This is a genomic window from Thermoclostridium stercorarium subsp. stercorarium DSM 8532 (genome assembly GCF_000331995.1).
In the GTDB taxonomy this organism is placed as follows: Bacteria; Bacillota; Clostridia; order DSM-8532; family DSM-8532; genus Thermoclostridium; species Thermoclostridium stercorarium.
The window spans coordinates 517,176-978,548 of sequence record NC_020134.1 but is presented as its reverse complement, the minus strand read 5'-3'; the positions used below and the strand labels follow the sequence as shown (position 1 = coordinate 978,548).

Genomic DNA, 461,373 nt, shown 5'->3' with positions numbered 1-461,373 from the left:
TTTTTCCTGTTTGCATATGCAACGCCTTTAATTGCCCAGTTATCAGCTTCGGTGCCTGAACCTGTAAAATAAATCTCAGAAGGCTGGGCACCAAGGCATTCGGCTATTACTCCCCTTGCATTTTCTATGGCTTTTTTGCTTTCCCTGCCTAAAGAATATATGGATGACGGATTCCCAAAATATTCGGTAAAATAAGGCTTCATCGCTTCAAATACTTCGGGTTTTACATAAGTGGTAGCCGCATGATCGACATAAACTATATGTTTATCCATCTAAACACCTTCTTCTACCAACATTATAAATTAAACCGGATTACTTACGGTATGTATTAAAAGAGTATCACTACCGGTTTTAAAAGTCAATTACGGCACATGTCGCTTATAATTTTACCCTTTCATTCAATAAATAAACATTTTTTTGTCAAGCAAACGATTATTTCATAAACCTAAATCTTTCAACAATGTTTTTAATAATTGTGAAATTTTCATATTCGTCCAGCTGATATGTCACTTCCCATTCCCTTGGGACAAATATAACGCCCAGATCATTAACACCGTCGGGATAGCATTTGTATTCATATATTTTTATCCTTCCCGACGGATCTTCGGTATGCATCCAGATAAAAGTCGGACTGCTTGATAGAATATGCCTTATCCCGTCCTCGGTCTGTACCGGCTTGCCGTTGATATTTAGAATTATTTCTCCCCTTTTCATCTTCATCTTATCAGCGGGGCCTCCGGGAATAATTTCCAGAATCCTCACGCCACGCTGAACAGCCGTGTATAACGGTCTTTTTTTCTTTTCCATGTAAAGCCCGATCCGGTAAATCACTTCACGGTAGAGCAATGCGAACACCGAACCGGCCCACCGGAGAGCTTCAGTCTCTGTGGAGAAAAGCGCAAGAACAAACAGTATCAGTCCGCCGATGCTGAACATGACCGAATCATTCCTGCATTTTTCCTCGGGAGGTGTGGCAATGGCGACCGAGGAATAGCTTGTCACGCTGATTGCGCCGATAAGAAAAAACGCAGCACCGGAACTTATACGACCTATATCGCGATTAAACAAAGTCCCCCACTTGACTGTTATTTTATTGATTAGCAGCGAATACGGCGCAACCGAAAAAGAAAGGAAAATAAAAGGTACGGCGTAGTATTTCTGTTTTATAAACGCACCGGTTATCTGTCCGTTATGCTGTATAAAAACCGGAATATTGTCATGTTTGCGGGTCAAATACAGCAAAACCGACTCAACAACCTGTATCGTGGCTATGAAAACAAGCACTGACGGTATGTGTATTTTGTCATACCCGAAAATCAAAGAATAAAGGCAGATTAAGCCACCGGCATATGACGGGTTTACAAAACGGTGATTAAACAGCGCCAGAACGGCCATTGCAATGAGAAAAGCCTGAAGCCCTTCAGGGTCAATATAAATTCCAAGGCGTACGGTTAAAATTCCCCCGAAAAATCCTGTAACCAGCCCGGTAAGAAAAATCTCCTCAAGCGTCTCACGAAAATTCCTTGTTCGGCATTCATTGACACACTGCTCAAAGCCATACAAGATCTCAAGTCTTGCCCGCACAATAATGCAAATAAAAAGATATACGGCGATATATTTATAGTCCAGAAAAATCGAAAACACCAACTGCCTTGCGACAGCACTGACAATCTCCCGCATTCGTCCCACCATGAACAGTACAGACTGCTAATCAGTTATCCCTAAAACCGTTAAGGTCGTGATTTAGCTCTGTTTTTTCATCCCTCTTAATTTATTGTTTTTATTATAGCATGTTTTCAAAAAATAATGAAACCTTTGCTCCCGTTACCGCCGGCAACGGGTATATAATAAAAAAAGCCGCTTTACGCGGCTTTTTTTATCTTACACCAAGGATATACTGGTTGAGTATTGCTTCCAGCATTTCCTGTCTTCCTGACGTAATTTCAGGTTCGCCGTGTTCAAGGACATACGCCTCAAGCTCCTTGAACCCTACTTTACCCTCTACAATGTCCTTACCGATACCCGTTCTGAAGCTTGCATAACGCTCTTCAATAAACTTGTCGAAAATTCCGTCCTGCACAATCTTATAAGCCACCTTGAACCCAAGGGCAAATGCGTCCATACCGGCTATATGGCCATAGAACAGGTCAACGGGCTCAAAGGATCCTCTTCTTACCTTCGCGTCAAAGTTCAGACCGCCTTTCGTAAATCCTCCCATTTTAATGACTTCCATCATAGCCAGCGTTGTTTCATAAATGTTTGTCGGGAATTGGTCGGTATCCCAGCCGAGAAGCAGGTCACCCTGATTGGCATCTATACTGCCGAGCATGTCATGGATCCTTGCCACGCGTAAATCATGCTGGAAAGTATGGCCTGCAAGAGTTGCATGGTTTGCTTCAATGTTCAGTTTGAAGTCCTTGTCAAGGCCGTGCATTTTCAGGAATCCTATAACCGTCGCAGCATCAAAGTCATACTGATGCTTTGTGGGTTCTTTTGGCTTGGGCTCAATCAGCAGCTGTCCGTCAAACCCGATTTCCTTCTTGTAATCAACGGCCATGCGCAGGAAACGGGCAAAATTGTCAAGTTCGAGTTTCATGTCGGTATTCAGCAGTGTTTCATATCCTTCACGGCCACCCCAGAATACATAGTTTTGACCGCCGAGTTCCTTTGTAATTTCCATGGCTTTCTTAACCTGGGCCGCTGCATAGGCAAAAACCGCAGCGTTGTTTGATGTTGCCGCACCATGGGTAAAGCGTCTGTGGCCGAAAGCATTCGTGGTACCCCAAAGTAGTTTGACATTACTGTCCTTCATTCTGTCCTTTATGCGGGCCACAATCTCATCAAGACGTCTGTTTGTTTCCCTGAGGTTGTCGGCTTCAGGAGCTATATCCCTGTCATGGAAACAGAAGAACGGCACATCGAGCTTCTCACAAAATTCGAAGATAGCGTCAACTTTTGCCCTTGCCAAATCCATCGGATCGGTAATGTTATCCCATGGTCTTATTGCCGTGCCGTCCAACCCGAAAGGATCGCTGCCTCTTCCCTGTAATGTATGCCAGTATGCCACCGAAAAACGGAGGTGCTCCTTCATCGTTTTTCCGCCGATTACTTCGTCGGGGTTGTAAAACTTAAATGCCAGAGGATTGTCAGATTTGGGGCCTTCGTATTTTATTTTCGGTATGTTTTTAAAAAATTCACTCATATTTACTGACCTCCCGTTAATATTTTTTCAGCCACAGTAAGGCTGATTTACTTTCCGAAAACTTTCCGTATCGGAATCATTGCCGCGCCCAGCGCAGAAGAATTCATGCCGAATTCCGAAGTGAGAATTTTAACTTTCGATAACGGATATTTAAGGGCTTTTTCATTTACCGTTCCTATTAACGTGTCCATTACCAGCGGAGCATAATCAGCAAAACATTTACCAAGGACAATTGCCTCGGGATTTAATGTGTTGATTAGGAAAGCCACCGCATAACCAACATATTTTGCACCTTTGTTAAGCACTTCTATGCACAGTTCATCCCCTTTATATGCAGCGTCAATCACCCGTTCCCATGTAAGTGCACCCGTTCCGGGGCGGATTACCTCGGAAGAATACCCGTGCTGAATTTTGTCATTTATTTCTTCAAGCATATGGCGGACAGATGCGTAGGTTTCAAGGCATCCCCTGTTTCCGCAGCCGCATTGCCTGCCGTTTTCCTTTACAATCAAATGCCCTATCTCCCCTGCGCTGCCGCTGTACCCGCGATAAACCGATTCCCCGATGAATATGCCTGCTCCAATTCCCGATTCAATGTTTATGCAAACAAAGTTTTCAACATTTGAGCATTTTCCAATCCAGTGTTCGCAAATTGCCGAACACATTGCTTCGTTCTCTATGTATACCGGCAAGTTCAGGATTTTACTTATTTTCGAATCCAGGTCCACTTCACTCCAGGACAGGTTTGGTGCTATGACAACCTTGTTTGTTTTCCTTTCCAGAATACCGGGAATGGACAATCCGCAGCCGATAAACCTGTCCACGTCCAATTTTTCACCGGCGACGGTTTCATAAAACTTTTCGCCGATAAGTTTAACAACCTCGTCAGCAGTTATACCCCGGCCGTATTCAAAACTCTTCTGCACGAGAATATTGGCGGTAATATCGGCTATTACCATTTTCAATTCGGTCATACCAATATCAAAGCCGACAGCAAAGTACGAATTTGGCTTTAACTCAAGCATCACCGGTTTTCTTCCGCCTGTGGATTCTCCCTGCCCTGTTTCGTGCAAAAAACCTTCCTTTATAAGCTCGCGGGTGATGCTGCCGCACGCCGTAGGGGAAAGGCCTGTCAAATCGGCCAGTTCCTTGCGGGACAGCCTTTTGTTCTTCCTGATCAGATCCAAGATGATAGCTTTATTAAGTTCCTTAAGATACTGATTATTACCCGTTATTTTCTTAGCCATAGCCTTTATACCAACTTAGCCAGCGTCTTAAAATCGTCCTTCAGCGATGTGTATAATTTCCTGTATAATTTGTAATACCCATTGTATTTTTCATGGGCTGCCGTATTTGGCTTCTGAGTTGACTTAACCTTTATTGTGGCTTCGCAGGCCTCTTCCACGCTCCTGTAAACTCCTGCGCCGACACCTGCGAGAAGTGCCACGCCGAAAGCAGGACCTTCGCTTGCATTAATCGTACATATGTCACGGTTGAACACATCTGCCTGCATCTGGCGCCACAACGGGCTCTTTCCGCCGCCTCCCGACGCTCTTACCTGGCTGATTTCAACGCCAAGCCCTTCAATAATCTCAAGACAATCCCTCAGGCTGTATACCACGCCCTCCATTACTGCGCGGATCATCTCCCGTTTTGTATGCTTCGCGGAAAGGCCGAAAAAGACTCCGCGGCAGTCGGGATCCAGATGCGGAGTGCGTTCTCCCATCAGATACGGCAGATATATAATCCCATTGCTTCCCGGCTCAACTTTTTCTGCGGCTTGATCCATAAGATAGTATGGATCTACACCCATAAGTTCAGCCGTTGCAATCTCTTCCCTGCAGAAATTGTTTCTGAACCACTGGAGGGAAAGCCCCGCACCCTGAGTGACGCCCATGATGTGCCATTTGTTCGGCACGGCATGACAGAATGTATGAACACGTCCCAGAGGATCGATATTGACATCATCACTGTAAGCAAAAACAACGCCGGAGGTTCCGATAGTCGAAGAGATAATGCCTTTCTTTACAATACCGTTGCCAACAGCGCCTGCCGCCTGATCGCCTGCACCGCCAACCACAGGGGTCCCGACTTTAAGGCCTGTCAGTTCAGCGGCTTTGCTGTGGATGGTTCCTGTAATTTCCTGGGATTCATAAACCTTACCCAGCATTGACTTGTCAAGGCCAAGTTTACTTATCACTTCATCGCTCCAGCATCTGTTGGGAACATCCAGAAACTGCATTCCGCTCGCATCGGATACTTCGGTTGCAAACTCTCCTGTCAGGCAAAAACGTACATAGTCCTTCGGCAAAAGGATTTTTCTTACTTTGTCGAAAATTTCAGGCTCGTTGTTTTTCACCCACATTACCTTTGATGCGGTAAAACCTGTTAAAGCGGGGTTTGCGGTAATTTCAATAAGCCTTTTTGCCCCTATCAGTTCGGTAATTTGCTCACATTCCGCACTGCTTCTCTGATCACACCAGATAATGGCCCTTCTAAGAACCTGATTATCCTTGTCCAGCAACACCGCACCGTGCATCTGCCCGGACAAGCCTACACCTTTTACTTCGTCAGGCGAAACACCGCTTTTGGCCAATACATTTCTTATCGACGTATAGGTGGCTCGCCACCAGTCTTCGGGATCCTGTTCGGCCCAGCCGTTCTTAGGCTGATACAGCGGATACTCCTGCAGGTCGCTGGCCACGGTATTACCCGTTTCGTCAAATAACACCGTTTTCGTGCCTGATGTTCCAATATCCACGCCTAATAGATAAGCCATTTTTCATTCACCTCCGACACTTTTTAAACTTATCTTAATAAGTCCACATTAATAAGTTTAACCCATGCGCCATAATAATGCAAGATGGCAGGATATATTTTAATGTTTTAGCCCTAATCTTTTTCTCTACCATCCCCTCCTGGGTTTGGACTTGGTTTTTCTTTGAGTTTTTTCGGTTTGCGTGGTTGAAACCACGATGCAGAACGTTAAAAATGCCGTTAATATCAGTGAAACAACAGAAAGGCTGGGATTAAACATGTTTCCTACAGCAGGATTGTAACCTCTGAAACCTATAACCGACAGACCCGCCGTTACGGGATAAATATTCAGAAGAAGCTTACTGCCGCTTGTGAACATTGATGAATATCCCAATACAAAGGCAAAAATAACCGACATTAAATGGTTTATCCCTGCCTTGGCCGCAAAGGCTATAACAGGGGTAATGCCTATATATATAAACAAATTAAACAACGTAATCTGCCAGAAGGATCTGAACAACAGTTCCGGGGTTAAACCGCCGAAAGTTGATAATACATAGGCAATTAGTGTGAAGCATCAGTTTTCCCACCTTTCATACAACTTTACCATAACTATTGCCGATACCGTCCCGACTATGGCCATATAAATACACATATTTAACGTTGAAGGGATTGCATCCCTTAATTCAGCTCCATACAGTTCCAGATTAACCTTTCCGATTTTACCAAGAATTCCCGCCGTCCAGAAGGTAGTTGTCGTAATTGGTACAATTTGATATACAATTTTGGGAACAACCGGATATAATGGAATGATAAAAAAACTTATAACGGTGTAAAATATCGTTAAAAGAACTGAGAAAACATACGTCCTTGCGACCGTTACATTCAGAATAACCAGCGGCAGAGTACCCATGGCTATGAATATGCCGTTACAAAGTGTTAAAAGAGCGTAACCCGGACAGTCATTGTAAGTAAAAAACATACTCCCAAATATTGCTATTGTTAAATGTGTGACAAACGCATAAAGAACACTGCTTATCATGAGCACCCCGATTTTGGCCAGCACAAGCTGCCTGCTGGTAACGGGAACGGTTCGCAGCGCTTTAAAAGTGTCATTATCCCGTTCAGTGAAAAACAATACCGATGAAAGTATACCGAGTACAACAGGCAATAAAAACTGTATGCCAAATCCTACAGAACTAATATAAAGTTCATCATAAAGTTCGGCCGGACTGCCATACCTTCCGGCAAACCGGGGCATTTTTAACAGCAGCGACAATCCCGCGGGAAAAAGCATTGCCGAAAGAAAAACGGCATAAATTATCTTTCTTCTCTTAAGTTTGACAAACTCACATTTTATCAGGCTAAGCAATTCCAACACCCCCGGTAATCTTTTTAAAATAATCTTCCAGGCTGTTCTCGTAAACATGAGCATCATAAACGTCAATGTCGTTTTTGACAAACGCCTTAATCAGCGTGGATACGTCGCAGGAAAAATCATAGACAAAAATTTTATCTTCGGAACTTACTCCATAGTTTCTAATACCGAATTCGTCTTCAAGCAGAGCCGCCGCCCTGTTTGTATCCGATACGCAAAATCCGATGCTTTTCCTGTTTTTATTTTTCAAGTCTGAAATTGACGCCTCTTCGATAAGCACGCCGTTGTCAATAATGCCTATATCGTCCGATATCATCTCAATTTCAGACAAAATATGGCTGGATATTATAATTGTTTTTCCCTTTTTATCACACAAATCCCTCAGCAGTTTTCTCATCTCCGCAATTCCAATGGGATCCAGACCGTTTATAGGTTCATCCAGAATGAGCAGTTCCGGATCATGCATTATCGCCAGAGCTATTCCCAACCTTTGTTTCATTCCTAACGAATACTCACCGAAAAGTTTTTTTTCCTTATAAGGGAGGGATACCAAATCCAAAGCTTTTTCAACTGCGTCTTTCTGCGGAATTCCCCTGAGCTCTGCAAATATTTTCAGATTTTCCGTGCCGGTCAAGTTCGGATAAAATCCGGGTCTTTCAATTAAATTTCCGATTCGCGGGAGAATTTCCCTTTCATTGTTTTTTATATCTTTACCAAAGATCCTGATTTCTCCCGATGTGGGCTTTACAATACCAAGCAGCATTTTCATGACGGTTGTTTTTCCGGCTCCGTTCCTTCCCAATAAACCGTATATGGTATTCTTTTTTACATGCATGTTCACATTCTTAACCGCATACTGCTCTCCGTATTTTTTTGTCAGCCCTTTAGTTTCTATTATAAAATCCCCCATATAAGACAACCATCCTTCCTTCTTTGTTATTTTCGAAACCATTATAAACAATAAGTCTTGCAACAACCTTGTATCTGCCTTGAAAAAAGCATGAAAAAAACCTCGAAATCTTGTCGAGGTTTTTGGCCAAAAACCTATTCAACCCGCGGAAAAGTAATTTTAAAACTGGTGCCTTTGTTTTTTCCGGTGTCTACCAGAATATTTCCTTTCTGCTTTTCAACAAGGAGCCTGACTATGGACAGGCCCAAACCGCTTCCTGTGCCGCCCCGTGCCCCCGAGACTTTGAAAAACTCTTCAAATATCTTTTCCTTTAAACCCGGATCTATACCCACACCGTCATCAGATATTTCCAGTTTTATTTTTTCTTCTTCACCCGTCAGCCGCACCTTTACATTCTTTGCGTCGGCGTGCTCAATTATGTTCTTAATGAGATTGTTTATAACAGTCTGATAGCTTATTTCATCAATATACCCGTCCAGTCTGGAATCCGGGATGTCAATATCATAATTAATATTTCTTTTCTCAAAAATGGGGACCCAGTCTATAAGAACCATTCTGGTATACTCCGACAAATCCGTTCTTTTCAGGTTTAACTCATCGGTGTTTGAATACAACTTTGCCCATTCAAAAATCTGGTTGACATTATCCTTTAACTGTTTTGCTTTGCTCAGGGCTGTCTGTAAATATTCTGCGTTTTTTTCCCTGTTCAGATCCATGTCCATTGCTTCCAGATATCCTATAAGTGTCGTAAGCGGCGTCCTGAGGTCATGGGCCAAATTCGTCAACAAACTTCTGTGGGCTTTTTCAGATAATTTCAGCTTTTCTATTTCGGTGTTTTTTTTATCAATAATTGCGTTTATGGAAAATACAATTTCAGAAAAAGGGGCATTCCTTCTGATTAAAATTTTTCTTCTTGTAGACTCTTCTTCACCCATCTCCGCCAATTCCCTGCTCACCCGCATAACGGAGCCTTTCAACTGTTTATACTTATACAGCAAATAAATACAGGCGCAAACCAGCACAATCATAACAGCGGTTTCAATCATTTTTTACCACCTGAAACAAAACGGTACCCCATTCCTTTCACCGTTTCAATAAACTTATGCTTTTCCCCGCCTGAAACGGATTCTATTTTGGAACGCAATCTGCTTATAACCGACATAATATTGCTGTCATCGTACTCATAAGGTTCTTCCCATACCGCCTCATATATCTGTTTTTTAGTAAAAACCCTTCCGGCGTTTTGTGCCAGATATAGGAGTACCTGATATTCCTTTGGATTTAACTTAACTTCGTTGCTGTTTAAAAATACTTTTTTCTGAATATCGTCGATTTCCAAATTATCAAAAACGTAAATACCCTTTTTAGTTCCGCCCGCAGCATTAAATTCGGTGGCCCGGCGGATAAGCGAGTTAACACGGGCGCCGTAATCGTCCGCACCTGTATTCAGCCCTTTAACCTTGTCTTCGGTTTCGGCTTTTGCCGTAAGCATCAAAACAGGCACAGAACTGGTTTCCCGAATCTTTTTCAGCGTGTCAAGCCCGTCAAGCAAAGGCATCATTATATCCAGAACTATTAAGGCATACTCTCTTTTTAAAACACTTAGCAATGCGTCCACTCCATTGTTTTTAATATCCACATTGTAAGACTGTTTTTCCAGATAGTCTTTAAGTAATTTACATAAATCTTCATCATCGTCAACCACTAAAATGTTCCGTTTTTCATCAACCACCATCGCAATCCTCCTGTGGTAAAAGCCGTCCTGTTCATTGTCCCTTCACAGCTCCGATTTACAAACGTCTTTATACAGCGGACTGTTAATGCCCATCTGGCTTATTACCATTTTATAATATTGTCCTCTTTGGTTCATAAGGCTTTCATGGTTGCCGCTCTCCACTATTCTTCCGTCACTGATAACAAGAATATGATCGGCATCCCTTATTGTGGACAGACGGTGAGCTATCAAAAAGCATGTGCGGTTTTTCATCAAGTTAACCAAGGCCCGCTGGATGTCTTTCTCGGTTTTCGTATCAACGCTGCTGGTTGCTTCGTCCAGTATTAATATAGGGCTGTCGCACAGCACCGCGCGGGCAATTGCAATAAGCTGGCGCTGGCCCTGGCTTAAATTGTCAGTGGCACCCGAAACCATAGTATTATACCCGTTAGGCAATCTGCTAATAAAGTCATGGGCTCGGGCTATTTTGGCAGCCCTGATTACCTCTTCATCGGTTGCGTCCTTTCTGGCATAGCGAATATTGTCCATAATGGTACCGGTAAAAAGGCATGTGTCCTGAAGCACTACCGAAAAGCATTTTCTGAGACTGTTTCGTTTGATGCCGGTTATCGGCTTATTATCAATCAGTATCCTTCCGTCATCCGGATCATAAAAACGCATCAGGAGATTCACAATAGTTGTTTTTCCCGCGCCTGTTTCGCCGACAAGCGCAATCACTTCTCCCGCCTTTACGCTGAAATTTATGTTTCTCAATACAGGAGTTGTTTTATTGTAAGAAAAACTCACATTATCAAACACCACATGTCCTTTCGGATGCTCCAGATCAGCAGCACCTTCCGGGTCAGCCGCTTCCTCCTCACTGTCCAGAATCTCAAAAACCCGTTCCGCGCCCGCCAGAGCAGACTGTATTGTATTAAACATGCCTGCAATGGAATTAAGAGGATGGGCAAATTGCTTTGAATAACTCAGGAAACTCACCACGGTGCTGACAGGAAGGTTATAATTCACCGCAAGTATTCCTCCTGTTATCGCGGTAGCGGTGAAAACAAGGTTATTAATGACGTTCAGAAGGGGCATCATATATCCAGACCATATATGAGCCTTTGTACTGCTTTCATTCAACTTTTCATTGACTTCCCTGAACTTCTTTAGAACATCCTTCTGTTTTCCGAAAGCCTTTACCATTTTCAGGCCAAGGATGTTTTCCTCAATGATCCCGTTAAGCGCACCGAGATTGCGTTGCTGTTCGAGAAAATATGCACGGCTTCTGGATGCAATTAACCGCGTAAGAGCGGTTACAAGGGGAATACATAACAGAACAACAAGAGTCAGCGGTATGTTCATTCGTACCATTACCACAAGGGAACCTATAAGGGTCAGAATACTTGATATTAACTGTGTTGTTGTCTGGGCAATGGTAGAACTGATATTGTCCACGTCATTTGTAATCCGGCTCATCGTGTCGCCATGGGAACGCGTGTCGTAAAATTCCAACGGAAGCTTCTGCATTTTTTCGAAAACTTCTTTTCGCACAGTGTAAACAAGTTTTTGCGAGACTTTGAGTATAATCACTCCGCTGAAAGCTGAAATGAGCCAATTTATTGCGTGTAAAGCCACGATTATCAGCAAATATTTCACGAGCATTCCTGTGTCCACAGTTCTGGCTGCAAGCTCAAAGGCATCAAAGGTCTTTCCGGTAAAATACGGAATCGTGACTGAAATTAACGATGAAACTGCAGTAAGGAACATAGCCAGAAAAATGGATTTCCCCCATCGCATATATATTTTTATGATACGCGTCATAGTTCCCTTTGCATTTTTAGGTTTCGCTCCGGGTGCAAAACGGCTGGGCCCGCCGCCAGGCCTCATCGCGCCAAACGACGGCATCTTTGTTTCAGGTCTTGAAATATTCTGTCCCATTCACTGCGCCCCCCCTGCTGCTTTCTATTTGCGTTCTGTATATATCCCGATATACTTCGCATTCCTTCATCAGTTGCTCATGTGTGCCGTAACCCACTTTTTCGCCGTTATCCAGAACAAGAATCCGGTCTGCATACATGGCTGTGCTGCAACGCTGGGTTATGATTATCACGGTCTGAGTACGGTCCCTGTTCATCAGATTTTCACGCACTTTTGCTTCGGTTACCGCATCCAGTGCGCTGGTGGCGTCATCCAGTATAAGCACCGGGGAGTTCTTAAGTATCGCCCTGGCTATGGATACACGCTGCTTCTGTCCGCCTGAGAGATTCACTCCTCCGCTCCCCAAAAGGCTTTCATAGCCGTCCTTCATCCTGCTGACAAAATCATCGGCCAGTGCCGTCTTCGCTGCTTTTCTCACCATTTCATCGGTGGCTTCCCTGTTTCCCCACCTGATGTTTTCGGCAACTGTACCTGAAAAAAGCATAGGTTTCTGGGGTACAATCGCTATATTTTTGCGTAACAGCTCAACATCCAGTTCTCTGATGTCGCATCCGTTAATCAGAATTCTTCCGCCGTTCACGTCGTAGAACCTCAAAAGCAGCCATGCCAAAGTGGATTTGCCGCTTCCCGTAGGTCCGATAATTGCAAGGGTTTCACCGCTTTTAACCGAAAACGATAAATTTTTCAGCGCCGGTACTCCACTGCCGTTTGGATACGCAAAAGTGACATTTTCAAATTCAATATCCCCGTTTAATTCTTTTTCCTCACCGCCGGTGAAATCCCCGTCACATTCAAATACTTCCTTAATACGGGCGGTGGAAGCCTTTGTCCTTACAAAGGTATTAAATATATTCGTAATCATTATCAAGGACGTCAGCATTTGCGACATATAAACGGTAAATGCCGTAATATCGCCCGGGTTTGCAAGATTTACCGCAAACAGCCTGCTTCCGGCATAAATTACAGTAACCGTTCCGATACCGACCGTGAAGGTAATTACGGGCGATATCAGCGTAATAATCATTTGAGCCGATATCCCGCTTTTCATAAGATTTGAATTGGCATTTTCAAACTTCTCACTTTCTTCTTCGTAAGTGCCAAAGGCTTTTACCAGGCGCACTCCTATGAGGTATTCCTGGACAACCGAATTTACCTTGTCCATTGCTTTCTGAAATACAGAATACCGTGGATAGCTGAGCTTCATACTGACAATAATGAGAGCGGCAACTATCGCAACAACACAGTATACAATAAGGCTCAGCCTGAAGTTGAGCATGCTTGCAAGAACTATGCTGCCTGCGCAAGTTATCGGCGCTTTCATAAAAATCCGCATAATACCGTTAACAAACTGTACTATTTGAGATGTATCATTGGTCATACGGGTAATAAGCGATCCGCTTTCAATTTTGTCAACACTTCGTTCTGAAAAATATATTATCTTTTCAAACAAATCATATCTTAAATCTGCTCCCATGCGCTGGGATACCATACTGGCCAGAATGTTTCTTGTAACTGCAAAACACGCGCCTAAAAACGTTACCAGCAGCATACGGCTTCCCCAGTAATAAACCTGGGAAATCTGGCTTTGAGCAATCCCCATATTAATTACGTTTGACATAAGCGTTGGGGCAAGCAGATCGCACACCGCCTCACATGCAACACAAAAAACGGCTGTCAGGAAAGGAAACCAGTATTTTTTGAAATATCTGCCGTACAAATTCATAAGCTAAATCCCTGTCTTCCTGTAAAATACACATTTTAAGCTGTATACTTCTATTATATATTCTTTTTGTCATCACCGATCAACATATTTCGCACGATGCAAAAACCGTTCAGGACGGCAGATTATCCACTCTGAACAGTTACGGAATAAAACAAAAAAACTGAATAGCCGCTGCAACGGGCGGCATTCAGTATGTAAACAACTTAAATCCGGTATCTATGCACTGTAATTTTTCAAAAACTCAATAGCGTTGTTTTCATCAAGGGGTTTGCTTATCAGGTATCCCTGAACTCTGTCGCAGTCGTGTTCCATTAAATAATGCAGTTGTATGTCATGCTCTACGCCCTCGGCTACTGTACAATGCCCCAGCTTATGGGACATGGAGATAATATCGCTGGTTATAACCTTGTCCGGATTGGCATCCAGCAAATTATCAATAAAATATTTGTCTATTTTCAGGCTGTCCACGTTGAGTTCCTTTTCCCTGGCAAGGGAGGAATAACCTGTTCCGAAATCATCTATTGCAATGTGAATTCCCGCCGTTCTCAGTTTGTTAATAGCTTTGTTTATACGCGCAAAATCGGAAGAGAAAACCGATTCGGTAATTTCAAGGCATATATTTCCCGGATTTACGTTCATTTTGGCTATTAATTCAAGCAGCCTGTCGGTAAACTCAGGTTTCAGAAGCTGGATAACCGAAATATTGACTGAAACCGAAATGTTTCCATAGCCGTTTTCGTTAAGCCTGCTCAAAAACTTAAAAGCATTTATAATAACTTTTTCACCTATCGGGATTATGAGTTTTGTTTTTTCGGCAACCGGGATAAACTCCGCCGGGGAAACAAGTCCAAGCTTTTCGGTCTTTAATCTGCACAATGCCTCAAAATCGCAAATGGAGCCGCTTTTTAAATCAAGAATAGGCTGATAATGTAAAAACAACTCGTCTTTTGTACCGGTATCGTTTGCTATTGCAAAAAGCGCCCTTTCAATCTCTATTTCACGGTTAACCATCGACTCCAGTTCATCATCATAAAAACATATCACATAATCATTATCATACAGATTTATGGATCTATCAGTGGCGAGTAGCATCCTTCTCATAAGCAGTTCTGCATTGATTTCGCTTTGATGCTGATCAATTTCAACAATTCCTATACCGCCATTTATTCTGTCGGTTATAAACAGTGACTCCAAAGTCTCCGCCACGGCATTGCCAAATTCAACAAGCTCGTTTTTATCACTATATCCCACTATGTAAAAAACAAACCGGTTTTCACGGACATGGAACAGTTGCCTGTTTTCGGAACAAAGCGCGCTTAAAACCGCAGCAGCCTTTTTTATCAGACTTTGAGTATAATTAAACCCGTATTTTACCGTCAATAACTGAACAGCTGTAAGATTTACGCCAATAAGCGCCTTTTTTATGTCTTTCTTTTTCTTCAAATCATTTTCAAGTAATGAAATTAAGTACTCCCGGTTATACAATCCTGTGGTTCTGTCATGCTCGTTATTATATTTTAACGCATCTTCCACTGCCTTTCGATCCGATATGTCAAGAATAATTCCTTCCAGGGCTTCAACTTCACCGTTGTCGTTGAAAATCCCCTGGCCCAGTTCCAAAACCCATTTTCTTTCACCCGTTGCGGTTATAATCTCGTATTCGTATTTAAACTGCTGTCTTTGGGCAAGGACTTCCTTCCATTTATTCCACAAAGCTTCCCGGTATTCGGGGGAAATAATGTCTTTAAATGAAAGTTCCCTGTTATTCAGAAGGCTTTCCGGACGATAGCCGGTAAGGGCATAACATCCGTCAGAAACAAACTGCATTGTCCATTCACGATCATAATTGCATCTGTATGCAAGTCCAGGTAAATGGGAAAGAAACACCGATTTGCTGCGCTCACTTTCATGCAGGGCTTCTTCAAATATTTTTCTGTCAGTAATATCCTGTACCAGACAGATATGACCGAAAATCCGATCTTCCGGCAGAATAAGCGGAGCTACAATCATATGTACCCAGACCACCGAGCCGTCAGGCCTTATATAGCGCTTGTCCATGCAATACATTCCAATTTCACCAGCCCTGAGCTTTTTGAGGTTTTCCGCGTCTTCCCCCAGATCATCGGGATGGGTTATCTTTTCCCACCCGATAATATTTATTTCTTCCTCTGTTCTCCCCACAATCTGCTCGAACATCGGGTTAACCTTTATGACGGGCTTATCGTGTCCTTTCAGCTCATGGGAAATGGCAATTCCGATGGGTGCCTGTGTAAAAATCATGTCAAATGTAAGGGTTTGTTCATCCAGTCTCTGTTCCAGAGCCTGTTGTGCACGCAACAGTGTAACATGTACGTCTATCCTTGCTTTCAGCGAATGCATATGGATTGGCTTGCGGATAAAGTCAACGGCACCAAGTCTTAGACCTCTGATTTCATTTTCCAGCTCATCGTAATTTGTAAGAATTATCGTCCGCAGATTTTTAAAACGCCGGTCGCACCTCAAAGCCTCAAGTACCTGAAAACCATCCATTCTTGGCATATTAAGATCAAGTATAAGAATGTCAACGTCATTGTGTTCGTTAAGCACATGCATCGCTTCCACGCCGTCACAAGCCGTCAAAACCTGATAGTCGCTGAGCATATCCTTTATTATTGTTCTTTCAACCGTCGAATCTTCAGCGACCAAAATTTTAACCCGCATTGTAAAAAAACCCCCCAAGCTCAAAGCTACCCAATATCCAAATAACTTAATATATCAATCAGCTTTCCGAATAAATCTGAAAACATTGCGTAAAGTTTCCCTGTCTCTTTTTTGTCTTCTTCCAAAAGCGCTTTCTGTAAAGCTGCAGCCCTTTCGAACAACGATTTGCCCCTTTGCTCCCTGTACTGCTTTTCATTCTGTGAACTGTTTCCGCAGCTTCGGCATATCTTTTTTCCTGTTCTTCCTGTACAATTCCACCGCTTATTTTCCGTTATTTTCCGTGATGACAATTCAGTATACATTTAATTTATCGAACAAATCATCCTTCAAGCATTATAATTTTCGGCGTCCTGCAAAAGCAGCGTTTTATAATTTAAACCAAGTATTGTATACCCATATAAAAAACTTTTTACCATGTTTTTTTAAATGCCCATCATAGTATATTACCAGTCATTAAGCCGAATCAAATTTTAATACTTTTTCCAATGGCGGGAAATGTCCGGGCCATACACCACCCGTTTTTCAAATCAAAGGAACAATTAAATTCTTACAATTAACCATTGCCGATGCATTTTGTCAAATGAAAATGCATTTATAAAGGCTTTATTAAGTTAAGGCGTTTTTTTGACAGTTAATTTTATTTTTTCAATATTCATGTTCTGCCATATGGCAAAAACTGCATTCCCAATCTTTTTTGTTAGGAAAATTTTGTATGAAAAAACAGAACGTAAAAATGCCTTATAGGTAGGCTTAAAACAATAGACAAAGAGTTGTGCGTCGGAAAAGTTGGGTTTCAATTCCTTATGGGTAGGCTACAAACTTTATGTACACAGACTACATCCTTTAACTTTCATCGACATTTCAGTCCTTTTTAGTTAGACCTAAATCAATAATCAGAAAAGAAAGAATTTCCAGAGTTTCAACTTCTATATGTAAACTTAGAACTTAAAACAATCGCCGTTATGAAACTTGCCGGCAATGGTTTCAATTCCTTATAGGTAAATTTAAAACCCGTAAAATATGCATAAAAAGGCTAATTCCCCTGGCACATACATAAGCATATTGTGCCAGGGGCAACAATTTGCTTAAATCCAACATCATTACTGCGCACTCAGCATATAGATGGGAGGGCAATTAGGTATCTTCAACCGAGTTTAATGACTGGCCGTACAACCCGAATAAAATGATGGAAAAATGATTTACGAAGTTATCGGAGAGTTTGAAGAATTCCTTCCCGGTCGAGATGCGGAAAGCATAATAGCTATGATAATATTTAAAAGTTGAGATATGAAAAGCAGGAGCGGATAAAACACTCCTGCTTAATGCTGATTAGGTGCCACCTTTTATTAATTTTTTAATTTTGTCATGCTTATAATTGAACAATGATTAAACTTTTATATATAAAAAACCACTCTCATAAAGAAGAGTGGTTTTGGTCGGAGTGACTGGACTCGAACCAGCGGCCTCTTGGTCCCGAACCAAGCGCTCTACCACCTGAGCCACACCCCGATGCTCTTTTATATTACAATATAAATAAAAAAAGATCAAGTAAAATTTCATAGATATAAATTGCATATAAATTGCAATATTAAATGCCGTGAAAAATTTGGTAAATCCGTTGCAATAATACAACTAAATATAGAAAACAAATATTTATGTTTGATATTAAATAACGTTTTAGTGTAAGTATCCACTTATAACTTCATTTCATAAATTAACTTATTAAATTTTTTCTTCTTCTGCTAAAGCCATAACTTTATTCCATATGAAATCTATAAAACTCTTTTTTTAAGAAAGTAATATGGCCAACTCTTGTACCGTCATAAGAACAATACGTACTGTTCTACCATCAGCAAAAGTTTCTAATGCGTCTTTTGTATATCCAGAATAACTTATAAATAATCCTCTCGTAAAACTTGGTTTAGATGATACTTTTTCATTAAATACTACCATTCCCTGATAATGCTTTGGTACCGGGAGTAAAAATAAAATGGTGTCTATTATATAATTAAATCACAAGGGGGAGTTATGATTATGGATAAAAATACTTATTTTGAAACAGTTAAAAAGATAGCTATTGAAAAAGTTTTAAATCAATACAGTTCTGAATCAGATCCGTCCCATATTTATGAAATACAGCAAATTTTCCAATTACGTTACTTCGAGCAGACACAAAATTCTTGACAAGTCTCTTACTGTATACTTTTCTTTTAGGTACAACTCTATGGCGTATCTTTCTCTTTCATTTAGGTGTTTGTTTTTTCTTGTTTCTGTGTTATTATTCATATATAACTCATGGTACTCCTTTGCTAATGTTTTTCTTTGGCTATTAAACATTTTACAATGGATTACCATGAGTTTTCTATATATTACGGCATTTTATTTTACAACTTCCCATATTTTTGTCAATCAAGCAAGCATCCTCCCATCACACCGGAGGATACCGCTTGATTCTAATTTACTACTTATGCTTGTTATTCATCCAGCCGGCTGTTTAACTCCTCAATCAGCGGCAGCAATTCCGACGGCTTATGAACAATATAATCAGGCGTTTCCTCGGGTGAAGAAGGCTGCATGTTATACCGCGGGGACCATGCCATAAGGATGGACGTTATACCAAACCTGTTTGCCCCGACTATATCCTTTTTTAAATTGTTTCCAATCATTACAATTCTTTTTTTGTCTTCTTCGGTTAAACTGTTTTTTTTCATTGCATCCTCAAACATGACGGCCGCAGGTTTCTGCTTGCCCACAATTTCCGAAACGGTCCATGTTTTAAAACAGTGTTTCAGACCGTTTTGGGTATAGACGTTTTCAAAGGACTGGTATTCGCCGTCGGCCACCAGTGCAATGGTATAACCGGCTTCATAGAGTGCCTTCAGCGTTTCGGCGGCACCTTCTATCGGTTCGGCATGGATCACAATGCCGTTTTCATCCCGTATTTCAGTTGATTCGTCAATTATTGTATCACCACTGTCTATGAAAATCACAAGTTTTTTAGATTGCTCTCTGTTCATCATATGAAAAACCTCTCAGTTTCAGTTCTTCCACCCTGTGGCACGCAACAAAGTGGTCTTTTTCTATTTCGCGGTATTCTGGCGGTTCTTTTTTGCAAATGTCTTTGCAGTAACTGCACCTTTCATGGAAATAACAGCCGCTTGGCGGATTGGCCGGGTTGGGTATTTCGCCTTTTAGCGGAATTCTGTTCATCTTATATGTTGGATCGGCTACCGGAACCGAAGACAACAACGCCTCGGTATACGGGTGCATGGGTCTTGAGAACAGGGTTTCGGTTTCTGCAAACTCAACCATTTTTCCAAGATACATTACCCCTACTTTATCCGAGATATATTCAACCACCGACAAATCATGGCTGATAAAAATGTATGTAAGACCGAATTCCCTCTGCAGATCCTTTAAGAGGTTTATAACCTGCGCCTGTATGGATACGTCAAGTGCGCTTACCGGTTCGTCGCATACCACAATCCTCGGATTTATAACCAAAGCCCTTGCAATTCCTATCCTCTGCCGCTGACCACCCGAAAAGGCATGAGGATAACGTCTCAGATAACTGGGATTCAAACCGACCTTTTCAGCTATTTCAGTGGCCCGCTGCTCCATTTCACTTTTTTTCATTTTAGGGAAATTGGCTTTCAGCGGTTCGGTGATTATATTCAGAACGGTCATGCGGGGATCCAGCGAGGAATACGGATCCTGGAATATCATTTGTATATCCTTGCGCAATTCTTTCAGTTTCTTTTTGTCAATACTCAGAAAATCGTATGTTATACCGTCTTCGGCCGTATATAATACCTGACCGCTTGTGGCAGGTATGGCACGCACTATGCACCTTCCCAGCGTTGTTTTTCCGCATCCCGATTCCCCTACTATTCCGACGGTTTCGCCTTTTTTAATGCTGAAACTTATATCGGTTACCGCCTTGACAGTTATGTTTTTCGACGTATATTCCTTATATAAATTTTTTACTTCAAGTATATATTCGCTCAATATTACGCCCCTCCTCACAGGTATTCCGTTATACAGCATGGCAGCTGACGGTATGTCCCGGCCCAACCTCGATAGTTTCGGGCTCTCTCACATTGCAGACCCCGTCTATCCGGCAATGGCAACGTTCGTAAAAACCGCAGCCGGGCGGCAGATTCAATGCCAGCGGAACGGTGCCTTCGATTGAATCCAGCCGTTCTTTTCTCTTTGAACCGATTTTATGTACCGAACCAATCAAACCTTTTGTGTAGGGGTGCTTCGGATTGAAATATATCTCCTCAACAGGGCCTGTTTCCACAATTTTTCCAAGGTACATGACCGCAACCCTGTCGCACATTTTTGCAACAGTGCCAAGGTCATGGGTTACGAAAAGAACCGACATTTTGAGATCTTTCTGAAGTTCCTTTATAAGTTCCAGGATCTGCGCCTGAATAGTAACGTCGAGTGCCGTCGTAGGTTCATCGGCTATCAGAAGCTTGGGTCTGCAAACCAGAGCCATCGCTATTAAAGCACGCTGAAGCATTCCGCCTGAAAATTCATGGGGATACTGGTCATATCTTTTTTCAGCATTGGCTATTCCTACTTTTTTCATCATGTCTATTGTAATTTCCCTTGACTTCTTTTTGTCTTTTGTTATATGAAGCCTCGTACATTCATTAATCTGACTGCCGATTGTATACAGCGGGGAAAAGCAAACCATAGGCTCCTGAAAAATCATCGATATCTGTTTTCCACGAATATCGCGTATTTCGGGCCCCTTTGGCGACATTTTAAGGATATCAACAACTCTTTCGCCGGAATTGAAAAGAATCTCGCCGGTGGTGGAACATTTCTGATCATTTAGAGCCAATATGGCTTTACATGTAAGCGATTTCCCGCATCCCGACTCCCCGACCAGTCCCAGCGTCTCTCCTTTGTCAATGTGAAAAGAAACGCCACGTACTGCAGTCAAGATACCTTCTTCGGTTTTTATATTTATATGGAGATTATTTACCCGGATAATAGTTTCTTTTGCGTCCATAATTGCCTCCAAACCTTTATTTGTATGGATCTGCCGCATCCCGTAACCCGTCACCGATGAAGTTAAAGGCCAGCACCGTAATAATTACGGCAAACAACGGTATAAGTTTCCAAGGATGCATTGCTATACTGGTTATATCCTGCGCTTCCTGCAGCAAAACACCCCAGCTTGTTGCCGGAGAACGGATACCAAGGCCCAGAAAGCTCATCGATGTTTCACCGATGATCATTCCCGGTATGCTCATTGTAAGACTAACTATAAGGTAACTCATGAAACCGGGAATAAGGTGTCTTGTAATAATTTTCCAGTTGCTTACTCCGGCGACTTTTGCAGCCAGTATATAATCCTCCTCACGCAATGATATGAATTTTCCGCGTACAATTCTTGCCAGACCGGTCCACGAAATAAATGAAACAATTATCGTTATATAAAGGTACACTCTGACGATAGGTATATCAGGCGGTATTGCCGCCGATAACGCCATCCACAGAGGAATTGTCGGAAGTGACGACAGAACTTCAATAACCCTTGAAATCACCGTGTCCACTGCTCCGCCGAAATATCCCGCAATTCCGCCGATTATTATTCCCAACACAAAACTTATTATCGTACCTGCAAAAGGTACCGTAAGCGAGACCTGACTTCCCAAAATCATTCGGGAAAACAGATCCCGTCCCATTGAATCGGCTCCCATTAACAGTATTACTCCGCCTTTTTCGACACCGAACAGATGAATATCAGTTTTTATTATTCCGAACAGCTTATATTCGCTTCCGTGTGTAAACCACTTTATCCTGTATATTTCATCGGTGTTTTCGGTATATATCTTTCTTTTCGTTACAGGATCCCGTTCCATTTTAATGCCGTATACAAACGGCCCTATGTATTTGCCTTCATGAAACAAATGTACTTTTGTCGGAGGAGCGTTAACAATTTTCGAGTTATAGGAAACCAGATCATACGGGGCTATGAAATTGCCGAACAAAGCCACAAAATACATAAAGCCCAGTACCCACAGACTTACCGTGGCCAGTTTATGTTTTTTAAACTTCCTCCTCATTAACGTCCACTGAGAAGCAAGATAATATTCCTCTTCCTTAGTCATTTTTTTGCCCTTGACATCTTCCAAAGTCATTTCAGTTACTCCTCTCCGCGTACCTGATTCTCGGGTCAAGCCATGCCAGCACAATATCTGACAATAATGTTCCGAGCACTACCAGAAATCCCTGGGTCAGAAGAATGGTTCCCGCCAGATACATATCCTGAGTCTTTAACGCCTCATAAAGCACCGGCCCCAAAATAGCCATATTCATAACAATGGCCGATATCGTCGAACCCGAGAAAAGTTTTGAAAGGGATCCGGCAAGTCCGCTGACTACAGGGTTTAATGCCGCTCTGAGGCAGTATTTGTATATAATTGTTCTTTCGCTTACACCTTTGGCCCGTGCGGTCAACACATACTGCCTTGTAATTTCATCAAGCATCTGGGCTCTTACCGTACGTATCACACCACATGTGCTGTCGGTCCCTATTACTATTATGGGGATAATCATGTGTCTCAGAAATGAACCCAAATTATTGATATTCAGACCCTCTCTTAGAATTTCTTCTGAAAATAACCCAAGCAGCGGGTCGCCTGTCCATTTGAAAGATATATACATTAATATGATTGCCAGAAGGAAATTAGGCGTGGCAATACCAAGAAAACCAAACGCGGTGAATACAAAATCTCCCACCGAATACTGGTGAAGTGCACTGTAGATTCCGATTGGCAGTGAAACCAGGTACGTAAAAATCATAATAATCAGGGTGATTATAACAGTCAGCGGCAATCTGGACATGATAACCGTCCACACCGGTCTGTTGTACGCAAAGGAATAGCCGAAATCGCCTTTAGTAATTATATTCTTCATCCACATAAAATACTGTACGTACCATGGCTTATCCAGTCCGTACTGCTGCCTCAGTTTTGCTATATCTTCGCTGGTGAAAATTTCACCCTCTGCAGACATTCTGGAAACGTAACTGGTGATATAATCACCGGGCGGTAACTGAATAATAAAGAAAACAATAATTGACAGTAACAGAACTGTAGGAACAAACATTAGAACACGTCTAAATATATAGTTTCTCATGTCTCCACATCCATCCCATTTCTGATATCAGGCTGAAGGCCGGTAAACGGCCTCCAGCCTTTTCTTTATTTAGTCTCCATAATACAAGCACTGGAAGTGAGCAATTCCGAAATCCCTGAACTCGTCACAGAAAATTGAGTTTTCAGGGAAATTCTTTATTTTTTTGTCTTTTATGATAAGAGTAGGCAGGGCCTCCATGTAGCCGATAATCCAGATATTCTTTTCATGGAGTTTCAGCATTTCAAGCGCAATCCTTTCTTTCTCCTCTGCAGTAATGGCAGATCTCATCTGCTGATAGAGTTCGCAGAGTTTCTTCAGATCGCCTGTCGGCTCTACTCCTTCCTTGCCGTTGGATGCGACCCAGTTACCGACTGCGCCGTACCACGCCGCATAATTTCTTACAGGTACAACGGTATCGGGTCTCAGAATGATACTGAATGTGGATGCAGGTGTAACCGGTGCAAGAACCGCCTCATGGTCATTGCTGGCCAACATGTTTTCAAGTACTGAACGATCCATCGTTTTATAAGTTGTCTTAATACCCACTTCCTTGAAATATTTCATCAGCAGCTCCGCAGAGGCATCTGCATTGGCATCGGTCATTGCCTGAATGTTCAGAACAAAGTCGGTACCATCGGCAAAATCATAATATCCGTCGGATCCCATAACAAGACCGCAGGATTCAAGCAACTGCTTAGCTTTTTCAGGATTGTATTCGGTCCACTTATTAGCCCATTCTTCGCTGTAACCCATCGCACCTTCTGCAGGAGCGGCCTGTCTTCCTTGAGCAAAACCTTCCGAAAGAATCTCGGCATACTCCTCACGATCCACTGCAATGGACAGAGCCTGTCTGAAATCAGGATTCTGGAACAGAGCCCTCTTCTTTTCATCTTTCACGGTCTGATTCAGATGAAGTTGTGAAACAGTATCTGCCCAAGAAACAGATGCCCATTCAACAAACTCATATCCTCCTCTTTCCATGTTTTCATACAAAACATCGTAATCAGCATAGCTCACTGCTGCTACGTCAACCGTTCCGTCCAGAATTTTTAGCAACCCCTGCTCAGGATCCTGTATTTTTATAAATCTTAGTTCGTTTATATACGGAAGCTGCTGGCCTTTTTCATCAACCTTCCAGTAATACGGGTTCCTTTCCATTACGAAATAGTCGCCGTCGCAGTCGTTGTTGGGTCTGTTCTCGAACACAACCCACGGACGGAGGGTGGGTCTTCCGGGAACATTCCAGTAATAATAACCTGTTTCCTTACCCATTGCGGCGACATCGGAATAACCCATTTCCTTAGCTTTCTTCTCGGCTTCCGCTTCTCCTATAAACTTCGGAAGTATCTGCTTATACCAGTGTGCCGGTGCAAAACACCATTTGCCGTTAATTGCAAGTTCCTCAAGGAAAGTGGGTTTCGGCGCCTGGAATTTTACCTTAAACGTATAATCGTCAACTTTCTCGAATTCAGCAATTGTTTCATTGCCGTTTTCATCCTTTACTTTGAAGCAGTCCCACAAGCTCTTTCCAAAGGTCTCAGGAATACACATCTCGTAATAGAAGAAAAGTACGTCATCAGCGGTGAACGGCATACCGTCGGACCATTTCATGCCTTTTCTCAGGTAAATAGTATATTCGGTGGCATTCTCATTAACGTCATATCCTTTCGCCACATTTGGCTCAATTGTACCGTCGGTTTTGAACCTGAACAAAGGCTCTTCGGTTATTTTTCCATAGAACCATTGAGCATTTTTACCGTTAAAAGTGAAAGTAAAGGCTTCGCCATAAGTTCCTATGCTTTCCATGGTCTCTACCATCACATCTGATGGATCGGGAAGGCGTTTTTCAACAGGCGGCAACTCGCCGGATTCAACTCTTGCCTTCAGTTCCGGAGCTTCGGTAAATGCTGCCGTACTTCCTGTTTTGCTGTCAGGTACCGGAGTAGGAGTAGCCTTCACTGAACCGTTGGACGCAGAAGTTTGAGCCGCTTCTGTTGGTTTTGCTGTTGATGAATTGTTCGAGTTCTGACCGCACCCCGGCAGCAATCCGACCATCATGACCGCAACCAGCAGTACAGCTAATACTCGTTTTTTCATAATACAAACCTCCTTTTACCCCCATTAAATTCATATGGTGAAAAATTGTATAAACATGGCCGTTCAGCCGTGCCGTCAATTATTTCTTTGAAACGCTTTTCAGCGCTTCCTGCAAAAACAGCATTGCCATCGCCTGCCCGTAAGGCATGCGTCTGATTTCAATATTTTTATAGTGTTCAATGCTGTCTCTGCCCATGCTTGTGCCATAAGAAACCTTATTCACATAACCTTCATCATCAATACAATCCAGTACGGGGTTTATGGCTTTAACTGCACAATTTTTAAAACGTGCACTTATCAGTCCGCTGTCCACCGCTTTTAAAATTCCATAGCCAAAACCGCAGGTTGCACTGGCTTCAAGATATGATGTCGGATCATTGATAACGGTGTGCCACATACCGTCTTTATCCTGATATTTTTCCAGAGCCTCAACCTGGCGTGTGAGCAACTGCACCAAATATTTCTTAACTCCGGCTTCGCACCTGACTATTGACAGAAATTCCGGAATGGATATTGTTATCCAGCAGTTTCCCCTTCCCCATAACGCCTCGGTGAAATTATGATTTCCGTCGAAAGTCCAGCCGTGGAACCATAATCCCGTTTTACGATCGGTCAGATACTTTGAATGGATTAAAAACTGGTATTTGGCTTCTTCAACCCAATCTTCACGCTTCATTACGGCACCGGTTTTCGCAAGAAACAGAACCGACATGAATAACGTATCAACCCAAAGTTCTCCGTTATTCAGTGTGTCCGACGTAAGATGCTGAAAACCGTCCTCCCTCGTCCTGGGTAAGTGTTTTACCAGCCAGTCGGCCCATTCAACGCATAAATCTCCGTATTTATCGCTATTTGTATACTCATACAGAAATATCATCGTGAGCATCGGGGCTGTTGTATTGATGTTTTTTGAAGGCAGTCCTATTTGGAACTGCAGGTCATAATAATTAGTGATAATGTCGAGGTATTTTTTGTCCTTTGTTGCTTCAAACAATTTCCAGAAACCAAACAAGCTTACGCCCTGAGGCCACTCCCAGTGCCGGTACCTGTTAATGTCGTCTCCTGCCAGGTTTTTGCTCTGCATGTTTTTAATAAAGATTTCATCGTCGTCATACAATGTTTCCCTTGATTTGTCGATAACTTTAGCCAGCTTGTCTTGAATGGATTTGATATCAATTGAATTGTCAAAGGTTTCTTTTTTTTCCTGCATAGCATATAACCCTTTCGTTGAAATCGCAAAATAAACAATAAAGTGAAAGCAAAATAAACAATAAAGTAGAATATTTTAATTTTTTGTATATTTTTAGCATGTACTGGATAAAAATCGGAATATCTTTGTCATATATCACAAACTTGCTAAGATTAATTTAACAATTTTTAAGCAAATTATCTATGCAATAATTGCTTTTGTCTTTCATGATATGTTGCATATTTTGCTATACGGTGATATATTTATAACAAAAGACCGTCCGGGTGATTCTTCATGCTTCTGAACAATAAACTTATATATGAAAAAGGGTACCTTGTCGAAATAGGTAAACCTACTGAAAGCCTTTACTATTTCTTTGATTATGATGAAAGGTACTACGATATAAATATGGAATTCCAGCATTTTCATAATTTTTACGAAATACACGTTTTACTCGATGATCATGCCAACCACATAATCGAAGGTAACCTTTACAGAATTGAATTTTTGGATTTTGTATGCCTGAAACCTTATAGCCTTCACAAATCCGAGTATCCGAAAGGTCCGCCGAAAAAAAGGCTGATAATCCAGTTCAACATACCTGCGCAGACAGGGATATTGCAGGATAATTTAAACGAACTGCTGAGTATTTTTGAAGCGCCTTTGCCCATTTACCGTTTTGAGCAGAATAACAAGGATAAAATTATAGATACTCTGAACGACATTTTTATAATATCCAAATCCGAAAACCCCGTTCGGGATTTATCCATTCACTGCAGGTTCATAGATCTTTTATGCACAATATACAATCACCGGAATGAAAACATTTATATGCCTGAAACCCTTAATACTCCTGCTTCAAAAATTTATTCAATCACCGCATATATTCACAATCACTATAATGAGGATTTATCCCTCAGCGTACTTGCAAACAAGTTTTTCCTCAGCAAGTATTATTTGTCCCATTTATTCAAGGAAGTTACAGGTTTTTCCCTGACCGATTACATTCAGATGACAAGGATAAGAAACGCCCAACAGCTTCTTCTGTTCACAGACAAAAAAATAACCGACATTGCCACTCAATGCGGTTTTTCAAGTTTTTCCCAGTTCAACAGAGCTTTCAATAAATATTGCAAAACTTCACCAAGTAATTACAGAAAAAAAGGGAACGCGTCCTTTGCCAGAACAAGTCCCCTCTCGGTCGTGTATACCAGAGACTGATTTTTTATTTTTATTCAAGTCCAAAAAATTCATCCGGTTCAAAACCGTCATATGTATCGGTAAAATCCTTAACAGGCAGAATTTCCAGCATATACAGATGATTGCACTGAATGGTCAGTTTCACTTTATAAAAACCCTTTTCGTCAAACAGTTTCACATCTGTCTGAAGCGGTTCAGACGCCGCCATCAGTATTTTTCTTTGTTCCTTATTCAGCGTCCGTGGCTTTCCCAGATTGCTCCATGTCTGCAGCGGATTGGCATAATTCCCTCCCACCTGCTTTTTAATCAGTATTGCCTGCTGCCCGATGGAGGGAATTGAGAGTACATACTCTTTATCCGGGCCCGGCTCACCCTTTCTTGTGTCATGGTAGTTCCAGCCTATTATAACATATCTTTTGTCATCCCTTGTAACAATCAGATTCTCATCGCGGTAAAGCAGTTCCTTGCCCGCATTGGCAAAAAATTCAAAAGTATGAAATACCGGTTTTTTAATTGAATTCAGCGCCACAAGGCCAAAACCTCCGTGAAACGCCGATCTTGGAACGTCATATTCCTCAAAAACATCACTGAATGTCCAGTAAGAATAGGAATCGGCATATTCACCGGCCTCACTGAGAATCCTCGCAATATATGCAGCCTGGAAAGTTGTGTCATGCACCGGGCATACAGGAACGTAAGAACTGTTAAATTCGGTTATATGCAGCGGCAGATTAGCAATCTGCGGATAATCGGCCATTATTTTTCTTGTTTCCTTTAATTCCTCTATCATATACGTTGGACTGAATATTTCATGATAAATAAACTGCCCCTTGCGCACCGGCTTTCCCACAGTATAACAATGCCGGCTTACGAAATCCAGAGGCAAATTATTTTCTATGCAATGCTCAAAAAAGGCACGCAGCCATTTTTCGGTTTCTATACCACATATCACCGGCCCGCCGACTTTTATTCGGGGATCAACCCTTTTCACCGCTTTTGCGGAATACTCATACAGTTTGAAATACTCTTCCATTGTTCCCGCCCAAAAAGCTATATTGGGTTCATTCCAGACTTCAACCGGCCATGTTATAACCTCTTCCGCTCCATACCTGTCGATAAGATGGGCTAACGTAGTTTCCACAAGTTCGGCCCATTTTTCATACGAAACAGGGGGCGTGGTATTTCCTTTCCAGTAGAATATTGTCTGTTCCCCGGATTTCAGCTTTTCAGGCATAAATCCCAATTCAAGAAACGGTCTTATATCGTGTTCAAGAAAAGAATCTATAATGCGGTCAAGGTATGTAAAATTATAGTAGGCGACGTGCTTCCCGTCCTCTTCGGTTTCGCGGTATATTCCCACATCATCGCAGAACAGCCCGTGCCCGCGGATATATTTAAAATGGATGCGTTCCTGGACAATTTTCAAATGGTCTATGTATTCCTTCTGCAGTGCCAGTCCTAATCTTCCGCTTCCCACGCAGAAGGTGGCGTTGTTTTTAAAAGGCTTACCGGCAGCCGGTATTGTGATTTCCCTTGCCATAGAAATATCCTCCTCCGCATTTGTATTCCGCGCTATCGCCGTCATTTACTGCCACAGCCTAAAAGAAAACTGTGGAAATACCGGTCAATATTATACTACTTCTGTGGTTTTCTGCCAATCCGGACAACATAAGTAAGCATGCTAACCGTTTGTGCGGTAAAAATAATACAGCACAATAAGAGACAATACCACAACAGCTATTGCGGCCGCCTTTACGATACTGACTGGCGCTTCACCCTTTACCAGCCCGGTCTGGCCGTTTACAACAAATTTGTATATCCTGTCCCCGTATCTGTATGCAGCTATCCACACGGGCAAAAGGATATGTTTGAATTTTACGTTTGAATAAGACGTTCGTACTCTTAAATTCCTTACCTCATCGGCAGCAATGTGCCTGGTGATAAGTTTTCTCAGCTCGGAATCCATTCTCGCTCTTGCTTCAATGAATCCCTCCTCAAGGCCAATACTGTATTTTTCGGCGCAAAAGCCCGGCAAATATTCACTTCTGTACGGAACCAGCTCCGTTGTATAAAAAGGTTCAATTCTTTTTATCAGGTTCCTTCCTTCCTGATTTGAAGCACATACCAAAACGTCGTTAAAGTAATGTCTGTATACGCCTGATGTAGGGTACCAGCGGGTTTTTCTGACTCTTCTCTGCTCATACCGTCCTCCGCCTTTTCCGTCCTTCACATAAACACGCTCGGTGTCATAGTAGTATATTCCCTTTTCGGCAGTGTAAAAAGAGTTTGTGTCGGCATCGAACGTCCAGAACGGAATATACACTCCATGTATTTTCTCTTCCCGTGCCAAAATTTTTAGGTTGCCCGGTGACAGATAGCGTTTTTTAAGCCATGTCCTGAACTTATTTATTGCAGTTTGCTTGTCAATTTTGAACGGAACAAGGGATTCAGGCTTAATAACGTCCTCATTGGACTGGGTTCTGATATGTATTGAACCGCAGAAAGCGCATTCTGCCGTTAACCGGTTTGCATCCATAACAGTTTCCGCACCGCAGCTGTCGCAATGTATAATAACCGTTTTCCCTCCCCAGTTTCTCGATGCAGTCTCAGCCGCTGCCTCTATCGGATATTCCTTTATGGATGAATTCTCGGCGTTAATTTCAATTATGTTTTCGCAATAGGGACAGGAAAGAGCCTGTTTTTCGACGTCAAAAACCATGTCTGCACCACAGCCGGAACAGGGAAACTGATGGATAACTTCCTGTGTCGACTGGGTTACCTCGCTCATTTTCCAACCTCCGAAACGGTAAAATTTTATATGTTGACTGCCAACAAAATTCTCTTGTCTCCAAACAGCTGCACAAAACAAAATGGTTTTTATTTTCTGCTGTCAGCTCATGCAAACAGCTCCGCACTCACTGCAGAATTTTGCCCGGGCAGATATTTTTGCTCCGCATTCGGGGCATGTCTTTTCGGTAGTCTGAGGCGCGCCACAGCTCATGCAAAATTTTGAGCCCTTCGGAATTTCAGCTCCGCATTTGACGCAGCTCGTGGTTTCAGCCCCTAAAGGTTTACCGCAGTTGGAACAGAACTTTGAATTCGCACTTATCACGTTTCTGCAATGCGGACAAAGCACATTTTCAGTTCCTGAAGGATGTGAAAAACTTTCTTTCATCATATTCCCGAAAAATAGCCCGGCACCGAGGGTAGCCCCCAGTCCTGCCATTCCCCCTTCATTTGCCGCTGCAGTATTCAGGGCTTTCAGCGTTTCCTTTTTAACATGCCTGTCAAATCCGCCTATCAGATTGTACTTCGCCCCTTCACGGTAGGCCTCCATCAGTTCCTCGGGCATTGAAAAATCCTCAATGGTGAGATTAATAATTTCTATTCCGAGATTCCCCAGTTTTGCCGACAAGTTTTCCTTAACCTTCTCTGAAAATTCAACCAGGTTTCCCTGTAAATCAAAGAACGAAAGCTTTGATTCAGCCATTGTATCTTTCATATACTGTATAATGTACGAACGGATCTGAGATGTTATTTCACTGGTTTTAAGGCTTTCCTTTGTACCGAAAACCTCCCGCATGAATTTAACAGGATCCGACACCCTGAATGAGTATGTACCGCGCGCTCTTACCTCAATTTGTCCGAATACGGGATCCATCATTGGAACGGGGGATTTTGTACCCCACTTCTGATCAAGAAATTGTTTCGTATTGACAAAATACACTTCCGCTTTAAAAGGCGAGTTAAATCCGTACTTCCAGGAATTCAGCTTTGTCATGACGGGCATATTGTTTGTAGACAGTTCATACAGTCCCGGTCCGAAAACGTCTGCCAGTTCGCCCTGGTTAACAAAAATTGCCACCTGGGATTCCCTGACCGTCAGCATCGCACCCATTTTTATCTCCTTATTGGCAACGGGAAAGCGGTAGACAATCGTATCCACGCTCGGATCGGTCCATTCAATAACCTCAATGAACTGATTTTTTATGAAATTTTTCAGACTTTCTTTCAGACTCATTCCATAACCACCCTCTGTTAAAAATTATTTTCGTTTTATTATATTTATTGATATTCTAACAAAAATTTTCAATAATTCAAATATTTTAAACGTATAGGTATGTATTCGCAGAAAAAAATAATACGCCGGAGCCGCTGAATATATTAACGTGTTTTAAACAGGAATATAAAAAAAGGACACAGTTCCTTTATGAGACATGAACTGCGTCCATATGTTCAATTATACGCTTCTTACGAAAGATTCCTTTTAAAATACTGCCTGACCAGGAATTTCATCAGTTCGCCTGGCTGCTGCCTGACAAATTCTACCCTGTCCCCAAACCGCATGCCATAAGGTGCATCAACAGCGTACGGCTCCCATTCAGGCATTTCCTCTCCTGTTGAATCCTTCCCGTTAGGATTGCCCGTTCGGATGAAATTAGCCCAATAGTTACACATTTGCCTTGCAAGGTCATAGTGTTTTCCGACGAACGGCCGCCAACACTTTGCAAGAGTCTCGAAAGTAAACCACAAATCCACCGAATGAAAGGCTCCGGGATTGTCCCATCCAGGAATGTCCGCATCGAAAACGTAATAATAAATCGGGGATTTAGAGCCTGCATCCAAACTGGCTTTTGCTGCAACCCGGATTGCATATTCGATCGAATTTACGGTTGCATTCTTTTTAATTTCCTCGATACTTCCGGAATTAAAGCCGCACAACTCAAGAAATTCGCCCGCATCATTGCCAAACATTTCGTCTGCCATACGTCTGAATTCTTCCTTGCTCTTAACATCAGGCGCCGCCAAAAATTCATCCGATGTATGCCCCATAATTAACGGCACCTGCAAACGCCTGTTCTCAACAAAAAGCCGAAAAGCGTCCCCTGTACAGAAAACACCGTCTATAACAGGCCACCAGAAATGATTATATTCCAACGTTTTTTTAAGTATGTATTCCGCATCCAGTTTACGGGCTTCCTTCAGAGAAGAAACCCCAAGAAACTCAAAAAATTTTATACCCTCCCGTTCCGCTTCCTTTAAGGTCATATTCATCCTCGGTACCGGATTTCCTGCATAAAGTGGCGTAAAAACGCCGCTTTGAATGATAGCCCGCTGAAACAACCCTTTGTTTTGGGGAGATGTCAGATGGAATAATACACTTCCTCCGCCAGCCGACTGCCCTCCAATCGTAATATTGTCAGGATCTCCGCCAAATGCGGCAATATTCCTCTTAACCCATCTGAGCGCCGCCTGCTGGTCAAGTAAACCGAAATTCCCGGGAGCATCTGGAGATTCTGCCGTAATTTCCGGATGGCACAGAAAACCGAAAGAATTAAGCCTGTAATTCACTGTTACTACGACAATACCCCGCCTTGCTATACGTTCTCCGTCAAATTCCATCTCTGACGTGTATCCGACCTGAAAACCTCCTCCGAAAAACCAAACGAACACAGGAAGTCTTTCATCACCGTTTCGTGCCGGAGTCCACACATTAAGGTAAAGACAGTCTTCACTCATTGGAATATCGGGATCCACGTGCCATTCCCTCGTATAAATGTTATTCGGATCAAGCGCTGTCTTCGCCTGCATTGATATTGGTGCGAATTCAAATGCCTCGAGAACTCCTTCCCAGTCTTTTGCCGGCTGCGGTGCCTTCCAGCGGTTTTCCCCGACAGGAGGAGCTGCAAAGGGTATCCCCTTGAAACTTGTTATCCGGGGATCGGCAGCAGGAAGCCCCCTTACCAATCCGTTTTCAACCCTTACCATTCTAAGCATGTTTCGGTCCCCCTTCCCTGTGCATATTTAAATCCCAGCTTCTAAAAAAACTTAGTAAAACGTTTTACAAAATATTAAAATAAAAATCATGCCACCTGACTTTGCTCAGTAAATTTATAAAGAATAAATTTACTTTATTTTAAAAGAATTGTATAATATATTACAAATATATTATCATTTCGTGAAAATTTTTACAATCGCTGAATTCTGATTAAATGTTTTACCGGTTACAATGGAAAGGAACGGGGAAAATTGGTTACACTGAAAGAAATAGCGCAATTATGTAATGTATCCGTAAGTACAGTCTCAAACATACTGAACGGCAAAACAAACGTCAGCGAAAAAACAAGGCAGAAGGTACTTGAAGTTGTCCGTCGGACCGGTTATAAGCCAAATTATTTTGCCCAGGGCATTCGTAAGCAAAAAACACGGATTATCGGCATTATTGTGGAAGATTTAAATATATTCAGCACGGCCCCTATTGTCGGGGCAATAATGGCTTACTGCGAGGAGCATAATTACCGCACCGTTCTTGTTGACATGCGGCTGTATTATAAATGGTCCAACACGTGGTATAACGACAGTCAAAAATATAACTCGGTACTTCAGCCTTCCGTCAAGGAACTGCTCTCAATAAAGGTGGACGGTATTGTATATGTTGCCGGTCACTGCCGTATTATAAAATGTTTCCCCGATGACTTCGGCATTCCGGGAATTGTTGTCTATGGAATATCTGATTCGCCGAAGTATACCTCAATTGTAATTGATGATGAAAAAGGAGGATATGATATTGCCAAATACCTGATTTCAATGGGGCATCGTAAAATAGGCGTAATCGCAGGCACCCCTGATAATATACATACAATGAAACGTCTGGAAGGATTTCAGAAGGCACTGTTTGAAGAAAAAATTCTGTTCAATCCTGACCTTGTCAAATACGGCGACTGGATGAGAGCATCAGGCTACAAACTTGCAGAAAGCCTTGTAAGTCAGGGCGTTACCGCGGTCTTCTGCATGAATGATTTAATGGCGGTGGGCTTATACCACTATCTTTATGAAAAAGGTATCAGAATAGGAGAAGATATTTCGGTAGCCGGTTATGACAACAAAGAGATTGCTGAATGTATTAAGCCCGGCCTCACAACAAATGAGATTCAACTGGGGAAAATAGGGCATGAGGCTGCAAAAGTAATGATACAGATGCTCGAACAGGGCTATGAACCTGCTCCCGGAGAAATCATTAAAATACCTTGCAGGCTTGTTATTCGCGAGTCGGTAAAAAAAATAAGCGAAGATGCTTCGCTTGAAAATACCAACCCAGTTGAAAACAGCATGGACTAACTTTAGTCAGTACACAGAGTGAATGATTTGAGGCTTGCACTGCCCGACCCCCTGTATGTAAAATACAGTGCATGTATTCCGTCCGGAATGGGTATACTGGCTGAGAACTCAGTCCATATATTTGAAAATTCAACAGGGATTTTTCCAAGTACTTCCCCATTCCAGGATGTTTTTACCTCAAAAACACCTCGGCAATACCCGCGCACTTTAATCTTGACCGATTTGATCCCCTTGCAGTCAAAATACTTGAAGCCCGCCGTTGCAGAGTCTTTCATGTTCGCTATGTACCCCGGCTCTTCATCCCCGTCCTTCCCGTCCTGGGTGATCTTCGGAAACTGATTGTTCATCCATGCGCCAGTTAAATCGGTATAAACGGATTCTTCACCGCAGAACAGGTTACATGCTATATATGCAGGATATTCCCCTCTTCCGGGTAACGGTTCGTCGGCGGAACCGCACGACGTCATTTCCACCTGAGGAATTGAACCGTCTTCAAGAATTTTAATTTTTTCCATGCATCCCTGCCGGCTGAAACTGGTCCCGTTGGTATGACGATGATAAAAGATATACCATTCTCCGTTGATTTCAACAATACTGCCATGATTGTTTCCACCATAATACATTGGCTTTTCCGCAGGCTTATACGAATCAATATGAAGATCACAGTTACTGACTATCACGCCGCCATATTTAAAACCTTTAGTCGGATGCTTGCTTGTAGCATAGCAAAGTTCATGCATTACAACCGAAGAATATATAAAATAGTATGTGTCTCCTTTTTTTCTGATGGAAGGCGCCTCAAAAAATTCATGCCCTTCAAAACCGCTTCCCCTGCTGTATGGTTCACTTGGAACAATAATCACAGGCTCTTCAACCACTGTCAGCATATCAGGTCCCAAAACGGTAGCCATTGCTCCCTTCCTTGATTTGTCACCCTTGGGACAAAAACCTGTATACAGATATGTTCTTTCCCCTTCTGTAAGTACCGCCGGATCAAACTGCGGCCAATCCCCTTCCCTTTCGCCAAGACGCGTTCCGTCAGCGTAACGAACATAACCGTAAAATTCGTATTTACCCGCAGGAGTATCGCAAACCGCAACCGACACAACAGGGACTTTATCCAGAACATAATACAAATAATACCTTCCGTCAGGCCCCAAAGTAACATCAGGCGCATAGAGGCACATTCTGCCATCAGGATTAAGCGGATCATCGGTTTTTCTGTATATCACACCTTCATACCGCCACTCGGAAAGATCGTCAACAGGCGCAGACCAGCATACATAATCGTTTAGACAAAAGGCGTGGCCGTTAAACCGGTCATGAGAGCCGTAAATATATACTCTGCCGTTAAACACGTAAGGTTCGGCATCGGGTATATATTCCCATGAAGGAAGATATGGGTTGAATCTCTGTTTTCTCATTATTTCGCCTCCTCTTCTTTCCGGAATTTCTTTATATCTTTTTTTACCTTAGTTTCAATATACAGTAATTTATTTAATTTAACAACTTTTATTTACACGATTTCATTTAATAAATCCTATTTGCATATATTATGATTAGTATAAAACGTTTTTATTATATGCCTTTGGTCACTCAGTTCGGCAATTATTGCCTGCCAGACACTATTGTAGTGTTTATCAAGGCGCTAAGCGAAGTTAAAAATATTAACTCATATAAAGTCGGCACAAAATTAATAATATAAAACGTTTTATCTTGACAACCCAAAATTCTATTAAATATAATAAAATTAACTAAATATAATAAAATTAACAATAATAAAATATGGCAGTATATGAATTTTACAACTTTTTACCAATCAATTAGCAACTCTGTGGAAATTGGCAGCCGGTGAGAAAAAACGTAATTAATAATCTTTAATATAAAAAAAATGAAAGGAGAGCAAAAAATGAAAAAAGCAAGAATTATCTCACTGGTTATGGCTGTCATGATGATTGTTGCCACATCTGCAGCATGTTCACCTCAGGCCAAGGACACAACGTCAGAATCTTCCACTCCAACTCCAGGGCAAATCTCAGAAACATCAGAAGGTGAAAAACTTAAACCGATAACCTTTACGATGTTTGTAGCCGGTCCCGGCGAAGCGCCCCCAAAGGACAATAAAATCATTAAAAAAATCCAGGAAATTACAGGCGTTACCATTGAGTTTGAATTTCTCGTCGGTGACATGGATCAAAAAGTCGGTATTATGATAGCGAGCGGCGAATATCCCGATCTTATAGGAGCAGGACAGGCACGCGGAAGATTTCTGAATGCCCGTGCATTTGTGGCACTGGACGATTACCTTCCTAACTATCCAAATCTTTGGAAACACTATGAACCTTATCTTAACAGACTCCGCAGTATTTCACCCGACAATAAAATATACATACTGGACATATGGGGCCGTGAGTACTGGCTTAACGACGGCCAGGATCATTTCTATTACGGAGATTATAACGGACCTGCATTCTGGATTCAGAAAGATGTACTTGCATGGGACGGATATTCAAATCCCACAAAACTGGATGATTTCTTCGACCTGTTAGAGCGTTACTATAAGGAGCATCCGACAATTGACGGGCAACCTACACTTCCTTTCGAGGTACATTCCCAGGATTGGCGTTCATTCTGTCTGAAAAACGCGCCCCAGCACTTAATAGGCGGGCGTAACGAAGGCGACGTTGTGGTCAATCCCGAGACTCTCGAAGTCGAAATCTACCAGAACAAATGGTATGCCAAAGAATATTATAAGAAACTTAATGAAGCATTTAAAAAAGGTCTGATTCATCCCGAAACATTCACAAGAAATTATGACGAATATCTGAAAGTTATCTCTCAGGGCCGTGTTCTTGCTATGTTCGATCAACAGTGGAACTTCCAGGACGGCGAAAACGTACTGATTGCCGAGAAAAAATACGAGAGAACATACGTACCCATCGGCGTAAGCCTTGACGGAACCCCGATGCCGTATAACAGATACAAGAGCGACGGAATTATAGGCGGTAACGGTATGGGTATCAGCATCAAGTGTAAAGACGTGGAACGTGCATTACAGTTTATGGATACATTACTTGACGAGGAAGTACACCGCCTAATGTACTGGGGCATTGAAGGCGAGGACTATTATGTGGACGCAAACGGACGCTACAGGCGCACTCAGGAACAGAGAGACAAGTTTGCCGATCCTCAGTGGAGACTGGCTAACTCCGGAGCAGTACTTGGCGATCAGTTCCCGAAACTGGAAGGTCGTTATTCCAATGGTAATGCATGCAGTGCCGGAAATCAGCCGGAAGAAAAACTTGAGGGCCTTAGCGATTACGACAGGGAATTCTATTCTCACTACGGCTTCTATAGCAAATCCGATTTCCTCCCGATGGGCAAGGATCCCGGATATCCTGAAGTATGGTCAATTTTCTCCACAATGGAAGAAGATAACCCGGTCAAGGCCATATTCGACCAGATTACGGATCTCCAGAACCGTCACCTTCCAAACGTAATCATGGCAGAAGACTTTGAAGCTGCTTGGGAAGAATATGTCAAAAAATACGAACAAATTGATTATCATTTCCTTGAGAAAGAAATAGAACGTGAAATCCGCGAACGTAAGGTTATATACTAATAACCCTGTTTTTTCTGAAATTGTTGATACAGGGGAGTTGACCCGATTTCGGCCAACTCTCCTGTATAATAATTCACCCGCCGAAATTCATGATTAGGGGGATTACAATGGCTACAAGCAAAACAGTTTCAAAAAAAGAGTTTTGGAAATTGGCCCGGAAACAAAAGAGCTTAATACTGATATCAATACCTTTTTTTATCTACTTTTTTATTTTTAACTACTTGCCGCTGTGGGGTCTGACTCTGGCGTTTCAGAATTATAAACCATACCATAAGTTTTGGGAGCAGGAATGGGTTGGATTACTGCATTTTAAAAATCTTTTTACCGATCCCGATTTCTATCGTGTAATGCGAAATACCATCGGAATGAGTTTAATAAATCTTGCCCTTGGTTTTATTACGGCAATCATTTTTGCGCTGCTTTTAAACGAGCTTACCGGAAATCTGTATCATTTTAAACGCGTCGTTCAGACAATATCATATATGCCCCATTTCCTTTCATGGATTATTGTCTGCGGACTGGTTTCAAACATTCTCTCGATGGACGACGGAATTCTCAATGAAATACTGTTAAGATCGGGACTTATTAAGGAGAAGATACATTTCCTCGGTAAACCCGAATATTTCTGGTGGATAGTTGGGTTTACAAACGTGTGGAAATCAATGGGGTGGAATAGCATCATATATTTAGCGGCAATTACTTCTATAGATCCATGTCTGTATGAAGCAGCAGCTATAGACGGTTACGGGCGTTTTGGCAGGATGTGGCATGTCACTCTGCCGGGCATTAAATCCACAATCATTGTTCTCCTTATTATGAATGCGGGATGGATCCTTAATGCCGGCTTTGAAATGCAGTATATCCTCGGTTCAAACGGACTTGTGCTTGATGTGTCTGAAACCATTGACATATTCGTGCTAAAACGGGGATTTGGCAGATCGGGAGGTTTCTCTTTCGGAACGGCCGCCGGTATGTTCAAGACAGTGGTCAGTACCATCATACTGCTTCTGTGTAATAAAATTGCAGCCTTGCTTGATGAAGAGAGGCTGGTTTAAAAACATTTCCATTCTGCACGGAGGTTAGATATATGAAAAAAACGTTCGGTGACAAGGTTATTGACGCAATAATAGTATTTATAATGTGCATTGTTGTCATTATTATGCTATATCCGATGTGGAATACGCTGGTTATATCTTTCAACGACGCACTGGATTCAATAAAGGGCGGTATATACTTCTGGCCCAGAAAATGGACACTTTATAACTATCAGAGTATATTTAAAACAGACAAAATTTTCAGGGCCTTTTTGATATCTGTTGCCCGTACATTACTGACAACGGTATTGAACGTATTCTTCTCAGGTTTGCTGGCGTATGTATTAAGTCATAAGAATTTCGTTTTCAGAAAACACCTTACGGTGTTTATGGTTATGACTATGTACATAAACGCAGGACTGATACCTCAGTACTTCCTTTACCGCAGTTTAGGCCTGATCAACAAATTCTGGGTATATATACTTCCTTCTCTTGTGGGCGCATTCAATGTCATTGTAATACGCACATACATTAATTCCCTGCCAGCGTCACTCGTGGAATCTGCGAAAATTGACGGCGCCGGTGAACTCAGAATATACTGCAGTATCATTATCCCGATGTGCCTGCCTGTTCTGGCCACCGTCGCACTCTGGGTAGCAGTAGGCGCATGGAATTCATGGTTTGACTCTTACATTTTTGCACCAAAACAAGAGTTAAGCACGCTGCAATACGAAATGATGAAAATTATAGCTTCATCTATGCAGATGGGAATAAAACAGCCGGACTACCTGACGGAATCCCAGACGTCGCGCAACACGGTTACACCCAATTCATTGCGGGCAGCCATGACAATTGTGGCAACAGTCCCTATTCTCGTCGTGTATCCTTTTCTTCAGAAATATTTCGTAACCATTAACATAGGAAGTGTCAAAGAGTAAAATATTAAAGACCTCTGCCTTTGACAGAGGTCTTTTCAACCATGGGCTTTTTTTCCCGGTTTATCTTGCAAGCCAGCCGCCGTCAACCGCAATGGTATACCCATTGACATAGTCTGAAGCCGGGGATGCCAGGAATACCACCGCGCCCGCGAGGTCCTCAGGCGTGCCCCAGCGGCCTGCAGGAATTCTTTCAAGAATTTCCTTTGAACGTTTTTCATCGGCACGCAACGGCGCGGTATTGTCGGTAGCCATATACCCGGGGGCAATGGCATTCACGTTTATGTTGTGTTTTGCAAGCTCGTTCGCAAGGGCCCTTGTTATGCCCATAACTCCGTGCTTGCTTGCCGTATAGGCAGGAACACGGATACCGCCCTGGTAGGACAGCATTGACGCAATGTTTATAATTTTACCGCCGGTGCCCTGTTTAATAAACTGCTTTGCGGCAGCCTGGGAGAAGAAGAATACCGTTCTGAGGTTGATGTTTATTACGTCGTCCCAGTCCTGAACCGAATAATCAACTGCATCGGTCCTTCTGATTATTCCGGCATTATTTACCAGAATATTCAGTTTGCCGAAAGTGTCGACCGTCTTCTTTATTATTTCATCAATAGGTTCTATGCCTCTGAGATCGGCCTGTATCTCAAGAAATTTCCTGCCAGTTTCCTCAACTTTTTTCCTAGTTTCCGACATGTCTCCGGAGCTGACTCCGACTATATCCGCACCGGCTTCAGCAAGGGCAACGGCCATCCCCTGCCCCAGGCCTCTGCTGGCACCGGTTACAATTGCCACTTTACCGTCAAGTTTAAACTGATCCAGAATCATAAATCAATCCCCCGTTCACAGTAATTTAAATTTTCGTAAATTACTTCAGATATTCCATTGACACTGCGTCCATATCGTCGAAGGTCTGGTTTTCACCGGCCATTCCCCAGATAAATGAATAATTGCTTGTTCCGACGCCGGAGTGAATTGACCAGCTCGGCGAAATAACAGCCTGCTCGTTCTTCACAACAATATGGCGGGTTTCACCCGGTTCACCCATGAAATGGAATACCCGGTCGTCCTCCTTCATGTCGAAATACATATATACTTCCATTCTGCGCTCATGAGTATGGCATGGCATCGTATTCCATACGTTGTTGGGTTCAAGTACGGTTAATCCCATAACCAACTGGCAGCTCTTGCAAACGGCAGGATGAACATACTGGTAAATCGTACGCTCATTTGACTGAGCCAGCGAACCGAGATGTCTGGGGTTTGCCTTTTTGATATCAATTTTAACGGTGGGATATGAAGTATGGGCCGGAGCGCTGTTAATATAGAATTTAGCCGGTTTTTCAGGATTTTCGCTTTCAAAGATTACTTCCTTCGTACCCATGCCTACATACAAACCTTCACGCGCATCAAGAACATATTCTTCGCCGTCGAGTATAACCTTTCCTCTGCCTCCGATATTGATAACTCCCATTTCTCTGCGGGCCAAAAAATATTCAGCGCCAATTTCCTTGCCTGCTTCAAGGCGCAATGGCTTGTCGAGCGGAGTAGCTCCTCCGGCAATCATTCTGTCCACATGGCTGTAAACAAGATTGATTTCACCCGGAATAAACACCTTCGGTATAAGGAACTCTTTTCTCAATTCTTCGGTTGTGTAGCGTTTTACATCATTAGGATGTGTACTGTAGCGAATTTCCATTTTTAATTACCTCCATTTTTTATTTTTTTATTATGTTATGAAAAATTAAGCAGATTCACGGATGTGCAAAGTGTGTTTTACAATAGCCTTAACGCTTGCCACATCGTCCGTTAACATCTGCAGCAGATAATCCACCGCCAATATTCCCAGTTCCCTGAACGGAGTTTTCACCGTCGTAAGGGAGGGCTTAAAGTACTGCGCTATATCCAGATCATCCATTCCCACCACGGCAATATCCTCGGGCACTCTCAGCCCCATTTCCCTTGCCTTGTTAATGAATTCCATCGCATATGAATCGCATATGCCGAAAAAGGCCGTGGGCCTATCTTCCATTTTAAGTATGGCCTCAATTGCATCAATCGATGTATCATGTTCCTTAAGTATAAATTTATACTTTTTATCAGCTTTTAAACCGTTTTTCTCAAAGGCATCGTCGTAACCCGCCAGTTTGTCTCTGTCTATTCTGAGAATATCGGGATATCCCAGCGTTGCAATTTTCGTATGGCCTTTCTTAATCAGGTACTCCACAATATCACATGCCGCTTTTCTCACATCTACGGCCACATAACTTATATCCGGGTCTTCCATTACGCGGTTGACAAAAATATGCGGGATTTTTTTCTGCTTCAGCCACTGTGCCTCCAGGTTTTCGTTTTCCGCATCCTTGCCTATAATGATAACCCCTTTCGCATCGTTTTTATCACTCCACTTTTCGTAGTCCCTTCTAATCTGTTCCCCGGTACGTATGACAAGCTGAATTCTTATTTTTTTCATTTCGGCTCTTTCAGTGATACCATGTATCACTTCAGTGAAACCTTTAAATTTCTCAAAATCCTTCGCGACACTGATTTCCAGAACCACATCTTTCAAAAACAGTTCCTTTGTGCTGTAGCCCAGTTCGTGCATTGCTTTCAGTATGGCTTTTTTCGCTTCAGGCCTTACGTTATTGCCTCTCAGAAACCTGAAAAGCGTGCTTCGCGATACCCCTGATCTTTGAATTATATCCTCGGTTTTTGGCATATTCTACTCCTTATCGATATCAAAAAACTGACATTAAGGTATCAATTAAATAATACTATATTATTGTCTGAAAAGCAACCTGTATAATTTAAAAGACCCGGAGGCTGGGTTTAACACGCCTCCGGGTCCTTCAACACTTCCAAGTTATTACTGTGATTTTGAATTATTATCGCTGAAAATTATGTTCACAGCTTTCATCGGTGAAACGGTGGATATGGCATGTTTGTAAACAAGCTGCTGCTTTCCTTCGCTGTCTATAACTACGGTGAAATTGTCAAAACCTTTTACCATACCGCGGAGCTGAAAACCGTTTGTAAGATACACTGTTACCGGTATGTGTTCTTTTCTTACCTGGTTGAGAAAAACATCCTGCAAATTAATGTTTTTGTTCATAATAGAGCCTCCTCGCCAAAAAATAAAATCAAAAAAATAAACAAAAAATATAATATTATCCTTATTGTATATAAATTAAATCGATGTTTCAAGGTATTCCTGAATTTTTTTAGTATTTTTTTCTAAATTTTCTTCTCCTCCCTCAAGCCACACTGCTTCTTTTATGGCCCTGAACCAGGTAAGCTGCCTTTTCGCAAAATGCCGTGTATCCCTTTTCAATATACGTATTGCCTCCTCAAAGGGCAACTCATTGTTGAGGAAACGAATTATTTCCTTGTAGCCAAGCCCCTGCAACGCCGTTGAACCGGGTTTATACCCCATTTTCAGGAGTCTTCTCACTTCATCTACAAGGCCTTTTTGGATCATTTTGTCAACTCTTCTGTTAATCCTGTCATACAGTCTCTCTCTGTCCATGCTGAGTATGAAAACCAGATACCTGAATTCGGGAGGCTCGGTTCTGGACTCCTTCTGGTGCTGGGATATGGGCTTTTTTGTATACTCATATACTTCCAGCGCCCTAATTACCCTTTTTACATTGTTGTAATGTATTTTTGCCGCGCTTTCCGGATCAACCTTTTCAAGCATTTCATGAAGAACTTTCGGCCCCTCTGTTTCGGCAATTTTCCGCATCCTTTCGCGAAACTCCTCGTCAATTACCGTTTCGCCGAATTTAATATTATAGATCAGGCTGTTTATATAAAGTCCTGTTCCTCCCGCCACAATCGGGAGCTTTCCTCTCGACAGAATATCCCTTATACAGTTTTCGGCATCCCTCTTATATAACGCAACGCTGTAATTTTCGCCGGGATCCACAATATCAATCATATGATGAGGTATTCCCCGCATTTCCTCTTTTGTGGGCTTTGCTGTTCCAATGTCCATATATCGGTAAATCTGCATTGAATCGGCGGATACCACTTCGCCGTCTGTTTCCAGCGCCAGATTTATTGCCAGATCGGTTTTTCCTGATGCCGTAGGTCCGGCTATGACAATCACTGTCTTATCCATATTCCATCCCGTCAGATTATCCTTTTGAATTTTTTCTCCAGTTCTTTTTTGCTGATGCTGATTATTACCGGTCTTCCATGCACGCATGTGTACGGATTTTCACATTTTACCAGTTCCCTGACAAGGCTTTGGATTTCCATTTCAGACATGGGTCTGTTCGCTTTAATGGCACTTTTGCAGGCCATCATGTAAATTGTTTCCTCAGGGATTATTTCCAAAACACCGCGCGTTTCCTCGCTGAGTTTTCCAAGAATATCCCTGAAATCCCTGTCTGAGAAACCTTCGGTGAGCAGGTACGGTATTGCCCTGACCAGCACCGTCCTGTTGCCGAATACTTCAGCTTCAAAGCCAAGTTTTCTGATATAAGGCTCCAGCTCGGTAAATTCATGCATTTCCTGCTGAGTAAGCTCCACCATCACGGGGCTTAGCAGTCCCTGGCTGAACGCCTCTTCATGGACAAACCACTCCCTTAATGTTTCAAATCTTATCCTCTCATGGGCGGCATGCTGATCTATGACAAATACATCCTCGCCTTCCTCGAGAATTATATACGAATCGAAAGCCTGACCGATAATCCTTGCATTTAAAAGTCTTTCCCTGTCGTCACCCGCTTCTTTGTCCGTATCTGTTCCCGCCTGCCGGGCCACCGCACCGGCTGTTTTTGTTTCCCGGGAAATATTATCATTTGGCCTGACTTCAGCCTTGTGAGACTGTTTATATTCTTCTTTCCGTACCGGGGATTCCGTTATTTCCTTTACATGCAGGGATTCACCCGGAATATTGCTTTCAGAGGATTCTTTTCTAATATCATCATTTTTCCTTGCGGATTCAATTTTACCTGAATGTTCACCTGCTCTGATGAAAGCATCGGAAGGTGCAGGCCGGATTACAGGTTTTAACTGCATTTTTGTCTGCTCAGGCTTGTTTTCGATATTAACCTCGCCGAAACTGAATATTTCTGAACCATCCTCTTCTTCGATGCTTTGTATAAGCGATGCTCCCGACAGTGCATCCGAAACTGCCATGTAAACCGTCCTGTAAACCATGTTTTCATCACTGAAACGCACTTCCAGTTTTGCCGGATGCACATTTACGTCAACGGTTTCGGGCGGCACGTCGACTTTAAGAACGGTAAACGGAAACCTTTTCTGCATCAGCCTTGTTTTATATGCCTCTTCTATTGCGGTGATTATTGTCCTGTTATACACAACCCTTCCGTTAACAAATACCATTTCGAGGTTCCGATTTCCTCTGGATATTTCAGGCTTTCCCACAAAACCTGAAACCTTAACGCCGTTAAATGTGAGATTAACCGGTATAACGGCGCGGGCGGTATCCTTTCCGAAAAGACTGTAAACCGTACTTAAAAGATCATGATTTCCGGGAGTATGAATAACCGTTTTGCCCTGGTTAACAAACTTTATCGAAATGTCCGGCCTTGCCAGCGCAATTTTCGAAATAACGTCGTGGATATAGGTTGCCTCGGTCGTATCCTTTTTCAGAAACTTGTACCGGGCTGGAGTGTTATAAAAAAGTTCCCGGACAATAAAAGTGGTTCCCTTTGGCGCTCCGGTGGGTTCGGAAAGCACAACCTTTCCGCCCTCCACTATAACCCTTGTCCCGGTTTTGGCATCTTCGGTTTTTGTTATCACTTCCACTTTTGAAACCGCAGCGATGCTTGCAAGGGCCTCACCGCGGAAGCCCATCGTTGAAAGTCTGGTTAAGTCATCAATAGATCTGATTTTGCTTGTGGCATGCCTTTCAAATGCCAGTTCCACGTCGTCGCCTTCAATTCCGTCTCCGTTGTCTACGATTTTTATACTTTTAACCCCGCCGTTTGTGATTTCGACGGTTATCGAAGTTGCATGGGCGTCAATGGCGTTTTCCACCATTTCCTTTACAACCGACGCAGGCCTTTCGATAACCTCGCCTGCCGCTATTTGATTGGCGGTGTTTTCATCAAGAATTACAACCTTTCCCATCAGTAACTCCTTTTATTATAGTAGAATTATTTCAGCTTCTGCTGAAAATAATAAAGCTTGTTCATTGCATCCCACGGCGTCATCGAATTTGTATCCAGAGCCCGTATTTCATCAATTACCTCCCGCTCGGTCTTCGACAGCATGCCCGCCGACAGCAAATCCAGCTGGCCGTCAACAGGCTTGGTGCTTTTCTTCCGCGCCTTTCCGCCTTTGTTTATGTCGGCGGCGTCAAGCTCATTCAAAATATGTTTCGCCCTTTCAATGACCAGTTCAGGAACACCTGCAAGACCGGCGACTTCTATGCCGTAACTCTGATCCGCACCACCCGGTATGATTTTTCTCAGAAAGATTATTTCGTCGCCCCTTTTCTTAACCTCTATGCAGCAATTTTTTATCCCGGTCAGCTTGTCCTCCAGCTCGGTAAGCTCATGGTAATGGGTTGCAAAAAGGGTCCTGCATCCCAAACGGCTTTTATCGTTTATATATTCTATCACCGACCAAGCAATCGCCAGGCCGTCATGGGTGCTTGTCCCCCTTCCGATTTCGTCAAGAATTAAAAGACTTCTGGGTGTGGCATTGTTCAGTATATTTGCCACTTCGGTCATTTCCACCATAAATGTGCTCTGCCCTGATGCCAAATCATCAGACGCGCCGACACGGGTAAATATTCTGTCCACTATTCCGATGGTCGCCTTTGACGCGGGAACAAAACTTCCCATCTGCGCCATCAGCACAATCAAAGCCACTTGCCGCAGATAAGTGGATTTTCCGGCCATATTCGGCCCGGTTATTATAATCACCCTGTCGGTGTCATCATTCAAATAAGCATCATTAGGAACAAAGGGACTGGAGCCGAGAACTTTCTCAACAACAGGATGTCTTCCGTCCTTTATATCAATTTCGCTGCCTTCATGGACTACGGGTTTAACGTAATTTTCCCTGTCGGCCACTTCCGCCAGTGAACACAGAACATCCAGCTGAGCCAGTCTGTCTGCCGTGCGCTGTATACGGTGAACTTCGGCGGCAATTTTCTCCCTTATTTCACAGAACAGCTCATACTCAAGGTTCTTAACCTTTTCCTCCGCCCCGAGTATGGTATCCTCAAGTTTTTTCAGTTCTTCGGTAATAAAACGTTCACCGTTTACAAGGGTTTGTTTGCGTATGTACCTGTCGGGTACCTGGCTGAGATTGGCCTTGGTTACCTCAATATAATACCCGAACACCTTGTTGTACCTTACTTTGAGATTCTTAATGCCCGTAAGCTCCCGTTCTTTCGCCTCAAGATCAGCTATCCACTGTTTTCCCTCGGTAAATGCCTTTCTGTAAGTGTCAACGTCTTCGGAATAGCCGTCGCGGATTATTCCGCCGTCCTTTATGGTCACCGGGGGATCCTCGGCAATGGATTTATCAATAAGTTCATATATGTCATTCATATGATCTATTTCATCCCGGATTCCGACACAAAGTTCGGTTTTCAAATCCGACATCAGATCCAGAATGGAGGGTATCTGACCCATTGACGCTTTCAGCGCCAGCAAATCCCTGGCATTTACATTTCCCACAACCAGCTTTGATGCCAGCCTTTCCATGTCGTAAACCTTTTTAAGAAGTTCCCTCAGCTCACTCCGTATCATGAACTTGTCCTTAAGCTCTTCAACCGCGTCAAGCCGCCTGTTGATTTCATCTACGTCCAGCAAAGGCTGCTCAATCCATTTCCTGAGCAGGCGCCCGCCCATTGCCGTCATTGTCCTGTCAAGTACCCACAGCAGGGTGCCGCGTTTTTTTCTGTCCCTTAATGTTTCGGTAAGCTCCAGGTTACGGCGGCTTGAACTGTCAATAATCATGTAATTTTCAATTTTGTATTTCTGAATTTCCTTTATATGGTTCAAATCAACCTTCTGGGTTACTTTCAGATACCCTATCAGCGCCCCGGACGCGCACAGAGCAAACTCGTCCTGTTCTATCGAATTACAGCCTTTGTAGTTTTTAATGCCGCTTAAAGCTTTATTCCTGTCAAAATACTCATCGTCAAGGGGGGTAATATAAATCCCCATTCTTTCCTTAAGGATGTCAAGGGTTTCCCCGGGGACATTTTTCAGAAACTGCTGATTAACCAATAATTCCGAAGGCTGATAACGATATATTTCATCAAACAGCTTATTCACAGTATTGCCGTAAATAAGCTGGGTGGTGTAAAATTCACCTGTGGTAACGTCCGCAACGGCAATTCCGAAATAATTCCGGGAACAGTACACCGACATCAGGAAATTATTTTTTTTCTCGTCAAGCATTTCAGGGTCTGTTACCGTTCCGGGGGTAATAACGCGGGTAACCTCACGCTTTACTATTCCCTTTGCCAGTGCCGGGTCTTCCATCTGCTCACATATGGCAACCTTATATCCCTTATTTATTAACTTGGCTATGTAATGGTGCGCGGAATGCCATGGGACTCCGCACATCGGCGCCCTTTCATCAAGGCCGCAGTCCCTGCCGGTGAGCGCAATTTCCAGCTCTCTTGATGCTATTTCGGCATCTTCAAAGAAAAGCTCATAAAAATCCCCCAGCCTGAAAAACAGCAGGCAGTCCTGATATTGCTTCTTTGTTTCAATATATTGCTGCATCATGGGTGTAAGTTTCATGACACTTCACCTTCCGGAATTACCGCTCCTTCCAGCCAGAAAGGCCATGCCCTCACAATTTTCACCCGTACAAGTTTTCCCGTCAAATCCTCACTTGCGGGGAAATTAACCAGTTTATAATTTCTTGTGCGTCCGGTGTACATTTTGTCATTGTTCCGGCTTATGCCTTCCACCAATACCTCAACGGTCCTGCCCTCATAAGTCTTGTTTATTTCGGCAACAATGGCATTCTGCAGTTCCACCAGCCTCTGGAAGCGTTCCTTCTTTACATCTTCAGGAACCTGGTTCTCAAATTCCGCAGCTTTTGTCCCCTTTCTTTTTGAATACATAAACATATATGCCTGATCAAAACGCACCTTTTTTACCACGTCAAGGGTATCCTGGAAATCCTCCTCGGTTTCACCGGGGAAACCTACGATAATGTCGGTGGTAAAAGAAATACCCGGTACTGCGGCACGTACCCTGTCAACAAGCTCAAGGTACTGCTCCTTTGTATACTTTCTGTTCATTGCCCTTAAAATTTTCGTGCTTCCGGCCTGGAACGGCAGATGCAGATGTTCGCAGACCTTCGGCAGCTCCTTCATCGCGGTTATCAGGCTGTCTGAAAGATCCTTCGGGTGCGATGTGGTAAACCTGATTCTTTCTATTCCGTCAATTTCATTAAGTGAATACAGCAAGTCGGCAAAAGCGTCTTTTTTGCCAAGATCGTTTCCGTATGAATTAACATTTTGGCCCAGAAGGGTGATTTCCTTGTAACCAGCCTCCGCAAGACGCTTTACTTCATCCATGATGTCTTCCTTTTTCCTGCTCCGCTCTCTTCCGCGGACATAAGGAACTATGCAGTAGGAACAGAAATTATTGCATCCCTGCATGATACTGACATAAGCCTTGACTTTGTCTGACCTAGATATCGGGGTACCTTCCACTATCTGTCCTTCCGAATCCCAGACATCAAATATCCGTTCCTGACGTGTCAGGTGTTTATACAAAAGCTCGGGAAAAGTAAACAGGTTGTGAGTTCCGAACACAATACCCACATGCTGGTAGGACTTTTTGATTCTCTCCACCACATGGCTTTGCTGCATCATGCATCCCGTTATCGCAATAATGCTCTTTTTATTATCCAGCATGGACTTTAAAAAACCAAGATTTCCGTAAATTTTCTCCTCGGCGTTTTCCCGGACGCAGCAAGTATCGAACACAATAATGTCTGCCTGTTCGCCCGGTGCAGCCTTTGTAAAGCCCATTTCCTCCAGCATTCCCGCAAGCTGCTCAGATTCAAGCTCATTCATCTGGCATCCGAAAACCTTTACCTCATACGTTGGCTGCCTTCCCTCGTTGTTGGCTTTCTCGCTGATTATCTCCTTTACTTTATCAATATAAACATACTGTCTCTGTATCAGTTCTTCGTTTCTTTCCATTACCTTTCTTTCAGCCATTTATTTAAAACCCTTCCTAAAACAAAAGAATTTAATTATCCATTTAATTTATTATACGTTTTATTTTACCCTCAGACAAGTTTTTATAAAATATAACCCCGGAAGGGCCCTCGGTTATTTTCCGGTCAAAGCAACTCATCTGCCAGTTATTTTCAACTCCGGTAATTACCCTTAATGTTTATAATCTGATAAAATTATTATTATAGACATAATATATCCTCAGGCGTTTACTGCCGCGTAACTTCAATGCTTATTGAAAGGAGATACAAATGAGCGAGACATCATATATACGAATCAGGGGCGCCTCTGAACATAATCTGAAAAACATTGACATAGACATTCCGAAAAACAAGCTGGTTGTTATAACCGGCCTCAGCGGTTCGGGCAAATCGTCCCTTGCTTTTGACACAATATACGCCGACGGTCAGAGACGGTACATGGAATCTCTGTCTTCCTATGCAAGACAGTTCATCGGGAACATGAAGAAGCCCGAGGTTATGAGCATAGAAGGGATCTCGCCCGCCATTTCGATTTCTCAGAAGTCAACCAGCCACAATCCACGTTCGACGGTGGGAACGGTTACTGAAATATATGACTATCTTCGTCTGTTATACGCAAGAATAGGTATTCCCCACTGTCCCGAATGCGGAAGGGAGATTAAAAGGCAATCAGTTGATCAGATTGTGGATCAGATAATGTCCTTGCCCGAAGGCACGAGAATTCTCGTCCTTGCCCCCGTGGTAAGAGGCAGAAAAGGCCGTCATGAGAAAGTTTTTGAGCAGGCAAAAAAGAACGGTTATGTGCGTGTTATAGTGGACGGAATTCAGTATGACTTATCCGAGGAAATCAGCCTGGACAAGAATGTCAAGCATAATATTGAAATTGTCGTGGACCGCCTGATTGTAAGGCCCGGAATAGAATCCAGGCTTACCGACTCCATCGAAAGCGTTTTCAGACTGACCGGCGGTATTGTCATGATAAGTATAGTCGGTGGTGAAACTCTTACTTTCAGCCAGAATTTTGCCTGTCCCGACTGCGGTATCAGCATTGCCGAAATAGAACCGAGAAGCTTTTCATTCAACAATCCCTTCGGTGCCTGTCCCGAATGCTCTGGCATAGGCTATAAAATGGAATTTGACGAAGACCTGATGATACCCGACAAAAGTCTGAGCATCGATGAGGGAGCTATTACCGTATACGGCTGGCAGTCGAGCAAAGATAAGGGAAGCTGGACAAGAGCCGTCCTTGAAGCCCTGGCAAGGGAATTCAACTTTTCATTGACTGTTCCCTTTGAATCCTATCCAAAGGAAATACACGACCTGCTGATGTACGGTACCGACAAGCCCGTTAAGGTTTATTACCAGAGCAGGTACGGGGGTTATGAACACGAAGTGGTATTCAAGGGGATACTGGAAAGCGTTGAACGCCATTACAGGGAGGCATCCGACACGGTAAAGGCCGAATATGAGGAATTCATGCGCATAACCCCGTGCCCGTTATGCAAAGGCCGGAGGCTGAAAAAAGAATCGCTGGCCGTCACCGTTGCCGGTAAAAATATTTATGAAATGACCGATATGTCAATAAAAGATTTATACAACTTCATTGATCAAATCTCCCTTACCGACTTTGAGCAGGCCGTTGCAAAACATATCCTGAAAGAAATAAAGGCGAGATTGGGATTTCTTATTGATGTCGGCCTGGATTACCTTACACTGTCGCGATCGGCGGGTACCCTGTCCGGCGGCGAACACCAGCGCATTCGTCTGGCCACCCAGATTGGGTCGGGTCTCGTCGGGGTTGATTATATTCTTGACGAACCCAGCATAGGCCTTCACCAGCGGGATAACGACAAGCTCATCAGAGCCCTGCACAATCTCAGGGATTTGGGCAATACCGTTATAGTGGTGGAACATGACGAGGACACAATCCTTGCCGCCGATTATGTTATAGATATAGGACCGGGGGCCGGTGAACACGGAGGTCATGTGGTTGCGTGCGGTACAGTGGAGGATATCAAAAACAATCCTGATTCCATCACCGGCGCTTACCTGAGCGGAAGACTTTCAATACCCGTGCCCGAAAAAAGAAGGACTTCGGACAAATTTCTGACGCTGTACGGGGCGCGGGAAAACAATCTGAAAAACATCAACGTCACCTTTCCGCTGGGAGTATTTGTCTGCGTGACCGGTGTTTCAGGGTCAGGGAAAAGCTCCCTTGTCAATGATATTTTATATAAGGCGCTGGCGAGGAAACTCAACCGTGCAAGGACAATTCCCGGAAAGCACGACAGAATTGAAGGTATTGAGAATCTGGACAAAATAATAAACATTGATCAAAGCCCCATCGGAAGGACTCCGAGGTCAAACCCTGCGACATACATAGGCGTGTTTGACTTGATCAGGGATTTGTTCGCGTCCACTCCCGACGCAAAAGCAAGGGGATATACCAAAAGCCGTTTCAGCTTTAACGTAAGCGGAGGCCGCTGTGAAGCGTGCAACGGTGACGGTACCGTCAAGGTTGAAATGCATTTTCTTCCAGATGTATACGTTCCGTGTGAAGTATGCAACGGGAAACGCTACAACAGGGAAACTCTCGAAGTAAAATACAAAGGTAAGAATATATACGATGTTTTGGAAATGACGGTGGAGGAAGCCCTGAAATTTTTTGAAAACATCGAGGCTATCAGGCGCAAGCTGCAGACTCTGTATGACGTCGGTCTTTCATATATCAAACTGGGCCAGCCTTCCACCACATTATCGGGAGGCGAAGCGCAGAGAATTAAACTTGCCGCCGAATTAAGCAGAAAAAGCACCGGCAAAACAATGTATATACTGGATGAGCCCACAACAGGACTGCATTTCGCAGATGTCCATAAACTCATCAATATACTCCAGAAACTGGTGGACAGTGGCAATACGGTAATTGTAATCGAGCATAACATGGACGTGATTAAATCTGCAGATTATATAATTGATCTCGGGCCCGAGGGCGGAGACATGGGAGGTACGGTTGTAGCCACGGGAACTCCTGAAGAAGTGGCTGAAAACCCAAAATCATATACAGGCATATATTTGAAAAAATACTTATCAAAATAGACTTATATGAAATAAGATTTATCCGCAATCAAAAGAAAGACGGGGTTTATTCCTTTCGGCATAAACCCCGTCTTTATATACACCGCGTAAAATCATTCGGTATGAATTGCTGCCAAAGCGCTCAGCTTTGTTGCCTTTCTTGCAGGAAGGAAGCCCGATACGAGTCCTATAAACGCACTGAATACCATGCCCGACACGGCAAGCCACGCAGGGATTATCGAGAGTTTGGAACCTCCCATGTCGCCAACGTTTACCGTTAAAAACCGTGCACCGACGGTGTTAAGGAAGTACGAAACCCCATAGCTGACCCCAACACCGCAGGCACCGCCTATAAAGCCTATCATCGACGATTCATATAAGAATAAGCGTCTGATATCCTTAATTTGTGCTCCTATCACTTTCATAATTCCTATTTCTTTTCTTCTCTCGTATATTGCCATAACCATTGTATTGGCAATGCCTATCGCTGCCACAAGCAGTGATATTGCTCCAATACCGCCGAGAATCCCCTGCATAACCGCCTGGGTTTTCTTAGTCTGTTCCAGGTATTCCACCATGCTGTACGCGTTAAGCCCCATTGCCTGAATTTGTTCCTGAACATCCATAACTTTTTTTATATCATCCACTTTAACGCGCGCCTGCTGAAAACCGATTTCCTGTTCTTTCTTTTTGCTGCGGCTGCTACCGCCATTGCCTATATTGTCGGTATTATTGCTTTTATTGTAATCCTGCTGCAGTTTTAGCAGCTCGTCAATATTCATAAATACCCTGTAAGCCGTTTCCCAGTCTCCCTCGGCGAGAATTCCGACGCCCTCGAGTTTATAAAGTTTCGGCTTTCTCGTCGAGCCTCCGGGTATTGTTTCGCCATAAGAAAGATCAAAAGTCATTCTGATTTTGTCCTCAAAAAAGTTGATATCCTTTTCTTCATTGCTGACATCATAATACCACCCGCGTCTCCTGCTCCTGCTTTTGGGATCCCAAAGCTGGCTCTTTATATCGAAACCGAAAACCACCTGATTCGTATCGCCCGCGCTCAGTAACCTTCCTTCACTGACTTTGTAGTTGAAGGCTTCCATGGCTTCCGGGTTTATACCGACAAGATTTACATACCCCAGATATTTGCCCACTTCCATTTTAACGGTGGTTTCATAAATTGGGCTCACCGCCACCACATTGGGTATTTGGGCAATTTTGTCCAGTTCATCCTTTGAAATGGTAGGCTCCACCCATTCATTTTTCCTGCTTCTTCTGCTACTATAGCTGATGTCCCAATTGGGGTAAACGGTAATTACTGTGGCGTCCCCCAGCATTTTCATCTGTTCATCCACCGTTTTGTTTATCGCAATACCGAGGGAAAGCATTATTATAATGGCAGTAGTGCCTATTATAATACCCAGAACTGTCAGGATTGTCCTGACCTTGCTGCGGAACAAATTTTTAAAAGCCAGTCTGATCACATCAAATATCTTCATCCAGCATCAACTCTTTTCTCTTTTTGCGCTTTCTCAGAACAATCACAAGAACTATGACGCCTATCACCAGCACACCGCCGCCGACAGCAACCCAGACAAACGGGAACGAATTTTTCCCTCCGGACATGTTCGGGTCTTTTCCCATATCTCCGGGAAAATCCCCCGGGAACGGATTTATCACCGGTTCGGCTTCTATCGCATTAATGGTAAACTCTTTTTCTATTCTGTGCTCCTCTCCTGCGGCATCTTCAAAGGTATAAACCACCTTTCCCCTGTTCTCGCCGGGTTTTGTCAGAGTGATGCTCGCTTCGTAATAATCACTGGCGCCGATATCGAAATTCCCGACAAAATAGTTGGATTCTCTTGTATCAAAATCCTCGCTTTCAATCCTGACCATCAGTTTGGAAAGTTTAACCCTTCCCATATTGTAGAATTCCGATGAAATATACACAGGTTCGCCGATATAGGCAGGATCGGGGACAATCACGTCGGTAACTTCCAGTTTCGCAGGCTGTATCACGGGAATACCGAAAACGTCCTCCATTTTGTTTGTTTTCAGCTCGCCGTTTTCTTCGTATTCATACTCGAATACAGCAGTTACTACATATGTTTTTGCCTTCGCATCGGGTATGGTATACATCACCAGTGTTTTCTGGGAGGTTTCGCCCGGTTCAAGCCTGTCGATATAGAAAGTATTGCTCGACTGAACGGGAGTGAAGACGCTTCCCCCTGTTTCTTCGCTTGTCTCATTAACCACCAAGGTTATTTTCATATTTTCAACGGCTTTCACCTTGCTTGTATTCAGAAATGTCATATACAGCGTAAAGTTTTCGCCCGCTTTAACCACGGCGGGATCAGAAGAATATTCCGAAATAATTATTTTAGGAACGGTGTTAAGGGTTTGCTTATCTTTCTCGGCTTCAATCAGCACGCCCATGTATTGTTCCTTTTTTACCTGTTCCTCTCCTTTTTTGTATTCGATTACGGCCTTAATCGGATATACCTTGCTTTCAACATCCTTTGTCGAAATGAAACTGAACGACACGGGAACTGATTCGCCCGGTTTCAAACCGTTTATAGTAAGCACGTTCAGCGACTGAGGAAGTATTTTGTCTCCCGCTTCCACCGTAACTTTTATTTCTTCGGCTTCGGTCGTACCGGTATTTTTGATGTCAAAAGACACGGTAAAAGGCTGCTCGGCCAAAACCGCCTGATTAGGAGTCTGAACGTTTTCGGTTACAATATCAACGTTTTCTTCCTTTTCATCACCTTCCACCTTCACGTACAGCGGATATTCCAGATTTGTTTCACCGTCATGCGACATCAGAACTTTAACGACATATGTACCCGACTCCAGCTTATCCTTTGCTTTCAGGTTGTAAGTTACTTCTTTGTTGTTCAAGCCATTAATTTCAAAAAAGTAATTTTTCGTGACATTGTTAAGGACAAAGAATTCATTGCCCGGATTCAAATCCACGGTAACGTTTTTGGCTTCAAGAGTCCCCATATTCCAAAGATCAAAGGTCAGAGCAAACGTCTCACCAGGCTTTATAACTTCCGGATTTGTTTTTGCGTCCCTGACCACCAGTCTGGCAGGTAAATTGTTGTTCGTAATTTTGATGTATATCTCTTTCGTATCGGTGAAATCGTTTCCGTAAATGTTTTTATATTTGATTTGCAAAGGTATTTTATAAATATTTTCATCGGCTTTTTCGTTAATTTTAAACTTAAATTCAACATCCGCCGACTTTCCGGCAGGTATCTTGTCCACAACCTTGTAAACCGTCAACTGATCAATTATAAACACATTTTCAGGCAGTGTGGGAGTAATTCTTACTTCCCTTGCCTCATATTTTGCAATATTGGATATGGTAAGCGGAATGGTAATTGTTCCGCCCGCCTTCCCTTCGGGCATGGCAGCAGAAGTAATCTCCAAAACAGGTTTAAACTCACTTGTAAGGCCGCCGCCTCCACCGTCTCCACCGCCGGTGTTGTCGCCACCCGATGAAGTGTCTGGGGCGACATTGTCAATGTTTATCGTCTTGGCTACCTTTTGATATTGTCCGTCGTATTTATATCTTACAGTAATCATAAGAGCTGTTTCTTTTTCTCCGGAATAGAACATTTCAAAGTCCTCTGTAACCGATTCGCCGGGAGCCAGCGTAACTTCAATGGTTTGCACATGGCCGCCTGACGGAATGAAGGAACTGGTCTTCCCAAATATTACTTCGATGTTCGATATAGATCCTTCGTTGTTGTTGTTGGTTACAGTTATTGAAAGGTCAAAATATTCCTTCGCCCTAATGAGCTCATCGTTGTTCGCCGTTGCGGAAATATCCACCTTTTCCCCCTCGGCTAAAACTGTATTGCTGCTGAATACAAACGAAAAAATCATTACTAAAACCATTAAAAAAGCCTTTAACTGTCTGCTATGCATTTGAAGCACACTCCTTCAAACCAAATTTTTTGTAATACTTATCCTTCACTTCAATCTTCTCAATCATGCCATCCCTCATATGGACAATCCTGTCTGCATATGCGGCGGCTTCGGTATCGTGGGAGACAATAAGTATCGTCTGCCCGTATTTTTCAGCCATTTCGGATATCAAATTCATTATTTCAATTGTGGTTTTTGAATCCAGATTTCCGGTAGGTTCGTCCGCAAGTATAATCTCCGGCTTTTCCACAAAAGCGCGGGCTATACTTACGCGCTGCTGCTGACCACCGCTCATCTGGTTTGGCTTGTGGTTAACCCTGTGTTCAAGCCCAACAGCTTTCAGCATTTTCAATGCTTCCCTGGTTCTGAGCTTTTTAGGGTATCCCTTAAATATCAGCGGCAGTGTAACATTTTCAAGGGCGGTCATATTCGGCAGAAGGTTATATGACTGGAATATAAAACCTATATATTGCTGCCTGAATTTCGCAAGCTGCTTCTCATTCAGCTTTTCCACATGAATCCCCTTGACTATGACACTCCCTTTAGTGGGCTTTTCCAAACCCGCCACCATATTGAGAAGGGTTGTCTTTCCCGATCCTGAAGTACCGAAAAGGCAACATATTTCACCCTTTTTCACTTCAAGATCTATACCATTAAGGGCATATACCTTCTCCTGTCCCATACGGTAGACTTTTTTAAGATCTTTGATTACAATTACGTTTTCCATGATTCTTTCTCCCAAGGCCCCCTGTTGCGTTATTTTAATAATATGCCCGTCACAATAACAGTATTAGAACAAATTGGTAAAGTCAATAATATTTTTTCTGTCCATTACTTATATCGACGAAAAAAAATTAATAAAAGTTTCATATTTGTTTAAAATTTTTTTAATTTATCATGCCCAACAGAATATGCAATATATTTCCTGTATAAAGCTGTGCAAAATTACAAATGCTATGATTGGTGATTTTATGTTAATAATATATATTTTTCTGATTTTGGCATCATCAATTGTTTGTGAGATTATAAGCCGGATAATCCACATTCTGTATCTTGTTAAAATCAGTTTTCTGGTGGACGGCATCAAATGCAGGGATGATCTTTTATATTTGAAGCTTAAGGATTTTGAATACGCAGTTGCCGAGGTTTTCAGAAGGCAAGGACATAAAGTCCGCATGTCCAGCCATTTCGGTGAAGGCGGAACGGGGATTATTCTTGACGAAACCTACTATGTAATGGTAAGGAAGGACAGTTTTCACAATCTTGTAGAAATAGAACAGGCTAAAAAGCTCGCCAAACATATGAGGGACAACAAAATTTACCGCGGAATGATAATCACTTTAGGGGATTTTAAAGCCAATACGAAAAATTACTGTCATACAAATGTCATAAAATGCATAAACGGCGACGAGCTGTTACGAATGTTTAAAAGCGTTCAGCGTCTGTCAGCCCAGTCGGTTTTTTCAAAATAGCGATATAATAAGCGTGGTAGAAAATCCGGCCTATTCAACTGGTACCGCCTTAGTAAGCATCATAATGTATTCATTTCCCTCGCTGTTGTATATATCCAGAGGCGTTACCGAAACCTGATTCAGTTCTGCGGGGGTCAATGCGCCGTCGGCATCTTTTATGTATATCGTGGTAACATTATGAATTATGTAATATCTTCCGTTAAACCTGCCCAGGTACATCATTGCATGCCCGGGCATATACAAAGGTGTCCCCGGTTTTAACGAATCAAGTATTTTCAGCCTTTCCATTCTGCCTTTCCCGGCAAAGGACACAAAGCCCTCCAATTTTTCCTGCTGATTGGAATTCCGAGGAAGAATTATTCCGAACGAACGGTATACATCCTCTATGAAAGAAGAGCAGTCCCCGGCATTATTCATTCCACCCCATCCGTAGGGTTCGCCCAGGAACCTGAAAGCCTGTATCAGCACGTTCTTTACCGTATAATCAGGAAACCCGCGCGACACATCTTCGGAAAAAGGTATGGTTATCGGAACAAAACGAAGACCGTTATTGTCATCGCAAACGGGGAAATTTACAACATAGCCCTCCGAACTCTCGGACAAAACCCGAAGCTTAACACCCATGTCAAGCTGCAGCCCCGAAATCCGTAAGTCCTGAGATTCCGGTATATATATTTTAGGCCCTTTGACCACAAGAAAATCACTGAAATTCAGGTATTTTTCCAGTTCTTCCGCAGGACACAGGGCAATGTCCCCCGCAGGTATCCATCCCCTGTAGTTATAAACCCTGGCAAAATACCAGTGTCCGTCGGCGCTGATGTGATAAATCTGAACAGGCTCCGCCGCATATACGGCAGTTTCGGTAAAATAATCAATCCGCCGGCTTGCAGCATCAGGAAAAGACTTCTTAAACGAAGGCCATGTGCGCATCTGAGTCCGTTTTACCGTAAAGCCGTATGCAACATTCATGCTTTCTGCGATTTTCCCTTTATTAAGGTTTTCTTTAAGCTTATCATAATCCTTTTGCTGATACCTATTCCCGCTTTCATCATACCGCGCTGACGCAGGCACTGTGCTCAGTCCGTTTATCCATTTCAGCACTTCCTCACCCTCAACCATTCGGGGCAATACCTTAAAGTCAAACAGAAACGGCAGAGCCTTGAAATTCCGTTCATTGAACTGCCTTATTTCGTCGCTGGTCATAATAATTTTATCAGAGTCTTCATACAATTCCACCCAAAAAGACGGATTCAGCATATCCGGCATAACTCCATCCACCACGGGGCCGTTATATTTATCTGTTTTATATATATCACTGTGCTCTGTAATAATTTCCACCGAACCGCTATTTTTGAGTTATTTCCACGTTGAATATCCTCTTTCTTAGCCATCAAAAATGAGTATATTGAAAAAATTATTTGTGATAAAACACCGGTGATTCTGAAACACATCCAAGCTAAAACCGTAAAAAACCCGCCGGAAATTTGAATTCCGGCGGGTTTTTCAAATCCTCGGATGCCTTAAATTTTCTCCGGTAATTTAGCACGGGCTTTTGCCATGCCCATGTTTCATTAGTTCTCTAATATTTATACCTTTGCCCCCCCACAGCAAAATACGTAAAATCAAACACTTGCCAAAAACCGCTAAATAATCATTTTAGTGTTATATTTTTTTAATAATCTCTTTGTATCTCCTGTATGCTTCATCCCATGCATCTGCATTCTCAGGCCGGTAGACTTCGGTCGGGAATGAGCGTTTTACTATTTCCCTTGCCTCATTCAAGTCCTTGACCTCTTTCAACGCAATCAGCTGGGACATAATATTTCCTATGGCGGTTGCCTCGACAGGTCCTGCGGTTACGGGGCGGTTCAACACATCTGCGGTGTACTGACTGAGCATTTTATTCTTGCAGCCTCCGCCTACGATATGAAGAACGGGAACCTTGCTTCCCGTTATCTCTTCCAGGCCTTCCACCGCACTTCTGTACTTCATGGCAAGACTTTCCATGACAATACGCACAATGCTGCCTTTGTCCGAAGGCACGTCCTGCCCCGTCTTTTTACAGTAGTCAATAACTTTTTCGGGCATATTCCCCGGACTGTAGAATGTTTGATAATCCACGTCTATAAACGCCTGGAACGGTTTTGCTCCTTCAGCGAGAGCATCCATTTCATCGTAGCTTATCTCAATTCCCTGTTTTCTCCATGCCCTTCTGCATTCCTGGTATACCCATAAACCCATGATGTTTACAAGAAGGCGAACAGTTCTGTTAATACCGCCTTCATTGGTATAATTCAGATTCAATGTCTTTTCATTTATAACGGGCTTTTCCCTTTCGGTGCCGAGCAATGACCACGTGCCGCTGCTGATATATGCGTCATTTGCGTTTTCCAGCGGAGCCGAAATAACGGCAGAAGCAGTGTCATGGCTTGCGACGGCTATTACGGGTATATCCTTCACTCCCAGCTCTTCCCGTACAGACTGTCTGAGAGTTCCCACACAGGTGCACGGATCTGTTATATCCGGCAAAATTTCCACGGGAATTCCAAGATCATTAAGCAAATCATAAGCCCAAGTGGCCCTGCCTGCCTGAAGCATCTGGGAAGTCGAGGCAATGGTATATTCGCATGTCTTGTTCCCGGTAAGGAAAAATGCCAGAAGATCGGGTATAAAAAGTAAAGTTTCGGCATTTTCAAGAAGTGTGGACCTGTTTTTCACCATTGCGAGAAGCTGGTATAACGTGTTAAATTTCTGAAAAGCGATGCCTGTATCATTATATATTCTTTCACGGCTGACAACCTTCAAAGCTTCGTCTATCATCCCGTCGGTACGGGAATCCCGGTAATGAAAAGGATTACCCAGCAAAACGTCGTTTTTGTCCAGAAGACCGAAATCCACGCCCCACGTATCTATTCCTATACTGTCAATATTTCCGCCCGTTTCCTTGTATCCTGCCAGTATTCCCTGTTTTAATTCATGATAAAGTCTTAATATATCCCAATATAAACTGTCACCCACCATAACGGGATCATTTGAAAAGCGGTGTATTTCCTTAAGGGTGAGCTTTTCTCCGTCAAAGCTGCCCAGAATGGCTCTTCCGCTGCTGGCACCATAGTCAAAAGCAAGGATGTTTATCACACCCGTTCCCTCCTCCATGTCTTAGTGGCTATATTTTTATAATACTGTATCCGTTCGTCCAAGTCCATAAATATCTTATCAGACTCTTCTGAAAACATTGCTCTGCGGAGGTCTTCGGTAGCCGCAATCTCATGCCCTATCAACGCCCATGTGGCGTCGGTAAGGTTCTTAAATTCGGGATCTTTCAGTGCTTCGCAGATAAATTTCTGCCTTGGCGTATTGATGTCTTCACCGCTTATCTGGAACATTTCGTATTCTTCGCACAATGCTTTTACTTTTCTGAGCTGCTCTTTTGTGTTTCTTGAAGGCATATATGTGACCGCTTTAAAACCAAGGCGTTTTAATTCCTCAAACAGTAAATCTATGTAATCATCTTCAAACTTCTGCGATTTCTTGTCACCCGTCACCGAATCACCCACATCTCCGAGATATGCATAAGCAGGAATCGCCCCCGTCTCTTTGCATATCTCAATAAAGGCTTCAACCGGCGGGCATTCAGACGTCGCAGGAATGTAAAACTTTTCCACCATATGGCTTTTCAAAACGCCAAGCAGGTCATATTCGTAAAAAGGATTGCCTTCATCGGAAAGATAGGCTTCAAGTTTCGGCGACAGAGGAATCTGCAGGTCATTCCTGATAAAATTCACGGTTTTCGTGCCCTTACCCGTCATTGCCGTAATTTTTTCGGACAGCGCGTACAAAAGATGCCTTTCGGTTATTGTTCCACCGTCATGAGCCATTGAAACGGGCACGATATCCTTGTCAAAGTCCAGTGAAATTCCATATTTGTTCATGATACCGTTTATATTTTCCACCATCGCCCTGTTGCGGATGTTACGCGCCTCCTGGTATGGCTTTATGAAGCTTTCAACCCTGCCCAGCTGGGTATGGGGAATGCCATGCATCGCCACATAGGCAATCCCCTTCTGGTCCGGATTATTAATCCTTTTGTCTTTCAGACTTGTTCCGGACATGTCAATCCTCAGTTCCATCCCAACCGTTGTTGCCATGTTCAATATTTTTCCGGCTTCTATAAACTCAAAAACGCCGCCGACCGAGTCATGATCCATGATACCTGCGGTCTGAAGGCCTGATTTAAAAGCCATCCATAACGCTTTTGCGGGAGAATAGGGCGAAAACGAATAGGTGGTATGAATGTGATTGTTCACATATTCAAAATCCACCGCATCTTTCGTAATTTTGCCTTCAAGATAGAGCCTGTACAGTTCCTTCAGGGCCTCAAGCCTTGTATTCTTGTCAGGATGATTCAGCTTGTCATTCAATTCCTGCATGGCTATCCTCCATTACCTCATTTCCTGACCACCGGTTACGTTTATCGCCTGGCCTGTCATATAGCTTGCCTGGTCGGATGCCAGAAATACCATGACATTTGCCACGTCGTCATAAGTACATGCCCGCTTTAAAGGCACCTGATTCAGATATTTCTGCCTTACTTCCTCCTCGGTAATTCCCTGGTTCTTCGCGTACTGTTTATACAGGCTGTTTACCCAAAGCGGTGAATCCAAAAGGTTTCCGGGGCAAATGGCATTTACACGGATGCCGTATTCGGCCAGTTCGAGCGCAAGACTCTGGGTGAGCCCGATTCCTCCGAATTTGCTTGAAGCATAGGCTGCGTTCCTGTATGAGCCTTTCTTTCCCGATTTGCTGTTAATCTGAATTATTACCCCTCTTCTTTGCGGTATCATTACTCTGGCGGCAGCACGGGCACACAGGAAATATCCGTTAAGGTTTACATCTATGACCTTTTTCCACTTATCATACGGAAACTCCGTGATGGGCATCGCTATTACTATTCCGGCGTTTGCGACAAGTATGTCCAGTGTACCGTAGGTATCAACGGCTTTCCGGACCATTGCCTCCACTTCTTCCTCATTTGTAACGTCAACCTTAACCGCAACCGCATCGGACAATGAATCCGCAACTTCCTTTGCCTTTTCATAATTTATATCCGCAACGACCACCTTGCAGCCTTCCCTATCAAGCCTTCTTGCCAGTGCTTCACCAAGGCCCTGGGCAGCTCCGGTAACTATTGCCACTTTTCCGTCAAGCATTCTGCACATACGCAAATCCCCTTTCAAACTCGTGGTTATTAAATTCCAAGCCTTTTAAGCCTTAACATTTCCTGTTTCGTAAAATTAGTCGAAGGAACATGTCCGGGCAGCGGAAGAATTTTTTCATGAATGGCGTCTATCATCCATTCAGGCTGCGGGAAGAAGAATTCTTCCAGTTCATGCGCCGGGGTTATCCAGTTCCTTGAACCAACTACAACAGGAGGCGCATCAAGATAGTCAAATGCCAGCTCGGTAATGGTCTGTGCCATCTCCTTAAGGAAAGAGCCTCTTTCACAGGCGTCGCTTGTGAGCAATATCCTTCCTGTCTTTTTAACCGACTCAATGACTTTCTCGTAATTAAACGGAACAATGCTCCGTGCGTCGATGATTTCAGCCGACAGGCCGTATTTTTCTTCAAGTATTTTTGCGGCTTCCATTGCACGGTACAATGTGGCGCCTATAGTAAGGATTGTTATATCCTTGCCTTCTTTCTTTATATCCGGTTCCCCTATCGGGATTTCATAATAATCCCGCGGTACTCCTTCTTTATGGAACAATTCGCCGACATCATAGATTCTCTGGCTTTCAAAGAAAATAACGGGATCGGTACCCGACAGGGCGCTGTTCAGCAATCCCTTCGCATCATACGGTGTTGCAGGGAACACACACTTCAGCCCCGGTATATGGGAGATCAGGGATGACCAGTCCTGGGAATGCTGAGCCCCGTATTTTGACCCGACAGAAATACGGAGAACAACAGGCATTTTCAGTTGTCCCGCGCTCATTGCCTGCCATTTTGCAAGCTGGTTGAATATTTCATCTCCCGCACGCCCCATAAAGTCGGCATACATAAGTTCCACAACGACGCGGCCGCCGCTTAACGCATATCCAACCGCTGAACCCACAATTGCGCCTTCAGATATCGGGGAGTTGAACAGTCGATGATACGGCAAAGATTCGGTCAGACCGCGGTATACGGCAAATGCACCGCCCCAATCTCTGTTTTCTTCGCCGTAGGCTATTAATGTGGGATCGGTATAAAATTTGTCTATTAATGCTTCAAACAAGGCATCCCTCAGCTGCAGTACCCTGTTTTTCGATACAGGCTTGCCGTCCTTGTCAAGGCCGAAACGTTCCTTCTGCTGAACTCTTTTCCACTGCGGGTTTTCTTCCTTCGGTATCAGCACTTCACATTTCCTGTCTTCCATTTTCTCAACCCGCTGATTGGAAAACATCAGCCTGCCGATCGCGTCGGGATCCTTTCTCAAATCCATCCTCGGTGACACCGAATCATCTGTGGCAAGTTTCAGTATCCTTGTTATCAGTTTTCTGGAGTAATCCCATATTTCATCAAAAGTTTCATCAGGAGCTACATTCGCCTCAACAAGCTGTTTGCGGAACGTTATCAGGGGATCCTGAGCCATCCATGCCTCTATTTCTTCCTTTGTCCTGTAGCTCGACGCGTCTGACGGTGAATGACCTGAATAACGATATGTTACAGTGTCAAGAAGCACCGGCCCGTCCTTGTCCTCAAGGAGTATCTTTTTCTTCCTTCTGATGGCGTCTATAATAGCCAGCGGATTATAGCCGTCCACCCTTTCCGCATGCATCTGTTCGGGATTCACGCCTGCGCCGATGCGGGCAAGCATGTCAAAGCCCATCGTCTCTCCTCTTGTTTGTCCTCCCATTCCGTAATGGTTATTGAAAACATTCAGGATAAACGGGAGTCCTCCTTTGTATTCACCTTCCCACAACTTCTTATACTGGTCCATCGCCGCCAGGCATAAGGCTTCCCACACCGGCCCGCAACCCATTGCTCCGTCGCCGATGTTTGCTATAACAATTCCCTTTTTCCTGTTAACTTTCTTGTACAGCGCAGCCCCGACGGCAATGTCCGCGGAACCTCCGACAATCGCGTTGTTCGGATAAATTCCGAAAGGCGTGAAGAACGCATGCATCGAACCGCCGAGACCGGCCTGGAAACCTGTCTCCCTGGCGAATATCTCCGCCATTGCGCCGTATACAAGAAAATCTATTGCCAGTTCCTTGACACTTTCCGCGGCGCTGTGCTTCTCAACAATCTTAAGAATTAAACCGTTGCGGAAGTTTTTCATTATTTTCATAAGCTCCTCGTCAGGAAGCTTTTGAATGGCAGACAGGCCCTTAGCCAGTATCTCGCCGTGGCTTCTGTGAGATCCGAAAATATAATCATCCACGTCCAGAAGGTAAGCCTGACCGACGGCGGCAGCCTCCTGTCCTATGGAAAGATGGGCAGGTCCGGGATGATTATACTGTATCCCGTTGTATTCACCCTTGGTTTTTATTTCATTCATCATTGTTTCAAACTCACGGATTATCGCCATATCCCTGTAAATTCTGAGAAAATCTTCGGTGGTAAAATTCTCCTTTTCCTCCTCAATGGTTTTGTTGTATTGGTTTACAGGAATATCCCTGAAGGTAATTTTTCCCGGTTTTCTCATTTCAGCGGGATCAATAAACTGTGACTTAGGCATTTATCTATCTCCTCCCATGTTCGCATTTTCATCAAAGTTCCCACATAATTTCCTTTATCACTTCACCGACTGTCGGGTGCGGAAATACTATCTGGCGGATATCCTCCACCCGCATTTCGCTTTCTATCATCATTGCCGCACCGTAAATAATCTCGGATGCATAGCTTCCGATCATGTGCACGCCGAGAATTGTTCTGTATTTTTTATTCACAATAACCTTGACAATTCCGTCCAGTTCGGTGTTTTCCGCCACATACCTTCCGCTGTAGGTCAGCGGCAGTTTTACAATTTCCACGTCGATCCCTTTTTCTTTTGCCAATTCCTCGGTTTCTCCAACACATCCCACTTCAGGATTCGTATATATAACTGAAGGAATGGCGTTATAACGCATTGTGTCGCGTTTCCCAAGGATATTGTTTATGCAGACCTCTGCTTCCCGGTACGCGGTATGGGCAAGCATTGAAACCCCGTTTACGTCTCCCACCGCGTAAACCCCCGGAATATTCGTCTGCATGCATTCATCGGTTTTAATCCTTCCACGCTCTGTTTCGACGCCGATTTTCTCAAGTCCAAGCCCTTCGGTGAACGGCCTCCTGCCTATGCTCACAAGTACTTTGTTGGCAGAAACTGACTGACGTCCTTCAGCCGTTTCAAAAACAACCCCGTTTCCGGTAATTTCGGTGACCTTTGCGGAAAGCCTGAAATCGACACCTTTTTTCTTGTAGTTGTTGAGAAGAATATTGCTTATTTCCCTGTCGGTAGGACCGGCAATATGATCCAGCATTTCTATTACGGTTACATGACTTCCCACAGAATTGAAATATGAAGCCATTTCAAGGCCAATAACACCGCCTCCGATTATAACCAGTTTCTCAGGCACTTCGGTAATGTCGAGAATTTCCCTGTTTGTAAGAACAAATCCGTTTTTATATCCCTCGTGAAGTCCCGGAATTGGCGGCATTGCAGGCACGGACCCCGTTGCAATTACAAGTCTTTTGGCAATATATTCGTTATCCTTTGCCTTAACGACAAACCCTTCGGCAGTACGCCCCTGAATGACAGCCTCCTCACTGACCACCGTTACTTTGTTCTTTTTCATTTTCATTGCCACGCCGGCGACAAGGGTTCTGACCACCTTATCCTTTCTTTTTACGACGGCTTTGTGATTAATTGACACATTTTCACAGCTTATGCCGTACTTGCTTCCGTGTTTTGCATAGTCAGCTATTTTTGCCGAATTCAGCAGAGCTTTCGAAGGAATGCAGCCTTCGTTCAGGCAAACCCCGCCCAAAGCCCTTTTTTCAAAAAGCGCCACCGACAAACCTGCCTGACCTGCACGTTCAGCCGCCAGATAGCCGCCGGGTCCTCCTCCGATTACAATCAGATCGTAAACCACATCCACCACTTCCTTAAACTATTTTGCAAGCAGAACGGTAAAGTTTTCGAGGGCATCTTTCAAATCCTTCAGGAATCTTGCTGCGGGCGCCCCGTCCACAGCCCGGTGATCAAAGGTTAAAGACAGGGACATTGACATATACGGTTCTATTACACCGTCTTTTTCCCTGAACTTCCGTTCAACGGTATTAACTCCCAAAATGGCCGTTTGCGGCGGGTTAATAACGGGTGTGAAGGATTCAATCCCGTAAACCCCAAGATTGGTTATTGTGAATGTTCCGCCCTTCAGAAGATCAGGGCTGATTGTTCCCTTTCTGCAAGCGTTTGCCAGTTCTTTTGTTTCCATTGCTATCTCATTCAGGGACTTGAGATTGGCATTGAAAAGAGTGGGTACCATTAACCCGCGTTCGGTGTCAACGGCAACGCCCATATGGACGTTTTTAAAATATCTTATCGTATCGCCCATAAAATGGGCATTCAGGTCTCTATGCTTCGGCAATACGCGGCTTACCGCATAAATCAGGATATCGTTCAATGTAATGTTTGCAAGCCCAATCACTTCAGCGGTTGCTTTGAATTTTTGCCTTAAATTCAGTATTTCGGTCGCATCAAAAGAGATATTCATCGTCAGCTGAGCCATCTGCGACAACGACTCATGCATTGTTTTTGCAATAACCTTGCGAATGTTCGTGAGTTTAACTTCTTCATATTCCGAAGTAACGGTTTCGGCTTTCGGCGTTTCGTCGGCCCTTTCACCGGACACGGAAATTGTTGCGGTGCGGCCAACGTCGGCGGTGGTGACGCGTCCGCCTATACCTGAGCCTTCTACAGGCCGATCCAGGTTCAGATATTCCTCCTTCGCAGCCGGTGTGACCAGATACCCTTCCTGCTGCAACTTCCTTATATCCCGTTCAATTATTCTTCCTTCCGGCCCTGTGGGGGTCGCAAATCTAAAATCGGCGCCTATTTTTTCGGCAAGATTTCTTGCCCTCGGGGATATGAATATCCGTTCTTCCCCGTCTTTCGCCATGATTGTTTCAGCCGGCTTTTGAGCTTCATCCGCCGTTTTTTCCAAAGGCTCAATCTTCCCCGTTTCCCGTCCCTCTTCATTTCCCGGTGCACCTCCGGGAATAAATGGCGTAATATCCTCTCCTTCCTCACCTATTACACAGACATTTGTAAGGACGGGTATATCATCACCCTCGTTGAAAAAAATCTCAAGAACGGTACCGCTTACCTTCGCCTCTTCTTCAAAAGCCGCTTTGTCGGTTTCATAGGCAAAAAGCAAATCGCCTTCCTTAACCCTGTCTCCTTTTTTTACGAACCACTGGGTTAAAATGCAACTTTCAACCGTATTTCCCTGCCTGGGCATTACAACCGGTGTTGCCATATCATTCGCCACTCCCTTTTATATTTTATCAGCATTTTCCAGCAAATACCTTTCGGCCTCAAGGCACCACAATCCGTTATTCTTTTCAACTATATCAGCAAGCGCTGCAAACAACGGACTGGTCTCTCCCTTTTTACGGAAATCGCTTATGGCTGTAAGTTCCATCGAAATATTTGTGTAGATCAGTTTTTTCCCTCCGGGGATTTCGGGCAGATGAAGCGTTGTTTCAACAACACAGTCCAGACCGCCTATATGGGTTATCATTGAAGCGGGATTAATTCTTCCCTCGGACATAAGTCTCAACGCGTCAATCATGTCTTCGGTATTTCCGCCGCTTGTACCCACAATGTGGGTGGAATTGTAATGCACGTTATAGAAGTTCAACTCCGCTGAAAAATTTGGATTTGTAGGACCGGCAAAGAAGTTCAGGCAGCCGTCCTTCGCAAGTATTTTATCAGCCTGTTCGACAACCGCCTTTACCGGCGCGAAAACGAATACGTCATCGTAACCTTCACCGCCGGTAAGGTCAAGCAGATATTTCACAGGATCAGAAACCGTTCCTGTATTGACGTAGATCAGTTCAACTCCGTTTTTCCTTGCCTCTTCAGCCCTATAAAGGGATTCCGCCCTTTTAATGCGCGCTTCGTCAATATCGGTCACAACAAGGCGTTTGGGCTTTCTGTCAGCATGGAGGGCATAATCGATCGCACCAAGCCCCATCGGGCCGACGCCAGCCAGGATGGCCATGTTTCCGCCTTCTTTAATACCCATTTTGTGTTCATATTTCCCGCTTTCGGTATGATAATTGGCTTTAAAGGCGCCTATAATACAGGACATGGGTTCGGAAAGGGAACCATAGAAAAAAGCGTCTCCGTTATATTCAAGAAGGCATCCCTGTTCCATTACTTCATTGGGAATAATGATATGCGTGGCGCTTCCGCCTATATATTTGAATGAGTAACCCGGAGCAGCGTAGGGATTCTCCTTCAGGTTCAGAGCAGGCTGAATGGAGAATTTCATTCCGGGCTTAAACTTATGTTTCCACTTATCGCCTACCTCAAGGATTATTCCGCAGAATTCATGGCCTATTATAACCGGATTTTGGCTGACATCCTTTGGAACCCTCTTGTGATCCTCACCCTGGATTGCCGCTTTGTATGATGACATGCAAATACTGTCCGAAATAATCTGTGCAAGTATTTCGTCGTCCTTTATTGGGGGAAGTTCAAATTCTTCAAGCCTCAGATCGTTTTTGCCGTACAGACGTACCGCTTTGGTTTTCATTAAACATCCTCCTACCTTTTATTTATATAAGATTAGTATTCCCTGTTCGGTGTGCCAAAATTGAAAATGTTTGTTTTTTTAATTTCATGTTTTATTATAACATTACTGTTGATTAAAATAAACATATATTTAATTTGTATTGTACTTTTTTTTCAAATAAGTTAAGATATATAATAAACCGATCGGAAATAATAAACATTAATAATACTGATATTTTACAATAGCAGGAGTGAAATGTCTTGTACAACGAAAGGCAGGAAAAAATACTGAGCATACTTAACGAAAAGGGAGAAGTCCAGGTTTCGGAACTGAAGGAAATTTTTCCTCAGGTTTCCGCAATGACGATAAGACGCGATCTTGCATATCTCGAAAGCAAGGGAATGCTGATAAGAACTCACGGCGGGGCGGTAAATATTAAAAAGCTTACGTCCATTTACGGGGAAGAGGACGCATATTCGCTGCGGGCCGCAGAAAACGTTGAGGAAAAAATGCTTATTGCAGAAAAGGCCGTTAAGTTTCTTGACAGCGGCCGTTCTATTTATCTCGACGCGGGCAGCACAATAATGTATTTTTCACGGTTAATCCCCGACGACAATTTTTCAATTGTCACCAGCGGGATAATAACGGCGTTGGAACTTACGAAAAAAAAGAAAATCACCATTTACCATACAGGCGGGCAACTTAACAACAATACACTGTCCTCGGCAGGTCCGACCGCACTCGCAATGCTTGATATGATTAACATCGACATTGCTTTTATGGCTGCATCGGGCTTCACCTTTGAGAACGGTTTTACCGTTTCGAATTTTTTTGAATGCGAGCTTAAAAAAACCGTGATCAAAAAGGCAAAAAAAGTTATTATGCTTATCGACTCCAGCAAATTCAACAAAGTCATGGCATTTACCTTTGCTCACTTGTCTGATCTGGACGTTTTGATAAGTGATGACAAAATACCCGATTATATTGTAAAAAAGGCTGAAGAAGCCGGCGTAACCGTTCTTTAAAAAAAATCCCATGCCGGCTTCCAGCGGCACAGGATTTAAATTCACTCATTTACTATTTTCCCGTCGATTCCTATTATCACTTCTCTGTACGGGACTATTTTCCGGGCATTCAGCATGGCGGTTTTTACTGCATGCACAATTCCGCCGCAGCACGGAACTTCCATTCGGGTCACGGTAATGCTTTTTATATCGTTTACCGAGAATATTTCGGTAAGCTTTTCGATATAGTATTCATTGTCGTCCAGTTTCGGACAGCCTATCAGAGTGATTTTGCCCGCAATAAAATCCTTATGAAAATTACCGTATGCATAAGCACAGCAGTCGGCGGCGATTAACAGGTGTGCTCCGTCAAGGTAAGAGGCATGCGGGTTTATAAGATTTAGCTGCACCGGCCACTGATTCAGTTCTGAAAATATTGTTTTTTCAGCACTTTCGCCTTCATCGGCTTTATTTTCTCGGGAATTCCTTTCAAGCGTCATCGCCCGCTGTCCGGGACATCCGCTGAACGGGTTTGAATGCGCCATGCCTTTTCTTTCCTCCATTTTTTTCATCACAAGTTCATGATTGTATTCCGCCGCTTCCCTTTCAACAATTTTTATCGCACCCGTCGGGCATTCGGGCAGACAGTTTCCCAAACCGTCACAGTATTCGTCACTTATAAGCACGGCTTTTCCGTTCCTGATTTCTATGGCACCTTCGTGGCATGCGTTCACGCAAAGCCCGCAGCCATTGCACTTTTCCTGATCTATCTCCACAATTTTTCTTTTCATCAATATTTCTCCTTTCACTTGTTAATAATCAAATTCTTTTGTCATCCTTACCTAAGATAATAACGCAAAAGTGGTTTGATATCTGTTGCCGTGGCTACAAAATTTAAAAAAATACCCGTGGGTAACCCACGGGCGCACCACAATTTTTTTCAGTTTGCTGCCGCTGCTGTTTCTTTTTCGGTANNNNCACCTTCCGCGGAATTATTGCTCTTTTCTTCCTGCTGCAGCTCTTGACCGAAAAATTCAGGAAGCTTCATACCGGCCATCTTAAAAATCTCACTCATAGGCGGGATGGATTTCAGCATACCCGAAAGGAAATTTGCCGTGGCAGGCGTACCGTCTTTGCCCATGCTGTCCCATACCGTTACCTTGTCAATCTTGATGCCTTTAATTGCTTCAACCTGAACCTTAATAAGCTCTTCAAGCTTGTCGGCGATCATCATCTGAGCGGCCTTGGATGCATCACCGCCAACGGCCTGCACCAGTTTGGCAAAACCGTGGGCCTGTTTTGTAAGTATCTCCTCAATACCTCGAGCCTGCGCTTCCATTTTCATGTAAATTGCATCGGCTTCACCCTTTGCAAGGCGTCTTGCCTGTTCTGCCTGAGCCTCCGCTTCAAGCTCAAGTTTCTTCTTTTCAATCTCGGCCTTGACCAGGACATCGGCTTCTTGAGTTGCCCTTTCGCGTTCAGCACGCGCAAGTTCGGCTTCCTTTTCAGCTACGTATGCCTCCTGCAAAGCCTTGGCGGCCTGTATTTTTTCAGACGCAAGAGCCCGTCTTTTTGCTTCTGCCTCGCGTTCACGCCGGATCGCATTGGACAGTGCGATTTCTGCCGCAGCTTCATTCTCACCTTTGATCGCTTCGGCTTCTGCAGCGGCAACCCTGATCCTTTGTTCACGGCGTGCATTCGCTTCACCTATGGCACCGTCTCTTTCCCGTTCAGCAACCGATTTTTTTGCATCGTTAATGGCTTTTGCCGCCGCTTCCTTACCCAGTGCCTCGATATACCCCGACTCATCGCTTATATCCGTCACGTTGACATTGATCAGGCGAAGTCCTATTTTCTTCAATTCGGTCTCTACGTTTCTTGAGACTGCGTCCAGGAACTTGTCCCTGTCGGTATTGATCTCTTCTATGTCCATGGTTGCTATAACCAGACGTAGCTGACCGAAAATTATATCTTTCGCAAGCTCCTGAATTTCCTGGCGTTTCAGTCCCAAAAGCCTTTCGGCCGCATTCTGCATAACCCCCGGTTCAGTTGAAATACCTACCGTAAAGCTGGAAGGTACGTCAATCCTGATGTTCTGACGGCTTAATGCGTTCCTGAGATCGACAGTAATGGATATCGGCGTCAAATCCAAAAATTCGTATGCCTGGAATATTGGCCATACAAACGCTGCGCCGCCGTGAATGCATTTGGCCGACAGAGCCGTTCCGTCCTTTGAATGCCCAACTTTTCCGTATATCACCATGATTTTGTCAGACGGGCATTTCTTGTACCTTGAAAAAACAAACAGAAGAGTGGAAAAAGCTAAAACTATAACCACCGTAATAAGAATAATTCCACCGGGCATAAACAGAACCCCCTTTACATTTTTTCTTCAAGTTCCTTTTTTTCGGATAAATTCTTCGGTTCCACGACAAGTACGCCGTCATCGGTAATATCCACCACGACAACTTTTTCACCGGTTTTTACGGGTCTGTCGATTCTTGTCGTTGCGTCAATTTCACATAAGCGTTCCTGAACTATGACATTTACTTTTCCCCGTCCGTTGGGTGGAATGGTAAGGTATACCTCCCCCTCCTTGCCTACAGCGTTTTCATACCTGATGTTTCCGCTCTGCTGCATTCTCAGGAAGGTGTAAACAACCCAGGCAACGAAATACAGAGCAAGGCTTCCTGCAATAATTGAAAGTACAACGGCTGCAAAATTTGAAAGATTCCAGTCAATAGCCGCGACTCCCATCCAGCCTCCGACCGCAAAGAACGCCACAACGCTTCTCAGTGTAAAAAGGCGCATCCCTGCGGCCCCCTCTTCCAGATCAGGCCCGTCATCCGCCGATCCGTCGTCTAAATCGGCAGCGGCTTCAGTATCGGACAAATCGTCGGGTATCCCGTCCTGAACATCCGAAACGGGATCCACGTCTGCGGAATCGGGACCATCCGTATCTGCTTCGTTCGCCAAACCGATCAGCTGCAGAATAAACTGCAGTATCATCACAATCGTGGCGGGGATGGCAAAAGTCGCGAATACTTTCTGCAGTTGGGTCAATTCATTCCACCAATTCATAAAAACCCCCTTTCTGTTTTTTATTTTAAAATTTAAAGTCAGATATTTTTTGTCAACTGGTTCGCAATCCTTTTGTATTCTGCCGACCACCAGGCGTAAATCATGGCCTGCAAAACCAGTTTAAGTCTGTCTTTTGCTCCCGGAAACGGCTCTTTAAAATCCATAAGCCGTTCATCTATTTTTCTGACAAGCGTGTCATTATCAAACCCTTCTTTCAGTTCTCCCGACAGGAGAATGTCACACAAGCACTCGTAAATTTCGCTGTCATCCATAATGTTGTCTGAGTCATCCAGCAGGTTTCCATTTACATAACTTAGCAAATTAGCTACTTTCTCAATTACAAATGTCTCGCGAAGGAAATTAATAAGTATAATTCTTGCCACCTGTTCTTTTGAATACTTCCGATCTACGGGATGAGCGACATACCCTCTCTTTATCCAGTTCTGAATTGTTCCGGGTTCCAGCCCGGTAATTTCACAAACCTGCGACAGCGTAATTCCGTTCGTAACAGAAAATAGTCCTGTAAGCAACCCCACAGGCGATACCGGCACCACCGTTCCCGGAAAATAACAAGGCGAATGCATAATTAAAAATTCCCTCCCAATTTCATGCTTTATTTTTCGGTGTAAAGCAATATAAAACCCAATTATTTCACAGTCGTGTATTCATTTAACACTGTAATATAACTGTAAAATAATATCACGTATACTCATGTTATATACTAATGAATACACATCATGATTATATGTACTTATTTAACTTTAATTAGATTATATATCATAATCTTATGTCTGTAAATAATGTTCATTTGACTATATATACTAAAATTTACTCAGTTTAAGCAGTTATATTAAAATATCTTTTTCATTCTCTTTAAATCTTAATATTTTGTAATTTTTTATGCAAATATATTTTGCTGACCCAACAGCGGAATTATCGGGCCGGAGCGCCGGCAGAAGGAAAACAATGAGTTGAATCGACCGATTAAGCAATCATGCGGATACTTTCCGGGCACAAAAAAAACCCTGCGGGAAAAAGATTTTCCATGCAGGGAAAAGCCAACAAAAATTTTATTCGACGGATTTTCAGCTACCCGGAAATTGTTAAATGGTTAAAGATTTCATCAGATATTTTTTATATTCAATAAAAACGGGAGTATAAATAATATCCCGCTTTCTGGGCCTTTCCAGCTCTATGTTTAATCTGTCAATAATTCTTCCCGGCCTCGGCCCCATCACATAGACTTCATCCGACAGATATACCGCTTCCTCTATGTCATGGGTTATAAAAAGAACGGTTTTCCGGTGCTTCTCCCATATGTTTAGCAGCCAGTCCTGCATACGATTCCGCGTTAAGGCGTCCAGCGCTCCGAAAGGCTCGTCCAGAAGCATTACAGAACCTTTCATCAGCCACGTCCTCAGGAACGCGACCCGCTGCCGCATACCGCCTGACAGTTCATCAGGGTAAGCGTCGGCAAAGTCTTCAAGGCCGAATTCAGATAACATTTTTTGAACAAAGCCGGTGTCAGTATTCTTCAAAGACCCGTCCAGTTCGAGCGGAAGCAAGATATTCTGCCGGACGTTTCTCCACGGCAATAGCAAATCCTTCTGCAGCATATATGCTATATAAGGCCTTGTAACTTTTACATCGCATCCATTAACAAATACCGACCCGGTGAAATCCTTCTCCAGGCCGGCTATAATTCTGAAAAGAGTGCTTTTTCCGCACCCGCTTGGACCTATTATGGATATGAATTTACCGTTTTCAGCGCTTAAATTGACGTTTTCCAGAGCTTTAAGCTCTTTGTTGTTCAATATATAGGATTTCGATAAATTAATTATTTCAACAGCAGGTTCCATTTCGGCCTCCATGTTTCAGCATGCAAAAATTTCAGTATGGCAAAAGGCCATATACCGGTTGCACATAGTTTTTTATTTCCGGTTTAAAAACTCATTCGTAAAAGCCTTTGACACATCTATCTTTTCGTCAATAAAACCATTTTCATAAAGCCACAGCATGTACCTTTCCCATACTTCCTGCTTTTGCATTCCCCAGTATTCCGCATCTTCCTGGTACTTTTCCGCAAGATATTTCTGGCTTTCCATAACCAGTTCCCTGTCAAGTTCAGGGACGTTTTCCAGAAGGATCTCCGCCGCTTCTTCAGGTTTTTCAATACAAAATCTGTATCCTTTTTCAACCGCCCTCATGAATTTACGGACCACTTCGTTGTTTTCTTCAATCATTTTTTCGCTCGTTATAATGACCGGGGTGTAATAATCAAAAATATCGGACAGTTTTCTAAGCTCAATATAATTCAGCTCAATCCCTCTCAGCTTCGCCTCAATCCCCGTCCATCCTTCAAAAATCCACGCAAAATCCACTTCTCCCGTGGTTGACACCTGAAAGAAATCGGCATCACCCGTTGTAAGAATGTTAAGTTTTGACGGATCGGCCCCTTCCTGTTCCATCAAATAACGCAGCGTTGCTTCCTCGACCGGAGAGCCCCATCCTCCGTATTTTTTGTTTTCAAAATCCTTCGGCGAAGTTATGCCTTTTTCGGCAAGCGACGCGAATCCCGACGTGTTATGCTGGATCACCGCTGCAATGGATACAATGGGTATGTTCTCCGCACGGGCAAAAGTCACCGCTTCCTGATAACTTATTCCAAACTGGGCGGAACCCGCGGCAACAATCTGCTCAGCAGTCCCCTCCTGGGGCTGAACGATGGTTACATCAAGACCTTCATCCTCAAAATATCCTTTGCTTAACGCAACATACAGTCCGGTATGGTTTGTGTTCGGTGTCCAGTCCAGAACGGCAGTAGCCTTTATTTTATCATTTATGTTATCCGTTACTTTATCCGTTTTCTGCGCTCCACATCCTGTCGTAAGCGCTATTATGCAAACCAATACTAATATCGACATATATTTTTTCATAACGGAATTCTCCTCCTTATAACTTTCTTTTCAATAAAGGATATTGCGTAGAAAATTGCCAGACTGAGCACAATAATAATCATAACGTCGGCAAACAGCGCCGCGGTTTTAAATGTCTTCATTGAACGGGTAAGGAAAATACCCAAACCTTCCTGGGCTCCCACCCATTCAGAGAGAACCGCTCCGGTAACACTGTATGCAGCCGCTATTTTCAGCCCGGAAAAAAACTGCGGCATGGCTTGCGGCACTCTGATTTTCCACATGATTTGCGACGGAGTTGCCCTCATAACCTGAAGCAGTTCATCCAGTTCGGGTTCGGTGGATGTCAATCCCTGCACAAATGCCACCGTTATAGGGAAAAAACATACCAGCCCCACTATAAGCACTTTTGGCAGAATTCCGAAACCGAACCATATCATGAAAAGCGGCGCAAGGATATACAGTGGTATTGTCTGGCTTATGATCATGTACGGCCATAAAATTTTGTACAAAGTTCTGAAGCGTACCATCAAAAGCGATACCGCAACCGAAAGTATCAGTGCCGCGGCAAACCCCAGAATAACCTCCAGTAAAGTTACGGCGGTATGCCTCATAAGTATCGGGAATGAATCAACTAAAGCCTTCACCACCATACTTGGAGCAGGTATAAGATAATCAGGTGTTTTCAGTATATACACAAGGCTCTCCCATATAATAATCAGAACAGCGAAGGAAACAGGCAGACTAAAATTATCTGTATTTATTAATTTTTTCATCCATTGTCACACCTTCAGGTTTATAATCTATTTTCACTATAGATACCACCCTGCTGGCTCCCTCATTGATGCAAATCTCCTGGGCTTTTCTGACAATATCCAGCAGTACGTCCAGTTCGCCTTCCATTGTGGTTTCCATAGGGCCGACGATGTACTTGACACCGCTTTGCTGAATTAGTTCAATAACCTTGTCAACAACCGGGTACACCCTGTCTTCGGATACGACCGGAAGAACCTGAAGGCTTACATTGGCAAGAGACATCGCAAATCACTACCTTTCCACACCGTTATTGGGCTTTTGCCATCATTCAGTTGCAACTGAATTCGGAATAATAACCTGAACCGCGTAAACAGGAAGGGTTTGATTCACAGAAACCCATTTACATAAACAAAAAACCGCCGGGAAAGGCGGTGATTGTCAAACAGTATGTAAACCCTTCCCTACGCCGGCATTACCCGGATCAGGTCTTGCGGTCGGAGCTGACTGCTCCCTCTCAGCCGTCCGTTAACGGCTCCCGCAGGCATATATTCTATTGGTTAATTTTATAATAATACTCTACCTTTCTACTGTCAAGCAAAAGCTTCCTGCTTTATTTTTTTAGGCACAGGCTTCATCAATGCAATATTACCGCCTTTATTCAGCCTTAAGAACAAAAGAACTGCCGGTAAGCCAAAGTCGGTTTTGAAGACGCGTTTAACAGTTGACCTGTAATTGCTTTACCTGTAATATATAATATTATGAAACAAGTATATTATTTGAATTTCCAGTAAAAATGTCTATAATTATAGAAATAAACGGAAAAGCAAGGAGGAAACAATTATCAATTGGTTCCTGAAAAAGAAAACATACCCAAAACCATGAATATTACCGCAAAAATTATACTCACATGTACGATATTTTTCTTAATCATTATCCTGTACCAGAACATTGAAAACGTTTTTCTGCTTTCAATCTTCGAAGTGTTTGTTTATTTGAGCATACTCATATTAATTATGGGGATAATGTTTCATTTTATTAAATTCCTGCCTGAGAAAATTTTTCCGGTATTAATCGTAATCATAAGCCTTTTACTGCGTCTGTGTTTTATTTTTCTAGTGCAGACTCCTGTTAACAGTGACTTTTTAAAAATCTACAACGCGGCAAAAGACGCAGCGGAAGGTAATAATGCCTGGCTTGGGCAAACTTACTTTACAACATGGGGATACCAAATTCCTTTTGTATATTATGAAGCCTTCATTTTAAGGATATTTGGCTCAGTCTTTGCGCTGAAACTTCTGAACGCTGCATATATGGTAGTTACAAACGTACTGATTTATCTCATTGCCAAAAAATGCGTTGATTCCCGTGCCGCATTTATTGCCGCCTTCTTATACTCGATATATCCCGCACCGATTTTACTTTCTTCAGTTCTCACCAATCAGCACATATCCCTTATGTTTTTTATGTTAAGCATTTATTTTTATTTTGTAAGTCATTGCCGATACCGTATAACATTATCAGGTTTATTTTTATTCTTTGGAAATCTGATGCGTCCTGAAGCAATGGTAATAATTGCCTCATTTTTAGTTTTTACCGTTATAATTATAACCGGTAAACCTAAACGGGAAATTGTAAAAAATATTGTATCAGGCACATCTTTATTGTTTACCATTTTTATACTCCTTTCAGTTCTGGCTTCGGTGCTGCTTAAAGTTACAGGAGCAGCCCCAGACGGGATCTCAAACAATTGTCCCGAGTGGAAGTTCGTAGTAGGACTGGATACGGCAACAAACGGTACCTACAGCGAAAAAAACGCGCATATAATATCGATAAAGGATTCAGATCTCCGCCTTCATGAAGCCAGAAAAGCAATTACTGCCTCGCTGAAGGAATGCAAAAGTATATATTCATTTTTCTGGAATAAGTTAAAAGCGATGTGGGAAAACTTGGAAAATACATCCTGGTCTTTGCCGCATATACAAAAAAACAGAATTGTGTGGAGCAATATTACATATGAAAAAGTTATCAATAACATCCTTTATTTTGACAAAGCCGTTTACATACTGTTACATATTTCAATCGTTGCGGCCTGTGTAATTTTATGGTTAAAGCCGGCCGCGCCGGATAACGTTCCTCTTTTCCTTACGATTTTAATTCTTGTAAATTACATTGTTTACCTTTTAATTGAAATACAGACAAGGTACAGATATTTTATAATGCCTGCCTTCTGCATGCTTGCTTCCACGGCATTTGAGCCTGCTATTAAATCATTGGAAAAAAAAGCACACCGGCCACGCCTGTCGGATAAAATCACAAAAAAAGCAGTAAGATTGCGGTTTCCGCAATAAATATAGCCGGAATTCCTATCATGAATTTAATACTTCTTACCTTATGATTAAAAACAAGACAGCCCATATACACCCCCAGTCCACCGCCGAGCGCCGCCAGCAGCATAAAACTGTTTTCCGATATTCTCCATTTTTTATGTACCGCTTTGTACTTATCCATGCCGGATATAAAAAATCCGACGATATTTACTGCTATCAAGTACAGAACAATAATACTTCGGAATCCGTCCATCGCCCCGTCCCCCTTTCATTTAAAGCCCATAACAGAACAGGCAGAGTTGCCTCTGCCTGCCTTAAAATTTTTACTTTGGAATATTATATTATAACAAACCAAGCCCTTCAAGATGTCTTCCGATGTGTTTTTTCAACGCATTGGCGTATTCTTCCTCGTATTCATACAGAACTTTGTACAGTTCATCCTTGAACAGCGGGTTGCCGTTTTCATCCTTTGCCTGCAAGATATGCCCGTAAGTAATATGCATAACCTGCCTTGAGTCGTCCCTGTTCATCAATTCAGGAAGTTCTGAATCGGCAAGTGTTTCAAGAGCGGGGATGTTCTCCACTTTCGCGCCGATATGGTAATACTTTTTGGCATCTTCGAGGTGTTCAAGGGCAAAGGCATGCATTCTCCTGTACAAATCGGGCTTATGCCTTGCAATTACTCTGACCGCCTCAAGCCAGTTAGTGCCTGCGGTTTTCAGATGATATCTTCCGTTTGTTTTTTCTCCGACTACAGGGAATACTTTGAACTTGTCGCTCCCCGAATGAACGCTTATCTTATACCCGAAATGATCTGCGATTGCCGCATGAACGGCAAACTCGTCGGTAAACTGTTTCAGATCTCCTATATAATCAATCCCTTTCTGGAATTCACCGCAAAATCTCGGGGCAAGGCTTGTTATTTCAACTCCGCCGTCGATAAGTTCCTGGGCTACGAAATAGTGGGAAGCGGGTGAAGTAGGCGTCAACGTTTCATCTATTGACATTTCGAAATCTATCGGTCTTCCGCATTTTGCAATAATGTTATGATAAATGTCAAGAGTATGGCGGATGGCCCCACCGTAAACACAGGCCATACGAATCAGATCTTCTTCGGAGATGTGGAAACTGTAATTTCCAATCTTAACATCCCTGTTCAGATATTTTCTTTCCCATCTTTCCCGTTCTTCTTCGGTAAACCTGGAATACTTCTCCCTGAGCTCGGATAAACCGGCATGCGCCGCAGAATTGTCTATGTGCTCTGAACAATCAAGGGTAATCATTGTCATTCCGACATTCAGAGACATTTTAACTTCTTCCGCTGTCTTCAGGTGATCTCCGTCAGCACCGTACCCCTTGGTGTAGCCTTCCTGGAACACTGCCCATGCGGCCGCCGAGATAACATCCTCATATGTTCTTCCCGTTAAATTAAGTTCTCTTATGGACTGCTGGGCAAGCACCGGAAATACGTCCAAATCACGGATAAGCCTAATATGTCCCGGAGAAGCCAGACCAAGGCGATCGCCAAGCCCTATCGTTATATTTTTACCTTTATGGGGCTGAGGATTGGTGTATGGGAAAATTTTTCTTATCACATAGCAATTTTCGTTGGATAACGGGCATACTTTTACCTTTAAACCGTTCTCTTCGGTCTGATTACCTTTAAGTTCCTGAAGTCTGCTGTCCTCACCTACAACCACAAGGCATTTTTCGTTTTCACCACGGGCCATCATCACAATGGCATTCCCCACCTCATTGATGGAACGGGGATAAACGCCGTAGTTTCCAAAGGCCTTCTCGGCTTCCGCCCTGAGAACCTCAATATTCTTTTCTTTTGTACAGAAATCCTTGACAAAGTCTTTCCAGTTTCCCATAATTATTCTCCTTTTTTTATGTTTTTTGCATTGGTTAAGCTTTACACTAATTCTACAGATATATTATAATTGTAAGCGCTTACTTATTCAATAGAACCAGGCAGGATTTTATGCCCCCTGCAAGGGCGTCCTATTCGCCATGAAAGCGGGTTTTTCGTATGGAAAAAGATATTTTAATTATTAACAGCGCAGACAATGTAGCCATAGCGCTGAAGCCCCTTAGAAAAGGTTCCAGGCTGAATTGCGGTAATCACGGCATAACCGTTCTGGATGATATTCAGACAGGTCATAAGATTGCCTTAAGAAATATAAACAAAGGTGAAAGTATAATTAAATACGCCTTTCCCATTGGACAGGCAACCAGTGATATCCGTGCGGGAAGCCATGTTCACATTCACAACATGCGCACCGGTCTTGCTGGTTTGTTGGACTATGTATATAAAAAAGCAGACATCCCGCCTCTTCCAAAAAAGCACGCAACTTTCATGGGATATAAAAGAAAAAACGGAAAAGTGGGAATACGGAATGAAATCTGGATTATAAACACCGTCGGCTGCGTAAACCGGGTGGCTGAAAGGCTTGCCATGGAAGCAAACAAACTCTTCCACAGCCGCACCGACGGAATATATACTTTTGTCCATCCGTATGGATGTTCCCAGCTTGGCGATGATCTTGAAAACACACGTAAAATACTTGCAGGACTTGTAAACCACCCCAACGCAGCAGGAGTCCTGGTACTGGGTTTGGGCTGCGAAAACAACAATATCCCTTCTTTCCGGAAGTATCTTATGTCTTCGGATACTTTATACGACAGGGAACGTATAAGATATCTCTCATTGCAGGAAACCGAAGACGACATTGAAACAGGCCTTTCACTGATTGGTGAGCTTGTGGAATACGCAAGTGGGTTTATACGCCGGCCATGCCCCGTTTCAAGCCTTATTGTGGGTTTAAAATGCGGCGGCTCTGACGCTTTTTCAGGAATTACGGCAAATCCGCTGGTAGGAGCTGTATCCGACATTATAATTCAACACGGCGGTTCTGCAATCCTTACCGAAGTTCCGGAGATGTTCGGAGCAGAGACAATCCTCATGAACCGGTGTGTAAATGAAAACATATTTGCTAAAATGGTAAATCTTGTGAATAACTTCAAAAAATATTTTATGAGCCATAATCAGCCTGTTTACGAAAATCCGTCGCCGGGAAACAAAGACGGCGGTATTACCACGCTTGAGGAAAAATCCCTCGGATGCGTTTACAAGGGCGGAACAGGCCCGGTGGTTGATGTTCTGGATTACGGTGAGCAGGTAATAACCAACGGATTAAATATTTTAAACGGACCGGGAAATGATATTGTCTCGGTAACAAATCTTGCCGCTTCGGGCGCACAGCTTATTCTTTTCACAACCGGCAGAGGTACCCCGCTGGGCGCTCCGGTACCTACGGTGAAAATCTCTTCGAATACCGCATTATACAAAAAGAAACCTCACTGGATAGATTTTAATGCCGGAGCTATGCTCGACGGAAAAACAATAAATGATTTGGCTGAGGAGTTGTTTGAGCTTGTTCTGAAAATTGCTTCGGGTGAAATAGCAACAAGAAATGAAGAAAACGGATACAGGGAAATTGCTATTTTCAAAGACGGAGTTATTCTTTAGAAGAAAGAATAATAATATTAAATGCCGGTATTTGCAGTTTAAAATCCAGGCTGTTTTCTGTACTGTAACGGCGACATGCCCGTCATTTGCTTAAATACCCTGCCGAAATGGGTCTGGCTTTCAAATCCCGTTAATTCGGCAATCTCCATTACACTCTTTCCCGTTTCCTTTAAAAGCTTCCTCGCTTCCTTAATCCTTATGCTGTTTAAATATTCAACGAAAGTAAAGCCTGTGGTCTTTTTAAAGGTCCTGCTTAAATGGCTCGGCGTTATGAAAAATTCCTCCGCCACCTGTTTCAGCGAGATTTTTTTCATGTAGTTCTCCATTAAGTAAAGGGCCACTTCGGACATCTTGTTCTGGATACTGCTGCTGTATCTTTTCTGCTCATTGAACTTTTCCATATTCCGGTTAATAAACAGCAGCAGTTCGGTAAGCAGTATTTTCTCATAGGTCCTGTAACCCTTCTGCTTTTTCCTGTCCTCTTCAAGCATTTTCATCAGTATGGACTGTACAAAACTCTGTTCTGAAACATTAAGGTGAATTACTTTGTTTTCGCTGAGGAAACAGTCGAGCAAACAGTTGTTATCATCCAGCAAAGGCGCAATAAAATCCTTCTTGAAATTGATTAGAATCCTTTCATGGGCGGAATTGTTAAAATCCATTGTCTTGTGTATATCGTTTATGTTTATAAGAACAATATCGCCTTTAACAACGGGGTATATCTTGTTCTGGATAAAATAATTCCTTCGGCCTTCCAGCAGATAATATATTTCATACACATTATGATAATGACAGACAGGCATGTTGAATGTAGTGTCATGTTTCTGTCTTGTTATATAAAAAGGCTGCTCGAGGATATTGTATACCTTTAACTCCCTGTCCATAAAACGCCTCGCCTACCGGTTTTTTAACCTTTATGGGATACCTGCCGTCAGATGTATGCGTGGGTTTGTCATATTCCCTTAAAATATGGAGATACTCCTATTATAAATTATTGGAATAAAAAAAGCAAAATTTGTTGATATTTTTACGTATGAGCAATTATAATCGAGAAATTAAATATTTTTTGATATATAATCTATTCCGTAAAAGTTTATCCAACTATCTGTATTGGAGGAATCATTATGAGAAGAATCGGTGACAAGGTCACGGACATTAAAATCGCATATATAGGCGGCGGCTCAATGGGTTGGGCGTGGAATCTGATGAGCGACCTGGCAAACGAGGAACAGCTGTCAGGTACCGTCAGACTTTATGATATTGATAAAGAAGCAGCCGCAAGGAACGAAAAAATCGGTAATTCCCTTAAGAACCATCCTAATGCGAAAAGTCAGTGGGATTATATAGCAGTGGACACTTTGGAGGAGGCATTAAAAGGTGCCGATTTCGTGATTATTTCCATCCTGCCCGGAACATTTGATGAAATGGAATCCGACGTGCATCTTCCCGAAAAATACGGGATTTATCAGTCGGTGGGAGACACGGTAGGTCCAGGCGGCCATGTCCGCGCCCTTCGTACGATACCGATGTTTGTGGAATTTGCCAATGCCATTAAACAATGGGCGCCTGAAGCATGGGTAATTAATTACACCAATCCTATGACACTGTGTGTCCGCACACTGTACGAGGCTTTCCCCGAGATTAAGGCTTTCGGTTGCTGCCATGAAGTTTTCGGAACACAGGAGCTTTTGAAATCGGCTCTTGCTGATATTGAAGGAATTCAGGCCGGTCACAGAAGAGATATCAAGGTGAACGTTATTGGAATTAACCATTTTACATGGCTGGATAAAGCCACATACGAGGGTCGTGATCTGTTCCCGATTTACAAAAAATTTGTCGACAAATACTATGAAACAGGCTTTGAAGGAACCAAGAAAGGTCACTGGATGAACGATTTCTTTGCATCGGCAAACCGCGTAAAATTTGATCTGTTTAAACGCTATGGAATTATAGCTGCCGCGGGGGACAGACACCTGGCAGAATTCTGCCCGCCGTGGTATCTGAAAGACCCAGAAACAGTAAGATCATGGATGTTTGGTTTAACCCCGGTAAGCTGGAGAAAGGAAAACCTTAAGAAAAGAAGAGCAAAGAGCGAACGTCTGGTAAACGGTGAGGAACCATTTGAACTTAAGCAAAGCGGCGAAGAAGGAGTGCTTCAGATCAAAGCCCTCTGCGGTCTGGGAGAACTGGTCACCAACGTTAACCTTCCAAACAGAGGTCAGATAGCCAACCTGCCGATTGGAGTGGTAGTGGAAACCAACGCGGTGTTCAGTCACAACTCCGTACGTCCCGTCCAGGCCGGAAGTCTGCCTCCCGATGTACTGAACCTTGTTTTCAGGCATGTCATCAATCAGGAAACAACGCTCAAGGCCGCATTAAAGAAAGACAAGGAACTTGGCTTCAGGGCATTTGCCAACGATCCTCTGGTTACAATAAGCATAAACGACGCATGGAAGCTTTATAACGATATGTTACGGAATACAAAGAAATACCTGCCCGGCTGGGATATCTGAAAACAAACCGTTCGGGCATCAGGATGAAAAGGAGCTGTCCCAATTTTACAAGATTATCAGAGTACATTCTTGCACAAAAAGTAGAGTAATAATGTTTATATAGGCAAATTTTTATATCTGAGATCGTTTTAGGGGAAGTGAAAATTTAACTGTTTTTTCTCTTCCCTTTTATTTTTTGATAAAATAGGAATTTCCAGAAGCAGGACGTATGAGAAATGTACGTTAATCACAAACCTATCAACTTAATCTAACCGTTTTTGAGTTAAATAATTACATGTGTTTCGATATACGCATTTATCTCTTCAGTTTGGACAGGCAATCTGCGACAATTCTGAAAACACTGTAGATTGAAAGAAACATCCATTATAGGTATTAAGAAGCATAAGAGGATGTAACTGAAATAATCGATGGAGTGAGGAAGGCGGCCTGTAAAATTCTAATTAAAAAAGGAGCTGTCTCATGTGTTTTTCTGAGACAGCCCGGGCTGAATTATTCGAATTTGTATACTGTTATATGATGGTAAAGCTCTCCGGCTTTCAATACGGGAGAAGGGAAATGTTTATGTTTCATGGCATTCGGGAAAAATTGGGTTTCAAGGCAAAACCCGCTCCATCTGCCATACCGTATGCCGCCTTTTCCCGCTATTTGATTCAGCTGATTTCCGGTATATAACTGAACCCCGGGTTTGGTGGTGTAAACCTTCATTCTTCTGCCGCTCGCAGGATCAAAAACCTCGGCGGCGAACTCGGGCTCTTTTCCGCTTACATTAAGCACAAAATTATGATCATACCCGTTAAAGTGCTTAACATGAATACTACCCGACTGAATTCCCGGTCCAAGCGGCTTTAATTCCCTGAAATCCATCGGCGTTCCTTCCACGCTTATTATCTCTCCCGTCGGAATGCATTCTTCATTATTTACGGTGAACCTGTCGGCATTTATTTTAAGCTGATGTTTCAATATATCCCCCGAACTGTGGCCCGACAGGTTGAAATAACTGTGATTGGTCAGATTTACAACGGTATCGGCGTCGGATTTTGCTTTATAATCAATTGAAAGGGCATTATCCTCTGTTACTGAATATGTAACGGTAATATCAAGATTCCCCGGGTAACCCTCTTCCCCGTCAGGGCTCAGATAATGAAGTTTGAGAGTATTATCGGTCTGTTCCAGAACATCCCACACAACTTTGTCAAAGCCTTTTATTCCGCCGTGTAAATGATTGTTCCCGTCGTTTTTCGCCAGTCTGTATTCTTTTCCGTTCAATTCGAAAACGGCATTTTCAATACGGTTGGCATGACGACCTATAATTGCACCGAAAAACGGGCTTTTCCCATAATCCTCCAGATTGTCGCAGCCCAATACAACGTCATCCACGTTGCCGTTTCCGTCCGGAACATAAAGTGACACAATTATGCCTCCGTAATTAATTATTTCGGCTCTCATGCCTTTGGAATTACCTATTGTGAAAAGATAAACTTCAGCGCCTTCAGGGGTTTTCCCGAATAATTTTTTCTCCATTTTAAGACCTCCCATCAATGCCTTATTATTAATTTATCCGGAAAATCAATTTCCCGGAATATTGTTAGCGTCCGATAAATTTTCTTATATTCACTTCAGGCTGTAAAACTGTTAGGGATAATATATTCAAGTAATGACTGAAGGTCTTTTTATTCATTCCGGATAATGCCGTATTTTCAACCCAAAAGTCTGTACGGTCAAATCCGTATAAATTATACCATTTTCAAGCAAATACTTACAACAGTGCATTATTCCATCGGCCATTTTAACAGAAGTGCCGGATTTTTTTGATTTATTAATGTTGCATACAGGACGCTTTTCAGTCCAGCTTGACATTAAAAAACAATAAAGATATATTAAAATTGCGGTAAAAACATACGATAACGGGGTATTTTCAGTTTTCAACATACATGAATTGCACTTTAACCCTGTTTGCCTTATCATTCATATCCTTGATCCGGTTTAAAAGGCTGTTGCAAATTTTGAACTAAAGCAAGGATGAATTATATGTACAGAGTTGTTCTTGTAGATGATGAACCTTGGGTTCTGTCAGGTCTTGAGGAACTGGTAGACTGGAATAAATCAGGATTCGCCGTCGTTGCCAAATTCACCGATCCCGAGCAGGCTCTGAAAGAAATCATTCGTATAAGACCCGATGTAATTTTTGTGGATATCCGCATGCCGAAAATGTCGGGCATTGAACTTACCGCCTCCCTGAAAGAACATAAAATTGATTCGGAAATAGTCTTTATAAGTGCCTACCGGGATTTTGAAGCTGCGCGCAAGGCGCTTCAATATGGTGCATGTCAGTATATTCTTAAGCCTTTTGACCAAAATGAGGTGGAAAACACCATCCGCCTTCTTGATGACAAAATCAGAAAACGAAAGGGCCTTGTCTCAGTCAACCCTGAGGAACCAGACAACATGTTGTCTCCCGAGGTTGAACTTCTGTTCCGGACAGCAGCAAAATACCCGGTTTGTTGCCTTGCATTATGTGATCATTCGTCAAATATTTCACCTGACAATGATTTAATTGCCTGTACACCTTTGGTAATCAAGGGAGAGTCTGCTGCTTATCTGTTGTCAGCCAAAACCAAAGACAGCATATACGGACTTGTGTCGTCCTTTAAAACCGATCCGTCTGACGGAAAGGGTTTCAGCAGAATATACCCTGACTTTACGTCATTTCCGGAAATGCTGAAAGAGGCCAGGTTTTCATTAAACTGCGGGTTTACCTATTCAGCCAATCCGCTGACTGCCGAAATTCAGTTGTTTATCTGCCGTAATATATCCAAAAACCTTACTTTGGCTGATTTGGCATCAGAATTTTTCCTTTCCGAAACCTACCTGAGCGCGCTTTTCAAAAAAAATACAGGCCGCACCATAACCAATTTCATACAGGACATCAAGATTTTTTATGCAGCAAGACTGCTTCTTAACACAAACCTGGAACTGAAAGACATTGCATCGCAACTGGGATATGAGGATTACAGTTATTTCGGTAAACTTTTCAAAAGGAGTTTCGGCATCTCACCTTCATCTTTCCGCGATATAGCAGGCAAAGAGTGCTACAGTAATTCATATTCCATAAACGATGTGTCACGTGGGTGTTTCGGGAACACAAGCTCTACCGATGTATAATACCCGCAGCGTGAATTTATAATAAGTCTGCTCTGTTCTCCGAAAACCAGCTTAAGCCTTTTTGCAATATTGTAAAGACCGATACTGTATTTTTTTTCCACATTATTCTCCGACTCCATATTCGCTACAAGCTCTTTAAGCTTTTTCTCAGGTATTCCGCATCCATTGTCACTGATTCTTACATGAAGCATGCTTTCTCCCGAAATATCACTGATCCAGCTTTGAATCTGTATTATTTTGAGATGGTTTCCATTGCTGTCTGTAAATCCATGTGTTATCGAATTTTCAACTATTGGCTGAAGGCAAATCGGCAATATGGGATGGCTGAATGTCTCGGGAGGTATGAACATACGAACTTCAAAACTACTGCCGGTTCTAAGTTTCATAAAATTTAAATAGTTTTTTAAATGTTCAATTTCTTCGCTTAATGTAACAACAGTGTTTGAACGCAAGGAATACCGAAACATTGCAGACAATGAACTGATCACCTTCTCAAGAGGTATTGCATTATAATGCCTTGCCATGCTGCGCATGCACTCCAAAGTATTAAAAAGAAAGTGGGGGTTTATCTGGCTCCTGTATGCATATATCAGGGCCTGCTTCTGCTCTATAACCGCATTGTAAAGTTTTCTCTGCGTCTCGCGTTCTTTCGCATGTGCCTGTTCAATACTCTCCAGTGTGAGATTAATTCCGTTTGACAGTTCCTGAAGCTCAAGCACGTTAACAGGTCTAATCCTGGAACATTCCCCTTTCCTTACCCTCCTTACATCATTTACAATCTGTTGAATCGGACTGGTAACAAACCTGAAAAGCTGCATCATCATCGCAAAGAGCAAAACCATAACGACCGAGATCAGTATATAACTTATATTTCTTACGCGAATAATCCCTCCCAGCAAATCCTTCTCCGGAATCATATACACCAATTTCCATCCAAACTGGGGTAAAGTTATGGAATTGCTTAAATATTTTTCGTTACCCACGCTGACCTTTCCATGGCTGTCTGTAATGTTTCTTAGGGCATTTATCTCAATTTCACTTAAATTCCGGTTTGATGAAACTATACTGTCTTCATAAAGCACAGCCATTGCGCTGCGTGACGATTTATCAATATCCAGCCATTGTATCAGATGGTTTAAGTCACAAAGAATCACACAAATAGCACTTTCATTCCGTTCAAATTTTCGGTCTCTGACATTGTAAAAAGGATAGAAATAAACAACATAAGGCGTGATTTTCAAACCGTCATCATAAAAGCTTGTGCTGAAAAAAGGAGCATCAATGTTTTTACCGCCTGTCAGTCCATGTTCCTCCAATGCTTTGCTGAAAATGCGTCTTTTTGATGAATCACTTGAAAAATTCCTGCCGTTTTTGTTGTTGTATATGTAAATTGCGCTGATATTCGGATTACTGTCCAGTATAAAATTTAAAACATCCTCTGCGGGACTTGCGGCAATAAAATATTCCTCCGGATTGTCAAAAAAAGTGATGGTCTGAATGTCACTGGAATAAGCATATTGCTTTGCAGATTCATTGATACTCTCAACACATTCTATCAACCGTGTTTCTATATTGTCAGCAAGGGATTCGAATGACGTCTGGATCTGCCCTTCCAGTTCCAAAGAAAAAATATAGAAATACATCCCGACCATAAAAACAAGAAAAAATGCCATAATGCCTGAGCTTATATATATAAGTGTTTTCAGAGACATATTTTTAAACGGCATAATTACAGTTCGGCACCCCTTTTTAACCGGGTTAGTCCAATTATATCACAACAATGATTTTAATTGTATATATTCACTAATTAAATTAATCAATCAAACAATCTCACTTTATTATTTAAAAATCATAAAAAAATACCACAGAAGCATAAATATCTCCCTGTGCAGTGTAACGAAAACACAATATAATTTACTCATGGGGGGTAAGGAAATGGAACGGATTCGAAATCTTGCAAAAAACATCTGGAAAAACCGAATGATTTATACTCTGCTGTTACCCGGACTAATATGGTATATCATTTTTGCGTATGGCCCTATGGGCGGCCTTACACTCGCTTTTAAGACATATAAGGCGAACCTTGGAATTTGGGGAAGCCCATGGTGCGGATTTGAAAATTATGTTTATGTTTTTCGCGATCCTTCTTTTCTCGCCTCTGTATGGAAAACTCTTTACATAAACGTAGGAAGAGTACTTGCGGGATTTTGTGCTCCGATTATATTGGCGCTGATGCTAAACGAAATCCCGTTTGAACGCTACAAAAAAGTTGTTCAGACGGTGGCTACGTTCCCGCAGTTTCTGTCATGGGTTGTGGTATCCAGTATCATGATTAATTTCTTTGGTTATAACGGACCTGTTAACAGTTTAATTTCACTTTTAACGGGCAAGACAATAAACTTTCTTGGCAATGAAAAAATTTTCATTCCAATGCTTTACATCACCGAAATATGGAAAACCACAGGCTGGTATGCAATTATTTATCTTGCTGCAATTGCAGGAATTAATCCTGAACAATATGAAGCAGCCAAAATTGACGGAGTTACGCGCATTCAAAATATTTACTATATTACCCTTCCGAATATCCTGCCAACCATATCAATTATGCTGATACTGACCATCGGAAATCTTATGTCCGCGGGTTTCGACCAGGTTTTCAACCTGTCAAATGCAGCAGTGCGGGATGTATCCGAAATTCTGGATATGTACATATACAGAATAACATTCCAGTCATCCCCTGATTTCTCATTTTCCACAGCCGTCAGCCTCTTCCGTGCGGTTATCAACATGGTTCTGTTGCTTATCGCCGACCGTGCTGCAAAGCTGCTTGGCGGGGAAGGCCTTATAGGTTAATACAGGAAAGGTGAATAACATGTCGGGTTCAAAATACAGAAAAAAAGCAGAAAATAAAAAATATTCGAGATTTGATATTGTATTGTGCGTTATACTGGCATTAGTTTTGATTTCAATAATAATCCCCTTTTTCAATGTTATTGCGGTTTCATTTACATCACAGCAGGAATTTCTTCAGACTTCAATTCTGATTTTCCCTAAAAAGCCAACACTGATCAATTATTATGATCTTTTCAAGGACGGGCGTATCCTTATAGGCCTCCGAACAACAGTGATTATACTTCTCATTGGGCTGCCGCTTAATCTAATCCTTACAACCAGTTTCGCCTATGGAATGAGCAGAAAGGGATTCCCCGGCAGAAAGCTGATTTTCTATCTTGTGCTTTTTACAATGATTTTCAACGGCGGCGTTATTCCTCTGTATATGTTGATAAAAGAAATGAAATTGACAAACACCATATGGTCGGTGATATTGGCTTACGGCATCAATACATTCTATATGATAATCATGCGCAACTATTTTTCCTCTCTTCCCGAATCACTGATAGAGTCGGCAAAACTGGACGGTGCCGGCGAATGGAGAATTCTTTTCAGCATAGTTCTTCCCCTTTCCATGCCTATCATCGCGACAGTTACATTGTTTTACGCTGTTGACAGATGGAATGAATGGTACTATTCAATGATCTTTATAAGAAATGCAAAACTGCAGCCGCTTCAGTTAATTTTAAGGAACATAGTCATAGACTCGCAGGTTCGCGCACTTGCCGCAAGTTCAGGAGCAATCCTTGAAGATTATAAGTTTACCAATGGTCTTAAGATGTGTGCCGTTATAGTTACCATGCTTCCGGTAATGTGTATTTTCCCGTTCCTGCAGAAACATTTCGTAAAAGGTGTTCTCATAGGAGCTATTAAATCTTAGTAAATAACCGGTCTATCCGGTTTTGGGAATTACCATAAAAGTTATATAAAGGAGGTTTGGGTATGAAAAAATTAATAAGCATGATACTTGCCGCGGTTTTGCTTTTAACCCTTGCTACAGGATGCGGCTCAGGCCAGACAAATACTTCAGCTCAGAATGAAAAAGGGACTTCACAGACTGCCAAACCTGATAATGCCTTTGCCGGCAGTGAGAAAAAATACAGCAAAAAACTTGTTATTGACTGGGCAAGTGTCATGGTGAACGAGGGCACCGATTACAATGCCGATGAATTTTCACGGCAATGGTGCGAAAAATTCAACATCGAATGGAACATGATACCTCTGACTTGGGAAAACTGGGCGGAGAAACTGCGCATCTGGATCAATTCCGGTGATATGCCTGATATAGCCACTTGGAACTATGTGCACGGCGAACTTGCCGCATACGTTGAACAGGGTCTTATCCGCAGGCTTCCCGACGACTGGAAAACCCGCTGGCCTAATGTGGCAAAAGCATATGAAAGTACCGTAATAGGGCCAAAGCTGGATGAACTGTTCGGCGGAACATACTGCCTGCCAAAACCAAGATTTGCAATGAACAAACCTGCAGAAGTGCTTCCCGATCACATGGGAATATATATGAGAAAAGACTGGATGGAACAGATAGGTATCGAAATAAAGGATGCGTATACCGTTAACGAGCTTCTTGATATAGCTCGCCAGATTAAACAAAAAGACCCGGGTAATGTGGGTGACAAACTTGCTCCCATAGAGGTACGCACAGGTAATATGGCATTCCTGTTCACATGGGCTGTATATGAACACAGCCGTGAACCGGCTGACTTCTATATTGGTGAGGACGGAAAATACCATTGGGGTCCTGCAGACCCTGAAACACTGGAAGGTCTGAAACTTTATCAGCAGGCATACAGGGAAGGACTGTTACATCCCGAATTCTACACACTGAAACAGAACGAAGACCTGGAAGATTTCTATGTAGCCGGTACAGCAGCAATTACATGTGAAGGCGGTCTTTCATACTATCAGAACTTATTCGGTGAACAGTTCAAGAAAAATCTTGGCCTTGATCCTGAAAAAGCAATGCATTTTGCAGCCGTTTTAGGTAATGACGGAAAATATCATCATCCTGAGGTAATAAATTTCTGGACCGCCAATATATTCTCGCCTGATATGGATGATGAAAAATTTGAACGTATTATGGACATATTCGACTATTCATGTACACAGGAAGGCCAGTACATTATCAGAATGGGAATCAAAGGAGTGGACTGGGAAGAAACTTCTGACGGAGGATTCAGAACATTAATGCCCGAAGGCCAGACAGTTGACAGCAAATATCCGTCAATAATGCCGCTCTACATTAATATGCTGATTTTGTCGGACGACTTTGACATGATTAACCCGTCTTATCCCGAATCATACCGAAACAGGACAAAACGTCAGTATGAACTGCGTTCAAAGCTTTCCGACTCCACAACACTGGTTCCCACTGACTGGACATCATACTTCCACGACTCTCCTGCAAAAAGAAAAGTTGCATTTGATTACGCCACCGAATATGCCCAGTTAATACTTAAAGAAGGAAGCATTGAAGAAAACTGGAAGGCATGGGTGAAGGAAAAAATGCAGGTGGTTCAGCCTGTTCTTGATGAACTGAACGCATTAATAAACAAGTAAAATATTATATAAAAATCAAAAAACCGTATGAATCTTACAGATTCATGCGGTTTTTTGTTTGATTTTATTTATTAATCGCTGATTATTAATACGAATATACGTGCAAAAGGATTATTTTTCCGGTATAATGTTTCTGAAGGAGTTGACTTGCATGAGGACCATTTGTTTTTGTTATCCCGAAGGCAAAAGAAAAGCCCTGACCATGAGTTATGACGACGGACAGATTTTTGACAGGGAACTGGTAAGCATATTTAATGAATATAAGATAAAAGCCACATTTCACCTGAATTCCGGAAATTTCGGCAAAAAACAGTTTGTAAGTGCGCCGGAAATCAAAGAACTGTATAAAGGACACGAAGTTTCGGTTCATACCGTCACGCATCCCTTTCTCACCCAGATACCCAAAGAGGAAGTTATCAAGGAAATAATTGACGACAGAAAAAACCTTGAAACCCTTGTCGGTTATCCTGTAAGGGGCATGTCATATCCTTTCGGGGATTACAATGACGATTTGGTGAAAATGCTTCCGTCCCTCGGCATCGAATATTCAAGAACGGTTGTATCAACTCACGGTTTCGGGCTTCCCTCTGATTTTTTAACATGGCATCCCACGTGCCACCACAACGAAAATATTCTGGGAAAATTACAAAGTTTCAAAAAAACTCCTCCGTGGGAACAGTTAACCCTTTTCTATGTTTGGGGACACAGTTTTGAATTTGACAGAGACAAAAACTGGGATATGATCAGGGAATTCTGCAAGAGGGTTGCTTTCGATGATTCGGTTTGGTATGCAACGAACATTGAGATAATGGACTACATCAAAGCCCTTCGGAACCTCAAATTCAGTACCGACAGAAATATTGTGCAGAATCTTTCATCCATTGACGTCTGGATAAGTGTTGACAGGCAGCCGGTAAAAATAAAAGCCGGGGAAATTGTATACCTCTAACGCAAGTTCTATTATTTTCCATATTTTAATTTTTATCTTATTAGTGTATTAATTTGTAATACAATTGTAATGTTAAACTTAGGTCTATTATGTTAACATAATATTGTCCATAAAATATGCCCTGTCGGGCTTAATTTTTTATTGCCTTTTGGCAATGTTAAATATAAGAGTTAAAACTTTTTTATGCTCTAACCCGTTTTGAAGTCCGACAGCCCAAGAAGGGAGATGTAAATGGTTAAAAAGAACAGAAAACCGTTTATTTTTTCCACAATATTATCATTGAGTATTTTAGCGGGTGTTTCCTCTTTCGCTCAGCAGAATATTGATCTCACAAGCGCAAACGACTGGGCTAAGGCAGAAATAGCCAAAGCCAACGAATACAATCTTCTTAGCGGCGGAATGACTGATAATTTTACCCGAAACATTACAAGGGAAGAATTCTGCGAGCTTGCGGTAAGATTATATAAATCTCTGAGCGGAAAAGCATTGCCTGAAGTAAATTCAAATCCCTTTTCCGATACTGGCAATGAAAGTGTTATAATAGCCAATAAACTCGGAATTGTTTATGGTGTGGGGAATAACAAGTTTGCTCCGGACAACATGGCGACACGGGAGGAAATTGCAGTAATGCTGTACCGTACCCTAAAAGCCGCAAAACCAGAAACCGTTTTTTCAGCCAACATGGAATATTTATTCTCCGATCAGGATGAAATTTCAGACTGGGCTTTAAAAGAAGTCCTGTCTTTAACTAAAGCCGGCATTATAAACGGAGTAGGCAACGGCAGGTTTATCCCCAAACGGTATATTTCAAGGGAAGAAGCCATAGCGCTTGTAAAAAGAATGTACGAGAAATTCGACGGACAATATGTTGAAATATTCGAACTGACTTCCCGCGGAAACAGCAGGAACGGCTTGATTGAACAGCTTAAAACGCTAATACCGCAGGAAATGGGAAAGCCTTATCAGTGGGGAGCCACAGGCCCTGACAGCTATGACTGTTCAGGTTTGGTATATACATTATACGGTAAAATAGGAGTATCCCTTCCACGGGTATCAAGGGATCAGGCAAAAGCCGGGGTTTATGTATCAAAAGACAGTCTGCAGTATGGCGATCTGGTCTTTTTTGCCGCTGACGGCAAAAACGTTAACCACGTCGGGATATATGTGGGTAACGGTGAATTCGTTCATGCCCCGTTTACCGGAAGCGTGGTTAAAGTATCGTCATTAACCACCGGATATTACAGCAGAACGTATTATACGGCAAGAAGGGTTATCAGGTAAAAATTATTTTATCTTTTCGCTTCAATCTGGTATACTATGGTTACAAATAAATAATCAGTTTGGAGTGAATTAAATTGGATAACGTCAGAAATGAAAAAACTCCGAGTCTGACAGAGACAGGACTGCTTTATTCGATTGGAGCGGTATTGCTTATAACACTGGGTTCATACACCCAAAGGAGAAATTTCACCACAGGCATACTGATAACCGAATTTCTTATAATTCTAATGCCTTCGATTTTACTGCTGGTTATAAGAAAATACGACATAAAGCATGTTTTAAGGCTGAATCGTGTAAGCTTTCTGAACCTTTTTATTGTATTTTCCATTATGGCCGTTTCAATATGGCTTGTTTCCATTATCAATATTTTCAACCTCTGGCTGATAAAATTGGTTTTCGGAAAGGTTAAATTTTCAACTCTGCCGATTGGCGATACCCCTTTGCTGATAAATATTCTTTTAATCGGAGGTACGGCAGGTATCTGTGAAGAAGTAATGTTCAGAGGAGTTATTCAGCGCAGTTTTGAAAAGTTCGGTGCTTATTTTTCCATTGTGGTAACGGCTTTTCTTTTCGGACTTTTCCATATGGATTTCCAAAAACTTCTCGGAACATTTCTTCTGGGTATGCTGATAGGTTTCATCGTCTATCGGACAGATTCATTATTTGCAGGAATGTTCGCCCATTTTTGCAATAACAGCATTGCCGTGCTGACTTCTTTTATATCCGAGAGAATATTTCCTTCGGACATGGCGGCTATGCAGTCAAGCGGTGATTATCTGAGCGATTATTTCGATTTGCTGGAAAGTATGCCCGTTTTTCAAAAAATTACGCTTATCGGTGTTTGGATTGCGGGTGCGTTATTCTGTGCGGCTTTATTAGCCGGCCTTATATGGGCATTGGTATTGAACACCTCAAAAAGCTTCAAGCCCATTAATCATTCGGGCTCAGAAAGACTTTTTCCCGGAATTTTGGCATTTATCCCGGGGCTTTTAATTGTAACGGTGGTTTATGTCATAATTGCATTGCAAATGAGAGGTATTTGGCCCGATCTACTTTTATTTGCGCTATAATGCTTCGGCATGCGCAACAAGCCAGTCCAGAATGTCGGCGTATACTTTATCCCGGTTGCGTTCGTTCAGTATTTCATGCCTCATTCCCGGGTACAGCTTAAGCCCGACATTCAAAAGCCCGTGCTTTTGATACAGATTATACAGTTTCTTCACCTTTTTCCCGTAAACACCTACGGGGTCCTCCTCACCAGACAAAATAAGTATGGGTAAATCGGAAGGAATTCCTGAAAGCTTGGATTCTGAGTATAATTCCTCAAATGCCTTCAGCATGTAATAATAAAAACCAATGGATGCAACCGCGCCGCAATATGGATCCTGTTCATACTTAACTACTTCTTCATCATCGGTGCTGAGCCATGCGAATTTATGTTTTGCGCCGGGGATTCTTCTGTTGTATGTACCAAAGCTTAAACTGCTTAGCAGATAAGCCTTTTTTTCCTCTCCAAACAATTTTCTCTGCACAGAAGCCAACCGTCTTCCCAGGCTGATATCAATACCTTTCTGCATAGCGGACCCCGACAAAACAACTCCTGCAATTTCTTCGCCGTAACGGGTAATGTACTCCTGAGCGACAAACGAACCAAAACTGTGGCCAAATACAAAAACGGGCTTATCGGGGTATTTTTCCTTTATAATCCTGAAAAGAACATATTCATCCTCAACTATCATATTAAAACCGTCTTTTCCTATTACGCCGAGCTCATCCGTATTCCCCGCGGTTTTTCCGTGCCCGCGGTGATCATTTGCAAAAACCGCAAAGCCGTTCCCGTTTAAGAAAAATGCAAAATCCTGATACCTCAGGGCATGCTCCGACATGCCGTGAAAAATCTGAACAATTCCCCTGATTTGTTCAATACCGTCCCATGAATATGCACAGATGCTTTTTCGGTCCTTACCCGAAAACCTGAAGTCACGCCTGACAAATTTGGCATTCACCGCTCTCACCTCTTTTATGAAATTGTTCATCCTCTTTCCGGTAATATGCGGTATATTTTAGGCAAAACCTGTTTTAAACGTTTTCCAGTCTCTTTACCGAACCGCGTTCCACCAGACGGGGCGGAAAAAGAATATTCCTTCCTTCAACATTTCTTTTTATCATGTCCAGCATCAGTTTTGCGGCCGCCTCTCCCAACTGTTCCGCGGGATGAGCAACACTGGTGAGGTTTGCGAATTTCGCAAGCTCTGAATTGTCCACTCCGACAACCGAAAGATCGTCAGGCACCCTTATGCCGTTTTTCCTCACAAAATCAATAAGCATCATTGCAGTTACATCATTGTAGCAAAAAACAGCCGTAGAATTTTTCAGACTGTCCAAAAGAGGTTTTCCGTACAATATCTGTGTCATATTTTCCTTGGAATACCAGCATATACGTTCATCATACATTTGTATCCCATAGTCGGTGAGAGCCTTGACATAACCAAGATACCTCAAATGAGCCTGTCTGTTGCTGTGGGGAAATACGCCCGAAATATTCCTGTGTCCCATTTTAATAAGGTATTCGGTAGCCACATAACCGGCTTTTACATCATCAAGGGCGACATACGGAACTGACAGTTCCGGATAGAAGGAATCGATGAATACCATGGGGATTCCCATCTGGGTGATTTTTAAATACAAATCTATATTCACGCATGGCAAAGCACTTCGGGTGGGTTCAACGATTAAACCGTCAAGATTTCTTTCCATCATCATGTTTAACGCTTTTTTCTCACCCGACACGAGATTGTTCGTGGAAGCCAGCTGCAAAGCCAGCCCTTCTGATGTAAAAACCCCTTCTATACCACGGACAATGCTTGGAAAAATATAATTATCCATAAACGTGGATATCAGCCCTACAGTCATACCGTTTTGACTGCTTTCCGATTCGTCGCTCTTTATTGCCGTCAGATTAGAAGAAATATATGTACCGCTGCCCTGCACCCGATTTATTAAACCACGCTGTTCCAGAACTTCAAGAGCCCGCCTGACCGTTTGACGGGAACAGCAGAATTTTTCACAAAGTTCGGATTCTGACAGGAATTTTTCGTGCGGAGCATAAATGCCCGAGTTAATTTGTTCTATGGCCCAGTCCACTATATGCATATATTTAGGTGTGTTTGGCATTCCTTTACCCTCTCTTTCGGCCTTCATATCCTTATTATAATATTTTTCGAGTTGCAAATACAAGCAGTTGTAACTTGTATTTTAAATTGTATTGTATCTCTTAAATACTAAATATCCAGTACAAATTTAAACATAAATTTTTCCATTATTGTCTGTTAACATGTTGTTACAATTCCAAATTTAATTAAGACAATTTTTAAGCATATATTGTTAATTTATAACATATAATCAGACTATTATTTATTATTATTTATTAAAAACCTTCATTTTTATTGACACTAAAACAATAAAGTGGTATTCTTTAGTTAAGACAACTTAAGTCGTACTTTTTCAAAACAATACAAGTTTATAAATTTTATCAAAAATGTTTTTCGCCTGCAGGGGGTACGGTTATGAAACCAAGCACAGCAAAACCGTTGCCCGCAAGGGCACATAAATCATTAAGTTACATCAGGCGGTACTGGACCCTTTACCTGCTGCTGGTTTTGCCTATTGCTTATTTCATCATATTTAAGTACATACCAATGACCTATATCCAAATAGCCTTCAAAAAATACAGCATTGTTCAAAGTCCATGGGAAATGCCATGGGCGGACAATCACGGATTTGAGTATTTTATCAAGGCGTTTTCCAATCGTGATTTCCGGCTGGCACTGCGGAATACGTTAATGCTGAACTTTCTCGATCTGCTCGTCGGTTTTCCCGCGCCTATAATTTTAGCCCTCATTCTCAACGAGCTTCCGTATCCGAAATTTAAGCGCCTTACGCAAACCGTCGCATATATGCCACATTTCCTGTCATGGATTATAATTTCGGGCATGGCGTTACAGCTCCTGGCCCCCACTTCCGGACTTATTAATATCGTCCTGAACCGTCTGGGTTTCAAAACCATTCCGTTTTTAAACGATCCCGCTCACTGGGTATGGACATATGTTTTCCTTGGTGTCTGGCAAAGCTGCGGATGGAATACTATTGTCTACCTTGCTGCAATTACAGCTATCAACCCTGAGCTGTATGAAGCAGCTGAAATAGACGGAGCAGGCCGTTTCAGGAAAATTTGGCATGTTACGTTACCGGGTCTGCGGCCTACCATTATCACGCTTCTTATATTAAGCCTTGGACGAATTCTCGGCAGCGAGTTCGACCGGCCGTATGCCCTGAGCAACAATCTCGTTAAGGATGTGTCCAGCGTCATATCCACTTATGTCTATGCCCATGGTATTAAAGGATTGCAGTTTTCGCTTACAACCGCCGTTGGAATATTCCAGTCGGTTGTAAACGTCATATTCCTGTTCGCCGCCAACGCATTGGCCAAAAAATTCGGCGAGCGCGGTATCTGGTAAGGAGTGAACTTAGGGATGGCAGTTAAATCAAAAAAAACAAGAATCGGCGATCTGATTGTGGCCTTTTTGTGCGTTATAGTGATACTGGTATGCCTGCTGCCTATGGTTAATGTTTTGTCTCGTTCGTTAAGCTCTCCCGACGCATTGGTACGCAATGAAGTTCTGTTATTGCCTAAGGAAATGAATTTCGAGGCATATAAAATGGTGCTCGGGGATTCGAAATATACCTGGTCCCTTGCGTGGACCGCGATAATAACGGTTATAGGAACATGCCTGTCAATGTTCATGACAACCATATGTGCTTATCCTCTTATTTACGACAACCTTAAAGGTAAAAAACTTATTAACGCTTTTATTCTTTTCACAATGTATTTCAATGCCGGAACAATTCCGCTGTATCTTTTGCTCAAGGATCTCGACCTGCTGAACAGGCCGGCCGTGCTTGTCGTTCCGTACTGTCTTAGCGTATTCAACATGATTATCATGCGCAGCTTTTTTTACGGCATTCCCGACAGTCTCCGCGAATCAGCGGAGATAGACGGAGCGGGGCCTGTAAGAATACTTGTGAGTATTTACCTTCCCCTCTCAACACCTGTAATAGCCACTCTTTCACTCTTTTACGCCGTGGGCCGCTGGAACGGTTTCTCAGACGCGCTTATGTTTATGAACAAAAGGGAATATTGGCCAATACAGCTGTTATTGTATAACATCCTGAATAATATGACAAGTCTCGAGGTGGCCACTCAGGAAGGTTTTACGAAGCCTGCCCTTTCAGACAACCTTAAGGCTGCAACAGTTATGTTCGCCACCGTTCCCATCCTTATGGTTTACCCATGGCTTCAGAAATATTTCATCACAGGCGTGCACCTGGGGTCAATAAAGGGCTGATACCGCCATTGGGGCATAATATGCCATTAAAATAAACAATTAAAGGAGGATGGTTATGAAAAAAACGCTGCCTTTAGTGCTTGTTTTTGTCATGGTTCTGTCACTGCTGGCGGGATGCGGTAAGTCATCCATTACATCGGGTACCAGCAAGACAGAACAGGCAAACGCGTCCGATAACTCGTCGGAAAGTACGTCATCCGGGGAACAGGAACTGGTGGACGGAAGATTCACAAAGACAAGAAAGATCACCGTTGAGGTTTATGACCGGGGCAATGAAGGTGGAAGCAAACCGGAAGACAATTTCTACACCGACTTTATCAAAGAAGGGGTGCTGAGGGATCATAACATAGAAGTTGAATTTATTCCCGTCCCGCGCTGGACCGAAGTTGATCATCTCAACAACATGCTTGCTGCCGGCGAAGCTCCGGATATATGTGTAACTTACAGTTACCCGACAATTCAGGCATATGCAAACATGGGCGGTGTCATAGACCTTGCCCCGTATCTTGAAGAATACAAACCTCTGTTGACCAATCTTTGGGAGCTTTTAACGGATGAGAACATTTACTACGACCAGGACCCTGTAACCGGAACGATTTGGGCACTCGAAGCCAGACTGGTACGCACCCAGAGGATAAACACTTTTGTTCGTGAGGACTGGTTAAAGAAACTCAACATGGCTGAGCCTACCACTCTTGAAGAATTTGAAAATATGCTTTTTGCGTTCAAAAACAACGCAAAACTTCTTCTCGGCGATGACGCCGATAAAATGATTCCTTTTTCCATAAGCTTTGATATAGGCTGGAGAGCCAATAACCTGCTGGTATCATTTGTTCCTGATAATGTCACCGATAAAGAGCTTTTCATTTACGGTTTCGACGACAGACAGATTGAATGGCCAGGTGTCAAGGAAGGTGTACGCAAACTCAACGAATGGTATAACGCCGGTTTGATCTGGAAAGATTTTGCACTGTATAAAGAAGGGGACACCACCGAGGATAACCTGATTAAAGCCGGTTATGTCGGTTCATTCATGCATAACTGGGATTATCCGTACCGTGACGGGGAAAACGGCATTCACGGAACCCTGCAGAGGATGATAGGCCCGGAAGCTGCTTTTATAGCCATTGACCCATTCCAAAACAACGCCGGCAAGCATAAGAAAGTCACCTCTTCAACGGTGGACCGAAAAGTATTTTTCCCTTCGACCAATAAGGAACCCGTGGCTTCTTTATTATACCTGGACTGGATTTCAAAGTTTGAAAACCGTAAATTCCTCCAGATAGGTGAAGAAGGCGTTACTCACGAAGTCCTTGCCGACGGTACAATTAAATTGCTTTCCGCCACCGGTGAAAAAATCATGAACTCGCCTAACAACCTGGATTATACAATAACCATCAACGGACTTGAGCTGGGAGATCCTTCGCTTACCGCAAGATCACTTGCCTTAGGATACCCGGGAGTTGACGCGAGATATATCGAAAGAGCCTTGTATGTCGGCGCCAATGACGGTTTTACCCCGAAAAAATTCAATGTGGGTGAAATCAAAGCTGAAGAAGGAATGGGCCAGGTACTCAAGGAAAAACGCGATGTTCTGCTTACCAAAGCCGTCACCTGTGCCCCCGAAGAATTCGACGCGGTATGGGAACGCTACTTCAATGATTACCTTGATGCAGGGGGCAGAGCTATTCAGGAAGAACGTAAACTTAAGTTTGAGCAATTTTACGAATAATACCGATAATACTGCGAATTCAGTTAAAGGGAGAGGGAATTTTCAGTTCCCCCCCCTTTTTTTAAATATACTGCGGTAACAAAAACCATATGCAAAGTATGGCTTTTATCACATACGGTTTTATGATATAATAGCCGAAAATGAACTATTGCGGAGTTTTATATGGGCTGGGAAACAGAAAGAAAATTTCTCGTGAAAGATCTCTCATTTAAGAAACATACTAAAGGCATTCTGATAAGGCAGGGCTATTTATCGGTAAACGGTGACGCTACCGTTCGTGTGCGGGTTGCCGGCAACAGGGCTTATCTTACAATAAAAGGCAAAAGCGAAGGCATTTCACAGCCCGAGTTTGAATATGAAATACCAGTAACCGATGCCTGTGAAATGCTTGATAATATGTGCATAAAACCTGTTATTGAAAAATACAGATATAAAATCGAATACAAAGGGTTTGTGTGGGAAATTGACGAATTCCTGAAAGAAAACGAAGGGTTGATTGTCGCAGAAATTGAACTGGAAAATGAAAATCAGGATTTCCCGCTGCCCGATTTCATAGGTCAGGAAGTTACTTTTGATTTTCGCTACCGCAACTCTTACCTGGCAATCCATCCATACAAAACATGGAAATTATGAGTATCTGCAGCCCCCTCCTCCCACATGCCTGCCTGTTCATTACCCACAAAGTTCGGTGATAAATTTTATAATATCATCCACTTTCGGCGGACAGCCGGGCAGATATTTTTCAAAATAGGATGTACAATTACCAACCCCAAGAAATCCCTTATAACCCCTGTAGGCCTGTCCTATGCAAATCTGATCGGCTAATTTATCGGTTATTCCCATCTCATTCAGCTTCTCCATTGCACTTACAAGGTTGCTGTAACATGCCGAGCATGCATCGGCTTCGTCTATCAGTCTGAGATACTTTTTGTCCTTTTGAACAATTTGGGGCTCATCGCTCATGTCATGGACTTCATCGTAAATATATACAAATTCGGTATCATCGTTTATATAATTTCCCACACCTTCATCCCTTGCCAGGCCAATATATTTTATATCATCGGGTTTATAGCCCAGAACCTTTGCGGCATAGCAATCCACCAGAACCGGATCAAATCCCGCCACAATTCTGTTCAGCCTGTGAGGCCTTCCTCCCTCTTCAAAATAGGGGTCGGGGCAAATACCGTCCGCTATTATTAAATCCTGTTTTATTAAAGCGTTCAGATAAGCAATTGGCTTATGCAGCCCCAAAGTGTGAAATCTTCGTTTTTCCTTATCAGGTATCAGGCCTTTCAGGTTCTTCAAAGCACAGGTTATTTTGGTCTGACAGTGTCCTTTGATCAAAGGTACGTTAATAAGGTAGTCCAAATCATACACCGTCTTGCAGATGCTTATTTCAACTCCCTTGTATGATTTGGTTATAAAATCGTCACCTTTGAGATCAATCAGAGGTATATTGTACTTTTTTGAAATGTCTTCATATCCGCATACTTTAAAAGCCCTTTTCGTGCTGTCGCCAACCCAGGAGCTTTCGACAACCTTTATATTTTTGAATCCGTTTTCCAGAAGATATATGATTATCCCCTCGACAATTTCAGGATGAGTGGTGGCTCCTTCACTTGCGGGCGAAGCACACACAAGATTGGGCTTTATTCCTATTTTTATATCCTTATCCCTGTCCTTTAACGGATTTATCCTGTTCAAAAGATCAAGAGTCATCTGTAACGGTTCTTTGTTTTTTGCAATATATAACCGATTCAAAAACATTCCTCCTTATATCTCGTTTATATGCCTTCCATTTTTTCTACCTTCGGAGCCTGCACATTGACACAGTTTTTCATCCGGACAGGCTCGCCACCGCGGGTGCGTATCGTGACATTTTCCATCGTCCAGTCGGACGCGTTTTCGATATATCCTGTTTTATCCGCTTCAATGTAAACATTTTTCCATTTTACCCATGTAATTGGCCTTGACGGATGGGCCTCAATTTCCATGGCCTGTGACTCCGCATGTTTACCGGAACTCAGTTCCGAAATTTCATGGATACTTTTGGCGACAACACCCGATATTTCTATGTTACGGACGGTCGGAATTCCCAATTCTTCAGGCACGTGTTCGGTCAGCACTTTCCAATGAGCCGGGATATTGCCTTTCCAGTTTTCAGGCAATGAAGCGTAACTGTAACTCGGATTCCAATTAAGCTGAAAAATAAAGGGTCTTAGTACATTAACCATTTCGAAATCATGCACACGGATATTTTCTATAACACCGCCCCGTGTCAGGGCCGATTTAATACGAAAGCCTCCGTCGGTACCGTTGGCTTTAATCTGATATATTTCCACATTGCGGATACTTCCTGAGGTTTCACTCCCGATCGTAACTCCCGCCCCTGAACCTATGCTGCAGTTTCGAACCACGATATTTTCCGAAGGCCTGTTTACACGCAGCCCGTCCGCATCACGTCCTGCTTTTATACATATGTTGTCATCATTGCATTCAATATTACAGTTTTCTATCAATACATTCCTTGAAGAATCCACGTCAATGCCGTCAGTACTCGGGCCTTCATTATCCTTTATTACAAGTCCCGATACGTAAACGTCCGTTGAATAGCATATGTGTACATTCCAGAACGGTGAGCGCCGCAAAGTCAAATCCCTTAATGTGACCTGAGAGGAATTATATATTAGGATATTTCTCGGGCGTTTGCAGTCATAATCCACCGCCCATCTGAGACCTTTCCCGGTATATTCTTTTCTCATTCCTCCCAACCGATCTTCTCCCCAGTATTTATTCCACCAGTAAAATCCCTGACCGTCAATAGTCCCTTTACCTGTTATCGTCACGTTTGCTTGTCCGATCACATTTATCAGCCCCGCTGGCCATTCCATCTCGATACCGGCCACACGGGTCCAGATATCAGGATAAGCGGTTTCGTCAATTATTCCGCGTAATTCAACTCCCTCTCCGATTTCAAGAGTTACGCCGGATTTTAAAAAAATCGAACCGGTAAGATATATTCCAGGCCTAAAATACACTTTTCCGCCTCCTGATGCACTTACCGTATCAATGGCCCGCTGTATGGCGTTTGAGCAATCGGTCCTTCCGTCTCCGGCCGCGTCCACTGCCAGTTCGATATTTACTTTTCCCATCTTTATTAGCCTCCTCAAAATTTCATCCTTTGCTGCTTAACATACCTGCCCTGTCAGGAAATAACTCACCCAAGCGGCACTTTCAGAATAAAGCAATCGGCAAGAATCTATTATAACATGTTTCAGAGTGTTTATTGTATGAATCTTTCAAAGAAAATTTGCTCAGACAGCTGGCAGATTTCACATATACGAATAAAAGGGTTTTGATCCATTATAACCGCAATATTTTAATTACACAAACACATGCACAATTTTTAACATTTTACACATGCATTTTCTTATTTGTCAAGCCAAATCCGCCCGCATACCCTTTTTAACAGCCACCGGTATTGCCCGGAAGGTAGTTCTGGTATATGATAAAAAACGGTAAATCAAAAACCATGCACAAAGGAGCTGAAAAACATGATAATCGATTCATTGGAAAACTCCAAACTGTACGAGGCTTTGCATCCCGGCTTTCAAAAAGCCTTCCGATTTATCCGGGAATTTCATCAAAACGAAAAAGAGGATGGCCGTTATGAAATTGACGGAAATGACGTATATGCGCTGGTACAATCCTACACCACACTGCCGTCGGATCAGTGCAAATGGGAAAGCCACGACAAATATATCGACATCCAATATATCGTCCGCGGAAAAGAAATTATCGGCTACGCGCCAAGAAATACACTCGTATCCAGCACAGGCTACAACGCTGAAAAGGACATTACTTTTTATGAAAACCAGGCCGGCACCGACATCCGCCTGACTGACGGAATGTACGCAATCCTTTATCCATGGGACGGGCATAAGCCCAAATGCATTTATGACGAAGCATCAAATATCAAAAAAATTGTGGTAAAAGTAAAACTGTAACCGCCAACAGGGGCTGCCTTAAAACATTTTAAGACGGCCCCGTTTTTTGTCCGCTGTTAACCCCGTAAAAACTTCTGAAAGGCTAAAACGCATTCCACAGAAACACGAAAACAAAAATACAGCCCCACGCATTTTTAGTAAAATCTTTAGCCAGTAACATACCGAAAATTATCAGGAACACTGTTAACGACTCAAAATAAATTCCAAGAACTGTAAAAGTCACAATCAGTATAACAGTCAAATCGTTTTCTGCCTTCTTCTGCACGTCGGACAACACTTTCCGGGCCACAAACAAATCCCTCCCCAAAAAGATAACATAATTCCCCTTATGTTTTTCTTCATATGGTTTAATAATTCCTGCAAAAATTTATAAATACACAATTTTAGTTTCAAATATTTCTGAAACTTTAAAATTTTAAATGAACGCTGCAGGCTCTAAGAAGGCCCGTCTTTTAACACGGTCTTTAAACAGAAGGGGAACGTAATCCTTCACTTCTATTGACAACTGCCCGACGAAAATATATAGTATTAGTAAGAACAAAGGAGTTCTTGCACATATAAAAGGTGCGGGCTCCTTTGTTTTTTTTTTTTTTGCGGTTTCGGGGTATCCGTAAAACTATTGATTCGTGGCCTTCTTTGCTGCCCGTCTCCGCAAAAGCAGAAATATTACCTTGCAGGGTGTGAAAACAATGCGCGAAATCCGTGAAGAATGCGGTGTTTTCGGAGTATACGGCACAAGAAAAGAAAATGTCGCATTGCTTACCTATTATGGCCTGTACGCCCTTCAGCACAGAGGGCAGGAAAGCTGCGGCATAGCAGTAAACAACGGCAAAGAAATACTTTTGCATAAGGACGTGGGACTTGTTCAGGAAGTGCTCACCGAAAAAATAATGGATTCGCTTGGAACAGGTAACATGGCAATAGGGCATGTGCGTTACGGCACCACCGGGAATTCGGGCAGGGCCAATGCACAGCCTCTCGTTGTAAAACATTTAAAGGGCACGCTGTCCACTGTGCATAACGGAAATATCGTAAATGCATTTCAGTTACGCCATGCGTTGGAAATGGACGGGGCAATTTTCCACACCACCAGTGATACCGAAGTTATTTCCTATGTTATCACAAATGAACGCATTAAAAAACCCGAAATTGAAGATGCAGTGCTTTCGGCGATGGACATACTCGAAGGGGCGTATTCCCTGATTTTAATGACTGAAAACAAACTGTTGGCGGTTCGTGACAAGCATGGGTTTCGTCCTCTTTGCTACGGGGTAACTTCCGACGGTACATATGTGATCGCTTCGGAAAGCTGTGCGCTGGACGCCGTAGGAGCTCGCTTTATCCGTGACATCCGTCCGGGGGAAATAGTTGTGTTTGAAGAAAGCGGCGTGTATTCCATAGATGACAACTGCGGAAAGGCTGAAGAAGCCTTGTGCATTTTTGAATATATTTATTTCGCCAGACCCGATTCCGTTATTGACGGATATTCAGTACATAAGGCAAGGCTTCGTGCAGGGGCTTTTCTTGCTAAGGATCATCCTGTTGACGCGGATATAGTTGTAGGAGTCCCCGATTCAGGCATCGACGGCGCCATTGGTTATTCATGCGCCAGCAGCATCCCATACGGTACAGGTTTTATCAAGAACAAATATGTCGGGCGGACCTTTATTTCCCCTGCCCAGAAAATGCGCGAAGAACTACTGAAAATAAAACTGAACCCTGTCCGCGATGTCGTTTCGGGAAAACGGGTCATTCTTGTGGATGACTCGATAGTCCGTGGCACCACCAGTGCAAGAATTGTAAGACTTTTAAGGGATGCAGGCGCGAAAGAGGTGCATTTGCGTGTTACTTCCCCGCCATTTGTAAATCCGTGCTATTACGGCACCGATATTGACTCGAAGGACAATCTGATTGCATGCAAATATTCGGTGAACGAAATTGCCCGTATAATCGGCGTGGATTCTTTAGGCTATCTGAATGTCGAGCATTTGCCATACATCGCGGACGAAACCGGAACAAAAAAATATTGTACCGCTTGTTTTACGGGCGAATACAAAACCGATATCCGAAATGTCCATAAATATTGTTTTGAGTAAAAAATTCCCGGTTTAAACCGCTGTTTGCCGGAGGGATTTGTATTCATGAAGAGATATCTCATTTTGGAAAACGGAATGATATTTGAAGGCAAAGCCTTCGGTGCATCAAAAGATGTTATCGCCGAAGTGGTATTCACCACTGCGATGACGGGATATGTTGAGACGCTTACCGATTTAAGCTATACCGGTCAGGCAGTAGTACAGACCTTTCCTCTTATAGGTAATTACGGAGTAATGCCTGAAGACGCGGAAAGCGGGAAAATCAGCGTATCCGCCTATATTGTGAAGGAATATTGCCTTACACCGTCGAATTTCCGCAGCCAGTCTGATCTTGACAGTTTCCTGAAAAAGCACGGCATCGTGGGCATGTACGGCATTGATACCCGTGCTCTTACCAAAATCCTTCGTCGCTCGGGCACAATGAACGGCATGATTACCGATGATTTAAACAAAGCGGATATAAATGCCGTCAGAAACTACCGCATAGAAAAGCCCGTGGAAAAGGTCAGCACAAAGCAAATTCGCCGCTTTTGCCGCAACGGGCGCTACAGAATCGCTCTTCTCGATTTCGGCGTCAAGGAGAACATTATACGGTCGCTGCTAAAACGGAACTGTGATATATATGTCCTCCCCCATAACACTCCTGCGGACGAAATTCTCAGCCTTGCGCCCGACGGCCTCTTTCTGTCAAACGGTCCGGGGGATCCCGCCGACAACACGGAAGTAATTGAAACACTGAAGAAACTGCTTCCCCATAAAATTCCGACGATGGGTATATGCCTGGGCCACCAGCTACTGGCCCTTGCCAATGGTTTCCGGACCCAAAAGCTGAAATTCGGGCATCGGGGAGCAAACCACCCTGTCCGTGACACCCGGAACGGCAAAATACATATTACATCCCAGAACCACGGGTACGCGGTTGTTTCGGACAGTATAAAGCCAGACATTGCCGACGAACTGTTTACAAATATAAACGATCTTTCGAACGAAGGACTTATTTATAAAAACTTTCCGGCGTTTTCGGTGCAGTTCCATCCTGAGGCTTGCGCCGGACCGAAGGATACCGACTTTTTGTTCGACGAATTTATCAGACTTATGGAGGTTAACTATGCCAAGAGATAAAAGCATCAAACGGGTATTGGTGGTGGGCTCGGGCCCGATTGTCATAGGTCAGGCCGCTGAATTCGATTATGCCGGTACACAGGCCTGCCGCGCGCTCAAAGAAGAAGGAATTGAAATTATCCTTGTCAACTCAAACCCTGCTACAATTATGACCGATCCCTCAATGGCGGACAAAATTTATATAGAACCTCTCACACTGACCACGCTTAAAAGGATTATTGAAAAGGAACGGCCCGACAGCATCCTGTCCGGGCTGGGAGGTCAAACGGCCCTGAACCTTTGCATGCAGCTTGCGCGGGACGGTTTTCTGGAAAAACACAACGTCCGCCTGCTGGGTTCATCTCCCGAGTGCATCAGGCGTTCCGAAGACAGGCAGCTTTTCAAGGAAACAATGCTGTCCATCGGTGAGCCGTGTATTCCTTCCGAGATAGCCAATACATGCGAAGATGCAGTCTTTTACGCCCGAAGGATCGGATACCCCGTCATAGTACGCCCGGCTTTTACTCTCGGCGGCACGGGCGGAGGAATAGCCGGAAATGACGAGGAGTTATTGGAAATTGTAAAAAACGGCTTGTCCCTTTCTCCGATACATCAGGTGCTGATAGAAAAAAGCGTCTACGGATGGAAGGAAATCGAATTTGAAGTCATACGCGACCGGGCCGGTAACGCCATTACCGTCTGTTCCATGGAAAACTTCGATCCCGTTGGCATTCATACCGGGGACAGTATTGTCATAGCGCCTGCCGTGACTCTTTCAGATAGGGAATACCAAATGCTGCGCAGTGCGGCACTGAAAATTGTTTCGGCATTGGGCGTGGAAGGTGGCTGTAACTGCCAGTTCGCACTAAATCCCAATTCTTTTGAATATGCGGTAATAGAAGTCAATCCCCGTGTTTCACGATCATCGGCGCTGGCCTCCAAAGCGACCGGCTACCCAATAGCAAAGGTGGCTACAAAAATAGCCATAGGATACAGGCTGGATGAAATAAGAAATTCCATTACCGGCACCACTTATGCTGCTTTTGAACCCGCTCTTGACTATGTTACGGTAAAGATTCCAAGATGGCCTTTCGACAAATTTGTTTATGCAAAGCGCAATTTAGGAACGCAGATGAAGGCAACAGGCGAGGTTATGGCCATCGCCGACTGTTTTGAGGCCGCGCTCCTGAAAGCAGTCCGGGGTCTTGAACTGTCCTCCGACACATTAAATATTCCGAAAATATCCCAAATGCCAACCGGAACATTACTGCAGGGCATCAGGGAAGCCAACGACGAACGGTTGTTTATGATATATGAAGCCATACGCAGAAAAATCACAGTAGATGAGATTTTTGAACTTTCCAGAATTGACAGGTGGTTTTTATATAAAATTGAAAATTTGGTGCAGTTTGAGAATAAAATCAGAAACAGAAAAATATCCTTCGATGAATATGTTGCCGCAAAAAAACTGGGTTACACCGATGCCGCAATACGCAAAATTACAGGTTACGAACCTGATTACCATGTCTCCCCTGTTTATAAAATGGTGGATACTTGTGCCGGAGAATTTGAAGCCCAAACTCCGTATTTCTATTCAGGTTACAATCTTCCCGAAACAGGCGGGGAAAACGAAGCAGAAACCGAAGTGCCGGATGACAGAAAAACCGTTGTTGTCCTCGGTTCAGGCCCAATCAGGATCGGTCAGGGAATTGAATTCGACTATGCGGCTGTACATTGTGCAAATGCACTGCGTAAACTGGGATACAGGGTTGTAATTATCAACAATAATCCTGAAACGGTATCCACCGATTTTGACATGTCCGACAGGCTCTATTTTGAACCGCTGTACCCGGAAGACGTCCTGCATGTTATTGAGCAGGAAAATCCTGTGGGCGTGGTTGTCGCATTTGGCGGCCAGACGGCCATCAAACTTACAAAGACATTAAAAAACAAAGGAATTAACATAATAGGCACTTGTGCCGACAGCATAGACATGGCCGAGGACAGGCAACGTTTCGATGCCTTGCTCGAAAAACTTAATTTAATACGTCCCCGCGGTTTTACCGTACGCACACTGGAAGAAGCGAAAACCGCCGCGCAAACACTTGGCTATCCGGTTTTACTCCGTCCTTCCTATGTGCTGGGCGGACAAAATATGACAATAGCCTTTTCGGATGCCGATGTGGAAGAGTATATGAAAATTATTCTTGAGCAAGGCATTGAGAACCCTGTGTTGATTGATAAGTATATATCGGGCAGGGAAATTGAAATAGATGCAATTTACGACGGAACAGATGTACTTATACCCGGAATTATGGAACATATTGAACGCGCCGGCATTCACTCAGGCGACAGCATAGCCGTTTATCCCGCGACCCATATTTATGACCATATTGCAGAAAAATTAACAGACATAACAAAAAGGCTTTGCGAAGGTTTGAAAGCAATAGGAATTGTAAATATCCAATTCATTGTCAGGGATGAGGAAATTTATGTGATTGAGGTTAATCCGAGGGCATCACGTACCGTGCCGTTTCTGAGCAAAATCACCGGCATTCCGATGGTTGAACTGGCTCTACGGGTAAGTTTGGGTGAAAAGCTTAAGGATATGCCGTATGGATGCGGTATATATAAAACCTCTCCTTACACCGCGGTGAAAGTACCGGTATTTTCCTTTGAAAAGCTTGTGGATCTTGACACTCAGCTTGGACCTGAAATGAAATCCACCGGTGAAGTGATGGGAATAGGCAGAAATCTTTCCGAGGCCTTATATAAAGGGCTTGTGGCTGCAGGATATAAAATGTATAAATCAGACGGCATTTTAATCACCGTACGCAACTCTGACAAAAATGATATTACCGACGTTGCGAAAAAGTTTGACGCACTTGGGTTTGCGCTATATGCAACGGCAGGTACCGCTGAAGTTTTAAGAAAGTCTGGCCTTAATGTGACGACCGTCAGAAAAATTCACGAAAGCGAAGACAACTGCAGCACCCTCCTTGATACCGGCAAAATCAAATATATTCTCTCCACGTCCACAAAGGGCCGGATTCCTGCCAGAGACAGCGTCAAGCTCCGCCGTAAAGCCGTTTCACTGGGTATTCCGTGCCTTACCTCTGTGGATACCGCAATGGCCCTTGCGGACAGTCTCTTAAGCAGGTACAGCGAAATAAATACCGAGCTGGTTGATATCCGCAACATGCGCACTGAACGCCTGCAGATCAGGTTTACGAAAATGCAAAGCGCCGGAAACGATTATATCTATATTGATTGTTTTGAACAGCCCGTTCCTTCTCCCGAATCTCTGTCGGTTTATCTGTCCGATCGCCATTACGGAGTAGGCGGGGACGGAGTGGTTCTGATATATCGTTCTGACATCGCCGACGCCAAAATGAGAATGTTCAATATGGACGGCAGCGAAGGCGGCATGTCGGGTAACGCAATTCGGTGTGTGGGAAAATACCTGTATGATATCAAAGGTATCCGCAAAAAGAATTTAAAAATTGAAACAATCAGCGGTGTTAAAACATTATTCCTTATAACAAAGGATGGCAAAGCGGCCAGAGTTTCAGTGGATATGGGACGCCCTGAATTAAAACCCGAAAGGATTCCCGTAAAACAGTCCGAGAATATGGTAATTGCATATCCCCTTCAGGTGGGCGACACCGAATATGAAGTCACATGCCTGTCAATGGGTAACCCTCACTGCGTTGTCTTTCAAAAGAACGTCGATATTCTCGACCTCGAAACCATCGGCCCGCTGTTTGAGAACCATCAGTTCTTTCCAGAACGGGTAAATACCGAATTTGTTCAAATACTTGATGAAAAAACGATCAAAATACGGGTATGGGAGCGAGGCAACGGCGAAACCATGGCTTGTGGCACCGGAGCCTGCGCCGCGGTTGTAGCGGCAACTTTAAACGGCTTCTTGCAGAAAGGAAAGGATATTCGTGTAATCGTCAAAGGCGGGGAAGTAACGGTGAATTACTCCGAAGAAACGGTGATTCTCACCGGAGACGCTGAAATCGTATTTCATGGCACCGTATTGATTTAAAAAGAAATATGCCAGGGAGCGGAAGAAAAACATCACGAAAAAAGCCTTGTGGCAGATAACCACAAGGCTTTCATAAAATTCCGGCAACGACCTACTTTCCCAGGGCGTTTCCACCCAAGTATCATCGGCACTGGAGAGCTTAACTTCTGTGTTCGGAATGGGAACAGGTGTTTCCTCTCCGTCATTGTCACCGGAAATTTTTAATTTTTAAGGTACATATAAGTACCCTCAAAACTGTATAATGCCTACCGCCGGCTTCCTCGGAAAGCCTTCTTTGGTCAAGCCCTCGACCTATTAGTACCAGTCAGCTCAGTGCATCGCTGCACTTACACCCCTGGCCTATCTACCATGTAGTCTACATGGGGTCTTACCCTTTCGGTGGGATATCTCATCTTAGGGGGGGCTTCACGCTTAGATGCCTTCAGCGTTTATCCCTTCCGAACTTGGCTACCCAGCTGTGCCACTGGCGTGACAACTGGTGCACCAGAGGTTCGTCCATCCCGGTCCTCTCGTACTAGGGACAGCTCCCTTCAAATATCCTACGCCCGCGACAGATAGGGACCGAACTGTCTCACGACGTTCTGAACCCAGCTCGCGTACCGCTTTAATCGGCGAACAGCCGAACCCTTGGAACCGAATTCAGCTCCAGGATGCGATGAGCCGACATCGAGGTGCCAAACCTCCCCGTCGATGTGGACTCTTGGGGGAGATAAGCCTGTTATCCCCAGGGTAGCTTTTATCCGTTGAGCGACGGCAATTCCACTCTCTACCGCCGGATCACTAAGCCCCACTTTCGTGCCTGCTCGACACGTCTGTCTCACAGTCAGGCTACCTTATGCCTTTACACTCTTCGCACGATTTCCAACCGTGCTGAGGTAACCTTTGGGCGCCTCCGTTACCCTTTGGGAGGCGACCGCCCCAGTCAAACTGCCCACCTGACAGTGTCCCAATACCAGTTTCATGGTATCTGGTTAGTACTTCAATATCTCAAGAGAGGTATCCCACCGTCGGCTCCACCAGAACTGGCGTCCCGGCTTCTCAGCCTCCCTCCTATCCTGTACATGAGATATCGAAATACAGTATCAGGCTACAGTAAAGCTCCATGGGGTCTTTCCGTCTAGTCGCGGGTAACTCGCATCTTCACGAGTACTACAATTTCACCGGGCGCGTTGTCGAGACAGTGCCCAAGTCATTACGCCATTCGTGCGGGTCGGAACTTACCCGACAAGGAATTTCGCTACCTTAGGACCGTTATAGTTACGGCCGCCGTTTACTGGGGCTTAAGTTCACCGCTTCGCGTTTCCGCTAACGGTTCCCCGTAACCTTCCAGCACCGGGCAGGCGTCAGCCCCTATACCTCATCTTTCGATTTGGCAGAGACCTGTGTTTTTGGTAAACAGTTGCTTGGGCCATTTCTCTGCGGCTCTCCGGCTTTCACCTTCGAGCACCCCTTCTCGCGAACTTACGGGGTCAATTTGCCGAGTTCCTTAACAACGCTTCTCCCGCTCGCCTTAGGATTCTCTCCTCGTCTACCTGTGTCGGTTTGCGGTACGGGCACCTTTACCCTCGATAGAGGCTTTTCTTGTCAGTGCAGAGTCGAGTGCTTCGGTACTTTATTTTCCCTCCCCTTCAGGGCTTCGGAACGTCCGGCGGATTTGCCTACCGGACTACCTATTCCCTTTGGACGAGCTATTCCATCAGCTCGCTCACTCTATCTCCCTGCGTCACCCCTTCTCTCAATCGGGTAACGGTGGTACAGGAATTTCAACCTGTTGTCCATCGCCTACGCCTTCCGGCCTCGGCTTAGGTCCCGACTTACCCTGGGCGGACGAGCCTTCCCCAGGAAACCTTAGACTTTCGGCGGTTAAGATTCTCACTTCACTTTCGCTACTCATTCCGGCATTCTCACTACTGTACGGTCCACATGTCCTTTCGGTCATGCTTCTGCCCGTACACTACGCTCCCCTACCACCCATCTCTGGATCCGCAACTTCGGTACACAGCTTAGCCCCGTTAAATTTTCGGCGCAGGCTCACTCGACTAGTGAGCTGTTACGCACTCTTTGAATGAATGGCTGCTTCTAAGCCAACATCCTAGTTGTCTTAGCAAGCCCACATCCTTTCCCACTTAGCTGTGATTTTGGGACCTTAGTCGGCGGTCTGGGCTGTTCCCCTCTCGACTATGAAGCTTATCCCCCATAGTCTGACTCCCAGGCATCGTCTATTCGGCATTCAGAGTTTGATAGGATTCGGTAACCCGGTAAGGCCCCTAGTCCAGTCAGTGCTTTACCTCCGATAGACTAACCTGAGGCTAGCCCTAAAGCTATTTCGGGGAGAACCAGCTATCTCCGGGTTCGATTGGAATTTCACCGCTACCCACAACTCATCCCATGACTTTTCAACGTCAGTGGGTTCGGTCCTCCACGAGACTTTACTCCCGCTTCAACCTGGTCATGGGTAGGTCACCCGGTTTCGGGTCTACACCGCAAGACTATACGCCCTATTCGGACTCGGTTTCCCTTCGGCTCCGTACCTTAAGGTACTTAACCTCGCCTTGCAATGTAACTCGCCGGACCGTTCTACAAAAAGTACGCCGTCGAGCTTTAACGCTCTCCGACTGCTTGTAAACACAGGGTTTCAGGTTCTCTTTCACTCCCCTCCCGGGGTTCTTTTCACCTTTCCCTCACGGTACTCCTCCACTATCGGTCACCAGGTAGTATTTAGGCTTGGAGGGTGGTCCCCCCTGCTTCCCACAAGGTTCCTCGTGCCTCGTGGTACTCCGGATCCTGGCCTGTCGCTTCGCATTTCGCATACGGGACTGTTACCCTCTACGGTCTCGGCTTTCCAGCCGCTCATTCTGCTATGCTCCGCGATCATTACGCCAGTCCACAACCCCGCATGAGTTACCTCATACGGTTTGGCCTCCTCCGCTTTCGCTCGCCACTACTCGCGGAATCTCGGTTGATTTCTTTTCCTGCAGGTACTTAGATGTTTCAGTTCCCTGCGTCTCCCCTCCGTACACTATGTATTCATGTACGGATACCTGAGCATTTACCTCAGGTGGGTTCCCCCATTCGGACATCTGCGGGTCAACGGCTGTTTGCGCCTCACCGCAGCTTTTCGCAGCTTACCACGTCCTTCATCGGCTCCTGGTGCCTAGGCATCCACCCTGTGCTCTTAGTAGCTTGACCTCTTCGGCCTTCTCTTCAGGGTTGTCTAATCAACCCCTAAGTGAGCGGTCTTCCCTAAGAAATTGTAACTCGCTTCCGTAACTTCACCTTCTCAGGCTCCATTACCTCCGCTCGTTACCACCAGCTTCAGCATTATACAGTTTTCAAGGTACTTACCTTTATCAGTCTCAATTTCATCCGGTTTGCTTGCCGGGTAATTAATATACCACGTACAAAGCTCACCGTCAACCAGAAATTTTTGCCAGCGTCCAATTTTTAAGTCACCGGACACTGGAAATTAAACAGTGCATTGACGAACCCGACCGACCTGGATTGGCTTTACTGCTTTTAGCAGTAAGCCTGTCTCCTTAGAAAGGAGGTGATCCAGCCGCACCTTCCGATACGGCTACCTTGTTACGACTTCACCCCAATCACTGACCCCACCTTCGACGGCGCCCCCCCTCTCGGTTAGGCTACCGGCTTCGGGTGTTGCCAGCTCTCATGGTGTGACGGGCGGTGTGTACAAGGCCCGGGAACGTATTCACGGCAGTATGCTGACCTGCCATTACTAGCAATTCCGGCTTCATGCAGGCGAGTTGCAGCCTGCAATCCGAACTGGGACGACCTTTCGGGATTTGCTCCTCCTCGCGGATTTGCTTCCCTCTGTAGTCGCCATTGTAGCACGTGTGTAGCCCAGGACATAAGGGGCATGATGATTTGACGTCATCCCCACCTTCCTCCGACTTCTCGCCGGCAGTCTCGTTAGAGTGCCCATCTTACTGCTGGCAACTAACGACAAGGGTTGCGCTCGTTGCGGGACTTAACCCAACATCTCACGACACGAGCTGACGACAACCATGCACCACCTGTCTCCCCTGCTCCTTGCGGAGAAGATGTATCTCTACATCCGTCAGGGGGATGTCAAGCCCTGGTAAGGTTCTTCGCGTTGCTTCGAATTAAACCACATGCTCCACTGCTTGTGCGGGCCCCCGTCAATTCCTTTGAGTTTCAGCCTTGCGGCCGTACTCCCCAGGTGGGATACTTATTGTGTTAACTACGGCACAGAAGGGGTCGATACCTCCTACACCTAGTATCCATCGTTTACAGCGTGGACTACCAGGGTATCTAATCCTGTTTGCTCCCCACGCTTTCGCGCCTCAGCGTCAGTTACCGTCCAGAAAGCCGCCTTCGCCACTGGTGTTCCTCCCAATATCTACGCATTTCACCGCTACACTGGGAATTCCGCTTTCCTCTCCGGCACTCAAGAGCACCAGTTTCAGATGCACCCCCGAGGTTAAGCCCCGGTATTTCACACCTGACTTGGCACCCCGCCTACACGCCCTTTACACCCAGTAATTCCGGACAACGCTCGCCACCTACGTATTACCGCGGCTGCTGGCACGTAGTTAGCCGTGGCTTGTTCTTCGGGTACCGTCATCTTCGTCCCCGATCAAAGGAGTTTACAACCCAAAGGCCTTCTTCCTCCACGCGGCGTCGCTGCGTCAGGGTTTCCCCCATTGCGCAATATTCCCCACTGCTGCCTCCCGTAGGAGTCTGGGCCGTGTCTCAGTCCCAATGCGGCCGGCCAACCTCTCAGTCCGGCTACCGATCGTCGCCTTGGTAGGCCGTTACCCTACCAACTAGCTAATCGGACGCGAGCCCATCCTATGCCGCCTCAGCTTTTACCACTGTGACATGCGTCACTGTGGTCTTATGCGGTATTAGCACCGGTTTCCCGGTGTTATCCCCCAGCATAGGGCAGGTTGCTCACGCGTTACTCGCCCGTCCGCCACTCTCACCATGCCACTTCGGTCCGAAGACCTCCGTAACACGGATCCCGTTCGACTTGCATGTGTTAGGCACGCCGCCAGCGTTCGTCCTGAGCCAGGATCAAACCCTCAAATTAAACTTCTTACCGTCTAATCCGATGGTTTCCCTCTAGCTCTGTTACACAGAGTCTCAAAGTTCTTAACGGATTCGTCTTGCACTGTTCAATTTTCAATGTCCGGTTCCGACTCCCCGTCGGCTTTGCCACTTCCGCTGTCCTTGCCTTCGCCGTCTTCCCCGTGGCGGATTCTTAGTTTATCATGTCTCTTATCTTTTGTCAAGTGCTTTATGTTAACTTTTCGTGATATTCTTCGCTTCCGCCGCCTCAGCAACGGGATTTTTAATTTAACATATCCTTTATGTTTTGTCAAGCCTTTATGTTTACCATTTTCTGTCTCTTGCGGATACGCTAAATTGTCTTTCCTTTAATGTATCCCGTTTTCAATCCCGCTGCTCCGCTTTTCGTCAGCGACAGCTTTTTTTATATTATCACGCGGCTTTAATTTTGTCAACACCTTATGTAAACAAAATTTATTTTATAAATTGCAATATTAAATGCCGTGAAAAATTTGGTAAATCCATTGCTTATTGGATTTGCTTCATTGTATCACACAGCCATCTCCTGGCTGACCTATAACCAAATATCCTCCTTGGGTATTCATTAATCTCTATAACCGCATCCGGAGAGGGTGTTAAAATAAAATTGTGTCTGGTGTATAATAAAATCACAAAGGAGGCTGGTAATTATGGATAAAAATACCTATTATGAAACAGTCAAAAATATGGCGGTTGAAAAAGTATTAAACCAGTATTGCTCTGATTCAGATCCATCACGCCCTGCCCTCAAAAAGTTGCTGGAGGATTTGCTCGACTGGTTTATGTTGTCTGAACGCCAAATCTATCTCTTGAAAAACGAGAACGACAAAGGCAACGGCTTTTATGATAGAAAACTTGGTACACCTATGGGTAACCTGGACATCTCTGTCCCAAGAACTCGCACTGGCGATTTCAGACCCCACATCCTACCTGAACCGTATAAAAGGGTGGATGAATCCTATACAGACCTTCTTATGTCCCTTGTTGTCAACGGTTATTCAGAATCTTCTCTCTTAAATACCCTCAAAAGCCTCAACCTTCCTTACTCTGATGATGAACTCAACAAAATCAAAGATGACCTAAAAAGTGAATTAGACCTTTTCAAACAACGGGAATTACCCGAATCGGTGTTTGCTTTATTAATCGATGCTTATCATTGTGAGATAAAAGACGGCTCAAAAGTGAAGAAAGCCGCATGCTACATAATCCTTGGCGTTGATATGGAAGGTAAGAAAGACATCTTTGGCCTTTACACCTTCTTCGGCAAAGAAAACAGAGCCGATTGGAACAAGGTCTTTGAAGACTTGATAAACCGCGGTCTTAAACGAGTTTTAGTGGTTGTAAGTGATGATTTCCCAGGTATTATCGAGACCGTCAAAGCTGTATATCCATATGCTGATCATCAGCTCTGTTTTGTACACCTTCAGAGAAATATCCGCAAATACATGACCAAAGCTGATGCCGCAGAATTCAATAAAGAACTCGATAAAATAAAATTTGCTTCTTCCTTTGATGAAGCTGTTCAAAAGTTTTATGACCTTTGCAGTAAATTTAAGAGTAAATATAGCCGATATATGAACATTCTCATGGAGAAAGCAGAACATTATATGGCTTTCATTAAATACCCCGAATCCTTGAGGAAGCATGTTTATACTACCAACAGTGTAGAGAGTATCAACAGTCTAGTTGAAAAAATTCGGATAAGATCGGGTGGTTACTTTAACTCTGTCGAAGTATTGGAAATTAACATATATTTACAGAGGGAGAACTTGAGGCGGACAAAATGGAAAAAAGCGGTACCAATGATAAATGCTCACATTTATGAAATACAACAAATTTTCCAGTTACGTTACTTTAATCAGACACAAAATTCTTGACAACTCTCTCCGGAGAATACTTTTCATTGATTATCTTTGACTCTATATACCTCACTAATTCATAGTCATTTCCTATCTTTAACTGACTCCGTGCTACATCCACACAATACTCTTTTCTGTATGTCAAATGACTATTTTGTAGATATATTGTTCCACGGACTATCTCTCTTTATATTGTCCTTCTGTGCCTGCTTAGTCTTTTCGCTATTTCCGTTATTGTATACTTTTCTTCTAAATATAAAACAAATGAAAAATTTTAGTGGGCTTAAGCAAAAAATTAATATTTCCGAGATACCTATGAATAAGAACGAATTATTTGACTTTTGAGGAAATTTTAATTTGAACGAAATGATCAGACGTAAATTCATTTACTTTTGAATAAAGAATTATCTTTTCCGCTCACGCACAAAGGTAATACGAAATAGTATTAATTTTTTACTTACTTTGCAGTTATAATGAAAACGCAAAATTCTTCCTGATCAGCAAATACTACGGAATTACTTTTACAAAATTAATTTCGGGAGACCACGTATGAAACTCATGATCTCCCGAATGATTTTCAGTACCGGCCAATATTCTTATTAACGCACAACCCTGGCGCTTCCGCCGGACATCAGTTTTTCCACTTCTTTTACATCCGCCATTGAAGTATCGCCGGGTGTCGTCATTGCCAGCGCACCATGAGCGGCACCGTAATTTACCGCTTTTTCAGGATCTCCCGTCGTCATAAGGCCGTAAATGAGACCTGAAGCAAAGCTGTCACCGCCGCCAACCCTGTCAAGAATCTCCAGATTCTTATATTCTCTGGACTGGTATATCTTGCCGTCTGCCCAGCAGATAGCGCTCCAGTCATTAATTGTAGCGGTATGAACGGTTCTTAAGGTTGTGGCAACAACTTTGAAATTGGGATATGTCTTGACAACCTCATTAATCATATTTTTATAACCCTCAATATTCAAAGACTTGAGATTTTCGTCGTTGCCTTCAACTTTGAACCCTAAGGCCGCAGTGAAGTCTTCTTCGTTACCAATCATCACGTCAATATATTTCGCAATTTCCTTGTTGACTTCCTGAGCCCTCTTCTCGCCGCCGATGGCTTTCCACAGCGAAGGTCTGTAATTCAAGTCATAAGATACAATTGTACCGTATTTCTTTGCCGTCTGAACCGCTTCAATCACCACTTCAGGCGTTGTTTCAGACAAGGCGGCAAAAATTCCTCCGGTATGGAACCAGCGCGCTCCGTATTTTCCGAATATGGTATCCCAGTCTATATCGCCTTTTTTCAGCTGAGAAGCGGCGGTATACGCGCGGTCGGATACACCCAGGGCGCCTCTTACGCCATATCCTCTTTCTGTAAAGTTAAGACCGTTTCTGACCTTTCTTCCAATACCGTCAAAAGGCATCCATTTGATGAAGCGGGTGTCCACTCCGCCCTGCATTACCAAGTCTTCAAGAAGGCGTCCCACTTCATTGTCGGCAAAAGCCGTAACAACCGCAACATCCATGCCGAAGCATTTTCTCAGGCCACGGGTAACGTTATATTCACCGCCGCCTTCCCACACTCTGAAGTAACGGGCCGTACGGATACGACCTTCGCCCGGATCAAGCCTCAGCATTATTTCACCAAGGGATATACAGTCATACGCGCATTCACTTTTTGGTTTAATATCCAACAAAGCCATAGAATCAACTCCTTCCGTGAATTTTAATTCTTTAAACCAATTGCACAATTTAAGTTTTTACTGACCTCTTGCCTCCCTGATTTTTTCAAGGAAGAGCTTAGCCGTCTCTGTAATTTTTGCATAGTCCCCGGTTTTTGCGCCTGCAGTCAGGCTGCTTCCTGCACCCAGCGCTACAGCTCCGGCCTTAATCCATTCTGCGGCATTGTCCACCGACACACCACCCGTTGGCATTAATTCAGCCTGCGGAATGGGTCCTTTAATGGCTTTGATAATTTTCGGACCGAATAATTCTCCGGGGAAAACCTTAATAATATCTGCGCCGGCTTCAAGGCATTCAACAACCTCACGAATTGTCATTGCACCGGGCATGCAGGCAACACGATACCTGTTGCACAGTTTAACCGTTTCAAGATTCAGGCTGGGGCTTACCACATACTGAGCACCTGACAGTATTGCGATTCTTGCCGTCTCAGGATCAAGAACCGTTCCGGCGCCAAGAATGATCTGGTCCTCCGAGAAACGGCTTGCGAGCTTTTCAATAACCTTATGCGCTCCCGGCACCGTAAAGGTAATTTCAATCGCTGCAACGCCGCCCTCAAGGCACGCTTCGGTAATTCTAAGGGCTTTGTCTTCATTTTCAGCCCTTACCACCGCAACAAGGCCTACTTCGCGAATTCTTGAAATAACCTGTTCCTTTTTCATAAAATCCACCTCTCTTATTATTTCTCAATATTTTCCAAAGCCCGTTCCAATAATGACCGGTCAGGAAAATCATTCTCCTGTTTTTCCTGTAAATCCCAGTCTTCTGGAAATATTATCAGCGGCTTCAACAACCAGTTTTCCATAATATTCATCCTTGTCGGGTGAAATTATGTTTTTGCTGCCTGTTATGCTCAAAGCCGCAATGATTTTTCCTGTAAAATCCCTTACCGGCGCTGCAATACACCGTATCCCAATTTCATGTTCCTCGTTATCAATTGCCCACCCTTTTTGCCGGACCATTTCAAGCTCTCTTTTGAATTCATCCGCATCTTTTACCGTATTTTCGGTATAACGGATATACTTTATTTTTCCTAAGACTTGTTCCTGATAATCACTGTTCTGCCCTGACAAAAGCACCTTACCCAGGGCTGAACAATGCACAGGCACTCGTTTTCCAATCTGGGAATACATTCTGAGACTTTGCATTACTTCTATTTTTTCTATGTAAACCACTTCTGTTTCATCCAGTATTGCCAGATGTGTTACCTGACCCGTCAACTCGGTAAGATGTCGCATGAACGGCGCCGCTTCGGTTTTCAGTTCAATTTGCCGAACATACAGACCACTTATTTCAATAAATTTCGGTCCGATTTTATATAACCCTGTGTTCTGATCCTTTTCCAGGTACCCGCGCCTTACCAATGCATTTATAAGACGGTATACGGTACTTTTATGCAAACCGAGTTTTTGGCCAATCTCGGTCACTCCCATCCCATTAGGGGTCACGGCAAGTAATTCAATTATGTCGAAAGTTCTGTCAAGAGTTTGAACACCATTTTCTGCCATATATAAAACCCATTCTGTTTCATTATATGAAACGAAGTTTTGTATTGCGGTACAATTTAATTATATAACCAGTTATATGCATAGTCAAGACTGAACAGTACAAAGCAAATTATCAGCGGCATGAAAAAGCGAAAACGCCGATTCTGGTCTATGAATAATTTTTTCCACTGCTTTAATATGCTATAATTAAAACTGACAGTTTATAATAAAAACTAAATATACGAAAGGTGGTTGATAAAATGGTTTATGTAATGCTTGCCGAAGGTTTTGAAGAAATAGAAGCGCTTACGGTTGTGGACGTGTTAAGGAGAGCAGGCATTGACGTTTCCACCGTTTCAATAACAGGTTCAAAAACCGTTACCGGAAGTCATAACATCCCTGTAACAGCCGATATCCTGCTTCCAGATGCCGACCTTGAGAATGCCGATATGGTTGTTTTGCCTGGAGGAATGCCTGGTACCAATAATTTGTATGACAGTTCGGAACTGGAAAAAGTAATAGCCCACAGAGTTGAAAACGGCAAATGGGTTGCGGCGATTTGTGCAGCGCCGATAATTCTTGGAAGAAGAGGGCATTTGAAAGGTTTGGAAGCCGTATGTTACCCCGGTTTTGAAAATGAACTGATCGGGGCTAAGATAAAAAACGAGAAAGTGGTAATTTCCAGTAAGATTATAACCTCAAAAGGCCCAGGTACCGCCCTTGACTTTGCGTTTGCCATTGTATCGGTATTGAAGGATGAAAATACCGCAAGAAAACTGAGGGCAGGAATGCAGGCGGAATAAAACGCAAAGCGTATTGACACGGTTCGTCCTGCTCTGTATCATGGTAGTATGACAATGCCGGTTGGAAAGGTTTTTTCGGCGTTTTAGGGCAGTACCGAGAAAGAAAATATTTTCATCCTTCTTATTAAAGGATTGGCGTTAATGAAACATGAAGAAATAATCAGTAAAATTGAGCAAAACCCGATTATTGCCGCTGTAAGGAATGAAAACCTGCTGCAGAAAGCAATAAACTCGCCCGTGTCGACAATATTCCTGCTGCATGCCAGTATTTTTAACATTAAAACCATGGTGGACGCAATAAAAAAAGCAGGAAAACATGCCGTAATTCATATAGATTTCCTTGAGGGTATCGGGCGTGACAACAGTGCCATAGATTATATCTGCGACGTAATACAACCCGACGGTATAATAAGCACCAAAAACAACAATATCAAATATGCGGCAGACAGAGGAATGTTCACCATACAGAGGTTTTTCCTCATCGACAGTATGTCGTACGATACGTCGGTTAAGACGGCAAATGCCGTAAAACCGCATATGGTCGAAGTACTGCCCGGAATAATGCCAAAAATTATAAAACGTATAACCCAACAGTTACCAATGCCTGTGATAGCAGGCGGTCTTGTCGAAACAAAGGAAGATGTCATTGAAATACTGAATTCTGGTGCAATTGCGGTTTCCACGGGCACCGACAGGCTTTGGGAACTGTAATACCATATAAACCAAATACCGACTGGAGTTTCTGGAGTCACATAAATCAGAAGTTTAACCGCTTCTTTTTTGTGTGACTTTTATTTTAGGATTACCGTCCCGATACGTTATTTAAAACCGTTTTTTCATCATACGGAGGCAAAAAGGCCCGCAATCATTAACTGTGTTATGCTTACAGAGGAGGATGAACCGGTGGTTAAAGAAAGCATTCTTAAAACAAAAAAATTATTCGTTCTGGACATGGACGGCACATTTTACCTTGGTGACAGGCTAATTGACGGCTCTCTTGATTTTATTAAAAAACTTGAAGCCACGGGCAAACAATATCTTTTTTTTACGAACAATTCATCAAAAACATCTGACTTCTATATTAAAAAACTGGCGTCTATGGGGCTTAATATAACAAAGGATCGGATTTTAACATCGGGAGATGTTACAATAAATTATCTGAAAAAATATTACAACGGCAAAAGAATTTATCTTATGGCAACAGAGATTGTTGAAAAAGAGTTCCTGGAAAGAGGAATAAATCTTTGCACCGATGATGCCGACGCAGTTGTTGTGGCTTTCGACACAAGCCTCACTTATGAAAAACTCAATATTGCCTGTAAACTAATAAGAAACGGCAGTGATTTCATAGCAACCCATCCCGATTTCAACTGTCCGACTGAGGACGGCTTTATTCCCGACTGCGGAGCAATGTGCGCATTCATCACCGCATCGACAGGCAAAAAACCCAAATACCTCGGTAAACCATATAAGGAAACAGTGGACTGCATACTTGATCATACCGGACTTACAGTTGATGACATCGTTTTTGTCGGTGACAGGCTGTACACCGATATCGCTACGGCATACTATCACGGCGCCACCGGGCTTCTTGTGCTTTCAGGAGAAACAAAGCTCAAGGACCTGGAAAATTCGGATGTCAAACCCGACTTAATATTCGAAAGCCTTAAAGAGGTTGCGGAAGTTCTGTAAACTTAAATTCTTCAGCGGTGGCACTGCCTGCCGCCGCTTTTTCAGTCTTTTCTCATACAGTTTGGCCTTTTTTGAGTACCGCCTGACTTAAAACATATAAAACTGGTATATGGTATTTTTTAATTACACAAACTATAAGTGTTTATAATAATTTTTAAAAAATAAAAAACGGAGGTAATCTCATGCACAAAATTGCGGTACAGAAAGGCCTGACTCCGGTTCAGGAATACCTCACCGAACGCGGATACGAAGTGGAAACAATAGACTTTGACGCATTTACGAAAGCTCAGACCGAAGAATATGACGCAATAGTTATAACGGGAATGAACACAAACTTTCTCGGCCTGGAAACTACGGCCACCAACGTGCCTGTAATTGACGCAACGGGTATGACACCCGAAGAGATTTATGAACAGATAGAACGTTCCTTTATATGAAGGTATAAAATTTTAACCTAAAAAGTAAACTGAGAAAAAGAAACAATCAGCGAGTTTGCTTTGTGGTGAAACTCGCTGATTGTCTGTATTGTTCCTTGTGTTACCTTGCCTTTGTGGCAATTTCTTCGGTAATTTTTCTTGCGAAAGCATCGAAATCCATCGGGCCAAGATCGCCTTCTTTTCTCGATCTTACTGCCACCTGCCCGCTTTCCATTTCCTTGTCCCCGATTACAAGCATATACGGTATCTTTTCAAGCTGAGCCTCACGGATTTTGTACCCGATCTTTTCGTTACGTTTGTCTACTTCCACTCTGATACCCAGATTTTTTAATCTGTTGGCTATATCATCGGCATAAACATTCTGCTTGTCGACTATAGGCAGCACTTTAACCTGAACGGGCGCAAGCCATGTCGGAAAAGCCCCTGCATACTTTTCTATCAGCATTGCAAGGGTACGTTCGTAACAGCCGATGGAAGTACGATGAATGATATACGGGCGCTTTCTTTCATTATTTTTGTCCACATAAAACATGTCAAAACGTTCGGGCAGCAGGAAGTCTATCTGCACCGTCATGATTGTGTCCTCTTTGCCATAAACATTTTTGTACTGTATATCCAGCTTAGGGCCGTAAAATGCCGCTTCGCCCTCTGCTTCAATATAAGGCAGGCCGATATGGTCAAGAATGTTCTTCATTTTGGCCTGGGTGTATTCCCATGCTTCAGGATTATCAATATATTTCTCCCTGTTATTCGGATTCCATTTTGAGAAGCGGTAAGTTACATCTTCTTTCAGGCCAAGAATATCCATCATATAATTGATTAAGTCCACCGCACCCCTGAATTCATCTTCAAGCTGCTCGGGAGTGCAAATTATATGTCCCTCGGAAATTGTAAACTGGCGTACACGGATAAGCCCGTGCATCTCACCCGATGCTTCGTTTCTGAACAGCGTGGAAGTTTCGGCCAACCTTACGGGCAAATCCCTGTAGCTGTGTATTTTCGAATTGTAAATTAAAAACTGGAACGGGCATGTCATAGGCCTTAAAGCCAATACTTCACTGTCCTTTTCTTCGTCGCCGAGCACAAACATTCCGTCCTTGTAATGCTGCCAGTGCCCTGAAATTTTATAAAGGTCACTTTTCGCCATATACGGTGTTTTCGTTCTTAAATAGCCCCTGCGTTCTTCTTCGTCCTCAACAAAACGCTGCATAATCTGAAGAATTTTGGCGCCCTTTGGCATAATTAACGGCAAACCCTGGCCGACAGGCTCGGCGGTCATAAATATTCCCAGTTCACGGCCAAGCTTGTTGTGATCTCTCTTTTTCGCCTCCTCAAGCTTTGCAAGGTGCTCGTCAAGCATGCTCTTCTTCGGGAAACTCACTCCGTAAATCCTTTGCAGCATCTTATTTTTTTCATTTCCCCGCCAGTATGCCCCAGCAACACTGATCAGCTTAAACGCCTTGACACTTCCGGTGCTGAGAAGGTGCGGCCCCGCGCACAAATCGGTGAATTCGCCCTGCCGGTAGAAAGATATTTCCTCGCCATCAGGAAGTTCCGAAATCAATTCCGCCTTATAGATCTCGCCTTTTTCGTTTACAAATTTTAATGCCTCTTCCCTGCTTAACGTAAACCGTTCAATGGGCAAATCCTCTTTTATTATTTTATGCATTTCGGCTTCAATTTCTTCCAGCTGCTCGGGAGTAAACGGCTTTTCAACGTCGAAGTCATAATAAAAACCGGTATCAATTGCCGGGCCTATGGCAAGTTTCACATCCGGATAAAGCCTCTTCACCGCCTGGGCCAGTATGTGCGAAGTGGTATGCCAGTAGGCCATTCTTCCCCCAGCGTCGTCAAATGTCAGTATGCTGAGTTTGCAGTCCTCATTCAACCGATATCTTAAATCAACAACCTTTCCGTTCACTTCACCGGCCAGTGCTGCCCTGGCAAGCCCCGGGCTTATGCTTTCGGCGGCCTCTATAACCGATATTCCCTCTTGCATTTCCTTACAACTTCCGTCTTTCAAAGTTACCTTAATCATAGCCACAACTCCTTACGGTATGTGCAGTAATTGATTATACCTTTTGTATAAATTCTTTCTATGGAATAATTATAGAACTTATTTTATGAAATGTAAAAGATTATTTCAATAAATCCATGTTTAAGGGCTTTCTGCCTTCGGTACCGACTACAATCCTGTCCTTTATTTTTTGAAAGGTAGCTTCGCCGATGCCTTTTACATTTTTTATTTCTTCTATTGATTTAAAAGGACCGTTCCTTTCCCTGTATTCAATAATCGCCCTTGCCTTTACCTCGCCAATCCCGTGAAGTTTCATCAACGTACTTAAATCAGCGGTGTTAATATTAATATACAGAGGCTCATTCGAAACCTCTGTATTTTCAATAACGGTATTGTTTTTTTCAATGCTTTTGTTATCCTGAATTTCCACCTGTACTTGCTTTTCGGTTTTATTTTTCCCTGCATCGAACACTTCCACCCGGTTTGTTTTCAAATACCATCCCCAGATGGCAAGTATCAGTATCAGCATTATAACGCCAATTGCGGCATATTCTTTTCGGACTGTAATTTCAATACCGAGAATTTTAAATTTCATTCTTTTCACCCTGAAAAGAATAACCTTAAACCGAAAAGAACTGTTTATTTCCTTATTTTCCTTTTGTAATCATTATATAGTTTTGTATTAAAAATTTCAATATCTTTCATCTTTCAGCCACTTCTTCAATAATTTCCACAATTTTGTCCGCCGGGTTTTGTAAATTCCTGTTCTGCATTGCTTTCACATATCTTTCTCTGTTTTTGTAAACCTCGTTTACTTTTGCCACCAGCGTCTCAGCAGTCATATCCTCCTCATACAGGACCTCGCTGTATCCGTTTTCCTTGAAGGAATTGGCATTTAAAATCTGATCTCCTCTGCTGGCGTTTTTCGACAACGGTATCAGAAGAGCCGGCTTTTTGAGGGAAAGGATTTCAAACAATACAGTAGCACCCGCCCTTGAAATTAATACATCAGCGCAGGCAAAAATATCGGGCAGTTCCCTGTCGACGTACTCAAACTGTTTGTAGCCTTTTATATTTTCAAGCTCAGGCTTCACATTTCCCCTTCCGCATATATGGGCAATCTGGTAATTTTTCAAAAGTTCATCCAGCGCCGAACGAACCGCCCTGTTTATGTTTTCCGAGCCCTGGCTTCCGCCTATTACCATTAATACCGGCTTGCCGCCCATAAAACCGCAAAGCTTATATCCCCTCATCCTGTTGCCGGAAAATATCTCGTCTCTCACAGGAAGGCCCGTATAACAAGCTTTTTCCCGGATTAAATGTTTTTCCGTCTCCGGAAATGTATAGCAGACTTTTCTGGAGAAAGGCATTGACAATTTATTCGTAAGCCCGGGCGTGATATCGGATTCATGAATAATCACCGGGATTCCCAATACCCACGCCGCCCAAACCACCGGGCAAGAAACAAACCCGCCCTTGCTGAAAACAACATCAGGTTTTATTTTTCTAAGAATTGAAACAGACTGGCCAAAACCTCCGATAATCCTGAAAATATCGGTAAAATTTTTTACGTCAAAGTATCTTCTCAGTTTCCCTGCGGAAATTCCGTAGTACGGAATGCCTTCCTTTTCAATCAGTTGTTTTTCAATTCCGTTTTTCGACCCGATATAATATATGTCGTAGCCCCTGTTTATTAACCTCGGTATCAGAGCAATATTGGGAGTAACGTGTCCCGACGTACCCCCGCCCGTAAGCACGATGGTCTTCATATCAACCTCTCCCGTTTCCAGTTAATAATTTTTCAAAGGCAAGTCTTTTACTGCCGTCCTGAAGATATATAACACCACAATAAACAAAGCCGTTTTTCTGTAAAAACCTTTGCATTGACCTGTTATCCTCATGAGTGTCCACTTTAATACTATGTATGCCTTTTTCAAGGCACATATGTTCAACATTTCTCATCATAACCGATGCAAGTCCTTTCCCCTTATACTCAGCCCTTACCGCGATTCTGTGCACAACGGCATAGTCAAGATCTGACAGCCACTTCCCATCAATATATTCATAAGATTTTTCAACTCCGAAAATAACCGTCACGGTACCTACAATAATATCACCGTCCACCAGAACATAACAGTTTTTGTTCTCTATATCCCTGTTCATAACCTCAATATTTGGATAATTGTTCTGCCATTGGTTAATTCCCGCGTTTTTTAAATAATCCTGAGCCTGTTTTATTATAACCATGATTTCGTTCAAATCAGCAGTAACCGCTCTTCGAAACTCCATTTACTTTTCCCCCCACCATGTCATACAAAAACGGTTTATTTCATGCACTGGCTTTGTCATGCCAAAAAGATTTCGCAAATTTTGCATGTCATGTAGAATCAATTAATTATAACACAATGAATGAAATTTTCGAGCAGTCATTTCCACGGAAATAAAGCCCTGTTTAATTTCGGTGTCAGCAGAATAATGAATGTTAACTGCCAACCTCTCCGGCAACTTCCGACAAATTATTGACAGTAAGTTTGAAAAAGCCATAAAATATTTACTTGCCGGCAAATATATCACAAATTATGGCTAAATGTGTTCGGAGATCGGAGTAAGGTTATGGAAATACCGCAGTCACTTCGTTCAGCAGTTGAAAATCTGGCGGAAAGTATCTCTCACAGTAAACTTTTGACTGATGCGCAAAATATAAGCATGCGCTACAGGTCTGAAAGGATCAATGGGGAACGGCTGATTACCTCAAAAACCGAGGCGCTGGCTTACTCAGCATCACGTATGCCCGCAACATACGGTGCGGTTTATACTGCTCTTGAAAGCAGCATGTTGACCGCAGGCTGTGTTCCAAAAACATTGTCCGACATCGGAGCGGGCACTGGTGCAGCTTCCTGGGCGGCAGCCTCAATACTGGATCTGGAAAAAGTAATATGCATTGAAAAGGAAAAAGCAATGCTGGACGTGGGAAAGGAATTAATGAAACATGGACCAGAGCCCCTTCGCAGTGCAGAGTGGATAAACTGTGACTTGGCATCATCGGGCATTCCCAGGGCGGATCTGGTTATTGCGGCATATGTACTTAATGAAATCCCGGCAGACAAAAGGAAAGAGATCATTCACAAACTGTGGTCAGCGTCGGATATGATGCTGCTTATAGTGGAACCGGGCACACCTGCCGGTTACGCAAACATAATTGAAGCACGGCGCGTCCTTGTCGAATCAGGCGCGCATATTGCATCCCCCTGTACGCATGAAAACGCCTGCCCCAAGGAGGGGAATGACTGGTGCCATTTCACCTGCCGCATAAACAGAAGCCGGCTGCACCGGCAGCTTAAAGGCGGTGAAGCCCCATTCGAGGACGAAAAATATTCATATATCTGTATGGTCCGTGAAAAATGCGACATACGGGGGATGCGTGTACTGAGACATCCGCTTGTACGAAGCGGTTATGTAGAGCTCGAAGTATGCACGAAAGAAGGTATAAAAAACATTAAAATATCCAAAAAAGACGGAGAAAAATATAAAAGAGCGAGGAAATCCTCAGCAGGTACCCTGTTGCCAGAATAATAACTCCTTATCCTTTACACCCGTTACAACGATAAAAGGAGCTCATTTTTCAGGTGTTCTATTTCCCCCATTCTTCTCTGCAGCTCCCTCTTCCTGTTTTCAATATTGTGAATAAGCTGCGTCAGGTTTTGATAAACTCTGTTTACCTGATCCAGGTTATCCCTTATCATGTTTCTTACCTTCAAATCGGTAAAAATATTATCAAAACAAATGTCAATAAACCGGGTTACCGTATCAAACTCATTAAGTCCCGGTGCTGCATTCAAATCTATATCCGAAAGTTCTTTTTTAAGTTCCCTGAGTTGTGAATACAAACGGTTGATTTCGGATTCGGCACGGTCTATACGGTCATACTTGGCCATATGGCTGATAATTCCGTTATTGGACCAGACATCAAATGTTGCCCATTTTTCCGCGCTGCTGAGATGACCCATAACACTGCGGGCGGTGCTTTGCGCCCTTGTTGCGGCACGGATGGCTTCATCCATCTCAAAAATCTGTTTCTGAATAAAGTCGCGTTCCCGTTCAAGTTTCATATAGTTTTCGAAATGTTCCGTATGCATTTTGCTCAGCAACTCTTGCTCACGCCTTTTCATCTCGGCTTCATAAGTTCTTTCATCTTCTTTGAGAGCGATAATCCTCATTTCAGTCTCATGAAGTTCCTTACGCAGTTCATCTACAAACTGGCAAGCCCTGTCGTATTGCACTTTTGCATTTATTGCTTCCTTTTCCTCTTTCTCCAGTTTCCCCTGATATTTTCCCAACAGTTTCAGTAAAAACGCTGAGAATGAGCTGTTTTTGAGCTGCTCCACATCAACGCACTCTTTTTTGTAGTTTTCCAGCAATTCTTCAACATTGCGCTCTGCATCCCTGATACGTTTGCGCAACTTATCAGCCTTTTCCCGTAAAGACGGAAGAACCGCAATATTATTTCTTATCTCCATTAACTTTCTGTTATCCATTTAATTCTCCTTGGGATCAAATATTTTTTACCGGCAGTTTTGCCAGAGCCTAATGCTTATATTAGTATTTTGTATAATATATAACGTTTTTACACTCATTAAAGTCTGCAAATCTGTTAAAACATCCTGCAATTTCTTCCCGTACTTCCTCTGCCGGCATGAAATCATCTTCATGCCAGATATTTTTTACTTCCGGCACTCTATCCTTGCCGTTCCGTACAGCCCCTACCCTCGATAAACCTGTCGCCGTAAAGCATGGGAAGAACATAATAACCGTATTTTCTCTGAGATTTCGGTGTATAAGCATTTGTAGTCAAAGCCAAAAAGCATTTTTATAAGCTTTCTGTCCAAAGAAAATTATCAAGAGGCGCGATCAATTCGCAACGGATTTTATTTTCTATTACATTTCCTTATTTTTATAAATAGCAAGGGATGCTGCTACCGAAATAACCCCTGCTAAGATGATAACCAATATACTGAGAACAGGAAGTAAACTTAAAAATTCGTCTGACAGTTTAAAGCCTGTTTTTCCCAAAGCTGTCACAAGCATTGTTAATATAAAGAAAATTAAAATTATAATATATCTCCCTTTTTCCACGCCGAATTTGAAAAGGAACGGAAGTATCAATAATACGGCGAATAATCCCGCAAGCAATGTTACAACGCAGACTGCCAACGTTTCTGCAAGATTTGCGCCTGTAGCCAGGCGGAAAACAAAATTGGCAGCAAACGCGACTAATAACAAAAGAACCCCCAATATATATTTGCTTAGCACTAAATCAGATCTTGAGACAGGCATGGTCAATGCATAACTTTCCCATTTGGATTTTTCATCATAGGCTATGGAATTTATCACCAGCATTACCATTAAAAATGTCAATATGCCGCCAAAAAAGGAAGGATCATTACTTGTCAGCGAAATGATCAGGTAGAAAATTACAAGAATCAAAATAATTTTGTTCTGTTTCTTCAAATTGTACAAATCTTTCAATATAAGCCCTTTCATTTTACATTCACACCTCCAATGGCTTTTTTTCTTTTGACCGGTTGGTATAATACAGCATAATATCTTCTATACTCGGCCGATCCATCACGAAATTTTTCCCTACCCCGTCCTTCAGAACAAGAGCCTCTACGCCGAAACTGTTTTTTCGGTATCCGACTACCGCATCTGAATCTATGTTTTGAAAATCCTGTTCAGAGCATTTGAGAATGCCATATTTCTCCAGCAATTCATCCTTGCTTTCGCTGAAAACAATACTGCCTTTATGAATAAACGTAATATAATCGCATATTTTTTCCAGATCACTTATTATATGCGACGAAATAAAAACCGAATGACTTTCGTCCTGTATGAAATCAAGAAAAACGTCCAGGACTTCATCACGGACCACAGGATCCAGACCGTTTGTAGGCTCATCCAGTATTAACAGTTTGCTTTCGTGGGACAGCGCAGCCGCGATTGATAACTTCATTTTCATACCTTTTGAATATTCCTTAATGGATTTGTTTGCAGGAATTGAAAACTGTTTGAGATATGAATAAAACTTACGCTCATCCCATGTCTCATATATCCCGTAAAGAATCCTGTTAATATTCGCTGCTGTCAGGTTTTCGGGGAAAAAACAGTCTTCCATCACTACACCGATATTTTCCTTCAGACTTTTTAAACCAATCTGATTATCCTTTCCAAGAACAAAAATTTTCCCTTCGTCTTTTTTTATGAGATCCAATATAAGTTTTATCGTCGTTGTCTTGCCCGCTCCGTTTTCACCGATAAACCCCATAATGCATCCGCTCGGCAAACTGATGTTTATCCTGTTCAATGAAAAATCTCTGTAATGTTTTGACACATTGACCAGCTTCAACGCTTCAGTCATGATTTTTCTCACTCTCCTTTGTAAAAGATCGTCAGCATTTCAATCAATTCATCCAGCGAGATACCGCAGGCAATTGATTTTTCAACAACTTTCTGCAGATATTCCTCAATTTCCCGCAGCTGCTGCTCCTTTATAAGTTCAACATTTTTTGCCGCGACAAAACTCCCTTTACCTGTTATAGAAACAATAAAGCCCTCCCTTTCAAGCTCTTCATAAGCCCTTTTCGTAGTAATGACACTTATCCTTAATTCTTTTGCCAGAAGCCGCATCGAAGGCAAAGAATCTCCTTCTTTCAGCTCTCCGGAAATAATCATGTTTTTTATCTGATTCACAATCTGCTCATATATGGGCTGCCCGCTGGAATTGCTAATGATAATGTTCATGAACACCACCTGTTATATTGTATATATATAATATATACAATATAACAGTATATGTCAATTCTTTTTATATTCCTTATTTTACTGCAGATTGTCTTTTGACATCCAACATAAAAATATAAATAATTACTTTTATACTCTATCTTCTTCATTTTTACCATTACGTACACGTAGAAGTGTCAACACTATTTTCACTTTCCATTTTCAATGAAAGGTTGTCGTTATCACCATAAAAAAGCAGGATATTTATCCTGCTTACCGAACTTAACAATCTTTACTGTTAACTTTCTTTTACCATCGATCTTATGTATTTTTCATATGCTTCCATAAATATCGTAATAGGCAGCAGATTCGTTTCGTATTCTTAACATAGAAAGAGTTCTTTAGTTTACACAAAATTTTATTAAAGCCTTAGACCGGTATTCCCAATGACCTGTCTCTTTTAAGAGTATATATCCGAATACAAAAAGATTACGGTAAAACAATGTTTTAGTAACAAAAACTGATGTCAGCCAAGTTTAAGAATGTTTAAGCTGTCAGCCAAAGATAACATAATATTCCACCATTTGCTCGTCGAACTTGCAATCAATACGAATTATTCTATATCGTTTTTGTTGCCGGAAACTTGAATCAAGTATATCAGAATTGTTTAAGCCAATTTTCAAAACAGTATTAGCACTTATTTCCTCTTTCTCCACGGTTGATGAAACTTCCATGTCGCTGTAAAGGAAAGAATCTATCTCCGGGTCATAATAATATTCACACCATGTAATTGACCGAGGAATTTCATCCTCAAATTGAAGTTCAAGTTCTGTGGGATCATTATTTGAAATAATTCCCTCTTCATATTGTTTTTTTAAATATTCTTTAATTTGAGAATAAGTACACTCATATTCGTTTTCAACGGTAATTCCGTTAAATATATAAGTTTCATCTTCAGAACTAATTTCGAGTCTATTTTTATTTATTTTTACTTTACAACTGTATCCGGTTATATTATCTGACTCTGTCAGTAAATTCACTTCTTCCCGTCCACCTTTCCTTCTCATAGTATGCACAACATGAGAACATTAAAAGAAATAGTACCGAAATAGCCAAACAAAAACGCTTCATAGTTTACCTCCATTCAATTCGGTATTTGAATTGTCGCCATTATTTTATACCGGTGAGAATGTAACTTCAATATACAGCAGGTTACATATCTTAATCATTATAATACTTTAAATCGCATACAAATTTATTAACATAGTATTACGGGTCTTCATTTAATTAACATTTATGACTAGTATTTTGTTACAAAAAAATGCATAAAGTTTTGCTATATGTGTTACAATTATATCTAAATATGTATAATATTTCAATTACCTTAATCACATGCCAACCATAAAGACTAAGAAGTTATTTTTATTTTTGTTCATCCGTTATCATAAAAACTTTGAAAAAAATGTCTTTAAAATACAGACGCAAGAAAATACAGCAAAAGCAACAGTATATATCAATATTTTTCATGTCAGGGTTACTACCTCAAATCTATGAATTTTATGGGTACCTAAACACAGTATATAGTATAAGAGCGCATAATAAAAGCCCGGATTTCTCCGGGCTTTTTAATATTGAGTAAGTCTGTAAGCCGGGTTCTGTATTAGATGATCATCTATCTAGGCCATGTATTACTACATGGCTCAAGCCACCTTCGAGGACTGGCGGGCCACCTTAACGTCCTCATATGCGGTGTTGCTCCGGGTGGGGTTTACAGAGCGTTTCCTGTCGCCAGGAAACCGGTGAGCTCTTACCTCACCTTTCCACCCTTACCCTATGGACTGCCGGTAAATCGGCCATCCATAAGGCGGTTTATTTCTGTTGCACTTTCCTTCAAGTCGCCTTGACCGGGAGTTACCCGGCACCCTGCCCTGTGGAGCCCGGACTTTCCTCGTGTACGGCCTTTCGGCACTGTACCCGCGATCATCTGACTTACTCAATATTACCTTTTCTATAATTAAGTCATTCCGCTAAAAACTATCTGAAATCAAAAATATCGTTTCCGTAGTGCTCAACGATTATAACATCTTTGAGCCTGTTTTTCAATATATCAGATATTGCCTTTATAAACAGTTTTTCGGTATGATAGTGTCCTGCATCAACGGTGAAAATTCCCGCATCTTCAAGTTCCTGCGCGGTGTGATATTTAAGGTCGCCTGTCACCAGCGCATCCACGTTTTTATCCTTCAAAACCTTTACGTCCCCGTCAAAACTCCCGCAAAATACGGCTACCCTTTGAATTTCGGCATCCTGTATTCTGCCGACGGTACGGACATTATGAACGTTTAATTTTTCTTTTACGTGTAAGACAAACTCATCACAGCTTAATTTTTCTCTAAGTGTCCCAATCCTTCCCAGGCTGTATTCATGGCCGGGCTGTTCAACATGATATATGTCATATGCCACTTCTTCATAAGGATGGGCTTCAAGCATGTTTTTTACAACATCCCTCAGCTTGCCTTCCGGGACCAGCACCTCAAGCCTGTATTCCTTTACCTTTTCAAATATCCCCGTCTGCCCTATATACGGATTTGAGCCTTCCAACGGCCTGAAGGTTCCCGTTCCGGGTGCGGAAAAACTGCAGTCGCTGTAATTGCCTATATAACCTCCGCCTGCGTCAAAAATCGCCTTTTGGACCTTCTGAAGGCTTTCTTCGGGTACAAACACAACAAGTTTATACAAATCATCCCGGTAGTGTTTTTTCAGCCCTGTTATGTCCTGTAACTCCAGAGTTTTTGCAAGGTATTCGTTAAGCCCGTTATCAGCCGTGTCAAAATTAGTGTGCAGTGAGTACACACTTATATCGTTTTTTATGCACTCGGCAATCATCGCACCTTTTCCGGCTGCAGTGTTTATTGTCCTCAACGGCCTGAACAGTACCGGATGATGTGATATAACCAGTTGTACTTTATTCTCCACGGCATTACGCAGAGCATCGGGTGTAAAGTCAAGGCAAACAAGCACTTTCTGAACGGGATCTTCGGGATTACCCCACTGAAGTCCCGAATTGTCATAATCCTCCTGTAACTTCAGCGGAGCTTCATTCTCCAGTATATTAATAATATCCCTGCACTTCAAGATTATCACGCCCCTGCCATTGTTTCATGTATTGAGCAAAATTCCCGGGATGTATGGTGGTATCATTTTTACGGTTATTATGACTGTTTCAGAAATTATTTTAACACGGAATTACACATATTTCAGCATTACAAAATACATAAAAGCAACTCAGTTTCCTGCAAAATCCTCATATGCCTTTTTCATTTTCACAAGCAGGTTATATTGCTCCAGATATTCCCGTTCATCCACCTTTGCCGACTTTCTCATACCGTTCACAATATTTGTCTGTATCCGGATACGCCTCTGAAGGAAACTCCCCAGCAGCGGATCCCGATTGACAAATAAGGATCTGCCGATATGGTAATACAGATCATCGTCACTGCGGGCAATACCGTCAAAATAAGCCCGTATTATCGCATACATCCTGCCTTCATCCTCTGCGAGAGCTTCTGTTTCAATACAAAATCCTTTTTTATAAAGATATTCCCTTAAAACTTCGTCATAGTACGCTGGTTGCAGGATAAGAGCTTTTGCTTTTTTCGCTTTTTCAAGCGACGTTTCAAGTATTTCGGTCATAACCACGCCGCCAATTCCGGCGATGATAAAGACATCACATTCATTTTCGCCTATCGGCTTCAGACCGTCTCCCATGCGCAGCTCTATTCTGTCCGACAGCCGATACTTTTCAATATTTTTCCTCGCCTTCATGAGCGGACCTTCTCTAACATCGGTGGCAACGGCCTTTCCACACATTCCCGCCTGTACCAGATATATGGGAATATAAGCATGATCGGTTCCTATGTCTGCAGGTTTTTCACATTTACCAACCATTGACGCTATTTTGAGAAGCCTGTTTCCTATTTTGATCATCATCTCTCTCCCTGAAAAACAATCTCATCACTAAAACAGAGGGTTTTTGCTGACTTTTGAAAGCAGGCATGAGCGATGGAACGGACAACGCATGGCCTGATAAGGACACAACATATGAAAGGATATTTATTCAATTGACAATAAGAAAGGATGGATAAAAATATCCATCCTTATTTGGTGGGCCTTCAGGGACTCGAACCCCGGACCTGCCGGTTATGAGCCGGAAGCTCTGACCAACTGAGCTAAAGGCCCTAATGGCTCCTCAAGTTGGACTCGAACCAACGACCCTGCGGTTAACAGCCGCATGCTCTACCGACTGAGCTATTGAGGATTGTCATTTCGTAACGCAAGTTCTATTATAATGCGCAAAATTATTTTGGTCAAGAGGAAATTTTAATATTCTTCAAATTTTTTATTTCAAATTTCTTTTGTCAATTACTCTTTTCGCCTTTCCTTCCGACCTTTGGATGGTTTTCGGCTCTACAAGCCTTACCTTGCAGCTAAGCCCAAGGGTGCTTTCTATATTGTGCCTGATTTTGTTTTCCACCGCTTCTATCTGTTTTACCTGGTCGGAGAACATTTCGGGAGTCATCTCCACCTGAACTTCAAGACTGTCAAGGGGACCAACCCTGTCCACTATCAGCTGGTAATACGGCGCTGAAAGGCCAAGTTCAAGAAGGACGCTTTCAATCTGAGACGGATATACATTAACGCCGCGGATAATAAGCATATCATCGGTTCTGCCCAAAACTTTGCTCATCCTGACCTGGGTTCTTCCGCATGGGCACTTCTCATCGGTTAAGCGCGCAACATCCCTTGTACGGTAACGAATCAACGGCAGGGCTTCTTTTGTAATACATGTGAAAACCAGTTCCCCTTCAGACCCAATCGGAAGAGGCTCCTCGGTCTCAGGATCTATCACTTCCACAATGAAATGATCCTCCTGAATATGCATTCCGCTCTGACATTCACATTCCACGGCCACCCCCGGGCCTATTACTTCAGAAAGTCCGTAAATATCATGGGCTTTAATTCCCAATTGACTTTCTATTTCTCTCCTCATTGCTTCTGTCCACGGTTCAGCGCCAAATATACCTGCTTTAAGTTTTAAATCCTTTTTTGGGTCAATTCCCATTTCCCTCATTGTTTCGGCAATATACAAAGCATACGACGGCGTGCAGGTAAGAATTGTGGAACCGAAGTCCTTCATAATCTGTATCTGAAGCTTGGTATTTCCTCCCGAAACAGGAATCACGGTGGCACCTATTTTTTCAGCGCCGTAATGAACGCCAAGCCCTCCTGTAAACAGGCCATAACCATAAGCTACGTGAACAAAGGATGTTCTGTCGGCTCCGGCCGCCGTTAAACATCTTGCCATGATTTCAGCCCAGGTTTCTATATCCTTTGCCGTATACCCTACCACAGTCCGTTTTCCGGTTGTGCCGGAGGATGCATGAATCCTTACCACTTCCTCCATCGGGACTGCAAAAAGGCCATAAGGGTATGTATTCCTCAGATCCTGCTTACAGGTAAAAGGCAGTTTTTTCAAATCATCAACGTTTTTTATGTCCCCGGGCTCCACGCCTTTTTCCTTCATCTTCTGCCTGTAATACGGAACGTTTTCATACACTCTTTTAACTGTACTGCGGAGGCGTTCGCCCTGCAGTTCATACAGTCTTTCCCTGTCCATACATTCATATTCGGCATTCCAGATACCCATTCCCTTTTCCTCCAATTCTAATTCATACAGCTTTCCGCCATTTCATAGCCTGCATCAAAAGCCCTGATATTCAGGTCCACAAAACTGGCCCTGACATTTTCCCGAATGGCTTCATGCCATGTTTCCTTTGGAATTCCGGTTTTTCTTGCAAGAAAACCCACCATGACTATATTAAGAGCTTTGATATTTCCCAGCTCTTTCGCGGTTTCAAGGGCATCAATTGCGTACACGTTCCGCCTTGCCGCTTTAAGCTGTTGAATTATGTTATCAGGGTATTTTTCTTTTCCGGTGATCACGGGCATCGGATCAATTCTCTGATCATTTACTATGATCACGCCGTCTTTTTTGGCAAAGTCAAGCCATCTTAAAGCCTCCAGCTTTTCAAAGCACAGAAGAATATCCGCCTCTCCTTTTTCAATTACCGGTGAATTCACCTTTTCGCCCGTTTTCACATATGTAACAACACTTCCGCCACGCTGTGCCATGCCATGAACTTCCGACACCTTAACGTCGTAACCTGCCTTAACGGCAGCGGCGCCAATCACGCGGCTTGTCAGAAGCGTTCCCTGTCCGCCAACCCCTACAATCAGAAAGGATACATTACCCATTGCCGCCACCTACCTTTTCCAGTGCATTAAATTTACATACTTCAAGGCACAACCCGCATCCAACGCACAAATCCTCATTTATCCTGACACGTTCTCCTGTGTCCGCAATTGCGGGACAACCAAGGCCCATACAAACTTTGCAGTGTCTGCAATTATTTTCATTGACCACCACTTTTCCTTCATATTTCACTGCCTTCAACAGTGCACACGGACGCTGGGCTATAATTACCGAGGGTTCTTCGGCTGCAATTTCCTCTTTGACGGCTTTGTCAAACTCATCAAGCTTAAACGGATCGCAGACCCTCACCCTGTCGACGCCGATTGCGCTGCAAAGCTTTACCAGGTCCACCTGACGTGTCTTTTCACCCTTTATGGTGTAACCTGTCGCCGGATTGGGCTGATGACCCGTCATTCCCGTTATTGAATTGTCAAGGATTATGACCGTCGATGTCCCTTTGTTATACACAATATCTATAAGCCCCGTTATTCCGGAATGGATAAAGGTAGAATCGCCGATTACAGCCACACGTTTGCGGCCGGCGTCGTTCCCCAGCGCTTTTTCCATTCCGTGGGCCATCCCGACGCTTGCTCCCATGCATACGCAGGTATCCATAGCTTCGAGGGGTGCCATTGAACCGAGCGTATAACATCCAATGTCCCCGGTAACTGTTAATCTGTTTTTCCTTAAAACATAAAACACAGCGCGGTGAGGACATCCAGGACAAAGTACCGGCGGCCTTGCAGGGATGTTGTCTTGCGAAACGTCAGATTCCTCCTTTGCCCCAAGCAGTTGCCTGCGTATTAAACTTGCGCTGTATTCTCCGATCAACGGAAGCTTTTCCTTGCCAATGCACCGAATACCCCTTTGTTTCAGGAATTCCTCTATGAACGGATCCAGTTCTTCAATAACATACAATGTTTTCACTTTTGACGCAAATTCAGAGATCAGTTTTTCCGGTAGCGGGTAAACCATTCCCAGTTTAAGATATGATGCCTCATCACCAAAAGCCTCTTTAGCGTACTGGTAACAAATGCCGCTTGTTATTATGCCTGTGTCTTTGCTTCTTCCCCATTCTATCCGGTTAAGATCAGTGCTTTCCGCGAAATTCTCAAGCCTTTTCATCCGTTCTTCCACGATGACATGGCGTTTTCTTGCCATCGCAGGCATCATAACATATTTCCCTATATCTTTTTTGTACGGCCTCAGAGGAATTTCGACCCTTTCGCCAAGCTCCACAAGGCTCCGTGAATGGGATATACGGGTTGTGAGCCTGATTATAAAAGGGGTGTCAAATTTTTCACTAAGTTCCAGGGCTTTTATAACATAATCCTTACACTCCTGGCTGTCCGAAGGTTCCAGCATCGGAACTTTCGCAGCCCTGGCATAATGCCTGCTGTCTTGTTCGTTCTGCGAACTGTGCATCCCCGGATCATCCGCAACACATATTACCAAACCGCCGTTAACTCCTGTATACGAAACGGTAAAAAGCGGATCCGCAGCAACATTAAGCCCCACGTGCTTCATTGAGCATATGGCGCGTCCTCCTGCTACCGACGCTCCTATTGCGACCTCCAATGCCACTTTCTCATTCGGCGACCATTCGGAAAAGATTTCGTCATACTCTGCAATACATTCGGTAATTTCAGTGCTTGGTGTGCCGGGATATGCCGTCGCCACTCTTACTCCCGCCTCATAGGCTCCTCTTGCAATGGCTTCGTTTCCAAGCATTAATTTTTTCATGGGCATTCTCTCCTTGTTATGTATATAAAAAAATAATGCTTCTTGCTTCGTATGAGGATTTACAAATATAAAAACCGATTCAGCTCTTTTATTTTCATGCATGAAAACCGCGACATGGCTTATAAGACATTATCCGTACCGGGCCGTCCTGCATTCAGTATCATATTATTTCAACTCCACCGTACTACCTAAAAACATGTTATATAAAAATTAAATCTTTAGTTTAGGCTTTGATATTATATTATACATTAATGAATATTTATGTAAATAGCATGGAATGAACAAAAAATCGAAGAAATTGCTTTTGACAACTTCTTCGACTTTTAATGACAGACTTCTATTCTTTCAGTTTTACTATTGTTACACCCGTTTCCCCTTCTCCGTATTTACCAAGCCTGAAGGTTTCCACATGGGGATGCCTTGACAGGAAATCGTGGACACTCTTTCTCAAAGCCCCGGTTCCTTTTCCGTGTATTATTGACACCTCGTGCAGCCCTGCGATTATAGCGTCATCAATGTATTTGTCAATTCTTTCTCTGGCCTCTTCGGTAGTCAGTCCCCGTATATCCAGTTCAAGGCTTATGCTTTTGCTTTTTACACTTCTGACTCTCGTATTCTGAATGGTACTCATAACCTCCTGCTGTTCGTCAACAGGTTTAAGCTGGGTAATATGCATTTTCACCTTCATAATTCCCGCCTGAATTAAAACATTTCCGTCCTTGTCAGGCGCTTCCAGCACCGTTCCCCTCTGGTTGAGGTTTATAATCATCACGGTATCTCCCGGTTTAAGATTTTCAGGCGGCTTGCCGTCTCCTCTCCTGGGCAGTATCGTTTCAGCCATCTGCGCGTCCAGTTCATTCATTGTTTTACGCAAGTTTTGCCTCAGTTCCATCATTTCCCTGTCAATATTCCTTTGCTGATAAGCCTTTTCCAGCTCTTTCAGCCTTTCCATTATTTCTTCGGCCTGCCTTCTGGCGTTTGCAAGAATTGCCCTTGCTTCTTTCCTCGCCTGATTCAGAATGCTTTCTTTTTCATCTTCAGTCTTCTTTCTCTGTTCTTCTGCGGCCTGCCTAAGCCTTTCAATCTCCTTCAGCTCCCGGTACGCCCTTTCACGTTCTTTTTCTGTCTCAAGCCTGTTTTTCTGTATATCCGACAGCAATTCTTCAAACTGTATGTCTTCTCCGCGCATGAATCTTTTGGCTTCCTCGATAATTCCCTCATCGAGCCCAAGCCTCAGGGAAATGGCGAACGCATTGCTTCTGCCCGGTATCCCGATTAACAGGCGGTATGTGGGTCTTAAAGTCTCCACGTCAAACTCGCAGCAGGCATTCCGTACACCCGGGGTTGTCATCGCATAGATTTTCAGTTCGCTGTAATGGGTTGTGGCCATTGTTCTTATACCGCGCTTTGTCAGTCTGTCAAGGATTGCCTTAGCCAACGCCGCTCCTTCGGTCGGATCGGTCCCCGCTCCCAGTTCATCAAAAAGAACAAGGGAATTTTCGTCAACCTCCCTGAGAATACCCACTATATTGGTCATATGCGCTGAAAATGTGCTAAGACTCTGTTCTATGCTCTGCTCATCCCCTATATCGGCGAAAACCTTCGTGAACACGCACATTTCACTGTTTTCGGCCGCAGGGATGTGAAGCCCCGCCTGCGTCATCAGCACAAAAAGGCCCATGGTTTTTAACGTAACCGTTTTACCGCCTGTGTTAGGCCCTGTAATCACCATTGTTGTAAAATCCTCACCAAGGCTGATGTCAACAGGCACAACAACCGCAGGATCTATCAACGGATGCCGCCCTTTTTTGATAACAATCCGGCGCTCTTTGTTGAGAACGGGTTCAGTACCTTTCAAATCCAAACTAAGCCTTGCCTTGGCAAAAACAAAATCAATGAGCGCAAGAAGTTTTACGTTTGCTTTCAGCATTTCGGAGATTTTGGCGACTTCTCCGGTCAATTCTGTCAGAATACGCTCTACTTCCCGTTCTTCCTTTATTTTCAACTGGCGTATTTCGTTGTTCAGTTCCACAACCGCCATGGGTTCAACGAAAATGGTGGCTCCGCTTTGAGACACGTCATGGACCAGACCCGGAAACTGGCTGCGGTATTCGGCCTTTACAGGAATGACATATCTATCCCCTCTCAACGTAACAACCGCATCCTGCATGATTTTTCTGTTCTGGGCCGAACGGATAATGCTGTTGAGCTTGTCTTTTACCGCATCCTGCATACGGCGTATATCCCGCCGAATCGCCGCAAGGGCAGGGCTTGCATAATCTGACAGTTCCTCCTCGTTTTCAATCGCCTGGTTCAGCCTTTCTTCAAGGGTTCTGTCCGTTCCCAGGCCGCTGCACAGGACATATACCGTATTGGTCTCCTCAAGTTCCATTTTGTCCTGGGAAACATAGTTTTTCAGGTTTCTTGACACACGAAGAACATCGGCAATTTTAAGCAGTTCGCCTGGGTACAGCATTCCCCCTGCCTCGGCACGCTGAATATACGGCCTTATATCATGAATTCCGCCCAATGGCGGTGAGCCTTTCCTTAAAATGCAGGTTACGGCATCTGTAGTTTCTCTAAGTGTCCGCTTTATTTCTTCATAATCGGTGGAAGGCACAAGCTTTTCAGCCAGTTCCTTTCCAAGCGTGCTTGAAGCCCTGTCTTTCAGTTTTTCAATTATTCTGTCGAATTCCAATATTCTAAAAACTTTGTCGTTCATTTTAAAAACCTTTCAAATCTGGAATGGGTTGTAGAAACGATTATAATTATAACATACATTAGAACTGCTTCAAGCTTTCAAAAGGGTAAAGAACGGATAAAATAAAAGACGGGATATCCCGTCTTTATCTCCGTAGTGCTTCAAGTGCTTCAATTATGCTGTTAAACAGAGATTTTGCTGCCTGATACTGAAATTCATATGTAAGCATTCTCTGCAATTCGGATTTGTTGGTCATAAAGCCCAGTTCTGCAAGAGCGGCCGGCATTTTTGTCTCCCTTGTAACAACCAGATTGGGCCTTGGTATAATACCCCAATCCTTTGCGTTTAAATCTTTAACCAGATTTCTTTGTATAATTTCAGCAAAATGCTGCCCGTTAAATTTATTATTTTTCGAATACGGATAATATAAAGTCATAACTCCCTTGGCTCCAGTATTGGAAGACGCGTTATGGTGAATGCTCAAAAACAGGTCGGCATTAAGATTATTGGCTATATCAGCCCTGGTATAAAGCCCGACATAACTGTCATCATACCGGGTCATATATACGGTTGCCCCCGCCTGTTCAAGCATACCCTTCAGAATTTTGGCCACCTGCAGATTCAGGTCTTTCTCCTTAACGTTGTATGCGACTGCGCCGGTTTCACTTCCGCCGTGCCCGGGATCCAGTACTATTACTCTATTCAGAAATAGTTTTCCGTACTGGCCGTAAAAATCGTCGGGTATTTCCCCGGTAGTCGAAATAAACACCGAATTTGTCCTGCCGTTCCATGCCACTGTTGCTCCCAAAGTTTCAGCCACAAACCTTATCGGTATCATTACCGTGCCGTTATACAAAGTGGGTTGAGCAGGCATTTTTTCAAGTTTTGTTCCGTTCGCACAGTTATAATTTGCAAGATACATTGTCAGTTTCCGACTTTCTGTTTTAATTACAATTTGCCACATTTCGGGATTCCATTCATATGTGGCGCCTAAAAGCTCTACCGTATCCAGCGGCACCAGCAAACTGTTGTTTTGAACAAGAAAACCAATGTTTGTTCCAACCGGCTGATTGTCAATAAAAAGCCGCATATCGCAGGGATAATACTCACTCTTGTCCTGGGCTGAAACCTGAAGCACTCCAAAACACAAAGCAAAAAAAACAAAAAAAACAACAACCTTTGAAGTAATAACTCTTCTCAGCACCTATACAGCCCCCCGTATGATATATTGCTCCCTTGCTTGTCCGTTTCCGTAAGTCTGAAACCCGAAAACAATATATATTTTTAGTTTACATAAATATTCACATACTGCAAGAGGATTTAACGAAGTGTAAGAAAAGACAAATATTTTAAATAAAAATGAAATATTAGTGAAATAAAGACAAATATGAAATTATAGAGAATTTCCCTTTACTCTGGGTTGGATTTTATGAATGTAATACTGAATCCATAACGAAAAAAGCCAGTCATAAAAGAAAAACAATACCTGAAGCATAATTATTATAACCGCCATTGGAAAAAGCTCAAACAGCCTTCCCGGTATCAGATTTAAAACATTCACCGCCACATTCCACAGAAAATACAGCGAAAGGTTGAAAAAGGCAAACTTCAATATCCATTCCGTTACCGGTCTGCTGAGTTTTTCAATATGCCCTTTTACCGGCGCATAAATCCCGAAAAATATAACATACGGCAAAACAGCCGTTTTTTCGGGTACTATCAAAAACGAAACAACCGATATCGCAATATAGCTTGCCCAACCATATGCGATACCGCACTCCATAATAACAACTGACAGCAAAAATGCTGCCAGTACATAAAACCCCAATTTCCCGGTGGGCGATATATTTTCAAGCAGTAATACGGCTGAACTCAGCGCCGTAAGTATTCCTGAAATCGCGATTTTTTTCGAATTCATTCCCGTCGGACTACCCATATGAATGCTCCTGAATCAACTGTTTCAAAATCAGGCTAAAAAGCTAACTTCTTTATCAGCAACATGAGATCAAATCTCCGCCTAAACATTCACAGATGCTGTCGGCACACCATAAAGTTCCGCAAATCTGACACATATCAGGGCCCTGACGATACCCTGCTCCATAGAAATTAGGATTATAACGGTAGGCATTATACTGAGTATTGACACGGCTCAGGGCATCTCGGTACTCCATATTGCTGGGATCCATTTCCACCGCTCTTCTTAAATGCGCATTTGCCCGCTCATACCAGCCACGCTTCAGGAAAAGCAGCCCCTGAAGGTAGTTCCAGGTGGCATCGCGTACCGGCATCGCATCGAGCATTCTTTGAGCCTGAATGAAATTACCGTTCTGTATCAGCATTTTTATCTGATAGACATAGTCGCTGTTGGCTGAATAACCGCCGTAATACCCCGATCCCGTGCTCTGGCCTTGATGCTGACGCTGGTACTGATACTGCTGCTGTTGCTGCTGTTTCTGCTGATTATTATTCATATTTTTCATTAAATAATCATATGCTTCATTAATTTCACGAAGTTTCTCCTCAGCCAGATCGGAAAGGGGATTATCCCTGTACCTGTCGGGATGATATTTTTTAACCAGTTCCCTGTATGCTTTTTTTATTTCCTCTACGCTGGCGCCCTCTTTCAGCCCCAAAACTTCATACGGATTTTTCATGGCAATCTGCTCCCATCTGTAATACATTACGGGTTCTAACCAATAACCCTCTGTATATGATATTATCCAAAATGCTTTTGTTTTTTCTGATATCCAGCAGGGAAAATGCTTTCTCAAGCTCGCTCAGAGAATAAATCAATATGAATTCGGCTTTTTCCTTTATCCTTTCCCTGAATGAATTAACTCCTTCACTGCTTTCATACCTATACTGCACTACCAGTGGATTATACGAGCCGTTTTTTATATTATCCTCAATATCATCATAGGCGTCCAGAATGTATATCCATTTCCCCAGGTTGTATCCAATCCATCCCAATACCTTGCCTATCCTTTCCGAAGCCCTTGCCTGCTGAAAAACTGTCTGCATCATCCTTGCAAAGGGCTCGCTCGCTTCATCAATACTGTCGCACTTTCGCCTTTCCAGTTCATGAAGCCTGCTCAGTTCCCTTTCAATTTCCGCTGCCAGTTCAGGATATTTCTTTTTAACTTTTCCGTAGCCTTTTTTCAGGACGGCCATACCGGCAGGTCCCAAAAGGTTTCTTTCGTCCTGCCATTTGTCTTTTAGGTTATAATACGAAAGAAGTATATTAATGTCTGACGCGTATTCCACAGCGGAATTACTGTCTACAATGTACCTTTTTTTCAGCGGATGGAAAAGGCATCTTCTCTGCTTTCCGGAAACAGGCCCGTCTTCCAGCGAATCCATGAGCAACGCCAAAAAGGCGCAGTCATAGGTAAGAACAAATCTTCCCCTGTGCCCTGCCTTTTTGGCCATTGCTCTGCATACTCCACAGTAATATCCCCGAAAAACCTCAAACTCCCAAATTTTCAATTCGGGTTTATCCGGCGTTATATACCCGAACATATAATTATTTTACATCCTTTTCGGCGTCCTGGGTTTCGGGCTCTGCCTTTTTGGTTTCCTTTTCAAAGCTTACACCCTGAACATGGACATTAATTTCATTAACATGAAGTCCTGTCATGCTTTCAACACTTTGCTTCACCCGCTCCTGAAGTTTCCATGCCACATCGGGAATTCTCGCGCCGTATTCCACCACAACATTAAGATCTATATTAACCTCGTTATTATCACCCATCTCAACTTTTATTCCGCCCTTAAAGGGATTTTTCCTGCCAAGCACCTGGGATATGTTACCTGCGATTCCGCCGCTGAGGCTGGACACACCTTTAACTTCCATGGCTGCATTACTGGCTATAATGGAAACAACCTCGCTTGAAATACGGATTTCTCCCAAGCCTTCATTTTCGGTCTTAACGGCTTCCTGGGTCTCAGTCTGATTTACCGTGACGTTCTTTTCATCAGACATTGGTATTACCCTCCTTCTTATTGCGTAATAGTACTGTTCACTTTTGCTATACGATAATTTTTTTAACAGGTTTTAAAATTCGGAAAATTTCTGTCAACAAAACAATAAAAAATATGCGTAACTAATACAGATATTATACCACATCAGGTTAATGCTGAAAACACAGAAACAAAACCACGGCTTTTCTTGTTTCCCGTCCGGTTAAGTCATCTGTCCCTTTATGGGTGTCATTATATTTAATTTCATGCCATATAGTTAGTTATATAAAGACAGAAATGTCTTACATTTATCAAAAATAAAAACCGGAGATACGATTATGAAAAAATCAAATATTCGCGGTTTTATGATAATCATCATACTGACGGGATTATTCGTCCTGTTAATTTCCGACACCGAGGGAGTACTGTCCTCAGGACAGAAGGCGGTTGAACTCTGTTTAAAGGTAATTGTTCCGACCCTTCTTCCTTTTTTCATAATATCCCGCCTGATTTTAAACACAGGTGCGATCTCAGCCATAGGCCGTATATTCGGCCCTGTCATCAGACCTCTTTTCAATCTCCCCGGATCGGCTGCATTTCCAATCATTGCCGGATGGTTCAGCGGCTACCCTGCCGGCGCAAAATACACATCCGATCTGTATAAAAAGGGTATGATTACAAAAAAACAGGCGGAACGTCTTCTTTGTTTCTGTAACAACTCAGGCCCTCTGTTTATTGTCGGGGCAGTGGGAACCGGATACTTCAACAGTCCGGAACTGGGGCTTATTCTTCTTCTGTGCCACATAATGGCAAGTTTTACCGTTGGAATAATTCAGCGCTTTATTTTCAAAGACAATTCAGAGGAAAATGTTAATGTACCAAGTGAAATGCCGGTTAAAATCGAATTTTCAAGTCACATGCTGACCGACGCGATCATAGATTCAACGGCAGTTCTTCTCAGAATATGCGGAACAATAGTATTCTTTGCTGTTTTGGTGCAGACCCTCGAAACAGCGGGTTTTTTTACCCTTCTAAGCAGCTTAATCGCCTTTGTGACAGGCTTAAATATATCCGATTACATAAAAATAATAACCGCCGGAAGTTTTGAAATAACATACGGCCTGTATCTTCTCAGCCGTTCAATGGCAATACCTGTGCATTTGAAAATATTGCTTACTTCATTCCTTTGCGGATTCGGCGGTTTTTCGGTTTTTACACAGGTTACCTTTTTCTGTCCTCCCGAAATAAAACTGAAAAAATATCTGTTCGGGAAACTGATTCACGGCTTTGCCGCATCATTATTCACAGGACTGTTTTTAATCAACCGCACCGTTCCGGTCATGTCTCATACTGACAACATTTATGATACCGGAACTTCCAAAACAATCATGCCGGTATATATTTTAATACTGTCGATTATGATTATGTACTTCCTGATTGCCCACCGTCACGGTAAGAAACAGCGCAGGCTTCAGTAAAGCTATTTCTGTTTTAATTCATTCCTGTTTTCCTTTACAATTTCAAGCATTTCGGTAAGCATTTCCTCCACCTTGCCAAGAATACTGTCCGCATATTCCCGAGTGCCCAGGCGGATTTCCCTGGCATTCTTTTTTGCATTGTTTATAATAGTCTCAGCCTGCTCCTGTGCCTTGCGGCTTATTTCGTGTTCATTCACCAGCGCGGATATACGGCTTTCGGCGTTTTTTATGATATTATCCGCCTCTTGCTGAGCTTCGGCAAGTATGCGGGAACGTTCCTTGCTGATCCATTTCGCCTGTTTAAGATCATCGGGAAGCTTTAAACGTATATCCTGAATAATCTCCAAAATTTCATTTCTGTCCACCATACACTTACCACTGAAAGGCACTGAAACCGCATTTTCAATTGCATCCTCCAATGCATCCAATAAAGTTAGAATCTCCATCCTATTTCCCCCTGGCATAATTTCATTGCATCTCTTTAAAAACCCGCGATGTGTCGGCAAGCCTTGAAAACATTATTTCTTTCTCAGCTTGTTGTAAATCTGGTCAACAATCTGTTCCGGAACCAGATCCCTTATGTCGCCTCCGTAGGATGCAATTTCCTTTACCGCACTTGAACTGAGATAAGAATATTTTATATTGGTCATCATAAAAAGGGTTTCTATATTGGGATCAAGGTTTTTATTCAACAAAGCCATCTGGAATTCATATTCAAAATCCGATACCGCTCTGAGTCCTTTAATAACCGTTGTGGCGTTCTGCTGTTTCATGAAATCCACCAGCAGCCCTGAAAAAGGAATGACTTCCACATTGTTTCTTCCCTGTAACACCTGTTTAAGAAAGGAAACCCTTTCTTCCATTGTGAAAGCAGGTGACTTACTGCGATTTATAAGCACAGCAACGATAAGCTTGTCGCATAATTTCGAAGCACGATCTATTATATCCAGATGTCCGTTGGTGACAGGATCAAAACTGCCCGGGTATACAAAAATTCTCAAATGTAAAATCCCCTCTCATGTTAATTATGTATAATATATCGTCACGTCAAAGGTTATAATTTTCCAAACGAATTTAACCATTTACAAAAAAGGAAACCCTCGTATCCCCATAATTTTTAACCCTTATTTTTCTCAAGTTACCAATACTGTCAGACGGCATCTCGTTTCTGTGGTGTTCACAAACCACAATTCCTTTATCATTTATTATATCATTTTCCATTAAAAGTTGTAGAGTTTCCTGTATAAAATTACGGGAATAAGGAGGATCCATAAAAATTATGTCAAATTTTATGTTTTCAGGATTGAATTCCCTGAGAAAATTGCTGACTTTGCGGCAATAAACCACACCCTTATCGAGGAATTTGGTGTGGGCGAGATTTTCCCGTATTATATTGCAGCAATTTCTGTTCTCCTCAACGAAATAGGCCAGTTCAGCGCCTCTGCTTAAAGCTTCTATCGCCAAAGCTCCTGTTCCGGCAAACAAATCAAGCACTTTGCTGCCGGGTATATACGGATTCAAAATATTGAAAATCGATTCTTTGACACTGTCAACCGTAGGGCGTGTATTCAAGCCCTTGGGAGTTTTCAGCTTCATCCCTCTTGCCTGACCTGCTATTACTCTGACTATATGAATTCCCCCTCATCATGAATTTTTTTGGAAAAACGTCATTTCTTAGTTTAACGCAACCTCTTTCAGCTTATCCTCAAACATCACAAGCAAATGTTCCTTAAGTTTTCTGTAATCCTCTTTCTCGCTGAGCTTCTGATTCTTTATAATATCCTCCGCTGCCCTTTGTACCTCCTTTAAAATCTCCATGTCCTGGTACAAATTGGCTATTTTAAACTCAGGAAGGCCATGCTGGCGGACTCCGAATATATCGCCAGGGCCTCTTAACTCCATATCCTTTTCCGAGATTTTAAAGCCGTCATTATACTTCGTCATTATTTCCATACGTTTCAGAGCTATCTCGCTCTTACTCTGGCAAAACAGGATGCAGTAGGACTGGTGTTCTCCCCTTCCGACCCTGCCTCTGAGCTGATGCAGCTGGGCAAGGCCAAATCTTTCGGCATTTTCCACCACCATTATCGTCGCGTTCGGGACGTTTACACCCACTTCCACAACCGTTGTGGACACCAGCACCTGAATATTGCCTTTTGCAAATTCACTCATTACCCTTTCCTTGTCCTTCCATTTCATTTTGCCATGAACAAGGCCAATGGACAATCCTTTCAAATCCTTCTCTTCCAGTCTTTTGGCCATGGTCATCGCTGCTTCGGCCTCAATTTCGTCCGATTCTTCAACCAAAGGGCATATTATGTATGCCTGTCTGCCTTCCTGCACCATTTTTCGGATAAAATTATATACCCTTGCCCTCATCGACTCGTCAACCGCATATGTTTTAACAGGCTTGCGATCGGGCGGAAGTTCATCGATGACGGATATATCCAAATCGCCGTAAAGTATCAGCGACAAGGTTCTCGGTATCGGCGTTGCCGTCATGACAAGTATATGCGGATTGGCTTTTGAGGCCAATACAGCCCTCTGTTTTACGCCGAAACGGTGCTGTTCGTCGGTAACAACAAGGCCAAGTCTGGCAAACTCCACATCCTCTTCAAGAAGGGCATGGGTTCCGATCACGAGATGGTATTCGTTGTTTCTTATACCTTCCTTTATTTTCTCCTTTTCCTTCCTGCTTACGCTTCCGGTAAGCAGCGCCGTTTTTACGCCGTAATTCCCAAGCAGCGGCGTAATGCTTCGATAATGCTGCTCGGCAAGTATTTCGGTTGGGACCATGAAAACAGCCTGGTAACCGTTTAATACCGTCAACAGGATTGCCAGCGCAGCCACTATGGTTTTCCCTGACCCAACGTCCCCCTGAATAAGCCTGTTCATCTGCTTTTCACCGCTTGTCATATCCTCTTCTATCTCGCGGTATACCCTAAGCTGGGCATTGGTCAGCCGAAAGGGCAGCTGCTCTATAAACCGGTCCACCAAAGACCGTTTTTCCATTTTTATGCCCGAAACCGCCGTCTGTTTGGTTTTCAGCTGCAAAAGCCCAAGCTGCAGCATCAGCAATTCCTCAAAAACCAGCCGTTTCCGTGCCCTTTCCTTATCCTCAAAACTTGAAGGAAAATGAATGTTTTCCAGGGAAAAATTAATTTCTGCAAGAGAATACCGCCTTCTAAGCTCTTCAGGAAGTATTTCCGTCAATTTCCCAATCACAAGGTTAAGGGCATTTCTCTGTATCATTCGCATGTAACTCTGGGTTATTCCTGCCGTTAAAGGATAAACAGGCTGAATACCCGTTGTTTTTTTCCTTTCGGAAGTCACTTCCTCGAATATCGGGTTTACCATCTCAACATAAATTCCCGCCCTTTTAACCTTTCCAAAAAAAACATAAGTTTTGTCCCTTAATATTTTTTCGGTGACATAGTCCTGATTAAACCAGGTTAAAGTTACATAACCGGTATCATCAACTCCCAGAGTTTTATAAATGCGCAGATTGCTTCTCGGCCTGTTCAGCGAAATATCTGACACAACCTTGAGTATTACGGCACACTCGTCATCGTTTACCAGTTCCGAAACCTTTTTTTCCTTGTTTCGATCTTCATAATTCCTGGGGTAATAAGTTATAAGGTCGCCTATCGTTTTAATCCCCAGTTTATTTAGTTTCTGTGCTCTGGCCTTTCCAACCTGCTGGACCGACTGAACGCTTCTTCCCAATATCGGATTTATTCTTGTATAGTCCAACGAAAATCTGTCCTTTCCGAATTTTTCCCTTAGCCTGTCTTTCGGTATAAGGATATTGATGCTATGCACACCGGCAAAAATTTTTTTCTTTTTTATATTTTATACCATTAATCCTCAGTGGAAAAGTAATCTGATTGTTTTAAACCAAAACCGATTCCGATTTTTAGGGAGGTTATGATTCGGCAACCGTTTTACAATAACATACCGTGAATATTTACTGTAGTTTCATTAATGACCGACTAAACTTTATGAAAAAACAAATGGCGGCCAGACGCTAAAAAAATGCCTTAAAAAAGGCTTGCATTTATCGTTATGCTTGTGATAGAATTATTAAAGCTTTTGTTATGGAGTAACCATAGTTTTATGTTTCTTGGATACCCACCGATGTTAAGGACGTGAAGAGTTTAAGGAGGTGTGTTGTAATGGCAAAATGCGAAATTTGCGGAAAAGGGCAGTTGTTCGGTAACCAGATCAGCCATTCACACAGAAGAACAAATAGAGCCTGGAAACCCAATATAAAGAGAGTAAGACTTACGATTAACGGAGTAACAAAGAGAATGGCCGTATGTACAAGCTGCATACGTTCCCATAAAAATACTGTTTAATTTGCCCGAATATTATGTTTTAAAACTAACGGCAGTTCCAAAGCACGAAAAACTTACCCCCGGTTTTTTAAACCGGGGGTTTGTTTTATTTTTGAGTCAATGATAGGAATTATGATTCTCATCATTTTCATATTCTCATATGTATTAGTGAATGTTAAAAACTCTTCTCAGAATACTTCCCAGAAACCGAGGCATTTTTAATACTATTATTCTCATTGAAGGGCACCCCCAGGCTTATTGTTTACTGATAGTATCAGTATATTCTCAAGTCAAAAATTTGTGATAGACCGTATCATTCGTCCCTACAGTATACGTTCCTAAGCCTGGGTATCACAATTCCGGCCACTATTCCTGTTATAATCCCTGTCGCAACGCCCGTTACAATAAGCACAGGAAGATAGTAAAAAATCGATTTGGTCCGCATTACCACTGCGGCAGCAAGAATCTGGCCTATATTATGACAAACCCCTCCTGCTACCGAGGCACTGACAATACCAAACCCCTTGTTCCTGTATTTCCATACTAAAGTCATTGCCGCGATGCTCAAAATACCGCCCGCAAGGCTGAAAATCAATGCCGAAAAACCTCCATACAAAAAAGATGTCATAAAAACTCTGAGCAATAATATCACAAACGATACCAAGGGTCCCAGCAAATACAGCGCCACCAATGAAACTATGTTCGATAAACCCAGCTTAATTCCCGGTATTGCTACAGGCAATGCAAACAGGCTCTCAGCAAAATGAATTGCAATCGCAACAGCCGTCAGTATTGCAGATAAAGTCATCCTTCTAACGTCCCTATGATTCATTATTCCGAAACTCCGTCAATTACATTTTCAGTGGTACTCCTTATTTCTACCACCACTCTGTTTGGCAGGCATATTATCGACTCACCGCTTTTCCTGGCGGGCCGGGTGTTTACACATACCTGATCCCGGCAGTTCGCCTCTGTCATTTCCGCTTTTCCGCCCTCCACCCGTACAACATTTCTGTTACCGTTTTCATCTTCTATGACAACGGTTTTTTCGGCGGTTAACGGAACCACTTCCATAACCTCACCGTCTTTATATATAACCACTTCGCCGGTGCCGACATCCTCCTGCACCGTGTTCATAAAAAGCCACAGTATCGCTGCGGCTATCAGGAATACCGCTGTTAAAAAAATGTCCTTTTTCCTCATACGTGTTTTATACCCTGATTTAGCGTTTTTATTACAAAAACATTTTAACAGCAATGCAATAATTCTTCAAACTGTTATTACTGCCATTAAAAACGTGTTATAATTATTTAAGTCAAAGGGTAAATATGGATTGTTACATACAAAAACAACAGGCTAAGGGGTAATTGCACTTGAAAAAGGTTTGTTTGTTACTCATATGTTTTGTTTTTTTAACGTTTACTGCATGCAGCCAGGCAAAACCGCTTAAAGAATCAAGGTTTCTTCTGGATACACTGGTGGAAATAACAATATATAATAAAAATTCACAAGATGTAATGAGTGAACTTTTTGACAAAATACAGGCCTTTGAGAACAAGTTCAGCAAGTATGCAGAAGACAGTGAGATATCACAGATAAACAATAATGCCGGTACTTACGTAAATGTGTCGGAAGATACTTTTGAATTAATAGAGCAAAGCCTTTATTTCAGTGAAATTTCCGACGGTCTTTTCGATATAAGCATAGGGCCTTTGGTGGATTTATGGGGTATTAATCAGGAAAATCCAAGGGTTCCGACCCAGCGTGAAATAGATTTGGCCAAAGAGAAAATAGGTTACAGGAACATATCCCTTAACAGAGAAAACATGTCGGTTTCGGTTGCCGAAGGCATGTCCCTTGATACAGGCGCAATTGCAAAGGGTTTTATTACAGACAGGCTTGTATCGGTTTTACGTGAAAGAAAGATTGAGTCGGCCCTTTTAAATCTTGGAGGAAACCTTTATCTTTACGGCACCAAACCCGACGGTTCTGACTGGACAATCGGAATAAGGGATCCTTTCGGCCTTCAGGGGGATTATATGGCGACAGTGTCTTTAAAAGATACTTCCATTGTTACTTCGGGAATTTACGAGCGCTATTTTGAAGCTGACGGAAAAAGGTATCATCATATTTTAAACCCAAAAACAGGGTACCCCGAAGACAACGAGCTTGCATCGGTGTCTATAATTTCCCCTTCATCCACAATGTGCGACGGATTATCAACTACATGCTTTCTCCTCGGGCTTGGTAAGGGAATGGAATTAATAGAAAGCCTTGAAAATGCCGAAGCAATTATGATAACCCGGGACAAAAAGGTGTATCTTTCCAGCGGATTAAAAAACGGAAAGATACCCTTTAAACTTGTCGATACCAATTACACCGTGGTCAACTGAGCAGATGCTCAATTAAAATTTTCGTGCCGATTACTATAAGAATAACCGAGCCCAGCCGGTTCAGATATTTACTGAATTTGGTGTAGCTGGTCATCCAGCAGCCGAGCAAAACCCCGGCGAAAGACAGGCAAAATGTTATGGTTCCTACTACAATCGACGGTAATACAATGGGATAACCGAGGGCTGTAATACTTATACCTGCCGCAAATGCATCTATACTCGTAGCCACCGAGAGTGTCAGCATCAGTTTGACACTTGTCAAATCCAAAGGTTCGGCTTCTTCCGTGGACTCCTTCCACATTTTCACTCCGATAAAAGTCAGCAGCACAAATGCAATCCAGTGATCAACGGGTTCTATGAATGTTCTGAACGTTGAACCCGAAAGCCATCCCAAGGACAACATTCCCCATTGAAAAAAGCCAAAAAAAAGAGCTGCCCGTACGGCATGCCAGTAACGTCTTTTAATAACACACAATCCGCACGATACCGATACCGCAAATGCATCCATCGCAAGTCCGACTGCAAGAGCTATAATAAAAAAATAATCCATTAATACCACCAGTCCAATTGTACAGAATAATAGTTTGTCCACTGATTAATCATATTACAGGATAAAAAAAATATATCAAGATTCCGGGCCGAATCTATGGAATATTTAATTTTAAAAAACCGGATATTTCAATACCAGCCCGGCTGTTTATGAAATCTTGTTCACTTTTTTATGAATTCTGATAATCTCCAGATACCTCCGGTATACTTCATCCACTATGCTTTCCCAGTCCCTGTATATTGTTTCTCTCGCCTTTTCCCCGACTTTTTTCAGCAAATCTCTGTCCTTAATTATGCTTATAATTCTGTTTGCGTAAGATTCCGCGTCATTTTCGCTTAAAAACCCGTTTACGTTGTCTATTATCCCTTCGGCCGTGTTGCTGTTTGCGATAACAAGGGAAGGCGTCGCAACGGCAGCAGCCTCACGGATCACAATGGGCGCATTGTCATATACCGAAGGGAACAGGAATAAGTCAGCCCTTGCAAATAATGAGCGAAGGTAATCCCTGTCCAGAATTTTTCCCAAAAAGGTTATTCTGTTGGTAAGCCCCAATTCCTTAACATAGGCTTCCAGTTCATCCTTCGCATATCCGTCACCGACAAAGAACATTTTGTAATCCACGTTCCTGTCTGACAAAATCTTAAGCGAATCCACAAGAAGCTTTACATTTTTCTGCCAGATATGCTGGCCTACAAACAGAAAAACAAGATCGTCCTTCTTTAAATTCAGTTTATTTTCTGTTTCCTCTATAAGGCTGTCCATGTTTTCAGGCATGACAAAATCTGTGCCGTTAGGTACTATTTCTATGTCCCCCTTATAGCCATATTCACGCAATGTATCGGCGGTACTCTTGTTTACCGTCCAGACCTGATCCACTTTGTCGAAAAATTCCATTACTATGCGGGTGCAAAATTTCGCAAACGCGTCTATTTTCAAAACCTGTTTGAAATCGTCGTAGAATTTTGAATGGAATGTGGCTACAATAGGGATGTTATTTTTTCTTGCTATTTGCAGCGCAACAACACCCGAAGTAAAAGGACAGTGGGCATGGACAATATCAAAAGGAATGCTTTTTATCATCGTACGGAAATTTATATCAAGCAATTCCAGCCCAATTCGGTACGGTTCCCGCTTCTTCAGAGGAATAGAGTAATAACGCAATACCGGGAACTCCTCTCTATCCACATAACCTGGATATGCAGGTGTGGCTACATAACATTCGCCGTATTTTTTATCCAGCCAGTAAGCATAGTTTTTCACCACGTTTGTAACCCCGTCCATAACAGGTACAAACGAGTCGTTAAACTGGCCAACAACAAGTTTTTCTTTCATGTTATAACCCCAAACCTCTTTTTTATTATATGGCCGGAAGAAAATATATATACGCTATAACGAGGAAATTTAACAGAAACAGGCTTTTTGTTTGATTATAACATAAACAAAATGGAATTTCAAAATTCATTTGCTAAAATTTGCCTTTATAAAATCAAATGCCTGAGAAGTTCTCCTCCGTCGACATCCACCTTCTCAATATTAACACCAAGAAAGGAAGCAAGTTCTTTTAATGTCATGTCATCAAGAAAAATATCCGTACCCGCCCTGAACATATTGGACGGCAGCAACAGAACATCACCCAGAAACTTGCCGGACAGCTGCTCTTTAATGTCGGTTCCCGTCAAAAGTCCTGAAACGGTAATACTTTTCCCGAAAAAATTATTTTCAATCGGATATACAAGTATTTTCAACCCCGGAAAATGTGCTTCGGCACGTTTCGCAATATCGGATATAATCTTTTCGGCAAGCACTCCGGTTGCAATACTGACAGTTTTCCTCACTGTACGGCTCTTCTCCCCTGACAGCGCCCAATTAAACTCCTCAATAAGAGATGCAGCCATACCGATGCCGTTTTCAATCTGCGGAAAATCTTCATAATGGCTGTAAGGAGGAAGCAGCGTGTCCGACATCAGATACCATTCATCAGCCAAAAATACTCTTCTGCTCCCTGTCTTTTTCAGAAAAAATTCCTGCCACTTTTCCACCTGCGCTATCACGTCAACGGCTGACTTTTTGTCAAATGGCTTAAGAACCGGAAGTCCTTCCCTGAATTTAGTAAGCCCGACCGGTACCACCGATATGCTGTTCAGCTGTGGCATCAGCGACGACAAGTCAGTCAGTGTCCGATCCAGTTCATTGCCGTCGTTTATATCCCTGCATAAAACAATCTGTGCGTTCAACGTTATACCATTATCGGCCAGAATTCTCATTTTTTCCATAACGTCGCCAGCAAACCGATTGTTAAGCATTTTGCATCTCAGTTCGGGATTCGTTGTATGCACTGACACGTTAACGGGTGACATATGATATTTAACTATCCTGTCTATGTCATCCTTTCCCATGTTGGTCATTGTAATATAGTTTCCGAACAAAAACGACAGACGTGCGTCATCATCCTTGAAATACAGAGATTCCCTCATTCCTTTGGGCAATTGATCTATAAAACAGAATATACATTTATTCCTGCAACTTTTTTCTTCATCCATCAGCGGATTTTCGAACTCAAGGCCGATATCCTCAAACTCATCTTTCTCAATATCAACCCTCAGAATATTGCCGTCAGGTTTTAATACATCCAGAGTCAGTTTTTCATCCTGGGTTAAAAACCGGTAGTCAAACACATCTACGATTTTCTGCCCGTTAACCGACAGAAGTATATCCCCTGCTTCTATACCCGCTTCTTCGGCAATACTTCCGCTGTATACTTCGCAAATCTTAAGGTTACTCATTATCCCTCCGTAGGCTATTCAAGCTCCGATAAAAATAATAGCAGCACCGAATCTTTACATTAAAAGGCCTTCCTTCAGAGCGTCCAGGCGTTTTAATGTAATATTCAAGCTGCTGCCATTATTGAAAAGTGTCCTGTTATGCTTCAACTTTAATAATTTCTTTTCCATTATAATATCCGCATTCCTTGCAAACGCGGTGCGGCATTTTCAGACTATGACACTGAGGGCACAAAACCAGCATTGGCGCATCGATTTTATAATGTGTTCTTCTCTTGTTTCTTCTTTGTTTTGATACCTTCCTTTTTGGTACTGCCATTTGTTACACCTCCGTTCCGGTATTCGGCATTATTCTGCCTAATCGGTATTTTTCTTTTCCAATAAATCTTTTAAAGCGGCCAGTCTCGGGTCAATGGGCTGTCCATCGTTATCGTCTCTACAGCCACATCCCTCACCGGTGATGGGTTTTCCGCATTTTTCGCAAATTATCCGGCAATTGTTGCTGCATCTGTGATGCAACGGCATTGCCAACACAATCTGATCAGACAGTATCTTGTCAAGGTAAAGCACATTGCCGCTGAATGTGTACTGATCCTCCTCGGGACTGCCCTTCTGTTCGTCAACCAAATCTTCATTTATTTTGACTTTCAGGTCCCTTACAATTTCACTATTGCAATAATCGCAACTGGTAACATACGTACAGCGAGCATCACCCTCAAGATGCAACACGCCGTCCATGTTTGCAATAACCCCATCAAAGGTTACAGGCCCGACAACTGAAATACTGCCATAAATATCAGTCAAGTTTTCAATAACGCCGGACTTATTAATTTTTATTTCCGTACCTGGTACCTTTACAACTTCCGATATATCAACTACCATAATTTCCTCCGGCTTTAAAAAGTCAACAAACTAAATTATAAACACTGGGCTCGACTTTGTCAATGATCCGGGTTTATCAAATTTATTTTCCCGTCACCTATTCATAAAGCGGAAATCTTCTGGTTAAATCCCTGACCGCTCCGATAACTTCATCCTTGTACCTGTCAAAATCAGTCAGTGTTTTTGAAATAAGTACCGCTATTTCCTTCATTTCATTTTCTTTCATACCTCTTGCCGTTACAGCGGGTGTTCCGATCCGTATTCCGCTCGTTACGAAAGGACTTCTGGTGTCATAAGGAATACCGTTTTTATTAACCGTAATATACACCTCGTCAAGCAGCTGCTGAGCATCCTTGCCTGTAATGTTTTTATTTGTCAGATCCACAAGCATCAGGTGGTTGTCGGTACCTCCGGAAACAATTTCAAAACCCTGTTCCTGTAATGCCGCTGCCAAGGTTTTTGCATTCTTCACTATTTGCATCTGGTATTCCTTGAATTCAGGCTGTAAAGCTTCCTTAAGCGCAACCGCCTTTGCCGCAATTACATGCATAAGCGGGCCGCCCTGAATTCCCGGGAATACGGCACGATCAATATCTTTTGCGTATTTCTCCTTGCAAAGGATCATTCCGCCTCTCGGACCACGAAGGGTCTTGTGAGTTGTCGTCGTAACAAAATCGGCGTACGGAACCGGACTCGGATGCACACCTGCGGCTACAAGGCCGGCTATATGAGCCATATCCACCATGAGATATGCCCCAACTTCGTCGCAGATTTCCCTGAACGCCTTGAAATCAATCACTCTGGAATAAGCGCTTGCTCCGGCGATAATCATTTTGGGCCTGTACTTTAGAGCAAGCTCCCTGACCTCATCATAGTCAATAAAACCGGTATCCTTTCTTACACCGTAATGTACCGCTTTAAAGTATTTTCCGGACATGTTAATCGCCATACCATGGCTCAGATGCCCACCATGCGACAGATCCATGCCCATAAAAGTGTCTCCCGGGTTGAGCACGGCAAAGAATACCGCCATATTGGCCTGAGCTCCCGAATGAGGCTGTACATTTACGTGTTCTGCCCCAAAAAGTTCTTTCGCCCGTTCAATTGCCAGCCTTTCTACCACATCCACATATTCACAGCCACCATAATATCTTTTCCCGGGATAACCCTCGGCATACTTATTGGTAAGAGGTGTCCCCAATGCTTCCAGAACAGCTTTGCTTACAAAGTTTTCAGAAGCAATCAGCTCAATTTTGCTTCTTTGCCTTTCCACTTCATCATAAATGGCCTGCGCAATCTGGGGATCAAAATTCTCAATGTGCTCCAACTTCATATTCCCGTCCTCCAATACATAGAATTTTAATTAGATACTTCTGCCGGAGTGTTTTCACCTGTCCTCCGTGTACGGCTTAAATACATCAGTGCAATAAGCCTCTGCTTAATCAAAAGGATAATAACCTCAAGGAAAGAGACAATAAACAGAGTGACAAGCTGGGATTCAAACGAAAACATTTGTATAACCAGATTTAAACACACAATAAATATTATGTTTTTAGCTATGGTAAACCTGTTTCCGGAAGATAATCCTGCCGATAATCTGAAATTACGCCATATCGAAACACCTGTATCAAGAAATGTAATATCCTTGAATATAAATATCACCTGAATAATAAACCACACTACGGGAATAAGGAAAATAACCAGGTTCACCGCGAAATACAATACGGGTACCAGTGCCGTAATCAGTGCAAAAAGGAAAGTGACGGCAATAAAAACAATAACCAGCCCCAGATAGAAAAACAAATTAAACCCTATAAACCGAGGCAATGCCTTTAAAAATTTCCTAAGATAACAAGACATCGATGGTCTTTCGTATTCCAGATCACAAAGATATGCTCCAAGGTAAAAATAGGATAACAATTTTAACAAAATCTGCTGCAGCAGCGAAAAACCGATAATTTTTACTGACGAGGACATCAGCTGCGAAAAGGTTTCCGAATTCTGAAGCTCCATGATTTTTTTTAACAATAATGAAGGATCCTCAGCATTTTCAGACGACAAAATATCCATATAGGCATTGTATACCTGCTGCACATAGATGGTATAATCAAGCACCAAAGGCCGTACTAAAAGCACCAGGCCAAAAGATACCGCCAAAAGAAGCACAAAAAGCACCTGTGGTACGCCCCTGGCTTTAAGATCATAAAATTTCATCATTTTTTTGAAGTAAATAAAAAAAGGTTGAACTTTATTCTGTACCATATTGCACCTTCTCCGTCAGCTGTTTTACTTCCCTGTCGGTCAGATAACGCCATTCCCCGGGCTTTAAATCCCCCAGTTCCAAAGTGCCATACGCAATCCTTTTAAGCCTTACCACAGGATGGCCTATTTTTTCGCACATTTTTCTTATCTGTCTGTTCTTGCCTTCGTGTATGGTTATTTCCAGCTTAGTTTTGTTTTCATACTCATCCAGAACCCTCACAAAAGCGGGAGCCGTAACATATCCGTCTATCCTGATACCCGTTCTTAATTTTTCAAGTGCTTCCTCCGAGGGCCTACCCTTCACCGTTACAACATACACTTTTAATATTTCATTTCTCGGATGCATGAGCAGGTTTGCAAAATCTCCGTCGTTTGTCAGCAGAAGAAGACCTGACGTGTCATAGTCAAGCCGCCCTACAGGATATACCCGCTCCCTGACCCCTTCAAGCAAATCCATTACCGTTTTCCTTCCTTCGGGATCTCTTACCGTTGTAACATAGCCCCGCGGTTTGTGCATGAGAATATAGACCTTTTTCTTTTCAGGTTTAACAGGTCTGCCATCCACTTCCACATGATCGTCAGGTGAAACCTTTACGCCCATCTCGGTTACAACCTGTCCGTTCACCCGAACTTTTCCCTGGCGTATCAGTTCCTCCGCCCTTCTTCGGGAAGCTACACCGCATTGAGCCAAATATTTCTGAAGCCTTATCTGTTCCGTTTTTCTTCCCCGCCTTTGCAACCAATGTTTTCTAAGAATTCCTTCTCACAATTATAACATATTGTATTTGCGCTGCAAGGTCATTAAACAAAAAAAGCCTGTTAAATACATCAGGCTTAAGAAAATCCACCTCCCCCCCCCCTAAAAGGTGGATTTTCATTCAATGTCATTGTTCAAATATTTTAACGGTTCTCAATAATATTTTATGGTCCGATATTCCTTTTTATCCTTAATCATTTTTACATTTTTACCTTGCCCGGCAGTCGCGTCATAGGTCGTATCTATAGTAACCCAACTGCCGTCAATAAACACTTCATTCCATGCATGGTACCCTTCCACGTTTTCGGAATACCCCATAACAAGCTTTGCAGGAATTCCCACTGACCTCAGCATTCCGGCAAACAGTGATGCATAATCATAGCAAATTCCCTTTTTATTTATGAAAGTGCTTTCAATATCGGGTATATACTGCTTGTCCGACAAAAAACCGGCATTATAGTCGTATTCAATATTTGAAACAACGTACTCGTACACAGCTTTTACCTTTTCGAATGCACCACTCAGCCCGTATGTCAGCTCATTAGCCTTCAAAACAGCCTTCATTTCAGGTTTGTAGCGTATATTCTGCACCGACTGCAAATAAACGGTATTTTCGTCAGCCAGATTAAGCTGTACGGTATCCTTTTGTACTACCATGTATTTATTACCTGTAACATTCTTTAACAAAGCTATGTTGTACTCACCGTTTCCAAACTGAAGAGGAAAATATTCAGTTCCCTTTCCGAAGTAGTCATAGTAATATGTTTCCGGGCCTTTCGAAATGGCTACCTTGTAACGTATACCGTCCTCTGTCGGATATTGGATGCCTATTATTCCATGCTCCAGGCAGTCCTTGCATAAAAACCCTCCGTAGGCTTGTCCTTCAACAGTGCAAATAAAAGGGAACACTAACATAAATATTAAAATAGCCGTGACTTTTTTCACCAAAATCTCTCCCTTCGGTAGCCAGGCTGCCATTGCATTACGCTTTAGGCCCTATGGCTTTGCGCCCCTGCCTTTCAGCAGGTTTGCCTTTATCGGAGGAAAGATTCCAAGCGCAGTTTTAAGCGCTTACATTCCCATTATACACCAACTTTAAACAATGTCAAGAAAATTGTTAATTTTTAGGATATTGTGATTGATTTTAGCTGTTCAGCGCCTGAGTAAGGCGTTTTCTAACCTCTTTTATAAATTCCAGGGTATTGACGGTCTTCTTATCGGGCAAAACCGAAAGGGCAGCCAAATCCCCGGTCATAACACCTTCTTCAATTGTCTGCTTCACAGCACCTTCCAGTTTGTCAGCGAAGTCCACAAGGTCACTTAATCCGTCCAGCTCACCACGTTTTCTTAAAGCACCGGTCCATGCGAATATGGTCGCTACCGAGTTCGTAGAAGTAGGTTCACCTTTCAGGTATTTGTAATAATGTCTCTGAACCGTTCCATGGGCTGCTTCATATTCATAATAACCTTCAGGCGATACAAGTACCGAGGTCATCATGGCAAGGCTTCCGAATGCGGTTGCAACCATGTCCGACATAACATCCCCGTCATAATTCTTGCAAGCCCATACAAACCCGCCTTCGGAACGAATTACACGGGCAACCGCATCATCAATCAGTGTGTAAAAATACTCAATCCCTGCTTCCTTAAACTTGTCCTTGTACTCATTCTCATAAATTTCCTGAAAGATATCCTTAAAATGGTGATCATATGTTTTTGATATTGTATCTTTGGTAGCAAACCACAAATCCATTTTTTGATCAAGGGCATAATTGAAACATGCTTTTGCAAAACTTCTTATGGATTTGTCGGTGTTATGCATTCCCATTAATATTCCGTGTGAGTCAAACGAATGAATCAGGCTTCTTGTTTCATTTCCGTTTTCGTCGGTAAACACCAGCTCGGCTTTACCAGGCCTGTCAATTCTCATTTCGGTATTCTTATAAATGTCCCCGTAGGCATGGCGGGCAATACAAATTGGTTTCTTCCACGTTCTCACAAACGGCTCAATGCCTTTTACAACAATCGGGGTCCTGAACACCGTTCCGTCCAGTATTGCCCTGATGGTAGCATTGGGACTTTTCCACATCTTTTTGAGGTTATATTCTTTAACCCTTTCGGCGTTCGGCGTTATTGTCGCACATTTTACCGCAACGCCGTATTTTTTAGTTGCCTCGGCAGCATCAACTGTCACCTGATCCTCCGTTTTGTCACGGTATTCCAGCCCCAAATCATAATATTCGGTCTTCAGCTCAATGAAAGGATGTATGAGCTCGTCCTTTACATATCTCCAAATGATCCGGGTCATTTCGTCCCCGTCCATCTCCACAAGGGGTGTCTTCATCACAATCTTACTCATTTCGCATTTCCTTTCTCTGCAGTCTTTTTAATCCACGGAAGTTTTCCGCCGGTTTTCAATATTTCCGCATCAAGGCGCGACAGTGAATGGGTAAGCTTAATTTTCTTTTCCTTTGTCCTGTTATAAAGTGTGCACTCACCCTGCAAGTCCCCTATGTAAATTTCCAGTTCATCCATCTCGTCAATGCCGTCATAATCTTCTGGATTTGCAAAGGTCAGCGGGACAATACCGAAATTTATCAGGTTTGCCTGATGAATCCGGGCAAAAGATTTCGCAATAACTGCCTTGATTCCCAGGTATTTCGGTGCAAGGGCGGCATGTTCCCTGCTCGAGCCCTGACCGTAGTTCTCTCCGGCGACAATAAACCCGCCGTTATTTTCCTTAGCTTTATGATAAAAGTTTCCGTCAAGGCTTTCAAACACAAATTTCGATATTTCGGGAATATTGCTCCTTAAAGGTAATACTTTTGCGCCTGCAGGCATAATATGATCGGTTGTAATATTATCTTCCACCTTGATAAGAACCTTACCTGTCAGCGTATCGCTTATCGGGTCAAAAGTAGGAAGCGGAGCAATATTCGGCCCTCTCACAATCTGCACTTTTCTGGCTTCCTCTTCGGGCAGCGGCTTAAGAATCATATTGTCATTAATGAAAAACTTTTCCGGCATTGTGAATTTCGGAAATTCGCCAAGCTCACGAGGGTCGGTAAGGTATCCGGTAATAGCTGTTGCAACGGCAGTTTCAGGGCTCACAAGATAAACCTGCGCGTCTGCGGTTCCGGTTCTGCCTTTAAAATTCCTGTTAAAAGTCCTTACCGATACACCGCCCGAATTCGGAGCAGCGCCCATTCCTATACACGGTCCGCAGGCATTCTCAAGAATCCTTACTCCCGCTCTGACCAGATACCGGTATTCACCGCTTTCAATAAGGTGTTCAACAACCTGTCGTGACCCAGGGCTTATAGTTACATGAAGATCACTGCATACCGTTCTGTCTTTCAACACGTTCGCAACAACCTTCAGGTCCCTTAATGACGAATTTGTGCATGAACCTATCGCCACCTGGTCAACCTTTATTTTTCCGGCTTCACGGACTTTAACCACATTTCCCGGGCTGTGGGGCAAAGCCACCATAGGCTCAATGGCTGACAAATCTATTTCAATAATTTCGTCATATTCAGCGTTTTCATCGGGCAACAGTTCTATCCACTGGTCTTCCCTGCCCTGGCTTCGCAGAAATTCCCTTGTAATTTCATCACTGGGGAATATACTTGTCGTGGCTCCTGTTTCCGTTCCCATATTTGCGATTGTGGCCCTGTCGGTTACACTTAAAGTTTTCACACCTTCGCCGAAATATTCAAGAACTTTTCCGACCCCGCCTTTAACATCCAGCCTGCGGAGTATCTCAAGAATAACGTCCTTTGCTGATACCCATGGCTGCAATTTTCCGGTAAGGTGTATCCCGACAATTTTGGGATATTTAATCCTGAAAGGCGCGCCTGCCATGGCACATGCCACGTCCAGACCACCAGCCCCCATCGCAAAGCATCCTATACCCCCGGCGGTTGGAGTATGGCTGTCTGATCCTATCAATGTATTTCCTGGTTTTGCGAAACGTTCAAGGAATACCTGGTGGCAAATACCGTTACCGGGCTTGGAAAAATAAATGCCGTATCGCTGCGCCACCGACTGAAGATAACGGTGGTCATCCGCATTTTTAAAATCGGTCTGAAGCATGTTATGATCAACAAAACTTACGCTGAACTCTGTTCTTACCCTATCTATGCCTATGGCCTCAAACTGCAGATAGGCCATCGTTCCTGTCGCATCCTGAGTAAGCGTATTGTCTATACGCAGTGCAATTTCCGCACCCGGCTTTTTCTCGCCTTCAATTATATGCCTGTCAAGTATTTTTTCGGTGATTGTGCCGGCCATACTAAACACCTGCTTTCCGTATGAATTTTCTTCAAGCAAAACTTTCATAAATTGTCATTAAGCCATTTATTATAACCTTATTATAAATTATTAAGTCTGTATGTCAAGTAAATAAAGAGCTGTACAGAACCGTTTTGAAAAATGCAATTAAGTCATTATGGAAAATTCATTACGGTACTGAAACAATAACAGGACTCACACGTCCGCACTGATTCTGAGCCTGACTATGATCCTTGCCGGTGCAGATTCCATCCACTGTAAAATGCTTACGGAAATCAAGGGCGTTGTTAAACTTTTGCAACGTATGTATAATAAATTTATGGTCCCTTATTTTTATGGCTGAAGGAGGTAAAATTTTCTACCGATGACCGAATACTCAGATATCGCTGAAAAAAAGATTCTGATCCTCTATTTCCTCAAAATCATTGAAATCCCCATAGGAAGCATGCAGTTTGTAAGAATAATGCAGGAAAACAGACTGATGAACTATTTTTACATGCAGCAATATTTAAGCGAACTGATTGAAGAAGGTCTGGTGACGGTAGATAAAAAAGAAGGCATTTCATATTATACAATCACCGACAAGGGCTTATGGGTGTTAAACATGTTTGAATCCATACTGCCCGCCGGTTTGAAGAAACTTCTGAAAGACAGCATATCCGAAATAAAAAACAGAATTCATGCCGAAACCATGATTACGGCAGACTACTATCCCGAAGGCGACGGATATACTGTAGTCTGCAAGATCAGGGAAAATGATTTTTCGTTAATCGAAATCAAACTGGCGGCGGGAACAAAGGAAGATGCCCGCAATATATGCAAGAACTGGACCGAATTCCCCCAAGAAATCTACGTGGAAATTCTGGATGCAATTATCAAAAACAGGGAAAAGAGCAGCCCACCCGCCGGATTTACGGATGATCAAAAAGAAAGGACTTAACCATTGCAAAAAATTCCCTCAGGTAACAGTTTATAAGCACGATCCCGGGTGTTGGAGTGCCGTATCCGTAAGCGTCCAGCCCGTTTCTTCTGGCAAGCATTGTGGAACGAAGCACGTGAAAATCATTGGTTATAAAGGCTATTTTTTTGCCGCTGTCAATTAATTCCTTTGTAAATTTGAAGTTCTCCATAGTACTGGTAGCCTTGTCTTCAATAATAATCCTGTCGGGGCTGATGCCTTTCCTTATCAGGTATTGGGCCATCGCATGGGCTTCAGGTACAGGTTCATTCTTTCCCTGTCCGCCCGATACGACAATATACGCCTCAGGGTACCGATTTGCATAGTCTATGCTCAGCAAAAGCCTTTCCTCAAGCGCAGGCGTAGGGTTCCCGTCCGCATATATGCCTGCTCCCAGAACCAATATGTAATCAGGCTTAATATCATAATCCCGTATATATTTTCCGCCTAAAACTATTGCCCCTTCAACGGTTATAAAAAGAAATAAAAAAAGAAGGAAACACCAGTACACAATACGGCGCAACACAGGATTAACCTTGTTCAAATATTTCTCATACATTGGTTTCAGCGACCATAAAATACAGGCGATACCGATTAACGACGGTAATAAAACACCAAGGTCCATGCCATTAACGAAATCCCTTACGACAATTGTATCAAGTATTCCTATAACCCCGATTATAATCAGTATGATCCGATATATTTTCCCTTTCTTCATTTCCATAGCCCACTGTATCCGTTAAATATTCCGGGGCAAAAAGTATAAACCCCTTGTCCTATTATAAATGAAAACAATAATATTTTAAAGGATTTAAGTAAAACTTGCAGTTATTTTGAGAAATAAATATCGGAAAATTCAATATTCATCATATCCACAATTTTCCTGTTTTCACCTTCCTCATATCTGACATCATTAGTATCGGCTGTCTCAGATGTGTCAGGGAGCCTTACCAAAAAGGTGGTTCCGTGAAAGGGCTTACTTTTAACAGATATGGTCCCGCCCATTTTTTCCACAAACATTTTAACCAGATAAAGCCCTATCCCGCTTCCCTCAGCCTGTCTGGAAAGGCTTGAATCCACCTGGCCAAAACGCTCAAATATCACATCAAGTTTATCTTCCGGAATCCCAATTCCTTCATCCTTAACCGCCAGGTTTATATACCCGTTTTTGACCGTGAGCACAACTTTAACATTTTTACCCTTTGGTGTAAATTTAATCGCATTTGACAAAATATTAAGAAGTATGCGTTCGTATTTTTCGTCATCAATACACACCGTTTTCTCCGAAACATTGGAATAAAACGATACATTCAGTTCTTTCTGAAGGGCATATATTCTGACAGATTCGGTTATAAGCCTTGTGAGTGAAACAATATCAATATTCCTGTTATTAAGCCGGATCTGATCGGCAGTTCCTCTTGTAATATCCAGAAGATTTCTGACAAGCCTGAATTGTCTTAAAGTATTCTGTTTTATCGTATTTATATATCTTTTGGCTTTATCGCTCAATTCATTTCCACAAAACAGCTCCATGGCCTGAATAGCTGTCATTATAACCGTTAACGGGGTTTTAAACTCGTGAGAGATTAGTGTAAGAAAATTATCTTTAACCTTGATGACCCTTTCCAGGTATTCTTTCCTTTCTTTTTCAAGTTTCAGCAGATAATAATCATTATTAACCTGACTGGTAATATCCCGAATTGATATAATGGAAAAGTATGTATTGCTGTAATTGTCGTATACGGGCCTTCCGCTTATACTGTAATGATGAGTGTCTTCCCGGGTAACAACCGTTACCCTGAACGCCTCATAAATATCGCCTTTAATTATTTTAAACACCGGCAGATCATTGTATGGTATTTCGTTGTCATTTGCGTCGTAATACTTTATGTTAACCGGAGGCGAATTATATTTAAAACTGTTAAAAAAATGCTTTACTATATGTGCTTCCTGATTAAGCGCCACTATACTGTAGTCCGGATAAACCACAAAAAGGGCATCCGACATATTTTCAACGACGGTTTCAAAATTCCTGTATTGCCTTGAAAGCTGGGCATTCCTGCTGTTTTCCTGATTTCTGTTTATTACCGTCTCGGTGACGTCAAAAGAAGTTTCTACAATGTATAACGGTTCACCACAATACAAAATCGGTGTTAATGATATATTCCAGTAGGAGATCCCCTTTTTCATCCCGCTGTATCGATACTCAGGAAGGTTAACCCCTTTTTTTGTCTGGACGGCAATATTCCAGATTTTTTCAAAAGCGCTTCCTTTCCAGCCTGTAATTATTTCATTAACAGGTTTTCCGACAGAGAAACTTTTATTGTTAAACGGTTCGTCCAGCCTGTTCAGCCATACTTGATTCGCTTCAACCAAAACCATGTCCCTGGCTCTGTAAACAGCAATTCCGAACTGACTGTTCAGCAGGTACTGTTCTATCGCGTTTATGTCCGTTAATTCGTTTTTCAACGACATAAAACTGTTGCAATGCTCGTTCATATTTTCTCCTCACTATTTTTTATATATAAAAGACTGTAAAATCTAATTTATACACGATAACAACTTTTTAGCATAATTTTTCCTTATTTTCAAGCGTGAGAATATAATTTTTGAAAAAACTTAATATTAGTAAAAAAACTTAATATAAGAAAAAACTATTAATATAACCAGGATAAATATTTAGCAAACAAAAAGGGACAGGCCATTCACCTGTCCACCCATGCTGCATGCTCAAACTTGTACCGGTATAAGTCCCGGACTTTCGCCTGTTATGCAAACGCCTCCGGCCGGAGTGACTATAAACGTATTTTCCACTCCTACCATTCCGACGCCCTCAATTCCCTTTTTGGGTTCAATTGCTATGACCATTCCCTCCTGCAGCGGCTCATAAAACCCGTCGGCAATTACAGGGTATTCGTCCACATTCAGACCAATTCCATGCCCGATAAACTTAACCCTCCGCTTTCCAAACCCCATAAAATTGTCAGCAAAATCAGGGCTTAGTTTATTCATTACAGATTTATATATTTCAGCCGGGATTGCTCCGGGTTTCAGCATTGACGCCACTTCGTTCTGTATCTCCAGGCACCTTTTATGAATATCAATCACATTCCCGGGCAAAGTTTTGCGAAACATGTAGGTCATTGTTTTATCGGTATGATATCCGTCAACGGCACAGGCAGCGTCAATGAATACCAAATCCCCGGTTCTGAGTTTACGCTCCCTGCTCCCAAACGAAGGTACAGCCGGACTCATTCCGTAATTTCCACCCGGGCCGTCAAAAAACGTCGGGTAGACTGAACTTTCGCCAAAAGCAATATGTCCCATAACCATAGGAGTGTCAAACATACCGAATCGGACGGTGGCGTCATGACCTTCCTCAACCATAATTAAGTATAATTTTAATGCAAGCTCTGCCTCGCTCATACCTTCTTCAAAAATTGCAGGCACCTTTTCTTCCAGGACTTTCCGGTGAATACTTCCGGCCTTCTTCATCAATTCAAGTTCATATCCGCTTTTTACCGCCCTGACCAAGTTTATGGCCTTATCGGCAGGTTTCACAGTCTCAAAAGGAAAATATTTCTTAAACCTTTCAATTAGAGCCAGCGGAACTATTTCTGTTTCAAGATATATCTCAGGCGGGACATTTCCATACTCCGCAGCGGCATCCCTGAAGCTGTTCATAGGCTTTATATTCGGAAAAAAGGACTCATCCACGGCCCTGTCGTAACTTCTTCTGACCCAGTATTCAGCATCGCGTTCCCTGGGTATTAAAATCATTCCATCCTGCATCGTGCCGGTAAAATAATACTGGTTAACCTTACTGAAAATCACAGCCAGCCGCCAGTCAGGGTTAATTTTATCCATCACGTCCCTGAACCGCCGCATTCTGTTTTGAAGCTCTGACAACGGTACTCTTCTATCCATACCCACTCCCGCTTTTGAAGTAGTTTGCCCTGACCGGCGCGTTTTAGCCGGTCAGGCGTGCTTTAGGATCTGTTCATATAAAACAGCAAAATAAAGACAACAATAAACCCTATTATGGCTAATATCACTTTAATTGTTTTAGCCTTTTCAGGATCCATCGGCTTATAGTATTTGAAATTTACTTCCTTCTTGCAGAAAGGACACTGGGTCATATGATACAGAATTTCCCTGCCGCAATGCGGGCAAGGCTCCAGATATCGCCTGAAATCCTTAAGTTTATCATTTTCGTTTTTTTTACTCTTTTCCATGGCATTAACCCTGGTTAACCCTTTGTCATAATTTTCAATAATTCATTCTTTCAGTACGAAACTCACTTAAACCAAACCTCGGTACAAAAGAGTATGAACAAAAAGAAGGCAGCGATAAACACAATGCCAATAAGCAGCCCGGCAGCAAGAGCGCCCATTATGATATGAAACATCTCTTTTTTGCCGGGCATGTTTTCTTCGGACACGGGATTGGCCTCGCCATGCTTTCCGGGCACATACCACGGCGTGCCCTCAATATTCATATTTGCAATAACTCTTCCGTCGTCATCATCATAAATTTTTTTTCTCATTACAGCTCACTTTTTATATTATGTCCCGTAATCTTTCACTTGACAACTTCCTTGTCGTATAAATGACATACAACAGTATGTCCTTTTTCCACTTCAATCTCCCGCGGAGGTACCTTTTTGCATATTTCCATACATTCATAACACCTTGTATGGAATTTGCATCCGCTTGGCGGATTTGCCGGTGAGGGAAGGCTTCCCTCAAGTATTATCCGTTTCATCTTTACGTCGGGATCGGGAATGGGTATTGCGCTGAATAACGCCCTTGTATAAGGATGAAGCGGATTTTTGAAAATCGTTTCCTTATCTGCAAATTCAACCAGGTTTCCGAGATACATTACCCCTACGGTGTCGGATATATGTTCAACAACCGACAAATCGTGGGATATAAACAAATATGTCAGTTTATATTTCTCCTGCAAGTCCTTAAGAAGATTGATTATCTGCGCCTGAATTGACACGTCGAGCGCAGAAACCGGCTCGTCGCACACTATAAATTCAGGCTTCAGCGCGATTGCCCGGGCAATACAGATTCTCTGCCTCTGCCCGCCCGAAAATTCATGGGGATACCTGTCTTTGTGATAAGGCTGCAGCCCGCAGTCAAGCATTATTTTAGTAATATAATCCTCGTACTCTTCCTTCGGCACAATATTATTGTCCTTTACCGCCTCACCTATTATTTCGCCGACAGGTAACCTTGGCGACAGGCTGGAATACGGGTCCTGAAATATAAGCTGGATTCGCGGACGCAGTTTGCGGAGTTGTTTCCTGTCCAGTTCAAAAATCGGAATTCCGTCGAAGTAAACTTCTCCATCGGTTTTATCAGTAAGCCTCAGTATGGTTTTTCCCACGGTGGTCTTTCCACAGCCCGATTCCCCTACGAGGCCCATTGTGGTCCCGCGCTTTATCTTAAAGCTTACTCCGTCTATTGCTTTAACATATCCGCTTGTCCTTGAAAACAAACCTTTTTTAATCGGATAGTATTTCTTCAGATTTTTAACTACCAATATATAATCTTCGTTATCGGCGTTTTTGTTAACATTTGCTTGGATATCTTCCAATGTTTTAGTCATTTCTGGGCCTCCTTCTGTGAATACAGATAGCAGCTTACCACATGGGTATCGTTTAAATGAATCTCCGGAGGATATTCCCCGTCACAAGCTTTGATGCATCTGTCGCATCTGTCCCTGAAATAGCAGTAATTCGGCATGTTTACAGGGTTCGGGACATTGCCGGGTATACTGTATAGTCTGTCCACCCTTCTGTTAACTACCGGCTTACTCTTCATCAGCCCTATCGTATAAGGATGAGCCGGGTTATGGAATATATCTTTTGCAGTGCCCTTTTCCACTACCTTCCCGGCATACATGACCACAACATAATCAGCCATTTCGGCGATTACGCCCAAATCATGTGTTATAAGCATAATGCTGCTGTTTATCTTTTCCTTAAGATTTCTAAGCAGGTCCAGAATCTGCGCCTGTATCGTAACGTCCAAAGCTGTAGTGGGCTCATCGGCTATAATCAGCCTCGGCTCACAGGAAAGGGCCATTGCTATCATTACCCTCTGGCGCATGCCTCCTGACAGCTCATGTGGGAACATTCTGTAAACACCGTGAGAATTTGCTATACCCACCATTTCCAGCATCCGGATGGTTCTGGCCTTTACCTCTTCTTTTGAAAAATGAGGATTATGCAGGGCAATGGCTTCATTAAGCTGATCCCCGATGCGGAAAACCGGATTCAGGCTTGTCATGGGTTCCTGGAATATCATTGCTATCTTGTTTCCTCTGATTTTCTGCATCCTTTCGGCGGGAGTTTTGGCAATATCATAAACAAAGTCCCCTGCATCAAACCTGATTTCACCGCTCACAATCTGCCCCAGCGGTCTTTGAAGAAGCTGCATTATTGCAAGGCTTGTAACCGACTTTCCGCATCCGGATTCTCCTACCACACCCACCGTCTTTCCTTTGGGTATGTCGAAGCTTACGCCGTTAACAGCCTTGACAACTCCTATGTCGGTAAAGAAATAGGTATGCAGATTATCTATTTCAACAACATTGTTTGGATCACGCATTACGGTTCTGAATTCTTCCTCGGGTACGTTCTTTCTGTTATAGCGTTTTTCATACTCCATCATTATTTTTTTGTTTTCTTTTGCAATTCTTCTTGCTTCCTTTGCAGATATATAATTGGCTTTTTTTATCTTTCGTTTTAAAGCTATTCCCGTAATTATGCCCGGTTTTCTGTTTCCGTTGTTTTTGTTCTCCATCACCAGCACCTACCTTTTCATCTTGGGGTCAAAAGCATCTCGCAGGCCGTCACCGACAAAATTGAACCCCAACACAGTAAGTAATATCAAAAGTCCTGCAGGTACCCATACAAACCAGTAGTTAGTCATTTCATAGGCCGTTGATACGGCACTTATTATGTTACCCCACGAAGCATATGGAAACTTAACTCCAAGCCCGAAGTAACTGAGAGTAGATTCATAGAGTATTATGTTTCCAAGTCCCAGTGTTGCCAAAACAATAATCTGAGGAATTACATTGGGCACCAGATGTTTGAATATTCGTTTGGAAGTTCTTAATCCAACCGCCTCGGTAGCAATCATAAATTCCTGCTCTCTTAACGAAAGAATCTGACCGCGTACCATTCTTGCTATACCCGGCCAGCTCATTATGCCAAGAATTAACATCAGATAATATATTCTTACCTGCGGTTCCACATCCTGTGCATCCATTACGGCACCGACAATCATAACCAGCGGTAAAAACGGAATACAGTTAAATACGTCGACTATACGCATTATAAGCATGTCCACCCATTTGCCGAAATATCCTGCTATTCCGCCCAGTATAATACCGATAAGGGTCTCAAGAAATACGACGATAAAACCGATCAGCAGAGACACTCTGCCGCCATACATCAGGCGCGTCAACACGTCCATTCCATGGCCGTCGGTTCCAAGCCAGTGTTTTTCTGACGGCGGCTCGTACATGGAAATTAAATGAGTCGGCGATTCGGTTTTTATTGTATAAACATTGTTCAGTTTTGTTATCGTATATTCCTTACTTCCGCTTTCATCTTCAAAAACGAAAGAAGTCTCACCGTTCAATACCGCTTTCTGAATGGCTGCTTTAAAATCAATGGTTAAAAAGATCTCCGGAGAAGAAGGCTGAACAGCCAGTTCGGATACAATTGCATACGGGACCTTTTCACCCGATGGTTTCAGCAGATATACAACCGACATTTCGTTATACTCGTCTATCTTGAAATTCTCCCCGTGTACCGAAAAAGTGCCTGAGTCGGTACTACGGATAGCCTTTTCCGCAGCGTATTTAAAGTCAAAACCAATGTCAAAATCCTTTTCCGCCGGATCTATTATAAGCATTGATTCTAAAGCAGCATTCTCAGCTTTTCCAAGAACATAACCCCTGTTTTGACTTTTTACCGTGTATAAGTCCCCTTCAAATTCAAATTTACTTTCACCGGAATCAATAGCGGCTAATATGGCTGCTTTTAAATCTTCCGAAACCGCAAAACCGTCTTTAGGATGTACGGCAAAAATGCCTTTGAAATTTGTGATTTCCGCAACGGGCATAACCTGCATTATCCGGTAGAAATCTTCTGCTTCCTGAACTATGAAATACTCTGTGTCATTAAAGGTAAAGAAAGAATCCCCCCGGTTTTTTGCCAGTATAAACTGGGCATGGACCGAATCGTTGTACTGTTTTCCTTCCGCAACGGTATATCTGAACTGATTGTTATGTGTTACACTGGCATATTCCTTCTGCATCATGCCTACATGCGTAAATACCTGTGTTTCATTATACGGACTCAAAAGCCCGCCAACAAACGAAAACAAAAACATAAATACGATGATAAAGAAACCGGCAATAGCAAGCTTGTTTCGAACAAACCTTTTGAATACAAGCATTCCCGGGGATAAAACCTTTACCCTCTGCTCATCGTCCAGCCTTAAAGAGGTACTTAAATGCTCGCCTAAAAATTTGTCAGCGTTGTCCACAGGTTTTATAGGATTATCATTTCTCTCAATATAGTTGTTACCCACAATGATTTACCCCCTAAATCTCATTCATCAGCTAATTCTTACACGCGGATCCACTACGGCATACAAAATATCGGATATTAACGCTCCAAGAAGTGTAAGCAATGCCATGAATGTCATATAAAACATTGTAAACGGTATATCCCCGCTTCGGATTGCCAGATAAGATGTATATCCTATTCCGGGTATCTGGAAAAGTGTCTCCGTAACCATTGCTCCGGCAAAAAGACCGGGAAGGGAACCGCCCAGAATAGTTACAAGAGGAATAAGCGTATTCCTGAAAGCATGCTTATTAATGACCTTGCTTTCAGGCAACCCCTTTGCACGGGCTGTTCTTATATAATCGGAATTTAAAACTTCCAGCATGTTGGTTCTGGTGTAACGCATCAGGCTTCCTATATTAACAATGGTTAACGTTACAACCGGCAGAACATAGTGGGATGCTATATCAAGAAACTTGCCAAACGCATCAAGCTGTTCATGATACCTTCCCACTTTACCGTAAAGATCAAACCATCCTAACTTAACAGAGAAAATAAGTTTTAGCACAGTGGCAAAGAAAAACGTCGGCAACGAAATTCCCAAAAGCGCGAATACCGTAACGGCATAGTCAATCCTGCTGTACTGTTTTCTTGCCGCAAGTATACCCAACGGGATTGCAATCAATATTTCAAGAATAAATGAGATTGCCCCCAACGCAAAAGAGTCCCAAATAACCTCGGAAAACTTCTTTGTTACGGGCACGGTAAACTGCCATGAATCTCCAAAGTCTCCCCTGATGGCATTCTTAAGCCAGAACAGGTAACCTTTTAAAATACCGACATCCAACCCATATTTCGCATTCAACTGGGCCAGCCATTCGGAATAGCTTTTGGCTCCCGGTCTGGTCGCAAGTTCCCGCGCCATATTCTCAACATAGGAAGACGGAAGGCAGCGCATTATTGTGTATATTATCAGCGAAGTAAAAAACAGCAGAAGTAAACAAAGCAATAGTCTTTTAACAATATATTTACCCATCAGTTGACCCCTCTTTGCAATTTTCCCGTTTCGGATTTATGTTTATATACTTATGAAATGATTCCACTATAAATAAATTCCAAACGGGCTTAATAAGTTTAGAGCCCGCAGTTGCGGGCTCCGGATAACAACTCATTAGCCTTAGCCTTTATCTCATTTCCATTTTTTCAATTTCTCTAAACCACTCATAATAGGTTGAAATATCAGGTGTAATTGTATCTGTGTTGATTCTCTGGGTACTGAAGATAACCAAGTTCTGTCTCTGATATGTCGGTATTACTACGCCCCAGTCAAGTATAATATCCAAAGCTCTCTTATACAACGCTTTTCTGTAAGCCTGATCCGGGCTTCTTCTTGCTTCCATTATAATCTGGTCAAGTTCCGGATCGTTTATGTTATAACTGTTACTGTCAGTACCGCCTCTTCCGATGCGGTTGGAGCTGTGGTAAACCTGATACATGTCGGGATCTATTGTAGCACCCCATGTAGCAGCCCACATTTCGTGGGTGTTTGCGTTAATTGAATCCCACAGTTCATTAGCGTCTGTCAGGTCATTTATTTCAAGGGTTATACCAATCTTTTCAAGTGCGGCCTGTGTATCTTTCAGTATTGAAAATGCCGGGTGATCACCTACACCATCAGCAGGAATCATCACTTCATACTTCATCTTCGCGCCTTCAGGAGCAGCTACGAATTTACCGGTTGATTCATCGAACGTATACCCTGCCGCCTTGAAATAACCTATTGCTGCCTGCAGCGCGGCTTCATACTTATCCTCGGCGACCATATCAGCAGTATAAATAGGATTGCCGTTTACATCCTTGGAATATGCTACCTCATACCCTTCATCTGTTTTCTGAGGAGCAGCCCATGATGTACTTGAAATCGGATAGTTGATTACCGTTGCTGCATCAGCATAGTAACTGTCAATGGCGACATCGCGGTAAACAGCAAACAGTGTTGCAAAAGCCTTTCTCAGGTTCTTGCTGGCTTCTGAACCCGGATCGCCGCCAACATTAACGTTATCGGCATTAATACCGATATAACCGTAACCAAGGTTGTCAACCAGGCTGGATGTGATCACGTCACCGGTAAGCTGACCGTTGGAGTTAATCTTCTTAATTTCATTCATCTTTGCAACTGAACCTGACGGATTAGCCAGATCTATAACACCGGTGGCCACACCGTTGATCATTTCACCATCAGTTGTTTCTTTCAGCTGCAGGTACTTGATCTTAGGCGCACCCTTGTAGTAATTTTCATTAGCTTCAAGGTAAACAACCTTGTTTTCATATTTTATGAACTTATAAGGTCCGGCTCCCATCGGCTGTGTGGTCTTGGACTCAATTATTGAAAGATCGCCTTTCGGGAAACCGAATTTGTGATTCTCGTAATCGTACATGGATTCATCGCCGTAGTAATGCAGAGGAGCGACCCAAATACCGCAGATAGTGTATACTGCAGGAGCTTCAAAACCACGGCATTTTACTTCAACTTCTGTCTGGCTCAGCTTTTTGATACCTTCAATATAGTCAACTTCTGTACCACCTGATACAGCAAGTTTCTTGTTGAGTAATACATCTTTTACCTTGCTTTCAATATCAGCCTGGAAATATGTTTCGCTTCCACCGTAGTTGTTGCCAAGAGCTTTCCAGTCATCGCCGTACTGTGCGATAATGTCGGCAAGAACCTGCGATTCATCTGCGACTGCGGACGAATCATAGTTTTCATCTATGCTATAGAAATATGCAAACAAATCCTTTGCGTTCGGATACTTTTCAGTATATTCAGCATAGCTCGGATTTCCGTACAATGATTTTACCCATTCAAGTTCCGATGTAAGAGTGTCGGCGACAAACTGTTTAATGGCTTCAGTGGTTTCAGCACTGGGATTTGCCAGTTCTGCCTTCACTTCATCGGCTGTTACATCAATCTGTTCTGCCATTGAGTTATTTAATCTGTAGTTTTTCATTCCTATAATATCATATGAATACAAAGTGGTGTAACCTGTATAAGTCGGATCCGCAAGTACATAATATGTGAATATGATATCGTCGGCATCCATTACATGCCCGTCACTGAATTTTACGTCATCTCTGATTTTAATATAGTAAGTGGTTATATCCTCTTTTTCATCATATGTAACCTTAATATCCGCGATACCATTGTAAAAATGCTCGTTTCCGTTATATGTCCTTGTTTCCCCTTCAATTGCATTGTACACAATACCGCCCGATCTGTCGGTGGTAAGCAGCTCTACATGAGTCAAACTCACAACATCCTGGTCATAACCAGTCTGGGCAAAAAATGGGCTGAATTTTTGACTGAAAGGTTGATACCCAACAACCAGCGGTTTCTCGCTCTGTCCGGTTGTTGTGTCTGTAGATGTGGCAGGCGCTTGTGTCGGAGTAGCATCTACAAGATCATTTTTCCCTGTCTCATTTGACCTGGGAACAAATATTGCTATCAGAACAACTGCTACTACTACCACAGCGGCTGCAATAATTGCTACCAGCTTTTTGTTCTTCATATCCTTCCCTCCTAAATTTTCAAACCGGAATATTACTGAAAATTCAATTTGTAAATTCCTTGTTTCTTAATTTATCAAAATCCCTGTATTGTGTCAATGCTAATTTAGCATGCTAAAGTATTTAATTTTTGCCTAAAATCCTTTAATTATCCGTCTCTGGTGATTATCTTAAATTTTATTCTGTTGTGAATCCGTAAAATTATAATTGCAAGAATGGCCATTGCAAAATTGCAAATTAAGAAAGTCAGTTCAAGTTCAATTTTATTTCCGTATTTCCCAAAAATATAAATAATATCACCTATGCTGCCTGCAATGGACAGTATCAATATCCAGGTGCCTGAAGCTTTAATCCTGACATATGATTTTTCATACTGTACCACCGTCAGTATATCTTTAGGGTAAAGCGACACGGAAGACATTACAGTATAAGCTATCGGCAGGAACTGCAATACATACGGCAGCACAACGTAAAAAACCCGTGAACCGTCATTGTTCAAAAGCCCCATATAAAAAAACAGCACGGCCATAATCGCAGATATCAGAATAAGGCACATTTTATATTTTTTCGCCTGTTCCTGAGGTATATCGCTTTTATAGTAATCTCCAGTATATATTATTCTTTTTTTGGTCCCTTTTCCGGACTCGACAGTCTCAACCCTGAACAAGTCCCTGTATTTTTTCTCCGTTCTCATCAGTACGCACCTAACTGTTTAAAATTATTTTTTCCTCACTGTCATCGCGGGATAACTGGAAACCACCGATTAATGCGTCTTTCGCATATATCTCATACTCCCCGAGGAAACCTGAAACAATAAGTGAGCCGTTTTCATCAGTGACATAAGTCTTTTCATGTGTCCACCATTCTTCATTAATCAACCTGCTGAGTTCTTCATAGGACGGCTTGGTCGTACCGTCTTTCCGCAATAAGCCGGCAGGCGCACCGAGCCATCCGCCGTCGACAAAATTCCAATATGTTATGGATTCAACCGCCGGATGTGTGAATAAAGTCTTATAATGAAGCACAATTTCCCTTGCCTGTCTTTCCTCGCCCTCCGGAGTTGTAGGCCATGAATCCACGACATAGTCGTTAAGATCAACTATTTCCGGCGGCATCAGATGCCCAGATACTAACGTGTTTTCGGTAAAATGAATGGGTAGCTTAAAACGCGAAAAACGCTCGAGTATCTCAAGGGTTTTTTCAACTCCCCAGTATCCCTGATGCATATGCGACTGTATTCCTATTGCATCAATGGGAATACCGGCTTCAAGACAGCCTTCGATTAAAATCTCATAGGATTCGGAGGTTTCAAAATCATTTATCAGCAGAACAGCATCCGGATTCGCCTTTTTTGCTGCGCGGAAGACTTCTCGTACAAGCCGTATTCTTCCCAGTTCCCTGCATATTCTCGTTATTCCGTTGTCATATTTGTTGAAAACGGGCATTATAACAACTTCGTTTATGACGTCCCAAATATCAATTACCCCTGCGAAATTTGCCACATCCCTGCGTATGCGGTTAAGCTGCATCTGAAGAATTTCAGCGTTTGTATAATCAAGAAGCCATGGGGCAGTTAATGTGTGCCAGCACAGCGGATGCCCTTTCAGCGTGCAACCTTTTGAAACCAGCCATTCCGCGGCTTTTTTCAGGCTTTGTGTGTCAGGTTTTCCCGGAACGGGTTCAAATCTGGCCCAGTAAAAAGGAAGTGTGCAATAGTTAAAAATTTTAAAAAACTTGTTAAATATCTCTTCGGCCAATTCTTTTTTCTCGCCTTCCAGCTCGCCGTTCGCAAGCGGAACGGATTCAAAAGCCCCGCAGCCAAACAGGAACCGATGCTTTGTCTGTTTTACTGTAACCTCGGTATTGGCAAGCGGCTTTCGGTCTTTCGTCAAAAGTGTTATTTTTTTCTCTCCCATCCGATGTCTGTACGGGCCGCCTGTTTTATTTTCCATTATAACTATACCCCCTTCCACTTCTCGCATTTTCTTGGCAATTTCAATGGGAATTTCTCACGGAAACTTATAATATTTTTATGAATAAAAACCGAATGTCATTTAATAATCTGTTATTTCCCGGAACAGAAAAAATTACTCCTTTAAACCTGAAGGAACGGCATTTGCAGCCTTTTTAAAAAGCTCGGGACTGATATGACAGTATCCTCCGGGATTTTTATCCAGATATTTCTGATGATACTCCTCCGCAGGACTGTAATTTCTCAGGGGTTCAACTTCAATTACCACCGGTTTGTCATATTTTTTCTGAAGCTCCACTATGGCTTCCCTGATAACGGGAAGATCCCTTTCGTTGATGTAATAAATTCCCGTCCTGTACTGGGTACCCACATCCGCTCCCTGCCTGTTAAGCGAAGTGGGATCAATGGCTTCAAAATAAAGTTTCAGCAACTCTTTAAGTGATATTACCTCCGGATTGTATACCACTTTTACCGTTTCGGCATGACCGGTATTATTATGGCAGACTTCCTCATAAGTGGGAAACAGGGTTTTTCCGTTCGCGTATCCCACCTGCGTCGCTTCAACACCCTTAATCAGTGAGAGGTATTTCTCCATTCCCCAAAAACATCCGCCTGCTAAATATATTTCAGATGCCATTTTATCACCCTTTTTAACTTTTAAATATACATAATTACATTATATATCATATATTCAATTCAATATACAAATTCTTTTAAGTTTTAAAAATCTTTCTGTTCTTTAAAAAAACAGTATTATTCATTGCCAAACCGCCATTTGTCTTTCATCGCTTGTTCAAGCTCTTTCTGCGAAATAATTCAATATAACAAAAAATTCCTGTTCCAAAAAAATACATCAGCATTTAACTAAATTATAAAAAAAGAGCTGAAACCGGCCATAGAACCCTACACATGTTTCTCACTGCATTGTACTTTTTTTCATTTATCCTGAAAAGTGCTGAAGCTCTCCATTGGCTCAATGCTTTGGAGGTAGTAAAAAGAACCCTTTATAGGTAAACTTCAAACGCGATGTGGTTGTGTGGAGGGGGTTATACCAACACGTTTCAATTCCTCATAGGTAAACTTCAAACGGGCGACCGAAGCAACCTATCTACGTCAAAAAACGGTTTCAATTCCTCATAGGTAAACTTCAAACTTTTGACACATGGGAAACATATTTAGTGCCGGCTTCGTTTCAATTCCTCATAGGTAAACTTCAAACTCGTTTTGCCTAAGTTGCGTTTTCTGCTTTCACTAGTTTCAATTCCTCATAGGTAAACTTCAAACTTTGTGTTTGATTTAATAACGTTAATGTTTCCCCGGTTTCAATTCCTCATAGGTAAACTTCAAACAATATCAATTTTTGCGATTGGATTTAGAATATTTGGTTTCAATTCCTCATAGGTAAACTTCAAACCGATGGAGTACTTCAGGGGTAGCTTGTTTTATCGTTTCAATTCCTCATAGGTAAACTTCAAACCCGTAAAAACCGGATAAAAAGCCACTTTTATAAAATCATAACTTTCAAGTTTTTAAGCATTAAAATCCTCAAATAGCTAATATTGCTCAGTTTTAAGATCTGTCGATCCCCGGGGTTTTTTAAGTTACCGGACATCGACAGAATTATTTACTGATAAATATTACCATATATTTTACCAATTTGCAAATTAAATAAAAAACCCCCGGCCGAAGCCGGGGTAAGCAGGTAACAGATAATGTTTATGCATTTGCGCTGTCAGTACTCTTCGCTCTTGCAATGTTGGCGGCTGCTTCACCAAAAATATAGCCGAGCGTCATTGTTACAATTTTCCAGTACAAATCATTGTCAATATTTCAGCCTAATCCCTCAGAAAGGATAATAAAGACAACCGTTGCAATGGTTATCCAGAACTTTCTGCTTGTAAGTTTTTGCTTGAGATTACTCATCCCTTTCAACTCCTCTTTCACTCCCATTTTTCTTTTTTCAATCCAAGGACCATTCAGCTGTCGTGAAGATGAACCATGCGCCTATCATCAAAGCCATTGGATCCGTTTGGTCCGGTGGCAATAAACAGTCCTGCTGCTGTAAAGACAGCATTAAGCAATATAACCAATATCACATTATTTGGAATCCTTCTTATAATACCGGTAAAGCATGGTTATGACTTCTTCACGTGTGGCAACTCTCTGCGGATCCGTTCCGTCTGTAATACCTTCCTTTTTAGCCCATTCCCAGGCCTCCTTCGCCCAGTCGGAAGGCTGATTTTTATCCTGTGTCATGTTATCACCTCCGAAAAGTTCCTTTTGAACAGCTTCCTTAAACTGTTCCCACCCTGTCCACTTGCCGTTATCGTAGAAAATCCGAGGGCATATTTTACCGCTCCAGTCATAATGCCGGCGCAGCCTATCCACTCCCCATCCGCGTTCTTTCAGAAGCTTTGCAACCAGTTCCGCAGCATTCTTCAAAGTCTTTTGCCTGTCTCCGCTTTCGCATATTTCAATACCAATGCTTTTTCTGTTTCCCGTCCCGTTCCCCCCGTCCCCGGCATGCCATGCGACCTCGTTTAAAGGTATGGCTTCAATTGCCTCTTTTTCGTCCACTACAATATGCCAGCTGGCCGTGACATTGTTATTCGGGTTAGTTAACCATGCGCGTTCGTTCCTTGCCGTACTGGTCGGATTGCCGGTAGAATGTATTGTGATATATTCCGGCGTCATGGAATACCCGGGACGGCGGTTGTAAGGCGTAGTTTTGGGTATGTGGTCAGTTACATAACTTAACATGTACCATCATCTCCTTGCTCTATCCAATAATTCGTCAATTTGGACTTCCTGGCGTGTAAGCGACAGCTGAATAGCCTGAAGTACCGAAATCACCTTTTCCACAACTTTTGTATTATCCTCAATTACTTCCGTAAGTTCCGTATCTTTCCGTTTGTCTAAAAACTTTGTTATTACATATATAAGCCCAGCGATGGCGAAAAATCCTATGCCGTATTGCGCCATCTCCGCACCTGGCATATAAACACCTGCTTTCCCGCTCTTGCAATGAATTTTCCGTTATTTGCCCGAGCACCCTACCCAAAATTTTGTTAACCGGTCAACTGATTACTATTTTTTTACATTTCCACCTCACCAGTTTTCCCAAAAAATAGCCGCATTACTTATGCATCCGTCCTGCCAGAAGTCTTCCGTCTTACGTGAAATCTTCAGCCACAGCCCATATCCATTCCTCCTTTCTTTTTGCTTTTTTAAACCGGTTGTCTCCGGTAATGCCGTCCCTTTTCATGTTCACGGTACCGAAAAACGGCATAAAATCATAACAAACAGTCAGGTATCAGTCAGGAAATGTTTGACTGGGTATAAATAAAGGCACTTACGAAAGTAAGTGCCTGACCATTCCCATGGTATTTTTTATATTTCACATTTTTAGGTAGCATACAATTATTAAAAGCTTTTGTTTTCTGCGCAAAACTCATTTGCCGCCAAAATTCTGCAATGCCAACAAAAAAGAGCCTTGTTCAAGGCTCTTGATTTTTTTATTTGTAAAACTGACCTTCTATTTTTTTCTTGAACAGTTGATAGCCGCGATATCTGATCTTTAAGACTTCTATTTCCTTTTCCAGTTCCTCAATCCGCCTGCCAAGCTCATCAAGATTCTCTGATTCCTGAGTGTTTTCAGTCTGTGCGGCATCCTTGTCAAATTCCTTTAGAAACTCCTCAAATTCTTTATCCAAAACAATGTTATAATATTTCTTTTTTAACTCCGATAATATATTTTCTTTTTCTCTGATTTCATTAGCCATTTTTTCGTCATTCTCTTTTAATATTTGCCTAATCATATAATTGTCATAATCCCTTAGTAAATCCATAGTATCCCCCTTTGGCACATATTATTAATGTTTTATTTCTACAATTAGTGTTTTATTTCTACAAAAAAAGATAAAATCATCTTTTATTCTTTAATTTTTTTATTTTTCAGATGTCTCCAAACTCATACTGTAAAATGTTTTCATGTCACATAAATCCCGTCTCTTAAAATTAAAAATCAAATATACCGTTTGCATACAGCCGTTACCGTATGCTCGATGATTTTCAGCCATTTCTCCTTTGCATGAATTCAACTCAACGTGACTTCAAACTCTCGTTCTTTTTACCGTCTTTACCTTTTGCCATGAACCTGACAGTCTGCGGAGCTCTCCACTTCGTTAAAGTGCAGCTTATCATGTCTACGGGTTGCATGAGAGCTTTCATAGAATTCACCCATAGATATTATAACAAACATCCGTTCGGTTATAGACGAGAAAAATCCTTATAGGTAGACAAAAGCGCCACAACAGGTGGAAACATACGGCTTGACGGGTTTTAATTCCTCACAGGAAGGCTTTAATCGAAGAGTGTGGTAACAACAAGGGCTATACATATTCGTTTCAATTCCTTATAGGTAAACTTAAAATGATAATAAGGGCGTCAAAAAGTTAAAAGAGCTATAGTTTCAATTCCTCATAGGTATACTCCAAATCCGTAAAATCCTCATAAAGTCAATTTAACACTCATTAGACATCGACAGACAAAACGTTTATTTAAATTATACCATTAGTTTTATCCTTTTCAATATAAATTGTATGAAATACCTTCGATGTGAAGGTTTCCCACAATGAAAATAGTTTCAATTCCTTATAGGTAAACTTTAAACTAACAATAGACGGTGCATTAAACGCTTTTAATAAGTTTCAATTCCTTATAGGTAAACTTTAAACGTGGAAACGAAGTATTCGTTTTCCACAACGATCATGTTTCAATTCCTTATAGGTAAACTTTAAACTTGCGACGGCTATTTTTATTATCCTTTCAGAAGGGTTTCAATTCCTTATAGGTAAACTTTAAACTCTTGTGAATTTGGGCCTATATCCAATGTCGAGGGTTTCAATTCCTTATAGGTAAACTTTAAACCATCACGCACCGCTTTGCTGTGGTCCTGGTGTTCGGTTTCAATTCCTTATAGGTAAACTTTAAACGTAGAGGGATATATGTAATGTTTGACGCTAAAGGTTTCAATTCCTTATAGGTAAACTTTAAACTTACGGTACCTGTTCCACTGTATGAGCAACATGTAAGTTTCAATTCCTTATAGGTAAACTTTAAACGCCTTTCAGGAGGCGCCTCTAAATAATTATTTATGGTTTCAATTCCTTATAGGTAAACTTTAAACGAGAGGCCGGATGTTACCAGCATACGGACTACTGCGTTTCAATTCCTTATAGGTAAACTTTAAACCTGCGCTCTTCTTCCATGAGTTCGCTGATGCGCTCAGTTTCAATTCCTTATAGGTAAACTTTAAACTCACATCGGAGGTTAAACTTGCTGAGCGTTGGGGAGTTTCAATTCCTTATAGGTAAACTTTAAACAGGTTAAAACCATGAAGAATGAAAAATTAATTAACGGTTTCAATTCCTTATAGGTAAACTTTAAACAAATGATAAAACATTACTTAATATATTAAAAAACACGTTTCAATTCCTTATAGGTAAACTTTAAACGATTATTACCCTTTAGGTAGAATTGACATTATCGATGTTTCAATTCCTTATAGGTAAACTTTAAACACAAGGGATATAGTAAAAAGTGATATAGATTTTTGAGTTTCAATTCCTTATAGGTAAACTTTAAACTAAAAGGTATCATAGAATCTAAAAAGAAACCTAACGTTTCAATTCCTTATAGGTAAACTTTAAACCGAGCATTTTATGCTCGTGGGGTGCATCACCGAAATGTTTCAATTCCTTATAGGTAAACTTTAAACGAGGAACACACTTGTATAGTAAAGGCGATGGTGAGTTTCAATTCCTTATAGGTAAACTTTAAACCCGTAAAACCCTCGTAAAAAGCCGCTTTTATAAAATCATAACTTTCATGTTTTTAAGTATTAAAATCCGCAAATAGCTGATATTGCTCGATTTTTACATCTGTCGATCCCCGGGGGTTTTTAAGCTACCGGAGATCGACAGAATTATTTATTGATAAATATTACCATATATTTTACCAATTTGCAAATTAAATTAATAACCCAGAACGAAGCCGGGGTAGCGCTACAGGAAGGATTTAATTTTAGAGCTGTCAGTTACTTTTTTCCCTTGCCGTTCCTGTCATAATGCCGGCTTTGTGGGTTTATACTGGCGCGAGGAAACTGCAGCTTGTCCACTGGTAGAAATAAAACTTTTACGTGACGTATGAATGCTCTAATAGAAAAAGAACAAAAGAATGCGTCATGAAGATTATCAATAAAGATATATAGAGAACCTCGTTATTGAACATCCTGAGAAGAACGTATTTTCACCTGAAGCTATAGAAAGGATTATTGCAAAAATATCTGAATATGCTGCTTCACAGGTCGAAGAAATAAATCGTGATATAAAAACATATTTACTGACCAACTCGCTGGTATTCAGACTGAAATAAACAACATAGTAAATGTCATAGCAGCAGGGATGTTCCATCCGTCTATAAAGGAAAAAATGGATGAACTTGAAACAAAGGAAGCAAACCTTTTGCTTAAATTAGAAGAAGCCAAATTGCAAGCCAAAACACATGCGCCTACCGAAGATATGATAAGGAAATACCTTCAGAAAGATGCTGATATAAGAAACAAAAGCCCGGAAGAGCAGAAACGCATCATCCGGGATTACGTTAATAAAATAATTGTGTATGAAGATAAAATCGAAATAGATAAAATTGTGACTTTTGATGGTGGAGGCGACGAGAATCGAACTCGTGTCCGGAACCATATCCACAAGAGCTTCTCCGGGTGCAGTCTCTGTTTTGACATTCCCTTCTTATAACGCCCAGAGACAGGCTTTATAAGTCGGTAGCTTCATTAAATCCCACCGGACCTGAAGCCTGATCCGGCTGGTTCCCTGCCTTGATGACGCCGGTATCCCGAGGCGCAGGAACCCCGGGGCCGACGGGCTGCGTGTTACTTACGCAGCAGCTAAAGCGTAGTTATCGTTGTTTGCGTTTATTTTTAGCTCTCGTTTTTTAAAGAGGCCAACGAGAATCCTCTACCCGCTACTCTTGCTTCAATAATCCCGTCGAAACCAATACGCCCCCATATTATTCACTATCACTATATATTATACCATACTTCCAAATTAAGTACCATATAATAAACCGATTTATTGCCTGTTGTACTCTTTCATTTTTTTATCTATCGCACGCTTTGCATCACGTTCAGCCATGGCCCTTCGTTTGTCGTACAGTTTTTTACCCCTTGCTACAGCCAGTTCAACCTTTGCCCAGTTATTTTTAAAATATAATTTTGTCGGTATCAGTGTTAACCCTTTTTGCTGTGTGTAACCTATCAGCTTGTTAATCTCCCTTTTATGGAGCAAAAGTTTTCTGTCCCGTAAGGGATCCTGATTAAAAATATTCCCTTGCTCATACGGACTGATATGCATTCCTCTTACAAAAACTTCGGAATTTTTAATATAAGCATAACTGTCCTTCAGGTTAACTTTTCCCTGCCGTACCGACTTTACCTCTGTTCCTGAAAGTACAATTCCGGCCTCGAAAGTTTCCTCGATAAAATAATCGTGCTTCGCCTTTTTATTCTGCGCTACTATCCTGATTGAATCTTTATCCATTTTCTCGTTACCAGTCCTTTAGCTCTCTGTTATGGAGATTGATAACTTAAAGGGTGGATATAAATTATATACTTTTTTTAATAATAAATCAACACTTTTACTTAATTTATCAGGGGTATTTGCTTGCGATCCTGAACTGATGCAGAGTTATGTCCTAATACCTGAGCAGAAGCCTTACTACGGTCGTATAAGCACCTAAAGCATAAGGTTATTCATTTGTGAATAGCCATCTTCCCACGCCACCGTATGTACCGTTCGGTATACTGCGGACCACTTAGTACGGTAGCGCTATATTGTGATTCCATACTTCCTGTCTAAACACATCAGCTCAGAATGGATTCCCCGCTCTATTATCGGTCCATTTTCAGAATAATGAATTAAAATGAAAAACCCCTGGATTTGGTTATCCAAGGGCTTCTTGGTGCACCATCGGGGACTCGAACCCAGGACACCCTGATTAAGAGTCAGGTGCTCTACCAGCTGAGCTAATGGTGCATATTTTCTTCAATCGGCCTGACAGGATATAATTATACAGATAAAACAGCGATATGTCAACATCTATAAACATCTTTTTATCAATAAATATTTGCAAAAATTTGTATGTTAAAATTGGTTTACCCTTATACAGGTACTTGATTTTTATAGAAATATCCTTCTGCTATTCGATATAATCCTCAAGAACAAGGCTTCCCGCGCCGATAATTACGGCGTTTTCGCCCAGCTCGCCGTTGCTGAAAACAGTTGAAGGACAGTGTTTTGAAACCTCACTTTCCACGTACGTTTTGAGCTGTGGGCATTTTCTGAAGACAGTTCCGCCAAGGACAATTATTTCGGGATTCAGAATACAGATTAGATTACCAAGCCCCACAGCCAAGTTTCCGGCTGCTTTACGCAATATGTCATTTGCAAGCACATCACCCGATTTTGCGGCCTCACAGAAATGATCAAAGGAAATAGAGCTTAAATCATAGTCAACTTTCTCAAGTATTATTGATGATTTCCCTTTTTTAATTTCGTCTATAAATTCCTCCAATAAGACATTCAAGGAGAAATATTCCTCAAGGCATCCTTTTTTACCGCAAATACAGTCTTTACCGTTTTTATCAATTACAGTATGCCCAAAGTAAGTCTGCCGTTCCAGCAGTTTCCCGTTGACTATAATCCCCAACCTTAAACCTACGCCTGCAATCAGATAAGCTATGTTGTGGTGATGCCGCCCGCACCCTTTGCGGAATTCTGCAAGAACGGCCGCATTTGCGCCGTCATCGATGTAAACGGGAAAACCCGTTTTCTCCTGGAGTATTTTTTTTATTGATACGTTCTTCCAGCCTGAAGCAGAAAAATGCTCAGGGTTAAGAATCACTCCATTTTCCTTGTCAACCGGCCCTACAACCCCAAGCCCTATCCCCAGTATTTTGCCTTTGTCAAGCGGGGATATGAATTCGTTAATTATTTCAATTATTCTGCCGATTGTTTCATCAGGCGTATTGCTGGAATACATCCCAAAAGTACGTGAATTCAAAATGTTCAATTCCAAATCCAGAAGCGCAACCTGTGTGTAAGTTCGTGTAATATCAACAGCTATAATATAGCCTGCATCGGGGCAAATTCTGTATATACGGGGTTTTCTGCCCAGTTCCGATTCCCCCGTCTCCGACGCGTAAATCAACCCGTTACTTTCAAGGCTATTCATGGCCCTGACAAGCGTTGACATCGGAAAACCCGTGTGCCGCTCAATTTCACTTCTTGTTACGGCTCCATACCGGTAAATATACTGATATATCTGTTTGCAGTTCTTACTCAGTTTGCCCAACGGACTTTTAAACTCTTTAACCATAATTTCCTCCGGCAATATTGAGTTCCCGGTGTAGTAAAAAGCTTTCTGTCACTAAAGGAATTATAGCATTCCAAACAAAAAAGGTTAATATTTAAGGCACTACAAAGAAACTGTAAAAGCCCGATTTCGTTAATACATTAAACTTAGCACCTCGCTGTTTTGGGGTCCCTTTATCCATTGCCGGTTATAACGAAGGAATAAATATGTATACGATTATACCTGCCATTCCCGCTCCCAGAATTGTCAAAACAGGATGCACCTTATATTTAACAAGTATCAGCAATACAACAACCAATATGCCAACACTCCGAAAATCAATTACGCTTGTCGCTATTGAAAACGAATAATTAAAAACCTCCGTTACCAAATCACTTTTGAAAATACTTGTTTTGGCCACAGATATGCCTGCAGACCAAATCAGTCCCGCAATTACAGGTCTAATTCCATAAAAAATCATAGTATTGACCGGTTTTTCGTAATATTTGAAAAAAAAGCGCGAGACTATCATAATCAAAATCAGCGAGGGCAAAGAAACTCCTACGGTAGAAGAAAAACTCCCGGGAATACCTGCCACTTTATAGCCTATGTAAGTCGCCGAATTTACCGATATTGGCCCAGGTGTAATTTCAGAAATTGAGATAATATCAACAAAATCGGAAGGGCTCATCCATCCGTTGGACTCGGTTTCCTTCTGAATCATCGGAATCATCGCATAGCCTCCGCCGAAGCTAAACAGTCCGATTTTCATAAAAACAAGAAAAAGTTTAATATAAATCATTGCCACCATCCTTTTTATCAGTTATCTCTTTTACTTTTGACGGCCATAACTTATATACCGCAAATCCGAAAATTCCTCCCGTTGAAATGGCAATAATCGGATGTATTTTAAAAAAAGAAACCAAAATTACCGTAATTATCGTTACTGCTGTTCCAATTTTGTCCCGAATTGCGGATTTTCCAACGTTAATTGCCGCAATAATGATCAATGCAACCACTGCAGGCCGGACCCCGGCGAAAAAAGCCTTTACAAACGGGTTATTACCAAACCGGCTGAAAAACATGGCTATTGCAAGAATAACCAAAAAGGAAGGAAGTATAACCCCTGCAGCGGCTGTAATTGCGCCAATTTTGCCCATTATTCTGTATCCTATAAATGTCGATAAATTAATTGCAACTGCGCCCGGAACAGATTGAGAAACTGCAATTATATCAGTTATCTCCTCCTGTTTCACCCATTTTTTCTTTTCCGCCGTTTCCCTTTCAATAAGCGGTATCATAGCATACCCGCCTCCAAAGGTAAACAAACCTATTTTAAAAAAAGTAAAAAAAATTTCCTTTAATTTTTTTAACTTTTTCCGCATATTTATCCACCCTGCAACCATATACATGCAAATTTATCTGACATTTTTGCCGAAATGGTTTAAATATTTTGTTTGGTTCCAAATTTCCGAGTAAATCATAACATATTATTTTCATTATGGCAATAATTAATGGTATAATTTTTCAATTTATTAATTTAAATAAATAAAAGGGCTGATTCCCTTAAAACTCGCCTAAATCCAATTAAAAAACATAATGTTTATTAAAGTCCCAGAACGCAAAAAATACCACATTGGATAAAATGTAATAAATAATGCCACCGCTGAATTTTTTGATATACAAAGAACAGGTTAAAGGATTTTACCGGAATATTTTTACGGCGAATGCATTCCACTATTCTTGATTTACTTTTTATCACCTTTCCGTTAAGATAAATATACAGGCGGTGATAAAATGGACAATAAATTCAACAGTTTTCTTAAGCATCGGCAAAGCCTGCTGTTACAATATAAAATGGGAGATTTGACAAAAAACGAGTTTATAGAGGCTAATTATGCCACCATTGAGCGGCTGGGAATAGAGCCCTTTAAGAGGGTAGATAACGTTAAAAAAGCCATTTACAATTACCATTATTTTAATGTGCTGGCTAAATTTTATTACAGCATGGCCAGGGATTTTCCCGACGGCAGCAAGGAAAAAGCAAGTTTAATAGCTCAGTCAAACAGTTATTACAGGGAAAAAGACAAAGTCACGATGACATTGTTGAAGCTTCTGGATTTTCGCAATGTCGAAGCTTATTTTGTCAAGGTAAAATCGAAAAAGCTCCAAAACAAATTATTTGAAATAGTCATAAAGGATCCTGACGTACTGTTTGAAATTAATGCTTTATCAACTCCCTACGGCGGAATGGAGTCTGATTATATCATACTGCATTCCACAAACCCTTTCATTCTGAAACGTCTCAAAGAAGAGGGAGTTTTTGCGGATGAAAAGAGAAAATCTCTGGCAGACAATTATATAAATCAGAAATATTAATTTTTTAAGTTTTTAAATTTACTTTCCGAACTTTTCCCCTGCATTAATGACACGTACAGAATGCGGGGGAATTTTTTAATTTTTGCTCAACTTATTGACTTATCCGTTTTTTTCAGCCCCCTTTTTAAACTTATCTCTTAATAAATATGGCAAGATATTTTTTCCATTAGCATAGTATAACTGTTTTAAATTAATTAGGGAAACTTATGTAAACATTTAATAGGCATGTACATATTATGAAGTAGAAAACAATAAGGAGGTGTGAAATATGGATTACAGAGAAGCGCTGGAGGCTACAAGACGTTCCGGCAGCCGTGTGAGAGGCCGTGATGAACAAGAAGAGCGCACCCTTGCCCGTAACGTTTGTCCTCAAAAGGAAGGGACAATTTTGAGGATTTTCATTCCCGCCGGGGCAGAAATCAACCTGTTAAACCTGCTGGAAATTTCTTCACCCGGTGGTATCTGCATAATCGTAAGGCTTCCTTTCCTGAAGAGATTCTTCTCAGGTAAAGACATTGCTGAGCTCTTCGAGGAAATAAAACGGGCAGGAGGAAGAATTGAATTTGTTGACTGAGCGGATTTCCTGAGGTGGTTCCGTAAGGAACCACCTCTTTTTCCTCCTGCCAAAACATAGCTTATTGAAACGTATTAATCCTATATCATAATTATTCAAACTGAAGATGATTTATAACACCAATCTGATCAAAAATTTATGGCGAAAAATAAAAAAATACAGATATCATACCTTTTGGTGCCGAAAGCGGGACTCGAACCCATATGGCTTTTCCCTCTTATCAAAATTGTAAAGCTCATAATACAAAGATTTTTTATTGATTAATTCTTCATGAGTTCCGGCTTCCACTATTTCCCCATTGTCTATAACGTAAATTCTATCCGCATTAGTTATACTTGACAGCCTATGTGTCACAATTATTGTTATTTTATCTGCTCTGTACCATCTGATATTGGAATATATCATGTATTCAGTTTCAGCATCCAAAGAGGAAAACGTTTCATCAAGAATAAGAATATCAGGATTGTTTACGAGCGCTCTTGCTATCAGCAAACGACTTTTTTGCCCCCCAGATAAAGTTACGCCCTGTTCACCCAATAATTCATCATACTGATGCGGCAGTCTCATTATATAATCATGCAATTCGACCATCATGCAAATATTATGTAACTGTTCATCGGTAATATCCCGCCTTCCCAATAAAATGTTATTTTTTATCGTATCAGCAAATATGAAAGAGTCTTCATTAACTAATTTAATATGCTTGTTCCATTCTGTAAGTTTTATTTTTTTCACTGGTATACCGTCTATTAATATATCACCACAGTCAGGCTCGTATTTCCGTGATAACAGTCTTCCAATTGTTGATTTTCCACTCCCGCTTTTTCCCACAATTGCAATTATTTCATTTTTGCAGAATTTCATAGATATATCTTTCAATATAAGTTTATCTGAATTATATGAAAAATTTATTTTTTTCAATTCAACAACTTTATATTCATGAGGAAATCCTTCCTGCCCGTATTTTATTTCTTTTTCATTAAGCAATGTTTTTATATTAACTAAATATGGCTTTCCATTTTGTAATTCTATAACATAGTTGAAAATAGAAAGAATATAATCCATCGCATTGCTGGACAACTCATAAGCAATAATCATAGTTCCAACGGACATTTCCTTGAAAATTGCGTTATAACCAATAATAGCCAAAATAATAACTTGCGGAAACCATTTACACCATTCTTTCAATAGAGTTATGTTAGAAGTAATTTTAATTTGTTTAAGACAACTATCAAAGTAATTCTTAAATATTTTATTGAACACACCTGCTTCCCATTTTTCACGATGAAAAGCAATAACCTGTCTTGTATGTGTTAATGCCTCGTCGAAAAATGCCATTATTTTATTTTCATTTTCCATAATAATTTTGCGATTGTCCCTCACCAATCCCCCCGTTTTTCGTTCCAAAATAATGATAGCAATTGAACCAATAACAACGAACAGTATAATTTTGTAATCAATGTGAATAAGATACACTGTATAAACAATAAACAATATTACCACATTTATAAATTGAGGTAAAATAAAAGAAACAAAATGAGTGCATATGGCAGCATCCCGCAATATATAATTAGTAAAATCTGCGGTCTTTTTTCGCATAAAAACATCTAATGGCAATGAATAAATTTTATTTATAATTTCACTACACAATGAAATCCGTGACATCATTTGATGTTTTAACATGATATATGGATTTAAGGAATACAAAAAAATGTTTATTAATGTCAATAATATTATAATTATAAGTGTTTTAACGAATAATGCCGTACTAAAATTTACAAAAACATTGTCTATAAGAACTTTCTGCATACTAATTAATAACAGTGATGAGATATTTGTAACCAATAGCAATAATAAACTTGTAAAAAAATAAATCCCTTTAGATTTTATAATTTTAAAAATAAACTTAAACAAACTAACTCCCCCATGTACGATCAGTTTGATATTTATACAGTTTAAAAAATTTACCCCTTTTTCTAATCAAATCTTCATAACTGCCGCATTCCACTATGTTTCCATCATCAATAACAAAGATTTTTTTAAACCCCTTAATATTAGAAAACTTATGTGAAATAACAATTAATGTTTTATCAGCAAAATATGTTTCAAGCATTTTTTTGATGTATGCTTCAGAAATGTTATCAAGATTAGAAGTAGCCTCATCTAAGACAATAATACTCGGATTTTTTAATATAATTCTCGCAATTGATATTCGTTGCTTCTGCCCACTGGAAAGCTCATGTCCTTGCTTCCCTAAAACAGTATCATATCCATCTTTGAGTTGTAAAATAAATTCATGCGCCATAGCTTTTTTAGCAGCATCAATTACCTCATCTAATGTCGCTTCCGGGCGGCCAAACAGAATATTATCTTTAACAGACATTGAATAGATAAATGGCTCTTGAAATATAAAACCAATTGATTCTCTCAAGTCCTTAAAAGAATAAAGTTTATTTGATATTCCGTCAATTAATATTTCTCCTGATGACGGGTCATAAAAACGTGCAATCAGTTTAGCAATTGTGGACTTTCCACTTCCGCTTTTGCCAACAAGCGCTATATGTTCTCCTTTATTAATTTTAAGGTTTATGTTTTTCAGTATTTGTTTATCTGAATTATACTGAAAACTTACATTACGAAATTCAATTTCGCCCGATATTTTATGATTTACGGGCTTTTCAGGTTCTTTAACCGTTACTTCCATATCCAGAAATTCAATAATAAACTTTGCATGATGTAAATATGAAAACATATCAACAATGCGGGAAGACATTTCCGTTAAATTAGAAAAACATAAAAAGTAATATGTATTAACCAAAATAAAATCAGATATAGCTATATCACCGCTTCTTATACGCAAAAAACTAATTATCAATATAAAAACTCTGCCAATCAGCAAAATAAGTTGCCTTGCAGACCCAGTGTAAAAACCAATCATAATACCTTTAACAAAAATATCGTTAAATAATGTAAGATATTTCGTAAATCTTTTTTTGATCCATTCTTCACTATTATAAGAACAAACGGTTGGAAGCGATGAAATTGTTTCATATGCTACAGTATGGTATTCTTTTCGTGACTGTGTAATCCTTTCATCTGCTTCAGCCTTTCTTTTTTCAAACGGCAATCCCGCTACGAAATATAAGCCAATAACCAATATAGTAAAAAGAAAAATCACATAATCTGTATTCAATATTATGATTACAGCGATACATATGGTAAAAATTTTTGCTAAAACCGTTCTAAATAAAGCATCATAAATATTGCTTACATAATTAATATCACCTGAATAAATAGATAGTTGTTCACTTACGGGATTCTTCTCAAAATAATCAAACCCCAGATATCTTTGCTTTTTTAATACCTGTAACTGAACATTTTTTATTGAATTAAGGATGACTGTGCTGATACATGTTTCCTTCATTTTATTTAGCAAAGGAATAATAGAAATAACAACAAACACTAAGGTTAAAAATATGATAAACAAAACAATATCTTTACTTGGAATAATAAAATCAATAAATAATTTAAAATACACAGGCACAACCAGGCTGCATCCTGAAATTAGCAAGTGTAAAAATATCATTAAAAATAGTTTTTCTTTATATTGAAAAACAATTTGAAACAACCATGAAAATATTTTTTTATAATTTTTCCACATTAAAAATATCTCCTTAGTTGTTTGTACAGCATAATTTTTGTATAAGTGTTTTTTATATTGTGCTAATACTTATTATACAAGGTTTAGATTTTAAAAAGCTGTTGTCAAATTTTACAAATAATATGCCAAAATTTTACTCAATTATTAACTGTTTTACATATTCAACAATAAAGATAAATATTCCATTCTAAGTTCAGAATTATCATTAAACACGCCTTTTGAAGTTTTTGTAATAGTATTAACTCCGGATTTCTTAACTCCTCTCATCGACATGCATAAATGCTCTGCTTTTATTATTACCATAGCACCACGGGCATTGACTTCCTTCATGATAAAATCACATATCTGCTCTCCCAGACATTCCTGTAGTTGTAACCTTTTGCTGTAATAATCAACTATTCGCGAAAATTTACTTAACCCTAATATAGATTCATTATTGGGAATATATGCTACGTCTATTACTCCAAAAAACGGCATAATATGGTGTTCACACATTGAATAAAAAGGAATGTCTTTAATAATAATCCCATCACCATGTTTTGTTTCTTTAAATAATTTAACTGTATTTTCCGGTATATCCTGATAACCCGAAAAAATTTCCTTGAACATCTCTGCTACGCGAGAAGGGGTTTCAATTAAACCTTCTCTATCAGGATCATCCCCTATTTCTATTATTAACTCCCTAATTAATGATTTTATTTTTTCAGTATTCATGTTTTACAACCCCTTTAACAATATGTTGTTAAAGAAATATTTTGCTATTTTGTATTATTTTTACTTCTTCTAATAATTCATTTAAATTGAATTTCCGATATAACTCAACTCTTCCTTCCTGACGAATCATTGACTTAAACTTGGGTATTAACGCTTTTTCGCAAATGTCCAACAACGGAATAATAACAAAATTTCTTTCTTTGTATCTTGGATGCGGAATAATTAGATTTTCTTCGTTTATTACCTCATCACGATAAAATATTATATCAATATCAATGTTTCTCGGTCCCCATCTAATATTTCTTTCCCGTTGCATTAATCGTTCAATATTTTGCAGTGACGATAACAATTCATATGGATTGAGAGTTGTCTGTATTGAAACACATAAATTTAAAAAAGGCCCCTGATCCACATACCCAACCGGTTCCGTATTATAAATGTTTGAAACTGCAACAAGACTAATACACGGATTCTGGATAATATGATATAAAGCAGTCTTAAGGTTCTTTTCCCTATCGCCTATATTTGACCCCAAACTCAATATAATGTCATCCATAGTTCTTATCAACCTCAACTTCTGCATAATCCAAAATACCATTAATAGGCGCGGAGGGTTTTCGTATACGCACAATAATCCGCGTTATTGGCTTTGAATAAAAACTGTGAATTTTTTCAGCTATACGTTCAGCAAGGAACTCTATTAAATTATATCTTTGGTTTTCAATTTCATTTTTAACAATATTATATATTTCTACATAATTTACCGTATTTTCCAGATTATCGTTCTTAATACATTCTTCAGATATGTATACAACCACATCGACCTGAAAAATCTGCCCTAATTTCTTTTCCTCGGGTAATACGCCATGATAACCATAAAATTGCATATTATTTAATTTAATCTTCAACATAGTTATTCAGAATCCTATTTATAATTTTAACTGTTTGGATTGTTTCACTAATATCATGAGCTCGTACAAATTTAACCCCTTGCGAAATGCCATATGCTGTCGCAGCAAGAGTAGCAGGTAGAATTTCGTCACTGGATTCTGCTTTCAAATAATTTTTTATAAATGATTTCCTTGAAATTGCCAACATGACCGGGAAGCCAAGGATTGTTAATTCCCGAAAGCGTTTAAGTATTTCAAACTGTTGGTCTGCACTTTTTCCGAATGTCGCTCCGATACCCGGATCAACGATAATATTTTCCTTACTTACACCCGCTCTAATTGCTGTGTCTACACTGTTACGTAAAAACTTAATAATATCACCAATTATATCATTGTAACGGTTATTTGTAGCATTATGCATAATAACAAGGCCGGCATTGTATTTTGCAACTAAATCTGCAATTTCAGGATATTTTTGAAGACCACAGGAATCGTTAACAATACTACACCCGTTTTTCAAGGCTTCTTCTGCTACAGCAAGCTTAACAGTATCAACAGAAACAGGAACATCAACTTCTTTTGCCAGAGCTTTTATTACAGGAATAACTCTGTTTAATTCTTCCTCCTGGCTTACCTCAGTATATCCTGGAGCAAAAGACTGACCCCCTACCTCAATAATATCTGCTCCCTGACTTACCATTTCTTTTGCACGATTTATGGCAGCTTCTAAGTTCATATATTTTCCGCCGTCAAAAAATGAATCGGGTGTGACATTCAGAATACCGACAATATACACTTTGCGTTTAAGAGGAAACAAGTACTTACCTGCACGAAATACGCAATTATTTGATTCCTGAAGTTGAAGAATAACCTTTTCAAGTGCTTGTGTTTCTTCTTTCAAAAAATATGGCTGAATACGCAATCTTGAAAGCAGCTTCCGGTATTGAGATATTGTTCCCATCAGTAAAACATTTGAAGAATCAATTTTGTTAAAGTAAATATCTTTATGTATGGCGGCTTCTCCGCCCATAGACAACATTTCCTGTTTAATGATATTTGCAGCCACTGAAGATGCATTCTCTATCATTATAAGGAAATGCCTTGCTTTCCACTTCATTATATTAATTTCATCAATATGGGCTCCGGTTTTTTTAATTTCGGCAACAACTTCTTCTAAATCATTTGGGTATACAACATATGCATTTTTCATGGTTACTTAACACCATCCTGTTTTTCTATAGCTGAAACAATGCCGAAAATACCGGCATTAGTGAGGCAAGCTGATCCTGCCATTATCTAATATATCTTCTGACATTATTGGAGAAGTTGAGCCCGGAATAATTTAAATTGATAATCAAAACTTAAAGAATTACCATAAAACCCTTCCAAAAGTGCGGGGGTGTAGACATGACTTCTCCTCTATCTATGCGTATTTCAGCACTCATAAAACCCACACATCCACTATATTAACACATCCGCCGGATTGTTCTTTTATAGTTTCCATTTTCTGTATAATAATACAATTTGTTTGTATCTTGCATTATAATTCAAATTAAATTATATGTCAATAGTTTTATTTTTTCTATTTTTATCTTTATTAATATACAAATTACAAATTTATATTAATATTCCATAAATGTTTCTTTATATAGAATTTAAACCAACTTTTTTATTATATGCAGATTTTATGAACTTCATTTTGTAATGCTTCTATTCTTTTCTTCTTCACTCCACTTACATTTATCGTAAGCCATGCAACAAAAACAATTTCTCGATTTCTTATCAGCCTCATACAAATATTTCGACAACAAATCTCTGCCGCCATTTTCATCTCTATGATTTTCAACAGCATTTAAAACCTGATTTATTTCATTTTCATAAAAACCCGCATCGTTCATTATTTTTCTAATAATGTCCAGTCCTGCTATATTATGAGGAGTACCGTTTTCATACTCTTTAACTCTCCCCACATCATGCAACAAACCTGCTGCATATATCAGCTCTTTATCAATATTATCATCATTTTCCAAGGCCATAATATACATAATTCTTGCAACATCAATAAAATGCTCTAATGTATGTTTGCAAAATTCTCTGTCCTTTTCAAACTCTTTAAGCTTTTGCAAACAATCAAGGTAGATTTTATGATGCAATATCTTTTTAATTCTATTCATTAATTATGAACACATCCTCTGCTCGATTTATTAACTGAATGCTGTATTTTGCTTAGAGGTCAAATTTTGAACCGTTTAAGGAGCCTTCTTTACCTTTTAATAAAAATAAGACTCTGTCACTAATAATGATTGATTATTAACATATTCGTGTGAAACTACCCTTGCCTATTCATCTGTTAGAGAAAATAATCTTCCGTCTTCCCATTCAAAATGGTTATTGGGAATAACTGATTTTTTCAGAACAAATTTCAATTTATTGTTATCTACCAAGGTAAATACCCATTTGTAGCTTTCATCCGCAAATACTGTTTCCATCACAACTTCATTACCTTTTCTAATCAGTGTTCCTGAAGGCTGATAGGACACGGCAATGTCCTGAATAATTGAAAATTTATCTTTATCGATAAAGATATATGGCACAATATTAATATCCTTCTCATCCTTGGTATAGTCAGGAACATACCTGCCTGAATCAAGGGAAAATGTCTTTTCATTACATCCTGAAAGCAACATCAATATTACTACAAAAAAAAAACAATGAAAAATGCCGGCTGTTTTCCATACATAGATACTACCTCCGCTAATTCTGATTTGCTGAATCTATGAAACCAACGGAATTATTGGTCTCCGTGAAACTTGACCACACTTTTCATACTTCAATGTAGTCAAGACGAATACCAGCAAAATGTTCTTCATCCTACCGACCGTAGTGTGAGATACCCCACGGCACGAGCAATGCTTCGTCCTAACAGTTAGCTGTTTTAAGGTATTTTTGTATTTTCTTTTGCTTTGCGGTCTGGAGTGTTATGCCTATCAGTTCCTTTGCCTAAATTTTAACACAGTTGCTTTTTATTAGTCCAGTCTTAATTGTTAGACCGGACGGGGTTTATCCGATTTGGAAAGGGTAAGAGTATCTGAAGTGAGCTTTATACTTTGCTTAAGGCGGTATTGTATCAATGAAAACGACGTATAGTCTTGAAGCGCCGCACGCAGTCTCAGCATCATGGAAAAGCCATCCTGATGCCAGGCATTCCGGAGGGGTTTATTATTGCCATAATTATATTATAACTATATCGGACGTTTAAAGAGGCGACATAATACGAATTGTGCCTGTATAAACATTTTTAACAGAACAGATAAACGGTCAAACCTTAATTGACGCCATAAAAAAATCCCCTTTTTAAAGGGGAACCACGTTGTTTTCTGGTGCCGAAGGTGGGACTCGAACCCACACGGAGTTTGAGCTCCACTGGATTTTGAGTCCAGCGCGTCTGCCAATTTCACCACTTCGGCGTGTCGCTTTTTTATCTTAACACATACTTTGACAGAAATCAAGAGGAAAGTCTATTTGTAACCCATGGAATAAATAAGTCCCAGTAATGCCGTAATAATTATACCTATTCCAATTCCCAACAATACACTTTTACCGTGAATCTTTCCCATAACCTGTCCTTCCCGTTAACCAGATATCAGCCCGTTTGTGAACCTACTTGCACATGCGGGAAATAAGTTCAATTTCGCCCTTTCCCATATTGAGCATTCTTGCGATTTCAGTACTGCTAATCCCTTTTTTGTATAACTTTATAACTTCATTTTTTCTTTCGTCCAATGAAATAAGCTTGCCCTTTTTTCCTTGAAGGAAACCGGCGTATGCTTCTTCAGAGCGTGGGGTATTTTCCCCCTCTGTTTTATCCGGTTCTTTAATATCGTCAACCGCGTTATTCGCGGGTTGGATAATCTCAGCGTTACTTAAATTTCCGGTTTTTTCATCAATTCTTGCCAGTAAATCTTCAATGCTTTTCTGTTTTTCTTCAAGCCGATCAACAATATAACCCGAAAAATTATTCAGTTCGTTCAACAATTGCTCAGCATCTTCAATCACCTGCCGCAGCTCGTGTTCCCGCTCATCAAGTTCCAAACGGTAATCCCGCGCATTCTTTTTCTCAACCGCCATCCAGATTAAAGCAAAAAAAACTATACAAATCCCTACCAGAATAACGCAAATGTAAAAAATCTCCATTCCCGCACCCCTTACATTTTTCATTTGTAATTATTAACCGGGTTAATGCTTACAGGCGTATGTCTATAGTACTGCCCGGCATTTTTCCTCCGTAAGGTTTTGACTTGCTATTTTTTTCTTTATTCAGTTTTTCCCTGCTATTTTCACTGTTCTGCTTCCGCTCTTTGTTATTCCTTTCATTATTGTCTCTGATATAAATTTCACTGACTTCCTTCTGGTTGTTTACCTGCCTCATGTTCTGTTCCGACTGTTTCTCAACGGACTGAAGCTTACTTTGTAATGCAGCATGGACGCTGTGCTGCTCGTTAGCCTGTATTCTTGACACATCAACGGTTTTTGGTATCATCACCTGAAAATCAATAGGTCTTATCGGCATAAAACCACTTCCCGATTTTTAACGCATTAATATGCGCCAATCTTTATATCGGCACCTTCTTTATATAATGTACAGTGCTGTAATGTCTCTTTCACATGCATAGTAGCCGAACCAATCGAAATCTTCGTTCCGCTGTACAAATAGTTCTCCACCCTTATACGTCCCTGAGCTTCCATCTGAAGTTTCTCCTCAAGCTTTACCAGTTCTTCCCTGTATTCGCTAATTTTGTTCTCATAGAAAACTTTTGAACGCAGGCTTTTTTCCAGCAGTTCCTTTTTCTCGTCGGTCAGCCTTCCTATCGATTCAAGCTTCTGAAGCAGCATTATTACCTGATCGGTTTTTCTTATATTCTCCTCAAGATTTGACAATTCGGCCTTAACCACTTTATATCTTTCTCTTACATTGGGATCGACGCCCACTTCTATTACGGTATTTGTTGCGAGGTAGCTTCCTATTACTTTTGCATCAATTTCCCTTCCTACCCTCGTGATTCCGCCTACAAGTAAGCCTTTTCTTCCACCCAGTTCAAGCCGGTTACCGCATTTGACGTCGGAATGCATGATCGCTTCGGCTTTCAGATCATTCGCCGCTTCTACAATACTGTTTTCAATATACCTCGCTACTATGTTACCTCCTGCAATTAAAACACCCTTATTGTTTCCCGTCATTCCCCGTCTGAGGATTATATTGCCGCCGGCCTTGATTGTAGCAGCTTCAACCACTCCAAAAACTTCAACGTCTCCTCCTGCTTCAACAGTAAAGCCTGATAAAACATTGCCGCGAATAAAAACGCTTCCGACAAAATTAATATTCCCGGTTGAATTATCAACGTCTGCCGGCACCTCGTAAGTTGCGAATACACTCAGCTTATCGTTTTCATACTTTACCTGTCCGTTTATGGCGGAATAAAAACTTAACCCGTCTTCACTCGTATATACATTGGAACCTTTGACTATCCTTGCCGGTTTTCCGCTGACAGCCTTTATTATCGAACCCATTACGTTTATTCCGTCTATTCCCGGAGTGGGAGGAATAACCTCACAGATCTTCTGATCTTTCTGTGCACTGACAATGTAATCCAAATCCCTGTAATTAACACTGCCGTCTTCCATTATGACGGGTTTCTTTTCCTTGTTAATATCAATCAAAAAATTGATTCTTCCGTTTTCTCCATGTACAGGAGCCAAACCTTCCGCTATAAGTACGTCCTGATCATAAACCGGGTTCTCAGCCAGTTTCCTCAACACATCTTCTTTAATGCCATAAACAACCCCATTCTTCTCCAGTTCTTCCAAAAGCTCATTTATCCCCGGCGTATTTTCTCCCTGCTCCGACTTTTTAATTAAAATAAAGGCTTTCATTCTGTCGGGACTGACCGAAACTTTTACAGAGGTACCTATTCCTGCGGAACTCATTATTTTCCCCCACAATACAAATCATTATGATCCAAGTAATAAATATTTCTGTCGTTCCAGTTTTGCACGCATTCTTAAAATTGCTTTAGTGTGAAGCTGGGATATGCGGGATTCCGATACCTTCATAATTGCGCTTATTTCCTTTAATGTAAGTTCTTCAAAATAATATAGTGAAACCACCATTCGTTCCTTTTCCGGCAATTTGTTTATTGAATCGGCCAATATATCCTTAAGCTCCATCAATTCAATTCTTTTTTCGGGTAGAATATCTTCATTTTCATTGATTGCGTCAAGCCCGGTTTCATAATTCTGTTCAAGATAATCTTCCAACGAAATCATTGTCGACATGTTGACTTCCTGAAGTGTTTTGTTCAGTTCCTCAACCGATATTCCCATTCTTGATGCAACCTGTTCATCTGTGGCCGCGTGCCCTAATTCGTTCTCCAGCTCGGCATATACCTTTTCAAGGTCTTTGCTTTTTTTCCGCAGCGACCGCGGAGCCCAGTCGAGTTCACGGATACTGTCAATAATCGCTCCCCGAATTCTTAAAGAAGCATAGGTTTCAAATTTGACTCCCTTATTTATATCAAATTTGTCAATAGCGTCGATCAAACCAAAAATGCCGTAACTTACAAGATCGTCATATTCAACGTTCGAACCGAAGTATATACTCAATCTTCCTGCCACATATTTAATAATATCAGTATATTCGAGTATTAATTGCTGCTTAATGGAAGGATCCCTGGTTTCATAGTACTTTTTCCATAATTCCTGCTGTCTTTGTTGATTGGCCGAAGACATATATACCCTCCATTTCTGTTAGACAGCCATTATGGCTTATCTTTTGTATAAAAATAATTACCCCGCAGTATAAAACGCTTAACTGGTAATATTATCTATCCTCTTATCACTATTTTAACCTACAGATGACATATGTCAACCATTTTTATTCATTTTCTACACCTATACCTAATATACCATATATATTTTAGTCAGAATAGACATAATACCCACCACTACTTTTCCGACTGTTTCAGCTCCTCCCTGATAATTTTGCTGACTTTTAACGGCTCGAACTCATCAAGTATATTTTCGTTTTTTTCTTTCGACATTTTCTCCTTCTGTTTTTGCTCCTTCTGCTTTTCCTCTTCTTTCAATGCCTCAATTTTCTCTTTTTCTTTCTTTTCCTTAACCTGGTTGTAAACTGTCTCCAGATTATGACGTGCAATAAAACCAATGATATAAAATACAACCATCGTTACTATCATCTGAAGAAGTATTTTGTCATTGGTCATGGAACGCACAAGCCCTATTATACCGGATATAATTGTCGCAAATAACGCAAGCAGCAGAGGAAGTCTCTTAATATAATACATTTTTTCCTCCCATAATTCGCTGATTAACTCATAATATTCTAAGCAAAGTAAAACATGAATAAAGCAGTCATTATATATAAGTGACTCCAAAACCTATTGTCTTAATCATCAAACGGCCGTCTTCGGAATAAAACTCGATGGTCCTTCCGTGAGTTCCGCCCGTATCTTCGGCAATCAGCGGAATATTCAATTCCTTCAAAACTTTTTTTGTTGCCTCCACATTCCGCTCCCCAACCCTGATCATATCTGAAAGGGAAGAATATGAAAACATCTGCGCTCCTCCGGCAATTTTCGCAACAATATTTTTTTTGTCAGCACCGTCTTTCAGCATATTCTCCAGAAGCAATCTTATTCCCGTGTCCGCAAATTTTGCTTTGTTGGCCTTATTCTTTGCCTGTTCCGACCAAGGAAGCATAATATGTGCAAGCCCGATCATTTTTGTCTTTGTATCATACAGTGCAATTCCGACACAGGAACCAAGCCCCAGCGTCACCAATACTCCCGGATGAAAAGTGTGTTTCAGGTCTGCCATTCCCACCTTTATGATATTACTTTCAGCCATCAGCATATTGCTCCTAATGAATTTAAAAGTTTCAGGTATGAATCTGTATCAGGTACAAGAAAGAAATCCCCGATAACCCTGTGCATTCCTTCAATAAATTCGGTCTCAATATACAAAACTTTGTCGGTTGTTTTTGCAAATTCAATTGCCGGAACACTCAGTATCGCACCGGCCATGTCAATTGCAATATCAGGGATATCAGGTTTTATGGAAAGTCCGGTAAGGGTAGATATAGCAGACAGATAAGATCCGGTAAGTATGTTTCCCACTTCTTTTAATGCCGACAGGGTTATTTCGTTATATTCCACTTCCTCATCAGGGTTTTTGCCCATGAGCATATTAATCAGCTTTTTAGCTGCACCCTCTTCAAGGACGAAAAGTATGTAGCCGGAAATATCGCCGCGGATTCCGAGAAGAATACCGGCAACCGGAGTTTCAGCGCCTCCAACAACCTCACTGACTTCAGAAAATCCCATGATTTTTATCTGGGGCACTTCCATATTCACTTTTTTATCAAGCATTTTGGCAAGAGCCGTTGCAGCGTTTCCTGCACCTATATTTCCGATTTCTTTTAAAATATCCAGATGGAATGAATTCAGAAAAATCTCATCCATGCTCCATAACCCTTCAGTTCAATTTTTACATGGCGTTTAAGCCGGAATTAATTCGGATATCAGTCTTTCGAGATTTAAAAGCGTTATCAGCCTTTCACCGCTTTTCGCGACTCCGCTTATATAATCAACATTAATGTTGCCGGAAAAACCTGTAACGCTTTCAATAGCAGTATCTTCAACCTGAAGCACTTCAACAACGGCATCAACTATAATACCATAACTTATGTTGTTGCCGATGTCCACCATAACAATCCGGGTACTGTCGTCCGCCTCCTTTTCAGGAAGCCCGAACCTCGTTCTTAAATCCATTACAGGTAAAACTTCACCCCTAAGGTTGATAACCCCTTTTATATACGGGGGGGTTTTCGGAACCCTCGTAATTGTCATCATTCTTTCTATTATCGTAACTTTATTTATATCAGCCCCGTATTCATCATTGTCTATTCTGAAAACAACGTATTGTTTTTGATTGGCTGCCACCGTTAAGTCCCCCTTTGTAAAACAGGTTATACTATCGCATTCACATCAAGAATTAAAGCCACATTACCATCGCCAAGAATAGTGGCGCCCCCGAGGAAACGTATGCCTGACAGCAGTTTTCCCAGAGATTTTATAACAATTTCCTGCTGATTTATCAGTGAATCAACTATAAGCCCGGTCAATTTCTCACCCTTTTTGACAACCACGCAGGTAAGATATTTCTTATTTGCGTCATCCTCCGGAACTTCTATATCCAGTACTTTATGCAGGCGAATAATGGGAATAACCGTGTCTCTTAATACCGTAACCTCCTGGTTGCGCACATACTTTATATCCTGCGGGTTCAGGTTATAGATTTCACGAATGGAATTCAGCGGGATTGCATATTTCTCATTTCCGACCATAACCAGCAAAGCCTGAATAATCGCCAGTGTCAGCGGCAGCCTGATAATGGTCTTGCTGCCCTGTCCCCGTCTTGAAATCAGCTCTACATTTCCTCCAAGAGCCTCAATTTTTGTTTTTACCACATCCAGACCTACACCACGTCCGGACAGATCTGTAATCTTGTCCGCCGTACTGAAGTTGGGCATGAACAAGAACTGGATAATTTCCTCGTCGGTCATCCCGTTCAGTATTTCTTCGCTTTCCAGGCCTTTTTCGAGAACTTTTTTACGCACTTTATCAACATTTATTCCTGCCCCGTCATCTTCCACTTCAATAACCACATTATTGCCGTCCTGATATGCCCTGAGCCATATGTTTCCTTCTTTGCTCTTCCCTTTTGCAATACGTTCGTCGGGCTTTTCAATACCGTGGTCGGCAGAGTTCCTAATTATATGAACAAGCGGCTCGCCTATTTCATCTATAACAGTCCTGTCAAGCTCGGTATCTTCACCGGACATATGCAGTACAATATCCTTGTCCAGTTCTTTCGCAATATCCCTGACCATTCTCGGGAAGCGGCTGAAAACAGTCTCGACAGGAACCATTCTCGCTTTCATCACGGCATCATGCAGATTTGTTGTAACACGCTCAAGGTTTTCCAGCGTCTGTGCAATGTCACGGTCCCTTTCACCTGCGGAAATGATTCCGTCAAGCCTTGTTTTCAAAATGATAAGCTCACTGACGAGATTCATAAGCACGTCAAGCCGCTCTATGTCAACACGTACGGTCTTTGAAGTTACCTTTTTGTCATTGGCTTTATGTACTGCAGCATCCTTCTTTTCCGGTTTGCTTTCCTTTACGGTTTGCTGCTTTGCAGTGTCCTTTTCCTGGGCAGAGTTAATGTTTTCCAGATGTTTTGCTGTTATTTCGGTAACTTCAACTTTTCTTACTTCGGATACAGAATTAATTTCCCTGACAAAAAAGTCCTTGTCTTTTTGCGTAATTACAACCACGGTGAAATAATAATCAAATTTTTCATCCTCTATGTCATTTACCGGGGGTACAGACTTAATAATATCCGAATTCTTTTCCAAAATCTGAAAGACAATAAAAGCTCTGGCAGCCTTTAATAAACATTTCTGATCCAGCTCCACATATATTTCATATACCTTTAAAGACTGTTGAAAAGCCTTTTCTATGACATCTTTATCGTATATGCTTAAATCCACCCGCAAACCTTCGCTCTTTTCCGCCTGTCCACTTTTACTCTCATGCTGCCCGGTGTCCTTTTCCGGTTTCTTTTCCGCCTTACCTCCGGTTGAAAATTCCGAGAGAAATTCAACTAATTCGCTGTATTCCTCATCGCCTTCGCTGCCTGTGCTGCTCACCGTATCCACATAGTTTTCCAGCGCGTCCAGGCATTTAAACAAAACATCCACAACTTCACCGGTGGCCTGTATTCTTTCGTTTCTCAGACCATCCAATACATCTTCCATTTTATGAGTCAGGTTGGCCATATTTGTAAAGCCCATTGTACCAGCCATACCCTTTAATGTATGGGCAACCCTGAATATTTCGTTTAAAATGGAAATATTGCCAGGGTCCTTTTCCAGTTCAAGCAAAGAGTTATTAAGATCCTGTAAATGTTCTCTCGATTCTTCAACAAATATGCCAAGATATTGACTCATGTCCATTTTCTCCGCACCCCCATAACTGCTTACTCTTATTATCGGATTAATTTTATATATTTTTGAGTATTCCTGTTTTCAGCTCAGTTTACCGAGCATTTATATCTTCATCCAACCTTTTCTGATTCTTTCTCTTTGAGTTTCAAAAACAAAACTTATTATTTTTTCACGATCCATGTTTCTAATATGTTTGTATATAACTCCCGTTTCATATCTGATTTTTCCTTTTTCGCGTATCTGTGTGGCACGCACAACCATTCCGGTAAAAACGATTTCCCTGTCCAGCCTCAAATTAACTTTAATATTAGTCCCCGCCTCATGGAAAACGTCAGTTATCATACAAATTCCACCGCCACTGATATCTTTTGTATAACACTTAATCAACGGCTTTTCCACATTAATCTCATCTTCGGAATCGATAACACAATACTCCACCGGCAATTCACAGTCCATTCTGAAAAAAGATCTTCTTTCTATCTTCTCAATCGGGCTTACGGGCCTTATCAGCATCATGGGCACAGGCTCTGCCGCCTTTCCTTCTATTACATCAGCTTCAAACACGTATATGTCATTTTCTCTTGAAAAGTAAACTTTTACTTTCGTACCAGAATTGATGGTATAGATTTTTCCCTGCGTAAAAGGATTATGTATCTTCATTAAGCTGCTGTCCTCATCGTATGACTCAAACTGACTAACCAGGCCGGAAGTTACTTTTTCCCCCTTTTCATCGAACAGCTCCAGTTCCAGTTTTGTTCCCAGTGCTATCTGATGGTACTTCATGTTAACCTCTCCTTAAATCATCGACATAACTATCAGTGCTGCACGCCATAACTGCTGAGTAGTCTGCTGAAAAATCCACGTATTCCTTTTGAATGCAAATTCATATTGGTTATACCCTCGTTATTGTAAAGAAGATTCATAGCCAGTTCGGTTATCTGATGGGAAGCCTGGCTTTTCGGGTAACTTATGCAAAACGGCTTCTGCTGCCTTACTGCCTTCGGTATGCATTCATCTCTCAATATGTATCCTGTTTTCTGCAGCTTAAAGGATAAAAATTTGTCAGAAACCATTAAAAGCTTATCCATTATTTCATTTGCTTCCTTATATGTTTCGGCTTTATTTACAACAAGCTTGACAATTCTGTGTTTATCCTGTTTTGAAATCATTTTTATCATAGCATAGGCGTCTGTTATCGCCGTTGGTTCCGGAGTTGTTACCAGAAGCACTTCATCTGCGGCTAAAATAAAACTCATAATGTTCTTTGAAAGCCCTGCACCGGTATCAATAAGTATTACATCAAAAATTTTATCCAGCAGGGATATGTTGGAAATAAACTCCACAACCTGTTCTTTCTCAAGCTGTATTAGCTCTTCAACACCCGAACCCCCGGATAAAAACTGAATATTATCAGGTCCGTCGGTTAAAACCTCAAATATATTACGTTCACCGCGTATAAGTTCCAAAAGTGTATATTTCGCGGATATTCCCAGCATTACATCCACATTTGCAAACCCAAAATCAACATCAAGAATCGCCACTCTAAGACCCATTCTGCTTAATACAATAGCAAGATTTACGGTAATATTTGTTTTTCCGACACCACCTTTTCCGCTGGTTACGGTTATTACTCTCGCTACGCCTTTTCTTTGCTTAAAGCCCGCATTCACTGGCGAGCCGATATTCCCAACAATTTTTCTAAGTTTGTCAGCCTGGTCTCCCATTAGCATTACCCCCGATTTTCAAGCAAAGATGAACAGCACCGACAAAAATATTTTTCAGAGAATACTTCTCGCAATATTTTCAACATTTGCCACCTCTATATCATCAGGAACGCTTTGTCCTACGGTTATATACGAAAGCGGTTTTCCCGTTGCGTACCTGGCGTTTAAAATTATACCAGGTACATTAACCTCATCGTATTTTGTAAAAAGCAGCTTAAAGTCCTTCAAAAAGCTGTAATGTTTTAAAATTTCCCTGCATGCACTGCGACTGACACCACAACTTAACAACAGATATATTTCGTCGGCTTCAGCGTTGTTTACAAGCGCCTTCAGTTCTGCAAACTGGGCTACGTTATTATGGCTGCGACCCGCTGTATCCACCAGAATAAGATCTTTGTCCTGAAATTCCGCAATGGCCTCTCTGATTTCGGATGGTGTATAAATCACAGATACCGGTACATTTAATATTTCGGCATAAGTCTTTAGTTGTTCAACAGCAGCTATCCTGTATGTATCTGCAGAAATAAACGCAATTTTTTTACGCTGGTTTAAAGTATATTCTGCGGCTAATTTAGCAAGAGTGGTTGTTTTGCCGACACCTGTAGGCCCCACAAACAATACCACTGTCGGTTTGCCGTCGTCACGCAGACGGATAGTCTGTGGCTGGCCCAACATTTCCTTAACCTTTTTTTCGGCTACGGCCATAATTTCTTCATAACTGTCCGAATCGCCGACGGAATGCCTTATATTATTTACAAGCGCATTAATGACTTCAGGCTCTACTTCGCTTTCAGACAATTTTTTGGTGAATAACATATACGGATTTTCATACGGCCTCGCATTTAACCTGTTTATCGCTGAAATTCTTGAAGTTTCAATCTTAGGATTTTCGTATTTCAATACCCTTTCTGAAACACTCAGCGCCTCATTTTTCTGTGCGTCATACATGTTTTTTATCATTGTTTCTATTCTGTTCAGACGGTTCTCAAGCAAATCTATCCTGGTTTTGTCTTCACTTACAGCACTTTTTATTTTCTCGGGTTCCGGACTCCTTCTTCTGGAAATTATATCATCGTCAACGGCAGCCAGAATTTCGGTCATTGGTTTTGAAAACAATCCCTTAATTCCCTTTTTGCGGACTTTCCGCGTGCTTAGAATAACCGCATCACTGCCCAAATCCATTTTTACTTTTAGCATAGCTTCCTGGATATCTTTTCCAGTATACCGACGTATTCGCATAGTACCTCCAAAAGTTGTTGCATTCTTTTTCTTTTCTTCTTACTTAAAACCAAATTCCTGTTATCTACGAACAGGTAACCATTCCTATTGATCTCACTTTCACCGACGGATCCAGCTCATTATACGACAAAACCACAAGACCGGGAATGGTTTGTTCTGTCAGTCTTTTAAAATACAAACGCACTACAGGTGACGCCAGCACAATAGGTTGCTTTCCAAGCTGTGCAACCTTTTCCACAAGCTTTAACAAATTCTGCATGATTTTGTTTGATACCGACGGTTCCAGGGCAATATAAGAGCCTGCCTCGGTTTTTTGCACCGAATCAAGTATAAGCTGCTCCACCTGAGGATCCAGCGTAATAACATCAGAGTTATCCGGTGTTATGAACGTTTTTGTTATCGCCCTTCCAAGAGCCTGTCTGACGTATTCTGTCAGCATATCGGTATCCCTTGTTACAGGAGCATAATCAGCCAGGGTCTCAAGTATTGTAACCATATCCCGAATCGAAACGCCCTCCCGCAGGAGATTGCACAAAACTTTCTGAACTTCACCAAGGCTGAGCTGTTTTGGCACCAGTTCCTCAACAATGGCAGGATAGCTGCTTTTTACATTGTCCAGAAGGGTTTGAACGTCCTGACGGCTGAGAAGCTCATGGGCATGCCGTTTGATTACTTCGGTCATATGAGTTGAAATAACCGAAGGCGGATCAACAACAGTATACCCCAGCATTTCAGCGCGATCCCGCTGGCTTTCGGTAATCCACAGAGCCGGCAGACCAAACGCAGGTTCCGTAGTGGGTATTCCTTCAATTTCTTCTTCCGCCGTTCCCGGATTCATCGCAAGGAAATGGTCAAGCAGAAGTTCGCCTTCTGCCACTTCTACACCCTTTATTTTTATAACGTACTGATTGGGATTTAACTGTATATTGTCACGCAGACGAATGACAGGTACAATCATACCCAGTTCCAAAGCCAGTTGCCGGCGGATCATTACCACCCTGTCCAGAAGATCTCCGCCTTGGTTTACATCGGCCAGAGGAATAAGCCCGTAACCGAATTCCAGTTCAATGGGATCCACATGCAAAAGGGTTACAACATTCTCCGGCTTGCGTATTTCTTCCACAGTCCGCTCTTCCATTTCCTTTTCGTCCTGCTTTATCTTCTCCTGCTCAGAATCCTGCATGCGAATTCCAAGGAATACGAGGAAAGCGGCAACTATTATCATAAAAAATCGTCCTATAATAAATGTCAGCAAAAAGCACGCGCCCGCGGCCACGAACATTGTTTTTGGACCTGTGAACAACTGGGAAATGATCTCTTCACTGAGCTCTTCATCTGATGCGGCTCTTGTAACGATAATACCGGTGGCAACGGAAATCAAAAGAGCGGGTATCTGAACGGCCAAACCGTTACCTATTGTCAGCTTTGTATATTTTTCAAGTATATCATTCCACGACGCACCGCTGTTTTGCATCATTCCCATTATAAAACCGCCGATTATGTTCAGTATGACGGTTATGAAACCAAAAATGGCGTCGTTTTTGACAAATTTGCTGGCACCGTCCATGGCGCCGTAAAAATCAGCTTCCCTTTGTATGTTTTTGCGCCTTTCCTTTGCCTGAGCTTCATTAATCAGCCCCGCATTCAAATCGGCGTCCACTGCCATCTGCTTTCCAGGCATTGCATCAAGCGTAAATCTTGCCGCAACTTCTGATACACGTTCAGCACCTTTTGTGATAACGAGGAACTGAACCAGCATGATGACAAGGAATATAATCGCGCCAACCACAATGTTATTTCCGCCTACAAATTCCCCGAAACTTTCAACAACCTTGCCGGCATCACCCTGGCCTATAATAAGCCTCGTTGCCGCAACATTCAGTGCCAGCCGGTATAATGTTGTAAAAAGCAGCAAGGTCGGGAAAGAAGACATTGACAGCGCATCCTTGGCATAGATTGCATTCAGAAGAACAAGAAGCGAAATAGTTATATTCAATATAAAAAGAATGTCCATTAATACAGTGGGCAGCGGAACAAGTATAACAAGTAAAATAACCACACCCCATATAGCGACGGCAAAACTTTTATATTTCATACTTTTCCTCCGCATTTCAAATTTATCATTTGTGTTACAATTAATTCAATATTATTTTACAGGAATTCTCAAGATTAAACAAGATGCGACAGAGAATTACCTGTCACCAAAAACAGACCTCGTCAATAAAATGGTATTAGATTAACATAAGGAGGTCAGAAATATGGACAATGTAGGATTCAGAAGATTTTTCAGCGACAATGCGGAAATTTTGTTTTTCATAATTCTCTTCCTGCTTTTATTCTATGACAACGGAAGGTACGACTACTAAAAAATCCAAAGATAAAAATACGGATACAAAAAACAAACCCCCGCTACGCGGGGGTTTTATTTTAATTTCATGCAATCCTAATCATCCTAATCCACCTGAAAGTTTATCAGCCTCATCGCATTAACTACGGCTATAAGAGCCACGCCGACATCGGCAAACACCGCCTCCCACATCGTCGCCAGCCCGCCGGCCCCCATAGCAAGAACTATAAACTTTACAGCAAAGGCTACGAATATGTTCTGATATACAATTTTTCTGGTTTCATGGGCGATGTTTATCGCCGTTAAAAGTTTCAGCGGCTCATCGTTCATTATCACTATATCCGCAGCCTCTATAGCCGCATCTGTTCCGAGACCTCCCATTGCAATGCCGACATCGGCCCTTGCAAGAACAGGAGCGTCATTCATTCCGTCACCCACATAGGCAATTTTCTTCTTTTTATTCTTCTGAGTCATAAGTTTTTCAAGTATTTCTACCTTATGCTGCGGAAGCAGTTCCGAATATACTTCGTCAATACCGATTTTCCCGGCCATTTCATCGGCATTTGCCTTTAAATCACCTGTCAGCATAGCAGTTTTTATTCCTTTTTTCTTGAGGCTTTCAATTGTTTTCCTCGAATCCGGCTTTTCAATGTCCGCCACAACAATTGAGCCCGCGTACACCCTGTCGACCGCGACATACACCACGGATCCGACGGTATCGGGAATTATTACCTCTATTTTCTCGGTATCCATTAAATTTTTATTTCCAATCATTACTTCCTGACCATTATACCTGGCCACGACGCCAAACCCCGGTAATTCGCGATGATCCTCCACGATTATTTCCTCATCGGTTGCCGGACATGCCTCGACAATAGCCTTCGCAATAGGATGATTTGAATACCTTTCAACAGCAGCGGCTATCTGAAGAAGTTTCAATTCTTCAACGCCGTCTGCAGGCAGAATTCTTATTACCTCAAACTCGCCTTTTGTCAAAGTTCCTGTCTTATCAAAAACAACAGTTTCAAGGAACGTAAGAGCTTCAAGATAGTTTCCGCCCTTAACAAGAATTCCGTTTTTCGAGGCAAGCCCAATTCCGCCGAAAAATCCAAGGGGAATGGATATTACCAGTGCGCACGGGCATGATGCGACAAGAAAGATCAGGGCTCTGTAAAACCAGTCTGAAAAAAGGCTGCCGAAACTTACAGCGCCATTTCCGCCGTTTACCGCCACAGTGATCAGAGGAGGAAACAGTGCGATGCCTATGGCTATTATTACAACCGCAGGCGTATACCATTTTGCAAACCTGGTAATGAATTTTTCGGTAGGGGCTTTCTTTGTTGCCGAGTTCTGAACCAAATCCAGTATTTTTACAGCCGTGGATTCATGGAAGGGTTTTGTTACCTTAATTTTCAACAGGCCTTCCATATTAACCGATCCTGAATAAACCTCATCATTGGCCTTCACTGTTTTGGGAACGGACTCTCCGGTAAGCGACGACATATCAAGGCTGGAACTTCCTTCTATTACGGTGCCATCCAGCGGAATTCTTTCTCCCGGTTTTACAATAATTATATCACCCGTCTGCACCTTATCCGGAGAAACCTTTACAACCGAATTTTCTGAAACCAGATTCGCGTAATCCGGTCGAATATCCACAAGTTCGCTGATAGACCTTCTGGAGCGCTCAAGTGAAATTTCCTGGAAAAACTCGCCTATCTGGTAAAAAAGCATCACAGCCACGCCTTCGGCATATTCGCCTATAGCCATTGCCCCTATTGTTGCAATGGCCATTAGGAAGTTTTCATCAAACACCTGTCCCTTGAAGATATTCCTTGCCGCATCATAAATAACTTCCCCGCCAAGCAGCAAATATGCGGCAAGAAACACAAGTTTCCTGTAAATGCCGTCCAGAGGCGATATCATTGCCGTTATATATATTACCGTACCTATGAAAAAAATTATGTGTTCGGCTCCCAAAAATTCTTTTATTGAAAACGGCTTTTCAACCTTTTTATTTGAAAAATCTTCCCCCTGCCATTTCGAAATTTTCACACCGGGTTCATGCCCATGAATGATTTTTTCGGCCTGATTTATTATGTCTGCCTTATTTCCGTCATATTCTATGGTAAGAAGCTTTGTCATAAAATTAAGCGAAGCCTTCACACCTTCAATATTGTTAATTTCCCTTTCAATTTCATTTGCGCAGTGGGAACAGTTTAAATTTTCAAGGTATAATACTTCTTTTTGTTTCATAACACAACCTCACTTTACTTTTCATTCAGGTGTATCAACCCCAGATCAAAAATCTGCTTTACATGTTCGTCGTCAAGGGCATAATAAACCACTTTCCCTTCACGCCTGTATCTGACAAGCCTTGCCTGCTTCAAAATCCTAAGCTGGTGGGATATGGACGACTGTGTCATGTTCAGAAGGGCGGCTATGTCGCAAACACACATTTCGCTTTCAGCCAGTGCGCATAATATTTTAATTCTGGTGGTATCACCAAAAACCCTGAAAAGTTCCGCCAAATCATACAGATTCTCATCTGAAGGCATCCTTGACCTTACATAACTCACCGTTTCTTCATGGATTACATTGCAGTCACACCTGTCAGACTCAAAATTTGTATCTTTAATGCTCTCCATAAATTCCACCCCATATCACTTGAACGTTTGTTCATATGAATATGATATCATTTTATATGGCAAAATTCAATATTTTTCTAATGCCATAGCCGAAACGAAATTTTTAACCATTCTTCCGGCATGTGCAGGCCGGCGATATGCCTTACAGCGGGAATTATCAGTACCGAAAGAGAAGTATTACGTCCCGTTGCATTTCGCTGTTGCAGACACCGGGGAAATAATATTAAAATTAAACTGTTCGGAATATAAGTTTTCCGGAGGAGTGTAACAAATTGTTAAAGCGGATACATTATAATTCTCCCGTTATTCTCACGTATGCATTTTTGTCTCTGACTGCGCTGGTAATCGGCTACATAACCGATATGGATTCCACAAGGCTTCTTTTTTCGGTTTACAGAAGCAATCCGGCCGACATATTTTTTTACCTGCGGCTTTTCGGCCATGTTCTCGGACATGTAAACTGGGAACATTATGTCAATAATTTTCTCATAATCCTTCTTGTCGGACCAATGCTGGAAATGAAATACGGCTCAAAAAACATGTTGCGTATGATTTTAATTACCGCTTTTACAACAGGCATATTAAACATTATTTTTTTCGATACCGCACTTTTGGGAGCGAGCGGCGTTGCTTTTATGCTTATAATTCTGAGTTCGTTTGTAAACATTAAAAAAGGCAGTATTCCGCTTACCCTTATCCTTACCGCTTCCCTTTATCTCGGAAGGGAAATTATGGCAGGTCTTACGGCGAACGATGACATATCCCAGTTTGCTCACATTGCGGGCGGCATCTGCGGAGGTGTTTTTGGATTCACACTGAGATCGGACAAAAATTAGTTTTTTACCGCAAAAAGCTTGTCATCACACCCGTCAGTCAACGCGGCTGTAATTAATGAATACCGTCCGGGCGATTTAATATGTGAATTTTAACAGGACAAGTATAAAAAAAAAGTGTGCATCTTATAAAACCTGTTTTTATTGAACAATACAATTAAAATAAACAAAAAATAAATCAGTCATTAAAAATTTACAGCTCATTCGCTGAAATACCAGTAATCAAAGTCGAACAGTTTTTTCTCCGATTTCCCTTTAAATACCAGATATAAATTATGTACTCCATGGACTCCTGAAACTTCAGTTGTATATTCCTTCCATTCCGGTTTCCCACCGCCTGCCGGAATGGCAAGGGTTCCAACCAGCTTGCCGTCTACGCTGTCGAGATGTATCTCAATGATACTGTCGGCGCTGACATTGGAAACCATTGCCGTAAAAGTGGACGCGCCTTTGTTACCGAAATCGACCTTCGACAGTCCGATCCAGTCTCCGTTGTCAATATCTGTCAGTGCTCTTTGAGCAGGATTGCCTTCCGAAATCGTTTTTGTGGAAACCCCAGCGTTCCATGCAAACGTCTCCGCCTCAACTCTGGTATAGGGATCAAGGTACTTAACCTGCGGTACTCCTTTATTATTTGCAATAACCTCCTGAATGGTTCCGTCGTCATTAAAGAAAACCTGATTTAAATGAGGAGAGCGATAGCCTTTCGGGATTCCCATCGCTTTAGCCAGGGTTTGTGCATGGTAAACAATATACCATTTGCCTTTGAATTCGAAAAGCGAGTGATGGTTATTGCCTCCCACACCGAAAAAGTGCCCGGGGTTCTTAAGAACTGTTCCGCCGTATTTCCACGGCCCCATCGGTCCGGAACTTGTCATATATGCAATTACGCCTGCCTGCGGACTTCCTTCCGGACGAGGTCCGCTGTAGAAATTGGCACAATAGGTAAAATAATAGACGCCTTTGTATTTGTTAATTCCCGAAGCTTCAAACATAAACGGCACGGGTATTGTAACGGCTTCACCCACAACGCTGATCATATCGTCACCAAGCTGCATTACGCGTGCAGTGTCAGGCATTGATTCCCGTCCATCAGGAACCCCACCTCCAAAATATATATAGGCTTTACCGTCATCATCTGTTAATACTGCAGGGTCGAACAGCCATACCACACCCTTAACACCGGGAGTGGAACGGGATATTAGCGGTCTTCCGAGAGGATCCTCCCATGGGCCGACAGGACTGTCACCGGTGAGAACGCCGATACCGCTGGCATTGTTGGAAAAGTACAGGAAGAATTTGTCCTTTCCGTTAACTACTTTATGCGCTATTGCAGGTGCCCACGACTGGCTTGCCCATTTGGCCGCCCCCTGAGGGCCTGCCACATGAATTTCGCCGTGGTCGGTCCAGTTCATAAGGTCGTCGGAAGAAATCACCGATATCTTGTTTATCCTTCCGTACGTGTTATCCTTTACTTCCCCCTTTTCGTCGTATTCCAGTATATCATTTGTCATATACACATAAACGCGATCCTTGTACACCAATACGCACGGGTCAGCCCCAAACTTATGAGAAATCAGAGGGTTCCCATTCGGCGGGACTTTCCCTACGGCGTTTGACGGAGCTGAAAAAGTTACCTTAAGTATCGCACTGTCGACATCGTAACTGGTTTTTTGATTATTCACTCTCAGAAACTCAACGGATTTAACCAAAATTTCCTTACTGAATGATTCCGGAATCTTTTTACTCAGCCTGAACTTTATGGACACAAGTTCTTTATCCAGCCCGTAGTTTATAAAACTAATGGGCTGACCGCCGGTGTTATATATCATCATGTCATATCTCCCGTCTTTGGGCTCAAGCTCCACTTTTGTCGCGTTCAAATTTTTTTCGTGGACGTCCACACCTATTACTGCCAGTTCTTCCGGAATTACCAAGGACGCATGAATACCGTATATGCTTTCATTGCCCGGTACTTCATTTATAAGTATTCCAAATTCACATACCGTTTCTGGGTCACCGCTGAGCTCTATTTCACTTTCCGTCAGATAAGCTTTCAGATCTGCCGAAGTACCTGTTCCAGTCAGTCTGTCGGCAAACCTGAAAAAGTCCACATCCACATAACCGCCGGTCTGTTTTGTAGCATAGTTGAATATCGCAAAACGGTAACCCATAAAATGCGGAATGGTATAACGCATCGCCAGTTTGCCGCCGAACATATTCCAGTCTCTGCCGTTATAACTGTAGAAAAACGCGGCCTCATCAACCGTAAAATCGAAGTCCACTTTCAGGTACACCTGTCTCTGCATAAGTTTTGTTCTCGCCTTTTCAACGCCTTTATCCACCATTACTATATAAAAATCGTTATCCTGCCTTGTCACCCCAATAAAGCCGTATTCCTGCTGAAAAGCCGCCAATCCCGCATAATCACCGTCAAGCATATGGGTTACGTCCATTAAAATCCAGCCCGAACAGTATGGTCCCTGAGTCCGTTGAGTCAATACATTTCTGGCCTGCAGTATATTCTCAGCCTCATTACAGGTCCACAGGCGCAGATATCCCTTCCTGTCCGTAAGAGACCATTTAGTATTTTCGGGGTTGTGATTCCATTGCCACGTCAGGCCGAGCACAGAACCGTTCGGCAACGCTTCGTCCCTTTCAGCCCGGTTAAGCGCATTTACCTCAGCGGATACGTCATCGACATTCATAAGATCATTAAAGCCGCTGTTCGCCACAAACTCCGAACCCTTCGCATCGGAATAGTCATATGCACCCAAAGAACCCGTATTCACGTCAACCGCGTCTTCCTGGTAAAATTCATCACTGACGATCAGCTGCGACACAAAAGAGCTGTCTCCCGGTTTATTAAATTGGATGGGGACTTTTCCTTCTTCATCGCCATAAACAGGCCAGCCATCTTCCCATCTCACCGGCACCAGCACAGGTACACGCCCTACAGCATCGTGATCCTGAAAGAGCATGGCATACCACTTGCCGTCAGGAGTATCCACTAACCCGCCTTGCGCCACGCCATGCTCTTTATAGCCCATAGTATCGCTCAATACAAGACGACCTTCATACGGTCCGTCAATCTGATCGGCACGGTAAACGTATTGTCTTCTTATATTTCCGTTTTCCCACCAAATCGTGGTGATGTAGTACTTTCCGTTGATTTTGTATGCGTGTGAACCTTCCATTCCTTCTTGACCGGAAGCTATAATGACTTTGTTCAGTCCTGAAGGACTGACAGCCTTGTAATCAGAGGTAAGCTCCTTAATCATGATGTTGGTTCGTCCGTAAATTATATACGCCTTCCCGTCATCATCGAACAGCAGCGAAGGGTCATGAAAATACTCCCTGAATTCCGTCCTTTCCCACGGGCCTTTGGGATTATCCGCACTGAAAAGATATGTTTTGCCTGTATCCAGCGCGGCAAACAGCACGTAAAACTTACCGTTATGGTATCTTATACACGGAGCCCAGGCACCTTTCCCGTAAATATTCAAACCGTTTCGCAGGTTGTGGGCGTCATTTTCTTCAAGGCGCTCATATGTATAGCTGATGATTTCCCAGTTGACCAGGTCTGTGGACCTTAAAACCGGTGTTCCTGGCATCATATGCATTGTAGTGCTGACCATATAATATTCGCCATCAATGCGGATCACATCAGGATCAGGGAAATCCGCCCATATTATGGGGTTTTTCGCCATACCGAAATCCTTCTCCGTTACCACAGCTTCCTTCTCCTTAACGTTTCCGGATGTTTCCCGGTATTTATTCGCCAAAATGCCGGATAATATCACAAGAATTGCAATAACAGCCACGCTTATTGCAACCAAAAGATTTCTTCGGGAAAATGTATTCATCATTTCCCTCCTGTCTTTGTGCCTTGCGTTCCCCCTTGATTAAGCCGTCAATCGGTTTATTCCCGCAACCGTGAAGGATCAACTATCGCCCAGAAAGCTGGTTTCGGCATGAAATTTCTGTCGAACAGCAGCGGGGCATTGGTACGTTTTACAGGAAACCCGTTCAACCAGGAATATTTGTCCGAAATGCCCCAAAACACCACTGCGCTTACAATGTCCTTATTTTCCTTTAACGCATCAAACAGTTCCTGATAACGTTTGGCCTGTAAAGTCAGGATATAATCGGGTATACTATCGCCGTAATCGCTGCGGTCATTCCATGAATATATGCTCATGTCCAGTTCGGTAATTATGTTGTCCAGTCCCAGTCCGGCAAATTTTTTTATAGACTCTATTATTCGCTCGACAGGCGGATTGTAAATATCAATATGTGTCTGATGTCCCACCCCGTCAATCGGCACACCCTTCTCCAGCAAATTTTTCACTAATTCATACAGTATATCTCTCTTGACAGGGTCATCTGTATTGTAATCGTTGATATAAAGCTTAATATCGGATCCTCCCGCTTCCCTTGCCGCACGGAATGCCACTTCGATGTACTCGGTACCGGTAATCTGATACCAAGGACTGTTTCTCATACCGCCGGGATCATTGGGTTCAATTACCTCATTCACCACATCCCATGACTTTATGTCGTCTTTGTAGCGTAAAACCACAGCACGAATATAATTCTCAAGCCGTTGCAGCAGAAGTTTCCTGTTTTCTTCACGCTTCTGTGGATCAGTCTCCTCCACCATTGGTTTTCCTTCTTTATCCAAGAAAAACCAGTCGGGCGTCTGATTATGCCACACAAGAGTGTGGAAGCGCAGTTCCATACCGTTTTCTTTCGCAAACTGCACAATTCTGTCAGCGTCTGCCCACTGAAAATTACCTTCCGTCGGCTGAAGTGACGCCGGTTTCATTGCATTTTCCGCCACGAGCATGTTCACGTGTTTCTTATACAGTTCGGCTATTTGGCCTGTGGTATACCCAGGCTCAATGGCCGCTCCAATCGGAAAATAGTCTCTGAAAGCCTCAGCAAGCGATGGGATGTCTTCAGCAGAAGTTTGATCGTTAAAGGCCTTTTTCCCCGTTGCAAAAATCAATGATAAAGTCGCCATCAGAAAAATACCTCCCATGGTTAAAATTAAGCTCCATTTTTTGTTTAAGAATTTATTCATTTAATTCACTCCTTTGACTGACGGTTTTTTTACTGCAGAAATGCATTTTTCCGCCCATCGTCCGGGAATCAGCCGACAATACCTGTCCTTTCAATGCTTTCCACAAAATAACGCTGAGTGAATATGTATAATATAATCAGGGGTAACATTGCAAGCAAAATACCAGTGTCTTGTACCATGCTAAGGTAAAAGGGATCTGCCTTACCGCTTCCGCCGAGTATTGAGGTTAACTTAATAGACAAATTATAAGGCAATGATGCCAGCTGTGTGGCCATAACTTTAGCCGACGGCAGATACATGGTGGTGTAAAAGCTGTCATTCCACTGTCATACAAACGAGAACAGGCTTACAGTTACAATAGCCGGAACCGCATTGGGAAGCATAATGCTTGTAAAAGTCCTTGTAACACCTGCGCCGTCCACATACGCGGCTTCCTCCAGCTCACGGGGAATACCCCTGAAAAACTGCCTGAATATGAAAATAAACAGCCCGCTTTTAAATGAATTTCCTGTAACTGAAGTAAGGACAAACGGCCAAAAGCTGTCCATAAGGTTTACCGGTTTCCCCGCAATCAAAGGGATCAAACCCATTAACGTAAAATCCTTCAGGTTCAGATAAACAGGGATAAATACAGTTGTCGGCGGAACAAGAATGGTAAGTATTACACCTGCGAAAAGCAGGTTGCTTCCTTTAAATTTAAGCCTGGCGAAACCATATCCTGCCAATCCGCAGGAAACAAGGGTCAAAACCGTCGTTAGCAGGCACAGTAAAGCGGTATTTAACAACGTTCTCCAGTAATCCATCATCTCAATTGCGTAACCAAAATTCTCGAGACTGAAATTCTGCGGGATCCATACAACAATCGGTGAATACAAGTCCGATTTGGCTCTTACCGCCAGGGAAATCTTTTTAAATATGGGATACAAAATGACAAACGACAACCCGGCCAGCAACACCGACCGAACAAAAGGCCATAACCATTTTCCCGCTGACTTAAAAAACATGATATTCTCTCCTTTATCAATGCTTTTACCTCCCTTTGGGCATTTCTTCTATTCCTGATAAAAGACTCTCCCGGAAATCAAACGTGAGCAAACAATCAAAATAATGCCAATCGCCAAAAAATAAACCCACGCCATGGCAGAGCTTAAACCGAAGTTAAAATTTCTTAACGCGGTTTCACGGATTAAATCGATCATCGCATTGCTTGAAAAATGATCGATAACCGTATAAACCACATTGACAAGAATAAGCGGACTAACCAAAGGAAAAGTGATTTTCCAGAACGCTTCATACCCCGTGGCCCCTTCTATTATTGCAACCTCATACATAGCCGACGGTATTGACTGGATACCCGCAAGGAAAATTAGAATTTGCACTCCCGATTGGCTTATTATTTCATATATCCGATTCACCGCTCCCGTCAAATAAACAACAATCGTCTCATCAACTCCCATTTCAAGCATCATCCGCTCCAGTTCGAAACTGGTCATTATGTTTAGAAACCTCGAACCCGTCCTTTCGGCCTGAACCGCTTCAATCAGGCTTGAGCTTTCCAGGTGCAATAATTCCCGAAGCCAAAATCACAGGCAGGAAAAACACAGCTCTCGCAAAAGCCCTGCCTTTGAATTTTTGGTTAAGAATCACGGCAATAAACAGACTAAAGACTACAATCAATGGCACATTAACAATCATATTGGATATTGATTCTACCAGTGTGCGGTTGAAGCCGGTATGTACAGTAAAAGCCTCAATGTAATTTTTAAATCCCACAAATACAATGTCCAATCCGTCCTCTTTCATATCCACTTTGCTTAAACTGTAACGCAGAGAGGTAAACAGAGGAATCAGGAAAAATGAAACAAATCCTATAAGCCACGGCAAAACGTAGATAAATCCCCAAAATGATTTTTGACCCTCATATGACCCAAATTTCTTTTTTATCATCATGGTTATTGGTCCTTTGTTAAATCCGCTTTTCACCCGGCACCACCACCCACATAAAAGTCCTCCGCTTCAATCAATACACCGTCAACGACCACTGCCTCACGATTGTAATTGACTATCACATGCACGCCGTTTTCGTATACCGTTTCAAAAACACCGTCCATCAATTTCCGGTGGGATATTATCTTCCGGCCTTTAACCGGTTTCAGTACCGCATTTACCTGCTGATAAACCTGTTTGGCCAAGTCCAGCCACTCTTTGTAATAAACGGAATAAAGGTAATCAAAATCGGTATCTTTAACTTTATTGCTTGGCTCATAACTCCATACAAAATACACATTTGAACCGTATTCAAGGCACTTCAGCACATAATGCCGGTAATTCGTGTAAGTTGATAAATTATAAGGCGTCCCTGTGTATTCAATAAACCCGCGGATAACCATCTGATAAAAGGGAATTGCCTCATCTTCTATCTTATACCTGCTGTTTCCCAAAGCTAAATCAGTAATGTCGGTAACGTAGCGCCAGGCATATGCATTGCCTCCTCTGGCCATAATGTTATAGCCGTTCCGGTAAATTTCATCCAAAGCCTGAACGGAAATTCTCTCCGATACCGTCCTGTCAATCTGATTATTCCTGCGGAAATCGCTGTTCAGCTCATCAGCAAGGTCCCGTAAGGATATACCGTCAAAGCCCAGCTTTTCCATACCGGATAACATCTTTTCGACATAATCATTAACATAACGGGGAGACAATACATATGAAGGATCCCGGTTCCTGTCATGGCGGTTTAACGCCAAATCAACCGGGTAAACAGCTGCGGGCAGCGCCGTCAGCCTTCTTGCGGCTTCTCTTGTTTCATTGAAATTCGACGTATTATAAACTCTCAACAAAGCAACATCCGGATACAATGAAATATCTTTCCCTTTTATATAATTCAGGAAATCTGTCAGTCCTTTTTTTCCGCCTATGACCCGATCCACCGATACCGACTTGGGGACCTTATGGTGTTCGCCTCCGTTAAACCAGCCGCTGTATTTTAACTTTATGTTGCTCACACCCGCTTCTTCCAGCTCGGATAAAATTATTTCCGTCTGTTCAAAAGCGGTTAAGGGTTCCAGCGCCTTGTAAGGCACTCCCGCAAAATGTTTGCGGGTAGGTATGCTTCCAACAAGCTGAAGATAAAAAGGAATGTTATCATCCGGTTTTTCTGTTATGTTCTTTCTCAGCATGTCATTCTCCATAAGGTATTGCCTGTAATATCCTGCCATTCCGTCATATGTCGCATCATCGCCGCTTAAAAACACATACCTCACAACAAAGTCAGTCTTCACTGGGCTTTCCTGATAACGGGGAAATGAACGTTTTTGTCCCTCGCCCTGCAGCACAACATCGTCTTTGTGTATTACATAAAAGCTCGGATAAACATAATTGTAACTGTTTTCCCTTCCACTCACATCGGCATTGACTATGGCAACCGCAGCACCTTTCTCAATGATTCCAAGCACTGCGCCGTTTTTCTTTATTATTCCAAAAACCGGCATCCTCGCTTTTTCAGACCATGCCAAAACATCCGTATGTTCCACCGCCAGATCCGTACCGTAAATCTCCTGCCTATAAGGAGGATAATTTGATTTTCCGTTGTTAAAATATATCAAGGCCCCTGAGCCGTCCGGCACAAAAAGCGCACCTTCCTCATCCGGTCACCCGCCCCGAAGAAATTCAGAACGCTTATTTCATGAACGGGATATTCCCTGAGATACCTGATTTCATCCACCGGAACCCTGACAACAAGGCTGTCTTCTTCCAGTCTGTATTCCAGAGAAACATAAAACAACCGGGGGGCTGGCTTAGCCTGAGCCAAATCATGTTCCGCCAGATCATAGGCCAGGTCCTCTTCAGTATAGCCTGCTTTTTCAAAGGCCTCGAGTGTACGTTTAAGCTGCAGGCCCGCCAGGCCGTCGTTTCTCACATACACACCGTTTTCCCTGTCTTCTATATATGCAACTCTCAATGCCCGGCGCAAAGTGTTGTCATCAATTTTACCCAGAATCTTTTCTTCAAACCTTGCCTTGCTTATCATTTTGGGCAAATCCTCTATAGTCTTTTCAGCCGTGCCGAATTTATAAGTTACCTTAACTCCGCCTGGTATAAGTGTATAGGCCGACTGCCCGTACGCTACGCTGTCTGTGTATGAATTAGCGTAACTGAACTGTCCGAATTCATTGCTGAATTCCAAATTCACCTGCGCCGACAACAGGTCCCTTTTTTCCCCTCCGGCTACAGGATCTGTATCCCTGCCTGCCGGGTTGCTGCGCCAGATGTATCCGTTTCTTTTATCAAGCACAGCAACCTCTGCGGTTTGATCATTTACATACAACTGCAGATAGTCACTCTCCGCTATTCCTTTCATGTCTTGAAGGAGAGGATTCGTAAAGACAGCTGTGAACGTTTCTCCGTCAAGTTGTATATCCTGGATGATTTCAGTCTCCGTTGCAGCAGCGGAACAACCTGTAACAATAATCAGAAAACACAGCATGCAAAGCAACAACCGTTTTGATATCCTCATCATTATCCCTCCTTCAGAAGCGGAGCAGAATCTCTTTGATTATTGTGACTGCAAACGATAAAAGCTGTTGTATCAGATTAAAGAACAACAGGCACAGAAATGCCAGAAAGCCTATCGTTCCCACTGTAACGATCATAGTCCCCACAGTTTTGGACGGTGTGAACTGATGTATCGTCATATTGCCAACAAACAGCAGGTATAAACACCACAACGCTGCAACACTCCGGGAGAAGTAGTAAAAAGTGGCTTCTTCAGCCGATATGTAATTGCTAAGTATAATCCAGGGTATACCAATTAAAATAAGCGGGAGCAATGCAAAACAGGTAGACATGAATATTTCCGAAAACTTACCCTCACCGTCCATCAATGTTGTCAATGACCAGTTAGCTATGCACCAGAATAATACCGGCAGCACCACATATACAATCTCCAAAACGCTGTTAAACTCCCTTGGGTTGTTGTAATTTACAAGAAAACCGTTATACTGTGTCTGCAGGATTTTTGTGATGCACAGCAATGCCAGGATTACAAAGGATATAATGAGATTTACCCTCTTATTCCTTCCGTATTTCAGTTCCCAGTATCCGTCATACGGGTGAACCATTAACCGTAAGGGGTACCTGAGTTCCTCCCTCGCAAACAAAGGTGATCTCCTGATTTTAGGCCATATAAATTTTTTTATAAAAGGGGTACACAATACCAAAATACATAACAATGTCATCAATAATGGGAAGTATTCCCTTAATTCCTCACGGCGATAAAGGACATAGGCTTTTGAGTAATTTCTCCTGTCCATGCTTTCTTTAAAATGCTCAACCGCCGATGTATAATCTCCTTTTCTCAGAAATGCCTTGCCAATCCCGCCGTAGGCATACTCAAAGTTGGCGTTCAGATGAACCGCCCTTGTAAACATTTCAGCTGCCTTTTCCTCATTCCCGTGATAATAGCTCCTTATAGCCTCATTGACAACCCTTCCGTATTCAGTAGGCTCAAATACCGTTATTTCACCCAGTACTTTATCCAGTATCAAAAAATTATCATTTATTCGCTCTATCGCCACTGGAGTGTCAAATTCCCCAACCCTGTTTCCGAGACCGCCGAATACGTAGAGCAGGTAGCCATCGCCATTGTACGTAAATATACGCCCTCTTTTTGCATCCAGTACCGAATAAATTTCGCAGTCTGTAACATCAATATCAGTTAGCCTGGGCGGCCCAGCTTCCGAAGTATAACGGAAATCACCTCCAGGAGGTACATACCCGTCTCTTCGCAAAATATCTATTCCCTGGGCGTTAAGTCTTTTTACATCTTCATTGTTGTTGTCTGCACTCACTGCATATATAAAACCATCCTCATCAATGTCCATGTTTGTAAATTCGGTCGGAACAAACTGAACCATCCGGCTCCGCTGTTCCTTTGTGGACAAAATTTTCCACAGATATTCAATGGGATTAACCTTTACTCTGTTAGCTCCTATATAGCAAAGGCTTAAAAGCATTGTTTATTGTATATACAAGCGGTAAGGCCATAAATGCGCCAAACAGGGAGAGCAGTAAAAACAGCACAAGCGTTGCGGCAAATGAACGGTTCAGCTTTTTTTGACGGTAAAACCCAGATATTCTCCTTCTGGACATTATTCATCCACCTATCTTTCTAATCATTTTTTGTGTTAAAAGATTGGTGCCGAGCATAATAACAAACAAAACAGTTGCTATAGCTGATGCATATCCCATTTCGAACCTTATTGTTCCATAGTCCATAAGGTGTGTTACAACAGTATGACCGGCGTAATTAACACTCGGAAATCCCGCCAATGCCACCGAAATATCTGCAACAGCCAGGGAATTGGTGATTTGCATTACGGCACCGAACAAAAGCTGCGGTCTCATTGACGGCAATACAATATACCACAGTTCCTGCAATCTGTTTTTTATGCCGTCCACCGCTCCGGCTTCAATCAATGATCTGTCAAGCGACTGCAAACCGGCTATAAAGGCGAGGAAACTGGTTCCGAGGCTCATCCAAAGCTGAACGACAATCAGCACTGTCATAATATATCTTTCGTCTTTGAGCCACTGTACAGGTTCAAGAATTATACCCAACCTGATCAGCAAGCCGTTTATAAAACCATACCTGTCCCCTGAAAATATAATCTGCCATATGTAGTACACATTACCCGATATAGAAGGGGCATAAAATACAAGGGTCATAAACGCGCGGAGTTTCGGAGGCAGCTCATTAATTATCCATGCAAATATGAAACATGCAAAATAACTCACAGGTCCTGTAATAATAGCAAAATAAAAAGTATTCCTCAGTGCTATCAGAAAAATATCATCGTTCAGGAACAAACGGGAATAATTCTGCCATCCGATAAAACGGGGAAGCTCCAGCATGTTGAAGTAAGTGAAGCTAATCCCTATCGAAGCTATTACGGGCAGCACAACAAATGTGAAAAAGATAATCATATACGGAGCCATCAATACATAATAATACCTGTTTTTGTATATTTCTTTCTTTACATCCGGCCACTGAAAGTATTTTTTAACTTTTTGGGGGAGATAAGTCCGCGTTCTGTCGATTCTTTTCTGCAAATCTCTCACTCCTTTCTTTTAATAGGGTAAATTAAATTCCTGCCGTTTAACCCTGATTTCATCATTAATATAAATGACATGGTCAAGAAGGGCTTCCCTGTAATTTTCACCATTGTTTACCACCTTTCTGAAAGCATTTTCAAGATGCCTTCCGGTGAAATAACCGCCGGGAACCTGGGGATAGCCTCTTACCCATTTCCACTGTTCCGCCAGATTCCGGTAATCATTTAAAGGCCACGGCAGTTCCTCCAGCGCCTCAATATTCGCCGTAGGATAACGTGCCGCTTCACCCATCAAAGCCTCCATCTCCCTGCCGAAACGGACCTGCGTTTCCTTATCAGTCCACCACTTTATAAATTTCCATGCCGCTTCTTTGTCCTTTGCATTTTTCAATATTATTACGGCAGTCGTGGTACTGGCTACATCGTGTCTTAGGGTTCCGTCATTCTGTATTGTTCCCGGAACGACTGTGAAATCCCACAGTCCTTTAATTTCCGGCGCGGATACCACCAACGTATTGTATGTAGTGTACGGTGCTATTCCTACTGGAATTTCACCCGTTCTGAACCGGTTGATAAAGTCAGCCTGCAACGGTAACTTATAGTTTGTATAAAACTGGGTCCATCGTCTGAATACATCAATGGCAATTTCGGAATCAAAGGCACTCCTCTTTCCGCCGTCTGTATAAAATTCGCCGTTATTCTGATACAACAGCATGGCATAGGCAGATATATCGATTACGTTATTGGAAGACACAGGCAGATAAAAATCCAGATTTTTCTTTTTCAGCACGGCAATTATGTAATAAACGTCATCCCATGTTTTGGGAGGTTCAAGCCTGAGTTCATCCAGAATATCCTTTCTGTAAAACAATACCGGAAAGATCTGCTGCTCGGGCAGACCATATACCCCCCCCTTCATACCTGTAAGGCAGCAGTGCACTTTCATGAAATCGGGCGGCTACTTCTTCAAAATCCTCAAATTGCGATAAATCCATTACCGCTTTTCTCATACCGTAATTAACGGGAATGTCCTCACTTACCTGCATTGCCACGTCAGGCCCATGACCTGCAAGGGTTGCCGGCAACAGCATATTTGACGGTGCACAGATTAACTTTTTCCAGTAATGTACGAATGGCTTTCCATGCTTATCTGAATTGAATGAAACTTTTACAGACTGTCCGATGTTTTCGGTGACATTAATATCTTTAATTCCACTGCCGTACAGAGAACCATTATACGGCTCATTCAGTACCGCCCTGTCGTCTATTGCAGCTATATACTGTGTATATTGTATTTCCCTTCTGTTGTTATTATATGATTTTACGTTCAGCTTTTCGTTGCTTAAATTGCTTTTTTGTTCCCTCATTTTGCTTTGTCTGTATTCAGAGGGGAGAACACCCTTCGGCATTTTTGAACACCCTGTACAGCATTTTAACGTTGCAGAATCCGCAATCTATGGCAATCTCCGTCAGCGGTTTGTTCGTTGTTAATATCATCCTTTTTGCTTTTTCAAGGCGTATTTTTGCTAAATATTTGCCAAATGACAAACCGGTATGTTTTTTGAAAAAATGCGCAAAGTAATAGTCGTTCAAGTGAACCAGCGAAGCCGCGTCGTGAAGCGAGATATAGTATACAGGAAAAGTCAGGGTTTAACGACAAATATTAGTTATTCTTTAAAAATTATAATTTAAAGTCTCTGCCAGTGTAAAGAAGTAGCGCATCTAACATTTTTATTCGACCGGTTTAAGATTAATTAACTCTATGTATGTATTTTTTTACTTCGTTATGGAACAATTATATACACATTCGATTATAAAATAAAAACAGCCGGCTTATTATGCAACCGGCTATTTTTATTCCTGTGCTGAAACGCGGGTTATCTTTTAATTTCAGCCAACAGATGAGGGAAAATGGCAATGCTTCTTTGCAGAATCCCATGCACATATGATATAAGGATACCGTAATTGGTTATCGGAACATTTTGTTCCACGGCACGCTTCCGTCGGAATTGTATTTCTCTTTCGTTAAGCATGCAGCCGCCACAGTGGACAACCAGCTTATACCTTGACAGATCGTCAGGAAATCCGGTACCCGACGTAAATTCAAAATTTATATCCTTCTTGGTATATTCCCTAATCCATCGCGGCAGTTTGACGGTTCCTATATCATCACACTGCCTGTGGTGGGTGCAGCCTTCGGAAATAAGAACAGTATCGCCGTCCTGTAGGGTATCCAATGCCTTCACAGCCTTTACCGCAGTATCGAGATAGCCTTTGTACCTGGCAAAAAGGATGGAGAACGAAGTAAGAAAGATATCCTCCGGTGTCTCAGCCGCCACTTTCTTAAACGCCTGACTGTCGGTAATGACAAGCTTCGGCTTTTTGCCAAGGTTCTTAAGGGTATAGCGAAACTCGGTTTCCTTCGCCACAACAGCAGTGGCTCCCGAATCCAGAATATCGCGGATGGTCTGCTGCTGCGGAAGTATCAGCCGTCCCTTCGGCGCTGCCTTGTCAATCGGCACAACCAGCACAACAAAATCCGACGGTTCAATAAGATCGCCGACTATTCTTTTTTCGGGCCCGTCCGGCGCGGCCAAAGCGGCTATTTTCTCCTTCAGTCTGTAAACATTATATCCCGTTTTTGCACTGACATGAATCGCATCGTCGGTTTCATCCGGTATTTTTTCCAGCAAATCGGCCTTATTGTATGCGATAATATATTTGATGTTTTTCTCATCAAAAAGCTTAATCAGTTCTTCATCCTCCGGCGATTTTCCGCTGACCGAATCTATTACCAGAACGGCGACGTCCGTTTTGTTCAGCACCTGCCGGGTTTTCTTCACGCGAAGCTCTCCCAGTGTACCTTCATCATCAATACCCGGCGTATCTATGATCATAACCGGCCCGACGGGAAGTAGTTCCATCGCCTTATACACCGGGTCGGTTGTCGTGCCCTTTACCTCGGAAACAACGGCAATCTCCTGACCGGTAACTGCATTAACAAGACTGGACTTACCTGAGTTTCTCTTCCCGAAAAAGCCTATATGGACGCGGTTTGCAGACGGTGTATCATTCAATCCCATGAACTTTCCTCCTTAGAACCTGAAATCACGAAGCCCGTTGCCAATCTTCACGAGGTTTTCCTCGGTGAACTTTCTTATCCTGTCGCTCGGAATTCTTGACAATTCTTTCTGAATGAGAGCCTCGCCCACGGCTTTCGTTTCAGGCTTTGCATAATCTTCCAGGTATTCTTTCAGTGTCATAAGGGCATTGGGATGGCAGAAATTATGAATCTGCATGTTCTTGCAAAGGCTCATGAAGCGGTCACCCGTTCTGCCCGCCCTGTAGCATGCGGTGCAGAAACTTGGAACATACCCGAGTTCCATCAGCCATTTGACTACTTCATCAAGGGTTCTTCTGTCATTTACCTCGAACTGCGCTGAATCTTCATCTTCTGGTTCAGGGTTATAATAACCTCCGACACTTGTTTTTGAACCGCCGCTAATCTGTGAAACGCCCAAGCCCAGTAGGCGTTCCCTTGTTTCCTTGTTTTCCCGCGTTGACACGATTATTCCGGTATAAGGTACGGATACGCGTATGCAGGCCACTATTTTGGCAAATATATCATCGCTTACCGCATTCCCGAATGCCGACGGATCAATGTCATCGGCAGGACGTACTCTCGGTACGCTGATGGTATGCGGCCCCACTCCGAATACCGCTTCGAGGTGCTCGGCATGCATCAGCAATGCAGCAAATTCATAGCGATAGTTTTCCAGCCCGAACAGCACTCCGAGACCTACGTCGTCTATGCCGCCCTGCATTGCTCTGTCCATTGCTTCGGTGTGGTAGGCGTAATCATGTTTCGGACCTGTCGGATGCAACCTTTCATAGCTTTCCTTGTTATAAGTTTCCTGGAAAAGTACATATGTACCTATCCCTGCCTCTTTGAGCTTTTTGTAATTTTCAACCGTCGTTGCGGCAATGTTTACATTAACACGGCGGATTGAGCCGTTTTTGTGTTTCGTGCTGTAAATTGTGTCAATACTCTCAAGTATATACTCAATAGGGTTGTTTACGGGATCTTCTCCTGATTCTATCGCAATACGCTTGTGACCCATGTCCTGAAGCGCGATAACTTCACGTCTTATCTCCTCCTGGGTCATTTTCTTTCTCGGGATATGCCTGTTTTTCTTATGGTACGGACAATAAACACATCCGTTTACACAATAGTTGGACAGATACAAAGGCGCAAACAGCACTACACGATTGCCGTAAAAATCATCCTTGATTTGCCTTGCCAGTTCAAAAATTTCCTCATTTTTTTCGGGTATCTCACAGGCAAGCAGAACCGAAGCTTCCCTGTGGGAAAGACCTTTTCGTAGTTTCGCCTTTGCGATGATTTCATCGATAAGTCCGGTATTGTTTTTGTTCTTATCGGCATACTCAAGAGTTGCAAGAACCTCTTCATGAGAAATGAATTCTTCGGCTTTTGGTGATTTTGGATCATACATAAATAATTACTCCTTTCTTAATCGGGTCAGAGAACTCTTCCCCGTCAGCAACAGATTTTTATTGTTGAATTGATTTATGATCCCCACGGGAGACGGTTATTCTGTAACCTATGCTTTCCATTCTCCGCCGCATGCAGCTTATGCATTCCGCGGCTTCATCCCCCGTACAGATCTTATTGTCATATAACATGTATTTCTTCCTCACGCTCTTAGGCGACAGATTGGGCATAACCACATTCGCGCCGGCAAGTATGCCCATTTCTCTGCCTTTCGGATGTATCGTTCCAAGTGCCGTGGTGGCGGGAAGCAGTACATCGGGAAGCATAAGCCGGATTATCCCGAGCAAAAAGAGCGTGAGCTCAAGCGTTCCCGCCTGTTTATCCGCAAACGGCGTCGCATGATGCGGTATAAACGGGCCTATGCCGACCATATGAGGATTAAGTTTTTTAATAAACAACAAATCCTCAACCAGGCAGTCAGTGGTTTGAAACGGAGAACCTACCATAAACCCGCAGCCCACCTGATAACCTATTTCTTTCAGGTTGAACAGGCACTGCATCCTGTTTTCAAACGAAAGGGATCTGGGATGCAGCTTTCTGTAATGTCCGTAATCGGCGGTTTCATGCCTTAATAGATAGCGATCGGCGCCGGCATCAAAAAACGCTTTGTAACTTTCATAACTTCTTTCGCCAATCGAAAGTGTGACGGCGCAGTCCGGATACCGCACTTTTATTGAACGGATAATATCCACTATTTTATCGTCGGTAAAATACTCATCCTCTCCTCCCTGCAGCACAAATGTGCGAAACCCAAGCTCATACCCTGTGTCACAGCATTCCAAAATCTGCTCCTTCGTCAGACGATACCGCTCGGCTTTTATGTTGCTTTTTCTTATGCCGCAGTAAAAGCAGTCATTCCTGCAGTAATTTGTGAATTCTATAAGCCCGCGTATGTATACGTCGTATCCGTAGTTCTCAATCCGGACATTCCTCGCCTTTTCAAAAAGGTATTCCGCAATTTCAGGATTGCGGTTGTCAATAAGTTCTTTATATTCTTCGGGCGAAAGATTACCTGTTTCGTAAAGTTTATCAACGAGTTGCTTCATCAGCCACCTCTTTCTTTGCTTTCCCAGTTACTTTTGAATACAGTACTTTTGTGCTCACACCGGGCAATTTCCCCAGTTTGCCCGACAGGGCACTGATAATATCCTGAGGCGCATCAATGGCAATGCTTATTATGTTAATTCCCTTTTGGCGATACGGCAACCCCATCCTGCCGATAATATACTCTGCATAGTCGTGCAAGATGCTGTTAAGTTTTTCAACCGAGCCACTGTCTTCAACAATAATACCTATAATAGCCACCCTTGTTTCCATTTTCAAACTCACCTTCAAATAAAAATGCGCCCCGAAAGGCGCAGGAATTCCTCTTCTTTATTTATATATCCCCTGTTCCCTTGCCTTCCGCCTGATACCAACGTATTCGGCGTCAGTAAATTTCCATTTTCCGCCTCGTCATCAGATTTCTCTTTTGACTCAGCAATTTTATTTTAATATTTTTGCGAATGTTTGTCAAAAAAAGATCAAAGACAGGCGAAACACTCATCTGTCAATTATTACATGCAATCCTTAAGGATTTTAATAATCTCCTCGCGGGAAAGGACTTTATACCCTCCGTCCAAAATAAACGTGCTTTTCGCAATGCCTTCAAACATATCTTCAGTCACACCCAAATCCCTGATGTTCATCACAAGGCCGATTTCCCTCATATATTCTTCCATTCTGTCAAGGCCTTCTTTTGCAATTTCCTCATCTGTTTTACCTTCAGGGTTTACATTCCATACATTGATTGCATAGCGTTTAAATTTCTTAAGGCCATAGGGCATAATGTAACGGTAGTACGGAATTGAAACGGCAGCCAGAGTCATACCATGAGTTGCATCAGTGTAAGCGCTTATTGCATGCCCTATCATATGGACCATCCAGTCTTCAGTCTTGCCTTTTGCAACAAGGGTGTTAAGCGCCCATGTAGCGGTCCACATAATATTGCTTCTCGCTTCGTAATCCTCGGGATTTTTGACTGCAACTTTTGAACTGTGAATCAGCGACCTAAGAAGGCCTTCTATGATATAGTCGGTGGTATTGTCGTCTTCTCCGGAAAAGTACTGTTCAAGAAGATGGGACATTATATCAAAGATACCCGCCACCATCTGATATTTCGGTACCGAATATGTGTATAACGGATTTAATATTGAAAATTTCGGGAAAACTTCCGGACCAAACACGCGGCCTATTTTCTGTTTCGTTTCGGTATTTGTTATAACCGAACCGCCATTCATTTCCGAGCCGGTGCCTGTCATTGTCAGAATACAGCCTATCGGAATAATTTTGTTATTCACTTCTTCCATACGTATATAATATTTTTCCCACGGATCTTCTTCACAGTATGCCGAAACCGACACGGCCTTTGAATAGTCACACACCGAGCCTCCGCCAACAGCCAAAATCAAATCCACGTTGTTCTCTCTGGCTATTCTGCAGCCATCATACACCTTTTCCAGTGTTGGATTGGGCATAACCCCCGGATCTTCGAAAATTTCCTTTCCGTTGTCCTTTAAAATTTTTACAACTTCATCATAAAGCCCGATTTTTTTAATGGAGCCTTTGCCGTATACAAGCATCACTTTTTTGCCGTAATTTTTCAGTTCATCGTTCAGATACTTGAGGGAATCTTGACCGAAATACAGTTTTGTAGGATTATAATAAACAAAGTTTCCTAACATCTTATTTTCTCTCCTTCCTGTAACTTTTTAATTAAAACTTTTAATCTTCACCGGAGCAAAATCTCACCGTATTTTAAACGGATCCCGGTTATTTATTATCCTTATTTATTCTCCGTAAACACAATAACGTATTTCCCGTATAAATTAATCTGTACATCTCCATTTTGTCGTTTTTAGCTCCACACGGAAAAATTCACCGGCAAGCACAAAATCAGCGGTCAACCTTGCTGAAAAAAAGGAAATAAACCAACAACGCATTTATTACAAAATCATACAACCTTGGGCCGTCAAACAAAAGTATACTTGACAAAACCGAACAAATAACGATCCCAATGCTTATAATTTTCGGGAAAATACCTTCTTCTTTTGCCATCCATGCGAAAAAAGCCATAAAAGGCGTTAGGCAGGCAAAAACAGTCCAGCCGATAATACCCCATCTGTCATACCACCCATGGGTCAGATAAACAACGGTATAATACGTAATAAGCATTCCGATACTTAGCAGAAATACATTTACCATGGCTTTTTTCTCAGTCTTGCTGTAAATGGATATTACAGTTCCTATCAGTATCCAAACCGACAATTGTGAAAACATATCTCCAAGGCTCTGAGTGTAAATATCGAGCAATCTTGACACAACACCCAATAAAAGGCCTGCCACGAACATGCTTAAGGGACTGAGTATTTTGTCCTTCATGCCTTGACCTCATTTCATTATCGGCTTTTAATTATTGATTTTATCATATATGTAAAAAATTGTAAATGTAGATTTTTTTCAGAACTTTATGCAATATCCTGCTACTTCTGTTTTGCAGGCCATTAATGAAATCCTCATATATTTTATTTAGCAAGTGTTTTTGATTTGATATTCCAAACCGGAGGACAAATTCGTGGTTTAATACACTTTATAGTTCGTTACAAGGATTTCACTGATAAAACCTCTTCGTTTTCCGTTGGAATTGATCGCACGCTTTGCTTTAATCCGGTGAATATAGAAGTCTTTATAAAGTTCGTCAAAAAAATTGTCATCAGGATTCACATTCTTAGGATCTGAATTGCTCAGCATAAGAAAAGCTCCTGTATTGCTCATTTCTGCAAAAAACTGCGCAAGCCGGACCTGGTCGTCATCGGTAAAATCAAATTTACTGTAAGACGTGAAGCTGGATGTTATATTAAGCGGCCTGTATGGCGGGTCAAAATAAACAAAACTGCATTTGTCAATATGTTTGGCGCTTTCCCTGTAATCGCCTGCAAATATATGCACCTTCTGGAGCAGCGAACTTGCCGCATATAAATTTTGCACATCACAGATAGTCGGATTCTTATGCTCGCCGTGGGGCACATTGAACCGTCCTGAGCGATTAACGCGGTATAGGCCGTTAAAGCATGTACGGTTAAGAAAAATAAACTGAGCGGCGCTTTCAATATCGGGCAAATAGTTTAAAGCGCGTGAATTATATAAGTATCTAATCTCATAATACATTTCCCTTCTGAATTTCTCGTTCAGGTTTAAGTACCTGCATTCCAAATCGGCAAGATATTCCACAAGGGCCCTGATTTCATTTTTAATCGCAAGATACGTGTTTATTAAATCCTCATTTATGTCAAATATAAAAGCCTCTTCAATGTCATATGTCTGCAAGATATCAAACAAAACCGCACCGCCGCCTGCAAAAGGCTCTATATAGCGCTTTATTTTGCCCTCGGTAAGCTGCGTCGGATAATATTGCCTGAAAATACCCAATAGCTGTCTTTTACCTCCTGCCCATTTTACAAAAGGTTTAACATTTACAGTTCCCACCTTGTTTCTCCTCTCGCAGTATTCTGAAAAGACAAATCCTATATACAAAACTTTAATTGAAAAAGCGAATAAAATCAAACAGCATGGCATATTGCGCAAAAAATGAAATTACCCCGGTATGCGGTTGGTATACGGTCGAAAAACACCGGGGTAAAATACAAGTTCACATATAATTCCTTTTTCGGTTAACAGAAAATTTATCTCCAAATCAGCCAAATCAGTACATACCCGCTTGTAACGGCTGCCAGTGTAAAAGGCACGCTGATTTTCATAAAATCCTTCGCGCTGACATTGTATCCTTCCTTTTTTAGAATGCCAAGACCGGTAATATTGGCAGAGGCTCCGATAGGTGTAAGATTTCCGCCAAGCGTCGCCCCTGCAAGAAGGCCGAAATACAGAACCGTTGGATCTGTTCCCATAAGGTTCGCAATTCCACCCGTAACAGGCAACATCGTAGCCACATACGGAATATTGTCTATAAACGCCGAGAAAAACACCGACGCCCAGACAAGCAGAGTGTACATTAAAAATACATTATCTCCGCTTACCTTAACAAAAAGCTCACTTATCGCATCCACAACACCGGCTTCGGTAATACCGCTGATCACAATAAAAAGGCCGCCGAGTAAAAGCAGTGTAAAATAATCTATTTCCTTGAAGGTTTTCTTTACCGTCTCAAAACCGCGGGAACGAGCGGTCTCGCGAACCAGCCCTACAACCATCAGCCCGACACAGATAAGGCCGTTGGTAATCGAAGGCTTCTTTTCCTCCGGAATGAAAGAAGCAAGAATCAGGAGTACTATGGTACCAACAAGAAGTATGGTTGGAAAATAATCTTCCACGACTGTTCTTTCTTTAACTTCAACCTTCTGATTTTCCTTACGGAACACCCACAGAAGAACTAATATTGACATAAGCGCCCCAATCTGCACAATCCAAAACAGGCCCAGCTTTCCCCTGTAGAAAAAGAAATCCAGAAAATCCATATTGGCATGTCCGCCGAGCAGAATGGAAGTGGTATCGCCCACCAGGGTTGCCGCGCCCTGGAGATTGGATGATACTGATATTGCAATAATGCCGGGGACGGGCGATATTTTTAATTTTTTGGATATAGTCAGCGCAACAGGCGCCACCATAAGAACCGTTGCCACATTGTCAATAAAGGCCGAAATAATCCCCGCAAAAAGGGACAGAGAAATGATCGCCCATTTGACATTCGGCATTCTCGTTATAATCATATCGGCGAGAAGTGAAGGCATTTTTGATTCAATAAACAGTGAAACTATTCCCATTGTACCGGCAATCATCATAATAACGTTCCAGTCCACTGAGAAGAAAACCTTGTTCAGCGGAATGATACCCAGAATAACAAAAAGCGCGGCTGAAGTCAGTGCGATATATGCTCTGTAATTGGGCAACACCAGCAACAGAACATATGTAATAAGGAACAATACAAGTGCTAAAATCAAATCCACACATCCTTTCATATTTCTGATCAACAAGGAGAAATTATATCATAAAAATAATACTTTATACAGAATAATGTCGATATCTGACGATTTCGAAACTGTAACTTACTAAGACAACATAAAAAACGCGCCAAGTAAGCGATAATGCTTAATACAAAAAAAGAAGACTGCCAAAAAATAATCGTGCCGGCGACAAACCAGTCACCGGCACGATTGTGGATTTTGATGGTGGAGATGAAGGGATTTGAACCCTCGACTTCCACAATGCCATTGTGGCACTCTCCCGCTGAGTTACATCCCCACAAATATTATATTATACGCTGTCAGCACTGCCTGCCTAATCACTGATGACATAGGATATTATACAGGTTTTGCGTTGTTTTGGCAATAGTTTTATCAAAATTCGGAACAGGAACGCAGACAGGCAAAATCCAAATATTGTATTGACATTTACAATTTTTAGCTTTATAAGTATTATATGTGATTAATATACTAATTATTGGAAAATGAGGTGTTGTATTATATGAGATTATCCAGCGTTTTTATCATCATAGCATTCATAATGCTTGCAGCATTGTCGGGCTGCAGTAATTTGTCCCATGACACTCACGAACCGGTAACTGAGGAAAATATACATAATGCCGCTGAAGATGACGAAAACTATAAAGACAATGCTGACAATAATAAAGAAAATAATAATGAAGAGACAAAGTCCTCAATCAGATCATGGAAAGACATGTACCAAAGCAAATGGACCTTTTGTGGTGATCTGGACAACAACTACCCCATTGATGACACCGGTCAGGTATTGATCGCCTACGGTAATGACAATCAAATCAGCGGCTATCATTCAGACACGTATTTATATGGTTTAAACAAGGATACGGGCGAAAAAATATGGTCGGTATACGGTGGCTATTATCCCATTCACTACTGTATTAACGAGCCTGAAAATACAATACTCATTGGTACCAAACCATCCGTAGATGACGATACAAGGCTACAATGCATTGAGATAACCACCGGTAAATTACTTTGGGAAAAAATTTTTTCATTTGAAATCAGACGGCTTGCAATTACAGACAAAACAGTTGCCGTTCAGCCATACAACCTGAATACAATTATGGTGCTGGATGTCACCAACGGTGAAGTACTTTGGGAAAAAGAACTGGAACAGAATGAAGTGCTTATATCATTACAGAGGCAAATGAATAACATCATTGTAAGCCAAAAAGACGGTCTGGCTGCATATGAACCAAGCTCCGGACAAATGAAATGGAAAGTGGAAGGCAACCTTTTCCCGGAAAGTCCCCATCCCATGATAATGCTGCCTGACGTGATTGAATCAAAGCAGTACCAGATTTTATCGAAAAATACTAACACACAATGGATAACCTTCGAAGATTGCTTCAGGAAAATAGATTTCAATACCGGCGAGGTGTTGGATTCGATTCCTACGGGGGGAATTAATCTGTTGTACCTTCTGGACGGCGAATTTTCAATTGTTAAATCATATGAAAAAGAAGACAACGGCAATTTATTCACAAAATCCTTTTCGTTATATTCAAATTCACAGAAAAATGAATTGTTTTCAAAAAACGATACGTTACTGGGGGCGGTGGTTTATCAGAATAAACTTATTTACACAACCCCTGAGAAAATTAAATGTATTTCACTGGATACGTCGGATTTGCTCTGGGAATGCGGCTATTCCTTTGACCCGCCGGAAGCCTACAGCCCGCTTATTATTCAAAACCGGCTGGTAATTGTCAGCAATGATAAAATTCACGTATTTAACCCGGATTCGGGTGAATATCTGTACCAGGTAGACGATTATAATTTGCCGGTATATCCCATACTTGATATCCCGGTTGTTGACCACTCACCAAGCGTTATTTACGTTTCTGGTAACGAGATTTACATTTCAAGGAACGACGGGCATCTCGACGCTTTAATTTTGAAATAAAGTTTCAGCAAAAAAGTACTCGGGCAGCAGGCGTCAACAATATTCCCGGCTGAACTCACCTTTCCGGCAATGCATACGCAAAAAATTGGGATATCGTATTTGCGATATCCCAATTTAATTATTGAAGCGATACCCGACGTATGTAAGAGATTACATCGGAACACACAGCATACAGTAGCTTGCCCTGCCGAATCCCTGATAACAATCTTTCCCGTTTTCTTTATAGGATATTTGAGTTGAACCGCCGCCGTCCAGGTTCAAACCCATAGTACAGCCGAATTTGTCTTTCATAATGGTTCTTACATCCCATAAATTACATCCGTATCCTGCTCCGTCCTTCGTTATATCATCCCCGTCAAATATTGTACACAAGATGATTTTCTTACCGCCTTTGTATCCTATTGCCGTTCTTGGACGATCCGCTTTGTTATCAACATCCCACTCTTTATCATTTGATAATCTTGAGTAATAATCAGCCGCTTTTGAGAAATTTTCGCTTAAATGCAGACTAATTCCTCCTACTGCCCATTTGACATCGCTCATTTGCACTGTATAACCTTTGTGCGTAACAGGGAATTGGTTTTTATTGTCATCAGTCTGCATAGCATTATTTGATACAAATAGGAAAGTTTTATCAGGCAACTCTTTCTTCAAATACACCATAAACCCATTACCGCCGCTGTTCCATGAGCCTCGCTCATTTGGACCTATGGGAGCACCGTTATTTATTGCATAACCATACAAATTACCTTTGTCTGGCTCTACCATTTGAAAGAACACTCCGTTAACACCATATAGCTGATTTCCTTTTTCATCTTTAGCCGTACGTAAACTATTCTCGCCAATATTTCGTATAGTGAGTTCGTCTATCCCCGCTTCCAACCACATTAACCTGACCTTTTTGCCATTCACGGTGTACAATTCAGAGCCAAAAGTGGCTGCCATAAAAATCATCCTCCTGAAACCTTGATTAGTTTTGAATAAATCCCGGGATTTATTTTCACTTATAAAGGAAACTAAAAGGAAATAAATGTAAACATAGTATCGATTAAATGCAACGGGGTAAGCAGTAAGAAAATCAAGAATAAGCTTTAAACGCCATATAAAAAATCAGAACAAAAAAGTATTTCCCAAAATAAAAATCTTATTCTCCTTAAGATATAGCTTTTTCATAAATTCAAATAATTACTTCCAAACATGTTATCTAAATAAATTTTCCTTGTTTTTGTATATGAAACTATAAATTTTATGTCACTTTGAAGAATCTGAAACAGGCAGGGGTTGGTTTATGTTATCATCCATTTCTTATAAGGGTGCGTAAGCAAATAAAGAAAAAATAATTTTCTTTTTTCACAATGTTTACAAATACTTCCATCCCATCTCTTTACCATTTGAAAGGTGGGATGGATTATGACCATTGACATTATTGCAAAATTGCAAAATGGAAATGGTAACGCTGCTATTGTGCTTATCAACAAATTCAATCCATTGCTGAAAAAATATGCGTATAAGCTAAATTATGAAGACGCATATAATGATCTCCTTGCAGATTTAATTTCGTTACTTAATAACCTTCAAATCAGCAACATTAAAAATCAGCGGGAAGAAAGCATAGTTTCTTACATCCGGACTTCAATTCACAGTTTTTACGTCAAAAGACTAATACAAATCAAGCGGCTGCGTAACATCTCATTATATTCACAGCTGAATGACAAAGAGCGGTATTACATCGAATCTCTTCCATCCACCACCGACGTTTATTCCGACTGTGAGCTGCATTACATCAAGAAAATCCTAACAAAGCAGGAATTTAAAATAATTTACATGATCTATTTCTTAGGCTATACCGTAACCGAAATAGCAAAATCCCAGAACGTTTCAAGACAGGCAGTCAACCAGATGAAAAACAGAGTCCTTAAAAAATTGCGCAAAGCTTATTTGGACAAGCTTTAGGAGGATGATAATATATGGGTTCGGTATTAGAAAAGTCAAAAGTACTTTTCGCACTTTTGGGTTGCGTTTTAGGGTGGCTCATGGGAGAGCCTGACTCACTTATATATTCTTTAATTGCCCTGGTTGTATTGGACTATGTCACCGGGGTCCTGCTCGCCGTTCGCAATAAGAAAGTATCAAGCGAAATAGGCTTCAGGGGTATTTGCAAAAAAATTACGATATTTATTTTGGTCGCCGTGGGAAATGTAATCGACAAATATTTAATAGGCACAGGCCACTCACTTAGAACCATGATAATCGCATTCTATTTATCCAATGAGGGTATCAGTATTATGGAAAACGCAGGAAGGATGGGACTTCCAATCCCCAAAATACTGAAAGAATCGTTATTAAAATTGCATAATAACCCTTCTGACAATCCAAAAATATAAACCGGCTTCCGCATCCTCAAACTCTACGTAAGAAACAAACAAGCAGCCGGTTTTCGGCTGCTCTTTTCTTTACTTTAACTTCCGTACCTTCATTTTTTGTTGGCCTGGTAAAATACAGCATAAAAATTATATTGCAACTCTCTTTACATAGGCAAGCAATATGATGATACTGCTGTTGCCGATAACGGCAAACCTGCCAAAATACGTACGTGTAAGGAATATCAGATTATTCCGCTTCACTCAATCACAATATTGCCGTTAACAACATAATACCTGCATGCGCCGCTGATATATTTGACCTGCACCAGTCCACTGACAAAATCAAATCCTGCATACCTTTCAATCGGTATTTGTGCCTTTATTTGCCCGTCGGTTGCAATCACTGAAAGCGTATTCTTATCGGACTTAAATACATAATGACCGATACCGTCATCTATAATTTTACCGTCAAAATACGGCGGAAATTCATAAAGCAGTTTGCCGTTTTCGCCGAATAACCGGTAAGGACTGTTTTCATCCTTTCTTGCAAGTATCTGCTTGAAATCGGTTAGACGAATGTCCATGTACTCAACTGGAAATATCTGTATAAATACGGGATCACTATCCTGCCGTTTCTGTCGCAGTATCCCGAAAGGTGATCATAACCGTCGCGTATTCCTATAAGTCCATCCGACATGTGATATATATAAAACTTCAGCATTGCAAATATTTCCCCGTCAGGCAGGCTGAGCCAGCTGTCCCTGAAGCATAACAGGTTGCCTGCAAAATATAGTATGTGTCCCCCATATCCATAAAAAAACCCCGGTAATAGTCGTTATTTTTTGCAACATGCTCTTCTTCACGGTTTATCACAAAATATGAAAGCGGATCCTCGGGCTTTGAAACAATCCCGTAATTGCCGTTCCATTCACTTGCATATGCGTATTTCGGTCCAATTACAAAATTTCCCTTGTTGTCCACATATCCCCACAGATATGCGCCGTTTTCCTGTTTCGCCGACATCGGATAAAGAAAAGGCTGAACATCGGCACCGTTATTTATTGTATTATAAAGGCCCGCTACGCTTCATCTTTTTTGCTTCTGAAAAACGAGCTTATAACCGGCGGCAAAAGGCATAACCCTGCAACATAAAGCCAATATTCGGGAAGCAGCGGAACCGTTTTGAAAACGTTCTGCAATGCGGGAACATAAACAACACATGCCAATACGCTCAGTGACGTAAATACAGCCCCTACAAGCCACAAATTACTCAGAAGGTTTATTTCAAAAATATTCTTTTTTTCAGATTTGCATTCAAAAACGTGAATAAGCTGGCTCAGCACAAGTGTCACCAAGGCTGCCGTTCTTGCGGCTTCAAGGCTGAGCGACTGTCTGAACACAAGAATGAATGACAGCAGTGTGACAACTCCGATGAATATTCCCCTTGTAATTATCAGCTGCCATAATCCGCCTGAGAATATATGCTCGTTCGGATCCCTTGGCTTTTGTTTCATAATATCAGGATCACCTGTTTCCATACTCAGCGCTATGGCGGGCAAACCGTCAGTCACAAGATTCACCAACAGTATCTGGGCGGGAAGCAACGGCACAGGCAATCCCATAAGCATTCCGAGAAACATCGTCAATACTTCTCCGATATTGCATGATAATAAATACCTGATAAATTTGCGTATATTGTTGTAAATATTGCGTCCTTCTTCCACTGCAGCAACAATTGTTGAAAAATTATCATCCATAAGTATCATTGAAGCCGCCTGCCGGGTAACATCGGTACCCGTCAGCCCCATTGCCACACCAATATCGGCTTCCTTTACCGCCGGCGCATCGTTTACGCCATCCCCTGTCATTGCAACAATGTATCCTTCTTCCTTATATGCCTTAACCAGTCTGAGCTTATGCTTTGGCAGAACACGGGCAAAAACCGCCGTATCCTTCAGCCTTTCCTTAAGTTCCCTATCGCTTAAACTTTCAATCTCATTGCCCGTCAGAACATTCTCGTTCCCGTCAATGATTTTCAGTTCTTTTGCGACCGCTTTTGCAGTTTCTTTATGGTCTCCTGTTATCATCACGGGTTTAATTCCGGCAATCTTACATTTTTCAACGGCATCGTAAACCTCTTTTCTCGGCGGATCCATCATACCCGCAAGCCCAAGAAATGTAAGCTGCTGTTCGAAATCCGAAGGCAGGCTTTTGCCTTTTTCTATTATTCTGTACGCCATAGCAATTACTCTAAGGGCATTCTGAGCCATATAAGTGTTTTCCTGTTCAATCCTTTTAATATCATAATCCAAAATTTTACGTTCATTGTTCGCCACCATTATGGAAGTGCATCTTTGAAGTATCACCTCAGGAGCTCCTTTTGCAAAGATAATTCTGTCACCGGAAGGCGTGGAACACATAACTGACATCATTTTCCTTTCGGAATCAAACGGTATTTCCCTGAGCCTTTTATATTCTTCAGCAATTTTTTCCGGATCGTATCCCGCCTCAACCGCCATCCGGACAAGCGCGACCTCCGTGGGATCCCCAAGGAACACATATTCTTCCGAGATTTTTTCCTCATCTTCAACTTTTCGTATATTCACATTGCCGCATAAGATCCCCGTCAGAGCCATCAGATTCAAAGCAGGCATTTTTACCGGATCAACCGGTTTGCCCTGAAAAAGTATTCTGTTTTTATTTTCTTCATTGTCATCCCTTGTTACCTGATACCTGGTTCTTCCGCAATATATTGAAACCACGCGCATTTTGTTTTCCGTAAGAGTGCCGGTCTTATCCGAGCAAATAACTGTTGCACAGCCAAGGGTCTCAACTGCGGGAAGCTTTCTGACCAAAGCGTTTCTTTTTGCCATCCGCTGAACTCCGAGAGCCAACGCAATGGTCACCACGGCGGGAAGTCCTTCAGGTACCGCAGCCACCGCAAGGCTTATCCCCGCCAGAAGCATTGAAAATACATTTTCACCCCTTATAATTCCCGTTAATGATACAATCGCACAAATGACAAGGCAGGCTATCACAATATAGGTTCCCAACGTCTCAAGTCTTTTCTGAAGCGGGGTATCCTGCTGTTCAGCTTCCTGTATCATATGGGCTATTTTGCCCATTTCGGTCTCCATGCCGGTTTTTGTGACCACTGCACGCCCTGTGCCTGCGGTAACCAGGCATCCCATATATACATGATTCTTCGGGAAAGTGGCATCAGTGTCGGTTTCGTTATGAATCACCTGTTTTCTTACAGGCATTGATTCTCCGGTGAGCATGGATTCATCCACCTGAAGTTCATTGGCCATAATCAGTACACCGTCCGCAGGTATCCTGTCGCCGGCTTCAATGACTGTCAAATCGCCCGGTACAACTTCTTCGGCAGGTATTTCCCTCATTTCATTATCCCTTATAACCTTTGCCTTTGGCGCAGCAAGTTTTTCAATGGCTTCCATTATCTTTTCGGTATGCATTTCCTGATAAAACCCGAGAAGAGCGTTTATAAACACTATGGCAAGAATGGTAATTGCTTCGGTAATATCACCTATGATCATTGAAATGGCAGTGGCGGCAAGCAGAACCAGAACCATAAAATCGGTAAACTGGGATATAAATAACAGTAACCAGGATTTTTTCTTTTTGGTTGCAAGTTTGTTTTTCCCGTATACTTCCATTCTTCTTCTGGCTTCAGCCGAAGATAAACCCTGGTCTTTTTTCTTTTTTTCAACATTGTTTGGCAAAAGCCTTATGGCCTGCATATCAATGCCTCCCGCTGTATTTTTTTAAGTTTGGTCTAAATAATTCTATGCGGGACTTTTCTTTATTAGTACAAGCATATTCAATTTTGTTTGAGAAATAAAAAAGGCCTGTAATCTGATAGGCCTTTGGAATTACGAAATTTTTTATTTTCATCCGAATTTGAACAAACAAATCAAATGTCAATTTCAAGAAACACCGGGCAGTGATCGGAACCGTATATCTCGGAATACATGCCTGCGTCACGAATTTTATCCCTTATTCTGTCGGACACAAGGAAATAATCTATACGCCAGCCGATATTCTTTTCACGCGCATTGAACATATACGACCACCATGTATATGCATCGGTTTTGTCGGGATACAGATATCTGAAACTGTCGGTAAATCCGCTTTGAATAAGCATTGTCATTTTTTCGCGCTCTTCATCGGTAAATCCTGCATTCCTTCTGTTGGCTTCGGGATTCTTTATATCAATTTCCCTATGGGCTACATTTAAATCCCCGCATATAATTACCGGCTTTGTGGTATCAAGCCTTTTAAGGTATTCCCTGAAATCATCCTCCCATTTCATCCTGTAATCCAGTCTTGTCAGACCGCGCTGGGAATTTGGGGTATATACCGTTACAAGATAGAATTTATCATATTCGGCAGTCAAAACCCTGCCTTCGTTATCATGTTCATTCATGCCAATGCCGTCAACAACCGACAAAGGCTTTTCCCGCGTGAAAAGCGCAGTTCCTGAATACCCTTTCCTTATCGCGTAATTCCAGTACTGATAGTAACCTTCAAGATCAAGCTGTACCTGCCCCTGCTGTACTTTGGTTTCCTGAATACAGAATATATCTGCACTCACACTGTTGAAGAAATCCATAAAACCTTTAGCAAGGCAGGCTCTTATTCCGTTGACGTTCCATGATACAAGTTTCATTCCATTACCCCCGTTGCGATAAATTAACCATCCCGTGCCGCCTGTATCCTAAAGCTTGTCCCAATTCCCGACCTCATCCGATATATCGCTGACACTCTGTTATCTTTTATTACATTGATACCATACCGCATAAAAAATATCAATAACCGGGCAGGTGAAACCCGCCCGGTTCAAAGATTTTTCAGTTCGGCAATGAAAAAATACGTCTGCAAAACAAAAGCCTGTATGACATTTGTGGAAAAACATTATGGCACAGATATATAACAAACGCAATCTAAAGAATGGGATATGCGAAAAATATTGTTTCCGCTTTTTTGCCGTAAATACCTGTTATTTATTTAAATCAAATCATTCCTGTTAATTAATCAATTTCTTTATATATAATATAAAAGGGTAGCAGCCTACCCTTCATTTTTCGTTATACTCGCCCACATATTTATAAGGCGAACCGGATACAAACTTGTAAAGTTTTCCGTTCCGTGCCTTAAACACTTCAGCGGTAACTCTTTCCAGTTCAATTGTGTTTCCGTTTTCATCCACTATCGTGTATCTATTGTCTCCTGAATACTGTATGTCGTAATCCTTTCCTTCCTCCAATACAGGAGCAGGGTAGGCCGAGCCTGTGAAATTCCTTATCAATGCTATTACACATATTCCAACAACAATTACTATAGCCAGTATTATGATAACATCAACCGTATTACCTGATTTGCCTTTTCCTACTTTCATGATACCAGAACCCGTTCCTTTCCGTTATTAATACATACTTCTCCAAATAAAAATGTTGCTCCTGCCGTCAGATTTTTATGCAATTATAATACCAGATAAAATAAACAAAGTAAAGTATTGGCTGAAACAGAAACTTGGTTCCAGCCAATACCTTAGTTTTCAGAAAAGACCCATGCGCATTCGTGTCAGGGGTTTTCGCAATTACTGTTCTGCCATTTTCTTGTAGGTTTCGTATCTTTCAATTGCGTCTTGTTTAGCCTTAGCATACAGCTCTTCGGCTATTTCAGGGAATGTATTCTTCAATGAGGTGAAGCGGACTTCGCCGTCAAGGAATTCCTGGAAATCAGCAGTGGGTTCTTTGGAATCCAGAATGAACGGATTCTTACCTTCTTTCTTAAGTTCAGGGTTATAACGCCACAGATGCCAGTAACCTGCTTCCACTGCCTGTTTTGCTCTTGCCTGTGTGCGGCCCATTCCCTGACGTATGCCATGGTTGATACAAGGCGCGTATGCAATTATCAGTGAAGGACCGTTGTATTTTTCAGCTTCTATTATAGCTTTCAGGAACTGATTCTTGTCAGCGCCCATTGCAACCTGAGCAACATAGACGTATCCATAAGTTGTTGCTATCATACCAAGGTCCTTCTTCTTAACCCTCTTACCTGATGCAGCAAACTTGGCAACGGCTGCGGTAGGTGTTGCCTTTGAAGACTGACCGCCGGTGTTTGAATATACTTCGGTATCGAATACCAGTACATTCACGTCCTCGCCGGAAGCCAGAACATGATCCAGTCCGCCGTAACCAATATCGTATGCCCAACCGTCACCGCCGACAATCCAGATAGACTTCTTAACGAGATAATCCTTCTTGTCGAGGATATCGTCAATAAGCTTCTTGGCTTCAGGATTGCTTACAGGATTGTTTTCAATCGCTGCAAGTACCTCCTTGGAAGCTTTCTTCGATGCTTCGCCGTCGTCTTTTACTGCAATCCAGTTGTTCATTGCTTCTTTCAGCGCTGCGGGGATATCCATTTCCAGTAAAGCCTTCATATCGTTTTCAATCGAACTGCGGATCTGTTTTACACCCAACGCCATTCCATAGCCATATTCAGCATTGTCTTCAAACAGGGAGTTTGCCCAAGCAGGACCTTTACCTTCCTTGTTCGTGGTATAAACCGTTGCAGGAGCCGAACCACCCCAGATTGAAGAACAACCTGTTGCATTCGCAATCATCATTCTGTCGCCGAACAACTGGGTTATAACCTTAATATAAGGTGTTTCACCGCAACCTGCGCAAGCACCGGAGAACTCAATCAGCGGCTGAGCGAACTGGCTGCCTTTAAGAGTTGTCAACGGCATCAGATTATCTTTAATGGTAACGTGTTTCGATACATAATCCCAGTTTTCAACCTGGTTAAGCTGTGTTTCAAGCGGCTTCATCACAAGTGCCTTTTCCTTTGCAGGACATATATCGGCACAGTTACCGCAACCTGTACAGTCAAGAACACTTACCTGGATTCTGTAGTGCAGGCCTTTGAGCTGAGCTCCTACTGCAGGCTTGGTTTCGAGGGTTGCAGGCGCTTTGCTCTTTTCGTCATCATTCAGCAGGAACGGACGGATAGCTGCATGAGGACATACAAATGAGCACTGGTTGCACTGGATGCAGTTTTCAATCTGCCATTCCGGAACGTTAACCGCAATTCCGCGTTTTTCATATGCAGAGGTTCCGGGCGGGAACGTACCGTCTTCTGCTCCGACGAATGCACTTACAGGCAGTTTGTCTCCCTGCATTGAGTTCATCGGAATCATTATCTTCTTAATGAATTCAGGTACGTCCTTATCCTCGTGCTTTTCCTCATCCTTAGCATACTTCCAGCTTTCAGGAACATTAACCTTCTTCAGCGCCTCTATACCCCTGTCCACTGCCATATAGTTCATCTGAACAACCTTTTCGCCTTTTCTGCCGTAGGACTTGACAATAGACTCCTTCAGGTATTTGACGGCATCCTCAATAGGAATGACATTGGCGAGCTTAAAGAATGCGGCCTGCATTATCATGTTGATACGGTTTCCAAGACCGATTTCCTGTGCTATATCAGTAGCGTCTATGATATAGAAGTTAATATCGTTATTGGCAATCTTGCGCTTTAAGTCGGCAGGCAGCTTCTCATCAAGTTCGTCCTCTTTCCACTGGCAGTTCAGAACGAAAGTTCCGCCTTTCTTCAGTCCGTCGATCAGATCATATTTGTCAACATAGGACTGATTGTGGCATGCGATGTAGTCAGCTTCTTCGATTAAGTATGTAGAACGGATTTTGTTCTTACCGAAACGAAGATGCGATATTGTAACACCGCCTGATTTCTTTGAGTCATATGAGAAATAACCCTGAGCATACAAATCGGTATTGTCACCGATAATCTTAATAGCGCTCTTATTTGCACCAACGGTACCATCCGAGCCAAGGCCCCAGAACTTGCAGCGAACGGTGCCTTCGGGTTCTGTAACAATCTTCTCCTTCACTTCAAGAGAAAGATATGTTACATCATCGTTAATACCGATGGTAAAGCGGTCTTTCGGGTTATCTTCCTTTAAGTTGTCGAATACGGCTTTAATCATGGAAGGTGTTGTATCCTTTGAACCCAAGCCGTAGCGTCCGCCGACAATTAAAGGTCTGTCTTCACGGTTATAGAACAGATTCTTAACATCAAGATACAGAGGCTCTCCTTCAGCACCGGGTTCTTTTGTTCTGTCAAGAACGGCAATTCGCTTAACCGTTTTCGGAAGAACTTCAAAGAAGTATTTGCTGCTGAACGGACGGTACAGATGTACCTTTATGACACCAACTTTTTCACCGCGGGCCATTAAGTAGTCAACAACTTCCTCAATGGTCTCGGTGACAGAACCCATAGCAACAATAATGCGATCTGCATCGGGTGCACCGTAATAATTAAACGGCTTATATTCTCTCCCCGTAAGTTTGGATATTTCATTCATATAATTTGCAACTATATCGGGAACGGCATCATAGAATCTGTTCGAAGCTTCTCTTGCCTGGAAGAATATATCCGGATTCTGCGCAGTTCCACGGGTAACAGGATGTTCAGGATTTAAAGCACGTTTTCTGAACTCGCGTACTGCATCCCAGTCAAGCAGTTTTGCAAAATCTTCATAGTCAATAACTTCAATTTTCTGAATCTCATGAGAAGTTCTGAAACCGTCAAAGAAATGCAGGAACGGAACTCTTGACTTAATGGCGCTTAAATGTGCAACCCCGCCAAGATCCATAACTTCCTGAACACTACCCGATGCAAGCAGTGCAAACCCTGTCTGCCTTGTAGCCATAACGTCGGAATGATCACCGAATATGGACAGAGCATGGGAAGCAACTGCACGTGCAGAGACGTGGAAAACCCCAGGCAACAGTTCACCTGCTATTTTGTACATGTTAGGGATCATCAGCAGTAATCCCTGCGATGCGGTAAACGTAGTTGTTAAAGCGCCCGCCTGCAGTGAACCGTGAACGGCACCTGCTGCACCTGCTTCGGATTGCATTTCGGTTATTCTAACCGGTTGTCCGAAGATATTTTTCTTTCCATTGGCGGCCCATTCATCAGTGTATTCCGCCATTGGGGAAGATGGGGTAATCGGATAGATAGCAGCAACATCGGTAAACGCATACGCCACATATGCCGCCGCCTGATTACCGTCCATCGTACTCATCTTTTTCTTGGACATCAATCTCCCTCCTTAAGAAATAGGTGAAAATCTTAATTGCAAAGGATTTCAGAAATAATCCACCCTAATCGAGTTTTAGTTGCTGTGCGATTTCCAAAGTATCATTTATGTACTTTGTATACACAACACCTTATATTATACACAATTAAATAATTAAAGAAAAGGTTTTACGACATAATTTTTGTTAAATTATACACAATCTTTGATTATATTTATTATGTCTGAGGAATGCCGATTAAGTCAAGAAGATATCTGAGATAAATTTTCGCATTGTATTTTTCGGGCAGATTCGGCAAAACCCCCAATTTGCCGTAAAAATGCCGATATAACCGGTACTCAAGTATTGCCGAATCAAGAGGGTTTTTCATATCCCTTATACGCTCGGCATATTCCATCAGCAAAGCCTCTTCCCGGTGGCTTATTGAAACGCTCGACTGTCCGGGTTCATTCCTTCTGATACTTAAAAAACCGATATTTCTTTTATTTTCTTTGATAACAACGGTATTCGCCGCCAAATCGCCGACTCTCATATACCTTTTGTTCAGGAATACTGAAAGAATCCCTACTCCATAAATTCCCGGCAGCATGTCCCCGATTCTCAGCAGATTCCTTATAACAACGGCTGTAAAAGTAACAGGTTCGCCGTTTGCCATTATCACTTTAAGCCCCACTATTCTTTTTCCGGGAGTTGCGCCTTTCATGAAAAATTCAAACAGCAGAAAATATCCGAACTGAACAATGAACATTAACAGTATGGCGATTACAACATACAAAGTGTTTTCTCCTGAACGTATCAGGAAAAAACTCCCGTTGTCCAATGCAGGTAATATCATCAATGCAATCATCAGAAGCAAAAAATTCTGAATTAAGGTGTCTATAATAACGGCCACACCACGGGATCCTATACCTGCAAGTTCATACTCAAGAGTTACGTTTTCCGGCGTTTTAACGTGATATACATTTCTCATCTTTTCTTACTCCTAACATGATACAGGTAATGGATTTTCACTCATTATTGTAACAGAAAATAGAATTTGGTAAAATAGTTTCGATAGAAGATTACCAATTTTTAATAAAATTAACCTAATAGCATAAAATAATAAAATTCATTCAGGTGTTTTTACATGAAAGAATCACTTTTTATCATAAATCATCAAAAAACATGGCAGGAGCTTGAAAATATACTGAAGGAATACAATTCGGGAAATAAAAAAACCGACGGTGATACGTTGCATCGCCTCTTTCACCTTTATCAGACAGTCTGCGGACATCTTTCCATTGCACGTACCCGATATGGCAATACCGGTACGGTGGACTATTTGAATAACCTTGTGTCAAGGGCTCATCAGGCCGTTTATACCTCCAGGCTGGGGAGTTTGCAGTCGGTTGCACATTTTCTTGCAAAAGGATTTCCGGCGCTAATAAAAAGAGAGTACCGGGCGTTCCTGCTGTCGGCAGGTGTATTTGTATTCGGTTTTCTTTTTAGTTTTCTGACCGTGCTGTATTGGGAAGACTATGCTCTGTCATTCATTCCTGCCGAATACGTAACTGCGGTCAGGAATCTTTCAGGTAACACCGGTAATTTCAACTTTGCAGTCGCTTCTGTGGCCATTTTCACCAATAACATAAGAGTTGGAATTATCGCCTTTGCATTGGGCATTACCTTTGGAGTCGGAACTGTTTACGTCCTTGCCAAAAACGGAATGATTCTCGGCGCTATGGCTGCCGTTTCCGCAAAAGCGGGAACAGGTTTTGTGTTCTGGTCGCTGATCCTTCCCCACGGCATACCTGAGCTGTTCTGTATTTTCGTTTGCGGTGCCGCGGGTCTTACCACAGCAAAGCATATGATTTTCCCCGGGCTTCATTCCCGCAGAAAATCATTTTCAGCAGGCGGAAAAAAATCCCTTATGATGTTTCTTGGGACCATTCCCATTTTTATACTTGCAGGGCTCACCGAGGGATATATCACGCCGCTGCCGGTAGAACCCGCATATAAGTATGCAGCAGCCCTTGTGTGGCTGATTGTTCTGACTGGTTACATCTTTTCAGGAAAGAAAAGTAAACTGAGTGCCAAATAACCGTCATTTGTATAATTTCAGCATGTTTTTGAATTCTTCAAGCTTATCTTTGCTCAGTGTATTCAGTGGCTGCCGCATCCCTGAAATAACTATGCTGTCATGAACGCCCTTTTCCATAATTTCCACGAGCTTTTCAAGCCTTTCGCCGTAATCCGGATAAGTGGCGCTGTAAATATATAATTTTCCAATACCTTTAAACATTTTTTCAAAAGTTATACGCGCCTTTTTTTCTATTTCTGTAACATGTTTTTTCATAGTAAACGGACATACGATAATAAACACTCTGTAGTCGTAATTGACTATCCTGTCCGTTTCCCGCATCTGAAGCAAAAGATTGTCATAAAACTCCTGCACAAGCCCGATATGTATTCCTGAAACCCTGCCCATGACAAAAGAAACAGGGTAATTGCCCCTTGACGCCCTTTTTATTTCATTTTCCATATCGCTGTTCGTGCTCAAATCAGACAAGATATTTTCCCTTATTTTCTCCAGGCATTCATCACCAGTCACCGGAATTTTCGTTGTGAATGCTGAAATCCGTTCGGGCAGGTAATTTCTAAGAAGCTCTCTTTTTGCCGGAACCGGAACAACATCATTTACTTCGGCTTCTTTTGCACCTTCTATATATTCCTTTGATATCTCAGGAATAATAGCCATAACCGGCATATTTTCAAAATACTCTTTCTGCCTGATCTTTTTTATCATGTCATATTGTTTTCTGAAAGTATCCTGATTAATCTGAATGATGTAATAAAGTATCGATTCCTTGAATATGTCCAGCTTCAGGAACAAATCGATTTCCTCCGCCGCTTCCAATATTTCAAAACCTTTTTCGTGCAAATATTTAAGAATAACACTTTTTATGAACATATCACCGACAGTAATCAAAACCTTACCGGCCATTTTAACCACTCGCTTTTACATTATTTTCTTTATATATTAAATATCGGATAATTCCAGAGACTGTTTTAACCTCCAGACATAGCCTAATTTTGCCGAAAACCGGGTATATTCCATTTCCCGTTGCTTTCATCTGTCCTTTATGGTATATTATTTCCTGATATTGTTTAATGAAGGAAAAACTGAGCAGAATGCGTAGAGGAGGCGAAACAAATGGCAAAATTGGTAGGTAATGCGATATTTGGTCAGTCAGGCGGTCCGACATCGGTTATCAACGCAAGTGCAGCGGGAGTTATTACCGAAGCTTTGAAACAGGATTGTATTAAAAATGTATACGGTGCCGCCCATGGTATCAAAGGAATACTTGAAGAAAAATTTTACGACATGGGAATGGAAGACCCGAAAGAGCTGGAACTTTTAAAAACAACCCCTTCTTCCGCTTTGGGTTCTGTTCGATATAAGCTGGCTGATCCTGATGTTGATGACACCGATTACAAACGATTGCTTGAAGTTTTCAAAAAATATGACATCCGGTACTTCTTCTACAACGGCGGCAACGACTCGATGGATACCTGCAACAAAGTAAGCAAATACCTGCAGAAAGCCGGGTATGAATGCCGCGTAATTGGAGTTCCCAAAACAATCGACAACGACTTGGCAGAAACCGATCATTGTCCGGGATATGGAAGCGCCGCACGCTATGTGGCAATATCCACAATGGAAGTCTATTTGGATGCCCGTGTTTATGACACGCCAATGGTCTGCGTTCTTGAAGTGATGGGAAGGAATGCGGGATGGCTTACCGCAGCAACGGCGCTTGCGTCGTACAAGGGAGCCGGGCCGGATTTAATTTATCTTCCCGAAATTACTTTTGATATGGATAAATTTGTAAGAGACGTAAAAGAAGTATATGATAAAAACGGCGGGAAGGTAATTGTTGCCGTATCTGAAGGTATAAAGGACAAGAACGGCAGATATATTTCCGAATACGGCTCCGACCTTGCAAAGGAAAAGGATGCTTTTGGTCACAGCCAGTTAGGCGGCGCAGCACAGGTTCTTGCCAGTGTACTTAAGAAAGAATTAAAATGCAAAACCCGCGCGATAGAATTCAGCTTGCTGCAGCGTTGTGCGGCTCACTGTGCTTCAAAAACCGACGTAGAGGAAAGCTTCATGGCAGGACAGATGGCCGTAAGATATGCTGTCGACGGTTACTCCGACTATATGGTGGCATATGAGCGTGAGCCCGGTAAAGAGTACAGGTGCAAATTTAAACTGGTGGAACTGTCGAAAGTTGCGAATGCCGAGAAAAAAGTACCCAGAGAGTGGATAACCGAAGACGGGACAGGCCTGAAACAGGAATTTATTGATTACGCACTACCGTTAATCCAAGGTGAATCTGCGCCTCCAATGGAAGACGGACTGCCTCGTTTTGCGAGGTTAAAGAAAGTACCTGTAAAAAAATAAGAAAATAATAGTTATTCGAAAGGAAAAAGGGTTATGGTTATCCATAACCCTTTAATTTTGCTTTGATATAAATTCCACAAAGTGCTAATTTCCGCCAATATTTTTATCCGCCTTAAGCTCGTTTAACCGCGCAGTGGCATATGAACTCATCGAAGTATTCGGATATTCATCTATAATGGTTTGGAATAGTTTCATCGCTTTTTCCTTTTCATTACAGCGGGCAGCAGCTTTTCCTGCCTGGTAAAACAAATTGGCACGATATGAAACCTTGTCACTCCCGATATAGGCAATGCTGGTTTCGTATTTTTCAAGCGACTGCTTGTAGATTTCAGGATCTTTGTTTTTGTTCCCGTTGTAAATTTTATTACCTTCATTGTAAAGTGTCTCGGCAGCTTTTAACCTCACACTGTCCCATAAGCTTTTATAGTAATCGTACAAATCTTCGGGAACAGCGGTTCCGTCAGTATCAAACAGTAACTCAGCACTTTTCACGAAATCTCCGTTCAAGTACTCCGTGCCGGCTTCGTTCAAACGTTTTGCCCATTCTTTGTATGTCTGAAAATCATCCCTTAACCTCAGGTTTTCTTCGTTTAAATCTTTTAAATCCCCTTCAAGCTTTTCAATTCTTTTATTAAGCTGAGAAATTTCTTCCACCAGTTCAGGATCCTTTATAATGTTTTCCACTTTATTTACCGTAAACAAGGACTTATTTGTCGGCACCATGGACCATATCAACAATGTAATAAGCACTCCGGCAACAAAACCTGCAACGTATTTTATATAATAAAACCTGCCTTCTTCATGTCCTAGTCCCTTTGACAAAGCTAACGCCACGCCGTTCATTCCCGCCTTTTTCCTCTTTCTGGCCGGGCTTAAATCGGGCTTGTCTTCTTCGTTCGGGGACTGCAGTTTTTTCAGATATTCCATGGCTTTTATACTGCTGTCGTCGGCCTCCATAACCTTTCTAAAAACGGACTTTGCTTCCTCATCCTTCCCTGCCAGGACATAACACAATCCCAAAAGATTCATTGCTTCGTAAAAAACCGGATGGAGAGATATTGCCTTTTTGAGGGCGATAATAGCAATGTCTTCGCTCTTTAACCGCACATCTTCCAGTGCCCTGTTGTATAGTTTTATCGCTTCGGCTATATTCTCCGGCAGTTTTCCTGATTTCTGCTCAACAGCTTCTATATCAATCGGTTTAAAATCGTCCAGCGCAGCTTTAACATCCAGCATTCATTTCCCCCCTGCCATCCGACCCGTAAATGAATTCATTGTAAAGGTCATTTTTGCGCAGAAATTTGAAATTTGCCACGTACCTGGCCTATATAATACAGCGACCCCAGTGCTGCTATAACATCTTCCCCGGTAGCGTCCGAAAGCGCTTTTTCCACTGCTGCCTCTATTGTATCACTAAATTCTACATTTTTACAATACTTTGACATTACTTTTACAAGACTTCCTGCATCAAGCGCCCTTGGAGAGTCAGGAGTTACAGCAATAAAGCGCTTCGATATCGCTGAAAGCTCTCTAAGCATCGCGTCATAATCCTTATCCTTCATGACACCGAAAATTATCGTGGCTTTTCTGTCAGGATAAATCTTTTTGTACGTTTCAACAAAGGAACGGACACCGTCGGGGTTATGACCTCCGTCTATATAGAAATCGGGATTTCTTGCCAAAAGTTCAAACCTTCCCGGCCATGACGCAGTTTTAAAGCCTTTCACAACATCACCGTCTTCTATCTTAAATCCCGCCTGTCTCAGAACTTCAACCGTTTTTAAAGCGACAGAGGCATTGTAAACCTGGTGTACTCCGACAATTGATGTTTCTATATTTCCGTAGCGCGGGTGTACTAAATGCAGTAAACCGGGGCTTAATTCGGCTTTTTCAAACTCTCCGGGGTCCGCACAATATAACTCTGCATTTCTCTGCCTGCATACAGACTCAATAACGTCCAAAGCCGCCTTTTCCTGCGGATATGTTACCACTCTTCCGTTCTGTTTTATAATGCCTGCTTTTTCATAAGCAATTTCAGCGACGGTGTTTCCCAGAATTTCGGTATGGTCAAGGGAAATTTTGGTTATAACCGATACCAGCGAATCGGAAATGACATTCGTAGCATCCAGCCGCCCTCCTAATCCAACCTCAAGAACTACGGCATCGCATCCTTTTTCATAAAAGTAAAGAAAAGCCATTGCCGTAATCACTTCAAAAACGGTTGGATGCTCAAGCCCTTCCTTAACCATTTCATCGATTACGTTTTTAATTCTCCAGGTATATTTAAATAACTCTTCGTCGCTTATTTCCTGCCCGTTAATACTGATTCTCTCATTATACCGCTGAAGATGCGGAGAGATATATAAACCTGTTGAGTATCCCGCACATGAAAGAATAGAGGATATAAAGGCAGAAGTAGAGCCTTTTCCGTTTGTACCTGCAACGTGTATGAATTTAAGATGCTCCTGCGGATTGCCCAGCCTTTCTGTAAGAGCTTTAATTCTTTTAAGACCGGACCTGCTTCCAAGCCCCTCAAGGCTTTCTATATATTCGATTGCATTTTCGTAATTCATAACGCCCTTTCTATTATTTGACACCACCAGTTTTATAAATTTTATATTTATGAATTAGCGCCGCAGCACTTTTTGTATTTCTTACCGCTTCCGCACGGGCAAGGATCATTTCTGCCCACCTTATCCGCTGCTCTCTTTTTCGGTGTTTTGACCGGTTCTTCACCATGTCTGGCTTCAATCGGCTGTGCCACCTGGGTTCTTTGCACCACTATGTTTTCCTTTTTAATATGCATTAACTCCTTAATGGAATCTTCCTGAATACTCCGGATCATTTCCTCAAACATCTCCGAGCCTTCCATTCTGTATTCGACAATCGGATCCTTCTGTCCGTAAGCCCTTAACCCGATACCGTATTTCAGCTGCTCCATTGCATCTATATGGTCCATCCACTTTTCATCGACATTTTTAAGAAGTATTCTTCTTTCAAGCAGTCTCATTATTTCACTGCCAAAAGCCTCTTCCTGCTCGTTATATCTTTGAACGGCCTTCTCATACAGAATGTTTCTGAACTTTTCCACCGTCAGGCTCTCAGGATCAAATTCCTTCTGATCAAATGAGCCCTTAGGAAGCAGTATGTCTTCGACATAAGCTTTAATTCCGTTCCAGTCCCAGTTTTCAGGATACGGATTTTCGCTGCAGTAAAGATTAACACATCGATCTATAATTCCTTCTATCATCTTAAGGAAGTTTTCTTTCAGGTTTTCTCCCTGAAGCACTCTTAAGCGTTCCCTGTATATTACCTCGCGCTGCTGATTTAAAACGTCATCATACTGCAATACGTTTTTTCTGCGGTTGAAGTTGATGCCCTCAATTTTTTTCTGGGCATTTTCAATTGCATTGGAAAGCATTTTGTGTTCTATCGGCTGATCATCCTCAAGCCCCAGCATTTCCACCATTCCGGTGATCCGGTCCGAGCCGAAAAGCCTCATCAGATCATCTTCGAGGGAAATATAAAAACGGGACTCGCCCGGATCTCCCTGACGGCCCGCACGGCCACGGAGCTGGTTGTCGATACGCCTTGACTCATGCCTTTCGGTTCCTATAATTTTAAGCCCGCCTGCGGCTATCACTTTTTCCTTTTCCTCATCGGTTTGCTTCTTGAATTTGCCATAAAGTTCCTTAAAGACCTCTCTGGCTTTCAGGATTTGCTCATCGTCGGTATCATTGAAACTGGTGGCCATATTGATCAAATGCTCATCAAAACCCATTTTACGCATTTCCTGCTTCGCAAGGAATTCAGGATTACCCCCAAGCATGATGTCGGTACCGCGGCCGGCCATATTCGTAGCTATTGTAACCGCCCCGAGCTTTCCGGCCTGAGCTATGATTTCAGCTTCTTTTTCATGGTATTTTGCATTCAGCACATTATGGGGTATCCCGCGTCTCTTTAAAAGCTGGCTGAGATATTCAGAAGTTTCTATTGAAATTGTGCCCACCAGCACAGGCTGACCCTTTTTGTGGCTCTCTTCAATATCTCTGATTACAGCCCTAAATTTTGCCTCTTTGGTTTTATATACCACATCGGGATGATCAATTCTTATTACTGGAAGATTTGTAGGAATCGCCACAACATCAAGATTGTATATGTCTCTGAATTCCTGTTCTTCGGTCAGCGCCGTGCCCGTCATTCCCGAAAGTTTTTTGTAAAGCCTAAAGTAATTCTGGAACGTTATTGTCGCCAGGGTTTTGCTTTCCTTTTCAACAGTTACCCCTTCTTTTGCCTCAATAGCCTGATGCAGGCCGTCACTGTACCTGCGGCCGTACATTAATCTTCCCGTAAACTCATCAACTATTATAACTTCGCCGTCCTTGACTACATAGTCCACATCCCGTTTCATTAACCCGTGGGCCTTCAGAGCCTGATTGATATGGTGGGAGATAGCCATATTTTCTATATCGGAAAGATTATCTATATGGAAAAATTCCTCGGCCTTCGCCACTCCTCTGGCTGTGAGTGTGGCGGTATGAGCCTTTTCGTCAACAATATAGTCGGCGTCGATATCATCATCCAGCGTTTTGTCGTCGGTTTCGGTGAAGACCTTTTTCTTAAGCCTTCTGACAAAAGTATCGGCTTTATAGTACAAATCGGTGGATTTGTCACCAATACCTGATATTATAAGAGGAGTACGGGCCTCATCTATCAGTATTGAATCCACCTCGTCAACAATCGCGAAATTATGCCCCCTCTGAACCATGTCTTCCAGGTATACCACCATGTTATCCCTCAGGTAGTCAAACCCGAATTCGTTATTGGTTCCGTAGGTTATGTCACAGGCATAGGCTTTTCTTCTTTCGTTGCTGTCCAGTCCGTGAACTATTACACCGACGCTCATGCCAAGGAACTGGTATACTTTACCCATCCACTCGGCATCACGCTTCGCAAGGTAGTCATTCACTGTAACGACGTGGACTCCTTTTCCTTCCAGTGCATTAAGGTATACCGGCAATGTAGCCACCAGAGTTTTTCCTTCGCCTGTTTTCATTTCGGCAATGCGTCCCTGATGAAGTACCACACCGCCTATAAGCTGAACACGGTAATGCCTGAGCCCGAGCACCCGCTTTGATGCTTCCCGAACAACAGCAAAGGCTTCCGGAAGGATATCATCAAGCGTTTCACCATCCTGAAGCCTTTTTTTGAAGTAAGGAGTTTTTGCTCTAAGCTCTGCATCGGACAGTTTTTGCATCTCACTTTCCAGTGCCTCTATTCTGTCAATAATCGGTTCGATTTTCCGTATTTCCCTTTCACTGTATGTTCCGAATATTTTTTCCAGTAATTTCAATCCTTTTTGCCGCTCCTTTCAATTTCCTTAAGGCGTTCCAGTATAAGGCGGTATCCGTCCGCCCCATAATTTAAAGCACGGCTTACCCTGCTGATCGTTGCTTCACTCGCTCCTGTTTTTTCATGTATTTCCCTGTATGTTTTCCCGGCGTCCAGCATTTTTGCCACCTCAAGCCGCTGAGCAAAGGCCTTGATTTCGGACACCGTTCCTATATCCTCAAAAAAACTGTAGCACTCTTCCTTGTTCCTGAGCAGCAGTATTGCCTCAAATAGCTTGTCAACAAGTTCACTTCGCAATTTACTGTTCAAAAAAATCACTCCATCGGAAACACAAAAATTTAAGACAAAACATTTCAACAGGGCCGCGCTATTAATCATTAAAATTCCCTTATATTGATAATATTTTATCTAATTAGTAAATTCAAGTCAAACAATATTAATACATCCAATGTTTAAACCAAGCTACAGGAAACATACCTGATTGCTTTGTTCCATACCGTTCAGGCATCCGTGCCTTTCCAGTATTTCAATAACCGATTTGCTGACTCCTGTCCGGATTTTAAGATCGTCTATTGACAGGAATTTTCCCTGCTTCCTTGCCTCCACGATACTTGCGGCGGCAGCGGTACCGAGCCCCTGCAGCGCATTCAGGGATGGAAGTATTCCCTTTTCCGTAATTTTGAACTTCGTCGCATCGGATTCGTACAAATCCACCGGAAGGCACTTGATTCCCCTGGCATACATCTCGTTCGCAACCTCAAGGATTGTCAACAGGTTCTTTTCCTTCTGCGTCATCGCGTTCCCTTTTTTCTCCAGTTCCTCAATTTCGTACCGTACCCTGTCCTGTCCCCGTGAGATTATGTCCGCATCAAACTCGTCAGCCCTGACCGTGAAATAAGTAACATAAAACGCTTCAGGATAATAGACCTTAAACCAGGCTATTCTGAAGGCCATCATCACATACGCCGCAGCATGGGCTTTCGGGAACATATATTTAATCTTTTTGCATGATTCTATATACCAGTCGGGTACGCCATGTTTTTTCATCTGTTCCTCGTATTCGGGCTTCAATCCTTTTCCTTTTCTTACGTCCTCCATTATTTTGAACGCGGTCAAAGGCTCAAGGCCTTTTTTAATAAGGTAAAGCATAATGTCGTCACGGGTTGCCACAACATCGGCCAATGTGGCAATACCGTTTCTGATAAGATCCTGCGCATTATTTGCCCAAACATCGGTACCGTGCGAAAGTCCGGATATTCTTATCAGTTCGGCAAAAGTCTTAGGTTTGGTTTCCACCAGCATCTGGCGGACAAACCTGGTTCCGAACTCCGGAATGCCGAAAGTGCCAACCGGACTGCCTATTTCCTCAGGAGAAACCCCCAAAGGTTCGGTGCTTCTGAAAAGCTCCATGGTTCTTCTTTCGCCTATCGGTATCTCTTTAGGATTTATTCCCGTGAGGTCCTGCAGCATACGAATAACGGTAGGATCATCATGGCCCAGAATATCCAACTTCAAAATTCTTCCGCTGATGGAATGGTAATCAAAATGTGTGGTTATAACGTCGGCCTCCGGGTCGTCGGCAGGGCGCTGTACCGGAGTAAAATCATAAATCTCTTTGTCATGTGGTACTATCATTACTCCGCCGGGATGCTGACCTGTAGTTCGTTTAATTCCGGTACAGCCCGCCACAAGGCGGTTCAGCTCTGCATTTGTAACCGCTTTTCCCCTTTCATTAAGATATCCCTTGACAAACCCGTAAGCTGTCTTCTCGGCAACGGTTGCAATTGTTCCCGCCCTGAAAACATGCCCCACTCCGAAAAGTTCTTCTGTATATTTGTGGGCGACAGGCTGGTATTCGCCTGAGAAATTCAGGTCAATATCGGGTTCCTTGTCGCCGTCGAAGCCCAGGAAGGTTTCAAAGGGTATGTCGTAACCATCCTTAATCAGCGGCTTTCCGCATCTCGGACAGTTTTTGTCCGGGAGGTCAAAACCACATCCCACGCTTTTATCCTGGTCATGAAACTCGGAGTAAAGGCAGTTTCCGCACCTGTAATGGGCAGGCAGCGAATTTACTTCGGTAATTCCTATCAGGTATGCAACAAAGGAAGATCCCACCGAACCCCTCGAACCTACAAGATAGCCGTCGGATAGCGACTTTGACACGAGCTTCTGAGCTATAATGTACATAACCGAAAAACCGTTTTTGATTATGGAATTAAGCTCCTTGTCCATTCTTTTCTGAACAATCTCCGGCAGAGGCGAGCCATACAGGGATACCGCCTTCTCAATGGACATTCTTTTAATGTCTTCTTCGGCGCCTTCTATATAGGGCGGGTATGTTCCGTCGGGAATGGGCTGAACGGTTTCAACCCATTCGGATACCAGCCTTGTATTCTTCACAACAACCTCATAAGCCGTCTCTTCTCCAAGGTATGCAAATTCCTCGAGCATTTCCTCGGTTGTGCGGAGAAACAAGGGGGCCTGCCGCTCAGCATCACTGTACCCTTGCCCTGCCTGCAGAATACGCCTGAATACTTCATCCTCCTTGTCCAGAAAATGCACGTCACATGTGGCTACTACCGGTTTGTTAAGCCTGTGCGCCAGTTCAACTATTTTCATGTTTATTTCTTTAAGTTCGTCATAACCCGATACATGTCCGGAGTCTATCAGGAAACGGTTGTTACCCAGCGGCTGTATTTCGAGGTAGTCATAATAAGAAGCGATTTTCAAAAGTTCCTCTTCATCCTTCTTGCTTAATATTGCACGGTATATTTCGCCTGCTTCACAGGCGCTGCCCAGAATAAGGCCTTCCCTGTATTTTTCCAGCACTGATTTGGGGACCCTTGGTCGTTTGTAAAAATAATTCAGGTGGCTTTCTGAAATCAGTTTATACAGATTTTTCAGGCCTTTCTGATTTTTAACCAATAAAATCGCATGGTAGGTTTCAACGTTTTTATAATCTATATTTCCGTCGGGGTCCGTTTTATCCTCACCCAAAAGATAAATTTCCACTCCGTAAATCACTTTGATTCCTGTTTTCTTTGCTGCCTCATATGCATCAGGGTATGCCTGAACGACGCCGTGATCTGTTATCGCAATGGCACTGTGTCCCCATTTGGCGGCTCTTTCGATTAAATCCTTCACAGGCGTTACTGCATCCATCTGGCTCATCTGAGTATGCGCATGAAGTTCCACGCGCTTTTCAGTGGCATTGTCCGTTCTCTCACGAACGACGGTTTTTAATATGCCACGGGTCATCATTGTCATCTCTCTGCTGAACGTATCATACTGAATATCGCCATGGACATAAAACCATTCCCCTGTTTTAACATTCTCCTCAAGGGCAGACAATTGTTTATCGTCTGCAAAGCATTTAACCGTAATCGAATTGGTTAAATCGGTTATATCAAAACAGAACAGCTTTTTTCCGCTGTTAAGCTGACGGGTCTCAACCCGTATAACTTTTCCCCTTACGGTGATTCTGCCCGAATCAATGGTAATATCACTCATCTTCACTATATCCGCGGTATCAAAATTCTTGCCGAAAACCAGGTCGGAATTCTTCTGCTTTCCGGTATCGGCTTCCTTATTTTCTCCTCCTCGGGCTTCAGGAGCCATTGACATAATTTTTCGAATGGTTTCCTTCTCCAATTCCGCCTGCCTTTTTAATATCTGTTCGTTGAAGTTTTCATCTACCGGCGGATCTACGAATTCTACGACAAAATTTCTGTTAAAGCATGTCTTGATATAGTTCTCAAGATATCTGTCGCATTTGCCAGACTTCAGAATGGCTGCTGAAGGAGTTTTAAGATAAATTTTAAGCCTGCTGCCGTCCAATTCCAGTTCGGCATCCGTCATCAATACCCCATAGTGTTTCGATTTGGCTGTAATGGCATGTAAAATGAAATCCCTGCAGCATTCAATAAAATCAGAACCGTTGTTTTCAAAATTAAAACACGGTATTACGGCAACCGGAGTATTAAAAAAACGAGTCAGTTTTTTCTCCAGTGAACAGATATCCTCCATTTTTACATAGCACGGCAGTTCAAGGCATATCTGCACCTGCCCGCTGGATTTTATATATAAAAGCCTTGAAACCAAAGCGTTTCTGAAATTTTCACTCAGATTTTCATCCAATGGAACTTCATCAAACATATCACAGAATTTTTGCGGTTTTTCCAGCGCATATCCCATGTTGTATCCCTCGTAAGAAAGTTTTTCAGGTAACCGTTATTTATTTTAACATATACACATTGTTAATACAAACCGGCCGGGGGTTAACTCCAGGCTTTTTATGCTTTTGTATTCATAGGAAAAAACAACCTGCCACTATATCTGGAATATCGGCAAGTATTTTGTTTAGGTTTTTGAGTTATCAATTTTAATAACGCCCGTATTTCTTTTTATAATATGGAACTAATATCCATATTTTACGACAAATATTAATGTAATAATAAAAAATAATTTGATGACAGGAGGATGTTTTAAACTATGATTAGGCGGATATCAAAAGTTTTAATTCTCGTGGCATGCCTTTTAATTCTGTGCAGTTGCAAAAAACAGAACAACAGTTTCGTCGTGATTACGGATTTCGATTATTTCAAGGATGCAGGGGACATAGGTTTCTATAAGAAAGGCGATCTTTACGGATTTATTTATTTAAACGGAGACACAGGAGATTTGGAACCTTTTACATTGGATAAGGAATTGAGCGGATTTATTGATTTAGACAGTATCAAATATTCCAACGGTATCGCGACTTTCTCCACCGTTCCCGGCGAAGACGGCACCGTTTATTATGGCTTCATGGACCTGCAGGGTAATGTGGTAATGAAGAAGGAATGGGGACAAATTAGCCCGTTCAGCAGCTCGGGATATGCCTCCGTATACGATAACACCCTCCAGAAATATGTCATAATCGACAAATCCGGAAACATTGTCAGAGATCGCCAGTCCTATGTTGAAACATACTACCCTGAACCGGGCATTTTCATTTGCAGGGATACTTTCGATACCGACCATTCCCACACAGACTATTATTTGCTGGATAAAAACCTTAATATTTTTCTTGAAGGATTGGAAGTTTACTATGAATCAGACGAGAACTCAGCCCATACAAGACAGTATACAATCTTCGGAGACGACAAGAAATTCATATACAAAAAGAATAATAAATATTACATATATGACATAAAAGAAAATAAAACCGTTGCGGAATATAACAGTTATGAAGAGTTACTGGAAAGCCAGAAGGATTTCATTTACGATTGTCAGTATCAGTATGCGAACAAATATGAACATCAGTTGGCAACAGAAAGTTATATGGATGTCTATATACATTTCGATGAAAAAAAAGGCACTTATTTGCTTGTCAACGAAAACGGCGAAACACTGTTTAAGCCTGATCCCGACATAACCGGCTTAACCTATGAAAAAGGTAAGGTAATAAAAGGGGTTAGCAAATCAACAGGAAAAACTGTTGTAATATTTAATAAAAACTTTAAGTAAATGCATAAATCAGTATAAGATAATAACGGATGTATTGGTAAGGCAGAAGCATTCCGCCTCTGCCTTTTCTTATCAACTGTAAACAAATATTCTTAAAATTCAGGTCTAAAGTAGAAATCGCCTAATTGAATCTCGCCGGGTTTACTGGTTTTATTTCCGCTAAAGAAATAGTAATTGCTTCCTAAACTCGTCAGCCTTTTATATGAATTATCCTGTACACGCAGACAGTTATTATACGCCCGTACAAGTGCTTGACATGCATTCAAACTCCATGAGCAGTCAGAAAACGGATCTTTCATTATATTATGCCAATAATAAGGGGCCCCTTTTTTCTCATTAAGACCATCCAGAGAAGAAAATGCTTCATCCCAGCTGATATTCCATCCGACTTTTCTATTATACATACAGTCAAATATTGCATCGCAATTCAACGGCCTTTGCTTCGTATCAGATACTTCAAAATACACAGCATGTGCATAAGCACTTGCCTTTGACGGACACTCACTTGGCTCGCTTATTGTTTTAAATGTCTTAATGAAATAGAGAAAATTTTCAAAATTTACAATCCAATAATTATACTCGTCGTTAAACGCCTGCCACACGTTGTCAATATTACTCTTTTTACTTCTCGGATATCCAGCAGCAATTACCTGCTCAATCTGATCGGCCGTTAATGGCGTTGCCATAAATATCATCTCCCTTCATTAATTTTTTTATTGTTAAGCGCTTAACCACCTATAAAAGAGCCTGAAAATAAAAAAATGTAAACACGAAAAATTTAATCCTGCGCAAAAACGTTTTCCGGACGGAATAAAAAACTCATACTCCACGTCGGAATAAAAAAAATTGGCTGATACACTTCCATTGCGCATCAGCCATTGTATTAAATCCGCCTTTCTCTATTGACTTAACGTTATACATGGTCATAAATAATATGAATTTTTTTCCGGCTATTCTACCGGACCTATTTCGCTGAATGGGTAAAGCCTGAAAACCACTTTGCCGATTATTGTCCCCTCGCTTAACGGACCAAAGGTACGGCTGTCTTTGCTTGCTCCGGGGAGGCGGTTGTCGCCAAGTACATAGATGCAGTTTTCAGGAACCACAATGTTACTGAATTCCCCCGTTGCAAAGGTGTCACTGCCGGTGGTATAGGTTTCCTGAAGCTCTTCCCCGTCTACAAATACTTTTCCGTCCTTTATTTCAACCTTCTGGCCTTCGGTTGCAATTACCCTTTTCACGGCATATACCTTGCCCTTTCCGAGTAAATCGGGTATTCTGAGTACCACAATATCTCCCGGTTTAATACCGCCAAAATGCAGTGAAAGCTTTTCTATTACCAGAATATTATTGTCCTGTAACGTGGGCAGCATGGAATTTCCCTTGACTATCGTAAACTGGCATATGTAATTCACAGCTGCCAAAGTTACAATAATGGCCAGTGCAATATGCACCAGCCACTCTATTATTTCCTTCTTCAAAGCCTCATTTTTCATCTTCGGGTATCACCGTTCTAATATGCAATTCTTCGAGCTGTTTCTCATCAACAAAATCAGGAGCGCCTGTCATCAGGCACGAAGAATTCTGTACTTTCGGGAATGCTATAACGTCACGTATCGAATCGCACTTTGCCATGAGCATAACCATTCTGTCCAGGCCGAAAGCAAGGCCACCATGAGGCGGTGTTCCATACCTGAAAGCCTCAAGCAGGAAGCCGAATCTCCGCTGGGCTTCTTCATCAGAGATTCCAATAACGTTAAATATTTTTTTCTGGAGTTCCTGATCATGGATACGGATACTTCCTCCGCCCAGTTCTATGCCGTTAAGTACAATATCGTAAGCCTTTGCCCGCACTTTACCGGGATCGGTATCAAGCAACGGGATGTCCTCATCCATCGGTGATGTAAACGGATGGTGTTTCGCCACCCAGCGTTTCTCCTCGTCGTCATATTCAAGCAGCGGGAACTCGGTTACCCAAAGGAAATTGTTTTTGTTTTCGTCCAGAAGGTTGAGTTTTTTCGCAATTTCCAGGCGCAAATGGCCAAGAGCGTCAAATACAATGCTGTCAGAATCCGCCACAAAACAGATAAGATCTCCCGGTTCTGCCTGAACTCTTTTGAGTATTCCGTGAATTTCCTCATCGGTAAGGAATTTTGTAAATGAAGACCTTAAATTCCCGTCTTCAACGGCAATCCAGGCCATTCCTTTTGCGCCGTAGGTCTTGACCACATCGGTCAGCGCGTCGATTTCCTTCCTTGAGAATTTGCTGCCGCACCCCTTTGCATTTATAGCTCTTACGCTTCCGCCGTTTTCAATGGCTCCGGAAAAAACCTTGAAAGCCGAATTTTTAACTATATCGCTTACATTTACCAATTCCATTCCGAAACGGGTATCGGGCTTATCGGAACCAAACCGTTCCATTGCCTCTGCATAGGTCATCCTCGGGAACGGAATATCAATGTCTATTCCAAGTACCTCACCATATACACGCTTTAAAAAACCTTCACATACTTCCAATACATCCGGAATGTCAACAAAAGACATCTCAAGGTCTATCTGTGTAAATTCCGGCTGTCTGTCGGCACGCAAATCCTCGTCTCTGAAACATTTCGCTATCTGAAAATATCTGTCGAATCCGGAAACCATCAAAATCTGCTTGAACAGCTGCGGAGACTGGGGAAGTGCGAAAAATTTTCCCGGAAATACGCGGCTTGGAACGAGATAATCCCTCGCACCTTCCGGAGTACTCTTTATCAGAACAGGAGTTTCTATTTCAATAAATCCCTTTTCATCGAAATAATCCCTGGCCACCTTGGCCACCCTGTGCCGCAACATGAGATTTTTCTGCATAACGGGCCTTCTCAGATCCAGGTACCTGTATTTCAGTCTGGTAGCCTCGCTTGTGTCCACCACGTCTTCAATATGGATGGGTGGCGTGTCAGCCTTGCTTAATATCCTGAGTTCCTTGGCCACCACTTCCCATTTCCCGGTTTTAAGATTGGGATTTATATCTTCACGTATTTGCAAAACTCCCCTTACAGCGATAACATATTCATTGCGGAGCTGCAAAGCCTTGCTGTGGAGCTCACTGTCCAGTTCGCTTTTGAATACAATCTGCAATATTCCTGTCCTGTCACGGAGATCGACAAATATCAGCTTGCCAAGTTCCCTTCTTCTCTGAACCCAGCCCATAACCACAATTTCATGACCGACATCCAGGTCGCTGACTTCACCGCACATATGAGTCCGTTTCAAACCGGTCAGCTTTTCCGCCATAACTTCATCTCCTTTAAGTCATAGGTATTAATTTATTCATTTTTATTGCCCTGTTTATATTTTAACAGTCTGTCGACTATTGTATCTATATGAACATCTTTTGTCTCACCGGTCGCCATGTTCTTTAACTCCGCTTTTCCGCTTTCAACCTCGTCGTCACCAAGAATGACAACAAAACGGGCGTTAATTTTGTTTGCATATTTCATCTGGGCTTTTACGCTTCTGCCCATAATATCCTTTTCACATCGTATGCCTGCGGCACGAAGCTTCAGCGTAATGATTTCTGCAAGCCTTTGCGCTTTTTCGCCGATATAACCTATGAAAATATCCGGGCCTTCGGGCTTTGGTATTTCAATATTCTGGCTTTCCATTTCGAGCAAAAGCCTTTCAACGCCAAGCGCAAATCCGATACCCGGAGTGGGATTCCCTCCGCAGGCTTCAACAAGCCCGTCATACCTGCCGCCGCCGCAAACCGTTCCCTGCGAGCCAATATTTTCGGATACAAATTCAAATACCGTACGGGTGTAATAATCAAGCCCGCGGACAATCCTTTTGTCTACTGAATAAGGTATTTCCATAATGGCGAGTTTTTCCTTGAGCTTCTCAAAGTGTTCTCTGCAGTCATCACATATATAATCCAGCAGTGCAGGGACATCGGTAAGTTCGTTCTGGCACGTTTCAACCTTGCAGTCCAGAATTCTCATGGGATTTCTGTTGAACCGATCACGGCATGTTTCGCAAAGCCTGTCAAGCTTTGTTCTTAGAAAATCTTTTAGTATTCTATTGTATTTTTCACGGCAGGCCGGACATCCAATACTGTTAATGTTCAATTTAAGATTTTTAATGCCCAGTTCCATGAAATACAGATGTAAAAAGGATATAATCTCGGCATCGGCGCCGGGATCGGCAGCTCCGAACAGTTCCGCACCAAACTGATGGAACTCACGGTACCTTCCTTTCTGAACATTCTCATACCTATACGCAGTAATATTATAAAACAGCTTTACAGGTTGCGGCCATGATGACATACCGTTCTGGATATAACTTCTAACAACACCTGCTGTTCCCTCAGGTCTTAACGTCAGACTCCTTCCCGCCTTGTCATTAAAAGTATACATTTCTTTCTGAACGATGTCGGTTGTATCCCCAACACCCCGCTGAAACAGTTCGGTATGTTCAAACACAGGAATGCGGATCTCTCTGAAGCCAAACCTTTCGGCCATTTCTCTGAATTTCTCCTCAACATAATACCATTTATATATCTCGTCCGGCAGTATATCCTTTGTCCCCTTGGGCGCACTTGTCAACATTCGCATCACTCCCATTAATAATAAAAATCCTGCCTGTTTTCGGAACAAAAAAACCTCTGTCCACCAAAGAAGGGACGAGAGGCATTCCCGTGGTTCCATCTTATGAGAAGTTTCAGCTCCGTTTATGTCCTTATCGCATACAACTCGTGCCGGACTACGGGAAATAATACCTTTCACCCGACAGGCTCCCGGGTGTTTTTTAACCGTACTGTTTGCCCCAAAAACGCTCTCCGTCGCGGCACTGTTCCTTCGTGGACAGAACGGTAACTACTCCCTTTCATCGCCTTTATTGTATTGATATTGATTATAAATTAATTTGTAATCAATTGTCAACCGGGATTTAGGCTGTACACACTGCGACACAAGGCGCGCCCGCTGTCTGAAGGAAAGATTAGTTTTGTAAATATAAAAGATAAAACACCCGGACAGGTCCTGTCATCACTTCTGTAAAAGCAGCCCGTCCGGGTGTATTTTTACTACGCTTGTATATAAATTATCTTAATCTTAAAAATGCCTCCACTTCTTCAGCGTCCATAAGCGCCTTCGGCAATAAATCGCCGTTAATTTTGATCCTGCCTGATTTAACCAATGCCTTAACTGCCTCTTCGGCCCACTCCGACAAGTCGTTATAATCGCTGAAAAGTGTAAGTTCCGCGTCTGAAATATCTATCCCCTGCATTTTCCCTGTTATTCGTTCGATATTATAAATCATTGTAAAAAACATTTCCCGGGTAAGCGGAATTTCAGCACCTATCTTATTGTCCCCGATACCGCTGACAAAACCCGTTTCCTTTGCTCTCGCGTAATATCCCGCGTAGCTTCCCGAAGCATCGGAGAAATTGTCGTTCCAGTTTTCCAGTGGTTCCATATCATAAGCCTTCATAATTTTTACAATGGCTTCACCGCGGGTAACCGGATTTTTTGATTTCAAAGTAAGAATACCGAAAACCGAAGTATCCTGCCATGCATTTCCAGTCGGGTCATTCCATGTTGCAATGCTCTGCCGCACTCCGTTTTTTCCGTCGTTAATCTGCACGTCAAATCCGATTTGCATATTGCTGACGGGTTTCACGGTCCTGAACGGTATTTTCACTTCCAAGGTATAGTTTGTTCCCGAAACTTCCGCGGCCGATTCAAAACCGCCGGCTATACTTTCCGGATTAAAGGATGTCTCGTTTTCAAAGTTAACCCTGTACTGGCCGTCGTCTTCCTCATAAAATGATGTTTTTGCATTATTTTCGTCTATAAATATTTCAACCGAATCCTGCTCCCATGGATTTGGGCTTCCTTTATCAAGCTGTGTGTCATTAACCTTGATCAGAACGTACAGGTTGTTTTCGTCGTAAAGAACCCTTGCGGTGCCGTCGGCGCCATGCCAAGCGGTCTGGTACCTGTTAATTTTCAGCTCAGGTGCCTTGTTCCAAACTTCATCGGTTTTTCCGTCAATTTCAGGTGTGCCGTAAACCGCATATGCCCGGTTGGCTTCTATTGTTTCAGGCTTATATTTCTCAATGAATTCGTCCGGATCTGCAACAGCGTAATACGCAGGTTTGGCTTTTAGGGTCCTGTCAAACAGCAGCGGGCTTTCTTCCGCCCTCCAGCTTGTACCGTCATCCATTCCCCAGAACGTAACCCGTGCAATACTGTCGGAATATTCACGGAAAATTTTGAACAACTGAGCGTAAAGGTAGGCCTGGGCATTCGCCTCTTTCTCGGTGAGCTGATAATTGCTGCCCGCACGGATATCCAGTTCGCTTATGCTGACCTCCACACCCAGTTCGGTAAACCGCTTCAGTGACAGTTCAACATTCTTCGGATTTGTATTTACAGAATAATGTCCCTGCATGCCTATACCGTCGATAAGGAGTTTTCCCGGATGAGTTTTCTGGTATTTTTCGTTAAGTTCTCTTACCATGTTGTAAACAGCCAAAGCTTTGTTCTGGTTATCAAGGTTGTAATCGTTGTAGTAAAGCTTAATATCCCATTCGGGGTGTTCATCCAGCACCTCTCTCGCGGCAAGGAAAGCCTGTTCCACGTAGTCTTCGCCAATGGCATAATACCAAGGCGATTTACGCAGTGATCCTCTCCAGTCGGAAGGATTGGAAGGATTGTCGCTCATTGCTTCGTTTACAACATCCCACGATATAACCTTGTCGCCAAAATGCTCAATAACGGTTCTTATATGATTTCTCATATTTTCAAGCGCTTCTTCCCTGCTGAGGTATACAATATTTCCTCCGCTATCCAACTTAATATTCATCCACGCGGGGGTCTGCTGGTGCCATACCAGCGTATGCCCGTGTACTTTCATTCCTGCACTTATTGCGGCGTTTACAAGCCTGTCTGCCCCGTCAAAGGTAAAATTTCCCTTCTCACGCTGCAATTCGGAAGGCTTCATTGCATTTTCCGCAGTTACCGCATTGAAATGTTTTTTCAGAAGCTCAAACCTTACACCTTCCAGGTCACGCAATGATATCGCCGTGCCGGTGAGAAAATTATCCTTATACACATCCTTCAAGGATTTTAAACCTTTTTCAATCTCTTCAGATTTCATGCCCGTGGGTTCAAAGTTGATGTCGTCAATATAAAATGATGCCTCAGGGCTGTCAGGGCTCTCCACATATATTGTCAGGTACCCTCCGCCAAGATTGTCGTAGCGGTATGTACCTTCCAGCAGAACCCAGCCGTCACTGATTGCAACATTCTTTTTCGCAAGGTTTACGTAACTTGCCGATGTGCCTTCACCAATTTGCGTTGACAGTTGCAGTTGTGCACTTTCAGGTGAAATCAGCCTGACATAAACCGCCACTTTATATTCGTAACCCTGATCCACGTATTTTTCCACACCCAACGCCGGGCCATGCCATGTGTCGTTCCTTCCCCCGACTTTAAGCGAATATCTTCCGCCATCGGTATGGTTTGCCTCATCGGTTACCGTAAGAATTTCGGTTCCTGCCCTGCCTGTAAATCCGCCTGTGGTTTGGTCCTCAAAGGTTATGGGTGTGAACTTCTCAGCATGAGTTTTATTCCCATTTCGGCTGTCATCCTGAGGAACCGTTTCTTCGGTGATCAATATTTCACCGATATAAAACGGAACAAATGCTCCGGTGTCATTGGACTGAATCCTCAGAGCATAATCATTGGTTGTATCCACCTTATATACGCCCGTCAGAGTAAAGGCTTCACCGGCCTTTATGTCGGTACTGCCCCACCACCCATAGCTGTTAACGGTCTGAAGCCATATCTGGGAACCCTCCGGTACATGAACATCGGGATCCACATATCCCTTTACCGTTATTTTATAAATTCTTCCGTCCTGAAGACCTATGTCGCTGAATCTGAAATCTGCAGCGTCCCAGTTGTTCACTCTGTTGGATATGTACAGTGCCGCTCCGTCCCCGTTGCCGTCAAAAAATTTTCCGGTAACGTGCGTAATGGTCGCCCCGCCTGACTGTACCGCCGCTCCCTTTCCTTCGGCAAAAGTCTCATGATAAACCGTTGTTTCTGCCTTCGTTACCGGAATGAATAAAAATGCAAGTGTGAGCACAAGCAGGCTCGCTATAGGTCTTTTACCCCCATTACGGCCATTCATGCAAACTCACCTCCGTTTTTATAGTTTTCCGGTGTTTATGGTAAGCCGGACCATACACCGGTTATATTGTACCTGTTCCCAAACATATGATGTAAAATGCTAATTTATATAAAGCATCATTCTTTTACGCTTCCTATGGCAAGGCCGTGTATAAAGTATCTTTGGAGGAACGGATAAACCAACAGTATCGGCACTGATGTGAAAATTGTGATTGCGGCGCGGATGGACTGAGGGGTGGTAACATTTCCCGAGCCAGTTCCCGAAGTTCCCGCCCTTCCTGCTTCGTTTATACCTGCCGGGGCTCCGCGCGTACCGGCGGTCATTGTGCTGGACAGCAGCTTCTGCAGCTCATACTGCAAAGTTGATAAATCCTGCCTTGCTGAATTATACAGAAATGTATCAAACCACGAGTTCCATGAACCAACCGCAACAAACAGCGCTATTGTCGCGAGGCATGGTGTAATCAACGGAAGGACAATCCGCCAGTATATATGAAATTCTCTTGCTCCGTCAATTTTGGCTGATTCAATTAAGCTCTCGGGTATGGTCTTTATGTATGTACGCATGACTATCAGATTAAAAGCACTGACAATGTTGGGAATCCAATACACACTGAAGGTATTGAGCAGCCCCAGCTTTTTAATAAGCAAATAATTCGGTATGAGCCCTGCATTAAAATACATCGTTAATACAAAAACAGTTGTTATAAATTTTCTGAAAATATACTCCTTCCTGCTTATCGTATACGCCAGCATGGAAGTGAAAAACAAATTCGTAACCACTATGACTATTGTTTTTGTAACGCTTATATAAAAGGCATTGTAAATGGTATCCATGTTAAATACCACATAATAATTGTATAATGTGAATTTTCTCGGCCATATGTAAATACCCCCGCGGACGGTATCAAGCGGCTCGTTGAAGGATACCGCCAGGGTATTCAACATAGGATATATCATTACGACACAAAGAAAAATTAAATAGGTAGTATTTAACGTTGTAAAGATAATATTCTCTATATCAACTTTTTTCCTTTTTTTCACACCCATGTTACCCGCTCCTATATCAGTTTCTCTTCGCCAAGGCGATCGGCTATGAAGTTAGCTATGGAAATAAGAATTATACTCACAAATGTTTTGAAAATGCCTGCGGCAGTTGCGAGGGAATAATTCCCCATCTGAATTCCGTATTTCAGAACAAAAATATCGATAATCTCGGCTTTTTCAACAACAAGGCCGTTCCCAAGGAAATACTGAATTTCAAATCCCGCCTCCAGCAAATGGCCGATATTCATAATAAGCAGAACAACAATTGTCGATTTAATCCCCGGCAGTGTGATATGCCACATCTTTTGATACCTGTTCGCACCGTCTATAACTGCGGCTTCATACAGTGTTGGATCGATAGACGTCATTGCCGCGAGATATATGATAGTATTCCAGCCCATTTCCTTCCATAAATTTGAAAAGGCTACAATCCACCAAAAATATTTGGGTTCCGATAAAAACATAATTGGCTCGTCTATTAAACCCAGTCTTATCAGTACGTCGTTTATTATACCGCCGCTTGTAGGAATGGCAAGCATTGTTGAAACCAGTCCGGTAACTATGACCCACGACAAAAAGTGAGGCATGTATGTAATGTTTTGAACAATTTTTTTAAACGTTGTATTTTTAACTTCATTTAACAATAATGCCAGGCTTATTGCACCGATATAGCCAAGCAATAGGGTCAGGAAACTCTGCCCCAGAGTGTTTTTCAGATCCCTTAAAAAGCGTTCTCCGTTTAATCCCGTAAATAGATTTACAAAGTTATCAAAGCCAACCCATTTCTGCTTCCAGAAACTTCTTATTGAAGGTTTATAATCCTGGAAAGCCATTGCCCAGCCTGCGATCGGCACATAAGAAAATAAAATTTTATACAGCAGCAACGGAACGCTCATAATTATAAGCTCATGCTGCGCAACTATGGTATTCCACACGCTTTTACGCTTCTTAGCAGAGTTTGCTTCCATAATATACCTCCGTTACTTTTAAAAAAGGGGATGGAAAAACATCCCCTTTATTTATTGAAACTACCGGCTATCAGTTGCCCCAGTTCTTTATTCTTTCCTGAATTCCGGCATTAATGGCATCCTCGTATACTTTTACGTCCACTTTATTAATCTCGGATACATACTGCGCCCAAAGGGTTTCAAATTCGCTCGGATCGGCCATAATAATTTTCGGCAGATACTGTAAAGCCAAGTCGGTCAGTTGCTGGCTCACAACCTGAGCATCTTCCGGCAGAGTAATATTCCAGCAGGGATAATATATAGGGTTTTCCGGAGGCTGGTTAAGGAATTCCCTCCATGTCTTTTTGCCGTATGAAGTCAGGAAGTTCTTATCATAATCACTTAATGAATCAAAGAATTCTTCAGGCTGGTTCCCCGGGCTGTCGGCATTGCCGTCGGAATATGTTCCCTGAATCTTCGGCATATTATCATACAGAGCTTCCAGTTTGTTCTTGTTTCTCCATACAAGATCATTCTGCTGTTCTCTCTGTTCGGGAGTTCTGTAGAACCTTCCGTTTTCATCCACATAGTAATCTTCGCCTTCAATTCCCCAGTTAAATAGCTTCTGCCATTCTTCGCTCATCATTGTATTAAGGAATGAAACTACAATGTCGGGATTTTTGCAGGAAACCGAAATGCCATATCCCTGGTTAATATTCATGACCTCTCTGTCCGCGTAATAAGGCGTACAACCTTCATAAACCGGCATTGTAGGTACCCATGTGCGTTCATATTTACCTTCCGCAACAAGGGAATCATAAGCCTGACCGAAAGCCCAGCGCTGGTCATACATACCGAGTACACGGCCTGTAGCAAGTTTCGCAAGGTACTGGTCATTTGTCTGGGTGAAGGATTCTTTGTCTATAAGCCCTTTGGCATTCATCTGGTTCAGGAATTTATAATATCTCTTCGCTATTTCCTTGTCGGCAAATATTGTAGCAACGTTATTCTCGTCCACTACAACGCCACCGTTGTTAGGATGCCCTGCAAGATACTGAGGCGGATTGGTAAGAACCCATTCTCTTCCGGGTGCGCATAGCAACTCAAAACCAATCGTTGGCATTCCGTCAATTGTCGGATATTTCTTCATATATTCCTCAATCATCTGGAAATATCTTTCAAGCGTCATATTTTCAAGACTTGGATATCCCAGTTCCTCAAGCACATGTTTCTGAATCCAGAATCCTGAAGCACCGTAATGTGTACCTCCGACAATTTCGCCATAGTAACGGTTGTAGTTCGGCAAAACATAAATATGCCTTTCTCCGTCGCCGGCGTCTGTGGCAAGCCTGTTCCAATACGGCTTAACATGTTCATAAAGAAGGTTTGCCTTGTCCTCCGTCAGATAGTCGTCAAGAGGAATAAGCGCTCCTCCTTTGATTAAACGGATATTCAGGTCGGTAGTACCCATCAGGTCGGCATATTCGCCACCTGCAAGCAGTACGCCTATTTTCTGATCGGCATTTTCCGGGGGAATAATTTCATAGTTGATTGTAACGCCAAGGCGCTCTTTCAGCAGCTTAGACAATTTGTTGTCGGCAGAAGGAGCTGAGTAGTTTGTCATTGTCCACACACTGATTGTTACAGGATTGTCGGGCGAAAGTACCGGTAAACCGCTTTTCTGTTCTGTTCCCCCATTTTCCGTTGCAGTCTGATTATTTGGAGTTGTGGCAGCCGTGTCCTGTTTTGAGGCTGTATTACATGCCGTAAGACTTAACACAAGCAGTGTCACCAAAAGCAGTGAAACAAACCTTTTCATAAGTAACCTCCCCTTTTAATTATATTTTGATTAACCCTTTGGGTAACAATAATAGCCAAAATTGACGCGGCATTGGCATTTGGTGTATAATCACAATTGCATATTTAATATATTTTACTTTCCGGGGTAATGTAAATTATTAAATTCGGGATCATTATAAGACATTTTTTCAAGGGGCTGAGCTGAATGCTCAAAGCAGTCATTGTGGACGATGAACCATCCGTGCTTGAAGGACTGAAGATTTTCGTCGACTGGCAAAAAGAAGGCTATGAAATAGTAGGGGAAGCGTCGGATGGTTTGTCCGCTTTTCCGATCATCTGTGAAAAACATCCCGACCTCGTAATATGCGATATACGCATGCCGGGTTTAAACGGTCTGGAACTGCTGGAGAAAATACGCAAAACTGTGTCACCCGTTCCGAAATTTCTAATGCTGAGCGGTTACAGCGAATTTTCCTATGCCAGAAAAGCCATGCAGCTTGGCGCTGTCGGTTACCTGACCAAACCTTTGGATTCCGAAGAATTGTCATCTGAGCTCTCCAGAGTGGCCGAAATTATCGAAAACGAAAGAAGAATTAACGAGGAAAACCTTGAATTCATCCGGTATACCGCCAACCAGCTTTACAATGAGATCACAAGCGGGAAGCGCGGCGAAAAACTGAAACGAAAAGCCCATTTTATATTTGATATTCCACAGCGCGCAAAAGTACGAATGATACGTTTTATAACCATACCGAACATACATCCTGCTCCAGACAGCAAAATTTATGATTTTTTTCTTAATATTGCAGGCGTGAAAAATGAGAACTGTATTTTCTATAACGGTAACGGAAATTACATTCTTGTAATGCATGACGGCATGGACTTCTTCCCCGATTATACCGAACTGGCAGGCAGGATTAAGGAAATTTTCAGTCATCCAAATCCGTGGGTTTTCGGACTCCACAGCTTCAGCGCGCTGATAAGCGGTGTATCTTACGATGAAATGCCTGAAAGTATCGACATATGCAGCAGGCAGATTGAACAACTTTATACCTATTATCTTCTCCAACCAGAAAACAACGTGCTGTGTTATGAGGAACTTCACAAAAAGCCGGTTTTCAGCGAACGAATAGCGAAAATGGAGTCGGTAATTCCGGAACGGCTTTTCGATAAAGTTATAAACGCGGTAAAAGGGAACGACTATCAACAAGTAGTTGGCGCAGTTGAAAATTTTTTCGATGAACTGGGCAAAAATGCCGATTCAACACTGAGCAATACGATATGCCTGTACCGGCTTGCGGGTATGATAGGGAAAACGGCGTCTGCATGTGGCGTTGAAGCAGGCAGCATCCTTCTGGATTTCATAGATGCTATCGGAAACGGGAACGGTAAGTGTAAGGAACTGGCCTTATCCCTTTGCACTTACGTTTTCGAACAGATAAACCGCAACGCCGGCAAATCCCTTGTATTGTTGGAAAACGAGATAATTGACTTCATTAAGGCTAACTGTTGCACGAAAAATATCAGCATACAGAGCATATCGGAAAAATTTTCGATTTCACCGATGATTGTGAGCAGAATTATAAAAAAGAAAACAGGGCGTAAGTTTAATGATTACATAAATTTTCTGCGTATAGAGCACGCCAAGACGCTTTTTGCAGGCACTGACATGAAAATAACAGCAGTCTGCGAAGAAGTGGGCTATTCGGATTACGGATATTTTATAAGAAAATTCAAGGAACTGACCGGCGTTCTTCCGTCGGATTATAAAAAGAAATATTCATAAAGCAAGAAGGAGTTGTAAATGAGCATGTTACTGCGTTTACTTGACAATGTCAGTATCAGGCGTAAATTTATAATGGTCTACACAATCGGTATTCTTGTTCCCATCGTAATCGGTGCGGTAGTGTGGATATCGTTTACATCCAGAGAGATAAGGCAAAATACCGTTCATTATCTTGACCAGTCCTTTGAAAAAACTGCTGGTAATTTCAACCTCTTAACCCAAACCGCAATAAACGTGGCAAACCAGATTAATGCAGATGTAACTCTTCGTCAGGACCTTTCCAGAGAATTTTCAACTCCGGTGGAGCATTACGAAATTTACTGGTTCTTTCTCAGAAACCGGTTCAACATGTACCTGGTAAGCAACCCTGACATCGCATCGATAACACTGTATATTGATGATACGAATTTTATCAATGTCGATCATTTTCGTGTTCTGGATGATTTAACAAAGCAGAAAGAATGGTATATTTTGGCTTCTTCCGATACCTCGGATTTTACCATTTACCCTCACTCCACCGCCATATCGGTTACCCCTCCGCAAAACAGAATAACAATAATACGAAAAGTCAGATCTCCGGACTTTCTGAACAACGCCGTAAATTATCTTCTTATTGAACTAAAACTGGATCGTATAATATCCGAACTGAATTCTGAAGGCGAAAGTATTGACACATATCTGACATACGGCGACAACAGGATTTTCTGGGGCACACAGCTCACCAATACAAGCACCGATCCCCAGTTTCTGCACACTCCTTCCGATGACAAATATTTCATACTTTATAAGTCCATAGGTACCTCTCCGTATTTCAGCGACTGGAAGATATATGGCATTTTTGACAGAAATCAGATAAACAGAAGGCAACTGGTGGTTCTTGTATACATATTACTGATAACTCTTTCAATGGCCGGCCTGTCGGTATTTATAATCTGGTCTGTATTAAATTCAATGCGTTACAGGCTTCTCGCACTGTCAAGCCATATAAAAAAAGTCGGCGAAAACTATTTCGAGCCGCTTGAACTGAAAAACCCGGGAAAGGATGAAATAGGATGGCTTATAATAGCTTTCAACAAAATGATTACCAACATAAACGAACTGATAAACGTTGTCTACAAGCTGGAAATGCAGAAAAAAAGCATGGAGATTGAAAATATAAGGGCCAAATACAAATATCTTCAGGCACAGGTTGACCCGCATTTCCTTTTCAATACGCTTAACGCCATACTGGTATTCTGCGTTAAAAACAACTACACCGAGCTGTCCAGTGTCATATCCAGTCTGTCCAAGCTGCTAAAAAGGCTTCTTACGCCCGGAAACGACTTTATCACTGTTTCAGAGGAATTTGATTTCATAGAAAAGTATCTGGCTATTGAAAAATTCAGATTCGGCGGAAAATTTGAATATGAAATAAATATAAGCCCTGAAGTGATTAACTCGGGTTTTCTGATCCCTAAAATGAGCATCCAGCCCATTGTTGAAAACGCGTGCAAGCACGGTCTTCAGGCATCCATAGACGAAAGGCGCAAACTCGTTCTTACCGCGAAAATTGACTCAGGCGCCCTTGTGATATCGGTAAAGGACAACGGGGCCGGAATGGATAAAAAACAGGTGGAGGAAATTCTTGAAAAACTTAAGAACCCCAATTCTGAAATCGGATCTGACAGCGAGACCGGAAGCGGGGTGGGCATTCAGAATGTATACAGGCGTATGCTGATGAGTTATGACAAAAGGTTCCATTTCTCAATTAACAGTTCACCTGGTCATGGGACTGAAATTATCATGCGTATTGAAGGTGAATGACGAAATTATTCCTTTTTCAGGCTATGCGAATACCTTTCGTAAAACTGAGTGGGTTTTATATTGGCGATTTTTTTGAAATTGGAGAAAAAATTATTATAACTTTTATACCCCACGGCATAGGCAATATCATTCAACTTCATATCTGTGGTACGGATAAGCTCCATTGCCTTGTTAATCCTGACCTTGTTTATGTATTCATTTATGCTGCATCCAAACTGTTTGGCAAAGGTTTCCCCCAGATAACCTGCCTCTATGAACTCCATTTTTGCAAGGGACGAGACCTTCAAATCCTGGCTGTAATTTTGATCTATGTACGCTTTCACCCTGTAGAGATAACTTTTTGAATTTGTTTTTCTGTTTTCAAGCATTAGGTTTATTGTTTCCGAAATCAGCCCGAGTATCAAATTTTTCAGTTCTGAAAGGCTTAATTCCCCGTTGATTTCTTCAGGCAATACAAAATCTATTTTTATGTTTTTCTCATAAGCCATGCGCAGTATGTGATAAATACAGCTGCTTACAATAACCCTTGCTTCAGGCAGGCTTATATCCCTCGATTTTATATAATTGAAAAGCTTGTCTACCACTTTTCTTGCGCTCTGATAATTCATAAGCTGAAGCGCACTGGTCAGTTCTTCGTCAAAACCTTCCCATGTGAATTTCCATGTGCCTTTTTGTCCGCCGCTGGAATTATCTCCGTTTTCCTTGTAAAGAATCCGGCTCTTTCTGAAATTTTCAATTTCTTCCTGGGCAAACCCGTATTCAGCCAGAAACACCGCATCAAGTTTGCCTTTTATCTCCTGCAGAACAGCAACCACCTCATCCCGGTCAAGAGGTTTCAAAAGGTAATGGCTTACACCCTGGCGCATGGCCTCCTGGGCGTAGGCAAACTCGGAATAACCGCTTAAAATTACAAACTCATCAGCCAAATCCATTTTTTTTATTTCACTGATTAGTTCCAGCCCGCTTTTAAACGGCATTCGGATATCGGTTATAACCAAATGCGGCCGGTATTCCTCGGCTTTTAACAGAGCATCCTGAGCATTCCGGGCATCAGCGCATATTTCAAAACCCACGGTTTCCCAGGGTATCATTATCCTTAACCCTTCAATAACCGACGGCTCATCATCGACAATCAATGCTTTATACATTGAAAAGCACCCCGCCTGAAGGCCGAAAACAGCCTCACCCTCGTGTTATTTTATTTCGGAAACCAGCTCAATCCCGTTAGTGCTCATGTTGTATAACGCCATAACGTGTGTCAGTTCAGCATTGTGCACACCCAAATCATAGGTATCGACGGTATTGATCGGAACTATTATCCTTGATTTTTTGTTCATCATATTGAACCATGTTTTTAAAGTTATTGCGAATTGCTGAACGCAGATATCGGTGCAAACACCGGTTACTATGAATGTATTAATTTTTTCATTCCTTTTAAGCCATTTCTGAAATTCCTCTTCATGAAATCCGTTCGTTGAGTTCTTCGGAATCAATATATACCCGCCTACTTCCTTCAGCTCATCCACAACCTCGCTTTCTGACGTACCGCGGATGCAGTGCTCGGGATAGGAGTCAAATTCCGGAGATTCTCCGGTATGGCTGTCGGCAAAAGCGAGCTTTGTGATTTTAAGCTCATCGCAGGCTTTTGACAGTCGGGAAATTTCGGGAATCAGAGCTTCTGCTCTCGGGCTTTTAAGCGCGCCTTCCCTTACAAAGCCGTTTATCATGTCAACAATCACTAAAGCGGTCTGTTCGGCGTTCAAGTCGGAAAACTTAACCGACGGAAGCTTTTCCAGCATGTCAACTATTTTTTCAAGAACATCCGTGCTTTTTCTTATAAAATCCTCTCTGTTTAATATTTTCATTCTGTTACACCTCTTTTCCTCAAATCCGAAACAGATAACCTACTTCCTTTATTTACCCTCACATAATAAATTTAATCCTCTGTATATTTCATGTCAAGTCATGCATAATTTGATATCTTACTAATAATTTTTTCATGAAAAAACAAAAGCGGGGTTTTCGCCCCGCTTGCAAAAAAACTATTTCAGAAGACTTTTTCTGTATTTTTCGCTTTCCCAGTTCCTGATAAAATCGGCTTCCCTTTCCCCCATTGTTTTAATTTTAAGATTGTTTTTGCGTATGTTCTCGACAACGTATATGAAACCCATAAGGGTTTCTTCCATTGTAAGCGCTTCTTTTTCGCCGGTTCTGTATATGATTTCGCCGGTTTCGGTGTTAATATTCATTTTATTTTCGGTACCGTTAACCGAAATATTCCCTCCAAGGTAAACCATCTGATCGGGATAAAGTATGGTTTCGTCAAAGAACGATGCGCTTACGTTTCTTCCCTTAAAATATTCCTGCAGGTATCCGGTCCTGCTTCTGAAAGTTCCGTCAGGAAGGGGTTCTATCGCTACTTCCGGAAAAGGTTCGGTAATATTGAAGTAATCCCGTATGGTGTCAAGCACGTCTTCATGCAACCCGATGCACTCATCAGCGGTGTCGGCGGTCACAACCAGACCGTGGTTTTCCATAAAAATAACCTGCGGGAAAAATCCTTTATCTGATATATGCTTTTTAACCTCTTTCATTATAGCAAGCGTAAGCATAAAGCCGGGATTAATGTATGGGATCCAGACAAATCCGTACTTTCTGTGCGCGAATATTTTTTCCGCAAGCTCCTGACCGCTTTCGCAGCAGCAAATTATATTCGAATACACCGGATGGGTATGAATAACGTACTTTAAAAGAACCGAATGAAAACCAGCTTCAACCGAGGGTCTCAGAGGTTTTAACCCCTCCACCGGCACCACATTTGCCCGGACAAACTCTCCGCTTTCCTTTTCGTAGTCTGTATTTTTCGATAAATCAACATTTTCATGATATTCCTTTATATTTTTATAATTTACCACAACAAAACCATCGGTTGTGGTTATTTCCTTAAGTTTGTATCCCGAAGCCTTGACCGCCATGAGCGCATCATCAAGTTTAACCGACGTGTTTCCGCCGCCGCCCTGCACAAGATCGGGGCTCTTCCCTGCAGCCTGTGAAATTCTCACCAGGTCTTTTAACCCTTCGCTATACATTTACATTATCCTCACTTTCTTAAGGACAGCACTTCTTCCTCGTATTTCCTCACTTCTTCCAGCCATGCCGATCCAACAGGTACATTGTTTTCAGCACAGTATTTGTTCCATACCGCACCAAAAGGCAGCGCCTTAAATTCTTCCATCAGCGCAAGCCTGTTTCCGAGATTACCGTCTTTTTCCGCTTCAACCAGCAGGTGTGTGGGCTCAAGCAATGAATACATAATAGCTTTCAGTGTTGCCCTTGTTCCGGTTACCCATGCGGTGATTCTGTTTATTGACGCATCAAAGAAATCGAGGGCAATGTGAACCTTCCGGTATGCGTCGCATCTCTTAATCTCCTGCGCTATCGCCAAAGTATCGTCATTGAATATAACCACATGGTCGCTGTCCCAGCGTACCCCGCGGCTCACATGCAGCAGCAGTTCATCCTTGAAGGCCAGAATTGAAGAAATTTTGTCGGCTATTGTTTCGGTGGGATGGAAATGTCCGGCATCAAGGCAAAGAATTACATCGTCACGGCTCATCACATATCCCATATAGAATTCGTGGGAACCTACAACATAGCTTTCGGAACCGATGCCGAAAAGCTTTGATTCCACTGAATCGACAAGAAAGTTTCTGTCGTATTTCTTATCCAGTATTTCATCAAGAGCTTCTTTCAATATTTGCCGTTTTGTTATCCTGTCGGCAGGCAAATCCTTTGAACCGTCAGGAATCCATATATTGTTCACGCAAGGTGAATTTAACGCCTTACCTATTGCCGCGGCAATTTCTCTTGAACGTTTGGCATGTTCTATCCAGAATTTACGTATTTTTTCATCGGGATTTGAAAGAGTATAACCTGAATCGGCGAGAGGATGTGCAAAAAACGTGGGATTGAAATCTATTCCGATACCTTTTTCCCTTGCCCAGTCTATCCAGCGCTGAAAATGTTCAACGGTTATTTCGTCCCGATCCACTTTTTTACCGCCGGTCTCTGCATACATCGCATGAATATTAACCCTGTGTTTCCCGGGGATTAAACTCAACGCTTTGTCCATGTCCTGTCTTAACTCATCGCCGTTACGCGCCCTGCCGGGGTAATTTCCGGTGGCCATTATTCCGCCGCTGGACGTTCCGCCCGCATTTTCAAACCCTACAACGTCATCGCCCTGCCAGCAGTGAATTGAAACCGGGATTGTTTTCATTTCTTCCATAACCCTGTCGGTATCAACACCATATGCTGCGTATATTTCCTTTGCGGCTTTGTAGTCCTGCTCAATTCTGTCCTTGTTGTATAAATACATAATATCCCTCCTCTTCCATTTTCCTTTTATCTCGCCGTTGGCGGTCTTTTTATAAAGGATAGGCAATGGTAGTCATAAGCGCCATTTCCGACTGGGTTGTATCCATCCTGCTGTACTGCACGATGATTTCCACGTCGCTTTCCACCATCATCGCATAGGGTACGTCCATCGGCACGCCGTTTCCGTTTTTGTCCTTCAACTGGTCCATTCGTATATGCTTTGTCCTTTCGGCACCGCAGACAGCCTCAAACCCCGTCATTTTCTCCCTGTCTTCAAAATAAAGCGTTATTGAGATATGCGCATCTTCCCTGTTTGGATTTAAGACGCAGATTGCTTCATGACTCTTTAATTTCCCTGAGCTTGTTGACGGATAAAACCCGTCCGGAATAAACCAAACCCTTGAACCGGCCTTTCCGCTCATAGAACATACCTCTTTTCTTTAAACATAGTTTTACCATTATAACAATATCATAATTAAAATTCTTTTAATAATCATTGGTATATGTTATTATTTTTTTAGGTAATAACTTAAATAATTACAGCTTGAGCCATATTACGTATTACTTTGGGCGTGTTCATATGAAAACCGATGCCGTACCGGTATTGACAGGCAAAAGCCTGTTCAGGGATAACGAGCTTGTTTATGTAAATCGTTCGGATGAACTTAAGGAATTCAACGGAATCATGCACAAGCATGATTTCATTGAAATCGCCTACGTCATTTCAGGGAAGGGCCTGCACATAGTCGGGGACAGGAAATATAACACAAGCAAGGGCGATCTTTTCATAGTCAACTATGATATGCCCCACGGCTTTTTCCCCGATCCTGCGGACGGTACCGAACCTGTGGTATATAACTGCGTTTTCATGCCCAATTTCCTTGATGCTTCACTTATCGGAAGCATGTATTTTCAGGATATTTTTTCATCATTTCTGTTTAAATCATTTTTCCCGGAAGAAAGCCCGAAAAATGCTGATTTGAGTCTCAAAGGCACTGAATACCAGGATATAGGCAATTTGTTCCGAAAAATGTATGAGGAATACAAAAACAGAAACAAGGGTTATATTGAGATAATCCGGGCGTATCTTATCGAACTGATTGTAAAAATATTAAGGCTTATGGATAAAAACAGACAGAGCAACATATCCCAGCAGAATCAGCGTCTCGTTTATCAGGCTGTTGAATACCTCAGAAATAATTATAAAACGGATATCAGGCTTGATGAGCTGGCGGCGAAATCGTTCATCAGCAAAAATTATTTCAGCAGGCTGTTCAAAGAAGTTACAGGTATCAGCTTTACCGACTATGTTCAGAATTTAAGGATTGACGAAGCCTGCAACCTTCTGAAAAACACCGACATGAAAGTAACGGATATAGCACATCAGGTAGGATTCAAAGACATGAAATTCTTCTATGAAGTGTTTAAAAAACTCACCGGAAAAACCCCCGGCGAGTTCAGGAAAAGCTGATCTTACCGAACATTGTCGGCTATGTGCAGGCTTCATGCCTGAACTGCTTATATAAAATTTAGTTTATTTATTACCGTTGTATTTTTCTTAAAAAACTCACCGGGAAACCCAGGTGAGTTCAGGATAGGTTGATTTTATCAATAGCCTGATCGGCCATGTACGAGCTTCTTACCAATGGACCCGAAGCAACATACAGAAAACCCATCTGGTAAGCTTTTTCCTCATAGGCTTTAAACCTGTCGGGATGGACATATTCAACGACAGGATGGTGCATGACTGACGGCGCAAGGTACTGTCCAATGGTCAGAAAGTCGCAGCCCACCTTTCGCAAATCCTGCATTACCGATATGACCTGTTCCTCGGTTTCGCCAAGCCCAACCATGATTCCCGACTTAGTATAAATGGATTTATCGAGCTCTTTTACGTTTTTCAGCACCTCAAGTGAACGCCGGTAATCTGCCATTGGCCGTACTTCGGAATACAATTCCGGTACCGTTTCGACATTGTGGTTGATTATTTCCGGATGCGCATTTACTACTTTTTTCAACGCCTCCACGTTTCCCTTAAAATCCGGGATCAAAACTTCGACGGTGACTCCCGGCGCGGTGTTTCTGACAGCCTCAATCACTCTGGCGAAATGCCCCGCTCCTCCGTCGGGCAAATCGTCCCGGGTAACCGATGTAATCACCGCATGTTTAAGCCCCAGCGCCTTAACGGCCTTTGCAACTCTTTCGGGTTCATTTTCGTCAACCGGCTGAACCTTGCCTTTTGATACATTGCAAAAAGTGCAATTCCTTGTGCAGACGTTTCCCAATATCATGAACGTGGCAGTTTTCCTGCCAAAACACTCGCCACGGTTCGGGCATGCAGCCTCGTCACAAACGGTATTCAGATGAAGATTCTTTAGCATTTCTTCCACAAATTCAAGTCCTTTGGCCGAATGTGCCTTAACACGCAACCATTCGGGCTTTCTTGCCCTTTCCATATTCTCCTCCCGGATTACTCATTATAATCGACGAAATTTGGTGTAACACCGAAACTTTCGCAGAACGCTTCGGCAGTTCTTTTAAAGAGCTTATTCATGTCCTGCTTCCGGTTTGTAAGTTTCTGAAGAGATGTTACGCCCCGGTCCGAAAGGCCGCACGGAATTATCCAGTTGAAATGGGACAGGTCGGTGTTGACATTAAAGGCAAAACCGTGCATCGTGGTCCAGCGTTTCACCTGTATTCCTATAGCGGTGATCTTATCGTTTCCAACCCATACCCCTGTATATGTTTTATCCCCGCGGCATGCATCTATGCCGTAATCATCCTTCAAAAGCTTAATAAAAGTATCCTCGATTTTTTCAACGAAATAATGGATATCCCTGCCGAAGTGTTTCAGGTTCATAACAGGATAGCCCACTATCTGGCCGGGACCATGATAGGTAACGTCCCCGCCACGGCTGACCTGCACAACCGAAACACCCATTTTTTCAAGTTCCTCTTCCGGAACAAGTATGTTTTCCTTTTTGCCTCTCACTCCGAGGGTTATAACAGGGGGATGCTCGACCAGAAACAAGGTGTCCCTTTCCTCTTCATTCGCCACCCTTTGCCATTTGCCGATCTGGATTTCAAGTGCCTTGTTATAGTCCATCAGACCCAAATTAACAACATCTATTTCCAATTGTAATACCCCCGATAATCATATATTAAGCCATTTTTAACCCCAATTCAATAATCAGACAGTTTTCAGTTTCAATAAGCCGTTGATCTGTCAGAATTTTTTACCTGATGCCTAACTGGATTGGTAAAGACAAAACAAAGATTAGACTTTAAAAACAAAACCACACTGAATAAATCATGGAATTACTTCATTTTTCAGCCCCAAAACAACATACAAAAAAACGGACGTAATGGTTAAATCAAGTGCTCTGAAAATATTTTTAAAAAATAATAAAAACCCCTATAACCACAAAGTTACAGGGGTTTTGGTGACCCACCGGAGACTCGAACTCCGGACACCTTGATTAAAAGTCAAGTGCTCTGCCGCCTGAGCTAGTGGGTCTTATCCTGGCTGGGATGGCAGGACTCGAACCTACGCATGCCAGAGTCAAAGTCTGGTGCCTTACCGACTTGGCTACATCCCATCGTATTGAAGTCGGAAACCGGAAATTACTTCACAGCTTCCGCCTTCTTTGCTACTTCATTTGGGGTGGATGGTGGGACTTGAACCCACGACCTCCAGAGCCACAATCTGGCGCTCTAACCAACTGAACTACACCCACCGAAAGTTTACAGCCCAAGCCTACGGTTCTTTTCTACATCCCTCAGAAAAGACGCAAACTTATTTTAAGACAGAACCGCCCGAATGTCAAGCAAAAATTTATTTATTTTTTATTTTTTCCCGAAATTTTTTACGTCAATCAGGTTATTATTTACCGGTCAGGTGAATTATTACATTTATTTTTCCGTCCTATGGATGTTTTGCCTTATCTTGTTTTTCTCCACCCTTTCGCGTACATGTTTTTTAAACGGCTGCCGTCCATTTTCCCCCAGCCAAGAGGATAACGCTCCACTCCAATTAAAATATACCCCTTTTCACCTTCAAAAAACAAGGTTTCGCCCTTTAAATAACGTATAAGCTCAGGATCGTCAGCCGAAAATCCTTTTTTTGTTCTGACATTGCTCCAATCCAGCGCCATTGCAAACGCCTGGGAAGGTTCAAATTTTCCGTGAATTTCCTCTCCCAGATAAAGTCCGGTTTTAATAATTCTAAGTTTTTCAGTATATTCAAATTCAGGCGGAATTATATTTATATGGAATCGGTCAACCCGATAAATGCCCTGAGGAGGATTTAACAGAATACGTTCACAGAATTCCACGAAACTTTTTAAAGGCTCATCGGTTCCCGTTCCGGTCTTATCCCGTTTAAACTCGCCTTGCCTTGCGAACAGCGCGACGAAATGCCCTTCACCCTTTATCCTGTGAGGCCATAATCTGGCTGTTTTCAAAAGTTCCGGATTACCGTCGGCCCAGTCCGGCCTTCCCGGTTCTATTCCAAATTTTTTCGGTATGTCTACAAGGTACAAATCGGGATAATTTTTCAAAAAATAAGCAATGTTCTGTTCATTTTCTTCAGGGTTAAAAGTACAGGTGGAGTAAACCAGCCTGCCGCCCGGTGAAAGCATTCGGTAGGCATAGTCAAAAATCTCCCGCTGGAGCACCTGAAGTTCTTCCGCTTTATATTTATTCCAGCTTTTTACCGCATCGGCGTCTTTTCTGAACATTCCTTCGCCCGAACACGGAACGTCCAAAAGAATTTTACTGAAAAACCCTTCGTAAAATCCTGAAAGTTTTTCGGGGGTTTCGTTGGTAACGACGGCATTTGTTATGCCGCACAGTTCAATGTTTTTAACAAGGGCTTTAATTCTTTTGGGATTTATGTCGTTGGACAGTAAAAAACCCTGATTTTTCATAGCTGCAGCCAGCGCCACCGTTTTCCCACCGGGTGCCGCGCAAAGGTCCAATACCCTGTCTCCGGGTTCTACGGCCAGTACCTCCGCCGGGAACATTGCGCTGGGTTCCTGGATATAATATAAACCGGCATGATAATAGGGATGGGTCCCGGGCCTGGAATCGTCCTCAATGTAAAAACCGCAGCTCGACCATGGCACGGGTTGAATTTCAAAAGGAGTTATTTTTTCCCATGTGTCTAAATCTATTTTAAGACTGTTTATCCTTAAGCCAGTAACCCGCTCTTCATTAAGGGCGGAGATAAATTCATCAAACTCGGAGGGATCCATTAAATTTCTGAATTTATTTTCAAACTCGGCAGGAATACGCATTAATTCAAACTCCTCAATATCTTTTTGCATTATGACAATAAAATAAATTAAATTTAAAAGAATTGTCCGTCAATAAAATTTAAAACGGACAATAACCCACTGGCATCAAAAACAACCACACCGGCAGGCTGCTTCATGAAATATTGCAATATCCCTTCTCAATACACAGCCTTGCCCGCGAGGCGGTTTTCTCATCACCGCTGTTAAGAGCTTTTTCAATAAAATCCGGATTGTTTTTAAAAAATTCTTTCATGAACATGTCTGGATTCTCGATATATTTTTTTACCATTTCCAACTGTCCCTTGTTGATATAGTTTTTCCGGCATGCTTCCCGAAATACGCCGTCATCTATGCACACAAGCGCATTCGATTTGACACCGTGCTTTTCAAGAAGTTCACTTCCACCCTGCATTCTGTCTATGATTACAAAAGAATGTTTCATAACGCCGCCCGCATTTCTTATTGCGGGTATCCACGCCCGTTCATAGCTTGACGCGCTGGTTATCAAATCGGCAATATGCAGAACCCTTGCTCCGTTAACCGATATTAATCTTTCGGACCTGCCGTTTTGGAAAACATAGGCATCCAAATCCTTAAAAATCGTTATATGCGGCTTTTGAAGCAAATCCGCAGCCGCTATTGAGAAAAACCAGTCCCGCCGTTCACCGCCCGATATATAGTCATAATCATCATCGGGTATTGTGTCTTTAATTGCGTCTACCAGTATATCTATTGTGTTTCTGTAAATATCGTCTTCATTGTAATTTTTCATCACAATTTCACGCAAAACTCCGGTACATTCCTCTTTATTATCCTTCACCCCGTCTATAACCTTCAGCAGCGAATTTGCCTTTTCCTCACCGCCGTAAAGGAAATGGGTGTTTATGTAGTAAGGACCGATTTTGCCGGATGTATACCAGAACGGCTCACCGGCAGGGCAAACGCGTATGGCCCTGGTATCAAAAAGAGCTTTTAACAGCCTTTCCCTGACGTTTTCCATACTTCCGATACCTCCACTACCTGCTTCCGAAAAATCTTTCCCTATACTCTTTAAACCATTCCTGGTTCAGCAGAGTACTGGTCTCCTCATTCAGATGACATGAACAGCCTTCCAGTACCACATGAAAACGACCGTTTTCCTCTGTTACTATTGTCACGGCCGTATTGTCACACCACGGGATTGTGATTACATCCTCAAGGGGCAACCCCTTAAACCAGCATAACAGAACACGAATTGCAGTGCCGTGAGTCACTATGCAGACGTTTTTCCCCCGTTCAATAGAAAGTATATCCTCAATGGCTTTTATGAGCCTCTGCTGGAAAGATACCATACTTTCGCCTTCAGGCATCTGATGGATATGGGGCTGTGTTTCCCAAGTGTTATATTCTTCGGGGTATATCCTCGCAAGGTCATCCCAGCGCATGCCTTCCCACAGCCCTCCGTGTATTTCCTTCAGGTCTTCACGGGGGATTATCGGAAGGCCTTTAACTTTTGATATATACTCAGCCGTCTCCATAGTTCTTTTCAGAACACTGCTGTATATAACGTCTATTTTCATATCTGCCAGCCGCTCCGCCACGAGCCTGGCCTGAATGTGCCCGCGTTCTGTTATGCTTTCGTCGGTCCAGCCATGAAACTCCCTTATTTTATTGCCGACGGCTTCAGCATGCCGGACAAATATCATCGTCGTTTTCATCTCTCCACCCTTTCCCCCGGATATTTGAATCAGGCACCTTGAAAATCAATCCTATTCAATTAACGCCCCTGTAATATCCGAAACCTTTTGAAACCCGTGCTTTTCCATGTATTGTTTTATTCCTTCAATGGTTTCGATCCAAACATAAGGATTGACAAAACCCGCGGTTCCTATCATCACAGCAGATGCACCCGCCAGCATGAATTCAACTGCATCATCGGCATTTGAAATACCGCCCATTCCGATAACAGGTATTTTTACCGCTTTCGACACCTGATATACCATCCGTACCGCAATTGGCTTCACTGCCGGACCTGAGAGCCCGCCCACGACGTTCCCCAGCACCGGCCTTCTGGAGTTTATATCTATAGCCATTCCCAGAATTGTGTTTATTAAACTAACACAGTCGGCGCCTGAGTATTCGGCGGCTTTTGCCATTTCGGTTATATCGGTTACATTTGGGGAAAGCTTTACGATAAGTGTTTTTTTACATACCTTCCTGACCGCCGATGTGACTTTGGAGATTCCCTCCGCTGTGCTGCCAAATATGAGGCAGCCTTCCTTAACGTTCGGACAGGAAACATTGAGTTCAATGGCATCAATATCAGCATCGGACAAAATCTCCGCCATGCGACAGTAATCCTCGACGGTATTCCCTGCTACATTTGCTATTATGCATGTATCAAACTTTCTTAAAAAGGGTATTTCGTCCCGGACGAAGGCATGAACGCCCGGATTCTGAAGTCCAACACTGTTCAGAATTCCCGCAGGGGTTTCGGCTATTCTGGGCGGCGGGTTTCCTTTCCGCGGAGCCAATGTAAGCCCCTTCACCGAAATACCTCCTAAAAGATTCAAATCAAAAAATTCACTGAACTCCCTTCCGAAACCGAACGTGCCTGAAGCCGCAATCACAGGATTTTTCAGTTTTAATCCGGCAATATTAACAGTTAAGTCCAAGAATGCTTCCTCCCCAAATTCATTATTCAAAAATCACTTCTTCCGCCCTGAATACGGGCCCGTCCCTGCATATACGCTCATATGCCCAGTCATCGTTATGTTTTATCCTGCAAACACATACCAGACATGCCCCTATTCCGCAGCCCATACGCTGTTCCATTGAAACTTCGCAGAATATGCCTCTTTCATTACATGCGTCGGCCACCTTTATCATCATCGGCGCAGGCCCGCAGGTATAAACCCTGTCAGGTCTCTCTTTTTCAAGATATTTCAAAAAAGGCGTTGTCACCGGCCCTTTTTCTCCGAAACTTCCATCGTCGGTTGATATGATAAGCTGATCTGCCGCTTTTTCGAAGTCCTTTCCCAAAACAACCAGCCCCCCGGACCTGAAGCCAAGGAATGCCGCTTTGTAAGCACCGGCACTTTTTTCCAGCAAATACAGCAGCGGAAATATCCCAATACCCCCGCCGACAACACAGATCCTTTCTCCTTTTTCAGGAAGTGTAAACCCTCTGCCGAGCGGCCCGATGCAATCCACGGCATCGCCTTCTTTCAGGCATGACAAAATCCTCGTGCCCTTTCCCCTGACCATAAATGCAATATCAAAAGTGTTTTCAGGGCCATGAGTCCTTAAAATACTTACAGGGCGCCTTAAATATGTATCCAGGCCGTCACAGCACTTGATGTTAACAAACTGCCCGGGGGCTGCGTTATGAGAAATTTTTTCGGATTTCAGCCTGAGAAGGTAAATATTCTCCGCAAGTTTTTCATTTTTGACAACCACAGCATTAAAATTCATAATTATCCTCCACAACCCTTCAGCCTTTCAAAAACATCATACACGCTAAGACGTTCCAGCTCAATAAATGATTCCCTTTCAAGAATCATCCCGAGATCATGGGCGTCTGACGACGTAATAAGGAATTTCCCGGAATATTCAGGATATTTGTCAAGAAAATCTGTCTTTGTCGTATATCTTGACAGTTCCAGAGTTTTAAAGCCTAAATCTTCGGGTACTGAACCAAGATTTGATATGATACTGTAAGAATTTCTGTCCACATGGGCGGGCACGGGAACCCCACCCATTTCGCGAACCAGTGAAACACATTTGTATAAATCAAGTTTTGTGGCAGCCGTCAGAAGGTGTTCCACCTTTCTCACCGGCCGGTCGTTTTCATCCATAATCCACTGTTCTCCGAAAATATCTTCCCTGTTAGTTATATCGGTATAGAAGTCCTTTAAAGCGGCCTGCATGTTTAAAGCACTTTCCAATGAAGGAAAATAGCAAAGGATATGTATTTCTTCGCTGGTTTCAAGTTCAAGGCCGGGAATAAATAAAATCCCCACTTCACCGGCTACTTTTGCAACGGCTTCAAGGTTTCCGGTATGGTTATGATCGCATACCGAAATTATATCAAGCCCTTTTATTTTCGACATCATTACGATATTGCCGGGGGTCATGTCATTGCTCGCACACGGCGAAAGGCAGGAATGAATATGCAAATCCACAGCCGCTTTAACCATGGCTCAACTCCGAACTTTTTAGATAATAATTTACACATATTTCATAACTTGTGTGCGGAGCCCGAATTATAATTATTCCCTTTTCAGCTGCTTTGCTGACGGTAATCTCCTCAACCTCAATATTCTCTGGAATGACTATGCATGCGGCATTGGTAAGATACGCCACGGCAACAATATTAACGTTTGTATGCACCGTAACCCACATGTTCCCGTCTTTTACGCGCGCCATCGCCATGCTTAAAAGATCGCAGATATAAACCCCTGTTATCTCTGTTTTATCCGCTTTGTCGGCACATGTCAATATTTCGTATCCGAATTGCTCCGTAAAATCCTTAACCGTCATTTGTTTTCCCCCTGCCTGAACCATCCTGTTTTGTTCTGTAAATATGCTCAAAGGCTTTCATCTGATCGGCCAGATCAGAAACCTTTTCCCTCAGTTTGAAAATGCAGTCGGTTTCAAACGCAAGCCCTCTGACTATATCCTCGGCAAGGGCACGGCAATTTGGTGAACCGCAGGCGCCGCAGTCAAGACCGGGAAGTCCGTCATTTATTTCTTCCAGTTTCTGCATTTTTATCATTGCCTTCATCACGTTTTCATCAAGCTTTAATATAGGCTTGTATTCCATGTCCTTTGTCCATAACAAATCCTGATAATCGGCCGCTGTGTTTTCGGAGGAAAAATCCTTACTTTTCGCTCTGTTAACCTGACATTTCAGGTTTGTTTTTGCAACAAACGGATTGACCGCAGTCAAAGGACCTCCAAGGCATCCTTCAATACAGGACAGCGCCTCGACGAAATCCACATCCTTCAGTTTCTCTTCAACTATTTCTTCAAATATGGCTATAACATTGTGAATACCATGAACCGCCAGTGTTTTGGGTCTTTCAAGGGCGGCACACTCGCCCCCCGAGCCCGCCCATCCGACGCCATAAGCTCCGGATGAGACCAGCTCACAGTCACAATCCGGTGGTATGTTTTTCATTTTTTCCATCAGTTTAATATGTATATCCTTTATTGAAAAAACGCCGTTCACAGAAGATTCCTTTTTTTCATACGGCGCCTTTACGCTTGTAACCTTGGCAGCGCATGGAGATATAAAAAATACCCCTACTTTTTCAGCAGGAATATTTTTCTCGGAAACAACGGTTTGTTTGGCTATTCTTGCTGCAACCTCCATCGGGGATTCCAATTTCAGTATATTGTTAATCAAATTCGGGAACCGTACCTGAATTAAACGGACTACAGCGGGACATGCGGATGATATAAGAGGTTTTCTGACTTTTCCGGATTTTAATATGTGTCGTGTCGCATCAGACACTATTTCAGCCGCCCGCGCCACTTCAAAAACCCAGTCAAAGCCAAGTTCCGTCAGCCCTTTCAGGATTCTTTCCCTTGAATATTCCTTCCCGAACTGACCATACAGTGACGGAGCCGGCAGCGCCACCCTGAATTCATATTCGTTCATTACCGAAAGCGGATCGGTAACAGCCTTTTTGGCATGATACGGGCATACGCGGATGCACTCTCCACAGTCTATACACCGTTCATTAATAATCATGGCCTTTCCGTTTCTGACCCGTATGGCTTCGGTAGGGCAATGTTTTATGCAGTTGGTGCATCCACGGCATTTTTCCTTTTCGAGTGTAACCGAATGGAAATATTCAGCCATATTACTGCCCTTTCCTAATACAGATATATTGTTATATAAACTCTTGTTCCTTTATTGAGTTCACTTTCTATAACAAATTTATCAGAATTTTTTTTGATGTTTGACAAGCCCATGCCCGCTCCAAATCCCATTTCCCTGATATAGTCGGGCGCGGTGGAATAACCTTCCTGCATCGCAAGCTCAATATCCGCTATCCCGGGTCCCTCGTCATAAACCAGTATCTCGATCCTGTCTTCAAAAATTTCAACACGGGCTTTTCCCCCATTCCCATGTATCACAGCGTTGAGTTCGGCCTCATACATGGCAATGGATGTTCTTTTAATAATAGTCGGATTTACACCCAACTGAGTTAATAATTTTCTGACATTACTTGACGCTTCCCCTGCCCGTGAAAAATCATTGGCAGGAATATCGTATTCTTTCCTGATAAGACTACTCACATTCGCTTCCTTTTCCTACAATTCCGGCTTTGTATAAAACTCCGCAGGCGGTAAACATGGATAAGTTCGTCGACAGAAGAACAATACCCTTTTCTTCTGCCAATTTGCACATCTCACTCGTGGGCTTTTTACCGCGGACGAATACAACCACCTGCATATCCATCATTTCGGCCGTTCTAATAACCTGAGGATTTATAAGACCTGTAAGAAGCATTGCATTTTCTTTTGAAAATGCCATTACATCGCTCATTAAATCGGCGCCGCACGCCGATTTGATGTCGATATCCATTTTATCGGCACATGTGTGAATTTCTGCATTAAGCAGATCCCTAATCTGACTTAATACCATACAACACCTCATTAAAACAAAACGGTAATATTTTTTGTCAAAACAGCGTCAATTTTATCACCGAACGGAAATTTCGCTTATAAAAAGCCGCCAAATCAAGGCGGCTTTTTATTACTGCTTACTGCTGAGATATTCGTTCAAATCATCCACAAGTTTACTGGGATCTATGCCATGCACGGCACATGCATCCTTAATGCTTTCGAAATAAGAAGAAGGACACCACAGGCAATGCATCCCGTGCTTCATGAAAATCGGCGCCGTGCCTTCGTCCAGCTCAAGCACATCTTTAATAAGCATATCTTCGTTAACTTTTGCCATTTCATAAACCTCCCTGTTAAATTTGATTAACATCAACCGTCAACGGCCAATACTATATATTATATACCCAGAATCCATCAGCCGGGACAGAAATTTTCCAAAATACAAAATTAATTTTACAATTTAAGTTTATTATACCCCAAAGTCGAAATAAACTTCAATATTAAAATTTCTCCCGGTTTTATCGGATTTTTGCACAGCATACAATTAATCTAAAAAGCTCTTGTTATATTGACTGAAAAAGAATATTGTGATAATTTTAACACAAGCATATTTTACTAATCTTCTGTGGGGAGGTGCATAACATGACGTTAAACGTCGTTCTGGTTGGTATGGTGGTCGTTTTTGGCGCACTTGTACTGCTGACACTCTTTATCAAATTGTATTCCTCAATAATCTCGAGATTCAGTAAAACCAAAAACAGCAGCGACATAAATGACAATGATAACGTTCCCAGGAAAGAAACTGTAAAAAACACCGGTATTAATTCAGCCAATTCATCTCCACAGGGTATAAACCCGGAACTCATCGCTGCGATTACCGCTGCGGTCGTAGCCGCGATGGGTGGCTCAGGTACCGGTTTCAGAGTCAGATCAATCAAGCGTATCGGCCATACAACCCCTGTATGGAATGTCGCAGGAAGAAACGAATATATACTTACAAGGCTATAAAAAATCATCAGTAAGAGGAGATTATTATGTGGCAGAATTTTGTTAATGCAATATCCGATCTTATTCAGGAATCCGGTTTTGCTAATATGACACCTCTTCATTTCGTCATGATAGTAATTGCGTGCATTTTCCTGTACCTTGCCATTGTGAAAAAGTACGAACCCCTGTTGCTGGTTCCGATATCTTTCGGTATGCTCGCAGCAAATCTTCCTCTGGGAGGGTTAATGCATCCGGAGCTGTGGGATAAAACCCCCATTGACTATGGCGCAATACTTCATGAAGGCGGTCTGTTTGATATACTTTACCTCGGTGTTAAGCTGGGAATATTCCCGCCGCTGATCTTCCTTGGAATAGGCGCAATGACCGATTTCGGCCCGCTGATTGCGAACCCGAGCAGTTTATTATTGGGAGCCGCCGCCCAGTTCGGAATTTTCGGAACATATGCGGCAGCTATGGCTCTTGGCAAATTCACCGAAAAACAGGCAGCTTCAATAGCCATCATCGGAGGCGCCGACGGTCCTACGGCAATATGGCTTACTACAAAACTTGCGCCTGAACTTTTAGGACCGATTGCGCTGGCGGCATATTCGTACATGGCCCTCGTTCCGGTAATCCAGCCGCCGATTATGAAAGCTCTTACCACAAAAAAAGAACGGGAAGTTGTTATGAAACAGCTTCGCCCCGTATCAAAAACCGAAAAAATTCTCTTCCCAATTGTCGTTACACTTCTTACGGTTTTGCTTGTTCCGTCAGCCGCTCCGCTCATTTCAATGCTTATGCTCGGTAACCTTTTCAGAGAATGCGGCGTTGTAGAACGTTTGAGCGATACGGCCCAAAACGCATTGATAAATATAATTACAATTTGTCTTGGCCTTACGGTTGGAGCTACCGCAAGCGCAGACAAGCTCAGCCAGCCGGGTTTTGGATTGCAGGCACTTCTGATTATAGTACTTGGTTTGATTGCTTTCTCCTTTGGAACCGCGGCAGGCGTACTGTTTGGCAAGATCATGTATTGGGCCACCGGAGGTAAAGTAAATCCCTTAATAGGTTCCGCAGGAGTATCTGCCGTTCCCATGGCAGCCCGCGTTTCACAGAAGGTAGGCCAGGAAGCAAATCCGCAGAATTTCCTGCTGATGCACGCCATGGGCCCAAATGTTTCAGGTGTTATAGGCTCTGCTATTGCAGCAGGTGTTCTGCTGTCGATGGTTGGATAAAAATAATTTTAAAAAAGACAAGTCATCTTGACTTGTCTTTTTTTATGTCTTAATATTACCATAAATTAGCTAATTATTAGACAATGTCGATGGATATATATATAATAAATTAAAAATATTCGCTTATGCCCGGGGAAAATCCCTGTGGAATGCAATAAAGCATAGAAAGGCTGTTGTATAAGGTGGTTGGAATGAAATATGTTGTTGTTATAGGGGACGGCATGGCAGATTATCCCGTACCCGAATTACATAACAGAACTCCTCTCGAAGCCGCAAGAAAACCTAATATGGATTATCTTGCAAAAAACGGGGAAATGGGACTTGTCAAAACAGTTCCCGACGGTCTTCAGCCCGGCAGTGACGTGGCCAATCTTTCGGTGTTCGGATATAATCCCAAACTGTATTACACCGGCCGTTCACCCCTTGAAGCGGTGAGCATGGGCGTATCCCTTGGCGAGAACGATGTTGCCGTAAGATGTAACCTGGTTACCCTATCCGATGAGGAAAAATATGAAGACAAAACGATGATTGATTACAGTGCCGGCGAAATTACCACCATTGAAGCCAGGGAATTGATAAAGGCAATATCCGAAAAACTTAATTCCGACGAGTTTTCGTTCTATCCCGGAATCAGCTACAGGCACTGCCTTGTGTGGAAAAACGGGAATCTTAACCTGAACCTCACTCCGCCCCATGACATAAGCGGTAAAAAAATCGGGGATTACCTTCCAAAAGGTGAGGGCGGTGAGCTTTTGCTGTCACTTATGAAAGAAAGCACAAAAATACTTAAAAACCATCCGATAAACAGGGAACGTATAAGAAAAGGTCTTAACCCCGCCACTTCCATTTGGCTCTGGGGTCAGGGGAGAAAACCGTCCCTCGAGACTTTTTATGACAAGTTTAAGCTTTCAGGAAGCGTAATATCGGCAGTGGATTTGGTCCGCGGCATAGGAATGCTTGCAGGACTCAAGCCCGTGTATGTTGAAGGCGCGACGGGTAATCTCCACACAAATTACAGGGGTAAGGCAATGGCCGCCCTGGAAGAACTGGAATCCGGCAGGGATTTTGTTTACATCCATGTGGAAGCGCCGGACGAATGCGGACATCAAGGACTTGCTGAAAGCAAGGTAAAAGCCATAGAACTTATCGATTCCGAACTTCTGGGGCCTTTGCTTCAGGGGCTTTCAAAATGGGACTATTCCCTGCTGCTTCTTCCGGACCACCCTACACCGCTTTCCACAAGAACCCATTCGGGAGATCCTGTTCCGTATGTGCTTTACCGGAAAAATAAACCGATGAAAAACAATTATGAATGTTATTCTGAAAAAAGCGCGGCATTGACGGGGATTTTCGTTGAAAAGGGACATACTCTTATTGAAAAGTTAATAAATTCATGAATTTTGCAAAATAACTCATAAAAAAGCGGTTCAGCGTTTGCTGAACCGCTTTTGTTGCATTTATTCAACTTCAAGCAGTACATCCAACGGCGGAATTTTGATCTTCTGACCAAGCATGATTTTATCGTATGGCGCAGGTATATTATTGTATTTGCCGAGTTTTTCAACGTAAATATAATTATCGCCGTAAAATTTTCTTGCTATCGAAGACAGCGTATCCCCCTGCTGGACGGTATATTCCTGCACCGGTGCTTCAGTAGGTGTAGGTTCCTCGGTCGGTTCAGGAGTTACCTCCGGCGTAGGCGTCGGCGTTAATGTGGCTATCGGAGTAGGCTCAATGACTTCATCTCCGGGATCACTTAAGTTTTTCATAAGGTTCTTTATAAAAAAGAACAGTATCAAAATAATCAGAACAGCCGTAAGAAATACAGCCACGTAATAAATTATGTTTTCATATTTCCTGATGCTGCTTTTCCTGTACTTATAAGTCGGCGGAGGTACATTTTTCGGCTCCGGGGATTTTGACTTCAAAGGAGCTTTTTTGGGGGCGGCAGCAGATTTAATTCTTTCAATGCTTACCACCATGGCGGTCATATCGTCGCCGCATTCCTTTTTCATTGCCTCGTTTACCATTCTATAGGCTATGTACGTGCTGTCGCTGCGCATTAAAAGTATGTCCCTGATATTATCCTCACCGAGGGTATCATAAATCCCGTCGCTTATTAGAAGAAATTTATCCCCTTCAAATAATTCGATCGGTTCTGTATATGAAACGACAATATCGTCAGCCCTGTCGTTTACCCGAAAATTATCTTCGATGTCTTCGAAATCATCAATGTCTTCCATTTCCTCGCTGTATTCACCGACAACGCCGGACTCAATTAAAGGCTGCGCCTTTTGCTGCATGGTGGATACACGTTTGAAAACACCGCCATGACAGTAAAAAACACGGCAGCTGCCGTATGTAAACACCACTGCCTTGCCGTCGTTAATCAGCAGACCGGCGAAACCCATTTTACGTTCCGGAGAATTTTCGGGAACATCATTCATATCATGAAAACTTTTAAGGTATTTGGCCGTTTCGGTAACCCTCGTGGTGAGTTCCCTTGTTTTATAATCAATATCTCCGTCCTGCACGGTTATTTTCTCGTGAAATTTGCCAATTTCCCTGAGGATCGACAAATTCATTTTCTGTTCTTCATCGGAATATTCCATGTGATCGGCAACGGCGAAGAAAAATTCGCTTCCGCGATGATCTACCGATGCTTCGATATTGTCAATGTTACGTTCGGACAAAAACTTACCGTTCATGTAAAAATCATCCCGGTTTTCTTCCTGTTCGCAACCTTTTCGTGAATATACGCACGCGTTTACCTTCAACAAATCACTCATCTGGAATTTTCCTTCTTTCGACAAGTTTTGGATATTCCTTATCCTATCATATCATAAGGAGAAATTGGTTTCAACAAAAAACGAGGCAATGTATGTCAATTTTTATGAAAAATTTGTTACAATTTAACATTAATTTTTCAATTTGTAAACAAAGGGTGGCAAATTTGCCACCCGTGTGCTTTATTGTTTCTGCTGCTGAGGTATGAACGTTGCGCAGTCTGTTTCTTCGCTGGAAGAAGCATTGCGGGGCTGCACTTCTATTCTTTCTGCTGAGCATCTGTCACCGGCCATATAGTAATAACAGCTGTTTACCACACATTTAACACCTTCATTTGGTTTATCCATCTTCTGAACTTGCATAACCAGTCACACCCTCCTTTACTTTCCGAATTTGTCCATTAACGTAAAGGACATCATGCTTTTTTGCTTTATCACAGCGTAAGTGGGTCATTAATATAATCTGCTTAAATATATTTTTAATACAAAACAAATTTTAGAAACGCTGATTAAGTTTTTAACATTCATTGTATTCCGGATATGTATTCGATATAATATAATTACTTATAATTTACCGACTGGTACTTAAATTAATTTTATTAAGTTTTCGGGTGGGGTAGTTTTTTATGAAAAAAGACAAAATAAAATATTTCGAGGTCAGAAAAATAGTAGATCTGAGAGACATGGTCAGACAAAGCGCCGAACTGTATCCCGATTGCAGCGCATTCACCCTCAAAGACAGCAACGGAAATTTTACATCGGTTACATATAAAAAATTCCTTGAAACGTTAAATGAACTCGGAACGGCACTTCTTGATTTGGGGTTGAAAAACGCCAAAATAGCCGTTATGAGTGAAAACAGGTACGAATGGTGCCTTACATATCTTGCTGTTGTCAACGGAGTAGGGATCATAGTGCCTCTGGACAGGGAACTTCCCCTTAATGAAGTCGTTTCACTTCTCACCCGTTCGGAAGCAACAGCAATTGTTACGTCTGCAAATTATATTCAAAACATTATTAATATAAAAAAGAACCTGCCTGATTTGAAATACATTATAAGCATGGATCCGCCTGGGGAAGAAAACAACGAAGGCGTCATATATCTTTCGGATTTGCTGGAAAAAGGCAGAACTCTTATTGAAGCAGGCAACAGGGACTACATCGACGCCCCGATTGATCCCAATGAAATGAGAATGCTTATTTTTACTTCAGGTACAACCGACAAGTCCAAGGGAGTAATGCTTTCGCACAGGAACATATGCGCCGATATAATGGGCGTATCGCAGTTGCTCACGGCGGACACGCGGGACAGCATTCTGTCAATTCTTCCCCTTCACCATACATATGAATGCACCGCAGGATTTTTAACCATGATCTACCTGGGCGTATCGATAGGGTTCTGTGAAGGCTTAAGATATATATCAAAAAACATACAGGAATACAAACCCAGTATTATGATGTCGGTTCCGCTTATCCTTGAAAACGTATATAACAAAATAGAAAAAAATACAAAAAAGGAAAACAAATACTTTAAGTTTAAGTTCGGACTGTTTATCGCACCTTTGCTTGCAAAACTCGGATTTAAGGATATACAGAAAAAGATGTTCAAAGAAGTGCATGAAAGCCTTGGCGGAAGACTTAGGCTTATCATTTCGGGCGCGTCGGCTTTGAACCCGAAAGTAAGCAAGGCCTTCCGTGCAATGGGTTTCAATCTCCTTCAGGGTTACGGCCTGACCGAGTGTTCACCGATTGTTACGGTTAACAGGATTAAGGAATACAAGGATGGTTCGGTGGGCTTACCCTTACCAGGTGTTGAAATAAAAATTGATAATCCCGGCAGGGATAAGGTCGGCGAAATTGTCGTCAAGGGCGATAACGTAATGCTGGGGTACTTCAAAAACGAAGAGGCCACCCGCGAAGTGCTAAAAGACGGCTGGCTTTATACCGGTGATTACGGCAGAATTGACAAAGACGGTTTCCTGTATATAACTGGCCGAAAGAAAAACGTTATCGTCACAAAAAACGGCAAAAATATTTACCCGGAGGATATCGAACTGTATTTGAATCAAAGCCCGTATATCCTGGAATCCCTTGTTTATGGCGTTAACGATCCGGGAGACGACGAAACCAAGGTCTGCGCCCAGATTGTTCCGAAAATGGAAGCAATAGAGGAAGAGCTTGGAAAAACTCCTACCGATGAAGAACTTCATAAGATTATTCTTGCCGAGGTCAAGAAAGTAAACAAAAAGCTCTCTTCATACAAGAGAATTCAGCATTTTGACATAAGAAAAGAGGAATTTGAAAAAACTACAACCAAGAAAATAAAAAGATACGTCGAATTGCTTTCGGGCAATATTTCAAACTTAACAAACAGGCTGAAAATAAAGTAATACAGGTGAAAATATGCTTGCAAACTACCATACCCACAGTGCTTTCTGCGACGGTGAAATGATGCCGGAAGACTATGTCCTGGCAGCCGTCCGGAAGGGTTTTTCGGCTATTGGCTTTACATCCCACGCTCCTGTTCCGTTCTGCACCGACTGGACCATGAAGCCTGAAAACCTTGACAAATATATTGAAAATATAAACGATCTGAAGAAAAAATATAAAAATCAAATACAGATTTATACAGGCCTCGAAACGGATTTTTATCCGGGCTCAGCCGATTTCAGGAATCATCCCGGCGTCGATTTCACAATAGGTTCGGTGCATTTCATTCATGATCAAAAAAACGGCCGGTATCTTAGTGTGGACGGCCCGGTTGATGAATACAGAGAGCTTATATCGAATGTATTCGACGGGAATGTGGAAGCTTTTGTGGAGACCTATTACAATCTCGTTGGCGAAATGATAAAAAAACAGCCGCCCGACATTGTCGGTCATCTTGATTTGATCAAGAAAAACAATGTCGACAACCTGTTCAGCGAATCGGACAAATGGTACCGGGATAAGGTGGAAGAAGTTCTGACTGTCATCAGGGAGCATAATGTTATAGTCGAAATCAATACCGGAGGTATATCCCGGGGATATATCAAAGATTTGTATCCATCCGAATGGATCCTTAAACTTATTCGGGAAATGGACATACCAGTTATTCTGAGTTCCGATGCCCACCGTCCCGATCTTGTTGACGCATACTATGCCGAAGCGGTTAAAATTCTAAAAAGTATCGGGTTTACTCACCAGCGCGTGCTTCTGGACTCAAGATGGCAGAATGTATTGCTTTAGATATACAAAAACAGCCTTGCAAACGCAAGGCTGTTTTTTCCGTCTTCATTTTCCTCATTTCTTAACCACAATATTGACGAGGCGTTTCGGCACGACGATTATTTTCACAATTTCCTTGTCTTTGAGGTAAACCGCGGCTTTTTCATCATTCAGCGCAGCCTCCTCCACGGCCTTATTGTCCGCATCCTGAGGTACCTGTATTTTGTACTTGACCTGACCGTTAATCTGTACCGCCATTTCTATCGTATCCCTGACCAGCGCTTTTGGATCATACGTGGGCCATTTCTGATTGAATATAGAATACTCATATCCCATCTTTTCCCACATTTCCTCGCAGAAATGCGGCGCGAAGGGAGCAAGGAGAAGCAGCAAATTGCGTATTGCCTCCTCCATTAATTTCCTGTTCTTAACCTGAAGGGCATCGTATTTGTAAAGGGCATTTGTGAGTTCCATTATACGTGCAACCGACGTATTGAACTGGAATTTTTCCGCGTCCTCGGTTACTCCCTTTATCGCGGTGTTCTGCACAAATATAAGTTCTTTTTCATCAGCGCCTATTGAATCCGACGATTCCCCGTCTTTCTCCGCAACAAACTTTTCCACAAGTCTTTCGACGCGGTTGACGAAACGTGATATGGCCTTAATGCCGTCGTCGCTCCACGGCCCGCCTTCGGTATACGAAAAACCGAAAGCAAGGTAAAGCCTGAAAACATCAGAACCGTATTCTCTGATATAATCGTCGGGCGAAATGGTATTTCCCTTTGATTTGCTCATTCTGGAACCGTCCGGACCCAGTATCGTACCCTGGTGCACAAGGGACTTGAACGGTTCGTCAAAATCCAGGTACCCCATGTCCCTGAGCGCCTTGGTGATAAAGCGGGCATAAAGCAGATGCATTGCAGCATGTTCCGCCCCGCCGACATATTTATCCACCGGAAGCATTTTATTTATCCATTCCCTGTTGAACGGTTCCCTGTCATTGTGGTTGTCAGGATATCTTAAGAAATACCATGATGAACAGACAAAAGTGTCGAGGGTATCGGGATCTCTCCGTGCAGGCTTCCCGCACTTTGGGCATGTGGTATTCATAAACTCTTCACATTTCGCCAGAGGCGACTCACCGTCGGGGGTAAATTCCACATTGTACGGCAGTTCCACCGGGAGATCCTCTTCCGGGACAGGCACTATTCCGCAGTCATCACAGTAAATAATCGGTATCGGCGCGCCCCAGTAACGCTGGCGGGAAACAAGCCAGTCCCTGAGACGGTAATTTACCTTGAATTCCGCCATGTTCTCTTTTTGAAGCTTTTTCACAATTTCGATCCGCGCCTGTTCGGAAGTCATGCCTGAAAACTCGCCGCTGTCCACGAGAATTCCGTCTTCTGTAAACGGCAGCTCGTCCGGAGAGCCGTCTTTGCTTCTGATAACCCTCTTTATGGGGAGATTAAATTTTTTCGCGAATTCATAATCCCTTTCATCATGGGCGGGCACTGCCATAACACAGCCAGTACCGTATCCCGCCAGTACATAATCCGCAATCCAGATTGGCACCTTTTCGTCATTTACCGGATTTATAGCATAACCTCCGGTGAAGACTCCCGTTTTTTCCTTAACTGTGGACATTCTTTCTATCTCAGACTGTTTTCTTGCAAATTCCCTGTACTCCTCAACCTGCTCTCTGTACTCGTCTGTTGTAACCTCGTCGGTAAGCTCGCTTTCAGGCGCAAGAACAACGTAGGTCACACCGTAAAGGGTATCGGCTCTCGTTGTAAATACTTTAAGAGTTTTGTCACTGCCCGCTATTTTGAATTCTATTTCCGCCCCTTCAGAACGGCCAATCCAGTTTGTCTGAATTTTTTTCGTCTTTTCGGGCCAGTCCAGTTTCGGAAGAAAATCAAGAAGTTCCTGAGCATAGGCTGTTATTTTGAAGAACCATTGTGTCAGGTCTTTTTTCGTGACCTCGGTATGGCAGCGCTCACATGCACCGTCTATTACCTGCTCGTTTGCCAGAACGGTTTTACAGCTTGGGCACCAGTTCACCGGAGCTTTTTTCCTGTATGCGAGGCCGTGTTTGTAAAGCTGCAGGAAAATCCACTGTGTCCATTTGTAATATTCCGGAGCACATGTTATCACTTCATAGTCCCAGTCATACGTGGCTCCCATTTCCCTGAGCTGCTTTTCCATCGTCCTGATATTTTTATAGGTTGAATCCTTCGGATGAATACCCGTTTTTATTGCATAGTTCTCGGCAGGCAATCCAAAGGCATCAAACCCCATCGGATGGAATACATTGTAACCCTGCATGCGTTTCATTCTTGCCCAAGAGTCCGTAAGACCAAAATTATACCAATGACCCACATGCAGGTTCGCACCTGAAGGGTATGAAAACATTTCCAGGCAGTAAAGCTTTTTGTCCAGATTACTCCTATCGAACTTGTAAAGCTTGGTCTCTTCCCATTTCTGTTGCCATTTCCTGTCCGTTTCTATTGAATAAGCCATACTCTACGCCTCCTGTCAAACACGCAACTATTGTATAAATAAATGCATCAAACGCATAAATTTAATTCTGTTCCGCATTCTTTACCGGGACGGCTCTGCCATCCTGCCACAGTCGTTCGAGGTTATAAAACCGGCGATCCTCCTCATGGAAAATATGAACAACTATTTCGCCGTAATCCATAAGAATCCATCGCGCGTTATTGTAGCCTTCAATTCTGTGCGGTGACACTCCTTTTTCCTTTAATCTGAACTCGACTTCGTCAGCCAGTGCTTTTATGTGGGTTGTTGACGTACCGCTGCATATGATAAAGTAAGTTGCAATGGTGGTTAAATTCCGGATATCAATTACAGTTAACTCCTTTGCCTTTTTCTCCTCAAGCGCGGCTACAATCTCATCATACATTTCGGTAAACTCCATTTAATTTTATAACCTCCTGTTCATGGTACATTGATTCATATTTATGTCTTAATGATACCCTTTATGGGAAAAGCTTTCAAGGGATTTTTTATTGCCTGTTTACAGGGAATGTTCAACAATACGGCCCAGACAGGACATATGCGTCTTCCGGCATGCCGTTCAAATACTCCGGCAGTTTGCCCAGAGAATATATGAACAGCCGGTGGAGTGCCCTGCTGCATATCGTGTAAAACAAGCTTTTTTCTTCTTTTCCGCTGTACGGAATATCCAGATTCAATACAAAAACCACGTCAAATTCCAGTCCCTTTGAGAGATACGAAGGTATCACGGTTATACCGTGCGGGAAAACAGCTTCGGGGTCGGTTACAAGATTGCATTTAACCGATTCCGACAAAAGACGGTGTATCGTTTCGGCTTCGGCCCTGTTCCTTGTAATTACGGCCATAGATCTGAAGCCTTCTGAAATCATGTTTTTTATGTCTCTCTTTATTCCGTCCACACACTCATCCACCGACCGTACAATCTTCACCGACGGCAATTCCCCTGTTCTGTTCACCAGTCCCGCATCACCTTCAATTCCGGCTATATAGTTTGCAAACCTGGTTATTTCACATGTTGACCGGTAGCTTTTTGTCAGTTTTATATGGGATATACTGTCGGTCCGGAACAAACCTTTCAGAATATCGGTGTTTTCAATGTTGGCATACGGATTGATACTCTGGTTTAAATCCCCGACGACGGTAAAATTACTTTGAGGAAACATTTCACGGATAAATTCCATCTGTATGGGAGTATAATCCTGGGCTTCGTCCACTACAACATGCCTGATGTTTTCCTGGGAGGGTATCCCGAACATTTTGGCTTTAAGATAAAGCACCGGCGCCAGGTCTTCATAAAGCAGTATACCCTGATCCAACTGTTCAAGGGTAAACCTCGCCACATCGGAAAAATCCCCGTCCATTGCGTCTTCAAATATTCTCCTGTAGGCATCGATAAGAGAAATATTCCCTATTTGCCTTGCTTTTTCACGCAGAGGTTTAAAACGCTTCAGCACCGTTCTTACGGCAATTTTCATTCTTTCATTGGCATTTCTCTCCATCATGACTGGATCTTTTTTCAGTTTCTCATTGAGTCTGGCAATCTCCTTATACTCTTGTTGCTTGATAAGGTACAGCACACGGTTCCTTACCTTTTTAAGCCTGGGTATAAGCGGAAGATAGGTATAGTCACCTATAAAAAGTTTCTTCTGCTCCTCTGCCGAAATAATGACCGTATTATTTGTTTCAAAGTCCTCAAAATCCCACGGATTGTCGTAAAGCCGATTTACATAATCCTGCAGCTTCCTTAAAAATTCAACCGATGACTTGTATTTCATGGACTTTATCCTGATACCGTATTCTTCGCTGTTACCGGCACTCAGCATATATTCCATCTGTTCGTTCAGATCGGTCACAACCATGTTTGTTTTAAGGAAATCCTTCGCAAACGCCATAAAAGTGGTCTGCCTTACATTTTCCTCACCCAGTTCGGGCAATACTTCGGAAATATAGTCGTTAAAAATGTCGTTTGGCGAAAGTATAACCACGCTATCATTGGTAATGCTGTCCCTGTAACGGTACAGAAGAAACGCAACCCTGTGCAGCGCAATGGATGTTTTACCGCTGCCCGCAGGGCCTTCCACAATCAGCAGTCTATGCCCTTCATCCCTTATCGCCCTGTTCTGTTCCCGCTGAATGGTTGTAACAATGGTTTTCATTTTTTCGTCCCTGCTTCGTCCAAGGACTTCCTGCAATATGTCATCATCAATCTTTATGTCCGAGTCAAACATAAATTTCAATTTTCCGTTTTCAATCCGGAACTGCCTTTTAAGTATCAGTTCCCCTTCAACACGCCCTGCAGGGGTATTGTAACCGGCCGGTCCCCTTTCATAGTCATAAAACATGCTTGATATAGGAGCACGCCAGTCATATACAAATATCTCAAGGGATTCTTCGTCCTGAACCATTGCAATCCCGATATATATCTGCTCGGCGCTGTCTTCGCCGTTCTCCACGAAATCTATTCTGGCGAAATAAGGGCTGTTCAGCATTTTCCTGAGCTGAATTATTCTCTGCTGCGCGCTTTTATAAGTAGTCTCAAGGTTTCTCATCTCGTCCAGGTAAAGTTTTGCTGCGACAAGCTGATCCATATCCTGCAGGTCGTTTGGTGCCGCCACGACCTCTTTCCACATGTTTTTATAGGTTGTGCGCATATTGTTGACAAAAGCCCGTTCTATCTCAGTCATCTGCCGCAGCTGGCGTTCTATCTCGTCAAGGGTCCGTGCCAGTCTTTTTTCCTCATAAGCCCTTTCCCTGTCTTCCATACTTTCCCTCCAAACATGGTAATCTCACTAATAATTTACATTAAATTTATGGAAAGATCCGGTTTATAATGAAAAAAGATCAGATTTATTTATAACCGCCTGTAATATTAAAAAAGTCTTGAAAAATCATCGGTCCTGCCTCCAAGCTTTTCAATCGTCCCAAGAATTTCAAAAAATAAGTTTTTCTCTATTTGCCTGTTTCTTTCCAAGTACCCTCTAAGCATTGGAATTGCCCGTCCGTCGCCATATACATTCAAACATATGACCGCGGGCATTTTATCCTCCATTGTCCTGAATGCCTGCCTGAGCAGTCTGTATATTCTGTCGTCCCTGCAGTTTGAGCCGGCAGACGCAAGAACATAAAGGAGCATTTCCTCAACCGTTCCTATCTCTTTTCCTTCAAGGATTTCAAGCAATGGTTCAATTACGCATGTCCCTGCATTTCTTAACGCTTCTTCGATAAAATCCATTGCCGCGTTTCTGTCGTTCACTTTATAGGCGAGATCAATCAGCGGGAACACGGCGTCTGTGAGCTCAAACTCCCCTAACGCCGATACCGCCGCAATGAAAAGCATGTCGGGATCGCTTTCCAGATGTGAAGCTGCCAAATCTGCAAGGGCGGATATCGCTTCGTTTTTAAAACTCTTAAGTTTCTGAATGACTATGGGCGGGATGTCATCATCGGCATGCTCCGCCATGTATAAAAACAGATCAAAAACATCGCTGAATTTTTCCATGCCGTTTATTAAAACCGAAGGTGTCATTCCGTTCAGTTGTTCAACCGCAGTTTCCGCCCATTCGTTCATAACCTTCTTTTTTTCATTATGATATTGCTCAAGCCGGCTGTACAGTTCAAATTCCCGTCCGCCAGCCGAAAATCCGCCTTTCTCTGAAACCAGACTGTTCTCAAAATGTTTACGAATTGCCGTGCAATAACTTTCGGTCAATATTTCATTAAGATTAAGCATAATTATAATATACCTCCGTTAAACAGAAAAAACCGGATAATGCAAAACGCATCAGCCGCCGCTGTAAATGTTTCCGTCCGCCGTTAAAGCCCGACGGAAGATTATTAATAAATGGATTATATCAGAATTATATACCGTCCACAAGAAAAAGAACCACTGCCCGGCAAATGGCGGGCAATCTGCATTTCTTTTTGTTTCTGCCAGTTTTTTTAACGCTGTTGCATTGTTTTTCATGGTAAAATAATAAAAAAACTCATTCCGGGAGGTTTTGTTATGAAATTTACTTTCAACCACAACAATATCAACGTGCTTGATTTGGAAAGAAGTATAAAGTTTTACGAAGAAAATCTGGGGCTTAAGGAAACAAGAAGAATTCAGCCCGAACATGGCGAATTTACCCTTGTTTTCATGGGCGACGGCGTTACAAGCCACCAGCTTGAACTGACATATCTGCGCGACCGCAAAGAACCCTATAATTTGGGTGATAATGAATTCCATCTTGCCTTTGAAGTGGACGATATGGAAGCGGCTTATGAACTTCACAAGAAAAACGGCGTTATCTGTTATGAAAACAAAGAAATGGGAATATATTTTATCAATGACCCTGACGGGTATTGGATCGAAATCATTCCGAAAAAAGACAGGAAGTAAAAAATGATAGATCAGCCCCGCTCTGACTGCGGGGCTTTTTGAATTCTTTCAGGCAGGAAATCAGCATTTGTCAATGTATCTCTTAGGACCGAAAATATCAGGACAGAAAATTATAATCAAAAGTATAATTATAATGATCCATTCCCAGCCGCCGAAACCCTTGTCATAGTAATCGCCCATATATAATCACCTCGCATACTTTATGTTATATCCTATGCGAGACAAAGCTATTTGGTTACCGTAATTCGGCATATCCGGTCATAGAGATTTACATATTCCCGGGCAGACCTCTCCCAGCTGAAATCCTGCTGCATGCAGCGTTTCATCAGCGCCGTCCATTTGTCTTTGTCTTTATAAACGCGAATTGCTCTTATTACAGCATCCTTCATCTCATGAGCGTTGTAATTGGCAAAGGTAAAACCCGTTCCTTCATTGGTATATTCGTTATACGGAATCACGGTATCCTTTAATCCTCCTGTTTCCCTTACAATCGGGACGGTGCCGTAGCGCATGCTGAAAATCTGCCCCAAGCCGCAGGGCTCAAAAAGCGACGGCATCAGAAACATATCACAGCCGGCATAAATTTTTTGTGCCAGTACCGGATCATATCGTATATTTGCCGACATTTTGCCGCTGAAAGCACCCTGGGCCCACAGAAACATGTCTTCGTATTTCCTTTCGCCCGTTCCGAGCACTATCAGCTGGAGATCCATTTCCAGCAGCTCGGCTATCATTCTGTCTATCAAATCCATGCCTTTCTGCGCCACAAGCCTTGAAACAATCCCAATAAGCGGCGTTTCGGGGTTTACACACAGGCCGGTTTCTTTCTGCAGCAAAATCTTATTCTCCCTCTTTTTTTCTATATTGTTAAGCGAGTATGGGACATATATCCGTGTATCGGTCGACGGGTTGTTTTCCTCATAGTCAATGCCGTTCAGAATACCCAAAACGTCCGCAGAACGCTTTTGCAGAATTCCCGACAGATTTTCCCCGTAAAAGTCGGTTTTTATCTCTTCTGCATAAGTTTTGCTCACCGTTGTAACTTTAGTGGAATACGCAATTCCGGCTTTCAGAAAATTAATGTTGTCGTAAAATTCAATCCCGTCGGGATGAAAATACCTCCAGTCAAGGCCTATAATCTCATCCATCATGGTTTTCGGGAAAATCCCCTGATATTTAAGGTTATGGATGGTCATGACTGTGTGCATAAACTGATAAAATCCGTTATTTCTGTAATACCTGTAATGAGCGTCAAGAAGAAGGCTTACAAGCCCTGTCTGCCAGTCGTTCAGATGAATTATATAGGGTTTAAAGTCTATAACCGGAAGTACCTCCAGTACAGCCTTGCAAAAAAAAGTGAATCTTTCGCCGTCATCGGGCTGCCCGTAATACCAGTCACGCTTAAAGTAGCGTTCGTTATCCAGAAAATAAAACGGAACATTTTCATGCTCCAGGCTGAAAATCCCGCAGTATTCCCTGCGCCATGTCAAATCCACATAGGTATATCCTATAAAATTCATTTTTTTCAGGTATTCTTCAGGGATTTGGCTGTATTTGGGTATTACAACACGAACATCAATGCCAAGTTTCCTCAAAGCCTTCGGCAACGAACCTGCCACATCGGCAAGTCCTCCGGTTTTTGCAAACGGAGCTGCCTCGGATACGGCAAACCATACTTTCATTCCCAAAAACCTCCCGGAAAACAGTTCTATTTGTCCGCTGTGTCTTAATTACTTGCTAAATTCCGCAGGTTGCTATAGTATAAAGTTAAAATGTTTCTTTTAGTTTATGCTGTGGAGGTGTTTTTATTGCTGCCCGTAAAAAAATACTGGGAAGATCCTTCTGTTCTGCATGTGAATTGCGAAAAACCAAGGGCATATTTCATTCCGTATGAGTCTTACGAAAATGCCCTTAAGGGTGTCAGAGGCACATCGGAGTATTTCCGTTCCCTTAACGGGATATGGCACTTCAAATATTATCCGAGTGTATATGATGTGGAAGACGGGTTCTACAATGAGGACTTTAGCTGTGAAGGATATGACAGAATTCCAGTTCCTTCGAACTGGCAAATGCATGGTTACGACACCCCCAACTATACAAACGTCAATTATCCTTTTCCCTGTGATCCGCCTTATGTACCGAACGAAAATCCCGCAGGTATTTATATCAGGGATTTTTATATAGACAAAAACCCGGATGAAAAAGATGTGTATCTGCTTTTTGAAGGCGTAAACTCATGTTTTTACCTCTGGATTAACGGCGTTGAGGTCGGATACAGCCAGGTCAGCCACATGACTTCGGAATTCTTAATAACACCTTATTTGAAACAGGGCACAAACAGGATAGCGGTGATGGTACTGAAATGGTGTGACGGAAGCTACCTGGAAGATCAGGATATGTGGAGGCATTCGGGTATTTTCAGAGACGTATACCTTTTGTACAGGGACAAGGCACATATCAGGGATTTCTTCATTAGGACCGATCTTGACAAAAACTACACAAAAGCCACCGTTACGTGTGAAATCGAGTTCAGCGCACCGGACGCCCTAAATCCGGGAGATTTTACCGTCCGCGCAATTGTAAAAGACATTCATGGAAATGATATATTTGACAGAACAATGTCCCTCTCACAGAAAGACTCTTTCGAATTCGAAATTGACAACGCTTATCTCTGGAGCGCCGAAACACCCAACCTGTATCAGTTGGTTCTTTGTCACGGGAATGAAGTAATTCTTCAAAAATTCGGCATTATAAAAACCGAGATAATAGATTCGGTAATACATATTAACGGTAAACCCGTTAAGTTCAAAGGGGTAAACAGGCATGATTCCCATCCTGAGCTCGGGCATGTCACTCCTCCTGATCACATAAAGAGAGATCTTATCCTGATGAAAAGGCATAACATTAATGCAATAAGGACATCCCATTATCCGAACGATCCGAGGTTCCTCGAGTACTGCAATGAATTAGGTTTTTACGTGATAGATGAAGCCGATCTTGAAACCCACGGTGTAAGACACGCCGGGGATTTTTGCATGCTTTCAAAGGATCCTTCCTTCGCCGAAGCTTTTCTGGACAGAATGCAACGTATGGTGGAACGGGACAAAAACAATCCCTGCATTGTCATGTGGTCCCTTGGCAATGAATCGGGTTTCGGCCCGAACCACAGAAAAATGGCCGAGTGGACAAAAAGCAGGGATAAAAGCCGTCTAATCCATTATGAAGGCGCTTTTAACGAAGAAGTATTGAAAGCCGATTCGGACAATTCCTGCCTCGATGTTTACAGCAACATGTATGCAAGTATTGATTGGCTGGAAAACACGTTTTTGAAAATGGAAAACGAAAAAAGGCCGCATATTCTTTGCGAATATTCCCACGCCATGGGCAACGGCCCAGGTGATCTGAAGGATTACTGGGATCTGATATACAAATACCCCAGGCTTTCGGGTGGTTTTGTCTGGGAATGGACCGATCATGGCATAAAAACGCAAACGCCGGACGGTATTACTTATTACGCCTATGGCGGTGATTTCAACGATGAGCCGAATGACGGAAACTTCTGTATAGACGGCCTTGTCTATCCCGACAGAACTCCTCATACCGGGCTTCTTGAACTTAAAAACGTAATAGCCCCCGTCAGGACCGAAGCCGTTAATCTTGCATCGGGGGAATTCAGAATTACAAACCTGTATGACTTTATTGACCTGTCCCATCTGTGCCTGAACTGGGTTATTGAGAAAAACGGCATAAGAATTGATTCAGGAACAATTTATGATTTGAATATTGCCCCGCATCAGTCGGAAATCATCAGGATCCCGTATGAATTGCCGGAAAGAAGCGACGGAAGGTATTTTATAAGGATTTTCTACACCCTTAAGGAAGATACCGTCTGGGCTAAAAAAGGTTATGAAATAGCCTTTGCACAATTTGAACTTCCCACAGGCTCTGTGAAAAAAATTACAGTCATTGCCCCTCCTTTTGTTAATATTTCCAAGAACGGAAAAAGCGTAAAAATAACCGGAAGAAACTTCGAATACGAATTCAGCCTGGCTGACGGATGTTTTACAAGAATAAGCAGCGCCGGAATGGAGCTGATCTGCGGGAAACCTTCATTTACTGTATGGCGTGCCCCAACCGATAACGACAGAAACGAAAAATCGAACTGGATCCGTAATGGTTACGATCGCCTGAAAACTCATATTTATACCGTTGAAATAATAAAAGAAACAGAAAATTCCGTTTCATTTAAGACCACATATTCCATGGGGGCGTATTCGATGAAACCCGTCCTTAAAGGTACCGTAATCTGGACGGTTTACGGAAGCGGTGATATATTCCTCGATAATGCTGTCGAGGTGCGCGAAGGGCTTCCTTTCCTGCCCAGATACGGGTTAAAACTTGTAATGCCTAAAGGAAGCGAATATGTGGAATTCTTTGGTTACGGCCCGCATGAAAGCTATATTGACAAGCACAGAAGCACTTACAAGAGCAGGTTCGCAACAACCGTAACCGAAATGCATGAAAACTATCTGTACCCACAGGAAAACGGCAGCCATTACGGAACGGAATGGGCGTTAATTGCAAATGCATTGGGATTTGGGCTTTTGTTCATAGGAATGAATGAATTTTCGTTCAACGCGTCCCATTACACGCCCGAAAACCTTACCGAAGCCGGTCATCCCCATGAACTTACAAAGCTGCCCGAAACAATTGTTCATATTGATTACAAAATGAGCGGAGTTGGCTCCAACAGCTGCGGTCCAAGACTTTTACCGAAATACCAGCTGAATGAGCGGGAATTTGAATTCAAACTCCGCATTAAACCTGTTTTCAGGCATGACATTGTTATTGATGACATTATTCGTGAACAGATAGAATAGTTTTTAACCAAAAAGTGTTTTGATTTACCCGTGTCCCGAAGGATATAATTAAAGTGCGCGCAGTTCCGGGACTGTAGTCCTTATTGAAAGGAGTGGTTGGCATGAAGACTGTAACGGAGGTGGCTGTCCTTTAACAGCCGAAGGTGTACGGCTCAAACCGTACACCTTTTTATATTTTAATCTGACTGCATATTACCGGTACTTACGTTTTTTCGTTTTCTTGTCCCGCTCTTTTTAGACTTTTCCTTAAAAATCCGCCACCTGCTTTTAATTTCAGCAAAAATCCATGCTATTACGGGGATTATAACCTGAAACGGGAATGCATAATACGAATAGGTTTCTGACACCCAGTTTTGCATTTCGACGGTGTTATCATAAACTATAAACGACAGATATGTCATTATAAGGCCTGTCTGTATTGTAATCAATCCGTAATCTTCCAGGCCGAACAGTGCCGATATGCCTTTGCAGGCAACAAACAGGCATACACTTGATTTAATAAGGCATGTGATTGCATACGAAACCGATATCGTACCTTCCATTTTCTGGAGAAAATTTCCCAGCCGTATCCGTGCAAAAGAAGAATATGACGGGAAATAAAAATCCTTTACCACCGCCCCCAGAATGAATATATTTACCATGGTAAGTGTAATAAGGATAATGCCTGATATAACCGCTCCAATTACAAGGACCTTGTATGCCGAGTTCTTTTTTTTCAGCGCATAAAAAACTCCGAGAAAAACAACCGATTCGGCGAAAGGAAAGGAAAATGCGGAAAAGCCCGCCTCTAATATTCTGGGGAACCCATGTACGAAAACAGGCTTTATATGGTTGAACTGCATCTGCCTTATCGACAGCATCTCCATTAAAAACAATACAAAAATCACAAGTGGCAGGGCATATGTACACAGCCTGCCTATAACTTCAATACCCGACCTGGCCGCTGCAATAATGATAATGCTGAAACTAAGCATCACGACAATAAGCGGCGTGTCATTCAATGTAGTTATATTTGCAAATTCGCTGAAATTTCTTAATACCAGCGCCCCAAGATGAAGTGAATACCATGTATATAAGATAATGATAAAAGTACCGATCGTTTTTCCAAACAATAATTTGGATATCTCAAATAAATCTTTACCGTAGTAAAGTGCCTGTATCCTTGCATAAATCAATGCAAACGGAATAAAGAAAACAAGCCCGAAAATACCGGCTATCCACGCATCATTTTCAACTTCGGTCCCGGTCCCGATTACTATGGAACTTCCCAATAAAAATAGTACTAAAATGCATATTGCTTCCTTGTCGGTTATTTTTACCATATCTCTTGTCCTACTTTCCCGTCAGCAGGGTTATAACCTTTCCAATAAGTTTCGCCGGGCTTGGAATTTTCACATTTATGCTGATTAAAAAAGCCATAATAAAAGAAATAAGCGTCAATACCAAATTAACATAAAACTCCTTCCACTTCTTTTGTTTGTATAAAGGAACAAATTCATATATTCCCAGTAAGGCATAACCTATAATAACAAATATAAACATTTTATTTTCCCTCATTAAGCTGGTTGTACAAAATCGATGTATTCAATATATTTATGTTGACGGACAAATCAACCTGAATGCCGCTAAAAACCGTGTCATAATTTTCGGACATTTCAACCCATTTACCGGGATTGTCTTCATACAGTTTTTGTTCAAAGCCGAAAATATCCGCCCTAAGTTGCCTTGCCTTGTCAAGTATGCTCTGAAGTTTACCTTTAAGCTGCGCTTCGCTCATTTCCTTAATTTCATTCAAAACGGCAAGATCGCTGTAATCAATACTGTCAGTTAATTCCTCAATGACCACACTGGTCTCAACGGTTACGTCAAATATAACCTGATCCTCATTTTCTCTTATTTTCATTTTGGTATTATTACCAAATATTTCGAGAGAAATACGTTCTGTTCCCATTTCGGTAACAATTACACCGCCATTTATTTCGTTTTTTAAAAATAACATTGCCTTAACCTCTTCCTTTTCCAGGTGGTCTATCATTTTGCTTCTCTGAAAAACAGCCGCTCCGCAGAAGACAGGAATGATTTTGTCTTCTACTGTTTCCAAAGTCACTGTAGGCAGAGTAAGGGCGATTTTATCCGATTTTATATCCTGGGTTAGTGTATAAAGCCTTGTTTCCGGCACCTCGGAAAGGAATTTGCTGTTTTCCAGGCTTCTGGCCAATGTTTCCGACAAAACCTGCCCCAAAGGTATGCCTGCATTTAAAATTTCACCCGCTCTGCATCCTTTTGATATGATAACGTAAAGATCCCCTCTTGTTTCTGCATCATGTCTGAAAAAATTAATCACCTCGGATATGTTCTCACGGGCAAGTTCTTCACCGATAAGCACAACATGCGCATGACCCCAGTAACCCCGTTTACCTTCTACAGAAATCAACCTCCTTACGGCGTCAAAAATCGTTTCGCCTTCTACCGACAGAATCTTCGAAGACACCTGTGTCTGAAGTCCGCGGCTTACATCCAGAATTTCCACTGTAAGCATGTATTTGCTGGTTTTGCCCTTGTCCACAGCAGCACCAATAACTATGGCTATTTCGTTAACTTCCCTGTAATTCCAGCACGATGTTAATACCAGCAGAGTAAATATAAGCCCTGACAATAGAACGGCTTTTGTTCGCAATATTTTTCATCCCCTGTTGCGATTTGATATCTGTCTTACTAAATTTTTCGCCCCGATTATCTTGGGTCTCAGTGTCATCGACCACCACGGCGCACGAATCCATGCGTCCTGTCCGTCATGATCCGTAATTCTTGTAACAGAAAGCATATACGGCACACCAAAGGAACGAAGGGACATCAAGTGAAGGTAAATCAGAATTATCCCGATGAAATAGCCATACAAACCCAGGATGGAGGCAAGTATCAGTAAAAACAACCTCAACAGCACAAGGCTTTCTATCAGTGTCGGCACTATCAGGGTTGTTATTCCGCTTATGGCCGTTACTATTATAACAGGTGCACTTACAAGGTGTGCTTCAACGGCGGCCTGACCGAGTACCAGCGTGCCTACAATATTAACCGTCTGGCCTACCGCCGTTGGCATCCTTGCTCCTGCCTCACGCAAAATATCAAAAACCAGAAGCATAATAATGAGCGACAAGGACGTTGGCAACGGCACACCCTCAAGAGAAGCCGATAATGAAATTAAAAGCTGGGTGGGGATCATTTCCTGGTGATATGTCACCAAAGCCAGATAAACGGCCGGAATGCTTATTGTGGCTATTGAAGCAACAGCTCTGAGAAACCTGTTAAAACTTCCGAAAATGAAATGATCGTAATAATCCTCGTTTACCTGGATGTTTTCCACAAGAACATGGGGAACTGTCAATACAAACGGGCTTCCGTCGACAATAACTGCTATTCTGCCCTCCAGCATCCTTGCCACAACCACATCCGGCCGCTCGGTATATCCCACGGTAGGGAATGTGGAAAACGGTGCGTCCGAAATCAGTTCCTGTATATAACCTGAATCCAGTATACCGTCTATGTCTATACTGTTAAGGCGCCGTACCAGTTCGGTCAGAACACTTTCTTGTGCAATTCCTTCTATATATGTTATGCAGACTGTCGTATTGGTCCGCTTTCCCAACTGCATAAACCTGAATTTAAGGTTGGGATTTTTAATTCTCCTTCTGATAAGGGATATATTGGAAATAACATGTTCGGTAAATCCTTCCCTCGGACCGCGTATAACTTTTCCCGATTCGGGTTCGGTGATGGCTCTTACTTCCCATCCCTTTGATTCGACCAACAATACGGTATCATATCCGTCCAGCATGAACGCGGTATTACCATAACATATCGACTGAAGAATTCTATCCAAATCTCCGGATTCTTCCACGTCATTCACCGGCAGGACTTTATCCTTTATTTCCTCCAGAAGATCGCAGGACATTGACAGGTTTCTCAAATCCTGTTCCATTATGGGCTCGATAATTTGCCTGTTTATGTGTTTAAAATCTATCATGCCTTCTATAAAAACAATGCAGCATTTTAAATCCGGTACAAATCTGTTTTGGAATCTCCTGAAAATAACGGTACTGTCGTCTTTAAATTTATCCTTCAGTATCTTTATATTTTCTTCAAGGGATTTTGTAAGTATAGTTTCACTGTCCTCGGCTTTTACCGGTGTGTTATTAAGCCCGGTTAATTCACCAGCCTTTATTATTCTTCTTACCGTACGCCTCTCCCTTTTGCGTCTCCGCATAACCATCACCACTAATATTCTTATCCCTGCGGTTGGTAATTATACAAATTGTGGTTATAAAAAAAGGAAGTGAATTTCTAATTCACTTCCCCTGTAAAACTGTCATTTATCCTGCTTATTACAACAAATGTATTCCCGCTTTTTCACACAAATCAATTGTCTCGTCGTCCCATACCGATGCCTGGACCTCTCCTATATGGGCTTTGTTCAGGAAAAACAGACACAAACGGGACTGGCCTATACCGCCGCCGATGGTATACGGAAGCTTTCCGTCCAATAAGTCCCTGTGAAATGCCAGTTCTTTCCTTTCAACACAGTTTGCCTTCTCCAGCTGTTCTGCAAGGGCTTTTTCATCCACCCTTATTCCCATCGACGACATCTCCACAGGCCTGTCAAGCAGCGGATACCAGAACAGAATATCGCCGTTAAGATGCCAGTCGTCATAGTCCGGAGCCCTTCCGTCGTGTTTTTTGCCTGACCTTAACACATCGCCTATTTCCATAATGAAAACCGCTTTTTTCTCTTTGGCTATCTCATACTCACGCCGCTCAGGATTAAGATCGGGATACATATCTTCCAGTTCCTGGGTTGTGATAAAGAAAATCTCATCGGGTAATTTCCGGGGCAACTGCGGGTATCTTTCGCATATAAAATCCTCGGCTCTCTTAAACACATCAAAAATCTGCCTTACCGTCAATTTTAAAAATTCTTTGTTTCTGTCGCTTTTTTCAATAATTTTTTCCCAGTCCCACTGATCCACGTAAACCGAATGCAGATTATCCAGTCTTTCATCCCGTCTTATCGCGTTCATGTCGGTATACAGCCCCTGACCGACTTCAAAACCGTATTTTTTCAGAGCCATTCTTTTCCATTTCGCCAGCGAATGAACTATTTCAACCTCCGCGCCGATATGTTTTACCTCAAACTTAACCGGCCTTTCCACACCGTTAAGGTTGTCATTAAGCCCAGATTCCGGCCTCACGAACAAAGGCGCCGAAACCCTTACCAGGTTAAGCTTTTTTGCAAGTTCATCCTCAAAAAAATCCTTCAGCAGCTTTATCGCAAATTCGGTCTCCATAATCGACAATAAGGACCTGTATCCCTGCGGTATTATTACACGAGGCGAATCAATTTTCATTGGTATATCCTCCGAACCTTTATCTTTTAAAAATACTTAAAATATATATTACCTAAGACATCATACCAATGTCAAACAAAACATGGCGAAAATTTAATCCGTGTTATATTGCGCGTACGGTAAATAATTTAAGGAATATTTGTAAAAACCCAAAATAATTATTATAATATTGAATAAGCAAAGTTCTTTTATGTTAAGACAGAGAGTGGTTTGTATGAGACGTTTGAAGAATCATCACCTGCTCTTTCTCTCTGTAAATTTTTTTATAACGATTTTGTTTTCCTCCTGTTTACAGAGTAATATGTTCATGCCTGCCCAATCTTCTCTTAAAAATGAAACCGAACCGTTCCCGATAACCATTATGACGGTCTCCTTTACGAAGAATCCTGCAACCGGAGACAGCCCCGTAGTTAAAGCAATTGAAGAATTCACCGGTACACAACTGAATATTCAGTGGGTCAGCAACTCCAGTTATGAAGATCAGATGAATTTAATACTTGCCACAGTAAATCTTCCGGATGTTATGCTGATTACATCAAAGTCATACAGTGTGGTTAATGCCGCCAGATCAGGCGCTTTCGTCGAAATTGGCCCAAGACTGCAAAATTATAAAAATTTAAGACAAATGAACCGGACGGTAATGAATAATCTTCTGATAGACAATAAACTGTACGGTATTCCGAGAATGCGCCCGCTCGGCAGGTATGGCGCCGTCTACAGGAAAGACTGGCTGATAAACACAGGTCTGAGTGAGCCCAAAACAATAGAGGATTTTTATGACATGCTAAAAGCTTTTACCTACGGCGATCCCGATAATAATACTCTTAATGATACATATGGCCTTATTCTTACAAGCTCGCCCGTTTCTCTTGATATTATCCAGACATGGTTCGGCGTTCCGAATGCGTGGGGCGAAAATGAAGCCGGTGAGCTTATACCCGCGCATTTAACCCAGGAATACATCGAATCGCTTAAGTTTTTACGAAAGTTATATGAGTTATATGAGGAAAAACTGGTAAACCGGGATTTCTGGCTTTATGATCCCGCCCTTTTCAACGATCCGTTTGTAAACGGACAGGGAGGGTGTATCGTTGACGTTCTTGACAGGGCAAATACCCTTTCTTCCCGCATGGAAAGGCTTGGCGTGAATGCAGAAATAGGCTTGTTTGGTACGGTATCAGGCAAAAAAGGCCTAAGAAGCCTTTCAACTTCAGGGTACAACGGTTTTTATGTGATATCCGGGAACAGTACGAAAAGTGAATATGAAATTGACCGCATACTCCAATTCATGGATAAACTCAATGAACGGGAAGTTCAGGACCTATTATACCATGGAATTGAAGGCAGGCATTACATCATCCGGAATGGAGTTGTGGTAAGGCAAACCGCTGAGGGAGTATCAGAATCGGAAAGGAACGATCTGTCAATGCTGTTAACATTTATTCCGAAAGATTTTACCACTCCTGTTGAAACAAATGAATTACGTAGAAAAATAGCTGAAATTCAGTCCGAAAATGAAAAAATTCTGGTATCCAATCCTGCGGAAACCTTTACCTCTGAAATCTATTACGAAAAAGGAAATTTTCTTGACGGTCTTATAAACAATGCCAGGATTAAATTTATAATAGGTGAGATCGATGAAACAGAGTTTCAGGATATCATTGAAATATGGCTGGAAAACGGCGGCAGGGAATATATCCGGGAAATTAACCGTCTTTACAGGGAAAATAAACGATAAACGGAGCCTGAAATGATGAAACGTTACATATCCTTCCCGTTGTTCTTTAAACTTTTTACCGCTTTTGTTCTAATAATGGTTATACCTGTTTTAATTATAAGTATCACATACTATTACCATACCCTGTCATTTTTCACCGAAGAGCTGTTTAAAACCGGAACCGAAAAACTTAATATGGTACAGGGCTTTGTTGAGGCGTCCCTGAACGAAGTGCTTAACGATGCAAAGCAAATTGCTTTAAGCGACGCTATTGAAAATTTAAGCAGGATGCCTTTCAAAAGTTCCGATTACGGTAAAAATATCTCGGTAATTTCAGGCGTCCTAAATCTGCTTTATAATGCCAGAATATCAAATAAAAACATTCACTCGGTCTATTTGTACGACTACAATAATGAAATCATTTATACATCCGATATGATATATTTTAACAGATCCGATTTTTACGACACTGCCTGGATTGATGAATACAAAAATAAAGAGAGAAATATTCTCTTTTGGATGGAAACAAGAGAAGCAGGAATTCCGGTAACAAATGAAAATTCCGCGAAAAGCGGACTTACCGGGACTTTCAAGGTTATTACGATGGTCTATCCTGTAACATACACTTCTTCGTTCCGTGGCCTTCTGGTGATTAATCTTAAGGAAGACGAACTCACTAAAGTTTTGAATCACGGCGTGTTGCAACCAACAGGTGAAATTACCGTTATCAGTCCGTCAGGCAATGTTATTTTAAGCACCGTTAAAGGGCTTGCAACAACCAATATTTCAGACCGGGACTATATTTCAGAAATAATTTCATCCGGTAGAGTTTCCGGATTTGTCCGGACAAAGGCTGGTAAGGAAAATTATATCGTCGTTTATAACAAATCGGATTACAACGGATGGATTTATCTGAATATCTGCTCAATTCAGCAATTTCTTACTAATTTCAGAGTGTTTCGCAGTATCATTCTGATAGTTTCGTTCATTATGACAGTTGCAGGCATACCTGTTTGTTACTTTGTTTCCCGCAGCCTGTACAATCCGGTGAGGAACATTGTGGAAAAACTACGTTTACAGATAGGAATCACCGGTGAAAAAAGCAATAACGAAATGGATGTAATATCAAACGCACTAAATGAAATTTTAAAGCAGGGCAACCAATTGCGCCGTTTATATGAACATAACGCCGGAAAACTTCGTGAAAACAGCCTGTTGGCCTTCATAAAGGGAAAAACCGATCCCGATACGATGCAGCATTTACCTTTTGACGAAGAGTATTTTTCCTGCGTGATTATAACAATTGATAATTTCAATTCTTTTAACCGAAGATTTCCGGGTGATGAAGGGTATTATACAAAGGAACTAATTCTGAAACTCTCCCTGGAAATAATGAATTCATACAAATGCGCCGGAATTCAGTATGAAAAGAACGCTATCGTAATTATTGCAAATTTATCCGCCAAGTCCGTTCCCTCTTTTAAATCGGGTATTGTCAGCCTTATAGACGAAATTAAAACAAAAGCCTACAAAGTATACGACGGAACTTTTACAGTCACGGTAAGCAATTGCCACAAAGGCCCTGAAAATGCCGAAACCGCTTTTGAAGAAGCAAAAAATCTGATAAAATACCGGCTCATTTACGGAAGCGATAAAATAATAGTTGCATGGGAAATTAATGATAAACATAATGACACATATTACTACCCATATTCCGCCGAGAAACATGTGTTTAATTTTTTAAAGCTTGGAAATACTGATGAACTTTTAAAGGCCGTCGATAATTTCTTTTTGGAGATCCGGAAAAAAATCTATCGTATGATAACATACTCCAAATAATAAATCAGTTAATAAGCGGTATTGTGAAATATATGCTCAGTGAGCGTCTCAAGCCCGCCGAAGTGTTTTCCACAGACAAAACCTTGTATGAACATCTCGCGTCACTTGAAACCCTTGACGAAATACAGCAGTGGATTAAGAATATATTTGTCTCCATTATAGAATATCGGACAATTCGTAAATCCGATAAGAATAAATATGTCCGCATGGTTCAGGAATATATTCATGAGCATTACAATGAGAATATAAGCTCTGAGAATATCGCCGAAAAAATCGGTGTCAGTTATTCCTATCTGAGAAGACTTTATAACGAAGAACTGAATATGAGTATTACCGATTATCTTAACACTTACAGAATAGAAAAGGCCAAAAACATGCTGAAAAACAGTAATCTAAACCTTGAAAAAATTGCCCTAAGCGTTGGGTACAACAACATACAGAGTTTTAAACGCTATTTTAAAAAATATGAAGGGATTACTCCTTCTGAATACAGAAAAATTTACTCCTGATTTAAAATCTTCGATTAAATATGATCACCAGGTATCAATTTTGATACTTTTCCGAATATTTCCCCGTATGATTACACTTTTCCGATTTATAGAATAACCGGAGCTGTGTAAAATTTTCCCTCTTTCGGCTGCTTTAATTTTTGTAGCCTCTCCGCATAATCCTGCGGCTGCGTTCGGTGAAGGCAAATCCCCAAAAGATCAAAAATGAACCTTTTAACAGATTTTGAGTCTTTATCGCTGTTATTATGTTTATTATGATAATACCAAACATATTAGTGTTTTCTTATTATAATATTTTGTTCATTTTTAACATTAATAACCTATTTAAATTCCCGAAAAAAATTTCAAAGAAAGGGTGATTAATTATGCGGCTGAAAAAAGCATCTAAACTCCTGTCGGCGTTTCTGACTGCAGCGGTCTTCCTTTCGACGGTTTCCATGAACTTTGCAGCCGGTTTCGGGAATACGGCGGCCAATAAGGATTTACCGGCTGTCGTTGCCCACACCGAAGATGAAGCCATTTGTGATTTTAGCGCCGGCCATTGCGCGGACATGACCGTCACCGAAAGCGTATATGAAAATTCCCCGGTAATCCCCAAAGAAACCTCGCTGCCTGACAACGCCCCTGAAACGCCCGCCACGGCGGACAAAAAGATTGTTTCAATCCTTACCGATTACAAAAAATCAGTAACAGTGGTAACGGGTTCTTTAAAAGAAGACATAATGCCCCTCCTTCCTGCAAGCTTTACGGTACTTCTGGAAAACGGAAACGTAACGGAAATTCCGGTAAAATGGGACAGCATGGATTACAACGGCTCGGAACCCGGAACTTATACTTTCGAATCAGAATTTGACCTGGACAGTTTTGTGGGTATAACGAATCCGGACAATATAAAGGGTACAATTACCGTTGAAGTAATATCCGGTGAGCCCGCCCCTGAAATGGAAGGCTTTATAACCCTGTACTATACAACCTTTGGCGACATTGTTCCGGTTACACCCGAAAACTGGGGATTTACCACGTCAAATGCACAATTGTCAATCAATACGGACAATATCCGCGGAAACGGCACGCCAAAACTTCAGTTTTCGATGGTAAATCAGTCGGGCGGCAGAGTGGCTACGAGAATATTTGAACCTTCGGTAAAAGGGGACATCATGCTTGTGAAATTCGACTGGTATCCAGGCCCAATCAATGACAAAGGCTCAAATCCTCAGGAAAACGGCGGCGAGTTCAGAATTGAAGACAGTTCGAAAAATACTGTGTTTACAATAAACAATACAAGGAATTCGCCTCTGAAATTCTCCGTCGGTAATTCTGAAGCCACATACACTTCTTTTACCAATGCGGAAAAATGGTATGGTATTGAAATATATCTGAATATATTGGAAAACAAAGCAATACTCAAAATCACCGATAAGGAAACAAACACAACCGAAACTTATGAGCGCTCCCTCGAAGGCATAAACTTTGACGGAAGCATAAACAACGTAAAACTTGCAGGTGTACGTACCGCGGGAAATAATATCACATGGACAACATACCTGGATAATTTCGGAATTTACGTGGTTCTGCCGCCGGACAATCGGGTGGCATATGTGGAAAAACTTCGCTACCACCGTGTTTATGTCGGCGAAACCACCGAAGATATATCATCAATTGGCCTTCCCCGGGAAGTTCCGGTTGTTCTGGTAAACGGCGAAAGGGTTACCATACCGGTGGACAAATGGGTGGCATCGGGCAAGGAATGGAATCCGGAAGAAGCCGGAGTTTACACCTTTACAGGCTATCTTGCCGAAACCGATGAATACGATAATGCTTATAACAGGACCGCAACTCTGTATGTATACAATCGCCTGCCGGTCCCGAACAATACGCGCCAGGCAGAATGGCTGGACAGGGGAGTGATTGCACTGTCGGCTGAAAACGGCATATTTGTAAGCTGGAGGCTGCGTGCCGACGAATACGGCAAAGACGTAAAATTTAATATTTACCGGAATGGCATCAAATTAAACGGTACACCGCTTTACGTTACAAATTACCTCGACACCGACGGAAAAGCCGGCGATACCTATAATTGCTTGGGAACAGCGTAATCGGTTCCGACGAAACAACGGCAATCGATAAAAACTATATTTCTGTTCCGGTTCAAAAGCCTGCGGACGGAGTGAACAGAAAAGGCGAAACTTATACCTACAGCCTTAATGACGCCAGCGTGGGTGACCTGGACGGCGACGGAGAATACGAAATCATCGTAAAATGGTATCCTTCAAATGCCATTGACAGCTCGCAGAGCGGTTTAACCGGTCCCACGATTTTTGACGCGTATAAGCTGGACGGAACATTGCTCTGGCGTATGAATATGGGCCTTAATCTTACTTCCGGAGCGCACTATAATCAGTTTCTGGTATATGACTTTGACGGCGACGGAAGAAGCGAAGTGTTTGTCAAAACCGCAGACGGGACCACGGTTTACAGCACCACAAACGGTATATTTGATGAAAACAAAATAATATGCCGCATAGGAAACCCGGACGACAACGGAAAATATGTAAATGATGACGGAAAAATTGCAGGAGGGCCCGAATATATTTCCATATTCGACGGCGAGACGGGAGAGGTGATTGACACAATAGATTATGAATTCCCTGTAAATTACAACCCGGAAGCATGGGGTGACGGCTACTATAACCGCTCCGACCGTTTTCTTGCGGCAGTGGCATATCTCGACGGCAAGACCCCAAGCGCGGTATTCGGGAGAGGCTATTACGAAAGAACCACTTTTGTCGCATATAAGCTTGTGGACGGCAAACTGGTGACCGAATGGATTTTCGATACCGATAAGGACGGCAAACAGTACATGGGGCTTGGAAACCACAACCTGTCGGTTGCCGACGTGGACAACGATGGCTGTGACGAAATCATAGCAGGAGCCCTCACACTGGACAATGACGGTACCGTGTTATATGCCATGGACGGGCAGATGAACCGCGAAAAAGGCTCCCACGGTGATGCAATGCATGTCGGCGCTTTTGATCCCGATGTGGAAGGTCTGCAGGTATTCAGCGTTTTTGAGGTTCCTTCTGTGGCAAGCATGCAGTATCGCGACGCGGCAACAGGCGAGACATTAATGTCTTTCTATGCGTCAAAGGACACCGGCCGCGGTGTGGCCGCAAACATTACGTCGGATCCCGGCTATGAATTCTGGGGCACTGCCGATTTAGAGGATGTTCAAAAAGGAGCGGGGCTTTATAATGTAAAAGGCAAAATTGTGGAAAACGACTGGAGGGCGTTAGGCCTGTCAGCAAATTTCGCCCTGTACTGGGACGGAGACTTGCATCATGAGCTCCTGGACGACATTTATATAACAAAATACAATGAAATAACCAAAAAGTGCGATGTAATTATTGAATTTACCGGTTGTGTCAGCAATAACGGAACAAAGGCCACCCCGAGCCTTCAGGCCGATATACTTGGAGATTGGCGTGAGGAAGTGATAATGCCTTCTGAAGACAGCACCGAACTTAGGATATACAGCACAACAATCCCTACCGAATACAGGATTTACACATTAATGCACGATCCCGTTTACCGGTTGGGCATTGCATGGCAGAACGTGGCATACAACCAGCCGCCTCATATCAGCTTCTACCTCGGCGAGGATATTCGCGACAGGGTTCTTGCCGGAGGACTCAATACACCAAAAATATATTACACCGAAAAAATACCTCCCACCGCGCCAAACAACCTCCGTATTGCCAATATCGGCAGAACCGACGTAACTCTTGCATGGGATGCCGCAACAGACAATGCAATGGTTGAGGGTTATGAAATTTATGTAAATGGTACACTTCATGGCAGGACTTCGGGTCTGTCTTATTTGGTAACAGGTCTTTCATCAGGCACGGAATACACCTTTGCGGTCAACGCATATGATATAAGCGGCAATCGCTCGGAAGCCGCCGTGATTAAAGGCAGAACCGAGTCGGCAAAAACCGATTCATCCACCGGAAAAAGCCCAGGCGGGAGTTCCCGTCCCATAAAAGCGCAGCCAACGCCCTCACTCGCTCCGGCGATAATTCCGAAACAGACCGTCAAAACGTCGGAGCCCGTTATCAATGCAGCCACCGGTGAAGCCTTGGTTACAGTTGGCAAAGAAAATATAATCACGGCGTTTGAAAATTCAATTCCTGATGAAAAAGGCGTAAAAACAGTCATTGTTGAAATACCTGAGGCAGAGGGCGTTACTTCCTACGCCGCAAGCATTGACGCGTCGGTGCTGACAAACGTACGGGCTGCCAATGAAAGAATTGAACTGAAAACACCCTACGCAACCCTTGTCCTGCCGGGTAACATGCTTTCTAATTCATATTCAGCCAATGCAGGTGAAATTATCATTAAAATAGGCACCTCCACCGCCGATGATTTAAGCGGTGAAATCAAAACCGCCGTTGGAAACAGGCCTGTTGTGGAACTCGGTCTGTATCTGAACAATAAACCGATAGAATTTGACAATCCCAACGCTTCGGTCCTTGTCAAAATACCATACGTCCCGACCGAAGAGGAGCTGAAATGGCATGAAAACATAATTGTACTGCGTATTGACCGTTCCGGAAACGCAGAACCCGTTCCAACGGGATGGTATAACCCGGCAAACGGCATGGTTGAATTCAAATCCGATAATTTCAGCAAGTATGCCATTGCCCACTCATTTAAAACATTTGAAGATCTTGACGGCTACGACTGGGTAAGAAAAGAAATTGAAGTTTTGGCTGCCCGCGGAATTATAAAAGGGACTTCGCCGGCTACATACAAACCCGCCGACAACCTTACAAGAGCCGATTTCGTGCTGCTTCTTACAAGGGCCCTTGGCCTTAATGCAAGAATTGTTTCGAATTTTTCGGATGTATATCCTGCCGACTATTATTACGACGGAATGGGCATCGCCAAAGCGCTGGGCATTGTAAAAGGCACGGGCGGCAATATGGGCAGTCCCCGTGAAACGATAACCAGGCAGGAAATGATGGTTATGGCCGCAAGGGCATTAAGACTCACGGGAAAACTTGACGAAGGAACCCCCGAAGACCTTGCGGGCATTACCGACCGAGAGGATATTTCCGACTACGCATTGGCCGACATCGCTTCACTGGTTAAATCGGGTATAATACCCGAAGACCAAAACAGCAGCATCAGACCTTTGCAAGAGGCAACAAGAGCTGAAGCGGCGAAGTTGCTGTACATGCTGTGTAAAAAGCAAATTCTTTCCGAGTAATTCTGAGCCGGCCTCCAAAACTGGACTGACCATTTGGGGGCCACTTTTTTTATTTTATGTTTAATTTAACTAAACTTTATCCCTGTTCCGCCGCCGGTGTTGAATCCCTCATGAAACTTGATTTATTTCTGCTGATAGCTTATACTTTTTTTATAAAATATTTTAACTAAACAAACGGAGGAAGCCATGCTTCATATAAAAACCCTTGACGAAGGACTGGAGATTTTTAAAGCCCTTGGTTCCGATGTTCGCATACAAATCATTAAAACCCTTTTAAACAATAACGGAATGAACATGAATGAACTTGCCGCCGCACTGAACATCTCCAACAGTGCACTGACGAGTCATATTAAGAAACTTGAAGAATGCGGACTGGTTACAGTAACCAATGAATCTTCGGGCCACGGCAATCATAAAAAATGCACGTGCCATCTGGATAAAATTCTGATAGAAATGAATACCCAGGAAGATTTGAAAAACATTTTCGAAATAGATATAAAGGTAGGCCACTATTCCGACTACGACGTATACCCCACCTGCGGCCTGGCTTCTGCAGAGGCTTTGATAGGCGAAGTAGACGATCCAAGGTATTTCGCCCATCCGGATCGTTATAAAAGTGATATTCTCTGGTTTACAAAGGGATATGTGGAATATATCATTCCAAATTTGCTTCCTCCAAAGCATAAGATTGATCAGATAACCATTTCCGCCGAACTGGGTTCGGAAGCTCCCGGCAGCAATGATGTCTGGCCGTCGGACATATATTTCTATATAAACAACAAATGTATAGGCTACTGGACCAGCCCGGGTGATTTTGGAAGCGTTAAGGGTATTTTTACTCCAAAATGGTGGTACCCCAACTGGAATCAGTTCGGAATCTTAAAATTGATAATGGTAAATAATAACGGAACCTTCATCGACGGTCTGAAGGTCTCCGATATCTCGCTGAAAGACCTGAATCTGGATTACAGAAGCCCCATCAGGTTTAAACTGGCGGTACCCGACAATGCCAAACATGTCGGCGGGCTTACCATTTACGGCAAAAATTTCGGAAACTACAATCAGGATATTAAGGTGCGCATAAATTACAGCCCTATAAATGAACCCGAAAAATAAGCTTTTTCTTTAATGACATAATGTATTTAAGCCCGGAAGAAACTGCCGGGCTTTTTGTTTCATTTCATCCGCGCTTTATATGTCTTTTCGGTTTAATGTATTACCGAACAACTGCCGTTTTGTTAAAACGCCCCCAAGAATCTGACGGTATGCTCAAATATGCTCAACAAGTTATATTATTGACATTTCTCAGTTTCTAATGCTATCATACACATAGTTAAATATAAATTATTTTATATTTTTCTGAAATATTTTTCTAATTTATTCCTGATTTTTATTCCGTCCTTTGTATTTTTCCCGATAAACCGGGATTATTATAAATTATTCAAGGAGGCTTAGGATTATGGCCAAATACGTAATCAACACCCTGAACAGGAAGAGCAAAATTAACAGGGAAATCTACGGTCACTTCTCGGAACACCTTGGCAGGTGCATATACGGCGGTTTTTATGTTGGTGAAAATTCCCCCATTCCGAACACCAAAGGCATCAGAAATGACGTGGTTGAAGCTCTGAAAAAGATAAGAATTCCGGTACTTCGCTGGCCGGGCGGTTGTTTTGCCGATGAATACCACTGGATGGACGGAATTGGCCCGAAAGAACAGAGGAAAAAAATGATCAATACCCACTGGGGCGGAGTTGTCGAAGACAACAGTTTTGGGACCGACGAGTTCATGGAACTTTGCCGCCAGCTGGAATGCGAGCCTTATATTAACGGCAATCTGGGAAGCGGTACTGTAAAGGAAATGCAGGACTGGATTGAGTATCTGACATTTGACGGCATATCCCCAATGTCTGAATTAAGGGCAAAAAACGGAAGAAAAGAACCTTACAGGTTGAAATATTTCTGCATAGGCAACGAAAACTGGGGCTGCGGCGGAAACATGAGACCTGAGTTCTATGCCGACATGTACAGAAGATACCAGACTTACGTAAGAAACTACGGGAATAACAAGATATACAAAATCGCCTGCGGGCCGAACAGCGATGATTACAACTGGACAGAAACGGTTGTAAAAATTGCGGGCAGATTCATGGACGCCATCTCGCTGCATTATTACACAGTGCCGGGAACCTGGCATTCGAAGGGCAGTTCCACGAAATTCACCGAAGAAGAATGGTATATAACCCTGTTTAAAACTCTCAAAATGGATGAGCTGATCACTAAACATACCGCGATAATAAGAAGATACGACCCCGACAACCGCATAGGGCTGGTTGTGGATGAATGGGGTACATGGTATGACGTTGAGCCCGGAACAAATCCCGGATTCCTGTACCAGCAAAATACAATGAGAGACGCGCTTGTTGCGGGGATTAACCTTAACATCTTTAACAAACACAGCGACAAAGTTGTAATGGCAAACCTCGCTCAAACCATTAACGTTCTTCAGGCAGTGATCCTTACCGAAGGCGAAAAAATGCTCCTCACACCCACATACCATGTGTTTGACATGTATAAGGAGCACCAGGGCGCGGAACTGGTTGAAAGCTTTATTGAAACGGAAAAAGTCGGCACAGACAAATATACCGTTCCGAACCTGCATGAATCCGCTTCGGTGAATGCCGACGGAAAACTGCACATTACTCTGTGCAACCTGTCCCTCAGCGAAAGCTACAGAGTAGAAACCGAAATCATAGGAAAGAAAGCGGAAAACGTTACCGGACGCATTTTGACAGGAAAGATGAACGATCATAATACCTTCGACGCACCTGAAACAGTTAAGCCCCAGACATTTGACAAAATATCCGTTACACAGAACGGCCTTGTTATTGAAATACCACCCGTCAGCGTAGTCAGCATTACGGTTGACTGATTTATTGCAGGAGCGACATATGGAACAACCGTGCAGAACATGCCTTTTTAACAGTATTGAAAGAGATCAGATCGAAAAAAACATAAAGGAATATATTGAAAGTCTTTCACCGGATGAAAAAGCCGGTGAAAGACTTTATAACAACCGTCTTAGGCTGTGTTTTGAATGCCCGAACTGTTTTGACGGGCTGTGCAGAATATGCGGTTGCTTCGTCCGGGCAAGAGCGGCCAAGCTGAGATCATACTGTCCCGACCCTGCAAAAAGGTGGTAGCCCGTTTACCTGATAAAATCGGTTCTTATGGGCTTTTCTCCTTTTGGGAAGACTATTCCCTTTTCCCTTCCCGCTTCTATGCATTTCAGAAGCCATGCCATGTTATTGCCAAGTGTCCGCATTGTCTGCATGCCTTCCTCATCTTTCATAACTTCTTCAGGGGTGCTGCCGTGTACCTGATTCCAGTACTGGGATGAAACCACCGGCATTCCGCTGATTGTGAAATATTTGTTTATCTGATCAAAAGCGGTGGCGGCTCCTCCCCTTCGACAGCTCACAACCGCAGCTCCCACCTTGCCCTTAAAAAGGTGGCTTTTCCCGTAAAACGCCCTGTGAAGGAATGAAACCAGCTGACCTGATGGAGCGGCATAGTGAACAGGCGAGCCAAAAACAAACCCGTCCGCGCCGGGTACTTTGTCCAGGAATTCATTAACGCAGTCATCGATAATGCATTTTCCTGTCTCAAAACATTTGCCGCAGGCAAGGCATCCCGATATCGGCTTTGTGCCCAGGTGCATAATCTCGGTTTCAATACCGTTTTTCTGAAGCACTTTTGCAACTTCATTCAGCGCAGTATAAGTACATCCTTTAGCATGGGGACTTCCGTTAACCAATATTACCTTCAATTTTAAGACCCCTTTCTTTAAAGTATTAATTCCCTGATTATTTTTTTATTTTACCGTAAATGTGTCAAGTAACAAACAGTTCTTTTTCGGACAAAGCCCTTCGTTGTTTCGGCATTAAACAGAATGAAATCAACGCCTGGCAATTTTTTTACGAAATAAGCCACTGTTACGAAAAACAACCTCAAAAAACATATCCTGTGAGCCCAGGGCAATTTATGTCCGCATTCCGGCAGGCTCGCCGTAAAATAAAGAAGGATGGCTTCCGCCACCCTTCTCGCGCGGTACATAGCATTTAATATTTTCCAAACTCCTTATCGCTTAAAATTATTTTTTTCTGTTTATTTTTATCCGAAATTTCCGCTGGTGTATCACCGGCAATTTCCTTTGTTCTCGCGTTTTCTGACATGCCGTCCAGCATTTTGAGCACGTCGGGATCCAGACTTTTCAGGCTCCTGTATGAGATTGCCCCGTTTTTTCTCAGCTTAAATTTCGCCACCTGATCTTTAAGAGCATTTGCCTGGGCTGACAGTTCCTCGCTCGCGGAAGCGCTTTCTTCGGCAGTCGCCGAATTCTTCTGTACCACATCGGATACCATCATAACTCCCTGATTTATCTGTTCAATACCTGAGGCCTGTTCATTTGAAGCAACCGCAATATTTCCAATCAGTGTTGTAACTTTCGAGATATCGTCCACAATTTTGTTCAGCGCATCTGACGTCTTCCTTGCGATCGCCGTTCCCTTTTCCACATTTCTGATGGATTCTTCTATCATTTCGGTTGTTTCTTTAGCGGCATTTGAGCTTCTTGCCGCCAGATTCCGCACTTCTTCGGCGACAACGGCAAAACCTTTTCCGTACTGGCCTGCCCTCGCCGCTTCAACCGCTGCGTTTAAAGCCAGTATATTCGTCTGGAAAGCAATATCGTCAATAACTTTGATAATTTTCGATATATTCGTGGATGATACATTTATTTCTTCCATGGCTTTCAACATATCTTCCATCTGAACCTTACCCTGTTCGGCGTTTTCCCTGGCTATTTCGGCAAGAGAGTTCGCCTGGTTCGAATTTTCGGCATTTTGCTTTGTCTGGGTAGCTATCTCTTCCAGCGACGCAGTCAGTTCTTCAATGGTTGAAGCCTGTTCCGCCGCTCCTTTGGAAAGCTCAACACTGGAGTCGGAAACCTGTTTTGCCCCTGCGGCCACCTGGTCGGCGGCAGTATTGATACTAGCTATCAGTTCATTAAGATTATCCACCATTTTATTAAACGCACCGGCAAGCTGCCCAATTTCCTCCTTGGTATAAATATCAACCTGAACATCCAAATCGCCGTCAGCTATTCTGTCCGCTGCTTCCGCCAACTTTTTCACAGGGTTACTGATTATGCGGCTGACAAATATTCCAAGGGAAATTGCAATAACCATTGCCACTATTATAACCACGATCATTGTAACTATCGCGTTTTCAGCCGCATCGTTATTTGATTCTGACTGCATTCTGGCACCGCTGACCTTTAATTCTATGAGTTTGTCAATAACTTCGCGTACTGCGTCCGCGTCTTCCTGCATTTCACCTTTTGTAAACGCAAAGGCTTCCTCATCCCTGTTTTCCAGGCACATTTCCAGTAATATCTCCACATCCTCTTTATAGTCGGCCCATACTTTTTTCCATGTTTCAAAATATTCTCTAACTTCACCCTGAATAATGGTTTTTTCAAAACTTGCAGCATATGTATCCACATTACTGATAAAATCCTTAACCTTTTTATATGTTTCCTGAATATCTTCAGGCTCGTTATAAAGTATCATGTCTCTTGTGTTAACCCTTGATCTCTGAAACCATCTCGCCATATCTGCCACTTCAGAAAGAGGAACTGTCATGTTTTCATACAAAACGGTATCATTATTGTTAATCTTCGTGATGTTTGAAATACCTATAACCCCTACCACTCCTGAAATTATGGCCACAATAACAAAGCATAAGATGAGCTTGGTGCTTAATCTCAAATCGTAAAACCATTTCATATTATACTTTTTCCTCCTCACTGTTTTGTCTGTTTTCGGGAACAAACGTTATTTCAGACAATATACGATGTTCACCGGGTTCTGATTCATTCACGGATTCTATTCCGTAAACGAATTATTTGAAAAAAATGTCTTAACTCCAGAACTCAGCATTTACTCCTGAATATGTCAAAAAATAAAAACTCAGACATTATGCCCCCCTCCCCTGTTTTTAGCATATACTCTTTGTTTCGGCTGTTTTTAGGTTTCGGTTTACAAGAAAAATCCGTATTACAGGCTTATTTAAACAACTTGGCATTCATGGTAACAAAATATACCATTATAGCCAGTAATCATTTGGTAAGGAGGGGTATATGTTAAAAAATCAGATAAAAGTTATATATTCGGCTAAAAATATAATCATCATGACAGGCTGCATCGCAGTTTTGATGGCAGGAAATACGTTTGTGTTTTTTACCTGCCGCGACAGTTTATCAAGCATCATATTTGCGGCTTTGGCAACAATTTTGGCTGTATTTTCGTTCTATTTAATCCTTAACCGAATTAAACGAGTTTCATTATACGAAAACGGAAAAATATTGGTGGACAGATTCCTTTTAAGCAGCCTTACCTTTGATAATAACGACATTAAATTTTTGAGCAGGGATACTGTAAAAATCGGCAAAAAGGTTTTCAGCCTGGATTGCGTATTAAATAAAAGGGAGCTGTTTTCTTTTCTGTTAAGCGCAATGAAAATGGAAAATACCGAAGAGGCGCAGATTCGATACTTGCCGGAAACGAGTTTTGCAGTAATGAAGATAAGGAAAATGCGAATGCGGAAAATGCAGTTAAAGCATTCATAGTATGCAATATAGTCATTTGGGTTTCGGTAATTTCAGCGGTTATTGTTTCTGTTTATAATATTTTATCAAGGCACACCGAAATGATTTTAATAATTTGCATGGTTATTCTATTCTGTCTTTTTTCTGTAAAAGACGCCATTTTTGAGGAAAAACTGAACAGGATCAACTCACGGCCTTTAAGGTTGATTTTGAACGGCCTCATATATTTGGTGTTCCTTAAGCAAATTATTGAGTTTGTATTGGTATTCTTTGTCATTCCCGTTACAAAATGAAATCTGCATATAATGATCCTTCCATCGCCTTTTTTGTTATTTTACCGCATTGCTTGTTCCGTGTTCAACATAACGGTTTTCTACAGCCATTCTTGTAATCATTATGAATTATAAAACCTGTAAAAATATGCGCCTTTACTGAACGAATGGCGCAGGCAGAAAATGGTTTATTCAGAAATAGGCATATATAAGTCAAATGCCACAAAGCCTTTTTTTCCCTCGACCGTTACGTATTCTTCCAGCCATTGATGATTGCCGTGTTTATACCCGCTTGTTTCAAGCCATTTAAACAATTTCTGCCAGGTTTCAATCAGGCTTTTGGAACTCTTTTTGGCTCGGGTTACCGCATACAACCCGCCTTCAAAATCCTTGAATTTCACCTTGTCATCCTCTTTTTCACTTCCGCTTAATGTTACCCAGACTTCATATCCGTATTCAGCTTTATCTTCGGTCTTAAGAGGATTGTCAAAACCGAAATACCTTCTGCCCTTCGGCGGTTTGTACAGGTCATTCTCTTCCGCCCATTTAAGCAGTTCCTTTACTTCCGGATACCTGCCGAACTGCCTGAAATAAAGCTCTTTAGCATCTGAAAGCAGCCATTCGGTAATAGGTATCCACGCTTCTCTTTCAGGGTTTATGCCATATCCCCTGTAGTATGCAACCTTCATCGGTTCAAGTCTGACTATCCTGACGTCATTCAGCTTTCCAACAACCATTTTCTTTTCACCTCCAGAAAAATCAAACTTATCGAACAGAACAATACCCTCGCCGTTTTTTCTTCTGTATTCCCCGGGTGTTATTCCAAACTCTTTCAGGAACGCCCGCGTAAATACCTCCTGTGAGTTAAAATCATAATCATAAGCTATATCAATAATTCTTTTTCGGGGATTGGAAATAAGTTCCTTGGCTGCAATACTGAGCCGTCTTTTTCTTATATAATCCTTGACTGACATTCCGACAATACTGTTAAATATCCTGTAAAAATGAGGTACAGAACAGAACGCTTTTTTGCTCAAATCCAGCAAATCAATAGGGCTTCTGATATTTTCCTCTATATAGTCTATAGTTGCTTTAATTCTTGAAATATAATCCATGTTCTTTGCACCTTCCAGGAACATTATAGCATGCATATTTTTATAAGACTTGATGTTTTTTATCATTTTTATTATTGAAACGAACTCATCGGAACATATACCTTTATGCCGTTTACCATATAATATGGAACCAAGCGTTTAGAATCGACATTTTCAGGAATGCGGTAAGATACTTTCTGGCCCGCATCCGCTGTCACGGTATACTCGGAAGAAGGAGCTCATTTTGTATCCTCAGTTCCAGGTTTCACAGTATCGTCCGAATACCATGCTCCGCCGTCCGAGCTTGAAGACCTGTATGCGGAGTTCGCGGTGGCAACAACGTTGTTATTCGGCATCTTAATGGTTATTGTCGGCGGACAGGTATATACCTGGTAATGCATACCAATCACCTTTCCAGAACAGGATCCCGGAATATAATCAGCGAAAATACCTTTTTCACCGATATGCGTCAGTCTAATCTCTTACCGGACACCGGTTTTTCAGTGATTCTGCTTAAGGCAGAAACAGTCGGACGCGATGCTAAGGTTTGCTTAAGCTTAGTCCGATCATCTCTTCAGCAGGCTTTTGTTTGCTGCATACCTTTATCGGGTATTGGAATAATATAATCAAATACGATATTTGGAGGTTTTAATTAGTTATGACATTACCTGAAAAAGAATTAAGAAAAGCCAACAGACTTATAAACGAAAAATCGCCCTACCTGCTGCAGCATGCATATAATCCGGTAGACTGGTTCCCATGGTGTGATGAGGCTTTTAATAAAGCAAAATCCGAAAATAAGCCGGTATTTCTTTCAATAGGCTATTCCACCTGCCACTGGTGTCATGTGATGGAACGGGAAAGCTTTGAGGATGAAGAAGTGGCCGATATTTTAAATAAACATTTCGTGGCCATTAAAGTGGATCGGGAGGAACGGCCCGACATTGACCATATTTATATGACTTTCTGCCAGGCTATCACAGGTCACGGCGGCTGGCCGCTGACGATAATAATGACTCCCGACAAAAAGCCGTTCTTTGCAGGCACGTATTTTCCGAAAAACGACCGGCACGGTATGCCCGGCCTTGTTACAATACTTAAAAGCGCGCACAGAGCCTGGGAGGAAAACAAAAAGGATCTTGAGAGACTTGGTGAACAAATTTTAAATTCTGTTTATTCGGAAGACAATGATTATCAGCATGAAGTATTAAGTGAAACCATAATTGATGACATCTATAAACAGCTGGAAAGCTCTTTTGACCCCGTATATGGCGGATTTGGAAACGCACCCAAATTTCCCGCCCCGCATAACCTTCTTTTTCTGCTCAGATATTGGTATGCGACAGGAGAAAAAAAAGCATTGGAAATGGTGGAAAAAACCCTTGATTCGATGCACAAAGGCGGAATCTACGATCATATAGGTTTTGGTTTCTGTCGTTATTCCACCGACAGGAAATGGCTTATACCCCATTTTGAAAAAATGCTTTACGACAATGCCTTGCTGGCGATGGCATATTCCGAAGCATATCAGGCAACAAAAAAGGACAAATACGCCAGAATTGCAGCTGAGATTTACAAATACATCGAAAGAGATATGACGTCGCCTGAAGGCGCGTTTTACTCCGCCGAGGACGCGGATTCGGAAGGTGTTGAAGGATTTTTTTACACATGGACTTATGAAGAAGTAATGTCCGTCCTGGGCGACGAAGACGGAAAGCGTTTTTGCGGGATTTTTGACATCACTCCTTCCGGTAATTTTGAAGGGCGTAATATTCCGAACCTGATTAACGCCGATCCTTCGGACAGCGATTTTATCGAAATATGCAGAAAAAAACTGTTCGAAACACGGGAAAAGAGAATAAGGCCGTTTAAGGATGACAAAATCTTAACATCATGGAATGCACTGATGGCTGCTTCTTTAGCCGTTGGAGGCCGAATCCTTAAAGATATGAATCTCATAAACATGGCCAAAAAAGCAGTATCGTTCATTAAAGCCAAACTGGTACGTGAGGACGGCCGGCTTCTTGCACGTTACAGGGACGGAAGCGCGGACATTCCTGCATTTCTCGATGATTACGCTTACCTGCAGTGGGCTTATATTGAACTGTATCAGTCGACCCATGAGCCCGGATATTTAATTGATGCCGTGTCAATAAACGAGGAAATAAACGGGCTTTTTCTGGACGACGAAAAAGGCGGCTTCTTCTTTTACGGAAACGATGCCGAAAGGCTAATAACGAGGCCGAAAGACGCCTATGACGGTGCAATGCCGTCGGGCAATTCGGTGATGGCAATGAACCTTCTGAAACTGTCGCAAATCACCGGTGACTTAAGTTATTCAGACAGTTTTGAAAACCAGATTGACGCGTTCAGCGGTGAAATTTCCCAAAATCCTTTGGGATACGTCTACATGCTTACTTCTTTCCTTGGCTATATCCAGCCCGACCAAAGGGTATTTCTTGTTTCGGACGAATCTGAAAGCAGGCTTATGCCTTTTATCAATGTCATAAATGAAAATTATCGCCCGTTCACCGTATTAATTTTATATGGCAGCCGATATAAACGGCTTGAAGATGTAATTCCCCATATAAAGGATTATACGGCGCCTGCGGGAAAAACAGCCGCCTACGTATGTGAAAACTTTACATGCAATGAGCCGGTTTCGGATTTGGACGAATTTGCCCGGTTAATGTCATAAAGACATACGGTCTGCCACGGCAAGTGATATTGTAAATCCGTAAATTTTGGAATGCCTTAAAGAATGATACAACATTCCGGTATATTGGTTTTGCCTGTTATTTAATAAACAAATGTTTAATCTTTAAAAGTTTTGGTAAATATATAACACCTGATTTAAATAAAATATATGACCGTGAGGTGAACAGGTATGATAAGAAAACAGAAAAAACTTGATCCCGACAAGTTAAAAGAATGGCGCACTTTGGCAATAGCGGAGGTGCATGAGGAATTGCCTGAAACAAAGGTACCCATCCCGTCAGAAATGAATGTGGAAATAGAAAAGGAATTTGTTGACGAAAACCATAAATGAAGTGCATCTTAACCGATGCACTTGCTGTAAACTTACTGTACAAAGGTATAATTCATACCGCTGTTGTTGTCCCAGTTATTGGCTCCGTCCTTGAACGCAATATTTATGTTTTTGCCGGGTATTGCAGGTATGTCGGCCTGGAATGTGTTACCCACCCTGTTCATGCGGATTGTTTGCACGTTTTCCCAGTTGCTGTTGCTTCCATACCCCACTACGGTATATACGTCCTCTGCCCCGCATTTGGCAAGCAATCCGTCATATTTAACGCTTGCGCTGTGATCTGACAGCCTGGTTAAAATTACACCGTTGTTCCTGTAAGGCTGATAATCATATTCACTTATGTTTTCTGAAAATTCTTCCTTGAACTCCTTTATTTTATTTTCGGTTTTCCTGCCTGAATTTTGCTTATTTTTACCTTTCTTCTTTGAATTGGTCTCAAATAAAACATCGTCAAAAATACTCATATCCGTCCTCCTTTTAGTTTAAGGATACATAATTATTATGCGATCGAAAAATCATATTTATAATTAGGATATAAAGACTATAACTCTATTTTTGCACACAATTTCCATATATTGCATTGCAAATTAAAAAAAACTGTTTGCTTCAACAGGCAAAAGACTAACCTGTCAAAGCAAACAGACTATTTGCGCGGGCAAAAAGAATAACAGGAAGCAGTTGAAAGGATAATACCCAAAAACCTAAAGCGCCGGATTCATAACAAACGCTTCCAGTAGTTTAACGGCATTCAATGCGTCGTTTTTGTCCACCATTTCGCAAGGCCGGTGCAGATACCTGCAGGGTATTGAAACGGCACCTGCGGGAATTCCTCCCGCAGCGGTATGAATTGTTCCTGCGTCGTTTCCTCCGACGCTCATAACTTCAAGCTGGTACGGGATTCCGTTTTTCTCGGCGCATTCTATCAGCGCATTTTTCACCTTTGGATGGGAGATGGTCCTGTTGTCCTTTATCATCACCGCCGGGCCCTTTCCCAGTTCTATTGCCAATGGCCTGCATTCGGGTGTGTCGCCCGTATTCGTGACATCCACGGCGACGGCCACGTCAGGCTTAACGGCAAAAGCGGCAGGGCCTGCGCCGCGAAGCCCCACTTCCTCCTGTACGGTGAAGACAAAAATAATGTCGTTGGGGCAGTCTTCGATCTTTTCCATAAGTTTAATCAGAATTGCGCAGCCTATTCTGTCATCCAGCGCCTTTGATATAAACCTTCCGTTCTGTTCTATAGTTTCACCGCAGAAAACAGCCATATCACCGGGTTTGACACATTCCATCGTAATTTCCCGTTTGTTTGTCCCGATGTCAATATACATTCTTTCCAGCTTCAAATCTTTAAAATCGGTTATGTTTTCTTCATAGCAAACGCACCCGGTTATGCCGTTATGGAATTTTACCCGCTGTCCTGCGGCCACATACGGGTTAATCCCGCCAATGTTTGAAATGCGGATAAATCCTTTTTCATCAATATAAGAAGCCACCAGCCCGATTTCGTCCATATGGGCGGCAAGCATTATCCTTTTTCCCTTTCCCGAGCCCTTTTTCACCGCAATGAGGTTTCCGAGCGTATCGGTATAAACTTCATCAGCCCGTGAAGATATTTTTTCCCTTATTACATTTCTTATCTCGTCTTCCCGTCCTGAGGGTCCGTAAGCATTTGTAAGTTCCTTCAGCAATGATATCATGCATTTCTACCTCCCTAATGCTTCAGGCAATGTATGCAAAGACCTGCTTACCAGTTTCAGCATATTGTCCAGATCATTCAAATCAAGGACCGATACCGGCGAATGAATATAACGACACGGAACCGATACAACCAAAGTCCTGACCCCCGTACCCGATGTCTGTATTCTTCCAGCGTCATTTCCGCCGGACACCGTGTTTTTAATCTGATATCGAATGCCTTCCTTTTCAGCGGTATTTATAAAGTGATTAAAAAGCTCTCTGTCGGCCAGAGAAGTCCTGTCGGCAAAGCTTATTGACGGTCCCTTTCCCATTACCGTCGACGTTTCATGCTCCTTTACCTTCGGGACGTCAGCACAGGTTGTTCCCTCAAGCACAATGCCGATATCGGGCTTAACCCTGTTTGCCGCGACAAGTGCCCCTCTAAGCCCTATTTCTTCCTGCACAGTAAAACACGCATACAATTCAAACGGCCAGGTTTCCTTCAGAAGTTCCATAATTACCGCGCATCCCGCTCTGTCGTCCAGTGCCTTCGCCTTTATTTTTCCGTCGCCGAAAAAAACAGGCTCTGAGGCAAAGGCGACGTAATCGCCGGTGCTGACAAGCTCCTGCGCATTTTCCCTGTCCTTTGCGGCTATGTCTATATAAAGGCTTTTGATTTTTACGACGCTCTCCCTTTCGCTTTTGTCCTGCAAATGGATGGACTTATACCCGATTACGCCCGGAATTTTATCCTTTCCCACACGCACATGCTGACCAATCAGAATACGGCTATCCACGCCGCCGACGGGGGAAAATTTAAGTTTTCCGTCGTCGGTTATATAATTGACCATAAAACCCACTTCGTCCATATGCGCGGCAACCATTACCCTCAGATTGCAGTTCCCATTGCTTCTGCCTTTTACAATCAGGTTTCCGATATTGTCCACATAATACTTCAGCGATTTGTCGGGAAGGTTTTGTATTATAAAATTGCGTACGTTCTGCTCATTTCCTGATATGCCGTCAAGCCATGTAAGTTCGGCAAGTTTTTGTCTCATATCAAAATACCCCTTCCGGTAGCCTTATTCCATGCTTTTAATGTTTTGCGAACCCGATATCTATTCAAACTCTTCGCTTTTTTTCAATATATCCCCCGAAACATACCTTGCCACAAGTACGGCCGCATTTTCCAAATCCTGCAATGAAATCAGCTCGGCGGTTGTATGCATGTACCTCAGAGGTATTCCCACCTCAACCGTCGGAACACCGGTCCGGGATACCTGAATGGCCCATGCTTCGGTGCCCGGGTTTCCGGGCTCTATGCAGCGCTGTGTAGGTATCCGTTCCCTTCTGGCGGTTTCAAACAAGGCAACGGTATACTCACTGTGAAATGCAGGGCCGACACCCACCGGAACTCCTTTATTCAGGGGAAAACACTGGGATTTGTCGGCATCGGGCATGTCTCCATGGCATACGTCAATAACCACCGCCAGGTCCGGTTCCAGGGAATACGACGAGGCAACCGCTCCCAAAAGCCCTGTTTCTTCCTGAACAGTCGCTATTACATATATATCATTCGGATGCTTTATATTCCTCAGTTCCTTAAGGATTAACACAAGTGCCGCCACCCCTGCGCGGTTGTCAAGGCTTCTGCCGGCCACACACCGGTTCTTCATTTCAGCCACCGAGGCGACGACCGTTACGGGATCGCCTACCGAAACCTTTTGCTTTATAACATCATCCGTGTAGCCCGTGTCGATAAAAAGTTCGTTTATGCTCACATTTTTATTTGTTTCGTCATCCTTTAAAAGATGCGGTGGCTTTGCGCCTATAACACCGTAAACTTCTTCCCTGCCGTGAACAATCACCTCACGGGCAAGCAGGGCTTTTGTATCCACACCTCCGAGATTGGATATCCTTAAAAATCCTCCCTTTTCAAACCCGGACACGATCATTCCTATCTGATCATAATGGGCGGTGATGATAATTTTCCCCGGTTTATCCGAAGTTCCTTTTTTGTATCCTGTTACGTTAAAGAAATCATCCACATAAACTTCATCGCAATACGGCTCGAAAAGGGACTTTAACTTCTCTGCTGCCAGATGCTCGCTCCCAACCGGTGCATTCAAATCGCAAAGCTGTTTGACCAAAGTAACCGTATCCATGCCACACACTCCTTATATTTCTCAGCGGGACATCATTAAAACCGGGACAACGTTCCGTTATCCCGGTCTAAAGTTATTTCGCCATTATCCGAGTATTTCAGCGCAACGGCTGCAAAGTGTGGGATATTTTTCATTTTTTCCAACCGTAGGACTGTATACCCAGCAGCGCTCACATTTTTCGCCTTCCGCCCTTACGATTGTGATTTCGATATTCTGGGCCTTCGGATCCTCCTCAACAACCGTATTTGAAACAATGAATATCATGGACAGAAGGTCCCTGTTTTCCTGCAGGAATTTATAGTCATCGCCCGACGCCTTAAGGCGCACTTCAGCTTCGAGGGATGCACCGATAACCTTTTCATTTCTTGCGTTCTCCAGCGCCTTCAATACATCATCCCGTATTTCAATAAGCCTGTTCCATTTCTGTTCAAGCCCGGGATTGTCATATTCAGGATTCACAACCGGCCAGCTGTTCAGCTGGATGCTTTCAGGATTATCGCCCTTCCTGTGGGGGAGGTACTTCCAAATCTCCTCACTCGTGAAAGCCAATATGGGGGCGAGTAATCTTACCAGCGAATCCAGAATAATGTACATTGCCGTCTGTGCGGATCTGCGTTTCTTGTCATCGGGACTGGAAACATACAGTCTGTCCTTCAGCACGTCAAGGTAGAAATTGCTCATATCCACAACGCAGAAATTATGGACGTTATGGGTGAAACTGTGGAATTCGTACTGGGAAAATGCGTCTTCCACTTTCCTTATTAAACCGTTCAGGCGCATTAACGCCCATTTGTCAATCTCTTCCATTTCATTATAGGGCACCATCATTGTTTCAGGATCGAAATCCGAAATATTGCCCAGGATAAACCTTGCAGTATTGCGTATTTTTCTGTAATTTTCCGCCAGTTGTTTTATAATGTCGTTCGATATGCGTATATCGGTTTTATAGTCTGAAGAAGCAACCCAGAGCCTTAAAATGTCAGCTCCGTACTGGTTGACTATATCCATCGGATCTATTCCGTTTCCAAGGGATTTTGACATTTTCCTTCCCTGTCCGTCAACCACATAACCGTGGGTTAAAACCTGCTTATACGGAGCCATTCCTTTTGTTGCAACCGCAGTCAGCAGTGATGACTGGAACCATCCGCGATGCTGGTCGCTGCCTTCAAGATACATGTCGGCAGGCCATGAAAGCTGTGGATTGGTCTCCAGAACGGCGGCATGGGATGATCCCGAATCAAACCATACGTCCATTATGTCGGTTTCCTTTCGGAACGTGCCGTTGCCGCACGAACATTTGATATGGGCAGGCAGTATTTCGGACGCGTCCTTTTCAAACCACGCGGTTGAGCCTTCCTTTTCAAACAAAGTCTTCACCGCTTCAATCGTCTCACTGTTAATCAGTTCCTTGCCACATGCAGTGCAGTAGAAAATCGGAATGGGCACGCCCCACATTCTCTGGCGTGATATACACCAGTCGTTCCGCTCTGCGACCATTTTGGATATGCGTTCTTCGCCCCACTCGGGGATCCACCTTACCTGCTTGATTGCTTCAAGAGCTTCTTTTTTGAAGCTTTCGACCGAAATAAACCACTGTTCGGTCGCACGGAAAAGAATTGGCTGTTTGCATCTCCAGCAGTGCGGATACTGGTGCTCAATAACCTGATCTGCGAATAATGCCCCTGTTTCCTTAAGGTGCTTAAAGATTTCCTTGTTCGCCTGTTTATACGTCAAACCTGCAAACTGCCCCGCCTCTTCGGTTAAAACGCCTTTTCCGTCCACGGGAACAATTACTTTCAGTCCCTCGTACTTCCTGCACACTTCAAAGTCTTCAACACCGTGACCGGGAGCGGTATGGACACATCCGGTACCGGCGTCAAGGGTAACGTGATCTCCCGTAATTACGAGAGAATCCCTGTCAAGGAACGGATGCCGGCATACCATATATTCCATTTCGGCACCGGTAAGCTCGCCGATTATGCTGTAATTTTCTATACCCGCCACTTTCATTGTAGCTTCGGCAAGTTCCTTTGCCATTATATAGTTTTCATTCCCGGCTTTTATAACCGCATAAACAAAATCCGGGTTCACCGCAATGGCCACGTTGCCGGGAAGTGTCCATGTGGTGGTGGTCCAGATGACAATATATGTGTTGTCAAGGCTGTCCACAATTCCCTTAAGTTTTCCTTTGTCATCCTTTAACGCAAACTTAACATAAATGGACTGGTTTTTTTCCTCCATATACTCAATTTCGGCTTCAGCAAGCGCGGTTTCGCAGCACGGACACCAGTAAACCGGCCGGAGCCCTTTATAAATGCATCCGCGTTCGGCCATCTTGCCGAATACTTCTATCTGCTTTGCTTCAAATTGCGGAAGCAGGGTTATATACGGGTGTTCCCAGTCGCCGACAACCCCGAGTCTCTTGAATGATTCCCTCTGAATGTCAATGTATTTCCTGGCGATACCTTCGCACGCCGTTCTGAATTTAACCGGCCCCACCTCGTGACGGTTGAGCCCCAGTTCGTCTATAGCCCTGTTTTCGGTAGGCAGCCCGTGAGTATCCCACCCGGGCACATACGGGGCGTAATAACCTTTCATGTCATAGTACCGTACGATGATATCCTTCAATACCTTGTTTAACGCGGTCCCAAGGTGGATATCACCGTTTGCGTAAGGCGGCCCGTCGTGCAGAACGAATTTGGGATGCCCTTCATTTCTTTTCAGGCGTTTGTTGTAAATGTCGTTTTCATACCAGCTTTTCATTATTTCGGGTTCTTTCTGGGGCAAATTCGCCCGCATCGGAAAATCGGTTTTCGGTAAATTGAGTGTCTGTCCGTAATCCACTTTCATTCCTCCATTTATCTGAAATTTTCTTAAATTCAACAGGTTTGCAAACTGTGGGTAAAACCCGCGCCAATTCCGGTCTATATTAAAAAAACCTTTCATCCTTATGGGACGAAAGGCATAAAAACCTACGCGGTACCACCCAAATTACAGGCATAAACGCCTGTCACTTGTGCGGGGGATAACGGCCCCTGCCGTCTCACCTACTCCCTTGCGGTTTCAGCTTGAAGCTACCGGAGGATTTTCAGCCGGAATAACCTGCAAAGCTTCCACCTGACCTTTGCTCTCTGTAAGGATCTTCCTGCTTACTCGTTCCGGTCATTGCTTTTTACCCTATTTTGAACCATATTATACATGAATTTTTTAATAAATGTCAAGCCGCTTCAAGCACTATTTCAGCTTTCAGCGGCCAGTATTTCATAAAGTTTACGAATTATATTTACATGACAAACTTGAACGTACAAAAGTTTTAAACTATACTCATAAACAGTATTCACGGATAATATATACAGGGAGTTCGGCTATGAAAAGGAAATTTTTGTTCGCCGACATTGCACTGAATATAAGCATCGTAGTTTTCTTTCTGTCAGTTGCCGCAGTGGTTAGAATCAGCGGTAAACTCAGCGAAATGAACAAGCTGAACAGAGGCTATTACAGTTCACACAGGCAGGCCTTTACATTGAATAAAAAAACAGGCACATTTGATGATATTAAAAAGATATATTCAAAATGTATGGCCGGCACGATCCTATACAAGGAACTGAGCCGTCTTGAAGATTTACGCGGGGTTCTGGTGAAAGGAGACATAGATGCTCCTCCCGTTATGGAAGGAAGGTTTTTTAACGAAAACGATTTTTACAGCAACAAGCACATAGCCGTAGTCGGTGTTAAGCAAAAAGACAGGGTGTATGAAAAAAACGGCGGTTTCTTTATAGACATCGGCGGCCACCCGTACGAGGTTATCGGTATAGCCGGAACCGGATGTTCATTACTGGATTATACCATATATATCAATCTTGACAGCCTTTCAGAGGTTGACAATGAGGCCGGGCTGTTTTACCTGGACGGAATATCCGGTGATGTTGTAAACAAATCCATAGAGGAGCTTAAAGATGGCATAAATGTTATCAATTTGGATAATTACGGCATAATCAATATATTTTTCGGCGATATACCAGATCTTATAATTTTAATGTGTATCTTAACATCATTTTTATTGTCCTGTCTATTCTTTACATATTTCTGGTTCTACTCACATAAAAAACTGCCTGACGTTATGAATATAATTGGCATGAGCAGGGGGCAGATAGCCGGGGAAATATTCCGCGAATATGTCAAAACAATACTTCCGGCTATTTTTACGGCTATTGTTGTCATGATGGGATTGGTTCTATAGGGGTGCATGGACATGAAGAAATTGTTTTATGTTTTCTTTACAGTGCAGTTAACCGTCTTTCTGATTATTGCAGAGTTACTCTCATTTTACATATATGTGTCTGTCCCGTCGTTCAATAACATTAAGGACTTTTCAAATCACAATATATACAGACTGACTGACAATTTCCTGGGAGAAAAGGAAAATGAGCTTTTTGAAAATAAAATCGGCTTTCAGCTCCTTTCAGAGTTCAATAAAGAAATTTCAAACAGTCCGTGCTTTGAATACTATGAAATTGATACAACCAATATCTATATTCCAAAATTTGAAGGGGATGAAATTTTCGTAAGCGGGTATGAACATGGCCGTCCGCAGCCCTCAGCCAAGATATCGGCGGATGGAAACAGTCTGGAATTAAGTTGCATTAAGGCACTGCATTTGTCTGAAAATGTGTTCAGCGACTTTAATATCAGGCTTGAAAGCGGAAGGATGCTCAACTCAGAAGATTTTTTATACGAAAAAGATTCCGTCCTTCCGGTTCTTTTGGGAAGTTCCTACAAAGGCATCTTTAAAATTGGGGACCTGATAGATACCTATAATGTTTACGGAAATATAAGATGTGAAGTGGTAGGGTTTTTGCAAAAAGGAAGCAGCATAGCAATAAGTCAGGGCAGAATTTTTTACCTGGACAGATACATCATATTGCCGTCATTCAGAATTAACCGGCCGCCCCAAACCGAAAGCGAAAAACGGGCATTCATATATAAATACCTGATGAAAAACGGCGGAATTATTAAATCCGAGTATGATTTAAAAACCGTGTCTGAGGAAATCGCCAGAATTGAAAAAAAAGTGGGGCTGAAAAATAATTCATATGTTTTGATAGGACAAAAATTTGCTGACAGTATATTCAACATGACTGTACGGGAAATCATAGTTTTACTGCTATGCTTCACTGCCGTAACGGCCCTGCTTCTTGTTATATCGCTGTATGCGCTTGTCAAAGTTTTTATAGAAAAAAACATTAATTTTCTGGCCGTGCACCTCCTGTGCGGTGCAGAAAAAAAAGACCTGTACTTGATTATACTGCGTGAATTTTTGATTCCTTCGGGATGTTCACTGATATTATCTTTACTGCTACTTGAAATACTGTTTGGAATCTTTGACCCTTTCATATTCCTAACTGCAGCCTGCATATCACTGATTCTTGTTTCGGTGACGGCTGCCTGCAGCTTCGGCAAACATGCCACGATAGACAAGCTACTAAGGAGAGAAGGGTAAAAATGATAATCAAATGCGAAAATCTGGTGAAAAGGTATAAAACAAAGTATCACGCAACTGAGGTTTTCAACGGTGCCGGTCTGGAGATTGCACACGGTGATTTTGTGGGTATTATGGGAAGAAGCGGTTCGGGAAAAACAACATTGCTGAATATATTGGGTTTCCTGGATGTTCCGGACAGCGGCAGTTATATATTTAACGGCACCCTTGTGGATTTTCGAAAAGCCCGGAATCTAAATTTGTTGAGGCGAAGGAACATAGCTTTTGTGAGACAGGATTACGGATTAATCAAAGAATACAATGTAGCCTACAACATTTCCCTGCCGTTGAAATACCTGAACAAAAGCAGGGATGAAATAGAGTGCGAAGTTGAGAGAGTCTCACGATTACTCGGCATAAAGGATAAACTCATGAAATTCCCGTCGGAATTGTCCGGCGGGGAATGCCAGCGTGTTGCAATAGCGAGAGCAATCATAAGCAGGCCTTTGGTGATTTTGGCGGATGAACCCACCGCATCGCTGGACATGGAGAATGAAAATAATGTTATTGACATTTTCAGGAAAATAAACTCGCAGGGAACCACGGTAATTATCGCCACCCCTGACAATAACATAGCACAGAAATGCAACACCGTATTTTTAATCGAGCGCAATAAAATTATTAAAAAAATGGTTAAAAAATGAACTAAAAAATGCCTCCTGCATTATGTCCGCAGGGGGCATTTTCATTATATGTCCTTTACTTCCATCAGTTTCTGCTTGAGCTCGTTTTCCATATTCTTGAGCTCGGCTTCCACCTGCATGCGTTTCTCGCGGCCTTCCTTCTGAATTCTGAGGGTTTCCTCAATTGTCTCGATTAAATCCCTGTTCACTTTTTTAAGCGTTTCGAGCTCGACTATACCCTTTTCGGATTCTTTTGCCACTTCAATAGAATTTGTTTTCAGAAGTTCGGAATTCTTGGTCAGCAGTTCGTTGGTCGTGCGGTTAACCTCGCTCTGAAGCTTCAATGCCTTTTCCTGCCTGAACAGCGTAATCGCAATGATTATCTGATTCTTCCACAGCGGTATTGTATTCAGAATCGAGCTCTGAATTTTTTCCACCAGCACCTGATCATTGCTTTGGATCAGGCGTATCTGCGGAGCCGTTTGTATTGCAATCATCCTGCTCAGTTTCAGGTCGTGAAGCTTTTTCTCGAAACGGTTGGCAAGGCTTAACATATCCTTAACTCTCTGTGCATCTGCCGGATCACCGCTTTCCTCCGCCTTTTTCTTTAACTCGGGAATTATCTTGTCATTTATTTCCGAGAGTTTCAGCGAACCGGCAAGAATATAAACGTCCAGCTCGCGCATGTATTCAATATTCTTTTCGTAAAGCCCGTCAAGCAGGGCGATATCTTTTAAAAGCTGCATCCTTGCCTTTTCCAGTTCATTTATTATTCTGTCTATATGAACGCTTATTTTTTCATATTGACCTATGAATTTCTTGGCCCTTGATTTAACCCCGCCGAACATCCTGCCGAAAAGACCGTCATTCTGGCTGAGGCTGTCCACATTAAGCTCATTGACTTTCGCCATTAGTTCGGTCAGTATATCCCCTACGCGCCCGCTGTCCTTAGCCCGTATCTGGGAAAGGACGGTATCGGAAAAGCTTGAAATATTGCTCTGGGCCTGTACACCGTATTGCAAAATAGCCTGGGAATCGGTAATGTCAATCGCATTCTTTATCTCCGTAACCCGCTGCTGTTCTTCAGGTGTAAGCGACTGCCATATTTTCATCTCGTCAAGAACCTGTTCCTGCGCCTGCGTATTTGTGTTTGTCAGCGAATTTGTCACCGTCTCCATATTTATTTCCTCCTCAAGAAATTTTTATTTAAATTCCTTCTCTTTTTATTGTATTTTGCAATACTCTGATCTCGGCTTCAAGATCCAATACATCATTTTCGGTAAGTTTTTTGAGATGATTTCTGAAGGAATCCTTAATCAGTACCAGCGTACTTTCCACATCCTTCAGCGTTTTTTTTGCTTCATCGGAAAGATAAGACGTGTTGCTCAGTTCATAATACTTGGAAACAATCCGTTCGGTGGTGTCAAGGTAATACAGTAAAAAGCGGCGGGATTCCTTGATGTCTCTCGGATCTTTCAGGAAATTGTCAAAAATGTCATTGGCAATTGAGCATATTTCCAGAACATCAACCCTTACCGTGTGGTTCATTATCTTAAGACCTGTCTCTTCAATCCTGTTTACCTGCTCCTTGCCTTCGCGTACAATTCTCTTAAGTTCGCCTCTGGTGACTCCTTCACAGACAAATTCATCGTCTCCGGGAGCGGGTATCACCTTTTTCCTGTTTTTAGGGGGCTTAAGCTGTGTTTTTTTCGTCTCCTTAGTCTTCCGGTCGGGCGAAAACATCAGCATGCCGCCGAGAAAAGACAGCCCCCCGGCCAATATTGCGGCAGGCAGGGAACTGTGAAATCCTTCCAGAAAAAGGGCCAAAAAGGTTAAACTGATGATCGTAGAAAGTATAAATCTTAATGCCTTCATCCTTACATCTCCATATCCTTCCGGAATTTTTTATAATGCAAAATTCAAATGAGCAGTAATCAACATTTCAACTTTGCAATATATAATACGCCAATTATTTTGATAAGTATGCAGCGTTACCGAACTCAGCAAATAAAAATCTGGCTTTTTCCCGCATAATATCAGTATTTGGACTACTTTTCCGCAGATATCATTTATATTATACCACACGAAATCTTTATTTGCACCTGAGTCATTCCATTCCTAAAGGATATGATTTCGCCAGCCCCGTAACCGGTGAAATGTCCCCGAAATCAAAAACCATAAGTCCGTTTGGCAGGAATTCCGATTTATTTTCAAACTTGAATTCTGAAATGTAAATCTGATGCCAAATCTCGTTCAGCGATTTGAACTTAAGCCTTGGAAGCATGTCTTTAAGACGGTTCTGATGCTGACTTATCAGCTTCTCTTTTTCTTTCCTGAGGCTGTAATCATTTTTTTGCAGGAACTCGGGAAGAGTCGGCCTTTTCATCGAGCTCAGATAATCATATCTCAAACTTTCGGCAATATCATTGGCAATAAAAGGGTATTCCTGCTTTACGTAATCATACAAAATCCAATAAAGCTCACCTGCGCCGACTGACCTGTCAAGATAGCCCTTTTGCCTCATATAAGAGGAAAGTTTTTCGTAAAATGCGAAGGGTTCACCCAGTGCATAATAAAGTATTTTCATTGTTAACATAAACCTGCCGGAGTTATAAAAAAGCTCCAGGCATTCTTCAATATCCTTAAGTCTGACAAGCTCCGCAGGCGAAATATAGCTGTTGCCAATAATCTCGTAAGGAGGATAACTTCGGTAGCAGATTCCGAACCGTTCCGCCCTGTTTTTCAGTTCCGATCCCCTCAGAAGTTTTAAAAAGCCCAGCTGAAACCGGTGAGCAAACAGGGAATAAACCCGGTTAAACGAAATTCTGAAATTCCCATAACTTTCATAGGGAAGACCCGCTATCAAATCCACATGGACATGAATATTTCCAAAAAATATAAGCCGCTTTAAGGCATCAAAGGCTTTTTCAGTATTGTCGGGCCTTTGAACGGCGGAAAGGGTGTTCCGGTGCACCGACTGAATTCCCGCCTCAACCTGAACCAGGCCTTCCGGCATTTTTTCAAGGCATTTAAGCATGTCATCGGTTAAAAGGCCGGGATCAATTTCAAAATGAAAAACCATCCCTTTATCCCTGAATTTAAGGATATATTGCCAGATATTCAGCGCCCTTTCCTCATTGCAGTTAAACGTCCTGTCGACAAACTTTATGATTTCAGAGCCGCTTTCCGACAATATTTCAATTGCCTCATAAACTTTTTCCAGCGGAAAATACCGTACCCCTTTTGTAACCGATGATATGCAGTAGGCACACCTGAACGGACATCCGCGTGATGCTTCTATATACGCTATCCTGTTTTTCAATGAGCCCTTCTCTATCATTGTGTAGGGCAAACGCAAGTTTTCAAGATTTTTTATTTCGGAATAACTTTTAAGCCACTGAATTTCCTCCGGTCCCGGCGTTCTGCCGTCCTTAATCAAATTCAGAAGCCACGGGAGCTTTTCTTCGCCCTCCCCTGCGATGATATAGTCCACATTCCTGTTTTCGGCAAGCAATCCCCCGTTCTCAAAGCTTACTTCAGGCCCTCCCGCAATTATAATAATACCGGGCATGGCTTTTTTAAGATCATCACTAAGTTTTGAAACAACCTCTATATTCCAGATATAGCACGAAAAGCATACAACGTCGGGATTTTCGGATATGATCCTTGAATATATGCGGTTTATCGGCTCGTTTACCGTAAATTCCAGTATTTCGGTATTCCCAATGCCACTGCATGCAGCCTTTAAGTACAAAACAGCCAGATTTGTATGGACAAACTGGGAATTTATCGCCACAAGCAATGTTTTCATCATCATTCTCCTTTTAAATTTTCCCGCCCAATTCCTTACTGTTTATTTATAACCACCGTGTTTTTCAGATAGCCTTTGCAACAAAAGCTATCACGCGCAGGATTTAAACATCGCCTTCTGCCCCGATATTAACCGGATATGTAAAAAATTATGCCTGAGCAGGAGCTTTGCCTTTTAATCTGTATACAAAAGCAAGGATTTCAGCCACGGCCTGGTACAGTTCAGGCGGTATCTGCTGCCCTATTTCCACGTTTTTATACAGTGCCTGCGCCACTTCCCTGTTTTCAACTATTTCCACACCGTGTTCCTTTGCCACTTCCTTAATACGCATCGCAATATAGTCCTGTCCCTTCGCGATTACGACAGGCGCTGGCGCTTTGTCGGCATCGTACAGAATTGCCACGGCATAATGGGTGGGGTTTGTGATTACCACATCAGCTTTCGGTACTTCACTTAACATTCTGCGGGTTGAAATTTCCCGCATTTTACTGCGTATCCTTTGTTTTGTTTCAGGATTTCCTTCGGTTTCCTTGTATTCTTCCTTAACCTCCTGCTTTGTCATTCTCAAATCCCGCTCATACTGCCACCACTGATACAGAAAATCCAGCACCGCTATCGCAACCATGCACAGACAAATCTTGATCGCGACGTTTATCGATGTGGACACAATATAACCCGCCGCCTGCAGCAAATCCAGATTCATAAGCCTTGCAATGTTATTTGTCTCAGCCTGAATGCTTTTCCACGCCACAACGCCAATTATAATTATTTTTAATATCGCCTTTAAAAGTTCAATTAACCCTCTTAATGAAAAAATTCTCTTTACCCCGTTAATCGGATTTATCCTGCTGAGTTTGGGCTTCAGCGGTTCCGTGGTAAACAGCGAACCGACCTGGGCATAACTTGAACCAACACCGGCAACCAACGACACCGCAAAAAACGGGCCGACAATTTTAAGCAGCTGCAGCATGGTTAAACCCAAAAGCCCCATTATTTCATTAATGGAGCTTGCATTGAAATTTATCGCCAAATTCATGCTTGCCCTGAAAAGCGCCGATGTCTGATTGTATATAAATTCTTTCAGCGCCTTGATTGTGAGAAACACAAACAGTAAGACCAGAGCGGAAGAAATCTCCCTGCTGTACAGAACCTGACCTTTTTTTCGGGCATCCTTCCTTCTTTTCGGAGTTGCCTTCTCGGTTTTCTGACTGTCGGCAAAAAGCTGTAAGTTGACTCTTATCGGCACTCTGCTTTTACTGAATTGTGCTGTAAATTTTTTACTACCGGCGGATCTCAAAAAAACTCATTCACCCCTTATAATTCCCAGAAATTTCACAATCTCGTCCTGCATACCGCCCATCAGTACATGGACGACACTCCTGAATGCCGCAATTGTGACGGTAATTACAAAAAAACCCACGAGTATTTTCAGCGGCAGTCCGACAATAAAAACGTTAACCTGAGGGACGGCTTTCGCTATAATTCCCAGCGCCATGTCTGTTATCAACAGTGCTGCAGTTATCGGAGCGGCAATTTTAAAGCCCACTGAAAACACCGATGTAATGATATCTGCCGCAAAATCCACCAGTGACTGTCCGATAACAATTTTACTCCCTATCGGAAACAGTGTGAAGCTTTCACACAGTGTATAAATAAGAAGGTGATGTCCGTCTATCGCAAGCATCATAAGAGTCGCCAGAATATAATAAAAATTTGCGGTGACGGGTATCTGGATATTCGTCAGCGGATCAAAGACATTGACCATGCCAAAGCCCATATGCATGTCGATAATCTGACCTGCAAAATATATTGAAGTTGTAATCAGGTATGATATATAACCCAATATCAGGCCTATAAGAAATTCCTTTATTACCAGCAGAAAGAAAGACAATAAACTGGAATATTGCCCCAAATCGGGCATCGGTATTGCACTGGAAATAACAATCGCAAGCAAAAAAGAAAAACCGATTTTATAATAAGCCGGTATATCCCTTCTGCCGAAAATCGGAGATACAACAAACAAGCCGGTAACACGGACAAATATCAATAAAAAAACATCCCATAAATCGAGCAATGCATCAAAATCCATACCGGTCTCCCTGCAATCGTCAGTCGGTAATCAACAATAGCCTAATAGTATATAAATCTTAATATATTCTCATAGATCCTTAACGTAAATTCCTTTAAAGTGGTCATAAGCCATGAACCAAATATAAACAGGGAAAGGAAAACGGCCAGAATTTTAGGAACAAAGGAAAGAGTCTGTTCCTGAATTTGAGTTGTAGCCTGGAATATGCTTATTGCCAAACCAACTATTAAAGCCACTCCTAAAAGGGGTGCACACAATTTGATTATAACCAGCACCGCATCCCTTGCAAGGTCCAAAACCAGCTGTTCCATAGCAAACCTCCGTCATGCGAAACCCGGAACTTCGCCCTCTCTGTGTCGGATCCCGTTATCCGAAAGATTGGACAATAGTTCCTATCACGAGATTCCAGCCATCCACCAGTAAAAACAGCAATATCTTAAAGGGCAGCGAGATCATTACCGGCGGAAGCATCATCATTCCCATTGACATCAACGTACTTGCAACCACCATGTCAATTACAAGAAAAGGTATGTACAGCATAAACCCCATTTTGAACGCCGTAGTCAGCTCACTAATCATAAATGCCGGAATAACTACCTTCATCGGTAAATCCATCAGGTTTTCGGGCTCCTCTATCCGGGCGATGTTGGCAAACAGCGCCAGATCCTTTTCCCTCACCTTGGCCTTATTCAGCATAAAATCCTTCATGATATAAGATGCTTTGTCAATCGCCTCTTCCAAAGTTATTTCATTTTCCGACAAAGGTTTTAGCGCCTGTTCATTCAAATCACTCAGAACCGGCGACATAATAAAAAAGGTGAGAAACAGAGCCAAACCGATAAGGACCTGATTAGGCGGCATCTGCTGAGTTCCCATTGCGTTTCTTAAAAAAGAAAGCACGACAATAATCCTTGTAAAGGATGTCATCATTATTATTATTGACGGAAGTACCGACAGTACCGTCAGAAAAAGCAACAGCTTTATGCTGTCCGTAACATCTTCCGGATTATCGGAAGCAGTTATGGTAATTCCATCATTTGAAATGGTTATTCCAGGCTGCGCGTTTGAATTAATATTAAAAACAGTTGTTAAAAGCAATATTACCAGTACCGAAAAAAACAGTTTTTTCCCTTTTACGCACATAACACCTTAAACTTCCTTATCGAAGCTTTTTTCCTGCATTTTTCTAAGTCTCTCTATATTCTCCCTCATTGTTTCATTTCTGTCGGGAGTTTCTTCTTTCTGACTGTTTTGGGGACCCGTCCTTGTTTTTTTCAAATCTTTGCCGACATATTTGTCAAAAATCTCACGGAAATTAAAAGCCGTTTCTTTTTCTTCATTATCCTGCTCTTTTTCAGCAGTTTCGTCATCAATCTCCACTTTGGCCACCGTCTGAAAATCCTTTTTGCCCAATAAAAACAGGAAATGTTCCTTCCCCACTTTTACAAGAACCAAATGTTTGTCCAGTCCAAAACTTACTCTGTCTACAACTTTTATATATTTTGATTTTCCGGCAACAGAAAACTTTTTGCCTATATAGCGCGAGGCCACATAGGCAAGATAAAGCACACAGCAAAATATAAGGAAAATACCTAACAGTTCAAGCATCTGACCTGCACTGCGGGTATTCTCCTGTATGCCGCCCGATGATAAGCATACTGGCAAATACAGCAATTCACTCATTTTTAATTATCCTATCCAACAACCTTTTTGACTGCCTCCAATACCCTGTCGGCCTGGAAAGGTTTTACGATAAAATCCCGTGCTCCTGCCTGAATTGATTCTATTACCATAGCCTGTTGTCCCATGGCGGAACACATGATTATCTTTGCATCGGCATTAATCTTCTTGATTTGTTTAACAGCCTGAATACCGTCCATTTCAGGCATGGTAATATCCATAATCACCAAGTCGGGCGAAAGCTCTTTATATTTTTCAACTGCCTTTAAACCGTTTTCAGCTTCACCAACCACATTGTAGCCGTTCTTCACAAGTATGTCCTTAATCATCATTCTCATAAAAGCCGCATCATCCACGATCAGTATATTAGCCATACCCTGAATCCTCTCCTTGCAATATTTAAACAGTCAATAATATTTTATTTGCAAAATCAAATAAATTCAATCTTTTAAAGCCTTTTTGACGGATGAACTATATCGGTAATTCTTACACCGAAGCTTTCATCTATAACAACTACTTCACCTTTTGCAATATTTTTACCGTTAACAAGTATATCTACCGGTTCACCCGACAGCTTGTCCAGTTCAATAATCGTTCCCTGACCAAATTCAAGTATTTCCTTGATTGTCTTCGTGGTTCTGCCCAGTTCAACCGTAATCTGAAGTGGCACATCCATCAGCAGACTGATGTTCTGCGACCCAACCTGCATCGGCCCTGAATCAAAAGACTGAAACTCCGCAGGTCTCACGTTTACAATCGGTTCATCCGACTGCTTCGTGCCGGGTGAAGCATAATAATTGTTTTGTTGTGCGTCGTGGGTTTGCTGCATAGTGTAAGTTTCCTGCTGAACCGCACGCGAAGCACCAGCTCCTGTTGTATTCTGTTCCGATTTTATTGTTTTCACCTCCCGGTTACCAATCTGTGTATTTATAAGATTAGCAACCATTTCCTTTGCAAACTCAATGGGCAATAACTGCATCATTGAACTGTCAATCAGATCACCGACTTTTAAAGTAAAACCTACCATTACCACTTCCTGCTTTTTGTCAAAACGGATTTTGTCAATGTCCTCTGCAAAATGTACCAGTAACGATTCGGGTGGCGAAATCTCCACTCTTTTGTGAAACATTGACGACAACGATGTCGCAGCAGAGCCAATCATCTGATTCATTGCCTCACTTATGGCGCTGAGGTGCAAATCGGTTATTTCGGTACTGTCATCCACTATTCCGTTACCGCCCATCATAAGGTCGGTAATAACCCTTACATCATGTTCTTTTATAATCAGCAGATTATCTCCTATTATGCCGTCAGTATACTTTATTTTTACCGCAACATAAGGCTCAGGATATTGCTTTGAAAGCTGCTCCCACGTTGTAACCGAAACTTTCGGAGTTGTTATTGTCACCTTTTGTCCCAGCAACATATAAAGCGTGGTCGCTGAGGTCCCCATACTTATATTTCCAATCTCACCCAAAGCATCAATTTCTTCGGCGGTGAGTATGTTTCCCATTTTGTTATTATCATAGTTAGAGTCAGTATCATCACCAATGTCAAACGTACCGCTCAGCAGCGCATCAATCTCAGCCTGGGAAAGCATGTCTCCCATTTATTCGTCCTCCCTTCTGACTACCCCGGTCACTTTAACTGCAATCTTCTTGTTTTTAACCCCGGGTTTACCGTTAAATTTATGCAAAGGACCTACCAGCACCTGAATATCCCCATCTACACGTGTATCCAGCTGTAAAACGTCTCCCACCTGTAATTCCAGAAACTCAGCTACAGTAAGGGTGGTTCTGCCAAGAACCGCAGTTACGGGAATTTGGGTTTGCTCTACCTTTTTCTCAATGGACAGTTTGGTTTCTTCATCGGTTTCCTTTTCTATTATTGAAAACCATATTTTCGTGCTCAGCTTGTCCATCACCGGCTCCATTACCATATGCGGTATGCAAAGGTTCATAAATCCTTCCACTTCGCCGACTTTTACATTAAACGTTGCAAGGGCTACCATTTCAGTGGGATTTATTATCTGAACAAACTGTGCGTTGGTCTCAATAACGCTGAGAGTAGGGTGCACTTCCACGACGTTTTCCCACGGTTCCCGCATATATGTCAGCATCTGGGATATTATCCTCATGAGTATCGCGATTTCTATTTCGGTAAAACCACGAACTTTTTCAATCTTGTTACCGCCTTTGCCACCAAGCACTCTTTCTATAAGCGCATAGGCGAGCACAGGAGATATATCAAGGATAATATTGCCGGGCAGCGGATTAAAATTTATAATAGCCAGAACTGCCGGATTTGCTATGGAGTTTGTAAATTCAGAGAACTGCACCGCTTCCATGGATATTACGTCAATCTGAACCAACGTTCTCAAATATCCCGAAAGAAAGTTGGTTATCAGCCTGGCATAGTTCTCCTGTATAATCTGCAATGTACGCAAATGTTCCTTTGCGAACTTGCTTGGACGTTTAAAATCATGCTTTTTAACTTTCTTTTCCTGTTTATTGTTTTTAAGTTCATTGGCATTTATTTCACCGGCAATCAGCTGTGCCAATAAATCGTCTATTTCGCTCTGGGATAATATGTCCCCCAAACTACTACCTCCTTTTGGCGGTTAAAGCCTGTCTTACTGTGGAAGAATATTCAGCGTAACCTTGTATATTATTTTCTGCTTGGCCTGCTTATTCTCGTTCAGAATATTATTGAAAATCTCCATAAGTTCTTCTCTTGCTTTGGAGCGGAATTCAGGAGCTTTTGCTTCGGTATAGGTTATATTTGCAAAATAGTCTCCCACAGCCTGCTCAAGTTCACTTTTATACAGCGAGATCAGGTTATTGATCCTTTCTTCATTCTTGCGTTTCTCACCCACATCGCATTTGATCGAGATGGAAACCAGCGCGATAGAATCCGGACGATCGGGTTCGTCCTTTAACGCAAACACCTTTTCCTCGCCGCCAAATAATTTAAACTCAGCCAGTTCGTCATCAGCAACATACCGGTCGCTGATTTCGGTACTGACTACAGTGGCTTTCTGATTTTTCATATTGGGATATGATATAAACAAAAAAATTATCAAAACTGCCAACGCCAGAGAAAGCACAGCAATTATTGACAGTAAAACGGTATATACGCCCTTCTTTTCCAATCGGTACACCCCTTATGAAAGATTACTTGTCAACGTCTGTTACGACAATATCACTAACATCACGAAACATAATTTTCCTTTTATATTCTATCACTTTCCGGACAACCTCTTCAACCTTTTCGGCAACAACATACTTTCTGCCGTTCGTAAGCGTAATCACGGTATCCGGGGTTGCCTCGACTGTTTCAATCCACTCACAGTTCAGTATAAACGCTTTATTATTAAGCCGGGTAACTTCAATCACAATAATCACCAGCCCAGTATCAAATATCCTGTACGGTAACGGAAACCGGAGTTCCATGCCGGTTTTCCGTTACCCGTCAGTATGTAAGGATTTACCTCTTCAGATTGGCCAGTTCCTGAAGCATTTCGTCCGAAGCTGTTATAACCCTGCTGTTTGCCTGGAAGCCACGCTGAGTTATAATCATTTCGGTAAATTCCTGGGCCAGATCCACGTTCGACATCTCCAGTGTTCCGGGATTCAGGCTTCCTGCGCCTTCGGTACCGGGTTTCAGTGCTCTTGTGAAATCACCGGAGTTTGACGTGGCAATAAACAGGTTGTTTCCCATTCTTTGCAGGCCTGCGGCATTGTCAAATACCGCAATTGCCACCATTCCCAAAGGCTGTTGTTTTCCATTGCTGTATACTCCGACAATCACACCGTCGGAACCTATGCTGAAAGCTTCCAGCGTCCCCGGCGGATAACCGTCTACCTGAGTGGGTTTTACGGAACTGTCGGTAGCGTACATCGTAAGTTTTCCCAGGTTGAGCTCAAAAGTAAAGGAATCGGTTCCGACGCTTGGATCAGGCGTAACTTTTATTTGAGGAGTAACGCTGTAATTACTGTCATCGGTTATAATTTTTCCTTTGCTGTCGAATTTTATATATCCGGAAGCTGCGCTGTCGCCGCCGCTGTCACCAAAACCTGCTCCGGATGCCGAGATCCTGTAATACCATATGGTCTGAGGTGAACTGCCGCTTGTGTCCACATAGGTCTTCCAAAAACTTATATTCAGTTTGTATTCATTTCCGAGGGCATCGTACACCGATAAAGGAACTATAAAATGCGCATCGTAGTTTTTGCCTTCCCCGTCTTCGGGAATTTGGTCTCCGTTGGTGTCAATTATCTGGCCATTGTTTGAGTTTATGGTGGTATTCGTAGCATCGAGGTTCCCTGCCAGTACCGCCTGGGTTGTAGCCTTTGCGGCAAGCACCCGTTTATTCAGGTTGTATTCGTCTTCATAAAGGTTTATCGGAGTGAGTTCTTCCTCGGTATCAAAAATATAGTTTCCGTTGTCATCCACGGTGTATTTCTGCCAGCCCAGTACGTTTAAACCATCTGCGGTAACAAGGTTTCCGAGTTTGTCAATTGTAAAATTGCCTGCACGGGTAAACATATACGTACCCTCATTGCCGTTTCGTACTATAAAGAAACCTTCACCGTCAATCGACAAATCCGTGGGATTATCGGTACGCTGCAGGCTTCCACGTGTCATAAGCGTATCTATTGAATTCACATTCATTCCAAGACCAATCTGAACCGGATTTGTTCCTCCTCTGCCGGTATCCGGGTCCGGCGCACTTGCTCCGGAAACCGTCTGGGCGAATATTTCGGCGAAGGTAACCCGGCTGGCTTTAAAAGCGACTGTATTTACATTGGCAATGTTATTACCAATTACATCCATTTTCGTCTGGTGAGCTTTCAAGCCTGATACGCTTGAAAACATCGAACGCATCATAATGAATCCCTCCCAAGGTTCCCGTTTCTTCTGTCAGTCCGAAACGGCCAGCCTCCCTCGTCGGGTCCGGCTGTTTCAGAACCTTTTATTCTATATATCGGTTATTTTGTAGCTAAATGTTAATGAAGACACAAATTAATCGGTAAATACGGCTCCGTCAATATTGGTGAATACATTTTCCCTCATTTCACTGCTGTTTAATGCGGTTATTACCGTCCTGTTCCTCACATTCACCACAAAAGCCATCTGATCCATTACTACCAGCGTATCCCTGACACCTTTTGCATCAGCTTTGTCTACTGCTTTTGCAAGTTTTTCCCGCTGGGCCTCGGTAAGGTGCAAATTTCTCATTTGCATACGCATCTGCGCATGCTTTGAAATTTTTATGCCGCCGTTCAGGCTTTCATTGAGAATGTCATGAAAATTTCCCGCTGTCTGTAAATTTGGGTTTTTACGTATTTCACCCGAAGATGTCAGTGAAGGTATACCCTGAACAGGCCTGTTGTTATAAATCATAGCCCGGCGCCTCCCGTTTCACCTGTTTCTTCAGGTAATTCACCTTCCGGCCCGCTCACGGCAGATTCGCCCGAGACATTTTCACCATTATCTCCATTTTCGGCTGATTCATTCGGCAGTTTTGATTCCACCGATCTTAAGGTCTCAAGAATTTGTTTCAGGAGCTGCTGTTCGGGTGAAACCAGATCCACCTTCTCGGTGGACAAAATATCCTTCACCGCGACACGCACGTTATCGAGTATAACGTGGTAACAGCCATTGTTTTCATCTTTTACGCCTTCCCTGAGTATGCCTTCAAGCTTTATTTTCTGGCCGGTTTGCGCATCCTTTGCGGTAAACTTAACTGTTTTTCCCTTCATTCCGTTAAGGTAAGCCTCTTCGCTTTCATATGCCCCTTTATCAATATCGGTAACGCTGAGAATCACTTCATCAAGGGTTGCGTAAACGCCGTCCGTGTCTTTTTCTATTCTCGCCACAATGCCTTCAAGTTCATACGGATCATCGCCGTTAACAAGTACAGTTTTTACGGTGCTCAGCATCCCCAAATAGGCGTTATACTTCTCCAGTTCCACATCTCCGTATTCATTCGGATTTCGAGACACATACGTTATATTATCCAGCGGAACATCATAATCGCCCACTACAAGGTAAACCTTTCCCGCCTGGGATTTTACCGATGTTACTTCACCGCTTACATACCTCACCTGTCCGGTGCTTTCATCAGTCACCGTTGCGGTAATATATTTTCCCAGCAGCGAAAAGCCCATTGAATAGGAAAAAGACTGGTTCAGGTTCTGCATCTGTTCAAGAGCGCTGAACTGAGCAATCTGAGCTATAAAATCCTGATCTTCCATCGGTTCCAGCGGGTTTTGGTATTTAAGCTGCGTAATGAGAAGTTTAAGAAAAGCGTCCTTTCCCAGTTCGTCGGATACTTCACGGGTGGAACTGCTGTTGTTCGAATTAATAATTTCTTCAATGTTGGCCTGTCTGATTGAGCTAACTTCTGCCATAACATCCCTCCTTTCCCTTACGCAATGAGGTTAATTTCCGATCCCGCATATCCGTACAAATCATCAGATAATCCGGTATGCTGGTATGTATTGAGCATATCGGCGGATACAGGCTGCTCTTCGTAAAATACCCTTAAGCCGCCCTGAACGTGACGGTTTCTGTAATCATTTCGGTCATTCCCGTCATTTCTGTCGTACTGCTGTCCTACCGATACCGACAGACTCTGAATGTCCACTCCGCTTTTCTCCAAAGCATCCCTTAGCATCTGCATGTTACTTTCCAGAATTGCCTTTACCTGTTCGCTTTCAGCCAAAAATTTCGCTATTATCTCACCGCGTTCATGGATAACCTGCAGCTGAATTCTGCCAAGGCTTTCAGGCTTTAGCTGAATCACCATTTCGGAACGATCCGACGTTGTAAGTACCTTAACTTTTTCGGCCACCTGATGTATTATGTTTTCCTTATTAATAATGCTGAACTTTTCAGATGGTACATATTTTAATTCACTCATCTGCTCGTTCTGTAAGCTTTGGTTCTCGGCAACACGGCCAAAATCATTCTGTACCTGAGCCGCGTTCAGGCGTAATCTGCCATAAGCGGTTACACTGTCCTCTGTGGAAACCTTCCTGCTTTCGTGTTTTTCCTTCAATCGGTTTTCGGGATTCTGATCTTTGCTGTTATCCTGTTCGGGAGCGCTGGTTTCAACGGATTCCTGAACATCAATATCGCCGTCGGACAGATTAGTTTCACCGCTTTCCGGATTCATGCCGTCATTTACCGTCGTTCGGGCAATAATTTCTGCTTTTAAATTTTCAGCTTCATTGAGCATTTGGGCAATAAGCTCTTCTGTCTGCCCGGCTGCGGCCGAATCAGCGCTTTCGGTTATTACGGTGACATTATTCCCTAAAAGAATCTGTCCAAGCTCGTTTACCAGGTTCTCAAGATTTTCTTTTACACTTACATCGGTGGTGTTATTCATCACGTTAATCAGTTCGGTGATTTTTCTGCTTAAAGCCAGTTCAATCTCGGCGGGGAACGATACCGTACCGGCTGCCTTGTCAGGTTCCACATTCTCGAAGAAAAGCGTGAGCTTATTGAGAACTGCAATTATTTCTTCGATTAAATACAGCAGTCCCTCCGATTCCTTTTCCAAATCCTTCGCATCTGCAACAGGGATTTCCGAAAGCTTGTCCACGCATTTTTCAAAAGCACCGGTGCCAGACTTTACACCGTCTGAAGCCACAGTTTCATACTTTACTTTGCGTTGCATCCCCGATGAAGACAAGGGCAGAGTTCTGTCCTTACCCGCTTTTCCGGCACTATCGACGGCAGCCATGCTTTTGCTCAGGAAATCATAAAAACCTTCCCCTGAAGTCTTTTCCCGGGCGGATTTCACCAAATTCTGCCGGTTGTCAGCAGACAGCAAAATACCGCTTACCGTCACCATTTTTTCACCTCCTTTCAATATTTACCGCTTTTTTGTTATCTTGAAATTTTTTTATCGGCTATCGCTTTCATAAGTTCGGCTGCGAACTTGGGATCCATGTTTTCAATAATTTCGGCTTTTACGTCATTTTTCATCGTTTCCATTAAGTTAACCACAAGTTCCATGTCTTTCTGTCCGAGCTCAGTTAATATTGCGGCTGCATTTTCAGGTTCCATTTGAGTATATGGTACTGCAAGATTTCTATAGTTTTCTTCGGCCACCTGCTGCTTAACGATTTCCTGGTAAAGTTCCCTTGCGTTTTCAGGATTCATTTTTTCATAATATTCCGCAAAACCTTCCGGATTGCCCATTGCTATAAGCCTGTCCAGTTCCTTTTTCTGGGTTTCCAGCTGTTCCAGTTGTTCAAGTATCTTCTTTGAAGTACCCTCATTTTTTTCAAGAATTTCCTGAGCTTCATCCGCCATCGAGGTCCATTTTTCCTTTTCACTTTCCAGTTCGTTTATGCGTTTTTGGGCGTCTTCCAGCTGTTTTGTCAGCTCTTTGTTTGTCCTACGAAGTTCATCATACTTTTCTATAAGCTCCCTCTGGGTCAAATGTCTCGGATCATCGGGATCCTCACTTTCAGGCAGCGGTGGCAGAGCATGTTTCAAAACCGGTATTCTTTCAATGCTGGGCCTGAAGTATTCCCCAAGTCCGCCTATATTATTTTTCAGAAGATAGTAAAAAGTTCCTCCGAAAATAAGCAGAACTATAACTATTGACACCAATATGGTCAGTAATCCGTCCAGGACTGCAGATTTCACATCCTTTCCGTTGCCCTTTTTTGTCCTTGGTGTTAAAGCCCTAATTTCAGCCATGGTCTATCCCCTATGCCTCATTTTGTGGTGTTACAGTTTCTTTAAAACTAACAATTTCATCAACAAGCAATTGCTGCTTTTTCTCCTGTTCCTTTTTAAACTCATCCAATTGCCTTTCTTTAAGCTTTTCAAGGATCTTTTTTTCTTTCATTGTTTCCATTAATCTTTTTCTAATTTTATCGACATTTCTCTTTTCTTCATTAACCCTCTCGATTTGTACTTTTTCCCTGTTCTGGACCACCTTAATATATTCCATCCTCTGCCTCAGCTTTAAAGGCGTGGTTAGTGAAATTCCTTCCTTTCTGAATTCCTGCTGCTGAATGTCAATTTCCTCCCTGATTTCAGAGAGCACCAGCAGTTGCTGCTGGTATTTCTGAACAGCAATGCCCAATTCGTTCTTAATGTTTTTTTCCATCATCTCTTTAAGATTTAAAAACGGCTGAAGCCTGAAACTGAACCGGGCCATTACCCGTTAACCTCCAGTGCTTTTTTCATTAATTCCAGAGTTTCTTCAAAATCAAACTTTTCATTCACACTCTGCGTAAGAAAGGCATTTATATTTCCAATTACCGAAATTGCCCTGTCAATCTCTGGATTGCTCCCCTTTACATAGGCACCCACATTTATAAGGTCTTCGGCTTCTCTGTAGACCGCCAGGTTTTTTCGGATTTCACCCGCTATTTTTTTATGCTCGTCCGTGACAATGTCACTCATTACACGGCTGATGCTTCCAAGCACGTCAATGGCGGGATAGTGGTTTTTATGGGCCAGTTGCCTTGACAAAACCACATGTCCGTCCAGAATACTTCTTGCAGTGTCGGTTACCGGTTCGGTCATATCATCGCCGTCCACCAGCACAGTATATAATCCGGTTATTGACCCCTTATCCGATGTTCCCGAACGTTCCAGTAATTTGGGCATTACAGAGAACACCGAAGGCGTATATCCCCTTGATACGGGAGGTTCGCCTATCGCAAGGCCTATTTCACGCTGGGCCATTGAAAAACGGGTCAGTGAATCCATAAGCAACAGAACGTCATAACCACAGTCACGGAAATATTCCGCGATTGCGGTGGCTACCATTGCGCCCTTTTTTCTTATCAGAGCAGGCTGATCTGACGTTGCCACGACAACAACCGAACGTTTAAGCCCTTCCTCAGTGAGATCCCTTTCAAGAAAATCCCTCACTTCCCTGCCACGTTCGCCGATTAAGCCGATGACAATTATATCGGCTTTCGTATTGCGCGCGATCATTCCGATTAATGTGCTTTTGCCTACGCCGCTGCCTGCAAAAATACCCATCCTCTGCCCCTTGCCCAGCGTCAGCATGCTGTCTATGCATTTAACGCCAAGGGGGAGTACTTCTTTTATTCTTGGTCTTGTTAACGGATGGGGAGGTATATTATCCACCGGATAGAACCCTTCGGCGGGGATATTGCCTTTCCCGTCGATTGGATTGCCAAGCCCGTCCAAAACTCTTCCAAGCAGGCCATGCCCAACCCTGACCTTTAATTCCGTTCCTGTTGCAATAACCTCACTTCCCGGGCCAATTCCGGTCATTTCTCCAAGGGGCATCAATAGGACGTGATTGTCACGGAATCCCACGACTTCAGCGAGAACTTCCAGTTTTGTTCTGGGATTTACGATACGGCAAAGTTCGCCTACCCGGCTTTCAGGCCCCTTTGATTCAATTGTCAGGCCCACAACTTTTGTAACCTGGCCTTTGAAACTGACAAAACGTTTGTCGGTAAGAACCTTTTTGTATTTTTCCAAATTGACCTGAACTTCCATGGTATCCTCTGAACTGATTAATTTTCTTCTTTTGTAACTGTTATTTTTTTTCGTCAGTTCCGCCAAGCAAATCCCTCAGAGTGCTTTCGGCGGCATCAATCTGGGTTTCTATGCTGCTGTCCACAATTCCCATTCCTGTGTCGACAAAGCATTCCCCTTTTTTAAGGGAATTATCCTTGATTATTTCAAAATTTTCCACTCCCTTAATTCCTTCAAAAAGCCTGTCTTTATTTTCAACCACATAGTCGTAATCCTCGTCGCTTACATGAATTAATACCGTATCTGCAAGCGAAGCTGCCGAAACGGCATTTCGAATCAGACCTACAATTACGTCCCTGTTTTGGGAAAGCTCGGTTCCTATAATCTTTTTCGTTATCTGGATTATTAACTCAACAATTTCGCTTTCCATACCCAAAATGGTACTGTCATGAATCTCCTTAGCTTTTCGTTTTATTTCTTCCGCTTCGTCAATCAATCTCTGATAATGCTGTCTTGCAAGAGCTTCTCCCTGTTTATAACCTTCTTGCCTTGCCTTTTCTTCGGCTTCGCTGACAATTGCCGCGACTTTTTCATTCGCTGAATTTAAAATTTCCTCTGCCTTAATTTTGGCATTGTTTACTATTTTCTCAGCTTCCATGCGGGCATTCTGAAGAATTTCATCAACCAAAGGCTTTTCCTCGGCAGCAGCGGTGTCTTCTTCTGTTTTCGCTGCCGCCTCCTCCTTTGGTTTCACTTCTATCTGATAGGGTGTGCCAATATTTATCCTGTAGCCTTTAAGTACATTCCTGCCGCTATACAATTATTTCGTCTCCTCCGCCTCTTGAAATTATAATTTCACCTGCGTCTTCAAGTTTACGTATAATATTGACAATTTTCTGCTGTGCCTCTTCCACGTCCTTAAGACGCACAGGCCCCATATATTCCATATCTTCTTTGATCATTTCTGCCATGCGCTTGGACATATTGCTGAAAATGACATTCTGTACTTCCTCGGTTGCGCCCTTTAATGCAACGGCAAGCTGATAATTGTCCACCTCTCGCAGGAAGCGCTGTATTGAACGGTTATCAAGCTGCAAAATATCCTCGAACACAAACATTCTTTTTCTTATTTCTTCCGCCAGTTCGGCGTCTTCTATTTCCAAAGTCTCCATAATATACTTTTCGGTACCGCGATCCACCGAATTCAGTATATCCACTATTGCCTGCAGACCGCCTGTCGCCGTGTAGTCCTCCGTTACAAGCGACGACAGCTTCTTTTCAAGCACCCTTTCCACTTCTTTAATAATCTCCGGCGAAGTTCTGTCCATTTGCGCTATGCGCTTTGCTACATCGGCCTGCTTCTCCTGCGGCAGTGACGAAAGAACGGCCGCAGCCTGCTGAGGCTTTAAATATGTCAGTATCAGGGCAATTGTCTGAGGATGTTCATTCTGTATAAAATTAATAATCTGGGAAGGATCAGCCTTTCTGACAAAATCGAAGGGACGCACCTGCAGCGAAACGGTGAGTTTATTGATAATTTCCATTGCCTTTTCAGTGCCCAGAGCCTTTTCCAGAACATCCTTCGCATATCCGATACCGCCTTCGGCGATGTAATCCTGGGCCAGGCAAATCTGATAAAATTCCTCCAGAACCTTTTCCCTGTCATGAGGCGAAACACTTCGTATGTTGGCTATTTCCAAAGTCAGCTGCTCAATTTCATCCTCATTAAGATGTTTAAAAATTTTTGATGATAATTCAGGACCGAGAGTAATCAGTAACATTGCAGCTTTTTCTCTTCCTGAATATTCTTTTGTGCTACTGTTTCCAACTGCCATATTTTTTCACCCCCTCAATCCCAATCTTCAGCAAGCCAGTTCCTTAGCACCTGGGCAACTGCTTCGGGTTTCGCCTCCACATACCTCTGAATCTGGCGTTTCAGCTCGTCTTTTTCTTCAAAATCTATCTCGGGCAACCTCTGTTTTCCGGTATCCTCCACAGCAAGCTCCGCTCCCGCAAGCGCAGCCTCATCAAGTGCCAGCGGAACCTCCTGCTCGGCAGCTTTCCTGCCTTTCGGTATCATCAGTAAAGCCATGATACCAAGCAGAATTGCCATTAATACGTAAAGACCGTATTTCTCAACAAAGTTATTGAATCCATTGGATTCAATATCTGCAACCACTTCAGGAGCAAGTTTTTGTATACTGACTGAAATATTGCTCGTGGGAATTCCCATAGCATACCCTGCATCCTGCTTGATCTGTTCAATAAAATCACTGGTAAGCGCATCGGCATTTTCAACCCTGTGACCGTACCACAGCGTTATAGTGGCGGTTGTCTCTTCGGGCACAAGTTTTCCAAGGGCTTTTTTGCTTTCAATCTGTTTTTCGTTATATATGCGCTCTTCGATGTTATGTTCTTTTTTATACGAAGAAGTGCCTCCCGATCCAATCTGGTATGTGGCCGTTCCGGGATTTGAATCAATTCCGGGTGCGGCCCCCGACTGACTGCCTTCAGATTTTTCCTCCAGGGTTTCCCTTGTTTTAATGAAACCTTCGCCATCGCTGTCAGGGGCGCTGTATTGTATTTCAGTGCTGTTCAGCACGTCAAAGTCCAGCTTTGCACTGACGGTAACACTCATTGTGTCAAAAAAGGCATTCTGCGCTATACCGATTTTAAAATGATTGTACACCTTCTGCTCAAGTTCAAGCTCCCTTTGCCGTCTTAGCTCTTCCTGGGTATTTGCATTGTACATATCACTGTCCCGATTAATATTCAGCGGGTTTAAATTTTCATCGACAATGGTTATGTTCTCCTTCGGAATTCCAATTGAAGCCGCTACCACCCTGGCAGCCGCCTCTATCTGTTCAGCCGTCAGCGGCGCTTTTGTTTTTAATGCCACAAAAGCAGAACCTTTGTCGCCGGATTCTCCCTTGTAAGCCCAGTATGTTTTCTCAGGCTTTGTATACTGTACCGACGCGTCAACGACATTTTCAAATTTTTTCAGTTTATATACAAGGTTGTTTTCCTCAAACTGTTTCCAGAGTTTTTCCTTGTCTTCCTCTGTAACGGTAAGAGACAGTTTTGACCAGCTCTTGTCGAAAATAACATCAGGACTTAAAAGCCCTGCCTCACTCGCCAGGTCAAACTCAATGTCCTGTTTTTTCCGGCTGTCGACATATATCTGATTCTCGCCTTTTTTGTACTTTATCCCATGGGAATCAAGATATTGCACAATTGCTTTCAAATCATACTCATTTCCGCTTTCAAGAAGCGGCACATACTCCGTCCTCAAAACAAAAAACAGCGTTACCACTACTGCTGCTGTTATAATTCCCGCCGTTATGAATATACGAGTTTTCTGACTTTTATCCAAATCATTCCAGTAGTCTTTGATTTTGTTCCACAGACTGACTAACCCTTCCGGCATGCTTTCTTCCCTCCACAGCGGCCTTTTCTTTTGTTGATATATAATCTAACAAAACCATAATCAGACCTGCATCCTCATAATTTCGTTATAAGCGTCAATTACCTTGTTTCGTATTTCTATCATTAACTGCAATGCGATGGATGCCTTTTCGGCCGCAATTAACACAGAGTGAATATTATCGGTTTTCCCCGAAATAAAATCCGAGGTAATGGCATCAGCCTCCTTTTCCAGTTCACTTACTCTGTAAATTTCATTCATCAACATATCCCGAAAACTTATACTCTCTTTCTCTGCCACTTTATTCAAAGCGTTATTTACAGACATGTTGTCCATAACGGACGATACTGCTGAAACGTTCATTTCTTACCTCTCCTTATTCGTTTTTAACCGCCTGTTATCATTTACCTATTTCAAGTGCTTTCAGTGCCATGGATTTGGTTGTGTTTATCGAAGTGATATTTGCCTCATAGGCTCTTGAAGCGGATATTAAGTTTACCATTTCGGTAACGACATCCACATTGGGCATCTGAACCATCCCGTTTTCATCCGCATCAGGATGACCGGGATCATAAACACTTTTAAATGGAGACTGATCTTCCACAATCGCAGCCACACGTACACCACCGGCACTGCTTCCTGACAGTTTACTGCCGGCCTCCGACAGATATGTAGAAAACGGCATGTTCCCGTTCATGGCTTCAAAAATGACGGTTTTTCTTCTGTATGGAGTTGCGTCCTCGGTCCGTGTGGTATTGGCATTGGCTATATTTTCTGAAATAATATCCATTCTCAACCTCTGCGCCGTCAACGCAGAAGCACTTGCATGCAGCGCACTGAAGTAACCCATTTTACATTATCCTCCTTTTATAATTGTGCGTATCTTGTTGAACTGACTGCTGATTCGATTAATAAGGGTATAGTACCTTATCGTGTTCTCAGCCATAATAGCCATTTCTCTTTCAATATCCACATTATTACCGTCAAGGCGGTAACTGTAATTGATGTTATCATAAACCACCCTGATACCGTCATTGTTTGAAAGTTTTGAGTTAAAATTTGAAATGCTGCCATGTTTTAACTCAGAATTGAGATAATTTTCAAACTGCACGTCTTTTCTTTTATATCCGGGTGTGTCAACATTAGCAATATTCTCCGAGATGATCTCATTGCGCTTCCACGCGACATCCAATGCTTTCTCTATGCGAGTGTCTGCAAAAAGCAATTTAGTTACCAAGCAGCTCACCCCTTAATACCTTCTCTTCCGTTAAAAAGACGTGTACATATAAATTTTCTATCAGATATATTATCATACTAAATATCGGAATACAACAAAATGATATAAAGTGACAATCGAATTTTGTTTTATTTTTAATAATTTTGAGGAATATTTTATATACAAAATTAATATTGAAATTTTTTGTGAAACTTTTTTAAATGTAAGCCAAATGCACCATAACTTACTACTCATATTAAACTTACTTTAAGCCATAATAGGTAGTGAGGAGGTGAAAAAGAAGATGGCAAGAAACAATTCAAGAAGCAGAACAGCTTTTGAAAACATGAAATACGAAATTGCAAGCCAGTTAGGTATCAACCTCAAACAGGGTTACAACGGTGACCTGACTTCAAGAGAAGCAGGAACAATAGGTGGTAATATAGTTAAGAAAGTTTTTGAGAGCTACACCGGAAACCAGTATCCTCAGTATGACGTTAACAACAAGCAGCAATAAAGAATAACATTCTTTGCAGCAACAATATACGTCCCTGTCACCGACCGATAATTCCCGCTATGAGGCCATAATGCAGACTTGCACCGACCAAGCCCATAGCCGACATAAAGCAGCAGGAACTTAAAAAGGTTCCTGCTGCTTTTTTTCTTCTTTCTTGTTTTTGTTTTTTTCTTCCTCTTCTTTTTTGTTCATAATAACGGGCACAATTTTATCCAGCATGCTTGATATGAAATCCATAAAACGATCTATTGTTGTATTATGTTCAACAGGTAAAAGCTTAATCGTATTATTTTTACCCACCACAAGAAAAGCAACAGGGTGTATTTTTACTCCTGCGCCGCTGCCTCCTGCAAAAGGGAAGCCGTTATTATCGGAATCGGACTTGGAATCGTTCTGTCCCTGATAGTCTCCGCCGCCTGCTGCAAATCCGAACGTCACACGGGAAACCGGAATGATGACTGTATCGTCTGCAGTCTGTACGGCATCCCCTACAATAGTATTGACATCCACCATATCACGGATGCTTTCCATGGCGGTTTTCATTAATTCATCTATTGGATGCGTTCCCATTTTTTCACCTCCCTGAATGTTTAACTCACTGTTTATCCTTTACAATATTGGTTTAAACTATTCAGTTTTATTGTTAATTTTTGATTCCAGCCAGTATCGTGCCAACAGAAGCAATGCTTTAAATATGACCACACGGAAAATTATCTGAAATATGAATTCAGTTTTATCATTCTGAAAATCAGGATAAAAAGCATAATTCTGATGTTCGAAAGTGAAATGTTCCGAAAGAAAAAGGACGGCAAACTGCCACAGAATAATGAAACCCCCATAAAGAATTGCGTTCGCAGCCGCATCATCAACAGAAAACGTACCCGTAAGAGAAAATTTTTCTATATGGACCGCCTTGCCGTTTTTTTTCCTCATTGCCGTACGAATAATCCCCAGAATCCTTCCACGTTTTTTTTCGCCGCCTTTCGTCTTTTTTCTTTTTTTTTCTGAATTGCTTTTTATTTCAAGAATTTTTATATATTTAAACACAATTCCTTTGACGGTATAGCTTATTCCTTCACTTCCGGCCGTAAATTCTATGGATATTCTTAAACTCATAAAAAGCGCAACAATTATAAGCGCAATAATGCAAAAAACAACCGGGAGGTACATTTTTCCCACCTCCCGGTTATTTTATCCGTTCAATACACTTTATATACCCAAAATTTCCTTAATCTAACGCTTTATCCATATTAATCCCGATTCCTAATCCCTGTCGCAATACAGATTTGTACCGCCGGTTGTGAGCTTTGCCGCCCAGATACACGCTCTAAGCCCGTTCCCGGGAATGTCGCATTCATATCTGGATGCGTAAGCTTATAACCCGCTAATCCACGGGCACGTCATTCATTACAACCTGAATTTCATTCATGCTTAACTTGGGAAGGTCATTAAGGGAGCTGAAACCGAACACCCGGAGGAACTCCTCCGTGGTACCGTACAGTTTCGGCCTTCCCGGCCCTTCCTGCCTTCCTATTTCGCATATTAAATTCTTTTCTAAAAGGGTTGCAATCACATTGTCGGAATTCACCCCGCGTACCTGTTCCACATAAGCTTTCGTTACCGGCTGGTGATAGGCAATTATTGCAAGTACTTCATAGGCCGCTTGAGACAGTCCCTGTTTTTTCCTTCCGGTGCCCAAATACGCTATGTATTCTTCATATTCCGGTTTTGTGCACAACTGATAATTCGAGCCCAGCTGCCTTAGCATGATTCCCCTGTTTGAGTTTTTATACTTTAATTCCATGCCGGACAGTATGCCCGCAGTGGTTTTTTTATCCTGACCTATAATTTCAGACAGCTTTTCCAGCGGGACCGAATCACCCGCAGCAAACAATACAGCTTCCAGTACGGCTTCAATTTCCCTTAAATCATCCATACCGCTGTTTATCCCTTCCTTTGTACTTTAGGCTCTATATAAATCTCACCAAACTCTTCCTTCTGATAAATGGTGGCCCTGCCCATTTTCGCAACTTCCAAAGTGGCAAGAAAACCTGTCGCCACTTCAATACGGGACATATGCTTTAAATTATATAACTGGGAAAAACAAAGTTTAACACCCCGTTTCAATCTTGCCAGCAATTCCTTTATCTTGAGTCTCAGCGAGACCTGTTCCCGCCTTAAAATTCTTTCCATTTTATGTGTAACGTCGTTCTGCCTTTCATAATAATTCTGCATGCATTTCAGATAACATTCCTTCAGCATCAGCGGCGATACATCCAGTATTTCTTCAAAAACTGATTCCGGAAGGGCTTCGGGGAGTTTATAATAAACCCTGCTCCAGATTTGTTCCCTTTCTTTCAGTATCTCTGCAAACTCTTTTATTCTTTTGTATTCCACAAGTTTAACAACCAGCTCCTCCCGTGGATCTTCTTCCTCCTGCTCTTCCTCCTTCCTGGACGGCAGCAGGAGTTTTGACTTTATATGCAGAAGTGTTGCCGCCATTACAAGAAATTCACTGGCTATTTCAAGATCCATCTGCTGCATCGCAAAAAGATATTCCATATACTGGTCGGTTATTTCCACTATTGGAATATCATAAATATTAATCTGGTTTTTCTCTATAAGGTAAAAAAGCAGATCCAGAGGCCCTTCAAAATTCTTCAGTTTAATAGTGCATACGTCGGCGGGCGAAGCTGTATGCTCAAATCCCATAAACACCCCTCACAGAAAAAGTCCGATAATAAGATCCACACACCAGATCATGCTTTTGGCAATTGGCTGGGTGAAAAAAGAAATAACCGTGCTTAACGCCGAAGGAAAGGCCAGAACTATGACAAGAAAAATCATTCCTACATACCTTTCATACTGCATATACCGGAAGTACTTATCATAAGGCAGAACACCGTAAAGAATTTTTGACCCGTCCAAAGGCGGTACAGGCAGCAGGTTAAATATAGCCAGGTTAATATTAACGGTAAAAAACAATAACAAAAAGCTCATGAAATACGTCGCAAAGGCATCTCCCGCAATTATGCTGCTGTAGCTTATAACATAAGTTATCTTGTACAGAAAAACCCCTATAAACGCCATCGCCAGGTTGGAAAGCGGCCCGGCGAAACTAACCAGCATTGTTCCCCTTTTTCTGTCCCTAAAATAAGCGGGGTTTATCGGTACGGGTTTTGCCCAGCCAATCCTTGCAACAATCATCATTATCGTACCTATGGGATCGAGATGCCTGAAGGGATTTAAACTAAGCCTCCCTTCGTTTTTTGCAGTCGGATCCCCCAGACGATACGCCGTATAACCATGAGCAAACTCATGCACTGTTAATGAAATAAGCAAAACTGGCACCATCAACAGGTAATCTGACAAATTTCCCCTAAACATTCCCTACTCCTTCATTAAAAATGAAAAATGTCTGTAATGAATTTAACCACCGGCTCAATAAAAACCAAAATACCTGCCACAAACGCGGTAACCGCCGATATCAGAACGGCACCTGCCAGAAGGTCCTTAACTTTTTTAGCCTCGGCCGAATATTCCTTTGTTATCATGTCCACCAAAACTTCGCCGGCGGTGTTCACAAGCTCGCATACAAGCACGAAACCTATCGCAAAAATTAATGCAAGCCATTTTTCCAGCGGAAGCCTGAAAAAAAATCCGAAAATACATACCAGCAAAGTTGCGAAACAGTGAATTTTAAAATTTCTTTCACTGACAAATGCCTCTTTTATCCCCTGACCGGCGTACTTGAAACTATCCCTCAACGTTCTGCTTTTCATACCTTTCCCCGATTTTTCATCTTGGCAGGCCGATTGACTCCAGAATTTCTTCCTGCCGTTTTTTCATTTTTTCTTCCCTTTCAGGTATATTATGATCATAGCCCAGCAGATGTAAAACACCGTGAACAGTCAAAAACGCCAGCTCCCTTTCAACCGAATGTCCGTAGTTTTCAGCCTGTTCAATAGCTCTCGGAACCGATATTACAATGTCGCCGAGAAAAAGCTTCCCGTCATCCATGTCTATTTCGGTAGGTTCGGTAATAAATGAGCCGTCCTCCATATCAAGCATCGGAAATGAAAGAACATCGGTCACACTGTCTTTTTTCCTGTATTCGGCGTTTATTCTTCTAATCTCGTCATTTTCAACAAGAAGGACCGAAACAAGAACGGGAAATTCCACCTTCTCAGCCGCCAGTACCGCTTCCGCCGCTGTCGTAACAAGTGCCCTGATATGCTTAATCGGAAGGTATCTCTTCTTCAGTTTGTTTTGGATTACCACTTTCATTTTCCTTCTCCTTTTTATCATCCATAATTTTACTGATTTCGTCCAGTTCGTTCAATGTGGTTTTCTTCTCAAGTTCCGGATATTCTGTTCTTTCATGGAAGAACCCGCTCAGTACCGTCATGAACGCATTCGCAATTTCATTCAAATCCTTCAGCGTCAAATCACAGTTATCCAACTGTCCGTCATCCAGTTTATCCTTAATAATTTTCCTGATCAAGCCCTCGATCTTGCCCTTTGTCTTATCGGGCAAGGACCGGACCGCAGCTTCCACCGAATCGGCCAGAAGCACAACAGCGGCCTCCCTTGACTGTGGTTTCGGGCCTTCATACCTGAAATTGCTTTCCTTTACCTCGGTCCCCTTTTCAGACTGCTTGGCCTTGTGGTAAAAATAGGCCACCAGTGTTGAACCGTGATGCTGTACTATTATATCACGTATTGCCTTCGGAAGTTTATATTTTATTGCAAGCTGCTCGCCGTCTTTTGTATGGGAAGTTATTACAAGTGTGCTTAAATTTGGCGTTATTCTGTCATGCGGGTTTTCCGACATCTGATTTTCCTTGAAAAAGTTCGGCCTTTTCAGTTTACCCACGTCATGGAAATACGCACCAACCCTTGCGAGTAACGCATTACCGCCTATTTGCCTTACGGCGGCTTCGGCCAGATTACCAACCATCAGACTGTGGTGATATGTTCCTGGCGCTTCCAATAACAGACGTTTCAGAAGCGGATGATTCGGATCGGCCAGTTCCAGAAGTTTCAGCGGAGTAATCATATTAAAGATTCCTTCAAAAAACGGTAATATTCCAATTGCAAGTATAACCGAAAGGATTCCGTTTATGAAGGAAATTCCGCCCTCATAAAGGATGGAGATCCATTCCTTTTTTTCCATCATTCCTATACAAGCCACCACCAGAATATTAACCGTACCCGTAACAAGCCCCGTCAGTGATATTTTTCTCCTCTGATTTGCATTTGCCGAAAGAAAGGCGGCTATCGTACCACTTATGGCAAACATAATCAGAAAAGTGAAGTTATCCCTGAACATCAGCGATACCGCCAGCGTGGTAATCAGATTAACCATGACGGCAATCTGTATGTTAAGGAAAACCACAGTCAAAACCGGTGCGATAAAGCCCAACGTGATATAAGACTGATATTCGGGAATAAACTCCTTTGACATGAAAGCCAGAAACACGGTCAGTACAATGACACTGGCAATAAACATCAGTTCATTTCGGCTCTCAAAGGTCTTTCTCGCAAAATGTCTCAAAAACAGCGCAAGAATAATCCAAAGCATTAATAGGATACAAAACACTGCTACAAGGAAAAGGTAGTCCGGTCGGTTTTCTTCGTCAAGAAGACCAAGCCTTCTTGCCACATCAAGCTTATCGGCTGTTACAATGTCTTCCTTTCTGATAAATCTTTCGTTTTTGTATATCATTACAGGATTTTCAAGTTTATAGGCTTCAATGAAATCATTTTTCTGTTTTTCGGTCGCTGCCTCATCCACCATGCTGTTGGGTACAAGCACGCCTGAAAGAATATACTTCGCGACCTGCTGCATTTCAAACGAAGCGACTTTTTCCTCAATTTCGGCAGTAAAATTCTGAAGTACTTCTGAAAGATTTTCCTCCGTTATCACCGTAGTGGTTATATCGGGCATTATCTGTTTAACCAGAAAATCTTTTAGCTGCCTGATATCGGCCTGTGAATCGCGCCTGAAAAGATATTCCTGAAGCTCTTCGGGCAATTTCGCAAGAATCGGATTTTCCACACTGACATTTTCCCGTTCCAGAAGTTCCGAAAGCCCATGTTCATTGCCCGATTCCATTACCGGAATAATTTTTGACCTCAGATTATCAAGAGAATCAAAAAATTCGTATATATTACCCAGCATCTGTGTATTGGCCAGCTCCAGTTCCTTAATAACCGGAGGTATTTCCTTCACCCGCTCCAGGGCGAGCTCTTCTGTTTTCATGGTATTCTCTATATCCCTTGGAGCACGTATGTCAAACCCCGAAGCCATTCCGAGGGTAAGCTTGTACTTTCTTGGAGCCGCACCCTCGGATATCATGATAAAAACCAGAACAAGCGAAACAGCGCCGATCAGTATGCGCTGAAATGTGTTGTTTTTCAAGACTTGTCCTATCTTTTGATATCTTTCCTTATCATTCTTTTTCTTTTCAGCCATGCCATTCACAACCTTTCACCCTGCAAAAAGCCCGTGCAGCCCTATTCTTTCTCCTTTTCCTGTTCTTCCCGGACACGGTTTTCATACTGTTCATACGCATCAATAATTCTCTGAACCAGTTCATGCCTTACGACGTCCCGCCCCGTTAAGTAGACAAATTCAATGCCTTCGACACCCTGTAGTATTTTTTGTACCTCCACAAGCCCGGATTTTTTGCCCCTGGGAAGATCTATCTGCGTGATGTCACCGGTTACAACGGCCTTCGAACCCATACCAATTCTGGTTAAAAACATCTTCATCTGCTCAGGGGTGGTATTCTGAGCCTCGTCAAGAATAATAAACGAATCATCCAGTGTACGGCCACGCATATATGCCAACGGTGCCACCTCTATAATGCCTTTCTCCATATTGGTCATATATGCCTCAGGTCCCATTATCTGATACAATGCATCATATAAAGGCCTCAGATACGGGTCCACCTTGTTCTGCAAGTCTCCCGGCAAAAAGCCAAGCCTTTCACCCGCCTCAACAGCCGGGCGGGTCAGAATTATCCTGCTTACAGCTTTTTCACGAAAGGCTTTTACCGCCATTGCCACCGCCAGAAATGTTTTCCCGGTACCTGCCGGCCCTATACCAAAAACTATGGTGTTTCTTTTTATTGCCTCAATATACCTTTTCTGTCCATATGTTTTAGATTTAATTGGTTTGCCCCGTGCAGTAATACAGACAAGATCCAGTGGCAGACCGTCAGTTTCGTCAATATTTTCTCCGTTGATTGACAACAGATATTTCACATTCTGGGCTGTTATTGTCTCGCCGTGCTTGATCAGTTCCAAAAGTTTTTGAATTACCTCCAGAGCCTGATCAACTCTGGATTCAAAACCCGATATTTTGACCTCGTTTTCTCTGTTGGTAATTTTCACATCCAGTGTGTCTTCTATAATACGTATATTCTGATCAAATTGCCCGAACAGGTTCATTTCGGTCTCAATATCAGGTATCTCAATATTTTTTTCTATGACTGCTTCCATTAATTCCCTCCAATTTCCTGTTGCATTGCTATATTTTCCGTACATTCAACAGTGACCAGCAAATATTCCTTTCCGTCGGAAGTAAAAATCTCCATCTGCCGGTCAACTATTTCAGCGTCCGCAGGCAAAATTTCGGATACTTTATCCATTGCCGTTTTTTCGGCCAGTCTCCTTGCCTCCTCCTTATCAAGGAATTCCTCTTCCTCCTTCAGTTCGTAATGTTTTTCTATTATCAGGCCCAACGGAAACTTAAAATGGTTCATTATAACGGGAGCCTTATCCACAATGTCCTTTTCATATAACTCAAACGGGTTATTTCCCGAAGGAAGCCTGATTTTAAAATCAAGAAAATACATACTGTATTTGTTCCACTCGTGACCCGTCCTTATTCTGTTAATTTTTTTCTCTGGTACATCCACTTTCACTTCGTACCAAGTACGGGCCAAAACCTCACCCATTGCATGAACGTACCTTGTGCCCGCTTCCGGATTTTTGCTTTCCATCACTCCTGAAATAAGAACCTGCCCTTTTTTTACCGTGTCTCCTTCCTTAACCTTTTCCAAACCGTTTTTAGCCCTGACCGAAATAACTATTCCGTCTCTTTCCGCCACCACATTACAGGGCTGGTCCATAGGCACAACACGCGGGGGTTCAATGCCTTCCCTTACGGATATAATAAGTTTCGTCCCCTTTAATTCAACCCCCACCCAGGCCAGTCCCCTGTTGTTCAGCATCAGTTTGTCCGCCACATGTTTCGGGTTTATCGATCTTTTTGTTGCACCCCTGAATATCCCCATTTCATTCAGCTGCTGCATCAACGTCTCTCTGCTCAGGTTGTAGTTTCCGGTAATTTCAACCGACCAGATAATCGAAGTCATCAGGTATATCAATACAGCAAAAACAATTAACCCGGCAACAAATCCCTTTCTTTTCTTATATCTCCATATAATATACGGTAAACCTTTTTTGGCTTTAATCCGCACCCGGCACCGGGACTTTCTGGCGGCAGACCGCGCATTCTTAAAGCCCCGTATGCTCATTTTCATAATGACTTCGGTCGGGCTGAGTCTTTCAATATCCCACAACAAAATCTGCCTTCGGGTGCAGATGTTTATAAACTTTTCAACCGAAAGCCCGCTTACAATAATAATAACATACCCTTTTAAATAATGCCATAACCGAATAAGGAACATACAACCTCCATGAACCGTGCTTTATCGCGTTTTTATTCCCGGTACTTAAACCACATAATCTATATTGTCTATATCACCGGTTATGATAATGTCCTCGTTCGTGATCTCCCTGATTCTCATATTTTTGCCTGTAATTGTAATAATCCCGTAATTTGAATTAATTTTTACAATTTTGCTTGTAAACTCAATAATGCCGCGGTAATTCTCGATAAAAACTTCCTTTCTGCCAACCGTCGTTACCTTTGGCCGGTCGGAAACAACTTCCTCCGGTATCTCCAGCATTCTTGCCACTTTCTCCTTCACGGTATCGGCTTCTTTCTTTTTTTTTGCCGTTTTACCGCCTTTTCTTTTTTTCATTCGGTTTCACCCCGCGCTATTTTAATGAGTTCAAATACATCTCCGAACTCATACCCTTTTTTCCTCGCATCGGTAATTATATGTTCAAGGGCCTGGGCATTGTCACTGGAGACGGCATGAAGAAGCAATATAGCACCGTTATGAAGGTTGGACATGACATTGTTATAAGCGTGCTCCCAGCCTTTCTGGCTGTTCCTGTCCCAATCCTTGTAGGCAAAACTCCAGAACACATTTATATATCCCATCTCCGAAGTAACTTTTAAGGATCGCTCACTATACTCGCCCCGCGGCGGCCTGAGGAAAATCATATGCTTTTTGAATTTTTCATAAAATACCCTGTCAAGCTCCGCCACTTCTTTCTTTATTTTTTCATCACTGAGGGTGGGAAGGCTGGGATGACTTACCGTATGGTTTCCCACCGCATGTCCTTCTTCCACCATTCTCCTGACCAGGTCTTCATGTTTGTTAAGATATGGGCCGGTTATGAAAAAAATTGCGTTAACATTGTGTTTTTTTAAACAGTCAAGGATACCGGCGGTATACCCCGCCTCATACCCCTCGTCGAAGGTAAGGTAAATCACCGGTTTATCCGTGTCGGCTATATAAATGCCGTTATATTTTTTCAAAAGCTCGGGGGCTCCCGGATCGGCCTTCGGGGTTTCATTGTTTTTGGCACGTACAATCCCCCAGCTTCGGACGCGGTTAAATTCATCACTGCCCGCAACTTCATAAACAGCGGACACAGGTAAACCGTTTTCTGACAGAGAGGTGATTTCATTGTCAAAATCAAGGTCACTGAAACTTAGCTGAAAAAGAGTCTTGTTTCCTGCCTTCCTCAGTGAATTTGCTTGAAATACATAAGCTGTTGTCAGTAAAACCGTTAAAATAACCGGAGTTATTATGAAAAGCGCAATTTTCCTGTTCATACCTTTTTACCCAATAAAAAAAGAGCAATCTTCTTACGCAGCCCTTAGGCTGCCTAAGAATCCGAACGGATTTTGTCTGTAAAACAACAATCCTTTCTTATTGCTCTTTGAAATTCCTATTAATATATATATAGATTTGTTTATAAAATAATTACCTGCCTATTTGTCAGTCAACCGGAGTCAGGAGGTCATAGCGCAGCACCGTACCGTCATTGCGGACTGCCGGTATGATTATATTATCATCTTTCTTGATGTCAACTTTTATATTGTAATACTTTAGCATATCAACAACACCCGCCATAACGGTAAGGGAGTTTTCAAGTTTCTGCGGATCGGCAATGGCTTTTATAACATAAGGCGGCAATAACTTTCTGCCGTTAACCACCATGTAACTTCCCACCCGCCTTACCTCGCTTGTGGCAATAATCCTTTCATCATTTACCGAAAGAGCCTGAACGTCGGCTGCCCTTAATTCGTTCAGAACGGACAGTATGCTGTAATCGTCTATAGGGGTATTATCCATGCTTTCAAGGGTTATTATTAAGCCTTTTCCCTTAACCGTCTTCAATCCTGCAAGAATTTCCAGCTTCTCGTTCTCCTTTTTTAATTTCTGTATTGTTTCATTTTCACTGTTTGTCCCGGTACGAAGGTTTTCCAGGTCTTTTTGAAGTTCATCTATTCTTTTCTGCAGTTGCTTGTTGTTCTCCTGCTCGCGCAAAAGGTCGGTTATAAGATCATTAACACGTTGCTGTTCATACACAGCCATTGTATTGTTTATTTTAACGCTCCTGTACTGCATTGCAACCATTATCCCCAGTACAAGGCAAACAACGGTTAAAGCCGCTTCTCTGAAAAACTTCATTTCTCCACAACCTCCAGCCCGGATATCATATCGTCAATACTTCCATATATTTTATATCCAGGTATCAAAATTTCGTTTTCCTTGCGTACATCCACCTGTATGTTATATATTTTCATAATTACCACCGCTTCACTCTGCTCAACGGCATTATACAACCCGTTGGGATCGCCGATTGCCTTAATTACATAAGGGACCGGATACCGTTTATTGTTAATGAGTATTGTAGGTCCAACACAGAAATGCTTGCTGGTAGCTATAATGCGTTCGTCATTTATCGATATGGCCTGGGCTCCCGCAGCCCTTAACACGTTTAATATCTGAACGATGTCCATATCGTGGATAATTAACTGGCTTGGATCAATTTCTCCCCTTGCAGGCGCGTCGTTTAACGTAATGACAATGCCGCTGCCCTTTACATCGGTAAGGCCGTTAATTACCATAAGTTCATTTTTTCTGTTCAACAGCTCATTAATTATCGGATTTCCGTCATTACTGAGCTGCCTTATTATTTCATTTTTTTCCTTCTCCAGCCTCTGCAGTTCTTCCAGCAGCTTTATGCCCTCACTTTTCGCCTGTTCCAGTTCATAAGAAAGGGTCTGAACAGATGTCTGCCCCGAAGAACTCTGCTGCTGAGCCAATAATATGGTTCTGAACTGCATTGTTATTATCATGCCGAAAAGGAGGAATACTACAAACAGAACCCCTTTTGTTTTGTGCATTATATCTCTCCTCCCTTTCCGTAAAACCTTTAACAAAACTTATGACGGTTCTTTCGCAAAAAGAAAAGCTGATCGCTTCCCCGCTGCAAACAAAGCCAGGGGTTATGATTATATTGTAAGTATTTTTGCCTCCATATACAATACTTTCCCAACAGGTACATTTTGAAACGTCTTGCCGGGAAAGATAAAACACGCCGCTGCGGTCATGATTCCTCAGAAATTGCACAGCTCAAATAAATTATAACTCTCCACCGTTTCTATTACTTCCTGAATTGAATTTAAATTGAAATGAGAAAGTATTTTCTGTATTTTCGGAAAAACTTCGCCGTTATTTTCGGTCACTTTGTCCAAAAGGGAAAGATCCCGGCGTAAAGTTTTTAATAACTCTATCTCATCTTTTGAAAGGTGCGAAATTGCATGCAGCGTATATATCAGGCTCAGCCTTTCGGCTTTATATTCGGGTAAAAAATCATACTCCTTTTTCATGGCCTTTCCTCTCCAATATATTACATTGCCGATTATTGCCATAAAAATAATATTATAAACGTCTTTAGCCAAATTTCACCCGATATTTTATCTTTACTTTGTATAAAATATACAAATATATTATATAAAGCAACAATATTATTTAGCAATGTAATATATAGAGAGAAAATTCATATCTGATGGTGGAAATTGCACAAAAATTCTATTCGCCGGGAATAACTCCATCATTAAGCCATTCCAGGAACTGTTCCTCGGTTATAATCGGAATCCCCAATTCCTTTGCTTTTTTATTTTTTGCTGAAGTTGAATTTATATCATTATTTATAAGATAATTGGTGTTTGACGTAACCGACTCGGTTACCCTGCCTCCCCTCTCTTCTATCACCTTTTTCAATTCCGCACGGTTCTTAAAATGATTGACCGACCCTGTAATAACAAAGGTAATATCCCTGAATATCTGGCTTTTATCAGACGCCGTTTCCTTCTCCAGCTCAATTTCGGCCATAAGCTCCCTGATTCGTTCCCTGTTTCTTTCGTTTTTAAAAAAGGCAACAAAATCCCGGGCCATAATATCGCCAATTCCATCAATATTGATTAACTCCTCAAACGTTGCGTTTTCAATACGGCCCCACTCATGATTGAAATAACCCGCAATGCGTTTGGCATTGGAAAGGCCGATACCGGGTATGCCCATACTGTAAAGGAGACGGACGGCATTGGTTTTCCGGGCCTTGTTGATTGAACTTATCAAATTGCTGTACGACTTCTCCCCGAATCCTTCCATTTTCACTATTTCGTTTCTGAATCTTTCCAGCCTGAAAATGTCCGCATAATCCTTAATAAATCCTTTTTCAACAAATTTTTCTATCGTGGCTTCGGAAAGCCCGTCAATTCCCATCGCATCCCTGCTGACAAAATGCACAAGCGACTTTATATGTTTTGCCGGGCATTCGCCGTTGGTGCAATATAGGAACTTTACTCCGTTTTCCTGCCTGATTTGTGTCTGCCCGCCGCATACAGGACAGTGTTCCGGAATTTCAATATTTCCGCTTTTTGTTAAGTTGTACGCTATCTGAGGAATTATCATATTTGCCTTGTATACGCCTATCGTATCTCCAATTCCAAGTTCCAGCGATTCCATAACACTGATGTTATGTACACTGGCTCGTTTTACCGTTGTCCCCTCAAGCTCCACCGGTTCAAAAATCGCAATTGGATTAATCAGCCCTGTCCGTGAGGCGCTCCATTCAATTTTTATCAGCCTGGTTTCGGCTACCTCATCCTGCCACTTAAAAGCAATGGAGTCTCTAGGGAATTTGGCCGTTGTGCCAAGGGAACGCCCGTATTCCACATCATCATACGCAAGCACCAGACCGTCGGCAGGAAAATCGTTTTTTACAACCTGTTCGGAGAACCATTTAACGGTCTGTTCCAGGTTTGATGAGTCCACTTCCTTAAATTCCACCACATCAAAGCCCTGGCTTTTAAGCCAGTTCAACTGTCTGCTCCTGAATTTTCCTATTTCCGGCTCGTCAACCTTTACAATCTGAAAGGCAAAAAAATATACATTCCTTTCGGCGGTTATTCTGTTATTGAGCTGCCTGACCGAGCCGCTGCATAAATTTCTCGGATTCTTATATTTTGCGTCCACATTTTCAATTTCCCTGTTGATTTTTTCAAAGTCCGAATATCTGATAACAGCTTCCCCTCTCAGCACAAGATTTCCTTTATAGGAAATTCTGATGGGCAAATTCCTAAACACCTTCGCATTGTTGGTAACCACTTCTCCCACTTCACCGTTGCCGCGGGTTACCGCTTTAATAAGCTCACCGTTGGAATATGTAAGCACAATGGTAAGACCGTCAAGTTTCCACGACAGTATTCCCTTTTTGTCGCCGAGCCATTCCACCAACGCATTAACGTCTTTTGTCTTGTCCAAAGAAAGCATGGGCTGCTCATGCGCTTCTTTCGGCAGACTGCTGAGCAGCTCATATCCGACTTTCACCGTAGGGCTGTTTGAAAGGACTATGCCCGTTTCCTTTTCCAGTTCCACAAGTTCATCATACAGTTTGTCATACTCGTAATTGGACATTATCTCCCGATTTTCCTGGTAATATGCTTTAGACGCTTCATTAAGCCTGTTTACCAGTTCTTTAATTCTGACTACTTTTTCGTCCATGTCCGCACCCTCACCTTACCGGTCCACCAGTATTTTGTATATTCCGTCTTCCTTAAAGGCTCCCATTGTTTCCAGAATCCGTATCGTTCCGTTGAAAATCCCCTGAGCCATGTTTTCTCTGAATTCATCGGATTTAAGCCGTTCGCTGTCTTCCCTGTTTGTAATGTACGCCGTTTCGATAAGCAGTGCCGGCATTTCCGAAAGGCGTAATACACCAAGATCGGCAACTGCAATGCCGTTAAACTGTGTATCTGTTACGGCGTCTACCTCCTCGGCCATAATTCGGGCGAACTGTTCACTGGTAAATTCGCCATGAGTCTTTCCGTAATGATATATCTCGGTTCCGTTATAAATATAAAAGTTCTTATCCTTTGTATCGAAGGCATTTACATGTATGCTCACAAAGAACGTCGCGCCTGCTTCATTCGCAATTCTCGGCCTTGCCCATACATCTTCCTTCCAGTAGCTGCTGAGTTCCTTGTCCTCCTCCCTTGTCATTATAACCTTCACACCGGCATTTTCAAGTTTGTCTCTCAGCCTCAGCCCCATATCCAGAACTATGTCCTTCTCATACAATGTATCATCGTATGGCGATGTTGTTCCGGGATCACGCCCTCCATGGCCCGGATCTATGCATACTATTACATCCCGCAGTTCCTTTCCGGGCGGCAGGGGTGTAGGAGAAGGCACCGGCACAGGAGTCGGGGTTGGGGTGGGGGTGGGCGCCAGTGTAGTCGTTGGAGAAGGCGTAGGAGCGATTGCTGACATCACTGCCCTTACAGTTCTGAAGCCACCGCCGAGGATTACGTAAACAGCAATAAGAATCAGAAAAGACAACAGAAGCACGGCAAAAAATCTTGACGGATTTTTCAGGCGCAATCTCCTGCGTTTAGGATATACTTCCACATACCATTTGCGGTTTTTTCTATATTTCAAATCCATATTCATATCAGCCTCATTTTGTAATCAATACCGTTCGTCTACCTGCTTCAAACGCCGGAAAAACGTATCGTATCCCATTATTACGTTTCGGTATAATATAATATGTTACTATAAAATTTATAATTCCGAAAGTCCCAATCGCCGGTTTTGATTTATTGCCAGTTACTGCAAATACCTGTCAATATCGTCAAATCCGATATTCCTGTGAAGGGCCAGGTTTATTCCGTTGGCAATAACCTTGGACACGCGATCTATCACTTCATCCATTTCCTTGGGGGTTACAACCAGATTTCCGCCATAAGGCTCAAGAACCTCACGGATCAGGTCATATTTTTCATTCTGATCCATTTCCTTCAGCATTCTGTAAAAATCCGAACCTTTATCCGACTGGGCCATCAGACTGTCTATAACAAGTTCAATGGTATCATTGGCCATTGTTGCGGCATCCACAACTGTCGGAACGCCAATGGCTATAACAGGCACACCAAGCGTTTTTTCAGACAGTTCCCCTCTTCTGTTTCCGACGCCTGAACCCGGTGAAATTCCGGTATCTGCTATTTGTATCGTCGTATTAATACGGTTCATCTTTCGCGACGCCAAAGAATCTATCGCGATCACCAACGCAGGCCTAACCTGATTCACTACTCCCTGTACGATATCACTGGTTTCTATTCCCGTTAACCCTAAAACCCCGGGCGCAATTGCGCATACCGGCCTTACCCCGTCGTCTATCTGTTCGGGAAGGTATTCATGTAAATGCCTTGTAACCATCAGATATGAAACAACTTTCGGCCCCAGCGCATCGGGAGTTATATTCCAGTTTCCCAATCCTACCACAAGAACAGTGTCATTTTCTTTCAGCTTCAACAGCTGCTGAAGCTCAAAAGCCACAGCACGACAGGTCATCTCGTACAAATCACGGTCGTTTTCCTTTAATCTCGGCACATCCAGAGTAATATAATTACCCATTGGTTTGCCGATATTCTTTTCACCGGCGGGCGATGTAATCCTTACCCTTGTGACATGAATATCCTTGTTCCCGTCTTCAGTGACTTCCACGCCTTCCGCATACGGATAGGTCGTTGCAGTTCCGGAACGGCGTATATTTTCCTGGTTTTTCTCATGCACTTCCAAAGCAAGGTCGGTGCGGACTCCCTTGAATTGATCCCTTGTCAGTTCTTCTATACCCATGCTAATTACCTCCGCAACGTGAAATTTTAAATTCAAATTCCGGCATTCATATTCTCTGCATTTTGCGGCCATATATTCAGCGCGCTTTTTTATCAGCTCCCAAAAAAAGATTGCACAATTTGCTCCCGCAAAAATTAAAAAATGCTTGCCAAAAGCAAATCTTCGTGCTATCATATCAAAGTGCCACATTATGACCACGGATGGCACATTATACATGAAATCTTTCCATTTAGTGGCGGGATTTCATAATATTTATTTGTAATTGTTCAGATAAACATAGCAGGAGGCCATATTAAGCCTGGTTATACATTGAGTTGGTGCTGGGAGGTGAAATAATGCCTAATACAAAGTCCGCGATTAAAAGGCTCAGAAAAATTAAAGTAAGAACCGCACGTAACAAAGCAAAACGCTCAGAACTTAAAACAGCGATACGCCGTTTTAATGAAGCTCTTGCGAATAACAGCCCTAACACTGAACAGCTTCTGAGAATTGCAATAAAGAAACTGGATAAAGCGGCTGCAAAAAATTTAATTCATAAAAATAAAGCCTCCAGGAAAAAGTCACAGCTTATGAAAGCCTTTTATGCCGCACAGGTTGCAAAAACTGCGCAGGTTGCCAATAACTGATTGGAAATTTGACAAGGGCGTGCTTAAAGGGCAGGTTTTTACCTGCCCGTGTGACTTTGAGGCTACTTCATGTTTTTTATATGTATGTCCTTCATTTCAACTCCTGCATGTCTCATTACAATGTCGGAAATTTGGGCCGTTTCGCTCTGAGACAGGCTTTCTGCCTTGACAACGAGGTCTACTGTGCCGGTGGAGCCGAAAATAACAACCACGTCCTCAATTCCTCTTTGTTTTATTAAAGATTCAATTGTCGCCTCTATTTCGGCTCTTTTAATCAGATCCAGGTACTCCTGCTGGGCGCGGGCGCTTACTTCTTCGCTCACATTACCGCTGGTAAGTTCCTTTAGCTCCTCTTTCCGCCTGCTTCTTATTGCTTCCCGTTCCATTCTTGCCTGCGTGAAATAATCATTTGCGGTCTCCGCTCCGCCGTTTTCACCGGTATTCTGCGCGGAACCGGTTCCATCGGTTATTACCTGTCCACCTGTTATATTATCCACATAAACGGCTTCACCAAGACGTTCCTCTCCGTTATTCCTTGATGAATAACCTTTTTCGCCGTACATAAATTGAATAACCCCGGCTGTTATTATTACAATTACAAGAATAATCACCAAAATCTGTTTTTTGTTCATTCTAACACCCCTTTTATGAATTTATTTCTTTTATGATATTTATTTTCTTTTCAGAACCTGAATCCTGTGCGTGGGTATCCCCAGCAATGCCTCCAAAGCGTTCAGGATATCCTGGCGGACTCTTGCGTTGTCGGCTCCGTCGGCAACCACAACAACCCCTTTTACTTCAGGTTTAATTTTCTGCACTACAACGGGAACACGCCCCGCGCCGCTGTCCATATATGCCAGTTCCCTCTGCAGTCTTCTTTCATCGGTTTTCCCGGAATTTTCATTTCCGCTGTATTCCTCTCTCACCATGCTTTCTTCGGTCTGGTTATACGCATGCACCACCTCTCCGTCCGAGTTCCACGTCAGCATCACTTTTACGGTTCCCGCTCCTTCTATCTCAGACAGAATTTCTGCCAGCCTTTTTTCAAATTCAAGAAGTTCATCCTCCGGACTATTGGACACGACAGCGACAGTCTCAGTCTCTTTTTTCTTATTTTTTGTGCTGTCATCGTCACTTAAAAAACTGCCGGCTACTATGATAATTATTACGCCAAGGATTAGGAATATGACTAAATTTTCTATTCCCCGTCCGCCTTTTTTATTCCAAAAATAAGCCTTAAGTTTTTCAAACCAGCCTGGCATAAAAACCCCTCAATTCTTTTTTGTGATATGAATTATTATTTTATCCTCGTCAAGAGAAAGTGCCTGTCTTAGTTCCCTTCGGATTTCCCCGGCAAGATGCCGGTTCACGCCGTCAAATTCCGCCGGCTCACTGACAATCAGGTTTAAATAAAGTTTTCTTATTTCCCCGAATCTATCAGAAGAAGGATTTTCATTCAACACAACATCCACCTCAGCCTCTGATATATTTTTATTGCTTTCAAGCCTGTTTTTTATGTCGGAAACAAGCAGGGTCCTGTACAAATCCAGTATGTGTCTTTGCTGCTCCTCGCCTGCATAGCGCGTTGTGTATTTAAAACGGGTATTAAGAAGGTAGAATTCATCCTGCCAGCCTGCGTAAGATGCCGGCACTCCTTTGTCTATCAGCCGGAGAACGGGGTTTATCATCGCAAACATAACCACAAATCCGGCCACGAGCTGGGTAAAACTTTTCGTTTTTCCTTCAGGCATTAATAAATCAAGAATAATCATCAGAACGGCAATGGCAGCAATGTTCAGAACCCAATTCCTTATTTCGTCCATAAAAGCCCTCTTTTCCAATGCGTTATTGCATCATTCCACTTATTCCGCCCGCCCCAAGCAACGCGCCTACCGAAAGCAGGAACATGAAAACAGAAGAGCCCACTACTCCCAGAACCACTTTCATACAGTCGGAGACATCGGTAATACAGTCGAAAAACCGCTCTTCCGCAAAAGGCTCTATAATTGCAGCAGTGAATCTGTACATAAGTACAATGATAAATATTTTTATAATAGGAATGCAGCAGGCCGCCAGGGTTACTATCATTGTAAGGACGCCGGCGGTGTTTTTGACAACAAGGGCACAGCTTATGACTGTATCAGCGGCGTCTGCGATGTATTTACCGGCCACGGGAATAAAAGTGGTTATTGCGGTTTTTGTGGTTTTAACGGTCGCCCCGTCTATCACCGCGCCGGTTACGCCCTGTATTACAACCAGTGAGCTGTAACCCGCAAGTATTGCTCCAAGCCCCCATGTTACCATTTGCCTTATCAGCGAAGCCATGCCCGAAACCTTGATCTTTTCAGACAGCCCGCTTACAATATACAGAATTCCTGCCATAAGGCACAGCGGCAAAAATATGTTTCTGAAAACTTTTACCGTTGCCTGTATTGCAAAAAGCAAAACAGGCTTAAGCGCAGTTCCTGAGGCGACATTGCCGCTTGATATCAGCAGCGCAAGCAATGCCGGAATTGCAAAGCCGGTAATACTGTCAATAGTGTCCAGAACCTCGCCGGCATATTCAAGCACCATGTGAAACCCCAGCGCGAGCATGGACACCAGTGCCGCATAACATGCGAAATAGGCCAGTTCACCGACAGCGCTTTCCTTGAATGCTCCCTGCAGGTTGTTTATGAATGCCGAAAGAAACACTACTATAATAAGCTTTACAACAAGGCTGAAACTGTTTTTTATTTCGGCGATGAAAATATTTATAAGTTTTTGTGGCAGTGTTTCCATGCTTTCCTGCACATTTCCCGAAACGATTTCCTGCATAAGCTGCCTGACAGAATAATAAGGCAGAAGCTCTCTTGCTTCATCGGACAGGCTTTTTTCCAGGTTATTCTGTAAATTTCTTATTTCGCTGCTCTCCAACTGGCTTTTAAGAATTTCCTCCATTACTGATTCCGCGTCTTCTGCCATTGACGCACAAGGACTTGCGGAAATTATGAATGCAAACATAACGCATAATATAATCCTTAAAGGTTTTGTTTGTGGAATTCCAACCCGTTTTTTCATTACCCGGTACCTCCGGTCTTCTCCCAATTCCGTCAGAGTAATCCGATAATTATGCTCATAACCGACGTAATTACCGGCATTGCCGTTATTATTATCAAAATTCTTCCTGCAAGCTCTATTTTTGACGCAATAGCGTTCTGCGACGCATCCCTGCAGCTTTCGGCAGCAAATTCGGTTATATATGCCATTCCAATCACTTTAAACAGAGTTGTAATATAAATACCGCCAATATTTGCCCTTTCCACGTAAATTTCTATCAGATCCAGGACGGCTTTTATCCTTGAAGCCAAAAAAATCATTACCATTGCGCCGAAAACAAGAGATATCTGAATACCTATCTCGGGCCTCTGATTTCTGATAACCAGTATTAATATGGCTGACGTAATTCCCAGCACTCCGATTTTGATTAATTCCATAACTGTATGCCCCCGTCCGGTTAAAAATCAAAAAGGGCTTTTACCGTATCAAAAAGATTGGCAATCTCCTTAACCACCATCAGCAGCACTACAACCAGTCCTGCCAGCGTGGTCATCATTGCCTGCTCTTCCCGCCCTGATTTTGTAAGGAGCGAGTTAAGCACGGCGACCAGTATGCCTATTGCAGCTATTCTGAAAATTAAATCAATATTCATATTCATCCCCTCATATCAACACAAGTACAATCGCAAGCCCACCAAGTATCCCCAAATCCCGGTAGAGCTTTTCCTTGCGGATCCGGTCCTCTTCGGCCTTTTTCTCCTGTACCGCGAATTTTTCACGCATCATTTTTATAAATGAACTCTGGCCTGCCCTGTCGGTTTTTCCCAAAACCTCGCCCATCTGCGACAAAAGGTTCCACTCCTCCTGATCCATGGGCCACCGTTTCCTGAATTCCTCAATTCCTTTCCGCCACGCTGCATCTATTCCGTTCCCTTCGTTTACGCTTATTTCATAAACGCGCCCGGTAAACTCGGACAACGATGAAGTCCTGTTTCGCGCATACTGCGACAAAGCCTCTCCCAAAGGACGTCCCATGTAATGGATTTCATTTTCCAGTTCCATTAAAAAGGACTGGATTTCGCGAATATATTCTATCCTCTCGGTCAGAAAGCGGGAGTATGTAAAGCCTGCCATTGTCGAGCTTCCCATAATCAGCAGGCTGCCTACGGCTTTTGCAATCAACTCCAATGACATTTCCTTCACCGTCCGTCACTTTAAGTTCATACCGGAATTCTTTTTTCTCAGATATGACAATAAAACGTTCAAAACAACCGGCGGAGAATAATTCCTTAAACCCGGCCCTTTTTCTCAGGCTCGCCACGTCAAAGCCGTGGGCGGTGGCTAAAATGCGAACACCGGCATTCATCACTTTCAGAACCGTATAAACATCATCAGGGTTTCCCAGTTCATCCACAGCTATTACCCTTGGGCTCATGCTTCTTAAAAGAATTTCCATTCCCTCTTTCTTGTTAATGCCGTTAATCACATCAGTCCGGTAACCCAAATTATTTTGCGGAACTCCTCTGTAGCATGCGGCAATCTCACTGCGTTCGTCGACCACACCTACGTTGAGACCGTCAAAAATGTTTTCAACGCCGCTGCTGACACTTCGTATAATATCCCGGAGAAGGGTGGTCTTCCCCATTCCCGGAGGAGAAATTATCAGAGTATTATATATATCCCTGCGGTTTCTGAATATGCTTTTTACAACTCCGTCTCCAAAACCTATAATTTCCCGTGCAATTCGTATATTCAGGGATGAAATGTCCCGTATGTTTATAATTCTGTCGTTTTCGACAACCGGGGTACCGACAAGACCTATACGGTGCCCTCCCTTTATGGTAACAAACCCCTTGTTGATTTCGTCCTGATATGCATAATAGGAATTTTCGCAAATTCTGAAAACCATGTCATTGAGGTCGCCAACCGTAAGAGCAAAGTTTGTGGGCTCGTTATCCACATGGCCTGCCTCACTGAGAAAATAATCCTTTCCGAAACAGCAAAGCATCACCGGTTTGCCGGCACGAAGCCGGATTTCCTCAATCCCCTGAAGAACGGACAAATCCAGATACGAAACGGCTTGCCGGACCTTCTCCGGCAGAAAGGGTATAATATCATCAAAGATTTTGTTCACAGCAGCATTTCCCGACCGCATAGCGTACCTCCTTTGTTTTTCCGCCGTAAAAGCCGAAAACACAAGGTTGTCCTGTTTTGATAAAATTCTATGCAGCCGGAACTCCAAATATTACTAATAAACAAAAAAGCCACCTCAGACTTTTCTGAGGCGGCCAGCTTATTCCTGATCAAACTCTTTCCAAATATTCCCCCGTACGAGTATCGATACGGATAATGTCGCCCTGGTTTACAAACAAAGGCACTTTAACCTGAGCGCCTGTTTCCACGATGGCAGGCTTTGTAGCGCCTGTTGCAGTATCACCCTTGAAACCGGGCTCGGTATGTGTTACCTCAAGCTCAACAAAAATCGGCGGTTCAACCCCGATGACCTGATCCTTGAAAAATACCACCTTACATGTCGTATTTTCCTTGACAAATTTCAGCGCATCACCGATGGTCTCGGAATTCAGCGGCATTTGCTCAAAGGTCTGCTCATCCATGAAATAATACAACTCACCGTCATTGTAAAGGTACTGCATATCTCTCTTGGAGACCTCAGCACGCGGAAATTTGTCGGTCGGGCTGAATGAACGTTCAATTGTCGCACCTGTAATCAGATTCTTCAATTTTGTGCGAACAAATGCTGCACCCTTTCCAGGTTTAACATGCTGAAACTCAATCACCTGATAAACCTGACCATCCATTTCAAATGTAACACCGTTTTTAAATTCTCCTGCACTTATCATTTACTTACCATCCCTCTCAATCCATATCTCGAAAACAATATAAAAATGTGTTAATTAACCAAAAAATAACTCTTTTAATACAAACAACAATTCCCACATTATAATAAATGAAAATAATACCTTTGACAAGAACCTATTGATTTATTATCAGGACTTAAATTTTTTACAGTACAATCAAATCCTTTGTTGATTTTGTAAGAATTTTTAATCCCTCGTCGGTGAGCAGAACAGTGTCCTCAATCCTTACGCCGCCAAAACCTTCAATGTATATTCCGGGCTCTATGGTAAACACCATGCCGCTTTTCAGTTCCTCTTCACCTCTTGGCGAAACTGTCGGTTTTTCATGGATTTCCACGCCCACACCATGACCCAGACCGTGTCCGAAACATTTCTCATAACCGGCCTGATATATAATGGTTCTGGAGACATTATCCAGATCTTTCCCTTTCATTCCGACTGCGGCTTTATTTATGGCTTCGAGCTGAGCTTTAAGCACGGTATCATAAATTTTCAGAAGTTCGTCATTCGGCTTTCCGATAAAAACCGTCCGGGTAATATCCGAGCAATACCCTTCGAAAACGGCGCCAAAATCCATTACTACCGCATCGCCGTTTTGCAGTTCGCGTGTGCCGGCAACGCCATGAGGTAGCGCAGATCGAGGTCCGGACGCGATTATGGTTTCAAAGGACGGGCCTTTCGCTCCGAACATTTTCATTTGGTATTCCATTTCGGCGGCAATATCCATCTCTTTTACACCGGGCTTCAAAAACTGAAGTATCTGCTCGAAAACCTTGTCGGCAATATCAACGGCCTTTTGGATTTTTTCAATTTCAGCCCCGTCTTTTATGATACGGGCGTCATTCAGCTTATTCTGCAGGTCCCTGAAAGATTTTACGCTTTTCAGACTTTCCTGCAGACTCCTGTATGCCGAATAAGTAACATCGTCACCCTCTATCCCAAGTTCGGCGACATTATCTTTAAGGCACAGATCGTCCAGCGTGGCGTTTGCACTTTTTTCATATTCAATAACTTCTATTCCCGGAAATACCTGCTCCCTGGCCTGGGCGGTATAACGGAAATCCACGACGATATATGCCTTTTCCCTGGTTACAAGACATTTCGACGTGCTTCCGGTAAAGCCGGTAAAATAAAAAGTATTGGGTCTGCTTGTGATAAGAAAGCCGCCGAGGCCTTCTTCCTCAATGATTTTTCTTACATAATCCAGCCTTTGAGTCATAATTTAACCCCTTTTCATCAAATAAAGAGCAGCGATATAACTGTCAAAACCGAAACCCGTGATCTGTCCGACGCACACGGGGGCAATAACCGATTTTGTGCGGAATTCCTCCCTCTTATACACATTCGACATGTGTACCTCTATCGCCTTAACACCCGTTCCCTTTATCGCGTCCCTTATCGCATAGCTGTAATGGGTGAATGCACCAGCGTTGATTATAATGCCATCGGTTTTCTCCCCCATCGCCTGATGTATCCTGTCAATTATCTCGCCTTCATGGTTGGACTGGAAGAATTCCACTTCAATATTCAATTTTTCGGCTTCTTTTCTGATATAATCTTCCAAATCCTGCAGGGTTTCAGAACCATATATCTCCGGCTCTCTTTTTCCCAGCAAATTCATATTCGGCCCGTTTATTACCAAAACCTTCATAACAACCACTCCGACCGGCAAATAATCAGTTTACTAATAGCTACGGCACATTTGTATATTATATTATTCTAAAAAATCAGGCAACAATATTCTGAAAAAGCGTAAAACCCGGAACGCATATCAGTTTGAATCGGCCAAGGATTAAACTACCAGTTTCTGTGTCACGCACTTTTGCTTTTTAAATACCGATCAATGGCGGCTGCGGCTTTCTTACCCGCACCCATGGCCAGGATTACCGTTGCCGCACCCGTAACGGCATCGCCGCCGGCAAAAACCCCCGGAATACTGGTAGCGCCCGTTTCTTCGTCAACAACAATCCCGCCCCACTCATGGGTTTTAAGACCGGGAGTCGTGGATTTAATAAGCGGGTTCGGGCTCTGTCCTATTGCTATTATCACCGTATCCACATCTATAACATGTTCGGAGCCTTTCTTCGGAATCGGCCGTCTCCTTCCCGACTTATCAGGTTCGCCAAGCTCCATTTCAATGCACTCCATGCCTTTCACCCATCCGTCGTCGGTTCCAAGTATGCGAACAGGATTTGTAAGGAATTTAAAAATAATTCCCTCATCCTTTGCGTGATGGATCTCTTCAAGCCTTGCGGGCATTTCGGCTTCCGAACGCCGGTAAACTATGTAAACGTTTTCAGCACCAAGCCTTTTTGCACTTCTTGCTGCATCCATCGCCACGTTTCCGCCGCCGACCACCGCAACATTCCTGCCCACCTTAATCGGAGTGTCAACCTCAGGATACAGGTATGCCTTCATTAAATTGATACGGGTCAGGAATTCATTGGCCGAATACACGCCGTTCAGGTTTTCCCCGGGGATTCCCATGAAGTTTGGAAGGCCCGCACCGCTTCCGATAAAAATCGCCTCATAGCCTTCTTCCATCAGCTCATCAATGGTTACCGACTTTCCGACAACCATATTGGTTTTTATCTCAACCCCAAGTTTTTTCACAATGTCAATTTCCCGCTGAACAAGATCTTTTGGAAGCCTGAACTCGGGGATCCCGTACATCAGCACTCCTCCGGGTGTGTGAAATGCTTCAAAAATGGTAACCGAATACCCCATTTTTGCAAGATCAGCGGCGCAAGTGAGCCCTGCGGGACCTGAGCCTATAACCGCGACCTTTTTATTGTTTTTCGGTATCTCAGGTGTTTCAGGTTCACGATGTGCCATATACCAGTCTGCCGCAAACCTTTCAAGACGGCCTATGCCGACCGGTTCTCCCTTCTTTCCCCTTACACAGTACTTCTCACACTGGTTTTCCTGCGGGCATACCCTGCCGCATATCGCAGGAAGATTATTGGTTTCTTTTATTTTCAGATAAGCCTCTTCAAACCTTCCCTCAGCTATCAACGATATAAACTCGGGAATTTTTACGTTAACCGGGCATCCCGAAACACATGGCCGGTTTTTGCAGTTAAGGCATCTTTTCGCTTCTTCCACCGCCATTTCTTCAGTATATCCCAGAGCCACTTCCTTAAAGTTTTTATTCCTTACATTCGGATCCTGTTCGGGCATTTGTACTTTTTTCAGCGACATATTAGGCATTTCCTATTCCCCCCAGTTTGCATTCATGTGCTTCAAGGCTTTGCCTTTCCTCTTTTTTATACATTGCCTGCCTTCTGATGGCTTCATCAAAATCCACCAGGTGTCCGTCAAAGTCCGGGCCGTCCACACAGGCGAACTTTACTTCCCCGCCGACGGTAACACGGCATCCGCCGCACATTCCCGTTCCATCCACCATGATCGGATTCATGCTTACTATAGTCTTTATTCCGTAAGGTCTGGTAAGGTTGGATACAGCCTTCATCATAACAAGAGGGCCGATGGCTATTACCAGATCATATTGGGTTCCCTCATCGAGAAGCTTTTTGAGAACATCGGTTACAAAACCTTTATTCCCGTTGGAACCGTCATCGGTTGTTATAAAAAGCCTGTTACATACCTTTTTCATTTCATCCTCAAGAATTATCAAATCCTTATTTCTGAAACCTGTTATGGCGTCCACATAAGCTCCCATTGAATGAAGCTTTTTGGCCTGAGGATAAGCTATGGCTGTCCCGAGACCTCCGCCTATAACCGCCGCACGCTTTACGTTTTCCAAATGGGATGGTTGCCCCAGCGGCCCCACAAAATCAAGTATGTAGTCGCCTTCATTCAGCGAGCCTAAAAGCTTTGTGGTTTTCCCAACTTCCTGAAAAATAATTGTGACAGTCCCTTTGTTTCTGTCGTAATCGGCTATTGTCAACGGGATTCTCTCTCCGCCTTCTCTGACTCTCAGGATTATAAACTGCCCCGGTTCAGCCTTTTTGGCGACAACAGGAGCGTCAACAACCATCAGCTTCACATCGGGGTTTAAAACTCTCTTTTCCAGTATCTTGAACATCACTGAACCTCCCAAATAAAAAATGCCAATGCTCTCAGCCACAAAATAATTAATATTATAATAATTCATCCGTTAAAATCATGCAACTGGCAAAGAAATTCTTATACGGAACAACCGTTTTTCACTCTCTCGTATATACCTTTAAGAATCACGGCGTCTTCAGCCATTCTGTCCCTTGATTCGCATATTATCACCGGTTCTGTTTTCCTTTCCACAAGAACCCTCGCTAAAAGCTCGAAATCAGGACCGTACTCCGTATCATCCATGGTATGGTGTTTTTTCTCCCCGGCCTGGGTAAACTCAATCCGGCTGAAATGTATGTGAATTTTCTTGGCTCTTTCGGCACCTATGGAATTCTCGATTTTATCGAAAACGGCATTAAAATCGTCAATACCGGTAAGGGAACCGAGAGTCCTCGCATGGAGATGCCCGAAATCAATGCACGGAATAAGCCTGTCGTCCAGCCTGCACATTATCAGCACTTCTTCAAGGGAACCCAGATTATTCATTTTCCCCAGAACCTCAGGGCAAAGGGTTATGTCCGAAAATCCGGCTTCGTCGGCCCTTTTTACCGCCTCCGCCAGCACAGGAAGGGCTTTCATCATTGCCTCCTCCCTCGAAAATCTGCCAACCGAGCCGGGATGTATTACAATCCGGTCCGCTCCCATCCATTTTGCCACGCGACAGGTATTCAAAATGTACTGGATTGAGTTTTCCCTTTTTTCCTCTTCGGAAGACGACAGATTTATATAATAAGGAGCGTGTATGCTTAGCCGTATTCCCGCCTTTCTCGCTTCCTCGCCGATTTTTTCGGCCGTCTCCTTTTTTATGTTCGTGCCTTTGTTGCATTGGTACTCATATGCATTGAGGCCCATGTTCCTGAGCCATTCCGGCATCTGGTACGAATGTTTGTATCCGTCTTCATAAAACTTGCTGGAATTTCCGGAAGGTCCGAACCAAATCCTGTCCAATCTCCATCACCTTATCCTTATTCCAAAAATTTTTCTTGCGTATGAGCCCACCACCACCATGTTGTTGTAAATCGCCGGTGAGCTCTCGACATTCCTTTCCACCGAAATTGTATCAAGAGTTTCGCCGGTTTTGGGGTCAATAAGAAACATTCTGCCTGCAGAATCACAGAAAATCATGTAACTTTTGCCGTCGTCCGATGAAAAAACCACCGGCGAAGACCAGCCGTAACTGGTCAAATCCTTTACCCATATCTCCTCCCCGGTATTTTTGTCAAGGGCGACAAGCTTGCCTCCCCATTCGGTCCCGGTTTTGGAAATATTAAAAATGACCATGTCCGAAATATCCCCTGTGCCTACCACCGCCGCTGAAAAAACACCGCCGTTAATTAACTCGTCCTTATAACATTTATACGATCTTGACCAAATCTGTTCACCGGTCAGTGCATTTATTTTGCGTACGGTAGCATAACCTCCGCTGTTCTGATGATCCACCTGATTCCCGATATACAGAAATACACCGTCGGGTGTTTCCTCAATTACCGGGGTTGCATCGGTATCATCACCGAGATTAAACGCCCATTTCGGCTTAAGGGTATTTATGTCCAGGCACTGGAGCATTCCGCCGTTATCAGCGAAAAATATCAGGTCGCGGTAAAATGCGGGGGAATTCTCAATACCGTAGCTTTTTTTATTCCTGAATAAATGTGTATACCTGTACTTAATCACCTCGGGACTGACGGACAATTTCCCGTTTTCGGGATCAAAATCTGTATTAAGCTTTATTTTGTACAAAAGCCCGTTTTCCCCGCACTGGATAAACGTATCGGTTCCGGCATGGACCAGGCCTGTAGAATCAAAAGCTCCCCAGTTTCGAGGAACCGTGCTGTCGATACCCGGTATCGAGAAAATTTCGCTGTTGTCAAGCAGGCTGAAAATCCTGTACTTCCATGTTCCCGTTTTGCCATTCTGCAGCGAATTTATTCCCATGCCTACATATAAAACCGGATATCCGCGCGGATCCACAAGTGGCGTGCCTTTAATCGGAAAGCCTATATCAATGAAAGGGCGTGTGGGTTTTCCGGTTTCAAGATCAAGAAAATATATAACCCCTCCGAGGGTTGCCTGAATAACTTCAACAAAATCCTTTTTCTTATATTCCGGATACAAATTCATTATCTTTCTGATCTTTTCCGGCCAATGCACTATCAGAGGCTGACCGGTCCATCCCACCCCAGGCCATTGGGGATCTATCAGCGGGATTTCCTCCGAAGTCCAGACAATTTCAAGTTTTTTTTCAACCACTTTCCGTGTTCCGTATGCGGCGCCGTCCCTGTAATGATTACCGCGGAAGGTTGTAATACCCTCCAGCGCACTGTAGGTTTCAGGAGCACCAAATACAATCATGTCTGCACTCTGATAGCTGTCAAGCGGAGTTGTATCCGAATAAATCCGATACTTTATTTTATCACCACTGGGATTTCCCGCCCGTTCGGCAACAGGTGCTGGAGTCGGAGTCTGGGTCGGTGCATGAGTGGGAGTGGTAAAAGGCGTAATACTCCCGTCCGTGCCGCCGTTTTTGTTAAACTGACGGTAAAGAATTATCAATATAATCAGCAAAATTACCGGTACTATCAGCATTAAGACTTTTTCTCTTCTTCTCCTCATTTAAGAAAATCCTCCGGTAAAATCAAAATCTTTTCTTTAGTTACTTTTCAGATTGTTTCTGGTAACCATATAATCATATATTTTTTTTGATATTTGTGCAATAACGTCGGACGCAACAGACTGGTCCGCATTTTCGCTCATTACCGCAAGTACGTATGGTTCTTCGGCAAAAACAATTCCAACGTCGTTATAAACACCTTCATAATTTCCTATTTTGTGAGCCACCTTAACGTCCTTCGGAAGCAGCTTGTTAATCCTGTCGTTCCACATTGTGTTCTGCAGATCTTCTATCAAAATTCCCGCAATTTCAGGATTTTCCTGATAAAAGCGGTAAAGTTCCCTCGCATAAACGGCCAGGTCATACGGACAGGAACGGTGATCCCGGCCGTAATATATCGTTCCTCCGATGTCCAGCATGTACTGCCTGATATTTTCAATTCCAAGCAGGCGTATAATCATATTTATTGCACAATTATCGCTGTATACAACGGAAAGCCGGGCCGTTTCGCGGACGGTGTACTCAGTACCGAAGGGTGATTTCTGAATTACGCCGCTTCCTGGTTCAAAATCCTCCTCCAAATATACAAGTTTCTCATCAAAATCTATTTCACCGGCCGCTATTTTTTTATACAGCAGAAGATTCATAGGCAGTTTTGTCGTGCTTGCCGCAATGTATTTCTCCCTGTCGTTTATTCCGAATTCTTCACCCGTCACAAGGTTAATGAAATATAAACCATATCTTCCGCTCTGCTGTGCAATATATTTCTCAAGGGTCTTTTTTAACTCCTCAAGTGTCCGGGGAACGGCTTCGGCTTCGAATCCGTTTCCCCGCCGGCCCGGTTGAACCGGCGCAGTTGCCTGAACGGGCGCAGGCGAAAGAGACAAAGCGGGTTCAACGGCCGGTGTTTGCGCCTGCGGAAACCCGCCCGGTGTAGCCGTTGGAAATCCTCCTGCACCGGAATATCTGTTCCCGGTTCGGTTTGTATCCCTTGACGGATAAATATTCTCGAATATAAAGCCGGTGCAGACCAACAGGCCGGTTAACACAAATATGGACAGAATAAAGGAGGTCTTTCCTTTCGGTTCAGCAGGTATCATAAACACTGAATTCCCCTTTTCCCGGATGTTTCATCAGCAGCGGCTGAATCCGGCTGCACGCTGGCAGATCTCATATTTCCACTTATATTATTATAGTCCAAATTTTAGTTGAAATTTTATTATTTATGTAATAAAATCAATTTATAATTATTTTTTATAAAATTATCTATTTATAGAATATTTTTTACAATTTATACTTTTATGAAAGATTTTTCATAAAAGGATGATTAATAATGTTCAACTTTGTAATCTGTGAGGACAATTTCAATACCGCGGTAATTCTGAAGAATATGGTAACCGAATACGCCAATGAAAAAAATCTGGATTATACTGTAAAATTATGTCACAGCAATTTTGAACAGGTTGTTGAATTCGCAAAATCCAATATAGGTCATGTAAATGTATACTTTCTGGATATAGTCCTTAACGAAAAAAACTCAACTGGGCTCACTCTTGCAAAGCAAATAAGGAAATTCGACGTTATGGCTTATTTTATCATTATAACATCCCATCCCGAACTGAGCCTTAAAGTTTTTAATTATAAAATAAAGGCCCTGGACTGCATTTTCAAGCAAGAAGAAGACCTGGAGAAGCGCATTAGGGAATGCCTCGACACCATTATTTCAGAATCTGCACAAATTAACGGTTTAACCCTGCGAAAACAGATTACTATTAAAGGCATTAACGGTGTTCACACCGTCAGTCTCGGCGACATCCTGTATTTTGAGACCAGGCCGGGCTGCCGTCTTATTTACTGCGTACTGACCGATCGTACCTGCATTGCATTCCGCCATACGATGAGAGAGCTGATAAAAGAGCTTGACAGCAGATTTTTCCAATGCCACCGCTCTTTTATTATAAACACCAGGTTTATTAAAAGATTTTTCAGAAACAAACAAAGCTGTTCGGTTATCATGGAGGACGGAAAAATCTGTGACGTAGCGAGATCAAAATGGAAGGAGCTAATGTCCCATGTTAGCCTTTGACATGCTCACTACGGCTTTTACCCGCTCTTTAATTCACGCGCTGGCGGCCAATTACCTTAATGCAAGAAATGTCAGGAAATCATACCGCTTAAATTTAAAATTTTTTAGCATGGCTTTTCTTATCTGCTTCTGGTCCTGCGCCTTTTTGCATGAACCGTATGTCTATTACCCGATAAATCTGTTTCTGCTTCCCCTCTGGATGTCTTATGTTTATAAATTAGGCATCACCGAAACTTTCGCATTGTCAACGATAAGCGATCTCATTATTTTTTTCGGCGAGCTTTCAGGGCAGGCATTCATTGATGCGTTTCCCGGAAACATTTTATACCGAACGGCTGTTAAAAATGCCGTTTCCCTGTTTATAACCGCCATAGTTATATCAGCCGCCTCCCTGATTAAAAAACACCAATTAAGCAAAAAGCTTACAAAAGTCAGTATTTATTACGTCCTGTTTTTCGCAGCGGTTAACGCCGCTTTTAATGTGCTGCTGTTCCTTTCCGGTACCGGTACGTACAACATTTACCTTACAAATTTCGGTTATAAGCTTTTCATTGTCACATTTCTGATATATGTTCTGTCATTGCGCGGTAAAGCCAGATTTGAGCAAAGATGCAGGGTTTATATAAGGCTTAACAGGTACACCAGGCTCATTGAAAACATGTATGACGATTTGGCCGGCCAGAAACACAATTTTTCCAACATACTCTTTTCAATCAATGGGTATTTGCTTGACAACCGTTTCAGTGAACTAAGCGAATATCTTAACAACCACGTTCTTAAAGATTACTGCAGGAACTTAAGCCACAGTTTTCTCGGCCCGTTAAAATATATACAGAACCCTGCGCTGAAAGGCATTGTATTTTCAAAACTTAATGAGGCTGCAACAAAAAACATAAAGCTGTTTATCAATATTTTTAACGAAATAGAAATAAACAATATCGATCCTTCTGATCTTGTAAAAATAATTGGCATTTTACTGGACAACGCCATTGAGGCCTGTGAAAAATCGCCCGATAATGAGCTTCATCTGGGGATGGACTCAGACAATACCCACACTTCAATACTAATCGGAAATACATATTATCAGCTGCCTGACTTAAACATGATTTGCGAACGCGGATATTCAACAAATGGCAAGGACAGGGGATTCGGCATGTATAACCTTAAGAAAATCCTTTCCCTCTATCCCCATGCGCATTTAAAAACAACAATAAACGGTAACTTGTTTTTTCAGGAATTGATTATTATGAAATAAAAAGTCAAACAGCCGCCCTCTTTTTTAAGGGAGCTGAATTACCTTGTTCTCTTTTGATTCCCTGTAAAGCACGAAACGGTTCCCGATAACCTGAACGATTTCCGCACCAAGGGCGGCAGCCAGTTCTTCACATACTTCCCTTGAGCTTAAAGCCGAATTTTTCAGGACTGTGGCCTTGACCAGTTCCCTTGCCTCAAGGGCCTCATCAAACTGTTTAATCACATTATCCGAAATACCGCCTTTGCCAATCTGGAAAATGGCGGGAATATCGTTTGCAAGACTTCTCAGATAGCTTCTCTGCTTACCTGTCAGCATTCGTTTACCAGCTCCCGGTATATTAATCTAACTGAAACACGTATAATTTTTCCCCTTACGGTATATAATCAAACTCCATACCGTCTCCTATCCGCACAGTATCTCCTTCTTGTATACCCTTTTCCTCCAGCGCCTGAATAACGCCTTTTCGCCTAAGGGCGCGCTGGAAATACTGCAATGATTCCCTGTCGTTAAAGTTAATTCCGCGGAGCAGATTTCTTATCCAGGGACCATCCACTACAAAAACGCCGTTTTCAATTTCGACGGTAAAGTCGTCCTCCTCTTTGGCCCTGTATACAACCTCGGGTGCTTCGGGCGCAAATATTTCGGGTTCAGGCAGAGTTTTCAGCATTTCATAGACATAATTGATCAACTCCCTCACGCCGCTCCCTGTTGCGGCACTGATGGGAAATACCCTGTATCCCAACTTTTCCATGCATTCGATGAATTCCTTTACCGCTTTCTCATCGGCCACGTCAATCTTGTTTGCCGCTATGATCTGCGGCCTTCTGGACAATTCTTCGTTATACTCCCTCAGTTCCCTGTTTATCACATGAAAATCCTCAACGGGATTACGCCCTTCCAGCCCGGAAACGTCCACCACGTGTATCAGCATGCGGGTTCTTTCCACATGCTTAAGAAAGTCATGCCCCAGGCCCACTCCTTCATGGGCGCCTTCTATCAAACCCGGGATATCGGCCATGACAAAACTTTCGCCAATTCCCATCGAAACAACGCCCAGATTGGGTGTTAATGTAGTGAAGTGATAATTCGCTATTTTGGGTTTGGCCGATGAAACCTGGGCCAGAAGCGTGGACTTTCCAACATTCGGATAGCCAATCAGTCCCACGTCGGCCAAAAGCTTTAACTCCAGAATAATCCATCTCTCTTCGCCCGGAGTGCCGTTTTTGGCGAAATTCGGAGCCTGCCTTGTAGGGGTTGCAAAATGCGCGTTCCCTTTGCCACCAATTCCTCCCTTTGCCACAATCGCAGTCTGCCCGTCTTCAACGAGATCGGCGATAATAAGGCCCGTTTCCCTGTCTTTGACAATAGTCCCGCATGGAACTTTAATGACAAGATCTTCGCCTTTTCTGCCTGCACATTTCTGGCTGCTTCCGTCCTGTCCCCGTTCCGCCTTATAATGCCTGCGGTAACGGAAATCAGCCAGCGAACGCAGATGTTTGTCGGCTTTTAAAATAACATTGCCGCCGTTTCCCCCGTCGCCGCCGTCAGGGCCACCCGCCCGAACATACTTTTCCCTGCGGAAGGAAACGGCGCCGTTGCCTCCGTCTCCTGCTTTTACATATATCTCAGCTATGTCTATAAACATGTTTCCTCCCTGAACCCTTGCTTTGTAAATGAGGCGTTCATGAAAATTGTGTGCTTAAATGCAGGAATTTAAACAAAATTCATGAGAAATTTTAAGATACATCTATTTACACAGACAAAAAGAGGACGATTATTCTCGCCCCCGTTAATCAAGTTTCACTTTTAATTACACCGCAATGACGCTTACCTTTTTCCTGTTCCTGCCCATACGTTCAAACTTAACAATTCCGTCTATCTTCGCGTACAAAGTATCATCTGAACCAATTCCTACATTGTTTCCGGGATGAATTTTTGTGCCTCTTTGCCTTACGAGAATATTCCCTGCTTTAACAAACTGACCGTCGGCTCTCTTCACACCAAGCCTTTTAGACTCACTGTCACGGCCGTTTCTTGTACTGGAAACTCCTTTTTTATGTGCAAACAACTGCAGATTTATTCTTACCATTGTTTTACACCTCCTTAAAACGTAACTGTATATATTCGCTGTAATCAGCCTCAATCTGCCTTAAACCTATTACCATTGTCTTCAGTATTATATCGGCTATATAACTTTCGGTTTCATTAAGACCATCGGGAACATGACACTCCATATAACCGTCACGTTCCACGAAATTTCTGAACCCTGCCAGTTCGTCCAGACCGCCCAGCGCGGTATAGACTACGGCCGATACCGCCGCACATACTATGTCATTCCCGGCGGTACCGAAACCGGCATGTCCTTTAACTTTAAATCCTTTTATTTTACCATCCTTATTGTGATAGATAACCGCTTTAATCATTACGCATTAATCTTTTCTATCTGTACTTTCGTATACGGTTGTCTGTGTCCGCGTTTTCTTCTGTAATTCTTCTTGGGCTTATATTTGAATACTATAATCTTTTTGCCCTTTCCGTGGCCAAGCACCTTCGCGGTTACGGCAGCCCCTTCAACAACAGGGGTTCCTACCTTTAATTCGCCTGCTTCGGACACAGCAAGCACCTTATCGAAAACCACAGTCTGGCCTTCTTCGGCAGAAAGCTTCTCAACAAAGAGAACATCGCCTTCCTGAACCTTATACTGCTTACCGCCGGTCTCAATTATTGCGTACACAACAAGCACCTCCTCTGCCCTAACTCGCCATGAAAGGGAGCATTTTTAATGCGTTTCAAACCCTTTCTATGTGCGGTAACCGTTTTATTTTAACACAGCTCAATGTCAGGTGTCAACCAATCAGATTTAAGTATCTTCTGTAATCCTGGTATGGAATTTTGATTAAGACATGTAGTTAATTATAACCACAAAGCACTCATTGTCATACTTAAAAAAAGTATAGCATACAATAAGAATTTTTCACTCCACGAGTTTGATTTTATTAAAAAATAGGACAGATAGCCAAATTAAGCTATCCATCCTATATTCGTTACACTGCAATCCATAAACATTGCCCACTGTATCAATTAATCTTTTCAATAATCTCCAGAATCTGTTCAATAGTCTTTTTGCCGAAAACTATATCTTTATCGTTCACAACCACAGCCGGTACACTCATTATGGAGTACTGGTTTTTAAAATCAGGGAAGCGGGCCACATCAATCATTTCCGCCTCAATATTCGGATTCTTCGCAGCCATCAGCTGGCATGCGGCAACCACATCGGGACAGAAAGTACAGGACAAAGACACGCCAATCTTTAAATTTACTTTCCGGTCAATCCTATTAATGCGGGACAATATATCTTCTCCAATTGACTGCCCGGGTCCGGCAACGTTATATAACGCAAGGATGAATGAATTTATCTCATGCCCTCCCGGGACACCGTGGAACTGTATGCCGGTATAACTGTTGTCATTTCTCAGGATTGCAAAAGTTGGGAAAATAGTGGCGTTGATCAGTTTTTCCTTTTCTGCATCCTGACCTTTTTCCAATACTTCCAGCTCTACTTTATCGGTAAGGGACACGAATTCTTCAAGGAATGACTTTATCTCTGCGCTGAATTCCTGTTGGGAGTCCAGGATTGCAAGAATTTTCACCTTGTTTTCAAAACGCTCAAAAATAGGGGCCAGTTGCCCACGCAAATCCTCTTCAAAGAAAACCTTTGCCGGATGTACTGTTTCCGGCGCATCTTCGGTTTTTATACCCAGCTTTTCTTTTTTCATCGCAATATATTTTTCGGCATGGGTGGCAGCTATTGCTCCGTCGGCAACGGCGGTTACAAGCTGTCTCAGTTCCTTGGCCCTTACATCTCCTGCCGCATATACTCCGTCAATGTTCGTGCGCATGCTTTCGTCGGTCACTATATACCCGTTCCCGTCAAGGCGTAAGTGTTCCGCATATTCCGACGTCTGCGGTATATATCCTGCGAACACGAAAATACCGAACGTCTCACCCGGCTTGGCTTCATATGTCCATGTCTCGCCAGTTTTGTTGTTTATAAATTTTGCATAGCGTAATACGTTGTCTCCGCCGGCTTCCACTATTTCGGTATTGAATTTTACTTCAATCTTGGGATGAGCCAGCACCCGTTCGGCAATCATTTTAGAGCACGTGAATTCAGGTTCCCTTGCGATAATCGTAACTTTTCGCGCATACCTGGTGAGGAAAATTGACTCTTCCGCAGCCGCAAAACCCGCCCCAATAACAAAAACGTCCATGCCGGTAAAAAATTCACCGTCGCATGTGGCGCAGTATCCAATTCCACGTCCGCGGAATTCGTTTTCCCCTTTGAAGCCTATTCTTCTCGGAACGGTTCCAGTGGCGATAATCACCGCCAGCGCTTCATACTCGGCATCCACCGTTCTTACCTTCTTAATGTCGCTGTAAAAATCAACCGATTCCACAACTCCATGTTTGAAACTGACTCCGAACTTTTCAGCCTGTTTTCTCATGTTCAGGCCTAATTCCTCTCCGGAAATGTTAAGAATTCCCGGATAGTTTTCAACTTCTGAAGTTATTCTGATTTGCCCGCCCGGTTTGTCTCGCTCTATGATCAGGGTTTTGAGCCTGGCACGGCCGGCATAAATGCCGGCTGCCAGTCCCGCACTCCCTGAACCTATTATAATAAGGTCATAAAGTTCTTTCATATATATTAGATCTTCCCTACCAGGTCAAGGCTGGGTTTCAGAGTTTCAGAACCGGGACGCCATTTAGCAGGGCAAACCTGATCGCCATGGGCTGCTACGAACTGAGCGGCCTGAACCTTTCTCAGCAATTCGGAGCTGTCTCTTCCTATGCTGTTGTCATGAACTTCATAAGCAACTATCTTTCCGGAAGGATTTACTATAAATGTACCTCTCAGAGCCATTCCATCTTCTTCAATGTAAACGTCGAAATCTCTGCAGAGTTTTCCGGTCGGGTCTGCCAGCATCGGGAATTTAATCTTCTTTATTGTTTCAGAAGTGTCATGCCATGCTTTGTGAACAAAATGGCTGTCGGTTGATACCGAGTAAATTTCAACACCCAGTTTTTTGAATTCTTCATAATTGTCAGCCAAATCGCCCAGCTCGGTCGGGCATACAAATGTAAAGTCCGCAGGATAGAATACAAATACCGACCACTTGCCCAGTATGTCAGCCTTGCTGATATCCTTGAACTCACCGTTAACAAAAGCCTTTACAGTAAAATCAGAAACTTCCTTGCCAATAAGTGACATATAAAACCCTCCTTAAATTATATGTTTTATTTTTCCGGATGAAACCGGTTAATTTGCTTATTCGGACTTCATTCTGCATTCAGAACAGATTCCCTTGAAAAACATCACCCTTGTTTCCACTTTGACACCGGTGGAATTCTCAATATACTCGTCAATTTTTTCAAAAATCTCATTGAGCCCTTCACTGTCGGAATCAAACACCCTTCCGCATCCGGTACATATAACATGCAGGTGCTCCTGAGTATTGATGTCAAACCTGTCGGGCGAATTGCCCATAGGTATTCTCAAAATTTCACCGGTATCGGCCATAAGTCCGAGATTGCGGTATACCGTTCCCAGACTTATACTGGGGTATTCTTTTCTTATGTCTTCATATATTTCAGCAGCAGTCGGATGATTTAATCTCATCAGGGCATTTTCTATCATCATTTTCTGTGCACTGGTCCGTCTGTTCATATTAATAACACCTACTTAGTAGTAATCGTTACTATTATTATATAATAGTTATTCTTAATGTCAATAGTTTTTTAAAAAATTTTATAAAAAAACACAGCCTTTCAAACAGTATTTTTTAAAAGGCTGTGTTTTATAAGTATTTCCATAAACAACCCTTATTCAGTCATTGTCGTGAAAACTGCGTGTAACCCTGCCGGTTCCCCCGCATTTCGGGCAGGGTTCTGTCAGTATTTCCCGGAGAGGATTCCGCACTTTTTTTCTCGTCATTTCCACAAGCCCGAGATTGGTCATGCCCGCTATGAAAACCTGGTTCGCGTCCTTCCTGCATTCCTCTTTCAGGATTGATAAAACTTCTTCTTTATGAGTTCTGTCCTTCATGTCTATAAAATCTATAAGTATAATTCCGCTGATATCCCGCAGCCTTATCTGCCTTGAAATAACCCGTGCGGCCTCACAGTTGGTTTTGAAAATGGTTTCATCCTGATTGTTCTTGCCCGTAAACTTCCCGGTGTTGACATCAATGACCGTCAAAGCCTCCGTCTGATCAAATACAAGGTAGCCGCCGCTTTTAAGCCAAACCTTCCGGGACAGTGCCTCCCTTATCGCGCCATCCACCCGGTAAAATCTGAACAGATCATAATCGGCCGAAAAAAACCTGACCTTTGCTTTCATTTCGGGCGCTGTATGGCTGAGATATTCAAGCAAGCTCTCGAATTCGTCACGATCATTCATGACAATATGCTTAATATTCAGATTGGCGCCCGACCGTGCGAGCCTTTGTACCAAATCCGGTTCCGTATATAAACACCTCGGCACGCATCCCTTTTCCTCTTTCTTCCTTATAATCTCCCATATTTCGACAAGTTCACGGACACATTTTTCCATCTCCGAAGGCGCAGTTCCTTCGGCAGCGGTTCTCACAACAATCCCCATCCCCTCGGGACACAGTTTCTTGACCATGTTCTTAAGCCGTTCCCTTTCGGACTCGCTTTTAATTTTTTTGGAAATACCGATGCCGGGCGAAAGGGGATACAAAACCGCCAGATTACCGGGAAGGGCTATATTCATCGTAACTTTCGGGCCCTTTGTTCCTATTTCGTCCTTTAAAACCTGGACGGTAATTTCCTGCCCGGGCTTTATCACACTTTCTATTTTCAACGGAAAAGGTTTTTTTTCATACGGCTGCTTTCTTACGGGTAAAACTTCCTCGGCGCTTAAATAGGCGTTCCTGTCCGCGCCTATGTCAACAAAGGCGCACTGCATTCCCGGAAAAACTTTTTCAACCTTTCCTCTGTATATGTTCCCGACAATTCCGGTTTTGTCCGCGCATTCAACATGCAGTTCGGCAAGCTCACCGTCTTCAAGAATTGCAATCCTTTTCAATTTAGGTTTTCTGTCTACCAAAATCTCCCTTGTCATAATACTCCGTCTGCCCAATGTTTACATATAGTGTTACAGAAATTTGCCGTCGTCTAAAGGAAGCCACCTGTCACCGGCACGCCCGTAAAGCATTATCCTGTGCATCCTCAGAATTTCAATATCACTGTTCGTGCATGTTTCCACGCCTGTAATGAATAACTCCGGGCGTACATTGTTTTCCTGGCCCGCCGCGAGTAATACATTGAAAAAATAGCTGTCTCCTCCGTTTCTTCCTCCGGTAAGTTCGTAAATCAGGGGCCGTATGTCAAACTCCTTTTCCCCGCTTTTGGTCTTTTTCAGAACAATAATCCTGTCCCTGTTCAGGACCTCCGAAATTACGCCGTCTATATTCTTCTCAGGCACAAGCCCGAAATCTATCCTGTACCTTGCGGCCTCAACGATGGCCATGATGTTTTTGCCGTTTTTCACTTTTTTCGCATCGGTCACCCTTACTCCCGCAGGCAGAGCGGAATTAAGCCTTTCGATAAAATCATACGGCTCATAATCTTCATCAAGCTCAACGTCGGCGAATTCCCCTTCACTTGAAAGCCCTAATGCCATCGGCTGCGCAAAAACAATATGCGGTCTCGGGTTAAATCCCTGGGAATGGGTTACCGGAATTTCAGCGCGCTTGAACGCCCTTTCAAACAGGCGCATAACATCCAGATGCCCGATATATTTCAATTCTTCGCCGCGATCAAACCTAAACCTTATTTTCATGGTGTATTTCCTCCCGCGGAAACGGTTTTACATATCCCGGCGCCGAAAACAGCGCTTCCACAGCCCGTACACTGTATTCTACAGTTCGGAGTGACAATGCCTTTGTATGCTTTTTCACATTCGCGCTGCAAAAATTTCTGAGATACACCCATGTCAATATGGCTCCAGGGCAGGATTTCGCCGTAATCCCTCGTCCTGTTCGCATAAAACGCCGGATCAATCCCTTCTTCCTCAAAAGCCTGCATCCAGGCGTCGTACTTAAAAAACTCGTTCCACGCATCAAAGCGGCATCCGTTCCGCCACGCCCGCAAAAGTACCCTGCCGACCCTTCTGTCGCCTCTGGCAAACACGGCCTCAAGGAAACTAACCCTTGCATCGTGCCAGTTGTATGTTATTGCTCTTGACACTTTGCTTAATTTGTCTTTTAAATACATCTGCTTTTTATGGAACTCCTCAACGGTATTCTGCCCAAACCACTGAAACGGCGTAAACGGTTTTGGAACAAAGCACGAGGTACTTACTGTTACATTAAGCCCTTTTGCCCTTTTTTCCTTAGGTATTCTGTAATATATATCCACGGCCTTTTTGGCAAGGTCCGCTATACCCGCTATATCTTCTTCGGTTTCAGTGGGAAGCCCTACCATAAAATACAGTTTTACATTGTTCCAGCCGCCTTCAAACGCAATTCTGAGAGAATTCTCCATATCCTCTTCGGTAATTCCCTTGTTAATTACATCCCTCAGCCTTTGGGTTCCTGCTTCGGGAGCAAAGGTCAGACCGCTTTTTCTCACCTTTTGTGCCTTTTCCATAAGATCAATTGTAAAATTGTCAATACGCAGCGAAGGCAGCGAAAGATTTATCTTCCTTTCTTCGGTCAGTTTCAGCAGCTCTTCGGTGAAATCGGCAAGACACGAATAATCGCTGGTACTGAGCGAAACCAGGGATATTTCCTCATAACCGGTTTTTTCTATACTGCCCTTTGCCTGTTTCAGCAGGACCCCGGGGGATTTTTCCCGTACAGGCCGATAAATGAATCCCGCCTGACAGAACCTGCAGCCACGGATGCAGCCCCTGAACATTTCCAGCATAATCCTGTCGTGGACAGTGCCGATAAACGGAACCACTATATCCTCAGGAAAGTCAACCGCGTCCATGTCTTTGATTATTCTTTTCCTTACCTTTTCAGGTATGCCGGGATAAACAGGCTTAATTCCCGATATTGTATTGTCTTCGTTATACGTAACCTTATAAAATGAAGGGACATAAACCCCGGGGATTTTTGCAGCCATCCTCAAAAACTCGGTTCTGCCGCTCCCGCTATTTTTCCATTCCTTATACGCATCTATTATTTCGAGGATAACCTCCTCGCCTTCACCTATAACAAAAAAATCAATAAAATCGGCAAGGGGTTCGGGATTGCAAGCACACGGGCCGCCCGCTATGACAAAAGGATGGTTTTTGCCCCTTTCTTCGGCTAATAGCGGAATTCCGGCAAGATCCAGCATATTCAGCACATTTGTATAACACATCTCATACTGCAGCGTAAAACCGACAATATCAAATTCCTTAACGGGGTCTTTTGTCTCAAGGGCAAACAGCGGAATTCCCCGTTCGCGCATGATTTTCTCCATATCCGCCCAAGGTGCAAAAACCCTTTCACAATAGGTATCGCTTCTTTTGTTCAGCACGTGATACAGTATTTTCATACCAAGATGGGACATGCCTACTTCATAAACATCGGGGAAGCAAAACGCAAAACGTACGTCAACATTCTCCGGGTCCTTTACTACCATATTCCACTCGCCGCCGGTATAGCGGGCGGGTTTTTCCACATTCATAAGAATCTTATCGTCAAGCCGTATCCTCATAATCTCCCATCACTACTTTTCTAAAATTATTTTATTTTTTATCATACCCGAAACTAAAAAAAATAGCAACGTGACATTACAGAACGGATACGGATTAGCAGGACGGATGCAAACTGAATAGAATCGCTTAAAAATGACGTGATTAACTTATAAAGGCAGACATCCAGTCTGCCCGCTTATACCTCTATCTTATTTCTTGCCTCAAATTCCTTCATGAATTCAACAAGCTTCTTAACACCTTCAACCGGCATCGCATTGTATATGCTTGCCCTCATGCCTCCAACGCTTCTGTGGCCTTTCAGGTTTACAAGCCCATGCTCTTCGGCTTCTTTTACAAATTTCGCGTCCAAATCCTTATTTCCGGTTATAAAGGTAACGTTCATCAACGAGCGGTCCTCTTTCTTCGCAGTACCCTTAAACATATTTGAATTATCAATGAAATCATACAAAATTTTCGCCTTTTCTTCATTTATTTTCTGCATTTCGGGCACGCCGCCGAGTTTTTTCAGCCATTGGAACACCAAACCGCAGACATAAATGCTGTAGCATGGAGGTGTATTAAACAGCGAATTGTTTTCTGCATGCACTTTGTATTGCAGCATTGTGGGAACTTCAGGATTGACTTCGGCGATTAAATCCTCCCTGACGATTACCACAACCACGCCCGCAGGGCCCATATTCTTCTGCGCCCCTGCAAATATCAGACCAAATTTTGTAACATCATACACTTCGGAAAGGATGTTTGAAGACATGTCTGCAACAAGAGGAACATTTCCTGTGTCGGGAAGTTTTGTATATCTTGTTCCGTATATTGTATTGTTTGTGGTTATATAGAAATAATCTGCGTCCTTGCTGAAGGTTTCAGGATAAAGCTCAGGAATATAAGAGAAATTGGCATCCTCTGACGATGCTACAACATTAACCTTTCCAAACTTTCTCGCTTCACCTATCGCCTTTTTCGACCAATAGCCACTATTTACATAATCGGCCTTACCTTTTTTCATCAAATTCAGCGGAACCATAGCAAACTGAGTCCATGCCCCACCCTGCAGAAAAAGAACTTTGTAATTTGAGGGAATATTCATCAGTTCTCTTAAATCTGCTTCGGCCTGCTTGATTATTTCTTCGAACCACTTAGACCGGTGACTCATTTCCATTACCGACATGCCCGAGCCATGCCAGTCAAGCATTTCTTCCCTTGCTCTCTGCAATACCTCTTCCGGTAATGTCGCGGGGCCTGCTGAAAAATTATAAACCCTGTCCATTTTTCATCCTCCTATATTTTTCTGAAAATAAGCTGAGCCTGACCTGTCTATAAATTGTTTTTCAGTCCGACGGTATTAGATTTTAGAGAGTTTCGGCAAAGATAAACTCAGCTTTATTCACTTACAAAGACAATAAATTTAGTAATATTTTATCACTCCATGTCATTACTGTCCATACTTTATAAATACATATTGTTAATAAATTAACAATATTTTTTAAATTTCAAACCAAACCTTCATGGTACTTTTGCGGAACCATACAGATACTTTTACCGTCTTAATAAACGAAGTGGTTAATTTGGCGTTTAACGATATTGAATTTCATTTTGACCGGTATCCCACATACCAAATATAGCAGGAGGTAAATTTATGAAAAGAATTATTGCATTGGTCCTGGCGTTCACTTTCATAACCGCGCTGCTCTGGACAGTTTCTCCGTTAAAAGCCGTGTATGCCGAAGAATACAGGAACGGCTTTTCCCTTGTACCGGATGAATATGACAGCACAGGAATCAGCACCGATACTCACTTTGTTTTAAAAACAGTGAATAAATACAGTCTTGAACAAATAACGCAAATGTTAAGGCTACTGGGCGATATTCCGCTTAAAATCACACAGAACAATGCTAACGAGTTTATTGTAATCCCTGAAAAAGAACTTGAACAGAACAGCCTCTATACTTTTGTCATAACCACCCCTGATAATGAACAGATATCATGGACCTTTCAGACACAGCGGAATTTCACAGTTTTAGGCACCCTTCCTGCAAACAGGTCAAACTTCGTACCTGTGAACAGCGGAATTGAAATTTACTTCAGCCACAAAAACTTCGGGGATATAGAGAAATATTTCGAAATATCACCAAAGGTCGAAGGGCGTTTTGAAACCAATGGGTACGCGGCGGTGTTTATTCCGAAAAAACTCGAACCGGGCACAATATATACCGTAACCGTCAAGAAAGGGTTACCCCTTAAAGATACCGGACATAAACTTGAAAAAGATTATGTTTTCGCATTTGAAACAGAGCCTGAGAGCAATACCGAGAAGGAATATAAAGGCAGCCTTTATTTCAGGTACTCGGTGATGGAGTTTTCCACAAAGGATGCACCCTTGATTCCGATAGATATATACCTTACCGATCACAACGCCACCAAAGCCGTTGTCAAAACAGCAATATACAGGTTTGACAATTCCGATGAATTTGTCAACGCTGTGAAGGCAATGTACGAAAAACCCTACTGGTCTTATTCGACTTATGGAGAAACACATGTACCTGTCGATAACCTTGCAAAAGTTTCGGAATTTGAACAATCTTTTGATCTGACAAAATGGCAGGAACACTATATATCCGTCCCGGAACCCCTGCCAAAAGGATTCTATCTTATACAGAGCACATCGAACGGGCTTACCGCCCAAACGCTTGTTCAGTCAACCGATATATCGGCTTACTATATCGAAAGCGATACCAAAACCCTTTTCTGGGTTAATGATTTAAAAACGGGTAAACCGGTGGAATCCGCAAAAATAACAGTAAACGGCGAAAGTAAAACATACACAACCGATTCTTCGGGTATCGCCTTTTTTGATACGGTTTTCACCAATCCCGAGGATACGGATTTAAATTATTTGAGTTACTATACAGTCCGCAAAAATGACGATGAGCTTGTATTAATAAATCCAAGGTACAAGATTCTTGATGACGTATATTATTCCGAAGAAAATTACTGGAGATACTTCCAGACTGACAGAACCCTTTATAAGCCCGATGATACAGTAATGTTCTGGGGATTTTTAAGAAACAGGAACGACAACACCGCCCCTTCCGAAGTCACGGTGGAAATTTCCGGGGGAAGTTACTGGTCTGATTATAAAGCCGGATTCCTATACTATTTCCTTCCCGGTATCCAAAAACCTTTAGTGTCGTTAAAAGTACCTGCAGATAACGGCTTTTTTGAAGGCAGCCTCAGACTTCCCAAGCTTTCACCCGGAAATTATCAGCTTACCGTCAAATCGGGAGATACTGTACTAATCAGCCATTATATAAAGGTTCAGGACTATGTTAAGCCTGCATATAAAATGACGGTTGAGAGCGATAAAAAAGCCATATTCCTTAACGAAACTGTAAACTTTACTATAACTCCGTCATTTTTTGACGGCACGCCGCTTCCGTTTCTGGATGTTTCGTACAGGATAAGCGGTTATCCGCCTTTCAGAGATATAGCAACCACGGTTAAAACAAGCGCAGACGGAAAAGTCACCGTTCCTTTTAAAGCAGAAATCTATGACAAATCTGCCGAGGGCGAATATACGGTTTACATCAACGCAACCGCATCACTGCCTGAAAGCGGGATGTTTAACGGAAACACCCATGTGAAGGTATATGTTAACGACATTTATGCTTCTTTTTCGTCATCGTTAACTAAAACCGGGAAAGTAATGCTGGAAGCAAAACTGAACAAAATAGACATTGATAAAATAAACAGCAGCGCCGGAGATGAATACTGGTACACCGAGGACTATCTGGGGGATCCTGTCGCAAACAGGAAAATTACGGGCACGATAATACACTATACCTATGAAAAAATTGAAGACGGAGAAGAATACGACTATATAAACAAAGTTGTAAAAAAACGCTACCGTTATAAGGAACGGAAAGAGAAATTGGGCACTTTTTCGTTTACAACCAACGAAAAAGGCATTGGTACGAAGGTTTTGGATCTGGAACGTCCAAAAGAAGGCTATTACACGGTGGAACTGACCTGGAATGACAACAACGGCAGAACCATGAGCCGGGAGGTTTATTTGTCAAGCTGGAATTATACCGGCATCGAGGACGAATACGACTGGTATCACCTGGAGACCGATAAGGAAAAATACCGCACGGGCGAGGAGGCGGTTGTAACCCTTAAAAACAATGATAAAACAGTTTCAGCCGGACCCGTTCTGTTTATTGAAGCGCGCAACGGAATTACAGGCTATAATGTTCAAAGCGGTCCCGAATACAAAACTGTTTTTTCCGCGGACAAAATTCCGAATTTCTATGTAAAGGCGGTATACTTCAACGGTAAATGCTATATAGAAACAGGATCGGTCAGTCTTGCGTATGATACCGCCGAAAAGAAAATCAATTTTGAAATGAAAACCGACAAGAGCTCATACCGCCCGGGCGATACGGTGAATATCAGCATAACTGCGACCGATGAAAACAAAAACCCTGTACCCGCGCGTGTTAATATTGCGATTATTGATGAAGCAATTCTCGAAATATCATATTACAATGTTGATGTCCTTGGCAGGCTTTATCAGTGGCTCAGCAGCGGTATTATCGGCTCTTATTCGTCGCATCTCGTGGGCCAGTCGTCGTTAGACGCCGCAGGAGGTGGTGGGTATACTGCGGTATCCGAGGAGAAAGCAATGTCCGTGGCATTCAAAGATTCTGCTTCGATGGATCAGATCCGGGCAAGAAGCGATTTCAGGGACACGGCGCTGTTCAAAACAATAACACTGGACAGGGACGGAAAGGGCACCGTTTCATTCAAATTGCCCGATAACGTTACATCATGGCATGTTACATTGGCAGGAATCGCGACCGACCTCCGCGGCGGAACCGGGGAATCTTCCCTGAAAGTAACTCTTCCGTTTTTTATCAGCGACAGCATGAATTATACCTACCTCAGCGGGGATTTCCCCTATGTCGGGGTATCGGCCTACGGTAACGATCTTAAGAAAGGCGAAGCAATCAAATATCAGGTAACCTGCGAGCAAAAGCCTGGATTTATCCGGACAGTGGAAGGCAAGGCTTTTGAACGTGTCAGCATTCCGCTCTGGCAACTTGACAAAGGAGTGTATGACATTGAAATAAAGGCGATAAGCGAAAGCGGTCTCACCGACGGTATAAGGCGGACAATTTATGTCATCGACACCTACCATGAAACAGAAAAAGCCGTAACAGAAACTTTAAAGCCCAATATGAATATAACCGGCGGTAAAACGGGCATTACTACCTTAATTTTCACCGACGCAGGCAGAGGAAAATTCATCCCCGCTCTGTACGATTTGGCTTACAGCGGCGGAAGCAGGTTGGATCAGAAATATATTGCTTTAAAGGCAAACACTATACTGGATGAACTAATTCCCGACAGGGAAAAGACAAATGAAATAAATATCGAACTTGGTCAGTACCAGAAAGACGACGGAGGTTTTGGAATACTTCCGTATTCCGAAAGCGATGTGGAGTTATCGGCGCTGCTGGCAGAATTTCTTAAAAACGAAGCGGTTGCAGTAAAACTTAAGCAGTATTTCTACTCACTTATCCTTCAGCAGCCCGGCCGAATAAATGCTCCCGCCCTTTACGGACTTGCAGCGCTTGGCGAACCGGTACTGCTTGATTTAAAAGAAGCCGCCGGTGTCAAAAATCTTACTCTGAGGGATAAAATCTATCTTGCCCTTGCCTTTGAAGAAATCGGTGAAAACTTTACCGCCCGGAATATTTATGAAAATGAAATAGTTCCTTATTTTGAGGTTAAGAACCCGTATATCCGCGTAAAAACAACCAACGATACGGACACAATACTTAAGGAAACGGCTCTTGCAGCACTCCTCGCCTCCAGGCTCGATACGCCCCACAAGGATGGTTTGTATCAGTATATTGTTAACAACCATTCGAACAGAATACTGGTGAATGCCGAAAAACTGCTTGTCATAACCGAAGAACTGAATAAGCTTCACAGCAGCGAAGCCTCATTTTCGTATGAGTATGACGGGAACAGATATAACGAAAAAATTATTAACGGCAGAGCGGTTACGGTCAAAATTCCATCGATAAAACTGAGTGAACTGAAAATAACTGAAGTAAAAGGCGAAGTAGCCGTAACATCGGTATTCAATGCAACACCGGAATTTCCGGAAGAACCGGACGAAAACCTGAAAATCAGACGCACCTATTACGATTACAGAACTGGGGCGGAGACCACCGAATTCCGGCAGAATGACATAGTTAAAGTTGTTATAGAATGGGACATAGCCCCTACCGCCATGGACACTCACTACGAAATAATCGATTTTGCCCCTTCAGGGCTGAAGCCTATTGAAAATCCGTTCAAGGCGGGAATTAATCCCGGCAGTGATTTTTGGTGGTTCAGGAATATTGACGGCCAGAAGGTAACATTCACCGTTTTCCGCGACGCAGAAAAGAAAGAGCCGCTTGTGTATTACGCACGTGTGGTAAGTCCGGGCACGTTTACCGCAGACAGCACAATTGTACAGGGCTCTGTTGTAAAAGACAGCATTAAGTTCGGGGATGCCGTCAAAATTAAAATCACTGAATAGCGCGGAGCTCATTCAATTAATTTACAGTAAAAAATAAGCGGGTACAGAAACGCACCTGACGGTGCGTTTCTGTATTTATTCTTTGACGCTTGTAAACATAACCGATTCAATGATCCACTTCTGGAATATCCCATATATTACTAAAACCGGAACAAGAAGCATTACCGAGCCTGCCATCATTCTCGGAACATGAGTATTTATCGCATACTGTTCGTTAAATTTCGCCACCATAACGGTTACCGGCTGCCATTTTTCATTTTTGATAAAAATCGTAGGTGCAAGGTAATCATTCCACGAACCTATAAACCATAACACGCTGTGAGCAGCCAAGGCCGGAGTTATAAGCGGCAGAATAATGCGGCGGTATATTTCAAAATAATTGCACCCGTCAATCTTGGCCGCTTCTACAACCGAATCAGGAACATAATTGAGATACTGCCTTAAGAAGAAAATCATAAGCACATTGCCTGTAAGCTTCGGCAATATCATGGGCCACGGCCCCTGGAGCATGTTAAACCGGCTGAACAGGACAAACTGTGGTATCATTATCGACGGAAAAGGAATCATAACTCCGCTGAGCAATATTAAAAATATAATGTTTTTGCCTTTAAAGTTAATTTTTGCGAAGGCAAAAGCCGCTCCCGCCGAAACAAAAGTTCCAACAATAACCGGAGGTACCGAATACAGTATTGTATTGAGAAATCCACGCACAAGAGGTATTTCATCCCATATCTGAATATAACTTGAGAAATCCCATGTTCTCGGCAGCAATCCGGCAAGGTATATATGCATCTTTGGTTTGAAGGAAGTAAATATCATCCAGATGAAGGGATAAAGCATTATCACCGACCCAAAGGCAAGAAAAACAAATACAACGGCATCAGCTATTTTTTTACGCCTACTCATTCCGCTCCCTCCTTCCGTTCATATAAAACTGGAAGGCAGTTATGACGAAAACAATAACTCCGAGCACTGTCGCAACCGCAGATCCGTATCCAGCTTTCGAATATCTGAAAGTATTGTCATAAAGATGTATAACCGTTGTAAACGTACTGTTGGCCGGGCCGTTTCCGGCAAAAACCAGTCTTGGCTCGACATACATCTGAGCCCCGCCTATTATGCCGGTAACTACAAGGTAAAATGTAACGGGCATCAGAAGAGGAACGGTAATTTTTCTGAAAGTATAAAACCAACCGGCACCGTCAATTTTTGCCGCTTCATAATAGGTCTTTGAAATACCCTGCATACCTGCTATGTACATTATTATAGAATTTCCAAGGCCTTTCCAGACAGCCATTATTATAATGACCCATTTTGTATATGCGGGATGACTCATCCAGTTTGGAGGGTTTTTTATTCCGATTGCCGAAAGGTAAGTATTAATCACCCCTCCGTCGGACATAAACATACGCTGAAAAATAAAACTCACGGCAACGGTGCTGGTTATTACCGGCGTGTAATATATGACCCTGAAAACTTTTTCATACCTGGTTCCGCGATTCATCAAAGCCGCATATATAAGTGAAAGAACCAGTCCAATAGGGATGCCGATCATATAAAAAAATGTATTTCCAAGGCTTTTCCAGAATAAAGGCGTATTGAACATTGTTATGTAATTATCAAGGCCCACCCATTTTGCAGACGTAATGCTCTGCCCGAGAGGCCAGGACGTAAAGCTGGCATACACGGTCATACATAAAGGTATTAGTACAAAAACCACCAAACCAATAAGGGGGATAAGCACAAAAGCATATCCCCAGATATTATCCCATACATGAAAGTATGATTTTTTCCGCTTCAAGCAGCAACGCCTCCCACTCAATCAGGATAAATAGAATGCTCATTTAAACGGATTTAAAGCTGCTTCATCGCGTATTGCCTGATCCAGCAGTTCCTGGGCTTTTGGCTGCACACTCTTGCAGTATTCGCTTACACTCATCGGTTTAACGCCTTTGTCAATGCCTTCATAATAACTCCATACACTGTCAACACCCGAAATAAACCCTTCAGTATGCCAGATCGCATTGAAAGTGAGAGATGTCGGAACACGGCGTCCGTTCTTTCCTTCAAGCATCCTTATAAATATTTCACGGGATTCAGGGAAATAGGAATCATCCGTAAGGTATTCCCCTTTTGCCATGGATACTATATTAGGCACCTGGCCTCCCCTTTTGGCAAGGAAACGCTGTACCTCCTCATCCGCAGAAAGAACATAGGCCAGTTCTGCAGCAAGCTTCTGATTTTTTGACTGTTTTGAAACACAGTAGCCAACTGAATCGATGCGACCAAACCATTTATCCTGTCTTTCTTCAATAGACAGGTCGGCATATCTGTCACTTATCGGCCACGGCGCAAGATCAAAATCAAACCATGATTTACCGGGATTGATACTCTCGTCGTCTTCAATCGCCTGGAAAGCCCCGACGTCCCATGTCCCGCACGGGAAATATGCAACACGTCCCGCCAGAAACTTCATATAACCGGTGACTTCATCGGTTGAAAGGCCCGAGCCGCCCATTTCAACTATTTTCATAAAGCCTTCATAACCTTCAATAAACTCAGGGGTATCGAAAAGAACCTTTGTTGCATCTTCATTAAGATAATCTCCGCCGGCTCCCCAAATAAAAGGCTGCAAGCAGAAATCCTCCCAAAGATGTGTTCCGTAAACCTGTTTTGAGCCTGCGGTTTCGGGAAGGGTGGGATCTTCAAAGGTAAGTGTCTTGCACAAAATCGCGAATTCGGTAAATGTATAAACAGGAAGGTTTCCGTTTTCGTCTATTTCAGGGAAGAAAGGCAGTATTCCCTTCTCTACCAGTTCTTCAATCTGCGGACGGCGCTTTTCAATAATTGCCTTATTGACGGTCATCGGCACAGCCGAAAAATCTTTCGGCAAAGCCCATAATTTGCCCTCTCCGAGCTTATCGTTTTCAACGTCATACCTGTACAGGTTCAGCGCCACAGGCCAGATTTTGTCCAGCGAAGAAACGTCAAGCAAATCGTCAAGAGGAACTATTTTATCAGCCCATACACGCCTTTTTATATCCCCAAGGCCGAGATAAAAAACATCAGGTGCCGCATTGGCCGTCAGCGCTGCTTCAAGTTCAGGCCAGTACTGATCCCCGGCTACCTGGAAATTGACTGTACAATTATACTTTTCTTCAAACCTGGAAATAACTTCCCTGTACATTGCCTGCTCATGTTCTTGAGCAAAAACCGATACGTTCAGTACTGGCTTGTCCTCCTTTGAATTGCTTACATCAGTCTTTTCGGTCTTACCACAGCCCGCGAAAAGCAATGCTGCCATGAAAATTGATAATGTCAGAGCTATAAGTTTTTTCATAAATTTCACCCCTTTTTATTTAAAAAATTTATATTAATCTGAAATTTATAAATTTCTTAATTAATTTAATATTTTCTTAAATTTGCTGTCAGCAGAATAATATCATTACTGACACAGGTTGTCAACATCTGTTTTGTATATTTATTACATGTAATTCCGGTACAATTTATTATATTTTTAGTAATTCTACACGATTTACAGCAGTGTAATTGTTTTTTCGGTACACCTCTGCTGCACATGGACAAAAAACATGACAAAATTGTGGTATAGGTTTTGCATTTATGATTAAAAAATTTCATTCCGAGGTATAAAATATATAAGGGGGTAGCGTTATGATCTCCGTCAATATATGTAACAATGCGCTTGAAGCTTATATTACACTTCATTATCTTCCCGAAGATTACAAGAACAATCGCGGCAAACTAACAGAAGCCATTCAGTCTGCGCTGAAAAAGGCAAACGTCAATTACGGGATAATGTACGAAGTACTTAACGGAGAATTGCCTTTAAACACCCCGATCTTGATTGCAAAAGGCAAACCTCCCGTCCACGGAACCGATTCGGAGATCAGAATGTTTCAAATTCCAGAACCCAAACCACTTCTAATTGACAATGACCGGGTAAATCATTACGAACTCAATTTAATCCATCACGTTAAAGCCGGCGACTGGCTGGGGGAAAGAATTGATCCCAAACCCGGCATTCCCGGTATAGACGTACATGGTAATGAAATCAAGCCCGATGAAGGCATTCTTTATCCCCTTCTTTATGATCAGAATTCGGTATTGCAGGTAAGAACCGAAGGCAAAGACGTTTTATACGCCCTTAAAGACGGCGCGGTGCATTACGTCGGAGATACCATCGCCGTTTATGATGTTCTCGAAGTCAACGGTGATGTGGATTTTAACACCGGAAACATAGACTTTAACGGGTATGTTAACATTAAAGGCACAGTGGAAGACAATTTCGTTGTAAAATCAACCAAAGACATAGAAATAGAAAGTGAATACGGCATCGGAGGAGTTAAACTCATTGAGAGTACCGAAGGCAGTATATACATCCGCGGCGGAGTTGCCGGTAAAGGCAAAGCTAAAATAATATGTAAGGGAAACCTTTACGCCAAATTCATATCAGACGCCGAAGTGATATGTGAAGGCTCGGTTTTCGCAGGCTTTTATATCAGGAACTCCAGTATCCGCGCAAAACAGGTCATAGTGGAATCGGGCAGGGGGCAAATTGTAGGCGGAAATATTGACGCCGATATAAAGGTAGAATGTGCGGATATAGGCAACCGCATGGAAAAAAGAACACTCATTAATATCCGCGGATTTGACAGAGAGTCACTCACCGACGAGATGAATGATCTTTCAGACACCATCCATTCAAGGAAAAAGCAGCTGAACGCTCTAAAGGAAAAACTGAGGTCGCTGAACATGAACGCTGAGAAAAGCAGAAATGAAATAAAGAAAATCCAGCAGGAAATATTCGGCATGCAGGAAGAGATAAAAAAACTTGAAAAACAGTATACTGATATTTCCGGTTATTTAAAAACCCCGGGTAACGGGGCTTTGGTGGTGAAAAATTATGTTTATCCCAAAGTGAGGGTTACAATACAGAACCAGGTTCTGGAGATAATGAAGACCGAATACAGGCCTACTTATGTTTTAAAAGAAGGCCTGATTCAAGCCATATAACCGGGCTATTTAATGACTCTCCTGATACCGATCAGTCTTTCTCCGTATTTCGACAACGTTGTTATCACAACCTTGCCTTTACCCGAAGAAGCATGGATGAACTTATCGTTTCCGATATAAATCCCGACATGGCCGATACGGTTTGAACCGTTAACGTCAAATAAAAGTATGTCGCCGGGTTTAATATTCTCCCTTGAAACCTTGGTTCCTACACCTGAGTACTCATATGACGTTCTTGGCAATTTAATGTTAAACTTTTTAAATACATACTGGGTAAACCCTGAACAGTCAAAGCCGTTCGGAGACGACCCTCCGTATACATATTTGACGCCCAGAAATTGCTTGGCGTATTCAATTATTTTATTCGCAAGGTCGGCGTTATAGGACTGCCCTGCCGACGCTGAACGGGACGCAAGCACAACCTCGTCACCCAGGTATTCCTTCCAAACATACCCTTCTTTGCCGTCCCCCGTCAAAATCCTTACAAAATTATTGTCAGCTTCGAATACCTGTACTTTGTTACCAAACGGTAACGTGCCAAGAATTTCGGTTTCAGTACTGGGGCCTTTCCGCAAATTAAGGGAATTCACAATAACGTATTTGTAAACGGGCGGCGCTGTATCCGAAAGGTATTCCGCAAAAACATATCCCTCCACATTGTCATCGGTAATTATTTTAACCCATTCCCTGTCACCGCCGACGCACCGGACACGTGTAGCTTTCGACAGCATGGTTATTTTTTCGGACTCGGTGCTGGGACCGCTTCTGACATTAAGCAGACTAACATTAACATATTTATATACAGGCTGGGGTTCCTCAGCTTTTTGTTTTTGTTCCTGCTCTGCATTTGCCTCCGCCTGCGTGACAGAATGTTCATTCTCCTGCACTGCGGAGTTGTCGGCCGCCTGGTTTACCGTTTCGGTTCCCTCACCGTCTTCGGTGATATCGGAACAGATCTGCATGCTGTTTTCGGCCATTTCAGCTTCATCTGAACCCGAAATATCGTTTAGATCCAGAGTAATGTTTTCAGAAGAAACTTTGTAAGAATCTTCTGACGAGTAGGAAGTAATACCGGCTTCATCATTGCTCCTGTTTTCGGTTTCTTTTCCGGTTACCGATTGTATTGCAGTGCTTCCGGCATTTCTGATACCAACTGAAGTATACGCTACGGTTGTTGTCACAATCATCAGCCCTGCCAGAATCTCTGCACACCGTTTAAGCAGGTTTGATTTATCCATTGTTCCTCCTGTTTCGGCTTTTTAACACCGCTTTACACATTCTACATAAATTTTCCCTCTGTTACTGGGGCTGTATGTTCATTTTGTACATACTCCATTTTAACATCATATTCTTTCTCGTACAAGTATTCTATGAAAATTTGAGAATTTCCGTTCTCTTATAGCCGGTATTTCCCGGATTAAAAGCTCAAAAAAACGGGCCTGCCGCAAACAAGCCCGCCATCCCGGTCTTAAAAAGTATTATTTTACCGTTCCATACCATTCATTTATTTCCTTGGTGATCTGGTCCCCGCCAAGCTTCTTCCAGTCTTCAACAAACTTATCGAACAAATCTATTGAGTCTCCCATAATGATCTTTGTAAACACTTCTTCTTCCATGGCTTCAAGGGTTGCACTCCTTTCAACCATTGTAGGAGTGGCTGAACCATAGAACTTATCGTACAGGTAATTTTCAGACTTAACATATTTGTCAATAATATCAAAGCTGCCGGGTGTACCGAAAATATGCGCGTCACCGTAGTAGCTTCTGTCTCCGGCCTCATACAGCTTGATTCTGTCATAATATCCCTGTTCTTCGGCATTGAGGATTGACGTATCTCCGGTTGTAAGAGCCTTAACCACGTTATAATGAGCGGTAAGGTTTTTCTTTGCCGGTTCGTATCCAAGTACCTGATACTGCCATACGGCAATTCCGTTTTCGTCATGGCTCAGCTTGTTTGACCATTCATCGGCCTTTTCCTTGCTGTCGCGCGCATATCCCGCTGAACCTGCTTCAACCAGCTTCATTATTGCCTCAGGATGTTCATAGTCTGCATTAACGGCATAGTACCTGTTTACAGGCATTTTAGTGATCGGCATCGCAGGATCGCTGTCTGCCGAAACCAGTTCGAGCGCCACCCATTCTGCATTGGGATCATTTTCGGCATTAAACTTCAGAATTGCACCGGGAGTTGACATACCGCCGTACATAACTCCTATTTTCCCCGCAGCTATAGATTCCTGAACCTTGTTTCTGTCCTTTACTCCAAACTCGGGATCTATCATGCCTTCCTTGTAGAGCCTCTGCAATTCAAGCAAAGCTGTCTTTACTTCAGGCTGAATGCTTCCGTAAACTATATCCCCGTTTTCGTTTTCAATCCACCTTCTTACATATGCGTGATAACCAGCAAAAAATCCGGTAGCCCCGAAGTGGTTGTCCTTAATAAAGTTCTTTGTAAGGCCCAGTCCGTAAGTGTCGTCTTTTCCGTTCCGGTCTGGGTCATTCTTTGTGAACGCCTCTATAACCTCAAGCAGTTCTTGCATTGTTGTAGGCACTTCCAGGCCGAGGTTCTCAAGCCAGTCGGTCCTTACATACAAAATCTGCAGTGAGTCTATTGCTGAACCTGTATGAGGTATAGCGTACAGCTTTCCGTTTACCTTGGCTGTGTTAAAACTGGTAATATCCTGTTCAAGGATGCTTTTTGTAAACTCGGAAGTCCTTGTTTGATAAAGCTCGGTTAAATCATACAGCATTCCGTCGTTTGCAAGCTCGATAAGGTTCTTGTTGTTAAGCCACATTAAGTCGGGCAGATTTCCCGAAGCTATTGCAATGTTCATTTTCTGCTCGAACTGTTCTTCGGGAACAACCCAGTCATATTTCAGATTAATTCCGAAAACTTCCCGGTAGTAGTCTATCCAGATATTGTTTTCAATATCGTCGCCTTCTTTAAACTGTATGCCGTTATTCAAAAACCTCCATGCAGTCATTTCAATCGGCGGATCGTACTTTGCAAGAAGATTATCGGATTCTGCCGGCGTCGGTGTCACCGTTGCATTTGTGTTGCCTCCGGGGGTATTGGTTCCTCTTTCTCCGCAGGCTGCCATTGACAACACCATCATAATAACGACAGCGAATACCGAAATTCTCTTTATCGTATTAATTTTCATAGTCCTCCTCCTAATCATCCGCATTGCCATATTGAATGAGATCTCATTTATTTCAATTATATTTCCGCCGAAAATTGCGAACAATTATCATCTCTTTACTTCAAAATCATTTCTTTACATATTGAAGCGCAAACAAAAAACAGCGGCTTCTGTTTGCCGCTGTTTTGCCGTAATCGGGGAATTTACCGGAAAGAACTACAGCATGGGATTTATTCCTTCCCATTCCACTTTCCACGTGCCGTCTTTAGGAAAACCGGGAAGTATTTCCTTACAGCCTCTCCAACCTGCCGTCATCATTGCAACGGCTGTAAGCAGCCCACCGTTTCCGGGGAGATATATCGGAAGATCCTCCCTCGTAGCCTGTTTGTTATGCCCATTTGGAAGATATACATTTTTGGGCGAATCATACAACAATGCATCCAAAGCCAAATCGGGCCGCCCAAGCCTTGCGGCGGTCATAGCCATCATTGGGAAATCCCATCCCCATACATTCTCCATCTGCCAGCTGTCCATGACCTTCAGAAGAGTATTCAGCATTATTTTCGGATCGGCTTTTGTCCCCGGAAGTATTCCCAATGCCCCAAGCATTGAAGGATGATCCCTGTTAAACAGTGTAAAGGTATCAGGGCAGTTCTCATGGGCAAGGTATAAATTGTCCTTTACGGGTAATTCCGCCAGATTATTCACTACGTCCTCCCATTTTGTATTAATATCAAGGCCAAGCCTTTTTCTCCATTCATTGGCTGTTTTTAAGCCAAAGACCCAGTATTCCAGTTCAAAAGTCGGGTTCAGCGTAACGCGGGGGTCATGATTTTCCTGAGCAGGTATTAATGCGGGGCCAAGGACATATCTATTGTTCTTACCGTCATATGCGGCATAGGATGCCATGAATTCCGCCGTCTCAAACACTATATCCTTATATTTTTCCAGCGTTTCACGGTATGGTTTGACACTGTAGAGAAGCTCGGCATAATAAATCGGATGCGGCTGCTGCCAGATGAGAAGCGGACCTATCGGCGACGGGCTGTCGTATCCTTCCGGAGAGGTCATCTTGGGCCATCTGGCACCTTTGTATCCCTGGGATTCCGCCAGTTCTTTTGCCCTGTCCAGGATTGAACCATACCACCACAGGCTTTTTTCAAACAGCTCAGGCCTGCCCCACAGGACAAAATGCACACCGTGCCACCAGTGCATTTCAAGGTGGAATTTTCCGTACCAGCTGTTGAACGTAAGGCCGGTTTCCTGCGGCGGAAGCGAGCCTGCGCATTGAATGGCGGTAAGATACATGGAAAGGATAACCCTTCTTTCAAGCTCTCCGGCACGTTTGTCGGTACTTCCGCCGAAATCAATCATGCCGCCGCCATTCCAGAAATCCTGCCAGTGTTTCCTGCTTTCATTAAAAATGTCATGGCATAAAGGCAGTTCTTCCGTTATTTCTGCCGGTGAAAAGCAACATGAAAATTCCAGTTCATCCCGTTCGGACACATTCCTTATCACAAAACTGTTTCTGCCCGTCCTCTCTATTATAGCGCCTTCAGAACAGACTATTTTTACAAAATACTGATCCCTGTCCAGCCTCCTGCGCAGATAAATAAAACTTTGCCCTGAATCCATGATTTCGGTGTAGTGTTTTTCGTCGTTTTTCCAGTCCGCCGCCGTTTTAGCCGCTGAACCGTACGGGAACCGTACTTTTATGCCAAGCCTTTTACGGCCAAGCAGCCCGGACCTGATCCTGAACGCAAGAATGTCCTTTTTCGGGTGGCAGCAGGCTTCGGTTTCCACTTCAAAACCCTGAACGGTAAACGTACTTTGCATTATACCGCTCCACAAGTCAAGCATATGGCGCGGATTTTCTATATCCCAGACGGTTACCGGGCTTAAATCCTCCTTTTTTATATCAAGCCCTATTTGCCCCAGATGCAGGCGGTGGGGATTTTGCCTTAACCAGTTATAAACCTTTTCCTGACCTTTACCCGATGTATTATATCCCACACTTCTGCCGTTGGCTTCATAAATCTCCTTTCTCAAATCGTTTAATGAATAAGCCCCGCTTTCATTGTCAGCAGGCTCTGTATGCCAACCCCACTGGGACTGGGTGCACAGCGGTATGCCATTTTCATAAAACTCGGGGAAAGTCTGAAGTCCGGTGATATCGGCCGTAAAGGCAAATTCCCCGTTTCCCACCGATAGCGGTGAAAAGGGATCTATCCGGGTTATCACCGGATTATGTCTGGTAACCACGTTATACCTGTCGACAGCCATAAGCGCCCTCCATAAATCTTTTTATTCAAATTCATATCTGAACCAGTTGAAATCGGCTCTTCCGCCGTCCATCACAGTGTTATAGCTGAAAAGTGCGATTCTGGCACCTTTCCAGAATCCCGCCTCCAGCCTGCACGGCCCACCAAGCTGTATAAAGTTTTCATTGTCCGTGCTGAAATAAAATTGAGTTATTCCGTTCAAATCAATTTCGGCCCTAAACCATACATTTGGAGTTTCAATTTCAGGGCCGTGGTATCTTATTCCCGCGGTAACGGCTTTGATATACGAAGATTCACCCTCCCTCACAATACCAATCCAATTTTCCTGTGTTCCGCCGAGAAACGCCAGGCCTGCCCTCTGCCCGTTTTTAAGATTTTCTGTATTAAGTTCGGTCGTGGCCGTTCCCTTTTCACCGATAAGTTTCTGAGTCAGGGTATTCCTTGCCTTCAGCAGACTTTCCGCATACATCGCTTCCAGCGTCAGATATCCCGGACGTTTTGAAAGGGACCACCGTTCATTAACCGGGTTGTGGTTCCACTGCCACTGAAGGCCGAGCTCAGGGCCGTCGAACTCATCCGACGTCTGAGGAAATGTCCTTTCGTATTCCTTTCCTGCGCGGGGTTTTCGGTAAACAGTAACCGGTTCTCCGTCACAACCCATCAGAGGCCAGTTATCCACCCATGTTACCGGCTGAAGATGGCAAACACGCCCAAGTATTCCCGTGTCCTGAAAATGCATAAACCATGATTCACCGTTTTCCAGCTCAACAAGGGCTCCCTGGTGGGGTCCGTTTATATTCGTATTTCCAGTTTGCAGTACCACTTTTCTCTCATACGGCCCATAGATGCTTTTTGACCGCAGCACGGTCTGCCATCCCGTTTTTACTCCTCCTTCGGGAATAATTAAATAATAATATCCGTTTCTTTTATATATCTTTGTCCCTTCGGCGATTTTCCCGACATAAACTATAACTCCGTCATCGAGGAGCTTTGTCCCGTCAGGACTCATTTTATGGATAATTATCGGTCCCGCACCTACGGTACTGTGTCCGAGATAAGCATTCCCGTCGTCATCCCAGAACGGGCACGGGTCTTCCCAGCCGGCAGCACGCACCACCTCATGCAAAGGACTCCATGGCCCCGCAGGGTCGGTCGCAGTACTCATAAACAGTCCTTCATCAGGCGTGCAGAAATACACGTAAAACCTGCCGTTGTGATATCTTATTGCCGGCGCCCAGCTGCCCTTTGCATAGCCTTCCATATTGTCGTATTTCGGATCATGCTTTAACGAATCATAAACCCTGCCTATAATGGTCCAGTTGACCAGATCCTTTGAATGCAAAACCGGCATGCCCATATAGTGAAATTCCGAGCACACCATGTAAAAATCGCCGCCCACACGGATAACATCGGGATCTGAATAGTCGGAATTCAAAACCGGATTTCTATAAAAACCGTTTCCCAGATCCCCCCATTTGCGTACGGCTGATTTATAATGTTTGTTGTCAGGCTGCATAATTACTCCTCCTGCCTCATATATTTCTGATTATAATATAACAGGACAAAATACAACAGTACACCTGTATCCACACTTTCACCTAAATTAAAACCCCACGGAATATGAATAAACCGCGGGGTGTTTGTGTAATCATCCCTTAACACTTCCCATAACAAGCCCCTTCATGAAATATTTCTGCAGGAAGGGGTAAACCGCGAGTATCGGTGCCGCACCCAGGAACACCTGAGCTGATTTGAAAGTACGCTCCGACACTTCTTTCAGGTTTGCCAGTTCCTCTGAAGAAGTCTGATACTGGCTTATGTCCGGATTAATAAGAATTGTACGCAAATATGTCTGCAGCGGCCAGTTTTTGGGCCTGTTCATATATATCATCCCGTCAAACCATCCGTTCCAGTGACCGACAAGTACAAACAGCGAAATAGTCGCCAGCGAAGGCAGCGACAGCGGCAGATATATCCTGAACAGCGTGGTCCAGTGGCTTGCACCGTCTATATATGCCGCTTCTTCTATTTCTTTCGGGAGTTCCCTGAAAAAGTTCATAAGAAGAATGACATTGAACACAGGCACCGCCCCGGGAAGAACCAAAGCCCATACCGTGTCCAGAAGGCCAAGTTTACGAACGGTTACAAACGTGGGTATCAGCCCGCCGCTGAACATCATAGTTATGATGAAAAACCACGCATAAACATTTCTCGCCCTGAAATCCGACCTGTCCTTCGACAGCGGATACGCAACCGATATTGTCATAACCATGTTTACAATATAACCCAGCGTAACCCTTTTAAGAGAAACCAGGAACGACTGCAGAAACTCACGTTTGCTGAGGGCATATTTGTACGACGCCAGGGTAAAATCCACCGGCCAAAGTTTAACACTGCCCGTTGCAGCGGCAGTGCTGGAACTGAATGATACTGCGAGCACGTTGATCATCGGAACCAAACATGCGAACGCGGTAAATGACAGTATTATATAATTAAAAATTGCAAATATTTTCTCACCGGTCGTTCTTTTCAACATTCCTTATCCCTCCTCCGTCAGAACACTCTGTAGCCTGCATATTTGTTGGCAAGTTTGTTCGATATAACAACCAGAACAAAGGATATCGCCGATTTGAACAATCCAACTGCAGCCGAAACACTGAACTGTGCCTCTACCATACCAATTCTGTAAACCAGCGTGTCTATAATGTCACCTGTACTGTAAACAGACGGACTGTAAAGATTGAACACCTGATCAAATCCTGCATTCAGAACATTACCAAGGCTTAAAACGGTCATAAGCGTAACAATCGGTAGGATTCCGGGTAATGTTATATGCCATGTCTGTTTCAGCCTTCCGGCACCGTCAACAACTGCAGCCTCATACAGTGTAGGATCTATTGATGTCAATGCCGCAAGGTATACAATAGTATTATATCCGAACTCTTTCCATGTGTTTGTAAGAACAAGCGTGAACGGGAACCATTTCGCATCTCCGAGGAAATAGACGGGCTTGACCCCGAACAGTCCGAGAAATTCATTGACTATACCGCTCGTAGGGGATAATACGTCAATTAAAATTCCTCCAAGTATAACCCACGACAGAAAATGCGGAAAATATATTATTGTCTGAATGGTTCGTTTAAACGCCTCTTTTCTGATTTCATTCAAAAGAAGCGCGAAAATAATAGGCACAATCAGGTTGGCAATTATTTTCATAACCGCAATAAAAACGGTATTGCGGATTACCGTCCATATATTCGGCATGCTGAAAATATACCTGAAATTATCCATACCAACCCATTTGGATCCAAAAAAACCTTTCGCAGGCACAAACTTCTGGAACGCCATAATAATTCCGAACATCGGTATATAGTTAAAAATAAACACTGCGATAACTCCGGGTATCATCAGTATATGGAGCGGTAATTCCCTTACCCATTTCTTCCTGCCCGCCATTTTATTCCTTCCTTCCTAATAAGCTGCTGCTTTTATATTCAAATTCATGCTGATAAGCCATGTCCGTTACGTAAAAAAATTATAGACCCCGGCCTGCCCGCATACAATAATCATCTCTTTACTTTCAATTCATCTTTTTACTTCGCATGCCTTTATGGCTTAGGAAAACACACTGCCCACACTGAAAAAACAATACAATTTATGCTTTGTCTTTATGTCTGCCGATTACAAAATCCCTGTATTCCTGAGGTGTCATGTTGGTCATCTTTTTAAAGAAACGGGTGAAATTGGCCGCAGTGCCATAACCGAGGGCCTCGGCAACAGTGTTTATTTTGACGTCCGGGTTTCCAAGCATCTGTTTTGCCTTTTTCACACGTATATCACTGATATAATCCGATATATTCATACCCGTAACCTGCTTGAACAGCCTTGACAGGTACGACGGATTGAAATGTACCAGATCGGCGAGGCGGATTAAAGTAAGCTCATCCTGAATATGTATGTTGTCATTTATATGCTTCTGAATAAAACCGACAACATCTTGGGCCCGCTTTTCCCTTTCCTGCCGCTGAATGTCAAACAGTATCGAACCAAGCCTGTACAGATAATTCACCGCATCATCCCAGGATTCATGTTCGTCAATTCTCATAAGTTTGTGAATGCCTATTCTGAACGCAACTTTCCCCAAAATATTCCATCTGTTTATATACGACAGGACTACCAAAGCAATTGAAACATACTGCTCAAGGGCGACAATATTATGCATGCTTCTTACCGTTCTCAAGTTCCGGGTAAGCTCTTCCATGAGCGCGAAAAAATCTTCCTCAGTTCCATATTCCAGCGTTTCGGCCAGCATTTCAAACTTCATCCTGTTAAGCGAAAGTTTCTCAACTGATTTTTCCTGTGTATCCCTTAAATCCTCCTTTATAATACCGCGTCCTGTGAGAAGTACTGCGGTGTCGTGTCCGAACCTGTAGCTTAAAACCATTTTCAGCGTATTAAACCGGTCAGGCAGTTCAATCCAGTCAGCCGGCCCGTCGTCAAGGGCAAATGACACTATTGTACCGAAAGATTCCTTGCAGGACCTTTGTATAAATTCAATGTTCCCCTTTACAAAGATGAGGCATTCCTGCCACGTGTTTTCCCCCGGCTGTATAAGCCATATCATATATGAGTTTTCATCGGTGAAATAGGCGTATTTGACGGCTGAAGACAGGAATTCGCCGGCGATAAGGCTTACATTGTATATGCGTCTGGTTATTTCGGAATACGGCAGTCCTTTGGGCAAGTCGTCCAAACGACCGACAAGCATGACCACCCTGTCGCAGGCATTGAGTTTAATTCCCAGTTCGTCAAACTGCTTCTGATTTATTTCATTTTTATAGAATCTTCCTTTGATAACACCGTTCAGAAAGTTTCCGCGAAGTAGTTCCTTTGCCGTGCCGGCCTGCTCTTCGGCTTCCTGAAGCAAAGCGTCAAGTCTTAAGCTTTTTTCTATCTCCAAAACAGCATTCCTTACTGCGCCGATCACCCTCTCATATCCCTCTGTTTTGAGGATATAGCTTACCCCTTCATACTGAATGGCGGTATATATATAATCAAACTCATTGTACCCGGTTAAAAAGATCACCCTGCACTTCGGCCACTGCCTGTGGATTTTCTCCATCAGCTGCAGTCCGTTCATCCCTGGCATCCGGATATCGGTAAGGACTATGTCGATACGGGTTTTTTTCATAAGTTCGTAAGCCTCGTCCCCGGAATAAGCCTTATATATATCCAGTTCCAAATCCTCAACGGTCTGAAATACTTCATACAAACCGTCCGCGATAATGGGCTCGTCATCCACAATAAGCAACGTATACATACCGTTTACCATCCCTTAAATTTAATATTCCCTGTACGGTACCGCAATGGTAATCCTAAACCATCCGGTTTGAATTTTATCGACGGTAAGGCCGTATTTCCGCCCAAACTTAAGCTTAAGCCTTAAGTTTATATTTTGCAGCGCGGTGACCTCTTCATCCCTTACAGTGTTTTCATCCGCCAGTTTTTGCTTAAGAAGCTCAATTTTCCCGTCGGGTATATTTTCTCCGTTATTTTCCACAATAATATGAAGTTCATCCCCGCATTTTCTGAAACTTACATTAAGTATCCCATCCCTTTTTACCGTGCTTAAGCCGTGTTCAAAGGCGTTCTCTATCAGCGGTTGCAAAATCAGTCTCGGCACCATGATATTGGAAAACTCGCGCGGCAATTCTTCAAAACATACCTTTACCCTGTTTGAAAAACGCAATGCCTGTATCTCGGTATATATTCGTGCATGTTCCACCTCCTTCTGCAGAGTTACCTCATCGGCGCCGCTCCGGGTTACAAACTGGAAATATTTCCCCAACTGTTCGGTGAACCGTTCAAGATTTTCATAATCCCCCGTCCGTGCCATCGTATTCAGTATGAAAAAGCTGTTATACAGAAAATGGGGGTTTATCTGCGACTGAAGCTGCTTCATGTTTGCCTTTTCTACGAGAAGTTTCTGTGTATACGTCTGTTCTATCAGTGCTTTCAAGTCACTGACGATTGAATTGAAATTTCGGTATATAAACCTGAATTCATCATCCACGTCGTGTTCAATGTGTATATCCAGATTTCCCCTTTTTACTTCGGCGAATGAGCTTGCCAGCCTGCTAAGCGGTTTATGGATGAATTTGTGCAAATATGTTGAATAAACTACCACGACCGTAAGTGACAATACCGTGAATACCGCAAACCATCCCTTGAAGTCATTAAGCGGTTCAAAAACGGTATTTTCAGGTATATATTTATACAATACCGACCTGAAATAGCCTGAAATTTTATATGCCACAAGATAATTGGTACCGCTGATGGATATAATTTCGGCGCGCTCAGCAGTTTCGGCCGGAATACCGCTGAAAATCCGCCGCCGTATTTCTTCGTGCAAATAAACCCCAACATCCGCATCAATCAGGTTCATGCTCTGAAAATTATAAAAAGCGGCTCCTTCATCAGGTTTGCTTTTCATTGCTTTAAGCGTCATCTCAAATTCTTCCGGTGACAGTTCCGAGACAATTAGAAATATTGGATCCTGTTCGGTTGTATACGAATAAGGATACGGAACAATAAGGTACATTGAATTGCCGGCATACACAATTGAAGCATCAGCATTCCGGGCTATGGCCTTCATTTCGCCAAACTTTTCACTGCTGAACTCCGACACGCCTGAATCGGTTATTTCTTTCTGCGCCCCTGGAATTAATACCGCCGTGGATTTAATATATTTACTGCTGTTTTTTATTGCAAACAGCCGGTTTCTGATTCTCAATACTGCGTCCCGGATTTCAATGTTTGTCAGTGTTTCTGAAATCGTAGCCATACGGTTTATATCGTTATCATTCAGAAGTTCGTACTGCAGCTTCTGAATTCGCCGGATTTCGGTTTCAAGGTTGTCAAGGTAATACGAAACCTGTGAAATCATTGAATTTGACAGTTCATTGCGCAATATTTCCAGCCCGCTGTTATACATGAATATACCAAGGCCGTAAATGGGGGCGATAATAATTACAAACGATATAATCAACCTTGACAGCAGCGAAACTTTCCATGACCTTTCAGCCATTTCATCTACCCCTGCGGCTTGTATCGGGTTTAACCCTTGATGAATATTATCATATGTAAAACTGTGGATCTTTATAGATCCACAGTTTTTATATCCGTGCACAAAACCGGGAAATATAAAAAGTATCCCTATTTACCCATGATTACTTTCTTCAGTTCCTTCAGTCTGAAATACATTTCGCGGGGTACATTGTCCTCAAACAGGAACGGGGATGTTTTCATGAAACCCGGATCGGCAAAATCCCACCACGTCAGGGCTTTAATTTCAGGTCTTGCCGCCGCCATTGTGTAGAACTGCTCCGCCCAGTTGGCCTGGACATGTTCATCCCACGGCGCATGCCAAACTCCTTTTGTCAGGCCTATCTGCGACTGTGGCTCGGCCGTTTCCACATTATCCCGTTCGCCGCGTGCCGGACCGCCCGGAACCCCCATTTCAGTAATATGAACCGGCTTACCGAACCGCGCATATTCGTCCAGAATTCTGCTGATCGCCACCATATCCCTGGCCGGGAAATACATCTGTACACCTACCACGTCAAAATCAACACCTTTTTCAACCGCCCTTTCAAAGAAGGTCAGCGGAGATACAGGCCGTTCAAAAACCGGACCGTAACATACAAATTTACCCGCCACATATTCCGCAAAAGGCAGGCAGACATTTATAACCGAAATGGCATCAGGATTGCTTTCACGGACTGTTTCACAGCAAATACGTGTCATTTCCATAAGCTGTTCCTGCGAAAACTCAAAACAATTCGCCCAGTCATGGGGTTCATTGACAGAATCCCAGATATCTATCCTGCCGCGGTATCTCGTAACGGTTTTTCTGATGAATTCTTTCGCAAACCGGGAAAGTTCGTCAAAGCTTTTTCCGAACATCCACTTCGGGTTAACCCCGCCGTGGCCGAACCACAAAGGATGCCCTTTTGCTTTTATTCCGTTTTTTTCACACCATTCCAGAATCTCGTCCCTGCGTCCATAATCAAACACCCCTTCCTCGGGCACGACCTGGTAATAGTAAAAAGGCAGCGTGGCGAAATTGAAAAGCTCAGTGAAATACCTGGCATACAGATTGTCTCCTGAATATTTGAATGCATTGCAGCCAAGAAGCATATCGGGCCTGGGATTCCGGGCAAGCCTTGCCTTTGAGGCCTCAAACAGTGCCGCTTCGGCTGCAAATATGGCATGGGAAAGGGCCTTTAACCTGCAGTAATCTCGATCTATGCCTTTTTCGGAAAGAGTTTTGTATTCGTAAGCCGCATCGAGATGTCCTTTTGCGTAAACCGAAAGCTCAATACCCTTCCCCAGCCTTTCAGCTTCATACAGGTACGTTTCCAGTGCCTCGGACACAAAATCGACAGCATCGGTGGTGTAACCCCGGCCCTGATTATGGGCCATAACCCATATATTCCCATACAGCGGAATATTCAGCCTGCAATGCAGCATATACGGCCTTTTCGTTACGTCGATCTCCACGGTCCCGTCGGGCATGATGCGGCTTCTCCTTATATCAGGCTCAAAATGAAGATCACTCGCATAAAGGGTGTTCAGCAAATATTCGGGAACAGGCTCACCGTTTGTTCCTGTGATTTTAACCTTTACCGTCAACATTACCACATCCCTTGCTTCTTGTCTTTCAGACATTTACATATTTAACCCAATGAGAAAACTTCATTCATAATTACCTGCAAAATTTAACCAAATCCGGTTAACCCGGAAATGTTTCCATAACAAGGCATTTCACAATATCGGGCATAAGAAGATAAGTCCTTACTTAATTTAATGCACACAAACATCAGCGGCCGGAATTCTGCCGCATATAAAAAACAAGTTTTATAAATGATCCAGTTAACCGTACTGTATCTTTATTATTGATAAGTTTCAACATAAAATGACTAAATTGTGTGAGAGAAAAAGAAATAAATTGTAAAGAAACAAATTTTTCGGAATAACATAAAGTTTTGTAATAACATTAACGTTGATATAAAAAATTTAGTCGCTATAATTAGAAATGGAATATTATATGGGGATTTTTGGATTTTAATCACCATTTTCCCATTTTTTTATTGCAGCCAAGAATACTACATAATAAGAATTGAGGACAAATATGGATTACATATACATAGATTTCGACGGTGGAGTTCCGCGGCTTGCATACACCGGCTGCTCCAGGTGTTCAAGCCTGATTGGGTTAAGTCTTTGCAGAACAAAAAACAGGGGTTGCTGTTATTATTCACCGAAATTCTTTCCTGTGGAAATACAAAGAATGTGCCATTCCGAAAAAGGCATGGAACTGCTGAAAAAAATAGTTGGAATGCCCAATACGGTATTGTACGACGATCATATTCTGGTTAAGGGCAGCTATGATTACATACTGCACCAAAAAATGCTGAAGGGCGGGCTTGTCCCATTGGACGGCAATGTTAATGACAGCTCGGTCTTTTTCAGGACATGCCCTTTTGTGCGTTCCGGCTCAGGTTGTACACTGCCGCCAAGATACAGGTCATATGTATGCAATTTTTTTCTTTGCCCCGAAATCCTGAACAACCCGTTATACAAAGACAGGCTGGAACCATACATCAGGGAGCGGGAAAATTACATCCGTTTTCTTGAATGGGAGAATAACCAGCTTATAATGGCAATGCGCGAGGAAGGCATCAGTATGTCAAAAAATTTCGATGCTGCCGTGGAATTTCTGAAAAACCTTGAAATATCCTGTTACGACTTTCCGGAGCTTGAGCCTGTCGTTATAGCCGACGACAGCAGCAAAGGCGCATGATAAGTCAGGAGATTCTGTCTACCGGTTTAAATCCCGCCGTTTTCAGAAATTTCATGTTGTGCTTGAAATTATTCAGGGCATCAGAAGGATCTATCAGCTCAAAATTCAGCCGTTCAAGAATTTCCCGCTCGAACAGAACCGACAGCACTGTTACATCGGCAAAATGCCCCGTTTGCGTATCCAGCCTTTTTTCAACGACATGGACATAAACCCGTTTCACCGGCAAAAGGGCAAAAATATCCCTTGCTATTCTTATTGTGCAGCTTGACACATAATCCTTCACCAGATCAAAATACGCGCTTTTTGAAAGCTCCTTCCGGGAAATTTTACCGTTTTTTGTGACATTTAACGAATATGTCGGAACGACTGCGGTATTAACCGTAAACTCCACTTCCATTGCATCAGGGTTATCGGTTCCGAATTCAAAATCGCCTCCATACTCCAGTAAATCGTTAAGAGGATTCATTTCATAAATAACATTCAGATACGCATCAATGTCACCTGCCAGTACCTGCCCTGCAAGAATATGCAGCATCTCCCACTTTTCGTAATCCTCGATGTCTTCCTTTCTGGCCTGTTCCACTGCTTTTTCAAGTTCCTTTCTCCTGTCGCCATATAATATCTTTTCAAGAAAAGACGGGTTATAGCCGCGCAGTTCCTCCAAAGCCCTCGCCTCTTTAGGTCCGATGCCTCCCGGCGTAAAGGGTTCTTTAGAAGCAAGTATTTTTTCCCAGTCTATACACTCATCACAGTTTATGTGAAGGCTTCTTAGCCTGTCTATGGTTTCGTTGTAACGCTCCAGTTCGGTTAAGCTTTCATTTGTCAGGTTTGTTATGCCCGCAGGCGGACAATATTTCTTTGTCGCTTTCTTCAGGTTATAAGTTTTAACATAGGAAATTCCCGTTCCCGGTATACCAATACTTGACGTCATTCTTCCGCTGGTATGGATGGTATGCCTCAGGCCTCTTGTTCCGAAACTTATGCTCGCGCCCGTTTTTCCGAAATTTACCCAGACTCCCTTGCAGATTTTTATGCTTTTCCTCACACGCAGCCCCATGTCCTTAACCTCCGACAAAGCTTTTTGTATTATTATAGTATTATTTATTATAATTTTCCATAATAATTCGCCTTGCTTGATTTATACCGAAAAATTTAATACAATTTACTCAATGTTGGAATTTTCCAGGATTTTAACGAGAGGAGCGCTGATGGATGAGACTTCTGGACAAACTGGAGAGAAAATACGGCAAATATGCGATAAAAGGCCTTATGACCTATATATTCATAGGTAACCTGGCGGTTTTTATTCTGGACTATCTGATGCCGTCGCTGAATATAACGGGTAAATTGGCGCTAATTCCCTATTATATTTCACGGGGTCAGATTTGGAGGCTTGTCACATATGTTTTCATTCCTCCCCGGTCCAGCATTATTTTCATTTTCTTTGTGCTGTATTTCTATTATTTCATCGGGAATTCCCTTGAGGGCCTTTGGGGGAGTTTCAGACTTAATGTTTACTATTTTGTGGGAATGATCGGAACAACGATAGCCGGCTACCTGACCGGGTATTCGGACGCAACCCACCTTAACCTGTCGTTATTCCTTGCTTTCGCATACCTTTTCCCTGATTATGAAGTCCTTCTGTTCTTCATAATACCGGTAAAAGTAAAATATCTCGCATGGCTGGACTGGGCATTCATAGCCTTCAGTGTAATATTCGGCTCAATAGGCATGAAAATAGTCGCCATTGTGTCGGTACTCAATTATCTGCTGTTTTTCGGGCCGGATATAATAGACAGAATCAGGCTCAGAAGGAAAGTGTACATTAACAGAAAAAACTTTTACAGGCAAATAGAAGAGGCACGAAGGGCAAACCGGGATAATATGCGGGATTAATATCCATTTTCCCTTTTTTCCGGGACATTCTGCCATGGCGGCAAAAAAAGCTCTTTTCCGGCATAAAACCGGAAAAGAGCTTTTTAACTGTGATTAAAAACGTATGACCGTATTCATGGTATTCTGACTGTTATATTCCCGTAAAATCGTAGTATGCGTCTTTAACTTCAATTTTATATTCGCCGCTGTTTAAAGCTTCGGTGAACGCTGTCTGATACTTGTTAAGTTTGTAGGATTCTTCCACTTCGTCTTTTAATTCCTCAAATGTATCGGTGACTTTTTCCAGTTTCATTACATGGAACCCGAACTTGGTTTTTACAATTCCGGTATCGCCGACTTTATGGGAAAAAGCCCATTCTTTAAATTCCTCAACGGTACTGGTGTCGTTTTTCTTTATTTCATACAGTCCGCCGTTTTCCTTCGTACCGTCATCCTCGCTGTACTTCTTGGCCAGCTCAGCGAAATCCTCGCCGCTGTTTATTCTGTCAAGAATCGACTGGGCGGTTTTTCTTTTCTCTTCTACTACCGATTCTTCGGCGTCCTCATCACACTTGATTAATATGTGCCGTACGGTATTATAGTCGAAAGAATCCTTGTTTTCTTCGTAATATGCTTTAAGCTCATCTTCATTAACTTCCATGCCGTCCATTATTTTTTCATAGTATTTCTGGGCTTTGACCATGTTCTTATATATATCCTTGAGCTTCTCATATCTTATTCCGTACACCTGTCTGCTTAACGTATTTATTGAAATGCTGAGTTCCTGGGCCTGATTTTTTAGGGATGTATCAAACTCATTCCATGACGTCTCCAGCTCATCGTCACTCACGGTAAAGTTTTCCTTCTCGGCTTCCTGCAACAGGTATTCAACTTCCACGGCATTATTCAGTGCCTGTTGTTTTGCAAGCTCAACAAGCGAATTTTCATCTATCTGCCCGAGTATATAATAAATGGCGTATTGCTGGTAAGCCCTTGAAAAATAAAATTTGAATTCAGCATTGGTTATCCTGTTTTTATTAACAACGGCAATATCTTTCGGCATCGCGATGTATACGATAGCAGCCGCCAGAATAAGCGTTACGACCGTGCATACCACAATAAATATTTTCATGTCCGTGGTTAACTGCTTTTTCACTTTCGGCTTAGTGTTTGCCTTTGTTTTGGCTTTTGATTTCGCTGCCAAATTATCTACCCCCATCAACTCGAAATTAAATGCATAACATGTACATTATAAACGTAAATTTAACAGATTACCAGCAAAACTTTATTTTTTTTACATACTGTTAACAAAAAATATTTACGGATGCGTAAGATGTTCCAGCCTCCGTTCCGTCAGCCGCCCGGTTTTGTTTTTACCTTTTAATACTTAAAATCCTATATTTCCCAATTACAGTTTACCCCATTTCTTTCTCCCATGCAAGAAGCATGAATCCTTTTCTGTAACGCCCGGATTGAAAAACTGTTTATTTTTTATCAGTTGTGGTATATTTATGAAAAAAACATTATCATTAAAATCCAAACTACAATAGGGATTGGGGTTTTTAACATGCTGGAGGAACTGATGCTTGGTAAAAAAGTCTGGGCGGTTGTCGGCGCCAATCAAAACCCGGAAAAATACGGGAATATGATTTACCGGAAACTTCGGCTCAGAGGTTACGAGGTCTATGCCGTAAACCCTCTTTATGACGTCGTGGAAGGCGATCCGTGCTATAAAGATTTAAGCTCGCTGCCGAAGATTCCCGATGTTGTTAACATGGTGGTTTCGCCGAAACGGTCCAAAAACTTTGTTGAAGAAGCCGCCGGGCTCGGAATCAAATATATATGGTTTCAGCCGGGAACTTACGACGAGGAAGTGCTGGATTTGGCGAAAAAACTTGGCCTGGAAACGGTGCAGGCCTGCGTTCTTGTTGCAACAAGGTAATATAAATCCACTGCTGACAAATCGATTAATCACGCCATATAATGGAA

Annotated in this window: 394 protein-coding genes, 9 tRNA genes, 3 rRNA genes, 2 other RNA genes, 2 pseudogenes, 2 CRISPR repeat arrays, 2 riboswitches and 1 other annotated feature (1 of these 415 cut by a window edge); of the genes and pseudogenes, 78 read left to right on the top strand and 332 right to left on the bottom strand. The window is 42.6% G+C overall.

What is annotated here, in order from left to right:
- The 23 genes and pseudogenes from nifS to bglB all read right to left on the bottom strand — a co-directional run.
- Positions 1-272, bottom strand: partial view of a cysteine desulfurase NifS gene (nifS, locus tag CST_RS04310; protein WP_015358604.1) — the 5' end (the start) only. 919 nt of this gene lie to the left of the window's left edge; only the first 272 of its 1,191 coding nucleotides appear in the window; its start codon is at positions 270-272; its stop codon lies beyond the left edge, outside the window.
- 160 nt (positions 273-432) lie between these two features.
- On the bottom strand, positions 433-1,680 hold the full coding sequence (locus CST_RS04305; RefSeq protein WP_015358603.1) for a PDZ domain-containing protein: 1,248 nt from the start codon (positions 1,678-1,680) through the stop codon (positions 433-435).
- Between the two features lie 196 nt (positions 1,681-1,876).
- Positions 1,877-3,202, bottom strand: a complete 1,326-nt coding sequence (xylA, locus tag CST_RS04300; protein ID WP_015358602.1) for a xylose isomerase — start codon at positions 3,200-3,202, stop codon at positions 1,877-1,879.
- 47 nt (positions 3,203-3,249) lie between these two features.
- The gene (locus CST_RS04295; RefSeq protein WP_015358601.1) at positions 3,250-4,449 is read right to left on the bottom strand and encodes an ROK family transcriptional regulator; all 1,200 of its coding nucleotides are present in this window, start codon (positions 4,447-4,449) and stop codon (positions 3,250-3,252) included.
- A 5-nt stretch (positions 4,450-4,454) separates the two neighbouring features.
- Complete coding sequence (gene xylB, locus CST_RS04290) at positions 4,455-5,981, bottom strand: xylulokinase (RefSeq protein WP_015358600.1); 1,527 nt, start codon at positions 5,979-5,981, stop codon at positions 4,455-4,457.
- Positions 5,982-6,107: 126 nt separating this feature from the next.
- The gene (locus CST_RS04285; protein WP_169315999.1) at positions 6,108-6,479 is read right to left on the bottom strand and encodes a hypothetical protein; all 372 of its coding nucleotides are present in this window, start codon (positions 6,477-6,479) and stop codon (positions 6,108-6,110) included.
- A gap of 57 nt (positions 6,480-6,536) precedes the next feature.
- Positions 6,537-7,340 carry an ABC transporter permease gene (locus tag CST_RS04275; protein WP_237266373.1) on the bottom strand — a complete coding sequence of 268 codons (804 nt, stop codon included), beginning with the start codon at positions 7,338-7,340 and terminating at the stop codon, positions 6,537-6,539.
- A complete protein-coding gene (locus tag CST_RS04270) occupies positions 7,324-8,247 on the bottom strand; it encodes an ABC transporter ATP-binding protein (RefSeq protein WP_015358597.1) in 924 nt (307 codons plus the stop codon). Before CST_RS04270 ends, CST_RS04275 begins: the two co-directional genes overlap by 17 nt.
- A gap of 134 nt (positions 8,248-8,381) precedes the next feature.
- Positions 8,382-9,293: a sensor histidine kinase gene (locus CST_RS04265; protein ID WP_015358596.1), complete on the bottom strand. Its 912-nt coding sequence runs from the start codon at positions 9,291-9,293 to the stop codon at positions 8,382-8,384.
- Positions 9,290-9,982, bottom strand: coding sequence for a response regulator transcription factor (locus CST_RS04260; RefSeq protein WP_015358595.1), 693 nt, complete (start codon positions 9,980-9,982; stop codon positions 9,290-9,292). Before CST_RS04260 ends, CST_RS04265 begins: the two co-directional genes overlap by 4 nt.
- 42 nt (positions 9,983-10,024) lie before the next feature.
- Complete coding sequence (locus tag CST_RS04255; protein ID WP_015358594.1) at positions 10,025-11,902, bottom strand: ABC transporter ATP-binding protein; 1,878 nt, start codon at positions 11,900-11,902, stop codon at positions 10,025-10,027.
- On the bottom strand, positions 11,877-13,625 hold the full coding sequence (locus tag CST_RS04250) for an ABC transporter ATP-binding protein (protein ID WP_015358593.1): 1,749 nt from the start codon (positions 13,623-13,625) through the stop codon (positions 11,877-11,879). Before CST_RS04250 ends, CST_RS04255 begins: the two co-directional genes overlap by 26 nt.
- Before the next feature lie 216 nt (positions 13,626-13,841).
- Positions 13,842-16,325 carry an EAL domain-containing protein gene (locus tag CST_RS04245; RefSeq protein ID WP_015358592.1) on the bottom strand — a complete coding sequence of 828 codons (2,484 nt, stop codon included), beginning with the start codon at positions 16,323-16,325 and terminating at the stop codon, positions 13,842-13,844.
- 26 nt (positions 16,326-16,351) lie between these two features.
- On the bottom strand, positions 16,352-16,627 hold the full coding sequence (locus CST_RS13500) for a hypothetical protein (RefSeq protein WP_015358591.1): 276 nt from the start codon (positions 16,625-16,627) through the stop codon (positions 16,352-16,354).
- A gap of 1,131 nt (positions 16,628-17,758) precedes the next feature.
- A tRNA-Pro gene (locus CST_RS04235) sits at positions 17,759-17,834 on the bottom strand.
- 663 nt (positions 17,835-18,497) lie between these two features.
- Positions 18,498-18,680, bottom strand: a pseudogene (locus tag CST_RS13375) (IS30-like element ISCth2 family transposase); the annotation flags it as partial.
- Positions 18,681-18,799: 119 nt separating this feature from the next.
- Complete coding sequence (locus CST_RS04230) at positions 18,800-19,345, bottom strand: HAD family hydrolase (protein WP_015358589.1); 546 nt, start codon at positions 19,343-19,345, stop codon at positions 18,800-18,802.
- A complete protein-coding gene (locus CST_RS04225) occupies positions 19,323-20,333 on the bottom strand; it encodes an ABC transporter ATP-binding protein (protein WP_015358588.1) in 1,011 nt (336 codons plus the stop codon). The genes CST_RS04230 and CST_RS04225 overlap by 23 nt, the downstream gene beginning before the upstream one ends.
- A 28-nt stretch (positions 20,334-20,361) precedes the next feature.
- Positions 20,362-21,351 (bottom strand): ABC transporter ATP-binding protein, encoded by a 990-nt coding sequence (locus tag CST_RS04220; protein ID WP_015484933.1) that lies wholly within the window; start codon positions 21,349-21,351, stop codon positions 20,362-20,364.
- Between the two features lie 16 nt (positions 21,352-21,367).
- Positions 21,368-22,486 carry an ABC transporter permease gene (locus tag CST_RS04215; protein WP_015358586.1) on the bottom strand — a complete coding sequence of 373 codons (1,119 nt, stop codon included), beginning with the start codon at positions 22,484-22,486 and terminating at the stop codon, positions 21,368-21,370.
- Position 22,487: 1 nt separating this feature from the next.
- Complete coding sequence (locus tag CST_RS04210; protein ID WP_015358585.1) at positions 22,488-23,486, bottom strand: ABC transporter permease; 999 nt, start codon at positions 23,484-23,486, stop codon at positions 22,488-22,490.
- A gap of 69 nt (positions 23,487-23,555) precedes the next feature.
- Positions 23,556-25,583 (bottom strand): ABC transporter substrate-binding protein, encoded by a 2,028-nt coding sequence (locus tag CST_RS04205; protein ID WP_015358584.1) that lies wholly within the window; start codon positions 25,581-25,583, stop codon positions 23,556-23,558.
- A 79-nt stretch (positions 25,584-25,662) separates the two neighbouring features.
- The gene (bglB, locus tag CST_RS04200; protein WP_015358583.1) at positions 25,663-26,793 is read right to left on the bottom strand and encodes a beta-galactosidase BglB; all 1,131 of its coding nucleotides are present in this window, start codon (positions 26,791-26,793) and stop codon (positions 25,663-25,665) included.
- Positions 26,794-27,066: 273 nt separating this feature from the next.
- Here bglB and CST_RS04195 point away from each other — a divergent pair, with 273 nt between their 5' ends.
- Positions 27,067-27,993, top strand: a complete 927-nt coding sequence (locus CST_RS04195; RefSeq protein ID WP_015358582.1) for an AraC family transcriptional regulator — start codon at positions 27,067-27,069, stop codon at positions 27,991-27,993.
- A 10-nt stretch (positions 27,994-28,003) separates the two neighbouring features.
- Here the strand turns inward: CST_RS04195 and CST_RS04190 are convergent, their stop codons facing one another.
- From CST_RS04190 to CST_RS04175, 4 genes are all read right to left on the bottom strand, one after another.
- Positions 28,004-29,512, bottom strand: coding sequence for a GH39 family glycosyl hydrolase (locus tag CST_RS04190; RefSeq protein ID WP_015358581.1), 1,509 nt, complete (start codon positions 29,510-29,512; stop codon positions 28,004-28,006).
- A gap of 141 nt (positions 29,513-29,653) precedes the next feature.
- Positions 29,654-30,760: a TFIIB-type zinc ribbon-containing protein gene (locus tag CST_RS04185; protein WP_015358580.1), complete on the bottom strand. Its 1,107-nt coding sequence runs from the start codon at positions 30,758-30,760 to the stop codon at positions 29,654-29,656.
- 102 nt (positions 30,761-30,862) lie between these two features.
- Positions 30,863-31,993, bottom strand: a complete 1,131-nt coding sequence (locus CST_RS04180; protein WP_015358579.1) for an SPFH domain-containing protein — start codon at positions 31,991-31,993, stop codon at positions 30,863-30,865.
- A gap of 230 nt (positions 31,994-32,223) precedes the next feature.
- Entirely contained in the window at positions 32,224-33,750 is a 1,527-nt protein-coding gene (locus CST_RS04175) for a carboxylesterase/lipase family protein (RefSeq protein WP_015358578.1), read from the bottom strand.
- A 252-nt stretch (positions 33,751-34,002) separates the two neighbouring features.
- On the opposite strand from CST_RS04175, the gene CST_RS04170 reads away from it, so the two are divergent.
- Positions 34,003-35,091, top strand: coding sequence for a LacI family DNA-binding transcriptional regulator (locus tag CST_RS04170; protein ID WP_015358577.1), 1,089 nt, complete (start codon positions 34,003-34,005; stop codon positions 35,089-35,091).
- A 2-nt stretch (positions 35,092-35,093) separates the two neighbouring features.
- Here the strand turns inward: CST_RS04170 and CST_RS04165 are convergent, their stop codons facing one another.
- Positions 35,094-36,515: a family 43 glycosylhydrolase gene (locus CST_RS04165; RefSeq protein ID WP_015358576.1), complete on the bottom strand. Its 1,422-nt coding sequence runs from the start codon at positions 36,513-36,515 to the stop codon at positions 35,094-35,096.
- Between the two features lie 485 nt (positions 36,516-37,000).
- Between CST_RS04165 and CST_RS04160 the strand changes: the two genes are divergently transcribed.
- The 3 genes from CST_RS04160 (at position 37,001) to CST_RS04150 (ending at position 40,685) form a co-directional block, all read left to right on the top strand.
- Positions 37,001-38,713 (top strand): extracellular solute-binding protein, encoded by a 1,713-nt coding sequence (locus CST_RS04160; RefSeq protein WP_015358575.1) that lies wholly within the window; start codon positions 37,001-37,003, stop codon positions 38,711-38,713.
- Positions 38,714-38,820: 107 nt separating this feature from the next.
- Positions 38,821-39,768: an ABC transporter permease gene (locus tag CST_RS04155; RefSeq protein ID WP_015358574.1), complete on the top strand. Its 948-nt coding sequence runs from the start codon at positions 38,821-38,823 to the stop codon at positions 39,766-39,768.
- Between the two features lie 32 nt (positions 39,769-39,800).
- Complete coding sequence (locus CST_RS04150; RefSeq protein ID WP_015358573.1) at positions 39,801-40,685, top strand: carbohydrate ABC transporter permease; 885 nt, start codon at positions 39,801-39,803, stop codon at positions 40,683-40,685.
- Between the two features lie 60 nt (positions 40,686-40,745).
- Here the strand turns inward: CST_RS04150 and kduD are convergent, their stop codons facing one another.
- From kduD to miaB, 8 genes are all read right to left on the bottom strand, one after another.
- On the bottom strand, positions 40,746-41,507 hold the full coding sequence (gene kduD / locus CST_RS04145) for a 2-dehydro-3-deoxy-D-gluconate 5-dehydrogenase KduD (protein WP_015358572.1): 762 nt from the start codon (positions 41,505-41,507) through the stop codon (positions 40,746-40,748).
- A 40-nt stretch (positions 41,508-41,547) separates the two neighbouring features.
- On the bottom strand, positions 41,548-42,378 hold the full coding sequence (kduI, locus tag CST_RS04140; protein ID WP_015358571.1) for a 5-dehydro-4-deoxy-D-glucuronate isomerase: 831 nt from the start codon (positions 42,376-42,378) through the stop codon (positions 41,548-41,550).
- 45 nt (positions 42,379-42,423) lie between these two features.
- Complete coding sequence (locus CST_RS04135; RefSeq protein WP_015358570.1) at positions 42,424-43,398, bottom strand: LacI family DNA-binding transcriptional regulator; 975 nt, start codon at positions 43,396-43,398, stop codon at positions 42,424-42,426.
- Positions 43,399-43,545: 147 nt separating this feature from the next.
- A complete protein-coding gene (gene hfq / locus CST_RS04130) occupies positions 43,546-43,791 on the bottom strand; it encodes an RNA chaperone Hfq (RefSeq protein WP_015358569.1) in 246 nt (81 codons plus the stop codon).
- Between the two features lie 75 nt (positions 43,792-43,866).
- Positions 43,867-44,799, bottom strand: a complete 933-nt coding sequence (gene miaA, locus CST_RS04125) for a tRNA (adenosine(37)-N6)-dimethylallyltransferase MiaA (RefSeq protein WP_015484931.1) — start codon at positions 44,797-44,799, stop codon at positions 43,867-43,869.
- A gap of 11 nt (positions 44,800-44,810) precedes the next feature.
- Positions 44,811-46,781: a DNA mismatch repair endonuclease MutL gene (gene mutL, locus CST_RS04120; RefSeq protein WP_015358567.1), complete on the bottom strand. Its 1,971-nt coding sequence runs from the start codon at positions 46,779-46,781 to the stop codon at positions 44,811-44,813.
- A 26-nt stretch (positions 46,782-46,807) separates the two neighbouring features.
- A complete protein-coding gene (gene mutS / locus CST_RS04115; protein WP_015358566.1) occupies positions 46,808-49,420 on the bottom strand; it encodes a DNA mismatch repair protein MutS in 2,613 nt (870 codons plus the stop codon).
- Entirely contained in the window at positions 49,417-50,859 is a 1,443-nt protein-coding gene (gene miaB, locus CST_RS04110; protein ID WP_015358565.1) for a tRNA (N6-isopentenyl adenosine(37)-C2)-methylthiotransferase MiaB, read from the bottom strand. The genes mutS and miaB overlap by 4 nt, the downstream gene beginning before the upstream one ends.
- A 269-nt stretch (positions 50,860-51,128) precedes the next feature.
- On the opposite strand from miaB, the gene uvrA reads away from it, so the two are divergent.
- Positions 51,129-53,954, top strand: a complete 2,826-nt coding sequence (gene uvrA / locus CST_RS04105) for an excinuclease ABC subunit UvrA (RefSeq protein ID WP_015358564.1) — start codon at positions 51,129-51,131, stop codon at positions 53,952-53,954.
- Positions 53,955-54,046: 92 nt separating this feature from the next.
- On the opposite strand, the gene CST_RS04100 is transcribed toward uvrA, so the two are convergent.
- Genes CST_RS04100 through CST_RS04090 form a run of 3 tightly spaced genes read right to left on the bottom strand, consistent with a single transcriptional unit; the run spans position 54,047 to position 58,590 of the window.
- The gene (locus CST_RS04100) at positions 54,047-55,426 is read right to left on the bottom strand and encodes an ABC transporter permease (protein WP_015358563.1); all 1,380 of its coding nucleotides are present in this window, start codon (positions 55,424-55,426) and stop codon (positions 54,047-54,049) included.
- A complete protein-coding gene (locus CST_RS04095) occupies positions 55,413-57,863 on the bottom strand; it encodes a COG1361 S-layer family protein (RefSeq protein ID WP_015358562.1) in 2,451 nt (816 codons plus the stop codon). The genes CST_RS04100 and CST_RS04095 overlap by 14 nt, the downstream gene beginning before the upstream one ends.
- The gene (locus tag CST_RS04090) at positions 57,856-58,590 is read right to left on the bottom strand and encodes an ABC transporter ATP-binding protein (RefSeq protein WP_015358561.1); all 735 of its coding nucleotides are present in this window, start codon (positions 58,588-58,590) and stop codon (positions 57,856-57,858) included. The genes CST_RS04095 and CST_RS04090 overlap by 8 nt, the downstream gene beginning before the upstream one ends.
- Positions 58,591-58,861: 271 nt before the next feature.
- On the opposite strand from CST_RS04090, the gene CST_RS04085 reads away from it, so the two are divergent.
- The gene (locus tag CST_RS04085) at positions 58,862-59,335 is read left to right on the top strand and encodes a restriction endonuclease (RefSeq protein ID WP_169315998.1); all 474 of its coding nucleotides are present in this window, start codon (positions 58,862-58,864) and stop codon (positions 59,333-59,335) included.
- Positions 59,336-59,365: 30 nt separating this feature from the next.
- Here CST_RS04085 and CST_RS04080 read toward each other — a convergent pair whose 3' ends face one another.
- The 8 genes from CST_RS04080 to CST_RS04045 form a co-directional block, all read right to left on the bottom strand.
- Positions 59,366-60,601 (bottom strand): C40 family peptidase, encoded by a 1,236-nt coding sequence (locus tag CST_RS04080; RefSeq protein ID WP_015484929.1) that lies wholly within the window; start codon positions 60,599-60,601, stop codon positions 59,366-59,368.
- Positions 60,602-60,997: 396 nt separating this feature from the next.
- Positions 60,998-62,473: a rhamnulokinase gene (locus tag CST_RS04075; protein WP_015484928.1), complete on the bottom strand. Its 1,476-nt coding sequence runs from the start codon at positions 62,471-62,473 to the stop codon at positions 60,998-61,000.
- Positions 62,470-63,765, bottom strand: coding sequence for a PHP domain-containing protein (locus CST_RS04070; RefSeq protein ID WP_015358557.1), 1,296 nt, complete (start codon positions 63,763-63,765; stop codon positions 62,470-62,472). The genes CST_RS04075 and CST_RS04070 overlap by 4 nt, the downstream gene beginning before the upstream one ends.
- A gap of 12 nt (positions 63,766-63,777) precedes the next feature.
- On the bottom strand, positions 63,778-64,554 hold the full coding sequence (gene srlD, locus CST_RS04065; RefSeq protein WP_015358556.1) for a sorbitol-6-phosphate dehydrogenase: 777 nt from the start codon (positions 64,552-64,554) through the stop codon (positions 63,778-63,780).
- Between the two features lie 29 nt (positions 64,555-64,583).
- Entirely contained in the window at positions 64,584-67,058 is a 2,475-nt protein-coding gene (locus CST_RS04060; protein WP_015358555.1) for an alpha-ketoacid dehydrogenase subunit alpha/beta, read from the bottom strand.
- A gap of 31 nt (positions 67,059-67,089) precedes the next feature.
- A complete protein-coding gene (gene lpdA, locus CST_RS04055) occupies positions 67,090-68,454 on the bottom strand; it encodes a dihydrolipoyl dehydrogenase (protein ID WP_015484927.1) in 1,365 nt (454 codons plus the stop codon).
- 18 nt (positions 68,455-68,472) lie between these two features.
- A complete protein-coding gene (locus CST_RS04050) occupies positions 68,473-69,855 on the bottom strand; it encodes a dihydrolipoamide acetyltransferase family protein (protein ID WP_242823592.1) in 1,383 nt (460 codons plus the stop codon).
- Between the two features lie 6 nt (positions 69,856-69,861).
- Positions 69,862-71,127: a zinc-binding dehydrogenase gene (locus CST_RS04045; protein WP_015358552.1), complete on the bottom strand. Its 1,266-nt coding sequence runs from the start codon at positions 71,125-71,127 to the stop codon at positions 69,862-69,864.
- Between the two features lie 239 nt (positions 71,128-71,366).
- On the opposite strand from CST_RS04045, the gene CST_RS04040 reads away from it, so the two are divergent.
- Positions 71,367-72,131, top strand: coding sequence for a DeoR/GlpR family DNA-binding transcription regulator (locus CST_RS04040; protein ID WP_015358551.1), 765 nt, complete (start codon positions 71,367-71,369; stop codon positions 72,129-72,131).
- A 41-nt stretch (positions 72,132-72,172) separates the two neighbouring features.
- Here the strand turns inward: CST_RS04040 and CST_RS04035 are convergent, their stop codons facing one another.
- From CST_RS04035 to CST_RS04000, 8 genes are all read right to left on the bottom strand, one after another.
- Positions 72,173-72,901, bottom strand: a complete 729-nt coding sequence (locus tag CST_RS04035) for an ATP-binding protein (protein WP_015358550.1) — start codon at positions 72,899-72,901, stop codon at positions 72,173-72,175.
- Between the two features lie 149 nt (positions 72,902-73,050).
- Positions 73,051-74,475 carry a flotillin family protein gene (locus tag CST_RS04030; protein WP_015358549.1) on the bottom strand — a complete coding sequence of 475 codons (1,425 nt, stop codon included), beginning with the start codon at positions 74,473-74,475 and terminating at the stop codon, positions 73,051-73,053.
- A 14-nt stretch (positions 74,476-74,489) separates the two neighbouring features.
- Positions 74,490-75,191, bottom strand: a complete 702-nt coding sequence (locus CST_RS04025) for a hypothetical protein (protein WP_015358548.1) — start codon at positions 75,189-75,191, stop codon at positions 74,490-74,492.
- Positions 75,192-75,229: 38 nt separating this feature from the next.
- Positions 75,230-75,775, bottom strand: coding sequence for a DUF1836 domain-containing protein (locus CST_RS04020; RefSeq protein WP_015358547.1), 546 nt, complete (start codon positions 75,773-75,775; stop codon positions 75,230-75,232).
- A gap of 519 nt (positions 75,776-76,294) precedes the next feature.
- Positions 76,295-77,050 (bottom strand): ABC transporter ATP-binding protein, encoded by a 756-nt coding sequence (locus CST_RS04015; RefSeq protein WP_015358546.1) that lies wholly within the window; start codon positions 77,048-77,050, stop codon positions 76,295-76,297.
- 72 nt (positions 77,051-77,122) lie between these two features.
- A complete protein-coding gene (locus CST_RS04010; protein ID WP_015358545.1) occupies positions 77,123-78,127 on the bottom strand; it encodes an ABC transporter substrate-binding protein in 1,005 nt (334 codons plus the stop codon).
- A complete protein-coding gene (locus tag CST_RS04005; RefSeq protein ID WP_015358544.1) occupies positions 78,124-78,882 on the bottom strand; it encodes an ABC transporter permease in 759 nt (252 codons plus the stop codon). Before CST_RS04005 ends, CST_RS04010 begins: the two co-directional genes overlap by 4 nt.
- A complete protein-coding gene (locus tag CST_RS04000; protein ID WP_015358543.1) occupies positions 78,857-79,144 on the bottom strand; it encodes a thiamine-binding protein in 288 nt (95 codons plus the stop codon). Before CST_RS04000 ends, CST_RS04005 begins: the two co-directional genes overlap by 26 nt.
- 159 nt (positions 79,145-79,303) lie before the next feature.
- Positions 79,304-79,411: riboswitch (TPP riboswitch) on the bottom strand.
- A 296-nt stretch (positions 79,412-79,707) separates the two neighbouring features.
- On the opposite strand from CST_RS04000, the gene CST_RS03995 reads away from it, so the two are divergent.
- Positions 79,708-81,210, top strand: a complete 1,503-nt coding sequence (locus CST_RS03995; RefSeq protein WP_015358542.1) for a glycosyltransferase family 39 protein — start codon at positions 79,708-79,710, stop codon at positions 81,208-81,210.
- On the opposite strand, the gene CST_RS03990 is transcribed toward CST_RS03995, so the two are convergent.
- Both CST_RS03990 and CST_RS03985 read right to left on the bottom strand, forming a co-directional pair.
- Positions 81,173-81,442, bottom strand: a complete 270-nt coding sequence (locus CST_RS03990) for a DUF1294 domain-containing protein (RefSeq protein WP_015484925.1) — start codon at positions 81,440-81,442, stop codon at positions 81,173-81,175. The two genes, CST_RS03995 and CST_RS03990, sit on opposite strands and share 38 nt — an antisense overlap.
- 88 nt (positions 81,443-81,530) lie before the next feature.
- Positions 81,531-83,063 carry a tagaturonate epimerase family protein gene (locus tag CST_RS03985; RefSeq protein ID WP_015358541.1) on the bottom strand — a complete coding sequence of 511 codons (1,533 nt, stop codon included), beginning with the start codon at positions 83,061-83,063 and terminating at the stop codon, positions 81,531-81,533.
- A 158-nt stretch (positions 83,064-83,221) separates the two neighbouring features.
- Here CST_RS03985 and CST_RS03980 point away from each other — a divergent pair, with 158 nt between their 5' ends.
- Positions 83,222-84,721, top strand: coding sequence for a UxaA family hydrolase (locus CST_RS03980; RefSeq protein ID WP_015358540.1), 1,500 nt, complete (start codon positions 83,222-83,224; stop codon positions 84,719-84,721).
- Positions 84,722-84,759: 38 nt separating this feature from the next.
- Here the strand turns inward: CST_RS03980 and CST_RS03975 are convergent, their stop codons facing one another.
- Positions 84,760-85,605, bottom strand: a complete 846-nt coding sequence (locus CST_RS03975; protein ID WP_015358539.1) for an AraC family transcriptional regulator — start codon at positions 85,603-85,605, stop codon at positions 84,760-84,762.
- A gap of 240 nt (positions 85,606-85,845) precedes the next feature.
- On the opposite strand from CST_RS03975, the gene CST_RS03970 reads away from it, so the two are divergent.
- Positions 85,846-87,234, top strand: a complete 1,389-nt coding sequence (locus CST_RS03970; protein ID WP_015358538.1) for a family 4 glycosyl hydrolase — start codon at positions 85,846-85,848, stop codon at positions 87,232-87,234.
- 489 nt (positions 87,235-87,723) lie between these two features.
- Here the strand turns inward: CST_RS03970 and CST_RS03965 are convergent, their stop codons facing one another.
- The gene (locus CST_RS03965; RefSeq protein WP_015358537.1) at positions 87,724-88,755 is read right to left on the bottom strand and encodes an aldose epimerase family protein; all 1,032 of its coding nucleotides are present in this window, start codon (positions 88,753-88,755) and stop codon (positions 87,724-87,726) included.
- 507 nt (positions 88,756-89,262) lie between these two features.
- Between CST_RS03965 and CST_RS03955 the strand changes: the two genes are divergently transcribed.
- Positions 89,263-90,396: a response regulator transcription factor gene (locus CST_RS03955; protein WP_015358536.1), complete on the top strand. Its 1,134-nt coding sequence runs from the start codon at positions 89,263-89,265 to the stop codon at positions 90,394-90,396.
- Here CST_RS03955 and CST_RS03950 read toward each other — a convergent pair.
- Positions 90,324-92,048 carry a cache domain-containing sensor histidine kinase gene (locus CST_RS03950; RefSeq protein ID WP_242823591.1) on the bottom strand — a complete coding sequence of 575 codons (1,725 nt, stop codon included), beginning with the start codon at positions 92,046-92,048 and terminating at the stop codon, positions 90,324-90,326. The genes CST_RS03955 and CST_RS03950 overlap by 73 nt on opposite strands.
- A gap of 283 nt (positions 92,049-92,331) precedes the next feature.
- Here CST_RS03950 and CST_RS03945 point away from each other — a divergent pair, with 283 nt between their 5' ends.
- From CST_RS03945 to CST_RS03920, 6 genes are all read left to right on the top strand, one after another.
- Positions 92,332-93,249, top strand: coding sequence for an ABC transporter permease (locus CST_RS03945; RefSeq protein WP_015358534.1), 918 nt, complete (start codon positions 92,332-92,334; stop codon positions 93,247-93,249).
- A gap of 19 nt (positions 93,250-93,268) precedes the next feature.
- Positions 93,269-94,168, top strand: coding sequence for a carbohydrate ABC transporter permease (locus CST_RS03940; RefSeq protein WP_015358533.1), 900 nt, complete (start codon positions 93,269-93,271; stop codon positions 94,166-94,168).
- A gap of 62 nt (positions 94,169-94,230) precedes the next feature.
- Positions 94,231-95,865 carry an extracellular solute-binding protein gene (locus tag CST_RS03935; protein ID WP_015358532.1) on the top strand — a complete coding sequence of 545 codons (1,635 nt, stop codon included), beginning with the start codon at positions 94,231-94,233 and terminating at the stop codon, positions 95,863-95,865.
- A gap of 151 nt (positions 95,866-96,016) precedes the next feature.
- Positions 96,017-96,814, top strand: a complete 798-nt coding sequence (locus tag CST_RS03930; RefSeq protein ID WP_015358531.1) for a polysaccharide deacetylase family protein — start codon at positions 96,017-96,019, stop codon at positions 96,812-96,814.
- Between the two features lie 231 nt (positions 96,815-97,045).
- Positions 97,046-98,095: an NlpC/P60 family protein gene (locus CST_RS03925; protein ID WP_015358530.1), complete on the top strand. Its 1,050-nt coding sequence runs from the start codon at positions 97,046-97,048 to the stop codon at positions 98,093-98,095.
- Positions 98,096-98,169: 74 nt separating this feature from the next.
- Complete coding sequence (locus CST_RS03920) at positions 98,170-99,165, top strand: CPBP family intramembrane glutamic endopeptidase (protein ID WP_015358529.1); 996 nt, start codon at positions 98,170-98,172, stop codon at positions 99,163-99,165.
- Here CST_RS03920 and CST_RS03915 read toward each other — a convergent pair.
- Together CST_RS03915 and CST_RS03910 are read right to left on the bottom strand one after the other, a co-directional pair.
- Positions 99,160-100,131 (bottom strand): alpha/beta hydrolase, encoded by a 972-nt coding sequence (locus CST_RS03915; protein WP_015484924.1) that lies wholly within the window; start codon positions 100,129-100,131, stop codon positions 99,160-99,162. The two genes, CST_RS03920 and CST_RS03915, sit on opposite strands and share 6 nt — an antisense overlap.
- A gap of 43 nt (positions 100,132-100,174) precedes the next feature.
- Positions 100,175-101,269 (bottom strand): GntR family transcriptional regulator, encoded by a 1,095-nt coding sequence (locus CST_RS03910; protein ID WP_015358527.1) that lies wholly within the window; start codon positions 101,267-101,269, stop codon positions 100,175-100,177.
- 392 nt (positions 101,270-101,661) lie between these two features.
- Here CST_RS03910 and CST_RS03905 point away from each other — a divergent pair, with 392 nt between their 5' ends.
- From CST_RS03905 to CST_RS03890, 4 genes are all read left to right on the top strand, one after another.
- Positions 101,662-102,612, top strand: a complete 951-nt coding sequence (locus CST_RS03905) for an ABC transporter permease (RefSeq protein ID WP_015358526.1) — start codon at positions 101,662-101,664, stop codon at positions 102,610-102,612.
- A 15-nt stretch (positions 102,613-102,627) separates the two neighbouring features.
- Positions 102,628-103,500 (top strand): carbohydrate ABC transporter permease, encoded by an 873-nt coding sequence (locus CST_RS03900; protein ID WP_015358525.1) that lies wholly within the window; start codon positions 102,628-102,630, stop codon positions 103,498-103,500.
- A gap of 55 nt (positions 103,501-103,555) precedes the next feature.
- Entirely contained in the window at positions 103,556-105,232 is a 1,677-nt protein-coding gene (locus CST_RS03895; protein WP_015358524.1) for an extracellular solute-binding protein, read from the top strand.
- A 162-nt stretch (positions 105,233-105,394) separates the two neighbouring features.
- The gene (locus tag CST_RS03890; RefSeq protein ID WP_015358523.1) at positions 105,395-105,865 is read left to right on the top strand and encodes a CYTH domain-containing protein; all 471 of its coding nucleotides are present in this window, start codon (positions 105,395-105,397) and stop codon (positions 105,863-105,865) included.
- A 39-nt stretch (positions 105,866-105,904) separates the two neighbouring features.
- On the opposite strand, the gene CST_RS03885 is transcribed toward CST_RS03890, so the two are convergent.
- Entirely contained in the window at positions 105,905-106,999 is a 1,095-nt protein-coding gene (locus CST_RS03885) for a DUF362 domain-containing protein (protein ID WP_041746544.1), read from the bottom strand.
- Positions 107,000-107,016: 17 nt separating this feature from the next.
- Complete coding sequence (locus CST_RS03880) at positions 107,017-108,384, bottom strand: glycoside hydrolase family 28 protein (protein WP_015358521.1); 1,368 nt, start codon at positions 108,382-108,384, stop codon at positions 107,017-107,019.
- Positions 108,385-108,786: 402 nt separating this feature from the next.
- On the opposite strand from CST_RS03880, the gene CST_RS03875 reads away from it, so the two are divergent.
- A complete protein-coding gene (locus tag CST_RS03875) occupies positions 108,787-109,239 on the top strand; it encodes a NanQ anomerase/TabA/YiaL family protein (RefSeq protein WP_015358520.1) in 453 nt (150 codons plus the stop codon).
- Positions 109,240-109,321: 82 nt separating this feature from the next.
- Here CST_RS03875 and CST_RS03870 read toward each other — a convergent pair whose 3' ends face one another.
- Positions 109,322-109,528: a hypothetical protein gene (locus CST_RS03870; protein ID WP_015358519.1), complete on the bottom strand. Its 207-nt coding sequence runs from the start codon at positions 109,526-109,528 to the stop codon at positions 109,322-109,324.
- A 400-nt stretch (positions 109,529-109,928) separates the two neighbouring features.
- On the opposite strand from CST_RS03870, the gene purF reads away from it, so the two are divergent.
- The 3 genes from purF to carB are packed head-to-tail and all read left to right on the top strand — an operon-like array spanning position 109,929 to position 116,490.
- Complete coding sequence (gene purF, locus CST_RS03865; RefSeq protein WP_015484923.1) at positions 109,929-111,335, top strand: amidophosphoribosyltransferase; 1,407 nt, start codon at positions 109,929-109,931, stop codon at positions 111,333-111,335.
- Between the two features lie 45 nt (positions 111,336-111,380).
- On the top strand, positions 111,381-112,457 hold the full coding sequence (locus CST_RS03860) for a carbamoyl phosphate synthase small subunit (RefSeq protein ID WP_015484922.1): 1,077 nt from the start codon (positions 111,381-111,383) through the stop codon (positions 112,455-112,457).
- Positions 112,444-116,490: a carbamoyl-phosphate synthase large subunit gene (carB, locus tag CST_RS03855; RefSeq protein WP_015358516.1), complete on the top strand. Its 4,047-nt coding sequence runs from the start codon at positions 112,444-112,446 to the stop codon at positions 116,488-116,490. The genes CST_RS03860 and carB overlap by 14 nt, the downstream gene beginning before the upstream one ends.
- 78 nt (positions 116,491-116,568) lie before the next feature.
- On the opposite strand, the gene rrf is transcribed toward carB, so the two are convergent.
- From rrf to CST_RS03835, 4 genes are all read right to left on the bottom strand, one after another.
- Positions 116,569-116,685 (bottom strand): 5S ribosomal RNA (gene rrf, locus CST_RS03850).
- Between the two features lie 79 nt (positions 116,686-116,764).
- Positions 116,765-119,679, bottom strand: a 23S ribosomal RNA gene (locus CST_RS03845).
- Positions 119,680-119,770: 91 nt separating this feature from the next.
- Positions 119,771-119,950, bottom strand: a complete 180-nt coding sequence (locus CST_RS13495; protein WP_015358515.1) for a hypothetical protein — start codon at positions 119,948-119,950, stop codon at positions 119,771-119,773.
- Positions 119,951-120,030: 80 nt separating this feature from the next.
- Positions 120,031-121,564, bottom strand: a 16S ribosomal RNA gene (locus CST_RS03835).
- Together the 16S, 23S and 5S rRNA genes form the textbook arrangement of a ribosomal RNA operon.
- Positions 121,565-122,231: 667 nt before the next feature.
- On the opposite strand from CST_RS03835, the gene CST_RS03825 reads away from it, so the two are divergent.
- Positions 122,232-123,458: an IS256 family transposase gene (locus CST_RS03825; protein ID WP_015358103.1), complete on the top strand. Its 1,227-nt coding sequence runs from the start codon at positions 122,232-122,234 to the stop codon at positions 123,456-123,458.
- Here CST_RS03825 and CST_RS13325 read toward each other — a convergent pair.
- The 4 genes and pseudogenes from CST_RS13325 to CST_RS03810 all read right to left on the bottom strand — a co-directional run.
- Positions 123,457-123,711 (bottom strand): annotated as a pseudogene (locus tag CST_RS13325) (helix-turn-helix domain-containing protein); the annotation flags it as partial. The gene CST_RS03825 and the pseudogene CST_RS13325 sit on opposite strands and share 2 nt — an antisense overlap.
- A gap of 328 nt (positions 123,712-124,039) precedes the next feature.
- Entirely contained in the window at positions 124,040-125,140 is a 1,101-nt protein-coding gene (locus CST_RS03820; protein ID WP_015358513.1) for a sugar kinase, read from the bottom strand.
- Positions 125,141-125,197: 57 nt separating this feature from the next.
- Complete coding sequence (locus tag CST_RS03815) at positions 125,198-125,842, bottom strand: bifunctional 2-keto-4-hydroxyglutarate aldolase/2-keto-3-deoxy-6-phosphogluconate aldolase (RefSeq protein ID WP_015358512.1); 645 nt, start codon at positions 125,840-125,842, stop codon at positions 125,198-125,200.
- Positions 125,843-125,911: 69 nt separating this feature from the next.
- Positions 125,912-126,688 carry an IclR family transcriptional regulator gene (locus CST_RS03810; protein ID WP_015358511.1) on the bottom strand — a complete coding sequence of 259 codons (777 nt, stop codon included), beginning with the start codon at positions 126,686-126,688 and terminating at the stop codon, positions 125,912-125,914.
- Between the two features lie 239 nt (positions 126,689-126,927).
- On the opposite strand from CST_RS03810, the gene CST_RS03805 reads away from it, so the two are divergent.
- From CST_RS03805 to CST_RS03790, 4 genes are all read left to right on the top strand, one after another.
- On the top strand, positions 126,928-127,470 hold the full coding sequence (locus CST_RS03805; protein ID WP_015358510.1) for a DJ-1 family glyoxalase III: 543 nt from the start codon (positions 126,928-126,930) through the stop codon (positions 127,468-127,470).
- A gap of 141 nt (positions 127,471-127,611) precedes the next feature.
- Positions 127,612-128,181, top strand: a complete 570-nt coding sequence (locus CST_RS03800; protein ID WP_015358509.1) for a glycerol-3-phosphate responsive antiterminator — start codon at positions 127,612-127,614, stop codon at positions 128,179-128,181.
- A gap of 168 nt (positions 128,182-128,349) precedes the next feature.
- Entirely contained in the window at positions 128,350-129,162 is an 813-nt protein-coding gene (locus tag CST_RS03795) for an HAD-IIA family hydrolase (protein WP_015358508.1), read from the top strand.
- Between the two features lie 182 nt (positions 129,163-129,344).
- The gene (locus CST_RS03790) at positions 129,345-129,599 is read left to right on the top strand and encodes a YkuS family protein (protein WP_015358507.1); all 255 of its coding nucleotides are present in this window, start codon (positions 129,345-129,347) and stop codon (positions 129,597-129,599) included.
- Positions 129,600-129,699: 100 nt separating this feature from the next.
- Here CST_RS03790 and thrS read toward each other — a convergent pair whose 3' ends face one another.
- The 4 genes from thrS to CST_RS03770 form a co-directional block, all read right to left on the bottom strand.
- Positions 129,700-131,637: a threonine--tRNA ligase gene (gene thrS, locus CST_RS03785; RefSeq protein WP_015358506.1), complete on the bottom strand. Its 1,938-nt coding sequence runs from the start codon at positions 131,635-131,637 to the stop codon at positions 129,700-129,702.
- Positions 131,638-131,737: 100 nt separating this feature from the next.
- Positions 131,738-132,211, bottom strand: a complete 474-nt coding sequence (locus tag CST_RS13895; RefSeq protein ID WP_015358505.1) for a helix-hairpin-helix domain-containing protein — start codon at positions 132,209-132,211, stop codon at positions 131,738-131,740.
- A gap of 106 nt (positions 132,212-132,317) precedes the next feature.
- Complete coding sequence (locus tag CST_RS03775) at positions 132,318-133,385, bottom strand: undecaprenyldiphospho-muramoylpentapeptide beta-N-acetylglucosaminyltransferase (RefSeq protein WP_015358504.1); 1,068 nt, start codon at positions 133,383-133,385, stop codon at positions 132,318-132,320.
- Position 133,386: 1 nt separating this feature from the next.
- On the bottom strand, positions 133,387-133,905 hold the full coding sequence (locus tag CST_RS03770; RefSeq protein ID WP_015358503.1) for a GNAT family N-acetyltransferase: 519 nt from the start codon (positions 133,903-133,905) through the stop codon (positions 133,387-133,389).
- A gap of 324 nt (positions 133,906-134,229) precedes the next feature.
- On the opposite strand from CST_RS03770, the gene CST_RS03765 reads away from it, so the two are divergent.
- Positions 134,230-135,189 (top strand): small ribosomal subunit Rsm22 family protein, encoded by a 960-nt coding sequence (locus CST_RS03765; protein ID WP_015358502.1) that lies wholly within the window; start codon positions 134,230-134,232, stop codon positions 135,187-135,189.
- A gap of 23 nt (positions 135,190-135,212) precedes the next feature.
- On the opposite strand, the gene CST_RS03760 is transcribed toward CST_RS03765, so the two are convergent.
- The 20 genes from CST_RS03760 to CST_RS03670 form a co-directional block, all read right to left on the bottom strand.
- A complete protein-coding gene (locus CST_RS03760) occupies positions 135,213-136,151 on the bottom strand; it encodes a coiled-coil domain-containing protein (RefSeq protein WP_015358501.1) in 939 nt (312 codons plus the stop codon).
- A 61-nt stretch (positions 136,152-136,212) separates the two neighbouring features.
- Entirely contained in the window at positions 136,213-136,458 is a 246-nt protein-coding gene (locus CST_RS03755) for a hypothetical protein (protein WP_015358500.1), read from the bottom strand.
- A gap of 93 nt (positions 136,459-136,551) precedes the next feature.
- Complete coding sequence (locus CST_RS03750) at positions 136,552-137,157, bottom strand: ABC-2 transporter permease (RefSeq protein WP_015358499.1); 606 nt, start codon at positions 137,155-137,157, stop codon at positions 136,552-136,554.
- A gap of 7 nt (positions 137,158-137,164) precedes the next feature.
- The gene (locus CST_RS03745) at positions 137,165-138,031 is read right to left on the bottom strand and encodes an ABC transporter ATP-binding protein (protein ID WP_015358498.1); all 867 of its coding nucleotides are present in this window, start codon (positions 138,029-138,031) and stop codon (positions 137,165-137,167) included.
- Between the two features lie 8 nt (positions 138,032-138,039).
- Entirely contained in the window at positions 138,040-138,414 is a 375-nt protein-coding gene (locus tag CST_RS03740; protein WP_015358497.1) for a GntR family transcriptional regulator, read from the bottom strand.
- A gap of 533 nt (positions 138,415-138,947) precedes the next feature.
- On the bottom strand, positions 138,948-139,460 hold the full coding sequence (locus CST_RS03735; protein WP_015358495.1) for a hypothetical protein: 513 nt from the start codon (positions 139,458-139,460) through the stop codon (positions 138,948-138,950).
- Positions 139,461-140,021: 561 nt separating this feature from the next.
- An RNA gene (gene rnpB / locus CST_RS13150) (RNase P RNA component class A) lies at positions 140,022-140,389 on the bottom strand.
- A gap of 38 nt (positions 140,390-140,427) precedes the next feature.
- Positions 140,428-141,537, bottom strand: a complete 1,110-nt coding sequence (locus CST_RS03730) for a Nif3-like dinuclear metal center hexameric protein (protein WP_015358494.1) — start codon at positions 141,535-141,537, stop codon at positions 140,428-140,430.
- Between the two features lie 141 nt (positions 141,538-141,678).
- Positions 141,679-142,380, bottom strand: coding sequence for a tRNA (adenine(22)-N(1))-methyltransferase (locus CST_RS03725; RefSeq protein ID WP_015358493.1), 702 nt, complete (start codon positions 142,378-142,380; stop codon positions 141,679-141,681).
- Positions 142,381-142,555: 175 nt separating this feature from the next.
- Positions 142,556-142,632: transfer RNA gene (locus tag CST_RS03720), tRNA-Ile, on the bottom strand.
- Between the two features lie 3 nt (positions 142,633-142,635).
- A tRNA-Asn gene (locus tag CST_RS03715) sits at positions 142,636-142,711 on the bottom strand.
- An 81-nt stretch (positions 142,712-142,792) separates the two neighbouring features.
- On the bottom strand, positions 142,793-144,100 hold the full coding sequence (locus tag CST_RS03710; RefSeq protein WP_015358492.1) for a phenylacetate--CoA ligase family protein: 1,308 nt from the start codon (positions 144,098-144,100) through the stop codon (positions 142,793-142,795).
- Positions 144,101-144,117: 17 nt separating this feature from the next.
- Positions 144,118-144,708 (bottom strand): indolepyruvate oxidoreductase subunit beta, encoded by a 591-nt coding sequence (locus CST_RS03705; protein WP_015358491.1) that lies wholly within the window; start codon positions 144,706-144,708, stop codon positions 144,118-144,120.
- Complete coding sequence (iorA, locus tag CST_RS03700) at positions 144,701-146,449, bottom strand: indolepyruvate ferredoxin oxidoreductase subunit alpha (protein ID WP_015358490.1); 1,749 nt, start codon at positions 146,447-146,449, stop codon at positions 144,701-144,703. Before iorA ends, CST_RS03705 begins: the two co-directional genes overlap by 8 nt.
- A 337-nt stretch (positions 146,450-146,786) precedes the next feature.
- A complete protein-coding gene (locus CST_RS03695) occupies positions 146,787-149,171 on the bottom strand; it encodes an endonuclease MutS2 (RefSeq protein WP_015358489.1) in 2,385 nt (794 codons plus the stop codon).
- A 124-nt stretch (positions 149,172-149,295) separates the two neighbouring features.
- Positions 149,296-150,354 carry an N-acetylmuramoyl-L-alanine amidase gene (locus CST_RS03690; protein WP_144050595.1) on the bottom strand — a complete coding sequence of 353 codons (1,059 nt, stop codon included), beginning with the start codon at positions 150,352-150,354 and terminating at the stop codon, positions 149,296-149,298.
- Between the two features lie 189 nt (positions 150,355-150,543).
- The gene (locus CST_RS03685) at positions 150,544-151,086 is read right to left on the bottom strand and encodes a hypothetical protein (RefSeq protein ID WP_015358487.1); all 543 of its coding nucleotides are present in this window, start codon (positions 151,084-151,086) and stop codon (positions 150,544-150,546) included.
- 55 nt (positions 151,087-151,141) lie between these two features.
- Positions 151,142-151,804 carry a J domain-containing protein gene (locus CST_RS03680; RefSeq protein WP_015358486.1) on the bottom strand — a complete coding sequence of 221 codons (663 nt, stop codon included), beginning with the start codon at positions 151,802-151,804 and terminating at the stop codon, positions 151,142-151,144.
- A complete protein-coding gene (locus CST_RS03675; RefSeq protein WP_015484917.1) occupies positions 151,788-152,669 on the bottom strand; it encodes a DUF5685 family protein in 882 nt (293 codons plus the stop codon). Before CST_RS03675 ends, CST_RS03680 begins: the two co-directional genes overlap by 17 nt.
- A 4-nt stretch (positions 152,670-152,673) precedes the next feature.
- The gene (locus CST_RS03670) at positions 152,674-153,132 is read right to left on the bottom strand and encodes an Asp23/Gls24 family envelope stress response protein (protein WP_015358484.1); all 459 of its coding nucleotides are present in this window, start codon (positions 153,130-153,132) and stop codon (positions 152,674-152,676) included.
- Positions 153,133-153,448: 316 nt separating this feature from the next.
- Between CST_RS03670 and CST_RS03665 the strand changes: the two genes are divergently transcribed.
- On the top strand, positions 153,449-154,588 hold the full coding sequence (locus tag CST_RS03665; protein ID WP_015358483.1) for a nucleoside recognition domain-containing protein: 1,140 nt from the start codon (positions 153,449-153,451) through the stop codon (positions 154,586-154,588).
- 2 nt (positions 154,589-154,590) lie between these two features.
- On the opposite strand, the gene CST_RS03660 is transcribed toward CST_RS03665, so the two are convergent.
- The 4 genes from CST_RS03660 to recG all read right to left on the bottom strand — a co-directional run bounded on the left by CST_RS03660 (position 154,591) and on the right by recG (position 158,410).
- Positions 154,591-155,034, bottom strand: coding sequence for a hypothetical protein (locus tag CST_RS03660; protein WP_015358482.1), 444 nt, complete (start codon positions 155,032-155,034; stop codon positions 154,591-154,593).
- A 72-nt stretch (positions 155,035-155,106) separates the two neighbouring features.
- Positions 155,107-155,589 carry a pantetheine-phosphate adenylyltransferase gene (gene coaD, locus CST_RS03655; RefSeq protein WP_015358481.1) on the bottom strand — a complete coding sequence of 161 codons (483 nt, stop codon included), beginning with the start codon at positions 155,587-155,589 and terminating at the stop codon, positions 155,107-155,109.
- A gap of 73 nt (positions 155,590-155,662) precedes the next feature.
- Positions 155,663-156,205: a 16S rRNA (guanine(966)-N(2))-methyltransferase RsmD gene (gene rsmD, locus CST_RS03650; protein ID WP_257745854.1), complete on the bottom strand. Its 543-nt coding sequence runs from the start codon at positions 156,203-156,205 to the stop codon at positions 155,663-155,665.
- A gap of 57 nt (positions 156,206-156,262) precedes the next feature.
- On the bottom strand, positions 156,263-158,410 hold the full coding sequence (gene recG, locus CST_RS03645; RefSeq protein ID WP_015358479.1) for an ATP-dependent DNA helicase RecG: 2,148 nt from the start codon (positions 158,408-158,410) through the stop codon (positions 156,263-156,265).
- A 353-nt stretch (positions 158,411-158,763) separates the two neighbouring features.
- Between recG and rpmB the strand changes: the two genes are divergently transcribed.
- Positions 158,764-158,946: a 50S ribosomal protein L28 gene (gene rpmB / locus CST_RS03640; protein WP_015358478.1), complete on the top strand. Its 183-nt coding sequence runs from the start codon at positions 158,764-158,766 to the stop codon at positions 158,944-158,946.
- Positions 158,947-159,238: 292 nt separating this feature from the next.
- Here rpmB and CST_RS03635 read toward each other — a convergent pair whose 3' ends face one another.
- Both CST_RS03635 and CST_RS03630 read right to left on the bottom strand, forming a co-directional pair.
- Entirely contained in the window at positions 159,239-159,757 is a 519-nt protein-coding gene (locus CST_RS03635) for a Gx transporter family protein (RefSeq protein WP_015484914.1), read from the bottom strand.
- On the bottom strand, positions 159,757-160,128 hold the full coding sequence (locus CST_RS03630; protein ID WP_015358476.1) for a NusG domain II-containing protein: 372 nt from the start codon (positions 160,126-160,128) through the stop codon (positions 159,757-159,759). The genes CST_RS03635 and CST_RS03630 overlap by 1 nt, the downstream gene beginning before the upstream one ends.
- Before the next feature lie 164 nt (positions 160,129-160,292).
- Here CST_RS03630 and CST_RS03625 point away from each other — a divergent pair, with 164 nt between their 5' ends.
- Positions 160,293-161,318, top strand: coding sequence for an FAD:protein FMN transferase (locus tag CST_RS03625; protein WP_015484913.1), 1,026 nt, complete (start codon positions 160,293-160,295; stop codon positions 161,316-161,318).
- Here CST_RS03625 and CST_RS03620 read toward each other — a convergent pair.
- From CST_RS03620 to CST_RS03570, 11 genes are all read right to left on the bottom strand, one after another.
- On the bottom strand, positions 161,311-161,868 hold the full coding sequence (locus CST_RS03620) for a manganese efflux pump MntP (protein ID WP_015358474.1): 558 nt from the start codon (positions 161,866-161,868) through the stop codon (positions 161,311-161,313). The genes CST_RS03625 and CST_RS03620 overlap by 8 nt on opposite strands.
- 147 nt (positions 161,869-162,015) lie before the next feature.
- Positions 162,016-163,200 carry a glycosyltransferase gene (locus CST_RS03615; protein ID WP_015358473.1) on the bottom strand — a complete coding sequence of 395 codons (1,185 nt, stop codon included), beginning with the start codon at positions 163,198-163,200 and terminating at the stop codon, positions 162,016-162,018.
- Between the two features lie 146 nt (positions 163,201-163,346).
- Entirely contained in the window at positions 163,347-164,651 is a 1,305-nt protein-coding gene (locus CST_RS03610) for a DUF512 domain-containing protein (protein WP_015358472.1), read from the bottom strand.
- A gap of 136 nt (positions 164,652-164,787) precedes the next feature.
- Entirely contained in the window at positions 164,788-164,967 is a 180-nt protein-coding gene (gene rpmF, locus CST_RS03605; RefSeq protein ID WP_015358471.1) for a 50S ribosomal protein L32, read from the bottom strand.
- Between the two features lie 38 nt (positions 164,968-165,005).
- On the bottom strand, positions 165,006-165,530 hold the full coding sequence (locus tag CST_RS03600; RefSeq protein WP_015358470.1) for a YceD family protein: 525 nt from the start codon (positions 165,528-165,530) through the stop codon (positions 165,006-165,008).
- A 97-nt stretch (positions 165,531-165,627) separates the two neighbouring features.
- The gene (glyA, locus tag CST_RS03595) at positions 165,628-166,863 is read right to left on the bottom strand and encodes a serine hydroxymethyltransferase (RefSeq protein WP_015358469.1); all 1,236 of its coding nucleotides are present in this window, start codon (positions 166,861-166,863) and stop codon (positions 165,628-165,630) included.
- Positions 166,864-166,889: 26 nt separating this feature from the next.
- Positions 166,890-167,747 (bottom strand): hypothetical protein, encoded by an 858-nt coding sequence (locus CST_RS03590; protein ID WP_242823588.1) that lies wholly within the window; start codon positions 167,745-167,747, stop codon positions 166,890-166,892.
- 31 nt (positions 167,748-167,778) lie between these two features.
- Entirely contained in the window at positions 167,779-168,531 is a 753-nt protein-coding gene (locus CST_RS03585; RefSeq protein ID WP_237266372.1) for a pseudouridine synthase, read from the bottom strand.
- Positions 168,532-168,702: 171 nt separating this feature from the next.
- The gene (locus tag CST_RS03580) at positions 168,703-169,494 is read right to left on the bottom strand and encodes a transglutaminase-like domain-containing protein (protein ID WP_015358466.1); all 792 of its coding nucleotides are present in this window, start codon (positions 169,492-169,494) and stop codon (positions 168,703-168,705) included.
- 13 nt (positions 169,495-169,507) lie between these two features.
- Positions 169,508-169,592: riboswitch (cyclic di-GMP riboswitch) on the bottom strand.
- 101 nt (positions 169,593-169,693) lie between these two features.
- The gene (locus tag CST_RS03575) at positions 169,694-170,908 is read right to left on the bottom strand and encodes an NADP-dependent isocitrate dehydrogenase (protein WP_015358465.1); all 1,215 of its coding nucleotides are present in this window, start codon (positions 170,906-170,908) and stop codon (positions 169,694-169,696) included.
- On the bottom strand, positions 170,905-172,842 hold the full coding sequence (locus CST_RS03570; RefSeq protein ID WP_015484911.1) for an aconitate hydratase: 1,938 nt from the start codon (positions 172,840-172,842) through the stop codon (positions 170,905-170,907). Before CST_RS03570 ends, CST_RS03575 begins: the two co-directional genes overlap by 4 nt.
- Before the next feature lie 364 nt (positions 172,843-173,206).
- Between CST_RS03570 and CST_RS03565 the strand changes: the two genes are divergently transcribed.
- Positions 173,207-173,782 (top strand): DUF4364 family protein, encoded by a 576-nt coding sequence (locus CST_RS03565; RefSeq protein ID WP_015358463.1) that lies wholly within the window; start codon positions 173,207-173,209, stop codon positions 173,780-173,782.
- Here the strand turns inward: CST_RS03565 and CST_RS03560 are convergent.
- The 22 genes from CST_RS03560 to CST_RS03450 form a co-directional block, all read right to left on the bottom strand.
- Complete coding sequence (locus CST_RS03560) at positions 173,754-174,524, bottom strand: YdcF family protein (RefSeq protein WP_015358462.1); 771 nt, start codon at positions 174,522-174,524, stop codon at positions 173,754-173,756. The two genes, CST_RS03565 and CST_RS03560, sit on opposite strands and share 29 nt — an antisense overlap.
- A gap of 104 nt (positions 174,525-174,628) precedes the next feature.
- Positions 174,629-176,275 (bottom strand): PAS domain-containing sensor histidine kinase, encoded by a 1,647-nt coding sequence (locus tag CST_RS03555; protein WP_242823587.1) that lies wholly within the window; start codon positions 176,273-176,275, stop codon positions 174,629-174,631.
- Positions 176,276-176,530: 255 nt separating this feature from the next.
- Positions 176,531-177,727, bottom strand: coding sequence for a M24 family metallopeptidase (locus tag CST_RS03550; protein ID WP_015358460.1), 1,197 nt, complete (start codon positions 177,725-177,727; stop codon positions 176,531-176,533).
- A 62-nt stretch (positions 177,728-177,789) separates the two neighbouring features.
- Positions 177,790-178,035 (bottom strand): hypothetical protein, encoded by a 246-nt coding sequence (locus CST_RS03545; RefSeq protein ID WP_015358459.1) that lies wholly within the window; start codon positions 178,033-178,035, stop codon positions 177,790-177,792.
- A 62-nt stretch (positions 178,036-178,097) separates the two neighbouring features.
- A complete protein-coding gene (locus tag CST_RS03540) occupies positions 178,098-178,346 on the bottom strand; it encodes a hypothetical protein (protein WP_015358458.1) in 249 nt (82 codons plus the stop codon).
- Between the two features lie 35 nt (positions 178,347-178,381).
- A complete protein-coding gene (locus CST_RS03535; protein ID WP_015358457.1) occupies positions 178,382-179,416 on the bottom strand; it encodes an ABC transporter ATP-binding protein in 1,035 nt (344 codons plus the stop codon).
- Entirely contained in the window at positions 179,413-180,420 is a 1,008-nt protein-coding gene (locus CST_RS03530) for an ABC transporter ATP-binding protein (protein WP_335743720.1), read from the bottom strand. Before CST_RS03530 ends, CST_RS03535 begins: the two co-directional genes overlap by 4 nt.
- A 204-nt stretch (positions 180,421-180,624) precedes the next feature.
- Positions 180,625-182,418, bottom strand: coding sequence for an ABC transporter permease (locus CST_RS03525; RefSeq protein WP_015358455.1), 1,794 nt, complete (start codon positions 182,416-182,418; stop codon positions 180,625-180,627).
- A gap of 27 nt (positions 182,419-182,445) precedes the next feature.
- The gene (locus tag CST_RS03520; protein WP_015358454.1) at positions 182,446-183,432 is read right to left on the bottom strand and encodes an ABC transporter permease; all 987 of its coding nucleotides are present in this window, start codon (positions 183,430-183,432) and stop codon (positions 182,446-182,448) included.
- A 148-nt stretch (positions 183,433-183,580) separates the two neighbouring features.
- Positions 183,581-185,962 (bottom strand): ABC transporter substrate-binding protein, encoded by a 2,382-nt coding sequence (locus CST_RS03515; protein ID WP_015358453.1) that lies wholly within the window; start codon positions 185,960-185,962, stop codon positions 183,581-183,583.
- Positions 185,963-186,108: 146 nt separating this feature from the next.
- The gene (locus tag CST_RS03510) at positions 186,109-186,654 is read right to left on the bottom strand and encodes a hypothetical protein (protein WP_015358452.1); all 546 of its coding nucleotides are present in this window, start codon (positions 186,652-186,654) and stop codon (positions 186,109-186,111) included.
- Positions 186,655-186,664: 10 nt separating this feature from the next.
- Positions 186,665-187,912 (bottom strand): endo-1,4-beta-xylanase, encoded by a 1,248-nt coding sequence (locus tag CST_RS03505; RefSeq protein ID WP_015358451.1) that lies wholly within the window; start codon positions 187,910-187,912, stop codon positions 186,665-186,667.
- 135 nt (positions 187,913-188,047) lie between these two features.
- Positions 188,048-188,569 carry a peptide-methionine (S)-S-oxide reductase MsrA gene (gene msrA, locus CST_RS03500; protein ID WP_015358450.1) on the bottom strand — a complete coding sequence of 174 codons (522 nt, stop codon included), beginning with the start codon at positions 188,567-188,569 and terminating at the stop codon, positions 188,048-188,050.
- Between the two features lie 421 nt (positions 188,570-188,990).
- A CRISPR array of direct repeats spans positions 188,991-189,409; the repeat unit is 30 nt; unit sequence GTTTCAATTCCTCATAGGTAAACTTCAAAC.
- Positions 189,410-190,029: 620 nt separating this feature from the next.
- Complete coding sequence (locus tag CST_RS03490; RefSeq protein WP_015358448.1) at positions 190,030-190,692, bottom strand: peptidoglycan recognition protein family protein; 663 nt, start codon at positions 190,690-190,692, stop codon at positions 190,030-190,032.
- 6 nt (positions 190,693-190,698) lie between these two features.
- On the bottom strand, positions 190,699-190,929 hold the full coding sequence (locus tag CST_RS03485) for a hypothetical protein (protein WP_015484909.1): 231 nt from the start codon (positions 190,927-190,929) through the stop codon (positions 190,699-190,701).
- Between the two features lie 518 nt (positions 190,930-191,447).
- A complete protein-coding gene (locus CST_RS03480; protein WP_015358444.1) occupies positions 191,448-191,780 on the bottom strand; it encodes a hypothetical protein in 333 nt (110 codons plus the stop codon).
- 793 nt (positions 191,781-192,573) lie between these two features.
- Positions 192,574-193,775: a CRISPR direct-repeat array (repeat unit 30 nt; unit sequence GTTTCAATTCCTTATAGGTAAACTTTAAAC).
- A gap of 878 nt (positions 193,776-194,653) precedes the next feature.
- Positions 194,654-195,015: a transfer-messenger RNA gene (ssrA, locus tag CST_RS13210) on the bottom strand.
- A 65-nt stretch (positions 195,016-195,080) separates the two neighbouring features.
- Complete coding sequence (gene smpB, locus CST_RS03470; protein ID WP_015358441.1) at positions 195,081-195,548, bottom strand: SsrA-binding protein SmpB; 468 nt, start codon at positions 195,546-195,548, stop codon at positions 195,081-195,083.
- Between the two features lie 419 nt (positions 195,549-195,967).
- A tRNA-Lys gene (locus CST_RS03465) sits at positions 195,968-196,043 on the bottom strand.
- A 163-nt stretch (positions 196,044-196,206) separates the two neighbouring features.
- Entirely contained in the window at positions 196,207-197,385 is a 1,179-nt protein-coding gene (locus CST_RS03460) for an ROK family transcriptional regulator (protein ID WP_015358440.1), read from the bottom strand.
- A gap of 184 nt (positions 197,386-197,569) precedes the next feature.
- A complete protein-coding gene (locus CST_RS03455) occupies positions 197,570-198,163 on the bottom strand; it encodes a chromate transporter (RefSeq protein WP_015358439.1) in 594 nt (197 codons plus the stop codon).
- Entirely contained in the window at positions 198,150-198,746 is a 597-nt protein-coding gene (locus tag CST_RS03450) for a chromate transporter (protein WP_034843310.1), read from the bottom strand. Before CST_RS03450 ends, CST_RS03455 begins: the two co-directional genes overlap by 14 nt.
- Before the next feature lie 412 nt (positions 198,747-199,158).
- On the opposite strand from CST_RS03450, the gene CST_RS03445 reads away from it, so the two are divergent.
- Both CST_RS03445 and CST_RS03440 read left to right on the top strand, forming a co-directional pair.
- Entirely contained in the window at positions 199,159-199,740 is a 582-nt protein-coding gene (locus tag CST_RS03445) for a DUF6648 family protein (protein WP_015358435.1), read from the top strand.
- A gap of 268 nt (positions 199,741-200,008) precedes the next feature.
- Positions 200,009-200,314: a hypothetical protein gene (locus CST_RS03440; RefSeq protein WP_015358434.1), complete on the top strand. Its 306-nt coding sequence runs from the start codon at positions 200,009-200,011 to the stop codon at positions 200,312-200,314.
- Between the two features lie 165 nt (positions 200,315-200,479).
- Here the strand turns inward: CST_RS03440 and CST_RS03435 are convergent, their stop codons facing one another.
- The 24 genes from CST_RS03435 to CST_RS03320 all read right to left on the bottom strand — a co-directional run bounded on the left by CST_RS03435 (position 200,480) and on the right by CST_RS03320 (position 224,623).
- A complete protein-coding gene (locus CST_RS03435; RefSeq protein ID WP_015358433.1) occupies positions 200,480-202,228 on the bottom strand; it encodes an ABC transporter ATP-binding protein in 1,749 nt (582 codons plus the stop codon).
- A 1-nt stretch (position 202,229) separates the two neighbouring features.
- Complete coding sequence (locus tag CST_RS03430; RefSeq protein WP_015358432.1) at positions 202,230-203,975, bottom strand: ABC transporter ATP-binding protein; 1,746 nt, start codon at positions 203,973-203,975, stop codon at positions 202,230-202,232.
- Positions 203,976-204,128: 153 nt separating this feature from the next.
- Entirely contained in the window at positions 204,129-204,689 is a 561-nt protein-coding gene (folE, locus tag CST_RS03425) for a GTP cyclohydrolase I FolE (protein WP_015358431.1), read from the bottom strand.
- Positions 204,690-204,717: 28 nt separating this feature from the next.
- On the bottom strand, positions 204,718-205,245 hold the full coding sequence (folK, locus tag CST_RS03420; protein ID WP_015358430.1) for a 2-amino-4-hydroxy-6-hydroxymethyldihydropteridine diphosphokinase: 528 nt from the start codon (positions 205,243-205,245) through the stop codon (positions 204,718-204,720).
- Complete coding sequence (gene folB, locus CST_RS03415; RefSeq protein ID WP_015358429.1) at positions 205,238-205,600, bottom strand: dihydroneopterin aldolase; 363 nt, start codon at positions 205,598-205,600, stop codon at positions 205,238-205,240. Before folB ends, folK begins: the two co-directional genes overlap by 8 nt.
- The gene (folP, locus tag CST_RS03410; protein WP_015358428.1) at positions 205,587-206,789 is read right to left on the bottom strand and encodes a dihydropteroate synthase; all 1,203 of its coding nucleotides are present in this window, start codon (positions 206,787-206,789) and stop codon (positions 205,587-205,589) included. Before folP ends, folB begins: the two co-directional genes overlap by 14 nt.
- Before the next feature lie 484 nt (positions 206,790-207,273).
- Complete coding sequence (locus CST_RS03405) at positions 207,274-207,753, bottom strand: HD domain-containing protein (RefSeq protein ID WP_015358427.1); 480 nt, start codon at positions 207,751-207,753, stop codon at positions 207,274-207,276.
- A 165-nt stretch (positions 207,754-207,918) separates the two neighbouring features.
- Positions 207,919-208,266, bottom strand: coding sequence for a hypothetical protein (locus CST_RS03400; protein ID WP_144050594.1), 348 nt, complete (start codon positions 208,264-208,266; stop codon positions 207,919-207,921).
- A 691-nt stretch (positions 208,267-208,957) separates the two neighbouring features.
- Positions 208,958-209,046, bottom strand: a tRNA-Leu gene (locus CST_RS03395).
- Between the two features lie 193 nt (positions 209,047-209,239).
- Entirely contained in the window at positions 209,240-209,797 is a 558-nt protein-coding gene (locus CST_RS03390; RefSeq protein WP_242823586.1) for a DUF6115 domain-containing protein, read from the bottom strand.
- 25 nt (positions 209,798-209,822) lie between these two features.
- Positions 209,823-210,149 carry a hypothetical protein gene (locus tag CST_RS03385; RefSeq protein WP_015358424.1) on the bottom strand — a complete coding sequence of 109 codons (327 nt, stop codon included), beginning with the start codon at positions 210,147-210,149 and terminating at the stop codon, positions 209,823-209,825.
- Between the two features lie 26 nt (positions 210,150-210,175).
- Positions 210,176-211,564 carry a DUF342 domain-containing protein gene (locus tag CST_RS03380; protein ID WP_015358423.1) on the bottom strand — a complete coding sequence of 463 codons (1,389 nt, stop codon included), beginning with the start codon at positions 211,562-211,564 and terminating at the stop codon, positions 210,176-210,178.
- A 24-nt stretch (positions 211,565-211,588) separates the two neighbouring features.
- The gene (locus CST_RS03375; RefSeq protein WP_015358422.1) at positions 211,589-212,365 is read right to left on the bottom strand and encodes a FliA/WhiG family RNA polymerase sigma factor; all 777 of its coding nucleotides are present in this window, start codon (positions 212,363-212,365) and stop codon (positions 211,589-211,591) included.
- A 215-nt stretch (positions 212,366-212,580) separates the two neighbouring features.
- Positions 212,581-212,940, bottom strand: coding sequence for a hypothetical protein (locus CST_RS03370; RefSeq protein WP_015358421.1), 360 nt, complete (start codon positions 212,938-212,940; stop codon positions 212,581-212,583).
- Between the two features lie 70 nt (positions 212,941-213,010).
- The gene (locus CST_RS03365) at positions 213,011-213,508 is read right to left on the bottom strand and encodes a chemotaxis protein CheD (protein WP_015358420.1); all 498 of its coding nucleotides are present in this window, start codon (positions 213,506-213,508) and stop codon (positions 213,011-213,013) included.
- Positions 213,502-214,116 carry a chemotaxis protein CheC gene (locus tag CST_RS03360; protein WP_015358419.1) on the bottom strand — a complete coding sequence of 205 codons (615 nt, stop codon included), beginning with the start codon at positions 214,114-214,116 and terminating at the stop codon, positions 213,502-213,504. Before CST_RS03360 ends, CST_RS03365 begins: the two co-directional genes overlap by 7 nt.
- 36 nt (positions 214,117-214,152) lie before the next feature.
- Complete coding sequence (locus CST_RS03355) at positions 214,153-214,596, bottom strand: chemotaxis protein CheW (RefSeq protein ID WP_015358418.1); 444 nt, start codon at positions 214,594-214,596, stop codon at positions 214,153-214,155.
- Positions 214,597-214,622: 26 nt separating this feature from the next.
- Positions 214,623-216,674, bottom strand: a complete 2,052-nt coding sequence (locus CST_RS03350; protein WP_015358417.1) for a chemotaxis protein CheA — start codon at positions 216,672-216,674, stop codon at positions 214,623-214,625.
- Positions 216,675-216,767: 93 nt separating this feature from the next.
- A complete protein-coding gene (locus CST_RS03345) occupies positions 216,768-217,448 on the bottom strand; it encodes a flagellar brake protein (protein WP_015358416.1) in 681 nt (226 codons plus the stop codon).
- A 32-nt stretch (positions 217,449-217,480) separates the two neighbouring features.
- Positions 217,481-218,389: a MinD/ParA family protein gene (locus tag CST_RS03340; RefSeq protein ID WP_015358415.1), complete on the bottom strand. Its 909-nt coding sequence runs from the start codon at positions 218,387-218,389 to the stop codon at positions 217,481-217,483.
- 54 nt (positions 218,390-218,443) lie between these two features.
- The gene (gene flhF / locus CST_RS03335) at positions 218,444-219,628 is read right to left on the bottom strand and encodes a flagellar biosynthesis GTPase FlhF (protein ID WP_015484904.1); all 1,185 of its coding nucleotides are present in this window, start codon (positions 219,626-219,628) and stop codon (positions 218,444-218,446) included.
- 64 nt (positions 219,629-219,692) lie between these two features.
- Positions 219,693-221,723 carry a flagellar biosynthesis protein FlhA gene (gene flhA, locus CST_RS03330; protein WP_015358413.1) on the bottom strand — a complete coding sequence of 677 codons (2,031 nt, stop codon included), beginning with the start codon at positions 221,721-221,723 and terminating at the stop codon, positions 219,693-219,695.
- A gap of 357 nt (positions 221,724-222,080) precedes the next feature.
- Complete coding sequence (locus CST_RS03325; protein ID WP_015358412.1) at positions 222,081-224,231, bottom strand: heavy metal translocating P-type ATPase; 2,151 nt, start codon at positions 224,229-224,231, stop codon at positions 222,081-222,083.
- Between the two features lie 14 nt (positions 224,232-224,245).
- Positions 224,246-224,623: an ArsR/SmtB family transcription factor gene (locus CST_RS03320; RefSeq protein ID WP_015358411.1), complete on the bottom strand. Its 378-nt coding sequence runs from the start codon at positions 224,621-224,623 to the stop codon at positions 224,246-224,248.
- A 272-nt stretch (positions 224,624-224,895) separates the two neighbouring features.
- Here CST_RS03320 and CST_RS03315 point away from each other — a divergent pair, with 272 nt between their 5' ends.
- Positions 224,896-225,459, top strand: coding sequence for a rhomboid family intramembrane serine protease (locus CST_RS03315; protein ID WP_015358409.1), 564 nt, complete (start codon positions 224,896-224,898; stop codon positions 225,457-225,459).
- A 197-nt stretch (positions 225,460-225,656) separates the two neighbouring features.
- Here CST_RS03315 and CST_RS03310 read toward each other — a convergent pair whose 3' ends face one another.
- The 21 genes from CST_RS03310 to CST_RS03225 form a co-directional block, all read right to left on the bottom strand.
- On the bottom strand, positions 225,657-229,322 hold the full coding sequence (locus tag CST_RS03310) for a family 43 glycosylhydrolase (RefSeq protein ID WP_015358408.1): 3,666 nt from the start codon (positions 229,320-229,322) through the stop codon (positions 225,657-225,659).
- Between the two features lie 56 nt (positions 229,323-229,378).
- Positions 229,379-230,542, bottom strand: coding sequence for a glycoside hydrolase family 10 protein (locus CST_RS03305; protein WP_015358407.1), 1,164 nt, complete (start codon positions 230,540-230,542; stop codon positions 229,379-229,381).
- A 326-nt stretch (positions 230,543-230,868) separates the two neighbouring features.
- Positions 230,869-231,546, bottom strand: coding sequence for a carbohydrate ABC transporter permease (locus CST_RS03300; RefSeq protein ID WP_201763984.1), 678 nt, complete (start codon positions 231,544-231,546; stop codon positions 230,869-230,871).
- Between the two features lie 48 nt (positions 231,547-231,594).
- A complete protein-coding gene (locus tag CST_RS13635; protein WP_201763983.1) occupies positions 231,595-232,107 on the bottom strand; it encodes a carbohydrate ABC transporter permease in 513 nt (170 codons plus the stop codon).
- Positions 232,079-232,525 (bottom strand): carbohydrate ABC transporter permease, encoded by a 447-nt coding sequence (locus CST_RS13630; protein ID WP_015484901.1) that lies wholly within the window; start codon positions 232,523-232,525, stop codon positions 232,079-232,081. Before CST_RS13630 ends, CST_RS13635 begins: the two co-directional genes overlap by 29 nt.
- Complete coding sequence (locus CST_RS13625) at positions 232,522-234,168, bottom strand: DUF5696 domain-containing protein (RefSeq protein ID WP_015484900.1); 1,647 nt, start codon at positions 234,166-234,168, stop codon at positions 232,522-232,524. The genes CST_RS13630 and CST_RS13625 overlap by 4 nt, the downstream gene beginning before the upstream one ends.
- On the bottom strand, positions 234,144-235,061 hold the full coding sequence (locus tag CST_RS13800; protein ID WP_201763981.1) for a DUF5696 domain-containing protein: 918 nt from the start codon (positions 235,059-235,061) through the stop codon (positions 234,144-234,146). The genes CST_RS13625 and CST_RS13800 overlap by 25 nt, the downstream gene beginning before the upstream one ends.
- A 10-nt stretch (positions 235,062-235,071) precedes the next feature.
- Positions 235,072-236,556: a YIP1 family protein gene (locus tag CST_RS03285; RefSeq protein ID WP_015358406.1), complete on the bottom strand. Its 1,485-nt coding sequence runs from the start codon at positions 236,554-236,556 to the stop codon at positions 235,072-235,074.
- A gap of 139 nt (positions 236,557-236,695) precedes the next feature.
- Positions 236,696-237,661, bottom strand: a complete 966-nt coding sequence (locus tag CST_RS03280) for a carbohydrate ABC transporter permease (RefSeq protein WP_335743706.1) — start codon at positions 237,659-237,661, stop codon at positions 236,696-236,698.
- A gap of 9 nt (positions 237,662-237,670) precedes the next feature.
- Entirely contained in the window at positions 237,671-238,573 is a 903-nt protein-coding gene (locus CST_RS13615; protein WP_201763980.1) for an ABC transporter substrate-binding protein, read from the bottom strand.
- Positions 238,497-239,063: a hypothetical protein gene (locus tag CST_RS13610; protein ID WP_015484896.1), complete on the bottom strand. Its 567-nt coding sequence runs from the start codon at positions 239,061-239,063 to the stop codon at positions 238,497-238,499. Before CST_RS13610 ends, CST_RS13615 begins: the two co-directional genes overlap by 77 nt.
- Positions 239,038-239,202 (bottom strand): helix-turn-helix transcriptional regulator, encoded by a 165-nt coding sequence (locus tag CST_RS13890; RefSeq protein WP_369461553.1) that lies wholly within the window; start codon positions 239,200-239,202, stop codon positions 239,038-239,040. The genes CST_RS13610 and CST_RS13890 overlap by 26 nt, the downstream gene beginning before the upstream one ends.
- Positions 239,203-239,531: 329 nt before the next feature.
- Complete coding sequence (hydF, locus tag CST_RS03265) at positions 239,532-240,737, bottom strand: [FeFe] hydrogenase H-cluster maturation GTPase HydF (protein ID WP_015358404.1); 1,206 nt, start codon at positions 240,735-240,737, stop codon at positions 239,532-239,534.
- 12 nt (positions 240,738-240,749) lie between these two features.
- Positions 240,750-242,168, bottom strand: a complete 1,419-nt coding sequence (gene hydG / locus CST_RS03260; protein WP_015358403.1) for a [FeFe] hydrogenase H-cluster radical SAM maturase HydG — start codon at positions 242,166-242,168, stop codon at positions 240,750-240,752.
- A 58-nt stretch (positions 242,169-242,226) separates the two neighbouring features.
- On the bottom strand, positions 242,227-243,273 hold the full coding sequence (gene hydE / locus CST_RS03255; protein WP_015358402.1) for a [FeFe] hydrogenase H-cluster radical SAM maturase HydE: 1,047 nt from the start codon (positions 243,271-243,273) through the stop codon (positions 242,227-242,229).
- Positions 243,257-243,544, bottom strand: a complete 288-nt coding sequence (locus CST_RS03250) for a TM1266 family iron-only hydrogenase system putative regulator (protein WP_015358401.1) — start codon at positions 243,542-243,544, stop codon at positions 243,257-243,259. The genes hydE and CST_RS03250 overlap by 17 nt, the downstream gene beginning before the upstream one ends.
- 239 nt (positions 243,545-243,783) lie before the next feature.
- Entirely contained in the window at positions 243,784-244,950 is a 1,167-nt protein-coding gene (locus CST_RS03245) for an iron-containing alcohol dehydrogenase (protein WP_015358399.1), read from the bottom strand.
- Positions 244,951-245,161: 211 nt separating this feature from the next.
- Positions 245,162-245,647, bottom strand: a complete 486-nt coding sequence (locus tag CST_RS03240) for a DUF6518 family protein (protein WP_015358398.1) — start codon at positions 245,645-245,647, stop codon at positions 245,162-245,164.
- 198 nt (positions 245,648-245,845) lie between these two features.
- The gene (locus CST_RS03235) at positions 245,846-246,751 is read right to left on the bottom strand and encodes a DNA adenine methylase (protein ID WP_015484895.1); all 906 of its coding nucleotides are present in this window, start codon (positions 246,749-246,751) and stop codon (positions 245,846-245,848) included.
- Positions 246,752-246,948: 197 nt separating this feature from the next.
- A complete protein-coding gene (locus tag CST_RS03230) occupies positions 246,949-248,220 on the bottom strand; it encodes an ArsB/NhaD family transporter (protein WP_015484894.1) in 1,272 nt (423 codons plus the stop codon).
- Between the two features lie 226 nt (positions 248,221-248,446).
- Positions 248,447-248,521, bottom strand: a tRNA-Ala gene (locus CST_RS03225).
- A 222-nt stretch (positions 248,522-248,743) separates the two neighbouring features.
- Here CST_RS03225 and CST_RS03220 point away from each other — a divergent pair.
- Positions 248,744-250,186 carry an outer membrane protein assembly factor BamB family protein gene (locus CST_RS03220; protein ID WP_015358395.1) on the top strand — a complete coding sequence of 481 codons (1,443 nt, stop codon included), beginning with the start codon at positions 248,744-248,746 and terminating at the stop codon, positions 250,184-250,186.
- Between the two features lie 150 nt (positions 250,187-250,336).
- Here CST_RS03220 and CST_RS03215 read toward each other — a convergent pair whose 3' ends face one another.
- Positions 250,337-251,131: a phosphodiester glycosidase family protein gene (locus CST_RS03215; protein ID WP_015358394.1), complete on the bottom strand. Its 795-nt coding sequence runs from the start codon at positions 251,129-251,131 to the stop codon at positions 250,337-250,339.
- A 465-nt stretch (positions 251,132-251,596) separates the two neighbouring features.
- On the opposite strand from CST_RS03215, the gene CST_RS03210 reads away from it, so the two are divergent.
- Together CST_RS03210 and CST_RS03205 are read left to right on the top strand one after the other, a co-directional pair.
- Entirely contained in the window at positions 251,597-252,139 is a 543-nt protein-coding gene (locus tag CST_RS03210) for a sigma-70 family RNA polymerase sigma factor (protein ID WP_015358393.1), read from the top strand.
- 14 nt (positions 252,140-252,153) lie between these two features.
- Positions 252,154-252,570, top strand: a complete 417-nt coding sequence (locus CST_RS03205; RefSeq protein ID WP_015358392.1) for a phage holin family protein — start codon at positions 252,154-252,156, stop codon at positions 252,568-252,570.
- A gap of 236 nt (positions 252,571-252,806) precedes the next feature.
- On the opposite strand, the gene CST_RS03200 is transcribed toward CST_RS03205, so the two are convergent.
- The 8 genes from CST_RS03200 to CST_RS03165 all read right to left on the bottom strand — a co-directional run bounded on the left by CST_RS03200 (position 252,807) and on the right by CST_RS03165 (position 262,671).
- A complete protein-coding gene (locus CST_RS03200) occupies positions 252,807-253,133 on the bottom strand; it encodes a hypothetical protein (RefSeq protein ID WP_015358390.1) in 327 nt (108 codons plus the stop codon).
- Positions 253,118-253,270, bottom strand: coding sequence for a hypothetical protein (locus tag CST_RS13490; protein ID WP_157882687.1), 153 nt, complete (start codon positions 253,268-253,270; stop codon positions 253,118-253,120). Before CST_RS13490 ends, CST_RS03200 begins: the two co-directional genes overlap by 16 nt.
- Positions 253,264-253,572 carry a WG repeat-containing protein gene (locus tag CST_RS03195; protein ID WP_015358388.1) on the bottom strand — a complete coding sequence of 103 codons (309 nt, stop codon included), beginning with the start codon at positions 253,570-253,572 and terminating at the stop codon, positions 253,264-253,266. Before CST_RS03195 ends, CST_RS13490 begins: the two co-directional genes overlap by 7 nt.
- 56 nt (positions 253,573-253,628) lie before the next feature.
- Entirely contained in the window at positions 253,629-256,310 is a 2,682-nt protein-coding gene (locus CST_RS03190; RefSeq protein WP_015358387.1) for a cation-translocating P-type ATPase, read from the bottom strand.
- A 173-nt stretch (positions 256,311-256,483) separates the two neighbouring features.
- The gene (locus tag CST_RS03180; protein ID WP_015358386.1) at positions 256,484-257,239 is read right to left on the bottom strand and encodes an exodeoxyribonuclease III; all 756 of its coding nucleotides are present in this window, start codon (positions 257,237-257,239) and stop codon (positions 256,484-256,486) included.
- A gap of 408 nt (positions 257,240-257,647) precedes the next feature.
- Complete coding sequence (locus CST_RS03175) at positions 257,648-257,968, bottom strand: hypothetical protein (RefSeq protein ID WP_015358385.1); 321 nt, start codon at positions 257,966-257,968, stop codon at positions 257,648-257,650.
- Between the two features lie 201 nt (positions 257,969-258,169).
- Entirely contained in the window at positions 258,170-261,703 is a 3,534-nt protein-coding gene (nifJ, locus tag CST_RS03170) for a pyruvate:ferredoxin (flavodoxin) oxidoreductase (RefSeq protein ID WP_015358384.1), read from the bottom strand.
- 215 nt (positions 261,704-261,918) lie between these two features.
- Positions 261,919-262,671: an RDD family protein gene (locus CST_RS03165; RefSeq protein ID WP_015358383.1), complete on the bottom strand. Its 753-nt coding sequence runs from the start codon at positions 262,669-262,671 to the stop codon at positions 261,919-261,921.
- A gap of 156 nt (positions 262,672-262,827) precedes the next feature.
- Between CST_RS03165 and CST_RS03160 the strand changes: the two genes are divergently transcribed.
- The gene (locus CST_RS03160) at positions 262,828-263,781 is read left to right on the top strand and encodes a stage II sporulation protein M (protein ID WP_015358382.1); all 954 of its coding nucleotides are present in this window, start codon (positions 262,828-262,830) and stop codon (positions 263,779-263,781) included.
- Positions 263,782-263,784: 3 nt separating this feature from the next.
- Here CST_RS03160 and CST_RS03155 read toward each other — a convergent pair whose 3' ends face one another.
- Positions 263,785-264,651, bottom strand: a complete 867-nt coding sequence (locus CST_RS03155; protein ID WP_242823585.1) for a hypothetical protein — start codon at positions 264,649-264,651, stop codon at positions 263,785-263,787.
- A gap of 243 nt (positions 264,652-264,894) precedes the next feature.
- Between CST_RS03155 and CST_RS03150 the strand changes: the two genes are divergently transcribed.
- Positions 264,895-266,145 carry a 6-phosphofructokinase gene (locus CST_RS03150; RefSeq protein ID WP_015358380.1) on the top strand — a complete coding sequence of 417 codons (1,251 nt, stop codon included), beginning with the start codon at positions 264,895-264,897 and terminating at the stop codon, positions 266,143-266,145.
- Between the two features lie 84 nt (positions 266,146-266,229).
- Here the strand turns inward: CST_RS03150 and CST_RS03145 are convergent, their stop codons facing one another.
- The 5 genes from CST_RS03145 to CST_RS03125 form a co-directional block, all read right to left on the bottom strand.
- Complete coding sequence (locus CST_RS03145) at positions 266,230-267,381, bottom strand: tetratricopeptide repeat protein (protein ID WP_015358379.1); 1,152 nt, start codon at positions 267,379-267,381, stop codon at positions 266,230-266,232.
- A gap of 47 nt (positions 267,382-267,428) precedes the next feature.
- On the bottom strand, positions 267,429-268,718 hold the full coding sequence (locus CST_RS03140) for a bifunctional folylpolyglutamate synthase/dihydrofolate synthase (RefSeq protein ID WP_015358378.1): 1,290 nt from the start codon (positions 268,716-268,718) through the stop codon (positions 267,429-267,431).
- A 47-nt stretch (positions 268,719-268,765) separates the two neighbouring features.
- A complete protein-coding gene (gene secA / locus CST_RS03135; RefSeq protein ID WP_015358377.1) occupies positions 268,766-271,498 on the bottom strand; it encodes a preprotein translocase subunit SecA in 2,733 nt (910 codons plus the stop codon).
- Positions 271,495-271,875 (bottom strand): YerC/YecD family TrpR-related protein, encoded by a 381-nt coding sequence (locus tag CST_RS03130; protein WP_015358376.1) that lies wholly within the window; start codon positions 271,873-271,875, stop codon positions 271,495-271,497. Before CST_RS03130 ends, secA begins: the two co-directional genes overlap by 4 nt.
- A gap of 84 nt (positions 271,876-271,959) precedes the next feature.
- Positions 271,960-275,691, bottom strand: coding sequence for a PolC-type DNA polymerase III (locus CST_RS03125; protein ID WP_015358375.1), 3,732 nt, complete (start codon positions 275,689-275,691; stop codon positions 271,960-271,962).
- A 297-nt stretch (positions 275,692-275,988) separates the two neighbouring features.
- Between CST_RS03125 and CST_RS03120 the strand changes: the two genes are divergently transcribed.
- On the top strand, positions 275,989-277,005 hold the full coding sequence (locus CST_RS03120) for a hypothetical protein (protein ID WP_015358374.1): 1,017 nt from the start codon (positions 275,989-275,991) through the stop codon (positions 277,003-277,005).
- A 92-nt stretch (positions 277,006-277,097) separates the two neighbouring features.
- Here CST_RS03120 and CST_RS03115 read toward each other — a convergent pair whose 3' ends face one another.
- The 8 genes from CST_RS03115 to CST_RS03080 all read right to left on the bottom strand — a co-directional run bounded on the left by CST_RS03115 (position 277,098) and on the right by CST_RS03080 (position 288,995).
- Positions 277,098-277,691, bottom strand: coding sequence for a hypothetical protein (locus CST_RS03115; protein WP_015358373.1), 594 nt, complete (start codon positions 277,689-277,691; stop codon positions 277,098-277,100).
- A gap of 264 nt (positions 277,692-277,955) precedes the next feature.
- A complete protein-coding gene (gene lepB / locus CST_RS03110; protein WP_242823584.1) occupies positions 277,956-278,486 on the bottom strand; it encodes a signal peptidase I in 531 nt (176 codons plus the stop codon).
- Positions 278,487-278,490: 4 nt separating this feature from the next.
- On the bottom strand, positions 278,491-280,281 hold the full coding sequence (aspS, locus tag CST_RS03105; protein ID WP_015358371.1) for an aspartate--tRNA ligase: 1,791 nt from the start codon (positions 280,279-280,281) through the stop codon (positions 278,491-278,493).
- A 32-nt stretch (positions 280,282-280,313) separates the two neighbouring features.
- The gene (hisS, locus tag CST_RS03100; protein WP_015358370.1) at positions 280,314-281,591 is read right to left on the bottom strand and encodes a histidine--tRNA ligase; all 1,278 of its coding nucleotides are present in this window, start codon (positions 281,589-281,591) and stop codon (positions 280,314-280,316) included.
- A gap of 493 nt (positions 281,592-282,084) precedes the next feature.
- Positions 282,085-285,183, bottom strand: coding sequence for an endo-1,4-beta-xylanase (locus CST_RS03095; protein ID WP_015358369.1), 3,099 nt, complete (start codon positions 285,181-285,183; stop codon positions 282,085-282,087).
- A 116-nt stretch (positions 285,184-285,299) separates the two neighbouring features.
- Positions 285,300-286,232, bottom strand: a complete 933-nt coding sequence (locus CST_RS03090; RefSeq protein ID WP_015358368.1) for a carbohydrate ABC transporter permease — start codon at positions 286,230-286,232, stop codon at positions 285,300-285,302.
- Positions 286,233-286,243: 11 nt separating this feature from the next.
- Positions 286,244-287,197: an ABC transporter permease gene (locus tag CST_RS03085; RefSeq protein WP_015358367.1), complete on the bottom strand. Its 954-nt coding sequence runs from the start codon at positions 287,195-287,197 to the stop codon at positions 286,244-286,246.
- Between the two features lie 70 nt (positions 287,198-287,267).
- Positions 287,268-288,995, bottom strand: coding sequence for an extracellular solute-binding protein (locus tag CST_RS03080; RefSeq protein WP_015358366.1), 1,728 nt, complete (start codon positions 288,993-288,995; stop codon positions 287,268-287,270).
- Positions 288,996-289,181: 186 nt separating this feature from the next.
- On the opposite strand from CST_RS03080, the gene CST_RS03075 reads away from it, so the two are divergent.
- Both CST_RS03075 and CST_RS03070 read left to right on the top strand, forming a co-directional pair.
- Positions 289,182-290,762, top strand: a complete 1,581-nt coding sequence (locus CST_RS03075; protein ID WP_015358365.1) for a response regulator transcription factor — start codon at positions 289,182-289,184, stop codon at positions 290,760-290,762.
- An 18-nt stretch (positions 290,763-290,780) separates the two neighbouring features.
- A complete protein-coding gene (locus CST_RS03070; RefSeq protein ID WP_015358364.1) occupies positions 290,781-292,565 on the top strand; it encodes a sensor histidine kinase in 1,785 nt (594 codons plus the stop codon).
- Between the two features lie 5 nt (positions 292,566-292,570).
- Here the strand turns inward: CST_RS03070 and CST_RS03065 are convergent, their stop codons facing one another.
- From CST_RS03065 to CST_RS03045, 5 genes are all read right to left on the bottom strand, one after another.
- On the bottom strand, positions 292,571-293,713 hold the full coding sequence (locus CST_RS03065; protein WP_015358363.1) for a response regulator transcription factor: 1,143 nt from the start codon (positions 293,711-293,713) through the stop codon (positions 292,571-292,573).
- A gap of 45 nt (positions 293,714-293,758) precedes the next feature.
- On the bottom strand, positions 293,759-294,430 hold the full coding sequence (locus CST_RS03060; protein ID WP_015358362.1) for a cysteine hydrolase family protein: 672 nt from the start codon (positions 294,428-294,430) through the stop codon (positions 293,759-293,761).
- 177 nt (positions 294,431-294,607) lie between these two features.
- Entirely contained in the window at positions 294,608-295,654 is a 1,047-nt protein-coding gene (locus CST_RS03055) for a class II aldolase/adducin family protein (protein ID WP_015358361.1), read from the bottom strand.
- Positions 295,655-295,665: 11 nt separating this feature from the next.
- Positions 295,666-296,943 (bottom strand): L-rhamnose isomerase, encoded by a 1,278-nt coding sequence (locus tag CST_RS03050; protein WP_015358360.1) that lies wholly within the window; start codon positions 296,941-296,943, stop codon positions 295,666-295,668.
- A gap of 49 nt (positions 296,944-296,992) precedes the next feature.
- The gene (locus CST_RS03045) at positions 296,993-297,364 is read right to left on the bottom strand and encodes a sensory rhodopsin transducer (RefSeq protein ID WP_015358359.1); all 372 of its coding nucleotides are present in this window, start codon (positions 297,362-297,364) and stop codon (positions 296,993-296,995) included.
- 158 nt (positions 297,365-297,522) lie between these two features.
- On the opposite strand from CST_RS03045, the gene CST_RS03040 reads away from it, so the two are divergent.
- Positions 297,523-298,413, top strand: coding sequence for an AraC family transcriptional regulator (locus CST_RS03040; protein WP_015358358.1), 891 nt, complete (start codon positions 297,523-297,525; stop codon positions 298,411-298,413).
- A 118-nt stretch (positions 298,414-298,531) separates the two neighbouring features.
- Here CST_RS03040 and lipA read toward each other — a convergent pair whose 3' ends face one another.
- The 16 genes from lipA to CST_RS02960 form a co-directional block, all read right to left on the bottom strand.
- Positions 298,532-299,398, bottom strand: a complete 867-nt coding sequence (gene lipA / locus CST_RS03035) for a lipoyl synthase (RefSeq protein ID WP_015358357.1) — start codon at positions 299,396-299,398, stop codon at positions 298,532-298,534.
- Positions 299,399-299,412: 14 nt separating this feature from the next.
- Entirely contained in the window at positions 299,413-300,078 is a 666-nt protein-coding gene (gene lipB / locus CST_RS03030; RefSeq protein WP_015358356.1) for a lipoyl(octanoyl) transferase LipB, read from the bottom strand.
- Between the two features lie 305 nt (positions 300,079-300,383).
- A tRNA-Lys gene (locus tag CST_RS03025) sits at positions 300,384-300,459 on the bottom strand.
- Between the two features lie 6 nt (positions 300,460-300,465).
- Positions 300,466-300,541 (bottom strand) — tRNA-Gln (locus CST_RS03020).
- A gap of 61 nt (positions 300,542-300,602) precedes the next feature.
- A tRNA-His gene (locus tag CST_RS03015) sits at positions 300,603-300,679 on the bottom strand.
- A 204-nt stretch (positions 300,680-300,883) separates the two neighbouring features.
- Complete coding sequence (locus CST_RS03010; RefSeq protein ID WP_015484891.1) at positions 300,884-302,239, bottom strand: RsmF rRNA methyltransferase first C-terminal domain-containing protein; 1,356 nt, start codon at positions 302,237-302,239, stop codon at positions 300,884-300,886.
- Positions 302,240-302,372: 133 nt separating this feature from the next.
- Entirely contained in the window at positions 302,373-303,239 is an 867-nt protein-coding gene (locus tag CST_RS03005; RefSeq protein ID WP_015358354.1) for an orotate phosphoribosyltransferase, read from the bottom strand.
- A 16-nt stretch (positions 303,240-303,255) separates the two neighbouring features.
- A complete protein-coding gene (locus CST_RS03000; RefSeq protein ID WP_015358353.1) occupies positions 303,256-303,936 on the bottom strand; it encodes a histidine phosphatase family protein in 681 nt (226 codons plus the stop codon).
- A 51-nt stretch (positions 303,937-303,987) separates the two neighbouring features.
- Complete coding sequence (locus tag CST_RS02995; protein ID WP_015358352.1) at positions 303,988-304,893, bottom strand: dihydroorotate dehydrogenase; 906 nt, start codon at positions 304,891-304,893, stop codon at positions 303,988-303,990.
- A gap of 22 nt (positions 304,894-304,915) precedes the next feature.
- On the bottom strand, positions 304,916-305,692 hold the full coding sequence (locus tag CST_RS02990; protein ID WP_015358351.1) for a dihydroorotate dehydrogenase electron transfer subunit: 777 nt from the start codon (positions 305,690-305,692) through the stop codon (positions 304,916-304,918).
- 2 nt (positions 305,693-305,694) lie between these two features.
- On the bottom strand, positions 305,695-306,417 hold the full coding sequence (locus CST_RS02985; protein WP_015358350.1) for a PHP domain-containing protein: 723 nt from the start codon (positions 306,415-306,417) through the stop codon (positions 305,695-305,697).
- A complete protein-coding gene (locus tag CST_RS02980; protein ID WP_015358349.1) occupies positions 306,410-306,760 on the bottom strand; it encodes a hypothetical protein in 351 nt (116 codons plus the stop codon). The genes CST_RS02985 and CST_RS02980 overlap by 8 nt, the downstream gene beginning before the upstream one ends.
- Complete coding sequence (locus CST_RS02975; protein ID WP_015358348.1) at positions 306,750-308,087, bottom strand: [Fe-Fe] hydrogenase large subunit C-terminal domain-containing protein; 1,338 nt, start codon at positions 308,085-308,087, stop codon at positions 306,750-306,752. The genes CST_RS02980 and CST_RS02975 overlap by 11 nt, the downstream gene beginning before the upstream one ends.
- A 14-nt stretch (positions 308,088-308,101) precedes the next feature.
- Positions 308,102-308,527, bottom strand: coding sequence for an ATP-binding protein (locus tag CST_RS02970; protein WP_015358347.1), 426 nt, complete (start codon positions 308,525-308,527; stop codon positions 308,102-308,104).
- Complete coding sequence (locus tag CST_RS02965; protein ID WP_015358346.1) at positions 308,520-308,876, bottom strand: DRTGG domain protein; 357 nt, start codon at positions 308,874-308,876, stop codon at positions 308,520-308,522. Before CST_RS02965 ends, CST_RS02970 begins: the two co-directional genes overlap by 8 nt.
- Positions 308,877-308,987: 111 nt before the next feature.
- The gene (locus tag CST_RS02960; protein WP_015484890.1) at positions 308,988-309,194 is read right to left on the bottom strand and encodes a DUF1858 domain-containing protein; all 207 of its coding nucleotides are present in this window, start codon (positions 309,192-309,194) and stop codon (positions 308,988-308,990) included.
- A gap of 305 nt (positions 309,195-309,499) precedes the next feature.
- Here CST_RS02960 and CST_RS02955 point away from each other — a divergent pair, with 305 nt between their 5' ends.
- The 3 genes from CST_RS02955 to CST_RS02945 all read left to right on the top strand — a co-directional run bounded on the left by CST_RS02955 (position 309,500) and on the right by CST_RS02945 (position 312,476).
- Entirely contained in the window at positions 309,500-309,865 is a 366-nt protein-coding gene (locus CST_RS02955) for an OadG family transporter subunit (RefSeq protein ID WP_015358344.1), read from the top strand.
- A gap of 26 nt (positions 309,866-309,891) precedes the next feature.
- Positions 309,892-311,079 carry a sodium ion-translocating decarboxylase subunit beta gene (locus tag CST_RS02950; RefSeq protein WP_015358343.1) on the top strand — a complete coding sequence of 396 codons (1,188 nt, stop codon included), beginning with the start codon at positions 309,892-309,894 and terminating at the stop codon, positions 311,077-311,079.
- Between the two features lie 191 nt (positions 311,080-311,270).
- Positions 311,271-312,476 carry a cofactor-independent phosphoglycerate mutase gene (locus tag CST_RS02945; RefSeq protein WP_015358342.1) on the top strand — a complete coding sequence of 402 codons (1,206 nt, stop codon included), beginning with the start codon at positions 311,271-311,273 and terminating at the stop codon, positions 312,474-312,476.
- A gap of 60 nt (positions 312,477-312,536) precedes the next feature.
- Here CST_RS02945 and CST_RS02940 read toward each other — a convergent pair whose 3' ends face one another.
- The gene (locus tag CST_RS02940) at positions 312,537-313,868 is read right to left on the bottom strand and encodes a LysM peptidoglycan-binding domain-containing protein (RefSeq protein WP_015358341.1); all 1,332 of its coding nucleotides are present in this window, start codon (positions 313,866-313,868) and stop codon (positions 312,537-312,539) included.
- A 180-nt stretch (positions 313,869-314,048) separates the two neighbouring features.
- Entirely contained in the window at positions 314,049-314,228 is a 180-nt protein-coding gene (locus CST_RS02935) for a DUF1540 domain-containing protein (RefSeq protein WP_015484889.1), read from the bottom strand.
- Between the two features lie 263 nt (positions 314,229-314,491).
- On the opposite strand from CST_RS02935, the gene CST_RS02930 reads away from it, so the two are divergent.
- On the top strand, positions 314,492-316,255 hold the full coding sequence (locus tag CST_RS02930; protein ID WP_015358339.1) for an AMP-dependent synthetase/ligase: 1,764 nt from the start codon (positions 314,492-314,494) through the stop codon (positions 316,253-316,255).
- Between the two features lie 13 nt (positions 316,256-316,268).
- Complete coding sequence (gene hisJ / locus CST_RS02925) at positions 316,269-317,093, top strand: histidinol-phosphatase HisJ (RefSeq protein WP_015358338.1); 825 nt, start codon at positions 316,269-316,271, stop codon at positions 317,091-317,093.
- Positions 317,094-317,147: 54 nt separating this feature from the next.
- On the opposite strand, the gene leuS is transcribed toward hisJ, so the two are convergent.
- From leuS to CST_RS02905, 4 genes are all read right to left on the bottom strand, one after another.
- The gene (leuS, locus tag CST_RS02920) at positions 317,148-319,592 is read right to left on the bottom strand and encodes a leucine--tRNA ligase (RefSeq protein WP_015358337.1); all 2,445 of its coding nucleotides are present in this window, start codon (positions 319,590-319,592) and stop codon (positions 317,148-317,150) included.
- 61 nt (positions 319,593-319,653) lie between these two features.
- A complete protein-coding gene (rsfS, locus tag CST_RS02915; RefSeq protein ID WP_015358336.1) occupies positions 319,654-320,010 on the bottom strand; it encodes a ribosome silencing factor in 357 nt (118 codons plus the stop codon).
- Between the two features lie 112 nt (positions 320,011-320,122).
- Positions 320,123-322,372 (bottom strand): RNA polymerase recycling motor HelD, encoded by a 2,250-nt coding sequence (gene helD, locus CST_RS02910; protein WP_015358335.1) that lies wholly within the window; start codon positions 322,370-322,372, stop codon positions 320,123-320,125.
- 107 nt (positions 322,373-322,479) lie between these two features.
- Positions 322,480-323,340 (bottom strand): hypothetical protein, encoded by an 861-nt coding sequence (locus tag CST_RS02905; RefSeq protein ID WP_015358334.1) that lies wholly within the window; start codon positions 323,338-323,340, stop codon positions 322,480-322,482.
- Positions 323,341-323,613: 273 nt separating this feature from the next.
- On the opposite strand from CST_RS02905, the gene CST_RS02895 reads away from it, so the two are divergent.
- Positions 323,614-323,991, top strand: coding sequence for a VOC family protein (locus CST_RS02895; RefSeq protein ID WP_015358332.1), 378 nt, complete (start codon positions 323,614-323,616; stop codon positions 323,989-323,991).
- 227 nt (positions 323,992-324,218) lie between these two features.
- Here the strand turns inward: CST_RS02895 and glgA are convergent, their stop codons facing one another.
- Entirely contained in the window at positions 324,219-325,673 is a 1,455-nt protein-coding gene (gene glgA, locus CST_RS02890; RefSeq protein ID WP_015358330.1) for a glycogen synthase GlgA, read from the bottom strand.
- Positions 325,674-325,799: 126 nt separating this feature from the next.
- Between glgA and CST_RS02885 the strand changes: the two genes are divergently transcribed.
- Positions 325,800-328,871 (top strand): glycoside hydrolase family 2 TIM barrel-domain containing protein, encoded by a 3,072-nt coding sequence (locus tag CST_RS02885; RefSeq protein ID WP_015358329.1) that lies wholly within the window; start codon positions 325,800-325,802, stop codon positions 328,869-328,871.
- A gap of 176 nt (positions 328,872-329,047) precedes the next feature.
- Here CST_RS02885 and CST_RS02880 read toward each other — a convergent pair whose 3' ends face one another.
- The 5 genes from CST_RS02880 to asnA form a co-directional block, all read right to left on the bottom strand.
- Complete coding sequence (locus CST_RS02880; RefSeq protein WP_015358328.1) at positions 329,048-330,193, bottom strand: GerAB/ArcD/ProY family transporter; 1,146 nt, start codon at positions 330,191-330,193, stop codon at positions 329,048-329,050.
- A 10-nt stretch (positions 330,194-330,203) separates the two neighbouring features.
- The gene (locus tag CST_RS02875; protein WP_015358327.1) at positions 330,204-330,413 is read right to left on the bottom strand and encodes a hypothetical protein; all 210 of its coding nucleotides are present in this window, start codon (positions 330,411-330,413) and stop codon (positions 330,204-330,206) included.
- A gap of 1 nt (position 330,414) precedes the next feature.
- Positions 330,415-331,548: a Ger(x)C family spore germination protein gene (locus CST_RS02870; protein WP_015358326.1), complete on the bottom strand. Its 1,134-nt coding sequence runs from the start codon at positions 331,546-331,548 to the stop codon at positions 330,415-330,417.
- 6 nt (positions 331,549-331,554) lie between these two features.
- Positions 331,555-333,135, bottom strand: coding sequence for a spore germination protein (locus CST_RS02865; RefSeq protein WP_015358325.1), 1,581 nt, complete (start codon positions 333,133-333,135; stop codon positions 331,555-331,557).
- 118 nt (positions 333,136-333,253) lie between these two features.
- Positions 333,254-334,273 (bottom strand): aspartate--ammonia ligase, encoded by a 1,020-nt coding sequence (asnA, locus tag CST_RS02860; protein ID WP_015358324.1) that lies wholly within the window; start codon positions 334,271-334,273, stop codon positions 333,254-333,256.
- Between the two features lie 301 nt (positions 334,274-334,574).
- Here asnA and CST_RS02855 point away from each other — a divergent pair, with 301 nt between their 5' ends.
- From CST_RS02855 to CST_RS02825, 8 genes are all read left to right on the top strand, one after another.
- Complete coding sequence (locus tag CST_RS02855) at positions 334,575-336,011, top strand: extracellular solute-binding protein (RefSeq protein WP_169315997.1); 1,437 nt, start codon at positions 334,575-334,577, stop codon at positions 336,009-336,011.
- A 12-nt stretch (positions 336,012-336,023) separates the two neighbouring features.
- Positions 336,024-337,829, top strand: a complete 1,806-nt coding sequence (locus tag CST_RS02850; protein WP_015484886.1) for a cache domain-containing protein — start codon at positions 336,024-336,026, stop codon at positions 337,827-337,829.
- A 32-nt stretch (positions 337,830-337,861) separates the two neighbouring features.
- Entirely contained in the window at positions 337,862-338,338 is a 477-nt protein-coding gene (locus tag CST_RS02845) for a helix-turn-helix domain-containing protein (RefSeq protein WP_015484885.1), read from the top strand.
- A gap of 365 nt (positions 338,339-338,703) precedes the next feature.
- Entirely contained in the window at positions 338,704-340,434 is a 1,731-nt protein-coding gene (locus CST_RS13715; protein ID WP_015484884.1) for a rhamnogalacturonan endolyase family protein, read from the top strand.
- Positions 340,416-343,610, top strand: a complete 3,195-nt coding sequence (locus CST_RS13710; protein WP_015484883.1) for a rhamnogalacturonan lyase family protein — start codon at positions 340,416-340,418, stop codon at positions 343,608-343,610. The genes CST_RS13715 and CST_RS13710 overlap by 19 nt, the downstream gene beginning before the upstream one ends.
- Before the next feature lie 186 nt (positions 343,611-343,796).
- Positions 343,797-344,726: an ArsR/SmtB family transcription factor gene (locus tag CST_RS02835; RefSeq protein ID WP_015358320.1), complete on the top strand. Its 930-nt coding sequence runs from the start codon at positions 343,797-343,799 to the stop codon at positions 344,724-344,726.
- A gap of 343 nt (positions 344,727-345,069) precedes the next feature.
- Positions 345,070-346,542 carry an alpha-N-arabinofuranosidase gene (locus tag CST_RS02830; RefSeq protein ID WP_015358318.1) on the top strand — a complete coding sequence of 491 codons (1,473 nt, stop codon included), beginning with the start codon at positions 345,070-345,072 and terminating at the stop codon, positions 346,540-346,542.
- Positions 346,543-346,561: 19 nt separating this feature from the next.
- The gene (locus CST_RS02825) at positions 346,562-346,813 is read left to right on the top strand and encodes a DUF6171 family protein (protein WP_015358317.1); all 252 of its coding nucleotides are present in this window, start codon (positions 346,562-346,564) and stop codon (positions 346,811-346,813) included.
- Between the two features lie 5 nt (positions 346,814-346,818).
- Here the strand turns inward: CST_RS02825 and CST_RS02820 are convergent, their stop codons facing one another.
- Both CST_RS02820 and CST_RS02810 read right to left on the bottom strand, forming a co-directional pair.
- Entirely contained in the window at positions 346,819-347,439 is a 621-nt protein-coding gene (locus CST_RS02820; protein ID WP_015358316.1) for a flavodoxin family protein, read from the bottom strand.
- A 292-nt stretch (positions 347,440-347,731) separates the two neighbouring features.
- On the bottom strand, positions 347,732-349,459 hold the full coding sequence (locus CST_RS02810; RefSeq protein ID WP_015358314.1) for a methyl-accepting chemotaxis protein: 1,728 nt from the start codon (positions 349,457-349,459) through the stop codon (positions 347,732-347,734).
- A gap of 353 nt (positions 349,460-349,812) precedes the next feature.
- Here CST_RS02810 and CST_RS02805 point away from each other — a divergent pair, with 353 nt between their 5' ends.
- Positions 349,813-350,301, top strand: coding sequence for a hypothetical protein (locus CST_RS02805; protein WP_015358313.1), 489 nt, complete (start codon positions 349,813-349,815; stop codon positions 350,299-350,301).
- Positions 350,302-350,740: 439 nt separating this feature from the next.
- Here CST_RS02805 and CST_RS02795 read toward each other — a convergent pair whose 3' ends face one another.
- Together CST_RS02795 and CST_RS13485 are read right to left on the bottom strand one after the other, a co-directional pair.
- A complete protein-coding gene (locus tag CST_RS02795) occupies positions 350,741-351,733 on the bottom strand; it encodes an AraC family transcriptional regulator (protein ID WP_144050593.1) in 993 nt (330 codons plus the stop codon).
- Positions 351,734-351,885: 152 nt separating this feature from the next.
- The gene (locus CST_RS13485; protein WP_015358310.1) at positions 351,886-352,047 is read right to left on the bottom strand and encodes a hypothetical protein; all 162 of its coding nucleotides are present in this window, start codon (positions 352,045-352,047) and stop codon (positions 351,886-351,888) included.
- A gap of 257 nt (positions 352,048-352,304) precedes the next feature.
- On the opposite strand from CST_RS13485, the gene CST_RS02790 reads away from it, so the two are divergent.
- Together CST_RS02790 and CST_RS13200 are read left to right on the top strand one after the other, a co-directional pair.
- A complete protein-coding gene (locus tag CST_RS02790; RefSeq protein WP_015358308.1) occupies positions 352,305-354,344 on the top strand; it encodes a thioredoxin domain-containing protein in 2,040 nt (679 codons plus the stop codon).
- A gap of 189 nt (positions 354,345-354,533) precedes the next feature.
- The gene (locus tag CST_RS13200; protein WP_015358307.1) at positions 354,534-354,695 is read left to right on the top strand and encodes a CDIF630_02480 family spore surface protein; all 162 of its coding nucleotides are present in this window, start codon (positions 354,534-354,536) and stop codon (positions 354,693-354,695) included.
- 32 nt (positions 354,696-354,727) lie between these two features.
- Here the strand turns inward: CST_RS13200 and CST_RS02785 are convergent, their stop codons facing one another.
- The 5 genes from CST_RS02785 to ileS all read right to left on the bottom strand — a co-directional run bounded on the left by CST_RS02785 (position 354,728) and on the right by ileS (position 361,387).
- A complete protein-coding gene (locus tag CST_RS02785) occupies positions 354,728-355,159 on the bottom strand; it encodes a carbohydrate-binding protein (protein ID WP_015358306.1) in 432 nt (143 codons plus the stop codon).
- Between the two features lie 237 nt (positions 355,160-355,396).
- On the bottom strand, positions 355,397-356,392 hold the full coding sequence (locus CST_RS02780) for a M42 family metallopeptidase (protein WP_015358305.1): 996 nt from the start codon (positions 356,390-356,392) through the stop codon (positions 355,397-355,399).
- Positions 356,393-356,398: 6 nt separating this feature from the next.
- Positions 356,399-357,430, bottom strand: a complete 1,032-nt coding sequence (locus CST_RS02775) for a M42 family metallopeptidase (RefSeq protein ID WP_015358304.1) — start codon at positions 357,428-357,430, stop codon at positions 356,399-356,401.
- 60 nt (positions 357,431-357,490) lie between these two features.
- A complete protein-coding gene (locus tag CST_RS02770; protein WP_015358303.1) occupies positions 357,491-358,537 on the bottom strand; it encodes a M20/M25/M40 family metallo-hydrolase in 1,047 nt (348 codons plus the stop codon).
- A gap of 84 nt (positions 358,538-358,621) precedes the next feature.
- Positions 358,622-361,387 carry an isoleucine--tRNA ligase gene (ileS, locus tag CST_RS02765; protein WP_041746526.1) on the bottom strand — a complete coding sequence of 922 codons (2,766 nt, stop codon included), beginning with the start codon at positions 361,385-361,387 and terminating at the stop codon, positions 358,622-358,624.
- A 98-nt stretch (positions 361,388-361,485) separates the two neighbouring features.
- Positions 361,486-361,712, bottom strand: a binding site (T-box leader).
- Between the two features lie 192 nt (positions 361,713-361,904).
- Between ileS and CST_RS02760 the strand changes: the two genes are divergently transcribed.
- From CST_RS02760 to CST_RS02750, 3 genes are read left to right on the top strand one after another with little or no spacing between them, the layout of a single operon-like run.
- Positions 361,905-362,777: an ABC transporter permease gene (locus tag CST_RS02760; protein ID WP_015358301.1), complete on the top strand. Its 873-nt coding sequence runs from the start codon at positions 361,905-361,907 to the stop codon at positions 362,775-362,777.
- Between the two features lie 12 nt (positions 362,778-362,789).
- Complete coding sequence (locus CST_RS02755; RefSeq protein ID WP_015358300.1) at positions 362,790-364,037, top strand: FtsX-like permease family protein; 1,248 nt, start codon at positions 362,790-362,792, stop codon at positions 364,035-364,037.
- 2 nt (positions 364,038-364,039) lie between these two features.
- Positions 364,040-364,720, top strand: a complete 681-nt coding sequence (locus tag CST_RS02750; RefSeq protein ID WP_015358299.1) for an ABC transporter ATP-binding protein — start codon at positions 364,040-364,042, stop codon at positions 364,718-364,720.
- 44 nt (positions 364,721-364,764) lie between these two features.
- On the opposite strand, the gene CST_RS02745 is transcribed toward CST_RS02750, so the two are convergent.
- The 26 genes from CST_RS02745 to flgB all read right to left on the bottom strand — a co-directional run bounded on the left by CST_RS02745 (position 364,765) and on the right by flgB (position 387,440).
- Entirely contained in the window at positions 364,765-365,877 is a 1,113-nt protein-coding gene (locus tag CST_RS02745) for a toxic anion resistance protein (RefSeq protein WP_015358298.1), read from the bottom strand.
- Positions 365,878-365,905: 28 nt separating this feature from the next.
- Positions 365,906-366,574 (bottom strand): 5-bromo-4-chloroindolyl phosphate hydrolysis family protein, encoded by a 669-nt coding sequence (locus CST_RS02740; protein WP_015358297.1) that lies wholly within the window; start codon positions 366,572-366,574, stop codon positions 365,906-365,908.
- A gap of 232 nt (positions 366,575-366,806) precedes the next feature.
- On the bottom strand, positions 366,807-368,513 hold the full coding sequence (locus CST_RS02735; protein ID WP_015358296.1) for a B12-binding domain-containing radical SAM protein: 1,707 nt from the start codon (positions 368,511-368,513) through the stop codon (positions 366,807-366,809).
- 145 nt (positions 368,514-368,658) lie between these two features.
- Positions 368,659-369,756 (bottom strand): flagellar biosynthesis protein FlhB, encoded by a 1,098-nt coding sequence (flhB, locus tag CST_RS02730; RefSeq protein WP_242823583.1) that lies wholly within the window; start codon positions 369,754-369,756, stop codon positions 368,659-368,661.
- 57 nt (positions 369,757-369,813) lie between these two features.
- Positions 369,814-370,599, bottom strand: a complete 786-nt coding sequence (gene fliR / locus CST_RS02725; RefSeq protein ID WP_015358294.1) for a flagellar biosynthetic protein FliR — start codon at positions 370,597-370,599, stop codon at positions 369,814-369,816.
- A 41-nt stretch (positions 370,600-370,640) separates the two neighbouring features.
- Positions 370,641-370,910: a flagellar biosynthesis protein FliQ gene (gene fliQ / locus CST_RS02720; protein WP_015358293.1), complete on the bottom strand. Its 270-nt coding sequence runs from the start codon at positions 370,908-370,910 to the stop codon at positions 370,641-370,643.
- 55 nt (positions 370,911-370,965) lie between these two features.
- Complete coding sequence (fliP, locus tag CST_RS02715) at positions 370,966-371,742, bottom strand: flagellar type III secretion system pore protein FliP (protein WP_015358292.1); 777 nt, start codon at positions 371,740-371,742, stop codon at positions 370,966-370,968.
- 6 nt (positions 371,743-371,748) lie between these two features.
- A complete protein-coding gene (locus CST_RS02710; protein WP_015358291.1) occupies positions 371,749-372,282 on the bottom strand; it encodes a flagellar biosynthetic protein FliO in 534 nt (177 codons plus the stop codon).
- An 11-nt stretch (positions 372,283-372,293) separates the two neighbouring features.
- Positions 372,294-372,653 carry a response regulator gene (locus CST_RS02705; protein ID WP_015358290.1) on the bottom strand — a complete coding sequence of 120 codons (360 nt, stop codon included), beginning with the start codon at positions 372,651-372,653 and terminating at the stop codon, positions 372,294-372,296.
- Positions 372,654-372,727: 74 nt separating this feature from the next.
- Entirely contained in the window at positions 372,728-373,888 is a 1,161-nt protein-coding gene (gene fliY / locus CST_RS02700; RefSeq protein WP_015358289.1) for a flagellar motor switch phosphatase FliY, read from the bottom strand.
- Positions 373,889-374,878 (bottom strand): flagellar motor switch protein FliM, encoded by a 990-nt coding sequence (fliM, locus tag CST_RS02695; RefSeq protein WP_015358288.1) that lies wholly within the window; start codon positions 374,876-374,878, stop codon positions 373,889-373,891.
- Positions 374,879-374,911: 33 nt separating this feature from the next.
- Positions 374,912-375,439 carry a flagellar basal body-associated FliL family protein gene (locus CST_RS02690; protein ID WP_237266368.1) on the bottom strand — a complete coding sequence of 176 codons (528 nt, stop codon included), beginning with the start codon at positions 375,437-375,439 and terminating at the stop codon, positions 374,912-374,914.
- 13 nt (positions 375,440-375,452) lie between these two features.
- Positions 375,453-375,674, bottom strand: a complete 222-nt coding sequence (locus CST_RS02685; protein WP_034843275.1) for a flagellar FlbD family protein — start codon at positions 375,672-375,674, stop codon at positions 375,453-375,455.
- A 91-nt stretch (positions 375,675-375,765) separates the two neighbouring features.
- Positions 375,766-377,169: a flagellar hook protein FlgE gene (locus tag CST_RS02680; protein WP_015358285.1), complete on the bottom strand. Its 1,404-nt coding sequence runs from the start codon at positions 377,167-377,169 to the stop codon at positions 375,766-375,768.
- 135 nt (positions 377,170-377,304) lie between these two features.
- Positions 377,305-377,685 (bottom strand): TIGR02530 family flagellar biosynthesis protein, encoded by a 381-nt coding sequence (locus CST_RS02675; protein ID WP_015358284.1) that lies wholly within the window; start codon positions 377,683-377,685, stop codon positions 377,305-377,307.
- Positions 377,682-378,695 carry a flagellar hook capping FlgD N-terminal domain-containing protein gene (locus CST_RS02670; protein WP_015358283.1) on the bottom strand — a complete coding sequence of 338 codons (1,014 nt, stop codon included), beginning with the start codon at positions 378,693-378,695 and terminating at the stop codon, positions 377,682-377,684. Before CST_RS02670 ends, CST_RS02675 begins: the two co-directional genes overlap by 4 nt.
- A 17-nt stretch (positions 378,696-378,712) precedes the next feature.
- On the bottom strand, positions 378,713-380,143 hold the full coding sequence (locus tag CST_RS02665; RefSeq protein ID WP_015358282.1) for a flagellar hook-length control protein FliK: 1,431 nt from the start codon (positions 380,141-380,143) through the stop codon (positions 378,713-378,715).
- Positions 380,144-380,178: 35 nt separating this feature from the next.
- Positions 380,179-381,000 carry a MotE family protein gene (locus CST_RS02660; protein ID WP_015358281.1) on the bottom strand — a complete coding sequence of 274 codons (822 nt, stop codon included), beginning with the start codon at positions 380,998-381,000 and terminating at the stop codon, positions 380,179-380,181.
- A gap of 10 nt (positions 381,001-381,010) precedes the next feature.
- A complete protein-coding gene (gene fliJ / locus CST_RS02655; RefSeq protein WP_015358280.1) occupies positions 381,011-381,466 on the bottom strand; it encodes a flagellar export protein FliJ in 456 nt (151 codons plus the stop codon).
- Entirely contained in the window at positions 381,466-382,791 is a 1,326-nt protein-coding gene (gene fliI / locus CST_RS02650) for a flagellar protein export ATPase FliI (protein WP_015484877.1), read from the bottom strand. The genes fliJ and fliI overlap by 1 nt, the downstream gene beginning before the upstream one ends.
- Positions 382,792-382,831: 40 nt before the next feature.
- On the bottom strand, positions 382,832-383,590 hold the full coding sequence (locus CST_RS02645) for a FliH/SctL family protein (RefSeq protein WP_015358278.1): 759 nt from the start codon (positions 383,588-383,590) through the stop codon (positions 382,832-382,834).
- Positions 383,583-384,605, bottom strand: a complete 1,023-nt coding sequence (fliG, locus tag CST_RS02640; protein ID WP_015358277.1) for a flagellar motor switch protein FliG — start codon at positions 384,603-384,605, stop codon at positions 383,583-383,585. The genes CST_RS02645 and fliG overlap by 8 nt, the downstream gene beginning before the upstream one ends.
- 14 nt (positions 384,606-384,619) lie before the next feature.
- The gene (locus CST_RS02635) at positions 384,620-386,197 is read right to left on the bottom strand and encodes a flagellar M-ring protein FliF C-terminal domain-containing protein (protein ID WP_015358276.1); all 1,578 of its coding nucleotides are present in this window, start codon (positions 386,195-386,197) and stop codon (positions 384,620-384,622) included.
- A gap of 60 nt (positions 386,198-386,257) precedes the next feature.
- A complete protein-coding gene (gene fliE, locus CST_RS02630) occupies positions 386,258-386,557 on the bottom strand; it encodes a flagellar hook-basal body complex protein FliE (RefSeq protein WP_015358275.1) in 300 nt (99 codons plus the stop codon).
- A gap of 37 nt (positions 386,558-386,594) precedes the next feature.
- The gene (flgC, locus tag CST_RS02625; protein ID WP_015358274.1) at positions 386,595-387,044 is read right to left on the bottom strand and encodes a flagellar basal body rod protein FlgC; all 450 of its coding nucleotides are present in this window, start codon (positions 387,042-387,044) and stop codon (positions 386,595-386,597) included.
- A 6-nt stretch (positions 387,045-387,050) separates the two neighbouring features.
- Entirely contained in the window at positions 387,051-387,440 is a 390-nt protein-coding gene (gene flgB / locus CST_RS02620) for a flagellar basal body rod protein FlgB (protein WP_015484875.1), read from the bottom strand.
- A gap of 274 nt (positions 387,441-387,714) precedes the next feature.
- Here flgB and CST_RS02615 point away from each other — a divergent pair, with 274 nt between their 5' ends.
- Entirely contained in the window at positions 387,715-387,927 is a 213-nt protein-coding gene (locus CST_RS02615) for an alpha/beta-type small acid-soluble spore protein (RefSeq protein ID WP_015358272.1), read from the top strand.
- Between the two features lie 120 nt (positions 387,928-388,047).
- Here the strand turns inward: CST_RS02615 and ytfJ are convergent, their stop codons facing one another.
- From ytfJ to gpr, 18 genes are all read right to left on the bottom strand, one after another.
- Positions 388,048-388,497 (bottom strand): GerW family sporulation protein, encoded by a 450-nt coding sequence (ytfJ, locus tag CST_RS02610; protein ID WP_015358271.1) that lies wholly within the window; start codon positions 388,495-388,497, stop codon positions 388,048-388,050.
- 57 nt (positions 388,498-388,554) lie between these two features.
- Complete coding sequence (locus tag CST_RS02605; protein ID WP_015358270.1) at positions 388,555-389,097, bottom strand: DUF2953 domain-containing protein; 543 nt, start codon at positions 389,095-389,097, stop codon at positions 388,555-388,557.
- A 214-nt stretch (positions 389,098-389,311) separates the two neighbouring features.
- Positions 389,312-389,863, bottom strand: a complete 552-nt coding sequence (gene scpB, locus CST_RS02600; protein WP_015358269.1) for an SMC-Scp complex subunit ScpB — start codon at positions 389,861-389,863, stop codon at positions 389,312-389,314.
- Positions 389,864-389,871: 8 nt separating this feature from the next.
- On the bottom strand, positions 389,872-390,639 hold the full coding sequence (locus CST_RS02595) for a segregation and condensation protein A (protein WP_015358268.1): 768 nt from the start codon (positions 390,637-390,639) through the stop codon (positions 389,872-389,874).
- Positions 390,640-390,648: 9 nt separating this feature from the next.
- On the bottom strand, positions 390,649-391,314 hold the full coding sequence (locus CST_RS02590; RefSeq protein WP_015358267.1) for a site-2 protease family protein: 666 nt from the start codon (positions 391,312-391,314) through the stop codon (positions 390,649-390,651).
- Between the two features lie 14 nt (positions 391,315-391,328).
- On the bottom strand, positions 391,329-391,709 hold the full coding sequence (locus CST_RS02585) for a diacylglycerol kinase family protein (protein WP_015358266.1): 381 nt from the start codon (positions 391,707-391,709) through the stop codon (positions 391,329-391,331).
- Positions 391,710-391,725: 16 nt separating this feature from the next.
- Positions 391,726-392,214, bottom strand: a complete 489-nt coding sequence (ybeY, locus tag CST_RS02580) for an rRNA maturation RNase YbeY (protein WP_015358265.1) — start codon at positions 392,212-392,214, stop codon at positions 391,726-391,728.
- Complete coding sequence (locus tag CST_RS02575) at positions 392,165-394,405, bottom strand: HD family phosphohydrolase (RefSeq protein ID WP_015358264.1); 2,241 nt, start codon at positions 394,403-394,405, stop codon at positions 392,165-392,167. The genes ybeY and CST_RS02575 overlap by 50 nt, the downstream gene beginning before the upstream one ends.
- Positions 394,406-394,446: 41 nt before the next feature.
- On the bottom strand, positions 394,447-395,436 hold the full coding sequence (locus CST_RS02570) for a PhoH family protein (protein WP_015358263.1): 990 nt from the start codon (positions 395,434-395,436) through the stop codon (positions 394,447-394,449).
- Positions 395,436-396,629, bottom strand: a complete 1,194-nt coding sequence (gene yqfD / locus CST_RS02565; protein ID WP_015358262.1) for a sporulation protein YqfD — start codon at positions 396,627-396,629, stop codon at positions 395,436-395,438. Before yqfD ends, CST_RS02570 begins: the two co-directional genes overlap by 1 nt.
- 45 nt (positions 396,630-396,674) lie before the next feature.
- Positions 396,675-396,986, bottom strand: coding sequence for a sporulation protein YqfC (yqfC, locus tag CST_RS02560; RefSeq protein ID WP_015358261.1), 312 nt, complete (start codon positions 396,984-396,986; stop codon positions 396,675-396,677).
- Positions 396,983-397,912: a delta-lactam-biosynthetic de-N-acetylase gene (pdaA, locus tag CST_RS02555; protein WP_015358260.1), complete on the bottom strand. Its 930-nt coding sequence runs from the start codon at positions 397,910-397,912 to the stop codon at positions 396,983-396,985. The genes yqfC and pdaA overlap by 4 nt, the downstream gene beginning before the upstream one ends.
- A 166-nt stretch (positions 397,913-398,078) precedes the next feature.
- Positions 398,079-398,774, bottom strand: coding sequence for a DUF881 domain-containing protein (locus tag CST_RS02550; protein WP_015358259.1), 696 nt, complete (start codon positions 398,772-398,774; stop codon positions 398,079-398,081).
- Complete coding sequence (locus CST_RS02545) at positions 398,771-399,493, bottom strand: DUF881 domain-containing protein (protein WP_015358258.1); 723 nt, start codon at positions 399,491-399,493, stop codon at positions 398,771-398,773. The genes CST_RS02550 and CST_RS02545 overlap by 4 nt, the downstream gene beginning before the upstream one ends.
- A gap of 213 nt (positions 399,494-399,706) precedes the next feature.
- Positions 399,707-399,979 (bottom strand): hypothetical protein, encoded by a 273-nt coding sequence (locus tag CST_RS02540; RefSeq protein ID WP_015358257.1) that lies wholly within the window; start codon positions 399,977-399,979, stop codon positions 399,707-399,709.
- A 202-nt stretch (positions 399,980-400,181) separates the two neighbouring features.
- Positions 400,182-402,158 (bottom strand): NAD-dependent DNA ligase LigA, encoded by a 1,977-nt coding sequence (ligA, locus tag CST_RS02535; protein ID WP_015358256.1) that lies wholly within the window; start codon positions 402,156-402,158, stop codon positions 400,182-400,184.
- Between the two features lie 15 nt (positions 402,159-402,173).
- Positions 402,174-403,100, bottom strand: coding sequence for an N-acetylmuramoyl-L-alanine amidase family protein (locus CST_RS02530; protein ID WP_242823582.1), 927 nt, complete (start codon positions 403,098-403,100; stop codon positions 402,174-402,176).
- A gap of 162 nt (positions 403,101-403,262) precedes the next feature.
- Positions 403,263-404,507, bottom strand: a complete 1,245-nt coding sequence (gene gpr / locus CST_RS02525; RefSeq protein ID WP_015358254.1) for a GPR endopeptidase — start codon at positions 404,505-404,507, stop codon at positions 403,263-403,265.
- Positions 404,508-404,626: 119 nt separating this feature from the next.
- On the opposite strand from gpr, the gene rpsT reads away from it, so the two are divergent.
- Positions 404,627-404,917 (top strand): 30S ribosomal protein S20, encoded by a 291-nt coding sequence (rpsT, locus tag CST_RS02520; RefSeq protein WP_015358253.1) that lies wholly within the window; start codon positions 404,627-404,629, stop codon positions 404,915-404,917.
- Between the two features lie 62 nt (positions 404,918-404,979).
- Here the strand turns inward: rpsT and CST_RS02515 are convergent, their stop codons facing one another.
- The 16 genes from CST_RS02515 to CST_RS02440 form a co-directional block, all read right to left on the bottom strand.
- The gene (locus CST_RS02515; protein ID WP_015358252.1) at positions 404,980-405,549 is read right to left on the bottom strand and encodes a SpoIIIAH-like family protein; all 570 of its coding nucleotides are present in this window, start codon (positions 405,547-405,549) and stop codon (positions 404,980-404,982) included.
- Between the two features lie 39 nt (positions 405,550-405,588).
- A complete protein-coding gene (locus tag CST_RS02510; protein ID WP_015358251.1) occupies positions 405,589-406,179 on the bottom strand; it encodes a stage III sporulation protein AG in 591 nt (196 codons plus the stop codon).
- A gap of 9 nt (positions 406,180-406,188) precedes the next feature.
- Entirely contained in the window at positions 406,189-406,740 is a 552-nt protein-coding gene (locus tag CST_RS02505) for a stage III sporulation protein AF (RefSeq protein ID WP_015358250.1), read from the bottom strand.
- A gap of 22 nt (positions 406,741-406,762) precedes the next feature.
- A complete protein-coding gene (gene spoIIIAE / locus CST_RS02500) occupies positions 406,763-407,977 on the bottom strand; it encodes a stage III sporulation protein AE (protein WP_015358249.1) in 1,215 nt (404 codons plus the stop codon).
- 32 nt (positions 407,978-408,009) lie between these two features.
- Positions 408,010-408,393, bottom strand: a complete 384-nt coding sequence (gene spoIIIAD, locus CST_RS02495; protein ID WP_015358248.1) for a stage III sporulation protein AD — start codon at positions 408,391-408,393, stop codon at positions 408,010-408,012.
- 20 nt (positions 408,394-408,413) lie between these two features.
- Positions 408,414-408,608 (bottom strand): stage III sporulation protein AC, encoded by a 195-nt coding sequence (gene spoIIIAC / locus CST_RS02490; RefSeq protein WP_015358247.1) that lies wholly within the window; start codon positions 408,606-408,608, stop codon positions 408,414-408,416.
- Between the two features lie 10 nt (positions 408,609-408,618).
- The gene (locus tag CST_RS02485) at positions 408,619-409,089 is read right to left on the bottom strand and encodes a stage III sporulation protein AB (protein ID WP_081594886.1); all 471 of its coding nucleotides are present in this window, start codon (positions 409,087-409,089) and stop codon (positions 408,619-408,621) included.
- Positions 409,001-410,110 carry a stage III sporulation protein AA gene (gene spoIIIAA, locus CST_RS02480; protein ID WP_015358245.1) on the bottom strand — a complete coding sequence of 370 codons (1,110 nt, stop codon included), beginning with the start codon at positions 410,108-410,110 and terminating at the stop codon, positions 409,001-409,003. Before spoIIIAA ends, CST_RS02485 begins: the two co-directional genes overlap by 89 nt.
- A 148-nt stretch (positions 410,111-410,258) precedes the next feature.
- Complete coding sequence (efp, locus tag CST_RS02475; RefSeq protein WP_015358244.1) at positions 410,259-410,816, bottom strand: elongation factor P; 558 nt, start codon at positions 410,814-410,816, stop codon at positions 410,259-410,261.
- Positions 410,817-410,979: 163 nt separating this feature from the next.
- Complete coding sequence (locus CST_RS02470) at positions 410,980-412,053, bottom strand: M24 family metallopeptidase (RefSeq protein WP_015358243.1); 1,074 nt, start codon at positions 412,051-412,053, stop codon at positions 410,980-410,982.
- Between the two features lie 3 nt (positions 412,054-412,056).
- Positions 412,057-412,485 carry a type II 3-dehydroquinate dehydratase gene (gene aroQ / locus CST_RS02465; RefSeq protein ID WP_015358242.1) on the bottom strand — a complete coding sequence of 143 codons (429 nt, stop codon included), beginning with the start codon at positions 412,483-412,485 and terminating at the stop codon, positions 412,057-412,059.
- 161 nt (positions 412,486-412,646) lie between these two features.
- Positions 412,647-414,044, bottom strand: a complete 1,398-nt coding sequence (gltA, locus tag CST_RS02460) for an NADPH-dependent glutamate synthase (RefSeq protein ID WP_015358241.1) — start codon at positions 414,042-414,044, stop codon at positions 412,647-412,649.
- On the bottom strand, positions 414,037-414,882 hold the full coding sequence (locus CST_RS02455; protein ID WP_015358240.1) for a sulfide/dihydroorotate dehydrogenase-like FAD/NAD-binding protein: 846 nt from the start codon (positions 414,880-414,882) through the stop codon (positions 414,037-414,039). Before CST_RS02455 ends, gltA begins: the two co-directional genes overlap by 8 nt.
- A 101-nt stretch (positions 414,883-414,983) precedes the next feature.
- Entirely contained in the window at positions 414,984-415,853 is an 870-nt protein-coding gene (locus tag CST_RS02450) for a TIM barrel protein (protein WP_015358239.1), read from the bottom strand.
- A gap of 6 nt (positions 415,854-415,859) precedes the next feature.
- On the bottom strand, positions 415,860-417,518 hold the full coding sequence (locus CST_RS02445; RefSeq protein ID WP_015358238.1) for an outer membrane protein assembly factor BamB family protein: 1,659 nt from the start codon (positions 417,516-417,518) through the stop codon (positions 415,860-415,862).
- Between the two features lie 36 nt (positions 417,519-417,554).
- Entirely contained in the window at positions 417,555-418,616 is a 1,062-nt protein-coding gene (locus CST_RS02440) for a serine hydrolase (RefSeq protein WP_015358237.1), read from the bottom strand.
- A 233-nt stretch (positions 418,617-418,849) separates the two neighbouring features.
- Here CST_RS02440 and CST_RS02435 point away from each other — a divergent pair, with 233 nt between their 5' ends.
- Both CST_RS02435 and CST_RS02430 read left to right on the top strand, forming a co-directional pair.
- Positions 418,850-419,602: a LytR/AlgR family response regulator transcription factor gene (locus CST_RS02435; protein ID WP_015358236.1), complete on the top strand. Its 753-nt coding sequence runs from the start codon at positions 418,850-418,852 to the stop codon at positions 419,600-419,602.
- A 109-nt stretch (positions 419,603-419,711) separates the two neighbouring features.
- Positions 419,712-420,857: a sensor histidine kinase gene (locus tag CST_RS02430; RefSeq protein WP_242823581.1), complete on the top strand. Its 1,146-nt coding sequence runs from the start codon at positions 419,712-419,714 to the stop codon at positions 420,855-420,857.
- A gap of 24 nt (positions 420,858-420,881) precedes the next feature.
- On the opposite strand, the gene yhbY is transcribed toward CST_RS02430, so the two are convergent.
- The 12 genes from yhbY to serC all read right to left on the bottom strand — a co-directional run bounded on the left by yhbY (position 420,882) and on the right by serC (position 431,857).
- Positions 420,882-421,172: a ribosome assembly RNA-binding protein YhbY gene (gene yhbY / locus CST_RS02425; RefSeq protein ID WP_015358234.1), complete on the bottom strand. Its 291-nt coding sequence runs from the start codon at positions 421,170-421,172 to the stop codon at positions 420,882-420,884.
- Positions 421,173-421,227: 55 nt separating this feature from the next.
- Positions 421,228-422,502 (bottom strand): GTPase ObgE, encoded by a 1,275-nt coding sequence (gene obgE, locus CST_RS02420; RefSeq protein WP_015358233.1) that lies wholly within the window; start codon positions 422,500-422,502, stop codon positions 421,228-421,230.
- Positions 422,503-422,667: 165 nt separating this feature from the next.
- On the bottom strand, positions 422,668-422,946 hold the full coding sequence (gene rpmA, locus CST_RS02415) for a 50S ribosomal protein L27 (RefSeq protein ID WP_015358232.1): 279 nt from the start codon (positions 422,944-422,946) through the stop codon (positions 422,668-422,670).
- A gap of 4 nt (positions 422,947-422,950) precedes the next feature.
- Positions 422,951-423,280 (bottom strand): ribosomal-processing cysteine protease Prp, encoded by a 330-nt coding sequence (locus CST_RS02410; RefSeq protein WP_015358231.1) that lies wholly within the window; start codon positions 423,278-423,280, stop codon positions 422,951-422,953.
- A complete protein-coding gene (gene rplU, locus CST_RS02405) occupies positions 423,280-423,591 on the bottom strand; it encodes a 50S ribosomal protein L21 (protein WP_015484873.1) in 312 nt (103 codons plus the stop codon). Before rplU ends, CST_RS02410 begins: the two co-directional genes overlap by 1 nt.
- Positions 423,592-423,934: 343 nt before the next feature.
- Positions 423,935-425,560: an FAD-dependent oxidoreductase gene (locus CST_RS02400; RefSeq protein ID WP_015358229.1), complete on the bottom strand. Its 1,626-nt coding sequence runs from the start codon at positions 425,558-425,560 to the stop codon at positions 423,935-423,937.
- Between the two features lie 5 nt (positions 425,561-425,565).
- Entirely contained in the window at positions 425,566-426,129 is a 564-nt protein-coding gene (ahpC, locus tag CST_RS02395; protein WP_015358228.1) for an alkyl hydroperoxide reductase subunit C, read from the bottom strand.
- 57 nt (positions 426,130-426,186) lie between these two features.
- Positions 426,187-426,585, bottom strand: coding sequence for a Fur family transcriptional regulator (locus CST_RS02390; protein ID WP_015358227.1), 399 nt, complete (start codon positions 426,583-426,585; stop codon positions 426,187-426,189).
- A 159-nt stretch (positions 426,586-426,744) separates the two neighbouring features.
- A complete protein-coding gene (locus tag CST_RS02385) occupies positions 426,745-428,022 on the bottom strand; it encodes an Rne/Rng family ribonuclease (RefSeq protein ID WP_242823580.1) in 1,278 nt (425 codons plus the stop codon).
- Between the two features lie 15 nt (positions 428,023-428,037).
- Positions 428,038-428,724: a TIGR03936 family radical SAM-associated protein gene (locus tag CST_RS02380; RefSeq protein WP_015358225.1), complete on the bottom strand. Its 687-nt coding sequence runs from the start codon at positions 428,722-428,724 to the stop codon at positions 428,038-428,040.
- Complete coding sequence (locus CST_RS02375) at positions 428,721-430,592, bottom strand: TIGR03960 family B12-binding radical SAM protein (protein WP_015358224.1); 1,872 nt, start codon at positions 430,590-430,592, stop codon at positions 428,721-428,723. Before CST_RS02375 ends, CST_RS02380 begins: the two co-directional genes overlap by 4 nt.
- A gap of 176 nt (positions 430,593-430,768) precedes the next feature.
- Entirely contained in the window at positions 430,769-431,857 is a 1,089-nt protein-coding gene (gene serC, locus CST_RS02370) for a 3-phosphoserine/phosphohydroxythreonine transaminase (RefSeq protein ID WP_015358223.1), read from the bottom strand.
- A gap of 369 nt (positions 431,858-432,226) precedes the next feature.
- On the opposite strand from serC, the gene CST_RS02365 reads away from it, so the two are divergent.
- Positions 432,227-437,185 (top strand): Ig-like domain-containing alpha-2-macroglobulin family protein, encoded by a 4,959-nt coding sequence (locus CST_RS02365; RefSeq protein ID WP_015358221.1) that lies wholly within the window; start codon positions 432,227-432,229, stop codon positions 437,183-437,185.
- 75 nt (positions 437,186-437,260) lie between these two features.
- Here CST_RS02365 and CST_RS02360 read toward each other — a convergent pair whose 3' ends face one another.
- Genes CST_RS02360 through CST_RS02350 form a run of 3 tightly spaced genes read right to left on the bottom strand, consistent with a single transcriptional unit; the run spans position 437,261 to position 440,525 of the window.
- On the bottom strand, positions 437,261-438,091 hold the full coding sequence (locus CST_RS02360; RefSeq protein ID WP_015358220.1) for a carbohydrate ABC transporter permease: 831 nt from the start codon (positions 438,089-438,091) through the stop codon (positions 437,261-437,263).
- Positions 438,084-438,986, bottom strand: a complete 903-nt coding sequence (locus tag CST_RS02355; RefSeq protein ID WP_015358219.1) for a carbohydrate ABC transporter permease — start codon at positions 438,984-438,986, stop codon at positions 438,084-438,086. Before CST_RS02355 ends, CST_RS02360 begins: the two co-directional genes overlap by 8 nt.
- Before the next feature lie 39 nt (positions 438,987-439,025).
- Positions 439,026-440,525: an ABC transporter substrate-binding protein gene (locus tag CST_RS02350; RefSeq protein ID WP_015358218.1), complete on the bottom strand. Its 1,500-nt coding sequence runs from the start codon at positions 440,523-440,525 to the stop codon at positions 439,026-439,028.
- A 332-nt stretch (positions 440,526-440,857) separates the two neighbouring features.
- Between CST_RS02350 and CST_RS02345 the strand changes: the two genes are divergently transcribed.
- Positions 440,858-442,219 (top strand): FapA family protein, encoded by a 1,362-nt coding sequence (locus CST_RS02345; protein WP_015358217.1) that lies wholly within the window; start codon positions 440,858-440,860, stop codon positions 442,217-442,219.
- 5 nt (positions 442,220-442,224) lie between these two features.
- Here CST_RS02345 and CST_RS02340 read toward each other — a convergent pair whose 3' ends face one another.
- From CST_RS02340 to CST_RS02300, 9 genes are all read right to left on the bottom strand, one after another.
- Entirely contained in the window at positions 442,225-443,457 is a 1,233-nt protein-coding gene (locus CST_RS02340) for a C40 family peptidase (protein ID WP_015358216.1), read from the bottom strand.
- A gap of 240 nt (positions 443,458-443,697) precedes the next feature.
- Positions 443,698-445,383 (bottom strand): extracellular solute-binding protein, encoded by a 1,686-nt coding sequence (locus CST_RS02335; protein WP_015358215.1) that lies wholly within the window; start codon positions 445,381-445,383, stop codon positions 443,698-443,700.
- 195 nt (positions 445,384-445,578) lie between these two features.
- Positions 445,579-447,645, bottom strand: coding sequence for a glycoside hydrolase family 65 (locus tag CST_RS02330; protein ID WP_015358214.1), 2,067 nt, complete (start codon positions 447,643-447,645; stop codon positions 445,579-445,581).
- A 21-nt stretch (positions 447,646-447,666) separates the two neighbouring features.
- Positions 447,667-449,160, bottom strand: coding sequence for a glycoside hydrolase family 43 protein (locus tag CST_RS02325; protein ID WP_015358213.1), 1,494 nt, complete (start codon positions 449,158-449,160; stop codon positions 447,667-447,669).
- A 132-nt stretch (positions 449,161-449,292) separates the two neighbouring features.
- Positions 449,293-450,180 carry a carbohydrate ABC transporter permease gene (locus tag CST_RS02320; protein WP_015358211.1) on the bottom strand — a complete coding sequence of 296 codons (888 nt, stop codon included), beginning with the start codon at positions 450,178-450,180 and terminating at the stop codon, positions 449,293-449,295.
- Positions 450,181-450,197: 17 nt separating this feature from the next.
- Positions 450,198-451,100 carry an ABC transporter permease gene (locus tag CST_RS02315; RefSeq protein ID WP_015358210.1) on the bottom strand — a complete coding sequence of 301 codons (903 nt, stop codon included), beginning with the start codon at positions 451,098-451,100 and terminating at the stop codon, positions 450,198-450,200.
- Positions 451,101-451,299: 199 nt separating this feature from the next.
- A complete protein-coding gene (locus tag CST_RS02310) occupies positions 451,300-452,964 on the bottom strand; it encodes a response regulator transcription factor (RefSeq protein ID WP_015358209.1) in 1,665 nt (554 codons plus the stop codon).
- Between the two features lie 21 nt (positions 452,965-452,985).
- Positions 452,986-454,731, bottom strand: a complete 1,746-nt coding sequence (locus tag CST_RS02305) for a sensor histidine kinase (RefSeq protein ID WP_015358208.1) — start codon at positions 454,729-454,731, stop codon at positions 452,986-452,988.
- A 128-nt stretch (positions 454,732-454,859) separates the two neighbouring features.
- Positions 454,860-456,374 carry an endo-1,4-beta-xylanase gene (locus tag CST_RS02300; protein WP_237266365.1) on the bottom strand — a complete coding sequence of 505 codons (1,515 nt, stop codon included), beginning with the start codon at positions 456,372-456,374 and terminating at the stop codon, positions 454,860-454,862.
- Positions 456,375-456,837: 463 nt separating this feature from the next.
- Between CST_RS02300 and CST_RS02295 the strand changes: the two genes are divergently transcribed.
- On the top strand, positions 456,838-457,509 hold the full coding sequence (locus CST_RS02295) for a hypothetical protein (protein WP_015358206.1): 672 nt from the start codon (positions 456,838-456,840) through the stop codon (positions 457,507-457,509).
- Between the two features lie 4 nt (positions 457,510-457,513).
- Here CST_RS02295 and CST_RS02290 read toward each other — a convergent pair whose 3' ends face one another.
- Positions 457,514-458,566 carry a DUF4236 domain-containing protein gene (locus CST_RS02290; RefSeq protein ID WP_015358205.1) on the bottom strand — a complete coding sequence of 351 codons (1,053 nt, stop codon included), beginning with the start codon at positions 458,564-458,566 and terminating at the stop codon, positions 457,514-457,516.
- 155 nt (positions 458,567-458,721) lie between these two features.
- Here CST_RS02290 and CST_RS02285 point away from each other — a divergent pair, with 155 nt between their 5' ends.
- On the top strand, positions 458,722-459,405 hold the full coding sequence (locus CST_RS02285; RefSeq protein ID WP_015358204.1) for a rhomboid family intramembrane serine protease: 684 nt from the start codon (positions 458,722-458,724) through the stop codon (positions 459,403-459,405).
- Positions 459,406-459,535: 130 nt separating this feature from the next.
- On the opposite strand, the gene CST_RS02280 is transcribed toward CST_RS02285, so the two are convergent.
- The gene (locus CST_RS02280) at positions 459,536-460,588 is read right to left on the bottom strand and encodes a peptidylprolyl isomerase (protein WP_015358203.1); all 1,053 of its coding nucleotides are present in this window, start codon (positions 460,586-460,588) and stop codon (positions 459,536-459,538) included.
- Between the two features lie 363 nt (positions 460,589-460,951).
- On the opposite strand from CST_RS02280, the gene CST_RS02275 reads away from it, so the two are divergent.
- Positions 460,952-461,326 carry a CoA-binding protein gene (locus CST_RS02275; RefSeq protein WP_015358201.1) on the top strand — a complete coding sequence of 125 codons (375 nt, stop codon included), beginning with the start codon at positions 460,952-460,954 and terminating at the stop codon, positions 461,324-461,326.
- The last annotated feature ends 47 nt before the right edge of the window (positions 461,327-461,373 follow it).

Coding starts and splice junctions, on each gene's coding strand:
- CST_RS13490 (WP_157882687.1), bottom strand. CDS start 253,270: ATGCTGAAGTTTTATATATATCACATGTCGGATGGACTTATAGGAATA.
- CST_RS02335 (WP_015358215.1), bottom strand. CDS start 445,383: ATGAAAATTAATACGATAAAGAGAATTTCGGTATTCGCTGTCGTTATT.
- CST_RS02805 (WP_015358313.1), top strand. CDS start 349,813: ATGTTAAAAAATCAGATAAAAGTTATATATTCGGCTAAAAATATAATC.
- CST_RS03945 (WP_015358534.1), top strand. CDS start 92,332: ATGGAACGGATTCGAAATCTTGCAAAAAACATCTGGAAAAACCGAATG.
- CST_RS02670 (WP_015358283.1), bottom strand. CDS start 378,695: ATGGCAGAAGTTAGCTCAATCAGACAGGCCAACATTGAAGAAATTATT.
- CST_RS03050 (WP_015358360.1), bottom strand. CDS start 296,943: ATGTATTTATACAACAAGGACAGAATTGAGCAGGACTACAAAGCCGCA.
- CST_RS03180 (WP_015358386.1), bottom strand. CDS start 257,239: ATGAAACTTGTATCATGGAACGTCAACGGAATAAGAGCCTGCCTTGCT.
- CST_RS03095 (WP_015358369.1), bottom strand. CDS start 285,183: ATGAATGGCCGTAATGGGGGTAAAAGACCTATAGCGAGCCTGCTTGTG.
- carB (WP_015358516.1), top strand. CDS start 112,444: ATGCCAAGAGATAAAAGCATCAAACGGGTATTGGTGGTGGGCTCGGGC.
- CST_RS03965 (WP_015358537.1), bottom strand. CDS start 88,755: ATGGAGAAAAAATTATTCGGGAAAACCCCTGAAGGCGCTGAAGTTTAT.
- CST_RS02590 (WP_015358267.1), bottom strand. CDS start 391,314: ATGTTTAGGGGAAATTTGTCAGATTACCTGTTGATGGTGCCAGTTTTG.
- CST_RS03320 (WP_015358411.1), bottom strand. CDS start 224,623: ATGGAGAGCATTAAAGATACAAATTTTGAGTCTGACAGGTGTGACTGC.
- CST_RS02880 (WP_015358328.1), bottom strand. CDS start 330,193: ATGGTAAAAATAACCGACAAGGAAGCAATATGCATTTTAGTACTATTT.
- CST_RS02830 (WP_015358318.1), top strand. CDS start 345,070: ATGGCCAAATACGTAATCAACACCCTGAACAGGAAGAGCAAAATTAAC.
- CST_RS03245 (WP_015358399.1), bottom strand. CDS start 244,950: ATGTTAGGAAACTTTGTTTATTATAATCCTACAAAACTGTATTTCGGT.
- CST_RS02585 (WP_015358266.1), bottom strand. CDS start 391,709: ATGAAAAGCAGAACGTTGAGGGATAGTTTCAAGTACGCCGGTCAGGGG.
- CST_RS03825 (WP_015358103.1), top strand. CDS start 122,232: ATGGATAAAAATACCTATTATGAAACAGTCAAAAATATGGCGGTTGAA.
- CST_RS04270 (WP_015358597.1), bottom strand. CDS start 8,247: ATGGGGGATTTTATAATAGAAACTAAAGGGCTGACAAAAAAATACGGA.
- CST_RS03000 (WP_015358353.1), bottom strand. CDS start 303,936: ATGAAAACGACGATGATATTTGTCCGGCATGCTGAAGCCGTCGGCAAT.
- CST_RS03200 (WP_015358390.1), bottom strand. CDS start 253,133: ATGGACATTCGTCTAACCGATTTCAAGCAGATACTTGCAAGAAAGGAT.
- CST_RS03340 (WP_015358415.1), bottom strand. CDS start 218,389: ATGGGAGACCAGGCTGACAAACTTAGAAAAATTGTTGGGAATATCGGC.
- CST_RS03430 (WP_015358432.1), bottom strand. CDS start 203,975: ATGTGGAAAAATTATAAAAAAATATTTTCATGGTTGTTTCAAATTGTT.
- CST_RS03760 (WP_015358501.1), bottom strand. CDS start 136,151: ATGGATAACAGAAAGTTAATGGAGATAAGAAATAATATTGCGGTTCTT.
- CST_RS03685 (WP_015358487.1), bottom strand. CDS start 151,086: ATGGGTAGTCCGACGGGAATGAATTCGAAAAAAATCGCGATTTCAGGA.
- CST_RS04260 (WP_015358595.1), bottom strand. CDS start 9,982: ATGGTGGTTGATGAAAAACGGAACATTTTAGTGGTTGACGATGATGAA.
- CST_RS03745 (WP_015358498.1), bottom strand. CDS start 138,031: ATGACTGAAGCGTTGAAGCTGGTCAATGTGTCAAAACATTACAGAGAT.
- CST_RS03120 (WP_015358374.1), top strand. CDS start 275,989: ATGATTAGGCGGATATCAAAAGTTTTAATTCTCGTGGCATGCCTTTTA.
- CST_RS03350 (WP_015358417.1), bottom strand. CDS start 216,674: ATGGACATGAGTCAATATCTTGGCATATTTGTTGAAGAATCGAGAGAA.
- CST_RS03975 (WP_015358539.1), bottom strand. CDS start 85,605: ATGGACAGGGAGTTAAAGGTATACAATATCCTCGAGCAGCCTTTTTAT.
- CST_RS03375 (WP_015358422.1), bottom strand. CDS start 212,365: ATGTCTTCGGCCAATCAACAAAGACAGCAGGAATTATGGAAAAAGTAC.
- rsfS (WP_015358336.1), bottom strand. CDS start 320,010: ATGGAGTTTACCGAAATGTATGATGAGATTGTAGCCGCGCTTGAGGAG.
- CST_RS03365 (WP_015358420.1), bottom strand. CDS start 213,508: ATGCTGATGGCTGAAAGTAATATCATAAAGGTGGGAATGGCAGACCTG.
- CST_RS03490 (WP_015358448.1), bottom strand. CDS start 190,692: ATGTTAAGTTATGTAACTGACCACATACCCAAAACTACGCCTTACAAC.
- CST_RS03555 (WP_242823587.1), bottom strand. CDS start 176,275: ATGTCGTTGAAAAACGAATTAACGGACATAAACGCGATAGAACAGTAC.
- CST_RS03735 (WP_015358495.1), bottom strand. CDS start 139,460: ATGAGAAGGAAAGGTGGACGGGAAGAAGTGAATTTACTGACAGAGTCA.
- CST_RS03915 (WP_015484924.1), bottom strand. CDS start 100,131: ATGAACAATTTCATAAAAGAGGTGAGAGCGGTGAATGCCAAATTTGTC.
- CST_RS02400 (WP_015358229.1), bottom strand. CDS start 425,560: ATGAAAGAACTTTATGACCTTATTATAATAGGTTCAGGGAGTGCGGGA.
- CST_RS04210 (WP_015358585.1), bottom strand. CDS start 23,486: ATGAGAAACTATATATTTAGACGTGTTCTAATGTTTGTTCCTACAGTT.
- CST_RS03800 (WP_015358509.1), top strand. CDS start 127,612: ATGAAACATGAAGAAATAATCAGTAAAATTGAGCAAAACCCGATTATT.
- hydF (WP_015358404.1), bottom strand. CDS start 240,737: ATGGGATTGAATGATACACCGTCTGCAAACCGCGTCCATATAGGCTTT.
- spoIIIAD (WP_015358248.1), bottom strand. CDS start 408,393: ATGGAATTAATCAAAATCGGAGTGCTGGGAATTACGTCAGCCATATTA.
- CST_RS03935 (WP_015358532.1), top strand. CDS start 94,231: ATGAAAAAATTAATAAGCATGATACTTGCCGCGGTTTTGCTTTTAACC.
- flhA (WP_015358413.1), bottom strand. CDS start 221,723: ATGAAATATAAAAGTTTTGCCGTCGCTATATGGGGTGTGGTTATTTTA.
- CST_RS03665 (WP_015358483.1), top strand. CDS start 153,449: ATGAAAAAATCAAATATTCGCGGTTTTATGATAATCATCATACTGACG.
- CST_RS03660 (WP_015358482.1), bottom strand. CDS start 155,034: ATGGAGATTCTAACTTTATTGGATGCATTGGAGGATGCAATTGAAAAT.
- CST_RS03810 (WP_015358511.1), bottom strand. CDS start 126,688: ATGGCAGAAAATGGTGTTCAAACTCTTGACAGAACTTTCGACATAATT.
- CST_RS04245 (WP_015358592.1), bottom strand. CDS start 16,325: ATGCGGGTTAAAATTTTGGTCGCTGAAGATTCGACGGTTGAAAGAACA.
- CST_RS03770 (WP_015358503.1), bottom strand. CDS start 133,905: ATGGAGTTTCGAAGAGCGGTTACTGCTGATTTGAACGAAATCATGGTT.
- CST_RS03530 (WP_335743720.1), bottom strand. CDS start 180,420: ATGCGTGATCCAAACAATGTTGTTGAAATAGATAATCTGCATACCTAT.
- CST_RS03370 (WP_015358421.1), bottom strand. CDS start 212,940: ATGTATTATATTAAGAGACTTCCTCTGCTGCTTGCGTTATTTGCGACA.
- ligA (WP_015358256.1), bottom strand. CDS start 402,158: ATGGACGAAAAAGTAGTCAGAATTAAAGAACTGGTAAACAGGCTTAAT.
- CST_RS03310 (WP_015358408.1), bottom strand. CDS start 229,322: ATGAATACATTTTCCCGAAGAAATCTTTTGGTTGCAATAAGCGTGGCT.
- kduD (WP_015358572.1), bottom strand. CDS start 41,507: ATGATTCTGGATCAGTTTAAACTTGACGGTAAAGTGGCAATTGTAACC.
- mutS (WP_015358566.1), bottom strand. CDS start 49,420: ATGAAACTTACACCCATGATGCAGCAATATATTGAAACAAAGAAGCAA.
- CST_RS03740 (WP_015358497.1), bottom strand. CDS start 138,414: ATGAACATTATCATTAGCAATTCCAGCGGGCAGCCCATATATGAGCAG.
- CST_RS03695 (WP_015358489.1), bottom strand. CDS start 149,171: ATGAACGACAAAGTTTTTAGAATATTGGAATTCGACAGAATAATTGAA.
- CST_RS04045 (WP_015358552.1), bottom strand. CDS start 71,127: ATGAAAACCAAAGCGGTACGTCTGTACGGCAAAAACGATCTGAGGCTT.
- CST_RS03115 (WP_015358373.1), bottom strand. CDS start 277,691: ATGGCAACGCCATTAACGGCCGATCAGATTGAGCAGGTAATTGCTGCT.
- srlD (WP_015358556.1), bottom strand. CDS start 64,554: ATGTGCAGAATGCTTGACGGAAAAGTGGCAATAGTTACCGGAGCTGCC.
- CST_RS03440 (WP_015358434.1), top strand. CDS start 200,009: ATGGATTACAGAGAAGCGCTGGAGGCTACAAGACGTTCCGGCAGCCGT.
- hydG (WP_015358403.1), bottom strand. CDS start 242,168: ATGTATGATCCAAAATCACCAAAAGCCGAAGAATTCATTTCTCATGAA.
- CST_RS02550 (WP_015358259.1), bottom strand. CDS start 398,774: ATGAAGTTTTTCAGAGAAGCGGCTTTAACCGTTGTTTGCCTTGTACTG.
- CST_RS03155 (WP_242823585.1), bottom strand. CDS start 264,651: ATGTTCATAAAAAGTGTTATTCTTAAATATTTGCACGAAAAAGGTTTT.
- CST_RS02835 (WP_015358320.1), top strand. CDS start 343,797: ATGCTTCATATAAAAACCCTTGACGAAGGACTGGAGATTTTTAAAGCC.
- CST_RS03710 (WP_015358492.1), bottom strand. CDS start 144,100: ATGGGTATCTGGAATGCCGAATATGAATGTATGGACAGGGAAAGACTG.
- CST_RS04060 (WP_015358555.1), bottom strand. CDS start 67,058: ATGCCTAAGTCACAGTTTATTGATCCCGCTGAAATGAGAAAACCGGGA.
- CST_RS03055 (WP_015358361.1), bottom strand. CDS start 295,654: ATGTATAGCGAAGGGTTAAAAGACCTGGTGAGAATTTCACAGGCTGCA.
- CST_RS02575 (WP_015358264.1), bottom strand. CDS start 394,405: ATGGCTGAAAAGAAAAAGAATGATAAGGAAAGATATCAAAAGATAGGA.
- hisS (WP_015358370.1), bottom strand. CDS start 281,591: ATGTTGACAAGTGCGCCCAAGGGGACAAAGGATATACTGCCGGACGAG.
- ybeY (WP_015358265.1), bottom strand. CDS start 392,214: ATGAAAGTGGTAATCCAAAACAAACTGAAGAAGAGATACCTTCCGATT.
- CST_RS03970 (WP_015358538.1), top strand. CDS start 85,846: ATGAGAAGAATCGGTGACAAGGTCACGGACATTAAAATCGCATATATA.
- CST_RS02665 (WP_015358282.1), bottom strand. CDS start 380,143: ATGGTGACGGTAAGCGGTATTTTGCTGTCTGCTGACAACCGGCAGAAT.
- CST_RS02310 (WP_015358209.1), bottom strand. CDS start 452,964: ATGTATACGTTGCTTATTGTGGATGACGAGCCCATTATCGCGGACGGT.
- iorA (WP_015358490.1), bottom strand. CDS start 146,449: ATGAAAAAATTAATGCTTGGAAACGAAGCCATTGCAAGAGGAGCCTAT.
- folK (WP_015358430.1), bottom strand. CDS start 205,245: ATGGATGACATTATATTGAGTTTGGGGTCAAATATAGGCGATAGGGAA.
- CST_RS02440 (WP_015358237.1), bottom strand. CDS start 418,616: ATGATACCTGCTGAACCGAAAGGAAAGACCTCCTTTATTCTGTCCATA.
- CST_RS02350 (WP_015358218.1), bottom strand. CDS start 440,525: ATGAAAAAACTTATAGCTCTGACATTATCAATTTTCATGGCAGCATTG.
- aroQ (WP_015358242.1), bottom strand. CDS start 412,485: ATGAAGGTTTTGGTAATAAACGGGCCGAATATGAATTTGCTGGGAAAA.
- CST_RS02295 (WP_015358206.1), top strand. CDS start 456,838: ATGGATTACATATACATAGATTTCGACGGTGGAGTTCCGCGGCTTGCA.
- CST_RS04180 (WP_015358579.1), bottom strand. CDS start 31,993: ATGAGTCTGAAAGAAAGTCTGAAAAATTTCATAAAAAATCAGTTCATT.
- CST_RS02750 (WP_015358299.1), top strand. CDS start 364,040: ATGATAATCAAATGCGAAAATCTGGTGAAAAGGTATAAAACAAAGTAT.
- CST_RS02865 (WP_015358325.1), bottom strand. CDS start 333,135: ATGCGGAGACGCAAAAGGGAGAGGCGTACGGTAAGAAGAATAATAAAG.
- yhbY (WP_015358234.1), bottom strand. CDS start 421,172: ATGCTGACAGGTAAGCAGAGAAGCTATCTGAGAAGTCTTGCAAACGAT.
- rpmF (WP_015358471.1), bottom strand. CDS start 164,967: ATGGCAGTACCAAAAAGGAAGGTATCAAAACAAAGAAGAAACAAGAGA.
- CST_RS02875 (WP_015358327.1), bottom strand. CDS start 330,413: ATGTTTATATTTGTTATTATAGGTTATGCCTTACTGGGAATATATGAA.
- CST_RS02305 (WP_015358208.1), bottom strand. CDS start 454,731: ATGGCTGAAAGGTCATGGAAAGTTTCGCTGCTGTCAAGGTTGATTATA.
- ileS (WP_041746526.1), bottom strand. CDS start 361,387: ATGAAAGTGGATTACGGACAGACACTCAATTTACCGAAAACCGATTTT.
- glyA (WP_015358469.1), bottom strand. CDS start 166,863: ATGAAGTTGGAGCACATTGAGAATTTTGATCCCCAGATTGCGCAGGCC.
- CST_RS04020 (WP_015358547.1), bottom strand. CDS start 75,775: ATGCATTCGCCTTGTTATTTTCCGGGAACGGTGGTGCCGGTATCGCCT.
- efp (WP_015358244.1), bottom strand. CDS start 410,816: ATGATAAGTGCAGGAGAATTTAAAAACGGTGTTACATTTGAAATGGAT.
- CST_RS03460 (WP_015358440.1), bottom strand. CDS start 197,385: ATGGTTAAAGAGTTTAAAAGTCCGTTGGGCAAACTGAGTAAGAACTGC.
- rpmA (WP_015358232.1), bottom strand. CDS start 422,946: ATGGTAAGAATAAATCTGCAGTTGTTTGCACATAAAAAAGGAGTTTCC.
- CST_RS04155 (WP_015358574.1), top strand. CDS start 38,821: ATGGCTACAAGCAAAACAGTTTCAAAAAAAGAGTTTTGGAAATTGGCC.
- CST_RS02845 (WP_015484885.1), top strand. CDS start 337,862: ATGCTCAGTGAGCGTCTCAAGCCCGCCGAAGTGTTTTCCACAGACAAA.
- CST_RS03240 (WP_015358398.1), bottom strand. CDS start 245,647: ATGAAGGACAAAATACTCAGTCCCTTAAGCATGTTCGTGGCAGGCCTT.
- CST_RS02960 (WP_015484890.1), bottom strand. CDS start 309,194: ATGGCAAAAGTTAACGAAGATATGCTTATTAAAGATGTGCTTGAGCTG.
- CST_RS02375 (WP_015358224.1), bottom strand. CDS start 430,592: ATGAGGATACGGCTTGACGATAAGATTCTTATGAATGTGGAAAAACCC.
- rpmB (WP_015358478.1), top strand. CDS start 158,764: ATGGCAAAATGCGAAATTTGCGGAAAAGGGCAGTTGTTCGGTAACCAG.
- CST_RS03765 (WP_015358502.1), top strand. CDS start 134,230: ATGGAAATACCGCAGTCACTTCGTTCAGCAGTTGAAAATCTGGCGGAA.
- CST_RS02675 (WP_015358284.1), bottom strand. CDS start 377,685: ATGATTTATAACAACAGGCCTGTTCAGGGTATACCTTCACTGACATCT.
- CST_RS02300 (WP_237266365.1), bottom strand. CDS start 456,374: ATGTCTGAAAGACAAGAAGCAAGGGATGTGGTAATGTTGACGGTAAAG.
- CST_RS03455 (WP_015358439.1), bottom strand. CDS start 198,163: ATGATTTATATTAAACTTTTTCTTGTTTTTATGAAAATCGGACTGTTT.
- uvrA (WP_015358564.1), top strand. CDS start 51,129: ATGAGCGAGACATCATATATACGAATCAGGGGCGCCTCTGAACATAAT.
- CST_RS02755 (WP_015358300.1), top strand. CDS start 362,790: ATGAAGAAATTGTTTTATGTTTTCTTTACAGTGCAGTTAACCGTCTTT.
- CST_RS03955 (WP_015358536.1), top strand. CDS start 89,263: ATGTACAGAGTTGTTCTTGTAGATGATGAACCTTGGGTTCTGTCAGGT.
- CST_RS03060 (WP_015358362.1), bottom strand. CDS start 294,430: ATGAAAATATTAAACAGAGAGGATTTTATAAGAAAAAGCACGGATGTT.
- CST_RS03175 (WP_015358385.1), bottom strand. CDS start 257,968: ATGAAAGTAGGAAAAGGCAAATCAGGTAATACGGTTGATGTTATCATA.
- CST_RS02780 (WP_015358305.1), bottom strand. CDS start 356,392: ATGATATCATTGCTGAAGGAACTTACAAATGCTTACGGACCCTCAGGA.
- CST_RS04190 (WP_015358581.1), bottom strand. CDS start 29,512: ATGGCAAGGGAAATCACAATACCGGCTGCCGGTAAGCCTTTTAAAAAC.
- CST_RS03535 (WP_015358457.1), bottom strand. CDS start 179,416: ATGACTAAAACATTGGAAGATATCCAAGCAAATGTTAACAAAAACGCC.
- CST_RS03360 (WP_015358419.1), bottom strand. CDS start 214,116: ATGGATGAGATTTTTCTGAATTCATTCCATCTGGATATTTTAAAAGAA.
- CST_RS02325 (WP_015358213.1), bottom strand. CDS start 449,160: ATGCAGCCTGACAACAAACATTATAAATCAGCCGTACGCAAATGGGGG.
- CST_RS03565 (WP_015358463.1), top strand. CDS start 173,207: ATGACCGAATACTCAGATATCGCTGAAAAAAAGATTCTGATCCTCTAT.
- CST_RS03510 (WP_015358452.1), bottom strand. CDS start 186,654: ATGAGAACGGAGAAAAAATACAGGGACTTGTTCAGGGTTGAGACTGTC.
- CST_RS02680 (WP_015358285.1), bottom strand. CDS start 377,169: ATGATGCGTTCGATGTTTTCAAGCGTATCAGGCTTGAAAGCTCACCAG.
- CST_RS03070 (WP_015358364.1), top strand. CDS start 290,781: ATGAGCATGTTACTGCGTTTACTTGACAATGTCAGTATCAGGCGTAAA.
- CST_RS04010 (WP_015358545.1), bottom strand. CDS start 78,127: ATGAAAAAATATATGTCGATATTAGTATTGGTTTGCATAATAGCGCTT.
- fliE (WP_015358275.1), bottom strand. CDS start 386,557: ATGAACGTTTCAGCAGTATCGTCCGTTATGGACAACATGTCTGTAAAT.
- CST_RS03610 (WP_015358472.1), bottom strand. CDS start 164,651: ATGAGTAACCTTAAGATTTGCGAAGTATACAGCGGAAGTATTGCCGAA.
- CST_RS13800 (WP_201763981.1), bottom strand. CDS start 235,061: ATGATGAGGATATCAAAACGGTTGTTGCTTTGCATGCTGTGTTTTCTG.
- CST_RS03205 (WP_015358392.1), top strand. CDS start 252,154: ATGGGTTCGGTATTAGAAAAGTCAAAAGTACTTTTCGCACTTTTGGGT.
- CST_RS02770 (WP_015358303.1), bottom strand. CDS start 358,537: ATGGATACGGTTACTTTGGTCAAACAGCTTTGCGATTTGAATGCACCG.
- CST_RS02735 (WP_015358296.1), bottom strand. CDS start 368,513: ATGATGAAAACATTGCTTGTGGCGATAAATTCCCAGTTTGTCCATACA.
- CST_RS04005 (WP_015358544.1), bottom strand. CDS start 78,882: ATGAAAAAATTAATAAATACAGATAATTTTAGTCTGCCTGTTTCCTTC.
- CST_RS13610 (WP_015484896.1), bottom strand. CDS start 239,063: ATGCCGAAGGGTGTTCTCCCCTCTGAATACAGACAAAGCAAAATGAGG.
- CST_RS03405 (WP_015358427.1), bottom strand. CDS start 207,753: ATGAATAGAATTAAAAAGATATTGCATCATAAAATCTACCTTGATTGT.
- CST_RS03925 (WP_015358530.1), top strand. CDS start 97,046: ATGGTTAAAAAGAACAGAAAACCGTTTATTTTTTCCACAATATTATCA.
- CST_RS03445 (WP_015358435.1), top strand. CDS start 199,159: ATGGACAATAAATTCAACAGTTTTCTTAAGCATCGGCAAAGCCTGCTG.
- CST_RS03545 (WP_015358459.1), bottom strand. CDS start 178,035: ATGGAAAAGAGTAAAAAAAACGAAAATGATAAACTTAAGGATTTCAGG.
- aspS (WP_015358371.1), bottom strand. CDS start 280,281: ATGGCGGAAAAGCTGACCGGTTTGAAACGGACTCATATGTGCGGTGAA.
- CST_RS04165 (WP_015358576.1), bottom strand. CDS start 36,515: ATGAGAAAACAGAGATTCAACCCATATCTTCCTTCATGGGAATATATA.
- ytfJ (WP_015358271.1), bottom strand. CDS start 388,497: ATGGGAACGCATCCAATAGATGAATTAATGAAAACCGCCATGGAAAGC.
- CST_RS13615 (WP_201763980.1), bottom strand. CDS start 238,573: ATGAAGGGGGGGGTATATGGTCTGCCCGAGCAGCAGATCTTTCCGGTA.
- CST_RS02660 (WP_015358281.1), bottom strand. CDS start 381,000: ATGGCTGAAATTAGGGCTTTAACACCAAGGACAAAAAAGGGCAACGGA.
- CST_RS02855 (WP_169315997.1), top strand. CDS start 334,575: ATGTTCATGCCTGCCCAATCTTCTCTTAAAAATGAAACCGAACCGTTC.
- CST_RS02455 (WP_015358240.1), bottom strand. CDS start 414,882: ATGTTCAAGATACTGGAAAAGAGAGTTTTAAACCCCGATGTGAAGCTG.
- CST_RS03305 (WP_015358407.1), bottom strand. CDS start 230,542: ATGAATAAATTCTTAAACAAAAAATGGAGCTTAATTTTAACCATGGGA.
- CST_RS03505 (WP_015358451.1), bottom strand. CDS start 187,912: ATGGAAAATAAAACAGGCGGCCCGTACAGACATCGGATGGGAGAGAAA.
- CST_RS02975 (WP_015358348.1), bottom strand. CDS start 308,087: ATGGCTGAATATTTCCATTCGGTTACACTCGAAAAGGAAAAATGCCGT.
- CST_RS03045 (WP_015358359.1), bottom strand. CDS start 297,364: ATGAGCGGAAAGGCCGGTTCAAGGGTTTGGTTTATTCCGGACGGGTTT.
- CST_RS03615 (WP_015358473.1), bottom strand. CDS start 163,200: ATGAAAGAAAAACTTGTTGTTGGCCAGTTTAACGACTCGTTTGTACCT.
- CST_RS02545 (WP_015358258.1), bottom strand. CDS start 399,493: ATGCACAAAACAAAAGGGGTTCTGTTTGTAGTATTCCTCCTTTTCGGC.
- CST_RS04025 (WP_015358548.1), bottom strand. CDS start 75,191: ATGAATTGGTGGAATGAATTGACCCAACTGCAGAAAGTATTCGCGACT.
- CST_RS03570 (WP_015484911.1), bottom strand. CDS start 172,842: ATGGCCGGCACAATCACCGAAAAAATACTTGACAGGCATATAATTGAA.
- CST_RS03090 (WP_015358368.1), bottom strand. CDS start 286,232: ATGGGTGTGAAAAAAAGGAAAAAAGTTGATATAGAGAATATTATCTTT.
- CST_RS02795 (WP_144050593.1), bottom strand. CDS start 351,733: ATGATAAAAAACATCAAGTCTTATAAAAATATGCATGCTATAATGTTC.
- hydE (WP_015358402.1), bottom strand. CDS start 243,273: ATGAAGCAACTCGTTGATAAACTTTACGAAACAGGTAATCTTTCGCCC.
- CST_RS02540 (WP_015358257.1), bottom strand. CDS start 399,979: ATGAAAAAGGAGTATGATTTTTTACCCGAATATAAAGCCGAAAGGCTG.
- CST_RS02515 (WP_015358252.1), bottom strand. CDS start 405,549: ATGAACAAAAAACAGATTTTGGTGATTATTCTTGTAATTGTAATAATA.
- CST_RS03520 (WP_015358454.1), bottom strand. CDS start 183,432: ATGGGTAAATATATTGTTAAAAGACTATTGCTTTGTTTACTTCTGCTG.
- folP (WP_015358428.1), bottom strand. CDS start 206,789: ATGAAAAATGCATATGTTGTATACCCAAATGATTTAGAAGAAGTTGTT.
- CST_RS02955 (WP_015358344.1), top strand. CDS start 309,500: ATGACGTTAAACGTCGTTCTGGTTGGTATGGTGGTCGTTTTTGGCGCA.
- CST_RS02570 (WP_015358263.1), bottom strand. CDS start 395,436: ATGGAAGCAGTCATAGAAAAAAATATTGAGATACCTGATATTGAGACC.
- CST_RS03300 (WP_201763984.1), bottom strand. CDS start 231,546: ATGTTTTTTAAGTCAGCGGGAAAATGGTTATGGCCTTTTGTTCGGTCG.
- CST_RS02850 (WP_015484886.1), top strand. CDS start 336,024: ATGATGAAACGTTACATATCCTTCCCGTTGTTCTTTAAACTTTTTACC.
- CST_RS02360 (WP_015358220.1), bottom strand. CDS start 438,091: ATGAGTAGGCGTAAAAAAATAGCTGATGCCGTTGTATTTGTTTTTCTT.
- CST_RS03085 (WP_015358367.1), bottom strand. CDS start 287,197: ATGGAAGCAAACTCTGCTAAGAAGCGTAAAAGCGTGTGGAATACCATA.
- folB (WP_015358429.1), bottom strand. CDS start 205,600: ATGTTGAAGATTAAATTAAATAATATGCAATTTTATGGTTATCATGGC.
- CST_RS03630 (WP_015358476.1), bottom strand. CDS start 160,128: ATGAGGAAAAAGGACATTTTTTTAACAGCGGTATTCCTGATAGCCGCA.
- mutL (WP_015358567.1), bottom strand. CDS start 46,781: ATGGGAAAGGTTGTAATTCTTGATGAAAACACCGCCAATCAAATAGCG.
- CST_RS02345 (WP_015358217.1), top strand. CDS start 440,858: ATGATCTCCGTCAATATATGTAACAATGCGCTTGAAGCTTATATTACA.
- CST_RS02785 (WP_015358306.1), bottom strand. CDS start 355,159: ATGAGTATTTTTGACGATGTTTTATTTGAGACCAATTCAAAGAAGAAA.
- CST_RS02965 (WP_015358346.1), bottom strand. CDS start 308,876: ATGGTATTAAGTCAGATTAGGGATCTGCTTAATGCAGAAATTCACACA.
- CST_RS04090 (WP_015358561.1), bottom strand. CDS start 58,590: ATGGAAAACGTAATTGTAATCAAAGATCTTAAAAAAGTCTACCGTATG.
- ahpC (WP_015358228.1), bottom strand. CDS start 426,129: ATGTCACTTATTGGCAAGGAAGTTTCTGATTTTACTGTAAAGGCTTTT.
- CST_RS03725 (WP_015358493.1), bottom strand. CDS start 142,380: ATGATCAAAATAGGAAACAGGCTTCTCAAAATAGCGTCAATGGTTGGT.
- CST_RS03010 (WP_015484891.1), bottom strand. CDS start 302,239: ATGCGTATTCCTGCCGAGTTTGAAAATAAATTCAGAAATTTAATGGAT.
- hisJ (WP_015358338.1), top strand. CDS start 316,269: ATGCTTGCAAACTACCATACCCACAGTGCTTTCTGCGACGGTGAAATG.
- lipA (WP_015358357.1), bottom strand. CDS start 299,398: ATGGAAAGGGCAAGAAAGCCCGAATGGTTGCGTGTTAAGGCACATTCG.
- CST_RS02285 (WP_015358204.1), top strand. CDS start 458,722: ATGAGACTTCTGGACAAACTGGAGAGAAAATACGGCAAATATGCGATA.
- CST_RS02990 (WP_015358351.1), bottom strand. CDS start 305,692: ATGAATTTTAATGCTGTGGTTGTCAAAAATGAAAAACTTGCGGAGAAT.
- fliJ (WP_015358280.1), bottom strand. CDS start 381,466: ATGGCCCGGTTCAGTTTCAGGCTTCAGCCGTTTTTAAATCTTAAAGAG.
- CST_RS03140 (WP_015358378.1), bottom strand. CDS start 268,718: ATGAATTACGAAAATGCAATCGAATATATAGAAAGCCTTGAGGGGCTT.
- CST_RS02905 (WP_015358334.1), bottom strand. CDS start 323,340: ATGCTTAATCTTAATGAAATATTGACCGAAAGTTATTGCACGGCAATT.
- CST_RS04175 (WP_015358578.1), bottom strand. CDS start 33,750: ATGCTTAGAATGGTAAGGGTTGAAAACGGATTGGTAAGGGGGCTTCCT.
- fliQ (WP_015358293.1), bottom strand. CDS start 370,910: ATGGAACAGCTGGTTTTGGACCTTGCAAGGGATGCGGTGCTGGTTATA.
- CST_RS02705 (WP_015358290.1), bottom strand. CDS start 372,653: ATGGCTAATATACTGATCGTGGATGATGCGGCTTTTATGAGAATGATG.
- CST_RS02290 (WP_015358205.1), bottom strand. CDS start 458,566: ATGGGGCTGCGTGTGAGGAAAAGCATAAAAATCTGCAAGGGAGTCTGG.
- CST_RS03815 (WP_015358512.1), bottom strand. CDS start 125,842: ATGAAAAAGGAACAGGTTATTTCAAGAATTCGCGAAGTAGGCCTTGTT.
- CST_RS03705 (WP_015358491.1), bottom strand. CDS start 144,708: ATGGGTAATGTATCCTTTCTGATTGTAGGGGTTGGCGGACAGGGAACG.
- pdaA (WP_015358260.1), bottom strand. CDS start 397,912: ATGAACAGGAAAATTGCGCTTTTCATAATAACTCCGGTTATTTTAACG.
- rpsT (WP_015358253.1), top strand. CDS start 404,627: ATGCCTAATACAAAGTCCGCGATTAAAAGGCTCAGAAAAATTAAAGTA.
- CST_RS02435 (WP_015358236.1), top strand. CDS start 418,850: ATGTTCAACTTTGTAATCTGTGAGGACAATTTCAATACCGCGGTAATT.
- CST_RS02510 (WP_015358251.1), bottom strand. CDS start 406,179: ATGCCAGGCTGGTTTGAAAAACTTAAGGCTTATTTTTGGAATAAAAAA.
- gltA (WP_015358241.1), bottom strand. CDS start 414,044: ATGCCTAATATGTCGCTGAAAAAAGTACAAATGCCCGAACAGGATCCG.
- CST_RS04220 (WP_015484933.1), bottom strand. CDS start 21,351: ATGGACGCAAAAGAAACTATTATCCGGGTAAATAATCTCCATATAAAT.
- CST_RS03940 (WP_015358533.1), top strand. CDS start 93,269: ATGTCGGGTTCAAAATACAGAAAAAAAGCAGAAAATAAAAAATATTCG.
- serC (WP_015358223.1), bottom strand. CDS start 431,857: ATGGACAGGGTTTATAATTTTTCAGCAGGCCCCGCGACATTACCGGAA.
- CST_RS03005 (WP_015358354.1), bottom strand. CDS start 303,239: ATGGAAAACGTCAGGGAAAGGCTGTTAAAAGCTCTTTTTGATACCAGG.
- asnA (WP_015358324.1), bottom strand. CDS start 334,273: ATGAAAATTGATTCGCCTCGTGTAATAATACCGCAGGGATACAGGTCC.
- CST_RS03755 (WP_015358500.1), bottom strand. CDS start 136,458: ATGCTTATACACCGAAATCTCAGAGAAAATACGGTTATTATGTTCTTC.
- CST_RS03890 (WP_015358523.1), top strand. CDS start 105,395: ATGGGCTGGGAAACAGAAAGAAAATTTCTCGTGAAAGATCTCTCATTT.
- CST_RS03790 (WP_015358507.1), top strand. CDS start 129,345: ATGCACAAAATTGCGGTACAGAAAGGCCTGACTCCGGTTCAGGAATAC.
- smpB (WP_015358441.1), bottom strand. CDS start 195,548: ATGGATAAAGATTCAATCAGGATAGTAGCGCAGAATAAAAAGGCGAAG.
- folE (WP_015358431.1), bottom strand. CDS start 204,689: ATGAATACTGAAAAAATAAAATCATTAATTAGGGAGTTAATAATAGAA.
- CST_RS04135 (WP_015358570.1), bottom strand. CDS start 43,398: ATGCCAAAAACCGAGGATATAATTCAAAGATCAGGGGTATCGCGAAGC.
- CST_RS03125 (WP_015358375.1), bottom strand. CDS start 275,691: ATGGGATATGCGCTGGAAAAACCGCAAAAATTCTGTGATATGTTTGAT.
- CST_RS02470 (WP_015358243.1), bottom strand. CDS start 412,053: ATGACTCAAAGGCTGGATTATGTAAGAAAAATCATTGAGGAAGAAGGC.
- CST_RS02530 (WP_242823582.1), bottom strand. CDS start 403,100: ATGGATTTGAAATATAGAAAAAACCGCAAATGGTATGTGGAAGTATAT.
- CST_RS04095 (WP_015358562.1), bottom strand. CDS start 57,863: ATGCATAGCAGACAGTTAAAGGCTTTTTTAATGGTTTTAGTAATGATT.
- CST_RS03750 (WP_015358499.1), bottom strand. CDS start 137,157: ATGAAAGGGCTTATATTGAAAGATTTGTACAATTTGAAGAAACAGAAC.
- glgA (WP_015358330.1), bottom strand. CDS start 325,673: ATGAAAGTATGGTTTGCCGTATCCGAGGCAGCTCCGTTTGCAAAAACC.
- xylB (WP_015358600.1), bottom strand. CDS start 5,981: ATGGCTTATCTATTAGGCGTGGATATTGGAACATCAGGCACGAAAACG.
- CST_RS04250 (WP_015358593.1), bottom strand. CDS start 13,625: ATGAATTTGTACGGCAGATATTTCAAAAAATACTGGTTTCCTTTCCTG.
- CST_RS03065 (WP_015358363.1), bottom strand. CDS start 293,713: ATGTATAAAGCATTGATTGTCGATGATGAGCCGTCGGTTATTGAAGGG.
- CST_RS13895 (WP_015358505.1), bottom strand. CDS start 132,211: ATGAAATTTAAAATTCTCGGTATTGAAATTACAGTCCGAAAAGAATAT.
- hfq (WP_015358569.1), bottom strand. CDS start 43,791: ATGAACAAAAACATTAATTTGCAGGATGTTTTTCTCAACCAGGTAAGA.
- CST_RS02980 (WP_015358349.1), bottom strand. CDS start 306,760: ATGACGGTTAAGGATTTTACGGAGCAATTCGGATACGAAATATTGACA.
- bglB (WP_015358583.1), bottom strand. CDS start 26,793: ATGCAGGAAAAAAAAGAAACCTTTGACAATTCAATTGATATCAAATCC.
- CST_RS03220 (WP_015358395.1), top strand. CDS start 248,744: ATGAGATTATCCAGCGTTTTTATCATCATAGCATTCATAATGCTTGCA.
- CST_RS04000 (WP_015358543.1), bottom strand. CDS start 79,144: ATGTCTCTTGCCAATGTAAGCCTTCAGGTTCTTCCGGTCGTATCCGAA.
- CST_RS03285 (WP_015358406.1), bottom strand. CDS start 236,556: ATGCTTTTAAGCCTTTGCTATATAGGAGCTAACAGAGTAAAGGTTAAT.
- CST_RS03880 (WP_015358521.1), bottom strand. CDS start 108,384: ATGGGAAAAGTAAATATCGAACTGGCAGTGGACGCGGCCGGAGACGGA.
- fliI (WP_015484877.1), bottom strand. CDS start 382,791: ATGGAAGTTCAGGTCAATTTGGAAAAATACAAAAAGGTTCTTACCGAC.
- CST_RS13485 (WP_015358310.1), bottom strand. CDS start 352,047: ATGCATTACCAGGTATATACCTGTCCGCCGACAATAACCATTAAGATG.
- CST_RS03390 (WP_242823586.1), bottom strand. CDS start 209,797: ATGAAAAATGTAAGGGGTGCGGGAATGGAGATTTTTTACATTTGCGTT.
- CST_RS03775 (WP_015358504.1), bottom strand. CDS start 133,385: ATGAAGACCATCGTGCTTACGGGCGGGGGTACGTCGGGACACGTTACT.
- fliP (WP_015358292.1), bottom strand. CDS start 371,742: ATGTGCGTAAAAGGGAAAAAACTGTTTTTTTCGGTACTGGTAATATTG.
- CST_RS03560 (WP_015358462.1), bottom strand. CDS start 174,524: ATGGAAATGAAGAAAGGGAAAATATATCGGATCATACTGATTATAATC.
- leuS (WP_015358337.1), bottom strand. CDS start 319,592: ATGGCTTATTCAATAGAAACGGACAGGAAATGGCAACAGAAATGGGAA.
- CST_RS03875 (WP_015358520.1), top strand. CDS start 108,787: ATGATAATCGATTCATTGGAAAACTCCAAACTGTACGAGGCTTTGCAT.
- CST_RS03345 (WP_015358416.1), bottom strand. CDS start 217,448: ATGAAGTACCATCAGATAGCACTGGGAACAAAACTGGAACTGGAGCTG.
- CST_RS03190 (WP_015358387.1), bottom strand. CDS start 256,310: ATGCAGGCCATAAGGCTTTTGCCAAACAATGTTGAAAAAAAGAAAAAA.
- CST_RS02380 (WP_015358225.1), bottom strand. CDS start 428,724: ATGAAAATAAGGTTTAGGTTTGATCGCGGCGAAGAATTGAAATATATC.
- CST_RS03165 (WP_015358383.1), bottom strand. CDS start 262,671: ATGAGAAATGTATATCACGTTAAAACGCCGGAAAACGTAACTCTTGAG.
- CST_RS03145 (WP_015358379.1), bottom strand. CDS start 267,381: ATGCTGGATGTTAAAGCTGCGCTGGACGATTTTAAACCGATTGATATA.
- CST_RS02275 (WP_015358201.1), top strand. CDS start 460,952: ATGCTGGAGGAACTGATGCTTGGTAAAAAAGTCTGGGCGGTTGTCGGC.
- CST_RS03985 (WP_015358541.1), bottom strand. CDS start 83,063: ATGGGAAACTGGAAAGACTTTGTCAAGGATTTCTGTACAAAAGAAAAG.
- CST_RS02315 (WP_015358210.1), bottom strand. CDS start 451,100: ATGGCGGGCAGGAAGAAATGGGTAAGGGAATTACCGCTCCATATACTG.
- CST_RS13500 (WP_015358591.1), bottom strand. CDS start 16,627: ATGTATACTGAATTGTCATCACGGAAAATAACGGAAAATAAGCGGTGG.
- CST_RS03210 (WP_015358393.1), top strand. CDS start 251,597: ATGACCATTGACATTATTGCAAAATTGCAAAATGGAAATGGTAACGCT.
- CST_RS03950 (WP_242823591.1), bottom strand. CDS start 92,048: ATGGTCGGGATGTATTTCTATATTTTTTCTTTGGAACTGGAAGGGCAG.
- CST_RS02810 (WP_015358314.1), bottom strand. CDS start 349,459: ATGAAATGGTTTTACGATTTGAGATTAAGCACCAAGCTCATCTTATGC.
- CST_RS02790 (WP_015358308.1), top strand. CDS start 352,305: ATGACATTACCTGAAAAAGAATTAAGAAAAGCCAACAGACTTATAAAC.
- thrS (WP_015358506.1), bottom strand. CDS start 131,637: ATGATTAAGGTAACTTTGAAAGACGGAAGTTGTAAGGAAATGCAAGAG.
- CST_RS03895 (WP_015358524.1), top strand. CDS start 103,556: ATGAAAAAAACGCTGCCTTTAGTGCTTGTTTTTGTCATGGTTCTGTCA.
- CST_RS04215 (WP_015358586.1), bottom strand. CDS start 22,486: ATGACTTTGGAAGATGTCAAGGGCAAAAAAATGACTAAGGAAGAGGAA.
- CST_RS04150 (WP_015358573.1), top strand. CDS start 39,801: ATGAAAAAAACGTTCGGTGACAAGGTTATTGACGCAATAATAGTATTT.
- CST_RS03990 (WP_015484925.1), bottom strand. CDS start 81,442: ATGGACGGATTCCGAAGTATTATTGTTCTGTACTTGATAGCAGTAAAT.
- CST_RS04160 (WP_015358575.1), top strand. CDS start 37,001: ATGAAAAAAGCAAGAATTATCTCACTGGTTATGGCTGTCATGATGATT.
- CST_RS03130 (WP_015358376.1), bottom strand. CDS start 271,875: ATGATTAATAGCGCGGCCCTGTTGAAATGTTTTGTCTTAAATTTTTGT.
- CST_RS03195 (WP_015358388.1), bottom strand. CDS start 253,572: ATGTCGGCGAAACAGGAAAACGGCGCATATCTGTGGGGATATGTGGAC.
- obgE (WP_015358233.1), bottom strand. CDS start 422,502: ATGTTTATAGACATAGCTGAGATATATGTAAAAGCAGGAGACGGAGGC.
- CST_RS03385 (WP_015358424.1), bottom strand. CDS start 210,149: ATGCCGATAAGACCTATTGATTTTCAGGTGATGATACCAAAAACCGTT.
- CST_RS04015 (WP_015358546.1), bottom strand. CDS start 77,050: ATGGAACCTGCTGTTGAAATAATTAATTTATCGAAATCCTATATATTG.
- CST_RS03150 (WP_015358380.1), top strand. CDS start 264,895: ATGGCAAAATTGGTAGGTAATGCGATATTTGGTCAGTCAGGCGGTCCG.
- CST_RS03680 (WP_015358486.1), bottom strand. CDS start 151,804: ATGAAAAATCCGTATGAAGTTTTGGGGCTGAAAGAGGGCGCCAGCGTA.
- CST_RS03160 (WP_015358382.1), top strand. CDS start 262,828: ATGAAAGAATCACTTTTTATCATAAATCATCAAAAAACATGGCAGGAG.
- CST_RS02605 (WP_015358270.1), bottom strand. CDS start 389,097: ATGTACCTCCCGGTTGTTTTTTGCATTATTGCGCTTATAATTGTTGCG.
- fliR (WP_015358294.1), bottom strand. CDS start 370,599: ATGGATTTTGATGCATTGCTCGATTTATGGGATGTTTTTTTATTGATA.
- CST_RS02595 (WP_015358268.1), bottom strand. CDS start 390,639: ATGGGATTTGAGCATACAGCTTCGCCCGCCGACGTATGCACTATTAAA.
- CST_RS02505 (WP_015358250.1), bottom strand. CDS start 406,740: ATGGACGAAATAAGGAATTGGGTTCTGAACATTGCTGCCATTGCCGTT.
- CST_RS02940 (WP_015358341.1), bottom strand. CDS start 313,868: ATGAGTGATTTGTTGAAGGTAAACGCGTGCGTATATTCACGAAAAGGT.
- CST_RS02615 (WP_015358272.1), top strand. CDS start 387,715: ATGGCAAGAAACAATTCAAGAAGCAGAACAGCTTTTGAAAACATGAAA.
- CST_RS03400 (WP_144050594.1), bottom strand. CDS start 208,266: ATGTTGCTTTCAGGATGTAATGAAAAGACATTTTCCCTTGATTCAGGC.
- CST_RS03670 (WP_015358484.1), bottom strand. CDS start 153,132: ATGTCTGATGAAAAGAACGTCACGGTAAATCAGACTGAGACCCAGGAA.
- CST_RS02635 (WP_015358276.1), bottom strand. CDS start 386,197: ATGCCGGAAGGGTTAGTCAGTCTGTGGAACAAAATCAAAGACTACTGG.
- CST_RS04195 (WP_015358582.1), top strand. CDS start 27,067: ATGCTTCTGAACAATAAACTTATATATGAAAAAGGGTACCTTGTCGAA.
- CST_RS03600 (WP_015358470.1), bottom strand. CDS start 165,530: ATGGTAGTTGATATATCGGAAGTTGTAAAGGTACCAGGTACGGAAATA.
- CST_RS03980 (WP_015358540.1), top strand. CDS start 83,222: ATGGAAAAAGATATTTTAATTATTAACAGCGCAGACAATGTAGCCATA.
- gpr (WP_015358254.1), bottom strand. CDS start 404,507: ATGTATAATGTGCCATCCGTGGTCATAATGTGGCACTTTGATATGATA.
- fliY (WP_015358289.1), bottom strand. CDS start 373,888: ATGGGAGACATGCTTTCCCAGGCTGAGATTGATGCGCTGCTGAGCGGT.
- CST_RS04305 (WP_015358603.1), bottom strand. CDS start 1,680: ATGCGGGAGATTGTCAGTGCTGTCGCAAGGCAGTTGGTGTTTTCGATT.
- scpB (WP_015358269.1), bottom strand. CDS start 389,863: ATGGATGATTTAAGGGAAATTGAAGCCGTACTGGAAGCTGTATTGTTT.
- CST_RS03930 (WP_015358531.1), top strand. CDS start 96,017: ATGAGGACCATTTGTTTTTGTTATCCCGAAGGCAAAAGAAAAGCCCTG.
- CST_RS02775 (WP_015358304.1), bottom strand. CDS start 357,430: ATGAGACAAAAACTTGCCGAACTTACATGGCTTGACGGCATATCAGGA.
- CST_RS02895 (WP_015358332.1), top strand. CDS start 323,614: ATGAAATTTACTTTCAACCACAACAATATCAACGTGCTTGATTTGGAA.
- CST_RS03620 (WP_015358474.1), bottom strand. CDS start 161,868: ATGGATTATTTTTTTATTATAGCTCTTGCAGTCGGACTTGCGATGGAT.
- CST_RS02320 (WP_015358211.1), bottom strand. CDS start 450,180: ATGTTGAAAAGAACGACCGGTGAGAAAATATTTGCAATTTTTAATTAT.
- CST_RS03040 (WP_015358358.1), top strand. CDS start 297,523: ATGAAAACCGATGCCGTACCGGTATTGACAGGCAAAAGCCTGTTCAGG.
- CST_RS03590 (WP_242823588.1), bottom strand. CDS start 167,747: ATGATGAAATTTTATGATCTTAAAGCCAGGGGCGTACCACAGGTGCTT.
- CST_RS13715 (WP_015484884.1), top strand. CDS start 338,704: ATGCGGCTGAAAAAAGCATCTAAACTCCTGTCGGCGTTTCTGACTGCA.
- msrA (WP_015358450.1), bottom strand. CDS start 188,569: ATGGCATCTGAAATATATTTAGCAGGCGGATGTTTTTGGGGAATGGAG.
- CST_RS03675 (WP_015484917.1), bottom strand. CDS start 152,669: ATGTTCGGGTATATAACGCCGGATAAACCCGAATTGAAAATTTGGGAG.
- spoIIIAC (WP_015358247.1), bottom strand. CDS start 408,608: ATGAATATTGATTTAATTTTCAGAATAGCTGCAATAGGCATACTGGTC.
- miaB (WP_015358565.1), bottom strand. CDS start 50,859: ATGGCTGAAAGAAAGGTAATGGAAAGAAACGAAGAACTGATACAGAGA.
- CST_RS04185 (WP_015358580.1), bottom strand. CDS start 30,760: ATGAGCGAGGTAACCCAGTCGACACAGGAAGTTATCCATCAGTTTCCC.
- CST_RS03080 (WP_015358366.1), bottom strand. CDS start 288,995: ATGAAAAGGTTTGTTTCACTGCTTTTGGTGACACTGCTTGTGTTAAGT.
- CST_RS02485 (WP_081594886.1), bottom strand. CDS start 409,089: ATGGCAGGCTTTACATACTCCCGCTTTCTGACCGAGAGGATAGAATAT.
- flgC (WP_015358274.1), bottom strand. CDS start 387,044: ATGGGTTACTTCAGTGCGCTGCATGCAAGTGCTTCTGCGTTGACGGCG.
- CST_RS02410 (WP_015358231.1), bottom strand. CDS start 423,280: ATGATTAAAGCGGTTATCTATCACAATAAGGATGGTAAAATAAAAGGA.
- CST_RS02935 (WP_015484889.1), bottom strand. CDS start 314,228: ATGCAAGTTCAGAAGATGGATAAACCAAATGAAGGTGTTAAATGTGTG.
- CST_RS04100 (WP_015358563.1), bottom strand. CDS start 55,426: ATGAAGATATTTGATGTGATCAGACTGGCTTTTAAAAATTTGTTCCGC.
- fliG (WP_015358277.1), bottom strand. CDS start 384,605: ATGGCAGTTGGAAACAGTAGCACAAAAGAATATTCAGGAAGAGAAAAA.
- CST_RS03885 (WP_041746544.1), bottom strand. CDS start 106,999: ATGTTTTTGAATCGGTTATATATTGCAAAAAACAAAGAACCGTTACAG.
- CST_RS03910 (WP_015358527.1), bottom strand. CDS start 101,269: ATGCCAAACACACCTAAATATATGCATATAGTGGACTGGGCCATAGAA.
- CST_RS03380 (WP_015358423.1), bottom strand. CDS start 211,564: ATGAGTTCCGCAGGAATAGGTACCTCTGTAAAAGTTTCGGTCAGTCCC.
- CST_RS03075 (WP_015358365.1), top strand. CDS start 289,182: ATGCTCAAAGCAGTCATTGTGGACGATGAACCATCCGTGCTTGAAGGA.
- yqfC (WP_015358261.1), bottom strand. CDS start 396,986: ATGAAAAAAAGAAAAGGCGGTAAAACGGCAAAAAAAAAGAAAGAAGCC.
- CST_RS02710 (WP_015358291.1), bottom strand. CDS start 372,282: ATGAGTGAATTGCTGTATTTGCCAGTATGCTTATCATCGGGCGGCATA.
- CST_RS03250 (WP_015358401.1), bottom strand. CDS start 243,544: ATGGAAACAAGGGTGGCTATTATAGGTATTATTGTTGAAGACAGTGGC.
- CST_RS03575 (WP_015358465.1), bottom strand. CDS start 170,908: ATGAGTAAGATTGTGATGAAGACACCCCTTGTGGAGATGGACGGGGAC.
- CST_RS03485 (WP_015484909.1), bottom strand. CDS start 190,929: ATGCCAGGTGCGGAGATGGCGCAATACGGCATAGGATTTTTCGCCATC.
- CST_RS03635 (WP_015484914.1), bottom strand. CDS start 159,757: ATGAATCATAGGGACGTTAGAAGGATGACTTTATCTGCAATACTGACG.
- spoIIIAE (WP_015358249.1), bottom strand. CDS start 407,977: ATGAAAAAACGGGTTGGAATTCCACAAACAAAACCTTTAAGGATTATA.
- CST_RS04265 (WP_015358596.1), bottom strand. CDS start 9,293: ATGATTGAAACCGCTGTTATGATTGTGCTGGTTTGCGCCTGTATTTAT.
- CST_RS02945 (WP_015358342.1), top strand. CDS start 311,271: ATGAAATATGTTGTTGTTATAGGGGACGGCATGGCAGATTATCCCGTA.
- CST_RS02930 (WP_015358339.1), top strand. CDS start 314,492: ATGAAAAAAGACAAAATAAAATATTTCGAGGTCAGAAAAATAGTAGAT.
- CST_RS03905 (WP_015358526.1), top strand. CDS start 101,662: ATGAAACCAAGCACAGCAAAACCGTTGCCCGCAAGGGCACATAAATCA.
- xylA (WP_015358602.1), bottom strand. CDS start 3,202: ATGAGTGAATTTTTTAAAAACATACCGAAAATAAAATACGAAGGCCCC.
- kduI (WP_015358571.1), bottom strand. CDS start 42,378: ATGGAAATTCGCTACAGTACACATCCTAATGATGTAAAACGCTACACA.
- purF (WP_015484923.1), top strand. CDS start 109,929: ATGCGCGAAATCCGTGAAGAATGCGGTGTTTTCGGAGTATACGGCACA.
- CST_RS02330 (WP_015358214.1), bottom strand. CDS start 447,645: ATGGCTGTCGACAGGTATAACGTGGTTACCAGACATAATCCGGTGATA.
- CST_RS04295 (WP_015358601.1), bottom strand. CDS start 4,449: ATGGCTAAGAAAATAACGGGTAATAATCAGTATCTTAAGGAACTTAAT.
- CST_RS03540 (WP_015358458.1), bottom strand. CDS start 178,346: ATGAGAAAAAAAATTTATGATGATGACGACGGAAGAGTTATTGCAAAT.
- CST_RS13200 (WP_015358307.1), top strand. CDS start 354,534: ATGATAAGAAAACAGAAAAAACTTGATCCCGACAAGTTAAAAGAATGG.
- CST_RS03450 (WP_034843310.1), bottom strand. CDS start 198,746: ATGCGGAAAAAGTTAAAAAAATTAAAGGAAATTTTTTTTACTTTTTTT.
- CST_RS04255 (WP_015358594.1), bottom strand. CDS start 11,902: ATGGGACAGAATATTTCAAGACCTGAAACAAAGATGCCGTCGTTTGGC.
- CST_RS02740 (WP_015358297.1), bottom strand. CDS start 366,574: ATGAAGGCATTAAGATTTATACTTTCTACGATCATCAGTTTAACCTTT.
- CST_RS04080 (WP_015484929.1), bottom strand. CDS start 60,601: ATGCCGGATATGCTGAATCCGTCTTTTTGGGTGGAATTGTATGAAGAC.
- CST_RS03860 (WP_015484922.1), top strand. CDS start 111,381: ATGAAGAGATATCTCATTTTGGAAAACGGAATGATATTTGAAGGCAAA.
- CST_RS02390 (WP_015358227.1), bottom strand. CDS start 426,585: ATGAACAGACGGACCAGTGCACAGAAAATGATGATAGAAAATGCCCTG.
- miaA (WP_015484931.1), bottom strand. CDS start 44,799: ATGGATAAGACAGTGATTGTCATAGCCGGACCTACGGCATCAGGAAAA.
- CST_RS03795 (WP_015358508.1), top strand. CDS start 128,350: ATGCTTACAGAGGAGGATGAACCGGTGGTTAAAGAAAGCATTCTTAAA.
- CST_RS02985 (WP_015358350.1), bottom strand. CDS start 306,417: ATGGTTAAAGCGGCTGTGGATTTGCATATTCATTCCTGCCTTTCGCCG.
- CST_RS02745 (WP_015358298.1), bottom strand. CDS start 365,877: ATGGAGACGGTGACAAATTCGCTGACAAACACAAATACGCAGGCGCAG.
- CST_RS04230 (WP_015358589.1), bottom strand. CDS start 19,345: ATGATGAACAGAGAGCAATCTAAAAAACTTGTGATTTTCATAGACAGT.
- CST_RS04205 (WP_015358584.1), bottom strand. CDS start 25,583: ATGAAAAAACGAGTATTAGCTGTACTGCTGGTTGCGGTCATGATGGTC.
- nifJ (WP_015358384.1), bottom strand. CDS start 261,703: ATGTCCAAGAAAAAGATGAGTACGATGGACGGTAATCAGGCGGCGGCA.
- CST_RS03900 (WP_015358525.1), top strand. CDS start 102,628: ATGGCAGTTAAATCAAAAAAAACAAGAATCGGCGATCTGATTGTGGCC.
- CST_RS02365 (WP_015358221.1), top strand. CDS start 432,227: ATGAAAAGAATTATTGCATTGGTCCTGGCGTTCACTTTCATAACCGCG.
- CST_RS02340 (WP_015358216.1), bottom strand. CDS start 443,457: ATGGATAAATCAAACCTGCTTAAACGGTGTGCAGAGATTCTGGCAGGG.
- CST_RS04070 (WP_015358557.1), bottom strand. CDS start 63,765: ATGCAGGAATTGAATGACAAGCTGAATCATCCTGACAAGAATACAAGG.
- CST_RS03515 (WP_015358453.1), bottom strand. CDS start 185,962: ATGAAGAACAAAAAGCTGGTAGCAATTATTGCAGCCGCTGTGGTAGTA.
- CST_RS03805 (WP_015358510.1), top strand. CDS start 126,928: ATGGTTTATGTAATGCTTGCCGAAGGTTTTGAAGAAATAGAAGCGCTT.
- CST_RS02445 (WP_015358238.1), bottom strand. CDS start 417,518: ATGAGGAGAAGAAGAGAAAAAGTCTTAATGCTGATAGTACCGGTAATT.
- yqfD (WP_015358262.1), bottom strand. CDS start 396,629: ATGTTCCTTATTCGGTTATGGCATTATTTAAAAGGGTATGTTATTATT.
- CST_RS03325 (WP_015358412.1), bottom strand. CDS start 224,231: ATGAAACAAAAAGAAGTATTATACCTTGAAAATTTAAACTGTTCCCAC.
- flhF (WP_015484904.1), bottom strand. CDS start 219,628: ATGCGAATACGTCGGTATACTGGAAAAGATATCCAGGAAGCTATGCTA.
- CST_RS02825 (WP_015358317.1), top strand. CDS start 346,562: ATGGAACAACCGTGCAGAACATGCCTTTTTAACAGTATTGAAAGAGAT.
- CST_RS03480 (WP_015358444.1), bottom strand. CDS start 191,780: ATGGATTTACTAAGGGATTATGACAATTATATGATTAGGCAAATATTA.
- CST_RS02760 (WP_015358301.1), top strand. CDS start 361,905: ATGAAAAGGAAATTTTTGTTCGCCGACATTGCACTGAATATAAGCATC.
- spoIIIAA (WP_015358245.1), bottom strand. CDS start 410,110: ATGCGGTCGGGAAATGCTGCTGTGAACAAAATCTTTGATGATATTATA.
- helD (WP_015358335.1), bottom strand. CDS start 322,372: ATGGAAGACAGGGAAAGGGCTTATGAGGAAAAAAGACTGGCACGGACC.
- CST_RS02950 (WP_015358343.1), top strand. CDS start 309,892: ATGTGGCAGAATTTTGTTAATGCAATATCCGATCTTATTCAGGAATCC.
- CST_RS03550 (WP_015358460.1), bottom strand. CDS start 177,727: ATGGATAGAAGAGTACCGTTGTCAGAGCTTCAAAACAGAATGCGGCGG.
- CST_RS03215 (WP_015358394.1), bottom strand. CDS start 251,131: ATGGCAGCCACTTTTGGCTCTGAATTGTACACCGTGAATGGCAAAAAG.
- CST_RS04035 (WP_015358550.1), bottom strand. CDS start 72,901: ATGAAAAGAAAAATTGTGGAGATAGATCAGGAAAAGTGCAATGGCTGC.
- CST_RS02430 (WP_242823581.1), top strand. CDS start 419,712: ATGGCTTTTCTTATCTGCTTCTGGTCCTGCGCCTTTTTGCATGAACCG.
- CST_RS03820 (WP_015358513.1), bottom strand. CDS start 125,140: ATGGCTTTGTTGGATATTAAACCAAAAAGTGAATGCGCGTATGACTGT.